General features: G+C 39.5%; 406 protein-coding genes, 4 tRNA genes, 1 other RNA gene and 2 pseudogenes (2 of these 413 only partly in view). 192 read left to right on the top strand and 221 right to left on the bottom strand.

The features are described from left to right. Nucleotides 1-396 carry the 3' portion of an RNA methyltransferase gene (locus U735_RS0103920; RefSeq protein WP_031442571.1) on the top strand. The gene continues 135 nt to the left of window position 1, outside the view, so 396 of the gene's 531 nt are visible here — the last part of the coding sequence; its start codon lies beyond the left edge, outside the window; its stop codon occupies nt 394-396. A gap of 523 nt (nt 397-919) precedes the next feature. Here the strand turns inward: U735_RS0103920 and folK are convergent. Next, nucleotides 920-2,065 carry a 2-amino-4-hydroxy-6-hydroxymethyldihydropteridine diphosphokinase gene (folK, locus tag U735_RS0103925; protein ID WP_031442572.1) on the bottom strand — a complete coding sequence of 382 codons (1,146 nt, stop codon included), beginning with the start codon at nt 2,063-2,065 and terminating at the stop codon, nt 920-922. 184 nt (nt 2,066-2,249) lie between these two features. Here folK and sppA point away from each other — a divergent pair, with 184 nt between their 5' ends. Both sppA and U735_RS0103935 read left to right on the top strand, forming a co-directional pair. Continuing rightward, on the top strand, nt 2,250-4,010 hold the full coding sequence (sppA, locus tag U735_RS0103930; protein ID WP_031442573.1) for a signal peptide peptidase SppA: 1,761 nt from the start codon (nt 2,250-2,252) through the stop codon (nt 4,008-4,010). Between the two features lie 433 nt (nt 4,011-4,443). Further along, nucleotides 4,444-5,337, top strand: coding sequence for an alpha/beta fold hydrolase (locus U735_RS0103935; RefSeq protein ID WP_051891983.1), 894 nt, complete (start codon nt 4,444-4,446; stop codon nt 5,335-5,337). A 103-nt stretch (nt 5,338-5,440) separates the two neighbouring features. Here the strand turns inward: U735_RS0103935 and U735_RS0103940 are convergent, their stop codons facing one another. Continuing rightward, nucleotides 5,441-7,519 carry a DUF5723 family protein gene (locus U735_RS0103940; protein WP_031442575.1) on the bottom strand — a complete coding sequence of 693 codons (2,079 nt, stop codon included), beginning with the start codon at nt 7,517-7,519 and terminating at the stop codon, nt 5,441-5,443. A 138-nt stretch (nt 7,520-7,657) separates the two neighbouring features. Here U735_RS0103940 and U735_RS0103945 point away from each other — a divergent pair, with 138 nt between their 5' ends. After that, on the top strand, nt 7,658-8,383 hold the full coding sequence (locus tag U735_RS0103945; protein ID WP_031442576.1) for a queuosine precursor transporter: 726 nt from the start codon (nt 7,658-7,660) through the stop codon (nt 8,381-8,383). Between the two features lie 326 nt (nt 8,384-8,709). After that, nucleotides 8,710-11,454, top strand: a complete 2,745-nt coding sequence (locus tag U735_RS0103950; RefSeq protein ID WP_031442577.1) for an AsmA family protein — start codon at nt 8,710-8,712, stop codon at nt 11,452-11,454. A 133-nt stretch (nt 11,455-11,587) separates the two neighbouring features. On the opposite strand, the gene U735_RS0103955 is transcribed toward U735_RS0103950, so the two are convergent. Next, complete coding sequence (locus tag U735_RS0103955) at nt 11,588-12,463, bottom strand: MerR family transcriptional regulator (protein ID WP_031442578.1); 876 nt, start codon at nt 12,461-12,463, stop codon at nt 11,588-11,590. Between the two features lie 151 nt (nt 12,464-12,614). Between U735_RS0103955 and U735_RS0103960 the strand changes: the two genes are divergently transcribed. From U735_RS0103960 to U735_RS0103970, 3 genes are all read left to right on the top strand, one after another. Then, a complete protein-coding gene (locus U735_RS0103960) occupies nt 12,615-14,624 on the top strand; it encodes a fasciclin domain-containing protein (RefSeq protein WP_031442579.1) in 2,010 nt (669 codons plus the stop codon). A gap of 113 nt (nt 14,625-14,737) precedes the next feature. After that, nucleotides 14,738-15,574 carry a phytoene/squalene synthase family protein gene (locus tag U735_RS0103965; RefSeq protein ID WP_031442580.1) on the top strand — a complete coding sequence of 279 codons (837 nt, stop codon included), beginning with the start codon at nt 14,738-14,740 and terminating at the stop codon, nt 15,572-15,574. A 108-nt stretch (nt 15,575-15,682) separates the two neighbouring features. Continuing rightward, a complete protein-coding gene (locus tag U735_RS0103970; protein WP_031442581.1) occupies nt 15,683-16,135 on the top strand; it encodes a sterol desaturase family protein in 453 nt (150 codons plus the stop codon). Between the two features lie 112 nt (nt 16,136-16,247). On the opposite strand, the gene U735_RS0103975 is transcribed toward U735_RS0103970, so the two are convergent. Then, a complete protein-coding gene (locus U735_RS0103975) occupies nt 16,248-17,570 on the bottom strand; it encodes a cryptochrome/photolyase family protein (RefSeq protein ID WP_051891861.1) in 1,323 nt (440 codons plus the stop codon). Nucleotides 17,571-17,754: 184 nt separating this feature from the next. Next, entirely contained in the window at nt 17,755-18,549 is a 795-nt protein-coding gene (locus U735_RS0103980) for a DUF2797 domain-containing protein (RefSeq protein WP_031442583.1), read from the bottom strand. Nucleotides 18,550-18,823: 274 nt separating this feature from the next. Between U735_RS0103980 and U735_RS0103985 the strand changes: the two genes are divergently transcribed. Together U735_RS0103985 and U735_RS0103990 are read left to right on the top strand one after the other, a co-directional pair. Beyond that, entirely contained in the window at nt 18,824-20,338 is a 1,515-nt protein-coding gene (locus tag U735_RS0103985; RefSeq protein ID WP_031442584.1) for a GH3 auxin-responsive promoter family protein, read from the top strand. 74 nt (nt 20,339-20,412) lie between these two features. Then, complete coding sequence (locus U735_RS0103990; protein WP_031442585.1) at nt 20,413-20,961, top strand: hypothetical protein; 549 nt, start codon at nt 20,413-20,415, stop codon at nt 20,959-20,961. A gap of 64 nt (nt 20,962-21,025) precedes the next feature. Here U735_RS0103990 and clpX read toward each other — a convergent pair whose 3' ends face one another. From clpX to U735_RS0104020, 6 genes are all read right to left on the bottom strand, one after another. After that, a complete protein-coding gene (gene clpX / locus U735_RS0103995) occupies nt 21,026-22,261 on the bottom strand; it encodes an ATP-dependent Clp protease ATP-binding subunit ClpX (protein ID WP_031442586.1) in 1,236 nt (411 codons plus the stop codon). A 97-nt stretch (nt 22,262-22,358) separates the two neighbouring features. Then, nucleotides 22,359-23,039, bottom strand: a complete 681-nt coding sequence (clpP, locus tag U735_RS0104000) for an ATP-dependent Clp endopeptidase proteolytic subunit ClpP (RefSeq protein WP_031442587.1) — start codon at nt 23,037-23,039, stop codon at nt 22,359-22,361. A gap of 142 nt (nt 23,040-23,181) precedes the next feature. After that, nucleotides 23,182-24,504: a trigger factor gene (tig, locus tag U735_RS0104005; RefSeq protein ID WP_031442588.1), complete on the bottom strand. Its 1,323-nt coding sequence runs from the start codon at nt 24,502-24,504 to the stop codon at nt 23,182-23,184. Nucleotides 24,505-24,602: 98 nt separating this feature from the next. Then, nucleotides 24,603-24,953, bottom strand: a complete 351-nt coding sequence (locus tag U735_RS0104010; RefSeq protein WP_031442589.1) for a phage holin family protein — start codon at nt 24,951-24,953, stop codon at nt 24,603-24,605. 312 nt (nt 24,954-25,265) lie between these two features. Beyond that, on the bottom strand, nt 25,266-26,033 hold the full coding sequence (locus U735_RS0104015; RefSeq protein ID WP_031442590.1) for an alpha/beta fold hydrolase: 768 nt from the start codon (nt 26,031-26,033) through the stop codon (nt 25,266-25,268). Continuing rightward, nucleotides 26,033-26,746 carry a pyridoxine 5'-phosphate synthase gene (locus tag U735_RS0104020; RefSeq protein ID WP_031442591.1) on the bottom strand — a complete coding sequence of 238 codons (714 nt, stop codon included), beginning with the start codon at nt 26,744-26,746 and terminating at the stop codon, nt 26,033-26,035. The genes U735_RS0104015 and U735_RS0104020 overlap by 1 nt, the downstream gene beginning before the upstream one ends. Nucleotides 26,747-27,036: 290 nt before the next feature. Here U735_RS0104020 and U735_RS0104035 point away from each other — a divergent pair, with 290 nt between their 5' ends. From U735_RS0104035 to U735_RS0104065, 7 genes are all read left to right on the top strand, one after another. Next, nucleotides 27,037-27,693: a CBS domain-containing protein gene (locus tag U735_RS0104035; RefSeq protein WP_031442592.1), complete on the top strand. Its 657-nt coding sequence runs from the start codon at nt 27,037-27,039 to the stop codon at nt 27,691-27,693. 5 nt (nt 27,694-27,698) lie between these two features. Then, nucleotides 27,699-28,580, top strand: a complete 882-nt coding sequence (locus U735_RS0104040) for an NAD kinase (protein WP_031442593.1) — start codon at nt 27,699-27,701, stop codon at nt 28,578-28,580. A gap of 116 nt (nt 28,581-28,696) precedes the next feature. Continuing rightward, on the top strand, nt 28,697-29,383 hold the full coding sequence (gene porG / locus U735_RS0104045; protein WP_031442594.1) for a type IX secretion system protein PorG: 687 nt from the start codon (nt 28,697-28,699) through the stop codon (nt 29,381-29,383). 64 nt (nt 29,384-29,447) lie between these two features. Beyond that, entirely contained in the window at nt 29,448-30,131 is a 684-nt protein-coding gene (locus U735_RS0104050; protein ID WP_051891862.1) for an isoprenyl transferase, read from the top strand. 4 nt (nt 30,132-30,135) lie between these two features. Next, nucleotides 30,136-32,715 (top strand): BamA/OMP85 family outer membrane protein, encoded by a 2,580-nt coding sequence (locus U735_RS0104055; protein ID WP_031442596.1) that lies wholly within the window; start codon nt 30,136-30,138, stop codon nt 32,713-32,715. 105 nt (nt 32,716-32,820) lie between these two features. Then, entirely contained in the window at nt 32,821-33,660 is an 840-nt protein-coding gene (locus U735_RS0104060; protein ID WP_031442597.1) for an OmpH family outer membrane protein, read from the top strand. Nucleotides 33,661-33,734: 74 nt separating this feature from the next. Then, a complete protein-coding gene (locus U735_RS0104065; protein WP_031442598.1) occupies nt 33,735-34,244 on the top strand; it encodes an OmpH family outer membrane protein in 510 nt (169 codons plus the stop codon). Between the two features lie 239 nt (nt 34,245-34,483). Here the strand turns inward: U735_RS0104065 and U735_RS0104070 are convergent, their stop codons facing one another. Further along, on the bottom strand, nt 34,484-37,531 hold the full coding sequence (locus tag U735_RS0104070; RefSeq protein WP_034248249.1) for a PVC-type heme-binding CxxCH protein: 3,048 nt from the start codon (nt 37,529-37,531) through the stop codon (nt 34,484-34,486). A gap of 489 nt (nt 37,532-38,020) precedes the next feature. On the opposite strand from U735_RS0104070, the gene U735_RS0104080 reads away from it, so the two are divergent. The 7 genes from U735_RS0104080 to U735_RS0104110 all read left to right on the top strand — a co-directional run bounded on the left by U735_RS0104080 (nt 38,021) and on the right by U735_RS0104110 (nt 43,481). Beyond that, nucleotides 38,021-39,202 (top strand): alpha/beta hydrolase family protein, encoded by a 1,182-nt coding sequence (locus tag U735_RS0104080; protein WP_034248002.1) that lies wholly within the window; start codon nt 38,021-38,023, stop codon nt 39,200-39,202. A 151-nt stretch (nt 39,203-39,353) separates the two neighbouring features. Continuing rightward, a complete protein-coding gene (locus tag U735_RS0104085) occupies nt 39,354-40,163 on the top strand; it encodes a sulfurtransferase (RefSeq protein ID WP_031442602.1) in 810 nt (269 codons plus the stop codon). Between the two features lie 112 nt (nt 40,164-40,275). Further along, nucleotides 40,276-40,707, top strand: coding sequence for a BLUF domain-containing protein (locus U735_RS24885; RefSeq protein ID WP_051891864.1), 432 nt, complete (start codon nt 40,276-40,278; stop codon nt 40,705-40,707). 51 nt (nt 40,708-40,758) lie between these two features. Beyond that, nucleotides 40,759-41,547 (top strand): molybdate ABC transporter substrate-binding protein, encoded by a 789-nt coding sequence (gene modA, locus U735_RS0104095; RefSeq protein WP_232233168.1) that lies wholly within the window; start codon nt 40,759-40,761, stop codon nt 41,545-41,547. Further along, the gene (locus U735_RS0104100; protein WP_031442605.1) at nt 41,540-41,941 is read left to right on the top strand and encodes a TOBE domain-containing protein; all 402 of its coding nucleotides are present in this window, start codon (nt 41,540-41,542) and stop codon (nt 41,939-41,941) included. Before modA ends, U735_RS0104100 begins: the two co-directional genes overlap by 8 nt. After that, nucleotides 41,941-42,612 (top strand): molybdate ABC transporter permease subunit, encoded by a 672-nt coding sequence (modB, locus tag U735_RS0104105; protein ID WP_031442606.1) that lies wholly within the window; start codon nt 41,941-41,943, stop codon nt 42,610-42,612. Before U735_RS0104100 ends, modB begins: the two co-directional genes overlap by 1 nt. Continuing rightward, the gene (locus U735_RS0104110; RefSeq protein WP_031442607.1) at nt 42,609-43,481 is read left to right on the top strand and encodes an ABC transporter ATP-binding protein; all 873 of its coding nucleotides are present in this window, start codon (nt 42,609-42,611) and stop codon (nt 43,479-43,481) included. The genes modB and U735_RS0104110 overlap by 4 nt, the downstream gene beginning before the upstream one ends. Nucleotides 43,482-43,516: 35 nt before the next feature. Here U735_RS0104110 and gldA read toward each other — a convergent pair whose 3' ends face one another. Continuing rightward, on the bottom strand, nt 43,517-44,410 hold the full coding sequence (gene gldA, locus U735_RS0104115) for a gliding motility-associated ABC transporter ATP-binding subunit GldA (protein WP_031442608.1): 894 nt from the start codon (nt 44,408-44,410) through the stop codon (nt 43,517-43,519). A gap of 467 nt (nt 44,411-44,877) precedes the next feature. Here gldA and U735_RS0104125 point away from each other — a divergent pair, with 467 nt between their 5' ends. From U735_RS0104125 to U735_RS0104150, 5 genes are all read left to right on the top strand, one after another. Then, nucleotides 44,878-45,708 (top strand): prephenate dehydratase, encoded by an 831-nt coding sequence (locus U735_RS0104125; protein ID WP_031442610.1) that lies wholly within the window; start codon nt 44,878-44,880, stop codon nt 45,706-45,708. Continuing rightward, a complete protein-coding gene (locus tag U735_RS0104130; RefSeq protein WP_031442611.1) occupies nt 45,702-46,847 on the top strand; it encodes a pyridoxal phosphate-dependent aminotransferase in 1,146 nt (381 codons plus the stop codon). The genes U735_RS0104125 and U735_RS0104130 overlap by 7 nt, the downstream gene beginning before the upstream one ends. A gap of 107 nt (nt 46,848-46,954) precedes the next feature. Further along, a complete protein-coding gene (locus tag U735_RS0104135) occupies nt 46,955-47,815 on the top strand; it encodes a prephenate dehydrogenase (RefSeq protein WP_031442612.1) in 861 nt (286 codons plus the stop codon). Nucleotides 47,816-47,824: 9 nt separating this feature from the next. Beyond that, the gene (locus U735_RS0104140) at nt 47,825-48,907 is read left to right on the top strand and encodes a bifunctional 3-deoxy-7-phosphoheptulonate synthase/chorismate mutase type II (protein ID WP_031442613.1); all 1,083 of its coding nucleotides are present in this window, start codon (nt 47,825-47,827) and stop codon (nt 48,905-48,907) included. Nucleotides 48,908-49,183: 276 nt separating this feature from the next. Beyond that, nucleotides 49,184-49,858 carry a head GIN domain-containing protein gene (locus U735_RS0104150; RefSeq protein WP_031442614.1) on the top strand — a complete coding sequence of 225 codons (675 nt, stop codon included), beginning with the start codon at nt 49,184-49,186 and terminating at the stop codon, nt 49,856-49,858. 75 nt (nt 49,859-49,933) lie between these two features. Here the strand turns inward: U735_RS0104150 and U735_RS0104155 are convergent, their stop codons facing one another. Further along, complete coding sequence (locus U735_RS0104155; protein WP_031442615.1) at nt 49,934-50,374, bottom strand: hypothetical protein; 441 nt, start codon at nt 50,372-50,374, stop codon at nt 49,934-49,936. Between the two features lie 105 nt (nt 50,375-50,479). Here U735_RS0104155 and rsgA point away from each other — a divergent pair, with 105 nt between their 5' ends. The 7 genes from rsgA (at nt 50,480) to U735_RS0104190 (ending at nt 56,946) form a co-directional block, all read left to right on the top strand. Continuing rightward, a complete protein-coding gene (gene rsgA / locus U735_RS0104160) occupies nt 50,480-51,430 on the top strand; it encodes a ribosome small subunit-dependent GTPase A (protein ID WP_031442616.1) in 951 nt (316 codons plus the stop codon). After that, entirely contained in the window at nt 51,430-51,882 is a 453-nt protein-coding gene (dtd, locus tag U735_RS0104165; RefSeq protein ID WP_031442617.1) for a D-aminoacyl-tRNA deacylase, read from the top strand. The genes rsgA and dtd overlap by 1 nt, the downstream gene beginning before the upstream one ends. Next, entirely contained in the window at nt 51,882-52,208 is a 327-nt protein-coding gene (locus U735_RS0104170; protein WP_031442618.1) for a nucleotide pyrophosphohydrolase, read from the top strand. Before dtd ends, U735_RS0104170 begins: the two co-directional genes overlap by 1 nt. 80 nt (nt 52,209-52,288) lie before the next feature. Then, nucleotides 52,289-53,518: a 3-phosphoshikimate 1-carboxyvinyltransferase gene (locus tag U735_RS0104175; RefSeq protein WP_031442619.1), complete on the top strand. Its 1,230-nt coding sequence runs from the start codon at nt 52,289-52,291 to the stop codon at nt 53,516-53,518. 95 nt (nt 53,519-53,613) lie between these two features. Then, a complete protein-coding gene (gene queA, locus U735_RS0104180; protein ID WP_031442620.1) occupies nt 53,614-54,663 on the top strand; it encodes a tRNA preQ1(34) S-adenosylmethionine ribosyltransferase-isomerase QueA in 1,050 nt (349 codons plus the stop codon). An 89-nt stretch (nt 54,664-54,752) separates the two neighbouring features. Continuing rightward, the gene (gene rlmN, locus U735_RS0104185; protein WP_031442621.1) at nt 54,753-55,799 is read left to right on the top strand and encodes a 23S rRNA (adenine(2503)-C(2))-methyltransferase RlmN; all 1,047 of its coding nucleotides are present in this window, start codon (nt 54,753-54,755) and stop codon (nt 55,797-55,799) included. Nucleotides 55,800-55,968: 169 nt separating this feature from the next. Then, nucleotides 55,969-56,946, top strand: a complete 978-nt coding sequence (locus U735_RS0104190; RefSeq protein ID WP_031442622.1) for a polyprenyl synthetase family protein — start codon at nt 55,969-55,971, stop codon at nt 56,944-56,946. A gap of 70 nt (nt 56,947-57,016) precedes the next feature. Here the strand turns inward: U735_RS0104190 and U735_RS0104195 are convergent, their stop codons facing one another. Then, nucleotides 57,017-57,283 carry a zinc-ribbon domain-containing protein gene (locus U735_RS0104195; protein WP_031442623.1) on the bottom strand — a complete coding sequence of 89 codons (267 nt, stop codon included), beginning with the start codon at nt 57,281-57,283 and terminating at the stop codon, nt 57,017-57,019. Nucleotides 57,284-57,406: 123 nt separating this feature from the next. Between U735_RS0104195 and dnaG the strand changes: the two genes are divergently transcribed. After that, nucleotides 57,407-59,386: a DNA primase gene (gene dnaG / locus U735_RS0104200; RefSeq protein WP_031442624.1), complete on the top strand. Its 1,980-nt coding sequence runs from the start codon at nt 57,407-57,409 to the stop codon at nt 59,384-59,386. An 85-nt stretch (nt 59,387-59,471) separates the two neighbouring features. Here dnaG and U735_RS0104205 read toward each other — a convergent pair whose 3' ends face one another. Together U735_RS0104205 and nadE are read right to left on the bottom strand one after the other, a co-directional pair. Next, on the bottom strand, nt 59,472-60,101 hold the full coding sequence (locus tag U735_RS0104205) for a response regulator (protein ID WP_031442625.1): 630 nt from the start codon (nt 60,099-60,101) through the stop codon (nt 59,472-59,474). Nucleotides 60,102-60,270: 169 nt separating this feature from the next. Further along, on the bottom strand, nt 60,271-61,059 hold the full coding sequence (gene nadE / locus U735_RS0104210) for an NAD(+) synthase (RefSeq protein ID WP_031442626.1): 789 nt from the start codon (nt 61,057-61,059) through the stop codon (nt 60,271-60,273). Nucleotides 61,060-61,152: 93 nt separating this feature from the next. On the opposite strand from nadE, the gene gldB reads away from it, so the two are divergent. The 3 genes from gldB (at nt 61,153) to U735_RS0104225 (ending at nt 62,965) form a co-directional block, all read left to right on the top strand. Then, complete coding sequence (gldB, locus tag U735_RS0104215; RefSeq protein WP_031442627.1) at nt 61,153-62,118, top strand: gliding motility lipoprotein GldB; 966 nt, start codon at nt 61,153-61,155, stop codon at nt 62,116-62,118. Between the two features lie 28 nt (nt 62,119-62,146). After that, a complete protein-coding gene (gene gldC, locus U735_RS0104220; RefSeq protein WP_031442628.1) occupies nt 62,147-62,482 on the top strand; it encodes a gliding motility protein GldC in 336 nt (111 codons plus the stop codon). 132 nt (nt 62,483-62,614) lie between these two features. After that, nucleotides 62,615-62,965: a GTPase gene (locus U735_RS0104225; protein WP_232233169.1), complete on the top strand. Its 351-nt coding sequence runs from the start codon at nt 62,615-62,617 to the stop codon at nt 62,963-62,965. A gap of 29 nt (nt 62,966-62,994) precedes the next feature. On the opposite strand, the gene yihA is transcribed toward U735_RS0104225, so the two are convergent. Then, entirely contained in the window at nt 62,995-63,609 is a 615-nt protein-coding gene (gene yihA / locus U735_RS0104230) for a ribosome biogenesis GTP-binding protein YihA/YsxC (protein WP_031442630.1), read from the bottom strand. A 36-nt stretch (nt 63,610-63,645) separates the two neighbouring features. Further along, the gene (locus U735_RS0104235; RefSeq protein WP_031442631.1) at nt 63,646-64,410 is read right to left on the bottom strand and encodes an alpha/beta fold hydrolase; all 765 of its coding nucleotides are present in this window, start codon (nt 64,408-64,410) and stop codon (nt 63,646-63,648) included. A 265-nt stretch (nt 64,411-64,675) separates the two neighbouring features. Here U735_RS0104235 and mraZ point away from each other — a divergent pair, with 265 nt between their 5' ends. The 17 genes from mraZ (at nt 64,676) to U735_RS0104315 (ending at nt 81,573) form a co-directional block, all read left to right on the top strand. Then, nucleotides 64,676-65,140: a division/cell wall cluster transcriptional repressor MraZ gene (gene mraZ / locus U735_RS0104240; protein WP_031442632.1), complete on the top strand. Its 465-nt coding sequence runs from the start codon at nt 64,676-64,678 to the stop codon at nt 65,138-65,140. Next, nucleotides 65,127-66,023 (top strand): 16S rRNA (cytosine(1402)-N(4))-methyltransferase RsmH, encoded by an 897-nt coding sequence (rsmH, locus tag U735_RS0104245; RefSeq protein WP_031442633.1) that lies wholly within the window; start codon nt 65,127-65,129, stop codon nt 66,021-66,023. Before mraZ ends, rsmH begins: the two co-directional genes overlap by 14 nt. Before the next feature lie 95 nt (nt 66,024-66,118). Beyond that, on the top strand, nt 66,119-66,439 hold the full coding sequence (locus U735_RS0104250) for an FtsL-like putative cell division protein (RefSeq protein ID WP_031442634.1): 321 nt from the start codon (nt 66,119-66,121) through the stop codon (nt 66,437-66,439). 2 nt (nt 66,440-66,441) lie between these two features. Continuing rightward, nucleotides 66,442-68,448, top strand: a complete 2,007-nt coding sequence (locus U735_RS0104255) for a penicillin-binding protein (protein ID WP_031442635.1) — start codon at nt 66,442-66,444, stop codon at nt 68,446-68,448. Further along, nucleotides 68,445-69,908 (top strand): UDP-N-acetylmuramoyl-L-alanyl-D-glutamate--2,6-diaminopimelate ligase, encoded by a 1,464-nt coding sequence (locus tag U735_RS0104260; RefSeq protein WP_031442636.1) that lies wholly within the window; start codon nt 68,445-68,447, stop codon nt 69,906-69,908. Before U735_RS0104255 ends, U735_RS0104260 begins: the two co-directional genes overlap by 4 nt. 52 nt (nt 69,909-69,960) lie before the next feature. Continuing rightward, the gene (mraY, locus tag U735_RS0104265) at nt 69,961-71,184 is read left to right on the top strand and encodes a phospho-N-acetylmuramoyl-pentapeptide-transferase (RefSeq protein ID WP_031442637.1); all 1,224 of its coding nucleotides are present in this window, start codon (nt 69,961-69,963) and stop codon (nt 71,182-71,184) included. Nucleotide 71,185: 1 nt separating this feature from the next. Then, nucleotides 71,186-72,520: a UDP-N-acetylmuramoyl-L-alanine--D-glutamate ligase gene (murD, locus tag U735_RS0104270; protein ID WP_031442638.1), complete on the top strand. Its 1,335-nt coding sequence runs from the start codon at nt 71,186-71,188 to the stop codon at nt 72,518-72,520. Between the two features lie 24 nt (nt 72,521-72,544). Further along, nucleotides 72,545-73,717, top strand: a complete 1,173-nt coding sequence (locus U735_RS0104275) for an FtsW/RodA/SpoVE family cell cycle protein (RefSeq protein ID WP_031442639.1) — start codon at nt 72,545-72,547, stop codon at nt 73,715-73,717. Continuing rightward, entirely contained in the window at nt 73,704-74,798 is a 1,095-nt protein-coding gene (gene murG, locus U735_RS0104280; protein WP_031442640.1) for an undecaprenyldiphospho-muramoylpentapeptide beta-N-acetylglucosaminyltransferase, read from the top strand. The genes U735_RS0104275 and murG overlap by 14 nt, the downstream gene beginning before the upstream one ends. A 4-nt stretch (nt 74,799-74,802) precedes the next feature. Then, entirely contained in the window at nt 74,803-76,164 is a 1,362-nt protein-coding gene (gene murC / locus U735_RS0104285) for a UDP-N-acetylmuramate--L-alanine ligase (RefSeq protein ID WP_031442641.1), read from the top strand. 10 nt (nt 76,165-76,174) lie between these two features. After that, a complete protein-coding gene (locus U735_RS0104290; RefSeq protein ID WP_031442642.1) occupies nt 76,175-76,894 on the top strand; it encodes a cell division protein FtsQ/DivIB in 720 nt (239 codons plus the stop codon). Nucleotides 76,895-76,897: 3 nt separating this feature from the next. Next, nucleotides 76,898-78,226 (top strand): cell division protein FtsA, encoded by a 1,329-nt coding sequence (ftsA, locus tag U735_RS0104295; protein WP_031442643.1) that lies wholly within the window; start codon nt 76,898-76,900, stop codon nt 78,224-78,226. A 44-nt stretch (nt 78,227-78,270) separates the two neighbouring features. Then, the gene (gene ftsZ / locus U735_RS0104300) at nt 78,271-80,196 is read left to right on the top strand and encodes a cell division protein FtsZ (RefSeq protein ID WP_031442644.1); all 1,926 of its coding nucleotides are present in this window, start codon (nt 78,271-78,273) and stop codon (nt 80,194-80,196) included. A 94-nt stretch (nt 80,197-80,290) separates the two neighbouring features. Beyond that, on the top strand, nt 80,291-80,740 hold the full coding sequence (locus U735_RS0104305; RefSeq protein WP_031442645.1) for a GatB/YqeY domain-containing protein: 450 nt from the start codon (nt 80,291-80,293) through the stop codon (nt 80,738-80,740). Between the two features lie 183 nt (nt 80,741-80,923). Beyond that, nucleotides 80,924-81,283 carry a GIY-YIG nuclease family protein gene (locus tag U735_RS25215; protein WP_069858619.1) on the top strand — a complete coding sequence of 120 codons (360 nt, stop codon included), beginning with the start codon at nt 80,924-80,926 and terminating at the stop codon, nt 81,281-81,283. Beyond that, nucleotides 81,265-81,522 carry a GIY-YIG nuclease family protein gene (locus tag U735_RS24890; protein ID WP_051891985.1) on the top strand — a complete coding sequence of 86 codons (258 nt, stop codon included), beginning with the start codon at nt 81,265-81,267 and terminating at the stop codon, nt 81,520-81,522. Before U735_RS25215 ends, U735_RS24890 begins: the two co-directional genes overlap by 19 nt. After that, nucleotides 81,500-81,573, top strand: a tRNA-Arg gene (locus U735_RS0104315). The genes U735_RS24890 and U735_RS0104315 overlap by 23 nt, the downstream gene beginning before the upstream one ends. A gap of 566 nt (nt 81,574-82,139) precedes the next feature. On the opposite strand, the gene U735_RS0104320 is transcribed toward U735_RS0104315, so the two are convergent. The 3 genes from U735_RS0104320 to U735_RS0104330 all read right to left on the bottom strand — a co-directional run bounded on the left by U735_RS0104320 (nt 82,140) and on the right by U735_RS0104330 (nt 87,258). Further along, nucleotides 82,140-83,654: a Kelch repeat-containing protein gene (locus U735_RS0104320; protein ID WP_031442647.1), complete on the bottom strand. Its 1,515-nt coding sequence runs from the start codon at nt 83,652-83,654 to the stop codon at nt 82,140-82,142. A gap of 193 nt (nt 83,655-83,847) precedes the next feature. After that, the gene (locus tag U735_RS0104325; protein WP_031442648.1) at nt 83,848-85,854 is read right to left on the bottom strand and encodes a hypothetical protein; all 2,007 of its coding nucleotides are present in this window, start codon (nt 85,852-85,854) and stop codon (nt 83,848-83,850) included. 27 nt (nt 85,855-85,881) lie between these two features. Further along, nucleotides 85,882-87,258 carry a DUF5723 family protein gene (locus U735_RS0104330; RefSeq protein WP_051891865.1) on the bottom strand — a complete coding sequence of 459 codons (1,377 nt, stop codon included), beginning with the start codon at nt 87,256-87,258 and terminating at the stop codon, nt 85,882-85,884. A 280-nt stretch (nt 87,259-87,538) separates the two neighbouring features. Between U735_RS0104330 and U735_RS24895 the strand changes: the two genes are divergently transcribed. Next, on the top strand, nt 87,539-88,315 hold the full coding sequence (locus U735_RS24895; RefSeq protein ID WP_051891866.1) for a LuxR C-terminal-related transcriptional regulator: 777 nt from the start codon (nt 87,539-87,541) through the stop codon (nt 88,313-88,315). 252 nt (nt 88,316-88,567) lie between these two features. Here U735_RS24895 and U735_RS0104340 read toward each other — a convergent pair whose 3' ends face one another. Next, nucleotides 88,568-90,724: a cation:proton antiporter gene (locus tag U735_RS0104340; RefSeq protein WP_031442651.1), complete on the bottom strand. Its 2,157-nt coding sequence runs from the start codon at nt 90,722-90,724 to the stop codon at nt 88,568-88,570. A 272-nt stretch (nt 90,725-90,996) separates the two neighbouring features. Here U735_RS0104340 and U735_RS0104345 point away from each other — a divergent pair, with 272 nt between their 5' ends. Continuing rightward, the gene (locus U735_RS0104345; protein WP_034248007.1) at nt 90,997-92,793 is read left to right on the top strand and encodes an arylsulfatase; all 1,797 of its coding nucleotides are present in this window, start codon (nt 90,997-90,999) and stop codon (nt 92,791-92,793) included. Nucleotides 92,794-92,943: 150 nt separating this feature from the next. On the opposite strand, the gene U735_RS0104350 is transcribed toward U735_RS0104345, so the two are convergent. From U735_RS0104350 to kduI, 10 genes are all read right to left on the bottom strand, one after another. Beyond that, nucleotides 92,944-93,462 carry a GNAT family N-acetyltransferase gene (locus U735_RS0104350; protein ID WP_031442653.1) on the bottom strand — a complete coding sequence of 173 codons (519 nt, stop codon included), beginning with the start codon at nt 93,460-93,462 and terminating at the stop codon, nt 92,944-92,946. A gap of 194 nt (nt 93,463-93,656) precedes the next feature. Continuing rightward, complete coding sequence (locus U735_RS0104355; RefSeq protein WP_031442654.1) at nt 93,657-94,124, bottom strand: hypothetical protein; 468 nt, start codon at nt 94,122-94,124, stop codon at nt 93,657-93,659. 172 nt (nt 94,125-94,296) lie between these two features. Continuing rightward, nucleotides 94,297-94,788 (bottom strand): DUF2975 domain-containing protein, encoded by a 492-nt coding sequence (locus U735_RS0104360; protein ID WP_031442655.1) that lies wholly within the window; start codon nt 94,786-94,788, stop codon nt 94,297-94,299. Between the two features lie 242 nt (nt 94,789-95,030). After that, a complete protein-coding gene (locus U735_RS0104365) occupies nt 95,031-95,813 on the bottom strand; it encodes a DUF1829 domain-containing protein (protein WP_031442656.1) in 783 nt (260 codons plus the stop codon). After that, nucleotides 95,810-96,307 carry a DUF6978 family protein gene (locus U735_RS0104370; RefSeq protein WP_142189771.1) on the bottom strand — a complete coding sequence of 166 codons (498 nt, stop codon included), beginning with the start codon at nt 96,305-96,307 and terminating at the stop codon, nt 95,810-95,812. The genes U735_RS0104365 and U735_RS0104370 overlap by 4 nt, the downstream gene beginning before the upstream one ends. Before the next feature lie 246 nt (nt 96,308-96,553). After that, on the bottom strand, nt 96,554-96,934 hold the full coding sequence (locus U735_RS0104375; RefSeq protein ID WP_180994031.1) for a DinB family protein: 381 nt from the start codon (nt 96,932-96,934) through the stop codon (nt 96,554-96,556). 263 nt (nt 96,935-97,197) lie between these two features. Then, on the bottom strand, nt 97,198-98,739 hold the full coding sequence (locus tag U735_RS0104380; RefSeq protein ID WP_051891867.1) for a pyruvate kinase: 1,542 nt from the start codon (nt 98,737-98,739) through the stop codon (nt 97,198-97,200). Nucleotides 98,740-98,901: 162 nt separating this feature from the next. Then, on the bottom strand, nt 98,902-100,080 hold the full coding sequence (locus U735_RS0104385; protein ID WP_031442660.1) for a DUF4861 family protein: 1,179 nt from the start codon (nt 100,078-100,080) through the stop codon (nt 98,902-98,904). A 10-nt stretch (nt 100,081-100,090) separates the two neighbouring features. Continuing rightward, on the bottom strand, nt 100,091-100,885 hold the full coding sequence (locus U735_RS0104390) for a gluconate 5-dehydrogenase (RefSeq protein WP_031442661.1): 795 nt from the start codon (nt 100,883-100,885) through the stop codon (nt 100,091-100,093). An 18-nt stretch (nt 100,886-100,903) separates the two neighbouring features. After that, entirely contained in the window at nt 100,904-101,746 is an 843-nt protein-coding gene (kduI, locus tag U735_RS0104395) for a 5-dehydro-4-deoxy-D-glucuronate isomerase (protein WP_031442662.1), read from the bottom strand. Between the two features lie 124 nt (nt 101,747-101,870). Here kduI and U735_RS0104400 point away from each other — a divergent pair, with 124 nt between their 5' ends. Beyond that, on the top strand, nt 101,871-102,920 hold the full coding sequence (locus tag U735_RS0104400) for a LacI family DNA-binding transcriptional regulator (RefSeq protein ID WP_232233172.1): 1,050 nt from the start codon (nt 101,871-101,873) through the stop codon (nt 102,918-102,920). Nucleotides 102,921-102,932: 12 nt separating this feature from the next. Beyond that, entirely contained in the window at nt 102,933-104,162 is a 1,230-nt protein-coding gene (locus U735_RS0104405) for a glycoside hydrolase family protein (protein ID WP_034248012.1), read from the top strand. An 86-nt stretch (nt 104,163-104,248) separates the two neighbouring features. Here U735_RS0104405 and U735_RS0104410 read toward each other — a convergent pair whose 3' ends face one another. From U735_RS0104410 to U735_RS0104420, 3 genes are all read right to left on the bottom strand, one after another. Then, the gene (locus U735_RS0104410; protein WP_031442665.1) at nt 104,249-105,241 is read right to left on the bottom strand and encodes a YpdA family putative bacillithiol disulfide reductase; all 993 of its coding nucleotides are present in this window, start codon (nt 105,239-105,241) and stop codon (nt 104,249-104,251) included. Next, nucleotides 105,241-105,900 (bottom strand): ribulose-phosphate 3-epimerase, encoded by a 660-nt coding sequence (rpe, locus tag U735_RS0104415; RefSeq protein ID WP_031442666.1) that lies wholly within the window; start codon nt 105,898-105,900, stop codon nt 105,241-105,243. Before rpe ends, U735_RS0104410 begins: the two co-directional genes overlap by 1 nt. Before the next feature lie 101 nt (nt 105,901-106,001). Continuing rightward, nucleotides 106,002-107,237 (bottom strand): DEAD/DEAH box helicase, encoded by a 1,236-nt coding sequence (locus U735_RS0104420; protein ID WP_031442667.1) that lies wholly within the window; start codon nt 107,235-107,237, stop codon nt 106,002-106,004. A 702-nt stretch (nt 107,238-107,939) separates the two neighbouring features. On the opposite strand from U735_RS0104420, the gene U735_RS0104425 reads away from it, so the two are divergent. Further along, a complete protein-coding gene (locus U735_RS0104425; protein WP_031442668.1) occupies nt 107,940-108,914 on the top strand; it encodes an NmrA/HSCARG family protein in 975 nt (324 codons plus the stop codon). A 122-nt stretch (nt 108,915-109,036) separates the two neighbouring features. Here the strand turns inward: U735_RS0104425 and U735_RS0104430 are convergent, their stop codons facing one another. From U735_RS0104430 to rpsO, 5 genes are all read right to left on the bottom strand, one after another. Continuing rightward, nucleotides 109,037-109,330 (bottom strand): hypothetical protein, encoded by a 294-nt coding sequence (locus U735_RS0104430; RefSeq protein ID WP_093978580.1) that lies wholly within the window; start codon nt 109,328-109,330, stop codon nt 109,037-109,039. 292 nt (nt 109,331-109,622) lie between these two features. Further along, nucleotides 109,623-111,824 carry a B12-binding domain-containing radical SAM protein gene (locus tag U735_RS0104435; RefSeq protein WP_031442670.1) on the bottom strand — a complete coding sequence of 734 codons (2,202 nt, stop codon included), beginning with the start codon at nt 111,822-111,824 and terminating at the stop codon, nt 109,623-109,625. A gap of 276 nt (nt 111,825-112,100) precedes the next feature. Then, nucleotides 112,101-112,964, bottom strand: a complete 864-nt coding sequence (locus tag U735_RS0104440; RefSeq protein WP_031442671.1) for a sigma-70 family RNA polymerase sigma factor — start codon at nt 112,962-112,964, stop codon at nt 112,101-112,103. A 187-nt stretch (nt 112,965-113,151) separates the two neighbouring features. Continuing rightward, complete coding sequence (locus U735_RS0104445) at nt 113,152-115,371, bottom strand: polyribonucleotide nucleotidyltransferase (protein ID WP_031442672.1); 2,220 nt, start codon at nt 115,369-115,371, stop codon at nt 113,152-113,154. Nucleotides 115,372-115,599: 228 nt separating this feature from the next. Next, nucleotides 115,600-115,869: a 30S ribosomal protein S15 gene (gene rpsO / locus U735_RS0104450; protein ID WP_031442673.1), complete on the bottom strand. Its 270-nt coding sequence runs from the start codon at nt 115,867-115,869 to the stop codon at nt 115,600-115,602. A 248-nt stretch (nt 115,870-116,117) separates the two neighbouring features. Here rpsO and U735_RS0104455 point away from each other — a divergent pair, with 248 nt between their 5' ends. Further along, nucleotides 116,118-116,978, top strand: a complete 861-nt coding sequence (locus U735_RS0104455) for a hypothetical protein (protein WP_031442674.1) — start codon at nt 116,118-116,120, stop codon at nt 116,976-116,978. 48 nt (nt 116,979-117,026) lie between these two features. Here the strand turns inward: U735_RS0104455 and accD are convergent, their stop codons facing one another. The 3 genes from accD to tamL are packed head-to-tail and all read right to left on the bottom strand — an operon-like array spanning nt 117,027 to nt 121,582. Then, nucleotides 117,027-117,887: an acetyl-CoA carboxylase, carboxyltransferase subunit beta gene (gene accD, locus U735_RS0104460; protein WP_031442675.1), complete on the bottom strand. Its 861-nt coding sequence runs from the start codon at nt 117,885-117,887 to the stop codon at nt 117,027-117,029. A gap of 24 nt (nt 117,888-117,911) precedes the next feature. After that, nucleotides 117,912-118,979 carry a class II fructose-bisphosphate aldolase gene (fbaA, locus tag U735_RS0104465; RefSeq protein WP_031442676.1) on the bottom strand — a complete coding sequence of 356 codons (1,068 nt, stop codon included), beginning with the start codon at nt 118,977-118,979 and terminating at the stop codon, nt 117,912-117,914. A 59-nt stretch (nt 118,980-119,038) separates the two neighbouring features. Beyond that, entirely contained in the window at nt 119,039-121,582 is a 2,544-nt protein-coding gene (gene tamL / locus U735_RS0104470; protein WP_316932999.1) for a translocation and assembly module lipoprotein TamL, read from the bottom strand. Between the two features lie 75 nt (nt 121,583-121,657). Between tamL and U735_RS0104475 the strand changes: the two genes are divergently transcribed. Beyond that, nucleotides 121,658-122,380 carry a TrmH family RNA methyltransferase gene (locus tag U735_RS0104475; protein ID WP_031442678.1) on the top strand — a complete coding sequence of 241 codons (723 nt, stop codon included), beginning with the start codon at nt 121,658-121,660 and terminating at the stop codon, nt 122,378-122,380. A 4-nt stretch (nt 122,381-122,384) separates the two neighbouring features. Here U735_RS0104475 and porT read toward each other — a convergent pair whose 3' ends face one another. Next, complete coding sequence (gene porT, locus U735_RS0104480) at nt 122,385-123,080, bottom strand: type IX secretion/gliding motility protein PorT/SprT (protein ID WP_031442679.1); 696 nt, start codon at nt 123,078-123,080, stop codon at nt 122,385-122,387. 3 nt (nt 123,081-123,083) lie between these two features. Beyond that, nucleotides 123,084-123,812, bottom strand: a complete 729-nt coding sequence (gene ubiE, locus U735_RS0104485; RefSeq protein ID WP_031442680.1) for a bifunctional demethylmenaquinone methyltransferase/2-methoxy-6-polyprenyl-1,4-benzoquinol methylase UbiE — start codon at nt 123,810-123,812, stop codon at nt 123,084-123,086. 350 nt (nt 123,813-124,162) lie between these two features. Between ubiE and trkA the strand changes: the two genes are divergently transcribed. Both trkA and U735_RS0104500 read left to right on the top strand, forming a co-directional pair. Next, nucleotides 124,163-125,512 (top strand): Trk system potassium transporter TrkA, encoded by a 1,350-nt coding sequence (trkA, locus tag U735_RS0104495; protein WP_031442681.1) that lies wholly within the window; start codon nt 124,163-124,165, stop codon nt 125,510-125,512. Between the two features lies 1 nt (nt 125,513). Continuing rightward, the gene (locus U735_RS0104500; RefSeq protein WP_031442682.1) at nt 125,514-127,004 is read left to right on the top strand and encodes a TrkH family potassium uptake protein; all 1,491 of its coding nucleotides are present in this window, start codon (nt 125,514-125,516) and stop codon (nt 127,002-127,004) included. Between the two features lie 60 nt (nt 127,005-127,064). On the opposite strand, the gene U735_RS0104505 is transcribed toward U735_RS0104500, so the two are convergent. Beyond that, nucleotides 127,065-128,249 (bottom strand): pyridoxal phosphate-dependent aminotransferase, encoded by a 1,185-nt coding sequence (locus U735_RS0104505; RefSeq protein ID WP_031442683.1) that lies wholly within the window; start codon nt 128,247-128,249, stop codon nt 127,065-127,067. A 14-nt stretch (nt 128,250-128,263) separates the two neighbouring features. Then, nucleotides 128,264-129,367: a fatty acid desaturase family protein gene (locus U735_RS0104510; RefSeq protein WP_031442684.1), complete on the bottom strand. Its 1,104-nt coding sequence runs from the start codon at nt 129,365-129,367 to the stop codon at nt 128,264-128,266. Between the two features lie 116 nt (nt 129,368-129,483). Between U735_RS0104510 and rsmG the strand changes: the two genes are divergently transcribed. Continuing rightward, complete coding sequence (rsmG, locus tag U735_RS0104515; RefSeq protein ID WP_031442685.1) at nt 129,484-130,119, top strand: 16S rRNA (guanine(527)-N(7))-methyltransferase RsmG; 636 nt, start codon at nt 129,484-129,486, stop codon at nt 130,117-130,119. Nucleotides 130,120-130,518: 399 nt separating this feature from the next. Here the strand turns inward: rsmG and pruA are convergent, their stop codons facing one another. Together pruA and apaG are read right to left on the bottom strand one after the other, a co-directional pair. Beyond that, nucleotides 130,519-132,147 carry an L-glutamate gamma-semialdehyde dehydrogenase gene (gene pruA, locus U735_RS0104520; protein WP_031442686.1) on the bottom strand — a complete coding sequence of 543 codons (1,629 nt, stop codon included), beginning with the start codon at nt 132,145-132,147 and terminating at the stop codon, nt 130,519-130,521. Between the two features lie 200 nt (nt 132,148-132,347). Then, entirely contained in the window at nt 132,348-132,734 is a 387-nt protein-coding gene (apaG, locus tag U735_RS0104525; protein WP_031442687.1) for a Co2+/Mg2+ efflux protein ApaG, read from the bottom strand. 556 nt (nt 132,735-133,290) lie between these two features. Here apaG and U735_RS24430 point away from each other — a divergent pair. From U735_RS24430 to U735_RS0104540, 3 genes are all read left to right on the top strand, one after another. Continuing rightward, the gene (locus U735_RS24430) at nt 133,291-135,696 is read left to right on the top strand and encodes a transglycosylase domain-containing protein (protein WP_034248015.1); all 2,406 of its coding nucleotides are present in this window, start codon (nt 133,291-133,293) and stop codon (nt 135,694-135,696) included. Between the two features lie 204 nt (nt 135,697-135,900). Then, nucleotides 135,901-138,075 carry a hypothetical protein gene (locus tag U735_RS0104535; protein WP_180994019.1) on the top strand — a complete coding sequence of 725 codons (2,175 nt, stop codon included), beginning with the start codon at nt 135,901-135,903 and terminating at the stop codon, nt 138,073-138,075. A 433-nt stretch (nt 138,076-138,508) separates the two neighbouring features. Then, a complete protein-coding gene (locus U735_RS0104540) occupies nt 138,509-138,931 on the top strand; it encodes a response regulator (protein WP_031442690.1) in 423 nt (140 codons plus the stop codon). A gap of 208 nt (nt 138,932-139,139) precedes the next feature. Here U735_RS0104540 and U735_RS0104545 read toward each other — a convergent pair whose 3' ends face one another. The 5 genes from U735_RS0104545 to U735_RS24900 all read right to left on the bottom strand — a co-directional run bounded on the left by U735_RS0104545 (nt 139,140) and on the right by U735_RS24900 (nt 147,476). Beyond that, nucleotides 139,140-142,313: an efflux RND transporter permease subunit gene (locus U735_RS0104545; RefSeq protein ID WP_034248026.1), complete on the bottom strand. Its 3,174-nt coding sequence runs from the start codon at nt 142,311-142,313 to the stop codon at nt 139,140-139,142. A gap of 7 nt (nt 142,314-142,320) precedes the next feature. After that, nucleotides 142,321-143,529 carry an efflux RND transporter periplasmic adaptor subunit gene (locus U735_RS0104550; protein WP_031442692.1) on the bottom strand — a complete coding sequence of 403 codons (1,209 nt, stop codon included), beginning with the start codon at nt 143,527-143,529 and terminating at the stop codon, nt 142,321-142,323. 12 nt (nt 143,530-143,541) lie between these two features. Further along, nucleotides 143,542-144,972 (bottom strand): efflux transporter outer membrane subunit, encoded by a 1,431-nt coding sequence (locus tag U735_RS0104555; protein WP_083260654.1) that lies wholly within the window; start codon nt 144,970-144,972, stop codon nt 143,542-143,544. 267 nt (nt 144,973-145,239) lie between these two features. Next, nucleotides 145,240-146,799: a M81 family metallopeptidase gene (locus tag U735_RS0104560; protein ID WP_031442694.1), complete on the bottom strand. Its 1,560-nt coding sequence runs from the start codon at nt 146,797-146,799 to the stop codon at nt 145,240-145,242. Nucleotides 146,800-147,191: 392 nt separating this feature from the next. After that, the gene (locus U735_RS24900; protein WP_031442695.1) at nt 147,192-147,476 is read right to left on the bottom strand and encodes a DUF2188 domain-containing protein; all 285 of its coding nucleotides are present in this window, start codon (nt 147,474-147,476) and stop codon (nt 147,192-147,194) included. Nucleotides 147,477-147,668: 192 nt separating this feature from the next. Here U735_RS24900 and U735_RS25460 point away from each other — a divergent pair, with 192 nt between their 5' ends. Next, nucleotides 147,669-147,812, top strand: a complete 144-nt coding sequence (locus U735_RS25460) for a hypothetical protein (RefSeq protein ID WP_157365002.1) — start codon at nt 147,669-147,671, stop codon at nt 147,810-147,812. 259 nt (nt 147,813-148,071) lie between these two features. On the opposite strand, the gene U735_RS0104570 is transcribed toward U735_RS25460, so the two are convergent. From U735_RS0104570 to U735_RS0104595, 6 genes are all read right to left on the bottom strand, one after another. Beyond that, a complete protein-coding gene (locus U735_RS0104570) occupies nt 148,072-148,440 on the bottom strand; it encodes a helix-turn-helix domain-containing protein (protein ID WP_031442696.1) in 369 nt (122 codons plus the stop codon). A gap of 10 nt (nt 148,441-148,450) precedes the next feature. Beyond that, nucleotides 148,451-148,867, bottom strand: a complete 417-nt coding sequence (locus tag U735_RS0104575; protein ID WP_031442697.1) for a type II toxin-antitoxin system HicB family antitoxin — start codon at nt 148,865-148,867, stop codon at nt 148,451-148,453. A gap of 54 nt (nt 148,868-148,921) precedes the next feature. Then, entirely contained in the window at nt 148,922-149,104 is a 183-nt protein-coding gene (locus U735_RS0104580; protein WP_031442698.1) for a type II toxin-antitoxin system HicA family toxin, read from the bottom strand. A gap of 1,820 nt (nt 149,105-150,924) precedes the next feature. Further along, nucleotides 150,925-151,269, bottom strand: a complete 345-nt coding sequence (locus U735_RS0104585) for a hypothetical protein (protein WP_031442699.1) — start codon at nt 151,267-151,269, stop codon at nt 150,925-150,927. Nucleotides 151,270-151,290: 21 nt separating this feature from the next. Further along, nucleotides 151,291-151,572: a hypothetical protein gene (locus U735_RS0104590; protein WP_157365003.1), complete on the bottom strand. Its 282-nt coding sequence runs from the start codon at nt 151,570-151,572 to the stop codon at nt 151,291-151,293. Between the two features lie 158 nt (nt 151,573-151,730). Then, nucleotides 151,731-152,117 (bottom strand): hypothetical protein, encoded by a 387-nt coding sequence (locus U735_RS0104595; RefSeq protein WP_031442701.1) that lies wholly within the window; start codon nt 152,115-152,117, stop codon nt 151,731-151,733. 147 nt (nt 152,118-152,264) lie between these two features. Here U735_RS0104595 and U735_RS0104600 point away from each other — a divergent pair, with 147 nt between their 5' ends. The 4 genes from U735_RS0104600 (at nt 152,265) to trhA (ending at nt 155,383) form a co-directional block, all read left to right on the top strand. After that, the gene (locus tag U735_RS0104600; RefSeq protein WP_031442702.1) at nt 152,265-152,483 is read left to right on the top strand and encodes a helix-turn-helix domain-containing protein; all 219 of its coding nucleotides are present in this window, start codon (nt 152,265-152,267) and stop codon (nt 152,481-152,483) included. A 528-nt stretch (nt 152,484-153,011) separates the two neighbouring features. After that, entirely contained in the window at nt 153,012-153,569 is a 558-nt protein-coding gene (locus U735_RS24905) for a helix-turn-helix domain-containing protein (protein WP_051891869.1), read from the top strand. A gap of 31 nt (nt 153,570-153,600) precedes the next feature. Then, complete coding sequence (locus U735_RS0104610; protein ID WP_031442704.1) at nt 153,601-154,455, top strand: carboxypeptidase-like regulatory domain-containing protein; 855 nt, start codon at nt 153,601-153,603, stop codon at nt 154,453-154,455. Nucleotides 154,456-154,744: 289 nt separating this feature from the next. Beyond that, nucleotides 154,745-155,383, top strand: a complete 639-nt coding sequence (gene trhA, locus U735_RS0104615; protein WP_031442705.1) for a PAQR family membrane homeostasis protein TrhA — start codon at nt 154,745-154,747, stop codon at nt 155,381-155,383. A gap of 411 nt (nt 155,384-155,794) precedes the next feature. Here the strand turns inward: trhA and U735_RS26175 are convergent. The 6 genes and pseudogenes from U735_RS26175 to U735_RS0104645 all read right to left on the bottom strand — a co-directional run. Further along, nucleotides 155,795-157,045: pseudogene (locus tag U735_RS26175) on the bottom strand (IS5 family transposase); the annotation flags it as partial. A gap of 159 nt (nt 157,046-157,204) precedes the next feature. Then, a complete protein-coding gene (locus U735_RS0104625; protein ID WP_031442706.1) occupies nt 157,205-158,188 on the bottom strand; it encodes an aldo/keto reductase in 984 nt (327 codons plus the stop codon). A 5-nt stretch (nt 158,189-158,193) separates the two neighbouring features. After that, a complete protein-coding gene (locus U735_RS0104630) occupies nt 158,194-158,712 on the bottom strand; it encodes a c-type cytochrome (protein WP_051891870.1) in 519 nt (172 codons plus the stop codon). A 6-nt stretch (nt 158,713-158,718) separates the two neighbouring features. Further along, nucleotides 158,719-160,035 (bottom strand): PQQ-dependent sugar dehydrogenase, encoded by a 1,317-nt coding sequence (locus U735_RS0104635; protein ID WP_083260655.1) that lies wholly within the window; start codon nt 160,033-160,035, stop codon nt 158,719-158,721. Nucleotides 160,036-160,254: 219 nt separating this feature from the next. Beyond that, entirely contained in the window at nt 160,255-161,019 is a 765-nt protein-coding gene (locus U735_RS0104640) for an NIPSNAP family protein (RefSeq protein WP_031442709.1), read from the bottom strand. Between the two features lie 203 nt (nt 161,020-161,222). Beyond that, entirely contained in the window at nt 161,223-162,209 is a 987-nt protein-coding gene (locus tag U735_RS0104645; RefSeq protein WP_031442710.1) for an aldo/keto reductase, read from the bottom strand. A gap of 384 nt (nt 162,210-162,593) precedes the next feature. Between U735_RS0104645 and U735_RS0104650 the strand changes: the two are divergent. The 9 genes and pseudogenes from U735_RS0104650 to U735_RS0104700 form a co-directional block, all read left to right on the top strand. Further along, nucleotides 162,594-162,809: pseudogene (locus U735_RS0104650) on the top strand (DDE-type integrase/transposase/recombinase); the annotation flags it as partial. A 326-nt stretch (nt 162,810-163,135) separates the two neighbouring features. Beyond that, nucleotides 163,136-163,897, top strand: a complete 762-nt coding sequence (locus U735_RS0104655) for a hypothetical protein (RefSeq protein ID WP_051891872.1) — start codon at nt 163,136-163,138, stop codon at nt 163,895-163,897. Nucleotides 163,898-164,235: 338 nt separating this feature from the next. Beyond that, nucleotides 164,236-164,484: a hypothetical protein gene (locus tag U735_RS0104670; protein WP_031442714.1), complete on the top strand. Its 249-nt coding sequence runs from the start codon at nt 164,236-164,238 to the stop codon at nt 164,482-164,484. 19 nt (nt 164,485-164,503) lie between these two features. Next, nucleotides 164,504-164,716: a hypothetical protein gene (locus U735_RS0104675; RefSeq protein ID WP_031442715.1), complete on the top strand. Its 213-nt coding sequence runs from the start codon at nt 164,504-164,506 to the stop codon at nt 164,714-164,716. Nucleotides 164,717-164,726: 10 nt separating this feature from the next. Beyond that, the gene (locus U735_RS0104680; RefSeq protein WP_031442716.1) at nt 164,727-164,918 is read left to right on the top strand and encodes a hypothetical protein; all 192 of its coding nucleotides are present in this window, start codon (nt 164,727-164,729) and stop codon (nt 164,916-164,918) included. Between the two features lie 32 nt (nt 164,919-164,950). Continuing rightward, nucleotides 164,951-165,742 carry an AAA family ATPase gene (locus U735_RS0104685; protein ID WP_034248043.1) on the top strand — a complete coding sequence of 264 codons (792 nt, stop codon included), beginning with the start codon at nt 164,951-164,953 and terminating at the stop codon, nt 165,740-165,742. Nucleotides 165,743-165,879: 137 nt separating this feature from the next. Further along, entirely contained in the window at nt 165,880-166,131 is a 252-nt protein-coding gene (locus U735_RS0104690; protein ID WP_031442718.1) for a hypothetical protein, read from the top strand. Continuing rightward, nucleotides 166,128-166,397, top strand: a complete 270-nt coding sequence (locus U735_RS0104695) for a type II toxin-antitoxin system RelE family toxin (protein ID WP_031442719.1) — start codon at nt 166,128-166,130, stop codon at nt 166,395-166,397. Before U735_RS0104690 ends, U735_RS0104695 begins: the two co-directional genes overlap by 4 nt. Before the next feature lie 248 nt (nt 166,398-166,645). Further along, nucleotides 166,646-167,134, top strand: a complete 489-nt coding sequence (locus tag U735_RS0104700) for a hypothetical protein (protein WP_031442720.1) — start codon at nt 166,646-166,648, stop codon at nt 167,132-167,134. A 153-nt stretch (nt 167,135-167,287) separates the two neighbouring features. Here the strand turns inward: U735_RS0104700 and U735_RS0104705 are convergent, their stop codons facing one another. After that, complete coding sequence (locus U735_RS0104705; protein ID WP_031442721.1) at nt 167,288-168,508, bottom strand: site-specific integrase; 1,221 nt, start codon at nt 168,506-168,508, stop codon at nt 167,288-167,290. A 238-nt stretch (nt 168,509-168,746) separates the two neighbouring features. After that, nucleotides 168,747-169,145: a transfer-messenger RNA gene (ssrA, locus tag U735_RS25220) on the bottom strand. A gap of 440 nt (nt 169,146-169,585) precedes the next feature. Here ssrA and U735_RS0104715 point away from each other — a divergent pair. After that, on the top strand, nt 169,586-170,806 hold the full coding sequence (locus U735_RS0104715; protein ID WP_031442722.1) for an NAD(P)-dependent oxidoreductase: 1,221 nt from the start codon (nt 169,586-169,588) through the stop codon (nt 170,804-170,806). 97 nt (nt 170,807-170,903) lie between these two features. Here the strand turns inward: U735_RS0104715 and U735_RS0104720 are convergent, their stop codons facing one another. Continuing rightward, a complete protein-coding gene (locus tag U735_RS0104720) occupies nt 170,904-172,019 on the bottom strand; it encodes an Sb-PDE family phosphodiesterase (RefSeq protein ID WP_031442723.1) in 1,116 nt (371 codons plus the stop codon). Nucleotides 172,020-172,111: 92 nt separating this feature from the next. Between U735_RS0104720 and U735_RS0104725 the strand changes: the two genes are divergently transcribed. After that, nucleotides 172,112-172,468, top strand: coding sequence for a DUF1801 domain-containing protein (locus tag U735_RS0104725; protein WP_031442724.1), 357 nt, complete (start codon nt 172,112-172,114; stop codon nt 172,466-172,468). A 180-nt stretch (nt 172,469-172,648) separates the two neighbouring features. Here the strand turns inward: U735_RS0104725 and U735_RS0104730 are convergent, their stop codons facing one another. From U735_RS0104730 to kdsA, 3 genes are all read right to left on the bottom strand, one after another. Continuing rightward, nucleotides 172,649-174,256 (bottom strand): sulfatase family protein, encoded by a 1,608-nt coding sequence (locus U735_RS0104730; RefSeq protein ID WP_031442725.1) that lies wholly within the window; start codon nt 174,254-174,256, stop codon nt 172,649-172,651. Between the two features lie 68 nt (nt 174,257-174,324). Continuing rightward, nucleotides 174,325-175,638, bottom strand: coding sequence for a sulfatase-like hydrolase/transferase (locus U735_RS0104735; RefSeq protein WP_083260657.1), 1,314 nt, complete (start codon nt 175,636-175,638; stop codon nt 174,325-174,327). Nucleotides 175,639-175,883: 245 nt separating this feature from the next. Continuing rightward, nucleotides 175,884-176,702, bottom strand: coding sequence for a 3-deoxy-8-phosphooctulonate synthase (gene kdsA, locus U735_RS0104745; protein WP_031442727.1), 819 nt, complete (start codon nt 176,700-176,702; stop codon nt 175,884-175,886). A 179-nt stretch (nt 176,703-176,881) separates the two neighbouring features. On the opposite strand from kdsA, the gene U735_RS0104750 reads away from it, so the two are divergent. The 4 genes from U735_RS0104750 (at nt 176,882) to U735_RS0104765 (ending at nt 181,407) form a co-directional block, all read left to right on the top strand. Beyond that, nucleotides 176,882-177,367, top strand: coding sequence for a DinB family protein (locus U735_RS0104750; RefSeq protein ID WP_031442728.1), 486 nt, complete (start codon nt 176,882-176,884; stop codon nt 177,365-177,367). 198 nt (nt 177,368-177,565) lie between these two features. Further along, the gene (gene typA / locus U735_RS0104755) at nt 177,566-179,365 is read left to right on the top strand and encodes a translational GTPase TypA (protein ID WP_031442729.1); all 1,800 of its coding nucleotides are present in this window, start codon (nt 177,566-177,568) and stop codon (nt 179,363-179,365) included. Nucleotides 179,366-179,669: 304 nt separating this feature from the next. Then, entirely contained in the window at nt 179,670-180,458 is a 789-nt protein-coding gene (locus U735_RS0104760; protein WP_031442730.1) for an SDR family NAD(P)-dependent oxidoreductase, read from the top strand. Between the two features lie 40 nt (nt 180,459-180,498). Continuing rightward, a complete protein-coding gene (locus U735_RS0104765) occupies nt 180,499-181,407 on the top strand; it encodes a hypothetical protein (RefSeq protein ID WP_031442731.1) in 909 nt (302 codons plus the stop codon). A gap of 138 nt (nt 181,408-181,545) precedes the next feature. Here U735_RS0104765 and ppgK read toward each other — a convergent pair whose 3' ends face one another. The 3 genes from ppgK to U735_RS24910 all read right to left on the bottom strand — a co-directional run bounded on the left by ppgK (nt 181,546) and on the right by U735_RS24910 (nt 184,802). Continuing rightward, nucleotides 181,546-182,298 (bottom strand): polyphosphate--glucose phosphotransferase, encoded by a 753-nt coding sequence (gene ppgK / locus U735_RS0104770; RefSeq protein ID WP_031442732.1) that lies wholly within the window; start codon nt 182,296-182,298, stop codon nt 181,546-181,548. A 146-nt stretch (nt 182,299-182,444) separates the two neighbouring features. Next, complete coding sequence (locus U735_RS0104775) at nt 182,445-183,932, bottom strand: sulfatase (protein WP_031442733.1); 1,488 nt, start codon at nt 183,930-183,932, stop codon at nt 182,445-182,447. A 54-nt stretch (nt 183,933-183,986) separates the two neighbouring features. Further along, entirely contained in the window at nt 183,987-184,802 is an 816-nt protein-coding gene (locus U735_RS24910; RefSeq protein ID WP_051891873.1) for an NUDIX hydrolase, read from the bottom strand. A gap of 273 nt (nt 184,803-185,075) precedes the next feature. Here U735_RS24910 and U735_RS0104785 point away from each other — a divergent pair, with 273 nt between their 5' ends. Then, nucleotides 185,076-188,111, top strand: coding sequence for a ThuA domain-containing protein (locus U735_RS0104785; RefSeq protein ID WP_084681072.1), 3,036 nt, complete (start codon nt 185,076-185,078; stop codon nt 188,109-188,111). Between the two features lie 81 nt (nt 188,112-188,192). On the opposite strand, the gene U735_RS0104790 is transcribed toward U735_RS0104785, so the two are convergent. From U735_RS0104790 to U735_RS0104805, 4 genes are all read right to left on the bottom strand, one after another. Then, entirely contained in the window at nt 188,193-188,954 is a 762-nt protein-coding gene (locus U735_RS0104790) for a LytR/AlgR family response regulator transcription factor (protein ID WP_031442736.1), read from the bottom strand. Then, nucleotides 188,951-189,988 carry a sensor histidine kinase gene (locus tag U735_RS0104795; protein ID WP_031442737.1) on the bottom strand — a complete coding sequence of 346 codons (1,038 nt, stop codon included), beginning with the start codon at nt 189,986-189,988 and terminating at the stop codon, nt 188,951-188,953. Before U735_RS0104795 ends, U735_RS0104790 begins: the two co-directional genes overlap by 4 nt. Before the next feature lie 145 nt (nt 189,989-190,133). Further along, on the bottom strand, nt 190,134-190,616 hold the full coding sequence (locus tag U735_RS0104800) for a hypothetical protein (RefSeq protein ID WP_031442738.1): 483 nt from the start codon (nt 190,614-190,616) through the stop codon (nt 190,134-190,136). A gap of 301 nt (nt 190,617-190,917) precedes the next feature. Continuing rightward, complete coding sequence (locus U735_RS0104805; protein ID WP_031442739.1) at nt 190,918-191,601, bottom strand: cell division ATP-binding protein FtsE; 684 nt, start codon at nt 191,599-191,601, stop codon at nt 190,918-190,920. A 147-nt stretch (nt 191,602-191,748) separates the two neighbouring features. Here U735_RS0104805 and U735_RS0104810 point away from each other — a divergent pair, with 147 nt between their 5' ends. The 5 genes from U735_RS0104810 to U735_RS0104830 all read left to right on the top strand — a co-directional run bounded on the left by U735_RS0104810 (nt 191,749) and on the right by U735_RS0104830 (nt 198,951). Beyond that, on the top strand, nt 191,749-194,772 hold the full coding sequence (locus U735_RS0104810; RefSeq protein ID WP_031442740.1) for a tetratricopeptide repeat protein: 3,024 nt from the start codon (nt 191,749-191,751) through the stop codon (nt 194,770-194,772). 25 nt (nt 194,773-194,797) lie between these two features. After that, complete coding sequence (locus tag U735_RS0104815; protein ID WP_031442741.1) at nt 194,798-196,552, top strand: TonB-dependent receptor domain-containing protein; 1,755 nt, start codon at nt 194,798-194,800, stop codon at nt 196,550-196,552. 418 nt (nt 196,553-196,970) lie between these two features. Next, nucleotides 196,971-197,390 carry a hypothetical protein gene (locus U735_RS0104820; protein WP_031442742.1) on the top strand — a complete coding sequence of 140 codons (420 nt, stop codon included), beginning with the start codon at nt 196,971-196,973 and terminating at the stop codon, nt 197,388-197,390. Between the two features lie 159 nt (nt 197,391-197,549). Further along, complete coding sequence (locus U735_RS0104825; protein WP_051891874.1) at nt 197,550-198,635, top strand: OmpA family protein; 1,086 nt, start codon at nt 197,550-197,552, stop codon at nt 198,633-198,635. A gap of 124 nt (nt 198,636-198,759) precedes the next feature. Next, nucleotides 198,760-198,951 (top strand): cold-shock protein, encoded by a 192-nt coding sequence (locus U735_RS0104830; protein ID WP_031442744.1) that lies wholly within the window; start codon nt 198,760-198,762, stop codon nt 198,949-198,951. Between the two features lie 54 nt (nt 198,952-199,005). On the opposite strand, the gene U735_RS25485 is transcribed toward U735_RS0104830, so the two are convergent. Further along, nucleotides 199,006-199,290 (bottom strand): hypothetical protein, encoded by a 285-nt coding sequence (locus U735_RS25485; protein WP_157365005.1) that lies wholly within the window; start codon nt 199,288-199,290, stop codon nt 199,006-199,008. A 260-nt stretch (nt 199,291-199,550) separates the two neighbouring features. Between U735_RS25485 and U735_RS0104840 the strand changes: the two genes are divergently transcribed. Further along, nucleotides 199,551-200,267 (top strand): sugar isomerase domain-containing protein, encoded by a 717-nt coding sequence (locus tag U735_RS0104840; RefSeq protein ID WP_031442746.1) that lies wholly within the window; start codon nt 199,551-199,553, stop codon nt 200,265-200,267. Nucleotides 200,268-200,283: 16 nt separating this feature from the next. Here U735_RS0104840 and U735_RS0104845 read toward each other — a convergent pair whose 3' ends face one another. From U735_RS0104845 to U735_RS0104900, 11 genes are all read right to left on the bottom strand, one after another. Next, a complete protein-coding gene (locus U735_RS0104845; RefSeq protein WP_031442747.1) occupies nt 200,284-201,558 on the bottom strand; it encodes an Nramp family divalent metal transporter in 1,275 nt (424 codons plus the stop codon). Between the two features lie 4 nt (nt 201,559-201,562). After that, on the bottom strand, nt 201,563-202,231 hold the full coding sequence (locus U735_RS0104850) for a bifunctional 4-hydroxy-2-oxoglutarate aldolase/2-dehydro-3-deoxy-phosphogluconate aldolase (protein WP_031442748.1): 669 nt from the start codon (nt 202,229-202,231) through the stop codon (nt 201,563-201,565). A 199-nt stretch (nt 202,232-202,430) separates the two neighbouring features. Then, nucleotides 202,431-203,195, bottom strand: coding sequence for an SDR family NAD(P)-dependent oxidoreductase (locus tag U735_RS0104855; protein WP_031442749.1), 765 nt, complete (start codon nt 203,193-203,195; stop codon nt 202,431-202,433). A 30-nt stretch (nt 203,196-203,225) separates the two neighbouring features. Then, a complete protein-coding gene (locus U735_RS0104860; protein ID WP_031442750.1) occupies nt 203,226-204,509 on the bottom strand; it encodes an MFS transporter in 1,284 nt (427 codons plus the stop codon). A gap of 235 nt (nt 204,510-204,744) precedes the next feature. Further along, nucleotides 204,745-205,452 carry a FadR/GntR family transcriptional regulator gene (locus U735_RS0104865; protein ID WP_031442751.1) on the bottom strand — a complete coding sequence of 236 codons (708 nt, stop codon included), beginning with the start codon at nt 205,450-205,452 and terminating at the stop codon, nt 204,745-204,747. 338 nt (nt 205,453-205,790) lie between these two features. After that, nucleotides 205,791-207,125 (bottom strand): RagB/SusD family nutrient uptake outer membrane protein, encoded by a 1,335-nt coding sequence (locus tag U735_RS0104870; RefSeq protein WP_198036614.1) that lies wholly within the window; start codon nt 207,123-207,125, stop codon nt 205,791-205,793. Nucleotides 207,126-207,135: 10 nt separating this feature from the next. Further along, on the bottom strand, nt 207,136-210,318 hold the full coding sequence (locus U735_RS0104875; protein WP_031442753.1) for a SusC/RagA family TonB-linked outer membrane protein: 3,183 nt from the start codon (nt 210,316-210,318) through the stop codon (nt 207,136-207,138). 461 nt (nt 210,319-210,779) lie between these two features. After that, entirely contained in the window at nt 210,780-211,532 is a 753-nt protein-coding gene (locus U735_RS0104880) for an SDR family NAD(P)-dependent oxidoreductase (protein ID WP_031442754.1), read from the bottom strand. 50 nt (nt 211,533-211,582) lie between these two features. Next, nucleotides 211,583-211,960 carry a cupin domain-containing protein gene (locus U735_RS0104885; protein ID WP_031442755.1) on the bottom strand — a complete coding sequence of 126 codons (378 nt, stop codon included), beginning with the start codon at nt 211,958-211,960 and terminating at the stop codon, nt 211,583-211,585. A 69-nt stretch (nt 211,961-212,029) separates the two neighbouring features. After that, nucleotides 212,030-214,084, bottom strand: coding sequence for a polysaccharide lyase family 7 protein (locus tag U735_RS26120; RefSeq protein ID WP_051891875.1), 2,055 nt, complete (start codon nt 214,082-214,084; stop codon nt 212,030-212,032). Nucleotides 214,085-214,720: 636 nt separating this feature from the next. Continuing rightward, nucleotides 214,721-217,030 carry a chondroitinase-B domain-containing protein gene (locus U735_RS0104900; protein ID WP_031442756.1) on the bottom strand — a complete coding sequence of 770 codons (2,310 nt, stop codon included), beginning with the start codon at nt 217,028-217,030 and terminating at the stop codon, nt 214,721-214,723. Nucleotides 217,031-217,165: 135 nt separating this feature from the next. Here U735_RS0104900 and U735_RS0104905 point away from each other — a divergent pair, with 135 nt between their 5' ends. The 7 genes from U735_RS0104905 (at nt 217,166) to U735_RS0104935 (ending at nt 225,126) form a co-directional block, all read left to right on the top strand. After that, nucleotides 217,166-218,131, top strand: coding sequence for a sugar phosphate isomerase/epimerase family protein (locus U735_RS0104905; protein WP_031442757.1), 966 nt, complete (start codon nt 217,166-217,168; stop codon nt 218,129-218,131). Between the two features lie 25 nt (nt 218,132-218,156). Further along, nucleotides 218,157-218,870, top strand: coding sequence for a ribonuclease activity regulator RraA (locus U735_RS0104910; RefSeq protein ID WP_031442758.1), 714 nt, complete (start codon nt 218,157-218,159; stop codon nt 218,868-218,870). 365 nt (nt 218,871-219,235) lie between these two features. Beyond that, nucleotides 219,236-220,264, top strand: a complete 1,029-nt coding sequence (locus tag U735_RS0104915) for a sialidase family protein (RefSeq protein ID WP_034248047.1) — start codon at nt 219,236-219,238, stop codon at nt 220,262-220,264. Nucleotides 220,265-220,302: 38 nt separating this feature from the next. Then, entirely contained in the window at nt 220,303-221,454 is a 1,152-nt protein-coding gene (locus tag U735_RS0104920; protein WP_083260659.1) for a sialidase family protein, read from the top strand. 119 nt (nt 221,455-221,573) lie between these two features. Next, nucleotides 221,574-223,334, top strand: a complete 1,761-nt coding sequence (locus tag U735_RS0104925) for an arylsulfatase (protein ID WP_034248048.1) — start codon at nt 221,574-221,576, stop codon at nt 223,332-223,334. Between the two features lie 139 nt (nt 223,335-223,473). Further along, a complete protein-coding gene (locus U735_RS0104930; protein WP_316933000.1) occupies nt 223,474-224,076 on the top strand; it encodes a YkgJ family cysteine cluster protein in 603 nt (200 codons plus the stop codon). A gap of 237 nt (nt 224,077-224,313) precedes the next feature. Continuing rightward, nucleotides 224,314-225,126: an alpha/beta hydrolase gene (locus tag U735_RS0104935; protein WP_031442763.1), complete on the top strand. Its 813-nt coding sequence runs from the start codon at nt 224,314-224,316 to the stop codon at nt 225,124-225,126. A 63-nt stretch (nt 225,127-225,189) separates the two neighbouring features. Here the strand turns inward: U735_RS0104935 and U735_RS0104940 are convergent, their stop codons facing one another. Both U735_RS0104940 and U735_RS0104945 read right to left on the bottom strand, forming a co-directional pair. Further along, complete coding sequence (locus U735_RS0104940; protein WP_031442764.1) at nt 225,190-226,827, bottom strand: ABC-F family ATP-binding cassette domain-containing protein; 1,638 nt, start codon at nt 226,825-226,827, stop codon at nt 225,190-225,192. Between the two features lie 273 nt (nt 226,828-227,100). Then, nucleotides 227,101-227,808 (bottom strand): hypothetical protein, encoded by a 708-nt coding sequence (locus U735_RS0104945; RefSeq protein ID WP_031442765.1) that lies wholly within the window; start codon nt 227,806-227,808, stop codon nt 227,101-227,103. 174 nt (nt 227,809-227,982) lie between these two features. Between U735_RS0104945 and U735_RS0104950 the strand changes: the two genes are divergently transcribed. Then, a complete protein-coding gene (locus U735_RS0104950; protein ID WP_031442766.1) occupies nt 227,983-228,417 on the top strand; it encodes a hypothetical protein in 435 nt (144 codons plus the stop codon). Nucleotides 228,418-228,520: 103 nt separating this feature from the next. Here the strand turns inward: U735_RS0104950 and U735_RS0104955 are convergent, their stop codons facing one another. Then, nucleotides 228,521-229,060 (bottom strand): DUF2911 domain-containing protein, encoded by a 540-nt coding sequence (locus U735_RS0104955; RefSeq protein WP_031442767.1) that lies wholly within the window; start codon nt 229,058-229,060, stop codon nt 228,521-228,523. 241 nt (nt 229,061-229,301) lie between these two features. Between U735_RS0104955 and asnB the strand changes: the two genes are divergently transcribed. The 3 genes from asnB (at nt 229,302) to U735_RS0104970 (ending at nt 234,557) form a co-directional block, all read left to right on the top strand. Then, nucleotides 229,302-230,972: an asparagine synthase B gene (gene asnB, locus U735_RS0104960; RefSeq protein ID WP_031442768.1), complete on the top strand. Its 1,671-nt coding sequence runs from the start codon at nt 229,302-229,304 to the stop codon at nt 230,970-230,972. A 539-nt stretch (nt 230,973-231,511) separates the two neighbouring features. Then, complete coding sequence (gene gyrB, locus U735_RS0104965) at nt 231,512-233,473, top strand: DNA topoisomerase (ATP-hydrolyzing) subunit B (RefSeq protein ID WP_031442769.1); 1,962 nt, start codon at nt 231,512-231,514, stop codon at nt 233,471-233,473. A gap of 73 nt (nt 233,474-233,546) precedes the next feature. Next, a complete protein-coding gene (locus U735_RS0104970) occupies nt 233,547-234,557 on the top strand; it encodes a DUF6588 family protein (protein ID WP_031442770.1) in 1,011 nt (336 codons plus the stop codon). Between the two features lie 16 nt (nt 234,558-234,573). Here the strand turns inward: U735_RS0104970 and U735_RS0104975 are convergent, their stop codons facing one another. Next, entirely contained in the window at nt 234,574-234,948 is a 375-nt protein-coding gene (locus U735_RS0104975; protein ID WP_031442771.1) for a hypothetical protein, read from the bottom strand. 297 nt (nt 234,949-235,245) lie between these two features. Between U735_RS0104975 and mdh the strand changes: the two genes are divergently transcribed. Both mdh and secDF read left to right on the top strand, forming a co-directional pair. Beyond that, a complete protein-coding gene (gene mdh, locus U735_RS0104980; protein WP_031442772.1) occupies nt 235,246-236,172 on the top strand; it encodes a malate dehydrogenase in 927 nt (308 codons plus the stop codon). Between the two features lie 172 nt (nt 236,173-236,344). Then, the gene (secDF, locus tag U735_RS0104985) at nt 236,345-239,308 is read left to right on the top strand and encodes a protein translocase subunit SecDF (protein WP_031442773.1); all 2,964 of its coding nucleotides are present in this window, start codon (nt 236,345-236,347) and stop codon (nt 239,306-239,308) included. Nucleotides 239,309-239,358: 50 nt separating this feature from the next. Here the strand turns inward: secDF and U735_RS0104990 are convergent, their stop codons facing one another. The 7 genes from U735_RS0104990 to folE form a co-directional block, all read right to left on the bottom strand. Beyond that, nucleotides 239,359-240,606: an ATP-binding cassette domain-containing protein gene (locus tag U735_RS0104990; protein WP_031442774.1), complete on the bottom strand. Its 1,248-nt coding sequence runs from the start codon at nt 240,604-240,606 to the stop codon at nt 239,359-239,361. Nucleotides 240,607-240,673: 67 nt separating this feature from the next. Further along, nucleotides 240,674-242,857, bottom strand: a complete 2,184-nt coding sequence (locus U735_RS0104995; RefSeq protein ID WP_031442775.1) for a DUF5916 domain-containing protein — start codon at nt 242,855-242,857, stop codon at nt 240,674-240,676. Nucleotides 242,858-242,966: 109 nt separating this feature from the next. Continuing rightward, a complete protein-coding gene (locus U735_RS0105000) occupies nt 242,967-243,458 on the bottom strand; it encodes a DUF192 domain-containing protein (RefSeq protein WP_031442776.1) in 492 nt (163 codons plus the stop codon). Nucleotides 243,459-243,502: 44 nt separating this feature from the next. After that, nucleotides 243,503-244,471 (bottom strand): prolipoprotein diacylglyceryl transferase, encoded by a 969-nt coding sequence (gene lgt / locus U735_RS0105005; RefSeq protein ID WP_031442777.1) that lies wholly within the window; start codon nt 244,469-244,471, stop codon nt 243,503-243,505. A gap of 232 nt (nt 244,472-244,703) precedes the next feature. Beyond that, nucleotides 244,704-244,934, bottom strand: a complete 231-nt coding sequence (yidD, locus tag U735_RS0105010; protein WP_031442778.1) for a membrane protein insertion efficiency factor YidD — start codon at nt 244,932-244,934, stop codon at nt 244,704-244,706. Nucleotides 244,935-244,957: 23 nt separating this feature from the next. Further along, entirely contained in the window at nt 244,958-246,439 is a 1,482-nt protein-coding gene (gene cysS, locus U735_RS0105015) for a cysteine--tRNA ligase (protein ID WP_031442779.1), read from the bottom strand. A 15-nt stretch (nt 246,440-246,454) separates the two neighbouring features. Further along, nucleotides 246,455-247,135 carry a GTP cyclohydrolase I FolE gene (gene folE, locus U735_RS0105020; protein ID WP_031442780.1) on the bottom strand — a complete coding sequence of 227 codons (681 nt, stop codon included), beginning with the start codon at nt 247,133-247,135 and terminating at the stop codon, nt 246,455-246,457. Between the two features lie 136 nt (nt 247,136-247,271). Here folE and U735_RS0105025 point away from each other — a divergent pair, with 136 nt between their 5' ends. Then, nucleotides 247,272-249,077 carry a T9SS type B sorting domain-containing protein gene (locus U735_RS0105025; RefSeq protein WP_031442781.1) on the top strand — a complete coding sequence of 602 codons (1,806 nt, stop codon included), beginning with the start codon at nt 247,272-247,274 and terminating at the stop codon, nt 249,075-249,077. A gap of 186 nt (nt 249,078-249,263) precedes the next feature. Beyond that, nucleotides 249,264-250,751 carry a T9SS type B sorting domain-containing protein gene (locus tag U735_RS0105030; RefSeq protein WP_316933001.1) on the top strand — a complete coding sequence of 496 codons (1,488 nt, stop codon included), beginning with the start codon at nt 249,264-249,266 and terminating at the stop codon, nt 250,749-250,751. 67 nt (nt 250,752-250,818) lie between these two features. Here U735_RS0105030 and U735_RS0105035 read toward each other — a convergent pair whose 3' ends face one another. Together U735_RS0105035 and U735_RS25490 are read right to left on the bottom strand one after the other, a co-directional pair. Next, nucleotides 250,819-252,327 (bottom strand): OmpP1/FadL family transporter, encoded by a 1,509-nt coding sequence (locus tag U735_RS0105035; RefSeq protein WP_031442783.1) that lies wholly within the window; start codon nt 252,325-252,327, stop codon nt 250,819-250,821. Nucleotides 252,328-252,373: 46 nt separating this feature from the next. Beyond that, nucleotides 252,374-253,651 (bottom strand): hypothetical protein, encoded by a 1,278-nt coding sequence (locus tag U735_RS25490; RefSeq protein WP_142189699.1) that lies wholly within the window; start codon nt 253,649-253,651, stop codon nt 252,374-252,376. 99 nt (nt 253,652-253,750) lie between these two features. Here U735_RS25490 and proS point away from each other — a divergent pair, with 99 nt between their 5' ends. The 5 genes from proS (at nt 253,751) to U735_RS0105070 (ending at nt 257,483) form a co-directional block, all read left to right on the top strand. Then, on the top strand, nt 253,751-255,226 hold the full coding sequence (gene proS / locus U735_RS0105050) for a proline--tRNA ligase (RefSeq protein ID WP_031442786.1): 1,476 nt from the start codon (nt 253,751-253,753) through the stop codon (nt 255,224-255,226). An 80-nt stretch (nt 255,227-255,306) separates the two neighbouring features. Next, nucleotides 255,307-255,378: transfer RNA gene (locus U735_RS0105055), tRNA-Glu, on the top strand. 72 nt (nt 255,379-255,450) lie between these two features. Continuing rightward, nucleotides 255,451-255,522: transfer RNA gene (locus U735_RS0105060), tRNA-Glu, on the top strand. Between the two features lie 50 nt (nt 255,523-255,572). Then, nucleotides 255,573-255,824 carry a 30S ribosomal protein S20 gene (rpsT, locus tag U735_RS0105065; protein WP_031442787.1) on the top strand — a complete coding sequence of 84 codons (252 nt, stop codon included), beginning with the start codon at nt 255,573-255,575 and terminating at the stop codon, nt 255,822-255,824. Nucleotides 255,825-256,037: 213 nt separating this feature from the next. Continuing rightward, nucleotides 256,038-257,483 carry a purple acid phosphatase family protein gene (locus tag U735_RS0105070; RefSeq protein ID WP_232233177.1) on the top strand — a complete coding sequence of 482 codons (1,446 nt, stop codon included), beginning with the start codon at nt 256,038-256,040 and terminating at the stop codon, nt 257,481-257,483. Between the two features lie 577 nt (nt 257,484-258,060). On the opposite strand, the gene U735_RS0105075 is transcribed toward U735_RS0105070, so the two are convergent. After that, nucleotides 258,061-258,903 (bottom strand): AraC family transcriptional regulator, encoded by an 843-nt coding sequence (locus U735_RS0105075; RefSeq protein WP_031442789.1) that lies wholly within the window; start codon nt 258,901-258,903, stop codon nt 258,061-258,063. A gap of 643 nt (nt 258,904-259,546) precedes the next feature. On the opposite strand from U735_RS0105075, the gene U735_RS0105080 reads away from it, so the two are divergent. The 10 genes from U735_RS0105080 to U735_RS0105130 all read left to right on the top strand — a co-directional run bounded on the left by U735_RS0105080 (nt 259,547) and on the right by U735_RS0105130 (nt 270,250). Then, nucleotides 259,547-260,803: a tyrosine-type recombinase/integrase gene (locus U735_RS0105080; protein WP_031442790.1), complete on the top strand. Its 1,257-nt coding sequence runs from the start codon at nt 259,547-259,549 to the stop codon at nt 260,801-260,803. A 1-nt stretch (nt 260,804) separates the two neighbouring features. Beyond that, complete coding sequence (locus U735_RS0105085; protein ID WP_031442791.1) at nt 260,805-262,532, top strand: hypothetical protein; 1,728 nt, start codon at nt 260,805-260,807, stop codon at nt 262,530-262,532. Between the two features lie 130 nt (nt 262,533-262,662). Then, nucleotides 262,663-263,007 carry a MerR family transcriptional regulator gene (locus U735_RS0105095; RefSeq protein WP_031442792.1) on the top strand — a complete coding sequence of 115 codons (345 nt, stop codon included), beginning with the start codon at nt 262,663-262,665 and terminating at the stop codon, nt 263,005-263,007. A gap of 8 nt (nt 263,008-263,015) precedes the next feature. Continuing rightward, a complete protein-coding gene (locus tag U735_RS0105100; RefSeq protein WP_031442793.1) occupies nt 263,016-263,447 on the top strand; it encodes a hypothetical protein in 432 nt (143 codons plus the stop codon). Next, complete coding sequence (locus tag U735_RS0105105) at nt 263,447-264,571, top strand: AAA family ATPase (RefSeq protein ID WP_051891876.1); 1,125 nt, start codon at nt 263,447-263,449, stop codon at nt 264,569-264,571. The genes U735_RS0105100 and U735_RS0105105 overlap by 1 nt, the downstream gene beginning before the upstream one ends. A gap of 95 nt (nt 264,572-264,666) precedes the next feature. Beyond that, nucleotides 264,667-265,974 (top strand): DUF6965 family protein, encoded by a 1,308-nt coding sequence (locus U735_RS0105110; RefSeq protein WP_051891877.1) that lies wholly within the window; start codon nt 264,667-264,669, stop codon nt 265,972-265,974. An 11-nt stretch (nt 265,975-265,985) separates the two neighbouring features. Beyond that, nucleotides 265,986-266,711, top strand: coding sequence for a hypothetical protein (locus U735_RS0105115; protein WP_146032792.1), 726 nt, complete (start codon nt 265,986-265,988; stop codon nt 266,709-266,711). A gap of 21 nt (nt 266,712-266,732) precedes the next feature. Further along, nucleotides 266,733-267,368, top strand: coding sequence for a hypothetical protein (locus tag U735_RS0105120; RefSeq protein WP_031442797.1), 636 nt, complete (start codon nt 266,733-266,735; stop codon nt 267,366-267,368). A gap of 47 nt (nt 267,369-267,415) precedes the next feature. Beyond that, nucleotides 267,416-269,650 (top strand): hypothetical protein, encoded by a 2,235-nt coding sequence (locus tag U735_RS0105125; RefSeq protein ID WP_031442798.1) that lies wholly within the window; start codon nt 267,416-267,418, stop codon nt 269,648-269,650. Nucleotides 269,651-269,737: 87 nt separating this feature from the next. Further along, on the top strand, nt 269,738-270,250 hold the full coding sequence (locus tag U735_RS0105130) for an SHOCT domain-containing protein (protein ID WP_031442799.1): 513 nt from the start codon (nt 269,738-269,740) through the stop codon (nt 270,248-270,250). Nucleotides 270,251-270,614: 364 nt separating this feature from the next. Here U735_RS0105130 and U735_RS25495 read toward each other — a convergent pair whose 3' ends face one another. Beyond that, nucleotides 270,615-270,788 (bottom strand): hypothetical protein, encoded by a 174-nt coding sequence (locus U735_RS25495; protein ID WP_157365006.1) that lies wholly within the window; start codon nt 270,786-270,788, stop codon nt 270,615-270,617. Between the two features lie 64 nt (nt 270,789-270,852). Continuing rightward, on the bottom strand, nt 270,853-271,164 hold the full coding sequence (locus U735_RS24920; protein WP_051891878.1) for a helix-turn-helix domain-containing protein: 312 nt from the start codon (nt 271,162-271,164) through the stop codon (nt 270,853-270,855). A 140-nt stretch (nt 271,165-271,304) separates the two neighbouring features. Here U735_RS24920 and U735_RS0105150 point away from each other — a divergent pair, with 140 nt between their 5' ends. The 3 genes from U735_RS0105150 to U735_RS0105160 are packed head-to-tail and all read left to right on the top strand — an operon-like array spanning nt 271,305 to nt 272,266. After that, a complete protein-coding gene (locus U735_RS0105150) occupies nt 271,305-271,601 on the top strand; it encodes a hypothetical protein (RefSeq protein ID WP_031442802.1) in 297 nt (98 codons plus the stop codon). Between the two features lie 5 nt (nt 271,602-271,606). After that, nucleotides 271,607-271,912 (top strand): SH3 beta-barrel fold-containing protein, encoded by a 306-nt coding sequence (locus tag U735_RS0105155; RefSeq protein ID WP_031442803.1) that lies wholly within the window; start codon nt 271,607-271,609, stop codon nt 271,910-271,912. Nucleotides 271,913-271,930: 18 nt separating this feature from the next. After that, nucleotides 271,931-272,266, top strand: a complete 336-nt coding sequence (locus U735_RS0105160; protein ID WP_031442804.1) for a hypothetical protein — start codon at nt 271,931-271,933, stop codon at nt 272,264-272,266. Nucleotides 272,267-272,462: 196 nt separating this feature from the next. Here U735_RS0105160 and U735_RS0105165 read toward each other — a convergent pair whose 3' ends face one another. After that, nucleotides 272,463-272,831 (bottom strand): hypothetical protein, encoded by a 369-nt coding sequence (locus tag U735_RS0105165; protein WP_031442805.1) that lies wholly within the window; start codon nt 272,829-272,831, stop codon nt 272,463-272,465. A 106-nt stretch (nt 272,832-272,937) separates the two neighbouring features. On the opposite strand from U735_RS0105165, the gene U735_RS0105170 reads away from it, so the two are divergent. Together U735_RS0105170 and U735_RS0105175 are read left to right on the top strand one after the other, a co-directional pair. Next, a complete protein-coding gene (locus U735_RS0105170; protein WP_031442806.1) occupies nt 272,938-273,555 on the top strand; it encodes an AbiU2 domain-containing protein in 618 nt (205 codons plus the stop codon). Nucleotides 273,556-273,758: 203 nt separating this feature from the next. After that, complete coding sequence (locus U735_RS0105175) at nt 273,759-274,271, top strand: SHOCT domain-containing protein (RefSeq protein ID WP_031442807.1); 513 nt, start codon at nt 273,759-273,761, stop codon at nt 274,269-274,271. A 205-nt stretch (nt 274,272-274,476) separates the two neighbouring features. On the opposite strand, the gene U735_RS0105180 is transcribed toward U735_RS0105175, so the two are convergent. After that, nucleotides 274,477-274,550: transfer RNA gene (locus U735_RS0105180), tRNA-Arg, on the bottom strand. Between the two features lie 85 nt (nt 274,551-274,635). Between U735_RS0105180 and U735_RS0105185 the strand changes: the two genes are divergently transcribed. Further along, nucleotides 274,636-275,148: an adenine phosphoribosyltransferase gene (locus tag U735_RS0105185; RefSeq protein WP_031442808.1), complete on the top strand. Its 513-nt coding sequence runs from the start codon at nt 274,636-274,638 to the stop codon at nt 275,146-275,148. Here the strand turns inward: U735_RS0105185 and U735_RS0105190 are convergent. Next, entirely contained in the window at nt 275,145-275,297 is a 153-nt protein-coding gene (locus U735_RS0105190) for a hypothetical protein (protein WP_031442809.1), read from the bottom strand. The genes U735_RS0105185 and U735_RS0105190 overlap by 4 nt on opposite strands. A gap of 227 nt (nt 275,298-275,524) precedes the next feature. Here U735_RS0105190 and U735_RS0105195 point away from each other — a divergent pair, with 227 nt between their 5' ends. Then, nucleotides 275,525-275,944, top strand: a complete 420-nt coding sequence (locus tag U735_RS0105195) for a nucleoside-diphosphate kinase (protein ID WP_031442810.1) — start codon at nt 275,525-275,527, stop codon at nt 275,942-275,944. Between the two features lie 70 nt (nt 275,945-276,014). On the opposite strand, the gene U735_RS0105200 is transcribed toward U735_RS0105195, so the two are convergent. From U735_RS0105200 to recF, 3 genes are read right to left on the bottom strand one after another with little or no spacing between them, the layout of a single operon-like run. Then, nucleotides 276,015-276,311: a DUF721 domain-containing protein gene (locus U735_RS0105200; RefSeq protein ID WP_031442811.1), complete on the bottom strand. Its 297-nt coding sequence runs from the start codon at nt 276,309-276,311 to the stop codon at nt 276,015-276,017. Beyond that, the gene (locus U735_RS0105205; RefSeq protein ID WP_031442812.1) at nt 276,311-276,730 is read right to left on the bottom strand and encodes a lipocalin-like domain-containing protein; all 420 of its coding nucleotides are present in this window, start codon (nt 276,728-276,730) and stop codon (nt 276,311-276,313) included. The genes U735_RS0105200 and U735_RS0105205 overlap by 1 nt, the downstream gene beginning before the upstream one ends. A gap of 1 nt (nt 276,731) precedes the next feature. Further along, entirely contained in the window at nt 276,732-277,811 is a 1,080-nt protein-coding gene (recF, locus tag U735_RS0105210; RefSeq protein ID WP_031442813.1) for a DNA replication/repair protein RecF, read from the bottom strand. A gap of 124 nt (nt 277,812-277,935) precedes the next feature. Between recF and U735_RS0105215 the strand changes: the two genes are divergently transcribed. From U735_RS0105215 to U735_RS0105245, 7 genes are all read left to right on the top strand, one after another. Then, nucleotides 277,936-278,700 (top strand): tetratricopeptide repeat protein, encoded by a 765-nt coding sequence (locus tag U735_RS0105215; RefSeq protein ID WP_031442814.1) that lies wholly within the window; start codon nt 277,936-277,938, stop codon nt 278,698-278,700. 1 nt (nt 278,701) lies between these two features. Next, nucleotides 278,702-279,181, top strand: coding sequence for a 6,7-dimethyl-8-ribityllumazine synthase (gene ribH, locus U735_RS0105220; protein WP_031442815.1), 480 nt, complete (start codon nt 278,702-278,704; stop codon nt 279,179-279,181). Between the two features lie 134 nt (nt 279,182-279,315). Continuing rightward, nucleotides 279,316-279,606, top strand: coding sequence for a hypothetical protein (locus U735_RS0105225; RefSeq protein WP_031442816.1), 291 nt, complete (start codon nt 279,316-279,318; stop codon nt 279,604-279,606). Then, a complete protein-coding gene (gene mutL / locus U735_RS0105230) occupies nt 279,606-281,459 on the top strand; it encodes a DNA mismatch repair endonuclease MutL (protein ID WP_031442817.1) in 1,854 nt (617 codons plus the stop codon). The genes U735_RS0105225 and mutL overlap by 1 nt, the downstream gene beginning before the upstream one ends. Next, nucleotides 281,460-282,206, top strand: a complete 747-nt coding sequence (locus U735_RS0105235; protein ID WP_031442818.1) for a rhomboid family intramembrane serine protease — start codon at nt 281,460-281,462, stop codon at nt 282,204-282,206. After that, a complete protein-coding gene (locus tag U735_RS0105240; protein ID WP_031442819.1) occupies nt 282,206-283,078 on the top strand; it encodes a rhomboid family intramembrane serine protease in 873 nt (290 codons plus the stop codon). The genes U735_RS0105235 and U735_RS0105240 overlap by 1 nt, the downstream gene beginning before the upstream one ends. Before the next feature lie 3 nt (nt 283,079-283,081). After that, a complete protein-coding gene (locus U735_RS0105245; RefSeq protein ID WP_031442820.1) occupies nt 283,082-284,116 on the top strand; it encodes an endonuclease/exonuclease/phosphatase family protein in 1,035 nt (344 codons plus the stop codon). 509 nt (nt 284,117-284,625) lie between these two features. Here the strand turns inward: U735_RS0105245 and U735_RS0105250 are convergent. The 13 genes from U735_RS0105250 to udk all read right to left on the bottom strand — a co-directional run bounded on the left by U735_RS0105250 (nt 284,626) and on the right by udk (nt 297,988). Then, nucleotides 284,626-285,375: a 3-keto-disaccharide hydrolase gene (locus U735_RS0105250; RefSeq protein ID WP_031442821.1), complete on the bottom strand. Its 750-nt coding sequence runs from the start codon at nt 285,373-285,375 to the stop codon at nt 284,626-284,628. A 90-nt stretch (nt 285,376-285,465) separates the two neighbouring features. After that, nucleotides 285,466-286,779, bottom strand: coding sequence for a Gfo/Idh/MocA family protein (locus tag U735_RS0105255; RefSeq protein ID WP_031442822.1), 1,314 nt, complete (start codon nt 286,777-286,779; stop codon nt 285,466-285,468). A gap of 191 nt (nt 286,780-286,970) precedes the next feature. Beyond that, complete coding sequence (locus U735_RS0105260; RefSeq protein ID WP_031442823.1) at nt 286,971-287,279, bottom strand: DUF6122 family protein; 309 nt, start codon at nt 287,277-287,279, stop codon at nt 286,971-286,973. Beyond that, on the bottom strand, nt 287,272-287,904 hold the full coding sequence (locus U735_RS0105265; protein WP_031442824.1) for a WbqC family protein: 633 nt from the start codon (nt 287,902-287,904) through the stop codon (nt 287,272-287,274). Before U735_RS0105265 ends, U735_RS0105260 begins: the two co-directional genes overlap by 8 nt. Nucleotides 287,905-288,196: 292 nt before the next feature. Further along, nucleotides 288,197-289,930 carry a signal peptidase I gene (gene lepB / locus U735_RS0105270; RefSeq protein WP_031442825.1) on the bottom strand — a complete coding sequence of 578 codons (1,734 nt, stop codon included), beginning with the start codon at nt 289,928-289,930 and terminating at the stop codon, nt 288,197-288,199. Between the two features lie 85 nt (nt 289,931-290,015). Next, nucleotides 290,016-290,717: a 4-hydroxy-tetrahydrodipicolinate reductase gene (gene dapB / locus U735_RS0105275; RefSeq protein ID WP_031442826.1), complete on the bottom strand. Its 702-nt coding sequence runs from the start codon at nt 290,715-290,717 to the stop codon at nt 290,016-290,018. Between the two features lie 3 nt (nt 290,718-290,720). Next, entirely contained in the window at nt 290,721-291,368 is a 648-nt protein-coding gene (locus U735_RS0105280; RefSeq protein ID WP_031442827.1) for a DUF5683 domain-containing protein, read from the bottom strand. After that, nucleotides 291,361-292,287, bottom strand: coding sequence for a ParB/RepB/Spo0J family partition protein (locus U735_RS0105285; RefSeq protein WP_031442828.1), 927 nt, complete (start codon nt 292,285-292,287; stop codon nt 291,361-291,363). Before U735_RS0105285 ends, U735_RS0105280 begins: the two co-directional genes overlap by 8 nt. Further along, on the bottom strand, nt 292,287-293,060 hold the full coding sequence (locus U735_RS0105290; RefSeq protein ID WP_031442829.1) for a ParA family protein: 774 nt from the start codon (nt 293,058-293,060) through the stop codon (nt 292,287-292,289). Before U735_RS0105290 ends, U735_RS0105285 begins: the two co-directional genes overlap by 1 nt. Before the next feature lie 353 nt (nt 293,061-293,413). Further along, a complete protein-coding gene (scpA, locus tag U735_RS0105300; RefSeq protein ID WP_031442830.1) occupies nt 293,414-295,588 on the bottom strand; it encodes a methylmalonyl-CoA mutase in 2,175 nt (724 codons plus the stop codon). A 77-nt stretch (nt 295,589-295,665) separates the two neighbouring features. Beyond that, nucleotides 295,666-297,048: a methylmalonyl-CoA mutase subunit beta gene (locus U735_RS0105305; protein ID WP_031442831.1), complete on the bottom strand. Its 1,383-nt coding sequence runs from the start codon at nt 297,046-297,048 to the stop codon at nt 295,666-295,668. Beyond that, nucleotides 297,041-297,373, bottom strand: a complete 333-nt coding sequence (locus U735_RS0105310) for an FtsB family cell division protein (RefSeq protein ID WP_031442832.1) — start codon at nt 297,371-297,373, stop codon at nt 297,041-297,043. Before U735_RS0105310 ends, U735_RS0105305 begins: the two co-directional genes overlap by 8 nt. A gap of 6 nt (nt 297,374-297,379) precedes the next feature. Next, nucleotides 297,380-297,988: a uridine kinase gene (udk, locus tag U735_RS0105315; protein WP_031442833.1), complete on the bottom strand. Its 609-nt coding sequence runs from the start codon at nt 297,986-297,988 to the stop codon at nt 297,380-297,382. 370 nt (nt 297,989-298,358) lie between these two features. Here udk and U735_RS0105320 point away from each other — a divergent pair, with 370 nt between their 5' ends. Next, on the top strand, nt 298,359-299,303 hold the full coding sequence (locus tag U735_RS0105320; RefSeq protein WP_051891879.1) for a serine hydrolase: 945 nt from the start codon (nt 298,359-298,361) through the stop codon (nt 299,301-299,303). A 126-nt stretch (nt 299,304-299,429) separates the two neighbouring features. Next, complete coding sequence (locus tag U735_RS0105325; protein WP_232233179.1) at nt 299,430-302,285, top strand: Npt1/Npt2 family nucleotide transporter; 2,856 nt, start codon at nt 299,430-299,432, stop codon at nt 302,283-302,285. Here U735_RS0105325 and U735_RS0105330 read toward each other — a convergent pair. The 34 genes from U735_RS0105330 to U735_RS0105495 all read right to left on the bottom strand — a co-directional run bounded on the left by U735_RS0105330 (nt 302,275) and on the right by U735_RS0105495 (nt 338,067). After that, on the bottom strand, nt 302,275-303,534 hold the full coding sequence (locus tag U735_RS0105330; RefSeq protein WP_031442836.1) for a serine hydrolase: 1,260 nt from the start codon (nt 303,532-303,534) through the stop codon (nt 302,275-302,277). The genes U735_RS0105325 and U735_RS0105330 overlap by 11 nt on opposite strands. A 1-nt stretch (nt 303,535) precedes the next feature. Next, nucleotides 303,536-306,442 carry a PEP/pyruvate-binding domain-containing protein gene (locus U735_RS0105335; RefSeq protein WP_031442837.1) on the bottom strand — a complete coding sequence of 969 codons (2,907 nt, stop codon included), beginning with the start codon at nt 306,440-306,442 and terminating at the stop codon, nt 303,536-303,538. A gap of 221 nt (nt 306,443-306,663) precedes the next feature. Continuing rightward, the gene (locus U735_RS0105340; RefSeq protein WP_031442838.1) at nt 306,664-307,953 is read right to left on the bottom strand and encodes a phenylacetate--CoA ligase family protein; all 1,290 of its coding nucleotides are present in this window, start codon (nt 307,951-307,953) and stop codon (nt 306,664-306,666) included. After that, on the bottom strand, nt 307,953-309,623 hold the full coding sequence (locus U735_RS0105345; protein WP_031442839.1) for an acyl-CoA--6-aminopenicillanic acid acyl-transferase: 1,671 nt from the start codon (nt 309,621-309,623) through the stop codon (nt 307,953-307,955). The genes U735_RS0105340 and U735_RS0105345 overlap by 1 nt, the downstream gene beginning before the upstream one ends. A gap of 14 nt (nt 309,624-309,637) precedes the next feature. Continuing rightward, complete coding sequence (locus U735_RS0105350; protein ID WP_031442840.1) at nt 309,638-310,510, bottom strand: cupin-like domain-containing protein; 873 nt, start codon at nt 310,508-310,510, stop codon at nt 309,638-309,640. Nucleotide 310,511: 1 nt separating this feature from the next. Then, nucleotides 310,512-312,047, bottom strand: coding sequence for a phytoene desaturase family protein (locus U735_RS0105355; RefSeq protein WP_031442841.1), 1,536 nt, complete (start codon nt 312,045-312,047; stop codon nt 310,512-310,514). A 136-nt stretch (nt 312,048-312,183) separates the two neighbouring features. Beyond that, entirely contained in the window at nt 312,184-315,873 is a 3,690-nt protein-coding gene (locus tag U735_RS0105360; RefSeq protein ID WP_031442842.1) for a 1-acyl-sn-glycerol-3-phosphate acyltransferase, read from the bottom strand. Then, nucleotides 315,866-317,035 carry a DUF2062 domain-containing protein gene (locus U735_RS0105365; protein WP_031442843.1) on the bottom strand — a complete coding sequence of 390 codons (1,170 nt, stop codon included), beginning with the start codon at nt 317,033-317,035 and terminating at the stop codon, nt 315,866-315,868. Before U735_RS0105365 ends, U735_RS0105360 begins: the two co-directional genes overlap by 8 nt. Nucleotides 317,036-317,144: 109 nt before the next feature. After that, a complete protein-coding gene (locus tag U735_RS0105370; RefSeq protein WP_031442844.1) occupies nt 317,145-317,633 on the bottom strand; it encodes a hypothetical protein in 489 nt (162 codons plus the stop codon). Continuing rightward, entirely contained in the window at nt 317,634-318,002 is a 369-nt protein-coding gene (locus tag U735_RS0105375) for a 3-hydroxyacyl-ACP dehydratase (protein WP_031442845.1), read from the bottom strand. It lies immediately after the preceding gene. A gap of 5 nt (nt 318,003-318,007) precedes the next feature. Next, nucleotides 318,008-318,601, bottom strand: a complete 594-nt coding sequence (locus tag U735_RS0105380) for a porin family protein (RefSeq protein ID WP_031442846.1) — start codon at nt 318,599-318,601, stop codon at nt 318,008-318,010. 2 nt (nt 318,602-318,603) lie between these two features. Next, nucleotides 318,604-319,212: a hypothetical protein gene (locus U735_RS0105385; protein ID WP_031442847.1), complete on the bottom strand. Its 609-nt coding sequence runs from the start codon at nt 319,210-319,212 to the stop codon at nt 318,604-318,606. Then, complete coding sequence (locus U735_RS0105390) at nt 319,193-319,822, bottom strand: LolA family protein (RefSeq protein WP_031442848.1); 630 nt, start codon at nt 319,820-319,822, stop codon at nt 319,193-319,195. Before U735_RS0105390 ends, U735_RS0105385 begins: the two co-directional genes overlap by 20 nt. Beyond that, entirely contained in the window at nt 319,815-320,591 is a 777-nt protein-coding gene (locus tag U735_RS0105395) for a polysaccharide deacetylase family protein (protein ID WP_031442849.1), read from the bottom strand. Before U735_RS0105395 ends, U735_RS0105390 begins: the two co-directional genes overlap by 8 nt. Beyond that, on the bottom strand, nt 320,585-321,649 hold the full coding sequence (locus U735_RS0105400) for a beta-ketoacyl synthase N-terminal-like domain-containing protein (protein WP_031442850.1): 1,065 nt from the start codon (nt 321,647-321,649) through the stop codon (nt 320,585-320,587). The genes U735_RS0105395 and U735_RS0105400 overlap by 7 nt, the downstream gene beginning before the upstream one ends. 78 nt (nt 321,650-321,727) lie before the next feature. Further along, nucleotides 321,728-322,930: a beta-ketoacyl-[acyl-carrier-protein] synthase family protein gene (locus U735_RS0105405; protein ID WP_031442851.1), complete on the bottom strand. Its 1,203-nt coding sequence runs from the start codon at nt 322,928-322,930 to the stop codon at nt 321,728-321,730. Between the two features lie 97 nt (nt 322,931-323,027). Further along, entirely contained in the window at nt 323,028-323,285 is a 258-nt protein-coding gene (locus U735_RS0105410) for a phosphopantetheine-binding protein (RefSeq protein ID WP_031442852.1), read from the bottom strand. Continuing rightward, a complete protein-coding gene (locus U735_RS0105415) occupies nt 323,282-323,905 on the bottom strand; it encodes a hypothetical protein (RefSeq protein ID WP_031442853.1) in 624 nt (207 codons plus the stop codon). Before U735_RS0105415 ends, U735_RS0105410 begins: the two co-directional genes overlap by 4 nt. After that, complete coding sequence (locus tag U735_RS0105420; protein WP_031442854.1) at nt 323,902-325,050, bottom strand: beta-ketoacyl-[acyl-carrier-protein] synthase family protein; 1,149 nt, start codon at nt 325,048-325,050, stop codon at nt 323,902-323,904. The genes U735_RS0105415 and U735_RS0105420 overlap by 4 nt, the downstream gene beginning before the upstream one ends. Continuing rightward, a complete protein-coding gene (locus tag U735_RS0105425) occupies nt 325,043-325,492 on the bottom strand; it encodes an acyl-CoA thioesterase (RefSeq protein WP_031442855.1) in 450 nt (149 codons plus the stop codon). The genes U735_RS0105420 and U735_RS0105425 overlap by 8 nt, the downstream gene beginning before the upstream one ends. After that, the gene (locus tag U735_RS0105430) at nt 325,470-326,738 is read right to left on the bottom strand and encodes an ABC transporter permease (protein WP_031442856.1); all 1,269 of its coding nucleotides are present in this window, start codon (nt 326,736-326,738) and stop codon (nt 325,470-325,472) included. Before U735_RS0105430 ends, U735_RS0105425 begins: the two co-directional genes overlap by 23 nt. Then, nucleotides 326,731-327,474, bottom strand: coding sequence for an ABC transporter ATP-binding protein (locus U735_RS0105435; protein ID WP_031442857.1), 744 nt, complete (start codon nt 327,472-327,474; stop codon nt 326,731-326,733). Before U735_RS0105435 ends, U735_RS0105430 begins: the two co-directional genes overlap by 8 nt. Before the next feature lie 8 nt (nt 327,475-327,482). Next, nucleotides 327,483-328,484, bottom strand: coding sequence for a BtrH N-terminal domain-containing protein (locus U735_RS0105440; protein WP_031442858.1), 1,002 nt, complete (start codon nt 328,482-328,484; stop codon nt 327,483-327,485). Nucleotides 328,485-328,487: 3 nt separating this feature from the next. After that, nucleotides 328,488-328,889 (bottom strand): hypothetical protein, encoded by a 402-nt coding sequence (locus tag U735_RS0105445; protein ID WP_031442859.1) that lies wholly within the window; start codon nt 328,887-328,889, stop codon nt 328,488-328,490. Nucleotides 328,890-328,973: 84 nt separating this feature from the next. Next, nucleotides 328,974-329,366, bottom strand: coding sequence for an ABC transporter permease (locus U735_RS0105450; protein ID WP_227020926.1), 393 nt, complete (start codon nt 329,364-329,366; stop codon nt 328,974-328,976). 67 nt (nt 329,367-329,433) lie between these two features. Continuing rightward, nucleotides 329,434-329,871, bottom strand: coding sequence for a hypothetical protein (locus U735_RS0105455; protein WP_031442861.1), 438 nt, complete (start codon nt 329,869-329,871; stop codon nt 329,434-329,436). Continuing rightward, a complete protein-coding gene (locus tag U735_RS0105460; RefSeq protein ID WP_031442862.1) occupies nt 329,872-331,002 on the bottom strand; it encodes a beta-ketoacyl-ACP synthase III in 1,131 nt (376 codons plus the stop codon). It abuts the gene before it with no gap. Next, a complete protein-coding gene (locus U735_RS0105465; RefSeq protein WP_031442863.1) occupies nt 331,002-331,928 on the bottom strand; it encodes an NADPH-dependent FMN reductase family protein in 927 nt (308 codons plus the stop codon). Before U735_RS0105465 ends, U735_RS0105460 begins: the two co-directional genes overlap by 1 nt. 165 nt (nt 331,929-332,093) lie before the next feature. Continuing rightward, nucleotides 332,094-332,975: an LpxL/LpxP family acyltransferase gene (locus tag U735_RS0105470; protein WP_031442864.1), complete on the bottom strand. Its 882-nt coding sequence runs from the start codon at nt 332,973-332,975 to the stop codon at nt 332,094-332,096. A 17-nt stretch (nt 332,976-332,992) separates the two neighbouring features. Continuing rightward, nucleotides 332,993-333,235, bottom strand: a complete 243-nt coding sequence (locus U735_RS0105475; protein WP_031442865.1) for a phosphopantetheine-binding protein — start codon at nt 333,233-333,235, stop codon at nt 332,993-332,995. A gap of 2 nt (nt 333,236-333,237) precedes the next feature. Further along, nucleotides 333,238-334,461: a beta-ketoacyl-[acyl-carrier-protein] synthase family protein gene (locus tag U735_RS0105480; protein WP_031442866.1), complete on the bottom strand. Its 1,224-nt coding sequence runs from the start codon at nt 334,459-334,461 to the stop codon at nt 333,238-333,240. Between the two features lie 17 nt (nt 334,462-334,478). Beyond that, nucleotides 334,479-335,222 carry a 3-oxoacyl-ACP reductase FabG gene (gene fabG, locus U735_RS0105485; RefSeq protein ID WP_031442867.1) on the bottom strand — a complete coding sequence of 248 codons (744 nt, stop codon included), beginning with the start codon at nt 335,220-335,222 and terminating at the stop codon, nt 334,479-334,481. A gap of 18 nt (nt 335,223-335,240) precedes the next feature. Next, nucleotides 335,241-336,377 (bottom strand): WG repeat-containing protein, encoded by a 1,137-nt coding sequence (locus tag U735_RS0105490; RefSeq protein ID WP_031442868.1) that lies wholly within the window; start codon nt 336,375-336,377, stop codon nt 335,241-335,243. Nucleotides 336,378-336,510: 133 nt separating this feature from the next. Continuing rightward, entirely contained in the window at nt 336,511-338,067 is a 1,557-nt protein-coding gene (locus tag U735_RS0105495) for an HAL/PAL/TAL family ammonia-lyase (protein WP_031442869.1), read from the bottom strand. A gap of 105 nt (nt 338,068-338,172) precedes the next feature. Here U735_RS0105495 and U735_RS0105500 point away from each other — a divergent pair, with 105 nt between their 5' ends. Continuing rightward, nucleotides 338,173-339,417 (top strand): NAD(P)/FAD-dependent oxidoreductase, encoded by a 1,245-nt coding sequence (locus tag U735_RS0105500; RefSeq protein ID WP_031442870.1) that lies wholly within the window; start codon nt 338,173-338,175, stop codon nt 339,415-339,417. A gap of 47 nt (nt 339,418-339,464) precedes the next feature. Here the strand turns inward: U735_RS0105500 and U735_RS0105505 are convergent, their stop codons facing one another. Then, a complete protein-coding gene (locus U735_RS0105505) occupies nt 339,465-340,073 on the bottom strand; it encodes a hypothetical protein (protein WP_031442871.1) in 609 nt (202 codons plus the stop codon). A gap of 219 nt (nt 340,074-340,292) precedes the next feature. On the opposite strand from U735_RS0105505, the gene U735_RS0105510 reads away from it, so the two are divergent. Further along, a complete protein-coding gene (locus tag U735_RS0105510) occupies nt 340,293-341,501 on the top strand; it encodes a multidrug effflux MFS transporter (RefSeq protein WP_031442872.1) in 1,209 nt (402 codons plus the stop codon). Between the two features lie 74 nt (nt 341,502-341,575). Here U735_RS0105510 and U735_RS0105515 read toward each other — a convergent pair whose 3' ends face one another. Further along, nucleotides 341,576-342,535, bottom strand: a complete 960-nt coding sequence (locus U735_RS0105515) for a class I SAM-dependent methyltransferase (protein WP_198036615.1) — start codon at nt 342,533-342,535, stop codon at nt 341,576-341,578. A gap of 103 nt (nt 342,536-342,638) precedes the next feature. On the opposite strand from U735_RS0105515, the gene U735_RS0105520 reads away from it, so the two are divergent. Beyond that, the gene (locus tag U735_RS0105520; protein ID WP_031442874.1) at nt 342,639-342,878 is read left to right on the top strand and encodes a hypothetical protein; all 240 of its coding nucleotides are present in this window, start codon (nt 342,639-342,641) and stop codon (nt 342,876-342,878) included. A 233-nt stretch (nt 342,879-343,111) separates the two neighbouring features. Here the strand turns inward: U735_RS0105520 and arsB are convergent, their stop codons facing one another. The 5 genes from arsB to U735_RS0105545 form a co-directional block, all read right to left on the bottom strand. Further along, nucleotides 343,112-344,161: an ACR3 family arsenite efflux transporter gene (arsB, locus tag U735_RS0105525; RefSeq protein WP_031442875.1), complete on the bottom strand. Its 1,050-nt coding sequence runs from the start codon at nt 344,159-344,161 to the stop codon at nt 343,112-343,114. Nucleotides 344,162-344,164: 3 nt separating this feature from the next. Further along, nucleotides 344,165-344,797, bottom strand: a complete 633-nt coding sequence (locus tag U735_RS0105530; protein WP_031442876.1) for an arsenate-mycothiol transferase ArsC — start codon at nt 344,795-344,797, stop codon at nt 344,165-344,167. Between the two features lie 30 nt (nt 344,798-344,827). Continuing rightward, nucleotides 344,828-345,301, bottom strand: coding sequence for a DUF6428 family protein (locus tag U735_RS0105535; protein WP_031442877.1), 474 nt, complete (start codon nt 345,299-345,301; stop codon nt 344,828-344,830). A 47-nt stretch (nt 345,302-345,348) separates the two neighbouring features. Then, complete coding sequence (locus U735_RS0105540; protein WP_031442878.1) at nt 345,349-345,681, bottom strand: ArsR/SmtB family transcription factor; 333 nt, start codon at nt 345,679-345,681, stop codon at nt 345,349-345,351. Between the two features lie 73 nt (nt 345,682-345,754). Continuing rightward, nucleotides 345,755-346,390, bottom strand: a complete 636-nt coding sequence (locus U735_RS0105545) for a class I SAM-dependent methyltransferase (RefSeq protein ID WP_031442879.1) — start codon at nt 346,388-346,390, stop codon at nt 345,755-345,757. Between the two features lie 326 nt (nt 346,391-346,716). On the opposite strand from U735_RS0105545, the gene U735_RS0105550 reads away from it, so the two are divergent. Then, a complete protein-coding gene (locus tag U735_RS0105550; RefSeq protein WP_031442880.1) occupies nt 346,717-346,956 on the top strand; it encodes a hypothetical protein in 240 nt (79 codons plus the stop codon). A gap of 215 nt (nt 346,957-347,171) precedes the next feature. Here the strand turns inward: U735_RS0105550 and U735_RS0105560 are convergent, their stop codons facing one another. The 5 genes from U735_RS0105560 to U735_RS0105580 form a co-directional block, all read right to left on the bottom strand. Then, entirely contained in the window at nt 347,172-347,411 is a 240-nt protein-coding gene (locus U735_RS0105560; RefSeq protein ID WP_031442881.1) for a hypothetical protein, read from the bottom strand. Between the two features lie 160 nt (nt 347,412-347,571). Beyond that, entirely contained in the window at nt 347,572-348,816 is a 1,245-nt protein-coding gene (gene fabF, locus U735_RS0105565; RefSeq protein WP_031442882.1) for a beta-ketoacyl-ACP synthase II, read from the bottom strand. Nucleotides 348,817-348,861: 45 nt separating this feature from the next. Beyond that, nucleotides 348,862-349,506: a DsbA family oxidoreductase gene (locus U735_RS0105570; protein WP_031442883.1), complete on the bottom strand. Its 645-nt coding sequence runs from the start codon at nt 349,504-349,506 to the stop codon at nt 348,862-348,864. Between the two features lie 318 nt (nt 349,507-349,824). Further along, nucleotides 349,825-350,388: a carboxymuconolactone decarboxylase family protein gene (locus tag U735_RS0105575; protein WP_031442884.1), complete on the bottom strand. Its 564-nt coding sequence runs from the start codon at nt 350,386-350,388 to the stop codon at nt 349,825-349,827. Nucleotides 350,389-350,466: 78 nt separating this feature from the next. Further along, entirely contained in the window at nt 350,467-351,030 is a 564-nt protein-coding gene (locus tag U735_RS0105580; protein WP_031442885.1) for a TetR/AcrR family transcriptional regulator, read from the bottom strand. 500 nt (nt 351,031-351,530) lie between these two features. On the opposite strand from U735_RS0105580, the gene U735_RS0105585 reads away from it, so the two are divergent. Beyond that, nucleotides 351,531-351,770, top strand: coding sequence for a hypothetical protein (locus U735_RS0105585; RefSeq protein ID WP_031442886.1), 240 nt, complete (start codon nt 351,531-351,533; stop codon nt 351,768-351,770). A 461-nt stretch (nt 351,771-352,231) separates the two neighbouring features. On the opposite strand, the gene U735_RS0105595 is transcribed toward U735_RS0105585, so the two are convergent. From U735_RS0105595 to U735_RS0105635, 8 genes are all read right to left on the bottom strand, one after another. Next, on the bottom strand, nt 352,232-353,440 hold the full coding sequence (locus U735_RS0105595; RefSeq protein ID WP_031442887.1) for a sensor histidine kinase: 1,209 nt from the start codon (nt 353,438-353,440) through the stop codon (nt 352,232-352,234). 309 nt (nt 353,441-353,749) lie between these two features. After that, nucleotides 353,750-357,109: a preprotein translocase subunit SecA gene (secA, locus tag U735_RS0105600; RefSeq protein WP_031442888.1), complete on the bottom strand. Its 3,360-nt coding sequence runs from the start codon at nt 357,107-357,109 to the stop codon at nt 353,750-353,752. A 166-nt stretch (nt 357,110-357,275) separates the two neighbouring features. Further along, the gene (locus tag U735_RS0105610; protein ID WP_013994285.1) at nt 357,276-357,500 is read right to left on the bottom strand and encodes a DUF2795 domain-containing protein; all 225 of its coding nucleotides are present in this window, start codon (nt 357,498-357,500) and stop codon (nt 357,276-357,278) included. A gap of 137 nt (nt 357,501-357,637) precedes the next feature. After that, entirely contained in the window at nt 357,638-358,213 is a 576-nt protein-coding gene (locus tag U735_RS0105615) for a cob(I)yrinic acid a,c-diamide adenosyltransferase (RefSeq protein ID WP_031442889.1), read from the bottom strand. 105 nt (nt 358,214-358,318) lie between these two features. After that, complete coding sequence (locus U735_RS25500; RefSeq protein ID WP_157365007.1) at nt 358,319-358,474, bottom strand: hypothetical protein; 156 nt, start codon at nt 358,472-358,474, stop codon at nt 358,319-358,321. Nucleotides 358,475-358,519: 45 nt separating this feature from the next. Beyond that, entirely contained in the window at nt 358,520-359,026 is a 507-nt protein-coding gene (locus U735_RS0105625; RefSeq protein WP_031442890.1) for a hypothetical protein, read from the bottom strand. A 25-nt stretch (nt 359,027-359,051) separates the two neighbouring features. Then, nucleotides 359,052-360,932 (bottom strand): ABC-F family ATP-binding cassette domain-containing protein, encoded by a 1,881-nt coding sequence (locus U735_RS0105630; RefSeq protein WP_031442891.1) that lies wholly within the window; start codon nt 360,930-360,932, stop codon nt 359,052-359,054. Between the two features lie 8 nt (nt 360,933-360,940). Further along, nucleotides 360,941-362,125, bottom strand: a complete 1,185-nt coding sequence (locus U735_RS0105635) for a lipoprotein N-acyltransferase Lnb domain-containing protein (RefSeq protein ID WP_031442892.1) — start codon at nt 362,123-362,125, stop codon at nt 360,941-360,943. Nucleotides 362,126-362,323: 198 nt separating this feature from the next. Between U735_RS0105635 and U735_RS0105640 the strand changes: the two genes are divergently transcribed. Next, a complete protein-coding gene (locus U735_RS0105640; RefSeq protein ID WP_031442893.1) occupies nt 362,324-363,085 on the top strand; it encodes a CDP-alcohol phosphatidyltransferase family protein in 762 nt (253 codons plus the stop codon). A gap of 121 nt (nt 363,086-363,206) precedes the next feature. Here U735_RS0105640 and lptB read toward each other — a convergent pair whose 3' ends face one another. The 4 genes from lptB to U735_RS0105660 form a co-directional block, all read right to left on the bottom strand. Continuing rightward, entirely contained in the window at nt 363,207-363,947 is a 741-nt protein-coding gene (lptB, locus tag U735_RS0105645; protein WP_031442894.1) for an LPS export ABC transporter ATP-binding protein, read from the bottom strand. A 63-nt stretch (nt 363,948-364,010) separates the two neighbouring features. Then, nucleotides 364,011-364,361 carry a carboxymuconolactone decarboxylase family protein gene (locus U735_RS0105650; RefSeq protein ID WP_031442895.1) on the bottom strand — a complete coding sequence of 117 codons (351 nt, stop codon included), beginning with the start codon at nt 364,359-364,361 and terminating at the stop codon, nt 364,011-364,013. Continuing rightward, nucleotides 364,345-365,184 (bottom strand): twin-arginine translocase subunit TatC, encoded by an 840-nt coding sequence (tatC, locus tag U735_RS0105655; protein ID WP_031442896.1) that lies wholly within the window; start codon nt 365,182-365,184, stop codon nt 364,345-364,347. The genes U735_RS0105650 and tatC overlap by 17 nt, the downstream gene beginning before the upstream one ends. After that, a complete protein-coding gene (locus tag U735_RS0105660; protein WP_031442897.1) occupies nt 365,184-366,149 on the bottom strand; it encodes a KpsF/GutQ family sugar-phosphate isomerase in 966 nt (321 codons plus the stop codon). Before U735_RS0105660 ends, tatC begins: the two co-directional genes overlap by 1 nt. A gap of 210 nt (nt 366,150-366,359) precedes the next feature. Here U735_RS0105660 and recQ point away from each other — a divergent pair, with 210 nt between their 5' ends. Beyond that, a complete protein-coding gene (recQ, locus tag U735_RS0105665) occupies nt 366,360-368,561 on the top strand; it encodes a DNA helicase RecQ (protein WP_031442898.1) in 2,202 nt (733 codons plus the stop codon). A 118-nt stretch (nt 368,562-368,679) separates the two neighbouring features. Here recQ and U735_RS0105670 read toward each other — a convergent pair whose 3' ends face one another. The 7 genes from U735_RS0105670 to U735_RS0105705 all read right to left on the bottom strand — a co-directional run bounded on the left by U735_RS0105670 (nt 368,680) and on the right by U735_RS0105705 (nt 379,489). Beyond that, nucleotides 368,680-369,738: a S66 peptidase family protein gene (locus U735_RS0105670; protein ID WP_031442899.1), complete on the bottom strand. Its 1,059-nt coding sequence runs from the start codon at nt 369,736-369,738 to the stop codon at nt 368,680-368,682. A gap of 93 nt (nt 369,739-369,831) precedes the next feature. Continuing rightward, a complete protein-coding gene (locus tag U735_RS0105675) occupies nt 369,832-371,169 on the bottom strand; it encodes a carboxypeptidase-like regulatory domain-containing protein (protein WP_034248060.1) in 1,338 nt (445 codons plus the stop codon). A gap of 624 nt (nt 371,170-371,793) precedes the next feature. Continuing rightward, complete coding sequence (locus U735_RS0105685) at nt 371,794-373,323, bottom strand: carbon-nitrogen hydrolase family protein (RefSeq protein ID WP_031442901.1); 1,530 nt, start codon at nt 373,321-373,323, stop codon at nt 371,794-371,796. Between the two features lie 43 nt (nt 373,324-373,366). Beyond that, a complete protein-coding gene (gene rluF, locus U735_RS0105690; RefSeq protein WP_031442902.1) occupies nt 373,367-374,101 on the bottom strand; it encodes a 23S rRNA pseudouridine(2604) synthase RluF in 735 nt (244 codons plus the stop codon). 129 nt (nt 374,102-374,230) lie between these two features. After that, a complete protein-coding gene (locus tag U735_RS0105695; RefSeq protein WP_031442903.1) occupies nt 374,231-376,330 on the bottom strand; it encodes a beta-N-acetylhexosaminidase in 2,100 nt (699 codons plus the stop codon). Between the two features lie 142 nt (nt 376,331-376,472). Further along, nucleotides 376,473-376,925 (bottom strand): DUF1569 domain-containing protein, encoded by a 453-nt coding sequence (locus U735_RS0105700; RefSeq protein ID WP_031442904.1) that lies wholly within the window; start codon nt 376,923-376,925, stop codon nt 376,473-376,475. A 107-nt stretch (nt 376,926-377,032) separates the two neighbouring features. Beyond that, nucleotides 377,033-379,489, bottom strand: coding sequence for a M14 family metallopeptidase (locus tag U735_RS0105705; RefSeq protein WP_031442905.1), 2,457 nt, complete (start codon nt 379,487-379,489; stop codon nt 377,033-377,035). Between the two features lie 202 nt (nt 379,490-379,691). Between U735_RS0105705 and bshC the strand changes: the two genes are divergently transcribed. After that, a complete protein-coding gene (gene bshC / locus U735_RS0105710; protein WP_031442906.1) occupies nt 379,692-381,293 on the top strand; it encodes a bacillithiol biosynthesis cysteine-adding enzyme BshC in 1,602 nt (533 codons plus the stop codon). 79 nt (nt 381,294-381,372) lie between these two features. Beyond that, nucleotides 381,373-382,743 (top strand): pyridoxal phosphate-dependent decarboxylase family protein, encoded by a 1,371-nt coding sequence (locus U735_RS0105715; protein WP_031442907.1) that lies wholly within the window; start codon nt 381,373-381,375, stop codon nt 382,741-382,743. A gap of 31 nt (nt 382,744-382,774) precedes the next feature. Here U735_RS0105715 and U735_RS0105720 read toward each other — a convergent pair whose 3' ends face one another. Further along, entirely contained in the window at nt 382,775-383,320 is a 546-nt protein-coding gene (locus U735_RS0105720) for a pyridoxamine 5'-phosphate oxidase family protein (protein WP_031442908.1), read from the bottom strand. 418 nt (nt 383,321-383,738) lie between these two features. Here U735_RS0105720 and guaA point away from each other — a divergent pair, with 418 nt between their 5' ends. The 4 genes from guaA (at nt 383,739) to U735_RS0105745 (ending at nt 388,501) form a co-directional block, all read left to right on the top strand. Further along, a complete protein-coding gene (guaA, locus tag U735_RS0105730; protein ID WP_031442910.1) occupies nt 383,739-385,271 on the top strand; it encodes a glutamine-hydrolyzing GMP synthase in 1,533 nt (510 codons plus the stop codon). A 138-nt stretch (nt 385,272-385,409) separates the two neighbouring features. After that, complete coding sequence (locus U735_RS0105735; RefSeq protein WP_232233180.1) at nt 385,410-387,575, top strand: LysM peptidoglycan-binding domain-containing protein; 2,166 nt, start codon at nt 385,410-385,412, stop codon at nt 387,573-387,575. Nucleotides 387,576-387,578: 3 nt separating this feature from the next. After that, the gene (locus tag U735_RS0105740; RefSeq protein WP_031442912.1) at nt 387,579-387,983 is read left to right on the top strand and encodes an OsmC family protein; all 405 of its coding nucleotides are present in this window, start codon (nt 387,579-387,581) and stop codon (nt 387,981-387,983) included. Next, nucleotides 387,971-388,501 (top strand): DUF922 domain-containing protein, encoded by a 531-nt coding sequence (locus tag U735_RS0105745; protein ID WP_031442913.1) that lies wholly within the window; start codon nt 387,971-387,973, stop codon nt 388,499-388,501. The genes U735_RS0105740 and U735_RS0105745 overlap by 13 nt, the downstream gene beginning before the upstream one ends. Before the next feature lie 112 nt (nt 388,502-388,613). Here U735_RS0105745 and U735_RS0105750 read toward each other — a convergent pair whose 3' ends face one another. Then, on the bottom strand, nt 388,614-390,149 hold the full coding sequence (locus U735_RS0105750; protein ID WP_031442914.1) for an IS1182 family transposase: 1,536 nt from the start codon (nt 390,147-390,149) through the stop codon (nt 388,614-388,616). A gap of 135 nt (nt 390,150-390,284) precedes the next feature. Next, the gene (locus U735_RS0105755) at nt 390,285-391,154 is read right to left on the bottom strand and encodes a hydroxypyruvate isomerase family protein (RefSeq protein ID WP_031442915.1); all 870 of its coding nucleotides are present in this window, start codon (nt 391,152-391,154) and stop codon (nt 390,285-390,287) included. A 305-nt stretch (nt 391,155-391,459) separates the two neighbouring features. Between U735_RS0105755 and U735_RS0105760 the strand changes: the two genes are divergently transcribed. The 6 genes from U735_RS0105760 to U735_RS0105785 all read left to right on the top strand — a co-directional run bounded on the left by U735_RS0105760 (nt 391,460) and on the right by U735_RS0105785 (nt 399,760). After that, entirely contained in the window at nt 391,460-391,696 is a 237-nt protein-coding gene (locus U735_RS0105760) for a DUF3820 family protein (protein ID WP_031442916.1), read from the top strand. Nucleotides 391,697-391,756: 60 nt separating this feature from the next. After that, nucleotides 391,757-393,382 (top strand): CTP synthase, encoded by a 1,626-nt coding sequence (locus U735_RS0105765; protein WP_031442917.1) that lies wholly within the window; start codon nt 391,757-391,759, stop codon nt 393,380-393,382. 119 nt (nt 393,383-393,501) lie between these two features. After that, entirely contained in the window at nt 393,502-395,358 is a 1,857-nt protein-coding gene (gene yidC / locus U735_RS0105770; RefSeq protein ID WP_031442918.1) for a membrane protein insertase YidC, read from the top strand. Nucleotides 395,359-396,001: 643 nt separating this feature from the next. Further along, a complete protein-coding gene (mnmA, locus tag U735_RS0105775; protein ID WP_031442919.1) occupies nt 396,002-397,192 on the top strand; it encodes a tRNA 2-thiouridine(34) synthase MnmA in 1,191 nt (396 codons plus the stop codon). Nucleotide 397,193: 1 nt separating this feature from the next. Next, on the top strand, nt 397,194-398,819 hold the full coding sequence (locus U735_RS0105780) for a S8 family serine peptidase (RefSeq protein WP_031442920.1): 1,626 nt from the start codon (nt 397,194-397,196) through the stop codon (nt 398,817-398,819). Beyond that, nucleotides 398,819-399,760, top strand: a complete 942-nt coding sequence (locus tag U735_RS0105785; protein WP_031442921.1) for an NAD(P)H-dependent flavin oxidoreductase — start codon at nt 398,819-398,821, stop codon at nt 399,758-399,760. Before U735_RS0105780 ends, U735_RS0105785 begins: the two co-directional genes overlap by 1 nt. A gap of 109 nt (nt 399,761-399,869) precedes the next feature. Here the strand turns inward: U735_RS0105785 and U735_RS0105790 are convergent, their stop codons facing one another. Further along, nucleotides 399,870-401,600: a tetratricopeptide repeat protein gene (locus U735_RS0105790; protein ID WP_031442922.1), complete on the bottom strand. Its 1,731-nt coding sequence runs from the start codon at nt 401,598-401,600 to the stop codon at nt 399,870-399,872. Nucleotides 401,601-401,931: 331 nt separating this feature from the next. Further along, on the bottom strand, nt 401,932-402,156 hold the full coding sequence (locus U735_RS0105795) for a putative signal transducing protein (protein ID WP_031442923.1): 225 nt from the start codon (nt 402,154-402,156) through the stop codon (nt 401,932-401,934). A gap of 94 nt (nt 402,157-402,250) precedes the next feature. Here U735_RS0105795 and U735_RS0105800 point away from each other — a divergent pair, with 94 nt between their 5' ends. Beyond that, entirely contained in the window at nt 402,251-402,646 is a 396-nt protein-coding gene (locus tag U735_RS0105800) for a hypothetical protein (RefSeq protein ID WP_051891882.1), read from the top strand. A gap of 22 nt (nt 402,647-402,668) precedes the next feature. Here U735_RS0105800 and U735_RS0105805 read toward each other — a convergent pair whose 3' ends face one another. The 6 genes from U735_RS0105805 to U735_RS0105830 are packed head-to-tail and all read right to left on the bottom strand — an operon-like array spanning nt 402,669 to nt 408,887. After that, nucleotides 402,669-404,003, bottom strand: a complete 1,335-nt coding sequence (locus U735_RS0105805; protein WP_031442925.1) for a DUF58 domain-containing protein — start codon at nt 404,001-404,003, stop codon at nt 402,669-402,671. 47 nt (nt 404,004-404,050) lie between these two features. After that, entirely contained in the window at nt 404,051-405,055 is a 1,005-nt protein-coding gene (locus U735_RS0105810; RefSeq protein ID WP_031442926.1) for an AAA family ATPase, read from the bottom strand. Between the two features lie 3 nt (nt 405,056-405,058). Then, nucleotides 405,059-406,270: a DUF4350 domain-containing protein gene (locus U735_RS0105815; RefSeq protein ID WP_031442927.1), complete on the bottom strand. Its 1,212-nt coding sequence runs from the start codon at nt 406,268-406,270 to the stop codon at nt 405,059-405,061. After that, nucleotides 406,263-406,991: a hypothetical protein gene (locus U735_RS0105820; protein ID WP_031442928.1), complete on the bottom strand. Its 729-nt coding sequence runs from the start codon at nt 406,989-406,991 to the stop codon at nt 406,263-406,265. The genes U735_RS0105815 and U735_RS0105820 overlap by 8 nt, the downstream gene beginning before the upstream one ends. Then, nucleotides 406,988-407,938 (bottom strand): hypothetical protein, encoded by a 951-nt coding sequence (locus U735_RS0105825; RefSeq protein ID WP_031442929.1) that lies wholly within the window; start codon nt 407,936-407,938, stop codon nt 406,988-406,990. Before U735_RS0105825 ends, U735_RS0105820 begins: the two co-directional genes overlap by 4 nt. Continuing rightward, on the bottom strand, nt 407,907-408,887 hold the full coding sequence (locus U735_RS0105830; RefSeq protein WP_031442930.1) for a stage II sporulation protein M: 981 nt from the start codon (nt 408,885-408,887) through the stop codon (nt 407,907-407,909). Before U735_RS0105830 ends, U735_RS0105825 begins: the two co-directional genes overlap by 32 nt. Before the next feature lie 38 nt (nt 408,888-408,925). Here U735_RS0105830 and U735_RS0105835 point away from each other — a divergent pair, with 38 nt between their 5' ends. Both U735_RS0105835 and U735_RS0105840 read left to right on the top strand, forming a co-directional pair. Further along, nucleotides 408,926-409,651, top strand: coding sequence for an RDD family protein (locus U735_RS0105835; RefSeq protein WP_031442931.1), 726 nt, complete (start codon nt 408,926-408,928; stop codon nt 409,649-409,651). Between the two features lie 3 nt (nt 409,652-409,654). Further along, entirely contained in the window at nt 409,655-410,272 is a 618-nt protein-coding gene (locus U735_RS0105840; RefSeq protein ID WP_031442932.1) for a trimeric intracellular cation channel family protein, read from the top strand. Between the two features lie 81 nt (nt 410,273-410,353). Here the strand turns inward: U735_RS0105840 and U735_RS0105845 are convergent, their stop codons facing one another. Beyond that, nucleotides 410,354-411,079, bottom strand: coding sequence for a peptidylprolyl isomerase (locus U735_RS0105845; RefSeq protein ID WP_031442933.1), 726 nt, complete (start codon nt 411,077-411,079; stop codon nt 410,354-410,356). Nucleotides 411,080-411,152: 73 nt separating this feature from the next. Between U735_RS0105845 and U735_RS0105850 the strand changes: the two genes are divergently transcribed. Together U735_RS0105850 and U735_RS0105855 are read left to right on the top strand one after the other, a co-directional pair. After that, nucleotides 411,153-411,821 carry an NUDIX hydrolase gene (locus tag U735_RS0105850; protein ID WP_316933002.1) on the top strand — a complete coding sequence of 223 codons (669 nt, stop codon included), beginning with the start codon at nt 411,153-411,155 and terminating at the stop codon, nt 411,819-411,821. A 40-nt stretch (nt 411,822-411,861) separates the two neighbouring features. After that, nucleotides 411,862-412,665, top strand: a complete 804-nt coding sequence (locus U735_RS0105855) for a lysophospholipid acyltransferase family protein (RefSeq protein WP_031442935.1) — start codon at nt 411,862-411,864, stop codon at nt 412,663-412,665. Here U735_RS0105855 and U735_RS0105860 read toward each other — a convergent pair. Both U735_RS0105860 and U735_RS0105865 read right to left on the bottom strand, forming a co-directional pair. Continuing rightward, complete coding sequence (locus U735_RS0105860) at nt 412,662-413,309, bottom strand: hypothetical protein (RefSeq protein ID WP_051891883.1); 648 nt, start codon at nt 413,307-413,309, stop codon at nt 412,662-412,664. The genes U735_RS0105855 and U735_RS0105860 overlap by 4 nt on opposite strands. A 4-nt stretch (nt 413,310-413,313) precedes the next feature. Then, a complete protein-coding gene (locus U735_RS0105865; RefSeq protein ID WP_031442937.1) occupies nt 413,314-413,808 on the bottom strand; it encodes an RNA polymerase sigma factor in 495 nt (164 codons plus the stop codon). A 261-nt stretch (nt 413,809-414,069) separates the two neighbouring features. Here U735_RS0105865 and U735_RS0105870 point away from each other — a divergent pair, with 261 nt between their 5' ends. Continuing rightward, nucleotides 414,070-415,362 carry an NAD(P)/FAD-dependent oxidoreductase gene (locus U735_RS0105870; protein WP_031442938.1) on the top strand — a complete coding sequence of 431 codons (1,293 nt, stop codon included), beginning with the start codon at nt 414,070-414,072 and terminating at the stop codon, nt 415,360-415,362. A 26-nt stretch (nt 415,363-415,388) separates the two neighbouring features. Here U735_RS0105870 and xerD read toward each other — a convergent pair whose 3' ends face one another. Beyond that, a complete protein-coding gene (xerD, locus tag U735_RS0105875) occupies nt 415,389-416,300 on the bottom strand; it encodes a site-specific tyrosine recombinase XerD (RefSeq protein ID WP_031442939.1) in 912 nt (303 codons plus the stop codon). Nucleotides 416,301-416,512: 212 nt separating this feature from the next. On the opposite strand from xerD, the gene aroQ reads away from it, so the two are divergent. Next, on the top strand, nt 416,513-416,938 hold the full coding sequence (gene aroQ / locus U735_RS0105880) for a type II 3-dehydroquinate dehydratase (protein WP_031442940.1): 426 nt from the start codon (nt 416,513-416,515) through the stop codon (nt 416,936-416,938). A 96-nt stretch (nt 416,939-417,034) separates the two neighbouring features. Here aroQ and U735_RS0105885 read toward each other — a convergent pair whose 3' ends face one another. The 4 genes from U735_RS0105885 to U735_RS0105900 all read right to left on the bottom strand — a co-directional run bounded on the left by U735_RS0105885 (nt 417,035) and on the right by U735_RS0105900 (nt 420,333). Further along, nucleotides 417,035-417,334: a DUF3817 domain-containing protein gene (locus U735_RS0105885; RefSeq protein ID WP_031442941.1), complete on the bottom strand. Its 300-nt coding sequence runs from the start codon at nt 417,332-417,334 to the stop codon at nt 417,035-417,037. Nucleotides 417,335-417,433: 99 nt separating this feature from the next. Further along, nucleotides 417,434-418,825 (bottom strand): dihydrolipoyl dehydrogenase, encoded by a 1,392-nt coding sequence (gene lpdA, locus U735_RS0105890; RefSeq protein WP_031442942.1) that lies wholly within the window; start codon nt 418,823-418,825, stop codon nt 417,434-417,436. 276 nt (nt 418,826-419,101) lie between these two features. Continuing rightward, the gene (gene msrB / locus U735_RS0105895) at nt 419,102-419,596 is read right to left on the bottom strand and encodes a peptide-methionine (R)-S-oxide reductase MsrB (RefSeq protein WP_031442943.1); all 495 of its coding nucleotides are present in this window, start codon (nt 419,594-419,596) and stop codon (nt 419,102-419,104) included. Between the two features lie 173 nt (nt 419,597-419,769). Continuing rightward, nucleotides 419,770-420,333: a collagen-like triple helix repeat-containing protein gene (locus U735_RS0105900; protein ID WP_031442944.1), complete on the bottom strand. Its 564-nt coding sequence runs from the start codon at nt 420,331-420,333 to the stop codon at nt 419,770-419,772. A 180-nt stretch (nt 420,334-420,513) separates the two neighbouring features. On the opposite strand from U735_RS0105900, the gene glgB reads away from it, so the two are divergent. The 4 genes from glgB to U735_RS0105920 all read left to right on the top strand — a co-directional run bounded on the left by glgB (nt 420,514) and on the right by U735_RS0105920 (nt 427,159). After that, nucleotides 420,514-422,409: a 1,4-alpha-glucan branching protein GlgB gene (gene glgB, locus U735_RS0105905; RefSeq protein WP_031442945.1), complete on the top strand. Its 1,896-nt coding sequence runs from the start codon at nt 420,514-420,516 to the stop codon at nt 422,407-422,409. Nucleotides 422,410-422,507: 98 nt separating this feature from the next. Continuing rightward, nucleotides 422,508-424,907, top strand: a complete 2,400-nt coding sequence (locus U735_RS0105910) for a glycoside hydrolase family 31 protein (protein WP_031442946.1) — start codon at nt 422,508-422,510, stop codon at nt 424,905-424,907. A gap of 40 nt (nt 424,908-424,947) precedes the next feature. Then, nucleotides 424,948-425,757 (top strand): M48 family metallopeptidase, encoded by an 810-nt coding sequence (locus U735_RS0105915; RefSeq protein ID WP_031442947.1) that lies wholly within the window; start codon nt 424,948-424,950, stop codon nt 425,755-425,757. Between the two features lie 73 nt (nt 425,758-425,830). Further along, nucleotides 425,831-427,159 carry an MFS transporter gene (locus U735_RS0105920; protein WP_031442948.1) on the top strand — a complete coding sequence of 443 codons (1,329 nt, stop codon included), beginning with the start codon at nt 425,831-425,833 and terminating at the stop codon, nt 427,157-427,159. Between the two features lie 19 nt (nt 427,160-427,178). On the opposite strand, the gene U735_RS0105925 is transcribed toward U735_RS0105920, so the two are convergent. Genes U735_RS0105925 through U735_RS0105940 form a run of 4 tightly spaced genes read right to left on the bottom strand, consistent with a single transcriptional unit; the run spans nt 427,179 to nt 430,106 of the window. After that, nucleotides 427,179-427,904, bottom strand: a complete 726-nt coding sequence (locus tag U735_RS0105925) for a head GIN domain-containing protein (RefSeq protein ID WP_031442949.1) — start codon at nt 427,902-427,904, stop codon at nt 427,179-427,181. Nucleotides 427,905-427,920: 16 nt separating this feature from the next. Beyond that, nucleotides 427,921-429,012 carry a DUF4097 family beta strand repeat-containing protein gene (locus U735_RS0105930; protein ID WP_031442950.1) on the bottom strand — a complete coding sequence of 364 codons (1,092 nt, stop codon included), beginning with the start codon at nt 429,010-429,012 and terminating at the stop codon, nt 427,921-427,923. Beyond that, complete coding sequence (locus U735_RS0105935; protein ID WP_031442951.1) at nt 428,993-429,553, bottom strand: hypothetical protein; 561 nt, start codon at nt 429,551-429,553, stop codon at nt 428,993-428,995. The genes U735_RS0105930 and U735_RS0105935 overlap by 20 nt, the downstream gene beginning before the upstream one ends. After that, nucleotides 429,543-430,106, bottom strand: coding sequence for an RNA polymerase sigma factor (locus U735_RS0105940; RefSeq protein WP_031442952.1), 564 nt, complete (start codon nt 430,104-430,106; stop codon nt 429,543-429,545). Before U735_RS0105940 ends, U735_RS0105935 begins: the two co-directional genes overlap by 11 nt. 218 nt (nt 430,107-430,324) lie before the next feature. Here U735_RS0105940 and lon point away from each other — a divergent pair, with 218 nt between their 5' ends. Both lon and cmk read left to right on the top strand, forming a co-directional pair. Then, on the top strand, nt 430,325-432,775 hold the full coding sequence (lon, locus tag U735_RS0105950; RefSeq protein ID WP_031442953.1) for an endopeptidase La: 2,451 nt from the start codon (nt 430,325-430,327) through the stop codon (nt 432,773-432,775). Nucleotides 432,776-432,988: 213 nt separating this feature from the next. Beyond that, nucleotides 432,989-433,681, top strand: a complete 693-nt coding sequence (gene cmk, locus U735_RS0105955) for a (d)CMP kinase (protein ID WP_031442954.1) — start codon at nt 432,989-432,991, stop codon at nt 433,679-433,681. A gap of 109 nt (nt 433,682-433,790) precedes the next feature. On the opposite strand, the gene U735_RS0105960 is transcribed toward cmk, so the two are convergent. Next, nucleotides 433,791-434,168: a LysM peptidoglycan-binding domain-containing protein gene (locus U735_RS0105960; protein WP_031442955.1), complete on the bottom strand. Its 378-nt coding sequence runs from the start codon at nt 434,166-434,168 to the stop codon at nt 433,791-433,793. A 263-nt stretch (nt 434,169-434,431) separates the two neighbouring features. Here U735_RS0105960 and rpsA point away from each other — a divergent pair, with 263 nt between their 5' ends. Next, complete coding sequence (gene rpsA, locus U735_RS0105970) at nt 434,432-436,273, top strand: 30S ribosomal protein S1 (RefSeq protein WP_031442956.1); 1,842 nt, start codon at nt 434,432-434,434, stop codon at nt 436,271-436,273. 605 nt (nt 436,274-436,878) lie between these two features. Here the strand turns inward: rpsA and U735_RS0105975 are convergent. Further along, complete coding sequence (locus U735_RS0105975) at nt 436,879-437,235, bottom strand: hypothetical protein (RefSeq protein WP_031442957.1); 357 nt, start codon at nt 437,233-437,235, stop codon at nt 436,879-436,881. A 588-nt stretch (nt 437,236-437,823) separates the two neighbouring features. Here U735_RS0105975 and pyrR point away from each other — a divergent pair. The 8 genes from pyrR to U735_RS0106015 all read left to right on the top strand — a co-directional run bounded on the left by pyrR (nt 437,824) and on the right by U735_RS0106015 (nt 445,212). Further along, nucleotides 437,824-438,363 carry a bifunctional pyr operon transcriptional regulator/uracil phosphoribosyltransferase PyrR gene (gene pyrR / locus U735_RS0105980; protein ID WP_031442958.1) on the top strand — a complete coding sequence of 180 codons (540 nt, stop codon included), beginning with the start codon at nt 437,824-437,826 and terminating at the stop codon, nt 438,361-438,363. Nucleotides 438,364-438,365: 2 nt separating this feature from the next. After that, on the top strand, nt 438,366-439,292 hold the full coding sequence (locus tag U735_RS0105985; RefSeq protein ID WP_031442959.1) for an aspartate carbamoyltransferase catalytic subunit: 927 nt from the start codon (nt 438,366-438,368) through the stop codon (nt 439,290-439,292). Between the two features lie 7 nt (nt 439,293-439,299). Continuing rightward, complete coding sequence (locus U735_RS0105990) at nt 439,300-439,632, top strand: hypothetical protein (protein ID WP_031442960.1); 333 nt, start codon at nt 439,300-439,302, stop codon at nt 439,630-439,632. A gap of 145 nt (nt 439,633-439,777) precedes the next feature. Then, a complete protein-coding gene (locus U735_RS0105995; RefSeq protein WP_031442961.1) occupies nt 439,778-440,683 on the top strand; it encodes a ribonuclease Z in 906 nt (301 codons plus the stop codon). Between the two features lie 312 nt (nt 440,684-440,995). After that, a complete protein-coding gene (gene pdxH, locus U735_RS0106000) occupies nt 440,996-441,643 on the top strand; it encodes a pyridoxamine 5'-phosphate oxidase (RefSeq protein WP_031442962.1) in 648 nt (215 codons plus the stop codon). A 102-nt stretch (nt 441,644-441,745) separates the two neighbouring features. Further along, nucleotides 441,746-442,228, top strand: coding sequence for a SixA phosphatase family protein (locus U735_RS0106005; RefSeq protein WP_031442963.1), 483 nt, complete (start codon nt 441,746-441,748; stop codon nt 442,226-442,228). Nucleotides 442,229-442,230: 2 nt separating this feature from the next. Next, entirely contained in the window at nt 442,231-444,309 is a 2,079-nt protein-coding gene (ppk1, locus tag U735_RS0106010) for a polyphosphate kinase 1 (RefSeq protein ID WP_031442964.1), read from the top strand. Nucleotides 444,310-444,324: 15 nt separating this feature from the next. Further along, nucleotides 444,325-445,212, top strand: coding sequence for a Ppx/GppA phosphatase family protein (locus tag U735_RS0106015; RefSeq protein ID WP_031442965.1), 888 nt, complete (start codon nt 444,325-444,327; stop codon nt 445,210-445,212). Nucleotides 445,213-445,266: 54 nt separating this feature from the next. Here the strand turns inward: U735_RS0106015 and miaE are convergent, their stop codons facing one another. Then, nucleotides 445,267-445,848 (bottom strand): tRNA-(ms[2]io[6]A)-hydroxylase, encoded by a 582-nt coding sequence (gene miaE / locus U735_RS0106020; protein WP_031442966.1) that lies wholly within the window; start codon nt 445,846-445,848, stop codon nt 445,267-445,269. Nucleotides 445,849-446,025: 177 nt separating this feature from the next. Between miaE and U735_RS0106025 the strand changes: the two genes are divergently transcribed. Continuing rightward, on the top strand, nt 446,026-446,883 hold the full coding sequence (locus U735_RS0106025) for an EboA domain-containing protein (RefSeq protein WP_031442967.1): 858 nt from the start codon (nt 446,026-446,028) through the stop codon (nt 446,881-446,883). Nucleotides 446,884-446,957: 74 nt separating this feature from the next. On the opposite strand, the gene U735_RS0106030 is transcribed toward U735_RS0106025, so the two are convergent. Beyond that, complete coding sequence (locus U735_RS0106030; protein ID WP_031442968.1) at nt 446,958-448,904, bottom strand: membrane protein; 1,947 nt, start codon at nt 448,902-448,904, stop codon at nt 446,958-446,960. 5 nt (nt 448,905-448,909) lie between these two features. Next, on the bottom strand, nt 448,910-450,799 hold the full coding sequence (locus tag U735_RS0106035) for a 3-keto-disaccharide hydrolase (RefSeq protein ID WP_031442969.1): 1,890 nt from the start codon (nt 450,797-450,799) through the stop codon (nt 448,910-448,912). A 439-nt stretch (nt 450,800-451,238) separates the two neighbouring features. Here U735_RS0106035 and U735_RS0106040 point away from each other — a divergent pair, with 439 nt between their 5' ends. From U735_RS0106040 to U735_RS0106070, 7 genes are all read left to right on the top strand, one after another. Then, the gene (locus tag U735_RS0106040) at nt 451,239-454,589 is read left to right on the top strand and encodes a ThuA domain-containing protein (protein ID WP_051891884.1); all 3,351 of its coding nucleotides are present in this window, start codon (nt 451,239-451,241) and stop codon (nt 454,587-454,589) included. A gap of 249 nt (nt 454,590-454,838) precedes the next feature. Continuing rightward, entirely contained in the window at nt 454,839-455,747 is a 909-nt protein-coding gene (locus tag U735_RS0106045) for a TatD family hydrolase (protein ID WP_031442971.1), read from the top strand. Next, nucleotides 455,747-456,649 carry a UbiA-like protein EboC gene (gene eboC / locus U735_RS0106050; protein ID WP_031442972.1) on the top strand — a complete coding sequence of 301 codons (903 nt, stop codon included), beginning with the start codon at nt 455,747-455,749 and terminating at the stop codon, nt 456,647-456,649. The genes U735_RS0106045 and eboC overlap by 1 nt, the downstream gene beginning before the upstream one ends. 11 nt (nt 456,650-456,660) lie before the next feature. Then, complete coding sequence (locus U735_RS0106055) at nt 456,661-457,842, top strand: 3-dehydroquinate synthase (protein ID WP_031442973.1); 1,182 nt, start codon at nt 456,661-456,663, stop codon at nt 457,840-457,842. Next, nucleotides 457,836-459,029, top strand: a complete 1,194-nt coding sequence (eboE, locus tag U735_RS0106060; protein ID WP_031442974.1) for a metabolite traffic protein EboE — start codon at nt 457,836-457,838, stop codon at nt 459,027-459,029. The genes U735_RS0106055 and eboE overlap by 7 nt, the downstream gene beginning before the upstream one ends. Nucleotides 459,030-459,032: 3 nt before the next feature. Then, entirely contained in the window at nt 459,033-460,409 is a 1,377-nt protein-coding gene (locus U735_RS0106065; protein ID WP_031442975.1) for an alkaline phosphatase family protein, read from the top strand. A gap of 1 nt (nt 460,410) precedes the next feature. Further along, nucleotides 460,411-460,770 carry a transmembrane 220 family protein gene (locus tag U735_RS0106070; RefSeq protein ID WP_031442976.1) on the top strand — a complete coding sequence of 120 codons (360 nt, stop codon included), beginning with the start codon at nt 460,411-460,413 and terminating at the stop codon, nt 460,768-460,770. Here U735_RS0106070 and U735_RS0106075 read toward each other — a convergent pair. Then, on the bottom strand, nt 460,759-461,373 hold the 3' portion of the coding sequence (locus U735_RS0106075; RefSeq protein WP_031442977.1) for a DNA polymerase III subunit gamma/tau. It continues 1,224 nt past the right edge of the window; the window shows 615 of its 1,839 coding nt (coding positions 1,225-1,839); its start codon lies off the right edge, out of view; its stop codon occupies nt 460,759-460,761. The two genes, U735_RS0106070 and U735_RS0106075, sit on opposite strands and share 12 nt — an antisense overlap.

Below are 461,373 nucleotides of genomic sequence, written 5' to 3' on the forward strand. Positions count from 1 at the left end.
GATGCTTTTTTGATAGAAAAGATATACCTATGTGGAATTACCGCAACCCCTCCGCATAAGGACATACATAAAACTGCCTTAGGGGCTACTGATAGTGTTGCCTGGGAACATAGGGAGAGTACCATGGAGCTTTTGGAAGAATTAAGGGAGGAAGGCTATACCTCCCTTGCTGTGGAGCAGGCCGAGAATGCGGTTATGCTGAACGACTTTAAGGTGGAAGAAAATAAAAAGTATGCCCTAATTTTTGGCAACGAGGTAAAAGGGGTTTCCCAGGAAGTGGTCTCTGCTAGCGATCTGGTCTTGGAAATTCCGCAGTACGGTACTAAACATTCCCTAAATATTTCGGTTAGTGTTGGCATCGTGGTCTGGGACCTTTGGGCCAAATTGAAATCATAAATCGATTTCCTTTCAAATTTCTAAAAACAACCACACTGTGGTTTTGTAGAACTACTTGAGGAAAAACAATTTAAATGAACTCTTTTGCCTATTATATGTGTCGGGAGTTAATTCTGCGGCCTTCTTGCGATTTGTAGACTTTTTCTGCAGAAGAGCTTGCAAATTTCGACTTTTTGGGCCGAACCCTGAGCGGAGTCGAAAGGTTGGACAGCAAAGAAACCGAGGGTCCATAAATACCTTTAAATAACAATTAGAAATTAATGAACTAAATCGCGGATTCAAGAAAATCGATGAATAACTATAGAAATCACTTGGGTAGAGTCAATTAAAAAAGGAACTTGTTTAAAACCAAAAACCCAACCGATTAGGTTGGGTTTGGCACTATATAGTTTGAGTTAGTTAGTTTAAAACCTTAAAGTCCTTACATCGTTTTTATGATGTGCCATTTGGCTGAAAACGACTTTATTGGAGGCGCAAGTAAATAAATTGATTTGTACTGTGCAAATAATATGTGAAAATTATCTTAAAATGAGAGTTTCACGGCATATTTCTGGATTTGGTCCAGAATTACTTCGTAATCGGCCGGATTTTCAACGAAATCCAATTCACTAATATCCAATACTAGATTATTTTGCTCAGGAAAACTTCGTATATAATCAAAATACCCACGGTTTAGCTGTTCCAAATATTCCGGGGCTATATTCTGTTCGTAACCTCTTCCCCTTTGCTTTATATTGCGTAGTAAGCGTTCCGTGTTTTGGTACAGGTATATATATATTTTCGGCTTTTTTATCTCTTTGTACATTAGGTTAAAAAGCTTTCTGTACAGTTTAAATTCTTCTTCCTGAAGGGTGACCTTGGCGAAAATTATGGATTTGTTAATGTCGTAATCGCTTACCATAAAGTTCTTGAACAGATCAAACTGGGAAGTATCGTCCATAAATTGCTGGTAGCGATCTGCCAGAAAGGACATTTCCAAGGGGAAGGCAAACCTACCTTGATCCTCATAAAACTTAGGTAGAAATGGGTTGTCCGCAAACCTTTCCAAGACCAATTTTGCATTAAAATCCTGGCCAATCTTATGGGCCAAGGTTGTTTTTCCCGCGCCAATATTTCCTTCAATGGCAATATATTCCAATTGGGAAAATAACTGTGATCTGTTCGTATATAGCTTATGGGGCGTTTTTGTAATATTACTTTTGTCCTTGCATTCCTGTAATAGGTTTCTGGTATCCTTATTTAGAATTGGATGGTAGAACTGTGGTGCTATGTCTGCCAAGGGTCTAAGTACAAACCTTCTCAATTGCAAGTTGGGGTGGGGGATGGTCAGTAAATCGGTATTAACGATTTCCTTATCAAAATATAGTATATCGATATCGACGGTCCTAGAGGAGTAGCCTGTTCCCTTATTCCTCTCCCTGCCCAACCTTGTTTCTATTTCCAGTAATTTTTCCAAAAGAGCGGTTGGGGTAAGTGGGGTTTCTACCTTAATGCACGCATTGAAGAAATTGTCACCCTCAAAACCCCAAGCCGGCGTTTCGTATACTGGGGATGTTTTTATGACTTCGCCCACATTGGCTTGAATTAAGAATACCACCTCCTGCAAATGGTTGAGTTTGTCCCCAAGATTGCTTCCAAGTGAAAGATATGTTGTTGTGGTCTTGTTCATAATAGGCGGGCAAAGTAAACAAAAGTAATTAACTTCATAAAGGGAAATACCAAAAACAGGACCAATTTTTAGTGGTCTTTCCTAAATTGTGTATAAGGAGGTTGCAGGCTAAAAATTCAACATTTATAATTGCAACAATCCTACATTGGTTATCTTTGCAAGTTATTAGCAATACATACGAGGAATGAACTTTTTAAGAAATTTATTAGCTGCAATTATAGGATGTCTCATAGCTTTTGGAATCATGTTTGTCATGTTTCTTGTTTTAGCAGCCCTCATCGGTCAAGGCGAGGATACCGTTGTGGTCAAGGATAATTCCGTTTTGGAAATTCAATTACAGACCCCTATCAATGATTATGTGGGGATGGATGAATCCAATCCCTTTGCAGGACTCTTCAATGTAAATCAGGGATTGGACGAGATATTGCATGCCATTCGTGTTGCCAAGGAAGACAATAAAATAAAAGGGATTAGCCTAAATAATAATGTGCTTATGGCCGGTTTGTCCCAAACTCAGGCCATTCGGGATGCCTTGACCGATTTTGGTGAGAGCGGAAAGTTTATATATGCCTATGGGGACTTTTATACGCAAAAGGACTATTATTTGGCCAGTGCGGCCAATGAGGTATTCCTTAATCCAGTTGGCGCCATGGATTTTAAAGGATTGTCTACGGAAGTTTTATTTTTTAAGGATCTTCAGGAAAAGTCCGGTATTAAAATGGAAGTGATTCGGCATGGGAAGTATAAGAGTGCTGTAGAGCCTTTTTTGGCCAATGAAATGAGTGAGGCCAATAGGACCCAGATCAAGGAGTTGTTGGATGCCTTATGGCAATCCATGCTTACCAATATTTCGGAAAGTAGGGATATCTCTGTTGAAGATTTGAACCAGATTGCGGATACTTTGGGTACACGTACCTCAAAATATGCGGCGTTATCCGGGTTGATCGATGAGATAGTGTATTTCGATGAATACGAAAGCATGATCAAGGAAAAAATAGGGATAGATACGGCAGAGGATATCAACTATGTCCCAATATCCGATTATATACGAACTGCTGGCAAAATAAAACTCAATAGTGGTAATGATAAGATTGCTGTGATCTTTGCGCAAGGAGAAATCTGGTACGGGGAGGGAGGCTCCGATGTAATTGGTCAAGGAATTATTAATGACGCCCTAAAAAAAGCCAGGGAAGATAAGAATGTAAAGGCAATAGTGTTGAGGGTAAATTCCCCGGGAGGCAGTGCATTGGCCTCCGATATTATTTGGCGCGAGATCGAAATTACCAAGCAATCCAAACCAGTGGTGGTCTCCATGGGCGATGTCGCTGCTTCGGGAGGTTACTACATTGCGGCGGGAGCCGATAAGATCTTCGCCGAACCTACTACGATTACCGGATCTATTGGCGTTTTTGGAACTGTTCCCAATATAAGTGAACTGGCCGAAAATATAGGGATCAACGCCGAACAGGTGGGGACCAACAAGAACTCGGTAGACTATTCCTTCTTTGAACCTATGAACGATAGTTTTAGAAGCAACGTTTTGGAAGGCATAGAAGCTACCTATGAAACATTTTTGGACAGGGTGGCCCAAGGCCGTGGCATTACCATGGCACAGGCCGATAGTGTTGCCCAAGGTAGGGTATGGAGTGGGGTAGATGCCAAGCGCCTGGGATTGGTAGATGAATTGGGGGGACTGGATGAGGCTATTGAAGCGGCTGCTAAAATGGTAGGTTTGGACAACTATGGAATAAGAAAACTTCCCAAGTACAAATCGGATTTTGAGAAGTTAATGGAAGATTTAGGAGGTGCAACAACCAAAAGCAAGGAAAGCATTATTCAACAAGAAATCGGGACTGAGGCCTATGCCATCCTAAAGGAAATAAAGCAGGCAATGCAAAATAAAGGGATTCAGGCCAGAATGCCGTTTACCTTGAATATCAAATAGAAAATTTGATCCGAATAGGATTCAATTAAAATGACCGTGCAAATACATCTGGACGGTCTTTTTGATTTTATATAAGTACTTAGATCTTAGGTTTTAAGCATAAATAACTATACTTTTTCCCAATAGTTTGGGATGTTGCAATCGTCATCCTAACCATTACCTTAAATTTTATTAGTGAAACTCAATTTTGAGAAGTCAGTAAGACGCACTGAAAATTGTAAGTTGAACTAATCCCGCCTTTTTCGGCGGGATCTAGGTTCAATACCTCGACCCTTGGGTCAATTCCTATTATTGGGTTCAGGGCCTGCCTTTGTCAGACAGGCTTGCCCTGGGGTTTAATACCTTTTATTATTCGTCAAAAATCACATCTTTATGCGATTTCATGAATATTACACATTGCCTAAGTTTACCCGAATATAAAAAACTAGGTGGAATGAACAGATTGAAATTGGTTGGTTCTTTATTGCTTTTTTCCGGTTTTTTTTCTTTTGGACAAAGTGCAATTGATGATCTTAAAAAGGAATATGATAGTTTAACAAAAAACTCCATATATGGCAACAATCCGGCTGCTGGGAAATATTATGACATTCGGGGTTTCAAAATGTATTGCGAAACCTACGGTGAAGGGGCTCCATTGCTCTTAATTCATGGCAACGGAGCCAGTATCAGTACTTTTGTTAAACAGATACCATTTTTTTCAAAAAAGTATAAGGTTATTGTAGCCGATAGCAGAAATCACGGTAAATCTGTAGATAAGTTGGATTCCCTGTCCTACGAAATGATGGCGGATGATTATGCAGCCTTACTGTCGCAAATGAAAATTGATTCTGCTTATGTTCTTGGATGGAGTGATGGGGGCGTAAATGGCTTATTAATGGCAATAAGGCATCCCGAAAAAGTAAAAAAATTGGTCATTACAGGGGCTAACTTGCGGCCTGACTCTTCAGCAGTTTCACCGGATGTATTGAAAAGGGTTACCAAGACCTATAATATGTTTGAGAAAATGTTTAGTGGAAAGGAAGCGAAAACACCACTGGATTCTATTGTTTATAAGTATATAAAGCTATTGGTAGAACAGCCAAATATTCCTGTGGACGAATTACATAAAATAAAGATACCCACTTTGGTTGTGGGAGGGGATCACGATGTTATTAAACCAGATCACACCCTTGAGATATTTCAAAATATTCCAAAGGCATATCTATGGATTTTGCCCAATTCCGGACATTATACTTTGGTGACCCATACAGATGAATTTAATAGAACTGCCAGTGATTTTTTTACTACGAAATACAGGAAGATTGTGGATCGGGATCGGGATTTTTAGTTTGGGAAATATAGGTTTCGCCTTAAGACTTTTAAATAGGCGAAAAAAAAGGCCGTCCCACAACTGGTGGGACGGCCTTTTTCTATTTGGTTTAATTTATTAATTAGTTTTTCACCAGGTTTATTTCCACTCGTCTATTCTCTGCGCGTCCCGCTTTGTACATGTTGGTAGCAATGGGCTTGCTTTCCCCATATCCAATAGCAGTAAGTCTAGCACTGTCTATTCCCTTGTCTACCAAGAAATTCTTGACGGAAAGTGCACGTTCCTCGGAAAGCTTTTGGTTGGCAGGTACACTGCCTATACTGTCCGTATGACCTTCAACCGTGAAAGTGGCATTTGGGTATTCGTTAAGGATCTTTATAATGTCAACTAGGACATTGGTAGATTCAATTTTGATGGTAGCCTTTCCCGAGTTGAACAAAATAGTCTTGGCATACTCATTTAAGATTTTTTGAACTTCCTCGGTAAGCTCCGGACATCCGTTGTTGGCAACCGTTCCTGGCACTTCGGGACAATTGTCATCCTTGTCCAATACGCCATCAGCATCAGTATCTGGCCATGGACATCCTTGGTTTTCTATAACTCCAGCTTCCTCAGGACAGTTGTCGTCCTTGTCCAATACACCATCATTGTCGGTATCCTCCCAAGGACACCCATTATTTTCTATAATTCCTGCTTCATCTGGGCAATTATCATCCTTGTCCAACACCTGGTCGCCATCCGTATCCGGCCAAGGGCATCCATTGTTTTCTATTGGTCCCGGAACCTCAGGACAACCATCTACCTTGTCCAATACACCATCCTCGTCCTTGTCTTTTGGCCTGGATTGGTAAATAGGTATTTTAAGTCCGGCATAAACGTCCGCACCTTTGGATTGGTCACTGGTCAATACTGTTAAAATGGATCCAGAACCCACATAAAGCGGTCCTGCCCTTAATCCTGCACCCCACTGTACGCCCAAATTTTGTACATAGCTTACCGGGGAATAAAAACTGAACCATTTGCTTTCGAACCTAGGGGTAAGCGAAACAATATTGGCAATACTGTTGGTATTGGAATTACTTTTTGAGGTTAGTGACAGGTCACTATTTAGATTCAGGTAAAAGTGATTGTTTATATTCCAATCGGCGTTTAAATGCAGGGCGGTAGGTAAAACGGCTTTTGATGCGTTACCTGACCTGATTTGAGTGTACAGATTGTTCAACTTGTCCTCAAACCCCTCTTCGTTGTCAATATCGTCCTCGCTAATGGAATTGGTAATATCATAGGCATTTTCTGGGCCATCGTATTTAAGGCTTCCTAGATCGGTCAACGATAATCCAAATTTCAATTTGTATTTGTTGATGTCCTTTGGTGCGTATGGATTACCGTCCTTATCGGTAACGGTATAGTCAGCAAAATTAGGCCTCCATTCGTAAATAATACCTAGGTCTACCCCAAAGCCATCTGCAGCCTTGACAAATTCATAGTCTTCAAAATCGTTGGTGATGTTATCGCTGTTGCCATAGGCTATTTCTCCTTGGGAGTCAATACTTCCTGTAGTTCCCGATCCATCGGCATCATAATCTATAACTATATTCTTCCCACTGGAATAGGCATTTCCGTAACCCATTAGGTATTTTAGGGAGATACCTCCCTTTAAAAAATGCTGCTCTTGGTCCATAAGTACCGTGGCATAGGTAATTCCTGTTTCTGCCCAGGCATTGGCGCTCATTTGATAATCGCCCTCGTTTACATTGAAATCTTCGTTTTCATCAAACTCATTGGAAATATTATCATAAGTATCTCCGTTAATATCGTTAACATTAAAAAATACCCTTCCTCGGGTGAAAATTGCCAATGAATTACGGGAATTGATGTTGAACATGAACGAGGGCCCTAAAATGTCAACATTGCCATAGGCGTTGTTGGCATTTTTTGGGGATTTTGTTCCATCATCGTCAAAATCAAAATCGTCTTTAAGAATATCCCCGAATTTTGCACTGTAATAGTCGTTTCCAATAAGTCCGCTAACCCCTATGAGGTTGATGTCCGTTTTAAATCTCGAATCAACGATATTTGCGGGATTGGAAATAAGGCCATGCACCCCATTGTAATTGTCAGTTCCAAAACCAATGTAAGATTGGCCATGTACCGTTGCGGCAATTAAAATAATGAATGCTGTTAAAATGCTTTTGTTCATACTTAAAAAGTTTAGTTTATTTCTTTTTTATTGTTAATCGATACCTGTTCGTGTAAATTTGGTTTTTTTCAAGGGTCAAAGTGTAGGAACGCTTTAATTGGAATTAAATTATAAAATGTTAAAATTTATAATGCTTCTATGGTATACACAGTATTAAAAGAGAAGGATAGAAGGCTGGCTTTTAAGATTTATCTCTATTTGGGGGCATTGTTCATTACCTCCTTGGTAGTTTCCAATTTAATTTTTCAAAAATTCTTTTATTGGAGGCCTTTTGGCGATGTTACAGTCTTTGGAGCACCATTATTTGAAATCTCGGTGGGTATTTTGCCTTATCCCCTTACATTTTTGATTACAGACCTTATTTCGGAAATTTATGGCAGAAAAAAGGCAAACCAAATTGTAACTGCAGGGATATTTGCTTCTTTTTTTTCAATGGGAATTGTATTATTGGCCAATTGGGTGCCGGCATTGCCCAGTTCTCCGGTGCAGGATGAGATGTTTAGCCATGTATTTGCCCTGTCGCCAATTGCTGTATTTGCCTCTATGTTGGCCTATCTATTTGCCCAATATGTGGATATTGGGATATATCATTTCTGGAAAAAACTTACCAATGGAAAACATCTTTGGCTTCGCAACAATTTCTCGACCTACCTTTCCCAATTCATAGATACTTTTACCGTAGTTGGCCTTTTGTGTATCTTTAAGGTACTGCCTTGGTCCATGTTCTACGGCCTGGTGATCAGTGGTTTTATATTTAAGGTAATTGTGGCCTTCTTGGACACCCCTTTCCTTTATTTCTTCGTATATCTCTTTAGAAGGCGATTCAATTTGAAAGTAAATCAGGAAATTGACCTTGAGGCATAATAAAACTTGCTTTTCGCTGTTCTTATCGAGTAGGCCAATATTTTATATACAGTAATGGTGAACTGGCAGTGATGGAAGTATTCAATATGTTTTTTTTAGCGATGTTAAATTTTGTTTAAACTAAGTCGGTATTTTGATTTTACTTGGTGATATATTGTAGAATTGCGTCAATATTTAAAGGTATACGTTTAACCTTATGTCCAATTTCTATTTAATATTGAGCCACAAGTCCAAGCGTAAAATAGAAATTTGTTGAGAAAAGGGTGAATTCCTCCTTTTTGACCAAGAATTGATTGTATTGCTCATAAAATTATAAATAGTATCAGATGAAAAAGAAAATTTTAAAGATTGTTGGTGGCGTATTTTTGGTAATCATTTTACTTCTTGTTGCCGCCCCGTTTTTCTTAAAAGGTAAGATTGCTGGTATCATTAAGGAGAAGGTAAATAATAGCATCAATGCTACCTTTGATTTTTCAGAGGCCGATTTAACTCTTTTCAGTAGTTTCCCCAATGCCACCGTTACCCTGGATAACATAACACTTATAAATAAGGCTCCCTTTGAGGGCGATACCCTATTTGCATCGGATAGGGTAAGCTTGGACATGTCCATAAAGGAACTGTTCAAGGATGCAAGTGAGCCCATTGCCATAAAAAGTTTAGTATTGGATGGCCCACGTATAAATATAAAGGTGGACAAAGAAGAGAATGCCAACTATGATATCGCTGTTGAGGATGGTTCTTCTCCGAATAATGCAGCAGATACCGCTTCGTCCGAAAGTAGTTTCAACTTGTCCATGGAGTCTTACGCCATTAATAATGCGGCCATAAAATATGACGACCTTTCCAGCGGCATGTCCTTTGCGGTTATAGAAATGAACCATAGCGGTAAGGGAGATCTGTCCTTGGAGAACTCTGAATTGGACACGGAGACCAGTGGTTGGGTTTCTTTTGTAATGGATAGTACCCAATATCTGAACAAGAATCCGGTTCAATTGAAGGCCCTTATAGGGGTAGATTTAAAGGAAAGCAAGTACACCTTTTTAAAGAATGAGGCCATGGTAAATCAATTGGCCTTGGTATTTGACGGGTTTGTGAAATTGAATGAGGACAACCAGGAGGTAAACATAAGCTTTAAAACACCTTCGTCCGATTTTAAAAACTTCTTGGCCGTTATTCCAGAGGCTTATTCCAAAGATATTGCTCAGGTGTCCACAACCGGAAACTTTACGGTTGCCGGCGAATTTAAAGGGATAGTGGATGATGATCACATTCCACAGTTTAAAATCGACATAAATTCGGAAAATGCCTCCTTTAAGTATCCAGATCTGCCCAAAGCGGTCCGAAATGTGTTTATAGATACTGAAATTTCCAATAATACCGGTATTACGGAAGATACCTTTGTTGATATCCGAAAGTTGTCTTTTATGATAGACGAGGACAAATTTAATATGGAAGCCAAAATAAGCGACCTTATGGGGAATACCAAGGTGAATGCCAAAATAGATGGCAAAATGAATCTTGACAATATTTCCAAGGCCTATCCAGTTCCTGCCGATTTAAATTTAAAGGGAATTTTAATTGCCGATATTTCTACGGCCTTTGATATGGCATCCATAGAAAACAAAAGGTATGAAAACACCAAAACCGCTGGTAACTTAAAATTGAGCGACTTTGAGTATAAGTCCGAGGAGTTTCCTAACCCTATAATCCTAAAAAGCACTTCGGTTACCTTTAACCCTACTACCGTAGCCCTTAATAATTTAGCAGGGGCCACGGGAAGGACGGATTTTGAGGCTTCCGGGACCATTAATAATCTGTTGGGATTTATGTTCAATAACGAAAATATTGAGGGTAACTTTACTCTTAAGTCCAACACTTTTGCGGTTAATGATTTTATGGTGGCAGAAACTTCTGAAGTTGGTGATGGATCGGATAAAGAGGCCGCCACTACCTCTACGGAGGAAAAAATTAAGATACCGTCCTTTTTGGATTGTACCATTAATGCCAGTGCCAATACTGTAATTTATGACAATCTTACGTTAAAGGATGTAAAGGGAACTCTGGTAATAAGGGATGAGAAGGCCATACTGTCCAATATGACATCTTCTATTTTTGATGGTAAATTGGCATTGAACGGGGAGGTGTCCACCAAGGAGGCCACACCTACCTTTGCTATGAAATTGGGAATGAACAGCTTTAAGATTGCAGAGACCTTTAATGCTTTGGAGATGTTTAGAACGCTCGCTCCTATAGCCAAAATTCTCCAGGGTACCTTAAATTCCGATGTACAGATATCCGGAAGTTTGAAGGACGATTTTACCCCCAATTTAAATACCATTTCTGGAAATATATTGGCGGAATTATTGACTGATAAAATTGATGCGGAAAGTGCACCTTTACTTACCGCCTTGGATAGCAAATTGAACTTTTTGGAACTTGATAAATTGAATCTTAAGGATCTAAAAACGGCATTGTCCTTTGAGGACGGAGTGGTAAAGGTTAAGCCCTTTTCCATTAAATATCAGGATTTTGCCATTAATGTTTCCGGTAGCCATACTTTTGATCAAAAACTAAATTATGCGGCTACCATTGAAGTGCCTGCAAAGTATTTGGGAAAGGATATTAATAGCATAATAGCGAGGATTGACGAAAAGTCATTGGAAAATTTAACCATCCCCGTTACTGCCAATATAGGGGGAGGTTATACCAGTCCTACTGTGACTACCGACCTTACCTCCGGAATTAAAAACTTAACGGCCCAACTGGTAGAGATAGAAAAGCAAAAACTGATCAATAAAGGCAAGGATAAGGCCAAGGACTTTATTGGGGATCTTATTGCAAAAAATCAGAAAGCTACAGACTCTACCAAAAAGGAAAACCAAGAAAAAACTCAGGATGTCATAGGAGGTCTTTTGGGGGCTGCAACAAAAAAAACGGATTCTACCACCAAAACCGATACCACAACTGCAGCCAAAAAGGAGGCCCAGAAAGAAGTAGCTAAAAAAATTATAGGCGGACTTTTCAGTAAGAAAAAGGAAACAACGGAAACTAAAAAAGATAGTGTGCAATAAAATTTTCTGGGTAGACTGTATCCCTTTTTAAATAATAATACGCGCATACCTTATAATATAAATTGTATGCGCATATTTTATTTTAATTGAGATGGTGTAAAACCAAAAGACGATTTATTGGGTATTGTTAAAATTAAACCAGTGGTTGCGCAGTCTCCAAAATAGTAATCAAATCCGATGGACTTTTAAGATAGGTCACCATATTATTATTAGGTTCAAAATTAATAGGGCTGCCCGAGAATAATAGGGGAGTTTTGGCCTCCGAGGATAATTTGAAGACTTTTTCTTCCAAAACAGAGGGTGTGGTGGTAACAAAAAAGGTCAATAAATAGTTCGGTTTTACCAATTCCGCCATGGTTATTACGTTGTCATGGGGCACATTTTGGCCAAGATAGAAGACTCTCCATCCTAGCTGTTTGGCAATAAATTGGGCCAACAATAGGCCAATTTCATGGTTTTCACCTTCGGCCAGGAACAGGATTATTTTTGGGGCATTCTTTGGTGCAATGGGCAATAAATCTATAGCGGAACATATTTTTTGACGGATCAGGTTGGATACAAAATGCTCTTGAGCGGGCATAATCTTATTGATGCCCCAAAGAACACCTACCTTGTGCAGAAAGGGATATATTACTTCGGTAAATGTGGTTAAAATACCATTTTTTAAAATCTGGGATTTGATTATGTTGTCAAATTCCTGTTCGTCCAAATTAATCATGCTCAATACCAAGGCATTCACATTAGCATCTTGGTTAGATTCGATCAAGGCGTCTTCAACCATCTTGTGAATTTCTTCATCCGTCATCTTGCCTAAAGCGGATAAACGTACACCTTGACTTCGCAGGATACTAATGTTCAATAGTTTTTTTAATTGGGCATCAGTATAATAGCGGATGTTGGTATCTGTTCTTTCAGGAACTAAGAAATCGTATCTACTTTCCCATTTTCTTAAGGTATGGGAGTTGATCCCTGTTAATGAAACCACTTGCGACATGGAATAATTGCTCATAATGTTGTCTAAATTATTATGGTGTAAAGTTAAACAAAAAAAATGATGAAAGTGGTGCCTCATATATTTTTGTCTAATATTTTATTAAAAAAGTTGGACAATTAAAATAAATGCGTATATTTGTCTAAGTATTAACCTAAATAAATTAGACATGAAAAGAATTGGCATTTATTTTTTAGCATTATTCAGTTCTATGTTTTTTGTTCTATCATGTAGTAATGATGATGACAATGACATAATTGATGAGCCCACTTTGAAGACCATTGTGGAAACAGCTCAAGACACAGACATTTTAAGTAGCTTGGTAGCTGCTTTGGTTAAGGCGGATGAAAACGCCGATTCAGATTTGGTAGGAGCTTTGAGTGGCAATGGCCCCTTTACAGTTTTTGCACCGACCAATGGTGCGTTTACAGCCCTATTGGCCAGTCTGGATGGATTTGATAGTTTAAGCGATTTTGATACTCCTGAGAAAAGGGAGATCCTCGCTGCTATATTGAAGTATCACGTAGTAGTTGGAGCAGCCGCTACTTCTAGCTCCCTTTCCAACGGTCAGGAATTTACTACCCTACAAGGTGAAAAAATTACTGTGAGAATAGACGGCGATGTCTACATACAGGATCCTACCGAAACGGATGCAAAAGTAGGGCCTGCAGATGTTATGGCTTCCAACGGTATAGTACATGTTATAGATAAAGTTTTGATTCCACAGGAAGTTTTGGATGCCCTAAATCCAGAGCCCATGCCAAACATAGTAGAATTGGCAATGGATACCGACTTTTTATCACTTTTAGTGGGTGCTTTGGTACAGGCCGATGCCGGTTTGGTAGACCTGTTGCAGACAGATGGTCCGTTCACGGTCTTCGCACCGACAGATACCGCTTTTGCAGCCCTTTTGGATGCATTGGGTGATGATTACAACAGCTTGGCCGATTTTGATACTCCCGAGGAGAAAACATTGTTGGCACAGATTTTAAAGTATCACGTAGTTGCCGGAACAGCGGCCTATTCTACAGACTTGTCCGATGGGCAAATGATAGAGACCGCCCAAGGAGAATCCGTAACGGTAAATTTAACAGCTGGGGTATTCATTCAGGATAAAACTGATGTGGATGCGAGTGTAGCACCAGCAGATATCGCTGCTAGCAATGGAGTAGTACATGTAATTGATAAAGTTTTACTGCCACAAGAGGCATTGGATGCTCTAATGCCACCATCTCCGAATATTGTGGAATTGGCAATGGACACCGACTTTTTATCACTTTTAGTGGGAGCTTTGGTACAGGCCGATGCCGGTTTGGTAGACCTGTTGCAGACAGATGGTCCTTTCACGGTCTTTGCACCTACAGATACCGCTTTTGCAGCCCTATTGGATGCATTGGGTGATGATTACAATAGCTTGGCAGATTTTGATACTCCCGAGGAGAAAACATTGTTGGCAAAGATTTTAAAGTATCACGTAGTTGCCGGAACGGCAGCTTATTCTACAGACTTGTCCGATGGGCAAATGATAGAGACCGCCCAAGGAGAATCCGTAACGGTAAATTTAACAGCTGGGGTATTCATTCAGGATAAAACTGATGTGGATGCGAGTGTAGCACCAGCAGATATCGCTGCTAGCAATGGAGTAGTACATGTAATTGATAAAGTGTTACTGCCACAAGAGGCATTGGATGCTCTAATGCCACCAACTCCGAATATTGTGGAATTGGCAATGGACACCGACTTTTTATCACTTTTAGTGGGAGCTTTGGTGCAGGCCGATGCCGGTTTGGTAGACCTGTTGCAGACAGATGGTCCTTTCACGGTCTTCGCACCTACAGATACCGCTTTTGCAGCCCTTTTGGATGCATTGGGTGATGATTACAACAGCTTGGCCGATTTTGATACTCCCGAGGAGAAAGCGTTGTTGGCTCAGATTTTAAAGTATCACGTAGTTGCCGGAACAGCGGCCTATTCTACAGATCTGTCCAATGGACAAATGATAGAGACCGCCCAAGGGGAATCCGTAACGGTAAATTTAACAGCTGGGGTATTCATACAGGATAAAACTGATGTGGATGCAGCCGTAGCACCCGCGGATATCGCTGCTAGTAATGGAGTAGTGCACGTAATTGATAAAGTTTTGTTACCACAAGAGGCGATAGATGCCCTATTGCATTAAGATTAGGGTTAGTGCTTAATTTTGGTTACCGAGACTGACGATCATTAATGGCCGTCAGTCTCACTTTATTCTCTATCCTATAAGTATTATTTATAATTTAAATATCTTAAATTTTGAAAGCACTCTTCGATTCTTCCAGTATAAAATGTAGTAAATTGGTAACACATACCTATAGTACTTCCTTTTCTTTGGGTATTAGATTGTTTTCGCCCAAAATACGACCTGCTATTTACGCCATTTATGGCTTTGTAAGATATGCTGATGAGATTGTGGATTCTTTTCATGGTTATGATCAAGAAGAATTACTGACCGAATTTATACAAGAATATAAACTTTCCCTTAAAAGAAAAATTAGTTTAAATCCTATAATAAATTCCTTTCAGGAGGTAGTGCATAAATATGAACTTTATGAATATGCCGATGTTTTTTTGCAACGTATGCAGTATGATCTTGAAGTTTCTGAATATACTACCAAGGAGGCTTATGAAAATTACATCTATGGATCGGCAGATGTAGTTGGTCTAATGTGCTTAAGGGTTTTTGTGGACAATGATAACGAGAAATTTAATTCCCTGCAATCTTCGGCTAAATATCTAGGCTCCGCCTTTCAAAAGGTAAATTTTCTTAGGGATATAAAAGAAGACCTCGAAAGTTTGGGCAGGTCCTATTTTCCCAACGTACATCAAAAGGAACTGAACGATGAGGTAAAAAGGGAAATCATCGCAGAAATTGAGGAGGACTTCGCAAAGGCGTATAAAGGGTTGGTTCAATTGCCCATAGAAAGTAGGCTAGGGGTCTACATTGCCTATAAGTATTATTCAAACCTGCTGAGAAAACTTAAAAACACCAAGTCGGAAAAAATATTGAACGGTAGAATCCATATATCCAATCCTATGAAAATGGTGATATTGGCCAAAGGCTATGTGAGGTACAAGTTAAATGCTATTTAAGTAATGTATTTCAAGGCAAAAGTAGCTCCAGTAATTAGGAAAGTAGTTTTCCCGGAATCTCCGATTGAAACTTAATCCTCAAATGGAAGGAACAATAAAAAAAAGTAAATGGAAATAGTATTTTACATTCTTATAACTCTTTTGACTTTTATAGTGATGGAAGTGGTTACCTGGTGTACCCATAAATTTGTAATGCACGGTTTTTTGTGGGTTTTGCATGCCGATCACCACGAACCTAAATACCCTCATGTTTTTGAAAAAAACGATGCCTTTTTTGTAATATTTGCCATACCGAGTATTTTACTTCTATATTTCGGTATAAGCCCAGCGATCAACTATTTGTTCTTTATTGGTTTGGGTATACTGTTTTATGGCATTGCTTATTTTTTGGTTCATGATGTGCTTATTCACCAAAGGTTCAAGTGGTTTAAGAATATTAAGAATAAGTATTTGTTGGCCTTGAGGAAAGCGCACAAAATTCATCATAAAAATATGGGAAAGGAAGATGGTGAATGTTTTGGTATGCTGCTGGTTCCGAAAAAATACTTCAGAAAAAATTAAATAAAGAGTTTCCGTTTAGAACGGCTAATATAAATTAAAAGGCACTTTTAGGTAGCAGAATTTTTTTTGTAAATGCCATCTCCTTTATGAATTACCCCAAGCACTTTTATTTTTAAGACTCAATTCCAATTTTATACGCTTTCAAAGCTCTTTCCCTGGCGAACTTATGATCTACTATGGGGTCCGGGTATTCAAAGGAATCAATTTCTGGAATCCACTTTCTTACATATTTGTAATCTTTGTCGAACTTTTTCAGTTGTGATTGCGGGTTGAAAATTCTAAAGTAGGGAGCCGCATCACATCCGGTTCCTGCTGCCCATTGCCAGTTGCCATTGTTGGAGGATAATTCGTAATCCAATAATTTTTCGGCAAAATAACTTTCTCCCCACCTCCAGTCGATCAATAAATGTTTGCAAAGAAAACCGGCAGTGATCATCCTTACCCGGTTATGCATAAAACCGGTTTTGTTCAGCTGTCTCATTCCGGCGTCCACCATGGGGTAGCCAGTTTTTCCTTCACACCACAGTCTAAATTCTTCCTTATTGTTCCTCCACTTGATGCCATCGTATTTGGATCTGAAATTTTGAGTTACAACATGGGGGAAATGAAACAGAATTTGCATGAAGAATTCCCTCCAGATCAATTCACTCAAAAAAACTTCATATTTTTTATCAATCCGGGCAATTACCTGTCTAACACTTATAGTTCCAAATCTTAAATGTGGGCTGAGGTGACTGGTACTGTCCTTATATGGGAAATCCCTTTGGTCCGCATAAAGATGTAGTTGGGTCAAATCAAAGTCCTGTACCTGAATATCCGACTTCTTAAAACCGATATCTTCCAAAGATAATGGGGGGCAATCCCCTTTGTGCAGGTTGTTCAGTTTGGGATCCTTAAGTGGAAGGGGATTTTTCTCCCCAAATTTTGCAAGCCATTTATTCTTGTAGGGCGTAAAAACAGTATAGGGATCTTGATCTCCTTTTACAATTTCCCTTTTCTCGAAAATTACTTGATCCTTAAAACTAAAAAAGGGGATATCCTTTTTCGCAAGCAATTGGGAAATTTCTTTATCCCTGTCTATGGCATAAGGTTCGTAGTCCCGATTGGTGTATACTCCAGCAATATTAAATTTGGAAATTAATTCCTTCCAAATGGTTGCCGGCTCACCATCCAGACATAAAATATCCGAGCCATGGCTTTTAAGGGTTTCTTTTATTTTAAGAATGGTTTGATGTATGAAATTAACTCTAGGGTCATCTTCAGGCAACTCATTTAAAATAAGTCGATCATAGATAAATATGGGTAACACGGGAATATCATTAGCCAATGCTTCTGCCAGTGCCGTGTTGTCCTCTATTCTAAGGTCGCGTCTGAACCAAAAAATAGCAATTGGGGTTTGGTCCTTGGATAAGGCGGAAGTATGTTCATTACTCATATTTGGCACCATAGAATTGATGGGAAAAAATTATTATGATTATAGGTCTCAAGCTGTAAACCGAAAAAAATAGGGATTGAATAAGCCAGCTTTCTTGTCCTAATTGGTAATTTTGGAGTAATCTAACTTTAAGGACAATTTAATGATAAATTGAATGAAAATCAATGTTTTCTGCCAGTATAATCTACTTCACTTCCAAACTAACAACGTATCCTTCACTTCCCCTAACATTAAATACCGTACTGTCTTCAAAGATTAGATATTGACCTTTAATACCTTTTAAGACCCCGCTATAGATGGGAGTTTTGTCCAGATTAAGACTTTTTACCTTTTTTGGATATTGTAGCACGGGAAATTCAAGATGCGTTTCCGTATTACTTTCTATGTAATATACAGAGGCCTCATCCGGAATATATTTTTTTAACTTATTTCTATATTCCACCAAATCCTCGTCGTCAACCTCATTCGTCAACATTTTACGCCAGTTGGTCTTGTCGCCTATGTGTTCCTTTAAGGCAACCTCTGTAACTCCGGCCAAATAACGATTGGGGACTTCAACAATCTCTATGGCCTCATGGGCACCTTGGTCTATCCATCTAGTGGGTACCTGCGATTTGCGTGTTACTCCTACTTTGATATTGCTTGAATTGGCAAGATAAACGATGTGCGGCTGTAGCTGAACCTTTTTTTCATATTCCAGGTCCCGGTCTTCTTTGTCCAGATGTGCAGTACTCAATTCGGGCCGCATGATCCAATCCCCGGCCGTAGGAATTTCGTAAAAGCAGGTCCTGCAAAAACCCTGTCTAAAAATTGGGCGATCTTCCCCACAATTAAGACATTGATATTTTATAAAGGAAAGGGTAAGTTCCTTGTTCAATACTTGGTTCAGGTTTAAAAAGTCCCCATCAAATATTAGGTAATATTGTATGGGATCTGCCAATTCAGTTTGCATTTTTCTTAAAACTCCTTGATACTGCATATTTTTTCTGCTTAACGTAAAATCAATTTGAATATGAATTCAATTAAAGCTATTTTTAGCCGATTTAATTTAAAGTTTGTTTAGGAATTTATGGTTATAATTTTTATTTGTCATTTTTGATACTTTTTAAGGTAAATTTATAATCCTCGCCATGGCCAGGGTTTAAAGTTTTACAAGTTATTGTACAAAAACGAGCATTAAAAACTATTGATGAATTCTTTAACAGGCTCTTGGCCTAAAACCCCGCTTTAAACAGCGATAAAGATACCTAAAAATGCCAATAACATTATTCAATTCCATTGCTTCTTGGCTGTTGAAAAAGCGATATCATCAGATAGAACTTTTTTTAAAGTACCCTGAGGAGGTGCAGGATGAGGTATTGCATCAGTTGTTGTCCTTTGCCGAGGATACGGAAATTGGAAGGAAGTACGATTTTGAATCTATCGCCAGTTATGAAACTTTTGCGGAGCGGGTCCCCATAGTCTCCTATGAAGAGGTAGAACCTATGATAGAGCGTTCTAGAAAGGGGGAGCAAAATATCTTTTGGCCAACAACCATTAAGTGGTTCGCGAAGAGTAGTGGTACCACAAATGCCAAAAGCAAGTTTATACCTGTAAGTTCGGAGGCTTTGGAGGATTGCCATTACAAATCCAGTAAGGATCTGCTCTGTTTGTATTTAAACAACAATGAAAACTCGCAGTTGTTTACGGGCAAGAGTTTGCGATTGGGTGGAAGTAAGGAGTTGTATCAGGATAATGGTACCGTTTTTGGAGATCTCTCCGCCATTCTTATAGATAATATGCCGTTCTGGGCAGAACTGAGCAGTACTCCTAGTAACAAGGTGTCCCTGATGAGTGAATGGGAGACTAAGTTACAGGCCATTATTAAGGAAAGTGTTCAGGAAAATGTTACCAGCTTGGCCGGAGTGCCTTCTTGGATGTTGGTGCTCTTAAATAATGTCCTGGAGCAAACAGGAAAGGAGCACCTTTTTTCGGTTTGGGAAAATTTGGAAGTATATTTTCATGGTGGGGTAAGTTTTACCCCTTACAAAGATCAATATTCCAGGCTCTTACCGCGTAAAAATTTTAATTATTATGAAATTTACAATGCTTCCGAAGGATTTTTTGCCATCCAGGATAGAAATAATGCGGACGATCTTTTACTGATGCTAGATTATGGAATTTTCTATGAATTTATTCCCATGGAAACCTATGGTACTAGTGGGCAGATTACATTGCCGTTATGGAATGTGAAGTTAGATAGGAACTATGCAGTAATAATTACTACCAATGCAGGTCTTTGGAGGTATAAAATAGGGGATACGGTGAGGTTTACCTCTACCAACCCCTATAGGATCAAGATTACCGGGAGAACAAAACATCATATTAATGTATTCGGGGAGGAGTTGATCATAGAAAATGCGGAAGAAGCCCTAAAAACTATTTGTATAAAAACTGGGTCCGAAATTAAGGACTATACGGTGGCGCCGATATTTATGGAGGGTAAGGAAAAAGGCGCACATGAGTGGATTATAGAGTTTAGAAAGGCTCCTGAAGAACTGGCTTATTTTATCGAAATTCTTGACAATGCACTTAAATCCTTGAACTCTGACTATGAGGCCAAGCGTTATAATAACATTACTTTAAAACTTCCCAAAGTTCATATTGCCAGGGAAAATCTTTTCTATGACTGGCTAAAATCTAAAGATAAGTTGGGAGGGCAGCATAAAATTCCAAGATTGTCCAATAAAAGGGATTATATCGAGGAATTGCTTCAGATGAACAAATAAATGTGATTAAAACTCTCAATATGTTCAAATTAGAGGTATCAAATGTTTCCCTTTAACAATTTATACTTTTTATTATGGCGAACAGACTAGTAATATTGTCCGATATGTGGGGTTCTAAAAAAGGGCTATGGATTACTTCATATTTGGGCTACTTGCAACAATATTATGATATTACATTTTATGATTGTCAGCATTTGGCAAATATAAGTTTGGAGGTAAATTCTCCTGAGAATATCCACAAGGAATTTATTGATGGGGGAGTAGAAACTGCGGTTGCCCATCTGCTTAAAAAGGAAACGGAACCCAGTCATTATTTAACATTTGGCATTGGTGGTTGTATAGCTTGGAAGGCAGCTCTTAAAGGCTTGCCCCTAAAATCGCTATATACCATTTCCAGTACAAGATTGCGTTTTGAGAGCGAGAGGCCGACAGCAGCGAGTATTCAACTGCTTTATGGACAAAATGATGAGTTTAAGCCTTCAACTACGTGGTCAGACCAAATTGGAGTAGAGATCGAAGTTGTAAAGGGTTTTGGGCATGAACTCTATACCGATGAGAAAATGATCAGTAAGGTTTGTCAAGACTTATTGGCCAAGGTTATGCAAAAACAGTATGTGGCATAACATCTGGGTTTTCAGCTTATATTTAGAAAAACATATAGGTTTTATAAAAGTTAAAAGCAGTCTCTTAAGAGACTGCTTTTAACTTTTTAATAGTTTCAAAGGATAATTTCTCTTCGGCATAAGGTTTTGTTACCTTAAATTCCGATTCGTTCGTACTTGGGAATTCGAACATGGCATCGGTGAAAATAGCTTCGCAAAGTGATCGCAATCCCCTTGCCCCCAATTTATATTCAATGGCCTTGTCCACAATATAATCCAACGCCTGTTCCGTAATCTTAAAGGAAATTCCATCCATCTTGAACAATTTTTCATATTGTTTAATTATGGCGTTTTTGGGCTCTGTTAAAATTGCCCTCAAGGTTTCCTTGTCCAATGGATTCATGTGGGTGAGTACCGGTAGTCTACCAATAATCTCGGGTATTAATCCAAAATCCTTTAAATCCTTAGGTACAATGTATTGTAAAATATTTTCGTTGTCTACCTTTTCTTCAGCTTTGGATGCACTATAACCTACGGCCTGCATGTTCAGCCTTTTGGTAATGTGCCTTTCAATGCCGTCAAAGGCACCTCCGGCAATGAACAAAATATTTTCTGTGTTTACTTCTATAAATTTTTGATCTGGGTGCTTTCTGCCTCCTTTGGGCGGTACGTTTACCACGGTCCCCTCCAATAGTTTAAGAAGTCCTTGCTGAACACCTTCCCCGGATACATCGCGAGTAATTGAAGGATTGTCGCTCTTACGTGCAATTTTATCAATTTCATCTATAAAGACGATACCGCGTTCTGCCTTTTCCAAATTGTAATCTGCCGCCTGCAGTAAGCGGGTAAGTATACTTTCTACATCCTCCCCAACATAACCGGCTTCCGTTAGTACGGTAGCATCAACAATGGCCAAAGGAACATTTAGCATCTTGGCAATGGTTTTTGCCATAAGGGTCTTACCCGTCCCGGTTTGGCCTACCATGACAATATTACTCTTTTGGATTTCTATATCGTCTTCCTTGCTTTTTGGTTGTAGAAGTCTTTTGTAGTGGTTGTACACTGCAACCGACATTACTTTTTTGGTGCGATCTTGACCAATTATAAAGGTGTCCAAAAATTCCTTTATTTCCAAAGGTTTTTTCAACGTTAATTCGGAGGAAAGGTCATTGTTTTTGGTCTGCTTTGATTCTTCGGCCACAATACCGTGTGCCTGCTCTATACAACGATCACATATATGCGCATCAAGACCTGCAATCAATAAATTGGTTTCCGGTTTCTTTCTACCACAAAAAGAGCATTCTAAATTTTCTTTTGCCATATCATTTTATCACTTTCAATAATAGTAACGAAATAATCCAAACTTTGGTGCATCCGTGTAGAATGTAACCTGGATTTTTCGATCCTTTTAGTCGTCACTAGTCTTTATCCCTTACCAAGATTTCATCGATCATTCCATAATCCTTGGCTTCATTTGCTTTCATCCAGTAATCCCTATCACTATCGTCACTTACTTTTTCAAGGGGTTGTCCGGAATGTTGTGCAATTATTTGGTACAATTCATCTTTAAGTTTTAGAATCTCCCTGGCCGTAATTTCAATATCACTTGCCTGTCCCTGTGCTCCGCCAAGTGGTTGATGTATCATTACCCTGGAATGGGTCAATCCACTGCGCTTACCTTTTTCTCCTGCACATAGGAGTACGGCTCCCATAGAGGCAGCCATTCCTGTACATATGGTGGCCACATCTGGTTTTATGAACTGCATGGTGTCATAAATTCCCAAACCGGCATAAACACTTCCACCTGGGGAATTGATATATATCTGTATGTCCTTGGAAGCATCGGTGCTTTCCAAAAATAATAACTGTGCTTGTACTATATTGGCAACTTGGTCATTGATCCCAGTTCCGAGAAAAATGATCCGGTCCATCATTAATCGTGAAAAAACATCCATTGCCACTGCATTTAGCTGTCTTTCTTCAATAATGTTGGGAGTAAGGTTGGTGGGGTACATACTACTTAAAATAGTATCGTAATACATGCTATTTATTCCCTGATGTTTAATAGCATAGTTTTTGAATTCTTTCCCGTAATCCATATTTTAATCAATAGTTTTATAAGATAAAAAAAGTGTCGAAAATCAACTCTTCGACACTGTAAATATACTTATTTTTAGTGAAACTTTATTTTATTGGCTCCTATAGCAGCGTATTTAAAATGTAAGGTTCAACTAATTTGAATTACCCGTATACTTCCTTAACAAAGTCTTCGTAAGTAACTTCTTTCGTTTTTAAATTTGCCTTTTCTTTATAAAGAGTCAAAAGCTTTTGGCTCATCAATTGTTCTGAAAGGCGTTTTACCTCTTCCTGGTTGGAAAGTACCCTTGCGGCAATATTGTCCAACTCCTCTTCTTTGGGGTTCAACTGGCCAAATTGTGCCATTTGCTGCTTAATAAAACCTTTTGCAAAATCCTTTAGCTCATCAAACTGAATCTGAATACCGTTTTCTTGAATAATCTTGCCTTCTATTAGTTGATAGCGCAGGCCTTTCTCCGATTTTTCAAATTCTTCGTTCGCTTCTTCTTCGGTCAATTGTTTTTCCCCGGTCATCTGAATCCACTTGGTCAAAAATTCCGTAGGAAGATCAAATTTGACGGTGTCTATAAAATGTTCGGTTACATCATTTAATAATTTCTGATCGGATTGTTGCTCAAATTGCTTTTCGGAATCTTCTTTGATTCGTTCTTTAAGCTCTTTTTCAGAGGTAACAACATCCTTCCCAAATAACTTGTCGAAAAGCTCTTGGTCTAATTTTGCTGGTTCCTTTTCGTTAATTTCCTCAATGGTGAAAGTAACTTCGATATCCAGTTTTTCTGATTTCTCACCATCGATACCCAAAGTGCTGCCCAATAAATAATCTTCCTTGAACAATCCTTTTGTCTTTAAGGTAACCACATCGCCCACTTTTTTGCCCAATAGGCTGTCAAGTGCTTTTTTGCTTTTTATTTTTTCGATCTCGATTACCGTCTTATTGTCTATTTCCTCTGCTTCGTTCTTGAAAACACCGTTTACATCATCCTTCTTCCCAATTTCCGTCTTGCTGATCAATTTCCCGTATTGTTTTTGGATACGTTCCACCTGCTCATCGATCATTTTTTTGTCAGCAATAATTTTGTAGTGCGTTATGGCTTTTTTCGACTTAAGGTCCACATTGAAATTAGGGGCAAGTCCCAATTCAAATTCGAATGCAAATTCTTCGGAATCCCAATTAAAGTTATCCTGTTGTTTTGGAAGTGGATTTCCTAGAACATCCAGCTTTTCTTCTGTAAGATATTTGTTGAGATTGTCTTGTAACAGTTTGTTTACCTCATCTACCAAAACGGCTTTTCCGTATTGTTTCTTGATCAATCCCATAGGCACCTGACCTTTTCTGAAACCTGGTATGTTTGCCTGTTTTCTGTAGTCCTTTAATATTGTTTCTACCTTATCGAAATAATCGTCCTTGGTTACCGCAACTTTTACTACTGCATTTAATTCGTCAATCTGCTCTTTAGTGATGTTCATTTCTATATCTAATTTTACTAAAATAAAATGGGATGCAAAAGTAGTACATTTTCTAATCTCCAACAAGTTTTTAAATTACTGAATGTCAAAAAGGTACCCTAGATATTTTTGTCGTCATTTAGAAATGAATAAAATATAGATTGCAGAAAGGAAAGCAAAAGGCTAAAAAGTAGCGCCCACCAAATATTATTTACCTGAAAGCCATCAATAAAGTAGTCGGCCAAAAGGATAATTATAGCGTTGATTATAAGCAGGAACAACCCTAAGGTAAGTATGGTAACGGGCAAGGTTAGGATGATCAGGATGGGTTTTACAATAAAATTCAGCAAACTTAGAACAATGGCTACTATAATGGCCGTGGTATAGGAGTCTACACCCACCCCAGGTAATATTTTTGCTAAAATAACAACTGCAACGGCACTCAGGAGAATTCTTAAAATCAGGTTCATGGTTTGCTTTCTTTTAGTTTATGGAATGTTCAATGAATGATATAATCCCCTTAAAAGTAAACATTTATTTTATTAGTGTAACTCAATTTTGAGAAGTCGGTAAGACGCACTGAAAATTGAAAGTTAAACTAATCCCGCCTTTTTCGGCGGGATCTAGGTTCAATACCTCGACCCTTGGGTCGATTCCTATTATTGGGTTCAGGGCCTGCCCTGAGGTTTAATACCTTTTATCTATCAAGAGGATATTTTCCTTTGTAATTAAGATTGGACATTGAACCTGCCAAAGGTTTTCGTTACGAATAAAGAAAGTGACTATTTGATAAATTGGATGGATTTTTCGTAAAACTGGCTTGGATTCTCGGCGTGAAGCCAATGCCCGGCCTTTTCTATTGTTTCAACCGTGGCCATTGGAAAATGCCTTTTTATAACAGCTAAATCATCTTGGGTTATATACTCCGATCGGTCTCCCCTTAAAAAAAGTGTTGGCCCGTTGTAGGTATCGGTAGACCCGATATTTTCGCCAATTTCCTCCATTTTTCCACTTAAAACTTCAAGATTGAAGCGAAAACCTAATACTCCCTTTTCTTCCCAATACAAATTCTTCAACAAAAACTGACGGATACCAACATTTTTGATGTATTTGGACAACTGTTCATCTGCGTCATTTCTTGAGCTTATGTTTCTAATATCCAAGGTGTTGAGTCCGTTTATAATATCTTGATGATGGGGCGGGTAAAATTTGGGGGCAATATCGGCCACAATGAGTTTTCTTGTCAATTGGGGATAGCGACAGGTAAAAAGCATGGCGGTTTTTCCTCCCATGGAGTGGCCAAGTATAGTGGCCTCGCCCAAATGATGGTAGTCCATGTATTGTTTTACATCCTCGGCCAACAAATCATAATTGAACTCGGAGGAATGAAAGCTTTTTCCGTGGTTGCGCAAATCCAGAAGGTGTACTTCAAAGCCCTCTTCAGCATATTTGGACCCCATGGATTTCCAATTGTCGGACATACCCAAAAAACCATGTAGGATGATAATAGGTTGTCCTTCCCCTAAAATGTTGGAATGCAATACCGGCATTATTTTAATTTGTTTAGGTACATATTAATTACATTTTCCAGGCCTAGATACAAGGATTCGCATATAAGGGCATGACCAATGGAAACTTCTAGCAGGTGGGGTACGTTTTCTTTGAAATATTTTATATTGTCCAAACTAAGGTCGTGTCCTGCATTTATGCCCAAGCCTAATTGGTGGGCCGCTTTTGCAGCTTCGGTAAAAGCTAAAACCCCCTTCTTGTTTCCTTTGGCATATTCGTGGGCATAGCTTTCGGTATATAGTTCAATGCGGTCGGTACCTGTCAATGCGGCACCTTGGACCATTTCGATATTGGCGTCCACAAAAATAGAAGTCCTTATGCCATTGCTTTTAAATGTTGATATTACCTCTTTTAGAAAATCCTTATGTTTTACAGTGTCCCATCCAGCGTTGGACGTAATGGCATCTACGGCATCGGGGACTAGGGTGACTTGTGTGGGTTTTACCTCCAATACCAAATCCATAAAGGATTGAATGGGGTTTCCTTCTATATTGAATTCGGTGCGCACCAATTTCTTTAAATCCCTTGCATCCTGGTATTTAATATGTCTTTCATCGGGTCTTGGATGTATGGTTATACCTTGTGCCCCGAAATCTTCAATATCTTTGGCTACTTTTAACAGGTCGGGTACGTTTCCTCCGCGCGAATTTCTTAATGTTGCAATTTTATTTACATTAACGCTAAGCTTTGTCATAGGATTTTGGTATGTTTAAAAAGCAAAAATACAAATTAGGCATACCTTTTGCTGATTTTATTATGAAGAATTCGTTTGCAGAGCAAGGTTGTTTCCCTAGTGGAAAATTATAGTTAACTAGGTTTAGTTGGTTTTTGGGGACTTTTGGGTGGAATTGGTTTGGGGTATTCCTAATTTAACCGGATTGTTTTTTAATAGCCCGCAAAAGCTAGGTCTTTTTGAAAATAATACTTAGGAAGATTCGGGTTCTTAGAAATTTTTATTAGTATTTTGCGTTATAATATGAAGTTATGAATATTCAAAACAACATAATTGCCACATTGCCGATTTTTAAAGTGGGTGATCCTTTGAAAAAAGTGATCAAATTCTTTAATGAATCTACCTATTCCCATGTTGCCGTGGTGGAGGGGAATGTTTTTATTGGTGTTTTGGATGAAAATGATCTTGATAATTATGAAAAGGATAAGAAGATAGAGGATTACCGATATACCTTGGAAACCTTTTTTGTCCATAAGGAAACCTCTTGGCTTGATGTCCTGGAAATATTTTCGAAGAACGAGGCGAATCTTTTGCCTGTCTTGGATAATGACGGCCTTGTCTTGGGGTATTATGATCTTATAGATATTGTTGATGAGTTTATAGATACGCCATTTTTTACAGAGCCTGGAGGAATACTAGTATTGGCCAAGGGTCTAAAGGACTACTCTTTTAGCGAAATTGCCCAAATTGTGGAAAGTAACAATGTAAAACTGATTGGCGGGTTTATTACAGATATTCGCAATGACGTTATCCAGATCACCATTAAAATTGGGACTACACATTTAAATGAAATTATACAGTCTTTTAGAAGGTATAACTACACTATACTCTACGGAAATAACGACGATCAATTTATTGAGGATTTAAAACAGAGGTCTGATTATTTGGATAAATATCTAAATGTTTAACTCTTATGAAAGTTGCCATTTACGGACTTACCTGCCAGAATAACGTATTGGATTGCATTGTGGAGCTGTTGGACGAACTTCACAAAGAAAATGCCCAAATCTACTTTGAAAAAGGATTTTACAACTTAATCATGGCCAAGCGTAATGTGGGCGAATTTCCCATATTTACCGACTCTAAAGGCCTTGATGCCAGTTTTGATATGTTTGTGAGTTTTGGTGGCGATGGCACCATTTTAAGGGCTACGACCTATGTTCGTGACCTGGGAATACCTATTGTAGGTGTTAATACGGGTAGACTGGGATTTTTATCCACATTTAGGAAAGAAGATGTGCGCAAGGTGGTAAAAGAATTCGTTTCTGGGGCATATACCATTGTAGAGCGCAGTCTGGTGGAGGTAAGTGTGCAATCCGATATTCCCGAATTTAAGACCTTGAACTTCGCTTTGAATGAGATTACAGTAAGCAGGAAAGATACGACCTCCATGATTACTGTAGAAACGCATTTGAACGATGAATATTTAACTTCCTATTGGGCGGATGGCTTGATAGTGGCAACGCCTACGGGATCTACCGGGTATTCACTTAGCTGTGGTGGGCCTGTTATTGCGCCAACGGCCAAATCCTTGATACTTACTCCTATTGCACCTCATAACCTAAATGCAAGACCCTTGGTAATTTCGGATGATACTGTTATAAGGCTCAAGGTTTCCGGGAGGGAAGAAAGTCATTTGGTGTCTTTGGATTCCAGGATAGCAACCGTGGCCAGTGGCAAGGAGATTTTTATCAAAAAAGCTCCATTTACCATTAAAATGATCGAATATACCTCTGAAAGTTTTCTAAAAACACTACGAAATAAATTATTGTGGGGCGAAGACAAGCGTAATTGATTGTTTTTGCGCGACAATAAAAAGGAACAAAATCTGTTTATCAAGTGAGAACATGAATGTAATAATTTACTAGTCTAAACTATTGAAATTGTTATATTTGCAAACTTTTATAAATAATGAGGTTATTTTTTGCGGCAATTCTTCTTTTCATTTTTAATGAAATAAAGGGACAAACATACGAGATTGGCCTATTTGCGGGTGGTACCAATAATATTGGGGATGTTGGAAGATCCAATTTTATTTTACCTTCGGGTCCTGCTTTTGGTGGTTTGTTTAAATGGAACAAGAGTAAGCGCTATGCTTGGAGGGCCAGTATTATTTATGGAGAATTTACAGCGGATGATTCCAAATCGGACATACCGTCCCGACAACAACGGAATTTTATTATGGACAATAGTGTTCTGGAGGCGTCCGCAGGTTTGGAGTTTAATTTTGTAGAATATAATTTGCATCGGTTGGGGCCGGCATTTACACCTTATCTATATACGGGTGTTACCTATTTTAGATATGGATACCATTATTTTGATGCGGCGCAATTGCAGGATATTGGACAGAAAGATGGCTCTTTTGCCGTGCCTATGACGGTCGGAGCCAAATTAAGGATTAGTCAGTTCTTTATTGTTGGAGCTGAAATAGGGGCCAGATATACCTTTACGGACAATTTGGATGCCAGTAATCCGGAAGGTTCCAATTATGAAGAATTTAGATTTGGAAATATATTTAGTGATGATTGGTATGTGTTCTCCGGGGTTACGTTAACGTATACCTTTGGAAGAAAACCTTGTATGGATTGCTTTCAGTAGTGTTAAAAATAATAGTTTGGAAGAATTAAAGATCAAATCATTGCCGAGACACTTAGCCATAATTATGGATGGTAATGGGAGATGGGCAAAAGAAAAAGGAAAATTAAGGGTTTTTGGCCATGAACAAGGGGTGAAAACCGTTAGGAGAACTGTGGAGGACTGTGCTAGAATGGGGTTGGAGTTTCTTACTTTATACACTTTTTCCACCGAGAATTGGAACAGGCCCAAATTGGAAGTGGATACTTTAATGCGGTTATTGGTTTCTTCGCTTAAAAAGGAATTGAAAACCTTGAATAATAATAATATTAAGTTAAATACCATTGGCAATATAGCTTCCTTGCCAAATAGTGCGCACAAGGAATTGTTGGATGTAATGGAGAAAACTAGTGGCAATACCGGCATGACTTTAACGCTTGCCCTTAGTTATGGGTCTCGGGAAGAGATAAAAAATGCCGTACAACAGATATGTGTCAAAGTTAAAAATAATATAATTTCTCCCGAAAATATTGACGAAACCATTATTAATAACCATCTTTACACGCAAAATTTACCAGACGTAGACTTGTTGATCCGTACCAGTGGAGAGCATAGGATCAGTAATTTCTTACTATGGCAAATTGCATATGCGGAATTGTATTTTATTGATGTATTTTGGCCGGATTTTTCGGAACAGCATTTATTGGAAGCCATTAAAAATTACCAGAACAGAGAACGAAGATTTGGAAAAACTAGCGAACAACTCACCTAGCGGCATGAATAGGTTCATGTCCCTTGAACTTTTTATTACACTTTTATCCTTAATTTTTACTACAGTTATCTCTGCACAGGATACCTCCTATGAAGATGGTAAACGTTATATACTTGGAGGATTGGAAGTTACCGGATTACAAAGTTACAATGAACAGACTGTAAAGACCTATACGGGTTTAAGGATAGGGCAGCCCATTACCGTTCCAGGCGATGAAATAAGCGCCGTCATTAACAAACTATGGGGCTTGGAGCTGTTTACGGATATAAGTTTCTATATTACGAATATTGAAGGTGAGAATGTATTTCTTGAATTAAATATCATAGAAAGGCCAACACTTTCCAATGTAACCGTGTACGGGGTTAAGAAAAGAAAGATAGATGAAATCTTAAAGGATACCGATCTAAAAAAAGGGAAGAAGATAACCGAGAGTTTGATTGCCAATTCCAAAAATTATATCCAGAACAAATACAAGAAGAAAGGATACCTTAATGCCAAGGTTACCATTGCTACTGCAAAGGATACTACAGATGCCAATACACAGGCAATGGTCATTAATGTTAAACAGGGAGATAAGGTTAAGATCAACGATATTGTTTTTGAAGGAAACGAGCAGTTGTCCGACAAACAGCTTAGCAAGGCCTTGAAAAAAACCAAGCAAAGAAAATTCTACCGTTTTTGGAAGAAATCCAAATATATTCAGGAGGATTACAAAAATGATTTGGTTTCCCTTGTGGATAAATATGCCGAAAAGGGTTTTAGGGATGCACGTATTATTTCCGATACCTTTGTTAAGGTTTCTGATGATCTCATCGATTTGAAGATCAAGGTAGAGGAGGGAGACAAATACTATTTTGGGGATATAGATTTCGTTGGGAATACGGTGTATTCGGACCGTCAATTGGCCCAAATGCTCGGGATCAAAAAAGGGGATACCTATAATGGGGTGTTGCTGCGCAAGCGAATAGCCGATGATAGCAAACCCGATGCCGATGACCTGACCAATATGTACCAAAATTACGGATATCTGTTTTCCAGTATCAATCCTGTAGAAATCTCTGCCGAGAATGATACCATTAATTTTGAAATCAGGATTATTGAGGGCAAGGAGACTTTCTTGGATCACGTTACCGTAATAGGTAATGACAAGACCAATGACCATGTTATTTTTAGGGAGTTGCGTACTAGACCTGGGCAACGATATAGCAAAGCTGACATTATTAGAAGTATCAGGGAATTGGGACAATTGGGATTCTTTGATGCGGAACAAATAAAGCCGGATATCCAAAACCCTGATCCAAATGCAGGAACAGTAGATATAGCCTATAACTTGGTGGAAGCTGGCTCCAGCCAGATCGAGCTCCAAGGGGGTTATGGTGGTGGTGGTTTTATTGGTACATTGGGACTGTCCTTTAGTAACTTCTCTATGAAGAATTTATTTAAAGGGGAAGCTTATAAGCCGGTTCCTATGGGAGATGGGCAAACCTTTGCCCTGCGTTTGCAGGCCAGTAGGACCTATAGGGTTTATAGTTTAAATTTCTCCGAGCCATGGTTGGGAGGTAAAAAACCGGTTAGGTTCAATATGTCCTTATCCCGCACCCAACAGTTTTATTATAACCCCTATGTAAGTAGCAAGCCAGATAAAAGCAAGCAGTTTTCCATTACTGGAATTACGGCAGGTTTGGCAAAAAGGGTACAGTGGCCAGATGATTACTTTACCATTTCCCACTCTATAGGATATCAGCTATACAATTTTCAGGATTATAATTTAGGGCTTTTCAATTTTGGAAATGGAAAATCCAACTCTATAGCATACACCCTGGGAATATCTAGAAATGCTATGGATGGGGGGCGTATTTATCCAAGATCGGGATCTAATTTTGAGCTGACGGCCAAGTTTACACCTCCTTTTTCCTTATTCAATAATATAGACTATAAACAACTCAATGAAGATCAAGAAACAGCCGTTGAGGAATTGGATAGTGACGAAATAGAACGAATAGATCAAGAACGCTTTAGGTGGTTGGAATTCTATAAAGTTAACTTTAAGGGTGATTGGTATACTACTTTGGTAGATAAATTGGTTTTGAGGACCAATGCCGAATTTGGATTTTTGGGAAGTTATAACGAAGATGTAGGAAAGGTTCCTTTTGAAAGATTTTATGTTGGTGGGGACGGTATGGGTACTTACACTTTGGATGGTAGGGATGTTATTGCTTTAAGAGGGTATGAGAATCAATCCTTAACACCTTATAGTACGGATCCATTAAGTGGAGGACAAGTACAGGATGGTGGAGTTGTTTATAATAAATATTCCTTGGAGTTAAGATATCCCTTGACCTTAAAACCGTCTGCTTCCATTTATGGGCAGGTATTTTTAGAGGCAGGAAATGCCTTCAACAATTTTCAAGACTTTAATCCGTTTGAGTTAAAAAGATCTGCCGGAGTGGGGCTACGTATTTTTATGCCAGCATTTGGATTATTGGGAATTGATTTTGGATATGGATTTGATCAAGATTATAACCCCAATTCATCAGGACCTAGCGGTTGGCAAACCCACTTCATCATTGGACAACAGTTTTAATATATAGAAATTTGCAATTGTTTTATATGTTAAATGGTTCATTCTAAAATATTTAGTTATTTTGGCACGATATTTTCTATAGTATAAAAAGAAGATAGCATGGGAATTAAATCAAAAGTACTTTTGTTTCTAGTTGTAACTATGTTTGCTGCTACAATTTCGGCTCAAAGGACAATTAGGATAGGTTATGTGGATATGGAATATATCCTGGAGAATGTAGAGGAGTACAGGGAGGCCAATGAGCAATTGGCGGCCAAGGTGCAGAAATGGAAATTGGAACTGGATAAGGAGAAGGGGGTAATTGATCAGATGAAGAAGGATTTAATGGCAGAGAAAGTGCTGTTAACGGAGGAATTGATTTCCGAAAGGCAAGAAGAGATCCAAATCTTGGAAAAGGAGATGTTCGATTATCAACAGGATAGATTTGGTCCGGAAGGAGATCTGGTGCTTCAGAAAAGAAGATTGATACAACCAATTCAAGATCAGGTTTTCAATGAGGTGCAGAAAATAGGTGCAAATAAAAAATATGATTTTATTTTTGATAAATCGGCAGATGTTGTAATGTTGTATTCCGAGAAAAGACACGATATTAGCGATCTTGTTTTAAGGGGGATTTCGAGGACTAGAAAAATAAGCGCACCTAGGAATAAGCAGAATGCCAGAAATAGTTTCGAAGATATAGAGGATGAGGATACGGAAGAAATTATTAGTGATGCCATTTTAGAACGTCAAGAGAGGGCAAAGCAGGCGGAAGAGGCAAGGACGAAGACTGCAGAGGAAAACCGGGCAGAGCAGCTCAGGATTCGTGAGGAACGTAAAAAGGCATATGAAGAGAGAAGGAAAAAGTTGTTGGAAGAAAGGGAAGCCAAAAGGAAGAAGGAATTAGAGGAAAGAAGTAACAAAAACGACTCGGAAGAAGAGGAAAGTACAAAGGACGAAGAATAATTAAATTAAGCTTAAACCAAATTACATTTATATAACTAAATCTTTAAATTAACACTCAAACATTAATTAAAATCATGAAACAAATTAAAAAAATAGCAGTAGCCATAGTTTTGTTCGTAGCAGCTACTAGTTTTGTTAATGCACAGGCGAAAATTGCACATATAGATGTACAGAAATTGTTGTCTGAAATGCCGGAGATGAAAGCAGCCGAAGCGGAACTTAAGAAATTACAGGAAACGTATAGGGCGGATATTGAAAGTTCCATGACCGAACTTCAAAATAAGTATACCCAATATAAAAATGAGTCATCTTCAAAGTCTGAAGAGGAAAATCAGAAAAGAGCTTTGGAATTACAAGGTTTTGAGAAAAATATTGGGGAGGCACAACAGACTGCCCAACAAGAATTACAAAAGAAACAAGGAGAACTTTTAGGCCCTATCACCGAAAAGGCCAAAAAGGCAATCGAGTCTGTGGCAGCCGCCCAAGGAATTGATTACGTTATGGATGCTACCCAAGGTAGTGGACTTATCGTAGCCAAAGGGAAAGATATTTTGCCAGAGGTTAAGAAGCAATTAGGGTTCTAATCCAGCAATAAAATTTTATAATGAAGAGGCCGTCCAATTTCTATTGGACGGCCTCTTTGTGTGTAGGAGTCGCGAGTCTGCCTCGCCGTCAGGCAGGCCTGCCTTAGTCGGCCAGACTGGTGTCAGACTTCGTGCCTATAAAGATTACTCCCCCTCCTTGGGGTCCACGCACGCAATTGCGATTAAATTACTCCCCCCTCCTTGGGAGGGGGGGAGGTCCATTTCAAGGAGATTTATTGTTATTCCGTTGTTACCTTTAGGGTTTCTAAATAGGCTACCAAATCTACCAAGTCTTCCTCCGGCATAATATTGGCCAAGCCTTCTGTCATTAGTGATTGTTCCAGGGCGTCCTGTTCGCTTATATCCTGCAATTCCAAGATCTTTTGGGTGCCTCCCATCATTTTTATGGTTATTTCATCCTCTGTCCTGCTTAAGATGTATCCTTTATAAGTTTTTCCATCTTTCATTTTAAAAGAGTAACCTTCAAAACCAAAATTGATTCCAGCACTGGGATATATAATATTGGAGTATAAAAATTGCTTCGAAAGTTTATTGCCTATATCGGATAATTCCGGTCCAAATTCAATTCCTGTACCTGCAGCCATATGACAGGAACTGCAATAGGTGGCGTAAACTTCCTTCCCGTGGGTAGCATTGCCCTTGCGTTCTACCAATTTGGAAATATCCAGGGCTCCATCCCCTTGAGCGGTTAAGAATTTAGGGGCATTGGTTCTTATCTCATTGTTCCAGCTGGTCATAAGTTTTAGGACTGTTGTTGTTTTAAATTCTTCCGCCAATCTGTCCTCCTTTAACATTTGGTATAATTCCTCCTGCCCGGATCCAGTATTACCCAGTGTTTCTATCATTTTTCTGGTAAGTGCATGACCTAATTCCTGGGAGGAAATATTCTCTTTTAGCAGTGCAATGGCCGTTGGATTGGATATTCCGCTTAGTCTCTCCAATATAACCATCTTGGAAGATTCCGGTGCTTGGGAATGAAGGAACGTGCCTATCAATGTGGCCCCCTCATTATTGAGAAGAAGGTTGGCGGCTTCCTTGCCAATATCAGTGTTGGACCCGTTGGCCAATACGCGAAACAGGGCCTCATTCTGGTTTTTTAACTCCAAGTTTTTGATGGCCATGATCCATTCCGGTGTTCCTTCAATTTTGGGAAGCACTTCTTTGACCAATTTAATATTTTTGGGCGAACTAGATACAAATTTGGCGTCCACTTGCCCTATAGCGTATGCCTGAATTTGGTTTTTAAGGGGATGGCTCCAAGTAAGCATGTCCATTAGGTAACTGTTTTTGCTAGGGTGATCTTTAAAATTGAGGGCCCTAAAATAGGAAGCTAATTTGGTAGATTGCACCTTCTGATCTTTGATTAGAGATACCAACATAGGAACCGATTCTTTGGCCCGGATGCGCCACACTATTTCTTTTCCGGCCTCACTTTGCCAGTTTTCCCCAACATTGCTTTTCCATGCATTAAAGTATAGTTCAGGAAATTTATCCGCCCCAATACCCAGGGCTTCCAAATACCATCTGTCACCAGTAGTATGCTTAGCGGCTAAATGGGCCCATTGTTCGGCTGCTGTTTCGGTACCTATAAATCTTAGTGCAATGGCTACTTCCCTTCTGACTTGTGCCGATTTATCGTCTGCTAAAAGGGATAAGTATTTCTCCAGATTTTCTGTGCCTTTAAGTCTTGCCATTCGGATGCCCTGCATTCTATATTTGGGGTCTTCATCCATTAATGCTATTTCTATATAGTCGTTGCTTTTGGTAGGGATATACGAACCGATCCACAATGCCCGGGCTTTGGCTATACCCCCTTGGGCAATTAATTCGGATAAAAGGGGTTGGGCAGCTTCGCCCATGGAATGCAATTTTTGCCAAGATTGATAAAAGATGTCCATGTTTCCGGAAAGAAGTCCTTTAACCGCTCCATCTTGCGTCTTGGGGTCTATAGCAACTGGTCTATATTCCGGGGAAGTGGACAATCGGTAAATTCTTCCCCGTGCAATGTCTTCCGCCTTGTGTCCGCCAACGCCCCCATCATACCAATCGGAAATAAAAAGGGAGCCGTCGGGTGCAATGGTAACATCGTCCGGCCTAAACCAATTGTCTTTACTCTTTACCAGATTTTCAATTTTAGCGGAATAACCCGCTTCTGATTCGCTTATAATATAAGCACGGACCACATTATGGCCGGGTTCGGCATGTATGGGCTGGTTTTGAAATTTTTGAGGCAACATATTGTCCTCATAAAAAAGGATGCCACATGGGGATCCGGATCCGGTCTGTAGCAAATTGGGGACGGTTCCCGGGTCGTTTAAATGCCAATGCCTTTTGGGGATGTCGTTATCCCATCCTGTTCTTCTCTCCCGCCAGCTTGCACCCGACAACAAATCCCTATATCCATAATTGCCATATTCCATAACATAGTTTATTCGCGTCCCCCTATTGCCGTCATCATCATTGTCAGATTGCCATAAACCGCCATAAGAATCAATAGTAATTTCATATGGGTTCCTAAAATTATGCCCTAAAACCTCCAGATTGGTTCCGTCCATATTCATTCTAAAAGCCATCCCTTCCCTGTAGGGCTGGCCATCCGCCAATATTTTTTGACCATGCATGTCCATAACGGCCTCGCCATTTTTGTCCAATAATTGCTTGCCATTGTTGCCGAAGTTGAAATAAAGTCTACCATCTGGGCCAAAGACAAAAGCATGTACCCCGTGGTCGTGGTCTACCCCTTCTATGCCTTGGAAGAGTATTTCTTTTGAATCCGGTACATCATCCCCGTCCTCGTCGGTAAAGATGAAAACCTTGGGACTAACCGATATGATAACCTTATTTCCCAATACGGCTATGCCCAAAGCTGCATTGATGTCCTCTCCTTGGTAGAACACCTTGGAAGTATCGGCTTTGCCATCTCCATCGGTGTCTTCAAGAATTAGGATGCGATCCCCGCTATCGTCATAGGTATTATCAGGATTGGCGAACAATCTGTAATTCCGCGCTTCACAGACCCATATTCTACCTTTGGCATCTATGGCCATATTGGTAGGGTTTGTGACCATAGGTTCCGAAGCAAATAGCCCAAGATTTAATCCTTCCGCTACCTCCATGGAGGCCAGGGCAAACTCGGGATTTCTTTTTTCCTGTTCTGAAAGCGATAGAAAATCAATATTTGCTTTTGGTTGGTCCTTGCAGGAAGAAAAGCTGCCCAGGGCCATAATAATTACCAAAGTTTTGGTGGCAATTTGGTTTTGAAACATATGAACGTTTTTGGTTGTCCCACAATTTACCAAAAAAACTGGCATTAATTTAAAATAATGTTATAGTGTTTCGGTGGGGAATGCCCCAAAGTTTACTCGATAATCGAGATTATAATGCACCGCCGCTTGCCTGCCCGTTCCTGCATAGGCGGGCCTGCCCGTTATCCGTTCGGGCGTCGAAATCCAAAATAAGGGTTCTTTCAATGCTTCGCGGTCCTCCCTTTGTGTGCAGACAGGCTTGCCCCGAAGTAGTTTGCTTAAAATTTACTTTATTAAAGCAGTTGCCTATTGACGATTGGGAGGGGGTAATTGAACTTGACATTAAAATAATGAAAACAATGGAGGAAAAACAGTATTTTAGTTAGCAGGAAAATTCAGGGAATGCACATAGAATAAGCAGGTTTTTTAGCTGGATGGCATAGACCGTAATCTTGCCTATTAGTTATTGGATAATTCATAAATTAAAGCAACTATTAACTTTTGAAATAGATGAAAAAATTACTCGGACTTATTGCAATTTCATTTTTTGGTTTAACCGTTTATGGTCAGGATAACATGTTGTGTGTTGGAAGTTATTGGACAGAGGATGAGGCAAATATTGTGATGAAAAAATTTGCCTCTGAATGGAACGACTTGGAGTCCTGGGAACAAAGGGCGTTAAGAATTAAAAAGGGTATTACAGATGGTATGCAACTGGATAAAATGCCGAAAATAACGGGCAATTTTAATCCCATTATCAGAAATACCAGGATTATGGAAGGTTATATTGTAGAAAATATTGCCATTGAGAGCTTTCCAGGTTTCTTTGTTACTGGCAACCTGTATAGGCCTGCCGAAGAAAAGGGCAAGTATGCGGCCATTCTTAGTCCCCATGGCCATATGAAGGATAAAAGGTATACAGATTACATTCAGTGGCGTTGTGCTGCTTTGGCGAGAATGGGAGCGGTAGTTTTTGCCTATGATATGGTGGGTTATGCGGAAAGTACCCAAGTAAACCACAAAATGCCAATCGCCCTCTTATTGCAGACCTGGAACAGTAAACGCGTATTGGAATATTTGCTTTCCAGACCCGATGTGGATTCGGAACGGGTAGGGATGACAGGAGCCTCTGGAGGCGGTACCCAAACCTTTGTTTTAACAGCTATAGATGATCGAATAAAGGTAGCTGCACCTGTAGTACAGGTTTCTGCCCACTTTTTTGGAGGATGTGTTTGTGAGAGTGGAATGCCAATACACAAAAGTGCCGACCACCAAACCAATAATGTGGAGATAGCGGCCCTTTGCGCCCCAAGACCTTTATTATTGGTGTCAGATGGTTCCGACTGGACAAGAAACACACCAAGAATAGAGTATCCTTACATACAAAAGGTATATGCCCTATATGATGCAGAACATAAAGTGGAAAATGTTCATCTACCGGCCGAAAGACACGATTACGGATATAATAAAAGAACGGCTCTCTACAATTTCTTTGACCACCATCTTGATCTTAACGCCGGAAAAATACCTTATGCTGAGGGTTATAAGGAAGATTTTGTTACTATTTTGCCCCCGGAAGATTTGATGGTTTTTGGCAAGGATAGTCTTAGGCCCAAGAATGCCCTGGAGGGAGATGAGGCGGTTATGGCGTATTTGAAAATAAAAGGTATTCAACCTCAGGGCAAGCCCTGAACCCAATAATAGGAATCGACCCAAGGGGCGAGGTATTGAACCTAGATCCCGCCGAAAAAGGCGGGATTAGTACAACTTACAATTTTCAGTGCGTCTTACTGACTTCTCAAAATTGAGTTTCACTAATAAAAGTAGATTAAAATATATGGAAATGAATGGAATGATAGTATCGGCAGATTGGCTTAACGATAATTTGGAAATGCCCGATATCATAATTTTGGATGTGCGTTTACGCTATGTTCCAGCATCGTCCGAATTAGATGACCTTAGGGTAAAGGGGGCTCGTATTTTTGATCTTGAAAACGATTTTAGTGATAAAAACAGCCAGTTCCCCAATACGCTTCCAAGTCAGGACCATTTTGAACAGTCCTGTAGAAAATTGGGAATTAATAAATCCAGTAAGATTGTGGTCTATGATCATTTTGGAATTTATGTGAGTCCCAGGGCATGGTGGATGTTTAAGGTTATGGGTCTTCAGAATGTTAGTGTTTTGGACGGAGGGTTTCCGGAATGGAAGATAGCGGGATATGCAACGGAAAAAGTAATTGGACTGAAGTTTGAAATGGGTAATTTTAAAGCAGATTTCAATCCTGATATGGTGGTGAACTTTGAGGGGATAAGCGAAAATCTGAAAAGCAGAAAGGCTCTGGTCATAGATGCCCGTTCCTCCGATCGTTTTCATGGCCTTGTTCCGGAACCGAGGAAAGAATTGAGAAGGGGGAATATTCCGAACTCCATTAATATCCCTTATGAAACTGTTCTTAAAGATGGAAAGTTTAAATCCCAAAACGAGTTGAAAGAAGTTTTTGATGATTTGGAATCGGAAGAGAGGCCGTTGGTGTTTAGTTGTGGATCCGGGGTTACGGCATGCATTGTTCTAATGGCAAGCGAAATGAGCTTAAAGAACGAAAATAAGGTTTACGATGGTTCATGGACCGAATATGCGCAAATAGCGGATTAATTTTTACAGACATGCCCAAAATAATTATTCCAGTGGCCTAATAGATCTTTTAGGGTGTAACACTGGCTAGTGGAATTATATAATTTTTGTATTTTGCTCCGAAATAGTTTCAATGTACCAACTGTCTTATTCTTCCAGAGCAACCCAAGATATTTCTGAAGAAGTTATTAGCGGCATTTTGACAACCTCCCGTGAGCGTAACAAGGCCATAGGAGTTACTGGCTGCCTAGTTTTTCATAAATTTTCCTTTATTCAAATAATTGAAGGTGAAAAAAACCATATAAAATCCCTGTTTGAAGATATTAGGCGGGATAAAAGGCACAGCGATGTAACATTGTTGTGGGAGGGCAAGAATAATGGAAGAAATTTTAGCGACTGGAATATGGCTTATTTTACAGAATCCAAGGAAAGATCCGGTAGTGGGGAGATGAGGAATTTTGAAAGAAATTTATTTTTGTTATCAGAACTGTCCGCGGGTTCCACTTCTGTATTGAACATGTTTTGGATTAGTGTGCGTAAACTTATTTCTGGGGAGCTAATCTAATTGGAACTTGACCCCTCTCTCTTTTGACGATCAAAATTTACCCAATAAAAAATGTTTAACAGCGAAAGAACAATGAAGGGATGCAATTCGCGATGGCTGGGTTTAATGCTGTTAACCGCTATATTAATTGGGTGCCAAGATAATCACGACAATAAAATTATAGTAGCCACAGCGGCCAATATGGAGTCTGCCATGCGGGCTTTGACAATTGAATATACACACAAAACTGGAGTGGAATTCGAGTTAATTGTTGGGTCATCGGGAAAATTAACAGCACAGATTATTGAAGGTGCCCCTTATGATATTTTTGTTGCTGCCAATATGAAATATCCTGAAGCTGTTTATGCCGGGGGAAAAGCTAAGAATGAGCCTAAAGTCTATGCCAAAGGAAAATTGGTGCTATGGTCAATGGTTGAAAATACCCCCGTTTCAATTGCTGCATTGTCCGATCCCGTTGTTGAACACATTGCTTTGGCAAATCCCAAGACTGCCCCGTATGGCGTTGCCGCCCAAGAAGTTTTGCAACATTACGGCCTTAATGAAATCTTAGGAGCTAAATTAGTCTTTGGGGAAAGTATTGGCCAGACCGATCAATTCATTATTTCCCGAGCAGCCCAAATAGGTTTTACGGCCTTATCAACAGTTTTATCCCCAGAAATGAAAGGGAAAGGGAGTTGGATTCCAATAAACCCATCGCTATACTCCAATATTAATCAAGGTGTAGTGCTTGTAGAGCGGAAAGAAGACACTAATCAGTATGCACTGGGCTTTTATGACTTTCTTTTTTCAGTTGAAGCCAAGGAGATATTAAAAGAATTTGGATATTTGGTAGATGAATAGTTTTCTGGGTCATATAACAGAAGTTACAACCAATGGTACCATGTCCATTGTATGTGTTGGGGTTGGCAACGGTGAGGAATTAATGTCCGTGGTTATAGATAGCCCCGAAACTGCCCCTTATTTGAAAAAGGGCAACAAGGTGAATGTCCTGTTTAAGGAAATGGAGGTGGCGATCACTACCCAAAAGGAATTGGATATTAGTATAGAAAATAGGATTGCTGGAAACATTGCCAGTATTGAAGAGGGAGTTTTGTTGAGTAGATTGATTTTGGAGACCAAAATAGGGGAGGTCATTGCTATAATAAGCACTAAGAGTGTAGGGCAAATGGGATTGGTTGAAAAGATGAACGTGATGATAATGGTTAAATTGAATGAGATAATACTGGCACCATAATGGATTGGCAACCTTTAGTACTTACCTTTAAGCTTGCGGTGGTTACTACGGCGATATTGTTTGTGGTTTCTATTCCTATTGCCAATTGGTTGTCAAGTACCAAATCCAAAATAAGGCCTGTCTTGGAAACTTTGGTAAGTATGCCCTTGGTCTTGCCACCTACCGTATTGGGGTTTTATATGCTTGTGGCCTTTAGTCCAGAAAATGCCTTTGGGAATTGGTTAAATGAATGGCTGGGAATCAAGCTTATATTTTCTTTCGGAGGTTTGGTAGTGGCTTCGGTCATTTATAGCTTGCCGTTTATGGTGCAACCCATTCAAGCGGGACTTTCCTCCCTGCCTTCTACATTAAAGGAAGCTTCCTATACTATGGGGAAATCGAAAATAACTACACTGCTAAAAATTTTGTTGCCCAATATTAAACCTTCTCTTCTAACAGGTGTTGTACTTTCATTTGCCCATACGGTTGGCGAGTTTGGCGTGGTGCTTATGATTGGTGGGAATATGCCCGGTAAGACCAAAGTGGCCTCTATTGCCATATATGATGAAGTGGAGGCGCTTAATTATGCTGCTGCCAATAACTATTCATTGATATTGTTTTCCGTAACTTTTATTATTCTGTTGCTGGTTTATCTAACCAATGGAGGGTATTTTAAACGCTATGCTCCATGATAAGTTTAAACCTAAAAAAAACATTGAAATCTGCCGGAGGGAATATTGATCTGGATATGCAATTGGTCATTGAAAAGGGGCAATTTGTTACCTTATTTGGGGAATCCGGTGCCGGAAAAACATCTACCTTAAGAATGCTGAGTGGTTTGTTGAAACCAGATAGCGGAACCATAAGAGTGGGTGAAACAACGTGGTTCGACAGTCGTAAAAATATTGATCTTAAACCCCAACAACGGAAGCTGGGATACGTTTTTCAGGACTATGCCCTCTTTCCCAACATGAGCGTTCGTCAAAATTTAGAATACGCCCTTCAGAAAAATCAGGATAGAACCATAATAGAGGAGTTGTTGGAATTTGCCGAACTTGGCGACTTGGATCAAAGAAAACCAGAAACCCTATCCGGGGGGCAAAAACAACGCGTGGCATTGGCCAGGGCATTGGTCCAACGACCTGAAATATTAATATTGGACGAACCTTTGTCGGCCTTGGATTTAAAAATGAGGATAAAGTTACAGGAATATCTTTTGCAGGTTCATAAGAAATATAAACTAACCACTATATTGGTAAGTCATGATATTGGGGAAATAGTTAAACTATCGGATAGGGTCTTTGAGCTTCAAAATGGTAGCGTAATTAAAAAAGGTACGGCTGCCGAATTTTTTGGACTAAACAAGACCAGTGCTAAATTTAGATTCTCAGGGGAGGTGTTAAAGATACAAAGGGAAGATGTTTTGTATGTAATTTCCGTACTGATCGGCAACGATATTATTAAGGTGGTTGCGGATCGGACCGAGGCCAATAATTTTAAGATAGGAGATCAGGTTTTGGTCGCTTCAAAAGCCTTTAATCCAATAATTCAAAAAATATAATTCACGGTTATTGTCGGCTAAAAATACATTTAAGCTTAAAGGGTCAGCTCAGTAAATAGGCTTTCCAGATTCTTGTTTTTCCTGCTTAATTGCAGGGTTTTTAATTGGTTGTCATGTGCAAAGTCGAACACCACTGGACGCATATCATTAGAAGTGTTAAAGGTAATCTCATAAACAAACCCACCAATATTTTTAACCAATATTACATTGGGCAATTTATTTAAAAATGCTTCTTCCACCCTAAAATCGAATTCGACCACCAAAACTTGATCCTGTCCGTCGCGCAATTCTGAAAGTTTTTTATCCGCTACTATAGTCCCTTTATTTATGATCAATACCCTGTCACAGACAGCTTCTACCTCTTTCATGATATGTGTAGATAGTAAAATGGTCTTTTCTTTTCCAATTTCACGGATCAATTTTCTAATTTCCAACAATTGATTGGGATCTAGACCTGTTGTTGGCTCGTCTAGAATCAACACCTCCGGGTCGTGCAGAAGTGCCGCGGCCAATCCAACCCTTTGTCTATAGCCTTTGGAAAGCTGCCCTATTTTTTTGTACGCCTCCGGGCCAAGACCGGTCTGTTCTATTACCGTGTTGATCCTTTCTTTATTTACTTTGTAGACATCCGCGTTAAACGCAAGATATTCCTTGACGTACATGTCCAAATAAAGTGGGTTGTGCTCTGGTAGGTAACCAATGCTCTTTTGAACATTTTTCTTTTCACTTTGCACATCAAATGAATTGACTTCAGCTTGTCCGTCATCTGCGGTGTAATATGTGGTCAATATTTTCATCATAGTGGATTTTCCTGCACCATTGGGACCTAGAAAGCCTACTATTTCCCCTTTCTCTATGGTAAAGGAAACATTGTTCAATGCTTTTTGTTTTCCAAAAAATTTGGTAATGTTTTTTGTGATGATGGACATGCGGTTACTTTTTATCAAAAATAACGCAAATTAGTGAAACCTGGTTTTAATTATTTTTTTGATAGAATGTTGATTGCCAATGGCGGATTGTTGGTTTTAATAGAATCATTTGTTCTTCGTAATTCGCAAAATAATATCGATTTAAGGGTTTAATCGGTATTATTTTTTGCGTTAAACTGAAATAAATAAAAAAATGTTGGCATAAATGCTGATATGTAAATTTAATTATTAATTTAGCCGGAGTTTTACAAGAAAAATGACAAAGCAGTATTTCTGGAACGGTTTTAATTTTTACTTCTTTTTTAAGGGAGGTATGGGACTGTTCTAGCATATTTTAAGATATATATAGATAAAAGTCCTGTGAAAACCAGGACTTTTTTTTTGGATATAACTTTCGGAAAGGGAGTGGAGTTACAAAGGAGTTTAGCGGTAAGTCTTTGACAGGCCGGAAGATAATTTAAAAAAGGGTGAAATTAAAAATTGCAATACAAGGTATCAAGGGTTCTAACCACCACCAAGTGGCAAAGGATTACTTCGGCGATGATGTTACATTCGTGGAATGTTCATCTTTCGATATTTTGGTAGATCACTTGATCAATAAGACTGCAGATAAAGGGGTAATGGCCATAGAGAATTCCATCGCTGGGTCCATTATACCCAACTATGCCCTTGTCTTTCATAAAAACCTGCATATTATAGGAGAAAAGTATTTAAATATTCATCATAACCTGATGGCTTTAAAAGGTCAGACTATTGATGATATCAAGGAAGTACGCTCGCATCCCATGGCACTGCTTCAGTGCAATGAGTTTTTTAAAAATTACAGCCACATTAAGTTGGTCGAAGATATAGATACTGCCGAGACGGCAAAAAGAATTCAGGAAAATCAGTTAAATGGGATAGCGGCCATTGCACCAAAAGTTGCTGCTGAATTGTACGATTTGGAAATTATACATTCGGAAATACAGACCATAAAGGATAATGCCACTAGGTTTATTATTGTAAAGACACAGAATAAGGCCTTGCCAGAGGAGGAGATCAATAAGGCGTCTGTAAGATTCATTACTGACCATAAGCGAGGTAGCCTTGCTGCCATATTGAATGTTATGAGCGATTGCAACTTGAACCTTACAAAAATACAATCCCTTCCGGTAATTCAGACGCCTTGGAAGTATTCATTCTTCGTTGATGTAACTTTTGAGAAGTATAAACATTTTTCAAAAGCCAAGGCTTTGTTGGAAATTATGGCTGAAGAATTTAAAGTATTGGGAGAATATAAAAATGCCAGAATATTATGATTACGGCAAACAGATTAAATACAGTTGAAGAATACTACTTTTCTAAAAAACTTAGGGAAGTTAGGGGGTTAATGGCGGAAGGAAGGCCTATTATAAATATGGGTATCGGAAGTCCGGATTTGGAGCCGTCCATTGAGGTGCAAAATGCAGTAAAAGAGGCATTGAGGCATGATGGTGCGCATCAATATCAGAGTTATCAAGGTCTGCCCGAACTTAGGGAAGCATTTACATCCTTTTATAAAAATAAATTTGGTGTAACTGTGGATCCACAAACTGAAGTACTGCCATTAATGGGGTCTAAAGAGGGGATCATGCATATTAGTCTAGCTTTTTTAAACCCGGGGGATGAGGTGTTGATTCCCAATCCTGGGTACCCTACATACACCTCGGTAACCAATTTGGTCGGGGCATTGCCGCGGTATTATGATTTAACAGGTGAGAACGGTTGGTTTCCGGATTTGGAAGCTATGAAGAGACAGGACCTTTCCAAGGTAAAGATAATGTGGACCAGTTATCCACATATGCCAACAGGGGCCACAGCGAACAGGGAGCAATTAAAAAAGCTGGTTGATTTTGCAAGGGAAAATGATATTTTAGTGGTGAACGATAATCCTTACAGCTTTGTCCTAAACCAAAATCCCATAAGTATTTTGGAGATGGAGGGAGCCATGGATGTTGCATTGGAATTAAATTCGTTGAGCAAGACCTTTAATATGGCGGGTTGGCGAGTTGGAATGGTTCTGGGAAACAGCGAACATATCAATGCGGTTTTAAAGGTGAAGAGCAATATGGATTCGGGTATGTTTTATGGCATACAGAAAGGAGCCATCGCAGCCTTAAATAGTAGCGAATCATGGTTTAGTGAATTAAATAGGGTGTATCATGAGCGGCGGGAATTAATGTACGCTTTAGCTGATAAACTGCAGTGTACTTATGATAAAAACTCTGTAGGAATGTTCGTTTGGGCGAAATTGCCGGCCGGGGTTTCGTCCTCAGAAAAGTTTATTGATGAGGTGCTCTACGATAAGAATATTTTTATAACTCCAGGAACCATTTTTGGTTCAAATGGGGAGGGGTATATCCGATTCTCCTTATGTGTTACGACGGATAGGATTAAAGAAGCGGTCAGTAGGTTTTAAAAGGAAATTGAGGTAGAATACTGGAAAGTGAAAAGGGGAAAAGACAAAGTATAGGAGGATAGTTCTTTTTCTGTTATTAAATGTTTTTTCTCTGTTAACAATAAAAGATGAATGTATTTGTAATCGGTATCGGATTAATCGGAGGGTCACTGGCCAAGGATATTAAACGCAATAGGCCAGATTCCAAAATTTATGGCATAGATGTCAATGAGGGACATTTGGATGAGGCTTTGTCATTATCTTTGATCGATGAAAAGGCGGATTATAGTCAATTGCACCTGGCCGACTTCGTAATAGTGGGGATTCCGGTGGATGTTATGGTGCAGGAACTGCCAAAAATATTGGATTCCATTGATGATGATGCCGTTGTTATTGACGCAGGGTCTACAAAGTCCCTCATCTGCAAGGTTGTGGAAAACCATCCCAAGAGAAGAAATTTTTTGGCTTGCCACCCAATTGCGGGAACCGAGTTTTCAGGTCCCTCTGCGGCCATAGAAGGTTTGTTTATGGGGAAGACCAATATCATTTGTGAAATAGAGAAAACTGCCTTTAAATTACAGGAAAAAGCTTTGGAACTTTTTCAGCAATTGGGGATGCGGATACGCTATATGAATCCGGAGGCACATGATAAGCATATTGCCTACGTTTCACATTTGTCACATATAAGTTCCTTTATGCTGGGAAAGACGGTAATAGAGAAAGAAAGAAATGAACGTGACATTTTTGATATGGCGGGAAGTGGTTTTGAAAGCACAGTGCGATTGGCCAAGAGTTCCCCTGCTATGTGGACCCCAATTTTTAGGCAAAACAAGGAAAATGTAGTTGAAACCTTGGGAGAATATATACAAAATTTGAAGGAGTTTGAAGCAATGTTAATAGCCGATGATTATGAAGGCATCTATAATGAAATGAATAGTACAAATAAAATAAAGGAAATATTAAACGGAATACCACTTAACAAAAAATAGAGTATAGAAATGGAAAATTTAAAAGAAATGAGATCATGGTTGGACGATATGAAATTGGACCATCCGTTAGTAATTGCCGGGCCTTGTAGTGCGGAAACAGAGGAGCAAGTGCTTCGAATTGCCAATGAGTTAAAGGATACCGATGTAAATTACTATCGTGCTGGTATCTGGAAACCTAGAACACGTCCAGGAATGTTTGAAGGGGTAGGTGCTTTAGGTTTAAAGTGGTTGCAGAAAGTTAAGGCGGAAACCGGTATGAAAACTTGTACAGAGGTAGCCAATGCTGCCCATGTGAAGTTGGCATTGGAGCATGACGTTGATTTATTGTGGATTGGTGCAAGATCAACCGTTAGTCCATTTATTATGCAAGAAATAGCGGATGCTCTTGAGGGAACAGATAAAATTGTTTTGGTCAAGAACCCAGTAAATCCTGATTTGGCTTTATGGCTTGGTGGAATTGAAAGATTATATACCGCCGGAGTTAAAAATTTAGGCGCTATACATAGAGGTTTCTCTACTTATGAGAAAACAAAATATAGAAATATCCCTGAATGGCAATTGGCGATCGAGTTTCAAAATAAATTTCCTGATCTGCCTTTAATCAATGATCCTTCGCATATTACAGGAAACAGGGAAATGATTTTTGATGTTTCGCAAACTGCCTTGGATCTTAATTTTGATGGTCTAATGATCGAGACACATTTCGATCCAGATAATGCATGGAGTGATGCCGCACAACAGGTTACCCCTGCAAAACTGATCCAGATTATGAGAGATTTGAAAATTAGAAAAGAGTCCGATTCGGAAGCGGAGTACACTAGCCAACTTAGTAATCTTAGGGCACAAATAGATGTTCTTGATAGCCAGTTGATAGAAATGCTCGGAAAAAGAATGAAGATCTCTGATGGGATAGGCGCTTTAAAGAAACAAAAAAATGTGGCTGTTTTACAATCCAACAGATGGAACCAAATTTTAGGTGCCATGATTTTGGAAGGGGAAGCAAAGGGATTAAGTGAGGAATTTGTCTTAAAGATGTTTAAGGCAATTCACCAAGAATCCATAAATCACCAAGAGAAGATAATCAACTCATAAACTATTTTATTGGTATACCGTTAAAACCACGCTATCAGGCGTGGTTTTTTTATGTTCAAGGTTTCCTTTTTTCGTGGGAATTATTTTTTGCCCCTCTGGTTTAAGAGAATTGTAGATGCCGCTAATATTGTAGAAGGAATGTTTGATTAAGTTAATTGTTTGTATAATTTAGTGTAACAAATCTACTTTTGTACCATCTTTACCAAGTGAATGGAACTAATCGTTCAAAGTTTCCCCAAATGTTTAAATAGAGGTTTAACAAAAATATTAATGATAATGAAAAATGTTTTGGTAATTGGTTTTCTATGCCTATCGTTCATAGGGTTCTCCCAGCGAATAGTTGATAAAGCCGTTGGTGATTTTAACGAGGTAAAGGTTTATGATCTAATAGAGGTGAATCTTATTAAATCTAACGAGAATAAGGTTTTGGTAAAAGGGGATAATGTGGATGATATTCAGATTGTAAATAAAAATGGAGTCCTTAAAATAAAAATGGAACTGGATAAAAAGTTTCACGGGGAAGACACCTTTGTGGAGGTATATTTTAAAAATTTAGATCTAATTGACGGGAATGAAGGCGCAAGAATTACGGTCAACGAAACCTTAAGTCAGGAAAAGATAGAACTGAAGACCCAGGAAGGGGCAAAAATAAAAGTTGGACTCGATGTGCACCAACTGATTGTACGATGTGTTACCGGTGGTAATGTTGAGGCCTCTGGAAAAACTATAAATCAAGAGGTTGTTTTAAATACGGGAGGAGTTTTTGAAGGAAAACCGCTTCTTAGCGAAAAAGCAAGTATTAAGATTACGGCTGCCGGAGAGGCGGCAATGTTTGCATCTGATGAGATAGATATCAATATCAAAGCTGGTGGGGATGTTTACGTATATGGAAACCCAAAATCGGTCAATAAGAATACGTTTGCCGGTGGAAGGGTAAAAATTATGGATTAGTAATGCATCTTCCTAAATAGGATTACAAAAAAAGAACCCGGCCAATTGACCGGGTTCTTTTTTTTACTTTTAAGATTACTTCTTAAATATGTATCGGGTTATAAAAATCCCCTGTCCGTCGTCTTTGCCACTATCACTTTCTACCGCACTGGTAACAAAGGCCAATTCCCATCCTTCGGCCACCATGGCATTTATTTTTGATGATATCAAAGCATCATTGGCAGCGATGTTCTGGAATCTAATTCCTCCAATATTGTAAAAATTTAGAAGTTTGGTTTCTTCAAAATTTTTCACCCGTATGTCACCTCGGTCAGATTTATTTCGTGTATTGTCTTCCTCGGTTTGTTCACTGGTGAATTCCTTGTAATCCCTATCTTCAGTAGCACTAATGATCCGTGATCTCCCAATACCGCTGGGAACTATGGATTCTACACTGGTGATTACCTTAAATTGTTGTGCATTTACGTCCATAATGGCCGTTATTGCTAAGCATGCAATGAGCATAAATTTTTTCATTTTTTGTGTTTTTTATGATTAATGATTGTTTAACAACGATGAATTTTAAAAGCTAGTATAAAACTAAAGTTGTTTCTTTGTAAACAAATATGTCAGAACACTTTAATGGAAGGAACCGTATATAAATCTACTGGAAGTTGGTACACCGTAAGAACTGGGGAAGGTGATTTCTATGAATGCCGTATCAAAGGAAAATTTCGGCTCAAAGGAATAAAAAGCACTAATCCTGTCTCCGTGGGTGATGAGGTGGTGTTTGAGGTGGACGGTGCCATTGAAAATGCCCAGGGGATCATTACCGAAATTAAGGATAGGAAGAATTACATTATTAGAAAGTCGGTAAACCTATCTAAACAGACCCATATTATTGCCGCTAATTTGGATCAGGTTTTCCTGATAGTAACCTTAAATAATCCCCCCACTTTTACAAGTTTTATAGATCGGTTTTTGGTGACCTCAGAAGCCTACCATATTCCAGCTATTTTACTTTTTAATAAGATAGATACCTATAATGAAGAGGAACTTGATGAGATAAAATATCTGGCAAAGCTTTACAGGGAAATTGGATATACCTGTATCGGGATTTCTGCCAAGACTGGAAAAAATGTGGATAAGGTAAAGGAATTGATGATAGGAAAGACAAGTATGTTTTCCGGACATTCCGGTGTGGGAAAATCTACCTTGGTCAATGCTATTGAGCCTCAATTGGACTTGAAGACCAAAAAAATATCCACCCAACATATGCAGGGGCAACACACTACCACTTTTGCGGAAATGTTCGATTTGGAATGTGGGGCCAGGATTATCGATACCCCTGGAATAAAAGGGTTTGGTATAGTGGATATGGAGAAAGAGGAAATAGGCGATTATTTTCCCGAGTTTTTTAAGTTGAAAGGCGAATGCAAGTTTAATAATTGTCTTCATTTGGATGAACCCCATTGTGCAGTAAAGAAGGCGTTGGACAATGATGAAGTGGCTTGGAGCAGGTACAAAAGTTACGTGCAAATGTTGAGCGGGGAACAAGAGAATTATAGAATGGACATTTACGGAGAAAAGTAATGCGTGCAACAATACAAAGGGTAACCACGGCGAGTGTAACGGTGGATGGGAAAGTAATTTCAAAAATTTCGAACGGACTACTAATATTTTTGGGAATAGAGGATGCGGATACAGTGGATGATATTAAATGGCTTTCCAATAAAATTGTAAACCTCAGGATTTTTAATGATGAAGAGGGGGTTATGAATTTGTCCCTGCAGCAGGAGGAGGGAGAGGCCTTGGTAATTAGTCAGTTTACCTTGCATGCATCCACAAAAAAGGGAAACAGGCCCAGTTATATAAAAGCGGCAAAGCCGGAGATTGCTATTCCCTTGTATGAAAGTTTTGTGGCACAATTGGAAAAAGATCTTGGAAAAAAGGTTGGAACTGGTGTTTTTGGAGCTGACATGAAAGTGGCGCTGCTTAACGATGGACCAGTAACTATTCAAATAGATACAAAAAATAGAGAATAATGAACATAGAAAACGCACAGGAAGCCGTAGACGAATGGATCAAGACCCATGGGGTACGCTATTTTAACGAACTTACCAATATGGCCCAACTAACCGAAGAAGTAGGGGAGGTAGCCAGAATTATTGCCAGGCGTTATGGGGAGCAAAGTGAAAAAGAATCAGACAAGGATAAGGATCTAGGGGAAGAATTGGCCGATGTGCTTTTCGTAGTGCTGTGTCTGGCCAATCAGACAGGGATAAATTTACAGGAGTCTTTTGATAAAAAATTAAACCTGAAGGCCAAACGTGATCATAATCGCCACCACAATAATAAAAAGCTGAAATAGTGCTATATTTGCAGCTTGTTTTTGTTTCGTCATACTGAAACAAAAAATATTGTAAATACGTCTTAAAAATTCCATATAAATTGAAGTTACACTTATCTGCCCCATCGGAAACCCTAATAAAATCAACAGTAAAAATAACAGGATCCAAAAGCGAATCCAATAGATTGTTGTTGCTGCAGGCCCTGTTTCCCTCTATAAAAATAGATAACCTTTCCAATTCCGATGATGCGGAAGTTATGCAAAAGGGATTGCAGATCAGTAACGGCGTGGTAGATATTCACCATGCAGGTACTGCCATGCGTTTTTTGACCGCCTATTTTGCGTCACAGGAGAATAAAGAAGTTACCCTCACAGGGTCTAAACGAATGACGGAAAGGCCTATAAAAGTATTGGTGGAGGCATTGAGGAGCCTGGGTGCGGAAATAAGTTACCTAAAGGACGAAGGGTATCCGCCTATTGCCATAAAAGGTAAAAAATTAACACAGAATAAAGTTAGCCTGCCAGCAGATATCAGCAGTCAGTATATTTCGGCTTTGTTATTAATAGCGCCAAGTCTTGAAAATGGGATCGAGTTGGAGTTGGTTGGTAAAATTACATCCGTACCATATATAAAAATGACCTTGGGTCTGCTTTCCCAAATTGGGGTGGCGAGTTCTTTTCAGGGGAATACCATTAAGGTGTCACCGAAAAAAGCAGTTGAACCTACCATCCAAGTAGTAGAATCAGATTGGAGTTCCGCCTCCTATTTTTATAGTATAGCGGCACTTTGTGATATAGGTACGGAAATTTCGTTATCTGCTTATAATAAGAATAGCCTTCAAGGGGATAGTGTACTTAAGGAAATCTACAAGGATTTTGGCGTGGAAACCAGCTTTAAGGGCCATGAGGTATTATTGAAGAAAATTGCAGCACCCAACAATGCCACTTTCAATTTGGACCTGGCAAATGCACCGGATATAGCGCAGACCATAGCGGTAACATGTTTAGGTTTGGGCGTTGGATGTCATATGACGGGCCTACATACGCTTAAAATTAAGGAAACCGATAGGCTGGAAGCATTAAAGACGGAATTGACCAAGTTGGGCGCATCCATATCCGTAACGGATAAAACTTTGACCTTGGAGCCTTCCAAAGAAATAAAAAAGGAAATTGCTATAGATACCTATAACGATCATAGAATGGCCATGGCCTTTGCTCCACTGGCTCTTAAGACTACACTGTTCGTGAACGATGCGGAAGTGGTATCCAAATCATATCCAGACTTTTGGGAGGATATGAAAAAACTGAAATTCAAGGTGCAAACCGTTTGATTTTTATTTAAATAGGGTTTTACTTGACATCGCCCCCTGCATCGTCGTATATTTGCAGCCGCTAAACATTAATCTAAATTTAAGGAATATACTAAATGAAATTATCGCACTTCAATTTTGAACTTCCAAATGAATTATTGGCAGAGTATCCGGCAGAGAACAGGGATGAGTCCAAATTAATGGTAATTCATAGGGATACAGGTAAAATAGAGCACAAAATGTTCAAGGATCTTATTGACTATTTTGATGAGGGCGATGTAATGGTGCTTAACAATACCAAAGTTTTTCCTGCTAGATTATATGGTAATAAGGAAAAGACAGGTGCTAGAATCGAGGTATTTTTATTACGGGAATTAAACGAGGAACAACGTCTTTGGGATGTGTTGGTAGATCCGGCACGTAAAATAAGAATTGGGAACAAGCTTTATTTTGGTGATGATGAGACTCTAGTGGCCGAGGTAATAGACAATACTACCTCTAGGGGAAGAACATTGAGGTTCCTTTATGATGGTTCATATACCGATTTTAGAAGAAAATTAAAGGAACTGGGTGAAACTCCTTTGCCCAAATATATTAAGCGAAAGGTAGAGGCCGAAGACGAAAAAAGATATCAAACTATTTATGCAAAGCATGAAGGTGCAGTTGCAGCGCCTACTGCTGGTCTGCATTTTTCCAAACATTTGTTGAAAAGATTGGAAATAAAGGGAATCGACTTTGCTGAGGTTACCCTGCATGTAGGTCTTGGGACTTTTAATCCTGTGGAAGTAGAGGATCTTTCCAAACACAAGATGGATAGTGAGGAATTGATCATAGATGAAAAGGCAACTGAAATTGTGAATTCCGCCAAACTTAAGAAGCGTAGGATATGTGCTGTAGGTACAACCGCTATGAGAGCTTTGGAAAGTGCGGTGTCTTCTCAGCAGACGCTAAATACCTTTGATGGTTGGACAAACAAGTTTGTTTTTCCTCCTTACGATTTTAGTATAGCCAATGCCATGGTGACCAATTTTCATTTGCCCAAATCTACTCTCTTGATGATGGTTTCGGCTTTTATGGGACACGATTTGATGAAAAAGGCATATAAAGAGGCAATATTGGAAGGGTATAAGTTTTATTCTTACGGGGATGCAATGTTGATTATATAGGTGTCCAAAAATAATACTAAGATCCCGTCAGTATCGCAGATAATTGTGGATTGACGGGATTTTTTTATAGAATCATTTATCTTTAGGAAGTGGAAGTTGCAAAAAATAAGAAGGATATAAGGGCATATACCAAAGATCAACTTAGGTCGTTCTTTGAATCCCAGGGAGACAAGGCCTTTAGGGGCAACCAGGTCTATGAATGGCTATGGCAAAAATCGGCCCATACCTTTGAGGATATGACCAATATTTCCAAAGAAACCAGGCAGATGTTGGAGGATAATTTTGTGATCAACCACATTAAGGTGGATCAAATGCAACGAAGTAGTGACGGAACCATTAAAAATGCAGTTCGCCTACACGATGATCTCATAGTGGAATCTGTGTTAATTCCTACCAAGACCAGAACAACCGCCTGTGTGTCCAGTCAAGTGGGCTGCAGTTTGGATTGTAAATTTTGTGCTACTGCCCGACTAAAGCGGATGAGAAATCTTAACCCGGACGAGATTTATGACCAGGTAGTGGCCATTGATAATGAGAGCAGGTTATATTTTGATCGTCCTTTGAGCAATATTGTTTTTATGGGTATGGGAGAGCCCTTGATGAATTATAACAATGTACTTAAGGCAATTGATAAGATAACCTCTCCTGAAGGATTGGGGATGTCTCCCAAGCGCATTACCGTGTCTACTTCAGGTGTTCCAAAAATGATACGTAAAATGGCGGACGAGGAAGTGAAATTTAAATTGGCTGTTTCCTTGCATTCTGCCATAGATGAAATAAGGACTTCCATAATGCCCTTTAACGCAACTTTTACCTTGGCCGACCTAAGGGAGGCACTTGAATATTGGTACCAAAAGACAAAAAGTAGAATAACCTATGAATATGTGGTTTGGGAAGGTATTAACAACACCCAAAGGGATGCCAATGCCTTGGTGGATTTCTGCAGGTTTGCCCCCTCCAAGGTTAACCTTATAGAGTACAACCCTATAGACGATGGGGATTTTCAACAGGCAAATAATACTGCCATTGAAATGTATGTCAGAACTTTGGAGCAAAATGGCATAACGGTTACCGTAAGACGTTCCAGGGGCAAGGATATTGATGCGGCCTGTGGGCAGTTGGCCAATAAATCTTAGAGAATCCTGGTCCGAGGCAAGGCAACTTTTACTCGTGTCAATCCCTTATGCAAATTCGCTGAAATCTATAATTTAGGGTTACATTACCATTGTTGGCTGTTAATTACTATGTTTTTTTACCTAATTTTACGCAACTGAACTAGCAATCCAAAACAGCTTAAATAATCCCTTGAAAATTGTATCCCAAATAAAGGAACCGATTAATCAGGAAATGGAACTTTTTGAAAAAAAGTTTTATGAATCCATGTCTTCCAAGGTTGCCTTATTAAATAGGATTACTTACTATATCGTTAACAGAAAAGGGAAGCAGATGCGCCCAATGTTCGTCTTTCTTACGGCGAAAATGTTAAACAATGGTGAGGTAAACGAAAGGACCTATAGGGGTGCATCGGTCATTGAGCTCATACATACGGCCACCTTGGTACATGACGATGTGGTAGACGATAGCAACAAACGCCGTGGCTTCTTTTCTGTAAATGCTTTATGGAAGAATAAAATTGCTGTATTGGTTGGGGATTATCTTCTTTCCAAAGGCCTTCTGCTGTCTATAGATAATGGTGATTTTGATCTACTTAAAATTATTTCTGTCGCTGTACGTGAAATGAGTGAGGGAGAATTGCTGCAAATTGAGAAGGCAAGGCGTTTGGACATTACCGAGGAGGTATATTATGAAATTATAAGGCAGAAGACAGCAACCTTGATCGCTGCTTGCTGTAGTCTGGGGGCCTGTTCTGTAAAGCCGGATTCTCCGGATGTGGAAACTTTTAGGAAATTTGGGGAGCTCATAGGTATGGCCTTTCAAATCAAGGATGATCTGTTCGATTACGGGGAGGAAAGAATTGGCAAGCCTACGGGTATCGACATCAAGGAACAAAAAATGACCCTGCCCTTGATATATGTTCTTAATAAATGTTCCAAGACGGAAAAAAAATGGTTGATCAATTCCATTAAGAATCACAACAAGGATAAAAAACGGGTCAAGGAAGTCATTGCTTTTGTAAAAGCGAACGGTGGTCTTGAATATGCCGTAAAAAAAATGCTGGCCTACAAGGAAGAAGCCTTGGCCTTATTGGATGCCTATCCAGATTCTGAATATAAAAGTTCGCTTAAACTTATGGTGAACTATGTGGTAGACCGTAAAAAGTAAGTCTTTAACTCTGTAATCAGTATGAAATCGGTTTCCGACCACACTTTGGTTTGTGATAATTGAATTAATATTAGTTGGTTTGTTCCAGGCTCTTTCCGGTATCTATACCGCGTTGCATTTCTTCGGTAAATTCATCCTGGTAATAAGTTCTTTTGCAATGGGAACAGCTTATGGAGGAAAAGGAGCCCACTCTAAAAAGGGAAATCCAGAAAAGGTGAAAATGGGTGGTACTTGTTACTGCTGTTAAGGTGTCCTTATTGCCGCAGTAGGGACAGGCCACATTTTGAAGCAATTTTGAAGTTGTTTTTCCGGGTTTGGTTCCTAGAAATAATATCATTTCCTATTGGTTTATTCTTCTAAATGGAAATCGCAATTTAGCAATATTTCTTTTACAAGCATGGTTTTCCTTTTTACAACAGACCTTAAAGTACTATCTTTAACCTTCTAAAAAATGTAAAGATTGATTTCAAAAACCACTATAGATAAAGTATATGAATCAGCCCGTTTGGAGGAGGTCATAGGGGATTTTGTGCAATTAAAGAAATCGGGCTCCAACTTTAAGGGGCTAAGTCCTTTTACCGATGAGCGTAGCCCTAGCTTCATGGTCTCGCCGGTAAAACAGATATGGAAGGATTTTAGTAGTGGTAAGGGAGGGAATGTTGTAGCTTTTTTGATGGAGCACGAACATTTTTCCTATCCTGAGGCTATTAAATATTTGGCCAGAAAGTACAATATTGAAATTGAGGAAACAGAGCTGAGCAACGAACAGAAAGAACAGACCAATGAACGGGAAAGTATGTATCTGGTTTCTGAATTTGCCCAGAAATATTTCTCGGAGGTCTTATGGGAAAGGGAGCAGGGCAAGGCCATTGGTCTAAGTTATTTTAAGGAACGTGGCTTTACGGATGATACCATCAAGAAGTTTGATCTGGGCTATTGTTTGGATCAGTGGGACGGTTTTACCAAAGCAGCCCTCAACAAGGGGTATCAATTAAATTATTTGGAGAAAACGGGCCTTACTATTGTCAAGGACGATGCGGCCGACAAGGATAACAAAAAGACCTTTGATAGGTTTAAAGGGCGAGTTATGTTTCCTATACACAGCATGAGTGGTAGGGTGCTTGGTTTTGGGGGCAGGATATTGACGAATGATAAAAAGGCGGCCAAATACTTAAATTCCCCGGAAAGTGATATTTACCACAAAAGCAAGGTGCTATATGGCATCTACCATGCAAAGCAGGCTATTGCCAAGGAAGACAACTGTTACTTGGTAGAAGGGTATACGGATGTTATTCAGATGTACCAAAGGGGTATTCACAATGTAGTTTCTTCCAGTGGTACGGCTTTGACTTCAGATCAGATCAGATTGATCAATAGGCTCACCAAGAATATAACCGTTTTGTTCGATGGCGATGCGGCTGGATTACGGGCTTCGCTTAGGGGAATAGACCTTATTCTGGAACAGGGGATGAACGTTAAAGTATGTACCTTTCCGGAAGGGGAAGACCCTGATAGTTTTTCCAAGAACAATGACTATGAGGATGTGGTGCTATACCTACAGGAGAATTCCAAGGACTTTATTCAGTTCAAAGCTTCTTTGTTGGTAGAGGAAGCAGCCAACGACCCTATCAAAAGAGCGGATACGGTTAGGGATATTGTTAATAGTATTTCTAAAATTCCAGATAGGATACAGAAGGAAATCTATATACAGGAGTGTGCACAGATTATGAATATTTCCGAGGCGGTTTTGTTCAATACCTTGGCGCAGATTGGGAAAAAGGATGTATCGGATGCCAATAAAAAGATAAAACAGGAGCAGCAGGCCTTTGATGTGGTCAAGAACGAACCATTAAGACAGAAGGTAGATGTGCAATACGAGCTAGAGCGTAAGATTATAGAGGTGTTGCTGCTTTATGGGGATATGGAACAACAATTCGAGGATTTGGTTTTAAAGGAAAATGAAAAGGGCGACTTGGAACTGGAGCCGGAATCTCTGGAGGCCAAAGTTTACGAAAAGATATATCTCGATTTACAGGACGATGAAATTGAGCTTGCCAATGAGCAGTTCAGAAATATTTATTATAGATTGATGGAAGACCTTAATGAGAAGGAAATTTTTTCCATTACCAACTTTATTGCAAATTTGGACCAAGAACTGGCATCGGAAATTTCTTCAATTTTAATGGAAGAAGAAAAGTACGTTCTGCATCGCTGGGAAGAAAAGGATATATATCCGAAAGATAAAAAAGTAGGGATTTCCCAATTGGTAAGCGAAACCATTTTAACGTTGAGATGCTACTTGATTAAAAAGAGGATAGGTTCCCTTCAGGAGAACACCTTAAATAAACAGGAAGGAAATATGGAAACCTTGGAAGAGATTATGAATTATATACAACTCAATGTATTGTTGAACAAAAAGCTCAACAGGGTTCTTTCTTAGGATTTCGGAATAGAGTGGATAAAAAAAGACTGAAGTCCTATTTATTAGGAAATCAGTCTTTTTTATTCTTGATTGGTTATTATATCTAGTACAGTTCCAAAGCTTTGGCCTGCTGTAATAAATCCACTAGGTTGTCAACATTTAGTTTACGCATTAAGCGCGCCTTATAGGTGCTGACCGTTTTTTCGTTTAGATCCAAGCCTTGTGCTACTTCTTTGTTTCGCTTACCACTGGCCAAGAGCTTAAGGACTTCTACCTCCCTTGTGGAAAGTTTTCTAAAGAACCTTCTTGGTTTTTGTGTGCCTTCATCAAAAGCAAGGCGTTGTGCCAATTCGTTGGTAATAAACATATTGCCCTCGCTAACTTTTCGTATAGCGCTTATTATGTAATCTATTTCCGATGTTTTGGATAAGTAGCCAAAAGCTCCTGCACGGATAGTACTTAGGGCATAAACATCTTCAGACTGACCGCTATAGATCAAAACCCGTATATTGGGGTATTCCTTTTTTATTTTTCTAAGGGTTGCAATGCCATTAATTTCGGGGATGTCCATTTCCAGAAGAATTACGTCCGGGGTAAAAAGTTCCAGTTTGTTGAATAATTCCGTGGTGGTAGATGCATCGGCGATAACTTGAATATCGGAAACCGAATCCAAGACTTGTTTTACGCCCATCCGTACTATAGGATGATTATCAGCAATTAAAATTTTGATCATTTTAGGTTATTTTTCTAGATTTCAACATCAATAATCATGTCTAAAAATACTGACATGCAATGTAGGGTTAAAATATCTAATTCGATAAGCAAAGCTTCACTTTTTTATCCAAAACGGAAAATTTTCACATGTTTTTTCGATTTAATCACTTGGTTCTTAGGTGAGAGGTTCATTTTAACGAATTTGGTATTTCACAAACAGGAATTGGAACCATCTTATGTCTGTTTGCGCGGTTAAATCTTTTGTATATCTGAAAAACCTCTTTTTGCCTATCAGAAAAATCCGTCTCCGCTTTTCCTTCTTCGTCCATTTGCATGGCCCATTCCAATTCTGGATAGGATGCTCCTATTTGGTCTTCGTCCGTTCTGTCGTCGCCCCATAGTCCATCGGTGGGTGCGGCCTTAATAATGTCCTCGTTAACGCCAAGGACCTTGGCAATTTCGTAGACTTCGGTTTTTAGTAGATCGGCAATCGGACTTAAGTCTACACCGCCATCTCCATATTTGGTGTAGAAGCCTACGCCGAAATCTTCCACCTTGTTCCCGGTACCAGCTACCAGCAGTTTGTTTAGGGCAGCAAAGTAATATAAGGTGGTCATTCTTAATCTGGCCCTGGTATTGGCCAAGGACATAAACCTATCCTCTTCATTGTCAACGGCGGGCAATGCATCTACCAAACTATCAAAAGTGGGTGTAAGGTTTACCTGTAGTCTTTCAACATTGTTATAGTTCTTTTTTAGCCATTTTATATGTTCGGATGCACGGGTAACTTGGCTTTCGGCCTGGTGTATGGGCATTTCCAAACATAAAAGTTGTAGTCCTGTTCTCGCGCATAGGGTAGAGGTTACCGCGGAATCTATACCTCCGGAAATTCCGATTACAAATCCCTTTATATTTGCGTTGTTGGCATATTCCTGTAACCATGTTACAATGTGGTCTATAACTTTTTCGGTCTGCATATGAACAATTTATAAGGTTTAAAAACTTAACTTTGCACCGTAAAAATAAAGCCTAGAGTTTAATATTTAAAACATTAACCGAATTACTTTAGAATGCGAAAGGCCATATTCCTTGTTTTAATCCCAATTATTATTTTTTGCAGTTGTGATCGCAGCGATAAATTGGCCGATGAGGTCTCTAAAATAAACGTAGATTTAAAGGTTTACAGATTTGATAGGGAGTTTGCAGAAGCTAAACCTTTGGATATTCCTATTCTAAAAGAAAAGTACCCCTATCTTTTCCCTGCCAATTATCCGGATAGCATTTGGGTGGCCAAATTACAGGATACCCTACAAGTAGAAGTTATGGATGAAGTAGGAAAATCTTTCCCCGACTTTGAAAGTGAAAAGGAAGATATGGAGTGGTTGTTTAAGTATATAAAATATTATTTTCCTAATTATACAATACCAAAGGTTGTTACGGTTACCTCGGAGGTAGATTATAATAATAGAATTATTCTAACGGATAGCTTGCTTCTTGTTGGTCTTGATAACTACTTAGGAAGTTCCCATAAATTTTATCAAGGTATTTCCAAATATATCGCTAACGATTTGGATAAACAATACATGACCCGCGACGTGGCAAGTGCATTTGCCAAAGCTGTTGTGGCACCACCGCGCGACCGTACTTTTTTATCGCAACTTGTTTATTACGGTAAAGAACTGTATTTAATGCAGCAGCTTATGCCCCAAAAAAATGAAGCTGTTATTATAGGCTATACACCGGATGAGTTGGATTGGGCAGCAGTGAACGAAGAGCAGGTTTGGCGCTATTTTATTGAACGCGAATTGTTGTACAGCACCAATAGTAAATTGGGACCAAGATTTTTGGATCCAGCTCCTTTTTCCAAGTTTGAATTGGAATTGGACAACGAGTCACCTGGTAAAATAGGGCGATATTTAGGTTGGCAAATAGTCAAGGCCTTTATGGATAACAATAATATTACTTTACAGGAAATGTTGACCCTACCTGAGGAAGAACTTTTCAAAAGGTCGGGGTATAAGCCAAGAAAGCTGTAAGAGTTAATACAAATCAAAAAACAAAGCAATGGCAAAACTACATACATCAGAAATTACGTTACGAGTTGGATTGGACGAAAATAGGGTCCCTGAAGAGCTATGGTGGTCCGCCCAGGATGGGGGTATAGACAATGAAAAAGCCAAGGCAATGCTATTGTCCGTATGGGATAGTAAGAACCAGGAATCTTTAAAGATTGATCTATGGACCAAGGATATGCCGGTAGATGAAATGAAAGTTTTTTTTCATCAAACCCTGGTTTCCTTGTCCGACACTTTTATGAAGGCTACCCAGGATGAAAAAATGACGGCAACCATGAAGGATTTTTGCGATTATTTTGCAGAAAAATTGGAGTTAAAAAAATAGGCACCGATCAAGTTTCTTGCCTGTATCTTGGTTTTAGAGCTATTCCTTTAAGTAGTTTCGGTGTTTACCGACTAAATTGCTGATAGAGATTCTTAATTTGTAATGATGGATGGTACCCTAACAAAGCCTCTTGTGTTTGTATACAATGCCAATTCCGGCTTGGGTAATGCCCTTTTGGACAGTATACATAAAATCTTGGACCCCAACACTTACAATTGTAACCTATGTGCCATAACCTTTGGCTTTTTTTCTGAACATAAGAAATGGAAGGAGTTTAGGAAAGGATCTGGTCTGGAAATGGAATTTCTACATCTGGACGAGTTTAAAAAGCGCTATCCTAACGAAAAACAGGATAGGGAGTCCTTTCCACAGGTCTTCATTTTAAAAGAGGGTAAGCTTCAAGTGTTTCTCCGCAAAGGAGAGATAAATGACATGAAAAGTCAAGAAGATCTAATTTTGGCCATACGGGCAAAGTTATCCTAGATCAAATTTCTGGTAATCAGAAAGTTACTTTAGGTCAATGCCTTGAAGAAATTGGTGTTTAATTCGTCAATAAAGCTTAGTAATTCTTCTTGACCCATACCGTTGGTAGAGGAGGTAACGAAATAATTGGGAGCCTCTTCCCAAACTCCTTCCAATAATTCCTTGATATAGGCATTGACATGGTTTTCTATGGCTTTAGGTTTCAATTTATCCGCTTTGGTGAAAATCATGCAGAACGGAATCTGGTTTTCTCCCATCCATTCCAAAAATTCCATGTCCACTTTTTGAGGTTCATGTCTTATATCGATCAAAATAAATGCACATACCAATTGCTGGCGCTCTATAAAGTAGTCGGTGATATATTTTTGAAAGGTTTTTTTATCTTTTTTGGATACACGGGCATAACCATAACCGGGTAGATCTACCAAAAACCAGTTTTCGTTTATTTTAAAGTGATTTATAAGTTGTGTCTTTCCTGGCCTACCAGATGTTTTGGCCAAACTTTTTCTTTGGGTGAGCATGTTGATCAAGGAGGACTTTCCTACATTGGAGCGACCAATAAATGCGTATTCCGGCAAATGTTCCTTAGGGCAATTTGCTACGTTGGAATTACTCATAACAAAGTCGGCCGACTTAATTTTCATTTGTTCGCTTTTAGAGGTTTATAACTTAACTCTAGTTTAGAAATTTCTTTTTTCCAGCCAGGCGTCAAGTACAGTGTTAAATTCCTGTGGATGTTCCATCATTGGGGCATGCCCGCACTTTTCGATCCAGTATAGATCGGAATCAGGAAGTAGTTCATGGAATTCTTCTGCCACATTGGGAGGGGTAACACTGTCATTTTTGCCCCATATGATACAGGTAGGGGTCAACATATGTGGTAAATCTTTGGACATGTTGTGTCTAATGGCACTTTTTGCGATGGCCAGAGTTTTTACCAGTTTAATTCGGTCGTTTACCGTAGCAAAGACTTCGTCTACAATTTCCTTGGTGGCAACTTCGGGATCATAAAATACGTCTTGAGCTTTTTTCTTTATAAATTCATAGTCGCCACGCTTGGGATAACCATCACCCATTGCGCTTTCATAAAGTCCGGAACTACCTGTAATTACAAGCGCCTTTACCTTTTTTGGGTATAACTTGGTATGCAGTAGGCCAATATGTCCGCCAAGTGAATTGCCTAGAAGAATTACATCTTTAAGATCCTTGTGTTCTATAAATCCTTCCAAAAATTTAGCAAAGCTCTTTACATTGGTCTTGAGCAATGGCATATCGTATATAGGAAGCTCGGGTACCAATACCTTGTAACCTTTAGGTGGAAAATGATTCATAACCCCATGAAAATTACTCAAACCACCCATAAGACCGTGTAGTATTATAATAGGTGTTCCTTCACCCATTTCAATATATCGGTATTTTCCCTCTTTAATTATCTTTTTTTCCATTAAGGACAGCTTCTAATCTTAGTTGGCAAATATAGGCATTTCATTATTATGCAAGTATAGACAAGTTTTTGGAACGGTGATATTTAATGATAATTTTTTGTTGAAAGATTTTTTGTTGCATTGGTCCGGTGAAATTTTTGAGACGCATTTGAGGTGTCGTTTGTCGATAAAGTAGGCAATTTATTAACAAAGTGGTATTTTGTGGTAAATTGTGGTAATAATTTCTATATATTTGAGTTATTAAATTAAAAACCAGCTACTTTAAGTGATTAATTTCATTGGAACATATGATTGTAAGGCCGATTCTAAGGGAAGGGTAATGCTTCCTGTGGCGCTTAAAAATCAAATGTCTCCCGTAATAAATGATGGTTTTGTGGTTAAACGTTCTGTTTTTCAACCCTGTTTGGAACTGTATCCTATGGCGGAGTGGAATCTGTTGATGCAGAAAATGAACAAAAAGAACCGATTCAAGAAAAAGAACAACGATTTCATAAGAAGATTTTCTGCAGGAGTAAAGGTGGTGGAAATAGATGCTACCGGTAGGTTGTTGATTCCAAAAAATTTGGTGGATGTGGCAGGGATTACTAAAGAGGTGGTGTTGAGTTCGGCAATTAACATTGTTGAAATTTGGGATAAGGACAACTATGAAAAGGTTTTGGAGGAAACGGCCGAGGACTTTGCAAGTTTGGCCGAGGAAGTAATGGGAGATGACGACGATGACTTATCATAATCCGGTATTGCTGACAGAGTCTATTGAGGGGCTCAATATAAAACCCGATGGGGTTTATGTGGACGTAACATTTGGTGGCGGAGGACATTCCAGGGAGATATTGAAAAGGCTGGGAGAGAATGGAAGGCTGTTGGCCTTTGATCAGGACGAGGATGCTTTGCCCAATGCTATTGATGATGATCGATTTCAGTTGATCAATGAAAACTTTAGGTATATAAAACAATTTTTGAAGTTCTATGGCATAAGGAAGGTGGACGGGATTTTGGCCGATTTTGGAGTTTCATCCCATCAATTCGATCAGGCCGAGAGGGGGTTTTCTACCCGTTTTGATGCTGATCTGGATATGAGAATGAGCAAAAAGAATCAGATTTCAGCCTTTGATGTGGTAAATGTGTACGACTATGATGAGTTGAGGAGGGTGCTTTTTCAATATGGTGACCTGAGGAACGCGAATGCCATGGCAAAAACCATTGTAGAGCAGCGGGAAAACGCACCAATAAAAACAACCGATCAGTTGAAGGAGGTCCTTGGCCAGTATCTGCCGAAACATAGGGAGCATAAGATTTTGGCTCAGATCTACCAAGCTATAAGGATAGAGGTGAACCAAGAAATACAAGTGATAAAGGAGTTTTTGTTGCAGGTGCCTGAATTGTTGAATGATGGAGGTAGGCTTAGTGTTATAAGTTATCATTCCTTGGAAGACAGACTGGTTAAAAGGTTTATTAGGGCTGGCCAGTTTGAAGGAGAGCCGGAAAAGGATTTTTACGGGAACATAGAAGTTCCTATGAAAAAGGTTGGAGGTTTGGTGGTCCCTTCCAAGGAGGAAATAAAGTTGAACAATAGGGCAAGAAGTGCCAAGCTCAGGATAGCGGAGCGGGTTTAAGATTAAAAAACGCAAATATTGGACTGTCCTTAGTGGCGTCCATAGTAGTGCAAGAGTATTATATAATAAGGTATAAGTAGGGTAATTTTTAAGGAATGAGAAAAGGGATATTGGACATATTAAAAGGAAAGTTTTTGGTGAGTGGAGGCGCTCCCAAAAACTGGATGTTTATCATTTATGTTTCCTTTTTGGCAACGGTCATGATTGCCAGTTCCCATAGTGCTGATGGAAAAGTCCATAAAATTGCTGCCCTTGATGAACAGGTCAAGGAATTGAGGAGCGAGTTTGTAGACGTCCGTTCCGATATGCAGGAGTTAAAATTGGAGTCCACTGTATTGAGAATTTTGGAGCATGATGGTTTGTTTCCATCCGAAACTCCGCCAAAAAAAATAAAAGTTAAATCCGAAACCGAATAATAGTGCCTGTAACAGAAAAAAACATATTGACCAGATTATATATTGTGGCGGGATTCCTATTTCTGTTCGCAATTGCCGTTTTGGTCAAATTGGTCAGTATACAGATGGTGGAAGGCGACAAGTATCGGAAACTGGCCATGGACCGCACTGAAAAAATGTTCACCATTGCCCCTAAAAGAGGTAATCTATATTCGGATGACGGCAGTTTGTTGGCAACCTCGGTCTCTAGGTACACTATACGATTTGATGCTGAAACCGTTGGGAAAAGGGATTTTGAGGATAATGTAAAGCCTTTGTCCGAAGCCTTGGCGAAATTGTTGGGCAATTCGTCCTCCCACTATCAGCAATTGTTGAGAAAAGCAAAGGTGAATAAGAATCGATATGCCCTGATTGCTAGAAATTTGGATTATTCGGATTACGTTGCCGTAAAACAGTTTCCACTTTTTAACAAGGGGCCGTATAAAGGCGGTCTCATTATAGAGCAAAAAATTGTACGTGAACATCCCTTGGGGAAGATCGCAGAGCGTAGCGTTGGGTATGAAAGGGTTGATGAGGATGGATATTACACCAGGGTTGGGCTGGAAGGGGCTTTTGGTCAATATCTAAGGGGGGTGGAAGGTAAGAGGCTTAAACAAAAAATTGCCAAAGGGCAATGGAAGCCTATTGGTTGGGATAATATTGTTGAGCCCAAGGATGGTTATGATGTGGTTTCCACTATCGATATCAATATACAGGATATAGCGCATCATGCCTTGTTGGGTCAGTTGGAAAAATATAATGCGGAACATGGCTGCGTAATTGTAATGGAAACCAAGACCGGAGAGGTAAAGGCCATATCCAATTTGGGAAGGACCAGTGAAGGCAAGTATTATGAGCGACTTAATTATGCTATTGGGGAGTCTCATGAGCCTGGATCTACTTTTAAGCTAATGTCCATGGTCGTAGCCTTGGAAGATAAGGTGATAGATACCAATACCGTTATTGACACCGAAAAGGGCACGTTTAAAGTCTATAACAGAACGGTTAGGGATTCCAAGCACGGAGGTTACGGTAAAATAAGCGCCGCCAAGGCATTTGAGGTTTCCTCCAATACCGCTTTTGCCAAAATCATAAATAACAATTATAAGGACAATCCAGAAAAATTCGTCAACCGTCTCATGAACATGAACCTTCATAGGGAATTGGGATTGCCGGTTAATGGGGAGGGTACCCCGGTAATCCGTTATCCGGGGGATAAAGGTTGGTCCGGTGTATCCTTGGCATGGATGTCTCATGGGTATGAAGTTTCCCTAACACCATTGCAGACCCTAACTTTCTATAATGCCATTGCAAATGATGGGGAGATGTTGAAGCCTAGGCTTATAAAAGCGGTGAAGGAGTGGGATAAAACTATTTTAAAATTTGAAAAGGAGGTCATCAATCCGTCTATCTGTTCCAAGGAAACAGCGCACAAGGTGCAGCAATTGTTGAAAGATGTTGTGGAGAAAAAGCATGGTACCGGACATGGGCTGTATTCGCCCAATTTTTCTATGGCGGGAAAAACCGGGACCACACAAAAGAATTATGTTTCCAAGGATCCAGAGGTGATGAAGTACATTTCCACCTTTGCAGGTTATTTTCCTGCGGACGACCCAAAATATTCCTGTATTGTGGTAATTCATGAGCCAGATAAAAGCGTAGGCTATTATGGTGCCGATGTGTCGGGTCCTGTATTCAAATCGGTGGCCCAAAAGATTTATGCAAGTTCTCCTTTAGTGGATGAGGTGGATGTAAACGATGCCGAGACCAAGAACCTGGAGGAGGATTATCAAAGATATTTTGCTGCTTCCAATAAAAAATATAACGAAGTCCCTAATGTTGAGGGGATGAGTGGTATGGATGCGGTATCTATCCTCGAAAATTTAGGGATCCAAGTTGAGGTGAAGGGGAATGGAAAGGTTAAGAAGCAATCAATTGCAAAGGGAACAGATCTGAAAAAGGTTAATAAAATCATTTTGGTACTATCATGAAGACGCTAAAGGACATATTGTACGGTGTTGGCCTTTCTGCAGTTAGTGGATCTACATCCATTATGGTGAACCAGATATGCTTTGATTCCAGAAAGGTTGGAAAGGATGATGTTTTTGTGGCTATAAAAGGGCTTGTTGCTGATGGTCATCAGTTCATTGAAAAGGCCATTGCTTCGGGTGCAAAATCCATAGTCTGTGAAGAATTGCCTGTAAAGTTGGATACTGGAATAACCTATGTGGAGGTGGATAATGGCAATAAAGCTTTGGCCATTATGGCGTCCAACTATTATGATAATCCTTCCAAAAACCTAAGATTGGTGGGGGTAACTGGAACCAACGGCAAGACTACTGTTAGTAGTTTGCTTTATCAATTGTTTAAGAAAGCTGGTTATAAGGTGGGATTGATATCTACCATCAAGATAATGGTAGATAATAAAGAGTATGCTACAACCCATACTACTCCGGACGCCTTAACGATCAATAAGCACCTGCAATTAATGAATGATGAGGGGGTCGAGTATTGTTTTATGGAGGTCAGTTCCCATGGAATACATCAAAAAAGAACGGAAGGATTGGTGTTTGAAGGTGCTATTTTCACCAATCTGTCCCATGACCATTTGGATTACCACAAAACCTTTGCCGAGTATAGGGATACTAAGAAGAAGTTGTTCGATCAATTGTCCAAAAAGGCCTTTGCGCTTACCAATATCGATGATAAGAACGGCTTGGTAATGTTGCAGAACACAAATGCAAGAAAGTACACCTATGCCCTAAAATCCTATGCCAATTATAGGGCCCAAATATTGGAAAATCAATTTAATGGCCAGTTGTTAAAAGTCGATGACAATGAGGTTTGGTCTAAATTGATCGGGGATTTTAATGCCTATAATATGTTGGCAATTTACGCCACGGCGGATTTATTGGGATTGGAAAAACTTGAAATTCTTCGGCTACTAAGTGAGTTGGAAAATGTAGATGGAAGATTTCAACATTATATATCAAAAAAAAGAATTACAGCTATTGTTGATTATGCCCATACACCGGATGCCTTGAAAAATGTACTTGATACTATCAATACATTGAGGACTGGAAATGAAAATGTCATCACCGTCGTGGGGTGTGGTGGTGACAGAGATAAGTCTAAGCGTCCGGTTATGGGTCATATCGCAACAGCATTGAGCAATAAAGTCATTTTCACTTCGGACAACCCCAGGTCGGAGTCTCCCACAGTTATAATAGAGGAGATGGAAGCTGGTGTGGAACCGCAAAATGCCAACAAAACACTGTCTATCGTTAACCGTAAGCAGGCTATTAAAACAGCTTGTCAATTGGCCGTCGCCCATGATATTATTCTGGTTGCAGGCAAAGGCCACGAGACCTATCAGGAAACTAATGGTGTTAGGGAGGATTTCGATGATTATAAAATAGTGAAGGAATTGCTGGCCAACTTAAATAAATAGAATATTAGGCAGGCAAGATTAAAGTGAATAACAATAAACAATAAACCCAGGAATGCTATACTATTTGTTTGAATATTTGGAAAAACACTATCAACTGCCAGGGGCGGGGCTTTTCCAATTTATAACGTTTAGGGCGGCAATGGCGGTAATGCTTTCGTTGCTACTGGCTACGGTCTATGGGAAAAGAATTATTAATTATTTACGACATAAGCAGATTGGGGAAACTGTAAGGGACCTAGGTCTGGAAGGCCAAAAACAAAAAGCGGGTACTCCAACGATGGGCGGGTTGATCATTATTATGTCCACCTTGATCCCTGTTTTGTTGTTTGCGCGTTTCTTGGATAATATTTATGTGATCCTCTTGATAGTTACTACCGTTTGGATGGGGATCATAGGTTTTGTGGATGATTATATCAAAATTTTCAAAAAGGATAAAGAAGGATTAAAAGGAAGGTTCAAGGTAATCGGCCAGGTTGTTTTAGGTCTTATGGTGGGTGCTACTTTGTATTTTCATCCAGACGTAACCATGAAGGAACATTCCAGAACTGAAATTACTCAGGATTATACCGTACAGCAAGTGCCGGGCAAGGAGATTAAGTCAACTATGACCACCTTGCCATTTATCAAAAATAATGAGTTGGATTATGCTCGTTTTATTTCTTGGATGGGAGATGGGATGGAGAAATATGCTTGGTTGGTTTTTATTCCCATTATCATAATCATTGTCACGGCGGTCTCCAATGGTGCAAATCTTACCGATGGCATAGATGGATTGGCAGCAGGGACTTCTGCAATTATAGTATTTACATTGGGCATCTTTACCCTAGTTTCGGGTAACATCATCTTTTCCGATTATTTGGATATCATGTTTATTCCAAGGGTCGGGGAATTGGTAGTATTTATCGCGGCCTTTGTAGGGGCCTTGGTTGGATTTCTATGGTATAACGCCTATCCAGCCACCGTTTTTATGGGGGATACCGGTAGTTTGACCATTGGAGGAATAATTGCGGTTATAGCCATCATTATCCGAAAGGAACTATTAATACCCGTTTTGTGCGGAATTTTCTTTGCAGAGTCAATTTCCGTGATGTTGCAGGTGGGTTATTTCAAGTACACAAAAAAGAGATCTGGAGAGGGAAAAAGGATTTTTCTAATGGCACCTTTACATCATCATTATCAGAAAAAGGGGTACCACGAAAGTAAAATCGTGACCAGGTTCTGGGTTGTAGGAATTCTGTTGGCGGTAATTACCATTGTAACCTTAAAGGTGCGATAGAATGAAGCGTTTGGTTGTTTTGGGAGGCGGAGAAAGTGGTGTTGGAACGGCTATTTTGGGTAAAAAAGAAGGTTTTGAAGTTTTTGTCTCCGATAAGGGGATTATAAAAGAGGAATATAGAAAAGTTCTTGAACATTTTGAGATTGATTGGGAAGAACAACAACATTCTGAAGAAAAGATTTTGAATGCCGATCTGGTCATGAAAAGTCCCGGAATCCCTGATAAAGTTCCTTTGGTGGCAAAGCTCAAGGAAGTGGGGGTGCCTATTATTTCGGAAATCGAGTTTGCTTCAAGGTATACCAAGGCAACCATTATAGGGATTACCGGTAGCAACGGAAAGACCACCACGACTATGTTGACGAACCACATATTAAAAGAAGGTGGGTTGAACGTGGGAATGGCAGGGAATATTGGTGACAGTTATGCCAAAATGGTGGCAGAAAAAGACTTTGATTACTATGTACTGGAGATCAGTAGTTTTCAATTGGACGGGATAGTGGATTTTAAGCCGTATATAGCCATCCTTACCAATATAACTCCGGATCATTTGGATAGATATGAATACAAATTTGAAAATTATATAGCGTCCAAGTTTAGAATTGCAAAAAACCAGACGAAAGAGGATTATTTAATATATGATGCCGATGATGAAGTAATAGTACAGTGGTTGCAAAAGAACCCGGTCCAATCAAAATTATTGCCCTTTTCCATTAATAAGAAATTGGACGAAGGGGCATATTTAGAGAATGATAAAATAATTATTAAGACACATAATAACACTATAGAAATGAGTACAGACGCTTTGGCTTTGGAAGGAAAACACAATGTAAAGAATACCATGGCTGCCACTACGGCGGCTAAACTAATTAGTATTAGAAAGGAGACGATACGCAGAAGTATAGAAAACTTTCAGGGGGCGGAGCATAGGTTGGAAAAAGTACTTAAAATTCATCATGTACAGTATATCAACGATTCCAAGGCTACAAATGTAAATGCTACCTACTACGCATTGGATAGTATGAAAACGCCAACTGTGTGGATTGTTGGTGGGGTGGACAAAGGGAATGACTACAAGGAATTAATGCCTTTGGTGCGAGAAAAGGTAAAGGCGATTATATGTTTGGGAACTGATAATTCCAAAATCAAGGATGCCTTTGGCAATGTAGTGGACCTCGTAGTGGAAACATTTGCAATGGACGAGGCCGTAAAGGTGGCCTATAAGATAGCGGAACGGGGAGATACCGTATTGTTATCACCGGCATGTGCCAGTTTCGACTTGTTCAAGAATTATGAAGATAGGGGAAATCAGTTTAAGGAAGCAATAAAAAAATTATAAAGAGTGTTCGGATTTTTAAACAAAATGAATGGAGATAAAGCTATTTGGGCAGTGGTTGCCCTTTTGGCCTTATTTTCATTTTTGCCTGTTTATAGTGCCAGCAGTAACCTGGTTTACGTGGTGGGCAATGGAACCACAATTGGTTACCTGGTAAAACATGCTATACTTCTTTTAATGGGGTTTGGTATTATTTACGGCGTGCACCGCATCCCCACCCACTTTTTTAAAGGTCTGTCCTTGATTGCAATGCCGGTGGTATTGCTTTTGTTGCTTTATACACTCGCTCAAGGGCAGGTCATAGATGGGGCCAATGCCAGTAGATGGATTCGTATTCCTATTGTTGGTTTTACATTTCAGACGTCCAATCTGGCGGCGGTAGTGCTAATGATCTATGTGGCCAGGTACTTGACAAAAATAAAGGATAAGACTATAACCTTTAAAGAGAGTATTCTTCCCCTTTGGTTGCCGGTTTTTTTAGTGATAGTGCTCATACTACCTGCCAATTTTTCAACGGCTGCTATTATATTCTCTATGGTGTTGTTGCTATGTTTTATAGGGGGATATCCATTTAAGTACCTGTTGGGAATCGTTGGTGCGGGATTATTGAGCCTAACGCTATTTATTTTAACGGCCAAGGCAGTGCCGGATTTATTTCCGAATAGGGTGGATACTTGGATGAGTAGAATAGAAAGCTTTTCCAATCCTGAGGATACGGAGGCCGATTATCAAATTGAAAAGGCAAAAATAGCCATTGCAACAGGAGGATTAGTGGGCAATGGAGCGGGAAAGAGTGTAATGAAGAATTTTTTGCCACAAAGCTCCTCGGATTTTATTTACGCCATTATTGTTGAGGAGTACGGACTGCTGGGAGGTTTTGTATTAATGTTCTTCTATTTGTTGTTGCTTTTTAGGATCGTGGTAGTGGCCAATAGCAATGGAACTGTATTTGGAAAACTATTGGTTTTGGGAGTTGGACTTCCTATAGTATTTCAGGCATTGATCAATATGGCGGTGGCCGTGGAGCTTTTCCCTGTTACCGGTCAGACCTTGCCTTTGATTAGTAGTGGTGGAACCTCTAGTTGGATGACCTGTTTGGCCATAGGCATTATTTTGAGTGCAAGTAATAAGCATGTCCAATCCGAACCGGAGGAAATAGATGAGACCAACCCTTTAGAAGTGTTAAGTGGTCAGTTATAGATTTATATTATCGGGGGGAGGCACTGGGGGACATATTTATCCTGCCATTGCCATTGCAAATGAGTTGAAAGTTAGGTATCCCGATGCAGAATTTTTGTTCGTAGGGGCAAAAGATAGGATGGAAATGGAAAAAGTGCCCCAGGCAGGGTACAAAATTGAAGGTTTGTGGATAAGTGGGTTGCAAAGGAAGCTCACTTTTAAAAATTTAATGTTTCCTTTTAAAGTAATAAGTAGTTTGATAAAAGCAGCAAAAATAGTGCGGAATTTTAAACCTCATGCCGTTGTGGGTACCGGTGGCTTTGCCAGTGGTCCCCTCTTGAAGGTGGCATCGGGAAAGGGAATTGCATGTGTGTTGCAGGAACAGAACTCCTTTGCAGGGATCACCAATAAGTTATTGGCGAACAAAGTGGCCAAAATATGTGTGGCATATGATGGTATGGAGAAATTTTTTCCAAAAGATAAAATCATAAAGACGGGTAATCCTGTACGTGGGGATTTGGTCTCGATGGTTGAGAATAAAGAGGAGGCGTTGAGCTTCTTTGGCCTGCAGCCAGGTAAAACTACCTTGTTGGTCTTGGGTGGTAGTCTGGGGGCAAGACGTGTAAATATTCTTATAGAAAAGAATCTTCCTTTTTTTAAGGAGCAGGGAATTCAGGTAGTATGGCAAAGTGGCAAGCTCTATTATGAGGAGTATAAAAAATATGATAGTGGGGATGTAAAGGTAGTGGCATTTTTAAATAGGATGGATTTGGCTTATGGGGCTGCGGATATCATTATTTCCAGAGCAGGAGCAGGTTCGGTTTCTGAATTATGCATAGTTGGCAAGCCTGTAATTTTTATTCCCTCTCCAAACGTGGCGGAGGACCATCAAACTAAAAACGCCCAATCCTTGGTGGACAAGAATGCGGCTATAATGGTGAAAGAAACGGAATTGGATGAAAAGTTCGGAACAGTGTTTTCGGATTTGGTCAATAACGAGCCCTTGAGTAGAAAGTTGGGTGTCAATATCAAGAAATTGGCCATGCCCAATGCTACCAAAGAGATTGTAGATGAAATAGAAAAATTATTAGTGCAACAATAAGAAAATGGGTATAAAAGATATACATAACGTCTACTTTATAGGTATTGGAGGTATTGGTATGTCTGCCCTTGCGCGATATTTTAAATTTATAGGTAAGAATGTTGCGGGCTATGACAAGACCGAGACACCGCTTACAAAGGATTTGGTGGATTTGGGTATCCAAGTGCACTATAGCGATGATTTGGAATTGGTATCCAAGACGTACCTGGATCCTAACAATACCCTCGTTGTATATACTCCCGCTGTACCCAATGATCACGGGGAGTATAATTATTTTATGGCCCATGACTTTCAGGTGAAAAAGCGCTCCGAAGTATTGGGGTTGATTACAAAGGATACTTTTTGTTTCGCGGTTGCTGGGACCCATGGCAAGACGACCACTTCTTGTATACTGGCTCATTTATTGAAAGAGACCGGGACTCCGATTACGGCATTCCTAGGGGGGATTTCGGAAGATTTCAACAGTAATTTTTTATTGGAAGGTTCGGAATATTCTGTGGTAGAGGCAGATGAATTTGACCGTTCCTTTCTTCGGTTATCGCCTAATGTGGCCTGTATTACTTCTATGGATGCGGATCATTTGGATATTTATGGCAACAGTGAGGAACTACAAAAGTCGTTTAACGATTTTGTAAAGCGGATAAAGCCGAATGGTAAGCTGTTTGTTCGCAATGGTTTGCCTTTGGATGGTACCACCTATGGTATTGAGGATGGTTCCGATTATTGTATTAGGAATATTAAAATAGACCAGGGAAGCTATATTTTTGATTTGGACTCCCCGGAAGCCAATCTTAAATCGGTCAGGTTCAATAAACCGGGGAGGCATAACCTGCTCAATGGCTTGGTGGCGTATGCCATGGCCATTCAAGCCGGTTCATCTCCAACAAGTTTGGCGGGGGCTTTGGCCACTTTCAAAGGGGTGCAAAGACGTTTTTCCTACCAGATAAAGAATGCCAATTTTGTGTTTATAGACGATTATGCACATCACCCTACGGAAATAGATGCTGCATTCCAGGCAGTTTCCGAAATGCATCCCGGTAAAAATATATTGGCCGTTTTTCAGCCACATTTGTTTTCTAGAACGAGGGATTTTGTGGATGAATTTGCAAAAAGTCTGTCCAATTTTCCGAGTTTGTTACTGTTGGAAATTTACCCGGCCAGGGAAAAACCAATTGAAGGGGTTACCTCTCAATGGTTGTTGGATAAAATTACAAGCCCAAGGAAAAAATTAATTGAAAAGTCAGAGTTGATTTCAGAAATAATGGCCCAAAACCCCGATGTTTTAATAACCCTGGGGGCGGGAGATATTGGATTGGAAGTCCCAAAAATTAAAAAAGAGTTAAGTCTTGTCCATAAAAAACAATAAAAATATAAAAATGAAAATTAATTGGAATTTCATAAAATTCGGGGCCTTGTTGCTGGTAGTTACGGGTCTTTATGCATTTTCCAGTGCTAGGAACAAGCATAAAAAAATAGACAATATCGAAATTGAGTTTGTCGGGGATCAAAATCTTTACATGACCCAAGAGACGGTTAATAAATTGTTAATACAAAATTCCGGAGACCTTAGAAACCTGCCCAAAGAAGATATAGTTTTGAATACTATAGAAAAAGCTATCGAAGCTAATGAAATGGTGAAAAATGCCCAAGTTTACCTTACGGTAAACGGGGACCTAGTGGCTAAAGTCATACAGCGAAAACCAATCGGAAGAGTTGAGGGAGTTGCAAAGTTTTATATCGATGAGGATGGGAAACCTATGCCATTTTCCAAATATCATTCTGCGCGGGTACCTATAATTACAGGAATAGTAACCAATAAAAGTACGGAGGGAGTGTACGAGATTTTGACTTATGTAAATTCTGATGAATTCTTAAAAAAGAACATAATAGGAGTTCATATTACCGAGGAGCAAAAGTATCAGTTGAAGTTTAGGATGGAGAATTTTGTAGTGGATTTGGGTCATTTGGGAGAATTGGAGAAAAAGTTCAGCAATTTTAAAGCTTTTTATACCAAAGCAAATAAGGACAAAACGTTGAACGACTATAAGAGGGTGAGTTTAGAATTTAATAACCAAGTAGTGTGCACCAAAATTTAAGATATGGAACAAGGTAATTATTCAGTTGGGTTGGATATTGGAACCACCAAAATTGTAGCCATCATTGGTAAGGAAAATGAGTATGGCAAGATTGAAATCTTGGGTATTGGCAGATCTAAAAGTTTGGGAGTACACCGTGGAGTGGTCAATAATATTACGCAAACTATCAAGTCCATTCAACAAGCTGTTGAACTTGCCGAAGGTAATTCGGGGCTAAAGATCAGCTCGGTGGTAGTAGGTATTGCGGGACAGCATATTAGAAGTTTACAGCATAGCGATTATATAACTAGGGCGAAATCCGAAGAAGTTATCAATGAAGATGATGTGGAAAAGCTTTGTAATCAAGTTTATAAATTGGTTATGCTTCCTGGAGAGGAGATCATCCATGTCTTACCACAGGAATTTAAGGTAGACGGACAAGCGGAGATAAAGCAACCAATGGGGATGTACGGGGGAAGGCTCGAGGCCAATTTCCACGTAGTTGTAGGGCAGGTTTCTTCTATCCGTAATGTAGGAAGATGTATAAAGAGTGCCGGTCTGGATCTGGGAAATATAACCTTGGAACCCTTGGCATCGGCAAATGCAGTTTTAAGTCAGGAAGAAAAAGAGGCCGGTGTAGCGCTGATCGATATAGGTGGTGGTACCACGGATTTGGCCATTTTTAAGGATGGAATTATCCGCCATACCGCAGTAATACCTTTTGGAGGTAATGTAATTACCGAAGATATCAAGGAAGGTTGTTCCATTATTGAAAAACAGGCAGAGCTTCTAAAGATAAAGTTTGGTTCGGCTTGGCCGGGAGAAAACAAGGACAATGAAATTGTTTCCATCCCTGGGTTGAGAGGACGTGAACCCAAAGAAATCACCCTGAAAAACCTTTCCAAGATTATACATGCCAGAGTGGTGGAAATCGTGGAGCAGGTTTATGTGGAGATTAAAAATTATGGGCACGACGAGCAAAAGAAAAAATTGATTGCGGGAATTGTATTGACAGGAGGTGGAAGCCAGTTAAAGCATTTGAAGCAATTAGTAGAGTATATAACTGGAATGGACACTAGGATCGGCTACCCCAATGAGCATTTGGCGGGCGATTCCGATGAGGAAATAGCCAGTCCGTTATATGCAACTGCAGTGGGACTGTTGATGAATGCAGTTCAGAACAAGGCTAAAGTAAGGGAGGCTCGACAGGAAGCTGTAGAGAAAGAAGAGGATAATGGGGTTTTTACGGGCGAAGAGCATATCCAGACCAAAACGGCCCTAAAAAAGGAGCGTAAATCTATTTTTGATAAATGGTCCGAGAAATTGAAGGATTTCTTGGATAATGCGGAATAGATTATAAAATAAGAACAGTATAGTAAACCAGTAAAATAAAAAATATGAGCAAGAACACTGAATTTGAAAGTATATCCTTTGATTTGCCCAAAAATCAGAGTAACGTAATTAAAGTCATAGGTGTTGGTGGTGGCGGTAGCAACGCCATAAATCACATGTTCCAGGCCGGTATCAATGGTGTGGATTTTGTGATTTGCAATACCGATTCCCAAGCACTTCAAAATAGTCCCGTGCCCAATAAGATACAATTGGGGGTTTCGTTGACGGAAGGATTGGGCGCTGGTGCCAATCCTGAAGTAGGGGAGCAGGCCGCTATTGAAAGTATGGAAGAGATCAAGCAAATGCTTGATACTACCACAAAGATGATCTTTATTACTGCCGGTATGGGCGGGGGAACAGGTACTGGTGCTGCCCCTGTCATTGCTAAAATGGCAAAGGAAATGGATGTTCTTACGGTGGGGATCGTTACTATGCCTTTTCAATTTGAAGGTAAAATGCGTTGCCAACAGGCTCAGTTGGGAATAGAAAAATTACGTGCCAATGTAGACTCCTTGATTGTTATCAATAACAATAAATTAAGGGAGGTATATGGCAATTTGGGTTTCAAAGCTGGTTTTTCCAAAGCGGATGAAGTATTGGCTACTGCCGCTCGTGGTATTGCAGAAGTTATTACACATCACTATACTCAGAACATAGATTTACGTGACGCCAAGACTGTATTGAGCAGTAGTGGGACGGCTATAATGGGATCGGCCATATCTTCGGGTTCTTCAAGGGCACATGAGGCCATAATGAAGGCTTTGGATTCCCCCTTACTGAACGACAACAAGATTACTGGGGCAAAGAATGTACTGTTACTTATCGTTTCCGGTGCTCAGGAAATTACGATAGATGAAATAGGTGAGATTAATGACCATATTCAAAATGAGGCTGGTTTTGGGGCCAACATCATTATGGGGGTCGGTGAAGATGAGGGACTGGGCGAGGCAATCGCAGTTACGGTTATTGCCACGGGTTTTAATATAGATCAACAGGATGATATAGTAAATACGGAGTCCAAAAAAATCATTCATACGTTAGAAGATGAGCAACGCGCGGAGCATAACCTTACTCCAAAGAATGTTGTTCATCAGTTGGTCGAAGAAGAGGAAATTAAGATGACTCCGGTGAAGCGCAACCCCGTGCAGGAGGAGCCAAAAATGGATTTGATACCTACTACTAATTTCATCAGGAATTTTAATGTGTTCTATGAAGAAGTAGTTGCAGAAAATGTTCAGGACGATTTTATTATTATCAATGCTTCCGATGAGATCAAGGATATAGAAGTTGTTGATCCACGGGTAGTATCCAACAAGGTGGAGGAAGAAGATCAGTTCGAGTTCAGTTTTGATATGCCTTTGGCGAAAAAGCCTGTAGAAGAGGAAGAAGAGGCGCAACATATTATAACCTTCGATCTGGATGAAGAGGTAAGGGATTTTGAGGTGAAAGACCACGTAGAAGTAATTCCTGTCCTAGAGTACAACAAGAACGGTGAAAAGCGTTATAGTTTGGACGATTATATGGAGTTGGAAAAGAAACTTACCGGAGCCAAATCCAAGGCTGAGGAGTTTGAGCCCCGTATTGTTGAGGACGAATTGATATTTGAAAAGCGTACCATTGCAAAACAGGAATCGAACCCGCAGAGGGTGAATGTGGAGGACGAAGATCCCATTAATACCCCAATTGAAATCCTGTTAAAGGAACGCGCGGACGAACGCAGAAGGAAACTGAAGGACTTTAATTATAAATTCCAGAATAGCCTTAGTAATTTGGACGAAATATCCAAGCAACCGGCTTACAAAAGACAAGGGATAAACTTAAATGAGAACCCTAAGGAAAGCAAAGTTTCCAGAACAAGCTTAAGTGAGGATAGTAATGACGATATTCAATTGCGTTCCAACAACTCTTATTTACATGACAATGTAGATTAGTACTGTTCACGGAACTATAAATCCTAAAGTTTAGACCCGAAAATAGCTTTTATTTTCGGGTTTATTTTTATCTTCGCAGGGCTAAAAAAAAGATATGGGTTTACAGCAGAGGGTAATGGAAGATATGAAGGCGGCAATGAAGGCCAAGGATACGGTGGCATTGGAGTCGTTGCGAGCTATAAAATCGGCCTTATTGTTGGCACAGACCGAAACAGGCCCGGGAACGGAACTGTCCGAGGAAGATGAAGTAAAGTTGGTTCAAAAATTAGTAAAGCAGCGCAAGGATAGCGCGGCCATCTATAAGGAGCAGGGACGTGAGGATTTGGCAGAGCCTGAATTGGCGCAGGCAGTGATCATCGAAAAGTTCCTTCCGGAGCAATTGACAGAGGAAGAGATAGAAAAGGTAGTGGTGCAGACCATAGATGCCGTTGGGGCATCAGGGATGAAGGATATGGGCAAGGTAATGGGGATTGTTTCCCAGGAATTGGCCGGACAGGCAGATGGGAAGACGATATCTACTATTGTAAAAAAGAATTTAATGTAAATGTAGTCAGTTGCAGTGCATAGTGTATTTGTTTATAAAACTGCCTACTGTTACTGCCCACTGATAACTAAATAATGGCCCCGTGGCGCAACTGAATACCCGCCCGTGCCCGAACGTGGTAGGGTAGTTGTAATTGAATAATCATTGGCACGTTCGGGCGGGGCGCATCAGATTTTATAGAGAATGTATAAGGTCTATGTAATATATAGTAGTAGTTTTGAAAGATATTATGTTGGGATTACGGATAATATAGAAGTTCGAATCAAACAGCATAATTCAGGAAAGACAAAATCGACCAAGGCTTATGTACCTTGGGAGGTAATCCTGACGGAGGATTACGAAAACAGGTTGGCAGCTAGAGAGCGAGAAAAGTATCTAAAATCGGCTGCAGGTAGACGTTGGAGAAAATTAAATATAAGGCCCCGTGGCGCAACTGAATACCCGCCCGTGCCCGAACTTGGTAGGGTAGGTGTGTTGGATATTGGTTGGCACGTTCGGGCGGGGCGCATCGGATTTTATAGGAAATGTATAAGGTCTATGTAATATATAGTAGTAGTTTTGAAAGATATTATGTTGGGATTACGGATAACATTGAAGTTCGTTTAAAACAGCATAATTCTGGAAAGACAAAATCGACCAAAGCCTATGTCCCTTGGGAAGTAGTCCTGACGGAGGATTACGAAACTAGGCTAGCGGCAAGAAATAGAGAAAAGTATCTAAAATCTGCTGCGGGAAGGCGATGGAGAAATATAAACGTGAGGCCCCGTGGCGCAACTGAATAGCGCATCAGATTTCGGCTCTGAGGGTTGGGGGTTTGAATCCCTCCGGGGTCACGGATAAACCACAAAAAAGTGGTTGTGCTAGCGAGTTTCAAAAATGAAGCTCGCTTTTTTTTTGAAGTATAGCGAAGTGCAACTTTTTGTGGTTTTCAAAGCGGAGCTTTGAGGGATGGGCGCAGCCAATCCCTAGTCTTTCATATGGGTCTGGAAAATTGTTGGATCTAGTTGAAGCTCGCTTCTTTTTTGAAGTATAGCGAAGTGCAACTTTTTGTGGTTTTCAAAGCGGAGCTTTGAGGGATGGGCGCAGCCAATCCCGATTTGGTTACCTGTTCAATTTTCGCCTTTTCTTGATTAGTTGAGCGAGGCACAATTTTATGTATCACTTTTTCTTCTGATGTATTCTAGCTTATAGATATATTGTGAAAATACCTAATCAATCAGGGAGACAGATTACGGCTAGCTCCGTTTAAATTCCCTTTCTTCTTTGAAGGTGGGTCTCACGTCTTTATAATAAGGAGGAAAGCACCAAAACTATATTTTTAAATAAAAATATTCCTAAGTACTTTGTTTTTTAACGGTTTCTCAATTTTCTTAACTATGGTAGCATATAAAATGCAGAACTATAATGCTGCCTCGTAAATGCCAAACGATTCAATGCCATTTTCATCTGCTCCACCGTAAATAATATATAAGGTTTTGTTCAGAACTGTTAACTGGTGAATTGTTTTATTGCCTGACATGTCCAAGTTTGTGGGTATTTCAGAAAATGTATTATCCGTAGTGTTAAAAACTCCAAAGAATATATCATATTCGGTATTGTCAATTTGGCCGGCGACGTAAATCAGGTTGTCTTTTCTCGCTGCATAGGTTCTGTCAACAGTCCTAGGTAAGTTGAAAATTTTGGTTGATGCAGTATCAAAATCATAAACATAAATTATATCTTCCGAAGGAGTGTTTGAAAATTGCGCCTGACCACCAAAAACATAGAGCTTTGAATCCACAATTTCACCATTGGCCCATGACTTTTGTGATGGTAGAGTGCCAATGACTGTAAGACTCTTATTAACATCATCATACTTATAGATCTTATCTGAATTGGTCTCATTAAGGTCTCCCCCGAATATGTAAAGGCTGTTGTCCAGTACCGCACTACCAAACCTACTTAGCCTGAGACCGTGTTCATAGGAATCGGGAGAACAACTGGGGTCTGCACCCGCAGGATTTAAATCAGTAGGATAGGTATTGACGTGAAGCCCACTGATTACCTTTATTTCGCCTTCGATAATATGCAGCTGCTTGGAAACAAATGAATTTATGTCAGACGAACAGGTTTCTATCTCCCTATTACCAAGATTGTAGCTTTTTAATATTTCCAATAGGTTATTATCATTCGTTCTGTAGGACCAATATAATTTGTTTGTGGCTAGGGAAGATGTGAAACCGGGAGCACCAAATAATAGATCACTTCCATCTATGGCAACCAATTGAGAAAACTGCATAGATGTAGGGATGCTATTTACAGTATTTTCTATGGGAATCGGTGTTAATTGATAATTCATATAACAGGTATAGCACCATGGACGCCACCCACTCCATCTAGAATGGAATTTTGGTTTACCCGAGAGATTGGTGCTATTTTCTTTTCTGCGCACCTGTAAATTTACTTCAACTTCAGAAATTACCTCTACTACAATTTCTCCATCTTCATCCTCGAATTTCAGTATTTTAGGACTGGTATTATCTAATTCTGTAGTAAGTTCTATCGGGGGCGCATAAAAGTCAAGCAAAGCTCCATCTTGTGAAGTTGCATTGATATTGACATGGTTACGAGGTTTCCATATAATTTTCACCTCCCCATCCTGGCTTCCAAGTAAGAAAATAAATTCGTCATCTTCTATATTTGGGGTATTACTAACATCAATTTTTCCTGATTCATTTGTAAGTTGTGCACTAGAGGGTTTCCATATGGTTCTTATTTCGTTATCGGAATTTCCAGAGATAAGAATTTGTTTTACTTCTTCCTTCATTAAGGCTGCTGTGGGACTTGTATCTGGGTTTTCATGTTTTGAGATGGGGTCGTCTTCGGCACAATTAAGTAAGGTAAAAGACAATAGAAGGATGGTTAAAGGTTTCATTTAGACAGGTTTTGTTTTGGTATCACAAATAAAATTTAAAAAAACAATCATCTTAAAAGAAATAGCCAGTAAATGGCGTCTTTTTAAGATGATTATGAATCAATAAGAGCAGCCAACTTTCATTTATTTTAATACCATTTCTAGGTTGATATTAATTTGTATATAAATTGAACACTATCCTTTAAATCTGGATTTAATCTTTCACCATCATTCCTCCATTATTAATATTTGATATTTTTTGGCGATAAATTCTCCCTCCCCCATTTCCAAAATTAATGTGGTATCCTGATTCTATATCTCCACTAAGTACATATTGAGTTGTCATAGAAAATACCTGAACAGTACCATCATCATGCGTCCATTCGGTTATGGTACCTGGACCATATTGAGTAGAGCCCTGTGCTGGGTAAGGACTTTCTAAGGTAACTTTGTACTGTTCAATTCGGCCATCCTGATAGTATAAGGTATTTGTCCAATTTCCTGGAATATAATTCTTGTAGTATTCCAGAGAATCCAGTTGCATGCGAATTTCCTTCGGATATTGGCCTAGAACTGGTTCTTTTTTCTTTTTTGCAAAGGAAGGTTCAATTAAAAAATAGGAATCTGGATTGTTATCATTGCCGTTAATGTGACTACTGCCATTTATAAAAGTAAAACTTAGCCAGCCTTCACTGTTGGTGGTCACCTTGCTTGCATCCACGGTTGCATCTCCAAACTCTTTCCTAATATCAAATGTGAGGTCCTTTATAGGGGTATAAGAGGTTTGTTTCTCTATGGTGGTTAAACTGGGTTCACGAAGTATATTCCATTTTTGTATGGTTTCTTTTATGGTGTCATTGACTGTATAAGGTGAGTTGGCCACGCCATAGTACCAACCAAGATAGGGGTCATTTCCGTAAGTGGAGACAAGTTCACCAAAGGTCATTTGATCAAAATAATTAAGTCTTAAATAGTTGTCTGACCTATTAAAGGCATTATAATCTTTTAATATATGATATAGTTCCAATGAATATTCATCTATATTTAAGTTGGTAGCTATTAAACGTATGGCGTTAAAGTAATTCCATTTTGCCTCTGGCATGCAATTTTGGATCCCACTGTATAAGTTATCGTGACGGGATATTATATAATTGGAGAAATTGGTCTCATCAGTTAGGGAATAATAATTGGATTTGGTCAAATCTTTGATAAGGTTCCCGCACTCTCCATTTAAAAGGGATTTTAAACCAATGGGAAAGGAAGTTACAAGTAAGTTGATGTTCAAGTTTGCCAAGTTTTTGGCATAGGCTTTATTTATTGTTTCAGATATTCCGTAATTATTGCCAACGGAGAAGTGTAGATGATAATAACCTTCATCAATAAGCTGAACCGAATTTATATTATTTCGGTATCCATCGAAAAATGTGTCATAAATATATCCAGTTAATGAAGTAGGGTTGTCTATCATTCCTTTGGAGTTGATCATATAAGGACCAAGTTCGTTGTCTTGATTATCTATATTTTTAACTCCAACAACCAATGAGGTATAGATGGGTAGACTAATTGGCCATTCTATTTTACCTGTCCTGGTGTAAGAGAATTTAAATTCTAAGGGTGTTTCACTATTTTTAGAAGTTTTTTTGTTGGTAACCATTGTATTGCCAGATTCCTTTAAGAGGTCCACAAATGCCATATTTTTTAAGGGGGGTGTATTGGCGTTTAGGGAAGTGGTCAAAAGGTCTTTTAATTCAACATACTTTGGGTTACTTTTTATTAAACTTAAAAGTACTTCATGGGTGTGACCGTATTTGGATATTTCTGGATTTAAGGAGAAATAGAACAACAGAATTTCATCAATATTAGTGACATTATTGGTTGGCGATTTCGGATAATACCCCAACATTATTTCGCCTTCTTTCATAAAGATCAACGGTAAAATCTCTATTTCATTGGCTTCCTGTACCACTTGAAAACTCCCATCAGCGTTGACTTTGGATGTTCCGCCTATGGTTATGGCAGTCAACTTTGAAAAATCTAGATTGGATGTGCCATTAATTGTGAGCGTTGTACTTGTAGTAACAGGGGGTAGTTCCGGATTTTTAACAATAATTTCATCTGGTATTTCATTTGATTCTTCTATTTCTTCACGACAATCCGTACAACATGAATATAAGCTAAGAGCTACAAGAGCCAATATAATAGCCGAAAGGTAGTTTTTCATAAATTAGAGTTTAATTGTATTAATAATTTAATTTACAGTACCTGGAGTAAGAGTGTCATTTTCCAATTTTGACTTTCTTTTTTGATAGATTGGAACCTTTAAACCGGCATAAATGTTGGCCGACTTGGCATTATCTGAAAAGAGTGTAGATAGGATTGTGCCAGAGCCAATTACCAGTGGCCCCAATCTGAAACCCGTACCAATGGCCGTACCGCCCAATTCACTGAAACTTACAGGGAGATACAGACTAAAGAACCTAGTTTCATATCTTGGAGAAATACTAAGGATATTCTGTCCTATGTTATTATAAGGTTTATCGGCCTCCAATAAGGAGGTATTGTAGTTAACACTAGCGTATACACGATGGGTTATCCTGTAATCTATGTTTATTTGTAAAGCGGTAGGCAGGCTGACCTTTATGTCTTTTACGGTGGTTGTTCCCGGATAATTATCTTCCAAGGCTTGCCCTATGTCGTTCTCCCCTTCCTCGGCCGTAACCGAGCCATTTAGGGTATAATCTGTTTGTTCTTGGTCTTTGTAGGTGATATGGCCGATATCTAAAATAGCCACTCCTATTTTCAATTTATACTTGTTAAAACCTTTACCATTTCTGTCTTCTGCTATTGTTCTTGTCGATTCTGGACGGTATTCATAAATTAGTCCTATATCGGTTCCAAAGCCTGGTGTAATGGAACTAAATGGGTCTTCATCTTCATTATAGCTCATCATATAGGAAAGATCGCCACTAAGATTGATCAAGGATTGAGGAGGGTCATTTTCATTATATACATAATCTCCAGAAAAAGAATTGGAAGTGGCTTGAACCACGCCTCCCCCCAAGAGATATTTAAGTGTTATTCCTGCCTTTAAGAAATTATTATCCTTGTCAGTTAAAATCCTGCCATACGTAAGACCGATTTCTCCCCAAGCATGTAATGTTTGGTCTAAATTCTTCATGTTAAAATCAAAATCCTCATCATCAAAACCCGATGTTAAATCCTCATATAATTTAGCATTTAAATTTCTTGAGTTGTTGTAAATACGGACCCTTGACAGCAAACCTATACTGCTTTTTTTGGTAAGGTTAAACATAAAGGAAGGGCCGAACAATTCCAGATTTAAAAGTAATTCATTATCGTCCTTGGGGAATACGGTAAAGGAATCTTCGTTTATAATATTAATAAAGTTATCCGGTGTTAGTGGGGTATAATCTGTTCCAATTTGGATTTGAGTTGAAAAGATATTGATCTCTGATTTGATCCTAGAATCAACAATATTGGCTGGGTTTATTAGGACACCATGAAGTCCGTTAAAATTATCATTTTCAAATCCTTGATAATATTGGGACAATACTGTAAGTGTTGTAGCCGAGAATAGAACTAAACTTAATATAATCTTTTTCATGTCAAATGTATTAATGGTTTTTATAATTTGGCGCTATTCTGAAATGGGGGTTTAGGTTGGTTTTGTATTTGATTTTTCTTCTCTTTATTTGTTTTTTAAATGTTAAGGAAAATACTTTGTTAGCTCAATTGTTACAAAAGGTCAGTTGAAAGTCATGGGTTATTTTGAATTGTGGATTGAAATTTTTTTTTCAACGAAGATATTTACTAAAACATCGATGTGAAATACCTAAGATTGGGTATTTTAACATATCTTTAATACAGCGTTATCCCCCGATAATATGTTAGAAAAAGATATTGAACAGGTATTAAGAGTATGGGAATCTCAAAACAAAATATTGAGTCCAAACAAAAAAGTACTAATCTCAGAAATAATAGATCAAATCTCGTTCCTGTTTTCCGTTGGACCCTTCTATTACTACATTCTAAACTTTGAAAGTTTAAAAATGGAACTCGTAAATGAAGGGACAAGGGAGGTTTTGGGAATAGCCCCAGAGGATTTTACCATGGAAAAGGTGTTTGCCTTAATGCATCCCGAGGACCTCTCTAAAATGCATGAAAAGGAAGCTTTGGCGTTCGATTTTGCCCTCAATAGAATTTCAAAAGAAGATATCTTATTATATAAGATAGTCTATATGTTTAGGATGATACATAAGGACGGATCTTATAGGACCATTTTGCATCAGGTTAAGGCTATTAGTGCTACTGAGGACGGTAAAATTCTGCAAGTATTGGGCATACATACAGATATATCTTATCTGAATATACCATTCCACCAAAAAGTGTCCTTTATTGGGATTAATAGGCCGTCTTTTTACAACATCTGTCCAAAAAGTATTTTTAATCCCAGTAGCAAGGTTAAACAGACATTATATTCCAAACGTGAAATAGAAATCATAAAAAAATTGGCAGAGGGCAAAAAGTTTGTAGAGATAGCTCAACAACTCTTCGTTTCGCCCCACACTATTAATACACACAAAAAAAATATCCTAAGAAAATCTGGTTGTAAGAATACCCCTGAACTAATTGCAAAGTGTTTAATGGATGGGGTTATTTGACCTAGTGATATGTAACAGAAATTATAGGTATCTTATAAGGTTATTCTTCATTTTGGCTTTTGTTCTTAGATGTTCCATTAGGGTGTGAAAATCAGTTGCAGGCTGGTGTGCATTATATGCTGGCGGAACTTTGGGGAATGATGCAGCCCGTCCAATAATCCTGTATTATATTGTTCCTAGATTTCTCCTTGGTTTTTAGGCCCTCCATGCTACTTGGGCAAACAGCTAGGTTATAGAAATACTTCCTGCAGATTATTCCCTGTTATCCTTTTTAAAAATATTGCCAATGCCCTTGCCAATCTTCTGTATGGTTTCTATTCCTTTGTGGATTGGTTCAGGGTTGATCTGATCATAGCGCTTGCTCCCAAGTTGTTGTACGAACTGCTGAGGGTATATAATAAGCCGACTATTATTAGGGAAATGTTTTTCCATTTTGGACGGAAGGTTTTCGAGCATAACCATATAAGATGCCGCACCTTCACGGGCAGAAACCAAAACAAATAAATCATTTTCCCTTACGCTTTTGGAGAGATCCGGGAAATCTTCCCAATCACTAAATTGACTGGTTGTAACTGAAGCTGACAATTTAGAATCCTTGATCAGTTTTTTAATGGATTTCGAGGTGGATTCATTGCAGTATAGTTGAATTGGGATACTTAATTCTTGAGCCAATTTTGCCATTTTTGTAAACCAAAGTTCAAAGCCGTTCTCATGTTCGGTTAAGGGAGGGGCCGCAATTACAATTCTTCTATGGGACACCAATGGCTTTTTAAAATGGCATATAATCGTAGTTTTATCGGTGTTGCTTATTATACTGTCCACTTTTTCCCCTATAAGTTTCTCTATAAATCCAGTGCGTTTTGGCCAGCCCAAAACAATGATGTCTGCCATTATTTCTTTAGCAATACGGGATATTCCACTGGCGGCGTTATGGTCGATTGTGGTAATGATACTTACTTTTGTTTCCGTTGCTGATGCCTGTTCTACGAATTCTTCCAGTTTTTTTCTGGCTTTTAGAATATTGTTTTCAGCTTCCTCATTATTGGATACCACGGAGAGAACCGATAAGGGGTTGGCCGATTTTTTCCCTTTGATAAAAATCGAAAATTCGAGCAATTTTTCCATGCTCCCAATATTGGCAATGGGCAATAAAATGTGCTCGTTATTCAATCCATTTACTTTCATTGGTCCTGAGCTATCGTCCTCTGTCTCAATCACAAGTTTTTTAGCGGCTTTTTCCGTAGCAAAGGAGGCAACAACACAGGTAATTAGGATAAGTATAATGGTTCCGTTCAGGATATTTTCATCTAGAATTTGCGCTTTATATCCTACTAAAATTACCGCAAGTGTGGCAGCGGCATGGGAACTGCTCAATCCAAAAATAAGCTGACGTTGGGTTTTGGTGTATTTAAAAGCAAGTTGAGTTACCAAAGCTGCAAACCATTTGCCAAAAAGTGCTACAATTGAAAGTGTTGCGGCTACAATAAGTGCGGTTTGCCCATTTAGAATTACACTAATATCGACCAACATTCCTACACTTATCAAGAAAAAAGGAATAAATAAGGAATTGCCTATAAATTGTATCCTATTCATCAAGGCAGAAGAATGGGGAATGAGTTTATTAAGGGCCAATCCTGCGACAAATGCTCCGATAATCGGCTCAACCCCTGCTAATTCGGCCAAGAATGCAGCAAAAAATACCATGGAAAGTACAAAGATATAGTGGGAGTGTTTTTCACTTTCCAGTTTACGAAAAAACCAATTGGCAATCCTTGGAATTATTAGGAACATAATAGCGGAAAAAATAGATAAAGAAATTCCCAAGCGAATCCAAAAGGCCATATTCAGATTCCCCTGGCTGTTTCCCATAATAACCGCCAGAATGATTAGTACGGCCGTGTCCGTTAATATGGTGCCACCCACGGTAATGGCTACAGCCTGGTTTTTCGACACTCCTAATTTGCTTACTATAGGATATGCCACCAGTGTATGGGTAGCGAACATACTGGAAGTAAGGAAACTGGCATTAAAGTCGTATTCCAGAAAGAAATAGCAGACCGGGAAACCGATGGCCAACGGAAAAATGAAGGTAAAAACTCCAAACACAAGACTTTTGTTTTTATTGGACTTAAACTCGTTCATGTCCAGTTCCAGACCTGCAATGAACATGATATATAAGAGGCCAATGGTTGAAAATAGATCAATGGCCGAATTTTTTTCGAGAATATTTAGTCCAAATGGCCCGATTACCACACCGGAAATAATTAAACCTATTATTCCGGGAATATTTAGTTTTCTTAGCAGAATGGGCGATAACAGAATAATAAAAAGGATTAAAGAGAATATCAGCACCGGATTTTCCAATGGCAATTCAAATTCGTGTCTGAGGTGTTCAAAGAAATCTTTCATCCTGTTGATATACCCTTTTTAGGTGAGCTCTAAATTCAACTATTTTTGGTTAATAATATTCGTTTAGTGAAAGAATTCTTTCACTAAACGATCCCTTGATTTGGCTAATGCAAAGTCTCGAAATTTACGCGCGGTCCAAATGGCCTTAAGTATGGAATCAATGAAAATATTGGGAAATCCTTTCAAATTCAGGTTAAAAGGGAATTTATATATAAATTGATTGGATTCCTTATCTTATACTTCCAAAATCCAACCAATTAAATAACTACCAAATGAAGAATATTTTAGTGAAGTGTTTGGTCCTGGCCATATTGGGATTATCACTTTCTTGTAAAGAAAAGACAGAACCTGAATCCACTTCCAATGCCCCGCGCAACGAAAAACCCAATATTGTTCTCATCTTGGCCGATGACCAAGGCTGGGGAGATCTTGGGATTTCCGGGAATACCAATTTGGCAACCCCGAATATAGATGCCATTGCCAATAACGGGGTCACTTTTGATCATTTTTACGTAAGCCCGGTATGTTCTCCCACTAGGGCCGAACTTTTGACCGGCCGTTATTTTCCGATGGTAGGGGTCTATTCCACTTCTTCAGGTGGTGAACGTCTAAATTTGGATGAAACCACCCTTGCGGAAGTTTTTAAACAGGCTGGATATGCCACAGCTGCTTACGGAAAATGGCATAATGGCATGCAACCTCCTTACCATCCCAATGCCAGGGGATTTGATGATTTTTATGGCTTTTGTTCCGGACATTGGGGCAATTATTTCAGTCCCATGTTGGAGCACAATGGGGAAATTGTAAAGGGAGACGGCTTTATCATTGACGATCTTACCAACAAAGGCTTGGATTTTATGGACAGGAATAAGGAGAGACCCTTTTTCTTGTACCTTCCATATAACACGCCCCATAGCCCCATGCAGGTGCCGGATGAATATTGGAATAGGTTTAAGGACAGGGAACTTGCTTTGAAATATCATGGGGAGGAAGAGGAGAACGAGAACTTTACCAGGGCGGCCCTGGCCATGGTGGAAAATATTGATTACAATGTGGGCAGGGTTATCGATAGACTAAGGGACTTGGAACTGGAAGAAAATACGCTGGTAATATACTTGTCGGACAACGGGCCTAACGGATGGCGTTGGAATGCCGGAATGCGTGGCAGAAAGGGATCTACCGATGAGGGTGGGGTACGATCCCCCTTGGTCATGCAATGGAAGGACAAACTACCTAAAGGAAAGCATATTTCAGAAATAGCAAGTTCCATAGATATATTGCCCACCTTATCCGATTTGGCCCAAATTGAGGAGAATACAATGAAACCTTTGGACGGTAAAAGCTTAAAGCCGCTATTGATGGACAATAGCCCGTCCTGGGATGCTAGGGTGGTCTATAACCATTGGAATAGTGGTACAAGTATAAGAACGCAAAAATATCGCTTGGACAGTAAAGACAGTCTCTATGATATGGAGATGGACGGGGGACAGACCACAGACCTTTCAGGGAAACTGCCACAACTCACAGATTCTTTGAAACAATTAAAAAGAGACTGGCTGCAAGAAGTAATGCCAAAATCCAAAGCGACAGAGGATCGGCCTTTTACTTTGGGCCATCCTGATTATGTGTACACCCAGATTCCTGCCAGGGACGGGGTTGCTCATGGTAATATAGACCGGAGTAACAGGCATCCCAACGATACCTTTTTTACAAATTGGATAAGTACAAAGGATAGCATCAGCTGGGATGTGGAGGTTTTGGCCGATGGGGAATTTGAAGTAGAACTTTATTATACAGTTAAAGAACAGGACTTAGGATCCGAATTTGAATTGCGCTTAGGGGAAAGTTCCTTAAAGGCAACCATAACCACAGCACATGATCCACCACTAGTTGGGGCAGAACGGGATCGTGACCCCAGAATTGAATCCTATACCAAGGACTTTATTCCAATGGACCTGGGGAAAATAACCTTGAAAAAGGGTAGGGGCAACTTAGTACTCAAAGCGCTAAAAATACCTGGGGAGGAAGTTATGGATGTGCGATTATTATTGTTTAAGCGGGTAAACTGATTTGGTAAAGGCAAATCATTCTAAGTTCCCGTCCTTACCCACTTAGCCTATAACTTTAGGTGCAAAATAGGTTCATTGAGTAACTTCAATGCGGCCACCTCACAAATTTCTATTGGCGTCAAATAAGTTTTTGGCAGTGATTGAGAAAAGTTATTTTTCAATTTTATATACGAGCAATTCTTCATCATTGTTAGGAAGTATTGTTGTTCCCGCTAATGCCAGACCAAGTTTTTCCAAAAGTCTTTGGGAGGAAACATTGTGTTTGGAGGTGATGGCACTAATGGCATGGAGACCTAATTCGTTGAAGGCAACATTTTTTAATTTGTCGGCAGCTTCATAAGCATAACCTTTTCCTTCATATTCCGGTAAAAAGGCAAAACCAATATCGATGCCTTCCAATCCCTCCCTATCATATAATCCACAACATCCAATTTTTACCTTGTCCGTTTTTCTTATGAGGGTATAATTGGAAAATCCAAGTCGTTCCAGTTGTGGCTGCATTTTAGTTAGGATATACTCTTTTGCCATGTCTGGTGAGGTGATATTTCTGTCTCCAATGTTCCTAAGCCATTTGGGACTATTGAACAGCTCAAAAATAAATGCAGCGTCCTCTTCTAAGGTGGGTTTTATGATTAACCTTTCTGTTTCAAACGTTTTATACGGCCCCATATTTAAAATTACTTTACCTGATTAATGTTTATCCAGGTCTAATAATCTAAGATAGTTATTTTCCACATTTTTCAATGTCATTTTGAACAAAGGTGTAAGTACCATGAAGCGCAAAAGGGGAGGTCGGGATTGGAAACAAATAGCCTTAGCTCATCTTCATTGCTATAGCTATAGCAGACCATAGCCGTTAAGTACTACTTTTGGTCAGGTTTTTCAAGGTTTTTTTTTAATTCGATCTGCTCATCAGCTACCTCAATTGTTACGGCGTCTCCATAGTTCAATCCATCAATTTTTGGAAGTATTAGCTCCAATATGGTTGGGTTTTGAAAATGTTCTGCCTTGGTGGCAGGATCTGGCATATAGATTAAACCTTTATAGCTATTTTCATTTATATGGAGGGAAACATCAAAAAAATAAAAATTTTCCGGTGGGATAAATCGGGACCAATTTATATTCTCAAAAAAATGTTTTGGATGTAATATTTTAAAAGAAAAAGGTGCAATGTCCAAATTAATGGTCCCTAAAAAGTATGGACTTAAGTCCAAACCCTTTTGTGAAAAATGTTGGGATTGGGCTTTTAAGGTTCCTTTGGGATAGCGAGGGTCTTTTGCCTTCCAAGAGGCAACTCCATGACCTTGTTTTATAACGGCCTCTACTTTCATGGTACCTTATTTTAATGATTTTTAACTGTTAAATATATTTGATGAATATAGGTATTTAGGAAATAGTAGTACAGCCATGCTCGGGGTAATCAGAAATACATATTTACATAATAAACTGCTAAGTCACGCCAGTGGTGGTATTAGTCAATATCATGGTATAAAATCAAAACTATTATTTTGACTGTTCATATAGCTGTTCATTTTCTAATTTTATGTCCACTCCATTTTGAAAGATTTTTTCAAACACTGCTGCGGCTGTAGCAACTGCCAGAGAAACAAAAGTTGTTGCAATACATATGGCAAGAAAACCCGCAGGGTCGTCATCTTTATTATGAAATATCTTTATATATACACCTGCCATTACAATTGCGAGGCCTAGTATGATTGCGCAATATTTAATACTCCTTAAAGTCCTCACCGAGTTTATTGTGAATGCTTTATTTTGTCGGATATATCCGAATAATTTGAACGCCTTATACAGCGCAATAAAAAAAGGGATAGACGCGGCAAAGCCAAATAGGATAAACGGATCAGAGTATATGCTGAACAGATCTAAGTTTGCGGCCCTACCCTCGGTCAGGGGAATCCGAATCATAATGGCCAATGCCGCAATCCCAAAGAGCGCAATGACTCCCTGAAGGAATAATGTTGAGCTATGTTTCATAATTGAGTTTTGTTAATGGTTACTGTTATCTGATTCTATTATTGTCGTTAAACGGTTGCTGATGAGAGGTTTTTGTATGATTGGTTGCTTGGTTAACCACCTAAATTTAGCGAATACATACCGAACTTAGCTGCCGGCTAGGCTGGATGGCGCCAGGTGCTATTTACAATTTGGATATTAAACTGCTTTAACACGAGCGTGACGCTCGCGCCAGCGGGGGACTGGTTGTTGTAAGTAGTGTTTTATGCGACAAGCAGTTCCTTATTACTTCTAGTGTCCCTCTCTGACCATAAAATATAATTCGCATTTTTTGATTTTAGGGCGTCCAAAAATTCATTTTTCACATTCTTTTCAGAATCATTTATAACTGCTATAGCTCGAACATCTTTTTTAGTAGACTTTTCGCGAACAGGTTTAATGTCTTCCCAGGAGAATAGAAAAGTAGATAAATTCTGTTTGTTAACTGTATTAAATGATTTAATTACAATTTCTTTATTCTTCTGAGCTATCTGAAAATCAAAATTAAATTCTAATCCGGTTGCTCCTTTTGAAATGAAATCGGGGGTGTAAATAATATCCTGTGAATCAAGATAATTTCTTACATCTTCTTTAAAAATAGATGCAACATTATTATTGGACAAAACATAAAGGTCATTTACCTCAATAATTGCTGACAAAAAATTATGCTTCGACTGTGAAAATTTTTCAAGATTTGTTTCTATCAGAAGTTCATTGTTTATTGATTGTAGACCATAATTAAGGAGTATTGAGTCCAACAAATCCCTTCTCCTTTTTGACCCTTGAATATGAAGTCCTTGTAATTCAAGGTTAGCCATTGTTTCTCCATTATCACTTAGAGTTAATTGGTCCCCATTTCTTTTTGCATATATTTCTATTGAGTCGTTAAAAGCACCCATAAAAGGGGTGCTAATAAGAAACCAATCCGTAGTAGCGCCTTGTTGGATAAAAGTTTTTTCTCTTAACCAATTGTAATATTCATCTACGTATGTATTTACCCAATTCACAATATTGCCTGTTGAACGTTAATCAGAGTTTTGAGATTTATTAGTCTTGCGAAATTAGTTATTAAATCAGACAAGTCTGATGAATCATTTATTTCTTTAACTGGAAAATCAATATCAGCCAATGGTATAGCCCATGCCAGAGGTTTATAACCTTCAACAAACACGTGCATGTGGTGTTCATCGAGAGAGAACCACTTTCCAGCATAAGGTTTTAGATATTCAGGTAGCGTGTCCTTAATCCCTTCTGGATTTTGATGAGTGCCTTTGTAATCTATTCGTAAAAGCCCAACAAAAGTGTTGCTCTCAAGGTGATGAATAGATGTTTTTAGGATTATTTTTTGATTAGAAGTCAATTCTACCCAAAAATTTCTCTCAGAATCCTGATATGAAATCAAGTCCAATCTATTTTTCTTATTTCCTAGGTCAATTATTTGATTTGGGTCGGACAAGACTTTTTCCAATTTCATCAAATATTCTGCTTCTTGATTGGTCAAACTGTTATTTTTAATATTACTTACAACATTCGGATATGGCAACAAGTACTTATATCCCCATTATATCAGTCTAATATAGCAAATCTTTTCTTTCAAATGCTTCCGTGTTGTAGTGGGAAATTTATTGGTATTACAAATGAAATTTCCCCTAGGCTGACATGTATTGGCAGTGGATATTTGCAATTTGGATATATAGCTGATAAGGCTATCGCCAACGGGGGAGTCCAAATCCATATTCCGATTGAGTCAGTTCCACCAACCATTTCTTTTCCTAATGTAAACAATTTGACCTGTATGATAGGCGGTGTGGGATGCCATATTTGCTATTTCCGCACTCCATTCCATAATTTGTTCCTCCGTTGCGTTTTCGGTCAATCGTTCCCATTCGGTTTGAATACTATCCAATTTTTTTATGGCATATTGCCAGTCCTGCCCATTGTTTATTTTGAATGTTTCTTTGTTGTTGTCATTAAATTCGGAGACTTTTTCTCCTTTAAATGCTTTAAGGTTCATCTCGTTCCAAAAAATCAAATGGGAAGTTAATTCTCCTATTGAATGGTTTTCCGTGCTGTCTCTCCAATTGGATTGCTCAAGGTTAAGTCCTTCAATTGCCTTTTTTGTTGACACAAACCATTCTTCATTTGTATGTGTACTTTTAAGTTGTTGGATGAGTAATGTTTTTACGTTTGGTACATCGTTAACTTTATCTGTACAACTCGAAATTGTAAATACAAGTCCAATTGATATTAATATTCGATTCATTTTTTCAGTATAGAGTACAACATACGGATATAGTAACTTGTTAATTTATACGTAATTATATCAGTCTAATATAACAAATTTTTTCCTTCAAATGTTTCCGTTTAGCAGTTGGAAATTCATAAGAACCACTACTTCATCGGAAAATCTTTATGGATATTCTTAAGTCCCGTTTTGGCTACTTTTAGCGCCCTTAGTGTGTTTTTGGATTTTTGGGAATGGGCTTCCATTCTTTCCAGTACATTTTTTAGGGTTTTGGTGGCCTCCACTATAAAAGGCCCCTTGTTGAGCATTACACATTCCGCCTGGGCACTGATGGTGGCATCCGAAATTTCCGCTCTGGTAGCCATGCCCTTTTTGGCCATGGTATCCAACACCTGAGTGGCCCAGATGACGGGTATCTGAGCCGCCTCGCATAACCATAGTATTTGGTTCTGTACTTCGGAAATACGTTCAAAACCAATCTCCACTGCCAAATCGCCCCTAGCGATCATAACGCCTATTTTTGGTCTTTTCATTGCGCTGAAGAGTATGGAGGGTAAATTCTCGAACGCAGCCCTGTTCTCTATCTTAAAAACAACCCCGGTATCCATATCCCCCAATTTGTCCAATTCCTCATAGAGGATGGCCACATCTTTGGCATTTCGTACAAAGGAATAGCCCATAAGGTCCGCATGGGCACTTATGAAGGGCAAGAGTTGTACATCTTCCGGAGTTAGGGAGGGCAGGTTGAGATGGGTAGTCGGTAAATTGATGCCTTTTCCTGGCCTCAATTTTTTCTTATGGGATTTTCTTACCAGCAGTGATGCGGTTTCCTCATCGAGGCTAACTACTTTGGCCTCTATGGCACCATCATCAAAAAACACGGCTTGTCCCTTTTTAAGATCATCAATAATCTGCGAAAGGGAAACTTCCACCAGGATGGTTTCCTCAGGAAGCGATATCTTTTTATGTTTCCCTGAAAGATAGGGGGAGTTGTGTTTTATCAGCAATAATTTGTCCCCTTTGCCAATTTTTACAGACGATACGGTGTCCAAGGTTTTTTGCGAAACCTTTTTAAGGTAGATATTGCTGATTCTAATTTTTGGCCCTGGTAGGTCCATATAAATATGGATAGGGGCCGCACTATCTTTGGAAACGGCTTTTATTTTACCTAGGATTTTTTTCCAAAGCGCTTCACTCCCATGACTGAGATTTAAACGGGCAGTGCCCATACCTGCAGAATGCAATTTTTTAAGTAGTTTTTTGTCGGTAGCAGCTTCATCGGGCATAGTGACCATTATTTCGGTGTCCCTTTCCCCACGATCGGAGGCAAAGAGGTCATTGGCATGATCCATCAATAAATGCTTGCTTCCTGTATACCCAAGGGCTTCGAGGTCGGTATCCCTTTCCCAAGTTTTTCCGTTCAGTAATTTGACCAATTTAAGGGCGTTGGAGATATTTTCATAAACGTATCCGGCCCCTGTGCCCAATGAGGATATCCCCAATTCGGATAGGTCGCTCTGTAATTTGCGGATGTCCACACTGCGGAGCAGTAAATAGCGATATAGGTTCTTGGCACTTGACCTATATTGTGGATGAACCGAAGCGGCTATGCTATCCGCGGTGGACTCCTGTTTTAAAAGTGATTCGTAAATTGTTTCGAGTTCCCGTTCCAGTTTTTGAAGGTCCATACCGCAGCTTTTGTTTTATAAATTTACGCATATAAACCAGGGATATTTCTGATGGAAAACACAAATTGAAGTTAAAATTTGGACTAAAAAAAGGCAATACCCCAAGGCATTGCTATGCACATGGGGGTATTGCCCAATAGAATATATGTCAAATGCCAGTCCCTATGGAGTTATGCTAACTTCCAAGGGGTTATGGATCTGTTCGGAAAAGGCGTTTAAATAGTGCTCCCATTCCTCTTTGGAATTAAATTGCCCACTTTTTTTCCATCCAAAGCCTGCGTAGTAGCTTACTTGCTTGTTTTTAACTTTCAAATGGGCGTAGGCATTGCTTAGGTCCTTTGTTTCAACATCGTACTTTTCAAAATCGATAAAAGTATCCGTAGGGGCAAGGATGGCCGTGCCCAATTTCGAATCCCCATGGGGCTGCCAGTAGCTTACCCATCCCTTTTCGGTATTCCCGCTAACTTCGCCGTCTTTTTCGTGCAGGGTGAGTCCGGCGTAAATATCATCTACACCCTCTAAGGTTATATTGAATTTGGATAAATTTTGCCCTAGGTCCAAGCTTATAACTCTGGATTCTTTGATGGTTTGTCCGTTAGCGTCCCAGGCTGCATATTCCAAATAAAAGCTGGTCCTTAATGGGCCGGTGGTAATGGTGCGCCATTTAGTATAGTTTTTGGAATAGTAGTAGGTAGAGTCAACTTTGGCAGCAATACCTCCTACACCACGACTGGCACCTACGTGAAAATCGTCCAAGCCTTCGCCGGTATCCTTGTGGTAACTACTTTGGCCACTTAATTCCTCTTTGTACCATTTGTCAATTATGGGGTATTCTACCCGTTTTAACCAGGCATCGACACCGCTGGATAAGGTGCCGCCGGGAACCTTGTCCTCTATCATTTTCTGTGCAGTGGGTCCATAGACCCTAAAGGCAACTTTATTATTTTCCCAAGTGTAATCATCGGTACGTTCTGGAACAAACCTGGAATAGCACAACACCTCGGCTGTGGGGTTTTCTCCCGTTGTTACTGTAACTACTTCAAACTTACTTTCCCCTTTCGCCGGTATTTTGGGTTGAAAAAGGATCATATCCATAGCGCCATCGCCATCATTATCTACCGTTTGGACAATTTCAAGGGTATTGGTTTCCTTGTTCTTAATGCCAACAGAGGATAGATCTTCCACCTTCAACATATCCTTGGTGAGCTCTACGGTCTCCGTTGTCCTCTCTTGGTCCAGAACATTTTTTACCGTAATAATGGTGGGTGTTTCCTTTTCGGAACAGGAAACGGACAGCATTGCCAATGCGGAAAATAGAACTAATTTATAAAGTGATTTCATAACCGCTTTTTTAATTTTCATTGGCTGGTTTTCCAATGGTGGCCAATATGCCTCCATCCACATAAACTATTTGTCCGTTTACGAAATTGCTGGCCTTGGAACTTAGGAATATGGCCGCTCCTTGTAGGTCATCCGGGTCTCCCCATTTACCTGCAGGGGTTCTGCCCACTATAAAATCATTGAAGGGATGCCCGTCTACCCTTATAGGGGCGGTCTGTGCAGTGGCGAAATAACCTGGTCCAATACCATTGACCTGGATATTGTGTTTGGCCCATTCGGTAGCCATGTTCCGGGTAAGCATTTTTAATCCTCCTTTAGCAGCTGCATATGCGCCTACGGTGTTTCTGCCCAATTCGCTCATCATGGAACAAATGTTGATGATCTTGCCTTCCTTTCTGGAAATCATGCCCTTAACCACATGTTTGGATACTATAAACGGACTCACCAAATCAACTTTTACTACTGCTTCAAAATCGGCGACCTCCATTTCCTCCAAGGGAATTCTTTTGATAATCCCGGCATTGTTTACCAATATATCTATATGCCCTACCTCTTTTTCAATTTTGGAAATATTTTCCATGACCTTGGCTTCATTGGTTACATCAAAGAGGTAGCCATGGGCGTTTAGCCCCAAAGCTTTGTATTCGGCAACGGCATTGTCCAATTTTTCTTGGGAGGAAGCCCCATTAATTACCAAGGTGGCACCGGCATTGCCCAGGCCAATGGCCATGGCTTTTCCAAGACCGTGTGTAGCCCCCGTAATCAGGGCTGTTTTTCCTGTTAAATCAAATAGATTCAATGACATATTTGTGTTTTCTAAGAGTTATTTTAAGTCTTTTATTTTGCAGTGGTCCATATCGCCATAATCCAGGTTTTCGCCTGCCATTCCCCAGATAAAGGTATAATTGCTGGTTCCGGATCCGGAGTGTATGGACCACGGTGGGGAGATTACCGCTTCATTGTTGGCCATCCAGATATGCCTAGTTTCTTGAGGTTGACCCATAAAATGGCAAACGGCCTGCTCTTCGGGAACCTCAAAATAGAAATAGACTTCCATTCTTCTGTCGTGTACATGTGCTGGCATAGTATTCCAAACACTGCCCGGTTTTAATTCTGTCATTCCCATCTGAACCTGACAGGTCTCTACCAGACTGTTTACGATCAATTTTCTGATGGTTCTGGCATTGGCCGTTTCCATAGATCCCATTTCCACGATCTCTGCATTGGCCCTACTTATTTTTTTGGTAGGGAATACCTTGTGGGCAGGGGTGGAATTCAAATAAAATTTGGCAGGCTTATCGGCACTGTCACTGCTGAAGCTTACCTCCTTGTTTTCCTTGCCAATATACAGGGCCTCTTTATAGTCCAAATCATATTTCTGACCATTAACGGTTACAGAACCAGCTCCCCCGACATTGATGATGCCGATCTCCCTTCGCTCCAAAAAATAATCCGATTTTAATGGGTCTATAGTGGCTAGTTTTAAAGGGGTTTTAAGGGGCACGGCCCCTCCAACGATATATCTGTCAAAATGGGTGTATACCAAATTGATGGTATCCGCTTCCATTAAGTTTTGGATTAGGAATTCCTTTCTCAGTCCTTCTGTGGTCAATGCTTTGGTCTCCTTGGGAGAGCAGGCATATCTAACCTCGTAATTGTTTTTCATGATTATAAATATCTAATTATTAGTGTCTTAAATAGTGGTTGTTATAGAAGTGTTTCTATAGTTGTTCGTAAATATATTAAAAATTTATCAAAATACAATCGATTGTATTTGTAAATATCTATCTTTGATAAAGTCAAGATACCCATTATTTGTGGAAAATAAAACAACTATACACGATATTGCCAAGGCTTTGAAGGTAGATGCCTCTACCGTTTCAAGGGCGTTGAACAATAGCCCAAGGGTGAGCCAGAAGACCAAGGATAGGATAACGGCCAAGGCAAATGAATTGGGCTATCAACGCAATTTACTGGCTTCAAATCTTCGTAAAAGCGTAACCAATACCATTGGGGTAATTGTGCCAAGAATATCCCGTCACTTCTTTTCATCCGTAATTTCGGGTATAGAGGAAACCGCCTATGATGCTGGCTATAATGTAATTATTTGTCAATCCTTGGAACAGTTGAAACGGGAACGCAAACTTGTAGAGACCCTTTTGGCCAATAGGGTAGACGGGGTATTGTTATCCGTATCCATGGAAACGGATAAATTCGACCATTTGTTGAACATGAAGAACAATGGTACCCCATTTCTATTTTTTGACAGGCATTGTGAGATTGAGGGTATCAGCAGTGTACTGATCGATGACTTTCAAGGTGGGTTCGATGCCACGGAGCATTTAATTTTAAACGGATGCAAAAATATAGGGCATTTTTCGGGGCCCCAAGAATTGGCCATTTACAGGAATAGGACTGCTGGGTATAGAAAGGCCTTGGAAAAATATAAAATTCCATTTAGACCGGAACTGCTAATACGTTCCAGTCTCATGGAAAATGATGGGGCAGAAGGAGCAAAAACCTTACTTTCCTTGCCCTACAAGGTAGATGGGTTGTTTTCTGCCAATGATATTGCTGCCATAGGTGCCATGAAATATTTTAAGAATGAAGGCGTAAAAGTACCGGATGAGATAGCTATTGTAGGGTTCAGTAACGAGCCCGTTTCCGGGATAATAGATCCCTCCTTGACCACTGTTGATCAGCCGGGTTTTCAAATTGGGCAAATAGCCACAAAGTTATTGTTGGATGAAATAAGCAAGGCACCCAATGTCAATACCACCATGGCCAAAACAACAATTTTAAAGTCTTCTTTAATTGAACGTGATTCCTCAAAAAAATAAAATAATAATCCAATGAAACTAATTCTCGTCTCTTTTCTTATCTGTTTGGCAAGCTGCAAAAGTTTAACAAAGAACAAAAATTCTGTAGTCGATAATATGGCCGTGGCCAATATAGTTTCCTTTGACCTTGAAAGTGAAATTAATAACTGTGAAGCACAATTAAACAAATCGGTCCCCAAGCTTACGGATCTCACCAAACACCCAAGATTGATCGAAACCAATGCAACCGAATGGAAGGAAATTCCCAACGGTCGATTGGTCTGGACCTCCGGATTTTATCCAGGAATCCTATGGTATATGTACGACCTTACCAAGGACGATAAATGGAAAAGGGAAGCCATAAAAAGAACGGAGGTCTTTGAGAGTTTTAAAACGATTAACGAACATCATGATATTGGGTTTATGATGTTTCCGGCCTATGGTAATGGCTATTTGTTTGGAGACAAAATGGAGTATAAGGACGTTCTTCTAACTTCTGCCAAATCCTTGGCCAGCAGGTATAATCCAAAGGTGGGAACTATTAGGTCCTGGTCCAATAAAATGCACCCGCGTTGGCAACAGCATATTACCATAATCGACAATATGTTGAATTTGGAGCTTTTGTTCTGGGCATCCAAAATTGGGGGCGATCAAAATTATTATGATATTGCCGTAAAACATGCAGAAACCACTATGGCCAATCATTTTAGGCCAGATTACACTTCATGGCATGTTATTGAATATGACAGTATCTCGGGAGATGTACTTAACAGGCATACCAAACAAGGCTACGCCGATGATAGTAGATGGTCCCGCGGACAGGCATGGGGGATATATGGTTACACCATGGTGTACAGGGAGACGGGAGATAAAAAATTCTTGGATTTTGCCGTAAAACTCACGGATAAATATCTGGAGCTACTTCCTGAGGATTATATTCCCCATTGGGATTTTGATGTGCCCAATAAAGAAAAAGAGGAGAGGGATGCCTCTGCAGCAGCTGTTGTGGCTTCCGGTCTTTTGGAGTTAAGTACTTTGGTGGAGGATAGAAACAAACAGCAACAATATTACGATGCAGCCCTGCGGATGCTGGAATCTTTAAGTTCCGATGAATATTCAGGAGTAGGGAAGGCCGATTCCTTTTTATTGCATTCAACTGGAGCTAAATCCTTGGGACATGAAATTGATGTGGCCCTGATCTATGCAGATTACTATTATATTGAGGCTTTAGCCAGACTAAAGAGAATGGGGCAGTCCAATTAACACATTTATGACCACAAGAAGGGGAGGGCCAATTTGATACATTTGGGCCTTCCTTTTTTTATGTGGACATGCCAAGCTTGTTAAACTTACTTGTCCTGATAGGAATTGACGGATTTGTTTTTCTTTACAATATCGTCCATGATCATATGGGCATGTATCCTAGAGTTTTCTATAAACCATTTATGGGTTTCCATTCCGCCGCAAATTACTCCGGCCAAATATAAATTATCAATATTGGTTTCCATGGTTTCAGGATCGTACTGGGGAAGTCTTTTCTCGTCATCGGACAATTGGATGCCTATTTTTTCCAAGAATTCAAAATTGGGCATGTACCCGGTCAGGGCAAGTACATAATCATTCTTTAAGCTTGTGGTTCCAGAGGGAGAATTAAGGATAATTTCATCTTCCTTAATTTCCTTAACTGTACTATTGTAAAAGACTTTTATGCTGCCTTCCTCAATTCTATTTATAATATCGGGCCTTACCCAATATTTTACACGTTGGCCAACTTCCGGCCCCCTAATGATCAAGGATACATCGGCCCCTTTTCTATAACATTCCAAAGCAGCGTCTATGGCCGAATTACTGGCCCCAATGACCGCTACTTTCTGACTGGAGTAAAAGTGGGGGTCCTTGTAGTAATGGGAGACTTTTTTTAAATCTTCTCCGGGTACGTTCATTCTGTTCGGAATATCGTAGAATCCTGTGGCAATGATTACATTGGTGGAGGTATAGGTATTCTTATCGGAGACAATGTTGAAGTGCCCATCAATTTTTGAAATGGAGTTTACTTTTTCAAAAAGGGAAATATTCAAATGATTGGAGGTCACTATACGTCTATAATATTCCAGTGCCTCATTTCTTTTAGGTTTCGCCTCTATGCTAATAAAAGGAATTTCATCGATTTCCAATTTTTCGGAAGATGAAAAGAACTGCATGTTCAAGGGATAATTATAGAGCGAATTAACAATACATCCCTTTTCAAGAATTATATAGGACAATCCCTTTTTTTGGGCTTCCAAGCCACAGGCAATACCTATAGGCCCTCCTCCAACAATTACTATATCCCAAATCTTCATTATCCTATTATTTTTTTGAGTTCCTTTATGGTCTTGGTCGGATTATCACTCTTAAATATAAAACTACCTGCCACTAAAATATCCGCCCCTGCATCAATTAATTGCTTGGCATTTTCAGAGGTAACTCCGCCATCGACCTCAATAAGTGTATGGGCACTTTTCCTATTAATGAGTTCTTTTAGCGCCTTTATTTTTTCATAGGTGTTTTCAATAAACGACTGTCCCCCAAATCCTGGATTCACACTCATAACACAAATTAGATCAATATCATTTATGGTATCCTCCAACAAATTAATGTTCGTATGCGGGTTTAATGCCACACCAGCTGCCATTCCTTCGGCTTTTATGGCTTGTAGCGTTCTGTGTAAATGTGGACAGGCTTCGTAATGGACGGTTAGGTTATTGGCACCCAATTCGGCAAAGGTTTTAATATAGCGGTCCGGATCCACGATCATTAGATGAACGTCCAATGTTTTTGTGGCATGGGCCGCAATTGCTTTTAGGACTGGCATTCCAAAAGAGATGTTTGGTACAAAAACACCATCCATAATATCAATGTGGTGCCAATCGGCCTCACTGTGGTTTACCATTTCAATATCGAGCTGTAGATTGGCAAAATCGGCGGCCAAGAGGGAAGGGGCAATAATCTTTTTGTCCATTATTATTTACAATAAGTGTTTGTACAAAGGTAGTGAATTGATATTTTTACAGGGCATGCTCCGCAAGCTTATGAACTTTGTTCAACTCTTAACCATCCCGATCAATACCAACGCTTTTTTTTCTTTTTGGAGGCAACGGACTTCCGGCCTTTTTTATGTTTGCTACCTTGTTTTTTATGTACTTGCGGTTTGGCCTTGGGATCTAAGGGATACGGATGGTCCTCAACAACCTCGATGTGTTTTTGCATCAGTTTTTGAATAGTGGACAAATACCCTTTTTCATCCGCGGAACAAAAGGCATAGGATGTCCCTGTATTTCCGGCTCTTCCGGTCCTTCCTATACGGTGCACATAGGTTTCCGGTACATTGGGCAGGTCAAAGTTGATAACGGCGTCCAGCTCGTCTATATCCAACCCACGGGCAGCAACATCAGTGGCCACCAGAATGTTCGTTACTCCCTGCTTAAATTTCCCCAATGCTGCTTGGCGCTCGTCCTGCGACTTGTCTCCGTGCAGGCTATCAACCTTGAAATTGTTGTTGCGGAGGGTTTTTTCCAGTTTGTCCACTCCGTATTTGGTACGCCTAAAAATTAGGATATTGCCCTTTATGGTATTTCTTAGCAGGTAAAGGCAGAGTTCTATTTTATTGGGCTTTGGCGTGTAATACAACAACTGATGAACTGTGGCCGCAGCCGAGGAGGTTGGGGTAACGGCTACTTTCTTGGGGTCTTTTAAAATGGTATCTGCCAATTGCACTACTTTAAAAGGCATAGTGGCAGAAAAAAGGAGTGTCTGTTTTTCACTGGGGCATAGACGCTCTATTTTTTTAACGTCATCTATGAATCCCATATCCAACATCAGATCGGCCTCGTCCAGCACCAATGTTTCCACATAGTCCAAATTCACCATATCCTGTTTGTGAAGGTCCAATAACCTGCCAGGGGTGGCCACCAGGATATCCACTCCCTTTCTTAGAGTGGCTATTTGCGGTTCTATCTTTGTGCCACCATAAATAACTGCTGAGGTTAAATGGGTGTATTTGCCATAGTCCGAAAAACTCTCATGAATCTGCGATGCTAATTCACGGGTTGGACTTATAATCAATGCTTTAATTTTTCTGCCTTTTTCCGAAGTTTCCTGCTTGTCAAATAAGAGCTGCAGTATGGGAAGTGCAAAAGCGGCCGTTTTTCCTGTTCCTGTTTCGGCAGAGGCTATAATGTCGTTTTTCTGTAAAACCAAGGGGATGGCAATTTCCTGAATGGCAGTTGGGTCGTCATAATTTTTTTCTGCGACTGCTCTTAAAAGATGTTTATTTAGCTTTAATTCTTTAAAATTCATAGGGATACCATTTTTTTGCCGGAAATTTTTACAAAGGTACGGTAAATTCGGGCGTAACCAGAGGTGTAGTGTTCATAACGGGTTATCTGTTGTAAGATTCAATAAATCAGTTATATAGGAAAGTAGATTTTTAAGAATTTGTCATATAAAAAAGTTTAAAATTGGCTTAATCTTAACGCCCCGATTTTAAATATAATTCCAATATTCATTAAATTAGGGCTGCTTTAGTTTTATCCATTGCCCAACTTGAGCATTGGATCGTATTTTAAAATGGTCTTCCGAAAATGCCATTTGTCAAATTGGTTGTTTTGGAATGACAGAAATTTCCCCCTTGTTAGTATATTTTTATTAGTGAAACTCAATTTTGAGAAGTCAATAAGACGCACTGAAAATTGTAAGTTGAACTAATCCCGCCTTTTTCGGCGGGATCTAGGTTCAATACCTCGACCCTTGGGTCGATTCCTTTTAGTGGGTTCAGGGCCTGCCTTTGTCGGCAGACAGGCTTGCCCTGAGGTTTAATACCTTTTATTGTTGGCGATTAGAATTATCACAGTATTGATACGGAAAGAATTGTAATACTGTGATTGATGACAAATTCAAAAGTCCATTGGAATTATTTTTCGGATAATCCAGGACGCGAAAATTGTAATTCGCTTCTAGATATACTTCAATAGGATCGATTAATCTAAAATGTTATTTATTATGGAAAATAGAAAAATTATAGCTGTTGTAGGGTCCACTGGGGCCCAAGGAGGAGGATTGGTCCGCTCAATCCTAAATGAAGGAAAAAAGGAATTTGCGGTTAGGGCCATTACCCGAGACGCAAATTCCCCAAAAGCCAAGGAGTTAAAGCAATTGGGTGCCGAGGTGGTGCAGGCCAATGTAGACGATAAGGATAGTATTGTCAAGGCATTTAAAGGTGCTTACGGAGCTTATTGCGTAACATTTTTTTGGGAACATTTTTCACCGGAAAAAGAGATGGAGCATGCAATAAATATGGCTTTGGCGGCCAAGGAAGCGGGGTTGGAACACGTAATATGGTCAACGCTTGAGGATACCCGTAAATGGATTCCTTTAGATGATAAGCGGATGCCGACCCTGATGGAGAAGTACAAAGTTCCGCATTTTGATGCCAAGGGCGCTTCCAATGCCTACTTTGAAAAAAGTGGAGTTCCTTATACTTTGCTGTTAACATCGTTCTATTGGGACAATTTTATTTATTTTGGGCTTGGCCCCACAAGGGGAATGGACGGAAAATTGAGGATTACAATGCCAATTGGCAATGCCAAGCTTCCGGGAATTGCCGCAGAGGATATAGGTAAATCTGTCTTGGGGATCTTTAAAGCAGGAAAAAAATATCAAAATAAGACAGTGGGGATTGCTAGTGAGCAGCTTACTGGAAAACAAATGGCCGAAGCTATTACTAAAGTGATAGGGGTGGAAATCGGATTCAACGATATTGCTGCCGATGACTACAGGAAACTTGGTTTTCCCGGAGCCGATGACCTTGGGAATATGTTCCAGTTTAATAAGGAGTTCGAAGATAATTTTTGCAAATCACGGGACGTGAAATTGACAAAAGAATTAAATCCACAATTAATGTCTTTTGACACCTGGTTGTCCAAAAATAAAAGAAAATTGGAATCTGTCATTAAGGGAGAAGCCGCTACTGCTTAAGGAAGAACTATTATTTTTTGTGGAGTTTTAAAAAGAAGAAGCATTGATTTTTCAATGCTTCTTTTGCTGTAAACCGATTCACTTTTAATGTTTTTTAATGAAGTGGTTCATGAAATCTTTTCTTAATGAACTACCAAATTGCCATTGTATTCATAATGCAATGGAAAAATGCTAGGCTTTGTTTTTGGGATTTTTAATTTCTCCAAAATGGGCATAAGTGTTTTTCCAAAGGCTTCAAAACGTTCTGCCGATTCCCAGATATCAAAAATCAACATTCCATTAGGTGTTTTGGCAGCATGGTGGTGCAGCAATCCTTTGGGGCTGGTCTGACCAGCTTTTCTTATTTCATCCCAACATTGGTCAAACTGTTTTGTGGTCATGCCACGGAAATCGAATTGAACCATAACTTTTTTCATAGTATAGAATTTATTTCCTACTCGTGTGGCTTTTCGGTTACGCCCCGTTTTTTTAAGGGGTTGCTGGACTCCTCTTAGTTGTAAATAATTCCAATAAATGCAGTACTTGAAACTTAACATGAGGGGAGGTGATGGACTGTAAAAAAGGTTTGATAAGTAATTATCTTGAATTTATAATAAATTCATTATCAGTCGATTAAATTGAAATAACAACTAAAGTTACTGATTAGATTTAAGGGCAGTCTGTTAATTGTGATATCGTTAACGTAATTGTGAACGGGAATTTTTGGGTTTACAAGGTCAGTAAACCGTAATTTCTTAAAGTCTGTAAAGCTTTGGAATACCAGAACAGCTCAAAATTTTCAAACTGCAATTCAAAGTCGGTTTTAAGCTGGCCATAGGTAGATATTTTTCCATTTGCGATCAACATATTGGCTAAAGTGTCCCTTAGCCATTCCCCATGTTCGTAATCTACAGTTATGCTCATGGAGCTGGACTTGTCATGAAAAGTCATTTTACGCAGTTTCCAGCTATGTCCTTTTTTGGATTTTGTTATGGTCTCCATGAGGGGTGTGTTTCCCAACCACACTATTTTGGCATTGGGTTTGGTGTTTAGAACAGGCTCTTCGGCAAGCGCATTTTCTATATAGTTTGGTGCTATGGCGGTTTTCGGGATTTTAAAATCGAACCATTCTTGCAAGGGATGGTCTAAACAAATGCCATGCATAAAGTTAAAGAGGGATTTTTTTAATCCATAACTAAACTGCTCGTGATCAATTCCCGTGGTATCCGTGAACTGGATGTCATTATTTGCAAAAGTTATATGCTGATAGTCCGGTATAATGTGATATTTTTCGGGATTGAGACCTACTGGGCTATGGGCGGTAAGGGCAAATTGATGCCAGAATCCAGATTGTAATATCCCCAATTGAAACATTTGTCGCACCATTTCCAAACTATCTACCGTTTCTTGGACCGTCTGGGTAGGGTAGCCGTACATAAGATAACAATGGACCATAATACCCGCTTCCGTAAAATTGCGGTTTACCCTGGCTACCTGCTCCACGGTAACCCCTTTTTGGATCAACGCCAACAATCGGTCCGAAGCCACCTCCAAGCCTCCGGAAACGGCAATACAGCCCGACGCCTTTAGTAATTTGCAGAGATCCTGGCCAAAGCTCTTTTCGAACCTAATATTGGTCCACCAGCTAACGGTTAGATTTCGTTTTATGATTTCCAGTGCCAAGGCCCTCATTAAGGCTGGGGGTGCGGCTTCATCCACAAAATGAAATCCTGTTTCACCGGTTTGTGCAATGAGCTCCTCCATACGGTCTACCAATAGTTTGGCCGCAATGGGTTCGTAGATTTTTATATAGTCCAAGGAGATATCGCAAAAGGTACATTTGCCCCAATAGCAACCGTGTGCCATGGTAAGTTTGTTCCAACGGCCATCGCTCCACAAACTGTGCATCGGATTTGCAATTTCTATGACGGAGATGTACTTGTCCAGTAACAAGTCCGAATAATCCGGGGTACCTATCTCACTTTGTTTGTAATCTGATTTTGTGGAGAGATTGTTGTAAAATACTGCGTCCTCCTTTATTAGAAAGGTTCTTTTTAGAAGGGTGGTACTTTCGGTGGATCTGGATTCCAAGCAATGGGCCGTTAACAGTTCCAAAGGCAGTTCCCCGTCATCTAGCGTGATATAATCAAAGAACTTAAAAACCCTAGTATCTGTAAGGGACCTGAGTTCCGTATTGGGGAATCCCCCGCCCATACTTACTTTAATTTTGGGATAGTTTCGCTTTATAAATTGGGCACATCTAAACGCACTGTAAAGGTTGCCAGGGAAGGGAACGGAAAAACAGACCAACTTGGGCTTAACCGTAATGAGTCTCTCGGCCAAAATGTCCAAGGTCAATTGGTCTATATAGGTGATGTTATTTTGTAAATGCTGGTAGAGTTCATCAAAGGAATTGGCGCTCCTTCCCAATCGCTCTGCGTAACGACTAAAACCAAAATTTTCATCAATACATTCCACAATAAAATCGGACAGGTCTTCCAGATATAGGGTGGCCAAGTGTTTTGCCTTATCCTGATGTCCCATACTGCCAAAGGCCCATTCCAAATCATCCAATTGGTCAAATCTTACTGCCTGAGGCAAAAAGTTGGGAGTACATATTTGCCTGGCAAAGGTGGCATTATGTCCCTGTAAAAAAGAAACAACGGAATCTATGGTCTTTAAATAATCTTCCTTCAAGGCGTAAATTCTATGGCAGTTGTCCGAGCTAATGGAATTGTTGGCCTGGGCACGGTCAAAAATATCCCGGAGTCCGTCCTTGGAGAAAATTTTTAATATAACCTCAATACCTAAATCCATTTGAAAAGCACTGATGCCCTTGGTGTTTAAAAAGCCTTTTAAATAGGCCGTTGCCGGATAAGGGGTGTTCAACTGGGTAAAGGGAGGTGTTATTAAGAGGAGGTCTTTCGCCATGGAATAATTGTGTACAATGATGCAAAGATAGGGGTGTTTGGGGTAATGGGAATATTTAATTTATTTGGTATAGAATCAATTTTTCTAGAAATGGTACGGTCTTGGCCACGAATATAAATTGAAGGAACAAAAAAAACTCCGGTAATCAGCCGGAGTTTATTCATCAATCAAAAAACGAACAGTCATGATAACTGTTGTTACTGTGTACAATTTACAATTTTTGCAATAGCTTTCCTATGGGGACAAGCGATTGGGCAAAAATTTTAATTGTTTGGATTAACCAAGATATGTTTTTAGGATTTTGCTTCTTGAAGTGTGTTTTAGCCTTCTAATAGCTTTTTCCTTTATTTGACGGACCCTTTCCCTTGTAAGGTCAAAAGTCTCTCCAATTTCCTCTAAGGTCATGGAATGTTGTCCTGCCAAGCCAAAGTACAAACGAATTACATCCGCTTCCCTTGGAGTCAAGGTTTCCAAAGCTCTTTCTATTTCGGTTCTAAGCGATTCGTGCAACAATTCCCTGTCCGGATTTGGTGATTCACCACTACGCAATACATCGTAAAGGTTGGAATCTTCACCGTCTATTAAAGGAGCATCCATGGATACGTGGCGCCCGGAATTTTTAAGTGATTGTTTTACATCCTCCACGGTCATGTCCAATTCCTTGGCAATCTCTTCCGCAGAAGGTTGTCTTTCATGGGCTTGCTCCAAGAAAGCAAAGGTCTTGTTGATCTTATTGATAGACCCGATCTTGTTCAAAGGTAGTCTTACAATACGGGATTGTTCCGCCAAAGCCTGTAATATGGACTGGCGAATCCACCATACCGCATAGGATATGAATTTAAAACCACGTGTTTCATCAAAACGTTGTGCAGCTTTTATCAAGCCAAGGTTACCTTCGTTGATCAAATCCGGAAGGGTCAAACCTTGGTTTTGGTATTGCTTTGCAACGGAAACCACAAATCGTAAATTGGCCTTGGTCAATTTCTCAAGTGCACGTTGATCACCTGCCTTGATCCGTTGTGCCAATTCTACTTCTTCATCTGCCGTAATCAAATCAACCTTACCAATTTCCTGTAAGTATTTATCCAAAGAAGCAGTTTCTCTATTGGTAACCTGTTTTGTAATTTTAAGCTGTCTCATCGAAATTTTTTCTATCTAAATTATGTGCATTAAGCATAAGCTGCATTAGGTTATACGTACAAAAGTTGGAAATGTTACAATTGGTCCGTTTTATTTTGGTTTTTTAGACAAAATGCATAAAAAAAGCCACGCTCTCCCTTAAAAAAGGTGAAAACGTGGCTTTGGTATTGTGACCGTTATTTAAAAACTAGTCCCTTCTTGGCTTACGATCCCTATCTCTATTTCTATCGTTGCCTCTGTCATTTCTACCGCGATCTTCCCGTGGTGGTCTTTCCTTAAAGCCTTCAGGTTTTGGCAATAAAGCCTTACGTGAAACTTTTTCTTTTCTTGTCCTTGGGTCTACACCAAAGTATTTAACATCAAAAACATCTCCCATATTTACCACATCGGAAACATTTTCTGTTCTTTCCCAGGCCAATTCGGATACGTGAAGCAATACTTCGTTACCAGGAGCATCGGTATATTCCACAACGGCACCAAAATCCAACATTTTGATGACCTTCACTTCGTAAGCGCTACCAACCTCTGGTTTAAACAATAATGAATCGATTTTGGCAAGAACCATATCAATACCTTCTTGTGAGGTACCCAATATTTCAACTATACCTTCTTCGGTAACCGGATCTTCATTGATAACGATAGTTGTTTTGGAAGCTTTTTGTAATTCTTGGATTACTTTTCCTCCAGGTCCTATCAATGCCCCAATAAATTCACCAGGTATAACCCTGGTAACCATCTTAGGTGCATGTGGTTTAACATCGGCATTAGGTGCTGCAATGGTATCTACCAATTTGCTTAGGATGTGCAAACGTCCCGCTCCGGCCTGCTTTAGTGCATTGACCAAAATTTCATAGGATAATCCCTTTACTTTAATGTCCATTTGGCAAGCGGTGATTCCGTCTGCAGTACCTGTTACTTTAAAGTCCATATCCCCAAGATGATCTTCATCACCAAGTATATCGGACAATACAGCGTATTTTCCTGAGTCGCTATCGGAAATCAATCCCATGGCAATACCGGATACCGGTTTCTTTAATTGTACCCCAGCGTCCATCAATGCCATAGTTCCGGCACAGACCGTTGCCATGGAAGACGAACCGTTGGATTCCAATACCTCGGATACCACACGTACTGTATAAGGACAATCCTCAGGGACCATACCTTTTAAGGCACGTTGGGCCAAGTTACCATGTCCAACCTCTCTACGGGAAGTACCTCTAATAGGTCTTGCTTCTCCAGTTGAGAATGGAGGGAAGTTATAATGTAGATAGAAAGTTTCCTCTCCTTCAAACGATGGCATGTCTATTTGGTTGGCTTCCCTTGAAGTACCCAAAGTAACCGTTGCCAAAGCTTGGGTCTCTCCACGAGTAAAAATTGCGGAACCGTGGGTTGATGGTAAATAATCAACTTCACACCAGATTGGTCTAATTTCATCTGTTTTTCTACCGTCCAAACGTAGTCCGTCATTTAAGGTAAGATCCCTAACCGCAGCTTTTTCAGCTTTATAGTAATATCTGGAAACCAAATCCCCGAAATCTGCCAATTCCTCTTCAGAAAAAGTAGCTTTTATTTCTTCTTTTATGGCGTCGAATGCTGCACTTCTTTCGTGCTTTGCTGAACCAGCTTTTGCAATGGCATAAACCTTGTCATAAGCCATGTCGTGGATTTTCTTGGCCAAATCCTCATCTTCCCTTTCTGCCTCGTATTCACGAACTTCTTTTCTGCCAAATGCTTCTGCCAACCTAAGTTGGGCAGCACATTGTACCTTAATGGCATCATGGGCAAATTTAATGGCTTCCACCATTTCCTCCTCGGAAATCTCCTTCATTTCACCTTCAACCATCATAACAGAATCTGCTGAAGCACCGATTACCATATCGATATCCGATACCAATAATTGGGCCCTGGTTGGATTGATTATGAATTCACCATCAATACGACCAACACGCACCTCTGAAATAGCACATTCAAATGGGAAATCTGAAAGTTGGATAGCTGCAGAAGCGGCCAATCCCGCCATAGCATCTGGCATAACATCCTCATCATGGGACATTAGTTGGATCATCACCTGGGTTTCAGCATGGTAATCCTTAGGGAAAAGCGGACGTAAAACACGATCCACCAATCTCATTGTCAATACTTCACCGTCACTTGGTCTTGCTTCTCTCTTGAAGAAACCTCCTGGGTAACGACCTGAAGCTGCAAATTTTTCACGGTAATCTACCGTTAGTGGAAGGAAATCCACATCACTTTGTTTGTAATTGGAAACTACTGTACATAACAACATACATTTTCCAGACTGAACAACAACAGAACCATGGGCCTGTTTTGCCAATTTTCCGGTTTCGATAGAAATTTCCCTACCGTCGCCAAGGTCAATGACCTCTCTAAATACTTTTGGTATCATAAATACGAATTAAAACCTGTCTCATTACAGGTTTGTTAAACAATGGTCTTTCGTCTGTTATAGACGCGTTGTTGTGTTGTAGTTGTGTGTTGTTGACCAATGAAAAACTATGTGCAAGCTTTTTGTTTGTGCCTTAAGGTAAACCTCCGGGACTTTACAATAGTATTGAAAAACAATAATATTGATATTGTAAAAAAGGGGAAAGTAACACTTTCCCCTTTTGGTAAATTATTTTCTAATTCCTAATTCTTTAATTATAGCACGATATCTAATGATATCTTTTTTAATCAAGTAATCTAGAAGAGATCTTCTCTTACCTACCAACTTTACCAAAGAACGCTCCGTGTTAAAATCCTTACGGTTCTTTTTTAAATGCTCTGTTAAGTGGTTGATTCTGTGGGTAAACAAGGCAATCTGCCCTTCAGCAGAACCTGTGTTTTTTTCTTCCCCGCCGTGTTTCTTAAAAATCTCGGCCTTTACTTCTTTAGTTAAATACATTCCAATATTATTTTAATGATTTTTATGTACATGATTGATTTTCAATCAGGGCGCAAAGATAGACTTTTTTTTAGAAACCTTGTGCAATCCTAATATTTTTTGAAAGGTGTATTAAACTTTTTTAATTATCCGGCGTCCTATTATAAAACGTTAAAGAAATGTTATTGCAAATGGGCAGTAACGGATCTTAATGCTGGCCAGCGACAGAATTGAAATTTTTCTTATTGTAAACATTTAAATCAAAACAGATGAAAAAAAGTCTCAAAAAATCGAACTTAACAGGATGGTTGCTAATGGTCTTATTGGTAATGGGTTCCTGTAACAATGAAGAGTCAAACAGTGTGGAAGAGGATACCACTTTTGAAATTGCTGAACTTGTGGCTAGCGATGAAGCCGATTTAATTTCGGAGGAAATTGCCAACATAGGAGAAGATGTTTATTCCACTGAAGAGATCAGGGCTACCTCAAAATCGTTCTTTCTTTCCAATTATTTGCCAGAATGTGTCGTAATAACAACAGTGGTTACCAATGACACAAAAGATACTTCCATTGATTTTGGTGGAGGTTGCGAGATGCCCAATGGCAATCTATTAAGTGGAATTATACATTTAAGTTATGCCAAGGACATGGATGCGGCAACCAAGACCATTGTTCTTTCCTTGGAGAATTTCACCTTTAATGAGGTGGCTGTAACAGGGGGAGCCACTTTGGTGCGAAATCGTGCCAACGACAACGGTAACCCCCAATCTGATGCCGTTGCCAGTTATAACGGGGTATGGCCAGACGGAAGTGTTGCCAGTTTTACAGGAAATAGGACACGGGAATGGGTAGAGGGTTATGGTTCCGGATTTTGGGCCGATAATGTTTTTCTTATTTCCGGTGAAGGTACCTATACCAATAAAGCGGGTGATGTTTATTCCAGGGAAACTATAAGCTCCCTGCGCAGGGAATTGTCCTGCCGGTTTATTGTTAGCGGGGTCTTGGAGATTTCTAAAAATGATACCACAGCGAGTCTCGATTTTGGAGACGGCACTTGTGATGCCAAGGGAACCTTGACCCTTCCAAATGGGGAAACCACGGAAATTTTTCTAAAAAGGTTTAATAAGTAGGAATGCTTAAATAAAAAAGGCCCTGATCATGATCAGGGCCTTTAATTTTTATACTCTAACAGGGTTATTTTCTATTAAATCTATATAAAGATTAATTTTCTTCTTAAGGTCCCTGCGATGGACAATAAAATCTAAAAATCCATGTTCCTGTAGGAATTCGGCAGTCTGAAACCCTTCCGGTAATTCTTTACCGGTAGCTTCTTTCACCACACGCGGACCAGCAAAGCCGATCAAGGCCCCAGGTTCGGAAATATTTATATCCCCAAGCATAGCATATGAAGCTGTTGTTCCTCCAGTGGTGGGATCCGTGCACAAGGAAATATAAGGGATGCCGGCATCCGCAAGCTGTGCCAATTTAGCCGATGTCTTGGCCAATTGCATAAGGGACAATGCTGCTTCCATCATACGTGCACCTCCAGATTTGGAAATCATGACAAAGGGGATTTTCTTTTTGATGGAATGATCGATACCCCTTGCTATTTTTTCTCCTACCACACTTCCCATAGAACCACCAATAAAGCTGAAGTCCATACAGCAAATAACTACATCCTTTCCAAGGGATTTGCCCACTCCGGTCCTAACGGCATCCTTAAGGCCTGTTTTTGCTTCGGCCGCCTTTAATCTTTCCACATACTTTTTGGTGTCCTCAAATTTCAAGGGATCCTTGGAAGTAAGTTTTGCATCCAACTCGGTAAACTTGTTGTTGTCGAAAAGAATTTCGAAATATTCCTTACTACCTATTCGTACATGATAATCATCCTCTGGGCTAACATAAAAATTCTTTGCCAACTCATCGGATTCTACAATTTTTCCGGTAGGTGATTTGTACCAAAGGCCCCTTGGGGTATCCTTTTTCTGGTCCGTTGCAGTTTGTATTCCTTTTTCCTTTCTTTTAAACCAAGACGACATAAGCTTTCTTTTTGGGTTGGGGGATTATAGGGTATTCACATTATTAAGGTCCTCAAAAGCCTTTTTAAGACGTGTAACAAACGTTTTTTCTCCTTCTCTTAACCAAACACGTGGGTCGTAATGCTTTTTGTTTGGCTCGTCGGCACCGTTTGGATTACCGATCTGGGATTGTAAATAGTCCTTTTTACCTTGGATATAGTCCCTGATCCCTTCAAGGAATGCATACTGTAAGTCGGTATCAATATTCATTTTAATAACACCATATCCTATAGCCTCACGTATTTCCTCAACGGTAGATCCCGATCCACCATGGAATACGAAATCGATATGGTTGTGTTCAACACCGTATTTCTCCGTGACAAATTCCTGCGAATTTTTAAGGATCTTTGGGGTCAATTTTACGTTTCCAGGCTTGTAAACACCGTGTACATTACCAAATGCGGCGGCAATGGTAAATTTAGGGCTCACTTTGGAAAGCTCTTCGTAGGCATAGGCAACCTCTTCCGGTTGTGTATATAGTTTGGAATCGTCCACATCCGTGTTGTCCACACCATCCTCTTCACCTCCTGTGATTCCCAATTCTATTTCCAGGGTCATTCCCATCTTGCTCATTCTGGCAAGATATTTTTTGCAAATTTCAATATTCTCTTCTATTGGCTCCTCCGATAGGTCTATCATGTGTGAGCTGTATAACGGTTTTCCCGTTTCCTTAAAATGTTTTTCACTTGCATCCAACAAACCATCTATCCAAGGCAATAATTTTTTGGCACAATGGTCTGTGTGCAATATAACGGTTGCACCATAGGCTTCGGCCAATTGATGAACGTGCTTTGCTCCTGCAACGGCACCCAAAATAGCGGCTTGCTGACCGTCATTGGATAAGCCTTTTCCGGCATTGAACTGTGCTCCTCCGTTCGAGAACTGTATAATTACTGGAGCATTTAAACTGGCAGCAGTTTCCAAAACTCCGTTTATAGTGTTCGATCCTATAACATTAACAGCAGGTAGGGCAAATCCTTTTTCTTTAGCATAATTGAAAATTTTCTGTACCTCATCTCCGGTTGCAACTCCTGGTTTAATATTGTGTGCCATATTCTTGTTTTAGTGTAGTTAATTAAAAAGATGGGACAAAAGTAATAAAATAATCAGCTTTAAAAAGGATAATTTATACCTATGTTGAATACTGCGTTGGATAGATTGTAGTCCCTAAACCATCTTTTTGAAGATTCTTCAGCGGGATTATAAGTTTTAAGACCCATATCCAACCTGAATACAAAATACGTAAAATCGTAACGAATTCCAAGACCGGTTCCCAAAGCGATGTCTGCCAAGGAGCCCAAATTTTCGAAGGTGGCCTTCTCATCGGTAACATTGTCCAGGGCATTCCAGATGTTACCGGCATCGGCAAATAGAGCCCCTTTAATATCACCAACTATTGGAAACCTATATTCCAAATTGAAGGCGATTTTTAAATTTGCTTCGTTAAAGTCGTTTACGTCTTCAGTTCTGCCTGGTCCCAGGGAATAAGGCAGCCAGGCGCGGTTGTCGTTGGAACCGCCGGCAAAATAACTTCTTACGAAGGGTATGTTGTCCGAATTTCCATAGGGTATCGCAATACCAAAGAAACTCCTAAAGGCCAATACATTTGTCCTTGAAGTGCTCCAATGTTTTATGTAGTCGAATTCGGTTTTTATATATTGGGAAAAGGGGACGTTAAATACCAAGAGCTTGTCGTCATCACTAGTGTAGAATGGAATTATTTTGGATATTCCGGACAATAGGTTCCCTGCACTTTCCAATTTGAACCTAAACTGATAGAAATCGTTATCAGCTGTGCCAGTTTTATTGTTTTTGGTAAAAGTGTAATTGCTTGCGAAAATTAAGTTGTTTTCAGTAAGCCTTATTCGCCTTTCCTCAATACTGCTCACATCCTCAAAATCCGTGTCGCTGGAAGTGACATCTCCATTTAGAATGGCGTTGGTAAAGCCCGTAGTACCTTCAGGAATAATCAACTGGAGATCCGTACTGCCATCAACGGTCTCAAAATATTCGGCCAGTGCGGGATCGGTTTCATAATTGTCGGCAATTTCATCCAAATTTTCATAGGTGCTCTCATATACTGCAAAGAACCGGTCTGGGTTTACATTGCGAACAAATTGGACATTTAGCAGCTCGGCAGCATTCTTTTTGAAATCTGTTGGGGACCAATTATATCCAAAAACTGTATTCAAGGTTTGCTTATCCAAGCCAATATTCTGTTGAAAACTCGTTCCAATAGATAATTTGGTCTTGGGAAGCATATAGTTGGGTATAATTCTGGATGTATTTACAAAGGGGAACCAAATTCGAGGTAAATTAAGGTTGATATCGGCTCCCGTTTCCAATATGTTGAAAAAGCGGTTGTCCGCTATGTCCGGATCACTGGAAGCCCCAATGCTTATCCTTCCTGAAATGCTCAGGTTTTCTGCACCTTTGAACAAATTTCTGGCTTGTAAGGATGGACTAAACCCTATTCCTAAAAATTGAATATTGGAATGGGTTACATCAAAATCGGTACCCAATGAATATCTAGGACGCGGCGACAGATAGATATTGGCCGTTAATTCTGAAGCCGTACTATCAGCAACGAATTCAATATTGGGATATTTAAAAGTGTTAAGGTTGGTAATTTGTCTGTAGGTTCTAATCCTGTTAATTTCCCTGTAGATACTGTCCTTTTTTAAGAAAACGGCATCTGTAAGGGTTTTTGGCTTGTATCTCAGTTTTCCTTGGTAATAGATCGTGAAATCTTTATAATCCACCTTTTTTAGGCTATCCAACCCATTGTTGAAGGTGTAGTTGGTGTAAATATTTATTTTCTTGAAGGTATGTACCTTGTATTCCGAAGTGGAAAGTGCGTTATCTGTCCTGGTTTTCAGATCTTCAATATTTAAAAGGATATCCATTTTTTGATTGTTCCCCAGTTTGGTGGTGTCTCCAATTAAATCGTAGGAAATGGAACTCTCTTGAAAGTTATGGATTCCGGTGTTTCTAAAAAGATTGGTCAATCGTTCCCTTTCACTATTAAAATTGTCGAGGTCTATCCGTTGCCCTGATTTTATAAAGGAATTACTCTTGTTTGCCTTGTTGATGGAGTCTAGGGCAGTGGAAGTAATATTCGTGGATACCGAGTCTATAAGATAAGGTGTGCCCAGATCTAACCTGTAGTTCATAATGGCCCGTTGCTTTCTAGCGCTGGAATCTATTTTATAGGTAGTGGAGTTATTAAAATATCCCTTACTTTTATAATAGGCGTTAAGTCTTTGCAACGACCTTCTTGTTCTTGAGGTGTCTATTATGGTTGGAGGTTCTCCAATATTCTTTAACCATACACTGGCTCCTTTGACCAAAAAGGACTCTCCCAATCTTTCCACCTGTTTTTTAGATAGTATATTGATTAGGCGCTGCTCTCTTTTTTCTTTTTTGTGCAACCAGACCTGATAGGAAGAATCTGGGTTTTTCTTGGCAAGGTTGTAAAGATTTAATCTTAGGGGGTATCCCAATAAGGTGCTGTTGGGTTTTTGAAAAATAAGGCTATGTATGTCTTCGTCGGTAACTTTTACACTATCGGCATAAATTAGGTTTTTGGTCAATAGGAGTTCGTCATCGCCAACTCTTTTTATTGCATTGCAGGAGGTAATTGCAATTACTAGCAATAATAATCCTATTTTCGTAATGTTTAAATGCATACACGGCCGTGTCCTCATAGAAGTCAAAAATACATTATTTGTATGGTTGTTAAAAGCCAAATAAAATTTATAAAAAATTTACAGCAAAAAAAGTACCGAACGCAAAACAAGTTGTTTGTGGTGGAGGGGATAAAGACAGTTCGGGAACTACTTGATTCTTCCCTGAAGGTATATAAAATATATGTTACGGACAGCAAAGTGCTTGGCAGGGAGGCCGATTTTGTTGAGTTGATAAGTGAAGGGGAATTGAAAAAAATGAGCGGATTGTCCACTCCAAATAAGGTCTTGGGCGTATTTCATTTTCCGGTACCCGAGCCATTGGATTTTTCTGATTGGATCATTGCTTTGGACGATGTTCGGGACCCTGGAAATATGGGTACAATTATTCGCCTTTGCGATTGGTTTGGGATCAAGAGCCTACTATGTTCATCCAATTCCGTGGATTGCTATAATCCTAAAGTTCTTCAGGCAACTATGGGATCCATAACCAGGGTAAATATTGTGTACGGAGATTTGAAAAGGATTTTCAGCAATTCCGAGGTTGCAGTGTACGGCGCGTTTATGGATGGTGTAGAGGTTTATAAGGAGAAATTTCCCAAAAGGGGAATATTGGTAATGGGGAATGAGGCCAATGGGGTGTCGGAAGCCATTGAGGCCTTGGTTGAGAAAAAAATTAGTATTCCACAGTTCGGGCCCAAAACTACTGAAAGTTTAAATGTGGCGACAGCCACTGCCATTTTGTTGAACGAAATTAGAAGGGGATAATTCTCTACTCAAAGGTAAAATTGATAAAAAGTCCCCTGGTCATCATTGCTTCAACATTACCAGTCCATGGGCTATTGGGGTCATTATCACGTACCAATTCATCATTAATGGCAAAAACTCCGCGGATAGAGGGAGTGAACTTGAAATATTCCAAATAGAAATCAATCCCAAAACCCATTTCGTAATAATAGGTGGTCTTTTTCATTCGGAAAGTAGCGCTGCTGTTGTCGTCCAAACTTTGTTCATTACTGCCCAGGTTTAATGAGGTAGACGCCCCGCCAACCAGAAATGGTTTCCAATTCCCCAGTCTTAGGGTGCTGACCTTTAGGAGCAAGGGAAAATTTATATAGGTCGATTTTACCTCCCTTATGGCATCCCTTTCGTTATCAAACCCTGGAAAGCCCAAATTTCTCTGGTTGTAGTGCAATCCAGGTTCGAAGCGAAGATCCAAAAATTTGTTAAGTCGCAGTTCCCCGATCAGCCCTACGTTAAATCCAAATGATTTGTCCACCAGAATATCGGGTAGATCGTCTTTGTATTCAAATTTAAAGTCATATTGATTGAAGCCTAAAAAATATCCCCAATTTAGTAATGGCTTGTCCTCATTTTCAAGGTTCATTACGGGTTTTTCATTAAACTGGGCCATGGCCGTGTTGCCCAGAGTACAAAAAGCAATAAAAAGAACAAAAATATTTTTCATATTTTACTTTGTAGCTACGTAAATAGAGGCAACCCCAAATGTTTGGGGTCTATTGTCTATACCTATAAACCCAATTTTTGCCAAAATATTGTTGAACTGTTTTCCATGGGGGAAGGCAGCTGCGGATTCGGATAAATAGGCATAGGCACTGCGATCTTTGGAAAATAATTTTCCAATGGCCGGCAGTATGAATTTGGTGTAGAATTTATAACCTTGTTTGAAGGGCGTTTTTGTGGGAATGGAGGTTTCAAGAACTACAAATGAGCCTCCTGGCTTTAGGACCCGATATATTTCCTTGAGTCCTTTTTCAAGATTTTCAAAATTCCGTACTCCAAATGCAACTGTAATGGCATCAAAGGAATTGTTTTCAAAAGGCAGATTTTCACTATCACCAACAATCATTTTGATAGTTTCCCCCAGTTTTTTTTCCAAAATTTTTCTTTTGCCAACTTCCAACATTCCTGGAGAGATATCCAAGCCGATAATCTCTTTGGCCCCTGTTTTGGTCATGTTAATGGCCAAGTCGCCCGTTCCGGTAGCAATGTCCAAAATTTTCGCAGGTTTTTTTTCGGAGACTATGGATACTACGCGCTTTCGCCATCTAATATCAATTCCAAAGGATATAACCCTGTTAAGTCCATCGTAATTTCCAGAAATGGTATCAAACATTTTTGTAACCTGTTCCTTTTTGCCTAGCGTTGAATCTTTATAAGGGGTCACCTTTTTATCCATAATCATTAAATTTTTGGTAAAGATACTATATAGACCTAAAGATTTACTTCTAATTTTTACAATAAGAGATGACCTCTATCTGCTTAACTGGTGTATTTTAGAATACAACCCAATTTAATTATGTAATTTTGTCGCGCTTACAGTCAGATTTTAATTGAAATATGATTTAGCAAGCTTCTTTCCTATATGGGAAAAATGGATTGATTCGGAATTCGAAAAGGAGTTGTACAAAGGAAATAGATTTGGTTTATAATTAAATTTAGGATACTTGGGGTGTAAAACTATAACAACACAGGATTAACCATTAAATATTGTGTACTTCGATTGATGAAAAACAATTTATATAACAGATGAAAATTATTATTGCAGGGGCTGGTGAAGTAGGTTTTCATTTGGCCAAATTACTGTCCTACGAATCCCAGGATATTACTCTGATAGATAGTAATAAGGATAGTTTATCTTATGCAGACAGTCATTTGGATATTAGGGTGCTTAGGGGAGACGCTACTTCCATTGCCATTTTAAAGGATGCTCAGGTAGAGAGATCCGATCTGGTTATTGGAGTAACCTCTTCGGAGACCACTAATATTACTTTGTGCATGTTGGCAAAACAATTGGGATGTAAGCGTACCATAGCCCGTATCTCCAACGCTGAATTTATTCATAACAAGGAAGCCATTAGGTTTCCGGACTTGGGTATAGATGAGCTTATTTCTCCTGAGGCTTTGGCAGCTACCGAAATTCAACTATTGTTGAATCAATCCGCATTTAATAATACTTACGAATTTGAGGAAGGTCTTCTGATCATGGTGGGTGTATCCTTGCCGAGTACCGCACCTTTTGTAGGAAAGACGGTAAAGGAGGCAGCCCAGATTTTTTCTGAACTACATTTTATGCCCATCGCCATTCAAAGGATGGGTACCCAATACACAATAGTGCCAAGGGGCGATACTGTTTTTAAGGATAATGATCAGGTGTATTTTATAACTTCCAGAGAGGGCTTGGATGAACTGTACAAACTCACTGGGAAGGAGAAGAAGGAAATCAAAAACGTGATGATACTTGGTGGTAGTAAGGTAGGCTTTAAAACCGCCCGTGATCTTTGCAGAAATAAGTTTAACGTAAAGCTTATTGAGAAAAGTAAGGAAAAGGCTTTCGATTTGGCAGATGAGCTGCCCAATGCCCTCATCATTAATGGTGATGGTAGAAATGTAGAGCTTTTGGAAGAGGAAAATTTGGAGGCCATGGATGCTTTCGTGGCTGTTACAGGAAATTCTGAAACGAATATAATGTCTTGCTTGGTTGCCAAATCCAAAAATGTTAAAAAGACAATTGCCCTAGTGGAGAATATGGATTATTTTCAATTATCACACTCCATAGGAATAGATACCCTGCTAAATAAAAAGCTATTGGCTGCGAATAATATCTTCAGGCATATCCGTAAAGGCGAAATTGTAGCGATGACCAGGCTGAATAATTTAAATGCAGAGATTTTAGAATTCATTGTTAAGCCAACATCGCAGGTAAACGGACAAATAATTAGGGAGCTGGAATTTCCTGAGGAAGCTACCATTGGAGGGGTAATCCGCGATAATCAAGGGATTATTGCCTTAGGGGGATTTAGAATTACAGAAGGCGATAGGGTAGTGGTGTGTTGTTTGCCAAGTGCCATTCCGAAAATTGAAAAGCTATTCCTTTAGTATGGGCTTAAATTCGAAAATTATCTTTCACCTCATGGGATTGCTATTACTTTGTAATGGTTTTTTTATGATTTTGGCTGCAGTGGTAAGTGGAGTCTATGATGATGGGGCTACCTTGGATATTACCCTTGCGGCAGTGGTTACGATGCTTGTTGGTGTTTTGGCCATGTTCTATACGCGAAACCACAAAAAAGAGGTTAAGCGAAAGGAAGGATACATCATTGTTACTTTTGGTTGGTTGGTCATGTCCGCCTCGGGGATGTTGCCCTATCTTTTTTCAGGGGCCATTCCAGACGTCACCAATGCCTTTTTTGAGACTATGTCCGGGTATACCACTACTGGTGCTTCGGTGGTGGACGATATAGAGGTTTTACCGGAAGGGATCCTATTGTGGAGGAGTTTAACCCATTGGATAGGTGGGATGGGGATTATAGTTCTTGCAATTGCTATTTTGCCTTTATTGGGTATTGGGGGAATGCAATTGTTTGCCGCTGAGGCTCCTGGGCCAAGTGGGGACAAATTACATCCAAGGATTACGGATACAGCCAAGCGACTTTGGTTGATTTACTTTAGCTATACCGTGGCCGAGACCCTATTGTTGAAATTGGCCGGAATGTCCTTTTTTGATGCAGTAAACCATTCTTTGGCAACCCTTTCCACTGGAGGTTTTTCTACCAAAAACGCCAGTATGGCTTATTGGAACGATCAACCTTTAATACAATATATTGTTATTTTGTTCATGTTTTTAGCCGGTAGCAACTTCGTATTAAGCTATTATGCCTTTAAGGGCAAGGTGCAAAAAGTGATAATGGATGAGGAATTTAAATTCTATTCCATTTTTATTTTTTGCTTTACCATAGTGGCCAGTTTGGTTGTTTATTTTCAGGCCAATGTACCGATGTCCAATTTTCATCCTATGGTTTTGGGAGAGGGGGAAAGTGCCTTTAGACATACCTTGTTTCAAGTGGTCTCGGTTATTACGACAACAGGCTTTGTTACTGCCGATTTTACTTCCTGGACGCCTTTTTTGACCATATTCTTTTTTGGACTGTTTTTCCTTGGGGGTTCTGCTGGTTCAACCGCAGGGGGCATCAAGGTGATGAGGCATTTGCTAATTATCAAAAATGGCCTGTTGGAATTTAAGCGTACACTGCATACCAATGCCGTTATTCCTGTTCGCTATAATAACAAGACGGTACCCGAACACATCGTGTACAATATAATTGCATTTTTTGTACTCTATATGTTGTTATTTATCATTGGATCCTTGGTGCTTGGTGCACTGGGGTTGGACTTTGAAAGTGCCATTGGGGGGGCAGCCTCCTCACTGGGGAATGTAGGTCCGGCCTTGGGTACTTTAAATCCGTTGGTCAATTTTAATAGCCTTCCGGCCCTGGGGAAATGGTGGTGTGGTTTTCTAATGCTCTTGGGTAGGTTGGAGCTATTCACAGTATTGATTCTGTTTTCTCCCTATTTTTGGAAGCGTACTTAGAATATTAAAAAAAATGGACGTCGGTTAGGACGTCCATTTTTTTTAAGACTAAAGTCTGTATTATAAGACTGCCTTTATTCTGGCCATTGCTTCCCTTAGTTCCTTCTCTGAAGCCGCGTAGGAAATACGTATGCAATTATCATTTCCAAAAGCTTCACCGGTTACTGTAGCTACATTTGCCTTTTCCAAAAGGTAAAGCGCAAAATCGGAAGCATTATTGATCAATGTACCGTTAATTGTTTTTCCAAAGAAGCTGGAGATATCGGGAAATACATAAAATGCTCCCTCAGGGACATTAAGGTTAAATCCTTTTATTTCTCCCAATAGTTCCAAGACAAGATCGCGTCTCTTATGGAATTCGTCGATCATAAATTTAATGGAGGAAATTGGGGCATTGAGAGCAGCTATGGTTGCACGTTGGGCAATAGAATTGGCACCACTGGTAATCTGGCCCTGAAATTTGGTACAGGCCTTGGCAATCCAATCCGGACCTCCTATATATCCAATACGCCATCCGGTCATAGCAAATGCCTTGGAAACACCGTTTACCGTAATGGTTCGATCGTACATGCCTTCTATATTGGCAATACTTACATGTCCTCCTCTAAAATTGATATGTTCATATATTTCATCCGATACCACAAAAATGTTGGGATGCTTTCTCAATACTTTGGCCAAACCTTCCAACTCTTCCTGGTTGTAAACAGATCCACTTGGATTACATGGAGAGCTGAACCACATCATTTTGGTCTTAGGCGTAATGGCCTTCTCCAATTGTTCCGGAGTCATCTTAAAATCGGTGTCAATGCTTGTAGGTACTTCTACGGGCACACCTTGGGCCAATTTCACAATATCGCTATAACTTACCCAATAAGGAGCTGGTAGAATAACCTCGTCACCATCATTGAGCATAACCATGGCAATATTTGCCAAGGATTGTTTAGCTCCTGTAGAGACTACAATCTGGTTAAGGCCGTAAGTAAGTCCATTGTCCCGTTTAAATTTATTGGCAATGGCTTGCTTTAAATCGGCATAGCCATCCACAGGGGAATAACTGCTGTAATTTTGGTCTATGGCCTCTTTGGCGGCTTCCTTGATGAAATCAGGGATATTAAAGTCAGGTTCCCCAAGACTTAAGCCAATGATGTCTTTACCTTCATTTTTTAATTCTCTGGCTTTAGCGGCCATAGCCAATGTGGCCGAGGTGGACATGGAATTGATCCTATCGGATAAATGGTTCTTCATTTGTATATTATAATTTACTGATATTGAAATTTGGGTTTTTTGCCCAGTTCCTTTAGATGTTTGAAGTGCGAAATTATAGCTTTTCTTGTAGTTTTATATTCGTTGTATGGCAAATTAAACTCATTTGCAGTCTCTTTAACAATTTTGGCAATTTTTGTGTAATGTATATGACTAATATTTGGGAAAATATGATGCTCCACCTGATGATTTAAACCTCCTGTAAACCAGTTTACTATACGGTTTTTGGTACCAAAGTTTACGGTAGTGAACAATTGATGGATGGCCCAAGTATTTTTCATGGTACCGTCCTTCTCTGGAAGTGGCGTTTCCGCTTCGTCCACAACATGTGCCAATTGAAAAACTACGCTCAGAATTACTCCTGCAACATAATGCATTATGAAAAAACCTAAAAGAATTTTCCACCAGGCAATATCTAGAAATACCATGGGTAACACGATCCAGATGGTTAGATATATAAGCTTGGTTACTACCAGCATACTCCAGTTCATAAACGGATTAGGGAACTTGCCATAGGCCAATTTTCTTTTGGTATAGCGGTACATCTGTTGAAAATCCGTTGTTATGGCCCAGTTAAATGTAAGAAGGCCATAAAGGAAGATGGAGTAAAAATGTTGAAATTTATGGAATCTGTGCCACTTGGCATGCTTTGAAAACCTCAGGATCCTTCCTGCTTCCAAATCCTCATCGTGTTCGTGGATATTGGTGTAGGTGTGGTGCAATACGTTGTGTTGAACCTGCCAGTTGTATACGTTACCAGCCAGGATGTAGATACTTCCGCCCATGAGTTTGTTTACCCATTTTTTATTGGAATAGGAACCGTGATTTCCATCGTGCATTACATTCATCCCAACTCCGGCCATGCCCACTCCCATAGTAATGGTGAGCAATAAATTCGCCCAATTTGGAAGCCCTAGGGTCAGGATTAGAAAATAGGGGGCCAAAAATAAGGCAAACATTACTGCGGTTTTTAAGTGCAATTTCCAGTTCCCTGTTTTTTTAAGGTTGTTTTCCTTGAAATAATCATTAACGCGCTTATTTAGGGTTTTGAAAAACTGTGCTGAGTCTTTTCTTGAAAATCTTATGGGTTTATTGTCCATGATTTAATTTTTTGTAAATATAAGGCAAATACAGCCCAAATTATGTATAACTGCTTTGTTAAAACGTAGGCCATGCCCATTAAAGTGCTATTTTTGCAAAAATTTAACGAATCATAATGGACTACACAATCATTTATAAATATTTTCCAGATTTAACGGATTTGCAGAAACAGCAAATTGAAAAATTGCAACATTTGTACCAGGATTGGAACGTAAAGATAAATGTAGTCTCCAGAAAGGATATAGATGAGCTGTATTTGCGACATGTGCTCCATTCATTGGCAATTGCCAAGTTTCAAAAATTTAATCCCGGGGCGGAAGTTTTGGATGTAGGAACCGGAGGTGGGTTTCCTGGGATTCCCTTGGCCATTTTATATCCCGAGACCCATTTTACACTGGTTGATGCCATTGGAAAAAAGATCAAAGTAGTTCAGGAAGTTGTTGCGGGATTGGAAATTGAAAATGTCACCGCGGTTAATTCGAGAGTTGAAGAGATTAAGGGGCAGTTCGATTTTATTGTTAGTAGGGCAGTAGCGGCAATGCCGACATTTACACATTGGGTGAAAGGGAAAATAAAAAAGAAATCCGAACACGAACGTAAGAATGGAATCCTCTATTTAAAAGGAGGGGATCTTGAAGAAGAATTAAAGGAATACCGTACCGTTGAAGTCTATGATCTTTCGGCAATATTTGAAGAGGAATTCTTTGAAACCAAAAAATTGGTTTACTTACCCGTAAAATTTAAGGGCTAATTTTATAGACTTAACATGTGGTAATAAGACTCCCTACAAGTTTTGGCGTATGCCTTAATGTAATTGGGGATATTCCTAAATGAAAAACTTTTCGATTTTTTCGGAGTTTTGTTTTCGATACTTTCTTTCATGACTTTGGGCTTTAGAGTTAACTTTAAATTCACTGTAAATTTACAATAAGTTAACGTTAAATTTACATTATAATTGTGTGAAAGCTGGTTTAATTTATGTTAAATCTATCCTTTTGCCCGGTATTATTCCGAAATAGATGGCTTTAGTCTGCCCAAATTAAGGGCTTTAGGAGTAAAATGACTGTTAAGAGCGAGTGGATTTATATAATAGGCAAGGCCCGTATCTGCACTAAGCAAATACGGGCCTTGTTTATTTATTTGTATTCCCTTATCCCAGGAATGGATATCTATAATCTACTGGAGTAACAAAAGTTTCCTTTATAAGCCTAGGGGAAACCCAACGCAAAAGGTTTTGTGCGGAACCAGCCTTGTCATTGGTGCCGGAAGCTCGTGCACCACCAAATGGTTGCTGTCCTACAACGGCACCTGTAGGTTTGTCATTAATATAAAAGTTGCCGGCACAGTTCTGTAATGCTTTGGTTGCTTCAGCAATAGAATAACGATCCCCAGAGAGTACGGCACCCGTAAGGGCGTATTCGGATGTGCTATCTACCAAGGTAAGCGTTTTGGACCAATCCTTGTCCTCATACACGTAAATAGTGACTACAGGGCCGAAAAGTTCGGTTTCCATAGTGGTATATTTTGGGTCGGTGGTTACTATCACGGTAGGCTCTATAAAGTAGCCCTTGGATTTGTCATAATTTCCGCCCACATAAATTTCGGCATTCTTGTCCTTTTTGGCCTGGTCAATGTACTTTGCCAATTTGTCAAAAGAAGCTTCATGGATAACCGCCGTAATAAAGTTGCCCATATCCTCGGGAGAACCAGGTTTGTTGAATGATTCTACATCAGCCTTTACGTATTCCAATATTTCCTTGGATGTGGATTTTGGAAGATAAACCCTGGAGGCCGCACTACATTTCTGGCCTTGGAATTCAAAAGCTCCCCTCACAATGGCAGTTGCAACCTGTTTTGTGTTGGCGGTAGGGTGTGCAATTATAAAATCCTTGCCCCCAGTTTCACCTACAATCCTAGGATAGGTTTTGTATTTGTGGATATTGTTTCCAATTTGTTTCCACAATTCCTTAAATACATGGGTGGATCCTGTGTAGTGGATTCCGGCGAAATCCGGACTGTCCAAAGCTACTTTTGTAATCATTACAGGATCTCCGTAAACCACATTGATAACGCCATCGGGTAGTCCGGCTTCCTTAAAGATATCCACGATTACCTTGGCAGAAAACACCTGACTATCACTAGGTTTCCATAATACCACATTTCCCATCATTGCCGCACTTGCTGGAAGGTTTCCAGCAATTGCAGTGAAATTAAATGGGGTTATGGCGTAGATGAAGCCTTCCAAAGGTCGGTATTCCACCCTGTTCCAAATACCTTCCGCAGAATCTGGCTGTTCCTCGTAGATCTGCGACATATATTCAACGTTGAAACGAAGGAAATCTATAAGTTCACAGGCAGAATCAATTTCGGCCTGATGTATATTTTTTGACTGCGCAATCATAGTTGCGGCATTGATCTTTGCCCTATATGGTCCCGAAATCAATTCAGCGGCCTTTAGGAATATGGCAGCGCGTTGTTCCCACTCCAAATCTGCCCATTTTTTCCTAGCTTCCAAAGCGTTGGATACAGCATTGGATACATCTTCCTTGCTGGCAGTATGGTACTGGCCAACTATGTGCTGATGGTCGTGGGGAGGGGAAATAGTTCTGGTGTTTCCAGTTTTAATATCTTTTCCGCCAATGTACATTGGAATGTCTGCGTTGCCATTGAAATAGACACTGTATTGCTTTAGTACTTCTTCCCGCTCTGGAGTGCCCGGGGCATAACTTTTAATAGGTTCGTTGTATGCCGTGGGGACTTGAAAAAATCCTTTGCCCATGATATTCTTTTTTAAGTTCAAATTCACGGTAAAGGTACTAAATGCGTCAGCGAAAATAAAACTAAGAGCTAGGTGAATTTTAGGATTCGGGGAAAGAATGGCAATAAAAGGAAATACCGTAATTGTTGTTAAAACAGTGCACAGCGTTTTCCATAAAAAAGCATCATGGAAATATTAATAAAAAAAGAAGGGTTTGAAATTTAATTTAGTGCAAATGGAGCACTAAACTTAAATGTGGGAATGTACACCCTGAATTTCTCGGGATTATTTATGCCTACCATATTGTAATGGCCCTTCATGGCCCCAATAGTGGAAGCCAAAAGGCATCCGGAACTGTAGGTATGGGATTCACCGGGTTTGATAACCGGCTTTTTGCCAATTACCCCTTCGCCGTCCAATACTTCCAATTCATTCAAGGAATCATAAATCTGCCAATGACGTGATGTCAATTGTACCGAATCCTTGCTTTGGTTTTCTATGGTTATGGTATAGCCGAAAGCAAAATGCATTTTGTAGTTCTTGAAGAAAGTTCCTTCAAAACTGGTGTTTACCGAAATTTTAATGCCTTTTGTTACCTGTGTTATCATAAGATCGGATTCTAAATATGTAAATAAACTTCCGGTTGTAAGCATTAAAATCTATAATGCCATCAAAACAAAAAATACAGTATTTTTTAGATATGTATTTAATGCGGTTATCAATCTACCTTGCTCAAAGGAAATCCACATTGTTTTACAAAGATAAAGCGCAAATGTTACAATTTATCTTAAAATTATAATTCTTTTAAAACGAATTTGGGACCTCTAAAAAGCAATTAGTCAGCAAGATAAAGAACAACTGTAAATTATAAAAGTTAATGTGGATATATTCGGTGTAATTATGTTTATTTCTGATATAAGTCAATACAATCTGTTTTTGCAGCAAGGTCCAAGTCCATTGATAAATATTTGTGCCCTTTCCCTGTCCAATTTATAATCTTCTGTATTACATGGATAATGACTTTAGAACTTTCGGTTTTCGTTACAATTATTTTCTGCAATCACACTGTAATTTATTTAAGGTGAAAAAGAGAGCTGATAATGAATATTGGATTGTTTTTATTTGTAATCGCATTTAAATTGCGGAAATTTGTTAAAAGGTATTATGATAATTAAAGGCATAAAAAATGTTTTGGCGCAAACCTGGTCAAGGTTCCGTAGATTAATGATCTATGTTAGGCAACATCCCTTTAAATCATTGCTATTTGCAGCTATTGCGGGATTTTGTAGTCTGTTTTTATTTTTCCTGGTTATTTACCTAGGTGCTTTTGGGAAATTACCGACCAAAGCTTATTTAAAAAGCCTAAAAAACCCTGTTACCTCTACAATCTATGCCTCCAATAAAGAGCCAATAGGGTATTATTATCTTCAAAACAGATCAAATGCCGATAGTTCGCAAATAAAACCCCCTTTAATACAGGCACTTGTAGCCACGGAGGATTCAAGGTTCTATGAGCATAGGGGAATAGACTACAAAAGTTATGCACGGGTATTGATAAAATCCATCATTTTGCAACAAAATGCAGGAGGAGGTAGTACCATTACCCAACAGGTGGCCAAAAATTTGTTTGGGAGGGAGCAACAGTTCTTTCTTTCTACACCAATCAATAAAATTAGGGAGATATTCATTGCAAGAAGACTGGAAAGTATTTACGATAAGGAGGATATTATATTGCTGTACTTCAACACAGTTTCCTTTGGCGAAAATATCTACGGTATTGAAAAGGCGGCATTTCGTTTTTTTAATAAGGCGCCAGAGGAATTAACCTTGCACGAAAGCGCTACCTTGGTTGGCCTACTAAAGGCCCCATCCTATTATAATCCAAGAAATTTTCCGGAACGGGCCGAACAGAGACGGAATGTGGTTCTGTCGCAAATGCTTAAATACGATTATATCACCCCTGAAACTTTTGAAGAGGCCCAGACTCCCTTAAAATTAAATTATCAAACACCAAAGAAAGTGTCTTCTTTTTCTGCATACTTCAAGGATTATGTAGCAACGGAGTTTGCTTTGTGGGCTGAGGACAACCCTGCGCCGGATGGTCATATCTATGATTTGGAGGCGGACGGGTTAAACATTTATACCACCTTAAATACCAACATACAGAAATATGCCGAAGCTGCCCTGCATAGACAGGCGGACAATCTTCAGAAACTTATGGATACCTATTGGGCGGCAGCAACCACCGAGGGAGGTAGGGAAGTGCTTCTTCAAAAGTTGGTGGATCAAAATAGGGAGGTACAGCAAATGCGACAAAGTGGTAGGACCGAGGCGGAAATAGCAGCCTTTGTCAAGGAAAAGCGGAAGAGAAAATACTGGGTAATCGGCAAGGGATTTGAAGAGCAAATGCAATCTTTGGAAGATTCTATCGCAAAAAGTATCAATAGATTACATGCTGGGGTTATAGCTGTTAGCAGTGCTTCTGGGCGGATATTGGGCTATGTAGGTGGTATCGATTACGGATTTAGCCAAATAGACAATGTTGTTACGCCTAGACAGGTCGGATCTACTTTTAAGCCTATTACCTATTTGGCTGCTTTGCAGGCAGGGGAGGACCCTTGTAACTATTATGACAATAATCTAATCACATATTCCAAATACGAGGATTGGAGACCCCGAAATTCCAATAATAAGTACGGTGGCAGTTATTCTATGCATGGTGCATTGGCAAATTCCATTAATACGGTTTCGGTAACCCTGCAACTAAGAACGGGAACGGAGAGGGTCTTGGACCAGGCAAAGAAAATGGGTATAGGATCGGAACTTCCGAATGTCCCATCCATCGTATTGGGTACGGCCGATATCAGTTTGTTGGAAATGGTAACAGCATATGCCAGTATTTCCAATGGTGGAAACAATGTAAAACCTTATGCTATTGATCGTATAGAAGATGAACAGGGCAATGTTTTGTTTGAAGCAAAACCGAGGTACGAAGGAAGGGTGGCGAGCACCGAAAATATTAAGGCCTTGCAGAAAATGATGGAAGGTGTTATTAGGGAAGGCACTGGGTCGCGTTTATTGGGTTATGAGATTCCTTTTAATATTATTGGAAAGACCGGAACTACCCAGAATAATGGCGATGGCTGGTTTATTGCTTGTTCACCAGAGCTGGTTGTCGGTTCTTGGGTGGGCACCTTTGACAAACGGGTGCAATTTGCGTCTACCAGTATGGGGTCTGGTGCCAATACTGCCCTGCCAATTGTAGCCTCTATATTAAAGAATTTGAGTTATTGGAAAAGACCTTTGCTCACTAATTTTAAGTACGATTTTGATTATTTTCCCTGCAGGCCTTTTGTGGAATCCAATGCAGCCGAGGCTTATGAGTTTGCTCAAACCGATTCTACCTATTTACAGGAATTGCGAATTAAGGATACCCTTGCCATTCTACAAGATAAACCCATAGAAATTGACAGCATTCAGGGAATATTTCCAGGAGAGATGCCCCTGGATTCTATTGTAAAGGACAGCCTTGCTATCGACATCGATATTTCCAAAACAAATATTGAATAAAGATGTTGCTACTATCAAGGATTTGTTTTTAGCAATGGTAATAGGTAATCTTTTAAATCATAAATGGTTTTCAATTTGATAGATACAATTTTTAATATCGGTCATTGTTTAAAGAAAAATGGACGTGGATTTTTTCTCTTTCTATTACTAACTTTAGTACTTGGCTGTTCCCAAAGTTCAAAAACCAGTTTCGGTACGAATTATTTGAAAATAAGTATCGATAACCAAGGCCTTATTTATAGCATAAAAGACCTTACAAAGCCTCAGCCAAGGGAGTTGAGTCCATCCGATAGGCCCTCTCCATTGTTGACTTTGTACAATAGTAAGCTAGACACCTTGTACCGGCCACTGAGTGCCGAATTTAACGAGCCGCAAAATATAATTGAGCTGGCCTATCCCAACAATTCCAAGGCTGAAATCAGAGTTGAGCCGAAGGATAAATATCTGAAATTTACCCTTGTTTCCTTGACCAACCGGGAAGATATTGAAGGTGTGCAATGGGGTTCTATCCATACCAATATTACCAATCTTTTTGGGGAAATCATTGGAGTGGCCCGCGATACCAGTGAAACCGTTAATTATGCCATCGGTATGCTGGCCCTGGACGATAATACTTTGGGCGGAAAGTCCAGGACCATAGGAGACGCCGCACCTTTTCAATATGTTATCCATTCTCCTGATACTATTCAATTTCCATTGCCGGAAGACCTATATGAGGGGCAAATTTTCACCTTGGGGGGCAATGGAATCAGTGATGTAGCCTTTTATGCCCACAAGGAACCTTATTATAGGATTTTGTACGGCAATGCTGCTGAAATTGATAATAAGGGAAGGATCTCTATCACTTATAATTCCAGGGACAGAACAAAAAAAAGAGAGGTTTATTTTTCCCTGATACCCAATATGCAGGCAAATACACCCAACCATTTGCAAGTTGAACCTGTGCCCGGTATTGATTATATTGGGTCTTCGGTAGCTTTATGGGGTAGTCCGGATAGCACTGCCTTGATGGATGTGATTCAGGATATTGTTTTGTCGGAAGGACTTCCATATCCCAAGATAGACGGAAAATGGGTGAAAGACCCTACCGCATATGTTCCGGATGCTATTACCAGTGGAGGCCTTTACGATAGTATTGTATCCTATACCTCCAGATTGGGCTTTAAAGCGATCAGTTTGTACGATCAGAGCTTTTTGCGTCCGGATCGGGCTAACGAGGGATATATAGATGGAAAGGATTTCGAAAAGAAACCATTGAAGCTGACTTCTGGTAATTTGTCGCATAAGGAGTTTGCCAATATGGCTGCAAAATACGGGCTTACCATTGGGAGGACCCCTATAACCACTTCTTTGGCGCCTGGTACCAAGGACGCGAGTCCAATTCCCAGTGATAGTCTTTGTTGCCAACAAAAACGCTTGTTGGTAAATAATATTAGCACAACAGATACCTTAATAATTGTGGATGACCCCAAGTATTTGGACGAGATTGCCAGTTGGGAGGGTCATGCGGAGAACTTAAATATGGTAAAAATAGGGAAGGAGCTTATCCATTATCTAGGAATCTCGGAAGTGGAACCCTATCGCCTGTTAAATGTAGAACGGGGATATTGGGGAACCACGCCCACAGAGCACAGCACCAATGATACTATATGTAAATTGCAGGTTACAATTAATTATGGCTATGACGGATTGATACCCAATATGAAGCTTCAGGATAAAATTGCGGAGTACTATGCCGATGTAAGTTTTATTAATGGCCTGGGCTATTACGATTTTGACGGGCAGGAGTTTTTGTTTAATAATGGACACGGATATTATTCTGCCAAACGCTTTTTTAGAAAAATGTTCGACAGGGCCGCTATGCATGGAATTCCTTCTATCCGATTTACGGGCGCTACCTTATCCGAAGGTTCTTGGCATTATCAAAGTATTTGGAACGTAGGAGGGGGAAAGAATTTATATGATGTGGAAACTAGGGAATGGGGAAGCGCTACTAGCCAGGGAAAGGATCTTAGGGATGTAACATTTGCCAATTATTTTCCCGTGGGAATGGGTGGAAATTTTCCTATCAATGCCAATTCCACAGTTGAGCAATATGAACATATACAGGCAATTTCGGTAGGTCTTGGTACTACCTATAGTCTTTATTTAAATCAGAAAGATGTGGAAAGCTGTCCGCAAAAGGAGGCCATTTTTAAAGTGATCAGAACTTGGGAAAATGCAAGGGCAGCCAATGCCTTTCCGAGAGATATAAAAAAACTTTTAACAAAACCTGAAAAGAATTGGAGATTGCTCGATGGCGAAAATAAGGATACCTGGATATTGAACGAATTAAAGGATGGTAAAAAAGTTAAAAGCTATATATTGAATAGGGCTTAGGGGTATGGATCCATAAAAATAATGTAGGAGCAAGAGCGATTGGTGTTGTGGCAAATCTGATTTTTTGCAACTCTTCTGGCCATGTGGGTGATTGTCCTTAAACAACCTCTGTAGGAGTCCTATGCAAATTATTAAATACCTCCCGCAGGCAAATCGTGTGAACTATTATATAAAATGCAGCTTTATCCGTTGAAATGCAGGTGTTTGCACTAAAATACACCATTTTGGTTTCTATTTTTTACCTACATTTGTAAAAACAAGATTTATAGGAAAAATATTACATTATAAAAATTTAGACTTACCCAACTAAGGAGCATCAAATCCTTGGCATTATTTCTCAGATTATTGTAGCTTAAAAATAACCCACTGTAATTAATTGGAAAGGACAATGCCTTAGTGATTTGAATGGGCCTTTTTTACACTTTTTAAGGTTATGAAGATAGAGACAGTATGCATTATTGATGATGATCCCATTTTTGTTTATGGAACCAAAGTTTTATTAAACTACAACAGTTGTTTTGGTTCCTCTGTTATAGTACATGAGGATGGAAAGGAAGCCCTGGAAAATCTCACTTCAATGGCCAAATCCGGTGAAAAACTACCCGATGTTATCTTTTTGGATCTCAATATGCCCATTATGGATGGATGGGAATTTTTGGATGAGTTTGTAAAATTGCCCATTGAGAACAAGCCAAGAGTGTATATAGTGAGCTCTTCAATAGATAATCAGGACATTGAAAGGGCCAAAACCTATGATATAGTAAAAGACTTTATAGTAAAACCATTGTCGGATTCCATTCTTTCCGATCTGTTCAAGACTATAGAGACAGAGGGCCTGCATAACACTTCACTTTAAAATTATTCACCCTGTTTATTTTGTGGAATAGCGCAATTTAGTTAATTGCTTTGCTTTTTTTGCAAGAATATAAAGCTCCTGCTTGATACAACTATATAGTTAATGTTCGTGTGTCTAACCTTTGTTGGAAATACATGTCTTTAAGGGAGTAGATAAAACTTTTATTTCATTTATATTTTTATGCGTTCAGGAATGAATTGAGGATATTTTATTTATCCACCAGTACACTGTTTTCAGGGGCTTTGGTTTTAGATACATCCATTTGCCTTACCGTTCTACCTTTTTCCATCATCAGCCGTATATCCTCTAGCGTTAAATATAAGCAGGGCACAATGACCAAAATGATGGCAGTGGCAAATACGATACCGAATCCTAAGGAAATTGCCATAGGGATTAAATAATAGGCCTGACTCGAAGTTTCAAGGATTATAGGGGCCAAACCTCCAAAGGTGGTCATGGTTGTGAGCATTATAGGTCTAAACCTTCTAAGGCCCGCTTCGTGTATGGAAGTGTATATGGGGTTGCCTTCCTTCCGCCGTTTGTTGGCATAGTCTATCATGATCAAAGAATCATTGACTACCACTCCCGATAATGCTATAACGCCCATTAAACTTACCAATGAGAGGTCATAGCCAAGCAAGATGTGGCCTATAACGGCACCTACTATACCAAATGGAATGGCGGTCATTACAATTAAGGGTTGCGCATAACTGTGAAAGGCTATGGCCAGCAATACATAAATTAAGCCCATGGCAATGGCGAAGCCTGCCCTAAGGGTGTTGGTGCTTTCCCTCATATCTGCCTGACTACCTTCAAAGCTCCAAGTGATTCCAGGAAAATCGGCACGTAATTGGGGTAGTGTTTCTTCCTGCACCATATTGATGACCCTGGTAACTGCATTGGCGGGTTCAACGTCCATACCAACATTCACTATTCTGCGTCCGTCCCTGCGATTGATACTGCTAAAGGCTTCCCTTTGCTCAACTTCCACAACATCCATCAACGGAACTTCTATCCCCCCTGGAGTACGGATCAAGAAATTTTCCAAGTTTTGAATATCCTTACGTTCTTCAATCGGCAGTTTTACCCGTACTTCAATTTCGTTCATTCCCCGCAGCTGTCTCATTGCCAAAGCTCCAAAGAAACCATCGCGCACCTGGCGCCCTACCTCGTCCGAAGTGAGTCCAAGGCTTCTGCCTTGTGGCAATAGCTTAAAGTCGAACTGCATTTTTCCCTTATTATAGTTGTCCGTGACATCACGCGTATTGGAAAAAGCTTTCATCCTTTCCACAAAAGCACCACTAGCTTTTTCCAGCACATTGATGTCCGAATGGCTGAGGTCTATGCTAATGGCCTGCCTTGCGCCACCAGGGCCTCTTTCTGCCTCAAAGGTAATTTGGTCTACCCCTTCAATGTCTCCAATATTATCGCGCCATAGGGCAATGATCTCGGCAGCTGTAATATCGCGTTGGTCTGGTGGCAACATCACGATTTCAACGTCTATAAAATTCTGCCCACGAACATTGGTTTTTATTCCTTCAGCTACTTCATAAAGATTGTGTTCCTCGAACATACGTTGGGTGGAGTTGGAGATAGCATGCGCTACTTTGGCCGCCTGATCCGGGGTTGTGCCCACCGGTAAGCGAACCCCAGCTTCTATTTCATCGGCCGCAACTTCTGGCATCATGATCAGTCCCATATGCCCACTATAGCCATAGCCTCCCACAATAAGCAATAGTGCAACGGCAGCAGTTAGGGTAATATATCTGTATTGTAAACATTTGTCCAATAGCGGGCGATATTTATTTTCTATAAAACGGTCAAATGCATTGGCAAAAGTGCGCTGCCAGCCTTCCAGCTTTTTTACCCATTTATTCTTATTTGTTTCCTTTTTTAGTTGAGCCAAATGGGATGGTAAAATAAATAGCGCTTCAAGTAGTGAAACCCCTAAAATAACGATCACAACCGCAGGTAAGGGCTGCCAGAATTTTCCCGTTTCACTGGGCATAAATAGGAGGGGTACAAAAGCTATAATGGTTGTTACAATGCTAAAGACTACCGGCAAGGAAACATCTTTGGTCCCCGCAATGGCGGCCTTAATGGGGCTAAATCCCTTCTGACGGTATTCATAGACATTTTCACCCACCACAATGGCATCATCTACTACAATACCAAGCACTACCAAAAATCCGAACATGGAAATCATATTTACGCTGATACCGATGAGTGGTAGGAATATCATTCCGCCCACAAAGGAAACGGTCATGCCCATCATTACCCAGAAGGCTAGGCGATACTCCAAAAATAGGGTCAGTATAATCAGCACAATGATAATGGCGAGAATTCCATTTTCTGTCAGTAGTGATAGTCGTTCCCTATAATCCGCAGCGCGATTGCTATCCGTACGATATTTGATTCCAGGCGGCAGTTGGAAATCTTCCATGATACCCTCAACGGCATCGGCAATCTCCAGAGGAGACTGGTTCCCAATTCGGAAAATTCGAAGTTCTACATAGTTTTCTTGATTGAATTGTCCGTGAAATCCGGTTTCCTCAAAACCATCGGTTATTGTGGCAATATCATCCAAGGTTACTTTGGCCCCAGAGTCAGAGGAAATCACAGTAATATTTCCATATTCCTTGGCCCATTGTTTCCGCTCCTGCATCCGAAGCAATATTTCTCCGCTTTGAGTCTGTACAGCCCCGGCAGGTACGTCATTACTGCTTTGTTGAATTATGTCCGCTACCTGACCTAGGGTCAGGTTGTATTTTTGTAGGTTGTGGCGAGGTATCTCGATCCGGGTTTCATAATCGGGCACATTTCCAAGTTCCACTTGTGTAATCTTGGGATTGCTGAGAAGGATATTGCGCAGGCGTTCGGCCAATTGGCGCAAGGTCCATATATCTGCCTTGCCATATAATCCAATTTGAAGTACATCCCGTTGACGGGATTGTAGACTTACAATGGGCTGTTCAATATCATCGGGAAAGGTACGTATGCGATTGATGGCCTGATCAATATCTTGGAAGGCTTTCATGCGTTCCGATCCCGCAACAAGTTCTATAAGAATCTGTCCCGAGCCTTCATTGGCTTCGGAAGCAATTTCCTTGATTCCCTGAACTGCCCTAACGGCTTCCTCCACGGGTTGCAGAATACCTTGTTCCACCTCTGCCGGGGAGGCACCTGGATAGGCCACTGAAACTTCAACAAAATCTAACTGAAATTCCGGAAATACCTCCTTTTGTATTTTGAACATGGTAAATATTCCACCGCCGAGAAGCACTAACATAAGTAGGTTGGTGGCAATGGAGTTTTTGGCCATATAGGCAATAGCACCTTCTTTCCTAGGAGTTTTATTTTCTTTCTTTTCCTTTTTGTCCATGGTCTATCTATTGTGTCGGTTCTTTTTCGGAGCCTTCAGACCTTGTTCTTAATCCAATACCATTGCTTACGGTACTTAAATCTGTGATAACAATCTGTTCTCCCTCTTCTAATCCCTTACGGATGTAGGCGTAGTCATTATCTGTGAGAACGATATCAACCTCACGAATTTCCAATTTGCCCTCTTTCATCACCCAGACCGTTTCGATACTTCTAATATAATCCCTACTTAGGCGAACTACATTGTCCAATTTATTGGCCTGAATATCCACTTCAACAAAGGTGCCTATCATTAATTTGGGCTTCCCTTCTAAATCGGTATTTTTAGCAAGTGGATCTGCCACTTTTACCAGCACCCTAGCCAGGCGGGTCTGCCCGTCCAAGGCACCAATTTCTTTGTCCAGATAACCTTCCCGATACTGCTCTTCGGGCCAGGCCGTAGAATTCTTGATAAGTACTTCGGAACCCCTGTCTTTATCATTTTCGGGAAAGTGCAGCCATTGTAGTTTGGAAACCGGTACGGTTGCTGTAACCCAGTAATACTCTGTGCCAACGAGCCTACCTAAGTCATCCCCTGGACCAACTTGGGAACCAGCTGTGACGTTCTGGCTAAGAATATGCGCATCAAAAGGAGCACGAATAGTAGTTCTTTCCAAGTTTAATTGCGCTTGGTCCACAGAGGCCTTGGCGCCTACAATGGTAGCCTTAACGGCATTTAGCTGGGGCTGCCGTAATATTAGTTGTCGCTCATCTGCGGATAGCGGATTGTCTTTAAAAAGGGAATCGTTGGTTATTAGCATTAAATCTTGTTCCGCTATTTGCTGTCTGCCCATTTCGGTATCCAAGGTAGTCTTGGACTGTAGTAGTTCGCTCTTTCTAAGTTCTAGGGTGTTCCTATAATCCGAGGGGTCTATTTGGAGCAGCGGTTGATTCTTTTTTACGAATCCCCCGGGCGTAAAAGCTGGATCCCTATTTATTATCTGTCCGGATACCAACGGACTTAAGGTAATATCCTCCACCGGTTGCACTGTGCCCGTTGCTGATATGGTGGGTTCATAGGAACCTACTTTTACGGTAATCACATCCACTAACATAGCAGTTTCTATGCTTGCCCCTTCGGTCTTTGCTTCCGGTTCCGTAGAAAATATAAGGGTGGTAATAGCAATCCCGGCAATGAGTATTGCCAAACATATCCACAGTATTTTTTTATTGCTCATAAATTTTATTTTCTATTGATTGTCGATCTCTCTTTCGGTTTCAAATCCGCCAGCCAATGCTCTGTACAGTGCAATTCGTATTAGGATTAATTGCCGTTGGGACACTATGTAATCCCTACGGAGTTGTTGTTCGGCATCCAAACCTATAAGTACATCCAAGTAGGGGCTAAATCCGTTAAGGAATTCTACCCGCAGTTGCCTGTTGCTTTTTTGTGCCAATTCCAATTGTCTGCCAATATTATCTACCCTTTGCTTTTGTTTTATTTCCTGAATCAAGCCATTTTCCACCTCTTGAAAGGCCTCCAAAGTGGTCTGTCCGTATTCCAAAAGTCGTTGTTGCTTAATGGCCTGGGTCCTGTCCACTTCAGCACTAAGCTGTCCGCCATAGAATAAGGGAGCCAATATGTTTCCGGCTAAGGTATAGGCCCAATTGTCAAACAGATTTTGAAAACTATTGGATCGCAGTTGTCCCCTGGCACTTACTGATAATCTAGGATATTTACTGCGCACTGCCGACGCCATATCCCTATCGGCTGCTAATAATACGGCGTAGGATTGTTGTATGTCCGGTCTACGCCTGATGAGTTCCAGAGGCATACCTGCCTCTGGTAGTTCTGGCAATGTAGGTAGATCGGTGGTTTCAAAAGTAACGTTTATTTGAGGCTGTTTGCCCATTAATACCGCCAATTGATTTTCCAAAAGGGCTACATTGGTTTCAAAAATAATCTGCTGCTCTTTGGTACTTTCCAATAACTGCGCCTGTCTCAGAATGTCCACTGCCCTAATCTGACCGCCAACAAACCTCGTTCTTATAAGTTTAATTATATCCTCGTTTGTAGATATTTGGTCTTTTGTAATTTGAAGTTGTTTTTTTGCCGCTATTAATTGGTACCAAGTGGTTGCAATTTCAGCAGAAAGGGATATAGCTGCAGTTCGGTAATCGTACAAACTGGCTTCGGACCTGAATTTTTCTGCCTGTACCGAACTTCGTATCCTGCCCCATAAATCCAGTTCGTAATTGGCGGAAAGGCCCAGTTGAGTATTTTCCCCACCCACAAAATCGGGTTCAGGTAAATTTATGGCCGATTGTGCGCTAGCTGCAATTTGCGGCCATTTATCCCCGGCTTCACGTGCTACTATGGCTCTTGAAGCCAAAAATTGCTGCCATGTAGCGGCAAGGTCCAAGTTGGACTGTAACGCGGAATCGATGAGAATATTAAGTTGCTCATCGTTGAAGGCGGTCCACCATTTGTCTTCCAAGATACTTGGGCCGCTATAAGAGAATTCCTTTAAGTCATCTATAGGTAACGCTACATTTGAAAATTTAGGGGAACAGCCAAAGAAGAGCAAGACGAAGATCAAAAAACAAAATGCAAAGTTTTTTTGAACACCTAATGGTTTGAATTGCGTTTTTAATCTTAGGAAAGTGCTTTTAGTCTGCAATGGTAGGGTTATATTTAGGTTTTCCCTAAGATACTTTTTTTAGCGGTATTACTGTATTAACAAAATCTTAATTGTTAAGAATGTCTTAAGGAAATGGGTTTGGATTTTACCAATACCGATTGCGTTTGTATTGATTTTTTGCCGCGTTTAATAAAGTAGTAATTTGGATAAACTGTTAGTTATCGGAACATACTAGGTTCAGATGATAAACGAATGAGGATATTAAATGTAACCTGTAATAACCCTTTTTAATAAGGTTATCTATAATTATTCGGTTGCATTGGAAGCCTGAATAAAATGGGCTTTCAAATCCGGTTGGGGCATAGTACTGTCCAATGGAAACATAGGTCTCTTGATACGTTCGTAACCAAGTCGGTTTAGATCCTGGTCAACCCCACCAGGGGTCAATGCCATAACCCAATCCCCTCGCATATCATATAGATCTGGGACCAAGTAACCTATTTTGACCACAATAATATCCGTTTCTTTAGGATGTAAACCTAAATTGGTGAAGTCGCTTAAATAATGGTATGGCTTTCTTTTTTTGGTAACGATTACCTGTATACTTCCAATTTTAACCACAACCTCCACTTCTGCGTTCACATCTCCCGACTTGATTGCTTCTATGGTTCCTTCCAGTTCCAAGGGACCGGCAAATCGGTCATCCACTGCAGCACCTGCCGTTGCCTTAATTTTTCCGCCGACACCTATTTCAAGGGCCTTTTCAACAAATTCCGGGCCTGGTATTGAAGCATAGATCAAGGAAGGGCCTTTGTCCGATTTAAATTCCGGTCTGGCCAATAGCTGTTGTAGCGTCCAGGTGACGTCACCTGCACCACCAGCAGTTGGGTTGTCTCCCATATCACTGATCATAAATGGATGTTTTTGGCTGGACAGTGCCATTTCTAAACTTTCTTCCAAGCTTGTAGTTGGGGCAACAAAATCAAATTGATTTCGAACATCCCAAAAGCTTTGCGCCAATGTTTCTGCCCCTTTTTCAACTTTTTCCTTATCATCGCCTGTAACCATAACCACGGCATGGTTGCGGGGTTCATCTGCCCAGGCATATCCGATCCATATAGCGGCATCAATAACACCTTCTTCATTGGCTATATCAGGAACTTTTGCATATAAACTTTTGCCAGGTTCAATTCGGGTGCTGGTTTTTTCACCTGGTAATAATATGGGTACTGGGATCCAGGCCTTGTATTGGGGCTTGCCTGTTCCATTTTCAAGTCGATCCAGAAGATTGGTGACCGCCCTTTTTTTGGATTGGATGGCATCCTCGTGGGGAGCCATTCTATAACAGGTTATCAGATCGGTATGTTTTGCCAATTTTTCGGACACGTTTCCGTGAAGGTCCATGGAGGTAGATATAAGTACCTCGGTACCGATTACTTCCCTAATACGTTCTATTAGGTCACCTTCTGGGTCATCTAACCCAACCACACTCATGGCACCGTGGATATCAAAAAATAGTCCGTCATAAGGCCCATTTTCCTTCAATAAGTATAAAGTTTTGGTTACCAGGGATTCGTAAGCCTCTCGGGTGACCGTCCCGCCTGGTAATGATTTTCCCACCAAGGTAGGCACCCAATGCGCCCTAGTTCTATTTAACGAATCGACTTGTAGAAATGGGTATTTTGCGAATATAGAATCTCCTACTTTGGCATGAAAGGCTTCTTCATGGGTTAAGGTAGGTGAAAAGGTGCTGCTTTCTATTCCTAGACCGGCAATCGCAATTTTGGGCAGTTTTTGATTTTCACCTTGTTGACAGGAAGTCATTATAAGCAGGAGTAGGATATAGCAGGTGTAAAGCGGTTTCAATATGTTTTAGTTTTAGGTTCGTTATAGGTTTTGATATAAGGAAAGTAGTAATAGATTTTCCTTTAAAATCTAATTATAAGCATCGAATATAAGAATTTAATACAATGTTTTTTGAATAGGAATCGAACAAAATTCAATGTTCCAGAGACAAAGTCAACTGTTTAATTCAACCTCAGGGCAAATAAAAACTCGAGAATTGGGGATATGTTATTTTGGGTCAAGAATTTTAAAAATCATGTAAATTTTCAGGGAACTGGCTGATGATTTTATATAAATGGCCAACCGACTTTTTGTAAACATTTTAATAAGGGTATGGAAAAATTTTCTTTTATGTACGACCCCGATTGTCTTTCTTTTAAAACCCTAAAGGCTTCCTAGATTGAGTTGATTTCTTAATCATCATAGCTTATCCGGTCTCGTATACCGCCACTCTCTCGATGAATAATTACATCGGCCTTGTATTTTTTGGCTAAACTTTTGGCCTTGCGTATGGCCGTGCTCTGTTTTCGATGTTTACTGGTTATACGTTGGTTGCCTTCGCGACGTACGGCCCAACCTTCCTCATAGGGCACCACATGCTGGTGCCAGGTTCTGCCTCGTTTGCTTTGTTGCGAGCTGTTAAAAAAGACTTCCAAAAGGTCAATGAGGGTTCGTAACCAAGATTTGACGTTCGACATATTCGCTTATTGTTGTTCCGAAGATACCATTATTTCTAGTTTTCCGATTGATGAAAATGAAACGGTTCAGCTCACGGAAAAAGTTAAAGTGTATATTTTGATGAAGGCGCGCTGGCCTTCCAATCCCGGAGGCATAACGAAACCGACGTTAAGAGGTTCACGAATACCGATAAAGAATTAATATATAAAATAATGAGTAAAAAACCAGTCGTAGGTGGTTTTAGAAGTGGAGCCGGAGGATTACCTTCGGTTTTCCCTAATGGTTCCCGTCCCGTAAATGCAACTGGCTGTCCTTGCAGTCCAGGCGCTTTAAAACAACAAAGCCCGATCAAGTAAACTTGTCGGGCTTTTAATGTTGTAAATCGCAAACCAGTTGCGCTTAATCGTGGAGCCGGAGGGACCAGAACCTGCGGTTGGAATGCCCTGTAAACAGTCGTTTTCAGAGAGTAGCTTTTTTGTGCTCACCGAATAGGTGACTTTTAATTTGAAGAGGTTTTTTTGAAACCTTATACAGGCTCAAATAACAGTAAATTAAAAAGAACTTCGAATATATAGCCGTTATATAAATTGAGCTATGGAATGCTAAAGATATTTGTTAGGATGCAAGATCGTAATCCTTGATCAAGACATCCGCAGGAATTTTAAGGTATTCGGTAAGTTTACGGATATGAGAAATACTCAATTTTCTCTTTTTGTTAAGTATTTCCGAAGCCCTACTTCTACTGTTTAAAATTTTGCCTAGATCATTATCATCCAAACCCATTTGATCCATCATGAAGCGTATGGCCTCTATCGGGTTGGGAGCTTCGATCGGATAATGCTCATCTTCATATTTTTCCACTACAAGTGCCAATACGTCCAGCTCCTCGCCTTCAGGTATACCTTCGTCTGCATGCAAAATTTCATTCATACGATTTAGATATGCTTTGTATTGTTCTTCGGATTTTATAACCTTGACTTCCATAATTGTAATTTTAGAAGGAAACAGATTGTAACTCCCTACCCAATTCATGAATAGCTTTTTCAATAAGTTTTACCCTTCCCTCAGAAGCGGCAGCTTTACCAGTAACATACTGACGCATTAGAGATTCATTGATTTTTGCTTTTTTTCCAATAGCTGAAATCTTAACCTCCGGAATCAGATAAAAGAAGGCTTGTAAATCCATCTGATAATCCCAATCGGTTATTTTTTTCACATCCCTTACCCAATCTTCTTTTTCTTCTTCAGCTACTTCAATATAGTCGTCAAAAGCAACTTTTAAGTTGTCTTTTAATTCTTTCAATGAATTTCCATAAGCGGTTACTACGCCAGGGATATTTTGTGTAGTTCCCCAATACGTACCGTCTTCTGCCTTCTCTACAAATACTTTAATTACTTTTCTCTTGCTCATTACCTTTATGTTATGATTTTTACTAATCTTATCCCTTATAGGAAACATTTGTGGCTATAAAAGCCCCGCTTGCCTTAATATTGATTTGACCGTTCCCATAGGAATATCCTTTTTGGGATGCGGTATGGTTACGAGACCTTTCTTCTTTGGATGCTTAAAATGGTGATGGCTACCTTTAGTTCTTACGATGTACCAGCCATCTTTTTCTACCATCCGTATAAGAGCACTCGATTTCATATAACAAATATATAACAAAAATGTTATATAACAAAATAGTTATATAAATAAAAATACATTCTTTTTATATAATAAACGCTATATTTAAAATTTTTCAATTTCCTTTACGGAAGGATGATGATATGTAAAGGATTTGAATATTTCTATGCACAGAGACAAACCATGTACATTACCCTTCATTGCATTCCGGCCAAAGCGCATCTTAAAAAAGTCTTGGACTCAATCCGTATTTGAAAAAGAAAACGGCTTAAGTCCGCTTTAGTTTTTATGACAAAGCAAATGGCAATGGCAACTCAGCTAAATCAAAACCTTTCTCTTGGGTCATTATGTATAGTTTTTTAAGTTTTCTATACAGAGAAAGTTTATTATGTATATAGAATGGATTTTTCTTTACAAAGGGAAGGCTTATGTATAGATTCTATGAATTGGTATATATTTTACAAGAGACTGATTCACAAATCATAAACTGAGATTAAGTATAACCTCCGCCCATTGCCCTCCATTTTATTCCGGTCAAAGCGCATCGTAAAAAAATCTTGGACACAAGCCGTTTTGAAAAGGAAAACGCCTTAAGTCCGCTTTAGTTTTCGAGTGATATTTTTTTCTTTTCAATAGCTTATTTATGACAGAAATATTGAAAACACCAATTGATAGCAAATGATATCATTTGGTTTTAACGTGTTGTTAATCAGGTAAATATGAATTTTAAAAGCTTCTAACGACTCAAATATGGATGAGATGAACTCTGCTATTTCCCAAAGGAGAAAAGCGCTAGAATCATGCTTAAAATTCCAAATAAGACTATGTCTGAAAATTGGAAATAATGGAATCAAATATTAGATCTGGGCGTTTTTTTAAAGTGTCCCCTCTATAGGTTTTATTATGTTTATTAATGTTTAATATAGTTTATATTTTGATACCAGGACTTGTTCACCGCTTGTTCACCGCTTGTCCAGTAGTTGTCCCAGATTTGGTTATGTTGTTGGTGGTATATCAAATTTAATCAAATAACATCAAATGGTTTTTGCTTAAAAATGTAGCCTATATTCTCCTTTTTCCGATACCAAAGTTGTCTGATTTCGTCTTAATCGGATTGCATAACCGGGCTCGTTCCTCGCTCCTTTTATAAATCCTCTATAAGCCTAAATCGAGTAGGAGGGGGTATCGAAAAGTAAAATATTAGTTGGGGAAGCCAGGGGAAAAATATGATAGTTTTGGTTATTGATCTATTATGAAATATAGGTTGTACCTTTGGACGTATACGTTATGAAACGAACCTTGGTGAGTGAAATACGTATAGCAAGAGGGTAACACGCCAAGGCGGTGTTACGGTTTATAAAGTGCTGAATTTTAGAACTATATTTACATGTCAAGTTTGGGACACTGTCCTATTCTTAATGTAAATCCGCTCGAAACCCCTATAATCATTGAAGTTTTTACTGTAAATTATATCCTATTAATGTATTGTAATCTTAAAGGACCTGACTATGAAAAGACCAATAAATTTTAGTCATTTGGGTCAAATTGTCTTCTAATGCTTATAATCATTTATATAATATGACCCAAATAATCTGCGTAATAAAATATTCTAAAGATTACGGATAGTTTTCATGATACTGTTTGGACTTTTAGCTTTGCACTCCCTTAAGATTATGGTTAAGTCCTGGATTTCTGTGCAGCTGAACGGTTTATATATGTCTATAGAAACGAAGGCACGTCTTGAAGTTATTGCATTTGCGGCAAATGGGCCGTAAACCAACATAAAACAGTAATTATTTGCGGCAAAGCCTAAATATTTGTGGTGTATTGGTACTTTGAGCTTATGTCAATCCTTCCCTCAATTTCTCTTCCCTATAATAAAGGTTAAGCTCGTCTAGGAGCGCCTCTTCGCCTTGCGGCAATAACCTATTGGCAATGGTCAGTGACTGACGAATATATTCCTTTTCGTACCTGTCATTTATATCATCAGATATTTCAGGGTCAATTGCCTTCATGGCCAAGTAAAGTAGGGCGCGAACTGTTAATACTAAGTCTACATGATTGTCCACGTAAAAGAGACTGACCTCAAACTTGTTTTTAAAGAAGGAGTGGGGCTTTAGGGTAGGGTGATGGTCCAAGGCATGGTACCTTAAACTATTGATCAATTTTTCTTCGTTAGGGTTCATAGTTCTCGATTATTCAGATGATTATGTTTTGGCATTTTCCAAACCGTTCAGCTTTTCTGTCACATAGTCCATAAAATCCATTTGACTATGGGGTAGCATATTTAGGACCAATTCCAATACCCTGCACACGCTGTCGTGTTTGGCTATATTTTGATTGTTTGGAGACAAGAGCATTCCGTTGCCGTCCAATGCAAACACACATACCTCGAGTAGGCTGCCAATGTTCAGCAATAATTCGTTGTTACTACTGACTTCAAGGGAGATCTGGTAGCACCTTGTTGGACTATCTGCTTGCTGCTTCAAAAGGCCCATAAGATTTTGGTGCAGTTTATGAATATCGTTTAGGGCCTTTAGTTTTCTTGTTTGTTTTCATACCCAATATTTTAACTGTTAAACATGTTTCTCCTGATCCTGTAGTAAATGCCTTAACTTATCAAGGAATTCCATTTCTTCATAGGGTATCATATTAAGTACATATCAAGAACTTCCTTAATGTTCTGGTCGGGTTCCGGGACAATTCTATTTGGGGTGCGTTCAGCATCCAATGCTGTGATGCATACCTTTAACAAATTGGAAATCATAAAGGAAGTTTCCAGGTAACCCTCTGTTATAAGATTAACGGTATAGAGTTCTTTTTTGGAGGGGTAGCGTTTTAAAGTATGGAAATGTTCCATGGTTAATTCCCTTATTTTATCCAGGAAGTTTATTTCCTCCAATCCCGCTCTTTCCTCTTGAGAAGTACCCTCTTTAACAAAATGGGATCCTTTAAATGGTTCTTGATTTTCAAAGTAATTTTCGTATTGTGTATCATTTATGTTTTGTCCTGATTCACTCCTTACATGGCCCATAATGTAGAATGTGTTAGATTTATTAATAATTCTTTAGAATTTCTAATCAAATCTATAGATAATCTATTAAAAATCCAAACAAAATTATAGAAATTCTAAAGTGTTCATTAAGAAAAGTATATTTATGTAATCAATTTCAAAAGATATATGACTCCATTAGGATTGTTTTTAACCAAGAAATCGGTAAATCGAGCCATGGTCTCAAGACGGACAGGTATTAGTCAGGCTAGGCTTTCCCAATTAAGTTCTAATGAATCTACCAAACTTCGCGTGGATGAACTTTATTTGATCGCTTTGGCAATCGATGTAGAGCCTAGTGAATTGTTAAATGAGGTGTGTAAGGGGCTTAAATTACCAAAAGAATAGTAAGCAAAGGTTAACGACTTTTCAAACTTTTTCAATTGTTCATTTACAATAAACCGAAATCAGCAATAAACAGTAGCTGCCTGCATAAATTTATAAATTGAATCTAGCTTTTGTAGATAATTCCTTAAACTACTCTATTCGTAACATGTTTGCTTATTCGACCCTTATAAGTAAACTAATTGGGGTATTTGGAAAGTTCAATTATGGGTGGGTTTAACTTATTCAACCATGCTAATGAACTTTTTAGAAACGACCGAAATTACTTATCATGAAGTTTTATTTGACATTTACTTTAACTTATTAATTTAATTATTTGCATTGATTTTAGCTATGAAATAATAGTAACGGGGTACCAAACACAGGAATAAGACATTAATCATAATTTAATAAAAAGAAGAACCCTTTGAAACCGGACTAACATTTGTGACATTTCTTAATTTTTTAATTGTCGTAAAAATGTCATAGGATAGTCGCTATCAAATTTTTATAAAGTGTTTACTTTTAAAGTGAATTTAAAAATATGGCTAAATGGACTTTATAGGGGGGAAAATAAGCGAAGCAAGAAAAACAAAAGGGATTACTCAAGAAGAATTGGCAGAGCTATCCAACGTTAATTTGGGGACAATTCAGCGAATAGAAAATAATGAAAATGAACCGAGGGGAAAAACCTTGAACTTGATTTGCGAGGTTCTTCAAATTAACACACAGGAATTACTAAGAAACAATGCTGGTGAAGCCAAAAATAGTATTGCAACTACAGTTGTCAACGGAATATTCCTTCTGGCCCTGAATTTATTGTTGGCCACAATAATTGGATATTTGAGCTCCGCTTCTGGCTCAAATTTTAATAGTCGGGTGGGGGCATTTCTTTTGAGTTTCTTCATACCTATTTTCATTGTCAACATGACACTTAAAATGAATGGTTTGGAAAGAATGCTGAAATTTGGAACAGGTTTTATATCCTACCTCACAATGATTTTAGTTTTGGGTATAATCAGAGGTCTTGAAACTTTTATGATCCCTTGTCTTGTAATGTCACTGGCAATTTTGTTTTTTGGGCATAAACTATTTAGAAAAGAGGTCTGATTAAGTTGTCAATTAGTAAATATCATACGGCATGAAAAACATTATAACTAGTTTAATCATCCTCATCTCACAATGGACGTTTGGACAAATAACTGGAATTGTTAAGGATAAGGTGGATGGAAAACCAATCCCTTATGTAAATGTTTGGATCAAAAACACTTTAGTTGGAGCTACTACAGGAGAAGATGGAAAGTTCTCTATAGAAAATGTAAAAATTGGGGATACAATCCATATTTCCAGCTTAGGTTACAATACAATTGAATTTCTAGCCGAGAAGGATATTAATGCAGTACTACAACCGAAAATCAATGAACTTGATGAAGTTGTTGTATTCCCTATGAAGAATTCGACCGAATATTTAATCGAATCTTATCAGAAAATCAAAAAAAATAGAGTTTGGTACAATAATGGTTTTTACTCCCTTGCAAGGTTCTACAAATACAGGACTATATATGAAAATACTCGCTTTGTGAGCCAAATAGGCTTGATTACGTTTAACGCAAAAAATGAAAATGTGATTTTTCGTATTCGCTTATTAAAGGTTAATCCAGGCGGTGAACCTTCTGAATATGGATTGACAGAGAACATTATTCTGGAATCAAAAAAAGGAATTGATGAAATAGTTCTTGACTTAAGTAAGGAAAAAATTCTTTTCCCTAAAAATGGATTTTTTATTGTAGTGGATAGGCTAAACATCGAAGAAAATAAATTTTTCAATAAAACTGCCAAAATGGATATACTACAGCCGGCTATTGGAATGGAGAGAACAGACCAAGAAAAAAATACTTGGCTTGGATATGGAGGAAGATGGATGCCGCCATTGAAAATGAAAGATTTTCTCGGGACTAACGGAAATATCGCGATCAATATCAAACTTACGAACTAAATGCCGTGTGACATTCATACAATAAAAAGGGTACCAGTCCAATTTGTTGTTTAGTGTCAGCAAAAAATGAGTTTTATTTGACGAAATACATAGAATGCAAAAGCTTTCAGTTCAAGTTGAGGGCTTTTTTGTATTATAAAAGGTGGGATTTACTATACCATATATTTGCGCGATTATAGTTTGAAGTGAAATTGTGAGCAGTACGGCCAATGGAATTAAAAAAGCTGCACTGATTTTGGTAACTTAGCAAAAGTTGTCAGTTGGCAATACACCGCCTCAATTCATTTTTATGCAAGCTCCAGAACCCAATACACAAATTCAGCAAGAACTCGTAAACAGTATCGTACATGGTTTTGGAATTATTTTTGGCATCGTGGGTATTCCCGTTCTAATAGCCTTTGCAATAAAAAGTGATAATACACCAGGTGTTATCGCCGCAGCTATATATGGATTTTGTTTTTTACAACTTTTTACTTTTTCCACGCTCTACCACGGATTTCAACATGCTCGAGCAAAGCACGTATTTCAAATCCTTGACCACATCAGTATTTATTTCCTGATATCCGGCACCTACACTCCATTTTTATTGATTTATATGAATAATGCTTTTGGCATTTCGTTGCTATCGGTATTGTGGGGCCTGACTGCATTGGGAATTGTTTTTAAGATTTTTTTTACCGGTAAATGGAATATTATTTCGACGCTTGTTTACATAGCAATGGGATGCATTATGATAGTGGGCGGACGGACTTTCTTTGAAAGTATTCCCACTGGGATATTGACCATGATCATTATTGGAGGCGTACTTTACCTTTTTGGCGTTGTCTTTTATCTATGGAAAAAATATCCTTACAACCATGCTGTCTGGCATTTTTTTGTGCTGGCAGCCGCTGTCTGTCATTACGTAGCCATTTTATTGGCAGTATAACAAGTAGACATTTTTTTGACCTACCATCCTCGTATTAGGTTTGAAATGGAACAGGCAATAAAAATTCTTGAATAGAACGAAATCCTTCTTAGAATAATAGTATTCCATAAAACGCTCCGTTTTATGGAATGATTAAAATGCCTTTACAAAATATTGGCTTCTTGTTCTATTCGTCGTTCTTCTTAATAGTTTAGACAATTACCTTATAATGGCACTTGGAGTACATTTAAACAACCGTTTTATTGAGTTTTTCACGAATACGATTTTTTATTGCTCCAAATATTCTTTAGAAACCCCCACCACCTTAATTAGTTGACCCTTAAAAAAGGAGATTATGACCAATTTGATATACCTAAATGCCATTGGATTCCTGGATAGGTTTAGATCTAACATATTCTTGGGGTACGAATATAGCCAAAGAACCTTTTCCTTGAGTTTTACCATCAATTTTTTGAAGTTGAACCCTGCCGCTGCCATCATAAAGTTGATACTGTCTCCCATTTGCCCCTTGAGGAAGTTCATTGCCGCCCGGTGATCTGATTTTAGATGCCCGATGACCGGTTCTATTGCCGCCCTTCTTCTAAAGTGTTTCCTCTTTTTTCCGTTTTTGGTAGGCATTGTCCCTTTTCAACGGGGTTTGGGAATGTTGATATGTGTCTCCTCTACGGTCCGATTTCCCTTATATCCCCTGTCCACGCTGGCGGTCTTGGGCGTTTTCCCGGTAAGTTCCCGGGTCTGGGCCAGTACATCTTCCAAGGTGTGGCCATCGTAAACATTGGTCTTGAAGGTCATGGCCCCTACGATTATACCCGTCTTTTGGGTAAGAACCACAGAGGCCCTGTTGCCGTATTCATATTTTTTATGTGCCTTGCCCTTGCTCATACAATACACTTCCGGTTCGTGCAGACTGTAGATTTTCCCCTTCCTGTTCCTGTCTTAGGCAAGTACTTTTTTAAAGATTTCCAATTCCGTGGCACAGGAACCATTTGGCAACTTACGCTCCAGCTCCCTTACCAAACGCCCAGCTATGGTCTTGATCTTTCGTTTGGCCGCACTGGCCTTTTTCCTGCGCTTGGGATGCGTGCCGTTATGGGTGTCCCTGACCAATTGCTTCGAGGTTCGCTTGTAGCTCCTGCGCGGGACTATGCCAATCTTTACACATTTGTCGATGATCTTTTTGTGCAGCTTGGTATCCGTGGGATAGGTAATGTTCTTCTCCTGTGCCGTGGTATCGATACTTACGTTCGGGTCCTGGCCGTCCTTCCCGTGCCTGTCTATGGAATGTTTGAATATCCTCTCCACCCCCTTTTCCCCTATACGTTGTCTGAAATGTACCAGGTCACTCGCCGCACAGGGCGAGCCCCACTGTTGGAGAACCATTCCGCCGAAGTATTGGAAATAGACGTTCATCTCCCAGTGCCGTTCCACTAGCATCTCATCTCAAAGATCGTAAACGGCCTTCAGGATCAACAGGGAGGCCATCAACCTTATCGGATGGGCGGGACGGCCCTTGTCGGAATACAATGGGGCGAATTCCTTTTCGAAATAATGCCAATCGACAACATCGGCAAGAAGATAGAGTTCGTTCTTGGGATTGAGCTGCTCCTTAAGGGTCGGGGCAAGAAAATTGAGTTGTCCGGCAGGCTTCTTTTTTGAACGCATTTGACAAGGTTTTATACCAGAAGTTACGAAAAACTTGTCATTTGTACAAGCGATTCCAATGGAGTGTATAGTACAAAATATTGACAATCAATCGATTATATTATTCCTAAAGCTCGACTAATTAATGTCATAATGTTGTAGAAAAGAACAATACGGTTATTATATTTTTTCAAGTTCGAGGTTGATAAAATAAAGTTCATCGGGACTCAGATCAAATGTTGTGGCCACTGCATTTTGTATGGATTGGGTTTCATTTCGAGCCCCCACCAGTGCAATAGTGATCCCTGGCCTTTCCAAGGTCCATTTTAGGACCAGTTGGGCCAAGGTAGCTCCTTTGTCATTGGCAATTGGCCTAATTTTTTCAAGAAAAGCATTTGTTTTTACAATGCTCTGTTGGGAAAAAAACGGGTTGTTTGCCCTATGGTCACCTTGATCGAAGGATTGCCCCGGTCTCATTTTTCCTGTCAAAAGCCCTCTTTCCAAAGGGCTATAGGCAAGTATTGATTTATTGTTCTTTATGCAATAGGGTACAATTTCATTTTCAATGCCTTTGTTGACCATACTGAAGGGCAGTTGATTGGAGGCAAGGTTTACATATTTTTCAGCTTCCTTCATCTGATCAATATTGTAGTTGCACACCCCTGCAAAGCGTACTTTTCCATCCTCAATTAATTGGGCGACGGCCTCAAAGGTCTCTTGGATTCGGGTGGAGGTGTCGGGCCAATGTATTTGGTACAGGTCTATATAATCTGTTCTTAACCTTTTAAGGGAATCCTCTACTTCCTTTATTATACTTTTTTTACTGGCGTATTTATAGATATCTATATCATTGCCCAGGTTGTCCTTGCTGTGAAAATGAAAATCACCATTTGCAATGTCCCACCGCAGTCCGAATTTGGTCAGGATTTGCACCTTGTCTCGGGGAAGATCCTTTATCGCCTCCCCAACAATCTCTTCGCTGGCACCCTGCCCATACACAGGTGCGGTGTCGATAGAGGTTACCCCTTGGTCATATGCGCTTCTGATTGCCTGAATAGCATCGTTCGTATCGCTACCGCCCCACATCCATCCTCCGGCGGCCCAGGCACCGAATGTAATGCTCGAGACCTCAAGGTCCGTACTCCCTAATTTTCTATATTCCATATTTTTTATTTATTAGTATTTAATCGAAAGGCCACAACATCTTCTACAGTTATGGGTTCGGCTGAATTTCCAAAGCTATTTCTAATATAGGATGCCACTTTCGAAATTGCTGTATCGTTCAGTGGGCCAAATGATGGCATTGCATTGGAGTAAGTCGATCCTTTGACGACCAGCCCGACGTCAGAGCCATTGATCAGGATATCTAACAACTTACCTTTGTCGCCCAAGACATATAACGTATTGGTCAAAGGGGGATTCAGACCAGGAACCCCTTCCCCGGTAGATTGGTGACAGACCAGGCAATTTTTAAGGAATATCTTTTTTCCTTCTTCCATATAGTCGGGAACAGTAGTTCTTATAGGCTCCGCAGATAACCTTGAACCGGAACCGGTCTGTGTCATTGTTCCTGGATCTTTCTCTGTCTCTTTCTTGGAGCGGCTAGTGCAGCTGCTGAGAACAAATATGGACAAAATGGTTAAAAATAGTTTTTTCAGTACCTCCCTACACCGATTATAGATTTGCATAACGGTTTATTTCTTGATATGGACTATTCTATACAAGGTTCCCCCCGAATCATCGGAAACATATAGGGATCCATCGGGGCCTTGTGCTAAACCGGTGGGTCTGTGTTCTGCATCGCTAGGGGAGAGGATGTCCCCTGGACCGGCAAATCCATCGGCAAACACTTCCCAGTCACCACTTGGCATTCCATTTTTAAAAGGGACGAATGCCACTAAATAACCAGCTTGTCTTTCAGGGGCTCTGTTCCAAGAACCATGGAATGCTATAAAGGCCCCATTTTTATATTTTTCAGGGAACATGTCCCCAGTGTAAAAAAGCAGGGCATTGGGGGCTAGATGTCCTGGAAAGGCGGCTACGGGGTCTAATGCGTTTTCCCCTCCGATCTTTTTGCCGTCCCCTCCATATTCGGGTGCCAATATCTTCTTTTTCTGCACCTGGTCATAATATATATAAGGCCATCCTGCATCATCTCCTTCATTAATCCTATACAGGGTCTCTGCAGGAAGTATGGCCGAGGTTTTCTGGTCGTATAGGTCGGGATAGAGTGTATGCAACATGTCCCTTCCGTGCTGGGTCACAAACAATTGGTCAATCTCTTTGTTCCAGTCCAGGCCGACCACATTCCGAAGGCCCGTGGCAAACCTTGCGCCATCTCCATAGGATTGTTTGAGTTTATCTGCCCTGAAACGCCAGATGCCACCAGCAGAATCAAGAATGGTACAGGGTATAATACCTGGGGAACCTACAGTCCTGTCCTTTTCTTGGCAGGCATTTGAATAGGCACCGATATTCACATAAATATTACCTTTTTGGTCTAAGGTTATCGATTTTGATGCGTGCTGTCTGCGGTCGATCAATTGCGTTACAATGGTGTCGGGGGCCGATGCATTCACCACCTTTTTGTCCCCATCCATTTTATATCTAAAAATTTCCTCGTCAGAGGAGGCGTACAAATAGTCCCTGTCAAGGTAAATCCCGGTACCGCCATAATCGCCAAAACCCTCTATAGTATCCGCGATTCCATCATTATCATCGTCCTCGAGGAATAGGACCCCCTTTCCATCAATTGCCTGCCTTAACTTTATATAGATTCCACCTTTAGTGGTGACCGCGATATGGCGTGGTTTCCCGAGCGAATCGGCTACTTTTATCACCCCGAAACCCTCTGGTACGGAAAGACCGGCATTATTTGGGCTTATTTGCAGATTAGATAAAGTATCAGTCTCTTTGTTTTCCAGCCTACAGGCAGAGAAAATAAGTAGTACCGATCCTAAAAGCAGATTTAGGACCTTGGTGTATCGATGAGTTTTGATCTTGGTCATCATATGTGAAATTTGGTTAATGAATAATACATACAGCTGTAAAAATGGTTATATATTATTTTTTAATGTCCTGTAAATCTTATATAATGTAAGGGATTCTCCCTATTCTAATTTATTTGGTGTAAAGGATTTTACTTCACCTTTTCTTCAGCCTCCCTCTTCATATGTACCTGAGCTGTAAAAAAAATCCTTAATTATTATGGTTCTTCAGACAATAATTGTTTACAAAGGTTTCAAAAACACCTTTCGTATGTTCGATACAGAATTGGCATATTCTTTTTTTGCACTCATAACCTTCCACTCCGGATGGTTGACAAAAGCTTTCCAGCTGGCATCATGTTCATTCATATCCTTAAAGTTCAGCATATAGGTTAGACAGGGTCTATGTGGTCCTATAATCATTTCTCCAAAAAATACAGGATGTAGGTTTGTTTTTAAAAAAAGGTCTATTTCCTCAATGTTGAACATGTCTATTTTACGTCTTACGGCATCTTCACTATACCCCTCATACGTCCTTAATTCAAACAATGAGGCTCCAATAATGGGGTCCAACATATTGGGCATACCATCAAATGCAAGCAATAAGGAGGAAGTAAACCTGTTATAAACACTATCATCTTGAGAAATGGCATTATAGCTTGCTGCCTCTTTATTATATAGAGGGTCCACGTCCAAGTTTTGGGAGTCGATATATATTTGGCTATTGGGATAACTAATGATTGCCCAAATTTTAGTCGGGTTGGAATCTCCCAGTTCATTGAAGAGCATAAAATGGTTTACGCCAATACGCTTTAAGGTTGGTTGTAGCACGTTCTTCAAATAGTCTATTAGAATTTGTTGATCTCCCCCAAATTTAATTTCATAAGTACGGATTTCGTAAAGTTCTTTTTCGCCTTTATTTATTGGCATTCCTGAATCGTAACCAAAGCTTGTCATTGACAAGAGGATTGCTGCCAGTGCAGCGTACATTAATTTTCTTGTTTTCATATTGTAATTTGATTTTTAGTGCTTTATTTTTCTAATTACCTAATCAATTATAAGTTAATAAGTTAACTATTTTACCGGACTTTACCGCTAAATAGATGGCGTCAGTAATTTTAAATTCTTTTATAGCTTATTCACCATTATTATGCCTCTTTGGATCGTAGGGGTCAAACTGCATTTGGGTAGGTAAGGCCTTAAAGTTTATTTTAATAATTTCCACGTATATTTTGGTGAATTTCATTCGTGTAAAATTCCGATAGTGCTTTATGAATATGGGGTGGCAAAGCTCCTAAATATGACGCCTCAACATTGGATCTGACTTGTGAAGGGGAACTTGCACCAGGGATAATACAGCTTACCGCCTCATGATCCAAAATCCACCTTAATGCCAATTGTACCATGGTCATGTCTTTTGGTAAAATGTTGTTCTCGATCAGGTTGGTCAGTTCAACACCTTTTTCGAAGGGTAGGCCCGCAAAAGTCTCACCAACATTAAAGGATTCCCCATTCTGATTGTAACACCTATGGTCATTATCGGGAAATTGAGTCTCTTTTGTGAATTTCCCGGTTAATAAACCACTTGCCAATGGCAACCTTACAATAATGCCTACACCTAAATTTTTTGCTTTTGGCAATAATTCTGCAATAGGTTTTTGTCTAAAAATATTTAGGATTACTTGTAAAGAAAGAAGTCCTTCTTGTTCAAAACAAATTAGGCCTTCTTCCACAGTTTCAACACTGGCTCCAAAATTCTTGATTAGACCTTCGTCTTTTAAGGTCCGAAGCCAGTTGAAGATTTCTCCCTTCTTGAGGATATTGATTGGAATACAGTGGAGTTGCAATAGATCAAGTGACTCCAATCCAAGTCGATTAATGGAGGCCTTGACTGAATTACGAACGGCTGCTTCCGTGTAGTTATTTGGAAAGATTTCACTATCTCTTCCGAATTTGGTCGCAATCTTTAAGGTAGCACGTTTATCTTTAATAAACTCCCCAATGATTTCTTCGCTTTTGCCATTACCATAGACGTCGGCCGTGTCAAAAAAATTCACACCATTGTCTACGGCTTCTTTTAAAATTGAAAACGCAGAGTCCTTTGTTAAAGGATGGCCCCAATCTGCTCCAAGTTGCCAACACCCTAATCCCACTTCGCTAACACTAAATCCGGTTTTACCAAGTGTTCTTTTATTCATAAAGTTAACTTCATTTTAATTATTCCCATTTGCTAATCTAATTCTTGACTTTCAACTATCTTGGGTTTATAATATTCTAAAGGAAAGCGATTTTGAAAAACTGAGGTTCCTTTCCCTACTTTGGAATCTATGACCCACAAATTGACGAATACCTTGGCTCCCTGAAAGCTACTATTGTAAAGGAAACAAATTAGGTAGTTGAGGGGCTAATAAATGTAAACGTATACTAAACAGTCAAATTAATTACATCGTGTTTTGATTTAGGCTAAAAAAGTACTAATTAAAAGTTAGAAAGCAATATAAATGTAAAAATCTAAGAATTTGGTGCAAATATGTTTAATTCCTTAAATGAAATAGCATTTATAGCTGTTATGGGTAAGGCTACAAACCGACTTTACCTATTTCAGGATATATGGCTGGGGTTGGTATTACTTGTCAACTATTTTAAATGGGTACAGACGTTATATCGTAACCTGGAAACTATGCTCCACCATGAAAGCAGAAGATGTCAAAGACACCTTGGATGAAGCTTTACTGGCTTCAAATGTGCCTGAGAAAAGCAGATCAAAACTACTATCTGACAATAGTTCATGTTACCTATAAGTTAGGACACAATGTCGGCACATAAAATATAATTTAAATTCAAATTAAAGAATGCAGCATAAAACCTATTTAAATTTTAAATAACCTGCATCTCATTATTTCTCTTATAATCGTAGTTCCTACAGCTATTATTTATGGTTGGTCTTGCAACAAAAAAGAGGACAATTAGATAAGAGTCATACTTCTATTCAGATTTATACTTAAAACTATAAATTCCCGTTATACTCTTTTGGAACTAAGTGTATTTCATCGAATAAAAGTAGGGTCTAACCTCGCTTGGTTGTTCCATAACAATAAACCTCAAATATTAAATATCTGTAATTATGAAACTATTAAATCAACTTATCGGACTCGCAGTGTTGAGTGTATTTACCTTAATTTCATGCTCTAAGGATGAATCTGGTTCGGATTTCGGAAAACTAGCGTTGAGCGCAAAAAGCACCACCACGGCAACATCGTCTTCTAAACAGGCTACCTCTTCCAAGAGTGTGGCTGAAGGTATAGAGGTCACAGACTTTATGATCAATCTTGTGGAATTTGAACTGGAGCTGGATGTAGAGGAACTAGAAATGGAAAATGAGTCGAACGAAGATTGGGACGATGATGGTGCTTTTGATTTCGAAGATGAGATTGAGCTTGATGGGCCTTTTACACTGGACCTTATGGCGGGTCAGATCAGCTTCCTCAATGTAACGGTTCCCAATGGGAACTATGAGGAACTGGAATTCAAGATCAACAAAAATAATGATGAAAACAGCGAAATGTTTGGTAAATCGGTACTTATTAGAGGTACGGTCAATGACGTTCCCTTTGTATTTTGGCACAACTTTATGGACGAAGTGGAGGTAGATTTTGAGGATCCAACCGTGGATGTTTCCATTGCTGGTAACACCGAAAGTCTTGTAATAGATTTTAACCTTTCTATATTGTTCAATACCGTTGACGGAATAGATCTTAGTCAGGCCACAGACAACAACAACGATGGAACCATAGAGATATCACCAAGTGATGAAGATGGAAACAACGATTTGGCACAAGTCATGCGAAATAGAATGAAAGATATTATCGACTTGATTGATGATTAATGTTGAAAGACAAAAAAGTATTGAAAACCCGGCCATTAAGCAGGGTTTTTACTATTAATAGGGCCTATGTTACTAAAGAATAAAATGAGGCTGCATTTTTGGACAGACCCATATGTTGTGTATGATTCGAAATTTTCCCGATTTTTAATATTTGGGGTAAACCTACTAAAATGTGTAAAAACTCCTCAATATCACTTGGGAATTATTTTGAGGAAGTTAAGTCTCAAACTATTTATTAAAGAATTGGGAAAAGAACCTCGTAGTAGCCAAAGTACTGCACCAAAAAGGTATCAATCAAAATTAGAATAAGTAAGAAGAAAAGTTCAAATAAATAAACGATGAAAGACCAAAAGGCCATATTGATAAAATGCATCAAAAATGATGTCCCGGCGTTCGTTATTGCCGGTCACGATTTTTTTGCCGTGCCGACCTTGGAGGCCTATTATCAGGTTGCAAAGGAAAACGGGGCGGATGCCGAGTTTTTAAAGGATATGAATCTGGTCATACAAGAAATGAAGGATTTTCAACAGCAAGAACCGGATAGACTACGTATACCGAGGCTAAAAGCGTTCGAGATCGAAAAATGAAAGGCAATCTAATAAAAGGATGAAAAAAGAAGAAATAGATAAAATCAATCCTATACTAAAGGAAACGTTTCAACCGTTATTTGAAAAAGGATTTATTAGCAAAGAAGAATATGATGAAATAATTACTTCTGAGATATCTAGTCGAGATACTTACTTGGTTAACTTATTCGGTCAATCTAGAACAAACGAGATTGAAACAGCAATGAGATTGGATTATTTAAAGTCTAAATAAAGGAAGGCAAATGACTGTAATAAAAGATTCAAAATATAAAAAAGCCTTGTTGGTCGAACTAATTGAGGTTTATGTGTCGAAAGGACATTCAATCCATATGTTAGTGGGCAAAGATTTACATGATTTTGACCATAACGAACTAGAAGTTCGTCTAAGAGCTGAGGGAGTAGATACTGGTATGATCAAATCAAAGTTTAAATAAAGGATTAACCAAATTGTAAATTAATCTGAAAAGTGTCTTATATATCCAAAGTAAGTATTGATTGTCCCCGGGAACAACCGTTTCCTTTTGATATATCTGCGGTTAAATATGCCAAGGGATTGGATTTTTCGAATCCGATCACTTTTATTATAGGAGATAATGGAACAGGTAAATCGACTCTATTGGAGACAATTGCATTTAGACTTCAACTACCGAACATGGACGGTTCTTCTTATAGTAAGAGGGGCTTCGAAGCTGCTAGAATATTAATGGAATACTTATCTATTGAGTGGGCGATAGATAGACCGCGCGGATTCTTTTTGAGGGCGGAGGATTTTGGAAATTTATTGAACGGCATACAAAATGAAGATAACAGACTTTCTACCTTTTTCGAAGATATTAAAGGAGATGTCCCAGACCATGTTCTTAGATCAATGCGCGATAATTCGAACTATCAGATACACAATATGTACAAGAACTATGGTCAAGATCTGCAAGGTTTCTCTCATGGAGAGGCCTACTTCAAAATAATGAACGATAAAATCAATCAACGAGGAATATATTTATTGGACGAACCTGAAGCTGCACTGTCCCCGTCCAAGCAGCTTTCGTTGCTATACTTCATCAAGGAACATCTTGGGCACAACATATCACAGTTCATTGTAGCCACTCATTCCCCTATGCTAATGGCCTATCCAGGGGCGACAATTTACCAAATTTCTGATAATGGTATGAAAAAAGTTGATTTTGAGGATACTGATCATTATTCAATAACAAGGTCATTTTTAAATAATCCCGATGCCTATCTTAGACATCTAGAATGATTTACCAAAGTTCACTTGAAGGATACATTTGCTAATCATTTAAGAAGTGTCAAAATCACGGACTATTCCAAAGTAAGGAAAGTGTATATTGTATACATAGTATATTTATTGTATATTTGTATTATAAAATGTTGATCATGAAAAAAAACATAGACATAGACGAAACAATTTTGACTAAACTTAAAATCTTATCGGCATTTGAGAATATGAGCGTAAAGGCTCTAATGGAAAAAGCAGTATCATTTTTCGTGGAACAAAAGGAGAAAGAACGCTTGAATGCTCTTTCGGATGAAGAAAAAGAAGATTTAGGACTTCTCCTACTAATGCAACAAGTAGATAGGACTGAAACAGTAAGTAGAGAAGATGTTATGAATGCCTTAGACGAATGAAAGTTATATTCCTAAAGAGTTTTCTTAGTGACATTAAGAAAGTCAAGGACAAGGGGTTAAAATCAAGAATAAAGAAATTGATTCTTGAAATTGAAGCTGCCAAAAGTTTAGAAGAAATAACTGGCGTAAAAAAAATGAGGGGCTACTCCATTGCTTACCGAATAAGAATGGGCGATTATAGATTAGGACTCTATAAAGAAACCGATTGTGTCGAATTGGCAAGGTTTCTGAAACGCAATGATATTTATAAAGTTTTTCCTAAGTAATATTCTATTTGAAGTTTAAATATAGGACATGTTAGAAGAGGGTTTTAGGTCGCATAGATATAGCGATATATTGGGTAACTTAAGAGAGAATGGTTTTCTGAACGCTGAGGATGTTGGTAAGCTGTAAAAGAATTTACAAGCACAAAAAAAATTACTTTTGCTGGCATAAGTGATGAAAAGGCCCAAATCGTGTCTGAAGCATTAATTGATAATTATCAACGATCAAAGTCTAATTAAAGGGTGACATAATGAAAGTAATTATATTTTTAATTTTGGCCAATACAATGGCGTTTGCTCAAATTGAAGCGGACAATGGTCAGGTCGTTTGGAGGACAGTCAAAGAATATGAGGGTAATTCTGAATCATTACTTAAACGGCTTAAATTCTCAGGAAAATTCTCTAACCTGGAATTGCTTGAAGATACAATTATTGGAAAGTTCACTAATGCTCCAATTAACTTTCAAGGTTTTGCTAGCATGTACCTCATGGCCTCAAATATGATGGGTAGTTTTATAATTCAATTCAAGGAAGGTCGGTATCGAATTACCGTTAAGAACTTACAGTTGAAAAGTCAGACCAGTGTAGGAGTGTTCGACGAAGGAAGTATCGAAGCCATAGAGAAATATGCCCTTAATGCAAATGGTGAATTTAGAAAACGCTTTAAGTCCAGGGACTTACCTATATTAGAAGATAATTTATCCAAGCTTTTCGAATTTTCCCAAAAAGATGATTGGTAAAAACTAAAAAAGTCAGTTGTTATTGTTATGAAAGTTTTAATAAACGATAATTTTGGCGCGGACTTAAACGGTAAAGTGAATTTAAAAATTTAAGTTAAGCTTACAGAGGCATCCGAGATCCAAGATGTTTTAGTAAAAAGTATCTTGTGTGGTCTATGTAGAAAACTGACCCAGTTTCTCCCTTAAAACCTTCATATCCTCCTCCACCTTGGAATCGATAATTTTGGCATAGTGCTGGGTGGTCCTTAAATTTTTATGCCCTAGCATTTTACCTACGGTCTCAATTGGAACCCCATTGGTCAAGGTAACCGTAGTGGCAAAAGTATGGCGGGCTAAGTGGGTGGTAAGGTTTTTTTTGATATTACAACGGTCGGCAATTTCTTTTAAATAGGAGTTGGACTTCTGATTGCTCAATACCGGGATTACGCAATCTTTGTTCACCACCTTTGGATGGTCTTTATATTTTTCTATGATAGCCACTGCGGTCGGCAATAGGGGTATGGTAAATCCGGTATCGGTTTTGGTGCGTTTGGATTTTATGTAAAAACCACCCTCCTCATTTTGATAAATCTCATCTGGGCGCAAAGATTGGATATCTACATAGGCCAAACCTGTGAAACAACAGAGTACAAACATGTCCCGAACCACATTTAGCCTATCTCCTTCAATTTTTTTATCAATAAGGGCCTGGAGTTCTTCTTTGGAGAGAAACTCGCGCTCCACAATCTTAAATTGCACCTTGTAGTTGTAGAAGGGGTCTTTGGAGATCCAATCGTTCCCAACGGCAATTCGAACGATCTTCTTAAAGTTATTTACGTATTTCAGGGCAGAATTGTGGTTGCACTCTTTCGTTACTTTTAAAAAGTATTCGAAACCCTTTATAAACTTGAGGTCCACATCCCGGACCGGAATATCATTTTTTCGGTATTCGGTCTTGATATAATCCGCAACATGGCTACGGGTGGTATGGTATCTTTTGTAGGTGCCCAGTGCGAATTCTATCCCGACCAGTTTTTCCATTTGTTGATTGTGCTCGTCAAAGAGTTGGATCAACATTTTTAGCTTGGCATCTTTGCCCAAGTATTTATCCTTAACATCATGAACGGTAAAAGGCTGCCCTTCCTCAATTAAGTCGTGTTGAATTTTATTAACCTTATGCCTAATAGTAGCCATAAAGCGATTCAATTCCTCTGCTTCATAACCTTTTCCCTTCAATTTATTCATGCGGGAATCCCATTTGGACGGATCAATTTTTCGGTTTAGACTAATTGATGTTCTGCGCCCATCCACCGTAATTCTTAGGTATAGGCCCGCTTTTCCGTTCTTGTCACGACGCTCATCTTTAAGGTAAAAAAGTGTAGAAAATGAATTCATCAATTTTTAGGTGTCGATTATTGCGAAATAAAGATATAAAAAAGAATTTATATAATTTTGTAATTACCTAAAAAATAGATATTTACATGGATATCGACACCACTTTTTATTTTTTAAAATAGGTGTCGATTTGGTGACTTTTTATTTGATATTATTTGGTTTAAAATGATATGGAATAAAATAAAAAACCCTGTAAATCATACGATTACAGGGTTTTTGGTGTGAAATGGTATCATTTCAGTGGAGCCGGAGGGATTCGAACCCTCGTCCAAACAAGCAATTACAATGCCTTCTACATGCTTAGTTCCTAATTGATTTTCGATGTGCACCTGACTAGAAACAGCCTAATACACACTTATCTTCTTAAGTTTTGGTGATAGTGCCGAAGCTTCACTACCCTTGTGTTGACTTTGATGGTGCTTCTGAAAGGGACGCCGTCAACAAGGGCTTCCCAGAAACATCTCGCTTTCCCGCCTTGCGGGAACGAGGCTAAATCCTACTATGATTCGGATTAAGCGGCAAGAGCGTAATTATTTTCGCCAATTAAAAAGTGTGGAAAATGAGATTAACGAGCTGTAGCCCAGCGCTCGGCATGCTTACATTCCAATTGGTCTCGCTGTCAAAACCAGTCGGCCCCTTCAATGAGATAGGTACGCCTTGGCGTACCGTAATCGAACCTGCCTGCCGGCAGGCAGGTTGAATCCCGCCACCGGCGGGATATTTTATTCCAACCTGTCTAACCGTAAGAAATAGCCGGGTTGAATCCCGCCTTGGCGGAATCTTATTCTCTCATCTTTTTTTTCAATGAACTATTATAATCTTTTCTTGGGCGTTCCTTTTTTTTGTCCTGCAAGGTTTTCAAAACCTTGTAGATATAAAAAAGGTCGGGCTTTCGGCTATATTTTTTTGATTCTTTCCCGAACACGGTCCAGGGAAAATCAAAAAAGATGCCGCCTCTATCCCTAACGCGGTCGCCAAAGGTACTCCAAAAACTATTCCAAAAAAAGTTTTGCTAGTCAACTTGTCATGTGTTATATTTATAACTTTATTAGCACATATAGTTATAAAATTATATTTATGAAATTTGGGATTATAAGGGAACGAAAAAATCCACCCGATCGTAGAGTGGTCCTAACACCGGATGCCTGCAAAAAGATGCTTGCTAAATTCCCGGAAGCGGAAATTATGGTAGAGCCTTCCCCTATTAGGGTTTATACCGATGAAGAATATCGGGAACATGGGCTTAATGTAACGCAGGAAATGGAAAATTGCGACGTGCTTATTGGTGTAAAGGAAGTCCCTATAGAATATTTGATTCCCAATAAAAAATATTTCTTTTTTTCGCACACCATAAAAAAGCAATCCTATAATAGAAATCTGCTTAGGGCTGTATTGGAAAAGAATATTGAATTATATGATCATGAAGTCATTACAGGTGTCAAAGGTCAGCGCTTGGTGGCATTTGGTAGATATGCCGGAATAGTTGGCGCCTATAACGGTTTAAGGACGTATGGTCTTAAGTTGGGTTTGTTTCAATTGCCAAAGGCGGAAACTTTGGCCGACCAGCAGGCTTTGATATCCGAATTAAGAAAAGTGAAACTTCCCAATATCAAAATTATTTTGACCGGTAGGGGTAGGGTAGGCAATGGCGCAAAAGAAATGCTGGATGCCATGGACATCAAAAAAGTTGGAGTAGCCGATTATCTGAATAAAACCTTTCAGGAACCCGTATATTGTCAGATAGATGCCTCGGAATACAACAAGCGCAAAGATGGAGTTAGGGGAAATAAGTCCAACTTTTTTGCCCATCCGGAAGAATACAGATCCAATTTTTTTCGTTTTGCAAAAGTATCCGATTTGTATATCGCCGGTCATTTTTACGGTGACATGGCGCCTTATCTTTTTACAAGGGAAGATGCCAAAAGTCCCGATTTTAAAATAAAGGTCGTAGCTGATATCAGCTGCGATATAGACGGGCCTGTAGCTACAACCATAAGACCCAGTACTATAGCCGATCCCATTTATGGCTATGATGCCCTCACAGAAACGGAAGTGGATTATAAGAACCCCCATGCCATTGCAGTAATGGCTGTTGATAATTTGCCCTGCGAATTGCCCCGGGATGCCAGTATAGGTTTTGGCGAGGCCTTTGTAAAATATGTAATTCCTGCTTTTTTTAACGGGGATGAAGACGGAGTATTGGAACACGCAAGAATGACGAAGAACGGAAAACTTACCAAGAGATATTCCTATCTACAGGATTATGTGGACGGCCTAGGGGTGGTGAACAGTGAGTAGTAATCAGTAAACAGTGCCAGTATTCAGTAAGTAGTGATGTTCACATTAAAAGTGGGTAGTGGGCACAAAACTGACTACGGGGTAAATTGGACTTTTTTTATTCCACAATAATCTTCCATTCAATAGTAGGATGTACTTTGGGAGCGGTGTAAGCGCCCAAGGCTAGTAGTTGTAGTGTCAAGGTATTCAACTTTTCCAAAGTTTTTACTTTTAGAATTTTTGATTCCCCTGCCGGAATTTCAAATACAGGAGAGCTATCATAAAAAGTGTAGGGCATAGCATTCTCGAACAATAGATCACTACTTGATATATTCGTGAGCTCCACTTCCAAAACCTGTGTTTTTTCAATATACGCTGCTTTCACAATTTCAATGCTAGACTGCAACAATGGCTTAAGGTATTCGGCCTTCCCAACCAACAATTCGTTATAAGCGGCTACGGTTCTACCCGAAAAAAGAGCCTCCTTTAGACCTTCAATGCTCTTCTCCTTGGCAAATACCAAGGTAATGGGCCTATGGTTCCCTTTTTGGGTATAGCTCCAATCTATTAAGCCATGAATGTCGCTGGTGCCCATTATGGTTAAATTGTTCTCCAAGGCCAGGGCAAGCGATTCTTCGGAATAATCCACAGTATTAATGACCTCAATACCGTGCAATTCCCCTTTTTTTATGCGCTCCTTTTGGAAATCACTGAGTATAGGTGTTCCGGCCGGACTTTGGGCATACCAGGCAGGATGGTTCCAAAATACAAAGGCATTTTGTTTTTTGGCTGTGCTGAAGGCATCTTCGGCATCTTCATGTAATAATAGATTGGCATCAGTAATAAAAACGGCATTGTTGTGTCCAACAGGTGCGGAACGTGTTATTTCAGAACCTGGGATTATTAAAAGGTCATGTTCCTTGGCTTCCTCCATGGCCAAATGGTAGGCACGGTTACGATCCGGATGGGGAATATCTGCCTTGTGGGGCTGGTACTCCAAATGTTCTGTAAGGGATATGGCATCCAAGTTTTCCCGTAGTGCTTCCTCCACTCTAATTGTTGGCCAAACCTTGCCATCGGAAAATACACTGTGCATATGTAGATCGGTCTTCAAGGTAACATAACCCTCTATATCGGGATAGGATAAGGGCTGTGCCCCGGCATGTGAATGGGTTTGTGCGTTTATATTTAGGAAGGAGAAAAGCGAAGCTAGGGCTATAAAGGTAGTTTTCATTTCGGTTGTTTTTTCAAAAATAATGGATTGTATATCTTGAAAATAAAGAAAAATATGTTCATTTGGTTAAGAAAAGGTAAATTAAGTCCATCATGAATCCAGCTGAAGAATATATCCTAAATCAGCCTGAGCCCTACAGGGGAATTCTATTGTTCCTTCAATCGGTTATTGAAGGTGCCATTCCAGGCGTGGAAATAAAATATAAATATAAAATCCCGTTCTACTACATCAATGGTAGGCCCTATTGCTATTTAAACCAAAGCAGGGATTATGTGGATTTGGGGTTTTGGAATGCGGCCCATTTAAGTGTGCATTTGGATCAGATGAACACAGAAGGAAGAAAAATGATGAAATCCCTTCGTTACAGATCCCTCGAAGACATTGATACTAACGTTTTAAAGGAAGTCCTGGAGGATGCCTATAGCGTTAAGGATAAAAAATTTTGGTAATAGAAATCTGCTCTTAAAGTCAGTATTAGTCGTAAATAAGCCTGAAATTATGACAATTTTTTTTTTTTTTTTTTGCTACTGACCACTGACCACTGACCACTGACCACTGACCACTGACCACTGACCACTGACCACTGACCACTGACCACTGACCACTGACCACTGACTACTGACCACTGATTAATCCTCAATCAACCCCTTGTCCTTATAAAGCTGAATATATTGGTTGCCCAACGAATCGGAATCTTTATATTTTTTCCTTAATCCATTCAGTTTTTCCTTCAATTCAGATACCACTTGGGCATAATCCGGATCGCTAAATACATTGTTTAGTTCCTGAGAGTCTTTTTCGCGATCATAGAGTTCCCATACATCTACATCGTAATAAAAGTGTATCAATTTAAACTTCTTGGTGGCAATACCATAATGTCTTTTTACGGCATGTTCTGCCGGATATTCGTAATAATGATAGTAAACGGCATCCCTATCCCATTTTTCCTTTTCACCCTTTAGCAAAGGCACTAGGCTTTTGCCCTGCATATCCTCTGGAGCTATTACACCGGCAACTTCCAAAAAGGTCTGGGCAAAATCAAGATTTTGTACCATTTCATCTTCTGTAGTGCCAGGAGTGATTACATTTGGCCATTTTATAAGTAGCGGGGTTTTAAAAGATTCATTGTACATAAAGCGCTTGTCGAACCAGCCGTGCTCCCCTAAATAAAAGCCTTGATCGGAAGTGTATACCACCAAAGTATTTTCGGTAAGTCCCTCATCATCCAAATAGTTCAATACCCTCCCCACATTTTCATCAACTGCGGCAATGGTCCCTAAATAATCCTGCATATACCGCTGATATTTCCAAACCAACAGGGTAGAATCGTTCATGTTGCTGTACTCCTTTTTAAAGGCCTCGTTAATAGGGCCGTATACTTCATCCCATTCCGCTCTCTGTTCAGGATTAAATTTGTTTAGGCCTCCAATGCCCAAATGTTCCTCAATGTTTAATTCTGCCAGTACCTCATCCGTTATCTTTAGGTCATAACGCAGGGTCATATGCTTAAGGATGTTCATTTCAGCAGGTCCTGCAGTAGTTTCACGTGTAGCGTAATCGTCGAACAAAGTAGTAGGTAAAGGATAGGTTTTCTTTGTGAATTCTTTATAATGTCTTGGTGCTGGCATCCAGGACCTATGTGGAGCCTTGTGCAAATACATCAACATAAAAGGCTTCTTTGCATCCCTACGGTTTTGTAGCCAATCCAAGGTGAGGTCGGTGGTAATATCGGTAACATATCCCTTAACGATGGTATCCCCTGTAGCCGTAATAAAACGGGGGTTGTAATAATCTCCCTGTCCCGGTAATATCTTAAATTCATCGAAACCTTTTGGGTTGTTGCCAAAATGGAGCTTCCCGAACATTGCGGTCTGGTAACCTGCCTTTTGTAACAATTGCGGGAAGGTAACGTTGGTGGTGTCAAATGGGGAGATATTATCTATCTTCCCGTTAATGTGACTATGCTTTCCTGTCAGGATAACGGCACGCGATGGTGCACAAATGGAATTGGTAACACTGGCGTTGGTAAAGAGCATTCCTTCCTTGGCAATTCTGTCTATATTGGGGGTGTTGATAAGCTTGTCATCATAAGCACTAATGGCCTGATAAGCATGGTCATCGGACATGATAAAAACTATATTCGGTTTTTTTGAAATTTGTTCTTTTGCTTCCTGTTTGCAGGAGGTAAACAATAAAAAGGAGGATCCAAAAATTAGATAAAGAAATGCGTACTTCATATTAGGTGTTAAAATGCTTTAAAAATGTAAAAATAGGGCTTTGTTTCAATAAATCCAGAAGTGTGGATCTATTTGTATTGGTTTAAAATTCCTTTAAAAGTGGTTAGTACCTCCTTTTGTTCTTTGGGATAGTTATCCGGTGAAAATGGATGTTCCTCCTCAATATCCTGAGCCAAATTATACAGTTCGCCAGTATCGTATAATTTCCATTGTTTATTCTGTACATATCTTTTGGGTTCAAACTTCCCCCAATTAGGGGCGTAATGACAAAATATCCAATCCCTTTTTTGGGAATTATTACCCAAAAGTTGTTGGTAGAAGCTAATGCCGTCCAATGGCACGGGCGAAGTTGGCGTAGTTCCCGATATGTCCATCAACGTAGGCAGAAAATCTGTAAAATCTATTAGATTATTATTTATGCTTTTGGGGGCAATTTTCCCTTTCCAGTTTGCTATAAAGGGAACATGGGTTCCTGCATCCGTGGTATGGCCTTTGTCGCCTTTAATTGAAATACCGTTGAAGCTAGAGGTAACATCGCGGTCGGTTCCATTGTCCCCTACGAAGAGTATCAGTGTATTTTCACGAATACCCAATTCTTCCGTTTTTTTGATTATTTCCCCTATTATCCTATCCATATACTCCACCATTTCACCAAAATAGGTAGGATCATTAATCTTCGACTTGGTGTCAAAGCCTTTAAATTCCTTATTGTTGGGAGTGGGCACAAAGGGGTCATGGGTCAGTACCATAGGGTAGTAGACAAAAAACGGGGAGTCTTTGTGGTCTTCCATAAAGGAAGTGATATTCTTTAGAAAGACGTCGGGACCATATTGGCCCTGGTGAGTTATTGCCCCATTTTTCTTTGTACTCAGCAAGGGGTCTTTGTACCTAGATCCCAAATGATCAATTTGCCATAAACAATAGTCGTCAAATCCGGCTTTTTCAGGGGTTGTTCCAATTCGGTCACCAGCTAATTTTTGTTGATACGCATTTCCCAATAGCTGCCATTTTCCGGCGATATAAGTTTCGTAACCGGCTTCTTGCATATAATGCCCAAAGGTTTTTTCCCTTGGGTCCAGTAGACCAAAACCAATATAGTTTCGAAAGTTGTATTTGCCTGTCATAATCTGAACTCGAGAAGGGGTACACAGAGGGGTGGAATAGCAATGGTCAAATCGCATACCTTCATTGGCCAATTTGTCCAGGTTTGGAGTGGGATAACTACTGCCCCCATATGTGCCAATGGTCTCGTAGCCCAGATCATCGGCCATGATAAGAATTACATTCGGTTTTTTGACGGCAATCTGGTTTTTGCCATTCTTGCACGATACGATCAAAAAAGTGGAGACTATTAGAATAAGATAGAATTGCAAGCGAAGCATAGTTGGTTTTTAGGTATGGAATTAGATCCTTTTGCCTTAATTTTCTCAGAAAATGTAGGTTGAGGTACGAGCAAATTTATAGTATTTGCCCGCCAATGGCAAGAAGCAGTAATGTATGGGTTCTTTTGGATTGTGGACATTGTACTGACAAGCCCATTTGAAATCAATTTAAGGGAAAAGAGAATGCCGCATAAGAAAGTGCGGCATTCAAATAATATTTTGGTAAAAACCCTTTAGACTTTAATTTAAAGGGAGTTTACTGTTTTGCGTATGGCCACCAAATTGGTCAATAATTTTTCCAGATGATCCAAATGCAGCATATTGGCACCGTCGCTTTTGGCGTTCGCCGGGTCAAAATGGGTCTCCATAAAAATTCCGTCGGCCCCAGTAACAATACCGGCACGGGCAATAGTCTCTATCATATCCGGTCTTCCCCCGGTTACCCCTGAAGACTGATTGGGTTGCTGCAGGGAATGGGTAACGTCCAAGACTACCGGTGCATATTGCTTCATAGTTGGGATACCACGGAAATCCACGATCATATCCTGGTAGCCGAACATGGTGCCCCTGTCGGTCACCATCACCTGTTCATTGTTGGAATCCAAGACTTTTTGTACTGCGTGCTTCATGCTTTCAGGGCTCATAAATTGCCCCTTTTTTAGATTCACCACTTTTCCGGTCTCTGCCGCTGCTACCACCAAATCGGTCTGACGCACCAAAAATGCCGGTATCTGCAATACATCTACATATTCGGCGGCCATATGGGCATCCGATATTTCATGTATGTCCGTAATAGTAGGAACCTTAAAGGTTTCGGAGACTTTTTTTAAAATTTTCAAGGCCTTTTCATCCCCTATGCCCGTAAAGGAATCTACCCTACTGCGGTTGGCCTTTTTAAAACTTCCCTTAAAAACATATGGGATATTAAGTTTATCGGTAATGGTAACCACCTTTTCTGCAATGCGCATCGCCATTTCTTCCCCTTCAATGGCACATGGGCCACAGAGTAGGAAAAAGTTGTTGCTTTTGGTATGTTTAAGTTGAGGTATGAGTTCTAGATTCATCGATCTTAATTTTGGTGCAAAGATAGGAATTTGGAAGCAGCAAATTATTCATTGAGCATTCTTAAAGTGTTTTGGAAGTAGGTTAAAATTGTGATAATTCTAGTTTATAGAGGGGCTTGGATGATAACATAGTGGGATAATTGTTGTAAATTAAAGGGTTAATCAAAAAACAAGACATCATGGAAATTCAAAAATTACTTATTCCGGAATTGGAACACGAAGTAGCCCTTACAGAGAAGTTCTTAAGACGCATTCCTAAGGATAAATTGGACTGGCGCCCACATCCTAAATCCATGTCCATTAAGCAATTGGGGAGTCATTTGGCCGAACTGCCTAGTTGGGTGGTAGGTACCATGTCCCAAGATGAGATGATAATGGATGAATACAAACCTCCAATTAATGACAATGTGGACGACATGATCAAAACCCTGAAATCGGCTGCAAAGGAAGCGGCAGATTCTCTAAAAGTAGCCAATAGTAAATACGATAAGAAATGGAAAATGATTCAAGGAGGAAAGACTGTGATGGAAATGCCCAAGTATCAAGTGCTAAGGGGGATGGTACTAAATCAATTTCCACATCATAGAGCCCAATTGGGCGTATGCCTTCGGTTGTTGAACGAGTCGGTTCCTGCTACCTATGGTCCTTCTGCAGATGAACAATAAATCAATATGGTGCAAAATTGGGTTTCAATATGGAGGGTCAATACTACTTTTCCGTATTTATAGAGCATTGGCCCAAGCTTTGTAAAACTACTTCAATATCAATAAGATAAGAAAAATTAGGCTTTTGTAGTTGGCGTAAAAAAAATGAGTATCTTTGCGCCCGCATTTAGGGTGCTTAGATGCGTTTAAAATCAAATTATGGGAGTTACAAAAAACATAGCTATTATAGCCCACGTTGACCACGGTAAAACCACCTTGGTAGATAAAATAATGTATCACTGTCAATTATTTAGGGACAACCAGAATACTGGTGACCTAATTTTGGACAACAACGACTTGGAACGGGAAAGGGGTATTACAATTACCTCCAAGAACGTTTCCGTAGTTTACAAGGATACCAAGATCAATATTATAGATACCCCTGGTCACGCCGATTTTGGAGGTGAAGTAGAGCGTGTGTTAAACATGGCAGATGGCGTACTTTTGTTGGTGGATGCCTTTGAAGGCCCTATGCCGCAAACCCGTTTTGTACTCCAAAAGGCAATAGATCTAGGTCTTAAACCTTGTGTGGTTATCAATAAGGTAGACAAGGAAAACTGTACTCCGGAAGAGGTACATGAGAAAGTTTTTGACCTTATGTTCGAACTGGGTGCCGAAGAATGGCAATTGGATTTCCCAACTGTGTACGGTTCTGCAAAGAACAACTGGATGAGCGATGATTGGAAGAACCAAACAGAGAACATTGAGCCACTATTGGATATGGTAATTGAGCATATCCCAACTTTTGAGGCCAAGGAAGGAAATACGCAGATGCTGATAACTTCATTGGATTATTCTTCCTTTACCGGAAGAATTGCCATTGGAAGGTTGCAAAGGGGAGTCTTAAAAGAAAATCAGCAAGTTTCTTTGATAAAAAGAAATGGTACTATTGTTAAATCCAAAATTAAAGAGCTTTATACCTTCGAAGGAATGGGCCGATTAAAGGTTCCTGAGGTAGCCACCGGAGACATTTGTGCTTTGGTAGGTATCGAAGGATTCGAAATTGGTGATACCGTTGCCGATATTGAAAATCCTGAGCAATTGAAAACTATTGCGATTGATGAGCCTACCATGAGTATGTTGTTCACCATCAATGATAGTCCATTTTTTGGTAAGGATGGTAAATTTGTAACTTCAAGACATATCAACGACCGTCTAAAAAGGGAGTTGGAGAAGAATTTGGCCCTAAGGGTAAACGATACGGACAGTGCCGATAAGTTTTTGGTTTTTGGTCGTGGGGTACTGCATCTTTCTGTTTTGATCGAAACCATGAGAAGGGAAGGTTATGAATTGCAAATTGGACAACCACAGGTAATCATCAAGGAGATTGATGGGGTTAAATGTGAGCCAATTGAGCAATTGACCATAGATTTACCGGAGGAGGTTTCTGGTAGGGCTGTGGAAATGGTATCTATCCGTAAAGGGGAAATGACCAGTATGGAAGCCAAAGGAAACAGAATGGTTTGTGAATTCTTAATTCCTTCAAGGGGAATTATAGGTCTTAGAAACCAATTGTTGACAGCTACTGCGGGTGAGGCCATTATGGCGCACCGCTTTTTGGAATACCAACCTATGAAAGGGGATATTCCTCAAAGACAAAATGGTTCTTTGGTATCCATGGAAACAGGAAAATCTATTCCTTACTCCATTGATAAATTACAGGATAGAGGTAAGTTTTTTGTTGATCCGGGAGAGGATATTTACGAAGGCCAGGTAATTGGGGAAAACTCTAGAGGAGACGATATGACCATCAATATTACCAAGACCAAAAAATTGTCGAACGTTCGTTCCTCAGGAGCCGATGACAAAGCCAAGATTGTTCCTGCCATTAAGTTCTCTTTGGAGGAAGCATTGGAATATATCCAGAAAGACGAGTATGTTGAGGTTACTCCTAAACATTTGCGTCTAAGAAAGATACATTTAACGGAAAATGATCGTAAGCGTAATAAAATAGCATAAATAGAAAAGTCCCCTTAGAGGGACTTTTTTTTGCTCTATACCATACTACGGGCCACCTTTTTAGGTGGCTTTTTGTTTACCTCACTTTTGCTAGCTCAATTTTAAGTGTCAAGGCTCGGTAAAATCGGTCAATAAAATTCTCATTTTAACCTTTTGGATTAAGAATTCATTAAAATTTTGGCTTAGATTTTCCTACTTTCTGAATAATTTGAACTAAGCCTATTTTTCTTCACTTTGGATATGAATTTTAGCTATTTTAAAGTTGAATTACGACTTAATTCGGCCTAATCCAAATTAATAAAATATGCAACTAGAAGGAAAAAATGTACTCATCACTGGCGGTACTAGAGGAATCGGAAAATGTATGATAAAGGAATTGGTAAAAGGTGGTGTAAGCTATATTGCCGTAATAGCCCGCGACAAACAAAATTTAAAACAGTTATCCGAAGAATTCCAAGACGTTAAATTTATGCGCATTGCTGGCGATGTGGGAGACATAGAAGTTTTACGGGAGGCTGCTGCACGTATTGAGGACAAATGGGGGCATTTGGATATCTTGATCAACAATGCCGGTATAGTATCTGCAGGCCCTTTGGAGGATATACAGGACGAAGACCTTTATGATCAGGTAGCGGTAAATATTACTGCTGTGCTTTTACTTACTAAATATTGCATACCGCTTTTAAAATCTTCCAAAGAAGCTGCTATTTTAAACATATCTTCTGGTTTGGGTCTCATAGGAATGCCCTTTTATGCGGCCTATGGAAGCACTAAGGCTGCGGTACGCCAATTTTCAGATTCCATGCGAAGGGAACTTGCTCCATTCAATATAAGTGTTACCTGCTCCTTTCCAACCGCAACGGACACGGATATGATGGAGAAATTTAAAGGTAGGGTGATGGATTCTCCGGAATTTGTGGCCCAACGATCCATTGAAGGATTACTGAATAAAGAATTGTATGTAATTTTTGGAGGTGAGGACCGACTTAAAGAAAATGTCATGAATTTTGAAGCACCTGAAGAATTTGATAAAATGGTAGCACAGAATTATGAAGACCGAAAAAAAGCAAGTTTAGGCCATAAAGCCGTTTAATCCCAACGCTAGGACTAATAGTAAAATAGAATAATTCAATATGAAGTATACGCTTATCTATGCAGTAATAATAAGTAGCTCTTTGTTGTCCTGTAAGGAGACCGCCAAACCAAATCAGGAAGTTGCCGAGTCCCAATTGCTTCAAGACGCCAATCCTAGTTCAATTCCAAAATCTTGGGTGGATAATAGGGTTGAAAAGGCAAAAAAGAGACTTGATGGTTCCGAAGCGGGGAAAGTGGTTTGGAATGCCATGGAAGCAATGGGGGGCTTAAATAAATGGTATGGCAACGGCTATTTGTCCTTTAGGTTCAATTATCAACCATTGGATGGTTCAATGCCTCGGGATACCTACCAGACTATTGATACATGGAGCAATAAAGCAAGACACCGCAGTGTTACGGATAGTAATGCAATTTATGGATGGGATGGAAAAAATGCTTGGGTAAAGGCCAAGGACAGTACCACTTTTAAGTATAATCTGCGTTTTTGGGCCTTGACCCCTTTATATCTTGCTGCACAACCTCTAGTGTTGGATGGGGAAGGAGTTAATTTGGAATTGTTGCCACAGACCAATTATAAGGGTATGCCACAAGATGTGGTAAAAGTTACTTTCGATTCAGGGACAGGTGATGCTCCAGACGACTATTATATATTGTATTTGGATGCTAAAACCCACCTTTTATCGGCATTGCGGTATATTGTTTCCTACCCCGGATATTTTCCCAATGGAGGGAATAATCCCGAAAAGTTTATGGAATTGGTAAGTCGTACAACCGTTAACGGCATAAGTTTTCCTTTAAAATTCAATACCTATTGGTCTACAGACGACGGCCAGCCAAAAGGAGAACCTATTACGACCATTGAATTGAGCGATATAGAGTTCCAAAGCGAATTGGAGGAGAACTTCTTTGAGCAGCCTGAGGGAGCAAAACTTTTGGAGGGGCTGTGATATTTATAATAAAAAAAAGTGATTTTTCGATCCAAGGGAATCACCTTTTTTATTTGCCATTAAGCTAATATTGCTACTGATTTTTTGGTGCTGCATTTTTTAGGATGAAATTAGCAATCCTATTATGGGCAACTATTGTTAATGAAGTACCCCTTTTTTATTATATGCTGCGGCTGCAGCGCCAATAATGCCGGCATGATTTTGCAATTCCGCGGGAATTACCGGGGTTTCAATACTGATATAGTCCTTAAACTCGTCCCAATCCTTGGAGGTGCCTCCGCCTAGTATAATTAGATCCGGAGATACGATCAACTCCACAAACTCCAAGAAAATGTTAAATCGTTTGCCCCATTTCTTATAACTAAGTTCTTCTCTTTCCTTGGCAGAAGCGGCGGCCCAAAGTTCAATTTTATCATATTTTTTATAGGGAATCTGGCCCAATTCAAAATTTGGTATCAAATCCCCATTGTAAAAGGCACCACTGCCCAGGCCCGTTCCTATAGTGATCATGAGCACGAGGCCATCCTTGCCCCGGCCTACACCGAAATTCATAGATGCATATCCTGCGGCATCAGCGTCGTTTACCACAGTAACCGGTAATCCCGTTGCCTCACTGAACAATTCATCTACATTTACACCGGCCCATCTTTTATGAAGATTTCCTGGAGTCTTACAAACGCCATTTTTTATAACAGTTGGAAATCCACAGCCTATAGGTCCGCTATAATCAAAATGATTTACAATTTTGGCTACTACTTCGGCCATGGGTTTTGGTTTTCTCGACTTCGGTGTCGGTATCCTAAACCGCTCCGTTATCATTTCACCAGTTTCCATATTTACTAAAGCTCCTTTTATGCCCGAGCCACCGACATCTATTCCTAGGATTTCCATGTATTTTATTGATGTATTTGTAAGCAAAGTAACAAAAAACTTTTGGGAGTTGTAGTATGCATACTTCAAGGACAGACTTTTGTAGTCCAGTTGAGCCTTACTTATATAAAAGTACTACAATTGCCCTATTGGTTATTCATAATTCTCTAGTTTCTATCATATAGGCCCGTATTTCCCTTTTCCAACAAAGGCATAAGTGCCTTGACAATGTCTGTGTTTAATTGGGCAATATTTTTGGTTTCATGAGGGTCCGAGACATGATTGTATAGTTCAACCGTTGGTTCTTCCTTTCTAAAGTATTTGGTTAATCTGTATTTATCGGTCCTCAATGAAATGCCATTTCTATAGTAACTATAAGCTACTTGGTCGGTATTGGATTTATCCGAAATAAAACTGTGCCTAAAGCTTTCCCCGTCTGTCTTATGGTTAATATCAATATTACACATTTCCATTAGCGTTGGATAAATGTCCACGGTTTCCACAATGGTTTTTACTTTTTTATTTTGATGTTCTTCAAAGGGTGATCTAATGATCAAGGTGCTATTCAAAGCCTTTTCAAACAGGGTATGTTTGCCCCAGACCCGCTGATCACCCAGATGCCATCCGTGGTCCCCCCAAATCACAATAATGGTATTTTTATCCAACCCCAAAACTTTTAGCTCATCCCAAATCATTCCAATTTGTGCATCGATATAACTTATGGATGCTAAATAGGCATGTCCCAACTTTTTTGCATAATCAATGGAAACCGGCTCGGATAGGTTGGGATGTTCATCACCTAGGGCATACCCGTTAAATTCGCCGCTTTCATGTAAACTTTTCAAGTTTATATTTTCTGGAATATTGGGATTTGGAGAAACAGGTATCTGTTCCCGGTCATAAAGGTCCCAATACTTTTTGGGCGCATTAAACGGAAGGTGTGGTTTAAAAAAGCCAACTCCCATAAAGAAAGGACCTTTCTTGTCCTTTAGTTCCCTAAGTTTTGCAATAGCCAGCTCGGTAGTAAGTCCGTCAGGATACCCCTGATCGTTCACTTTTCCTTCTTCATATGGTTTTACCTGTCTCTTTAAGCTCTGTCGGTTTTCTCCATTCGCATAGGCAAAAAAGGCATTCCATCCCGTACCCCATTTACCGGGATTGAATAAGAGTTCGTCCCAGCTATGGGGCAGCTCTTTTTTTGCAGAGACCGGTTCTTCATAACCGTAGACCAAACCGTCGGCAGAATGGCTAATTTTACCTATGCCCACAGTGTGGTAGCCGTTTCTTTTAAGATGGTGGATAAAACTCTCGGGTACATCAGTTTCTTCCTTTCCGGATATTTCGTTTTCAATGGCACTGTTCTTTAAATGTTCGGGTTTAGAGGGGCGCATCCCTGTTAATAGGGCATATCGGGAAGCCCCGCAGGTGGGGACCTGTACAAAATGATTGCTAAAAACGGATCCTTCGTTAGCTATAGCGTCCATATTGGGCGACTTTACAACTGGATGACCATATACGCCCAATTCCGTTCTCAGGTCGTCCACGGAAATGAACAAAACATTGGGCTGTTTTTGCACCTCTTGGCATTGCAAATTGCTAGTCGGTAGAAATAAGGCTGTAAGGGCAATATATAGTTTTTTAAAAACAGTTGGCATAACAGAACTTGTTCAATGGTTAAAATTACTTCAAATATTACGGCTGTGGATTTATTAGATCAATAGGTCAGAGTCTTTAAGGAAATCGAAAATCAATTTATCAACTTCGGATGCGTTTTTCCTATCCTGATACTTCAGCCATACAATTTCCCCTAGTTCCGGGTCAATTGACATATCCCCAGAATATTCTGAAAAGTAACAGGTCTTTCTAACTAGAATTCCAGGCCCCTTGCCATCTACTCGTGCTTCAAAAACACCAATATATTCAAAGGATGAGATGTCCAGGGATATTTTCCAGCCTTCCTTTATTTCCTTGGTCAGCACCATTACATCTGATATATGCGGTTCCTTTTGTGCGCCCGGAAGTACATACCTGGTCTCTCCTATAGGTCTAGTGGCCAATAGCTTTTGGTCCACAATATGGATCCATACCAATTGATCCAAAATTTCTTTTGAAGGTTCTATGTAATAGTCAATTGAGTTTAAGGAGTGGTTCTTGTCCAAGAAATCAAGAAGCTTATCTATGGCCATTCCAAACTTGGTGAGTGTTCCCAGCTTATTGTTTCTTCCCAGTGCACTGGAAATGGTCTCGTCCCGATTTCCAAATTTATAGCCCCCTTTTTTGATCCACAGTACATTCAAAAGATGTTGCATGCCAACATTGCCCAATTGATCTATAGAGATGGCGATTTCTAGTAGATACTCTCCAAGTCCAACTACGCCCTTTTTGAATAGTCCATGAAAAATACCGTAAATGAAGCCCAATGGAAGGGTGAATATCAACAAAAAGATGGAGATGAAGAACAGGAGGATCCCGATAAGGGGATTCACCTTTTTGTCCACCTTATAGATCTGTTTTTTTAGAATCATGGGCTATGGTTGGTTGCTTAAAGATATAAATTAATTTTTGCCGGAGGGAAGGGTTTGGTTTGCGAAGTTGGAAGTTGTAGAAAATAAATTATTCTCAATAATTAAATATCCAACAGCAATAAAATCAAATAAATGCTATATTTGGGAAATTCAAAATTTTAGGATGGCTTAAAAAAAGAGTTGTGTCCCAATATTGTTTTACTTCCAAACATAGTTATGTATAATTTAAGTTTCTCCATTAATTCTAAATAATCTTCTTAATATCTTATTTTGATGAATAATTACATTTCGCTTATTCTTGGTGTGTTTGTTATTTTCTTTTCTTCCTGCACTAGTAATAAAAGGGAGGGTGAGCCACGAATTTTGGTTTTTTCCAAGACTATGGGCTATAAGCATGCTTCCATACCCATGGGCCTGCAAGCTATCCAAAAGTTGGGGGTGGAAAATAACTTTCTTGTGGATACCACTAAAAATGCCGAAGTCTTCAATGATGATGAATTAAAAAAGTATTCGGCTATAGTTTTTTTAAGTACTACGGGCAATATTTTGGACGCCAAACAGGAAGCTGCATTTGAAAGATATATTCAGGCCGGTGGAGGCTTTGTGGGTGTTCATGCAGCAACAGATACCGAATATGATTGGGGCTGGTATGGAAAATTGGTCGGGGCTTATTTTGACAGCCACCCGGCAGGCACACCCGAGGCCGACTTTATAATCAAGGATAATACTTTTGCCGCTACCAACATGTTTACCGACTCCGTTTGGCATCGTGCAGATGAACTCTATAATTTTAAGAAAATTAATCCCGAGGTTAAGGTTTTAATGACCGTAGATGAAAAGACCTACCAAGGGGGTAAAAATGGGGAACATCATCCAATGAGTTGGTATCACGAATACGATGGTGGCCGTGCCTTTTATACCGCTTTGGGCCATACAGATGAAAGTTTTTCCGAAGAGTTATATTTAAAACATCTACTTGGGGGTATTAAGTATGCCATTGGGAAGAATGAAATCTTGGATTATACAAAGGCTGCTACTCAGATTCCTCCAGATTCAGACCGCTTTACCAAAGTACCCTTAAAATTTGGGGAATTTTTTGAGCCAACGGAAATGGCCATTTTGCCGAATAATGATATTTTGATATCCCAAAGAAGGGGAGAGATCATGCTTTATAAAGATTCAACCCAAGAGTTGTCGCAAGTAGGATTACTGGATGTTTACCATAAAACATTGAATACCCCGGATGTAAATGCTGAAGAGGGGTTGATGGGGCTGCAAAAGGACCCCGATTTTGAAAAAAATCATTGGATTTATGTTTATTATAGTCCAACTGGTGATAAGTGGGTGAACCGTTTGTCCAGGTTTAAGTTTGAGAACGATGTTTTTGATATGGCTACTGAGCAAATTATTCTGGAAGTGGATAGTCAGCGCGAAATATGTTGCCATACAGCGGGTTCCATAGCTTTTGGTCCTGATAATATGTTGTATTTGTCCACGGGGGACAATAGTACTCCCTTTAACGAAAAAGGGGCTAAGTATACCAATAAGGGCTATGCGCCATTAAACGATTTACCGGGAAAGGAACAGTACGATGCCCGTAGATCCTCAGGGAATACCAATGACCTAAGAGGTAAGATATTGCGTATAATAGTAAATGAGGACGGTAGTTATAGTATCCCGGAAGGCAATTTGTTCCCTAAAGGTACCCCTAAGACCAGGCCGGAAATATTTACTATGGGCCATCGAAATCCTTATAGAATTTCGGTAGATCCCAAAAAAGGATATGTGTATTGGGGAGATGTGGGCCCGGATGCCAGAATTGATAGTATGGAAACTAGAGGGCCAAAGGGATATGATGAGATGAATCAGGCAAGGGAGGCCGGAAATTTTGGTTGGCCACTGTTCGTTGCCGATAACAAACCATACCGCAGCTATGATTATGCCACAGGGGAGAGTGGGGATGCTTTTGATCCTGATAAACCCATCAACAACTCTAAAAACAATACTGGGCTTAGGGAGCTTCCCAAGGCCATGCCGGCCTATGGTTTTTATCCTTATGTAGCATCCCAGGAATTTCCGCAGACCGGTACCGGTGGTAGGAATGCCATGGCCGGACCCGTTTATTATTCGGATCTTTATAATGGTCCCAATGCCTTGCCTGCATATTACGATGGTAAAGTATTGGTCTATGATTGGATTCGGGGTTGGATGATGGCCGTAACCCTATTTCCCAATGGGGAATTCAATAAGATGGAACCTTTTGCCGATCAGATCAAAGTAAATAATTTGATAGATATGGAGGTAGGTCCTGATGGTAGGGTATATCTTTTGGAATACGGTAGCGGTTGGTTCTCAAAGAATGACGATTCGTCCTTAAGTTATATTGAATATAATGGGGGTAATAGGCCTCCTGTTGTAGGCAATTTCACTGTAGATAAAACCTCTGGAAAATTACCCTTGACCATTACGGCCAATGTTGAGGCCAGCGATAGGGAAGAGGATACGATGACCTATGTTTGGGATTTGGGGAATGGGGAAACCAAGGAAACCACTAATCCGGAAATCACCTATACCTATGAGAATGAGGGGGACTATTTTATATCGGCTACCGTAGTGGATAACAAGGAAGCATCAGTTAAGAGCGAGGCTATTAATATTGTAGTAGGAAATTCCAGACCTGAGGTTGCCATCGATATTAGCGGAGGCATTACTACTTTTAAGCCTGGTATGGCTGTAGATTATAAGGTCTCTGTAAAAGATCCTGATGGTTCGGCCATTGATGAAAATAACATATTTGTTTCCGTAGATTATTTGGAAGGCATGGATGAGGCCTCACTTTCTTTGGGGCACCAAGAGGTTTCGGCGGCCGTTACGGGCAAGGCACTCACATTGGCCCTGGATTGTAAAACCTGCCATAAGGAGAAGGAAAAATCTGTTGGTCCAATGTACCGTGACATCGCTGAAAAATATAAGAATGATAAAAAAGGACTTAGCTATCTGCAGGGAAAGATAATTTCAGGAGGTAGCGGAGTTTGGGGAGAAGTAACCATGCCGGCACATCCCAACTTGACCAAGGATGAATCCAGACAGATAGGGTTGTATATTCAATCACTGGTAAGTACTGCGGTCAAGAAGAAATCCCTGCCCGCTGTGGGAACCATAATGCCAAATCCTGCAAAAGGGACTACGGTAATGGTAATAACGGCCAGCTATACGGATCAAGGTGGAAACAATGTGAAACCATTAACAGGGTCCAAGTCTGTAGTGTTGCAAATGGATGGCGATCCGGATAATACCGGAACCAAGTAATGGTGTTATTGGGTTGTTAGCTTTTTAAAGTTACAAGGAGTGTTGTTGACCTGGGGTTATTAATTATGAATGACTTTCAGGTCAATGATTCATCCAATTTTTAAACTCGGTGGCTTTTGCCTTGCTTACAATTACTTTCTCTTCATGGGGCGGCATAACGCTAATAATTAGCTTCCCGTTAAAATATTGTTTTATCCCCGCAATGGAATCTCTTTGGACAATGAACTGTCGATTTAGCCTGTGAAAGTCGGAAGGGTCCAGGTCGTTTTCAACATCCTCTAATTTCTGTTCGATTATATGGGTTTGTCTGTCTTTTGTTACCGCCTTGACTATTCCGTTTTCAATATATAAATAGGCGATTTTGTCTGTTTTCAATGGTATGAGTTCATCTCGATGATGCACCAAATACATGGATTTGTAGGTCTTTTTCTGATCCTGTAATAGGCTTAGGAGACCTTCAACTTGATTATTTATAAGCCCCTTGCCTTTTAACTGTCCTTTAAATTGCGCAAGGCTTACTTCCAACTCATCTTCGTCTATCGGTTTTAATAAATAATCAATACTATTTAGTTTAAAAGCCTTTAAGGCATATTGGTCATAAGCAGTGGTAAATATAATTGGAGCATCTATTTTAACGGCATCAAAAATTTCAAAAGAAAGTCCATCCGCTAAATGAATGTCCATAAAAACAAGGTCGGCTTCCTGATTTTTTGAAAAATAATCAATAGCAGTTTTTACCGAATCCAAAACAGCCAATACCTCAAGTTTATCCTGTAGGTTATTTAGCATATAGGCTAGATTTTCACTTGCCGCCAATTCATCTTCTACAATTACTACTTTCATGTCATTTTGTTCAAGGGTAGTTTTACTCTAAAAATATCACTTTGTTTGTCAATGATAATTTGTTGTTTGCGTATCATATAGTAACGTTTGTACAGGTTTAATAGTCCTGTCCCGGTACCTTCGGCCAGAGTAGTGCGGGTCCGTACTTTATTTTCTACATAAATACAATCCTCTTGGGAATATATATTGACTTTTAATGGGTGTGTTTCCGAAATTTCATTGTGTTTTACTGCATTTTCTACCAATAATTGTAAGGCCAAGGGAGGAATTTTTCTGTCCAGATAAGTTTCGTCAATGGCTATTTCAATTTGAAAACGGTTCCTGTATCTTGTCTTTATCAAATAAGTATAACTGTCCAGGAATTTTAGTTCTTCCTTCAGTGGTACCAAATCCCTGTCCCCGCTCTGCAATATATAACGGTACATAAAAGAGAGCTTTTTAACAAACATGGTAGCCTCCTTATTGTCTCGGATAAGGGAGTTTAGGGAGTTTAGGGAATTAAAGAGAAAATGGGGGTTTATTTGATTTTTAAGGGCTGAAAGTTCATTTTGAAGGTTCTGCTGTTTCAAATGTTCGTTTTCCAATATACTTTGGCGCTGAATGATTTGAAGCCTTAAAATTCTGGAAATAAAAATGATGATGATGAGGACAACGATGAATATAAATACTTGAAAGTCCTCCTCTCTATTGGAAACGTCCTTGTCTACCAAATAGGGGTATATGAAATCTAAAAGTAAAATTGTGGACACTAGGATTCCAATGTTACCAGAGAGTCTCAGTATCCAAACAACTAAGCTTTTCCTTTTGGGAATACGATAAATCCAATTGGTGTTGAATTGCAGAGTTGCCCAAGAAAAAAGGAAGAAAAACCAGAATTTTAAATCAAGATCTACAAACAGTTCACTGGAAAAAATCTCTTTGTTAAAACCAGTTGTCCTGAAAAGGGATATGGTTAGCGGTAATGTCACCAAAACAGCAATGAGCAGGGCAATCTTTATAATTTCGAGCTGTTTTACCGGTTTTGTAGTGTCCATATCAATTTAGCTGTTTTAAATATACTTCATTACACCTCCTTATCATAGTTCTCTGGATGTATTTTGTAAGTCTCCAATTTTGGAGTGAAAAAAAGCCCTTGAAAAGAGTCAAGGGCTTGTAATTAATTAACTCAAGAAGTTATTGTTATTTGGCATAGGCATCAAACCCTTTAGGCAAGTAGTTCATAACTTCAAAGCCAAGGTTGATCTCTTCCTCTATTTCTTCTACAACAATGTCGTTTAGGTCCAGTTCCATACCCTCATATGCATTGAAGCCAATTGGAAGGTATTGAGCAGTATCAAAACCAAGGACAATTTCTTCTTCCAAGTCCTCAAATACAAGATTGTCAAGATCCAATCCAATACCCTTATAGGCGTTAAAGCCAATTGGCAAGTAGGTAGCCGGATCAAAATTTAGTACGATTTCTTCTTCCTCATCTATAAGGTTAATGTCCTTTAGGCTTAAATTTCTTACTTCTTCATCCATACGCAATCCTTCTGCAAAGGGGTTGTGGGATTCTAAATAGCACTCAATATCTTCAGATTTTGAACATTTGTCCTTTCCTGAAAATGAGAACAATGAAAGGGATACTAGTATGGTGCTAAATAATAAAGCTGCGTTTTTCATATTATTTATTTTTATGAATATTTTGATTTATATTTTATTTCTGGTACAAATATAGTGGCCATTAAAGGGCGTTGCAGGTAGATATTAAGTGAAACGACTAAATTGGAAGGTGAAGTGTCTATGGGTAGGCCTGAAAGGATACAGATTTGTTCCAATAAGGTTTAATACAGGCCTTTTGTTGGGTTTAAGGAATGTTTTACAGGCAGGTAGGGTAACCCGAACACTCGTAAATTTTTAAGTTTTGGAAAGTTCCTAACTGGAAAAATATGTAGGTATCTTCTAGATGATGTCTAATCTTTAACTATACCGCACGCTGTATTACTTCAAACACCTTATTGCCATCGCATTTCAATGTTTTGGACGGATATTTAAGTATTAGGGCGTAGTCATGCGTGGCCATAAGAATGGTCCTTCCTGTTTTGTTTATATCCTGAAGTACCTTCATCACTTCCACGCTGGTTTGGGGGTCGAGATTCCCCGTTGGTTCATCTGCCAGGATAAGATCCGGATCATTGAGCAGTGCCCGGGCAATGGCGATCCGCTGCTGTTCCCCCCCGGAAAGTTCATGGGGAAATTTGAAGCCTTTAGTTTTCATGCCCACTTTATCCAGGACATCTTCAATCTTGGCGTTCATCTCGCTTTGGTCTTTCCAGCCGGTAGCTTTAAGTACAAAAAGGAGGTTGTTGTTTACGTTGCGATCTGGCAACAATTTAAAATCTTGAAAAACCACTCCCAATTTTCTTCTTAAATATGGAATTTCCTTTTCCTTCAAGGTGGTAAGATCGAAATCTACAATATGGCCGCTTCCTTGTTTTAATGGAAGATCGCCGTACAAAGTTTTCATAAAGCTGCTTTTCCCACTGCCCGTCTTTCCGATAAGGTATACGAATTCCCCTTTTTTAATTTCAAGGGAAATATCGTTCAATACTAAATTTTCACCCTGAAATACGGCTACATCCGTCAACCTCAATATGCTTTCGCCCATAGTTTTTATTGTTGATATAAAAGTAATAAGTTCCTTTGGAATTAAATCAAATCTTCTTTAAAAATCTTTTTCTTTATCATATACTTAGGGACAATATTTATCGTTATATAATTTAATTACGGTAATTCTTAACTACTAGAGAACACTATGCTAAGAAAAAAAACCGCTGTAATACTGTGTTTTGTTGGGTCTTTATTTTACGTGAATGCCCAAGAATCCGAAATCTATACTTTTGACCAAAAGGACTATCAGGAAGCTTTGGCCTTGTATAACAATAAACAGTATCAAGCAGCCCAGACTATCTTTGAAAAGGTAAAAAACAATACCAGGGATGAAGAGACCCAGGCTAACAGTGCTTATTATGCCGCTACTGCGGCAATTCGCCTAAATCAGTTGGGGGCCGACAGGTTAATGGAAGACTTTGTTGAAAAGTACCCAACTTCTACCAAACGCAATTCTGCTTATCTTGATGTTGCCGATTATTATTTTGCAACCGGAAAATATCCTTACGCCTTAAAATGGTATACCAAGGTAGACCAAAGTTCCATGTCCAGAAAGGACAAGGAACGCTTCAATTTTAACAATGGTTATGCCTTGTTCTCTTCGAACAAACCTAAAGAGGCCGAGCGTTATCTAAACCAGGTGACCACTTCCCCAACCTACGGCTCCCAGGCCAAGTATTACTTAGGGTATATTGCGTATCAGCAGGACGACTATGCACAGGCCAACCAGCGTTTCGATCAGATTACCGACCAAGAGTTGTTGGAGGAAAAGTTGTCCTATTATCAGGCGGATATGAACTTTAAATTGGGCAAGTTCGAAGAGGCTATTGCCTTGGCGAAAAAACAATTGCCAAAATCTGATAGAAATGAAGTTTCGGAGCTCAATAAAATTATTGGGGAGAGTTATTTCAATCTTAAGCAATACGCCAATGCAATTCCTTATTTAACCGAATACAAGGGAAAAAGAGGTAAGTGGAGCAATACGGATTATTATCTGTTGGGCTATTCCTACTATATGCAGGGAGATTATGCCAATGGGATACAGCAATTCAACAAAATAATTGATGGCAACAACGATGTTTCCCAGAATGCCTACTATCATTTGGCGGAATGCTATTTAAAACTGGACAAAAAACAAGAGGCATTGAACGCCTTTAGAAATGCTTCCCAAATGGATTTCAATCCGGAAATCCAAAAAGATGCCTATTTAAATTATGCCCGACTCAGTTATGAAATAGGGAATGCCTATGAGCCTGTACCCAAGGTGTTGACCAATTATTTGGAGAAATATCCCAATGATTCCAATAAAGCGGAGATGCAGGAGCTTTTGGTAGATTCTTATATTACTTCCAAGAATTTTGCCGGTGCCATGGAACTCTTGGAGAAAAACAAAAACTTTGCCAGTAAGGCCACTTACCAAAAGGTGGCGTTTTATCGTGGAGTGGAATTGTTCTTGGAGGGGAATTACGAGCAAGCATCGGCCGTGTTTAAAAAATCCTTGGACAATGCAGAAGACCAATATTTTAAGGCCAGGTCCAGCTACTGGAAAGCGGAATCGGATTATAATATGAATCATTTTGATGAGGCAGTGGCCGGATACCTTCAATTCAAATCAAATCCTAGTGCCAAGGCAACTCCGGAATTTAAAGACCTGAATTACAATCTGGCTTATACCTATTTCAAACTAAGAAATTATAATAATGCCATAACCTCGTTCTCCAGTTATGTGGAGACCGGTAGCGGCGATAGTGAAAAATTAAATGATGCCTATCTGCGCTTAGGGGATAGTTATTTTGTTAGTAGCAAGTATTGGCCTGCCATAGAAACCTATAATAAGGCAATAGCAAGAAATAGTGCCTCGAGCGACTATGCTGCCTACCAAAAGGCACTGAGCTATGGGTTTGTAGACAGGAGCGCTACCAAAATAGAGGAGCTTTCCAATTTTGTTTCCAGGTATCCCAACTCGTCGCTTAAGGACGACGCCATGTTTGAGCTGGCCAATTCCTATGTTAGAGCCAATAATACAGAAAGGGGGTTGCAGCTATACGATCAGCTCACCATGGATTATAAAGGCAGTTCTCTAGTGCCACAGGCTATGCTGCGTCAGGGATTGGTGCATTATAATGCCAACCGTAATGAACAGGCCTTGGCTAAATTCAAATCAGTGGTACGGGACCATCCAAACACTCAGGAAGCACTACAAGCCGTTACTACGGCCAAGCTTATTTATGTAGATCTGGGTAGGGTAAATGAATATGCCCAATGGGTAAAAGGTCTTGACTTTGTTGAGGTAACCGATACAGAACTGGACAATGCTACTTTTGAATCTGCGGACAAACAATATATTGAAGGCAATCAGGATGCGGCCATAAAGGGTTATGAGGCCTATGTTAATCAATTTCCAAACGGATTAAATGCCTTAAAGGCTAATTTTAATTTGGCAAAGTTGTACTTTGGCAAAGGTCAGAAGGACAGGGCATTGCCTTATTTTAAGAATGTGGCTGGCAAGGGAACCAACGAATATGCCGAGCAGGCACTTACAAGGGTGTGCGAGATCTATGTAGGCAAAAACGATTATGTTACGGCCATACCTTACTTGGAAGAATTGGAAACCAAGGCGGAAATTCAGCAGAATATCACCTTTGCCCAATCCAATTTAATGAAAGGCTATTATGAGCGGTCAGACTACAGTAAGACCATTCAATATGCCACTAAGGTGTTGTCCAATTCCAATATAGATAACCGTATAAAAAGTGATGCACAAATAATGATCGCCAGATCGGCCATTAAGACCAAGGATGAGAATAGGGCGGAAAAGGCGTATTCGGAAGTGCTTAAAATTGCAACTGGAGATTTAGCGGCCGAGGCGCTCTATTATGATGCTTATTTTAAAAATAAGGCCCAAAATTACGAGGCTTCCAACGCTTCTGTTCAAAAATTGGCCAAGGATTATGCGGGGTATAAGGAGTGGAGCGCGAAAGGCTTGATCATTATGGCCAAGAATTTCTATGCCTTGGGAGATGCTTTCCAAGCTACTTATATTTTGGATAGTGTTATTGCCAATTTCGGAGATTTTCCGGAAATAGTGTCCCAGGCCAAACAGGAGTCGTCCATTATTAAGGCAAAAGAAGCTCAAAGTAATTCCTCTATTAATCCAGAGGGTAATTAAAATTTCCTTGCAAAAAGAACACAATATGCAGCACAAGCACATTAAAATATCCATATTTGCTATTCTAGGTTTTTTACAGATCGGATTGGCACAGGATGATAAAAAAGATTTGGGAACGGAAACGGTAACAGTGGTAAAGGCCTATGCACCTACCATTTCGGATGCGTTTAAGGTGAAGTCGGTACCTACTTTGAACGATTCCATTGTTTTGCAAAAAAAGCCTATCAATTACAGCATATTTTCCGTACCCGTTGCCTCTACCTTTACACCTTCAAAGGGTAAGGCTTCCGGGGTGAAGAAACTACCTCCTGAAAAAATATACAACTCCTATGCATCAATAGGTCTGGGCAACTATAATAACGCCTTGGCCGATTTCTATACCAGTAGTGCATTGAACAGGGATGAACGATTGGATGTAAGCCTAAACCATCATTCCTCTAGGGGAGAAATAGACGGAACCGCTTTGGATAATATATTTTATAATACCAAATTGGACGCCAATTATACCAAAAGGGACAGGGATATAAGTTGGGGGGCAAATATAGGGGCACAACATCAATTATATAATTGGTACGGAATCCCCAATGGATATTATACAGAGGAACTAGTGAACGACATAGATGAAAAACAGAACTATTTTAATGCATTTGCAGGTGGTTTTGTGGAAATGGAGGATTCCTTCTTTAAAAGTGCCAATTTGTACTATAGACGGTTTTGGGATTCAACCAATTCAGGTGAAAATAGGGCAGTGCTAGAGCCTGCCTTCGAATTTCCCTTAGGCGATGAGCTATTGACACTTAAGGCCAAGGTAGATTATTTGGGCGGTAAGTTTAAAAATGGCCAGGTGGCCAATGATTCCAATGTTCCGGGAATAGACTATTCGCATTTGCAGGTGGGCATAAATCCCAATATTAATATTTTAGGGGACGATCTATCGCTTAATCTTGGCGTAAACCTAGTGTATGGTATGGATCTGGAAAACAGTGAGGGCAATTTCTATATTTATCCCACCATTACAGCTTCCTATCGTTTGTTGGATGAGGTAGCCATAGCTTACGGTGGTGTAGAAGGTGAGTTGAAGCAAAACTCGTTCTATGGATTTGTAGAAGAGAACCCCTATGTTTCCCCAACCTTGGATATGCAGCCTACAGATCGGCAATATGATGCCTACATTGGCTTAAAAGGGCAATTATTGCCTAATCTTAGCTATAATATTAAGGGGTCTTATATGGCGGAAAATAGGAAACCACTATTTTTGCTAAATCCCGAAAATACTTCTAGGACAGATGAAAAAGGGTATTTCTATGGTAATAGCTTCCAGGTGTTTTATGATGACGTAAAGACTTTAGGAGTTTTTGGGGAATTAAATGTAGATATAAACCGTAATTTTAGCCTAGGGATAAATGCCCAAGTATATGATTACGATACGGAAACCGATAATCCTGCCTGGAACCTGCCAGGTCTAACGGCCTCCATGTTTATGGATTATCAAATAGGGGAGAAGTGGTTCATGGGTGCCAACCTCTTTTATGTGGGTGAACGAGATGATCTTTATACTATAGCATCCCCAGGAACATTGCCGGAAGACTTTGATATGACTCCGGTTACCTTGGATAGCTATTTTGATGCCAATGCACATATTGGATATCGCATAAATGAGCAATTGTCCGTTTTTGCAAAGGCAAATAATATAGCCAACCAGAATTATATGCGTTGGAACAATTATCAAGTACAGGGATTCCAAGTTTTGGCCGGAGCCACGTACAAATTTGATCTGTAGTTAAAAGATAATTAGAATTAGCGGTTGGTCATGATTTGCCAAAAACCCCGTGGTATTTTATGGTCGCCGTAAATGTACCTTCTGCCTTTAGTCTTTTATTTTGGGAGGCCAAAAGGCAGTAAGGTATTTTTATTTTTAGTAGTGCTTGTCATTTTTGGGTTATACATCCTTGGGATATTTGGTCACATTTTAACATGTAAATCTGCCATATAGCCAACTAGGATTAGACATATTTTATCAATACCATGCTGACCGCTTTTAAACTAAGTTCCATTTGGGAAATAGTATCTTTTAAAACTGTCCCATTCGTCACACTTAGTGGACATTTGGTCACAGAATAGGAAAAAAGATTCCTTTTTGTTGTAGGTTAACTTTCTTTTGTTGTCTGGATAAATATTAATTTTAAAACTTTATAAGAATGAGAAATTTTGCAAAATTGTTTTACGCTTGTATTTTTTTTGTTTCCGGCAGTATGTCGCTTTTGGCAGAGAACCCAACCAATAGTACTTTTTGTTCCATTAATCCAACCACAACACTTGAAAAAGTGTATAAATCCCCAATCGGAACATGGGAATATACCGTGGAGGATGTTCCTTATGAATACAGTGCGGGTGTGTTGATCATTACCAAGGAAAAAGAGGAATATGAAGTAGTAGTTAAGGTAAATTATAATACTTTGACGGCTTCGGAAGTGGAGGTAAATGATAATACAATAAACTTTTCGGTTTATATTGAGGGTGGAAAAGTACAAGTTTCCTTGCAAGTGAAGGATGACCTTATACAGGGCACAGCCGATTCTACTGAAGGCTCCTTTTCGTTGAAGGGAAAAAAGAAGTAGACACTAGAAGTCTATAGATTAGACCATTGTATTTGACTGTAGGTATTACAAACATCCCTGAATATGGGGATGTTTTTTTATTTTTGATAAAATGTACTTAAACTTTTTGTCCGTTAGGCACTCCTTCTGCCAATAAGTTTTACATACAATTTGTTTAATATGAGGCAATTCACTGTAGGATGTAAATATTGGATAGGGATTTTGTCCATATTGTGCCTCGGAAGGGCCATGTCCCAAAACCTTGTGGAAAACCCCAGTTTTGAGGCATTTTTGGAATGCCCGGATCATTTAGGGAACTTCGGGGAAGACCTTAAATATTGGTCCGTACCCACTCAGGGAACTACGGATTATTTTAATTCCTGTAGTCTTAGTATGGGGGTGCCCGTTAATTTTATGGGAGAGCAAACGGCAAAATTTGGGGAAGCCTATTTGGGATTCTATATGTATGCCCCTGAGGATTACAGGGAGTATATTCAAGGTGAGCTCAAAGAGCCTTTAAAGAAAGGGGTTGTCTATACCCTGTCCTTTTATATAAGCCTAGCTGAGAATTCGGATCATGTTGTCCGTGATTTTGATGTTCTCTTCTCAACAAAACCAATAGGGATTAAAATAAAAAAGGGTCTCACCAAATGGCAACTTTCTAAAATTGAAGATAATATTTTTACCGCAGTCGAGATTTTGGGCAACGACTTTATAACTGATGACAATGCATGGACCAAGATTTCCACTACCTTTCTCGCTACAGGTGGCGAGAAGTTTATTACAATTGGTAATTTTAAGAACAATGCCTCTACAAGGCGACAGAGGTTGGTAAAGGAAAAAAATGTGAATGGGGCCTATTATTTCTTGGATATGGTATATGTTGGGGAAGGAATGCAGACCTATACCTTGGATGAGACCCATATTTTTGAGAATGTCCATTTTAATTTCGATGAGTTTCATTTAGGGGAAAAGGGAGAGCAAGAGTTAATGCGCGTTTACAATTATCTGCAATCCGACAGTACTTTGAACATTGTTATCAATGGATATACGGACAATTTGGGTACATCATCCTACAATATGGACCTTTCAGTTAAACGAGCCATGTCAGTAGCAAATAGGTTGATCCAATTGGGTTTGGCAGGTAAAAGAATTGCCTACAATGGGTTTGGAGCAGCGCAACCCCTTGTAAATAATGAGGATGAAGAAGGTAGGGCGCGGAATAGAAGGGTAGAGTTTATAATATCCAAAACCCTTGAAGAGTAAGCATTTAAAGGGGTTATCGAGTTTTTTTTTGGTACTTGTTAAAATTGTTGGCTATAAATGATTGTGGTTCAAACTTTTGGAACTATATTTGATCCACAATAAGTAATTAATTTAAATTTTAGTAATGAGTAGAGGAACAGTAAAATTTTTCAACGATGCCAAAGGATTTGGGTTCATCACAGAAGAAGGTTCTAACAAAGAACATTTTGTACACATCTCTGGTTTAATCGACGAAATTCGCGAAGGCGATGAAGTTGAGTTTGAACTAAAAGAAGGAAAAAAAGGATTAAACGCAGTAAACGTTAAAGTTATTTAATATATACTTTTTTAATTTCCTAAGACCTAAGGCCTATCGTTTGATAGGCTTTTTTTATGTTCGTGAGACCCGTATTTCAAAAGCCGTAGGCGCATTGAAATACGATGGACGAACGAACCCCGCCTTTTGGCGGGGTTTGAGGTTCAATGCCCCTGCCTTGGGGCGGTTCAATGCCCCTGCCTTGGGGCGGTTCAATGCCCCTGCCTTGGGGCGGTTCAATGCCCCTGCCTTGGGGCGGTTCAATGCCCCTGCCTTGGGGCGGTTCAATGCCCCTGCCTTGGGGCGGTTCAATACCCCTACCTTGGGGCGGTTCAATACCCCTACCTTGGGGTGGTTCAATACTCCGGCCTTCGGTTAAGTTGCTTGTAGAAGACAGTTTTTGGTTTAGGTTTAAATGCCATTTTTTAAATTAAAAAGTTGGAAATTGTTGCTCCACAATGTGCTTATGCGGCTTTATATTTTTAGACCTTGACTGGGCCTAGTTTTTATTCTTTATATTGGTCTACGGAAAGAATAATAGGCAATATTGAATTGCGGGCAAGTTTACCCCTATATTGATGTTGTTGGTTTCCTTCCCTAACTAAAATGCTATTGTCCCTATGTTCGAGTATTTGGATAAAATAAAATTACTGATCAATAAATTGTCCGTTGATCAACATGAGCAATTGGTCAGTGCCGCTAAAATTGTGGCAGATGTTATTAAGAACGATGGCATAATCCACACCATAGGTACTGGTCATTCCCAGATGATCGGCATGGAAATGTTTGGCAGGGCCTCTAATTTGGCCAATGTAAATGCCATTATGGACGATATGGTGCTTATGGCGGGCGGGGCAAGAAGATCGGCAGAAATGGAGAAGATTAGTGGTCTTGCCGAAATACTTTGGAACAACTATAAATTTAATAAAGGTGATGTATTGATCGTTGTTTCTAATTCCGGAAGAAATGCCTTGCCCTTGGAGATGGCTATGAAGGCAAAGCAGGAAGATATAACTACGATAGCCATCACTTCCTTAGAACAGTCCACAAGGTATGCTTCCAGACACGCGAGTGGAAAGAAATTATATCAGATTGCTGATCTGGTCATTGATAATTGTGTTCCCTCGGGGGATGGGGTTATCTCCATTAACGAACTGCTTATTGGACCTGCTTCCTCGGTGTTGGGAATGATCATTGTAAACATAATTTCGACCGAAGCCATCAAAATTAATTTGGACAGAGGTGTGGATGTCTCCGTTTTTCAAAGTCAGAACATAGATGAGGCGGACAATGAGGCGCTCTATCAAAAATATGAATCCCGGATAAAGCACCTATAGCATCTTTTCGAACTCTTTAAAAGAAGTCCAAGAGGGCCACAATTCCATTATAAGAGATAATAATTGAAAAAAGAAAGGCAGCATATAATCCTATATTCAGGAAGATACTTGCTTTGTATTTGCCCATCAGCTTTTTATTATTGATCAATAAAATAATCCCCAATATTACCAGAGGAAGTACAAATACATTAAATACTTGCGACAAAATCTGCATTTCTATAGGATTGGCGCCAAAAATTGGCACAATTAGGGCAAACAGACAGGCGACGGCGGTAATTATTTTAAACTGTTTGGAAGTGGTGTCCAATTCCCCGGATTGGTAATCGGCCAATAGGATAGGAGCAATTAAAAGACAGGGAAATATAGAGGACAGACCAGCACTTAAAGTTCCAAAGAAGAAAAGGGTCAAGGCGAATTTTCCAGCGACCGGTTCCAAGGTATTTACCATATCCAAAACTTTGGTTACCGGTTGACCTTGATGAAACAGGGCACCGCTGGCTACTGCCATAACCGACGCACTAATAACAAATACCAGACAGGCGGCTATTATGGAATCCTTTTTTTGTTGCTTTAGGTTGTTGATGTTCCAGCCTTTGCCCTTAACGAATAGAGGTCGGGATAAAAAGGTTGCAGCAGCCATGGTAGTACCTACAAAGGCGGCCACCATCATTTTACCTCCTTCCACTTTGGGGATTGAGGGGATTAATCCTTTAGCGACTTCAATAGGTAGCGGGTAGACCATAAAAAGGGATATAAAAAAGGAAAGTCCCATAATGGTAACGAAAATCACCAATATCTTTTCAAAGAAGGCATATTTTCCTACTAGGAGGAATCCATACATAACTATAATAACCACTATGGCAATAATCAAAACAGATTCATACTGGTAGCCCTGTAAATTGGGAAAATAGATAAGGAATATCTCGAAGATAATGTTGGCAGAGATCCCTAATATACCCATGAGGGAATTCCATTGACCAAACGAAATGCCAATGATTATCATTATGGCAATAAGCTTGCCCCATTTCAGATGCTTTTTAAAGGCAAATAGGGCGGTTTCTCCGGTAACCAGGGCGTAGTTGCCATAGGAGAACATTAAGATACCAGAGAATACACAGCTCAGCAATAAAACCCATAGCAATTGCATACCATAGGTGCTTCCCGCAACGATCATGGAGGTTACACTCCCTGTTCCTATGGTATAACCAATGGCAAAGATACCAGGTCCAAAGGCCAGTATTAGGGCCAATATTTTTTTTAGAAATGAATTCTTTTTGGTCGGGTTTTCCATCTATTTAGTTTCTTAGCTTTATAATAGACCCCAGTGTTGCGCGAACGGTGTTTTCAAGTCCATCGAAATCCCCATTGGTCAATATTTTTTTACTGATAAGTTGGGAACCCAGTCCTACACAGGTTACTCCGGCATCAAACCATGCCTTTAGGTTGGCAACTTCGGTTGTGACACCTCCAGTGGGCATAATACTTGTCCAAGGTTGTGGGCCTTTTATGGCCTTTACAAAGGAAGGGCCATAGGTGGATCCGGGAAATAATTTTACAATTTCGCAACCCAGTTCCTCGGCATTGTTAATTTCGGTGAGGGAACCACATCCGGGAGACCAAAGAACTTTTCTCCTATTACAGGCAATGGCAATATCTTCCCTTAGGGAGGGCGTTACTATGAAATTGGCACCCATCTGCATATATAAAGATGCTGCGGCTGCGTCGGTAATGGAACCTACCCCGAGAATCATGCCCGGAAGTTCTTTGACAGCGAATTTGTTGAGTGCAGAAAATACTTCGAAGGCGAAATTGCCCCTTGCGGTAAATTCCATCAATCTGGCACCACCGTCGTAGCAGGCCTGTAAAACCTTCTTTCCCAATGCTATGTCTGAATGGTAGAATAAAGGTACCATCCCGGTCTCCTTCATTATAGCTGCTACTTCTATTCTTGTATATTGTGCCATATAATTTTATTGATGTTGGGTAAGTAATCCAAGTTTTGTAATAAACTGTATTCTTTGGCGTAGAAAATCGAGTGTTTACACTGTTGGTCGTGCAGATTTTGGCTACGTATGCAATTTGTAATTACTAATAAATCCGGGAATAGCTTATTAGTGCATGAATTCCCGGATTTTAATTACTTATTACCTTTTTGTTTGTTTTTTAAATTCCTAAACCTTGTCCACCACCTATTTGGATAGTTTCGGCCGTAAGGAAAGCTGCATCCTTCCCAGCTAAAAATGAAATTACAGAGGCTACTTCCTCAGGTTGACCTAATCTTCCTAACAAAATATTGTTTTTCCAAGAAGCGAATACTTCTGGTTTGGTAGATTTGATTTCTGTATGGAAAGGGGTGTCAATGGTACCTGGAGATACTGCATTTACTCTAATCCCATATTCGGCAAGGTCTTTGGCCAGGGCCCTAGTAATGGCATGAACACCCGCTTTGGATGTTCCATAAATTCCTGCTCCAGGTCCTCCGGCATTCCAACCTGCAATGGAGGTATAGTTGATTATAGTAGGAAGATCTCCTTTTTTTAGATAAGGTATGGCCGCTCTAGAAGCGAAAAACACTGAATCCAGGTTTAATGCCATTACAAAACGGTAAAATTCTGTTGTCATTTCTTCAAATCTGGATCTTCCCCCAAGTCCACCTGCATTGTTTACAAGAACATCAATTTTTCCATATTTTTTCCCGATCTTATTAATGTTTGCAGTTACTTCGTCTTCCTTGGTAACATCAAATCCGTAATATTCGGCAGTGATGCCTTCAGCAGTGAGCTCTTTAATTCTTTTAGCTCCTCCTTCATCATCTATACCGTTCAATACTACTTTATATCCGTCTTTACCCAATCTTTTAGCTACTTCGAAACCTATGCCTCCGGTAGCTCCTGTTATAACTGCTACTTTTCCCTTTGAATTACTCATATTTCAATTTTTATAATATTAAATTTTAAATTATTCTACTGACTTTATATTCTTTGCGAAATAATAGATAGATCCTACTCCAAGCGGAACAAAGATGGCTATGGCCACAAAAATGGGGGTATAGGAAACTTTCGCAATTACGGGTACTAAAAAGTTCATGATGATTACAGAAAACACCCCTACCATACCACCTAGACCAGCTAAGGATCCTACAGATTTACCACTAAAAATGTCGCTCGGAAGGGTTTGGATATTGCCAATGGCAAACTGAAATCCGAACAGCACTATAAATACGATCGCAACGAATTTCTCTGGAGTGTCCGCAAATAATATTGTTGATATAAGACCTAGGACCATGATAAGACCTCCTATGAAAATGGTGGTTTTCCTACCTTTGTTTATTGAGTTGGTTTTTGCAATAATAACTCCGGAAACGTAGCCACCTGCAATACTCCCAATGGCTGCACCTACATAAGGAACCCACGCAAACATTCCCACTTCTTTTACGTTAAAGCCGTACACGTCAAATAAGTATATTGGCATCCAGCCTACAAATAGCCACCAGATAGGTTCTAAGAAGAATCTACTTGCAACAATGGCCCAAGATTCTTTATAGGAAAGTATTTCCTTAAGGCTTAGTCCTTTTTGATCGTCAGTGGCATTTTGATCGGCAATACTTTGCCCTTCGGAAATAAATTTTCGCTCTTCCTCTGTTATCCAAGGATGCTTTTTTGGTCCTGCTTTATTAATTAAAAGCCAAGGAATAATCCATAAAAGACCTATGGCCCCAACTATTATAAACGTCACCTCCCAACCATAGGCTACAAAAAGGAGTGCTATTAGAGGTGGTGCTATAACCGACCCAATGGAGGCCCCGGCATTAAATAAGCCTTGGGCTATGGCCCGTTCTTTTATTGGAAACCACTCGGCATTACTTTTTACTGCACCTGGCCAGTTTCCCGCCTCAGATAATCCTAAGGTAGTTCGGAAAAATGCCAAGGATAAAAAACCTCTTACGGTGGAATGCAATAAGGTGGACAAGCTCCAAATACCTATACTTATAACGTATCCAATCCTAGTACCAACTTTATCGAAGAGCTTGCCCGAGAATAATTGTCCCAGGGCGTAGGCAACCATAAAAATGTTTAGGATATAACTATAGTGATCTTTTGTGAGGCCCAAAGAATGGGATATGGAACCTTCAACATTTTCATTGCCCCACATAATGGACAAAGCACTTCTGTCTATATAATTAATAACAGTTGCCAAAAATATAAGACCGATAATGAACCAACGTAATCCTTTAATTTTCATAGTTTTTTGCTTTGGTTTGATATTATTGTTGCTATGTCATTTATAGGCTATAGCAGGTAAGCAGATAAATTATCCGTGCTCTTTTAATACTTGAATTAGGCTTGAAAATATTGGAAGTATTTAAATCGTAATTTAAATACTTCGCAAATTACGGTGTAATTTCAAGTATTATTTCCCTTCAGATTATTTTTTAAAAGCGATAAAAGTGTGCGATTTTATCCCTTGGTGATTTTTGTTAATCTTTAATATTGTAACAATATTGATATAGCATTTTAAAATGTACTTTCATTTTTTCCTTGGCCAATTGGGGATCCTGATTCTTGATGGCTTCATAAATGTCCCTATGCTCTTGAATTCCAATAAAAGCGATATTCTTGTCACAGACATGATATTTGGCAAAGTTGGTAATGATCTCTGGCGTAATTGTTAGCATAAATGTATTTATGGTACTATTCCCGCTTGCTTTTGCTATTGCCAAGTGAAACAAAAGATCTTCCTGTACTGCATCTTCACCATTCATTACCTTCTTTGAATAAGCCTCCAAAGCCTCCTCTATTTCTTTCAATTCCTCTTTGGTCCTTCGCAGCGCTGCCAATCTTACGGTTTTCAATTCCAATAGAATTCTTGTCTCTACCAAGGATTTGAAATCGGGTTTTTCAAGCCTTAGAATATCCGTGATCATACCATTTAATGCCACAGAACCTATATCGGCTACAAAGGTACCGCTCTGCGGCTTTGACTTTAATAGTCCATAGTATTCCAAAGTCTGAATTGCTTCCCTTACATTGCTTCTACTTACTTCAAAACTTTCTGAAAGCTTCCTTTCCGAGGGTAATTTGTCCCCTGGCTCCAGGTTCTTGTAATTTATGTAATCCCTAATCTTGGATATAATTTCTTTCTGAAGTGCGTCGTTTTCGTTTTTAGGGAGAATTTCTGTTTTCATGCTAATCTTATTAGTTCTACAACTGGTTAACCAGATTGGTTTGTTAAATTTAGGCATAAAACACAATCGAGAAAAATATTACTCACTTATAATTCCTGCCTTTTTACATTTAAGTTACTTTTAAAAAAAGTTCACTGGCCTGACATCAAGCCAGTAAACTTTAAAACAAAACTAACTAAACTACTAGTCCTTTAAGAGTGCGGTCCCATGTGTTCATATCCATTTATATATTCCATGCTTAAAGTTCTACCTCCTGCTCAGAGGAACGCAACCCTGCAAATTCTTTTTTGTCCCTAGTCTATAAATAATCAACGACCTTGTGATAATTTTATCAAGGTTTAGTAACCATCATTTTGGGTAATAACTCCGTCGCTCGCAAGAATTTCTGAGTTTGGTATTGGAAACACATAGTAATCACTGCTAATCGTTGCTCCCATTTCAGCATCTACTGTTCCTGTTCTAACCAAATCAAACCATCTATGTCCTTCAAGGGCCAACTCCACTCTTCTTTCGTCTGCAATTGCCTGTCTTACATCTGCTTGCGAGCTTACCGTTCCTGTTAAACTGTTTAAACCTGCCCTGGTTCTTATAGGATCCAATAGTGGAAGTACAGTGGTTGCAGCGGAGCCAGTTTCATTCAGAGCTTCTGCGTGCATTAGAATAACATCGGATAACCTGAGTTCGATATAGTCCTGATCAAGAGCTCCTGTATATTTCTTACTACCATTCTGATTATCAGTGTCAATAGTTAGCGCCTTTCTTAAATCCGTACCTCCTCCAGCGGCACTACTGGCGTCAAAAGCGGCAGTTAGGCGCGGGTCTAAAGGTGTAAGGGATTTTGTATCGGCCCCGCTAAACCATCCTACAAAGGTGGTGGCCGATCCATAGGCGTTTGGAACTGAAGTTGATAATTGGGTTGCAAAAATAATTTCTGAATTACCGTCTACTACAACGTTGGCAAAGTCGCTTTCCAAACTAATCCCGGCTGCAGCAGCACCGCTTACTACGGTTCCAAGCGTTGTTGCAGCTTCGGAAAAATTACCTCTGTATAGATATACTTTTCCCAGAAATGCCTGAGCCGCGATTCTAGATGCGCGTCCACTGGCCAATCCAGAATTATCCAAACCTGCTATTGCGGCCTGAAAGTCTGGAATGATTACGTTATTGTAAACGTCTGCAGCCGGTTGTCTTGTTAAAATGGACAAATCGGATGGGCTGGGTGAAGGAGATAAATTTACGGTGACATCACCAAAAACCATCACCAATTTAAAGTAGGACAAAGCTCTTAAGAATTTGGCCTCAGCTATCTCAGTGGGCTTCGTTGAATTTTCAATGACATTATTGGCACTTAAGATTGCCTTGTACAAATTGCTATAGAATGGCCGAAAGAATTGCTCTACCAAATCCAAGCCTGCTAAATCTGCATTGTAGGTGTCAAATGAGGTATATGGGCTTTCTAACATCAACATATTGTCGGCCCTAAAGTCGCCCATCACACCCATTGGGGTTGAACCCCCGGTCTGATAGTGATACGCTGCGTTCAAAACGGGTCCAAATTCTTCCAAAGCACTGGATTCAAGTAATAGAGGTGGCGTTTGATCCAAATCGTTATCACATCCTGTTAACAACAACAAGGAAACTAAAACTGTATAAATAGATTTCATTTTTTTCATGTTTTCTTTATTAAAAATTAACATTTAGACCCAAAGTGAAACTTCTTACAATAGGGCTTGCACCTTCTTGGTATCCGTATGTGGTTGGACCTGCATAACCTGTATTTTCTATCTCTACACCTTCAGGGTTGAATGAGGTATAATCATCTGCCATTATATACAACAAATTGGTAGCTGCAAGATATATTCTCATAGAACTTAGGCCAATTTTGTCCGTTAAATCCGAATTAAGGGTGTATCCTAAGGTTAGGTTTCTTAAGGCCGTAAATGAGGCATCTTGTATCCCTGAACCATGTGCATTTCTGGTCTCTTGATAGAACTTGCCGCTAGCATCGGCAATACCGTCACTATTGGCATCAAAACTGGACTTTAATCTACCGCCAAATTGTGATTTCCAGTAAATAGGGTCTATATTGTAGAGTTCTGCTCCTTGAGATCCTTGGAATTGGAACGAGAAATCAAAATTCTTAATATTCATTGAACTTGAAAGTCCCCAGTAGAAATCGGGAGTGGCGGATCCTAACTTTACATAATCCCCTTCATAGGTAATTTCGCCGTCACCGTTTTGGTCTACAACATAGTATTCTCCACTTCCAAATCCAACACCTCTGGAAGGATCTGACATATGTATTGTCTCAACCTCACCAGTTACTTCATAACCCCACATTTCACCGATTTCACCTCCTACATAGTTTCTAAACTCAGGACCTCTACCGCTGGGTCCACCGTAAATTTGCCTGGGCAGTTCGGTCAAATCACCAAGATTGGTAATTTCTGAATTGGCAGTTGATAAATTGGCGTTGACATTCCAAGAGAAGTTGGGATTGGTAATTATTTTTGTACTAAGTTCAAATTCCAAACCGGAACTAGTAACATCCCCGCGATTAAGTTTTATAGCTGGTGTCCCAAGAACCTCGGAAACACTTTGATTGATCAACATATCTTCAACATCAGACGTATAATAATCTACACTTAATCTAATACGGTTACTAGCAAAGCCTAAATCAACACCATAGTTGGTCTCTTTATTGGTCTGCCAAGTTAAATCTGGGTTGGCTATATCCTCTGGAATAAGAAATCCTGTCCCGAAAGCTGTAGGAGAGGTGCCCAAAATACTCAATGAGTTGTATGAGCCTAAAAAAGAAGCAGTTCCCAAAGACCCTGTACTAAACCTAAGTTTAAATAGGCTAAGAGCATCGGCATTTCCGAAAAAAGATTCATTGTGAATATTCCAACCTAAGGATAGTGCTGGGAATACTGCGTATTTTTCATTGGCTCCAAATCGTGAATCGCCATCCCTTCTAATTGATGCCGATAGTAGATAACGATCATCAAACGCATAGGCAATTCTCCCAAAAAAACCATTTCTGGACTGAGTCTCATCTATCTCGTTGGTAATCACATCTGCAGGATCGAAAAAATCATAATTCAATGGCAGACCATATGGTACGTTCGATCCATTATTTACCATGCCCTTATAATAGGTGTTTACAAATTCCATACCGGCCACCGCAGAGATGTCATGCTTCTCAGCAATTACTTTTGCATAACTCAAGGTAGTTGTGCTTAGGACGGTAGATTTTTTAATATTGGATATGTCCAATTCTGTTTGATTGGATCGTTGTTGGCCATCCGATAATATTCCATGATATACATAGGTCTGGGTATCTTCAAGATCTGCTCCGAAAACGGTTTTTAAATTTAAACCCTCTATGATTTCATATTGTAAATAAGAACTCACGTTTCCAAAATACGTCTTTTTCCATCTTCTCGAATTGTCAAATTTAGCCGCTACACCGGCATCTCCTGTTCCTCCAATTCCATTTTGATTTCTACCGTATTGCCAATCGTGAACTACATCGCCAGGTTGTAAATCATAGATGCTAGTAGGATCCAAACCTATACCTCTGTAATCTTGGTCAAATGACCTACCAATGTTATTTCCTGTAAATCCAGAATCGAATAAGGCCTGTCTATCTCGATCCAATTGTTGAACGAAATCTATTGAAGCTTGAGTATGGTATATAGGGCTAATACTATATGACCTCAAAAGATCCCTCATTTCCCAGGGTACAATATCTTGGTGGCCATAATAACCATTCATACTCAATCCGGCCTTTAATTTGGAGCCCAAGTTGGCATCTAGGTTCATACGTCCGTTGTACCTTTCATAACCTTGCCCTTTTACTATACCATCCGTTTTCAAGTAACCAAGTGAAGCAAAGGCCTTTAAGTTTTCAGAACCACCGCTAACACTAAAATCGTGATTGGTTGTACTACCATTTTTGAAAAGCCAATCTTCTATACTTACTACGTCGGGGGCATTAGCGTATGCATTTAGTCTGTAAGCCAATAGGCCTGGGTCGGTTTCGGAAAGATCATAAGCACTAGTTTGCAATTCTTTGGCCCATTCTCCTGCTGTCTTAAGCATTTCGATGTCCTTTATATACTTGCTTGAGGTACTTGCATAAGAATTATAATTAAAACTAACTTTTCCTGCCTTTCCTTTTTTGGTGGTTACCAAAATAACACCATTGGCACCTAGAGAACCATAAATAGCAGCTGAAGCGGCATCTTTTAGCACCTCTAAACTTTCAATATCGTTGGGGTTAACTGTGGCCAAATTACCTGAAATTGGGTAGCCATCCACAACAATTAACGGCCCAGAGTCGCCCGAAACAGATGAAGCTGCCCTGATTTGAATCTTAGGATCCGCACCAGGTTCTCCACTTTGATTTTGAATTCGTACCCCGGACAACTTACCTGCAAGGGCATCATCTACACGAGCCACTTGAACAGCAGCTACTTCATCTCCTCCTACTTTTGCGACCGCTCCGGTAAGATGTGATTTTTTTATAGTACCATATCCAACTACCACTACCTCATCAAGTTGACTTGCATCTTCCTGTAGGGTGATATTCAATTGCTCTTGATTTGTAATGGGGACTGATTGGCTAACAAATCCCAAGGAGGAGAACTGTAGTACGTCGCCGTTTTTTACCGTAATTTGGTAATTTCCATCAAAGTCGGTAGCCGTACCGGTAGTAGTATTGGCTATAATTACATTCACTCCAGGCACTGGTACCTGAGCAGCATCTGTTACCGTTCCGGTCAGAATACGGCCATCTTGGGCGAACAGTGCAATATTGAATAACAATACTACTGTTAGAATTAAATTGATTTTGAATTTCATTAGTGATTTAATTAAGTTAGTAACAAGTGATTAATAATGGCTTTTTGCCATTGGTTTCTATAATGTGATATTTTTCACATTTAATCCTTCATATTACTAAAACATGTGGCTGCACTAATATTGACTGAAATTGCTTATTTTTGCAGTAAATATGTATATAGTAATATTTGCATGTTTGGTATTACTTCCCTTCAGAATGAAGTAATCTTTTACAAAAGGATGGGTGTGCGCCCGTCCTTTTTTTTGTCAATTTCTAGGGTTTATTTTTAATCTTTTTTCTTTTAACATGGTTCTTGATTTTTTGAGTTATTTTGGTAAACCAAATTGGTTAACCAGTTTGGTTTACCAAATATATGTTATTTAATTGTTAATTAAAAATTTAATTGTAATTTTTGTTTGTTAAATTTTTGGAGGTGATAATTTAGGTGTGTATAAATTATCAATTTCGCATTGAAGCTATTTTATGAAAAGACAAGTCCGCCATTAATATCGATGTTTGCACCTGTAATAAATGATGTTTCGGATGAAGCCAAGCAGGCCACTGCATTTGCAATTTCTTCTGCCGAGCCTTCTCGACGTAGTGGAGTCATTCCCGCTACTTTCTCCCGTACCTCATCTGTAGTAAAGGTATCGTGAAAGGTGGTGGCGATCATACCGGGACAAAGGGCATTTACGCGAATATTTTTTGGGCCTACCTCCTTGGCCAGACCTCGTGTAAAGGTCATTACGGCTCCTTTGGAGGTTGCATAGGCTATAGATCCTCCGCCCCCACCGTCCCGACCGGCTTGGGAGGCTATATTTATTATAGAGGCCCCCGATTTCATATAGGGCAGCACTGCTTGTGTTACAAGAAAAGTAGAATTAAGATTTAATTTTATCACTTTGTCAAAAAAAGCTTCGTCCATCTCCTCTAATGTCTTTCTGGCCACCAGGCCACCGGCGTTGTTTACCAAAACGTCTATAGTTCCTCCATAGTTGCCAATGGTTTCTTTTATAAGTTTGTCTACTTCAGATTTCTTGGTCACATCCGCCTTGACAATTATTGCTTCGCCACCGGCCAATTTAATTGCGTTAAGAGTTTCTTGGGCATTTGCCTCGTTACTGTAGTAATTTACTACAACCTTGGCGCCTTCCTTGGCCAATTTAATGGAAATGGCTTTTCCAATATCTCTGGTTCCACCTGTAACAATGGCTATTTTTCCTTTTAAATTCATATGCATATTGTTTATGACATTAAGTCTTCCCCAAAAGGGATTTATTTCTATTATGATTGTTTATCTCCGAAATAAGATACTCCACCACCACTTAAGAAATCTTCCCGTACTGGACTAAATGTGTCAATTAGTATCCCTTCTTCCAAACAAACTGCACTATGCAATAGATTGGGTTCAATATAAACTCCATCTCCTGCTTCTACAATTTTCTTTTCTCCATCAATTTCAAATTCAAATTTACCTGAAGCGCAATAGGTAGCTTGCGTGTGAAAATGTTGATGTGGGGAACCTAATGCTCCTTTCTCAAATTTCACTTTTACCATCATGATTTGGTTATCGTACCCTAAAAACTGCCTTGATACTCCTCCTCCAAGTTCTTCCCATTCCATTTCTTTTGAGGTGATGTACTTTTCACTAAATCGTTTCATTTTTTTTATTTTAATTAGTCCTTACTCTTTTTTAATAACGATCAACTCTTTTATATGAATCAAATCGATTTACTTTGGGGGTGTGCCCTGACCAACGGTTGCTTCCCTAAACCATACTTCCGTATAACATCCGTTTTCGTATTGTTTCGCGATATCACCTCCGTAGGTTTCCGCACCTGAAAACCAAACCATGTTGGTTTCTGGACTTTTTCCATTGGTCTGGTTATATGCGCCTTGTTTAAAATAATTCAATTCTCCACTATAGGCAGTGGCACGTTCAATGGCGTCTTGCCCTATGGGGGCGAATAATTGCTTCATCTGTTCTGGGAAGTCCGACTTTTTTACATATTCTGATGAAATCAGATTTTTGGTAAATGTTTTGGTTTCGTGATTTTCACTTTTGAAGGTTAGATACATGATTCCCTTATAAACATTTACTTCATAACTAAATTCTTCACCTAATTCAATGCCATTTTTAGGTTCAGCAGGAAAGTCGTTCTTACCTTTCCCAATGACGGACATATCGTACCCCCATACGGCATAGGAATGTTCCCACCGGCCTGAATTATCATCACCTACTGGATTGATTTCATAATTCCAAAAAACGGAACCCTTGGTGTGACCAGGAAATTTCTTGTAGAATATTTTAAGAGGTTCATTTTCATGTCCTTCACCACTGTGAATTTGTCCCACAACAGTGGAATAAGATGCAGCTACTCTGGCGTCGCCAGAAATGGAGACCTGCATTACCTTGCAGGTGCCTTTTAGTTTGCCACCTTCTTCAGGAAGCCATTCTCTTTTTTCGTGTAGCTCGGTTCTTGTATTACTGGAGTTTTTAGAAGTGACACCAGAATTAGGAGTTTTGTAGACTATCCAACGCCTTGTACCGTCTATTACAGTGTAGAAATAATCTTTGTGTTCGAACTGCGTGATATCTTCCACCTCCTTACCGTCACCCAGCAATATTTTAAATTTATCCATAAATGGAATCACCTCATTGGGATAGACCGTTTTAGTACTTAGGCCATCATTTGCTTCGAAATAACCTGTATTTGAAATGGCATCATCGCTGATTGTAATATCTGCTGATTTAAACCATACCTCAGCGTAATTACCATCTGCATATTGTTTTTGTAAATCACCACCATGGGTTTCGGCACCAGAACACCAAACTTTATTGATTTTAGGGTCTTTTCCGTTGGTTTGATTGTACGTGCCCAATTTAAAAAATAGGCCCTCGCCGGTATACGCTTCTTTGCGCTCGAGGCCATCCTGCCCAATGGGTACAAATAATTTCTTGGTTTGCTCTGGCATGTCCGAAAGATTTGCATATTCTGAGGAAATAAGATTTTTAGTGAATTTTTTGATCTCATGGCCTTCACTCGTGAATGTTAGATACATCATACCTTCCTTAATAACTACTTCATAAGTGAATTCTTCACCTAAAGCAATTCCGTCAACTGGTTCAGGTGGATAGGTGTTTTCATCATTACCGACAACAGAAAAGTCATAGCCCCATATAGGATAGGAATAATCCCATCTTTTGGAATTATCATCACCTGCAGTATTTATTTCGTAATGCCAAAAGACAGAGCCTTTTTCATGCCCAGGAAATTTTTTATAAAAGATTTTAAGTGGTTCGTTTTCATGCCCATCTGCACTGTGAATCTGACCAACTACTACTGAATAAGTTGAAGCAACGCTGGCATCGCCGGTAGTTGACACGTTCATTACCTTTAGGGTAGCTTTCATAGTAGCTTCTGTCATTGGTGTCCACTTCTTTAATTGGGCTAATTCTGTTCTTGTGTTGTTCGAGGTACCATGGGTATTTCCTGCATTTGGAGTTTTGAATACTACCCAATCCCCTTGATTATCACTCGCAGTATAAAAGAAATTCTTGTGCTCATAGTCAATAGCTTGGCCTACATTAGAGCCATCACCGAGGATCAAATTCCAATGTTGAAAAAATGGTATGATGTCGTTTGGAATACGACCTATAGCTGCGTTTTCAGTATCGTCTGTAGATTTTTGTTTTTTGTTCTCGGCACAGCCAACAAATAGCAAAATGGTACCTATCATGAATAAATAATGTACGGAAGCCGAATGGAATACTTTAAAGTTCATATTATATGGGTTATGTTAACTATAAAAACCGTTTAAAGTCAAGTTTTTTGACTGTTTGGATAATTTCTTCACTATGTAAACGAAACCTACCATCAAATGGTTTTACCTGCAATTTTACGATAGCGAAAGCCACGAAAAAACAAAGCTAAAGTACATTTGTAAAATTGGTTTACCAGATTGGTTTACCAAAAATACACAAATTTATGGTACCACCAAATATTTAACATTAAATAGACCTATTTTATTCTTAATTAATAATATTCTATCCGTGAAATTAGTAATTCGGCAAATGTGAATTTTGCTCTGAGCGCAGATACTATAGGGGGCAACCAAAAAAGAATTTGGGATTAAGAGGTTCTTTATTCCAAAATACCGCTAAATAAGAGACCTTATAAGGTCCAATCAAATCGAAAACCCTGGTATTACATCACTTGGATAAATTGTGGCTTTTGAATCTTGATTACTAGACTTCTTAGCTGTATTAAGACAGCTATTTAATACTTTTATAAGAGCTGATACTAATAATTTTACAATTATGGCGGCCATTTTAATTTGTTTTTATTATTGTTTAATTCTTTTCAAGTTGAAATATTGGGGATAATGTTTGCTAAGGTGGCTTTTAATAGGGCGATTGCACTAGTAAAGTAATTTCATTTCTAAATTCTCTTCAACCCGAATTTCCCCCGAATTGTTGATTTGGTTATCCGAATGCGAATTGTTTTTTGCTCCCCAAAGTAAGGCCACCAGTTTTACGGTGTTGTTGTTAAAGGTATTATTGGAAATATCAACATTTACAATGCCGTGGGAGTTGATCAGAATTCCATTTTTTTCTTCTGATCCACAATTCGTGAAGGTGCTATTTGTAACCAGAAGATTTCCGCCAATGGTGGATTCGTCGTAACCCCCGCGATAGTAGTCGATTACATTACTTTTTACATTGTTGAACTTACAACTGTTTATCGTTAGATATTCAGTGTTATAATCTCCTAGATCATTAGTTTCTTCAGATAGTTCCAAACCATTTTCGCAGTTTGATATTGAAGTGTTTTCAAAAGTGATACGTTCTGCAAAGGACTCCTTATAGACCTTTAGTACATAATTAAAGTCACTGATATCGCAATCGGAAACCGTTAATCCAAAATGTGTAAACATATTTTCTTTTAAACTGGCAAAAGTATATTGGGAATTATTTCCTTTTAATGTTACATTTTTTAGGTTTAAAAAGCCTTTAGGTTGAAGTTGGAATAAGGGTGAATTCTCTGCTCCCGAATAATTTAGGGTAACTTTTGATTTATCGGAGGATTGAATAGTTAACTTTTTGTTGATTATCAAGGACTGCGGGATGTCATAATTTCCTGCTTCCAGCGAAATGATATCGCCATTTTCCGCCTCATTGATTTTAAATTGAAGATTTTCTGCTGTGGCAACAACTACTGTTTTAGGTTCCTTTTCTTCTGTTTCAGATGAATACCAACTTGGACCATATTTGGATCTGTCCAAAATATTGGGGTCTTTAAAATCCGTATTTGTGAAAGCTCCTATAGAATTGTTTTCAGCTCTGGAATTGCTGACCAAATCTTTGGATATATGTTCAAATTCGAATCCTTGGTAGGGTTCAATAGCTATCTTGGAGGAAGGGATCAGGATGTTTTCTCCAATTTCTTTAATGTCAAAATTTACAGCCTTCAATCCATCATAAGGTTTGAAATCCACAGCTTGATTATTTATTGCGTTGCTTTTAAAGGTCACTCCATCAGCCTTATCGTGTTCAACAATTGGCAAAGCATCACCCTTTTCATTATAAATTACGTTGTTTGCAACAATGGTCCTTATTGGTCTGGCCGAGCGAATTTCAGAGGAAGGAAGAACATCTTCCTGACTTAAATTTTGACCAACTCCGAATTGCCAGGGGGAATCACAATTGATGTAGGTATTGTATGCCACCACAACATCTGTAACCTGATTGTATCTGTTTAGGGGTGATTTTGGAATTCCGTTCATCACGGCCAAGGCACTTCTAAAATTCTTTCCTTTTATATTGTAGAAGTAATTGTTGGTTACCCAATGCCCTGTGTTGATTATTCTGATCCCCCCTATGTTTTCGTTCTTACCATCGCCAATGAAGTAATTGCCATCAATAGTGCAGTAATTGCCATGTCTTGTTACCAAAGAACCTTCGCTTTTATAAAAGACATTATTTCTGAACTCGTTGAAGTTAGTTTTGCTGGAAATAATTTCTACTTCACCGTTGCACTCTTCAAATAAGTTATTGGCAACCCTTGTATAACTTGGAGACATGGAAGAAAAGCTGTTGCCAATTTGAATGGTCTCGCCACTGGCACCTCCCTTAGGGGGTCTTGGCCCAAAATGGTTGTTAATGATTTGATGGTAATTATTTATGCTCTCATTGCCTTCCAAGTCTACCCTTATAGTTGGTCCACGATTTGTTTTTCCAGCAATATAACTGTTGCTCAAAGTATTGTGTCTTCCCCAGAATTGAACCCATAGATCAGTGTCATCTCGATGCATTTTGTTAAAATCCTCAATAACGCAATTGGTAATGGTGCAGTGATTTGCTACGGTATTCTCATCTATTCTAAATTCCAATACAGCTTCACTGCGCGAATAACCATTTCTAAAGTGCAGACCATCCACCACTAAGTATTCCCCTCCAAATTTTAGATCGGATACGCCTTCAATAAAAACTTTTCCAGGGGTTTCGGCCTTAATTGTAATTGGCTTGTCTTCCGTGCCTTCGCCTATAAATCTAATTTGGATATCCTTCCATATACCATTGGCCATCACAATGTTATCACCAGCTTGTACATTTTTTATGGCTTCTTGCAATTCTTCAGGAGTGCCTACTGTTTTGGTATTGAGATTGGTCTTTTCCCCACAAGCGCCGATAATAAACAAAAAGCAAAGTAATGTTACTAGTCTTGTCATAATTAATGAATTTTATGTAGCACTTATAATTAATAATTGGTTAACCAGATTGGTTAACCAAAAATACGTATATTTGTTGGACTAGCAAATTTTTAACATAAAAACTGTGTAATAATCTATAAAGCAACCTGTAAAATGAAGAAAAGGACAATTTATGAAAGAAGAGATTTTGTTAAACTTGCAGCAATGGCTGGTGCTGCCATACCATTGATGGGATTTGATGAATCCATTTTTAAACCTATTTCCAAATCGAGCGGGAATCTGGAAGTGCATTTATTTTCCAAACATCTGCAATTTCTAGATTACAATGGGATGTCCGAAGCTGCCGCAGAAATAGGTTTTGATGGATTGGATTTGACGGTAAGGCCAGAGGGGCATGTATTGCCAGATCGCGTATCTGAGGATTTGCCCAAGGCGGTCGAAGCCATGAAAAAATATGGTCTAAACCCTAGACTGATGACCACCAACGTAATTGATGTTGATAACGAGGAACATAGATCCGTACTGGAAACGGCCAGCAAAAGTGGGTTTTCCCATTATCGTACAGCGTGGCTTAGCTATCCCGAGAATAGGGCGATTACTGAAAGTCAGGCAATCTATGGCCAACAGTTGAAAAATTTGGAGGTTCTAAATACGCAGTTGGGTCTTATTGGCTGCTATCAAAATCATGCCGGTAATCATGTAGGGGCGCCCATTTGGGATTTGCCACCTATTCTTCAGGCCACCAAAAACACAAATATTGGTTGCCAATATGATATAAGACATGCCGTAGTGGAAGGGGGCAGTTGCTGGGAACTGGGATTGCGACTAATTAGACCCTTTATCAAATCCATCGTAACAAAAGATTTTAAATGGGGAACCGTGAATGGCCAATGGAAACCAATCAATACTCCGTTAGGGGAGGGGATGGTAGATTTTGACCGCTACTTTTCCTTGCTTAAAAAATACAACATAAACGTGCCGGTATCCCTGCACTTGGAGTATGGGCTGGGCGGTGCAGAACACGGGGCGACAAAGATTAGCATAGACAAAAAAGAAGTCTTTGCACAAATGAAAAAGGATCTAGCCTTCCTCAAGGAAGCTTGGCAAAAAGCGGAATAAATAGGGAAAACCAAAGTATAATAATATGGACCATACAGCAGCTTCTACTAAAGAAAAATTAAAAAAAGTCAGTACCGCCACCATTGCTACCTGCCTTTTTAAAAAAGGATTGAAAAAACAATTTATTCAGGATGTTAAACCCCTAAAACTGGGCAAGCCTACTATGGTAGGGGAGGCCTATACCCTGCGTTATATACCGGCCCGTGAAGATTTGAATACCATTGAAGTATTCAAGAACCCTAAACATTTGCAAAGGGTAGCGGTAGAGGAATGTCCAAAAGGAGCTATTTTGGTCATTGATAGCAGAAAGGATGCCCGAGCTGCTTCGGCAGGTTCCATTTTGGTTACGAGATTAATGGTAAGAGGGGTGTCGGGAATTGTCACCGATGGAGGTTTCAGGGATTCTGCAGAAATCGCCGAGTTGAATATTCCCTCATACCACAAAAGACCCTCGGCACCTACCAATCTCACCCTGCACCAGGCCATTGCCATTAACGAACCCATTGGATGTGGTGATGTGGCTGTTTTTCCAGGAGATATTTTAGTAGGGGATGATGACGGGGTTATGGTAATTCCGGCAGGAATTGCGGATGAGGTGGCCGATGAATGTATGCAAATGACCTTATTCGAGGAATTTGTGATGGAAAATGTTCAAAATGGGCGATCAATAATTGGGCTATACCCTTTGGTGGATAAAAAAATTGCTGAGGAGTTTGAAGTGTGGAAAGCCAAAAAATAAATTCTCTTCGGCTGGACCATCTATCTTTTATTGGATCCCGGCAAACTGCTATTGATGCATTATTTGTTCAAGATTTAACCTATTTTAAAGGGATTAAGAAATTGTTTTATCTTCCTATGACATTTGGGTTTTAATATTCACTGCCATACTATGGATACTTCTTGTATTGCAGTAGAGGAATTGAATGTTTTTTCTTTTTATTTAGCGCCTATATTTTATAATTTAGGAGGTTCAGGCAGCAGAATATTTTTCACAAGCTGATCACAGTAGAAATATTCTGAATAAAGTGACCATATGTGGGGAATCAAATTTGACAAACCAACATTTTAAACAAGGCGATATTAATCAAATCCGAACCCATAAAAATGAAAAAAGTAATAGTTGCTACCATATCCCTTTTAATCTTTTTTGTCGCTTTTAATGGCATTTCCCAGAGCCTGCCAGAAAGGATAAAAGTATCCAAGATATACTCCGATGAAAATTATAATGCCTTTACTTCTTTAATAAGGTTTAAAGGAGATTTTTATTGTGCTTTCCGTTCGGGGGAAAGGCATGTTTATGGAAAGGATGGTGTAATAAAAATTATAACCTCTAAAGATGGCAAGGCCTGGAAAGATGTTGATCAAATAGCTCTCAAAGGTTTTGATTTAAGGGATCCCAAATTATCGGTTACTCCGGAAGGGCTCATAATGGCCACTATGGGGGGGTCTATTTATGAAGGCAAGACCTTGTTGGGAGGAATACCCCATGTAGCCTTCTCTAATCCTAAGGGGACCAAGTTCTCCCCGCCAAAACCTATTAGATATGATGCCAATATAAAATCGAAATTCGATTGGCTCTGGAGCTTAACCTGGTATGAGGGTACTGGTTATGGAGGTATGTATTCGCGGATAGAAAATAAAGAGGGAGGAAATACAACGCTTATAAAATTAGTTAAAACTACCAATGGGTTAGATTATATAAAGGTTGCCGATTTGGAAGTCGAGGGTAATCCCAATGAATCCACAATCCGTTTTTTGCCCAATGGCGACATGTTAATGTTAATAAGACGTGAACAGGGTAACAAAAGGGCTTATTTGGGTCAAAGTAGTCCTCCTTATACGGACTGGAGTTTTACCGAGTCGCCATACTTTATTGGAGGTCCCGACTTTGTATCGATAGGAGAGGGCCAATATATTGGTGGGGGAAGGATTAACAGGGAGTATACCGGACTGGTTTCCTTTGGTAAAAATGGAGATTTTAGGGAGGTATTGAAATTGCCATCAAATTCCGATAGCAGCTATCCAGGTTTTGTTTTTGAAAATGATACCCTGTACATGAGCTACTATTCTTCCCATGAGACCGAAAAAACCTCTATTTATTTTGCCGAAATACCCTTGGTTGAACTTAAATGAATGCAATAGCGTAAGTTCAATTATTTAAAAGTCCAATAATGAGTTTAAAATTTCTTTTTAGTACAATGCTTCTCTGGGTGTTGCTGGGAATCGCCTTCTCCTGCAAGAGCAATAAAATAACCAACAAATTATCGGTATCCAAAGAACCTAAAACCGTTTTGAGCCTGCAGCCTTCTGCAGACAACCCCCGTAACAGTGAGGGGGATTTTATCAAGCTAAAAAATGGAAATCTGTTATTTGTGTATACCCATTATACCCAGGGCACTGGGTCCGACCATGACCCGGCACATCTGGCAAGTAGATATTCCGAGGATAATGGAAAAACATGGAGTATAAAGGATGAGGTGGTGCTGCCCAATGAAGGAGGAATGAATGTTATGTCGGTTTCCCTATTGCGACTGCATAATGGTTCCATAGCCTTATTTTACCTGAGGAAGAATAGTACAGTGGATTGTATTCCCATGATGAGAATATCCACGGATGAGGCAAAGAGTTGGGGTTCTCCAATTCCCTGTATCGCGGACAAGAAAGGGTATTTTGTTTTAAATAATGATAGGGTAGTTCAGTTTGAAGATGGGCGTTTAATGTTTGCAGTGGCGGAACACCCCACTACGCAAAAAGGTTTCGGTGCCAAGGGCAATTTATTTTCTTATTACTCCGATGATAATGGTGAAACATGGACTTCTAGCGAAATGGTGCCCAATAATACCGAAATTATTACCCAGGAACCAGGTCTCATTGAAATGAATGACGGGCGTATCATGATGTATATTCGGGCAAGCGGTGGAGTACAGCAGCTGTCTTTTTCAAAAGATCGTGGAGCAAGCTGGACTCACATTGAGGCAAGTTCTATTTATTCCCCTCTTTCGCCAGCTACCATAGAAAAAGTCCCCGGAACCGGGGATTGGGTCATGGTGTGGAACAATAATGATGGTTCGGATCCAGCTATAAAAGCTAAAAGAACCCCTTTTACGATTGCTATTTCCAAGGACGAGGGGAAAACATGGGGCAACATTAAAAATATTGCCACCGACCCAGATGGCTGGTATTGTTATACCGCCTTGTATTTTACACATCCACAAGAACTTATTTTGGGGTATTGTGCAGGCAACAGAGTACAGGGAACAGGCCTGGCAATAACCAATATAACTACTCTAAATTTGGATTGGCTAGTTAAACCTGGCGGATAAGGAATTACATTTCTTGCCTTTAAACAGGTATTTGATAAAGATTTATTGGAAATTAGGTACTTTGTATTCCAATTTCGTGTGTTTTAAAATATAATCATCAAAACCTTAAACCAAGAATTATGAACCTAATGTATAAACATTGTATTTTACTCTTTATGATTTTGGGGCTTACTTCTAGTGGCTATGCCCAGAAGAACCAACGTCCCAATGTAATCTTGGTGATTACGGATGATCAAGGGTACGGGGATTTAGGGTTTACTGGGAATCCCCATGTAAAAACACCCGTTATTGATGCCTTGGCACGTGAAAGTGTTAGGTTCAACAATTTTTACGTTTCTCCGGTTTGTGCACCAACCAGATCCAGTTTAATGACGGGGCGTTATTCATTGCGAACGGGTATGAGGGATACTTACAACGGAGGGGCAATTATGGCTTCCAACGAAGTTACCATAGCCGAGATGTTGAAGCAGGCAGATTATACGACGGGGGCATTTGGGAAATGGCATTTAGGGGATAATTATCCAAGTAGGCCCAGTGATCAAGGTTTTGATGAGTCTGTTATCCACCTTTCTGGAGGCATGGGGCAGGTAGGGGATATTACTACTTATTTTAAGGGGGATACAAGTTATTTTGATCCTGTACTTTGGCACAATAACCAACAGCAAGCCTATGAGGGGTATTGCTCCGATATTTTCACCGATCAGGCGATCAATTTTATTGATAAAAATAAGGAATCGCCCTTTTTCTGCTATTTGGCCTATAATGCCCCACATACCCCCTTGCAGGTGCCGGATTCCTATTATCAAAAGTATAGAGACATAGACCCTTCTGCAGGGTTTGGTAAGGACGGAAAGCCATTTTCAAAAATGAGCGAAAAGGATAAGGAAGATGCCAGAAAGGTATATGCCATGGTAAATAATATTGATGACAATCTCGGCAAACTCTTCAAAAAATTGGATGCCTTAGGATTATCGGAAAACACCCTTGTAATTTTTATGACCGATAATGGCCCGCAACAGACCAGATATGTAAGTGGTATGAGGGGACTTAAGGGAGATGTTTACAATGGGGGTGTACGAGTCCCATTTTATTTAAAATATCCAGCACTTTCCAAGGGTGACAAAGATGTGGAAACCATGACGGCGCATTTGGATGTCCTGCCTACGCTATCGGCAATTTGCGATGTGGAAATGCCAAAAGATAGGATTATAGATGGCAAAAGTTTAGTTCCCTTAATACAGGGCCAAAAAGTGGAATGGGCCGATCGTTCCCTATTTTTTTATTGGTCGCGCCGCTATCCTGAATTGTATAATAACATGGCCATTCAGAAAGCAGGGTACAAATTGGTAGGAAAAACAGACTATAATGCCACTATTGAAGATTTTGAATTGTTTCAACTTACCAAGGATCCATATGAGCAGCAAAATGTGCTAAAGGAGAACAAAGAATTGGCAATAGACCTTAAAAAGGAGTTGGATGAAATATACGGGGAGTTGATCATTTCTGAAAATCTTGTAAACCCTCCAAAAATTTCGGTGGGCACCCCCTACGAGAACCCGGTAATTTTGAATAGGAATGATGCCGGAGGGGAGCGCGGTATTTGGAATCAAGAGGAGATTTATGGTCATTGGGATACTGAAATTGAAGAGGGTTATTATGATATTACATTTAAGTTTGTTCAACCGGTAGTCGGTAATGGGAAAATGGTTTTGGAAGCCAATACGCTTGTAAGACAAATGGAAAATAAAAAGGGAGATACCGATATAATACAGATGGAGAAAGTTTATTTTCCAAAAATGTCGGGCAAGCTTTTGCCATTTTATGCCGTAGACAATAAGAATGTTTTTCCTTTTTGGATGGAAATGAAAAAAGTGGATTAGGATCCAATTCATTTGTTTCTTATTCATTTTCAAGTAAATAGATAGGTTTTTCAGGGTCGGAATGTTTCCAAAATGGCACATTAAATAATTGTTGAGTGATACCTTTATTAGCGTACATTCGCGCAAAATATTTATGTCCATGGAAAGTAGGGTAAAAGCAGTTGAGGCGTTGTTCGCGGTATTGGATCGGGAGATAGCTACTTTTCAATCCGAGTCGGGTCTTGGTTGTATAGCAGGTTGCGGTAAATGTTGCACCCATCCGGACATAGATGCTTCCCCTTTAGAATTTCTGCCATGGGCTTTTAATCTTTTTTTAAATGGAAAGGCAGAAACTACCTTGGAGGAATTAAAGGTCAGCGATAATTCCATTTGCCATTTATATCGGCCATTGTCCGTTTTGGATAGCAATAGTGGTAGATGTGGTGATTATAAGTTCCGGGGACTAATATGTCGCTTGTTTGGATATGGGGCAAGTAGGGACAAGTTAGGGCAACTGCGTTTGGCCACTTGTAAGATTATAAAGGAAAATCAGGCCGATCTTTATGAGAATTCCAAGGTGGCTATGAAAAACGGACTATACGTGCCTATTTTTACAGACTACTATATGAATCTTAATCAAATAGATTTCAGGATGGGAAATAGTATTCTTCCTATCAATATAGCAATGAAGGCGGCCATTGAGGAAGTGCTTCAGTATTATGCATACCGTCCCTTCCCGGAAGGGCATAAGGTTACTGCCTAGTAACTAGGGAGAACTTTCAAAGAAACTTGGTTATTACTTTTTTAAATCAGTGTATTTTACCCTAAATTCTTGTAAATCGACATCGGATTCATTTTGTGTTTTGTGTTTTTTGCCTAGTTTTGAAATTGGACTGTCCAGATATTTGTTTGGCAGGAGATAAAATGCATATTGTCTGAGAAATCAGTAGACATCTTCAAGCTAAAAAGTAGTTAGGGCTTAAAGGATAATTATAAAGTGATGAGACAACTATTGACTACATTGTTTGTTTTTTGTACCGTACTGAGTGTATTTGCATCACAGCTGGATACCCTAAAAGTTGCGAGTAAGTCTATGGGTAAATCCATTGCCAATCTGGTAATTTTGCCGGATAGTTATACTGCACAAAAAAAAGGATACCCGGTACTTTTTCTTTTACACGGAGCAGGAGGCGACCATACGGATTGGGTAACCAAGGTGGGATCCATAAGAGATTATGCTGACGCATATAACATGATTATAGTCTGTCCGGATGGTAGTAAGACCAGTTGGTATTTTGATAGTCCAGTAGATCCGGACATGCGTTATGAGACCTATGTTGCCAAAGAGTTGGTTCAGGCGGTGGATAAGAAATACAATACTCTGGCCAATAGGGAATCTAGGGCCATTACTGGCTTGAGTATGGGTGGACATGGGGCTTTTTATTTGGCTTTTAAGCACCAGGAGGTGTGGGGTGCTGCAGGAAGTATGAGCGGCGGTCTGGATATCCGACCCTTTCCCGAAAATTGGGACTTGTCCAAGCGACTGGGCGATTATGCGGAAAATAAAGGCCACTGGGAAGATAACACGGTAATCAACATGGTTTATTTGTTGAAAAAGGACAATTTAAAGCTCATTTTTGATTGCGGAGTTAATGACTTCTTCTATGATGCCAATAAAAGAATGCACCAAAAATTGTTGGAAAGAAATATTCCGCACGATTATATAGAACGCCCAGGAAGCCACAATTGGGATTATTGGGCCAATGCCATTCAGTACCAACTATTGTTTTTTGATAGTTTTTTTAAATCCTAAAGTTGGGTTATGCTTCTTGTTGATCTGGCTCAGGAGATCAATTCGTATTTAATACTTTGATAATTAGGCCTTTAAATCTATTTCTTTAAGGTTCTCTATTCTGTTGCGTACCAAGAAGGCATCTATGGTCTCGAAATGTTCTATGACGCGTTTGTCCTTAAATTCGAATACTTTTTGGGACAGTCCTTGCAGAAAATCCCGGTCGTGGGAGACCAATATTAAGGTGCCATCAAAGGCAAGCAGGGCTTCTTTAAGTACATCCTTGGATTTTAGGTCCAAATGGTTGGTAGGCTCATCCAGTATCAGAAGATTTACCGGTTCCAAAAGCAATTTCACCATTGCAAGACGGGTTTTTTCCCCTCCTGAAAGTACACTTACCTTTTTTTCCAGGTCATCACCGCTAAACATAAACCTGCCGAGAATATTTTTGATCTGTGTCCGTACGTCTCCTTCCGCTACTTCATCCACAGTCTGGAAGATGGTTAGTTCAGGATCTAACAAGGAGGCTTGGTTTTGGGCAAAATAACCAACTTTCACATTGTGCCCCAAACTACATTTTCCCTCAACTTCAATTTCGCCCAAAATGGCCTTGATCATTGTAGATTTTCCTTCGCCGTTCCTTCCAACAAAAGAAACCTTTTCGCCACGCGAAATAGAGAGATTGGCATCTTTGAAAACCACATGGTCGCCATAACTTTTGGAAAGCCCTTCAGCAGTAACCGGATAGTCGCCGGAGCGAATGGAAGGAGGGAACCTCAGTTTTAGGGCCGTGGTGTCTATTTCGTCAATTTCTATGATCTGAAGCTTTTCCAACATTCTTTCCCTGGAAGTTACCTGGTTGGTTTTGGAATAGGTACCCTTAAACCGGTCAATAAAGGCTTGATTGTCTGCAATAAACTTTTGCTGTTCCTGATAAGCTTTTATTTGGTGGCTTCGCCTGTCTTCCCTTAACTGAAGGTAGTGGGTGTAGTTGGCCTTGTAATCATAGATCCTGCCCATGGTTACTTCTATGGTTCTGTTGGTAATATTATCTATAAAGGTTTTGTCATGGGAGATTACGACAACTGCCTTGGCTTTGTTCAACAGGAAATCCTCCAGCCAAATAACTGATTCTATATCCACGTGGTTGGTGGGCTCATCCAAAAGGATTAGGTCCGGCTTTTGCAATAATATCTTGGCAAGTTCTATTCTCATTCGCCAACCACCACTGAATTCACTGGTAAGGCGATGAAAATCTTCGCGCTTAAACCCTAGTCCCCTAAGCGCCTTTTCTACCTCTGCCTCGTAATTTATTTCTTCAAGTGCATAGAATTTTTCACCCAGGTCCGAAACTTTTTCAATAATATTCATATAGGCGTCCGATTCATAATCGGTACGGGTTTCCAATTCCTTGTTGAGGCGTTCAATTTCATCCCGCATGCTAAAGATTTCCTTAAAGGCTTTGGAGGCTTCCTCGAAAACGGTACAACTGTCATCGGTCAATAAATGCTGGGGCAAATAGGCAATTACGGCGTCCTTGGGATAGCGAATATGCCCTCGGGTGGCTTTTTGCTCCCCTGCAATTATCTTCATCATGGTAGATTTTCCAGCCCCGTTTTTGCCCATTAGGGCAATCTTATCGTTCTCATTGATAACAAAGGAAACATCACTAAACAAGGTGTCACCACTAAATTCCACCGCTATTGCATCTACAGAAATCATATTCCAAATTTAAGTCTGCAAAACTATGAAAAAGCGGGATACCGATAGCATTTTATTGGAGTATTGAACCCAATGTTTTTTGTAGTTGCGATATGGAAGCTAATGTATAAGTCGGTTTAGCGACGAAACACCTTGTTTTGTTGGTTTTTTTGGTAAAAAAATCTAGATCGCGAATTGCATATGATTTTGTAGTGAAGCGGTATGGATTAATATTCACATATTGCCTTTTTTTTCGGGACCTTTAATAAATGAACATTTTATTTCGGATAACGATTATGTTCTAGTCCTCTTACGGAGTTTCATGAGTCGGTCCTTGTAGTAGGCCTTCAATTCGTCCAAAAAGCTCATTGGGTTTTCGTACTCCGTCAACACTTTGTAAGTATGTCTATTTTTGGCCGCCGCCAGTTCCTCCCGCAGTTTTTTTAGCTCCATTTTTAAATATGTAAGGTCGGGATCTTTTAAGGGCTCTTGTTTTTCGTGCGGCTTAATCAAGGTGTTGCCACTAAAAATATGTGCGTGATAGGCCTTTAGGGCCGGCAAATCTCCAAATCTGTAAATTTCTATAAGCTGGGTCGTGATCTCCGTGGCCAAGTCCAATTTATCGGTTTGCATAGAAAATTTATCGGGATGTACATATAGCATGGCCTCTCGGTACAGTTGCTTCCTTTGTTGTCGTTCCCTTGAATTCTTTTCTGGAATCGGTTTTGGTTGGTCTGAGGTCAGGATTCCGGTCTGGTCATAGTTCTTTCCGCGCTTTTTTTGTGCCAGGCGTTTATCCTTTTTTGCCTTTTTTTGTTGCTTATAGAGCAGTGAAAGTTCTTGTTCCTCAATTAATTCATCTTCGATTTTGGTGCGGAGAAGGTTTTCAAAAACGGATGTTTTTTGAATTGTTTCGTTGATTTCCAATTGCAGCCTATTAATCTCCGCCTGTAGGAGTTTAATTTGGGTAGGGAGTTCACTGGGAAGGTAATTTTCACTCATGGTTCCAGGGCAATGATAATCTTAATTTTAATGGCAATTTAAACAATAAAAACTGTCCAAACGGAGTTCTTATGGTGATGCGCTTTAAAAGGAAGTAAGTAATAAGGTTTTAATTGCATTCCATTGCGCATGATCTTTTATAAATTAAAACAATTCTGATTCAAAAAAAGAGAGATGGGAAATTTTAAAGCTATTGTCAAGTTGGCATTTGTAGTATACACCTTGCTATTGGGGTTTTCTTCCTTTGCTTCCAAAAATGTAGATCGATTAGCCTTTGTGGTAATTAAGACCCCCGCACTTTTTGGGGAAGAAAATTTTCTGGGAAATTGGAAGTATTCTGCAGAAAATGTGCCTTATGAGTATGCCAAGGGGATATTGTTTATATCTAAAAAAGAAGGTGTACTTACAGTTGTGGTTGCTTTACGAGGTAGGGAGAGCAAGGCACAGGACGTTAGGGTGGAAGATAATACTTTGACATTTGACCTTAATTTGGAAGGCCAAATAGTATCCGTGAGTATAAATGCGGAAGGTGATAAGATAAGTGGAAAGGCAAGTTCTCAGGACGGTGTTTTCCAATTAACAGGGGAAAGGCGTTTAGATCCTGAATAGGAATTGATTTTTAATCTTTTTAGGGCTGCTTAGAGTCCCTTAAGTCATAAAAAAAACCGAAGTTTTTAACTTCGGTTTTTTTCTTTTTAAAAATTGTTTCCCCTTAAAAGGTAATTGGTAGGGAAACTCTGGTGTTTCCCCATCCTAAAACCATATGGGTACCATTGTCTACATCTTTATAAGCAATGGAAAAGGCATCCAAAGATTCGGACGCATTGCTCACACCGGCGGGTACACGTAATACATCGGCACTTTCCTGGTAGGAATAGGCCCCCCACTGATTTAAATTTTTGTTCAGTATTATGGTCCATTCCTTATCACCTGGAATGGTAAATAGGGAATAAGTACCAGCGGCAACTGCTTTACCACCTACAGTAGCATCTTTATAAAAAATGATTTCAGCGGCCTCATTCGCTCCAGTTCTCCAAACCTTCCCTGCTGGGGCTAGTTCAGAAATTGAACGTCCTTTTAATTGTGGTCGACTATAAGTTACTCGAACCAATTTTTCCGAAACTTTATAATCAGTAGGGTAGGAGGCAATGTCCGCTGGACTCTTGTCCAATCCACTGAATTTCTGTGCCATAGCTTCAGAGCTAAAGGCCAAAGCAATAACCATAAGTGCAATCGTAAATAAATTTTTCATTTTTTTTAGTTTTAGTGATTGTCAAATTTAAGTAGTATTCCTATTAATTTGAATTAAAAGTCGGTAAATTTTGGTCACCTTACAAAATAGATGGTTGGTGTAAGCGATTTCATTTAAAATATAACAATATGTTAGTATTTATGTATTTATAGTTTTAAATTATAACTAATTTTAAGTTTTATATTTTATAATGTGTATATTAGGTCGATATTTGCTTTAAAATTGACATAAATATTATTGTATGTGTGGAATTGTATGTGCCTTTGATGTAAAAGAGAGTACCGAGGTTTTAAGGCCTCAATTGCTGGAAATGTCCAAGAAAATTAGACATAGAGGGCCAGATTGGAGTGGGATATTTGCCGATGATAAGGCTATTTTGGCTCATGAACGTTTGGCAATCGTTGATCCGGCATCGGGAAAACAACCTTTGTTCAGTCCGGATAAGAAATTGGTTTTGGCCGCTAATGGTGAAATATATAACCATAGGGAATTGCGTAAGCAATTTGCAGGAACCTATGATTTTCAGACCGAGTCTGACTGCGAGGTAATTTTGGCCCTATATCAGAAGAAAGGGGTGGACTTCTTGGATGAAATGAACGGTATTTTTGGTTTTGCCATCTATGACTCTGAAAAGGATGAGTATTTTATAGCAAGGGATCATATGGGGATTATTCCACTATATGTAGGTTGGGATATTAATGGTACTTTTTATGTAGCCTCAGAATTAAAAGCTTTGGAAGGGACCTGTACCAAGATACAGTTGTTTCCTCCAGGTCATTACTTGCATAGCAGCGATGGGGAATTTAAAAGATGGTATTCCCGAGATTGGATGGAATACGATGCGGTAAAGGACAATGAGACTAGTATTCAAGCTGTTAAAGAGGCCTTGGAAGCGGCAGTTCATAGACAATTAATGTCCGATGTACCCTATGGTGTATTGCTTTCGGGTGGATTGGACTCGTCGGTAACTTCTGCCATAGCAAAAAAATATGCCCAGAAGAGAATTGAGTCGGATGACACTACGGATGCCTGGTGGCCGCAATTGCATTCATTTTCAGTAGGATTGGAAGGTTCACCGGATTTGGCAGCGGCACAAAAAGTGGCAAAACATATCGGTACCGTGCACCACGAAATAAAATTCACCATTCAAGAAGGTTTGGATGCTATTAAAGATGTAGTATACAACCTGGAAACATATGATATAACTACGATAAGGGCTTCTACCCCAATGTATTTAATGGCCAGGGTTATAAAATCTATGGGTATTAAAATGGTTTTGTCGGGCGAAGGAGCGGATGAATTATTTGGGGGTTATTTATACTTTCATAAGGCGCCAAATGCGAAGGAATTCCATGAGGAAACAGTTCGTAAATTGGATAAGCTTCACATGTACGATTGTCTAAGGGCCAATAAATCCTTGGCTGCTTGGGGCATAGAGGGAAGGGTTCCATTTTTGGATAAGGAGTTTATGGACGTAGCCATGAGAATCAACCCTAAGGACAAGATGATCAACGGGGAACGCATGGAGAAATGGGTGGTTCGTAAGGCTTTTGAAGATATGTTGCCGGAAAGTGTTGCATGGAGACAAAAGGAACAATTTTCAGATGGAGTTGGTTATAGCTGGATAGATACCTTGAAGGAGGTTGTTAAGAACGAAGTTACGGATGATCAATTGGCAAATGCCAAATACAGATTTCCTTTGCAGACACCTACGTCTAAAGAAGAATTCTATTATCGCTCAATTTTTGAAGAGCATTTTCCATCCGATGCTGCGGCATTATGTGTTCCACAGGAACCTTCAGTGGCATGTAGTACCAGAATTGCCCTGGAATGGGATGAGGCCTTTAAAAACATGAACGATCCGTCCGGTAGGGCTGTATCAAAGGTGCATTCCGATGCTTATGTAAAGTAATGCTGCCGGAGTAGGCATTAAGAATTCAATAGATCAAGTTTATAGTTTATTAGTGTAAGAGGCATCCTGTAGGGGATGCCTCTTTTATTTTTAGGAGGTTATCTTGGTAATTAAATTTGCGAGTTCTGGCCATATCACTATAGAAACTCCAGCCGAATGGGTTAAAGTCCTGTACAGGGTTTATTCGGTATCCATGAAATAACCAAGTTCATGATTGTTTTGGTCTGGAGTGCGAAAAATAAGGAAAGATATTGTGGCAAAAGGCAATTCAATGTAGGGGTATATTTTACGATTTAGTCCATCTGTATTAGCTTGGTTGTTCCGTTACAACTTCTTGTTTATTTGGTAGATCCGCATGCTCGGAATTGGGTATGTAGAGGAGTAAAGAGCGCTCTTTGCCAACTTTTATATCGATTGGTATTTTTCCACAATTTTTGTTGATAACTTAGTGACTTATATTGGGCATCAGCCCTATATTTCATAGGGTATTGCGTATATTTGTAGGATTGCTAAAATTATAATGAAATAAGTATTTATTTATGAGCGAAGAAGCAAATAAAGACGAGCAAAAAAAGAACAATTATTCCGCGGATAGTATCCAGGCCCTTGAGGGTATGGAGCATGTGCGTATGAGGCCTTCCATGTATATTGGTGATGTAGGGGTACGTGGTTTGCATCATTTGGTTTATGAGGTAGTGGATAACTCCATTGATGAGGCAATGGGCGGCCATTGTGATGAGATTAGTGTAACGATAAATGAAGACAATTCCATTACTACCCAGGATAACGGTAGGGGTATCCCTGTAGACCTTCACAAGAAAGAAGGCGTTTCGGCTTTAGAGGTAGTTATGACCAAAATAGGTGCCGGAGGTAAATTTGACAAGGATTCCTACAAGGTATCAGGTGGTTTGCACGGTGTTGGGGTATCCTGTGTCAATGCACTCTCCAAGCACTTGAGAGCTACGGTGCATAGGGATGGAAAAATCTGGGAACAGGAGTACAGTAAGGGTAAAGCACTATATCCTGTGAAAAGTATTGGGGAAACCGATAAAAGGGGGACCATTGTAACTTTTACACCGGATGATACGATATTTACCCAGACTGTGGAATACAGTTATGAGACCTTGGCAAATAGAATGCGTGAGCTTTCATTCTTGAACAAGGGTGTATCCATCACCTTGATGGACAAGCGACAAAAGGATAAGGACAGCGAAAGTGGTTATGTAACCGAGCGCTTTTTTTCCGAAGAGGGACTAAAGGAATTTATCAAGTTCTTGGATGGAAATCGCGAACCTCTTATTCGTAGCGTAATTTCCATGGAAGGGGAGAAGAACGATATTCCTGTAGAAGTGGCCATGGTCTATAATACTTCTTATACAGAGAATCTGCATTCCTATGTCAATAATATCAATACCCATGAAGGCGGTACACATTTGGCCGGATTTAGAAGGGGTCTGACATCTACTTTGAAGAAGTATGCCGATGCATCGGGGATGTTGGAAAAATTAAAATTCGAGGTTCAAGGCGATGATTTTAGGGAAGGTTTAACCGCAATTATCTCTGTAAAGGTTGCGGAACCGCAATTTGAAGGGCAGACCAAAACCAAATTGGGTAACAGGGAAGTATCTGCGGCAGTAAGTCAGGCAGTTTCTGAAATGTTGACCAATTATTTGGAGGAAAATCCAGATGATGCCAAAACCATTGTCCAAAAAGTAATTTTGGCGGCCCAAGCCCGTCATGCGGCTACCAAGGCCCGTGAAATGGTTCAGCGTAAAACCGTGATGAGCATTGGTGGCCTGCCAGGAAAACTATCCGATTGTTCGGAACAGGATCCGGCATTGTGTGAGGTCTTCCTTGTTGAGGGTGATTCTGCGGGAGGTACTGCCAAGCAAGGGCGCGACAGGGCTTTTCAGGCTATTCTTCCATTAAGGGGTAAGATCCTGAACGTGGAGAAAGCTATGACCCATAAGGTCTTTGAAAATGAGGAGATCAAAAATATATATACTGCCTTGGGTGTTACCATTGGTACCGAGGAAGACAGCAAGGCTTTGAACTTGGATAAGTTGCGCTATCACAAAGTAGTGATTATGTGTGATGCGGATGTGGATGGTAGCCATATCGAGACCTTGATATTGACCTTTTTCTTTAGGTATATGCGCGAATTGATCGAGGGAGGTCACGTTTATATAGCAACCCCACCTCTGTATTTGGTAAAGAAAGGGTCTAAGAAAAGATACGCCTGGTCCGATAAGGAGAGGGATGAAATTGCCGAGAGTTTTAACGGTAGCGTGGGTATTCAGAGATATAAAGGTCTTGGGGAGATGAATGCGGAACAATTATGGGATACTACAATGAATCCTGAATTTAGGACCTTAAGGCAGATAACCATAGATAACGCCACAGAGACAGATAGAGTTTTCTCAATGTTGATGGGAGATGAAGTTCCACCTCGTAGGGAGTTTATTGAGAAAAATGCGGTCTATGCCAACATTGATGCATAAAAAATAGGGTTTACACAACAAAAACTCGCACCATTGGTGCGAGTTTTTTAGTTTTAGCAAAAATCTAAGTGTTATGAAATATTTATTTTTAATAGGAATTTTGTTTTTTAGTGTAGCGGGTTATTCGCAATCTAACGTTAATGAGCTATTTGCTGCGGGAATTAATGATGCTGAGAAATTTTCTGATAGTTATTTCGGGCCGGTGTCCGAGGGTGCTATTTATAGTTTGTCCAATGGATGGTACAACTCTGCCGATTCCAAACCCTTGGGGGGTTTTGAGATTTCCATAATTGGCAATATGACTTCTTTTAAAAATAAGGAAGACAAAAAGACTTTCGTTCTAAATACAGCTGATTATGAAAATCTGCAGTTCGTGGATGGAAGCACTTCCAAACCGGTTTCCACTGCTTTGGGAGATCTTGAGGGCATTCGGGTATTTGTAGAAGGTGAAGTAGGGCCTATTACAACCCGGGAGGAATTTGAATTGCCGACCGGACTTGCTTCGGAAAACATAAACTTTATTCCTTCCGCGTTTTTACAGGTAAGTGTAGGCTTGGTCAAGGGCTTGGAAGTGAAGGCCAGGTTTTTGCCTAAAATTAATACAGAGGACGTGGCCGTCGGATTATACGGGGTTGGTCTACAATATGACTTTTCCAAATTGTTGCCTGCAGATAAAATATTGCCCGTAGCACTTTCCGCTGTGGCAGGATATACGCATTTGAATGCTTCTTATGATTTTACGGACAGTAATATTGTAGATGGTAGCGATCAGCAGATAGAGGTGGACATGAATGTTTTAACGGTTCAGGCCGTTGCCTCCACTAAACTTCCCGTAATTAATTTTTATGGGGCTATAGGATATGTTTCAGGAAAATCCACAACAGACGTTTTAGGGACCTACCAGGTACAGTCTGGGCCATTTCAAGAAACCTATGTAGATCCTTTTTCCTTGACCAGAAAGGCCAGCGGGGTCTCGGGAACTTTGGGTGCCAAATTAAAACTTGGCTTCTTTAGGTTGCATGCCGATTATTCTCTGGCAGAATTTAATAACCTAACTGTAGGAGTAAATTTTGGATTTAGATAAATCCAAAATTTACCCTTTATTCCCTTATTGCCAATACGTTGCCTTCCTTATCGGCAAGGATAATCCCATGCTCGGTTTCTGTCATGAGTACTATATCCTCCTCTTTGTCAAGACCGGGATAAGAAATAACATATAGGCTATCCTTATGGACCCAACTAAAGTCCGAGATAACCGTTAAATTCTTGTTGTGATAGGTGTGGTATCTACCTAGATACGCATCATTAAATATCCACTCCTGTCTAACTGTAACATCCTGTTTTTGTGTGGTGCCTACATCTGTCGAGATGTGGGACCATATCCCAATTACCGGATCGTTGTTCTCTGTAATTTTGGTACAATTACTGGCCAGTAGGATGCCAATTATTGCCAAGAATGAAAATAATTTCTTCATTTTGTAGGAATTTTCTTTGATTTGGGTACTTACTATTGAACGTGCAGTTTCAACTTTCTATTATATTAATTCGACGTATGGAACAGTATTTTAACTTTTTTCGATAAAAGGTCTTTTTATTACGTTCAGTATAAAATAGGAGTGGGCTATAATAGCACTTACTTTTTTGAAAGGCCATAGAAAAAGTCAAATTCTTCTTCGCAATAAAATTTAGTTGGTTTCTATGGATAGGGTGGTATTGTTCTGTTAAAAATCAGTACTTTTGAAAGATAATTTTTAACTTAAAATAACCTTATAATGAAAGTTACCGTTGTTGGAGCAGGTGCTGTTGGCGCAAGTTGTGCAGAGTACATTGCTATAAAGAATTTTGCATCTGAAGTAGTTGTGTTGGATATAAAGGAAGGATTTGCTGAAGGCAAGGCCATGGATTTAATGCAAACAGCTTCATTGAATGGTTTTGATACCAAAATAACAGGAATTACAAATGATTATAGCAAAACTGCAGGAAGTGATGTGGCTATTATCACTTCTGGTATTCCACGTAAGCCGGGAATGACCCGTGAGGAGCTGATAGGGATAAATGCAGGAATTGTAAAAACGGTTTCTTTCAATTTATTGGAGCATTCCCCCAACGTAATTTTGATCGTGGTTAGTAATCCAATGGATACCATGACTTATTTGGTTCATAAAACTACTGGTTTGCCCAAGAACAGAATTATAGGAATGGGTGGAGCTTTGGATAGCGCAAGGTTTAAATACAGATTGGCCGAGGCATTGGAGGCTCCAATTTCCGATGTTGATGGTATGGTCATTGGAGGTCATAGCGATACAGGTATGGTACCTTTAACTGCACATGCAACCAGGAATAGTATTAAGGTATCCGAATTTTTGTCCGAAGAGCGTCTTGCGCAAGTTTCTGAGGATACCAAAGTGGGTGGTGCTACGCTTACAAAATTATTGGGTACCAGTGCTTGGTATGCACCAGGTGCCGCCGTTTCTTCCATGGTACAGGCAATTGCCTGCGATCAGAAGAAGATGTTCCCATGTTCTGCATTTCTGGAAGGCGAGTACGGTCTTAATGATATTTGTATTGGCGTGCCGGTACTTTTAGGTAAAAATGGGATCGAAAAAATTGTAAAAATAGATTTGGCCGAGGCAGAAAAAGCAAAAATGAAGGAAAGTGCTGAAGGCGTAAGAAAGACAAATAGCTTATTGACCCTATAGTTTATTGGGGTTGCCAAATATTTAGGGCATCCGTCCCATTTGCTTCCGACTACCATCGGAACGGGGCGGATGCCCTTATTTTATAAAACTGATAAATATATTGTTAGTTCCTATGGGAAATAATATATTTGCACGCTATTTAAGAATACCATTTTAAATTAATATATAACCAATGCAAAATAAAGGACTTATAAAGCTTTTCGCTTTTTTGTTTGGGCTAGTCAGTATTTATCAGCTATCCTATACATTTATTACCAATAAAGTAGAAAAGGATGCAACTGTCTTTGCTACCAATAAAATTTCAGAATCTGAAGAGGATTACCTTGCAAAAAGGGAAGCGCTGGAAGCAAGATATTTAGACTCTATAGGAGGGAATTCCATTTTAGGATTTACCAATTATGACGAAGCCAAGAAAAAGGAGCTTAATAAGGGTCTGGATTTAAAAGGGGGAATCAATGTTACCCTTCAGATTTCTGTAAAGGATATTCTAAAGGGCCTTGCCAATAATACCAAGAATCCGGTTTTCAACAAAGCCTTGGCCGATGCCGATGCCGCTTCTAAGAGTAGTGATGCTACTTATATAGATCTGTTCTTTGAATCTTTTGACAAAATAAAGGGAGATACCAAATTGGCCTCTCCGGATATTTTCGCAAACAAAGGTTTGAGTGATGTCATCAATTTTCAAATGACAGATGATCAGGTAAAACCGATTATTAGGACTAAGATTGATGAGTCCATCGTTTCTGCTTTTGAAGTACTTCGTGAGCGTATAGATGGCTTTGGTGTTACCCAGCCCAATATTCAACGGGAAGGTAATTCTGGTCGAATATTGGTCGAATTGCCTGGTGCAAGGGATATAGGACGTGCACAGGATCTTTTGTCCAGTACGGCCCAATTGGAATTTTGGGAAACTTATAAGCAAAGTAACCCTAGTTTAAGTACCTTTTTGCAGGCCGCCAACGAGAGGTTGAAGACTTTGGTTGAGGTTGAAAAGCCGGAAGAAGTTGTTAAACCGGAATCTGAACTGGATTCTTTGTTGTCTGATGTAGCACAAGATTCATTGGATTTTTCCCAAGATGTGAATCCACTTTTTAGCCTGCTTATCCCAGCAAATCCTAACGGAAATGCCTTGGTTAGTGCAGCTATTCAGGATACGGCAAAAATTGGGGAATACCTTAGAATGAAGGAAATTCGCAGATTGATTCCGGCGGATATTCAATTTGTTAAGTTTGTTTGGGAACGTCCAACCGAAGGTTCGGAAGTTGTTGAATTATATGCATTAAAATCCAATAGGGACAATACACCTAGAATTAGTGGGGATGTTGTTTCCGATGCTTCGGATACTTTTGATCAATATAACAAGCCTGCGGTTACCATGACCATGAATACCAAAGGTGCCAAGGAATGGGAAAAATTAACAGGGGATGCCTTTAACAATCAGACCGGTATTGCTATCGTTTTGGATAATAAGGTATATACTGCTCCTGGTGTTTCTTCCGGGCCTATATCCGGTGGTCGTTCAGAGATTACGGGGACTTTTACCATCAACGAGACCAAGGATATTGCCAACGTACTAAGGGCCGGTAAACTGCCTGCTTCTGCAGAAATAATTCAATCAGAAATTGTAGGACCATCATTGGGACAGGAAGCTATCAATAGTGGTTTCTTCTCCTTTATGATTGCCATGGCCATTGTATTGGTGTGGATGGTATTTTACTATGGAAAAGCGGGAATTTTTGCCGATATCGCCCTTCTGTTGAACATCTTGTTGATCTTTGGGGTATTGGTAAGTTTAAATGCGGTACTTACCCTTCCGGGAATAGCAGGTATTGTATTGACCATTGGTATGTCCGTGGATGCCAACGTACTTATTTTTGAACGTATTAAGGAAGAATTGGCAAAAGGAAAAGGACAGAGCCAAGCAATTGCGGATGGTTTTGGAAATGCTCTTTCTTCTATCTTGGATGCCAACATTACAACTGGTTTAACGGCTTTAATACTATTTGTATTTGGTTCAGGTCCTATTAAAGGATTTGCCACCACTCTATTGATCGGTATTGTTACCTCCTTGTTCACGGCCATATTCATCACTAGACTTTTGGTCGACTGGTATGTGAGTGGAAAAGGAAGAAAATTGGATTTCTCTACGGCCATGACAAAGAACCTGTTCAAGAATATCAACATCAATTTCTTGGCCAAAAGGAAGATAGCTTATATAGCCTCTTCCATTTTAGTGGCAATAGGACTATTTTCATTATTAACCCAAGGTTTACAACAAGGGGTGGATTTTGTTGGAGGACGTTCTTACACGGTAAGATTTGAGAAGATGGTAAATCCATCTGAAATCGCTTCGGAATTGAACACTGTTTTTGGAAGTGGTACCAATGTTAAGACTTACGGCGAGGCAAATCAGATAAAAATTACCACTCCTTATAAAGTGGATGTTGAGGGAATTGAGGTGGACAATGAAATTCAGAATAAACTGTACGCTTCCCTTCAAAAATATTTGCCGGACGGTACCAGTTTTGAAGACTTTACCATAGGTAGTGGCGAAAAATCCATAGGTATCCTTCAATCCGTGAAAGTGGGTCCAACCATTGCGGATGATATTAAAAAGAATGCCTTCTTGGCCATTATTGGTTCTTTGGCGGTAGTTTTCCTTTATATCTTATTTAGGTTCCGTAGATGGCAGTTCTCTTTGGGTGCAGTTGCGGCTGTATTCCATGATATTTTGATCGTGTTGGGTGTATTCTCCATCTTTGGTAAATTGATGCCTTTTAACATGGAAATCGATCAGGCCTTTATTGCAGCAATACTAACGGTTATTGGTTACTCCTTGAATGATACGGTGGTAGTATTTGACCGTATTAGGGAGATTATAGCTGAAAAAGGATGGAAAGCTGGTGAGAATACCAACTTGGCCCTTAACAGTACATTAAGTAGGACCTTGAATACCTCCATGACTACCTTGGTAGTGTTGTTGGCAATATTCATATTTGGTGGCGAATCCCTAAGAGGATTTATGTTTGCCATGATTATAGGTATCATTGTTGGTACTTATTCCTCTTTGTTCATTGCAACTCCAGTAATGTTCGATACTTTGAAGAAGAAAACTCAAATAGGTAAGGAAGAGTAGTGAACTCTAATCGACTATAATACAAAAGGCCGCTGATCAGCGGCCTTTTTTTATATTATTTTTCCATGGGATCCTTCGGGCGATGCTTGTAGCTCGTAGATAAATTGGGGTTCCAATCCCGGTTCTTTCCTATGGGATACAAAGACAATGGCCGACTTGCTTTCCTTGGCAATTTTATTGACAAGGGATATAAAAAGCGCTGCACTTTCATCATCCAACCCGGCCGTAGGTTCATCCAAAATCAGTAGGGGAGGATGCTTTATCATGGCTCTAGCGGTCATGACCATGCGCTGTTGCCCTGCAGACAGGTCGGCAAAAAGAACGTCCCTAAGGTGCCACATATCCAGAATTATCAGCCATTCTTTGGCTAGGGCCTTTTGGTTTTCCGTAGCCCTTAGATAGAGGCCAACAGAATCGTTCATCCCCGAGATAACCATGTTAATACAAGAGTGCAGGCCCGAAAATTTATCGGTCATAGCGGGGGTGTAGTATCCAATCCTTTTCTTGATGTCCCATACGCTTTCACCGCTGCCCTTGCGTTGGCCAAAAAGGTAAAGTTGCTGTCCGTAGCCTTTATGATTGTCGCCCGTAATCATGGACAGTAGTGTTGATTTCCCACTTCCGTTAAGACCTATAAGTTGCCAGAACTCCCCTTTTTTAATAGTCCAGTTAATTTTGTCCAGTACTTTTTTGTCCCCATAAATTACACTTATGTCCTTGCAATCTATTAAAACGGATTCTCCATAGTCGGTGGGAGTTATGGGCTTAGGGATTCTGCCGGTAAAGGAAGTAACTACGGATGGGTTATGTTTCTTAATTATTTTGGATCCACTTTCCAACGGTCTTATATTGGATCCTTCCAAAATCATCTCTTGGGTAATAAACGGTAGAATATCAGCTTTTCTGCTTATGAGCTGAATAATAAATGTATTTTTGGAAATGTGGTCAAGGGAGGCTTTTAAGTCCTTTTGGGCGTCCTTATCCAAATTGTCGAAGGGATTGTCCAAAACAATATAATCCGGCTTTAAATGAAAGATATATTTCAATAACGCCTTTTTTTGTTCCCCGCTAGACATCGTCTTAAGCAGTTGTTGTGAATTTTTATTAATTATCTGGATTCCATGCCTTTCCTCCTCGTCAATAAACTCGTTTAAGGTTATTTTGGAAAATAAGGCCCCGTTCAATTTCTCCAAGGCGTCAAATCCCTCCGGAAGGGGTCCTTCCAATACATTTTTTATGAACTGGTCCTTATGTGAGTTGTTGCTTATAAATACGGCCCAGTGCATTCTTTTGTGCATGATTAATGGCATTTTATTCAATTCAAAGGAAAATAAATTATCAATTTAATTATTACAATTTTTGACTTTATTTATTGAACCAATAAGTGAATTTTAATGTGAGAGCCCAATTTCTTCCTTCAAAGGGTTCAATAAGGTAGTTGTTGCTGTACACTAAAAATAAGTCGGACGCTGGCTTGTATCGCCATTGAAACCGCGAATTTAGATTAAAGTTTTTGGATTGCTCATTGTATTGGAACAAGGTGGCAAAGAATAATTTATTGGTAAAGGTTATATCTACTTCCGAGCCAATAAGCCAAAATTCTGTGTTGTTCCATGGCGCTGGTAGATTGATGTGGTTATAGCTTAAATTACTGCTTAGACTTACGAAGGGTTGAAAACGGTAACCCAATTCGCTAATAAGGCTTGTTCTGTTGCCTTCAGAATAATATCCTCCAAAACGCCCACCAAAGGAATACGTAAACATACTTTGGGGCTTGGAAATGAAATCGAAGGTATAGGCATTCCAATGGTGCTGGGTTCCAACGTCCAAGGATTCCTTGCCCGATCTTGTAGGGTCAAAAGGGGACAGTAGTTCCACGTATTCGTCGGATACGCCAAAGTTCAATTTGGAACGGTCCCGAAAGTCCAACAGGTACTCCAAAAGGTTAATATTGTCTGTACGCTCCAATTTTTCATTAAAAAAATAGCTTGCGCTTAGTTTTGGGCCATGACTCAAAATGGTACTCTTTTTGGGAAAGAATAGATGCCCTATATAGGAAGTAACGTTTACGTAGCCATTTCTTGGCACAAAACCAACTTCGGCAGTATAATCGTCCTCAACCGATTCTTCCTGTATTTTCCAATTCCATTTACGGCTTTTATATTCCAAATGGGCCGCTTGGGAAATTCCGTTGCCATTCTTGTTGGGGGCGAATGACTTCAGGAAAAAGGCTTTCCCTGTCCATTGGTTATTGGCGGAAGCTAAATTATATTCCAAACCCACATTTCTATTGAATTTTGGAAAAACTGTTCTTAGGGAATCCGTATCCTGTGGGTAATTAAAAGATTCCTTGTTTACCAACATAAGGCCTATGCTAGACCTTGCAAAGACTTTTCTTTGTAATGAGAGTACACCAAAATTTTGACTAGGCAGCCCAGTTTCATCTATGCTTGCCGTTTGCATATCCATAAGACCCAAGCGCCATTTTTTATTGAGGTTACCACTAACCCTTGCGCCAGCTCTTATGGGGACGCCCAATCCAATTCTCCTGGAGAAAAACGGACGTATGGTGGCATAACCAAAGTTGGCAAAGAGATCTCCGTTCTCCAAAAAGAACTGTCTTTTTTCTGGAAAAAAAAGTTCAAATCGGTCTAGATTGGTTACCTGTCGATCTACCTCTACCTGTGAGAAATCCGGATTTACCGTCAAGTCCAGATTTAAAGAAGTGCTAAGACTGAACTTGACATCGCCTCCAATTTTTTTATCATACTGGGTATCCGTGTTATTTTCCATATCTTCACCAATACCTCCCAATACATAAGGAATAATGGAAAAATTTGTTTTTGGGGAAGGAGGAGGGGAATCCCAGACCAAAGTTCCGGTATAGGCCAGTGAAGCCGTGGGAAATTGTCGGGGAATGGGAGTCCAACTCGATTTTTCGCCCGACTTTAAATCCAGTCGACTAAAGTTAATGCCCCATTCCATAACACCATCCTCATAACGTATGGATTTGAAGGGGATAGCCATTTCAAAGACCCATTTTTCATCATCGCTTGTTACTGCAGATACCCATTTGCTGTCCCAGTTGAGATCTACGCTTCCACCACTGTGCATGGTACCGTCCCATTGGGCGCCTGCAGCGTTGGAGCCAAAAGAATAACCGGTGGTTTGGTTGTTAAAGGGATCCATAAACAACAAAAAGTTGTCATTTTTTCCAAAACTAAAATCCCGGCGTAATGATTCTACGTAGTAAGGGCCTTTGGTGGCGTTGTAAAAAGTGGCCAAAAGGTAAAGATTGTTTTCGTCGTAGGTCATCCGGATCTCAGAGGGTTCATTGGCCATTCCGGTATCCATTGGCAATACCATATAAAAGTTGGTTGCCACATCGGTATCCTGCCAGGCCAAATCGTTCCCGATCCCATCTACTTCTATAGCTGCTGTTGTCTTGTGAATATGTAGTTGAAAGGACTGGTTTTTTTTCTGAGCCGCAAGCGGTAAGGCCAAAGCAAGGGCTAAAAGAGTTAGGGGAACTTTTTTATAGACTGACAAAGGAATGATTTTTTGTTGGTTGAACTCTCTAAAATAGGCATTTTATGAGTATTTGAGCCATTTAGAGTACCTTACTTTCTAAACTGAACCAAACAATCTTATTCGCCAGTTATGGTGTTTTTCTATATGCAATGGAATCCCCCACGGCTAAAGTCCATTTGTCCGACATGCCGGCATTTACTTCCAGAACATATTTTACGGGAACTTTAGAGGGCAAGCTATTTTCCTTATAGGGTTGTGCATTTTTTTGAAAACTGGCGATTTTCAATTGGTCGTCCACAAAGATGAGGTCTAAGGGAAATTCGGTGTTTTTCATATAGAAGTAATGCATGGCAACATCATCAAAAACAAAAAGCATTCCCTGGCCAGGCTCCATGGAACTGCGGTACATGAGGCCAGTTTCCCTTTCATAATCGGTATCCGCTATTTCTATATCCAGAGTGGTTAAAAGAGAATCCGACCCTTTCTTCAGTATGCGAAGATCCCCTTCCTTTTTGAAGGTGACCGGAGCTGTTTTTATAGCTTTTTTCGATTCTTCCTTACAGGAAAGCTGAATGATAAAACAAACAACAAAGAGTAGATAGATTTTATTATTTCCCATTTTACAATTTCTGTTTGGTGCAGTTGCCATTATTCTTCTGCAGCTTACTTTTTAGAGGTGCCCGATTTTGGTCTGAGGATATAATAGAATCCAACTAAAATAAATGGTATGCTCAACCATTGGCCGGTGGATAATAAACCAAGAGATTCCTCAAATCCGCCCTGACTTTTCTTTACGTATTCCACAAAGAACCGAACCGTCCATAAAAGCACTAGGAATACTCCAAAAAGGTACCCAAGTTTATCTTTTTTGTCTGTTTTCCAATATAGGTAATACAAAATGGCAAAGACAAAAATATAACAAAACCCTTCGTACAGTTGTGCGGGATGCCTGTAGGGAATAGCCTCAAGGTACTCGGCAAACCGAGGGTCTTTTTCAATAAGGTTATACGCGGCATTTACCGTTTTTTCTTGGGTAATGGATAATACTTTGTACGCAGGCATGTCGTCGGAATCCCGGATGAACCTAGTGGCAAGGGCAAAGGATTTTTCCACAGGTTTGCCGTTGATTTCCGAATTGAAGAAATTCCCTAAACGGACACAAAAAGCGCCAATAGAGACTGGAATAACAATGCGATCCAGAATCCATAGAATTTTGAATTCAGGATATTTTCTGGTGTAGAGGTACATGCCTATAATTATTCCTATAGCAGCCCCGTGGCTGGCCAAGCCAGTAAATCCTGTAAATTCGTAACCATTAATAAATCCAAAGAGTTGACTATCCGCACTTTCCCTTATTGGTAATAGTATTTCCAATAAATGGTTTTGATAATAGGGCCAATCATAAAAGAACACATGTCCCAATCTTGCCCCTAACATGGTAGCCAGAACGGTATAGATAAAAAGGGAGTCCAGCTGCTCCAGGGACTTTTTTTCTTTTAAAAAAATCTTTTTCATGAGATACCAGCCCAATGCGAAAGCAATTATCCAAAGAAGATTGTAATATTTTATTTGAATTACCCCAATTTTAAAAAGGGTATCGGCGGGATTCCAAGTAAAGCCTAAAAAGTACATCTACGATTTTTTTTAAGCGACTAAGATAAGTAAATACTGCAAAGAATAGTGGACGGAAATAGGTTAATTTGGAAATCTGCTATTGGATCAATTTGTAATTAAAACAATATATCAATGAATCACTATATGATTATGGAAGTGTACTCATATTACAATGGCTCAATGCAGATTTCAATAATTATTTAGGAGCAGGAAAACAGAACTGGAAACTAGAAAAGAGGTAATAAGGCAACTATGGAACGGGGTCATATCCACTTCCTCCCCAAGGGTGGCAACTAAAGATTCTCTTTAAGGCTAGCCATCCTCCTTTGAACAGTCCGTGTTTTTGCAGGGCCTCCAAAGTGTATTGTGAACAGGTGGGGGAATAGCGACAGGAGGCCGGGGTAAGGGGTGAGATAAAATTCTGATAAAATTTCACCAATAGTACAAATGGGGCAATTAATATTTTTTTTATAAATGCCATAGTATTAAAAATTGCAGCCTGGTTTAAGAAAGACTAAAGGTGGTGCCGTCTTTTCCATCATTCAATTGAATGCCCATCTCTGCCAGTTGGTCCCTTATTTTGTCCGATGTGGAGAAATCCTTATTGGCCCGTGCTTCATTTCGCAACTGTATAAGAAGACCAACTACACTGCTTAATTTATCAGAATTAAGCATAGCACTATTTTGATTTTCCAGGCCTAATATATCAAAAACAAAACTATGCATGGTCTCTATAAACAGTTCCTTGTCCTTTTGGGTTATGGTTTCCTTGCCCTCCTTGATTAAATTGATACGCTTTACGGCTTCAAATAAATTGGCCGTTAACATGGGGGTGTTGAAATCATCGTTCATGGCATCGTAACCTTTTTGCTTCCATTCCTCAACATTAAAGCTCGATGATTTACTAGTAGGTAGATTATCCATGCTGCCAATGGCATCCATCAATTTTTGAAACCCTTTTTCGGATGCGGATAGCGCTTCGTCGCTAAGGTCCAATATACTGGTATAGTGTGCCTGCATCATAAAGAAGCGCACCACAGATGGTGTATACGGTTTGCTTAAGATGTTATTTTCTCCAGAAAACATCTCATTGGGCAAGATGTTGTTTCCTGTGGATTTGGCCATTTTTTTACCGTTCAAGGTCAACATATTGGCATGCAACCAATATTTTACCGGGGCATGGCCGTTGCAGGCTTCGGCCTGGGCAATTTCACATTCATGATGAGGGAATTTTAGGTCCATACCGCCACCATGTATGTCAAAAGTTTCGCCTAGATATTTGGTGCTCATAGCTGTACATTCCAAGTGCCAACCAGGAAAACCATCGCCCCATGGCGAAGGCCAACGCATTATATGCTGGGCTTCCGCTTTTTTCCACAATGCAAAGTCCTGCGGACTCTTTTTTTCGTCCTGAGCTGCCAATTCACGGGTATTGGCAATCATATCCTCCAATTTTCGCCCGCTTAATTTACCGTACTCATTGGTCTTATTGAATTTTTCAACATCAAAATAAACAGACCCGTTAATTTCGTAAGCATATCCTTTTTCAAGAATATTCTTTATGATTTCAATTTGCTCAATAATGTGTCCAGTAGCGGTAGGTTCAATACTTGGAGGCAATAAATTGAATTTTTGCAGTATGCTGTGGAAATCCAGGGTATATTGTTGTACCACCTCCATGGGCTCCAATTGCTCCAATCTTGCTTTCTTGGCAATCTTATCCTCTCCGTCTTCCGCATCATTTTCCAAATGCCCGGCATCTGTAATATTCCGGACATATCTCACCTTGTAACCCAAATGCTTTAAATACCTGAAAATCATGTCGAAAGACATAAAGGTTCTGCAATTGCCCAAGTGTACATTGCTGTAAACGGTAGGTCCACAGACGTACATGCCCACGTGGCCCTCGCTTAAAGGTTCAAAAACTTCTTTTTCTCCCGTAAGGGAATTGTAAACTTTTAATTTTTGAGTTTGGTACAAAGACATTATTAAGCGGGACAATTAAAATTTAGTATCGATGTTTATATAGTCCAAAAATTCTCTTCTAACGGCCTCTTCCTTAAATTTTCCGCCGTATTCGGCCGTTACTGTACTGCTTTCAATATCGCGTATGCCTCGGGAATTTACACATAAATGTTTGGCGTCTATAACACAGGCAACATCTTCCGTGCCTAAAACCTGTTGAAGTTCCCTTACGATCTGAATGTTTAATCGTTCCTGGACCTGAGGTCTTTTGGCGTAATAATCTACAATCCTATTCATTTTGGACAAGCCAACAACGGTGCCTTTGGAAATATAGGCCACATGGGCTTTTCCCACAATAGGCAATAAATGATGCTCACAGGTAGAATATAAGGTGATGTTTTTTTCTACCAACATTTCTCCGTACTTGTATTTATTGTCGAAGGTGGATGATTTTGGTCTTTTTTTGGGATTTAGGCCTCCAAAAATTTCTTGTACAAACATTTTGGCCACTCTGTTTGGTGTTCCCTTTAAGCTATCATCATCAAGGTCAAGGCCTAAGGTCAGCATTATTTCATTTACACTGCCCCTTATACGTTCTATTTTTTCTTCATCACTTAGCACAAATGCATCCTTACGTAAAGGTGTGTCTTCAGCAGCGGAAACGTGATCGTCCCCTAACTCTTCAAAATGCTTTTCCAATGCGTTGTCGATTTTCATTTAAAATTGCTTTTTAAGGCAGCAAAGATATACATTATATGCCAGTTAATACCATATTTACCTCCTTACACAACATAAATTAGTGTTAACTAAACTAGGGTGTTAATTTTGAAATTCCCAAATTTTGTAGGTATTCATGAACAGGTTGGTCGTCGTTTTTGGTGTTATTTGGTGTCTCAGCAATACTTTGGCCGTGGCCCAAGTGGCTCCGGATTGTTCCAATGCAGTGCCTATTTGTAACAATACACCGGTTAACGGGGGTACCAATGGCTTTGGTGCGGATGACTTTAAAGGTGCAGGTAAATCCGGTTGTTTGGAAAAAACACCCTCCGGCGCAATTGAATCCAATGCTGCTTGGTATAGATTTAGGACTGGGGCTTCAGGGCAATTGGGATTTAATATTGGTTTTGATTCTAACGAAGATTGGGACTTTGCCCTATATAAGGCCAGTGATTGCAATTCCTTGGGAGAACCGATACGATGTAATTTTTTTGACAATAGGGATGCCAATAGTTTTATTGGTGTAGGGGAGGACCCTCAAGGGGCATCGGATAATGTTCAATATGAAGATTGGTTGGAGGTTTCGCCCGGTGAGGACTATTACTTGTTGGTGAATAACTTTAGTAATATAAATTCTGGATTTTCCATTCAGTTCACAGGTCAAATCTTTGTTACCAACCCCTATGATGCGCTGGATTGCGCAATAATCAACAATCTTTTGGGACCTCCAATTGCGGCATGTAACAATGAGAATATTGTTTTGGACGCTACTACTGCGGATGTGGTAAGTTACACCTGGTATAAGGATGTAGGTAATGGTTATGCTGTAATTCCTGGGGAAGTTTCTGCTACCTTAAATGTGCTGGAAGCTGCTTTTTTCCGAGTGGAGGTAATAACCCAATCCCAGAATAATATTATTAGTGATGTGCAAGTAGGATTTTCCCAGGCGCCTACAACTTCTCCTGTAGGTGAAGAACACCTTTGTTTGGATTCCGAATATTTTTATTTAAGTGATAAAGATCAAATGGCTTTGGGCGGGCAATCTGCGAACGAGGTAATTATATCCTATCATAAGAGTTCGGCCGATGCGGATGCAGGGGTAAATGCCCTGCCCTTGGAATATGGGTTACAGGCAGGGGAACAGCAGATATACATTAGGGCCACCTCCGTACAGAACCCAAGATGTTATGATGCTTCGGAGGATTTTAAATTAACGGTCCATGAACCTTTGACTCCTAATTTTCCCTTGGAGGTTTTTCTTTGCGAAGGGGAACTCAGTGCTGTGATAGGGGAGACGGTCCCAGATCCGGAATATAATTATCTCTGGAGCACTGGCCAGTCAACTTCCAGTATAACCGTTACCCAAGGCGGGGAATATTCCCTAACGATTACAGATAAGCTTGGTGTTTCAGCTTGTGACAATACCTTTATGATTAATGTTTATGCTTCAAAAACACCTCATATTGAGGAGGTGATAATAGAGGATCTGCAGGATAGCAATACGGTAACGATAATCCCAGATAGGGAGGGCGATTTTGAATATCGTTTGGATGAAGGTACATATCAGTCAGATAATAAATTTTATAATGTACTTCCTGGTAGGCATAGTGTTACATTGAGCGATTTGAATGGTTGTGGAACTGCTACTGAAACTATAGTCGTGGTAGGGTTTCCCAAGTTTTTCACTCCCAATGGGGACGGGGCGAACGATGTTTGGAATATTGTTGGTATTTCCAGTTTGGAAGAGCCTATATTAACGGTATATGACCGGTATGGAAAGTTGCTTAAACAATTGTCCCAAAATAGCATGGGTTGGGACGGTACCTATAATGGTGTAGCATTGCCATCGGATGACTATTGGTTCAAACTTAGTTTTAAAGATCTGGACGGTCAGCGAATAGTGGCCAAGTATATCAATAATCATTTCTCCCTTAAGCGTTAATGGCAAATTGGTGGGGGAAGGCAACTAAATCCTTTCCATCTAATCTTGATGAACTTTGTCTGTATATTCCATTTAATAATTACGTATAAACAATGGGTATCCAGGTCTGGCAAAACCATTATGAATACATGTGAAAAAGTCCAAGTTTTGTGATAAAATATACCTGTTTTATACTAAATCTTTTTCATGCGAGTTATTATACATGATTTAAGTATGTATTTAGCCCCAATTTTTATGCGGACATTTACCTGTTCTATTTGCATTATGTTGTTGTTTGTCAGCAATATAGTTGCGCAAAATTCACCTGATTGTAGGAGTGCCATTCCTGTTTGTGCAGATGGCCAGCCAATTATGCCATTTGTTGATGGTAGTGGTGATATAGACGATTTTGACCCTGATGAAATTCGGCAGACCGGTTGTTTGGAGAAAGGTAGTGTAAGTTCTGCGAATATCGAAAACAATACCTCTTGGTTCGTTTTTAGGGCAGGTACCGGAGGTCAGGTAGGTTTTGATATTGAGGCTTTGCCGGTATCGGGTACTACAATAACAGCGGAATGGGATTTTGCGGTTTATGGTCCTTATGACCAGACCAGTGGTCAAAATTTCTGTTCGATTATAGGAAGTGGTAACTCAGAACCTATCCGTTGTAATTATGAAGCCAATAATACGCGATTTACTGGAATAGGTATTAATCCGGAGAATGGGGATGTGGGAGCTCCTTTTCTTAAACAGAGTCAAAACACCTATGATGAATGGTTAGATGTGCTCCCAGGAGAAATCTACTATATTTACATTAATAATTTCAACACCAATTTCAATGATGATGCCGAGCAATTTTCATTGACTTTTACGGGTAGTTCGGTTGATGCCGATCAAGATAATGCGTTGGATTGTACTTTAAGGGACGAATTTTTGGGATTGGATATTATTGCCTGTGAGGGTGATCCGGACATCACCCTATCTGCACAAAATTCTCCTTTTGGACCTGATATTGCAACTGTTGTTTGGACTGTAGATTATGAGGACGATGGCGTTATTGATGCCACTCTGCCGGGATCCGGACCTTCCAATGCCGAATTGGTGGTTAGCAGCCCTAATTCTGGGCGCTATTTTGTTGAACTAACCAATAGTTTTGGAAATAACGTAGGTGATGATATATTGATTACCTTTTTTGGAACCCCGGTTTTACAGGAAGTTATCGTTAGGGATGACCTTTCGGATAACAATATTGTGGAAATAGTAGTGGCCAACCCGGACGGTAATTATGAATATGCTATAAACGGAGGGGAATTTCAAGATGACCCTGTGTTTAATAATGTTCCACCAGGGGTAAATACGGTGATTATAAATGACAAAAATGGATGTGGAACTACAGAGCCCATCGAGTTTTTGGTGGTAGGTTATCCAAAGTTCTTTACCCCCAATGCCGACGGTATCCATGACCGCTGGAATGTGTATGGAATCTCCACCTTGATAGATCCGGTGGTTTTTATATTTGATCGTTACGGCAAACTCCTTAAGCAGATTGATGAGACTACAATAGGGTGGGATGGTACCTTTAACGGAAGGCCAATGCCTTCTTCGGACTACTGGTTTAGAATGGACTATTCACGGGACGAAGACGGAATTATAGTGGCGCGCTCCGTTAGGACCCACTTTACCTTAAAGCGATAATCAAATTATTCTAAAATAAAAAAGACGGGTAAATCCCGTCTTTTTCGTTTCTAAAATATTGTGTTTGTTAGAAATTCAGTGTGTAGCCCAAACTTACGACGGAGTTTTTATTGGTTATACTGGCTGGTGTTGGAAGGCCAACATCAAACAGTTGTTTGTTTATGTCCTGGGTAGAGTAGTTGTAGGATAGGTCCAGTCTGCTTCCTCCAAAATTATATCCTATACCACCTGAATAGCCATTTAAATCCCCAATGGTGCCGCCATTGGCGTACGGACTCTGTTCAAACCTGTATCCCGCCCTTAAACTTAGGGCTTCAATGCGGTATTCACCACCTAATCTAAAAGTTGAAACGGTGCTTAATTTATCGGAGATAAAATCGTTTTCTGAGGCAAAACTGGGATCGGACCCCGGTCTTAACTCTGCTTTTGACATATCTTGATAGCTATAGTCGAAACTTAAAAGGCCATTCTTACCAAAAATCATAGCTAAACTTCCGGTTAGTTTGCCCGGTATTTTAATGGTGTAATCCTCATAAATATTTATGATATTAAAATTGATAAATGAAATATCACTATCGGCCAGATCCGAATATATTTTTTGAGAGGTTTCATCCGATAAATTGTACCAGGTTGGGGATTGATAACTACCACCAATTCTAAAATTTTCATTTAATTTCCCAATGGCTCCCAAACTAAAGGAAAAACCGTTTCCTTGGGTCCTAAGTAGATTATCGAAGGTTATAGTCTGAATTTCAGAATCGGTATCAAAACCCCTTTCGGACAATTGGGTGAGTTTGTCCAGGAATACACTGTGAATGTTCAGGGAAGCTCCCAAATACAAATTGTCACCGTATTGCGAGGCCAAGTTGGCGGTAAACTTACTGTTGTATCCAGTAGTGCTCTGAGAGTAATCTTGGTTAACAGTGCCGTATTTAGCATTGGAGATATAATCCGTATTATTATCGTCCGAGAAATCTACAGGGTCTATTATGCCGCCGTAATATCCCAAAAATGCTTGCTGATCAACAAATCCTAATGTGGATCCTATGTCCAGATAGGCTTCTTCTATATACTCTCCGTCTTGTATTAAAAGTGGTCCAAAGGGTACTCCATTGGCCAAATCCAAAAAGTAATTGTCAATACCCTGATCGCTAATGCCTGAAACCAATAGGTCATCGTCAAAATTTTTCACCAGGTCATAATTAAATGCCAATGCAATTTTTCTCCAAGGAGAATTGCTGTTGGTGCTTTTAAATACGAATACACCCCCAACTTGGTTGAGATCCAATGAATTCAAGGAGGTGCTGCGGCTACCGTTGAAATAGCGGGAATCGTTTTTAATATTGTAATTGGATCCAGTTAAGGATAACAAGCTGTTGTTGAAAACAGCCGAACCTGCAGGATTTATGTTTAGGGATGACATATCTCCTCCCAAGGCGCCAAATGCCCCATTTAATCCTTGAAAACGTGCTGTTCCATAAGAACCCTCTCCGCTAAGCCTTAAAACATCATTGATGTTCTGGGCGCTGGCAAATGCACATACCAATAGTAGAATGAAAGTGTAATTCCTTTTCATTTTAATTAATTTTGAAAGTTTTTATTGAAATAAGGGGCCATATTTTTTAATTGCGCCTTCCGCTGCTCCTACTACTGGATGACGATGATCTTGAAGAACTGCTCGAACTTCTTACGCTTCCACTGGAACTGTTGGAGCTACTGGAGCTTCTATAGTTGCCGCTCGATGATCTAGAGGGGGAACTACTTGAGCTACTTCTGTAGGTTCCGCTTGAAGACCTAGTTGGGCTAGAGCTTCTATAAGTTCCACTTGAAGATCTTGAAGTTGAGCTACCAGAGCTCCTATAGGTAGAAGTTCTAGGTGCTGTGCCTTTATAGGTTCCGCTAGAACTGTTGCTCCTGTAAGTCTGATTGCTTCTAGAGCTGCTATTGTAATTTGGTACCGCCCTTGTGCTTCTGCTGGTACGGTAAGATCGGTTTCTTTCCAATGCATCTACCCCAACATTACTGCGCGACGTAGTTCCGCTCCTATTGATATTACTGCGCGAAGTAGTGCTTCTATATCTGCTAGTGCTTGTTCGGTTAGCAGTCCCAATATTTGATCTTCCGTTCAGGGCAGTGCTCCTAAGGTTGGAATTAGAGTTGTAAACACCTCTCCTGCTAGCGCTATAAGCGTAATTTCTATTATAGTAATTGTTGCCGAACCTGCTACGGGAATAGTAGGGGTAGTGTCGATAAGGGGAATAGAAGTAAGGATTATAGTAACCGCCCCAACCGTAGCCTCCCCAGCCCCAGTTGTTCCAGCCATAACCTCCCCAGCCCCAGTTGTTCCAGCCATAGCCTCCCCAACCCCAGTTGTTCCAGCCATATCCATATCCGAAACGGTTCCATCTCCATGGGTTGTAATATCCTCCGTAGAAGCCACCATAAAAACCACCATATCCCCACGCGAATGGAGAGCCTCCCCAACCCCAATCATCATAAATGTTAATACTCACATTGGTGGCGTTATCCCCCCAAGATCCGTACCCATTATAGTCGTTGTTGGCGCCATTATAGCCTAGATCCTGGTTATAGTTTAGGCTGTCGGATTCCGTATCACTATAATAACCATCAACATCGGTGAATACCTCACTGTCCAGAATTTCCCCATATTCATCTGCCTTTTGCCCAAAATAATCGCCATAGGCATTTGGTTTTGGGGCAGGCTGTTGGGTTCTAGGCCGTTGTTCGGTTACCCTGACTTGTTCCGTGTTACTGGAATAGATGCCGTCATTGTCGTAATAAGAGGCTTGCTGGTAAGACCCGCAAGATGCCAATACTATGCTAAGGAGTACAACAGTTGCTGCTATATGTATTCTTCGGTGGGGTAGAGAATGTATCATCGCTGTAAATTAAATTGTTGAACATTGTAAAAATAGTTAGTTTTGCCGAACTATTTTATTTAATAATAAGGTCGCAAGTTTTGTGCCAAACTTACTGGTATGGGTAAAAATTTAACGAAAAGAGCAGAGGATTATTCCAAATGGTATAATGAACTTGTTGTAAAAGCGGATTTAGCTGAAAATTCGGGAGTTAGGGGTTGTATGGTCATTAAACCTTATGGCTACGCTATTTGGGAAAAGATGCAGGCCCAATTGGATATTATGTTCAAGGAAACTGGACATGAGAATGCCTATTTCCCATTATTTATACCCAAGTCTTACTTGAGCAAGGAAGCCAGTCATGTGGAAGGTTTTGCAAAGGAATGTGCCGTTGTGACCCATTATAGGCTAAAAAATGCCGAGGATGGTAGTGGTATTATAGTGGATCCCGAAGCCAAGCTGGAGGAAGAGCTTATTGTTAGGCCTACCTCGGAAACCATAATTTGGGATACCTATAGAAGATGGATTCAGTCTTATCGCGATTTACCGCTGTTGATCAATCAATGGGCCAATGTGGTGCGTTGGGAGATGCGGACCCGTCTTTTCTTGAGAACTGCCGAATTTTTATGGCAGGAGGGGCATACTGCACATGCCACTGAAAAGGAGGCAATTGCTGAAGCGGAACAGATGATGAACGTGTATGCCGAGTTTGTAGAAGAATACATGGCCGTACCTGTTATAAAAGGAACCAAAACGGCCAGTGAGCGTTTTGCCGGGGCTTTGGAGACTTATTGTATAGAGGCCTTAATGCAGGACGGTAAGGCCTTGCAGGCTGGTACTTCACATTTCTTGGGGCAAAATTTTGCGAAAGCTTTTGATGTAAAGTTTGCTACCAAGGAAGGTGTGCAGGAATATGTGTGGGCAACCTCTTGGGGTGTTTCCACGCGACTCATGGGTGCTCTGATCATGACCCATAGTGATGATAACGGACTGGTGTTACCGCCTAAATTGGCTCCAATACAAGTAGTAATCGTACCTATATATAAGGGTGAAGATCAATTGGATGCTATTTCGGAAAGAGTAGCTCCTTTGGTAAAGGAATTGAGATCCAAAGGAATCTCTGTAAAATATGATGATAGGGATACGCAGAAACCAGGATTTAAGTTCAATGAATACGAGCTGAAAGGAGTTCCTGTTCGCTTGGCTATAGGGCAGAGGGATATGGATAATGGCACTTTTGAGGTAGCGAGAAGGGATACTTTTGAAAAGGAAACCGTAAAGGCCGATGAGGTAGTGGCGAAAATTGAATTTTTGATGAAGGATATTCAGGCAAATATTCATAATAAGGCCTTGGAACATAGGAGAACACATATCACCGAGGTAAATTCCTATGAAGAATTTAAGGAAGTGTTGGAAAGTAAAGGTGGATTTATTTCGGCACATTGGGATGGTACTTCGGAAACGGAAGAATTGGTGAAAGAGCAAACAAAAGCTACTATTCGCTGCATTCCCATTGATGCCAAAGAAGAAGCTGGAGTCTGCATGGTAACGGGAAAACCATCTTCAAAAAGAGTGCTTTTTGCCAAGGCGTATTAAAAGATTTTAAAAAATTTTATTTAGGTCTTGCGATAGTAAAAAATAATTGTATTTTTGCATCCGCAATTATGCGATTTGATGGTCCGTTCGTCTAGGGGTTAGGACGCCAGGTTTTCATCCTGGTAACAGGGGTTCGATTCCCCTACGGACTACTAAGGTTATTTTGAAATTTTGGGGTACTGATGGCAACTTGAAAATTCTGTCCGTACTTGCAACCAAAAAATGGTCCGTTCGTCTAGGGGTTAGGACGCCAGGTTTTCATCCTGGTAACAGGGGTTCGATTCCCCTACGGACTACACAGTACATTTAAGGGTATAGCCCAATAAAAAAATTAATTAAATAGAAAATGGCAAATCATAAGTCAGCATTAAAGAGGATTAGAAGGAACGAAGCGGTAAGATTACGTAATAGGTACCAGCATAAAACAACCCGTAACGCTATCAGAAGATTGCGTACAGAGGAGGATAAGAAAGCTGCTGAAACTTTGTTGCCAAGCGTAGTAAGTATGATCGATAGATTGGCCAAGCGCAATATTATCCATTCCAACAAAGCTGCAAACTTAAAGAGCAAACTAACTAAGCAAGTAGCTGCACTATAAGTTTTATAATTTATAAAAAGGAACGCCCTTCGTAAGAATGGGCGTTTTTTTGTTTTTGCTATTCGCCATATTTATCGTGATATCCATTTTTGGTTAAGATATATTATGAAATTATCAAGATACCGTAAGGATCGAGATATGCATACGAAAACTGTAGGTAATTCACCGGAATCATATTATATTCGGAATTCATTTTTGTTTAATCCAAACTTAATGAAACTGAAAATGATGGGAACAATACGCTTAACACAAAAACTAGGGTTCATTTTATTTGTAATTCTTGTAGGTTGTAAATCACAACAGGAAAAAGTACCTCATGGTCACTCCCTTGACACTGGACACGACCATTCCCATTCTCATAGCCATTATCCGGAACACGATTCAATAATGGCCCATAAATTAATGTTTCCGTCCCGAGTACCGGACAGGGTAATTGCCAATTTAACGGCGGATGCGGCCCATAGTATGGCTGTGAATTGGAGAACGGATCAACAAGTGGAAGCTGGATTTGTTGAAATTGCAGTGGCGACCGATGGACCGGAGTTTTTGCTGAAAGACGTAAGACGAGTGGAAGCGAAAAGTGAAATTTTTCAAAATCAGAATAGTAAAGAGCCTCTTGTAAAAGCCGTATACCATTCGGCGGTAGTGAATAATCTACAACCAAAAACTACCTATGTCTATAGGGTAGGTAACGGTAAGGAAGGCAACGATGGTTGGAGTGAATGGTTTCAATATACCACGGCCAGTGACACTATGGGAGAGCCTTTTAGTTTTATTTATTTTGGGGATGCCCAAAATAATGTGAAGTCGCTCTGGTCCAGGGTAATACGAAATTCTTATCGAAAATTTCCAGAAGTGAATTTCATGTTGCATGCTGGCGATCTAATTAACGACAGGGATGCCAATCTGGAATGGGGAGAATGGTTTTATGCAGGTAGCTTTATCCATGCCACGGTGCCAAGTGTTATGACACCGGGTAATCATGAATACAGGGATGGTGTATTAACCTCTTTGTGGAAACCACAATTCACTTTGCCCGAAAATGGACCAATTGAGGAATTAAAAGAAACGTGTTTTGCAATTGATTATCAAGACATGAAATTGATTTCTATTGATAGCGAAGGTTATGATGAAAGTATGGAAGCCCGTTCGGCACAGATAAAATGGCTAGATTCCGTATTGCAATCAAACACTAAAAAATGGATAACCATTTTCACGCATTATCCGGTTTATTCTACCAAGGAAGGACGGGACAATTGGGAGCTGAGAGAAGGTATAAAACCATTGATAGATAAATATGGGGTAGATTTGGTATTACAAGGGCATGATCATACATACGCAAGAGGTTATGCTGATAATAAAGGTAAAGGGTTAACAGTGTTGGATGATGCAGGCACTGTTTATGCGGTTTCTGTTAGTGGCCCTAAAATGTACGAATCCCAAGACCAGGATTGGATGGTGCGAAGGGGGGAATACACCCAATTGTTTCAAATCATTACCGTTACCAATGATACCATTAAATATGAGGCGTATACCCCTATAGGAAACCTCTATGATGCCTTCGACCTTATTAAAAAGGACGGCAAAAAACAACTTATCAATAGGGTGCCGGACAGTCCAATACGACTAAAAAAGGACTTTGTGCGAGAAGAGAAATAGTATATTTCATATACTACGCTGATTATTATTTGGAAGCCTTGTTGCGCGCGAAGAAAAATGTGGCCCGGTGAATCTGGGAGGTATCACCTGTAAACAAGCCTTTGGTTTCAATCCCTTCCGTATTCTCCTCTAACCTTCCGCAAAAAAATGCGGGACAAGCCTTCCCTAATTGGAGGTAATGTGTTTGGGTAGATTTAATAATTTACACTGGGAATTATTTCCCCTCCTTGTTAGGGGGAAGGGGGAGGACTATAGTAAGGACAGGGATTAAAGTGGCGAAACAATCTGCCACTTGCCACGATTACAATGAAGTTGTTAAATAATGTTGAACTAACAAACCATTGCCTATTGGCCAATGGTTTTTGGCAAAACGGCACTGAAAATTTTGTTAGTGCTAATTTTTAATCGTTCACTGAATAAAACAGATTGCCTCGCTTCGCTCGCAATGACGGTTTGTAGAAGTTAGATATTAGAACTGAGACATTGTAACATTATAACAGACTTTAAACCTTGATGTTTGAACATAAGTATCCAGTCTATTTTCTAACCTCTAGTTTCTCACTACTCTCTACCAATATCATCGTTGTCTGCGGTAATCCGTTGGGGTAAGACCTTTAATTTCTTTAAATTTTCTATTGAAATTGGCAATGGTTCCAAAACCACATTGTTCGGATATCATGGCAATTGAAAGGTCGGGACTGTTCGTGATAAGTTTACAGGCATTTTCAATTCGTATTTCAATCAAAAATTGAAAAAATGTTTTGTTGGTTCGTTTTTTAAAATAGCGGCAAAATGAATTCTTGTTCATATGGGCCTTGTCCGCAATTTCTTCCAGAGTAATAGGTTCATAAAACTTTTCCATGGCATATTCAAACACATCGTTCATTCGTTTTCCCTCGTCGTCCGTATACCTTTTTTTGTAAACAAAAGAAGACAGGGGAGTGGATACCGCTGTACTTATTAAATTTAGTATTTTCAAAAGTGTAGCTACCCTTTCAATCTTATTTTGATGACTTAACTTATTGAATTGTTTTGTGATTTTCTGTTTTTTGGATAGCACCTTCAGTCCGTATTCCGAACCTTTAAAAAATTCCTTGGTTTCTGCCATATCCGTTAACTCGAAAAAATGTTTTCCAAATGAGTCCTTTTTAAAAAATAGGGAACACATGATAGATTCATCACTTTTGTCGGAATCACTTTTAAAGACATGGGGAACATATTCACCTATAACCAAAATGTCTCCTTCCTGATATTCATTTATAGTGTCTGCCACAACAAAGGAGCCAGATCCTTTTACGACAAGGCTTATTTGTATTTCTTGATGTTGATGAAGTTGGCCATAGAATATTCTTTCGCGATCCTCTTGGTAGATGAGTGCTTCGTTTTTTGGTTTTGGTATTTTAAATGGCAGTACCTTCAAATTGTGTTTTTTGCAAATATTATTTAAAAATATGATATTATGCGGTAATTGGGGTGATATAGTTTAATAATTGATTTTTCTGAAAAAAAATGAGCGGACCAGTTTTTCCGTAAAAAAGAACCACGCCTAAAAGACATGGTTTCTTGCCTGTTGTGACCTCGACAAGATTAGCTACGGTTTTCCTTGCTGCTCAAAGCTGCAAATAAGAAACCGCTCCGCTATCGCTGCTGGTTCTTTTTTTATTCCAAAACCTCAAACTTCGTTTAGCTTTTTCCAATAAACAAAGAACCACGCCTTAAAAGACGTGGTTTCTTGCTTGTTGTGACCTCGACAGGATTTACTGTCGCACATCCTGCAAAGCTCCGCTTTGAAAATAGCACAAACAAAAAAACGCTCAAGCTTACTTGGCGTTTTTTCATATTGTACTATTTATTCGTGACCTCGACTGGATTCAAACCAGTAACCTTCTGAGCCGTAATCATAAGTTATTATTAATTGATATATCAAGTTTATTACTAAATGTTACGTTTTACGCTGATTATGTGGGGTATATCGGTTGATAAATATATTAATATTATTGGTTTGTTTATTGTTTTTGTGGGCAAATGTGGGTAAATTGTGGGCAAATTAAAAAAGAGTTGTCATGGATTATAAAATATCAATAGTACAGGATAAGCGTAGGCAGCTTAAAAACGGTAAGTTTCCCATCAAGGTTAGAGTTTGGGTAAACGACCTTAAAAAAGCTAAAAGGGTTACTACGGGCATTGAAATGACGGAAGACGATTTTTTAAATTCATGGGAGAGCAAAAAGAACCCCGATAAATTGAAAGGTAACGATAGGGAGAACTATCAAATGTTGATGAACTTAAGCGAGAGGGCAGAGGAATCTGCTAAATCCTTGGATTATTTTGATTTTAAAACCTTCGAGCAAAAACTAAGAAGAAAATCTTCCGATAAGATAAGTGTTGTTTATCATTTTAACAAGGCTATTACGGAATTTAGAAAAAAAGGCAGAATCGGGGCTGCTGAGAGTTATAATTCTGCCCTGGTATCCTTGATGAAGTATGAAGCACAAAGAACCAAAGTTCCCAAAGAGTCTTTAACATTCGTTGAGGTTACTCCTAAATGGTTGCACGATTACGAAAGCTACATGATCGATGATCTCGGCAGGAGTGTTACTACAGTTGCAATTTACACCCGTACGTTAAGAGTGATATTTAACAATGCTATTTCAGATAATGATTTGGATAAGAGGTACTACCCATTTGGGAAAAAGAAGTATGAGATACCTGAGGAAAAGAAGGTAAAGAAAACACTGATCAGGAGCCAGGTAGAGCTTTTTTATCATGCTATATTACCGCCCTTACAAGAGAGGGCCAGAGATTACTGGTTTTTTAGTTATGCCTGTAGTGGTATGAATTTTAAGGATATCGCTATGCTTAAATTTGAAAATATAAGTAATGGTGAAATTTCCTATTATCGGGAAAAGACGAAAGTTAAAAAGAGAACTAATAAAAAGAAAATAACAGTAAGACTGAATGATTTATCCCAAAAGATACTTGATAAATATAAGACGGAGTATCGAGGGGACAAATCTTATGTGTTTCCAATTTTGGAAGATGGGGATTCTCCAGAGGTTATCTTTAGAAAAGTGAACAATTTCATTAGGGCCACCAACCAACAGTTAAAACGTATTGCTAAGGAATACCATTTCCCTGAGGGCTTAAGCACTTACTGGGCTAGACATTCCTATGCCACCAACATGATCAATATAGGGGCTAGTATAGAGCTGATTAGCGAGGCTTTGAACCATAGTGATACTAGGGTGACCCAAAATTATTTTGATGGGTTTGAGGACGATAAGAAAAAGGAATTTGCGGATAAACTAATGAATTTTTAATATGGGTATCGATGTACGCGATTTTCCTGATACGGTTCAGGAGTATTTTGAATCAATCAATTCAATGGTTGTGTTTCAAGAGGCGTTTAAGGGAGGTCCTAATAATCCCTTTATTAATGATTTAAGGAAGGTTTGGCGTGAAGAATTAGAGCGACAAATTATTGAAAATGAAACCCCTACAATATCAAGTGGATATACTGAAATGTTCGGCGCACATCTTAGTCAATTGATTATTATTTATTCTGATTTATATTGCCTTATTGTTGCAGAGGAAAAAGATAAAAATAAATACATACGTAAAATTGAAAGAAATTCTAACAATCTTAAAAGCGTAGTTGAGATAAATATTAATAATATTTATTATCCAGAATATTATAAAACACAAGTAAATTCAATTCAGCAATTTGTAAATTCTATAGGGGTGACTTGGTCAACTAGTCCTATTTGTGGATTTTATTCGGCTTCAATCGAAAAGCTTTCAGAGTTAACCAGAAACGGTGACCGGAATAAACTCTTGGAAACTGTACATGATGGTCCTAGGGTAAGTAGAATTGTAGATTGGTCATTAGTGCATTTTATAAATAGAGATTTTCTTTGCGCCTCAAAAAGATTAATACATCTAACTCCAAAGGTAAAAACTAGGGTTCAAAAATATGGAGTTTCATTGGAATTTCAAGTCTTTAATATTGACGGTTTTGAGTACATCATAGAGAGGGATGAAACTGGCCCAGGAAGATTTATGGTGGCTAATTTTGAATATATCGATAAATGGTTAAAGAGATATGCTTTTCTTTTAAATGAACAAAAGTTAATTGCTGAAGATGATAACACCATTTTCATAAAGATAATGCATGAAGCTTCAAACTTAGATAGCACTTTTATTAAACCTATCGCTCGTCATTTACAGGATATAATAATAAACATACATTCTTTTCACAGACCGCCTTTTGATCCAACAACTTTTAAAATTTTAGGTAATTTGGAAGTACTGGCGTTGATTAAAGAAAATCTGATTGGTTGGTGGGAATATGATATTTATGATAAATACATTGACTCTTGGAATGGCTTCTGGTTGGATTTAAGGACTGCTTTAAATAAAATGAATATAAGTGAATTTATAAAATTTAAGGATATCCTAGTTTCGGAAATTTCACGATATAATATTGAAAGTGCAAGCAATGGTTTTTATTTAGGTAATAATCCTTGGGGTATTGACCTCCTTGAAATGCCAAGTAAAATAGATTCATTTTGTACTAATGATATTAATCAAAAGATTAGCCTTGAGATGCTTAAGGTTAAGCAAATTAGAAAATCTGATTTACCGACTAAAACACCTTTTGATGAAGAATTGGCAACATTAAGGAAATCGGAGAATAAATTTAATAAAGGAATACCGATGAATATTGTTGTTAACCATTTTTTAGTGTTAACTCAAAAAAAGGGAAGGGATAACAATCCGATTCTATCTGAAGAAAATTTTTTACAATTTATTAAATTAGGTTTTTTGGATCAGCCGGATATTAAGCCCCAAAAATTTAACTGTGAAAGTAGTCAAAAAGGCAGGATTATAAAATTGTTTTATGGCTTTTATGATATTGCTGTTAGTGATTATAGGCTCTTAAATAAAACAGATCCGTTTATTGATTTGATTTTAAAATGTTTCACTAATTGGGACAGGAGTTCCATTAAAGCGTTTTTTAAACGGAATAAAGTTAAGGGGGTATTGTGATATTATTTATAGTTATTCTTATCTAGTTTATTGTCGTTCTTGCCTACTTTATTGCCTTGCTTGCCATGCTTTAAAAAGCGCATTAAAACCTACATAATATTGCTCTAATAAAACATAAATTAATAGAGCAATGGAAGCACTTACACACAATGATTTGCCTAGGGCAACAACGGATTTATTAGCGAAGGCTGATAGAATTATTTCATTATTGTTAAGTCAGACAGTATCCTCCAATGTAATCGAGGATAAATGGATGGACTTAGATGAACTAGTGAATTATGATCCCGAGAAAAGGGCAAAAGCAACATTTTATAGCTACACCCAAAATCCTACTAGTGGATTGCCATTTCACAAAAGGGGAAAGAAGTTAATCTTTTTGAAGTCTGAAATAGACGCTTGGTTAAAGCAGGGAAAAAACAAGACCAATTCAGAAATATCGGACGAATTGGACAATCTTTTATCATCTAAAAAATAAAATAGGCCATGAGAACAGCGAATTCTAATGACCTAAAATCTTCTAACGGTGATAAGGTCAAATATAATGAAAATTTAGAACTATTAAAAGCCTATGTTAGGCAATCTCCATACATACCAAAATTGGAACAACCAACTGTTAGTGTGCAATTCGGTGTTCCTTATAGTCCTATGGTGTTTAGGGAAGAATATTCCTCTAGGATAAAGAGATTCTTGTATAATAATACTTCGACGGCTGCTTATGTAAGCAAGATTACAAGTATACCACAAAAATATATTTGTCAAGTCAAGGCTTTACTGGAAGACAAAGGTGATTTAAAAGTTGTTGGATTTGGAAGATGTCCAGCTACTGGTTCTGCAAACGTTCAATTCCTCTCAACAAATCCTGAGATTTGGGACGATCCTGATTTAGTGAGTAGAAACGAACTAAAAATGCGATAATGGTTCTAGGTATAGATAATAACGGATTGCTGTTAGAGGATGTCCTAGAAGAAGCAGATAATTTAAATCCAGTAAAGGAGCATTCCAGTGAGGGGCTTTTAGAAAGTGTCCTTATCGATCCCCTGGAGCAGTTACCCCCGCCTGAAAACTGTATAGAAATATCTGCCGATGGAACCGTTTCGACTATTGCAACCCTTGGAAATTTCAGTCTCCTAATTGGAAAGGCTAAGAGCAGGAAAACATTTTTTGTAGGCTTGATAGTTGCATCGTTCATAAGGGATGCAACAGTCCTTAATACTATAAAGGGAACGGCTAAAAGGGGCAAGAATGAGGTAATCCTTTTCGATACCGAACAAGGCAAGTTTCATTTGCATAGAACGGTTACCCGAATTTGCAAAATGTCCAATATGTTCAACCCTTCCAAATTCAAAGCTTACGGATTAAGAAAGTTCAAAGCTGTCGATAGGGTAAAAATGATTGAGGACAAAATATACAGCACCCCTAATTTAGGCTTGGTAGTTATAGATGGGGTAAGGGATTTAGTTACTTCTATAAATGATGAAGAACAGGCTAGCAATATGACCAGTCTATTATTGAAATGGACAGAGGAACTGAATATTCATATAATAGTGGTATTGCACCAAAACAAGAACGATAACAACGCTAGGGGCCATCTAGGGGCGGAACTTGTTAATAAGGCGGAAACTACATTATCGGTCACAAAAAGCCTTCAGGACAAAAGAATATCAATAGTAGAGGCAGAATACTGTAGGGATAAAGAACCTGAACCCTTCGCCTTCGAAATAGACGATACGGGACTGCCTATTCTTGCAGACAATTGGGAGGCTAGAACAACCTCAAGAAAAAAAGGAGGAGAGAACACCGAGATAGAGGATTTCAAGAAGTTTCAGCTCCTTACTTCAATTTTCTCAAAGAATCAGGAATACACCTACAAAGAACTCTGGATAGCATTGCAGACAGAATATAAAAGGCAGATTGGGGTCTCTATATCTGATGCCAAAGTAAAGAAGATGGTAGGTGAATGTAAGAACGAAGGATGGGTTATTCAAGAAGCTCACAGATACCCATATAAATTAGGTCAATATGATAAAGATATCCTATAGGTTTAATACCGCCTTACATATAGGCGGTTAAACCGATGAACCTAAGGGCGTTTATAAATTTAAACATAGGTTCAAACCTAACGAACCGATAAAAAATGAATGATTATAAATACATATTGGAGCCTTATAAAAGTAGTAAGAACCGTTACAAGTGTCCTAGTTGCGGTAAGGCTAATCAATTCACAATGTACATAAATACGGAGATTGACGAGTATGTAGATGATAAAGTCGGGATATGTAACAGGATTGAAAAATGCGGATACCATTTAACGCCAAAGGAATATTTTATGAGTTTGATAGGTTCAGGCAACACCCCAAGCTATCGGTTTAAAACACCCGAACCGATAACACCTCTCGCAAACCGATACAATGAGGTAAAACCAATTACTTTTTTGGATAAAAAAATCTTATCAGAAAGCTATCACCGTCCAATAAAAAACAATTTTTTAAAGTACCTGGAAAGCCTTTTTGGTAATGAGCAAATGAAGTTCTTAAAGAAAGAGTATTTAATAGGTACAACCGAATTAGACAGTAAAAGAGTTGATTTTTTTCAGGTAGATGTCAATAGCCGTATACGACAAGTCAAAAATATGGGTTACAATCCAGAGACAGGTAAAAAGGAAAATGTCTATTTCACTTATTCAAAAAGTAAATACCCGGATTATAATTTGGTACAATGTTTTTTTGGTGAGCATCTTCTTAACAAGTACCCTGAAAAGAAGGTGGGTATAGTAGAATCGGAAAAGACCGCAATTATAGCTAGTAGTTACATAAATGAGTTTGTATGGTTGGCAGCTGGTAATGCCAATGGTTTAAATCTAGAAAAAACCAAAGTATTAAAAGGGCGAGAGGTTATTCTATATCCAGATCTAGGCCAGTATGATAATTGGAAAGAAAAGATACCGTCATTAAATCAGGAAGCCTCCTATAGTGTATCTAAATTATTACTAAACAATTCAACTTCAGAGGAAAGGAAAAACGGATACGACATTGCAGATTATCTTATACTAAAGGATTGGCGATTATTCCGAAGTAAATTATCTGAGCTACAATTAAAGGAAGCTACTCTTTTAGTGGGTGACCAAAAAGTACACAAAGAAACCATTAGTCCATTATCCAATGATGAGGTATTTCGACCTGAACCTATGATAATTGGTGAACTTGAAGACTGGAAGCCTGAAATTATGGAACTGGAGAATTATTTTGAAAATATTGAGCTGCCTAACAAACCTGTAAAGCTTCAGTCATATGGCATGATTCTAAATACCTCCCTATTTGTAAAAAGCCATTTAGCAATAATTAAAAGGCATAATGGTAAGCGTACTTTTTCTCCTTACCTGAACCGCCTAAATGAACTCAAACAAATATTAAAACAAGATTTAATAATTGAAAGCATCAACTAAATTTTATGCAAATGGAAAAAGAAAAAAGTTTACAAAAGTTTACAGATTTTGACCAAATCAAAACAAAAAAGCAAGTAAGGGAATACATGGATGGAAATCCTAAAAAAATACAAGACTTATTAGATTATCTGTTTAGTCAATACAATGAAAGCCTTCATAAAAAGCAAAGAAAAGAGTATGAGCTGGAGAATCTAATCTCAGAAATGTATGAACATAATAATAATGATGATGACGCACGAGTATTTAGAAACCAAACTTACGAATCCAATCACCATAAAATAACAGCTGCATTACACAATAGTATATTAGAAAATAGATGTTTCCCAACTATGAGCCTGATTGAAGAGGGAACGGGTCTTTCTAGACAGACCATTTACAAACATCTGAACTCCGGACTAAAAAACGATTACAACAAATTGGTAATGGGTAAACTTGAATACATGGCAACACATGCTCTTTCTAAACTTTATCTAATCGGGATACAGGATAATAACGCAAGTGCTTTAAAACACTTTATCGAGTTGTCAGGGGCGATTAACAGGAGCCCTCAAGAAAGAGTCAACAGTTACGTTCAAATCAACAATGTAACCATAACCCAGGAGGATATCAAAAACCTTCCCCCTAAAAGTATAGAGGCAATCACAAAATTATTGTCAGAGGCTAGAAATGATAAACAGGTTATTGATATGAAGCAAATTCAGAAGGGTATGGAGTATTCAAGTTCTCCTAGGGATTAAGGTTATTAAAAAAAAATAATTATGGGTAGGAACAGTACAGGAGTTTATACCAATTCAGCCAGCAGAAAACTTGATTTGAGTTGGATGTTCAAAAATGGCTATATCAAAAAGGAGTCTATTGTCGATGGCGTATTGAAGTGGGAGGACGGAAGTAGTGCTTCATTTGAAAGTGTATTCTATGAGGGGGACAAATACATCAGGGTCTCATATTCATTAACCGATAGAAAGGGGAAGGATACTTATTATGATTATAGGATCTACTTTGATACGGTTCCAAGTAATCTGGGTAAAGGAGAAGTGATATACTTTCTATGTCCCGAAAGCAATGAACGAGCAAGGATATTATACATGGCCTACGGTCACGGGAAGTATGCCCATAGAAATTTCTACTACAATAATTTTGGTTTAAGGGTTTATTACACCTCACAGCAAACTTCAAAAGATTGGTACGCCAATACAAGATACTTTGCCGTAAAAAGAAGGTATAACAGATTAATCGATGAATTGGTAGCGGTAAAATATAGAAAGACCCATTATAGGGGCGTTCCTACTAAACAATTTAAAAAACTGTTCAAACTACGGGACAAGTTGAACGAATATGATAATAAAAGGAATAGGTTGATTATAGATAAATGGAATTATTTAAAATCATTCTAAATAATAATTATAACTAGTAGATTAAGAGTAATAAATAAACATTGAAAATGGGAAAATTAGGACAAATAAACGATACTGAATTTGAAATCACAAGTGATAAGATACCCGCTTTGGTACTTACCCAAGAACCCAAGAATTGGGATGATGACGAAAAATCTTATTCCTACGATAAAGAGGGCAGGGGAACTTTAATGAAAATCAATACACAGTTAGAGTTTGGAAAAGAAGTATGGTCTTATTTAAAGGGTGTAATATTTGCTTTTGGCTTTGGTTCTACCTGTGAGATAATAAAGAGGGGAAAGAGCACCACTAAAATAGGGGAGGATAAAAGAATACTTTACCAAGCGGTTCTGGATGTGGACAAAGCGGAGTTCGACGATTCTATCAAATCGGTAAAAGTTCCATTTACACAAGGTGGGCTTTATGATGTGGTAAAATCAAGTTATAACGATACTTACGATCTAGTAAATACCAAAAGCGCAGACAATAAGGATATAACCGATATTGACACCATTATAGAGCAGGTAACTGGTAGGGAAATATTTAGGCGGACGGAACTTGAAGTTCAGGACGGAACTTTAACTGATGTTCAGTTTAATGCAGGTGGGCAGGATACGGCAAGGGCAGTGCCATTTCGTGTAGTCCGCAATTCTGATTCAGATTCGATAAGTGGGATTACCATAGGCGGTGAAAAGGTAAACTTTGCCGACAACGATTATAAGGACGGTAATGTGGCTTCATTGCTTTATCATGATGCGGACGAAAGTAAAAGATTAAAACTTAATGGTAGGGTCAAGTTGACTATTACCAACGATACAAGTGGTAATATGTACCTACAGGGTATTAAGTACACTTTAGAAAATGGGGTATTAAAATTCAAGACAGGCAGCGCAGAGGCTTTTGCTTCAGTTTCTACATCTTCAGAGGGCAATATACTGGATTACACATTTACAAACCACTTTGTGGACCTGGAAAAGGGCGAAAGTTATGCAATAGTCCTTTTAGCCAGAAGTAGTGCTTCTGTTTTTTCCTCACCTACCTTAAAATGGAAGTTTTACGATACCTACATGGTTATTGAGAACGATGACAGCTTTAAGCCCACACAAGCAAAAGCAATACTTCCCTATGAGTATTTTGATAGGTTATTGGAGAAGATAACCGGAGAAAAAGGATTGTTGATAAGCAATGTTTTTGGTAGGTCTGAACTAGGATATAAAGAGGATGGCGAGTGGGCTTATTTAGGGGTCGCTTCTGGTTTTTGGGCAAGGGGATTCGATATAGGGGCAGAAATAATAAACCCCGAAACACAAGAGCCTTATGATAAAAAACAATTCAATATAAGCCTAAAGGATGCGGTCGAATCATTTCACACAATATTCCCTTTAATGTGGTCTATTGAGGTGGTAAACGGTAAAGAGCGTTTTAGAATTGAAAAATACGAATATACCCAGCAAAGTTTTGTAGGGGTAAGATTGGGCAGAACGGTAAACGGTACTTTTCAATACATACCGGCCCAAAAACCAAAGACAACCATATTATCGTCAGACCTTTTCACGGGGGTCAAGATGGGATATGAAAAAGGAGGTAACGAATATGAAGAGGTAGCAGGTCTTTCCTCACCTCACGGAATGATGGAAAGGACAACCTCACTAAGGAGCAAAAGGAACGAATCAAACATCTATACCCAATTATCCAAGATAAGGGCAGATTTAGAAGGCTATGATCTGGCACGTAGGGAGCAAGCGGTTGAAACTTACGATATAGATACTACTTTTGATCAGGATATTTTCTTTAGGCACTTAAAGAAAACAGGTACACAGTATTTCCTAAGAACGTGGGAGGATGATTTTGAGAACGCACCAAGTGGTAAGAATGTTTATAGTCCTGGCACTATGGGCAATCTATTGTTGACCCCTTTTCAATGTATAAAAAGGCATGGTAAAATTATAGGAACTGGTCTTTATCCAGAGCCATACGGACAATTGACTTTTGCATCATCGAACTGTTTCAGCAATTTCTCAATGGATGACCATGTAGAGGATGGCGCAATAAACAACAGCGAATTGGGAAAGCCATACACTAATGGATTCAAGATAACCTTCGAGGGCAAGGTTTATCAGGAAATGATAGACGAAATAGAAGGGTTCACTGAAATAGACGGGGAAAGGATACCCAACTGGTACGGGCAATATGAAGTAAAGATAGGGGATGAACTGGTAAGGGGCAGGATTATGGATATTAAGATAAACAAGAACGGAAAACACGAAATAGCACAGATATAGACTTATCTTAATTTCTTGGCTATTTTAATGTAGATGTCCAATTAAAACTAATATTATTTCCTATATTCAACTTAAAATATTTAGATTATGAAATTGGTTACTTTAATTATTGGTTTGCTTTGTTTAACAGGTAATTCCCAATCTACTGAGTCACTAGAATCTTATACTGCTTCCAACGGAATAACATATTCAGTGGGAGACGAGATAAAGCTTGGAAAGGGTTCTGATACTGATGGGAAATTTGTCTATGTAACCATTGGGGGTTGGGCTGTATCTACAAGCCCAGAAGCGAATAGATTACCCGCTGCAAATGCAGGTTTAATTGTAACGATCAAGAAAATCAAAAAGTACGACAAAAAGAGAATGAAAAAGGTAGTTTTAACCGTTGGTGGGGGTAATATTACCAATTATTTGATTGATTTGGAAAACGCGATAGACCAATGTGAAATTGAAAATTGTGGGAAAGACAATAGTGATAACATCAGCCAAGAAACCGACAAATATGATAAAATCAAAAAACTCAAAGATTTATTGGATGATGGCATATTGACTCAAGAAGAATATGAGTCTGAAAAAAAGAAATTATTGGAAGGACAATGATTAAATAAAACTATACGCTATCCTTTATTTTTCAGTTTATAATATTCACGGGTTCGATTTCTTATTGATTGATTGCAAATTGTTATCCTTATCGGTAATATTTAAAGTACGGTTATCGTGATAGTGGTGATGTACTGATTTATCAATGTAAGTAGGATGGTTATAATCATCTTTTAAATGTTTGCCAAAGAATAGGTCAAATACAAAAGTGAAGAGATAATACCCCGCAGCCCCGAATAATATTATAATGGCTGCTATAAGTAAAGCTCCTAACATAAGAATAGTATGTGTTAATCTGAGAATTGGTTATAATCCTAAAGTTAAACATTCGAGATTATAAATCACATACTTTTCGGGATAATGTTTATTTGCTAAGTTTAAGAGTTCTGATTAAGTGTTCATTAATTTCCTCACTGGTCATACCTCCGATTCGTTTCTTTGGTTCCGAATTATCCTTACCATACATTATCCTGAACCTCTTTTGCTCTTCAATCGATGCTGATTCTAATACGTTCATTACGGTTTCTGCTGTAATCATGATTTAATCTATTTTAGGGTTGTAATAAATAATTTATTGTTGAATTAGATTAAAAAATATTAATTTATTCGACTTCTTTCACCCGTTGTAAAAATAATTCTAAGTTGTCAACGCTTGTTATCTTATGAATTTCACCGCGGAATTCTAAAAACCCATTAACAAGAGGTTTGCCTATTCCATTCTTTGTAGAATTAAACATTTCCCTGACATCAACATCTAGAACCTCCGCAATCTTTAATAGTAAGTCCGGCTTTGGAAAATTTTTCCCACTCACAATATTAGAGATAGTATTTTGTGAAACCCCTGTTTTGTCCGCCAATGTTTTTCCATTGATCCCGCTTTCTGAAAGCAGCTCCTTTAATCTTAATAACTCCATTTTAATAGTATTTATGATTAACCAAAGATAGTGAATACAATTAACATTTGTATAATTTTAATTAAAATACAAATATTGTTTGGTTATTATGTAAATGTTACTTACATTTGCTATAGATTATTACAAACAATACTTGTATTATGGATGCAACGACCTTCAAAACCGAAATTAAAAACCTAAAAGACTTCTTAGTGGGTAAGACTATCACAGTAAGTCTAGTAAATGGCAACAACATAACTAAGTATGATTTTAGCACCCTAAAAGGATTTGGCAAAGCTATACTAGCCTTTGAAGGAATGGGGGCGAATTTTGGATTTATTAAAGTTGGCAACAGTCTGATTGAAAAAAGAACAAAGGATATTAAAGAGTTAAATCATTATATCAACAACGGTGTATGGGACAGCGTACACTTTTTAGCCACAACAATTAAAAACTAATCATTATGAACTTCAGGACAACAGTATTCAAGAGAGCGCACGAAATTGCAAAACAAACAGGAAAGACTTTTGCTATTTGTTTAGTTAAAGCATGGCAGATTTATAGGCTTAAAAAGGCCATGTTAACAAATAAAGTAAAGTTTGCTTATGAAAAGACAGACGGGTCTTTGCGCTATGCCGTGGGGACACTTAAGGGAAACTTTGAAATAAAGGGAACTGGAAAACCTAATTATAAGACTTTATCGTATTTCGATATTCAAGCAAATGGATTTAGGTCTTTTAAAATTGAGAATTTAATCCAAGTATATTAATCATTAAAAAAAGTCAAAATGAACACAGAACACGAAATGAGTACAGTAAACAAATTATTAATGTTACAGGGCATAAACCTTATCCAAGACGGGATTCAGTTCCTAGAGTGGATGGATGACTACAAGGATATAAATACAGTTGATGCCCTTAGTATTTTAAAGGATAGGTTTGAATATTTTAAGGAATCGGCCTTGGAAGATGGCAGTCATGACCATTTAATTATTGACAGGATGAAAGGGCTTTCAAAAAACATACAGTCAGGATATAAAACCAGGGTTGATATTGATGAAAGGTTGAATGAACTTAGAAAAATTGCAAGAATGGAATATGTAGCAAAAAATCAATCGGCCTAAACATCTAAGTAATGATATCTAATAAGAGGGTTTCCGAAAGGTTTCCCTTTTTTTATTTTATTCAAACAGACTCAGTTCCTTGGCTCCTCCAAAAGTAATTTTTTGGACTTTATGTGTTATAGCAGAATCATTTCATAATTCGGTCGATGTCGCTAAATTTTTAACTAAAGTGAATTAGCTACTATTAGATTTTTTTTCATGCCGTCCATCTGATACCGTAGCTATTGCAAAGATCCTTGAATTCATTAACTGTGCCTTCCCCTGCATTTCGGCAGCTTAGCAGTTTGAGTATGGACAACCCTTCCAAATCAACTAACCTTACCCCGTGACCTGGGGAACTTTTAATGCCCAGGGCTTCCCTGTTGTTATAGATGACGTTATGTAGCCTCACGGAACATTGTCCGCTGGACATCACTTCATAGAGAGTGGAATTTTTTTGTAGGGGATTTATCAGTTTAGCTTCTCCTACTTCATTTTCGACCCTGGCAAGTTCGGCCTTTAACTGGTTCCTGTATTCCTTGACGGTCTTAAGGGCGGCTTTATATTGTTCAGGAGTTATTTTCATAATAGTGAATGTTATATCCTGGTTCAAAGTTACTTAATACTGAAATATTGGTGTGATATATTAGCAAGTTACTATATTAGTACGTTAGCAGCAATTACCAAAAAAAATGGGCAAAAAGGAAGAGATTAAAGACATTATTTGGGAGATTTGGAAAATTTCAATTAACGCAAAAAGATTTTTAAAATACTCCTTTTACCTTCATAAACCTGATACGAAAGAAGAATTTGAGTATCTAAGAATGTCGCGTGACTTTCAATTTATAGCTCATGCCCTATGGAGAAATGCCGTTATCGAACTTTCAAAGCTGTTTAATGATTCGAAAAACCGTGATAAGTTTAACATTTTCCACTTTATTAAAAAGCTAGATAAAAATGGATATTTCAGAAGTTTTGAAATTTCCCAAACTAAAATAGATAGTTGGTACAAGCAAATTGAAGAAAGCAGAGAAACAATTGATTTAATCACTGGACTTAGAGATAAAGTTTATGCGCATACGGATGGATTAATAGATAAAAATGGATTAGACACACCGACATTTGAACAGACCGAAAAGCTAATTGATATAGTAGAAAGTGTGATTAAAGAAATTTACTCAAGTATTTTTGATGCACACGCAATGATGGATAGCCCCAGTTTAGAACTAAGTCCTTCGAAAATTATTAAAATTTTAGCAGCTGAGAAAAAAGCAAGAATATCAGCTATAGAAGACTTGTTAAAAAAATAAAAGCCACTAACCATGGTAACCATTGCACAACCCTATAATTCATAAAATATCGATGCTATAAGCGGCCTTTTGGAGTTTTTTTGTTTCTGTTGCCACTTTGGATATGTATAGTAATGTTCCCAAGTGATTATAATTCTATTTCGGGGTTGTGAAAGCAGGAATAAATATGTTTAAGTAAAAATTATTGTTGTAGAGATATAAATATGAAAAAATTAGTTATTCTGATATGCCTTATTTCTTTTTCTTTAAATGCCCAAAAAAAGGATAAACTAACTTCCTACACTGCATCAAATGGTATTAACTATAAGGTGGGGGATATACTATGGTTGGGAAAAGGTTCGGGAGTTGATGGTAAATTTGAATATGTTAAAATTGGTGGATGGGCAAGGAAATTAAGCTCCACCCCAATGAAATTATCTTATAAAAATGAAAATAGGCCGTTTACTATTAAGAAAATGTTTAAGTATCGTTCGGATAAATGGAGGTCTGTCCATTTAACACTTGGATCTGATAGCTCGACTAATTATACTATGGACTTGGATAACGCTATTAGGAGCGGAGAGGTTAAGCAGTCAATTGAAAAACGTGATACCAATCAAAACGTTAGTTATGATAAATATGATAAAATAGCAAAACTTAAAAAGCTATTTGATGATGGTGCCTTGACTCAAGATGAGTACGAAAGGGAGAAAGCAAAATTACTGGGTTCCGAATAAATAATAGGGAATCTTCATATTTGCTATTTATTGCAATTTTACTTTAATAACAAATTGGTTTTCTATTTAGTGGAGAAAATTACTTAGTACTCAAAAAAACTATCGATTGATAATTTTTACAGAAAATCATAAGATTTTGGGCAAATATTGGGCAAATAAAAAAGGGGCCACAACTTAAAACGCTGTTAACCCCTTATTTTATTAGTGACCTCGACTGGATTCAAACCAGTAACCTTCTGAGCCGTAATCAGATGCGCTATTCAGTTGCGCCACGAGGCCGTTGTAAAAATTCATTTTTCCCGTTTAACGGGCTGCAAATATATTTCTTTTTAAATTTACGACAAAATTACAGCAACCAAAATAAATGGATTTTAAGAAATATGTTCGGGATATCCCGGATTTTCCTGAAAAAGGAATCTCTTTTAAAGATATTACTCCCTTATTACAGGACGCTAACGCCTTGGCGAGCGCAGCCGAAGCCTTGTTTGAGCTTATCAAAAATAAAAAAGTGGATAAAGTGGTAGGTATGGAGAGTCGCGGATTTTTCTTTGCGCCCCTATTGGCTACCCGTCTCAATTCCGGCTTTGTTCCGGTGAGAAAGCGTGGAAAATTACCGCATCAAATAATTAGTGAACCCTATGCCCTGGAATATGGTACGGATGTACTGGAAATTCATGTGGATAGCATTTTAAAAGGGGAGAAGGTGCTTATTCATGATGATGTCCTGGCTACCGGAGGGACAGCAAAAGCCGTTTGTAAACTTATAGAAAAGTTGGGTGGAGAAGTTGTTCAATGTAACTTTTTATTGGAGCTAGAGTTTTTAAAGGGTCGGGACAAGTTATCCGGTTACCCGGTTGAGGCCCTTATACGGTATTAATCCAAGGCATTTGTGGTTACCAGGTAACGCCAACCTATAATTGCCATTTGCATTTTTGTGGCTTTGGATAGGTCCAATTGCTTTTTTGAATAGGACGGGAATACCAACTTGTTCAATTTAGCCAAAAGTTTAAAGAAAGCTTTTTTCATCCGATACAATTATTTTTTGGGTTAACTCCAAAAGTTAATGGCCTATGTTTATAGTGTTACAAATATAGGGACTATGTGGTACAAAAGGGATATGGTTTTGCATTGCGGGTTAAAAAGCACTTTGAAATGGTGGGCTTTGTCGATAAAGTGTGTTATGGACCATAAGATATTCCCCAAATATTGTGAGTTTTAGAATAAAACGTATTTTTGCGCAAAATTTTAGAGTAATGAGCACAAACAGAACTTTTACCATGATTAAGCCCGATGCCGTTGAGAATGGACATATCGGTGGAATCTTGGACAAAATAACTTCGGCCGGATTCAAGATCGTGGCAATGAAATATACGCAGTTGAGCAGAAGGGATGCGCAGGCGTTTTATGCAATACATAAGGAACGTCCGTTTTTTGGGGAATTGGTAGATTTCATGACCAGGGGGCCTATTGTATCTGCTATCCTGGAAAAGGATAATGCAGTTGAAGATTTTCGCGCCTTGATCGGGGCAACAAATCCTGCAGATGCAGCAGAGGGGACTATAAGAAAATTGTTCGCTACCTCAATAGCTGAAAATGCAGTACATGGTTCTGATAGTGACGAAAATGCTGCCATAGAAGGTGCATTTCATTTTGCTGGCAGGGAAATTTTTTAAGAATATTTTGCATATAGAATTAAAAACCACGCCCTTGGGCGTGGTTTTTTAGTTAGACAGGAACGGTAGCTCATCTAAGAACAATTTTTGTGATTAGATCCTTACCCAATTCCTCGTTCAATAATTTAATGATCTTTGATTTGCCCAAGCTTAACTCCTCCCTGAGGACCGAAGAGGAAAGCGATACAAATAACGTATCGTTCCTCAATTCAATGGCTGTGGTGTAGTTATTTACCCCGTTTCCCATTAGGTTTTTCCAGGCTTCCCTGGCATTAACACGGTCCATTCCCTTTTGTAATTTGTTTTCGGCAATAAATTCCTGTAAGGCTTCACCAAGGCGAAGGTTGTCATTTTTTCTTTTGGCCATTATTGTTCAAGATTAATGGGTTCAAATCTCCTGTAGTGGTATTTTATATTTTCTTCACTTATTACTATAAATTTATTTTCAGAGAGACTTATAATTTTTTCGTGCCATTCGCTCAGGTCTGTTTTGTAATTTAAGTTAAAAACGCCTTCGTTTTCGTATATGGTAAACAATTCTGCATCATTGGAAGTAACATAGGAGCCATTAAAATTTGGCTGTACCTTTTTTCTAAATCCTTCGTGCTCTTTCACTTCAATATAATCTATACTGGTATTCACTGTATATTCCTTCTTGGAACCATCTGGAAAAGTAACTTTTTCTATCTCCCAGTAGCCGTTCAAATGGGGTAAATCCAATTTGTTCACCTTGTTTCGGCAGCCAACCAGACCAATTAGGATAACTATAATATAAACATTTCGCATACTACAACTTAAATATCTTATAGGATTGGTGAATTTTTTTTACAACTTCCTCGGTTCTGTCGGCATGGGTATCACTGAGAAATATTTGTCCAAAATTTTCTTCATTCACCAAATTAATGATTTGGGCCACCCTGTTTTCGTCCAATTTGTCAAAAATATCATCTAAAAGTAACAAGGGCGTAGTTCCGGCCTGTTTTTTTATAAAATAAAATTGTGCCAGTTTTAGGGCGATCAAGAATGATTTCTGCTGCCCTTGGCTGCCAAATTTTTTAATGGGGTGACCGTCTATCTCAAAGTTCAGGTCGTCTTTATGTGTGCCAACACTTGTGTATTGGAGGGCTTTATCTTTTTCTAGATTCCTCTCCAATAAAGTTAAGAGTTCATTGTCCAATAATTTGCTATCATATGTTAAATTTACAGGTTCTTTTCCGCCCGAAATGGCCAGATACTGTTCCTTGAATATTGGTATGAACTCTTCCAGGAATTTGGCCCTTTTATGGAATATTGTACTTCCATAGTCCTGTAGCTGTTCATTATAGATGGCCAAGGTAGTTTTGTCAAAAGTCTGGTTAACGGCGAAATACTTTAGAAGGGAATTTCTCTGACTTAGGGTTTTATTGTATTTGATAAGATTTTGCAGGTATTCCTTGTCGGACTGGCTAATTACCCCATCCATAAATTTTCTTCTGGTTTCACTGCCTTCAATAATAAGATCACGGTCTGCTGGCGATATAATGACCAAGGGTAGAAAGCCTATATGGTCAGAGAATTTATCATAGGCCTTTCCATTGCGCTTGATGATTTTCTTCATTCCCTTTTTTAGGCTGCAGAGAATCCTTTCCTCCCTATCATTTTTTTGAAACTCCCCATCGATCACGAAAAAATCCTCTTCGTGCTTTATATTTTGGGTGGCGACTGGATTAAAGTAACTTTTTCCAAAGGAAAGATGGTAAATGGCATCCAAAACATTGGTTTTGCCTACCCCGTTATCGCCTACAAAACAATTTATTTTGGAATCGAATTCGAAATTTTCGGACGCAAAGTTTTTATAATTAATAAGTGATAATTTCTTTAGAAACATTCTGGCTTGTAAAATATTTATTTTTAATCCTCCCGGAAACTATAAAATATCCAAAAATAACGAATAAATACCCGTTCGGTTTTGGATAAAAACTTTATTTTTGCGCGATTAATAAAATTCAAAAATGGCAACATACAAGAAAAGAGGTTTTAAACCTAAAAATAAAGAGGAGGAGATTTTGTTGGATGAGCAGGAAAGTACAACTGCAGAAGTATTTAGTTCTCTGGATGAAGGTGCTTCCAGATCGGAGGAATGGGTTTCCAGAAATCAAAATTATATTCTTGGTGTCATTGGGGTGATAGCTGTGGCCGTTTTGGGCTATTTGGCATATTTCCAGTTTGTGGAGAAGCCAAAGGAAGCAAGTGCTGCCAATGAAATGTTATATCCCCAACAATATTTTGACCAAGCTTTATCGGCTACAGCTGAAAAGGATTCCCTTTTTACCCTGGCCTTGAACGGGGCAGAAGGTAAGTATGGGTTTTTGGATATTATAGAAGAGTATAACGGTACTCCTGCAGCTAATTTGGCTAAATATTCTGCCGGGATGGCATTTTTGAATATGCAGAAGTACGATGAGGCCATCAATTATTTGGAAGGATTTTCTTCTGATGATATGATCTTGGGAGCCTTGGCCAAAGGGGGATTGGGCGATGCTTTCTTGCAATTGAACCAACCAAGTGATGCCTTGGGGTACTATGAGCAAGCTGTTGCCCATAGTGACAATGATTTTACTACGCCTAAATTCTTATATAAGGCTGGCGTTACTGCATTGGATTTAAAGGAAAATGATAAGGCCCTTAAATATTTCCAAAGAATAAAGGATGAATATCCAAGCTCGGAAGAGGCTAGGACAATAGATGCCTTTATAGGTAAGGCAAAAAACAACTAATATGGCTACGGCTAATAAAAATTTATCGGCTTACGATAAAGCAACAATCCCAAATGCGAAGGATCTTCGGTTTGGGATTGTTGTTTCAGAGTGGAACGAGGTAATAACCGAAGGACTTTACGAGGGGGCTATGGAGGCGCTATTAGACTGTGGCGCCAATACGGAAAATATTATTCGATGGAACGTGCCAGGTAGTTTTGAGCTTCCATTCGGGGCCAAGAAGTTGATCGAAACCAAGCCGGTAGACGCGGTAATTGCTATTGGAAGCGTAATTCAGGGAGAGACCAAACATTTCGATTTTGTTTGTAGTGCCACGGCCCAAGGGATAATGGATTTGAACGTTAGTACCAAAGTGCCAGTTATTTTTTGTGTACTTACGGATAACAATATGCAGCAGGCTATAGATCGTAGTGGGGGCAAACATGGCAATAAAGGCTCCGAGGCGGCTATAGCGGCCATAAAGATGGCAAGCCTTGGCTAGTTTCTGAAATTTTCTTTATTCAGCCTGTTGTTTTAGATGAAAAATAGGCGTCTTTCCAATAATTGTTAACATTTTTTGGCAAGGGATTTAAGGCATGTTTTTTGTTTTTGAGTAACTTTGAAACAATAAGGATTATGGGAAAGTTTTCGAAATTACGTAAAAACAAAAAGTTCAATTATACACCTCGCTACTACGATGATAAAGGTGAGGGTAGTCCGTACAAAATAGAACACAAACTGGACAAATTCAGGCCAACTATGGACGGCCGTAGGGGACTTAAAGGCAAGTTCGGCAGGGCTATGGACGATTTAAAACGATCCGGTAGCCGAAATCAAAAAATTAGAACCCTTATAATAATTGCCATCCTGATTCTTATTTTTCTTTACATCATAGATTTCGATCTATCCATCTTTATAACTCGATAATGGCAGATATTATTAAGCTTTTGCCAGACCATGTTGCCAATCAGATTGCCGCAGGGGAAGTTGTTCAACGTCCTGCCTCGGTAGTGAAGGAGCTTATGGAAAATGCCATTGATGCAGGGGCTTCTACTATAAAATTAGTGGTAAAGGACGGAGGAAAGACACTTATACAGGTAATTGATGATGGTGTAGGAATGAGTGTTACCGATGCCCGACTAAGTTTTGAGCGGCACGCAACATCCAAGATTCAAAAAGCGGAAGATCTTTTTCAGTTAAATACCAAGGGTTTTAGGGGAGAGGCCTTGGCCTCCATCGCTGCTATTGCCCATGTGGAAATGCAGACAAGAACAGCTGAAGATGAGGTGGCAACGCATATAAAGATAGAGGGCAGTAAGATTATCTCACAAGAGGTAACCGTGGCTCCGAAGGGAACATCCATGATGGTAAAGAATTTGTTTTTCAATATTCCTGCCAGACGAAATTTCCTGAAATCCAACAATGTGGAACTTCGTCATATTATGGATGAATTTCATAGGGTAGCCCTGGCCCATTCAACGATCAATTTTCACTTTTATAATAACGGTAGTGAATTGTTCAACCTGCCCACTTCCAACAGTAGACAGCGTATAGTGAATATTTTTGGTGCCAAGACCAATGAAAAGTTGGTTCCGGTAAATGAGGATACCCAAGTAGTGCAAATAAGCGGCTATATAAGTAAGCCGGAATATGCCAAAAAGAGTAGGGGGGAGCAGTTCTTTTTTGTAAACAATAGGTTTATAAAAAGCCCATACCTGCATCACGCTATTTTAGGTGCTTTTGATGGACTTATAAAAAAGGAGAACCATCCAGGCTATTTCTTGTATTTAACAGTGGATCCGGGTTCCATAGATATCAATATCCATCCCACCAAAACGGAAATTAAGTTTGATGACGAGCATACTCTTTACGCTATTTTAAGGTCGACGGTAAAGCATAGTTTGGGTCAATTCAATGTAATCCCGTCCTTGGATTTTGAACAGGACCAAAACTTGGAAACTCCATACAACTACAAGGATAGATCGGCGGAATTACCCAGAATTAACGTGGATTCCAGTTTTAACCCTTTTAAGGTTGGCTCAGGAACCGGAACAGCCCAGAGGCCGAGCTTTCATAAACAGAATACAAAAAGTTGGGATAGCCTATATGTTGGAATGGAATCCAATATAGGGAAAAATTCAGGGTTTAGTAGTGTAAGCTTCGAATCCGATACTATAACAGGTTCTATTTTTGAAAATAAAAAAGAGATCATTGACACGGGTACGACCACTTTTCAATTAAGAAGAAAATACATTGTAACCACTATAAAATCTGGGATGGTGGTCATAGATCAAAGTAGGGCCCATCAACGGGTGCTCTACGAAAAGTTTTTGAAGAACATCACCATCAAGGAGGCAGTTAGCCAACAATTGTTATTTCCCTTATCTTTGACATTTTCCAAATCCGATTGCGCTATTATCGAGGAAATTCAAGATAGCTTAACCACTGTGGGCTTTGTTTTTGATAATATCAGTGAAGAAGAGGTAACGGTTACAGGGGTGCCCTTGTCCGTCCCCGAGAGTGAGGTGGGTATTATTCTAGATCAATTGATATCGGATTATCAACAGGATTTTGTGGTCGATGGTTTTTCGCAAACCGATATACTGGCAAAAACCTTGGCCAAATCCCTATCGGTAAAAACAGGAGAGGTATTGGACAGCGATTCCCAGCTGGCCCTGGTAAACGATTTGTTTGCCTGTAAGGAATCTGGGATTAGTCCTTTTAATAAGCCAATATACGTCACCATTACCGAGGACGATATTGATAAAAAATTTATATAAATGGGTAGGATTTCGGACGCAGTAAAGCATTTGATAATTATAAATGTGCTGTTTTTTGTGGCGACACAATTATACGGTGATCAAATGTACCAATGGTTTTCCCTTTGGTTTCCAAGTAATGAAAATTTTGGATTTTGGCAGGTTTTATCGCATATGTTCATGCATGGTGGATTTATGCATATTTTGTTCAATATGTATGCGTTATGGGCCTTTGGTTCGCCACTGGAGCGTATGTGGGGAAGAAATAAATTTTTCTTCTTTTATTTCTCGGCCGGGATAGGGGCAGCTTTGATCCATACTGGGGTTAATTACTATTATTTTAATCAGGGAATGGATGCATTGATAAGCGCAGGAATTCCCAAAGAGCAGATATTGGAAATTATTACCGGTGGTAAATATAGTCCCAGTTGGTACGATGTGGCCTCCAAAAGTACCATAGATAATTTTTTGGGGGCATTTAATACCCCGGCGGTAGGAGCCTCTGGTGCCATATACGGGGTGTTGGTGGCCTTTGGAATGTCTTACCCCAACAGTGAACTTTTTTTAATGTTTATTCCAGTACCTGTAAAGGCCAAATATTTTATCCCGGTATTAATTGGACTTGATCTATTCTCTGGGGTCACCGGGTATTCTATTTTTGGAAATGGAATAGCGCATTTTGCCCATGTGGGCGGGGCCTTGTTCGGATTCATTATGATGTGGTATTGGAAAAAAAATCAGTTTAACAACAATCGCTGGGACAGGTAATGGGCAATCAGAACATTAGATATTATTACAACAGGTTAAATATTGCTGAAAGGCTTATAGTCATTAATGTAGCGGTATTTATTCTAAGTGGACTGCTAAAGATATTGTTTGGTTTTTCTGGGGATAGCATCACTGGCTGGTTTGAACTTCCTAAAGACTTTTTTCATTTTCTTACCCAGCCATGGTCCATTGTTACCTATTCTTTTTTCCATTCCGGCTTGGGCCATATTTTTTGGAACATGTTGATGCTGTATTTTGCAGGTAGAATTTTTTTGAACCTCTTCGATAACCGCAGGTTTCTCAATGTATATTTTTTAGGGGTTATACTTGGTGGGATGATATTCTTGTTGAGCTATAATATATTCCCCGCCCTATTAGGGATAAATACATCCTTGATCGGTGCCTCTGCCGGGGTTACAGCTGTACTTATATTTGTGTGTTCCTATTTGCCCAATCAGGAGGTGAGGGTTATTTTTTTTAATGTAAAGCTGTGGCATATCGGGGTTTTCGTAGTGCTGCTGGATCTCATTCAGATTTCAATAGGAGGTAATGTAGGTGGCCGTTTGGCCCATTTGGGTGGTGCCGCATTGGGTTATTTTTATGCGCGACAGCTTATTAACGGCAACGATATTGGTAGCGGTTTTGCGAAGCTTTTGGATGCCATTGCCAATTTGTTTAAGCGTAGTGAAAGAAAAGCACCCTTAAAAACGGTATATCGCAAAGAGAGCCGAGGAGGTGGCAGTTCTGACAATTATGATAAAGAGAGTCGGCAACGTAAAATAGATGCTATTTTGGATAAGATTAGCAAGTCTGGTTACGAAAGTCTTTCCAAGGCTGAAAAAGATTTTTTATTTAAGGCAGGAAAAGAATAAAACGTGAAGAACCTTAATTTCATTGATAAATTCCTGTTCTTCATAAATGCCATTTTTGCACTTCTGTTGTTGATTTCTTGTTTTGTGCCGCAAATTCCTGTGACGCATTTTGCTTATTTTTCTATTCTGAGCCTTACGGTACCTGTATTGGTACTTTTTAATTTACTTTTTTTGACGTACTGGTTGGCTAAAAGAAAGAGACAATTATTGCTGTCCGCCTTTGTGTTGTTGCTTGGTTATATTTGTTTGGGCAACTTTTTCAGGTTTAAATTGGCCGAAGAGGTGATTGAGGAAAGCGATCTGAGTGTCATGAGTTACAACGTTAGGGGGTTCAATAAGTACGATTTGCTCAATGACCCATCGGCTGAGGGGCGTATAATGGAATTTATTTCCTCGGAAGCCCCTGACATATTGTGTATTCAAGAGTTTAGTCGAATTAAGGATAGGCAGCTTAAGAAAATGTATCCCTTTAAATTTATTACAGACTATAGATCCAATGAAGGGAAATCCACCCAAGCTATTTATTCAAAATTCGTCATTATCAATAGTGGATCTATGGATTTTCCCAATAGTGGAAATAATGCCTTATATGCTGATATAGTTGTTAACAAGGACACCATACGGGTTTATAACCTTCATTTGGAGTCGCATAGGATCATACCCAGTGTAAGGCGACTATCAAATGAGCCCAAGGGAAGATTGTTAAAAAGGTTGAGTAAATCCTTTGCAAAACAAGGGGAGCAGGCGCAATTGGTAGAAAAGGATATTGAAGCCACTCCCTATAAGAAAATTGTATGTGGGGACTTTAACAACACCCAGTTTTCCAATGTCTATAAGGTAATCAAAGGGGATATGCAGGATTCCTTTACAGAACAGGGAACTGGTTATGGCCGGACCTTTAATTTTAGATATTATCCGGTTAGGATAGATTTTATTTTGGCCGATGAAGCCTTTGAAATCATGGCCCACAAAAATTTCGACATAAAATTATCAGATCATTTCCCGGTCATGGCATCGATTAAAATTGGCTCCAATTAGTTTATCTGCCTAATTATAAGAATACTTAATTTATTACACTTTAAGATTTCTACTTAACGTGAGTTCGATATATATTTTAAAAATTTGATTTTGAAGTACACAATAAATACGATACAGCTAGAGAGACAGTCAAAGGTTTCAGTTATAAATTGAAGGTTTCCAGGTTGTCATTTCGAATGCATATGAGAAATCGCACATCTAGCTCCCGGCCAGTGTGACTTCTCGTCGTCCGGAAAAGGGACTCTGTCGAAGTGACTACAGTTGCCCTGTTCATAATCATTAATATCGAGATCCTTAATAAAGATGTCGATGGTAGCGGAGTCGAGACCTCATTGTAAATACACTACAGTCAAAAAACTTCTCGACTCCGCCTGCCTTCACAGGCAGGCTCGAGGGGACCGTAGCATTTATTTTAATTTACGCTAAATCAATGTGTTGATAATATTTTTATGTCGAACTCACGTTGCTTAATATAGGCGTTGGGAATTGTTTCAATCGAAAACCAACCATTAAAATACTTTCTTGGCAGTTTGTGCCTCCGAGGTAACCCCGGGAGGTAATTCTATTATTTGAAAATTTTTGAACTGAATTTCTGCGCCTTCAGACTCCAGGCATAAGTAACCTTTTTTGATGGATGATTTACTAATGCCATTTACAAACTTCCCATTTACAGAGAGTTTTATGGTTCCATCAACGCATACAACTTTGTAACTGTTCCATTGCCCTTTGCCAAGGGCCCTATTTTCAATAGATTTACTTCTAGTGCCCCTTGGGTTGTCCGGTTCGGTAACTACTCCACCTACCCCAAAAAGTTCTCCGTGTACATATGCTATAGGAGGCTTAACCCCATCACGTATATTTTGGTTTACCCAATCCAGTTCCAGCATTTGTACTTCCACGCCTCCCGGTAAGCGATCTTTTTCACCCGGTATGGCATCGCTCCACACAAATACTCCTGAATTTCCGCCTGCTTCCATATGTCGCCATTCCACAAGCATGATAAAGTTCTCATATTGCTTTTCGGAGCGCATAACGCCAATGGGCAGACCGGAACAAATTAAGAGGTCCTTTTCTTTTCGCCAAGTTTCCGGATCGGTATTTACGTTGATCCAGTTAATGGGTTTCTCCTTGACCTTTTTTTTGTTGGCCAATTGTTCCAAGGTAATTTCGGTACCGAAGCTTATTGGTTTGCTCTGGCCCAAGACATTTAGACTTGCTCCCAAGGCAAACAATAGGCAGAGGTTTGTAGATATCTTCATTTGGATGTTTTGTTTGTGATAATTGACAGATTGCTAGGAGTCACAATACTTTTGAGACCCGTTATTTAGCCTTAAACCTGTTTGTATAAATTATACAAATTTAGTTTTACCGGGAATGGCCACGGGTTGTGTGGGCCATTTTAAATCCCAATTATATTCATCCACTTTGGGACCAAGTCTTTCTTGTGAATTAAAGGCTTCTTCCCAGCTAATGGTCTGGCCGGTATAGCCTACCATTCGTGCCCATATTGCCAACATGGTACTGGTGGCCATCCATTCGCCATTGTTGATCGGGTTTCCATTTCTAATGGAAGCGAATAGTTCATCGTGTTCTGTCTGGAACATATTGTTTCTTTCCCCCTCATAGGTCCATTTATTCTTTCCCGTTATTTCATACCTACGTCCAATATGTACTATAGCACTACCCTCACTGCCAAAAACTTCAACACTGTTTTTGTGGGAAGTATCGCTTTGTTGCCTAGTAAAATGATACCCTTTTGCACCATTCCCGTATTCGAACTCCACGGCAAAATGATCAAATATATTGCCGTACTTTTTGTCTACCCTAACTTGTCTCCCGCCAGTTCCAGTGGCACTTATGGGCATTTTATCACCCATTACCCACGACATCATGTCCAAACTGTGAACGGCCTGTTCTACAACAAAATCGCCAGACAACCAATTGTAATAATACCAGTTGCGCAAATTGTATGTCATATCGGTCCAGTCTGGTTGTCGTTCCTTGTACCAAGCTTCCCCACCATGGCGGAAAGTGGTAACGGTTCTGATATCTCCAATAGCTCCATCCAAAACCCGTCCATATACAGCTCTATTGGGATAGTCATACCTAAAACAAAAGCCGGATACCAGGGAAAGGTTTTTCTCCTTGGCCATTTTTGCCGCTGCCAGTACTTTATGCACGCCCGGAGCATCCACCGCTACCGGTTTTTCACAGAAAACATGTTTTCCGGCATTTACTGCTGCCGTAAGATGGTCTGGCCTAAATGCGGGCGGCGTTGTCAATAAGACTACGTCTACTCCAGAATCAATTACCTTTAGATAGGAGTCAAATCCAATTAACTTGTTTTTGTTTTCTACTTTTATTTTGTCGCCGGCAATCTTCAGCAGGGCGGAATGTGCTTCCTCCAGTCTATCTTCAAAAACATCGCCCATGGCGTAAAGAACTACATTGGGGTCGGCTTCCAAGGCCTGGACGGCAGCTCCGGTTCCCCGTCCACCACAACCGATAAGGCCTACCTTTAGAGGGGAGTCTTTATAAACATTTGTTGCTCCAAAGGAAATGGCAGGATAGGTCAAGGAACCTCCTATAATTGCTATCCCCGATTTTTTTATGAAATTCCTTCTGCCCGGGGCACTTGAATTTATAGATTTGCGATCTTTCATTTTTTGTCGATTATATTTACCCTTGTTAAAATCCTATACAAAATAGCAATTTTTTCCTTAAGTACTTCTAAGGAGGCCTAACATGGTTGTTATTATGCTAAATTACGGCTGGTAATGAGGCCGCCAACTATAAATTGACAGAACAGGGGAAGTGTATTTTGTAATCCGAAAATTAGTGGACTGAAACTACTTTACATTAAATAGCAGTCTACGGTATCGGCCAAAATATGTATTAAAAAGGCAATCCCGAAGACCCTGGTTTTTGTAAAAAAAAGCAAAAGGAAATAACCTGCAATGGCCCAATAAGTATGAAGGGGGTGAAAGTTAATACTACATCGGCCTGGGTCAAAAATAGGATCTGCCAATAGATGATCTAAATCTAAAAAAATTCCGGCCAACAGTATCAAGATTATTTTTAGGCGGTGATCCTTAAAGAATACCAGACCAATAATAATTGGAAGTATAAAATGAATGCCATAATGTAGGAAAAACCTAAGCATTTTGCAGGTTTAGGTTCAAGTTTTTCAGGTAGGTCAAGGCGTTGGTACCTTCATTGAATAAAAGGTCCAAAATACTTAAATTGGGAATAAAGTCATTTCTGTCCTCAAATACTTGCACATATTCCGGCTGTTGAAATTGAAGCTTTGATTTGGAATTTATTAAAATCCTCCCATCAATTTTGTCGGTAACATCAACTTCAAAGATTTCGGTCCTGTCCAAAGGCATATTATTTTGCAGACAATCGCAAATGGTTTCGATTGTCTTCAAGTTGAAATCCATTAAGGAGTGGAATGTATTGTGGTACAACGGGGCGATATCATCTTCATAGAATTCAAAGAAAGGAGAGGTCCTATAAGCTGTTTCCAAGGTTCGCCAATGCTGTCTTTGCCAAGGGTAAGCGTTGTCCATTTGTACTTCACTGTACCTTTGTTTCCCTTTTTTGTTCCCCACATGTTTTATAGGTATAGTGAGCATATGCAGCCCTAGGTCCGTGCATATATAACACCTATTGCGAAAAGTTTGTTTTTGAAAATTGTCCATGACTTCCCAACAAATATCATTTTGAACAATAGCGGCAAAGTTGGCGATATTGGGAAAATAACCTGGATGTAGCAGCAGTTTCATGGTCTAATTTGAAAATATATCGATTCGAAAATGTATCAATTTATAAATTGATTTCTTATTTAGCGGCAAGTTAACCGTGAAATGACTTCTCGACTCCGCTCGAAGTGACGATCGATTGTCTGGTCGAGCGGAGTCGAGACCTGAATGCAATGACAAAACATCCCTAACCTAACACAAGTTAAAACGCTGCCTTTGTTGGCAGATATGTAATTTTATGGCATAATTGTTTAGTTGGCCATTGGCAGTATTCGAAACCATAATTGTCCCATTGGTACATTGAATCATTGCAACATTAATTGTCCACTTTCTTCTTTTTTCTAAAGAAATCAAATATGAACCAAGCTGCCAGCAGGATAAGGAAATACTTAAAGTAAGAGGTAGGCTCACCATCTCCGTTTACGGTAGTAAATACCCTGTCCCATCTTACCTTCCAATTGCTCATGCCATCGTTAATACCATCAATGCTCATCCATATAAAAATGGGCGTTCCCACTATATGGTCTTCAGGGACATAGCCCCAGAATCTACTATCTTCAGATCTATGTCTGTTATCTCCCATCATCCAATAGTAATTCTGATCAAATGTGTAGGAATTGGCAACCTCGCCGTTAATAAGGATCTGATTTCCGTTCACTTTAATGTCATTACCTTCGTATTCTTTAATTATCTTTTCATAAATGGGAAGTACTTCTATGTTAAGTGGAACCGTTTTTCCTTTTTCGGGAATATAGATCGTACCCATATTGTCCACAGTTCCTGTATGTGCCGGATCTTGAGGGAAAACCGAAGTATCGGGATTTTTATATGAAAATTTATTAATTGAGGCGATTCCATCCTTGCCTGTATAATTTTTGGCCTCTGCCTCGGTTAAATTAAAGAGTGCCATGTTGTTCATGTCTTCGGACTTTAAATAGTCCTTCACCTTCTGGTTGCCCACATTACCTGCGTAATAGGTATAGGATGTATCGGATTTTATCTGTTCCAAATTCATGGCCTGAATTACCTCTGTAGCCCGTTCCTGTTGGAGAGAGCTGTTGGGGACACGTATAACGTTCCCCGATAGGTTCTCCCTGCCCAATAGTTCTATAGCGGCATTGGAAAATTGTCCGTCTACTGTAACTGTATGAAGGAATTCTGGTTTTGCCCTATAGGGTAAAACCGTTTTTTCACCGTTGATATAAACATAGCCATCTTTAATGGTCAACGAATCTCCCGGTACCCCAACGCAACGTTTTACATAGTTGGATTTTTTGTCGATGGGTTTGCGTACTCCTTGCTGTCTTTTAAAAAACTGGTATACGGTATCTGCGGGCCAACTAAATACAACAATATCGTTTCGTTTTACCTTTTTAAACCCGGGAAGCCTTAAATATGGGAGTTGTAATTTATTCCAAACAGAAGTTTTGTAGGTAGCAGGGTCTACATCCGCAACATAAGATCTGGTTTTTAGTATTGGCAGGGTATCGTGGACCATGGGAGCGGCTACGGTGGTCATTGGTATCCGTGCCCCATAATGAAATTTACTTACGAAAAGGAAATCTCCCACCAGTAGGGTTTTTTCCAAGGAACTGGTAGGAATAACAAAGGGTTGAATTAAGTAGGTGTGGACCAAAGTAGCGGCCACAATGGCAAATACAATGGAGCTGACCCATTCTCCCAGCGCGGTTTTGGGGTGAATGTCCCTGTTTTCAATATATTTTACATCCTCAACAAAATAGTTCACATAATAAATATATAGTCCAAGGGTCAATATGGCCAACCAGGTATCCAATAAACTATTTTTCCCAAAACTTCTAAGGGTTTCTACCCAGACTACAGGAAACATCAATAAATTGATGATCGGGATAAAAAGTAGAATCACCCACCATTTAGGCCTATTGATAATCTGCATCAGCACAATGGCATTATAAACTGGGATTGCCGCTTCCCAAGCTTTACGTCCTGCTTTTACATATAATTTCCAGGTGCCTAAAAAATGTATTACCTGAATAATTAAAATAAAAATAATCCATTGAGTGCCGTTCATATCGGTAATTGTTATTTAATGATTGATGTTTGGAAAAGAATTGATCAACCGTTAAGTCATTTTAAGTTGTTCTTTGTTACGTTCTTTAACGAAGGTTTAACACGTCCTTCATTGTGAAAACCCCTGTTTTTCCAACGATCCACTCTGCGGCGATCACTGCTCCTAGGGCAAAACCTTCCCTGTTATGGGCGGTATGTTTAATTTCTATGCCATCCACTTCGCTTTCATAAGATACGGTATGGGTTCCAGGAGTATCGGCGATACGCTTTGCCGTGATAGGAATTTCCCTGTCCCCAGCGCTGTCCAATTTCCAATCGATGTAATTGGTATTATCAATAACACCTTCGGCCAAAGTAATTGCCGTTCCACTAGGTGCATCCAATTTTTGGGTATGGTGGATTTCCTCCATCACAACCTTATATTGATCTTGGGAAGCCATTAATTTTGCTAAATAAGAGTTCAGCTCAAAAAAAAGATTCACACCCAGACTAAAGTTGGAGGCATAAATAAAGGCTCCATTATTTTTTTTACATAAGTCCACTGCCTTTTGGTAATCCTGAAGCCATCCGGTTGTACCGGAAATTATAGGCACATTGTGTTCCAGACAGTTCTTAATGTTTCCATAAGCGGCGTTGGGCATACTAAAATCGATGGCAACATCAATTTCTGAAAAATTTATATCCGTAGCGTCCAAATCAATTTTAGCTACAATGGTATGGTTTCTTTTTAGGGCGATCTTTTCAATCATTTTACCCATTTTACCATATCCGAACAAGGCAATATTCATAAATTAAAACTTAATGGTTAAAGCCATTCCATAGACTGGTTTGGCGGTTATGGCGTCCATGTCCAAGTATGGTTTGAAATCCATACTAAGGTCATCATCCACGTTAAATTGCTTTAAATGCGAATCCACATTGGCATCCACAATGTTTAGGGCGTACATCCCAATGGTGACCAAAAGCCATAAATCCCGATCTTCCTGGTATCTTTCCTGCGCACTTTCCAATGCCGCCTCCGAAAAGTCAGGATCTGCTCCGGGGGCATTGGGTGTGCCAAGGTCATAGAATTCATCGTCCGTAAAACCGGCCTGGCGGCGTTTAAAGGCCGTCCTAAAGCGGTCATATAGGTCGTCGTTGTATATGTAGCCATATATTCCACCGCCTATAATGGCGTAGACTATGGGAACTTTCCAATAGCGTTTGTTATATATTTGACCAAGTCCTGGAAAAACCGCGGAATAAAAGGCTGCCTTACTGGGCGCCAAGGGATTGATGGCCCTTTTTTTGACTTTAAGGGTGTCGACCACTGTAATCCCCTCTTTTTTAAGGGAGGTTGTGATAGAATCTGATGCCTGGGTATTGTTTTCTTCCTCCTGCGCTAGTCCAAAGGTGATAACAAGAAAATATAGTGCCAGTGATACAAGATATTTACTCACCCGTAATCAATTTTTTTAACCGATTGAATTCTTCCTTGGAGTGAAAGGGGATGGTGATTTTTCCTTTGCCTTTTTCTGAGGCTTTAATATCTACTTTTACCGATAAATAATCTGAGAAGGCACCAAGGTTTTTGTCAATGAAATCTGGGTTTATAGCTGCTTTTTTTGGCTCTTTTCCAGATGGGGCCGTAACCGGGGCTACCTGGCCATTGCCTTCCTGATAGTCCTTTACTGCTTTTTCCGTATCCCTTACCGATAGATTTTCACCTACAATTTTTTCGTAAAGGGCAATCTGGTCCTGCTTTTTTTCCACATTTACCAGAGCCCTACCGTGGCCCATACTTACAAAACCGTCACGTATTCCGGTCTGTATAATGGGATCCAATCGCAGTAACCGCAAATAGTTGGTAATGGTAGAGCGTTTTTTGCCTACCCGTTCGCTCATTTTTTCCTGCGTCAATTGAATTTCATCTATCAACCTTTGGTAGGAAAGTGCAATTTCAATGGGATCTAAATCCTGTCGTTGAATATTTTCAACCAAAGCCATTTCCAGGGATTCCTGATCGTTGGCAATACGGATATATGCCGGTATTGTCTCCAGGCCAATTAATTTGGAAGCCCTGTACCTACGTTCCCCAGAAACTAATTGGTATTTATTAAAATCAAGCTTTCTTACGGTTATTGGCTGTATTACCCCCAATTCCTTAATGGAAGAGGCCAATTCCTGTAATGCTTCATCATTGAAATTGGAACGGGGCTGGAATGGATTAACGTCTATTGCGTCCATATCCAGTTCCACAATATTGCCCACAACTTTATCGGCATTCTTGTCGGTGGCCGACTGAATATCGTTTTCCGGGTCTTTTAATAGGGCCGATAGTCCGCGGCCCAACGCTTGTTTTTTTATCGCTTTCGCCATTATGCTGTCTCCTTGTTTTTCACAACTACTTCATTTGCCAAATTTAAATAATTGGCAGCTCCTTTACTACTTGCATCGTATTTAATAATGCTTTCACCATAACTAGGGGCTTCGCTCAATCTTACATTTCTTTGTATGATGGTGTCGAAAACCATTTCAGAAAAGTGCTTTTTTACCTCCTCCACTACTTGGTTGGATAACCTTAATCTGGAATCGTACATGGTAAGTACCATTCCTTCTATATCCAATTCGGGATTGTGTATTTTTTGAACACTCTTAATGGTGTTTAATAATTTGCCCAATCCTTCCAATGCAAAATATTCACATTGTATGGGAATCATAACAGAATCGGCCGCAGTAAGGGCGTTCAATGTTAAGAGACCTAGGGAAGGCGCACAATCTATAAGAATATAGTCGTATTTTTCCTTTAGATGGCGAATGGCATTTTTCATCATATATTCCCTATCGTCCTTGTCCACCAACTCAATTTCGATGGCTACAAGATCAATATGCGCTGGGATAAGATCTACATTTGGGGAGGAGGTCTTTATGATGGTTTCTTCGGCGGTTTTGGTATGTTCCAATAGTTGGTAGGTTCCCAACTCAATACTATCTACATCCAAACCTAGTCCGGAAGTTGCATTAGCTTGGGGGTCAGCGTCTATTAGTAATACTTTTTTTTCCAATACACCCAAAGAGGCGGCTAAATTTACCGAAGTAGTAGTTTTTCCTACACCACCTTTTTGATTAGCAATAGCAATTATTTTGCCCATTATCATAGTAAGTTAGGGGGTAAAAATACGATTATTTAAGTTGTTATAAAATGTATTTTGTTAACACTGGGTGAATAACTGTAGTCTTTGGCGTTAAAGTACGTTAAAGTTGTATGGGATTTGTTCTCAGGCCATTACATGTTTATTGTTTTTTCGCGAATCACTTATACACAACTTATTAATGGTACTCAATTTTTAAAAGCCTCGGTCACAACGTTGGAAAATATTGGAACCAAGACCAAAAAAGTAGCCATCACTGGTAAAATACCCTGGCCCTAGCGCTTATTACTAATTGTGGTCCACGGCTTGTTTTGAAGGCTAAACCCATTTTGTCCGTTCAGGAACAGCGGATATCACTTACTTAGAATTTTTAAAATTTCGATGGCCGTATCGCTAATTTTTGTGCCGGGACCAAATATTGCTGCCGCCCCAGCTTCATACAAAAAGTCATAATCCTGTTTGGGTATTACCCCGCCCACAATTACCATAATGTCTTCGTGCCCGTACGCTTTTAATTCCTGTAGTACTTGAGGTACCAAGGTCTTATGTCCGCCTGCTAGGGATGAGATCCCCAGTACATGGACATCGTTTTCCACGGCCTGTTTTGCAGCTTCGGCCGGGGTTTGGAAGAGGGGGCCAATATCCACATCAAAACCTAGATCGGCATATCCCGTTGCCACAACTTTAGCACCTCGGTCGTGACCGTCCTGCCCCATTTTGGCAATCATTATTCTAGGCCTACGGCCTTCCTGCTCGGCAAAGCTGTCGGCCATTTGCCTGGCTATGCCAAAGCTGTCATCCCCTTTTATTTCTTTTGAATACACCCCGGTAAACGAATTTATGATTGCCTTGTGCCTGCCAAAGGCATTTTCCAGCGCAGTGCTTATTTCGCCCAGCGTAGCTCTTGCCCTAGCAGCCTTTATAGCTAAAGCTAAGAAATTTTCCTCTTCCAAGGTATTTATGTGGGCAGATTTGGAGGAATTGGGCTTCATTCTTTCTTTTGCAACTTTGGTAAGTGCTAAAAGTGCTTGTTGCACTTCATGTTCACTCCTATTTGCCTTGACCAATTCCAAACGTGCCAATTGCTGTTTTCTGACCTCGGCATTATCCACCTCCAGTATTTGAAGTTCATCTTCTGTCTTGGACTGGTATTTGTTAATACCAACAATGATATCCCTAACACTATCTATACGGGCCTGTTTTTTTGCGGCGGCCTCCTCTATCCTCAATTTTGGAATTCCAGCGTCGATGGCCTTTGTCATTCCCCCCAATTCTTCCACCTCTTCTATAAGGGCCCAAGCCTTTTGTGCAATTTCGTCCGTTAGTTTTTCTACATAATAACTACCTGCCCAAGGGTCAACAGTTTTAGTAATTTCGGTCTCATTTTGTAAGTACAATTGGGTATTTCTGGCAATACGCGCAGAGAAATCCGTAGGGAGGGCTATGGCCTCATCCAAGGCATTGGTATGTAGGCTCTGTGTACCTCCAAAAACTGCTGCGGCCGCCTCTATGGTCGTTCTGGTAATATTGTTGAAAGGATCCTGCTCTGTAAGGCTCCAGCCGCTGGTTTGGCAATGGGTCCTTAGGGTGAGCGACTTCTCATTTTTAGGGTTAAATTGTTTTACCAATTTGGCCCAGAGCATTCTTCCCGCCCTCATTTTCGCAATTTCCATAAAATGATTCATCCCAATTCCCCAGAAGAAGGATAATCTTGGGGCAAAATCATCTATATTCAATCCTGCTTTTAAGCCAGTTCTAATATACTCCAATCCATCGGCCAAGGTATAGGCCAATTCAATATCGGCAGTTGCCCCGGCCTCGTGCATGTGGTAGCCGGATATACTTATACTATTGAATTGCGGCATGAACTTACTGGAATACTCAAAAATATCGGCAACGATCTGCATAGATGGGGCAGGAGGGTAGATGTAGGTGTTCCTTACCATAAATTCTTTAAGAATATCATTCTGTATGGTTCCAGAAAGATCTTTTGGTGAAACTCCCTGTTCCTCCGCTGCTACGATATAAAAGGCCATTATGGGCAACACTGCTCCGTTCATGGTCATGGAAACCGACATTTCATCCAATGGAATATCCTGGAACAGAATTTTCATGTCCTCTACGGAATCAATGGCAACGCCCGCTTTGCCAACATCGCCCACCACCCGCGGATGATCACTGTCATATCCCCTATGGGTTGGTAGATCAAAAGCTACGGATAGTCCTTTTTGTCCGGCTTTCAGATTTCGTCTGTAAAATGCGTTGCTTTCCTCTGCGGTCGAAAATCCCGCGTATTGCCTTATAGTCCATGGTCTACTGACATACATGGTGGAATAGGGCCCGCGCAGAAATGGAGGTATGCCCGCGGCAAAATTTAAATGTTCCAAACCCTCAATATCTTCCTTGGTATAGTTTTTTTTCAAGATTATTCCTTCCGAGGTCTCGAATGGCAAAACGGATTCTTGATCCGGAATATTTATTTCTGGAACGGACTTGAGTTGAATATGTTGAAGATTTTTTCTTGCCATGTTTTTGTTCTTCTTGTCCTAAACTATAGTTGTCTGCTTAGAAATAAAATTGCCCTAGGAAAACAGTTGTAACAGCTTTATTCAGTTTTCAAGCGTTCCTGTTCCCATTCTTCGGACAACCTTTTTTCCAAGATCGGTTCTATCAAGGTTTTTCGGGTGTTGGTTTTTACAAAGGGGTATAATTCTAGATCATCCTTCATTTTATCCAGTCTGGATGCGTATTTATTGGTGCCTACCAGGATTTTATCGCGGCTGTTAAAGCTTTCCTGTTCCTTGGTGGCGCTTTCCTTTATTTTTTTCTGAATGAGATGTTCCTTCAATTGCACCAGAAATCCGCCGCCCGCTTCAATTTGTTTAAATAATTCCAAAGCTTTGGAAGAGAGTTGATGTGTTATGGACTCAATATAATAGGCCCCATCGGCCGCATTGTTCACCTTGTCAAAATAACTTTCATTCTTTAAGATCAACAGTTGATTTCTGGCCATACGCTGCCCAAATTCATTCACCTTATGGTATATGGCGTCATATGGCATATTCAATATCGTATCAGCTTCCCCTAAAATGGCGGACATACATTCCGTTGCCGAGCGTAGCATATTGGTGTTGTAATCGTACAAGGTTTTATTTCTCAGAGTGGGCGTAGCTATAATATGGCAATTCTCCAGAGCCCCATATTCCCTTGCAAGGGTCCTGAACAAAATCCGTAGTGCCCTCAACTTGGCTATTTCAAAGAAATAGTTGCCCCCAACCGAGACCTTAAAGGTTATTGCCGTTCTTTTTAGCCTGTCTTTATGGTGGTCGTTAAGGTGATTCAAATATTCATTGGCATGCGAAAGGGCATAGGCCAATTGCTGCACCATATTTGCCCCGGCATTTCCATAGAGCGCCACATCCACACCCAAGGTTTGGTCATGATTTAAATTTAGAATTTCCCCTAATATTTTATGATCTTGATCAAGCTTGTATTGCCAGTTGCCATTTCTTGCCAAATGACCAATAATATCGATATTGGTAAAGACCTTGTGATGATGGTTTACTGTGACAGCCAAAATCGATCTTGCAAAGTCGTAGGATAGAAATTGGAGATTAAAATGGAGACTTGTTTGGCCAAGATCAATTTCATGAAGCAGTTCATGAATATTTATATCTGCGGACGGAATGGTGAAATAGATACATTCAGCGCCCCTGGTTATAGCATCCAAAGCTTTTTTGTTGCCCATTTTGGCATTCCCGGCATATATGCCTTGAGCTATGCTCCAACCATTATCTCTTGGTACTCCGGATATCTCTAGGGCCTTTAGGTCTTCGGAGTTGTAGAAGGGTTTTACCTTAATGCCTTCGGGAGATTCCCAAACCAATTTATTGTTGTAATCCTCACCTTGCAACTCGTACTGGATCTTTTGCTTCCATGCTTTGGAAGAAATCTCGTGAAAATTGCTAAAGAGTTCGGATTTACTCATCTTCCTTGGTTTTTACACTATCCTCATATTCAATTAAATATATTTCCTCATTTTTCTTTTTCAGATAATATTGTTCCCTGGCAAATTTTTCCAACTCCTCAGGGTCCGATAGCTTTTCTATAATTTTTTTATCCTTGGCTATCTCTTCATGAAGAAATTCTTTCTGCTTTTCCAGATTGTTTATTTGTTTTTTAAGCTCCCAATGTATGAGGAGGGAGTTGGTATCGAAAAAAACCATCCAAACCACAAAGACCGTCAGTACCAATACATACATATTGGTAACCACCCCAAACCATTTTTTCTTTCTTATCCCTTTTAGTCCCATAGGTGATTAGCTTAATTTTTCGTTGATTATGGTCCTTACAATGTCTATGGCCACGGTGTTGTACTTGTTGTTTGGAATTATAATGTCCGCATATTCCTTGGTGGGCTCAATAAACTGATTGTGCATGGGCTTTAGCGTATTTTGATATCGATTTAAAACTTCATCCAAATCCCTGCCACGTTCAGTGATGTCCCTTTTTAAACGTCTTATCAGTCGTTCATCCGAATCCGCATGTACAAATATTTTAATGTCGAACATCTCCCTTATCTGGGGATTTGTCATGATGAGGATACCCTCTACGATCATTACCTTTCTTGGATGCGTTAGAATGGTATCGTTGGTGCGGTTGTGTTTAACAAAAGAGTAAACTGGCTGGTGAATAGGAATACCTTTCTTTAAATCTTGTAAGTGGGTACCCAACAATTCAAAATCTATGGCACGGGGATGGTCAAAATTTACCTGTGTACGCTCGTCATAGGTTAAATGGGAAAGATCGCAATAATAGGAATCTTGGGAAATAACCCCTACTTCCTCATACGGCAATTCATTTATAATTTGATTTACAACCGTAGTTTTTCCGCAACCTGTTCCTCCGGCAATCCCAATAACCAACATGCATTTCTAATTTGTTCCAAAAATAACAATTTGCTAGCAAACCGTAATAAATAAAATAGATGCCTTGCCCATATACACATAATCTTTTTATCCCCATCCAACGTAAGTATAGGAGGTGTTGGTGATGTCTTTAATTTTTCTTTAAGCCATTGAATTAATTTTTTCGTAATCTATAATTAATTTAACAGATAAAAATCAGATAATGATAAAATTAGCGTTATATTCTTTGGGTGTGATTTTTTCTTTTGAAGTTTAAAAAATTAACAAATACCCAACATAAATATAGAATATATTTGGGCGTTTTTCGGGTAGTTCATTTTTTATAGTGATTCGTATTTTTTTCATTTAACCAGTATTTTATTATTCCTATATGACGAGTAGAACTCTTTTTCAATTCAAAACACGCCTAATTCTAGTATTGGGTGTATTTTTCTGCTGTGGCTTGGCGTACTCTCAAAAAGATTTGCCCATAAATATAGAAGATGCCAAAGTAAAGCCTCTTCCCAGTTTGGTAAATAGCGACTTGCAGAAAAGATTGGAAAAGGAGCTCATGTCCAATCCCAACTGGAAATCTTTAATGAACAATAACAAGATGGCCGTTGGCATAGTAGATCTGTCAAATCCCGAAAATGCAAAATATGCCAGTATTAATGGTGACTATATGATGTATGCTGCCAGTTTGCCCAAAATAGCGGTGCTATTATCCTCTATGGATGCCATAGAAAAAGGGGAGCTTAAGGAAACCCAGGAAATAAAGAAGGATATGCGATCTATGATCAGCAAATCCAACAATGAAGCAACCACCAGAATGATAGATCGTTTGGGATATGATAAAATACAGTCCGTTATGACCGATCCAAAATATATGTTCTATGATGAAAGTAAGGGCGGCGGATTATGGGTCGGTAAAAGATATGGAAGCGGTGGGGATACCAATAGGGAGCCATTAAAGAATTTGTCCCATGCTGCCACAGTAAACCAAGTATGTAGGTATTATTATCTGTTGGCCAATGGCAAATTGGTGAATAAGGGTAGGTCCAAACAAATGTTGGATATCATGGGGGATCCCGAACTTCACCATAAATTTGTAAATACCTTGGACAATATTGCTCCCGATGCCAGATTATATAGAAAGTCGGGCTCTTGGAGAACCTTTCATTCCGATTCTATTTTGGTTTGGGGAAATAATCCCAACCGACGTTATATTTTGGTTGCCTTAATAGATGATGCAGGAGGTGAGCAAATCATTAGGGACTTGGTAAGGCCCGTAGAAAGAGTGTTGAAGGCAGAGAGGGTACAATTTGCCGTTAACTAGATCCATTTAGTATATTTCCTTTTGTTTATTCGTATAATGTTTGCCAATGAATTAATTTTGGCCCCAATCTTCTATGGATTGGTTTTAGATAGGAGTGCTGTTGGATATTACTAAAACGCATGAAAATTGAACTACCTTATTTCATTTATTAAAACGTTTAAAACCTACATTCTAAAGGCATTTGATTTAAAAGAGGAGGAACTGACCAAAACACTTCTACTTCAATTAAATATATTCTTCATTATTACGGTTTTATTGATAGTAAAACCTACTATAAATTCGCTTTTTCTTTCTGAACTTTCTTCGGATGCACTGCCATTGGGCTATGTTTTAACTGCTATCATGGCCGTATTGGGCTCATTTTTCTACGACAGGGCCTTGGAAAAGTATCCTTTGAATATCATTGTGGATCGCACCTTGATAGGATCCGTCATTTCTTTGATAATATTTGGCGTAGCCTTAAATTTTAACCTAGGCTATGGATTTGCACTGTATATACCTTACATCTGGGTGGCTATTTTTGGGTTGTTGACCGCTTCCCAATTTTGGGTAATGGCAAATCTGGTCTATAATGTTAGGGAAGCAAAGCGCGTATTTGGGTTTATAGGTGCCGGTGCCATTGGCGGGGGTATATTTGGGGGGTACTTAACCTCTTTATTGACCAATATCCTTAATACAGAGGATTTATTGTTTGTTGCCGCAACCCTCTTAATGTGCTGTTTGCCCATAACCCGATATATCTGGAAAAACGAAGTGTTGAAACTCAACTCTTTTCAAGTTTCCAGTCGCTCCAATCCAAAAGCGGAGTCCCCTTTTAGGTTGATAAAGCAATCTAAATTACTTAGCTTAATTGCGGTAGTCATTGGAATAAGCGTTCTGGTGGCCAAATTGGTAGATTACCAGTATAGCGATTACGCTTCCAGGTTCATTAAAGATCAGGATGAATTAACTTCCTTTTTTGGATTTTGGTTTTCTACCCTGAGCGTTATTTCACTATTGATACAGTTGTTCCTCACCAAACGTATTGTAGGTACCTTTGGTGTTGGTAAATCCCTCCTATGGTTGCCTTCGGGCATATTGTTGGGGTCTTTTCTGTTATTGATAGTGCCCCAACTATGGGTGGTGGTGTTTATCAAAATTGTGGACGGAAGTTTAAAGCAGTCGGTAAATAAGGCGGCCACGGAATTACTCTCCATACCCATCCCTATAGAAATTAAAAAAAAGACAAAGACATTTACGGATGTGGTAGTGGATAGTATAGCTACAGGGATGGCGGGCTTTATTCTAATCTTTTTTATTAATGGACTGGACATATCATCAACCTATATCAGTATAATTATTATTGGGCTTATTTTGATCTGGTTGTACTTTATATATCATTTGAGGAATGAATATATAATTTCCTTTAAGAGCTTGTTGGAATATAGCCCTACAAGAAAAGATAAGGCTGCCAAATCGGAAATAAAGGTTACCTCTATCATAGAAACGGTAATCAGGGTATTTGAAACTGGGAACGAGAATCAGATATTGCATATGTTGAATAAAACATTGGACGTAAAGGATGAGCGTTTCTTTTTTGCAATTAAAGCGCTGCTGAACAATCCGTCTGCCAAGGTGAGGGCTTTGGCCATTGAAAATCTATATTTTTTGAATATGGAAAATTTATGTGCTACGGTAGAGCCCATGATCTATGACAAGGATCAGCAAGTGACTACTTCTGCCTTTCGTTATTTGTTGAAGCGCTATCAACAAAACCCTGTGGAACTATTGGATAAATATTTATCGGTAAAGGACAATACCATAGCCAATGCAGCCCTAGTTGGCCTGTCTATGGAATTGCGAAATAATAGGGTAATGCAAGACCGATTTAGTTTGGAACAAAGAATTGAAAATACCCTTGACCAGTTATCGCAAACCAATACAGAGCTGGAAAGGACCAATAAGATCCTGGCCATTCTTGAAACCATTGGGAATGCCAAGGTTGAAAATTTCTACCCGGTTATAAAGACGCATATATATTCCGATAATGTTCTAATTGCAAATACCGCTATTTTGGCGGCATCAAAAACATTGGACAAGCAGTTTATTGATTTAATTGTTTCCAGATTATCGGGTAAGGACACCAGAAAATCTGCAATGGAGGCCCTCTACTTCTATGGGGAGCCCATTATTGATATTTTGTTCGAGGGATTAAGAAATGAAAGCATTGACCCGGACGATAGCGCATACGTGGTCATGGTTATTGGAAAGTTCGATTCACAAAAGGCCATCAATACCTTGATGAAACTAACCGAGGATATGGAACATACGGTGAAAATTGAAGCTATTGAAGCCTTGAAACACCTCAAGTGGAAATATCCCCACCTTAAAATAAGGGATCAGTTTATTGTGGATAAAATCTTGGACGAGTGTCACCTGTACCAAAGTACCCTGTCCGTAATCCATACCCAAATAGTACTACAGTATAAGAAGAACCCGGAAAAACTGGAGACCAAGGAAGAAAATGAAGCCAGAAATGGCCTTATCCATTTGTTGGAACTGAGGTTGGACAGACAATTAAAACGAATTTTTCAATTCTTGGGGGTCAAATACCCGCCCCAGGATGTAGATCCCATTTTAAATGCCATACTAAAAGGTCAGGAAGAGCAACGTATACATGCCATTGAATTTTTGGACAATATCCTGGACATTCAACTCAAAAAGGAGTTGATTCCTGTTGCTGAATCCATTATACAGGTAGGTGTTATATCCGAAGAAAATCTAAAAAATCTGAATGTAAAGGTTCTTAGTGAATCCGAAAGCTATTTGTCCCTATTAAAGCGAAAGGATATTAAGCTGAAACTGGCGGTACTTTACTTGATTGAAAAAACCAAGGACCCAAAATTCACCCCTCTTTTGGAAATGGTCTTGGAGGACTCCAACGAGAAGGCCAGAAAAAAGGCGGCCGAAATCTTGAGTGACTTTAAAAAAATTAGCGTTTAATAATCTTGTCTATGCTACTGGCCAGGGTCAAATGGTCTGTTGCTGAATTTTTTCGCAATACGTTGGTCATAAGTACCACTATATATTTGCAATTGTCCGGATGTTCTACAATGGCTACAGAATTCATATAGTTGGTAACATTGCCCATATATTTTCCACAGGCTTCACCTGTACTTCTATCACATTTGTATAAACTTCCCGATTTAAAATATACGGCAGCGGGCTTCAGGACCGGGGATTGTGCGTATCTGATCCTTCTGTCCGTCATATACATAAGGCGTTTCATTTCCAGGCTGGATTCTTGGTCCACCACCTTGCCCTGTTCCAACTGTATCAAGAATTTCATCAACCCTAATGGAGAACCAATACTGCCCCCCTTATCGCCTACATAGCGGTTGGCTCCCGAAGTAAAAAAGCTTCCCAAGCGCCATTCATCAGTAGTAATTCCCAATTCCCGTAAGGGTAGGTTTACCACATCATTGGCCAAATCTGTCAATTCCTTTTTTGGGGTAGTGGTAAAGTATGTATCCGCCTCTTCCTGGCTCAGGGTGGGGTAGGACTCTCCGAAGGCCGCCATCAATAAGGCTTCGCGCCATACAATACTGGCTGCCCCGTTGTTACTAACGGAAAGCATATGGTCTGCCCATTCAAACAAGGTAAAAACATCACTGGCTATTACCTGTCTTTTGAGCAATTTATTCGTTTCTAGATTAAAAATTGGTATGGTATGTGTATCCGTCAAGCCCCAATAGCCCGACTTTACCGATTTGGAACGTAAAAGCTCCAATCGCTTTTCAAAGGAATCCGGATATATTTTTTTCAATTGGGTAAACAAAGCTACCATTACGGCCAGTTTGCCAACACTGCCAGGCTGATATCCGGCTGTTTCGTTTCGCTTGGCGTATCGAACACTGTCTATATCCGAAATATCCAATACGGCAATGGAATAACTCTTGTCCAAACCTCTAAATAGTGCGTTGATGTCTTTTTGGAATTGCTCATCTACACTTAGGAAAGCGGCAGTGCTGTCCTCTTTTTTCGATATTAGGTTCAGTTCAATATCCATATAAGACTTTTGGGCCCCTGGAGGTATAACGGTGGTCGACTTTAGTTCTCCACTTTTAACGAGTTCCAGATACTTCAGCCTTTTGATTCCCGTATGCAAATAGCCATCAATGGGGTAATAGCTCATGGTGGTAAAGGCAGAGCATATCAGTAATAGAACAATATATTTAATACTCTTTTGCATCTTATATTTTTTTAGAAAGGGCAATGTTTTTGTCCAGATCGATTTTTGGTGTAATAGATTCCAAATAATTGGAACTTAACGCTTTCTTATTCTCTACAAAAGGGCGTATTTGAAACAGCCACAGCTTATTGTTTTGGAATCCCAGTTCCACGTCATAGGCCCCTTCATAATCCGATTTGGTTTCAGTAGCCATTTTTTCCCGAATTGTTTTGGCAAATGCCCTTATTTCCTCAATGTTTTTTTGGTTTAGTATAAAATTCTCAAAAGTGGACATTCTTTTTTCCGTTCCCCCTGCAGCTGGAAGTCGATTGTGGTACATTTCCCTAGCGGGTGCCAAGAGTTGGGTGCCACCAATATCCTTTAATAGATAAGTTTCTGCCGATTGGCCATCTACAGCACCCCCGGCACCCCTGCTAAAGGCAATGGTAAGATCATCCGGATTTCCGGAACTGATGCCCTTGGTGATCAATACCCCGGAATAGTCCACATCCACACTCGGTATTATCAAAATGGAAGGGAATACATTTTCAGGATTAAGGAGATATTTTTGTCGCCATTTAAAACTGCGTTCGGAATAGGGGGAAGCCCAAACATCCTTAATGCCTGATATAATTTTTTCCTTGGCGGCTACATTGAATACAGTGAGGTTTAATCCGGCACCGGTAAAATTCTTCAAATCTTCCATGTTGGTGTCACTTCTAAGAAAGACCGGGATTTCACCAATTGGTTTTCCCAATACTTCTTTGAACCCCTCTTCCAATTGTGTAAGGAATTGGGCCTTCATTGACATTTTCTTTATGGCCTCCCTTAGGATTTCCAATTGCCTTAGTTGGTAGTTTTCAACCTCGCCTTCCGCAATGCCTTGTGAGCGCATGGTCTCGGCCTCCTTGAAAGTGGAATTTAAAAAATCCCAATAGCTTCCCTGCTGCTCGGGCATAGGTTGGTCCATATGGTCCTTAAAGATTCCGAAGGGAATAACCAGACCTTCTACCACCATATCTGGGAACATTTTTTTTAACTGTCCCAAATTGGCCGCCTTTGGACCGCAAAGCTTACCTGAATCCTCGGCGTCCACTGACCTTAGGTTTAATATGGTGTTTTCATCCAAACGTATGTTCTCTATGGGGACTTCAATTCTTTCCTCTTTACGCTCTATCTTAATAAATAAATTGCGTTCCTCCTCGGACATATCCTTTTCCAACTTCATAATAACGTTGCCCTTGTTGGATACCGCATAAAATACCTTTTCTCCGTTATATTTCTGAAGACCTTTAAGATTTTCATCGCTTAGGGCGGCATTGGGGATACCCATATTTCGGGCCAACAATTGCACGTGAGACACCATATTTCCTTCCGATACCGTAGCAATTCCGGCCACTGGCTTAAGATCTGAAGGAGGGCGTTGAAAAATATAGATTTTATCGGATGTAACCTCAATTTCATCTGGAGAACCACTTATCACTACCAATTCGCCCAAGGCATATCCAGGATTAAGGCCTCGTAGGCCACTTTGATTGTCTATGTCCATCACCCTATTGGTCAAGGCGGATTCCTGGGCAATAATATCGCCCAATTCTCCCACGGTTTGGCCTAAATAGAGGGCTATGGAACCTCTAATTTTGTCATCAATAAACCCATAAGCCTTAGGCTCAAAAGCGGTGTAAATGTCCACTATCTCCTGATAATTGGCCTTTACCATGGAAGAACTCCATTCCACTTCCCTACGCGCATTCTCCAATACTGAGGTAAGCTGCCCTAGGGACATGGCATTGCCATTGGATCCCTTTAGGGATAGATTAAGTTGTTCCCATTCTGCCAGTTCTATATATCCTGCACCGGCATTGGCCATGCCCAAATAGCAAACTTTGTCCAATAGGCCATTAAGGTCTTCAGGCTGCCATTGGGGAGAATTTTTAAATATAACTTCTTCTAACTTAAGGGAAGCGTCCAACAACTGAAATCGGGCTGTTGAATTCAATTCTTGTAGAAGGGCATGTCTTATATCCAACAGCAATTCGGCTGTGGCGGGAATAAGTACTGCCGCATTTGCTTCTCCACTATAACTGGTAGTAAAGTTTTTTATGGCAACCCCTATAGGGCTATCCTCTACAAGTGGTGTATTTTTTTGTATTTGTGCAATATCAACTGGTTTGTAGAAATTGGCCATAGTAGCCACCAAGGCATCTATTTTGGCTTTTACCTCATTGGTAAGCTGATTGCTGTTTTTGGACTTAAAGTTCTTTACTTTATTTATATCCCCTGCATCGGGCTGACTATGGATTTTAACCCTTAAGTCCATAAATTCTGGGACCATGTCCGAAATTACCTTTGAATCGCTCCTTATTTTTTGGGCTAGATTATCGTCGCCATTATGGGGTATGTCCTTTAAAGACTGCCGAATGAGATAAAAATTTTGGGCTAGATTTTGAGTGTCGGATAGTAGCCATTTATAAAAATCCACGCCCCAGGCCTCTTCGTCCTCTGCCTGTATCGCCCCCCTATAGAACTGCCCCTTTTCCAGGATCCAGCCATTGTCAACAGTTCTTAAATACTTGTCCAATTGATACTGCTTAAGACGGGAATGGTTATTTTCTGCGTCCCAAAATTCCTCCTTGGAGGTATAGGATAAAATTTGACCCAAAAAGAGGTGGTTGCTCTTGCCTAAATCGATAATAGAGCTTTTGTAAGTGGCGTGTTGTACTCCAGGACCAATATCATCGGGACAGGGGTCTTTAGGTTGGCGTATACTTCCATCCGTACAGAACCAGCGAATTTCTTTATATGGCCCGCGGATATCCTTTTTGTAAGAGTTGATAAGATCCTTTATTTCCTGATTGCCCAATTTTTGGCCTGGGCTTATCAATGGAAAGCAGAATAGTAGGATATATATAAATATATGTTTTTTCATAGTGTTGTAATGGCAGTATAAAGTGCAATCAAATGTAATACCAATTTTAATGCAAATAAATTTTTTAAGCCTAGTTTCGATGGCCCGACCAAATAAACCGTTACTAAAAGGTGGGAAATAGTAATTGGAATGGAATATGGCCTGTATGTTCTTAGAATGTAATCAATTGAAGGAAGATTTACAAATTGTTTTTTTTGGGGCTACAATGCCAAAGTATCAGCTTAAACTCGGTGATCTATCACTATGACCGGTTTTCTGCTCATTTTGGGAAATCGCAACTCCTGAAGGGTTTTAAAATCGTGAAATTCAATTTTGGGGAGTACCCGCAGTTTTGCCCTAAAGTGATCCTTGATGGTTTGTAATAAATCATTTGTAGGGCTGGAGGTGGCTATTTTAATACAAATTTCATCGGTTCCTATGTCATTATGGTCTATCTCGATTACAAAGGCGTCTATTTCATTGAAATAGTTAAGCACGTTGTACATGGCCGGAGGATATAGGGTAGTGCCCTTATATTTTATCATCTGTTTCTTCCTTCCAATCACAGGACCTAAGCGAGGTGTATTTCTTCCACAGGAACATTTGGAGGTATGGGCTTGGACAATATCACCGGTTTTAAATCTCAGCAATGGCATACCTTCAACCCCCAAGGTTGTAATGGTAAGCTCTCCCGGCATTTCCTCTTCAACTTGTTTTTCATTATCGTCCAAAATTTCGATGATGATCAATTCCGGATGATGGTGGCCGCCTTGCTGTGCGGTACATTCGGTAAAGGCCGTACTCATTTCTGTAGAGGCATAGGTGGAATAAAGGGGAATGTCCCAATCTTTTTTAATTTTGGCTGCAAGGGTATTCAATGAAAAATCTTCATTACGCAGTGATTCCCCTATACAAATAGCCCCTTTTATCCCCGCTTCGTTGGGGTCAATTCCGTGCTGATGGGCGTATTCTATAAGTTTCAATAAAAAAGAAGGGACCACGATGAGGTAGGTTGGCTTAAACTTAAGGATGGAATCCCATTGAAGTTCAGGAATTCCGGCGCCTACCCTTATAATTCCGGCACCTAGCTCCCTAGCGCCCAAAAAATAGGCCAATCCTGCCATAAATCGTCGATCTATAGTTGTCGTTAATTGCAAAATATCGTTTGCCGTAACACCGGCACAGTCAAAGGAGATGGCCTCGTTATAGGCCAAGCGATTAAGGTCATTATCTGTAAGGGCAAAGGTAACAGGTTCGCCCAAAGTACCGGAAGTAGTTACGTAATCTATGATCTTGTGCCTATTTACGCATAAGAAATCATCATTATATTTTTGTAGATCCTCTTTGGAAGTTGTGGGGAGTTTGGTGAGGTCTGCCAAGGTCTTGATATCGCTGGCCAGTAAATTGTGTTCCTGAAAAATTCTTTTATAATAGGCAGAGTTTTGGGTAATATATTCTATTAGTTCCCTTAAACGCTGTTCTTGTAGTTGTTTAATTGCCTCTGCCGATGCTTTTTCGATTTCAGGGATCATTATTTTAATTTACGTTTTAGTCTTCGAATATACGAATGTACCAAAGCTTTCTCTGGAACTGTTGTAATTTCTTTTGTGCTGGCTTCCATAAAGTTGTTTAAGGCTGCCCTATAATATTTTCTATTGTAATTATAGAGGCCTACCCAATAATGTGTTTCCCAAAATTCAGGATTCAATCTTTTAAACTCCTCAAGATATTCAGGAGCCAAGTGCTTATTGTCTGCAACTGCTTGTTTTATTTGTTGAATCTCTACGCGATACTTTTCATAGTTTTGATATGCCTGGGTATAAAGAAAACTATCCTTTTCAATATTTTTAGTGGGGACGGATAGCGTGGATCCCTTCCTTTGACTTAGACTGTCCTTGAAAATTTTGTTTAGGTTATAGGCCACAAACTCTCCTAATTGGTAGGGATTTGAAGACACCCAAACCAATCCCTGTTCCGGCTTAAATACAATTCCGTGATGTGCCAAAAGCTGGTTTAGCGCCTTTTCATTGCCATAGCCGATGTTGTTGTCGTCAAGCCCTTGCTTATTTCTTAGGATGTCCACTGCAATTTCTGGGGTGATTTTGTTCTGATATTCCAAAAGTTCGTCCATGCGCTCATATCTGTATTTGGAATGACTTTCGAAGATGTGTTTTTGGTTGTTTTTGTCCTCTGCATAGGCGGTACTTTGAAAGTGGTTGGAGCAGATCAATTGATTGGATTCGGAAACTTCATATACGCCAAAATTATGGGGGGAGACTTCTATTATTATTGCCTTTTTATCCCTGGCACTGCCTACCAAAATAGATTCCGATACAAAGACCTGTCTTGTTTTTGCTATGGCTACGGCCTCTTCCAGCGTAGTTGCATATTGTAAGATCTCCCTGGTAAGGATACTGATAGGGGTTTTGGCCACCAAGGGAATTTTGGATTTTCCCGCATTGATGGTAACCGTTAGTCCATGCTCGTTCATTCCGGAGACCACTCCCGTCATACCGGCCCAGGTCACGGACATAAATTTGTGGCCTTCTGTAGGGTCAAGGAAAGAAATTATTTTGTTTTTTGCAAAATCATCCCCTGCGTAAAAGTCGAAATTGCGACCAAGAATCAAACTTCCGTCTTCGGATTTATCGCCCCAGACAGCAAAGGAAGAACAGCCAACAAGGGCCAGGTCTTGAAGGGCATGACCTATGTCATGGGCACCATGAAGATATAGTACCCTTGAATATGGATCTGCTATGTCGTTGAAGTTTGGGGAAGCGTATCGGGAAAGCCCCCAAATTTCCGCTTTTATTTCTTCGGGGATGTTCTTGTACATTTTTCTGTTGTACCAGGCCAAGAACTTTCTCAGAAAATATCTTTTTGTTTTGGAGGGCACCAATTCTTCTACTTTGGATAAAAATATTGCTTCCTGTTGTTGAAATAGGTCTTCCGTTAGGGCTCCGGTTATTAATCCCCTTTGCAAGGGGTCTCCGGAAACATAAAGTTCCCACAACCCTTGTTTGTTCTTGGCCAGGGAGTTATTGGAATAAATATAGGAGGTATCCGAGGTTTTTGTTATTTCAGGAATTTGGGGGTTGTAGTTACTTAAATCAGGTCTATCCTTTAGGGATTTTGAAATTCCACAAGAACCAAAAAGCCCAAGCAAAACAACAACACCTACAATCCATTTTATCCGATACATCCTAATTGCTTAATTTATCCCTTTCCAAACCTAGTATTGGTTTTTACCAGCATCCTGCTCTCCTTGAAATCTACCCACTTCTGGCCCCAAATTTTCCTCATTGTATTTTCAAAAGGTCTCATGAAAAATAGATTTCCAAACATTTTGGACAACAATACGGGATGTTTTGGCAAGGCCCTTAAGGTAATGGAAAATCCGCCATCCAGATATTTGATATAGTGCCAGTATCCACTGGGCATATATAGGGCATCCCCGTGTTTCATCTCTACATATAAGCCTTCTGCCTTTTTTAAGGCTGGAAAGCGATCAAAATCTGGATCATCCATATTTATGGATTCCAAATTATGTACGGAAAAAGGAACCTTGTATAGGTATTTGGTCTGTTCTGGAGGAAACAAAAGTACACTTTTATGTCCGTGGAAATGAAAATGGATTAGGTCTGATAAATCCATGTCATAATGGGGTAGTACAACAGAACCTTCACCGCCGAAAAACATAACTGGCAGACGCTTAAAAAATTTTAATCCAATATCCGGGTAACTTATGTCCTGTATCAATTCTGGCATTTTATCCAGAATATTATAGAAAAAAATACGCAGGTCCGTGGGTTTGGTTTTCAAGATTTCCAGGTAGTCGTACAGTTTCATTTCCGTTACCGGGGCAGCGGAGTTTTGTTTCCCTTTGGTAGGTTCGTTATTGTATAAGGGAACCACTTGCTCACCTGCTTTTTTCTGTATATAATCTATGTTCCATTTGTTGCGGGCAGGCCAATCCGAGGTGAGGTTTTCAATTAAAACAGGGCGTTGGGTTTTGTAATATTGATTAATAAAATCCTCTTTGCTAATAGATTTGACCCTAGTAATAGGAATTGTTTTAATCTGTCCCATATTAAACTTCTTGAGCTTTATTGACTTCTAAAATTTTTTCCAATAAATAATCCTTTCCCACTAACTCGGAACAGGTAATAATTGCTCCAATGGTAACACCTAAGATTCCGTGCATGTTTAAACTTTGGCCCGTAAAGAGTAAATTTTTGATTTTTGTTCTGGGAGAAACAAATGAGTGTAGAGGATTGTTTACGTCCTTAACATAGCCGTACATAGACCCATTATGGCTTCCTATATAATCCCTGTAGGACAATGGTGTAGAGGCATATACGGTTTGAATGCAATCTCTTAGGTTGGGGAATTTTTTTTCCAATTCTGTGATAAAAATTTCAGTTTTATACGCCTTGAACTCTTCATAGGTCTGCCCTCTATCATTTTTGGAAGCAACAGTATTGAAGGTGTCCTGCCAGTACTCCACCTCACTGAAATTCATATAGGTCATAGCTATTAAACTATCTCCCCATCCATCGTCCTTTTTATTGATGCCCATAGAGACCATGTACCCCTCGGGCCAACTTTCCTGAGTATAATTCTGTGCATCCCAAACTCTATCGCCATATTTAAAATGATAAAAATTCTTGTTGTGATACTTAAAGGATTTAGGTTTTAGGACTAGGTATACGCTAAAGGCCGAAATAACACTTTCAATGTTATTAATTCTGTTGGTGTAGGATTTTCTAAAGTTTTCTTCACCAACCATTTTTAAGGTAAGCTTGGGCTCAATATTGGAAATGAATATATCACCGTTTATTTGCTTGCCATTTTTTATATCTACCGAAGTGATTACCCCATTATTGACATTAAATTTGGTAACTTCATGATGTTTGAAGGTGTCGCCCCCAAATTTCTTTATTTGTCTAATAAGGACTTTGGTTATCTGACTTCCGCCATTAACACACCTGTAGGCACTTTCTATATAGGAATTTACGGAAAGGGCATGTACATAAAAAGGGGAACGCTCCCCGTCACCGGCATACAGAAAATTGGTGCCCGCAAATACACCTTGCAACTTCTTATTGTTCGTGAGGGAATTGATATAGGTTTTGGCATTCAGTTTAAAAACGTCATCCTGCCCATAGGAAGGATTGCCCTTGTTTAAATTGTATAGTGGGAACTTGGAACAGGTTTCCCTTAATTTTTTACTATACGTTTTTATGGCCTTTTCCTCTTCAGGAAATTGGGATAGTAAACTTTCCTCAAAGCGATCGTAACCTTGGGCGTGTTTATATTCCTTTGGGTCCCCTTCAAACGTTATTACATCAAAACCGTCTTCATCCAATTTCTTAAGCTTCAATTGGTCCATTATACCCAGATACTTAAAATATTGGTTCAGGTTTTGTCCTTCCGAAAGTCCGCCAATATAATGTACTCCGGTATCAAAGATGGTTTTGTCCCGGACAAAGGTTTGTAGATTGCCTCCAAATTGATTGTTTTTTTCCAAGACACAGACACTATAACCTTCTTTGGCCATTATCAAGGCAGAAACCAACCCCCCTAATCCACTTCCAACAATTACAATGTCGTAATGTTCTTTCATAAATGGTATTCTTTTACAATTTCCAAATCCAATATTTAATATTGGATTTTGGTAGGTTTTGTACCCTTATAATAATTAATGTATCTCCCTGATTTAATCCGAGGATTTTTTTTGATTCCTGCGAATACAGCTTGTTTTAGGCCTTTGCTTTTTCTAAGATAATAAGATTATCATATTCAAAGACATTTTTAAAACCAGTAGACAATATAATTTTTTCCAATAATTTTACTCCGTCCTTTACCAATATCACTAGCCTAATATTATTTATGATTTTAGGCACTAGGCTATCCAGGTCTTGTATTTCCAAATCAATGATCATTATATCCGCGGGCTGTTCCAGAGCCTCCTCGATCGATGCTGTTAAGGTTAACTTGGCTATTTGTTGGGTAATAAAACTGTTCTTTACAATTGGTCTTATCTCCTCATCAGCCAAGAAGGCGAAAATTTTGCGATCAACAGCATTTAAAGATAATAGAAAATCCAGTTGCCCGTATTCTTTTGAAAGATGAATTATGGAATCGGTGGTTTCTATCCGTTTGGAAATCAGGGTGTAAATTTTGGAGTTGTTCCTTAAATCTTTTTTTACCGCACGGTAGACGGAATCTCCTTTGTATCGATAATCTTCGAGAATTGTTCTCGTGAAATAGGTGTCTCCTTCCACTTCATTCCTCAAGTTCTGAAATTCGGACCTGAAATAGGCTGCGATACCCTTGTTGCGCTCTCTATAATTTTTTCCGTAGCCTAGGTCCTCTGTAGAAATTCTATCCAAGATCTTTACCGTTATACTGCCATCTTTTATAACAAAACTTCCTTTGGGAAGCACTTCCGAATTTCCATGTATCAAAACAGGAACAATATCCATATTGAACTTTTCCGCCAAATAAAAGGCCCCTTTATGGAATCGCCTTATTTTGTTGGTTCTGGACCTTGTCCCTTCAGGGAAAGCCATCAAGGAGTATCCTTGGGCTACCTTGTTTCTTAAATGTTCAAGGCCATTATCTATTCCTTCGGACACCGGATAAAATCCGGCGAGTTGCACGGCCTTTCCAAAAATTGGGGATTTGTACACCCAGTCGTTTACCAAATAAATAATCTTTGGATATAACATACCAACGGCCAAAATATCTAAAAATGAGGTGTGGTTTGCTATGATAATAGCAGGTTTTTTAAAATCCTCCCCTGATAAATTGATAATTTTTTTACTTACAAAGGGATTGGTATACAAAACCGATTTCATGAATTTTGAAATGGTTTTATGGAACCATTTCATTTTAACTTTTTTGCTAAAGGGCAGTATTTTCATAACGGTAACGCTCCATATGGACAACAGTAGTCCACCAGATCCATAATAACCAAATGAAAGAACGGAATGAATAAGTAATCGAAGGCTAATGGGGCGTTTTTCCTTACTTCCGATAAAGAGTAAAAATAATAATGGTTGTATGGTGAAAGCTACAAAAACTGCCGATAGGATACCTATAAGAGATACGAGGCTAATGGAATGCAAGGCGGGGTGTTTTGCAAAAATTAGTACACCAATTCCCAAAACTGTAGTAATGGCCGAAAGTAGGATAGAAGTTCTGTGTGTTCTCAGTACTTCTTCGCCCTTACCGTATTCCTTTAGCAGTCCCGTTGTTATGAATATGCTGTAATCTATTCCCAATCCAAAGATAAAGGTGGAGATAATGATATTAAAAATATTAAATTCTATATGGAACATGCCCATAATACCAATAGTGAGCCACCAGGTCAACAGGATGGGAATACTTGTGACCAACACCAGGGAAAAACTTCTAAAGAAAAAGAACAGTATCAGGACTACTATACCTAGGGAATAACCAATTAGCTTATTGAAATCATTTTTGAGATTGCCTAAAAACATTTCGTTCATTTCCTGCCTATCTATTACCAATGTTTGGGGGTAAGCTCTAAAAATGTCTTTTACTTTTTCTTCATGTCCCTCCTTTAACTTAATCAGTGAAGTAACAGTGGTGAAATCATTATCGGTAACAATGTGGTCATCAATGGGCAAGGCAGATGCACTACTGTAATCCCCAATATTCAACAATCTAAAATCCTTGTTTAGAAACGAATAGAATTTATCAAAGGAATTGGGTTTAAATCCTAATTCAGTGCCACTTTCCACAAGATTTTCCTTAGTATTTTTAATGACTTCCTCGTTCCAAAATTCCTTCCAAAGGTCAATTTTTTCTTGTTGTTTTTCTTGGGAGAGGACTAGGTTGCCTATTGAGCTAAAACTAAGTATTTCTCCATTATTCTTTAGGCTATCCAATTCTTGGGATAAGGTATTGTTGGTTTGAAGGACCTTTTCACCATCCTTTCCATAGACAGCCAAATAAATGGATTTGGAAGACAAATTGGTAAGTGCGTCCAATCTTTCCCTAGCTTGTACCAAGGCTGTAGGCTCAAAGTTGAGTTTGGCAATATCCTTATTGAAAATTACCTTGTCGTGAAAAAAAATGCTGGCAATAAGCAGGCCTGCAAGGATGGCTATGCTCCATTTATTTTTATGAAGGTTGTAGGAGGCTATCCTATCCAAGAGGGTATACTTCACTTTAAGATTGTCGGTATTCCTGTAAACATGGGGGATAAATAAAAGGGCAAAAATACAGGAGCCAATAACGCTAACGGCTGCAAAAATACCGAGGTCCTGCAGGGCTTGCGAGTCTAGGAATAGAAGGCACAAAAAGGCTAGGGCAGTGGTAATACTACTCATAATAACGGGCTGGGCCACATCTGAGTAAAGTGTCTTTACGGACGGATTATTTCTTATTTGGGTTAGTATGTGCAAGGAATAATCCAAGGTAACCCCTAGCAGAACAGAACCTATTCCCAAGGAAATGGCAGATATCTTCCCTCTGGTCAAATAAAGTAAGGCAACAGATAGTGTTGCACCAAAAAGGGTAGGGGCGAATAGAATTATGGGAATGGTTAATTTTCTATAAAATAGGATAAGAATTCCCATTAAAATGGATAAGGCAATAGTCACCGTAAGGCGAATATCGTTTTTGATCTGTTGTGCGTTAGCTACGGCTATCAGTGTGGCCCCATAATATTCACTTTTTACCTTATCCTTATACAGTTGGCCCAATTGATTCTGGGTCTCATAAAGCTCCGCCACAAATTTTGTGTTTTCCACGGTTTCACTGGACGGGTGGGCAGGGGTAATAAATAGTAAAATGTTTTGAAGATCCTTACTCAGTAGAAAACCATCCTTTATAGTGAACTGATCCCCTATGCCCAAGCCCCTTAGTTTTTTTAGGGCAATAAAAGAAATACCTAGCGGGTCTTTCAGAATCATTTCTTTGGCAACAATACCAGAAGGGGAAATTAATGTTCTGTAGTTTTTTTGTGTTAATTTGGCAATGCTGTCCTTGTCGAGTTTTTTTAAAATTGTAATGTAGTCCTCCTTATCAAGCAGTAGAGGAGCGTTTTCATAGACAAACCCCAAGGTGTTTCCTAGATCTCCGTCGTCTATTTTACCCTGAATTTTTTTTATATGTGAAGCAGATTTTTTGGAGATACTATCCAGAAAATCTGTTGCGTAGCTTGTTAGTTCTTCAATAGGTGCCTCTGACTCTCGCACAATATTGACGATAATCTTATCTGAAAAATTTACCGATTTTAATACTTTTTGAACTTCTTCGGTCTTGCTATTGCTGGGTATAAGCTTGGTAATGTCTTCCTCGAATTCAATTTTAAAAGCGAAATATAGTAGGATTGCAAAAAGGGCCAAGAGACCAATGCCGGACAGCAGTCTTTTTTTGGCCACATATTGATAAATCCTATATAAAAAACTACCCATTTTTAAGTGCAATATTCTTTCTGTCAAAAATATTCAAAATAATATAACCGCATATTCCCGCGGCAAACGCTCCAATAAGGGAAAGGGTTATACTGCCAATTATATAGGATTTTAAATGTTTTATGACTTCAAAATTGGCCCCTGCCTCCTCAAAAGTAAAATTAAACTCTGTACCCAGGACCCAGTGGCCTATTTTAAGGCTGATAAACAGCACAAAAGGTATAAAGGGAGGGAAGCTTACGTTGGAAAAAGCGAAGGCAATGGTCTTGTTCAGTTTAAACAGTACCGCTAAAAAAATGACTATCAAAGTCTGGAACCCCCATAGGGGAGATAAGCCAATAAGCACTCCCAGTGCTATGGAAAGCGCCTTTTTTTCATGGGAATCATTACTGCCCAGGAAGTCTTCGTGGAAAAACCTTTTAACTCCTTTTTTTTTTATTTTCCGAATTAAATCGCGTGGAAAAATATATAAAAGGGTAAGAATTACCAAGTAGGTGTTTAACAGGCTAATTCTGGAAAAATCGGTAAAGGGTCTAAAATGGGATACCCTTTCGGTAACATCATAGCTTACTTTTATGGGGATATTCTTCACTTCTATTCCACTCCATGCGGCTTTTACGATGGCTTCGATTTCAAATTCAAATTTTTTTGTGAAGAATGTAATATCCTTTAAGGCCAATATAGGATATAGCCTATATCCGGATTGGGTGTCCTGTAGTTTGATCCCGGTCTCGACCCAAAACCAAAAATTGGAAAATTTGTTGCCAAAGCTACTTTTTTTGGGTACATCTTTTTGTCCCATATTCCTTGCCCCTATATAAAGTACGTCTTTCGACTTTTCCTTGCTCAGGCTATTGATAAGTACGGGTATATCATCTGGAAAGTGTTGGCCATCAGAATCAATGGTAATGGCAAAGTGGAAACCCTGTTCCAAGGCCAATTCAAAACCTTTCCTCAAGGCATAACCCTTACCTATGTTTTGTGGAAGGGAAATAGTATGGATATTGGCGAATTGGTTCAAAATATGGGAAGTGGTATCGGTAGACCCATCATTTACGACTATAACATCTTGGGTGTATAGCAGCACCCCTTCAATGACTTTTTTTAGGGTTTTGTGATTGTTGTAGGTAGGTATGATCACACAGCATTTAAGCTGATCCATAGCTTTAGTTGTTGATGTAGTAAGTTGTGACACGGTGGTAACTTAATTTGGTTGTTCCATCTTGTAGAAAAATACAAGATATGGTTCGCAAAAATAGGAATTACTGAAGTTAAAACCGTTGCTTTTCTTCAGTATTAAATCCTGTGGATTGTAATATATACGATTTTACAAATTCCTTGACCGCTTTAGATTTGGTCTTTTCGTAGTGGTTTAGAATAAAAGTTTTGTCCTCCTCAATATTGGATCTGTATTTCAAAAACTTGGGAGAATTTTCCTGTATGCTCAATCTGAGGCACCTAATTTCTATGTTTTCCGGTTTTTGGGATACCGCAAATTCCAAAAGCAGAACCCCGTTTTTAAAAAGCTCTTTTCTTTCTGTATTATCCTTGGTATATTTTGCGGTTAAAGCAGAAACTGCACCCTTGTAAGCTACCAATATTGTGTTGTCATCCTCAGAAACAGTTTCCAGTTTATCCCTTAGGGCAAGTGCCGATTCACGATCGTTGGTGGCCAATCTAAAATCCTTTCGGATCTGGTCTAGATCTGGTGTGAAAGGAGAAATGGAAATGAAGAACAGGAGAAAACAGATAAGTTTCATTTAGGCAGCACTTTTGAAGGTTGCATTTAGTTTTAGGGCCACTGTTTCCCCAAAGATGGTTGTACTTTTTACCTTGAACAGACCGTCCATTTCAGAAAGATTGATGTCTATTAAAAGTATCGGGTCGGTTTCGGGATTTATAATGGCCATAAATTTCACATTACTGGCGACGGATAGAAATAAATCCTGCCCGAGACTCCTTTCGGTCAATTCCTTTATGATTTGAATCATACATACCCCGGGCATAATTGGCTTTCCTGGGAAATGGCCCTTAAAAATTTCATGCTTCGGATTCAACTTGATTTGGGCCGATATGCCTTCTTCGTTCTTATCAAAAGTCTCTGTAGTATATAATCCTTCTATTAACATTATGGTTACATATTAAATTTATAGGCAAGTCCTATTTGGAATACCCTGTTCAATTGATTTTCCTCAGAATTGCCCCCATATTCTCCGGAGTCATTAAAATCTAAATCTATCAACCCTTGTTTAAATCTCAATTCCAATGCCAAACCAAAATCAAACTCATATCCAATTCCGCCAAACACGGCCAGATCAATGGGAGTGATTTCTAGATTTTCGCCGTTATCGTTGATTAAGTTTATAAAATTATCATCGAAATTAACATCTAGGCTGGGGCCCAAAATAAAGTGGAAACCCTGATTTTTACTGACAAAAAATTTATTTGCAAGGGCAATGGATACATAATTGATATTTAGGTCTTCCCCATTTCTAAAGCTGGCATTGCCTCCCTGGTTGGAATATACTATTTCCGGTTGCATAGTATAGCTATCCGAAAAACGCACTGCTAAAAATAATCCCGTATACAATCCAGTTTTGTTATCCAGCTCGGAATTCAGGATCTTGGCATTGTTTACTCCCAGTCTTATCCCTAGTTGCGACTTGCTTTGGGCAACCAAGACATAGGAAATGGTGATAAAAAGGCTGGTAAACAGTATTTTTTTCATTTTTAAATGGCTTTTAAATCAATGGTTAACTTAATGTTTTTGTGCCGTATTTTAATTTTCCCTGCATGATCGTTTTCTATTTCTGTAAAAATATAGTCCGATTTTTCTTTACTTCCTTTAGTCTCCAAAATTTTATGTAGTCGTTCATCTACCCTGAGGTAAAAGTAAGTGTTATTCTTTATCCTGGTTTCAAAGAATATGCTATCCCCCAATGTCTGGAATTGCTGTAAAATGATGGGATTTTCATTGATCAAAACAGTGAAATCCCTCCTGAGCAGGTTTATTAGAATCTTTTTATCCATTTCACTGAGAATAAAATTAATTCGAAATTCGTCTTTGATAAACGAAAAATCAAATAGTTTATTTCCCATTTCAGTGGTGAACACCACTCTATGGTGCTCCGGCCCCAATTTTTTTATAACAAATATTCCGCCAAAGGATTTCTCGGCGAAATTAATTTTGGCCTTGTAGATATAATCCATTGAAAGGTCCGAAAAGTAAGGATTGATTACAGCTGGTGTATCGCTGTTTATTCTTTCTAGATTATTCTTTTTTGGAAAGGAAGCACAGGCAAACAACAAGAGGGATAAGCTAATTAGTAAATACTTCATTGTCCAATGGTTTGTTGATCAGTCGGTCAGAAAAGACAATTCTTGTATAATCATTAGTGGGTTCCACCATTTTAACCTCCATAACATCGGCCTGCTGCTTATCGAAAAACAATATAAAAGAGGCTATGTAACTTTTTATTTTCTCATCCTTGGGGATAAAGATAACCTTATAATATTTTGAGCTTTTAAAATAGCTCATCGTGAAATCCGAATCTTGGAACAAGTTCCCCTTTACACTATTTACGATTAACTGATTTATCTTTTTAAACAAGGCACTATTTCCCAGATCCATATTGCTTTTAGTTCCGGAATCGTTAATTATTAATTTGTCGTCCTTGAAAATGATACTGTATTTGAAGGGTTCTGTATACTCCCATTTTACCATATTGGGAACTTTAAAGGCCATTTTACCCTGAGTAGTAATATCATTGGATAAAAAGTCCAGATGCTTATATTGCGTGAAATTACTTTGGATAGTGGTCGTTGCCTTGGATGTCTCGTTGATCTTGGCCTTGAACTCCGCAATTTCGGTATTGTTCATCTTACTTTCCTGAGCCAACAATAGGGAAGTATGGGCAATGAGAACAACTAAAAATAATAGGTTACGCATAGGCTTTAATATCTAGCAATTGGTCTACAGTGACAGACTGCATTTTGTTCTGCTGTAAAAATAGCAATAACTGTTCCAATACTTCAACTGTTTTTTCACTACTGTCATGCAGTAGTATAATGTCGCCTTTTTTTAATTTACTGGTGATGCGTTCCAGGATTACTTTCTTTGATCTTTTGGTAGTGTCCAAAGATCGAATGTTCCAGCCGACCGTTTTAAGTTTCAATTTTTTAACCGCCCTGCTTATACTGGGATTTGTTACTCCAAAGGCGGGTCTGTATAATTTGGGGTCAAGACCTGTTACTTCTCTTATAATGGTACTTGTTTTTTGGAGTTCCAATATTACTTTTTGGGTTCCAAAGAATCCAAATTTGTTGGAGTGGCTGTAAGTATGGTTCCCAATTGTATGCCCGTTGTCTACTATTTTCTGTGCAATTCCACCAAATTGATTAACCTGATGTCCCACACAAAAAAAAGATGCTTTGGCATTATATTTTTGAAGTATATCCAAAACTTTTGGAGTAAAGTTTGGGTGGGGACCATCATCAAAGGTAATGGCAACCAAATTGTCGGGAATTTTTCTGTTGAAATGCAGGGCGGGGAGATGATAGTTCCATCGGATGTGGAAGGAGCCTATGATGGTAAAAGTGGCCCATACAGCAGCAAGCAGGATATAGGTCCACCAGCTAATTTCCCAAAAAACATCCAATATAAGAAGGGTAGCGAAAGCTACGCCAAAAAGGCTATTGATGATAGGATACCTTAACATCGGCGAAGTAGGGTGAAACTATGGTTTTTACCTCTGTACTGATTGTACAGTAAAACAAGTTCCAATCCGTTGGTTTTAATTGTGTTTAGTGCAACTGCACTGGGTATCTGCTGAGTCTTAAGAATTTTGGTTCCCAACCAAAATCCAAACGCCGAAGCTGTATTGTACTCGCCACTCAGATGTTTGTAAACAACTTGCTGGGTGTTTTTAAAAGCGCCATTGGTAAGTTCCGAATAATAGTTGTCATACTCAAAGTCTCCATTATTTCCACTTATCAACACATCAATATCGGCCATAGACAGACTATTTTCCTTTAAAAATAGCTCAAGATTGGCCACTAGATCGGATTTAGGCAGCGTATTAAAGGTCTTTACGCCCATTAACTGGGCATAGCTGGAATCTTCTTTTTTGTTGGACAACACAAAGAAATTGGCGCCTTCTCCAAATACGGCTCCCCCAGTTTTGGATTGAAGCAGCTTGTTGGAATTTATTTTTTCCGGTTTTATATGTTGTATTAATTTATGTATGGCATTGGTGTGTTCCCCGGATTCATCAACTCCACCAACGAGTATATTTTCCGCTTCCTTTAGCTCTAATTGCATTATGGCATCCACAAGGGCCGATTCAAAGGAAACACTGCTATGTACATAGGTAAAATTATATCCCTTGCATCCAATTCCCAGAGCTATCTGGCCCGCAACCGTATTGTGGGTAGATTGTATAAACGAGGTAGGGGTAAGGAACTGCTCATTGTTGTCCAAAATAGCGGTTACAAATTTTTCGGAATCCCTAACACATCCCATTCCTGTTCCAGTTATAATGGCATCTACATCTGTAAGATTTGCTTCCTCCAAGGCTATTTTAGAAGCAACGACCCCCATTTTTATACCCTTAGCCATTCTTCTAGCGGCTGCAGGGGGAATAAAGTCCTTATAATTGGGTTCAATTACTGGTATTACATTGTCTTCATAGGTAGTTATTTCCTCCAAAAAATCATTGTTGTCAAATGTTTTTTGGGCAGATATGGAACCGATACTGTTAATATATACTTTTTCCATTAGTTGTTGGGAATGCCGATTTCTGATATAATATCTAAAAAGATCAAAGGGTCCAAATGTAAATATAACAAATCCTACTTAAGGCAATTTTGAAAATATTAGTGTGGAACAATTTCCTCCAAACCCCAGTGAATTGGAAAGAACGGTGTTTAATGCTTTGTCTTTTAAGGTGGTCTGTGGGATAAGGGAAAACTCTTTCATTGGAGTTTTAAAATTTAAATTGGGGTAGATAATGTTGTTTTGAAGCGCTAGAATTGCATACACCGCTTCTATTGCACCTGCTGCTGCCAAGGTATGTCCTGTATAGGCTTTTGTTGAACTGAATTCTGGCACATCTTCTCCAAAAACACGGATAATAGCCCTTCCTTCGGATAAATCGTTATTGCCGGTGGCGGTTCCATGGGCATTGATGTAATCTATGTCCTTTGGCTCCAATCCTGCAACGGCAAGTGCTTTTTCCATGGCCAAAGTGGCACCGTCACCATTTTCGGAGGAGGCGGTTTGGTGATATGCATCGTTGGCATTGCCGTATCCGACCACATATCCCAGCACTTTTTTCTTTTCCTTTTTTACCAAGGAATCTGACTCCAATACTAAATAAGCTGCAGCCTCCCCTAAATTAAGTCCTTTCCTATTTTCGTCAAAAGGTGTATTGTAGGAATCGGACAGGATCATTAAGGTTTTAAAACCATTAATGGTAAATTTGGACAAACAGTCGGCACCACCCACAATTACCCTATCCAATTTTCCTGTTTGAATTAATCTTGCCCCGAACATTATCGCATTTGCGGCAGAGGAACAGGCTGTACTGATGGTAGTGACCAAGCTTTGGTCAATGCCCAATTGTTCCGCTATTTTTTCTGTTGAGTCCCCGGCATGATGGCCTTCAATGTACCTTCTATTATCCTCACTTTCCAAGTAATTGTAATAAAATTTTTCGGTCATATCCATTCCTCCTACACTGGTGGAAGAAATAAGTCCGGTCCTGTAGGCTTTTATATTGGTTATTTTGGCATTGGCAATAGCTTCTTTGGCCGCAATGGCTCCCAATAAGGCAGTTCTGGAGTAATTATTGTCGGCACTCAAACCCAATTTTGCTTCCAATTCCCCGTTGGTGAATTCAATTTCACCAACCATAATACTGCCTTTGTGCACGGTATCTATTTTGGAAATATGGGAAATTCCTGTTCTACCCTCCAAAAGTGAACTGTAATTCTCGGCCACATTGTTTCCAATAGCCGAAATTATACCCATTCCCGTTATAGCTACTCCTGTGGACATGAATTTTTTATTTTGAAGGATAGATTTCCTTGGATGTGACCAATTTCTTCATTAGGTAAATAAATACCTTGGTTTTCTGGTGTTAAGTGTAACGGAATTACTTTGTGCGATGCTCAGCAATATAGTTTGCCATTACTTCAATAGATTCAAATATTTTTTTTCCCTCTTTGGGGTCGGTGAGCTTAATTCCATAATCCTTGTCCAACATTACTATGAGTTCCAAGGCGTCAATGGAGTCCAGGCCAAGACCATCTCCAAACAAGGGATCGTTATCTGCAATTTCTTCAATTGCAATATCCTCCAAGTTTAATTGAGTAATAATTTTTTCCTTTAGTTCTTGTTTTAAATCGCTCATTTGGTTGTGTACAATTTTATTATTTCTTCTTTGTTGTGTGCAATGTTTCCTTCGGTAGAAACTAGGTATAAAAACGCTTCATAGTCCTCTACGTCACAGTTTATCCACCCACACAACACCTCGTCCGCTTTTTCAGATTCAATTAAACTGCTTGCGTAGTCGTGTAGATATTCTGCATTAAAGTGGTTAAAGATAAAAAAACTATTTTCAGAATATAGTCTATGCTTAATACTTATCTCTCCAAGGCAAATATTGGGCAAGGTATAAACGAAAACAGCAGGACTCGGAAAATAGTTCTCTTTGTCCGCAATGGACTCTTGGTGCTTTCTGTCCGTTGGTAGGCTCGAAGCACTATTGGAAAATACCAAAGCAATATTTTTGGGCATTTCCGAATCTTGGATTGTTGGTTTAAGTAAAATATCGGAGGCTAGAAACCCAAGTTTACTGAGGTCGTCCATTTTAAAAAATTTGGGATAATTGGTATCCATCTTTTTATAGGCCAATTTTATAAAAGTGGTGAAATCGTGCCCTGGGTCTTCATAAAGCAGCTGATCATTCAACAGTACCTTATTGTTGGATATTCTACAATATTCCTTTATTTTGAGATGTTGGGCCTTCATGATTGAACCTTTTTAAATACGGCAGCTGTATTACAACCTCCAAAACCGGAGGCAGTCTTCAAGAAGTAATTTAAATTCTTGACGGTAGGTGCGGTAATTATATTCAGGGGTTGTGATACTCCCAGCTCTGTAAACCCTTTGGAGGAATATAAGGTATTGTGGTAAAGGGAATGCATGCCAACAATAGTTTCCAAAAGGCCCGATGCCCCTAAGGTATGTCCAAAATAACCTTTGAGGCTGTTTAAGGGAACAGCGTCCAGACCTAATCTGTTCAGGGCTATAGCCTCCATTTCATCATTGAAAATGGTTGCAGTACCATGCGCGGAAATATAATCTATATCTTGAGGGCCTACATTGGCCTCTTTAAAGGCCGAAAGAATACTGCGATATAGGCCTTCCCCTGTTCTTGATGGGCCGGAAATATGATTGGCGTCGTTACAGGAAGCTTCGCCCAATACCTCCACGGCCTCAGGGGCTAAATTGTTGTCGTCCTTGTTTACCAATACACTGGCGGCCACCTCCCCTATATTAATCCCTGCTCTTTGCTTGCAATAGGGTTTGCATGGCAGGGGACTCATGGCCTGGAAGGAATTGAAGCCTGAAAGAATAAAATTGGAAACGATATCACCTCCAACTATAAACACTTGATCGAACGTCCCTTGGGAAATGAATCTTTTAGCTATTGAAATGGCCAATATACCGGAAACACAGGCATTGGAAAGCACAATAGGTTCTGTGGTAAATCCAAAATAATTTTTGATAATATGGCCTAAAGTACCCAAATAGGATCTCTCTGTAGGCATAGGATTTTTGGGGTCCAAGGTGTCAACATTTCCTTTGGTTGTAGACAGAATTAAACCGACCCTATCCGTTAGTTCTACTCCTGATGCTTTAATGATTTTGTCCAGGGATAGGATCATCATTTGCTCCAAGCGGGTATAGTCGCCATTTGGCCGTAATTCCTCAAAGGCCTTTCCTAGATCATCGGAATCTATAACCGAGGCGTAAAACGGGTTGGGGAATAGGTTTTCGTCTTCAATTAATGTTATCCCCGATAAGCCCTCATGAATATTTTGCACCACCGTAGGGCTGTCAAAGCCTAAGGAAGATACAATATTGTTATATGAGAGATAGGTCTTATTCATTCAATAATCCAACTTTTTGTTTCCATTCCGAGAAAAATGCCGGCATGGTCAAGGATAAACCTCCTTCGTCTTCTACAAAAACCTGTATGGTTTCCCCAGTGCATACCAAATTGTTTTGCGGATCATAAATTTCGTATTTAAATACCATTTTGGCCGCTGGTGAATCTACAAAAATTGTTTTAATAGTGGCAACATCTCCATAGCGCAATGGAAGTTTATGTTCACAGCTAGATTTAACGATCGGGGTGGTGTAGCCGGCCGCTTTGTGATCCAGATAGGCAATCCCATGGTGTCTACCAAAGGCTTCCCTGCCATCCTCAAAATATTGGATATAATTTCCGTGCCACACAATGCCCAAAGGGTCTGTTTCTGCAAAGCGAACCCTAATTTCACTGGTAAAGCTAATCTCTGTTTTGTTCTTAGACGGCATTTTTTCTTTCATTATACACAATAGAAATTGCGGTGGTTATTACAAAAAATAAAAATAATAAGGTTAGTTCAGGTATAAGATCCAAAATGCCGGCATCTCTTAAAAAAACATCATAAAAGGCATTTAAGCCCCAATTCATGGGTGATAAATTTGATAGAGTCTGCATAAATTTGGGCATTATAAAGACAGGTACCCAAACACCGCCCAATGCCGCCAATATAACCACAAAAGTAGCGCCGAAGGGAGCCGATTGTTCCTGTGTCCTTGCCACGGTTCCCAAAAGCAATCCAAGGCCAATGGCCGCAAGTCCTGCAAATAAGGCTACGAGGAACAAAAGGGGTATTTTTCCTGTCACGGCAAGGCTGGGAAGGCCTAAGATTGGGAATAGATAAACACCTATTCCTAACATTAGCCCAAATTGTATGAGACATACGGCAAGGTATATAACAGTTTTTCCTCCCAATACCGTTAGGTAGGAAACAGGGTTTGTTCTTAGACGGACAAAAGTTCCCTGGCTTTTTTCCTTGACCATATTGATAGACAAGGGAACAATGATAAAAAAAATGGCGAACAAGGTCCATGCCGGCACGTTGTGCTGTACCGAATTGGGAATTATTTCATCTTCACCAATACTTGGGGTAATTTCTTTAAAGGTTATAAAACTTTCGGTATCAAATATCGCTTCGGTTTCATCATCTGTTATTTGCGATTGGAAGGCCTTGTAAATAGTTTGGGTCTCTATTTTAAAGATCATCTTGTCTATTCCATTCTTTATGGAGTTTTTGAAGGCCATCTGTGTTGCAGGGTCAAAATAAAGTATAACCTCTTTTTTCTCCAAATCCGCTTTTTCAGATTGTGGCGTTTCTTCTTCCAAACCAAATTTGGATAGCAAACCTTCTACATTTAGATTCACTTTTTTTTCCAGTTCCGAACTAAGATTGGCCGGGATTACTATGGCCAATTGATACTCGCCTTTGAAAACTAGTTCTTTGGCCTCGCTGTCCGATTCTTTCCCAATAATATTAAAGGATTGGGACTCTGACAGGCCATCGTATATATTTTTGGAAACCTCGCCCTTGTCATAGTCCACCCATAGGATGGGAATTTTGTTATCATTGATAGACCTAAAGGTACTATCCTGAATTAAGGTAATGGTGACCACCAATACCAAAGGCATTACAAATAAGATGGCCAATCCCCCTATATCCCGGGAGAGCAGTAGTAATTCCTTATATGTGGAGGCCCAAAGTTTATGCATGATCTCTAAGTGCTTTTCCGGTCAAGGTTAAGAAGACGTCTTCTAGATTGTGCGATTCCGGATATTGGGAAATTAGATTTTTAGGGGCTCCTTCAATAATGATCCGGCCATGATCAATAATAGCCACTTTTGTACAAAACTGTTCTGCCTCGTTCAAATGATGGGAGGTATAAATAATAGTGGTTCCTTGGGTGTTTAATTTTTTTAAATTTTCAATAATTACATTTTTGGATTGTACGTCCACACCAACCGTGGGTTCGTCCAAGAACAAAACTTTGGGGTCGTGCAGGATGCTGGCAATTAAGTTGACACGCCTTTTCATACCCCCAGAAAAAGTGTCCAATTTTTTGTTGGAAAACTTTTCCAACCCTAAAACTTCCAAATGAAAATAGATTTTTTCCCTTAATCGCTTCCCTTTTAGGCCGTACATGCTGCCCAGGTAATATAAATTTTCATAAGCGGTCAGGGTAGGGTAAAGGGCATATTCCTGTGGTACTATACCAATTAATTGTTTTAGTTGGTTGGCATTCTTTTGAAAGGTTAGTCCGTTGATGGAAAAGCTGCCAGAGGTAGGTTTTATCAAGGAACTTAGCATAGAGATCAGTGTTGTTTTACCTGCCCCATTGGGCCCTAAAAGCCCAAAAATTTCCCCATCATCTATTTTTAGATCGAGGTCCACCACCGAATATTCCGCGTTATTTTTATATTTTTTGGAGAGATGGGATATTTGGATCATGGGCTACCTTATATTGCCTTTTTCAGTTTTTTAAAAAAAACTTCCTCTTTATTGGCTATATCTTCTAGAAGGGTGGCCACATGATCATATTGATCAACGGCAACGGTATTGCTCCTGTTTTTATATATGCGTGATGCCTCCACTGCAAAATCGCGCCATTGGTCACCGATCAAGGTCATTTCATTGGAAAGCTCCAAAAGCTGACTGTTGGTCAATAATTTTCCCGCTTCTTGTAAAAATGCGGCATAAATATATCGGAAACCACCGCCTCCGGTACCTATTTCTTCTTGCATACGTACAATTTGCCCTAAATAATGATTGGCAATTTTAATGCCTTTGGCCTTTGGCCATTTACGAATAAGTTTGGCAATTTTTCGTATTCCCTTTACCCCAACTACCGGGACGGGCGCCAACATATCCCTACAGGTGTGCTTTATGCCTTTTATAATGGCTTTTTCCAGCTGGAGCTGTTCCGGGAAAGAGGTAGGATAATAAATATGTCCTTTTGGGGCAAAGGCGCCTTTGGCAAACCTTACTTTTTCCAGTTCTTTTTCGGTAAGTGAGGTAACGGTTTCCATTACGGGGTCACTTATTAAATAAATACCATCTTTTTTACCATAGACCACCATATTGTGGGCGTTGAAATGGAAGCGATATTCATCGGGAAAGTAGGGTAGGTTGTAAACACCTACCTGAAGACCTACCGGATTATTTTTTTGCAGGTTTTCGTCCAATCTGGCCTTGGCGGTTTGGGTATTTCGAAATTTTTCACGCTTTATTTTAATTCCGACCCGTTTGGCGAATCGGGTAAAGATAATACCTGGCATTGCCCTATAGGACACCACGGGTGCATGATTAACTTTTAAAAAAGGGATATAGGTAAACAAGAGCCCAGAGCCTATTCCAAAAACCATAGGCTCACTTACCGTAAACCCATTGTAAGTCATTAAGTTGGCAACTACACCGTTCTCGCAGTGTGCAGCTTGCTTATGTTTAAAATCTATTTCCATAGTTTAGAGATCGGTACGCTGTAGCTCTTCGATAGTAATATCGAAGACGTCTGCATATTTTTGTAATGTTTTGTTATTTAGGTTTTTAAATACGGCAGGTCTAAAATGTCTTTTAACCCTCCACTTCCATATCCCCACGTAGCTCGCAAGGATGGGGAGATCCATTTTGTGGAGTTCCATATAGTATTCCAAGGGGCTCACCTTGTGGTCCTTTACCCTTTGTTTTGAAGCTGAAATACGCTCGTTTAAAGCCTCTATAGCATTGTTCAGGGCAATGGTCTTGGGGCTCCATCCGGTACTTAATTCTGTTGTGTATTCCCCGTTTTCGTCAACGGCATAACAAAGTTCTTTGAAATTGGCCGACTCAAGATTGCTTTTGTCCTGTGGTACTTCATTCTTTTTCATGCCTAAGGTCGTTATAATTTACAGGCCAAGGTTGTTGGCCCATAAAGTTATTAATACAATTTCATATTCGATCCGCAGAGGTAACTAAACTTCCTGTATCAGAAAATTTAATATGCAATCTGCCACTAATTCCTTCGCTGTATATATTTTGCATTCCATAGTACATATGCTAAAATTTCCCGAACTGTAATTGGATAGGAGTTTGGCCTTGGTAGTTAAGGTGTCTCCTGTTCTGGGCAATAAAAAAATGTTTGCCCTTTTAATACCGCTAATAAAACCAATTACACTATTGCCTTCCCCCTCAAGATCATCAGCCGCAAAGAAATCTTGCCCAACAATTGCGGAACAGGATTGGGCGGCATTTTCTATAATCCCTGATTCGGTAAACTTATTGTCCTTTACAAAAATACAATCTTCGGTTACTTTAAATTCGGTAGTCACCGTTTCCTTGTTAAGATCAATTATTTTTGTAACCATGAGCATTGGCGCTCTATGGGGCAAAAACTTGTGTATGTTTATATGTGAACGCGCTGTATTCAATTAATTAGTTTGCCAATACGGTTTTCATTTCGCTATTTGCCACAATTTTGTCATTGCAGGTTACTTGAATCTTAACCAGGGTTACACCCAAGATCTCATGTAGAATTGTGACGGTTGTTATTAGTTCTTGACCTTCGGTAGGCAACTCCACTATTTCGGCCAATTTAATGGCCCCAATATAACCCGTAGGGGCAGGCTCATTTTTTAAGAAATATTGGTACCCCGTGTGAAGAGCCACAGATTGTGCCATATGTTCAATTAGTCCGGCAGCCATAAATTTATTATTGTAAACAAACAGGTTGGTCGGCGGTGGGGTAAAACCTGTAATCACCTTTTCTTCGGAAAAGTGAATTAGCTTGTCTACCATTACAAAAGGTGCCTTTTGGGGAATCAGATCTTCTATAAGCCCTTTGTCGTCTATTGTTTGTTTTAATAAATTCATTTAACAGACCGTTAGGTATGCATAGGAGTACGAAAACCTAGCACTTTCCGGTACGTGCAACAATATTTTATCTCCCTTATTTAGTTGTCCTGAACTTACCAATTCTTCAAGCATAACAAAAATTGAAGCAGCACCTACGTTGCCCACCTTGCTCAAATTCATAAACCATTTTTCCCAAGGTATTTCCACTCCCTGTTGTTTTAGTTCCTCGTATAAATTTTCCTTAAAATAATAGGAAGAAATATGTGGTAAATAATAGTCAAAATCATCGGTAGTGATATGGTGCTTTTTCATAGCCATTTTTAGACTGTCCACTCCTTTGCCCAATATGTTTTCTCCTAAGAGTTTAACATCCTGTTTCATGGCAAAAAGTGATTTGTTGGCCCAGTCTTCGGCCGGATATTCGCTCCATGGTTTTAAATGGCCATTTTCCAATTTATCTGCACCGGCATACATACACGTTTCCATTTCAAAGGCATAGGAATATCCTTCCATCCATTCAATTTTCAAAGCAGTGCCATTGGGTTCACTTTCCAGTAAAACAGCTCCTGAGCCATCGGAAAGCATCCAGCGTAAAAATTCTTTGTTAAAGGCCAATATAGGATTTTCTTCCAGCTCCTTAAGGTGCTCTACCTCATTTTCAAAAATATCGGACTTCATCCAGGTCGAGGTTCTTTCCGAACCCGTACATACCGCATTATTTACTTGTCCTGCCTTTATGGCCAAAAAACCATATTTTAATGCATTCATTCCTGAACAGCAGGCCCCTGATGGGGAATTAACCTCTAAATTTCCGTTTTTTAGAAAGCCGTGAACCATAGAAGCGTGAGAGGGCAATATTTGGTCCGGACTACTGGTGCCACAGGAAAGAAGTTCTATATCCTTGGTCGTAAAAGTATCATCACATAAAAGCTCTATGGCCTCCTTGGTTAGTTGGGCGTTGTTATGGGTAATGTTTCCATTAGCATCTATGGCGTAATATCTCGTCTTAATTTGATTGTTCCGAAGGACTATACGTCTAGCCTTAGAATTCTTACCATTGATAATGCCCAATTTTTCTTCCATTTGTTCATTGTCAATGGGTTCATTAGGTAAGAACTTGGCAATCCTGGTAATATAAACGTCTTTCATTAACTGTTCTTTAATCTAACGGATGAATAGTATGCTTTATCCCTTTTAATTTTATTGTACCGGGGTATGTAAGTCGCCAAAAATACAATAAAAACTATTGGAGCTATAGCCCAAATTGCAAATAACAAATAATATTTGAACAAAACCAGTAATTTTTTTCGTTTCGGATTACCTGTAGGTCCTTTCTTTATAATAAGGTTGGCCCATTTCGTAAATAATACATTACCTCTAATGTCTGTCTGTATAAGTAAGGGTTTCACTTTAACGGCATCCAATTTTAATAACTCATCCTGTAGATTGTCGTAATCATTGTTTAATAGGGCATTCCGGATAGGCGTTCCAAATTTTTCCGAAGCTTTTATATCCTCGTCGGAAACCCCCGGTTTTGGAAAAATACCAAGGTATTTGGTTTTTTTTCCGCCTAGCATCCAATGCACTATGGTTATTACGCTTATGTGATTTATGTGACGGTCTACCAAAGCTATATTGCCCACTAAACGGGCATTACAGGAAACTAGAAGGCGTTTCATTTTTTCCTGTGCCATTAACCACATATTTCTACAGGCAATTACCGTAACCACGGGTGTTTGGTCCAGTAATTTTTTGGCAACATCAGATTTTAGGAAAGAATTAATGGGTATGGAGGGGGTTAAATACCAGACCTGATAACCTAGAATTATGAGATCGTATTTCCTTTCAAGGATATGGGCCTTTGGTGCCTTTAGCTCACATGGTATCTGTAGGAAGGATTCAGGAAACGCATCATAAAAATCATCCTGTTTCCATGGAAATTTGTAATCATTTTTGGGACTTATCCTATAATAGGTGATGTTCACATTCTCCCCTTCTATGGAAGTTGCTAAATTTTGAACAATATCCAATAACTGCCCGGATTGGGAGTAATAAATTATAAGAACTTCTTTCATGGGTAAGCTATTAATCTTCTTTATAATACCACCAAGTTTGCCATTTTATCAATATCAAAATGGTCTTTTCTGTGATTTTTAATACGGTTCAAATTTAATTTTAATTTTCAGATCGGTGCCAGATATGGAAAATGTAACCAAAACTTAGTGTTATCCTAACCGAACTTAATTTTTTGAACCCCAAAAATCAAAATAGTTGAACCACTGTAAAGGATATTGTTCTATTATCCATTCCATACTGTCAATATAATTAGCCAATAATCCTTCGGCATCCCTTTTCTTAAAATCTGCTTTTCTGGCGTAAAGGTGATAATGTTTATTTGTTTCCTTCATTACATATACAAACAGAACCGGTACGTTTAATCTGGATCCCATCAAAAAAGGACCGGAAGGAAATTGTGCATTTTCACCTAAAATTGGTGCGGTCATCAACTTGGCCGTTGTTGCATATCTATCTCCGGTCATGCAAATTATCTCATTTTTTGCCAATGCCGCATTCATTTCAAAGATATGGGAAAGATCTTCCTGTAGGATAATAAATTTGGTTGAGGATTTCCTAATATATCTATCAAGGTATTCCTTTATGGCCTTATGCTCCGCATCCGTGGTAAGTAGATTAATAGTGGCATTCCCTTCCAATTCGTCCAAGAAGAACTCAGCTATTTCAAAGTTGCCCAAATGGGCACTGATCAAAATCCCTCCTTTATTATTGGCCAAGGTTTCGTTTAGATGTTCTATTCCGTCAAAATGATAGGTGAACCTATTTCTGAGACCGGAAGAAATTGCTACTTTGTCCAAAATGGTCTGTCCAAATACGTAGTAGCTTTTATAGATGGATATAATACTTTTTAGGGTGCTGTACTTAAGTCGTTTACGGAAATAATAATAGCTGGACTTAGTGCTTGCGGGGGCAAAAAAGCAAAAATAAAAGGCGACAAAAAATAGAATAAAATAGGCCGATCCCAATCCAAGCCTTCTAATGAAAAAAACAAAAATCTTATATCCTAAAACTGAACCTCTGGACTTTCCTTTCCATTGATTTGACATTTTTTGCGACTAAAATTTTAGTTTAATTTCTTCTCTATAAGATCATAAAAGTCTTGTAATGTAATTACATTAATGAAATCTTCCCCCACCAATTTAACACTAAAGTTAGATTCGATGGCCACTACTAAATCAACAAAATCCAAACTGTCCAATTCAAGCGTTTTCTTTAAATTGGCCATAGGAGAAATATCATCGGCATCAACTTCAAATTCATCTATAAGAAAGTTGTTTATTTTATCAATAATTACTTCTTTATTCATCTTTAATCTTTCACTTTTTTTATTAGCAATGCTGAATTTGTACCTCCAAATCCAAAAGAATTCGACAAAAATACATCAATTTTTTTATCCAGTGTTTTTCTTACCAGATTTAATTTGGCCGCATCTTCGTCAGGATTTTCAAGATTTATATTAGGGGCAATAAACGAATGTTCCATCATCAGCATGGAATAAACAATCTCACTAGCACCCGCCATCCAACATTCATGGCCGGTCATGGATTTTGTAGAACTAACAAAGGGACCATTTTCGCCAAAAACAGCAAATATGGCCTTGGCCTCATTGGAATCCCCCACAGGGGTAGAAGTAGCATGGGCATTAACATAGTCTATTTCCTTGGGCTGTATTTGCGCTTGGTCTATAGCTTTTTTCATGGCCAAGGTAGGTCCATCTACGTTTGGAGTGGAGATATGGTCTCCATTGGATGAAAACCCATAGCCAATAATTTCTCCTAAAATAACGGCATTCCTTTTTTTAGCGGATTCATAGCTTTCAACTATAAGGGATGCTGCTCCGCCGCTAGGTACCAGTCCGTCCCTACTTTTGTCAAATGGGCGTGAAGCCGTCCCGGGTGTTACGTCGTTGACCGAAAATACACCAAGGCCATCAAAACTGCCCATGGCCAATTCATTAATTTCTTGGGTTCCGCCACATATTATGCAATCTTGAAGCCCACTTTTTATTAATTGATAGGCAATGCCAATGGCATGCGACCCACTTGCACATGCAGCGCTTACGGTGAAGTTGATCCCCGTTAATTTGAAAATGGTGGAGAGATTCATGGTTACCGACGAGTTCATGGCCTTAAAAATAGCGCCTGAACCAACCAAGGTAGTATCTTTCTTTTCCCTTAGTTTGTCTATGGATTCTATAACGGATTTTGCGGTACTATCATTTCCGTATAGTACGCCAACTTCATTGTTGTCTATATATTCCTGGGATATACCTGCATTTTTTAAGGCCTCCAAAGTGGCTACATATGCGTAGGCACCTTCCTCGCCCAAACTTAGCCGTTGCCTTCTAGTGAGCAGGTCTTTAAGGTCGGGTTCTTCTACCATGCCAGTTAAACAGGAGCGATATCCAAATTCTTTCCGTTTTTCGTCATAAACAATCCCCGAAGCTCCCTTGTAAAGTGATTCTTTGACTTCGTCCAAGTTTTTTCCTAAACAAGAGTATATTCCCATACCTGTAATTACGACCCTCTTCATCTTTCCTAGTGTTATTTTTAAGAATATATTCCTCCGTTAATATTTATGACCTCGCCTGTAATATACGATGACTTTTTGGATGCCAAAAAGGAAACCAAATGGGCAACCTCCCCTGCTTCCCCAAAGCGGTTCATAGGAATCATTTTTTTAAGCTCTTTTTCATCTAGATCACCGGTCATATCTGTCTTTATAAAACCTGGGGCCACTGCATTAACAGTGATGTTCCTTTTTGCAATTTCCTGGGCCAATGCCTTTGTGCCGGCTATTATACCTCCTTTAGCCGCGGAATAATTAACCTGTCCCGGTGTTCCTTTAAGACCGGATACGGAGACCAAATTTATGATCCTGCCATATTTATTCACCAATAATTTTTGGATCAGATGATTGGTTACATTGAAAAAACCGTTTAAACTGGTGTTTATGACGTTGTTCCAATCCTCAGGTTTCATCCACATGAAAAGGCCGTCTTTGGTAATCCCCGCATTGTTTACAATAACTTCTATAATAGCGTCCTTATTGGACTCATGCCATTGGTCCAATTTATTCTGTACATCCTCGGTGTCGCCGACATTAAATTGAATAAGCTCCGCGCTCCCGCCATTTTTCTCTATTTCGTTTAAGGTTTCCTGTGCAGCGGATGCGTTTTCTTTATAATTTATTAGAATCTTATACTCGGTATCCAGTGCGAGCTGTAGGCATATAGCTTTTCCGATTCCTCTTGACCCTCCGGTTACCAGTGCAAATTTCTTTTTTTCGGTCATTTATTTAGTTAGTGTGATTTAATTTTTTACGTCGTCGAAGATCTCCGCATTTTCGTACCATTTATTGCCCAAAACTTCTCCTTTGGCATTTAGAAATCCCCATTCTTTGTTATATTTTACTCGGGCAAGCCCATTGATGAAACCTTTTTCCAAATTCTTTTGAAAGATAGAAAACGATAATCCTGCAGTGATGTCATATTCGGGTTGTATTGCCCACTTTCCAGTTTTATCTATAAATCCCCATTTCTTTTCTTTTACAGGGGCAAGACCGTTTGCCGAGAATACTTCAGCATCCTTAAACTTGAAATCTATGACCTTTTTACCCTTCTCATTAATATATCCCCAATTTTTGTTCATAAATACCGGGGCCAATCCTTGACTAAAATCCCTTGCCTTTTCGTAGGTAGGGGCTATGACCCACTCTCCTTTATTATTTATAAAACCCATTAATTTATTGCTGCGGGCATACGTTAAATCGGATTTATCCGTGAATTCCCAGATTTTATCGGCATTCTTTACCGGATAAAAGTTGCCATCGGATACTATACCAAAGGTATCCTGTTTTTTTACCCAAACACCTTTACCGTTATAATCCCCAACTTCTTGATTCTCAATGGGGATGTAGATCTCTCCCTTTTTGTTGATCATTCCCCAAAGCTCACCTTTTCTTGCTTTGGCATAACCGTCTATAAAGGGTTTTATTTCGTCAAAATCCGGTTCCACAATTAATTTTCCGTCGGTTCCCAAAAGACCAATTTTTTCACCTCTTTTAAAAAAGGCCACCCCATTGTCAAAATCATAATATTTATCCGAAACAGGTGTTTCCAAGGTTTCACCGGAAACATTGATATAATGCCATTGGTCACCTTTGTTTACCAGTGCCAGTCCGGAATTAAATTCCTTTACATGCTCGTATTCCGGTTGAATTGCCCATTCTCCCGCAGTATTGATGTAGCCCCATTTGTCGCCCATTGAGGCTGCCGCACGCTCGTTCGTAAAATTGTCCGCTTTCTTGAACTGGGGCTTTATCGCATATTCCCCTGAGGTATTAATATACCCAAAAAGGCCATTTTCCCTAACCAAGGCATATTCCTGGGAATAAAAATTGCCAAAAACTAAAAAAAGTGCAACTGAAAATCCAATCTTTGTTTTCATCTGAGATTTTTTTAAATTAAAATGTTCATATTCAGTAATTTCCAAGGGGGAACTCGGTGTATGTTTAAGATTAAACTAAGCCACTATTAAATTATGGATTATTTTATTTAAATAACTTTTCTAAAGCAATTTTTTAATTAAGCTCCTTACATGCGTAAGTTTCTTCTTCAAAATTTAGAATAAAGTTCTTAACCTTGTTTACAAAGGGATACATGGGAACATCTTTGTCGGAGATTGGGGGGACCAAATTTCTAATATCATCATACATTTTTCTTGTTTTGGATGATATTTTATCCTGTACTTTCAAGTATTCAATTGCCTGAACAATAGTTATCGTTTCTATGGCAAGTACTTCGAAAGTATTTTCGATTACTTTTTTGGTAATATTGGCTGCGTTGGTTCCCATACTAACAATATCCTGATTGTCGTTGTTGTTAGGGATACTGTGTACGTACATGGGATTGGACAACATTTGGTTTTCCGCAGTGGTAGAGGTAGCAGTAAACTGTACGCCTTGCATTCCAAAATTTAATCCAAGTTTGCCAAGATTGACAAATGGGGGAAGTATATTATTTAGATTTGGGTTTAATAGGTAATTTAATTGTCTTTCGGCAAGCATGCTCATTTTGGTCACAACTAATTTTAGCTTGTCCATTTCAAGGGAAACATAATCGCCATGGAAATTCCCGCCGTGGTAAACATGCTCTTTTTCAACATCCACAATAGGGTTGTCGTTGGCTGAATTAACTTCTTCAATAAGAATTTTTTCCACATTGTTCAACGTGTCAAGAACAGGGCCTAAAATTTGGGGTACACATCTCAAGGAATAGTATTCCTGAACCTTTTCCTCGAAAACAGAGACTTCATTATTGCCATTGTACAAATGGTGTTCCCTTTTCCTGGTAAGGGTACTATCTTCTAAATGATTTCTCATTAATTTGGCAATCTGCTGTTGGCCCTTATGTTTTTTGGACTGATTTAACTCTAGGGACAAATGGTCATCATAGGCCTGTACTATTTCATTGATAGCCGAAGAGCAGCATATCATCCAATCCAATAACTTTCTGGTATTGATGGTGTTGATCAGGCCTATTCCAGTCATCACCGAGGTACCGTTAATTAGTGCCAAGCCCTCTCTTAGTGCAATGTTGATAGGTGTTAGGTTCTCAATTTTAAAAACTTCTTCTGTAGGCCTTCTCTCATCCTTGTAAAAAACTTCACCTTCCCCAATAAGTACTAGGGCAATATGAGCCAATTGTACCAAATCCCCACTGGCACCAACACCACCATGCTCAAAGATTACAGGGGTAATGTTTTTATTGATGAGAGAAGTCATTAATTCGATTACCGAAATATGTACACCTGAATGTCCTAGGCTTAAAGTGTTCAATCTGGCCAACATGGCGGCCTTAACATATTGTGTAGGGATTAGATTTCCGGTGCCGGAAGCGTGGCTCCTTATAAGGTTATATTGTAATTGAATTCGGTCTGAGTCGTTTATTTTATATTGGGCCATTGGGCCAAAACCTGTATTTACTCCGTAAATAATTTTGTTTTGGGAAAATTGGCTTAAAAAATTAAAACTATTTTCGACGGTTGCTAAAACATCTTTATTTATTAGAATAGATTCTTCTTTAAAAACTATACGATAGAAATCCTCTATTCCTAACTTTCCTTTAATAGTCAACATGTATATAAATTCAATATTTAAAAAGTAAATTGAATAACAATTAATAAAAATAGTTATTTTGGATTGCAAATGTATGATATTTAACCAATCAATATTTTAAAAATAATGAATCAACGTTTAGTCGAAGTCTTGGTAATTGGCGCAGGGCCGTCTGGTTGCGTCTCGGCAGCCTATTTGCAAAGTCAAGGAATTAAAGTTCAAGTGGTTGAAAAAAGTATTTTTCCCAGGTTTGTTATAGGGGAAAGTCTTTTGCCCAGATGTATGGATCATTTTGAGGAAGTAGGTCTGTTAAACGGTTTGGATGCCTTTGGTTTTGAAAAGAAATTTGGTGCCCGATTTATAAAAGGGGATAAAATCTGTGAATTTGATTTTAGCAAGAAGCACACCGAAGGTTGGGATTGGACCTGGCAGGTTCCGAGAGCGGATTTTGACAAGGTATTGGTAGACGAATTGGTAAAGAAGGGAGTGGAGGTCTCCTTTGGACATGAGGTTGTGGATGTTGTTATAGATGAAAACGGGGTGTCCGTGACCACCATAAAGGATGAAAATGGGGTGCCGTACCAGGTTAATGCCAAATATATCATAGATTCCAGTGGTTATGGGAGAGTTTTGCCCAGATTGCTGGATTTGGACAAACCTTCTGCGCTGCCAAATCATTCTTCCATTTTTACGCATGTAGTGGACGTAAATCGACCTGAGGGCAGGGAAGGCACCCTGATTACTTTTGATGTTATAGAGACCGAAGTGTGGTTATGGGTAATTCCATTTTCCAATGGAAGAACAAGTATTGGTTATGTAGGCCCTACAGAATTTTTAGAGTCTTTTGAAGGAAGTAAAAGCGAAAAATTGAGCCAGTTATTGCGGTTATCCGATTATTATTATGAACGCTTTAAGGGGGTTGATTTTTTATTTGAACCGGTGATGATAAAAAATTATTCCAAATCGGTAAAGCAACTATTTGGAAAGGGATTCGTCCTAACAGGCAACAGTGCCGAATTTTTGGACCCTGTTTTTTCTTCGGGGGTTACTTTTGCCACGGAATCGGCCTTGTTGGGGGCAAAACTTATTACCAAAGTTCTTAATGGACTGGCAGTAGATTGGGAAAAGGAATACTCTGATTATATTAGGGAAGGAGTTAGTGTATTTTCTTCCTATGTCAAGGAGTGGTACAGTGGTAATTTGCAGACCCTGTTTTTCCATCAACCGGAAAACCCTGAGGTAAAGAGACAAATTTGTTCTGTATTGGCCGGTTATGTATGGGATAAGACCAACCCATTTGTAACCAAGCACAATAGACTTATAAGGACCGTAGCACATATAATTGATCTTGAAACGCAAAAAAGTGAATGATATATCATTCACTTTTTGTATTGTAATCGATTAAAAGAATACTTGGTCTAGAAGCCTTTTTTTAAAATTAACTTGGCGAAGGATTTTCCGGTTTTGGCATAACCTTCCCCTAATCTGTCTTCATTGCTAAAAGAGCTTCCCCACTGGTCTCCTGGTGCGTTTTCACTAGAGACTTCCAAAAGTATGTTGTCCTTGTTATTGGTCTCTACAAATTTTAATAAGGTGCTCACCTTTGCTGGCTGTTTCATAACCCCCGCATCCCAGCCAGGATATACCCAAATCGTTTCCACGATAAGTGTGTACTTGGCATCCGTTAAATTCTCTGCAAAAAATACTTTATGGTCTTCATATAGGTATCTGTTCATTAACTCCAAAAATTTTGGGGCATAGATCAGTTCCCTACTTGCGTACCAGCTTTTTTCCCAAGATGTGCCTTTTCCTCGGGTCTTTTCTTCCAATTCTGCGGAATGCTCCCTTACGTATTCATCATTTGAGAGATTCTTTTTCAAGAGTTTCATGTTGTCATAAACAAATTCTACATTTATTTCCTTCTGACCCTTGATAAAATTAAAATCTCCCTGTTTTACTTTTAGCTTTTGTCCATAACCAAATAAGCTTGATAGAAATACTAGAGCAATGATAAAATTGATTTTCATGATAATTAATTAGTGTTTATGCCTTCAAATGTATGGGAATTATAATTTACGTGGGCTTTTCTGTAATTAATTTTTGGCTATTCTGGTTGTGTTGATTCGGGTGTGCCTTTTGTAATTGCCCATAAGACAGTGCTTTGTGGAATTTTTTAAAAATGTTATCGTTTTGTTATTTCCTGTAATATATGGGTTAATCTTATTCCATATGTTTAATTTTGCCGGATGCAAAAAAGTCAGCAGCGACCACAATTCGAATTTGTAGCCATTATGGCTTCCCTAATGTCTATTGTGGCACTGGCAATTGATGCACTTTTACCCGCAATGTCCACTATAGGGATAGATATCAACAGCTTGGACCCTACAGAAAATCAAAAGTTTATAACAATGATATTTTTGGGCTTGGGTGTTGGACAATTGGTTTTTGGACCTTTATCCGATAGTTTTGGAAGGAAACCTATTGTTTATATTGGCTTTATTGTATTTTGTGTAGCCAGTGTTATCTGTGTTTTGGCCCCCAATTTGGAGTGGATGATATTGGGACGAATACTACAAGGTATAGGACTTTCTGCCCCGAGAACAATAAGTATATCCATGATAAGGGATTCTTATAAGGGGGATTATATGGCCAAAATTATGTCTTTCGTTACTGCATTTTTTATTTTGGTACCCATAGTGGCTCCTGCTATGGGAAAATTTTTCTTGGATCATTATGGTTGGGAAGCCATTTTTTATATGCAATTGGTGGCGACTATAATTGTGGGTGTCTGGTTTTGGAGAAGGCAACCGGAAACTTTAAAACCGGAATATAAGATTGATTTTTCCAGTCATGTGTTCGTGGACGGATTTAAGGAATTGCTCCGTCACCGGGAAACTATGGCTTTTACTATTGTTTCTGGCCTCATTACCGGAGCCTTTATGGTCTATTTGAGTTCGGCCCAAGAGGTGTTTGAAGTGCAGTTTGGCTTGGCCGATAATTTTCCCTACGTTTTTGCAGGATTGGCAATATCTGTGGGCCTATCTACTCTGTTGAATGGTACCATGGTGGTGAAATTGGGGATGAGAAGATTGGCTATGATTGCCTTGACCCTATTTTGTACTGTTTCCATGGTTTATGTGGGTTTGTTCTGGAATTCCCAAAATCCTGCTTTGTGGATATTGATCACCTTCTTGGCCATGCAATTTTTTACCCTGGGCTTTTTGTTTGGTAACCTTAGGGCCATTGCCATGGAGCCCATTGGCCATATAGCCGGGATAGGGGCCGCCATCACCGGATTTATATCTACTATGATCGCTATTCCCATCGCTACCTATGTTGGTAGTTATATACAGGATACCATTCTTCCTCTTTTTGTAGGTTTTTTGGTTTGTGGATCTATTTCCTTAGGAATTTTTATGATGATGAGGAGACGTAGTATTTTGGCTGCTGCTTAGTATTACGCAATTATGGTGCACCTTAGGGAATAGATTCCCAGTTAACCAACCTGTTATCGTTTTAGGGTGATTTTCTACTTAGCATTTCTGCCTAAACGCATGAAAATGGGGAAGGTGATTTTTTGCCGAGGGGTATTCCATTTCAAGGAAATGCCCTTTATAAGTTGATCTACAGGATTTTGGCCATTATTTTTTTTCATAAAATTTTGAACACTGGACCAGGAATTAAAGTACCCTTCCAATTCCAATAGCGTCCACGATGTTTCTATTTTAAAGGTGTCCTTAATATGGATTTCATTAAAATTGAAGGGAAGAGTGCTATATTTTAAATCGATGTAATCCCTTTCCTTATCCCAATATGCTCCGATAATATTATTATAAAAATGAAGTATGATCGGATCAATTTCAGAATTTATTCGCAAAAGGCCATATCCCCAAATGGCAATTATTCCATTGGGTTTTAGTACCCTTTGTACTTCATGGTTGAAGGCCTCCAGGTCAAACCAATGAACTGCTTGTGCCACAGTGATCAAATCAAAACTATCGCTGACGAAAGATGTTTGCTCTGCCCTTTGTACGCTATACTCTATATTATCCCTATGGACTGCATGCTGTATTTGTTGTTTGCTAATATCGCTGGCAAATACATGCGCAAAGGATTTTGAAAGTACTATAGCCACTTGTCCGTTTCCAGTGCCACAGTCCCAACAGGTATTCCTGGCATTACAAAAGGAGTATATGTACTTAAATAGTTCCTCTGGATAGGTAGGCCGATAATCTTTATAGGCTTTTGATTGATGTGAAAAACGGTCCAAGGCTTTTTTCATATTACAAAAGTACGAACCAAGGAATATTATTGGGATCCATTTAATATTAATCGAATTAATTCTACGGTTTCTTACTTTTTGATTATAGGAACTTAAAATTAAAGGCGCTGGAAATGTAAGCAAATACCTACGCTCATCGTTGAAATGCAAAATTTTATCGTTAAAAGGATTTTGGATCTCTGTACGTTCATCGATATTATTTTGCACTTTATCCGGATTTTTTCCGCTCAACGAGAAACAGTGCTTTTTATCGAAACAGAACCTAGGAAAATACACTTGCACAAGTTATATATATAACAAAACGCAAGTCATGAAAACCATATTAACTTTAATCTTTATTCTTTTTATCGGAATGGCCGCACAAGCTCAGAACGGTACTGCTGAAGTTAAAGTTGAAACTGTTACCATGAGTATTGTTGCTGCTACTTCCAAACAAGAGGTAGCCGTAAAAAATGAAAACTCTGTTGCCCGTTTATACATGTTCAAAAATTCCAAGATAACTAAAGAATTGACTTTCTCTACTAAATTGAACAAAGCTAAATTGGCTTAAGACCTGTTTTATTAGTGAAACTCAATTTTGAGAAGTCAGTAAGACGCACTGAAAATTGCAAGTTGAACTAATCCCGCCTTTTTTGGCGGGATCTAGGTTCGATACCTCGACCCTTGGGTCGATTCCTATTATTGGGTTCAGGGCCTGCCTTTGTCAGACAGGCTTGCCCTGAGGTTTTATCCCTTTTATTTTACGGCCTACGAAATTCTTTATGGCCCTAAATTTTCTATGTTTTATGTTGTGACTTTGGGATAATACCTTTTTCGCAACCCAAAAGCCACACGGACCAATAAAATTAATGCGGGAACTTCCACCAAAGGACCAATGACTCCTGCGAATGCCTGTCCCGAATTTAATCCAAATACGGCTATGGCTACGGCTATGGCCAATTCAAAATTGTTCCCGGCCGCTGTGAAGGCCACCGAGGCCGTTTTATCATAATCTGCACCCATGGCTTTGGTGAAGAAAAAGCCAATAATAAACATCAGCGTAAAATAGATGAGTAAAGGAACAGCTATGATAAGTACATCCATGGGTATCTCTACAATCATTTCACCTTTTAAGGAAAACATGACCACTATGGTAAACAATAGGGCAATCAGGGTCATTGGGGATATGGTAGGGATAAATGTATTGGAGTACCATTCTTCACCTTTCTGTTTAACCAGGATCAATCTACTTAAAAAACCAAGGGCAAACGGAATTCCTAAGTAAATAGCTACGCTTTCGGCTATAGTTGCAATAGAAATATCTACTATTGCCCCTTCAAATCCAAAATAGGGCGGAAGCACGGTAATAAAGATCCAGGCATAAAAACTGTAGGCAAATACTTGAAATATACTATTAAGGGCTACTAGTCCTGCTCCGTATTCGCTACTGCCTTCTGCCAGATCGTTCCAAACAAGTACCATGGCAATGCAACGCGCCAAACCAATAAGTATGAGTCCAACCATATACTCGGGATAACCTCTTAAAAAAGTAATGGCTAGTGCAAACATTAGTATTGGTCCAACAATCCAATTGAGGACTAGGGAAATGGATAAAATCCTAGTGTTTTTAAAAACCTTGGGCAAAAGGGAATAGTCTACCTTGGCCAAGGGTGGATACATCATTAGGATAAGTCCTATGGCAATTGGGATATTGGTAGCTCCACTGCTAAAGCTATTGATTATTTTAGGAAAGCCAGGTGCAAAATAGCCTATGCCCACTCCCAAAGCCATTGCCAAAAAAATCCATAAGGTAAGATAGCTATCCAGAAAACTTAATTTTTTGTTCGAGGCCATTAATTATGATTTTATTTGGGCAAATACGTACATTAATTCGGTTGCAATTTGAAGGCTTCTTTCCTGATACTTTTCTGCCTGTTGCGAAGTATTGTCAAATGCCTTTGGATCCTCAAAGGTTATAGGGATACGCTTTTCGGCACCAGCTATAAACGGACAGCCCCCATCGGCCTGTGAACAGGTCATGACTGCGGCGAATTCCGATTTGGGATTAAAGTCATCATCCAATTTCTTTGAAAAACCTATTACTGCAGGTTCGTTATCGGCATATTTTATGCTGTAAATAGGATTTTTCCCTTCCGATATGGTTTCTATTTGAAATCCTGTATTCTTTAGCGTTTGTGCCACCATGGGAAATAAGGCCGTGGATTCTGTTCCGCCCGAATAGCACTGTACATTCTTTACGTTAAAATAGAAGGCCAGTGTTTGCGCCCAGACTTGTGATAAGTGACTCCTCCTGGAGTTATGGGTACAAATAAAATTAATTCTTATGGGTTCTAGGGTATCGGTTTTGGACTGAATAAAATCGGCAAGTGGCTTTAAAATTTCTTTACGCTCCTCACTTATTTTGTCAGTGTTTAGTTTGGAGATAGCCTGCTGTATTTGGTCAAATAACTTCGTTTTTACTGTGGTCATTGAATATAATTTATAGTGTGGTCAAAAAATTTAACAGCATCCGGAGTTGGGAGTACAACAATTTGCTGAGGTCTCTTGTAATTGGGAAAGTTTTACTCTCGGTTTTTCTGCAGGAATCCCACAGTTGTCCTTAGCCAAACAATCTGTATGTTTGGTGGCCAAAAGAAAGTTGGTACCGTCAAAGTCCAGTCCAAATTTTTGTATGGTATCTCCTTGGTATTCCACTTCAATTTCCAAATCCCCAATTTCCAACACCTTTTCCGATAGTTCAATAATATGAACCAATTTTTCTGGATGCAGGCGGTGGTCATAGTCGCTGGAATCCCAGAGCTGAAAATTTACAACTTCCTCTTTGCGAACCGTTCCGCCACAGTCTATGAAGTTCTTGGTGATTTTACCTACTTCGGTAACGTGAAAATGACTGGGTACTAGTTTACCATTTGGTAATTGGAATGCAATCGTATTCAAATTTCCTAAAATTGATTTGATTTCTGATAGTTTCATTTTATTATTTGTTTATTGCGATGATGCGATTAATGAATTTAAATTTTTTAGCAGCAATCCCCTTGTTTAGCAATGTCCTGATTTAGAAATTGATTAATAATCTCCTTCATTTCTATCCATTTTTCTGTATTTATACAGTAGCAGACGCTGGTACCTTCAACATTTCCTTTAATGAGCCCCAAGAGTTTTAATTCTTTTAGGTGTTGGGATATGGTAGGCTGTGCCAATCCAATTTCGCTTACCAGATCCCCGCATACACAGGTGTTCAGTTTAAAAAGATATTGTAGAATGGCTACTCTGGCCGGATGTCCAAAGACCTTTGCAAAACTGGCAATTTCATTTTGTTGGTCCGAAAATATTTCTGTTTTGGCTAAACCCATTTTTGTTTCATTTATATATCGCAATATTACGATGAATATTTGATTCGACAAACATTTTTATAATTTTTCTATCTTATTCTTCTTTTCTGCAAATTAGGATGGTGTGCTTTTCTGTTTGAGACCCGATTTTTGGGTAATTTAAGTGGTGCACCTCTAGGTCTGTAAATTTATGAATCGTCAGAATTTCTTTTATGGAGTCCAAATTGTGGTAATGGAAATATACCCTGTCTCCATTGGGGCCTGCTTTGAAGCCGGATTTGTCGGGGTCTCCTTCCACAAAACTTAAATAGAGTAATCCATTGCTGGAAAGTAACTTGTGCGATTCGGCAACTAATTGTACACAATTGGGAAAGGAGAGGTAGGGCAAATAAAAACCACCAACTATTCCATCGAATAAGGTGTCTAGTTCACCGATCCGCCTACAATCCATTACCTTGAACTTAGCAGTTGGATTGTTCTTTTGGGCCAGTGCTATCATGTTGGGCGCTATGTCGATCCCTAAAATGTTGTAGTCGGGTCTTTGGGATAAAAGATATCGCGTAATGTTTCCCGGGCCACAGCCAATTTCTAATATAGAAGCACCTTTTTTTGTTATCGATTTACAAATTATGTCATAGCTATCATTATACAAGTCCAGATCCATAAACTTGACTTGATATAGGGAAGCCATTTTGTTCCATGTTTCGAATGTTTCTTTATAGCGGTCCAAAAGTTTTTTTTATTATAAAGTAATTGGATATCAGGGATAAAGTTCGGTATAATCCATAAACTGGAACTTAAATATATTGTTATTCTTTTAATTTTAGAATGAAATATTAAAAATTCATAGAGGTTATAAATGTCCATAATTACTTACATCAATCGATGAAATACAAATTTCAATCGTTGAAGTGATTTTGGAGACAGTTACGTTTATCGACATTTTTTTGCACTTTATCCGTGATTTTTCGGCTCAACGAAAAACAGTGCTTTTCAGCGAATCGGAACCTGGATAAGTACACTTGCCTGAGTTATATATATAACAAAACGCAAGTCATGAAAACCATTTTAACTTTAATCTTTGTTCTTTTTATCGGAGTAGCTGCTCAAGCTCAAAACGGTGCTGCGGAAGTTAAGGTTGAAACTGTTACCATGAGCATTGCAACGACTGCAACAAAACAGGAAGTTGCCGTGAAAAGCGAAAACTCAGTTGCACGTTTGTACATGAACAAAAATTATAAGGTAATCAAAGAATTGTCTTTCACTACCAAGTTGAACAAGGCGAAACTGGCTTAATATTCGGATAAAATTAATAAGGTCGCCAATCTACATTTAAGAAAAAATAAATCATGATAATAATTGCCCTTCTATCCTTTTTCTGTATCTGCCTCAATTATTTGGTTGTTTTTCCAAAAACGGAAGAGGAGATAAAACCTTTAGGGAGTAAGGTGGAACTGGATAAATAGTCCGGGAAAAGAGCTTAAGTTACTTCTATTTGTTCTTTAGCCTATCTAGTTACTATCTGGCAGGGTTTCAAATTCCTTTCTTTTATTTTCAAACCATTTGGCCATTGCGCCCGGAGATTTCATAAGCTCCTGCATTTTGTTCATGGCCTCTAGATGTTCCACGTCACCCGCCTGGTACATTGCCATACCATGCTTTTTGCTTTGTTCTGCCATATCCTCGAAGGTTTCTGCCTGAAATTCCATGTCACAGGCTCCTCCCAATTGCTTGCATGTCATTGTTTTCATATCGGAATATATTAGCTGTTAGTTTATGGTTTACCTTTTTTGCCGTAGACTCGGGAATTGTCTTGGAAAACCTATGTTATTCGCAAATATTTAAGGCTGAGGTTACAAGATAACATAAAGACCCTGATTTTCACTGGTAAATGCCGCCTAGATTTTCATGTTATTGGATCTTTTTAAAAATTACCGTTCCGTTATGTCCACCAAAACCAAAGGTGTTGCTCATAGCGACATTAATTTTACTATCCATTGCATCGCCTAGTACAATGGGAAGTGATTTGGGAATCTCGGGATCAATATTGACAGTGTTGATGGTCGGGGGAATAATGTTGTTCTGAATGGCTTTTATCGCCAAAATAGCTTCAACTGCCCCAGCAGCTCCCATAAGATGTCCGGTCATAGATTTGGTGGCACTTATTTTGAGGTTTTTAAAATCGTTGTTGAAGGTTTTAACCACGGCTTTCATCTCGCTGATATCACCAACTGGAGTAGAAGTTGCATGGGCATTTAAATAGTTGATCTGCTCTGGATTTAGATGGGCTTCTTCCATGGCCAACTGCATCGCTTTAATGGCACCAATGCCATCAGGATGGGTGGCGGAAATGTGGTAGGCATCATCCGTCATGGCTGCGCCCACTATTTCGGCATAGATCTTTGCGCCTCGCTTCTTGGCGTGTTCATATTCTTCTAGGATCAGGGCCCCGGCGCCTTCTCCCATAACGAACCCGTCCCTGTCAACATCGAATGGCCTGGATGCTTGTTGTGGAACATCATTGCGGGTAGATAATGCTTTCATGGAGCCAAATCCGCCAATGGAGGCTTCTGTAATGGGAGCTTCAGACCCTCCGGTGACCATAACTTTGGCCTTGTTCAAGCGTATGTAATTAAAAGCATCCATGATAGCGGAGTTGGATGAGGCGCATGCGGACACTGCCGTGTAATTTATGCCCATTAATCCAAACTTCATGGCAATCATTCCCGAAGCCATATTCACCAACATCTTGGGAATAAAAAATGGGTTGAACCGCGGATTCATTCCCCCTTTGGTAAAATTTTTCACCTCCTCCTCGAAGGTTTGCATACCTCCCTGACCGGATCCCCAAATTACGCCTATATCAAAAGGGGATATGGACTCTATATCTATTCCACTATCGGTAAAGGCTTCTGTAACCGAACAAAGTGCATATTGTGTAAAGGGATCGCTTCTTTTTATTTCATTGCGATCAAGGTAATTTTCGGGAGTGAAATTTTTTATTTCACTGGCGAAGGTGGTTTTGAAAAGGGAAGGGTCGAATTTTGTGATTTTTGATGCCCCTGTTTTGCCTTTTATGGCACTTTCCCAAAATTCGTTTACCGAATTTCCAATGGGGGTCAAGGCTCCTAAGCCTGTTATGACGATTCTTTTCATATTTTTATTTGTAGTACTTTGCCCTAAAAACGGAATTTTCAATTCCTATTTTTCGAGTAGCTTCGTTAATACTTCTTTAAAAACTTCCACGGGCTGGGCCCCGGTCAATGCACTTTTGTTATTGAATACCATTGTGGGTACCGAGGAAACACCAAGACTTTGCCAATATTTCTCCTTGGCTTGAACTTGGTATCGCACATCATCACTATCCAGTCTAGCCATGGCCTCATCTGCGTTTAAGCCAACAGCTTTTAGTTCTTCAATTAAAATAGTTCTGTCCGAAACATCTTTTCTTTCGCCAAAAAACGCGTTCATCAATCTCATATTCAAATCTGTCTGTTTTCCGTATTCTTTGGCATAGTCCAATAAAATATGTGCATCCTTGGTATTGACCATCTTCATCCCGTCAAAATAGTCAAATTTAAATCCGAGTTCTCCTCCAAAATCGGTCATGCGTTCCTGGGAAAGTTTTTGCTGTTCCAAGCTGGAACCATACTTTTCTGTAATATGTTCCTGTACATTTTGACCTTCCTTGGGCATGTGCGGATTTAGTTGAAAGGGTTGCCATTCAATATCTACCTTGTCCTCAATGCCCAATTCGGAAATGGCTTGTTCCAAGCGTTTGTAACCTATGGCGCACCATGGGCAAACCACATCTGAAATAATATCCAATTTAATTTTATCTGCCATAATTGTTAATGTTCAATAATTCACTGGAAACTTAATTAATATGTTTCCTATTTGTTTAATAAGGTTTTGGAATTGCATTGCCAGCTAATTTAGACTTGGTTCCGTACGTTGGTAAAATTAGGAAGATCTGCCAAAATCTTTGCTTCATTTGCCCTAAAGGATTGTTCAATTGGTTACAGGAATTTAAAAGTGCAAAGTTAATGAATAAAGTGCTGGTTGTATAGTTCCTGTCCTATGTTGGCAGCAATGGGAATCGGGAGGATTTGTGGGGTATATACTTCATTACTTCCCGATTCCAATCTTGGCACTTTCGCTTATTTAATTTGATATATTTTCGGTTTTCCAAGCAAATTTTTGAAATGCCGCATCAACGGGAGTGTTGGCAATATGGTTGGAATAGTTGCTTATTACTTTTTGTGATAGACCAAGGATGATTTCCAAAACTTGTCTTTCCCCGTATCCAACGGCATAAAATCTGTTCAATTCTTCTTCCGAAATATTTCCGCGGTTCCTAACAATGGATAAGGTGGTTTCATGCAGCACCTGTAACTTTTCTGTGGGCATTGCTGCCCTATTTCTCAAGGCTTCACTTAATTCCGGATCTACCTTCATCATATGGGCTATACCGGTATGTGCCGGAATACAATAGTGACATTCGTGCTCCACATTTATAGTTTGCCACACTACGGTCAATTCTTCGTTGTTAAAGGAAGAGTCTACAAATAATTGGTGCAAGGTCTGATATGCCTCTAAGATGCCCGGGGAACTGGCCAATACCCCATGTAAACCAGGTATCATTCCAAAGGCCTTGACCGATTTTTGCAAAAAGGGTTTACTTTCTTCAGGTGCGGATTCAATGTCGTGTACTTTTAATGTAGTCATAATTCAATTTTTAATTTATTGCTGATTCTATTTCTATTTATTTCTAAGCATTCGCTTAGAAATTGAGTAAAAAAAATGTCAAAGGTTGGTAAATGCTGTTTCTATAAAATCTTCCAATTGTGTTTTGCTTAAAATTTTAGAGGCCAAGGAAAGTCCCAACATGGAGGTTCCCAAATAATTTGCTTGTTTATCAATGGTCGCTAGGTCCTTACTTTTGTCTTGTTTTAAATTATTTGCAAACAGGGTTTTAATCTCGTTAAAAAAGCACTTTAATTCCGTCATGATAATTGGATCCCCGTGCTCTCCCAATTCATTTATGGTATTGGTGACCAAACATCCCTTTTTAACTTTATCATCCTTGGAGAATTCTAAGAAATCGTAAAAGTATTGTTTAATACCAGCTACCCCGTTGTTCGATTTTTCTAGAATTTCCGTTATACGGCGTATCTTTTTTTTATAGGATTTAATGCATTCCAAAAAAACCCCGTTCTTACTTCCGAAACTTGAATAAATAGAGAATTGGTTTATTCCCATTTCTTTTTCCAACATACGAACCGAGGTATTCTCATACCCATTGCGCCAGAACAAGCCCATGGCTTTTTCTATTACTTCCTCTTCCTTATATTGTTTGCTTCGTGCCATTTTGTAAATACCGGACAAAACTAAGCAGTTGCTTTGATATAAAAAAACATTTAACATTTTATTTGATTTTTTCAATGGATATAGCTGTTCCGCTTACAGTAAGTTTTCGCTTGCCCAATGTATGGCTGTAATCACTTTTACATGAGCCCCATTATGGTATCCATTGGTTATTGGGAGGGAAGTCGCAAATAATAGATAAGAAATGTTTGTATGATAGCTAGTATTCAATATCGATGACAGGACTGTTTATGTGTCATTCATAGTGGTGCTTTATACGCTGGTGTTAGGTCTTGAAATGATTTATGCCCTAATCGAGGCTATGAAACATCGGTTAAATACTGCTTTTATCGCTTAAGTGAATTTAGATCTTCTGACGTTTATCGATAATATTGTGCACGTTAACAGACATTTTTCCACTGAACGAGTAACAGTGCTTTTCAGCGAATCGGAACCTAGATAAGTACACTTGCCCGAGTTATATATATAACAAAACGCAAGTCATGAAAACCATTTTAACTTTAATCTTTGTTCTTTTTATCGGAGTAGCTGCACAAGCTCAAAACGGTGCTGCTGAAGTTAAAGTTGAAACTGTTACCATGAGTGTTGTTGCTGCTACAGCAAAACAAGAGGTTGCTGTAAAAAATCAAAACTCTGTTGCACGTTTGTATATGTTCAAAAATTCCAAGATTACAAAAGCATTGTCTTTTTCAACTAAATTAAACAAAGCCAAATTGGCCTAATACGATACACTAACCTGCTGCCCTTTAAACGGACAGTCATAAAATAGACCATTATGATATTATTTGCGCTTTTAGTCCTCATATTTCTTGGCCTTAGTCATATTGTTATTTTTCCCAAAACCAAAGGCATTCTTAGACCTTTGAAAGTGTCGGTGAAACAGGAAAAGGAATAAGCTATTTTTTCGCAATCCCATTTTTATTAGTGAAACTCAATTTGGAGAAGTCAGTAAGACGCACTTAAAATTGCAAGTTGAACTAATCCCGCCTTTTTCGGCGGGATCTAGGTTCAATACCTCGACCCTAGGGTCGATTTCTATTATTGGGTTCAGGGCCTGCCTTTGTCGGCCAGACAGGCTTGCCCTGAGGTTTAATACCTTTTATGGCCATATAAGCTAAATCCTTAGCTTATTTTCATTGATAACAAGGGGGAATCTACGGATGTGGGGATCCTACTTTTGTGTCTAAGTCTTAAATGGATGTTGTATATCGGAAAATTTAACAATGTAGTTGGTGCCTTTTTTAGAGGAATCCCTGTTTATGGATCCCTTTAATTGACGTGACAGATTATGAATAAGTTTTAGTCCTAGAGACTTTGTGTTCTTATGGCTGATGCCCTCGGGAAAGCCTTCGCCGTCATCACCAATATAAAGTATATAATCCTTGCCATTAGATTTTACAAGTTCTATATGTATCTCCCCCTGATCATCATCCTTAATACCATATTTAAGGGCATTGGTAATTACTTCGTTGATCAATAGTCCCAGTGGGATGGCCGTGTCTATCCCGAGTTTAATATCCGGGATTATGATGTTCAGCGTAATATTGTTTTCTGTACCCTTAAAGGATCGTATTAGATAGTCACTTAATTCCTCCACATAGGACTTGTATTCAATTTTCGATAAATCGTGGCGCATATATAACATCTCATGTACCATGGCCATTGAAATTACCCGATTTTGACTGCTCTTTATCAAAGTTTTTATTCGAGGCTCTTCAATGCTTCTGGATTGGAGGCTAAGTAAGCTGGAAACGGTTTGAAGATTATTCTTTACCCTGTGGTGAATTTCTTTTAGGAGCGTATCTTTTTCCCTAATACGGGCCTCGTTTTCGTTTCTGATCTTATGTAATTCGTTGTGTGCCTTTAGAAGGTTTTTGCCAATTACACCCCCCAAGAGGTATACCGAGAAAAGAATACTAAAAAGGGCAAAAATATTTTTACTTTCAACAGGGACCACATTTTCTGTAAATTTAAATTCAGCAATACTCTGGGAGTAGATCAGAATGATAATTAGTAGGTTGAGGTTCAAGTAAATACGCCCGTATTCCTTGGTACTGATGTATCCTGCAAAAACCACCAGAGCTAGCACAAAAATAAATGGACTGTTTATGCCACCACTGTAAATGGTAATAATTACAGAACATGCCAAGGCCATTATTGAAGTAATGTTGTAGGTTAATCCAAGTAATTTGTGTTTGTGAAATGCAATGGTGTTGGTCAAATTAAGTACGCCGAAAACAATAAAGACACTAGGGATTATTTGAGTGATATTAAGGAAATAAGTACATACAATACCAAATATAATGGACAGGACAGAGGAAATATAGTTAACCCTTAACGTTAAACGGACTTTGTCCTTTAGGCGGTACTGATCCAGAGTGGGTATTTGCATTAAAAAATGGTTAATGGTTGTATTCTGAGGGTAAAGATAATCGTTTGAATTAAAGCGCGATGAATTTTAAAGGTAAAACAATAGTTTTATAGAAATCCCCTATACCTAGTAGGTTGGATTTTGGGTCTATTGATTTTTGGCCCCAATTTTTCATCATTATTATTCAATTTTATTCTACTTTTCCGTCAGAAAAACCTTAGACTTAATATAAATATATTAAAATTTGGACAATAAAAAAGCGACGCCTTTGAGGGGGCATCGCTTTTTTGAGTGTACTACTTTAATTATGAAGCTGTTAGTGTGTTTTTACTAATCTTCTATAATTACCCATTCGCCTTTGTCCAAAAGCGGTTCAGCTTGTTTGTATTTTAACGTCTTGCTTTCGCCAGACATTACATTCTTAATAGTAACTCTTTCGTTTCTTCCTATTTTGGCCTTTTCCCGAACAATGGTTTCGGTTACCTGTGGCCGGCCACCTTGATTTTGACCTACAGCCCTGCTTTGGGCAGACATTTCATCACTGTTGGGAATTTCTTCCTTGGAGGTCTTTAAGTTTTCCTTTGGCCTGCGAATATTTCTCGCCTCCTGGATTTCCGGACTCTGTGTTGGAAGTTCTCCTTTGAACAGGAATGAGACAATTTCTTTATTCACCTTTTCTATCATTCCCTTGAAAAGTTCAAAGGCCTCAAATTTGTAGATCAACAAGGGGTCCTTTTGCTCATGTACGGCCAATTGAACGGATTGTTTCAACTCGTCCATTTTGCGCAGATGTGTTTTCCAGGAATCATCAATAATAGCGAGTGAAATGTTCTTTTCGAAATCTGTTACCAATTGGTTGCCATTACTTTCGTAGGCCTCTTGAAGATTGGTTACCACATTCAAGGATTTTATTCCATCCGTAAAAGGTACCACTATTCTTTCAAACTTATTGGCGTTGTCTTCATAGACCTTTTTTATTACTGGGAAGGCAGTGGCAGCATTGCGCTCCATTTTGTCCTTGTAATGGGTATATGCCGTTTTGTAAATAACATTTGCCATTTCCTGTACGCCCATTTTGGCAAAGTCGTTTTCGCTTATGGGAGAGGTAATGGAGAAATATTTTATAAGTTCAAATTCAAAGTTCTTATAGTCGTTGGCGGCTTTATTGGTGTCTACAATTACCTCACAGGTATCGTAGATCATATTGGCGATATCTACCTTAAGTCGCTCACCCTGTAGGGCGTGCCGTCTTCTTTTGTAGACTACTTCCCTTTGGGCGTTCATAACATCATCATATTCCAATAATCGCTTACGGACACCAAAATTGTTTTCCTCTACTTTTTTCTGGGCACGCTCAATGGATTTGGTCATCATGGAATGCTGTATCACTTCCCCTTCTTCCAAGCCCATTTTATCCATCATTTTAGCCACCCTGTCCGAGCCGAACAATCGCATAAGGTTGTCTTCCAAGGAAACATAGAATTGAGAGCTTCCTGGATCTCCCTGTCTGCCGGAACGACCTCTAAGCTGTCTGTCTACCCTTCTTGAATCATGGCGTTCAGTTCCTACGATCGCCAAACCTCCGGCTTTTTTTACTTCTGTACTTAATTTAATATCGGTACCACGACCTGCCATGTTGGTAGCTATGGTTACCACACCGGCATTTCCGGCCTCGGCTACAATATCTGCTTCCTTTTTGTGCAATTTGGCGTTAAGCACATTGTGCGGTACTTTCCTGATCGTTAACATACGGGAAAGTAGTTCAGAAATCTCTACCGAGGTAGTACCAATAAGTACGGGTCTTCCCGATTGTGATATTTTGGTAACCTCTTCTATTATGGCATTGTACTTTTCGCGTTTGGTCTTGTAGATCAAATCTTGTCTGTCGTCTCGTGCAATAGGTCTGTTGGTTGGGATTTCCATCACATCCAACTTGTAAATTTCCCAAAATTCCCCAGCTTCGGTAACAGCTGTACCGGTCATCCCTGCCAGTTTGCTGTACATCCTAAAGTAGTTCTGTAGGGTTACGGTAGCAAAGGTCTGGGTCATTGCCTCGATTTTTACATTTTCCTTGGCTTCAATGGCTTGGTGTAATCCATCGGAATAACGGCGACCATCCATGATACGGCCTGTTTGCTCGTCCACGATCATAACCTTGTTCTCCATTACCACATACTCTACATCCTTTTCAAAAAGTGTGTATGCCTTTAAAAGCTGGTTCATGGTATGGATACGCTCACTTTTTATGGCAAAATCCTTGAACAATTCCTCCTTTAATTCGGCTTCCTTGTTGATTTCAAGATCCTGATTCTCAATTTTTGCTATTTCGTGGCCAATATCCGGCATTACAAAAAAGTCCTTGTCGCCATCACCGGATAGATATTCAACACCCTTTTCGGTGAGCTCTATCTGATTGTTTTTTTCATCGATAACAAACCAAAGTTCTTCATCTACCTTCGGCATTTCGCGGTTGTTATCCTGCATATAAAAGTTCTCGGTCTTTTGAAGTAACTGTTTTACTCCTTCTTCACTCAAAAACTTTATCAAGGCCTTGTTCTTCGGAAGACCTCGGTGTACACGTAACAATAGGAAACCTCCTTCTTTGGTATCTCCTTCGGTAATCAATTTTTTGGCCTCGGCCAGAACTCCGGTTAAATAGGCGCGCTGTTTGTTGACAATGTCACCTACTTTGGGCTTCAGTTCATTAAATTCATGTCTATCGCCCTCCGGCACCGGACCTGAAATGATCAAGGGGGTACGTGCATCATCTACAAGAACAGAATCCACCTCATCCACAATGGCATAATTATGTGGTCTTTGAACCAGGTCACTAGGAGTATGCGCCATATTATCCCTTAGATAATCAAAGCCGAACTCATTGTTGGTGCCATAGGTAATATCCGCGTTATAGGCGGCCCTACGACCGTCGGAATTGGGTTGGTGTTTGTCTATACAATCCACTGAAAGTCCGTGGAACTCGAATATAGGCGCCATCCAGGCACTATCCCTTTTGGCTAGATAATCGTTTACGGTAACCAAATGGGCTCCATTTCCAGTCAGGGCATTTAAATAGAGGGGTAGGGTAGCCACCAAGGTCTTACCTTCCCCTGTTTGCATTTCGGCAATCTTTCCCTGATGAAGGGCAATCCCACCGATTAACTGTACATCATAATGTACCATGTCCCAAGTAACTTGCTTGCCGGCGGCATCCCAGGAATTTTGCCAGATGGCACTGTCACCATTTAAGGTAACGTAATCTTTTGAACCGGAAAGCAGTCTGTCGAATTCCGAAGCTTTAACGGTAATGGTTTCATTATTGGCAAAGCGCTTTGCCGTTTCTTTAACAACTGCAAAGGCTTCAGGTAGCATATCTGTCAGGGCTTTTTCGGAAATGGTATATATCTCCTCCTTCAGCTTGTCTATATCCGCATAAATATCTTCGTTCTTGTCTATGTCAGCAGACTCCTTAACCTCTTTCAGCAATTTGCCTATTTGTTCATTGATCTCCTTACAGTCTTCTTTTATTTTATTTTTAAAAAAGGCAGTCTTTTCCCGAAGTTCATCGTGGCTTAATTTTTCCAAGGCCGCTTCGAACGATTTTATTTGATTTACCAAAGGTTGTAGGTCCTTGACATCTTTCTTTGATTTATCCCCTACAAATACCTTTAATACTGAATTTAAAAAACTCATAATGATTTCTGTTATTAATGAAAGACTTGGTAAAAGCCTTTTACAATGTATGTGCACAAAAGTTGGCACGTGAAATGCCATCTTTTGGATTAAAGATTTCCAACATCAAAATTACGTAAAAAAAAAGCCTCATATGAGACTTTTTTGTTGAAATTCCGTTAATATTTTAATACTCGTCCTCGTTCCAAAGATAGTCTTCTTCGGTAGGATAGTCTGGCCAAATCTCTTCGATCGATTCATAAATCTCCCCTCCTTCTTCCTCCATGGACTGTAGGTTTTCTACAACCTCCAAAGGTGCACCGGTTCTAATTGAGTAATCTATCAATTCGTCTTTTGTTGCGGGCCAGGGCGCATCACTTAGGTAGGATGCTAATTCTAATGTCCAATACATCGTAATTATTTATTTTTTAATATTTTGCAAAAGTAATTTTTAAACTGAAACTGCCAAGTTTTTTTGCGTAAAATTCATCCAATTCTATTCTAATTTTATCGCTTTAATAATTTGATAACGAAGAATTAACGAATTTATTAGTCCTTCTTCTCCGGAATCCACCTTATTTCCTCAGCTTGTATATCATAGGACAATTTTCGTGCCAATACAAAGAGGAAATCGGAAAGTCTGTTTATAAAGGATAATAAAATGGAATCTACAGGCTCAAATTCGTTCAATTGGGAGACCAGACGCTCCGCCCTACGGCAAATAGTCCTTGTTATATGACAATATGACACCGTTGTATGTCCGCCCGGCAATATAAAATGGGTCATAGGAGGCAGCTGCTGCTCCATTAGGTCTATTTCTTTCTCCAAAAAGCTTAGGTCCCCAGTAACAATCTTAGGAATATTTAATCGGTCTTTTCCACTTTTTAGTTTCTCTTTCTCGGGGTCTACGGCCAATAACGCTCCTACGGTAAATAGTTTCTCCTGAATTTTTATCAACACCTGCTTATAGGAATTGTCTATTTGCTGGTCCCTTATCAATCCAATCCAGGAATTGAGTTCGTCCAAGGTGCCGTAACTTTCAATTCGGATGTGATGCTTGGGTACCCGCGTGCCGCCAAACAGGCCTGTTGTGCCATCATCGCCTGTCTTGGTATATATTTTCATGCCGGTCAATATTTGTATGTTTTAAGGAATAATGGTTTTGTCGATAATAGTCAAGGTCATGACTTTTTAAGAACAGGGTTGTTTAGAAGCAAGTCTTTTATTGCCTTATGTTTGGTCTTTGGATTTATTTCTATCCTCCCGCTTATAATCTTCCATGAATTTCCTCGATTTTCTGTCTCTGGATCTTCTTTTGGTAAACCCTTGGGCAACAAAGAAAATAACTCCTAGAACGGCAAGCACTATGTAAATGATATAGTCCATCGGTCTTATTTTTTTAATTTCCTTATCTCCTTTAAAAATACGGGTTTATATCCGAATTTTAAAATGCTGTTCAACTTGTTCCCTTCTGAAAAATACGAGTCCACAGTAAAATAGGTCCATGGTTACCTTTACCTGTTTCAATTCTTTTATACTTTCCCATAATTTGAAAGTGTCCTTTGTTTGGTATAAACCATTTACGAAAATAACGGTATCATTGGCAATGCCGATATTATTAACAATATATTCATCAATGGTTTCCTTATCCAACCCATCAATAAAAATTAATTCGCGGGAGCTTTTGGTGAAGGATACCTCATTTAAGTGTTTTGTTATTTCTTTTTCCACAGCAATATTGGTAGGGACCAATTGCACTTGGCCTATTTCAAAATAGGCTATTGTTTTTAATAGGATATTATGGGACTTTGATGTTTTATAATGAGGGGCAGAGTATAGACATTTGGTTATAAACCTGTAAACAAAGGGGGAGTGTACACCATGTTGGTTGCTGGATGAAAGCCAGAACTTTATCAATGCAAACAACCTATATATCATCTAATGTTTTATTGTGCAGGATTTATTATTCGTCCATGGACATGGAAAGTTCGAACCAGCGTTCCGTTTTTTCTTCTATAGCATCCGTAATCTCCTTGAGTTGGATGGATAATTTGGAAATTTCATCACCAGACAGTGTGCTGTCCGTAAATTTATTCTGGATTTCCACCTTTTGGGATTCCAGTTTTTTGATTTCCTTTTCCAATTGTTTGTACTCCTTTTGTTCCAAAAACGAAAGTTTTTTTCCCGTTTCTTCCTCTTTCCAACTGTTCTTGGTGTTTTTAACTTCGTTGGCTTTTTCCTTGGATGCCTTGATTTCCTGTATGTTACTGTCCTCGTAGGTTCTGAAATCGGAATAGTTGCCCGGAAAGTCCTCAATTTCTGCATTTCCCCTAAAAACAAAGAGGTGGTCCACTATTTTGTCCATGAAATAACGGTCGTGGGAAACTACCAAAAGACAGCCTGGGAAATCCAGCAGAAAACTTTCCAATACGTTCAGGGTTACAATGTCCAGATCATTGGTAGGTTCATCCAGGATCAGAAAGTTCGGATTTTGTATTAGGACGGTGCACAGGTAAAGGCGTTTGCGTTCCCCTCCACTTAATTTTTCTACAAAATCATACTGTTTTTTACGGTCGAACAGAAAACGTTCCAATAGCTGTTGGGCAGAAATTTGTTTTCCCTTCATTAACGGAATATAATCCCCGAATTCGCGAATTACATCTATTACTTTCTGACCTTCCTTTATTGTAATCCCCTTTTGGGTGTAATAACCAAACTTAATGGTTTCACCAATGATTACCTTGCCACTATCCGGTTGAACGGTGCCACTCAATATATTTAAAAAGGTAGATTTTCCTGTGCCATTTTTTCCTATGATACCGATACGCTCGCCTTTTAGGAAATTATATTCAAATTTGTCCAGAATGGGTTTGTTGGGAAAGGATTTGGATATTTTGTGAAGCTCCACAATTTTGCTCCCCATACGTTCCATGTTTATTTCCAGCTGCACCTCGTGTTCCTTTCTACGTTGGCTTGCCTTTTCCTTAATGGTATGAAAATCGTCAATTCTGGATTTCGACTTAGTGGTCCTCGCCTTGGGCTGCCTGCGCATCCAATCCAATTCTTTCTTGAACAGTATTTTGGATTTGTGCTGTTCCACTGCTTCCTGTTCTATTCGGGCCTCCTTCTTTTCCAAATAATAAGAATAGTTGCCCTTATAGGAGTACAGCTGTCCATTATCCAGTTCTATGATTTCATTGCAGACCCGTTCCAGAAAATATCGATCGTGGGTAACCATGAAGAGGGTCATATTCTCCTTGGCGAAATACTGTTCCAGCCACTCTATCATTTCCAGGTCCAAATGGTTGGTAGGTTCATCCAAAATAAGCAGGTCCGGCCTATTGATCAAGGCATTGGCCAATGCCAATCGTTTCTTCTGTCCTCCCGATAGCAGCCCCACCTTTACATCTAGGTCTTCCAGTTTTAATTTGAAAAGGATCTGCTTGTATTGGGTTTCAAAATCCCATGCGTCATAGCGCTCCATGGCCTCAAAAGCCTTTTGGTATGCATCTGCATCTTCTGGATCCAAAAGGGCATGTTCGTAGTTTTGGATAACTTTTAAAACTTCATTGTCCGAAGCAAAGATGGTTTCTTCCACGGTCAGTTTGGGATCTAGTTCCGGCTCTTGTTCCAAAAAGGAAATTCGAATTCCCTTACGACTATTTATCTGGCCGCTGTCTGACGAATCCTTGCCGGATAGTATGTTTAAGATAGAAGTTTTTCCACTTCCGTTTTTGGCAATTAGCGCAATCTTTTGGTCCTTGTTGATGCCAAAGGAAATGTTTGAAAAAAGTGATAACTCGCCAAATGATTTGGATATGTTTTCTACAGTAAGTAGGTTCATCTAAGGTATTATTTTAAACTGATGTGTTGTTGGAAATACTTCCATAAAAAAAGATATCTTGCGCCAAGTATAATCCAGATGGGTATGGCCAAGGGGGAGAACACCTGTACCCTAAATATAGCCAATACAATGGTTGCACCCAATAATCCCAATAGAATTAACAAGTATTTGGGCAGCCAACTAGGAGTATTCTTCTTTCTTAAAATAATAAAGCCAATAATTAAATTCAATGGAAATACCCAAAGGATATTAAAGTTGTTGGCAGTAGCCGTATGGTCGGTAAAAAACCAAAGGAAAATAAGTAGCACCCCGGCAAGCCCCGTAACAAAAAATAGTACGGAATCCAAGATCCTGCTTCTGGTATGATTTTTATAATCGATATAGGTAATGGTAAGAACAAACAATAACATTGCCAATATCCAAAATAGGGGAGAGGCTAGAAAGTATCCCTTGTTCTCCTTTTTTACGGAAGTTAAAATGGACCTTTCCCTTATTACTACATCGTGTTCGGATAGGGTGGTATTGCCCAATTGTTCCATGACATATATGGGTAAGAACATATGTTCCTTAACTGTAGCTGTTCTGTCTATTATTGCCCCCAATGCCAAATCTATACCGAAACTGGACCACGAATTGGTAATTAGATTTTGGTGTATAAGCTGCCTGAAGGTGTAATTTTTTTCCAAATGGCCTTCGTTAAAATGCAGATTTTCACCAAGGGCCTCTTGTAGGACATCCCCAATTTTGGTAGCGCAATTGTTGAAAAAGAAATCGTATTTGTAATCCCTATTTTCCGGGCGATAATTATTTTCCAAAAATTGGAACAATTTATTCCTTTCTGCAGGGCTAAGCTGTAAGAGTTGTTCTTTTACCCATCTATTTTCCATTTCGTAGGCATACAGGAAATTGGGCATGTTTTGCTTGCTCAAGGAATAGAATAATTTGCCCATGGCAAACTCCACATAGAACATGGGCGGGTCAAAATTAAAAGTCCCATAATTATAAACCCAGTCTATTCCCTGGGCGGGATCCTGGATTCTAAAAGCGCTATGGCCAAATGTAGTGTATAGATCGCTTCCCGAGCCACAGGTTAAAACGCTTATTTGTGATTCGGGAGATATTTCCCTTACCTGTGCGGTGCCGTGGAACATCAGGCCCAAAAAAAATGCAATAAAAAGAATCCTTCTGCTCATATGCTATTGGGAGCCGCTATTTTTTGAAATTACCACCGCAAATATCGAATAATTTATAGGATTTAAGTGGGATAGTACAAGCTATTATAAAAAACAGGATATATTTTAACAGCATTTTTTAATAAATGGTATTTTTACATCATGGCACCTAAGATGCAATGTGCAAATGTGGATGTCCAACCAAGTAAAACAAGACCTATGAAGCGCCATATTCCCAATGTTATAACCTTATTAAATGTTTTTTGTGGTTGTGTAGCCACCGTGTTTGCGGTTTTGAACAAGTTGGAGGTGGCCGCTTTTTTTGTCTTTTTGGGTATTTTTTTTGATTTTTTTGATGGATTGGCCGCTAGGGCCTTGAATGTGAGAAGTGAGCTAGGGCTGCAATTGGATTCCCTTGCCGACGTAATTACAAGTGGTTTGGTTCCAGGTATAGTAATGTTCCAGTTATTGAGTATGTCCTACAGCGGGGGATGGAACATTGGTCTTCAGCCGAATACAACGGATACCATGCAGTGGGCTGTATTCGACATTCCATTGATTCCTTTTTTTGGATTTTTAATTACCCTGGCCTCGGCATATCGTTTGGCAAAATTTAATCTGGATGAAAATCAGGTTTCCTCCTTTGTGGGACTACCTACGCCTGCCAATGCTTTGCTGATACTTTCTTTTCCCTTAATACTACTTTATCACAACAATGATTTTTTAAACACCATTATCTTGAATAAATGGTTCTTGATCGGGACAACCTTATTGAGCGCATATCTGTTAAATGCCCGAATTGGTTTATTTGCCCTGAAGTTTAAAAATTGGAGTTTTCGGGATAATGCCCTGCGCTATATTTTTATAACTGTAAGTTTTGTAATGATCCTCACCATGAAATTTATGGCTATTCCTGGTATAATAGCTTTTTATATTATCAGTTCTTTGGTAAATAACCTAAAAGTTTCAAAAACAGATTGATTCTTTATGAAAAAAATGGACCTTGTAGTGTTAGGGCCCAATAAATCATGGACTAAAAAAGGTGATGTTTTGGGAAGGTTTATTGATTTGAACAATTACCGCAAGAGTGGGGTGGATATAATTAAAAATCCAATTTCTTCCTACGAAGCTCAAAATTCTGTCCTAAATACACTTTGCGGACCATTTCATCGGCTGCCAAGTCTTCGGGAATCCCCGATTTAAGGATGCCACCTTCGAACATTAGATAGGAACGCTCTGTAATTGCCAAAGTTTCCTGTACGTTGTGGTCTGTAATTAAGATACCGATATTCTTATTTTTAAGTTGGGCCACAATTCTCTGAATGTCTTCAACGGCCACTGGGTCTACTCCGGCGAAGGGTTCGTCCAATAAGATGAATTTTGGATCGGTCGCCAAGGCCCTTGCAATTTCGGTCCTCCTTCTTTCGCCACCCGATAAAAGATCGCCACGGTTTTTGCGTATGTGACCCAGGCCAAATTCTTCTATGAGCGATTCCATTTTCATCAGCTGCTCCTTCTTGCTCAATTTGGTCAATTGAAGAACGCTCAGAATATTTTTTTCAATGCTCAATTTTCTAAATACAGAGGCCTCCTGAGCCAAATATCCAATACCATTTTGTGCTCTTTTGTACATGGGGAAGCGCGTAATTTCCATTTTGTCCAGATAAATATTGCCTCCATTGGGTTTTATCAGCCCAACTATCATATAAAATGATGTTGTTTTTCCGGCACCATTGGGACCCAATAAACCAACGATCTCACCTTGGTTTACCTCCAACGAAATCCCCTTAACTACTTGTCGCCCCCGGTAGGACTTCATAATGTTATCTGCTCTTAGCTTCATAGTACCTTTCTATTCCCCAAAACTAAGCCTTATATTAGTTTGGGGAAAGATATTGTAGATTTTTTAACCTTCTTGTTTTTCCAATTCCTCCCAATATTCGTAGGCTCTTCTCAAGTGGGGAACTACTATAGTGCCGCCGACAAGGGTAGCTATGCCCAAAGTTTCCATAACTTCTTCCTTGCTGGCGCCCTCATTGTAGGAGCTTTCCAAGTGATATTTTACACAGTCGTCGCAACGCAGTACAGCCGAAGCAACCAACCCCAATAGCTCTTTGGTCTTTACATCCAGCGCACCGGCGGCGTAGGCATTGGTGTCCAAGTTGAAGATTCTTTTTATGATCTTGTTGTTGTCTGCCAGGAGCTTTTCGTTCATTTTGGAACGATAGTCGTTAAATTCCTTAACTTGATTTGACATTTTTCTTCTGTTTTTTGGCTTCTCTTTTTAGAACCACCTTGGAAATGTAAATACTTATTTGGTAAAGTATTAAAATGGGTACCGCTACTATAATCTGACTGGCTACGTCCGGTGGGGTAATTACTGCAGATATAAGAAGTACCACAACTAGTGCTATTTTTCTGTATTTGCGGAGTATTTCCGGAGTAACCAAACCAATTTTGGTCAAGAAATAAATGATAATGGGCAATTCAAATATTAAACCACAGGCAATAACAGCTGCTCTTACCGTAGATATATAGGAAACCAAATCTATTTCCCTTACCACAGAATCACTTATGGAGTAGCCTCCCAAAAAGTTAATGGACAGGGGGGCTACAACGTAGTATCCGAACAATACCCCCATAAAGAAAAGGGAGGAAGCTATAAAAATAAATCCCCTTGCGTTCTGACGCTCGTTGTCATATAGTCCGGGAGCAATAAATTTCCACAATTCATAAAGCACATAGGGGAATCCGATTATAAAACCTGCCCAAATGGAAGTCCAGATGTGTGCAGAGAATTGTTCGGACATTTGCCTACTCTGTACCGTAAATTCCGGTTCTGTATTGCAAAATGCCTCACTAAAACCCAATAACTTGGAGAAGTCGCAAAAAACGTGATAGGTTGGAAAATCTGGCATCATCGGCCCAAAAATGACCGTGTCAAAAATAAAACCCTTCATTAAAAAAGCTACTCCTCCTATAATAACTATGGCTAAGGTTGATCGTATTAAATGCCATCTTAGTTCTTCCAAATGGTCCAGGAAGGACATTTCATTTGGGGTTTTAATCGTTTTTGCCATTACAGTATGCCTTCTTTAATTAAATTGTGTAAATGTACTATTCCTTTGTAATTCTCTCCATCAACAACCAATATTTGTGATATATTATTGGCCTGCATTATTTCCAATGCCTTTACGGCAAGGACATCCGAAGCTATTGTCTTAGGGGTAACGCTCATGATATCTTTGGCGGTTAAACCATAAATATTGTCATATTTGTTGAGCATTCGCCTTATATCGCCATCCGTTATTATCCCAACAATTTTTTGATCTTCCAATACTGCTGCAGCTCCCAACATTTTTTCGGAGATCTCAATGATCACAGATTTTACGTCGCTATTGGTGCGTACCTGGGGAATCTGATTATTAGTGGCAATATCGCCCACCCTTAGATATAATTTCTTTCCTAGGGCACCTCCTGGGTGGTATTTTGCAAAGTCCTTACTGCTAAATCCCTTGAGTTCCAATAGGCAAATGGCCAAGGCGTCCCCAATGACCAATTGGGCCGTTGTACTTGTTGTGGGTGCAAGATTGTTGGGGCAGGCCTCTTTTTCAACATAGGTATTTAAAATAAAGTCGGCTTGCGTCGCCAAAAAGGAATCTGGGTTTCCGGTCATTCCAATTAATTTGTTCTTGCCCCGTTTTATTAAGGGCACCAGCATCTTAATTTCGGCGGTATTTCCACTTTTGGATATGCAGATAACCACATCGTCTTTCTGTACGGTTCCAAGATCACCGTGAATGGCGTCGGCGGCATGCATAAAAATAGATGGGGTACCTGTGGAATTTAAGGTGGCAACAATTTTGGAAGCGATAAGGGCACTTTTTCCGATACCTGAAATTATGACCCTGCCTTTGGATTGTCTGATGCATTCCACAGCATTGGAAAAATCTTCGTTTAAGAGAGTCGCTAAATAGGAGATTGCCTCGGCCTCATTGTCAATGGTTTTCTTTGCTATGGCCAATATAGCTTTGGTGTCGCTCAAAGTAATTTAAAATTATGTGATGATTTTCCTAAAAGAAAGTCTTATCTTTATTGTACAAAATTACATAAACTTAAGTTTATAGAATATTTTAAATTTGAACAAATTTATTTCAAGCAAATACTTATTTAAAAGGCAAAAATTCCTTAACTTAAGGAATTTCATTTTTGGCGTTGGCGCCAATATATAATATAAATAATGGTGAAGTACGGTATGGGTATAAATGAGACTGATTTACATGCCTCTCTAAAAAAATATTTTGGATTCTCCCAATTCAAAGGTTTACAGGAAAATGTTGTTAAGAATATAGTACAAGGTAAAAATACCTTTGTAATAATGCCCACTGGAGGTGGAAAATCCCTTTGTTATCAATTGCCTGCATTGATGCAGGAAGGTACGGCAATCGTGGTATCGCCATTGATCGCCCTTATGAAAAATCAAGTAGATGCTATTAGGGACGTGTCCAGCGAGATAGGTGTGGCCCATGTTTTGAACTCTTCTTTGACGAAGACAGAGATTAAACAGGTGAAAAGTGATGTAAGTAGTGGGATAACCAAGCTTTTGTATGTTGCTCCCGAATCTTTGACCAAGGAGGAATATGTAGATTTTTTGCAAGGGGAAACTATTTCCTTTGTGGCGGTGGATGAGGCCCACTGTATTTCGGAATGGGGGCACGATTTTAGGCCGGAATACCGCAATCTTAAATCTATCGTAGGTAGATTGGGTGATAACATACCGATTATTGCCCTAACTGCAACCGCGACGCCCAAGGTACAGGAAGATATTATTAAAAATTTGGGAATAACCGATGCCAAGGTATTCAAGGCAAGTTTTAATAGACCAAATCTTTATTACGAAGTAAGGCCTAAGACCCAAAATGTTGATGGTGATATCATTCGTTTTATAAAACAAAATTTGGGCAAATCAGGAATTATTTATTGTCTTAGCAGGAAACGGGTAGAGGAACTGGCGCAGGTATTGCAGGTAAATGGAGTTAGCGCGGTACCGTACCATGCCGGATTGGATGGTAAAACCAGGTCCAAGCATCAGGATATGTTCCTTATGGAGGATGTAGATGTTGTAGTTGCCACCATTGCATTTGGGATGGGAATTGATAAACCGGACGTGCGTTTTGTAATTCATCACGATATTCCCAAGAGTATAGAAAGCTATTATCAGGAGACCGGTAGGGCCGGTAGGGATGGGGGAGAAGGACATTGCCTTGCTTTCTACTCTTACAAGGATGTGGAAAAATTGGAAAAATTCATGTCGGGCAAGCCCGTGGCTGAACAGGAAATTGGAAACGCCCTTTTACAGGAAATTGTGGGTTATGCCGAAACTTCAATGTCCCGAAGAAAATTTATACTTCATTATTTTGGTGAGGAATTCGATGAAATAAACGGGGACGGAGCCGATATGGATGACAATACCCGAAACCCCAAGGACAAGCAGGAAGCCAAGGACGATGTGGTTAAACTGATAAATGTAGTAATGGGGACCAGTGAGAAATTTAAGTCCAAGGAGGTGGTTAGGACCTTGGTCGGGAAGGTAAATGCCCTGATATCCTCTCATAAGACCGATGAAAAGGAATTTTTTGGTATAGGACGGGATAAGGATAAGGGTTATTGGATGGCGTTGATCCGGCAGACTTTAGTAGCAGGGTTGCTTAGAAAGGAAATAGAGCAATACGGCATTTTACATGTTACCCCACTTGGAAAGGAATTTGTTAAAAATCCTACATCATTTATGATGACCATGGATCATGTTTACAATAAGGAGACCGATGATGCCATAGTAAGCGCCGCAAAATCTTCAGGAGGCGTGGCCGATGATAATTTATTGAAGATTCTAAAAGATTTAAGAAAAAAAGAGGCCCATAAATTGGGGGTTCCTCCTTTTGTTGTTTTTCAAGACCCCTCCCTAGAGGATATGGCCCTCAAATATCCGATTTCTTTGGATGAATTGGTGAATATCTATGGAGTTGGGGAAGGAAAGGCCAAAAAATATGGCAAGCCCTTTGTGGATCAGATTGCCGCCTATGTGGAGGATAATAACATTTTACGACCCGATGATCTGATCGTAAAAAGTACGGGTGCCAATTCTTCCCTTAAGCTTTATATCATTCAAAACGTAGATAGAAAATTGCCGTTGGATGATATCGCTTCTGCCAAGGGATTGGAACTGAACGAATTGATCAAGGAGATGGAACAAATTGTCTTTAGTGGTACCAAATTAAATATCGCTTATTGGATCGATGAGATTTTGGATGAGGACCAGCAAGAAGAAATCCATGATTACTTCTTGGAAGCCAATACGGATGATCTGGAAGTGGCCTTAAAGGAATTTGATGGGGAGTATGAGGATGAAGAGCTTAGGTTGTACCGATTGAAGTTTATAAGCGAGGTGGCCAACTAACCGAATAGGACTGGGTTTCAATCAAAAAAAAGCAGCCATACCTATGATGGCCGCATTATGGTTTAAGGTAATTTGTTTTTTATAATATGTAGCAGTTTATAAGTTCTACCTTTTATATTTATCGGACCGCCTTTTCCAATAACTCCAATGTCATTTTATTGGTATCCAATTTGGCATTGATTCCTATTGGAAGTGTAAAGTTGTTTTCTATATGGCCAAATGTCATACCATAAACTGCTGGTATTCCCAAAGGCTTAATTCTATCCAGTATCACTTCCTTAAGCGTAAACGATCTGGGATCCGGAACACTATCGCATCCTTTAAAAACCCCCAAAGCAATTCCTGCAGCCTTATTAAAAGTTGGGCCTTGCACCAATTGGGTCAGCATTCTATCTATACGGTAAGGGGCTTCTTCAATATCTTCCAGAAAGACTATAGCATCTGTAAAATCAATTTCATGGGGAGTTCCTATTAGGGCATTTACCAAAGTTAAACTACCGCCTACCAATTTTCCTGTTACAACACCGGGATTAATGGTATATCGATCATATTCAGGCTTGCCATATTCTTCTAGATCTGTTATTTGTACATTATTGATAATGGGTGGCAATTTTTTGGATTTCATGACCACGTTTAGCAAGTGCTCAATACTATAAGGGTCGTTCAAAGTGCTTCCTACAGGCCCGTGAAAGGTGATGAGGCCAGTTTCTTGATATATGCCATTTAATAGGGCTGTAATGTCACTAAAACCAATTATAGCTTTGGGATTTTTTTTAATAAGCTCATAATCTATCAAATGCATAATCCTGGTGCATCCGTATCCGCCGCGAGCGCAAAGGATACCATCTATCTTTTTATTGGCGAACATTTCGTTCAGATCCGCAACCCGCTCTGCATCCGTATTGCTAAAGTAACCATGGTTCCCGTGTATGCGATCCGTATGGTAGGGTATAAATCCCATTTTTTCCAATGTTTCTTTGGCCTCTATCAAGACCTCAGGTTTTATGGCATATCCGGGTGCTACAAGACCAATAGTGTCCCCTTTTTTTAATGCTTTTGGCTTTAGGATCGTATTGGGCGATTTTTTTTCATGCGAATTGGCAAATATTGTTGATGGTATTAGGGTGGCTACCCCAGCCCCAATGGCTGTTTTAAAGAACTGTCTCCTTTTTTTCATTAAGCTGATTTTGTATCATCTAAATATATAAAAAAACGCATAAAAAAAGTCCGTCATAAACATGACGGACTTCATAGTTCAAATATAAAAGCTCTACATTCCCAAGGATGACGAATCCTCTTTGGATTTGGATCTTCTCAATTGCCTTTGTATTTTCTTAATAGCAGATTCTATAGATTTTTCTGGTTCTATGATATTGTACTCTCCCCAAAAATCCGGATCTGAAAATCCTATTGCCTCATCCTCCAAAATTATGGAAGATTTAATTCGGTCCTTAAATTTGGGCGATTCTCCTGTGGTATTCTTCTCCCAATCCGTAATGGCCATTTCGCAGGTCATACTATATACCGAATTGAAAAGTCGATCGTCCCAGTTTATTTTGAATTCCAAAAGGACATTGCTATACCCGTAATACCATTTTCCGTTCTTTTCCCTGTAATCTACGCGGTAGGCAATATCCGTTGGCCAAACATTGGCATGGGCAGGCTTTTTGCGCACGAACATTTTGGCGGCCTTGTCCCTGTCCGTAATGTTAAGGGAATAGATGGCACTGGTCAGAATTTTTTTATCGGCATCAATATATAGTTTGCCTTGGTACAAGGGGTCTAGAATAGATTCCCTTTGTTTAAAATTGATAACGAAGATAAGTTTGTCGTTGACTTTGGTTGAATTTTCAAAACTAAAGTTATAATCATCAAATGTTTCTTCGGTAAAAATATATTGTGGGTATTTGATCATGTCTACAAAAAGGGTATTAAAAGGCCCTCCTTGCAGTTTAATGGCCAAGGTGTCCAGTTTGTCGTAATCCGTGCTCTTTCTTGCCTTGTAAAGCTGTAATGCATCCCTACGATCGGAATTGTATGGGGATTTGTAAATATTTACAACGGCTTCTGACAAGGATACGTTTTTCCTTCTTTTTTTAATGGTTTCCCTGTAAAAGGCTGTCATTAAGGTGGGGTCGTCAAAATAATTATCACCCCTTCGGAGCAAAGTTTCCTTAACCAAGGCCTTTGCGTCTTTCGGTACGGCAAGGCTCACTTCGGATAATTCCGTAAAGCTAACTACCAGAGCAATTTCATTTTTATTTTCCTTCAATTGGGTTAAAGGGATTGTTCTGGTCTCGTATCCCAAAAAGGAAACGCTGACCTGTCCCTCGCTCATGTCTTTGGGAACTTTCAGTGAAAAGTAACCCTCTGTATTGCTGACGGTACTAATATTGGTATTTTCAATGGAAAGAGTAGCGAAGACCAATGGATTATTGGTTTCACTATCAATAATTCTACCTTGATATTGGTTAAATGAACTTTCCTGTTCCTGCATATCTTGATACAGGAAGGCCGCCGAAACGGAGGGCGTTACCCCTAAGAACAACAAAATTAATGTTGCAGCCATAAAGGGGGTTTTTCGAAAGGGGTTTTTTTTGAGTTTCATTTTTTTCTTTTTTTTCTTTTTCTTCTTTTTTTATCACCTACATGACTTTTACATTTTGCATTAAACTTTAGATTCTAATAAAACAAAGAGCAAATGTCGTACCCAGTCTATTTATGTGTCAATATGACACTAATTAAAGATAATTATAAGACATTATGTCACCATTAAATTGATCGAAGTATGGGCAATAAAGTTAATTGGTGGGTGGTTGGTATAGATTGGAATTGATAATTCAAGCTAAGCATCTATTGCTTATATCAATGAACGATTGTCTTCCTAAGGTAGTGATTTTTAATGAAATACCCTATTAAAATTTTGTTTAAATTTCCGGAAGCCTTTGAGGCTGAATCTTTGCTAATTGAGCCCGGTTTACCGGCCAAAAACTGAAAGCAACTTGCACTAAAGCCAATAATTTTTATAAGCAGCAGAGGGAAATAGTGTACAGGTTGACTTGTGTTGCTACTCTTGTGAAGCAGCAATACAATTTAGTAAGCGAACACGTTTTAAAGAGCTTGTCCTGCGGTGATTCGTCAAAAATAGGTTTGAGCAGGTTGGCGCCCATTACTTTCATCTTATATGCAGAAAACAGCATACAGGATGGTGTAAAAAATTTACTTTAGGGGTTTAATTCTTTCTGCGCACTTCAAAAATATCCGTTCTTCTATCTTTTAGGTTTCTAACGCTACCAAATTGGTTTAGTTCCCTCAGTAGATCTATATCCAGGTCAACGATCAGAATCATTTCGGTATTTGGCGTGGCTTCGGCCTTTATTCCATTGGCTGGAAAAGCAAAATCACAGGGGGTAAATACCATGGACTGGGCATATTGAATATCCATATTATGTACCTTGGGCAAGTTGCCCACGCTTCCTGCAATAGCCACATAACATTCATTTTCAATGGCCCTGGCCTGTGCACAATTTCTGACCCTGGAAAACCCATTTTGGGTGTCGGTTAGGTAGGGAACAAACAGAATATCCATTCCTTCATCTGCCAATAATCGGCTTAATTCCGGAAATTCGGAATCGTAGCAGATCAGGACGCCTATCTTTCCGCAATCCGTGTCAAATACCTTTAGTTCATTGCCTCCTTGCATGCCCCATACCTTTGCCTCGTCTGGAGTTACATGGAGTTTTTCATATCGCTCCTTGGTACCATCTCTTTTACAGATATAACCAACATTGTAAAGCCCTCCATCTATTATTTCTGGCATACTACCTGTAATAATATTGATGTTATAGGAAATTGCAAATTCAGAAAATCGTTGTACAATAGTGGCCGTGTGTTGGGCTAACTCTCTAATAGCAGCAGACTCTGATAAATGATTGTTCTCCGCCATCAACGGGGCATTAAAGAATTCGGGGAACAGGGCAAAATCTGAGCGATACCCAGAAACGGCATCTATAAAATACTCTGCTTGTTGAAGTACATCATCTAGATTTTTATAGGGTCGCATTTGCCATTGAATGAGCCCTACCCGTACTACCTTTTTTATGACGCTTGCCTTTATGTTCTTTTTTTCATAATAAATGTTGTCCCACTCCAAAAGCACGGCGTAATCGTCGGAAGCTGAGTCACCTTCCAAATAGTTTTTTAGAATTTTACTGGGATGGAAATCGTTGGAAATTTGGAAATTAAGTACGGGGTCGTTTATTTCCTTTTGCTTTACTTTTTCTATATACTCCTTGGGCGTGATACTATCCATGTATTTATGATAGTTGGGGATTCTGCCGCCAAAGGCAACCCCTCTCAAGTTTAAGCGTTCACAAAGGTCTTTTCTGTAGTCGTATAACCTTCTGCCCAAGCGCATTCCCCTATATTCGGGTTTTATAAAGACATCGATCCCATAAAGAACATCGCCATCCGGAGAATGGGTGTTAAAAGTGTAATTACCGGTAATCTGTTGGTAGGTGTGTTTATTTTCAAATTTATCATAATCCAGAATAATGGACAATGCGCAGCCTGCAATTTGGCCATTTACTTTGATAACGACCTGTCCCTCCGGAAATTTGGATATTAAATTATCTATTTGATGTTCCCGCCAGTAAGACTCCGGCATAGTGGTGTAGGATTCTATCATGGCCGTTTTAAGCTCTTGATAGTCATCCACGCTTAAATATAATAACTCAATATTTTCTATTTCTTCCATCTTCATGGTCATACTTTTAAAATTAAATTAGAGGGGTAGTTTCTTGTTTTTACTTGTAATGGGTCTTGGTAGAATCGGAAATCATTTCATTGATTTCGCTCAATTCCTTTTCAGATAAATATCGCCATTTCCCAACCGGAACGTCCAATTGAATATTCATGATCCTAATACGTTTTAAGGCGGTTACATTGTACCCTAGATACTCGCACATCCGCCTTATCTGACGGTTGAGCCCCTGTGTTAGAATAATTCGAAATTGGAACTTGCTTATTTCCTCAATTTCGCATTTACGGGTTACCCTATCCAAGATGGGGACCCCATTGGCCATTTTCTCCAGGAAAACCTTTGTTATAGGTCTATCTACGGTAACAATATATTCTTTCTGGTGCTTATTTCTGGCCCGTAAAATCTTATTTACTATATCTCCGTCATTGGTCAATAGAATCAATCCTTCGCTGGGTTTGTCCAATCTCCCAATTGGGAATATTCTGCTTGGGTAATTTATGAAGTCGATAATATTGTCCTTTTCCACCCGCGTATCGGTAGTGCAAACAATGCCAATGGGTTTGTTGAACGCAATGTATACCGGCTTTTCTTGAGGTTCGGAAATAAGCTCCCCATCCACCCGTACCTCGTCGGCCACGGTAATTTTTGTACCCATTTCTGGAACCTTTCCGTTAATGGTTACCCGTCCTTGTTCTATAAGTTTGTCCGCGGCCCTGCGCGAACAATAGCCCATTTCACTTAAAAACTTGTTTATTCGGGTAGCTTCCTTCTCTTTCATATACGCTCCTTAAGCCCGATTTCCGCATCGGATTTAAGGGCGAAATATACTTAATTAAACGCTTATTATTGTTAACATTGGTATAAGATATTTCACCCCTATTTCTTCTGTAGTGAATTTTGCAGCTAATTATTTTTTTAGGGGATCTGCATTCTCCATGTAAATTTCCTTAGCAAGTTCTTGTTTCAACTTTTTAAAGAACAATATTTCGGCATAGAATTGCCAATCGAAATTTAAGGATTGATTGGCCAAATGCACATGATGGTCCTGGTCCAGAATGTAATTATCCGGTTTGTTCAATATTCGGGTTTTACTGTAGACCGTTTCCAATTCCCTTCTAAGGCTGCCGAATTCCGACTCCAACTCTTTTAGCTTCGAAGCTGTTGCCATGATATCCTCTCTACTTTCCGCCTTGTCGTAGTCTCTAAGTGCCAATAACATTTTTGGACTATAACCTGCCAGTTTGTTAACCTGTTCATACACTTGTAGGTTATGGTCGTTGCGCAGGGCAAGGGAACGGGCATTCTCTATTTTCTTGGCAATACTATCTGTTTGGGATAAGGTTTCGGCAGCTGTCTTTAAACGCTCTTCATTGGACAAGCTCCAAGCCCCTATATTTTCTTTGTCAGGAAAGTCAATAACGGCCTCTTCCAAGGGATCTTTCATCTGATGAAGGAAGTTGCGTTGGTTCTTTTTAAGCAGGGCATTTTTCCAAAAGGCCACTGGGGACTCAAGTTCAGTAATAAAAGCCTCATTCTTGTCGGCCAAGGTATACCCATATTCCCGCTGTCTAAATGCCGACTTTATTTCATCCTTACTGCGTTTGTCCCCTATCCAGGAATATTCGGCAAAGGCCAGGATACCCCTCATATACAATTCAAAATGAGGGGAATCATCATCCCATAAAGTCAACAATAACCCATTTAGGCCGCTGTCTATGGAGCTAACCGCAAAAGAACGTATGTTTTCCATATTACTCTCTTCCTGTGGCATTAAAACCCATCTGGTTTGGCCCGCCGTGGCGCCCATAACCTCCATGCCGTGGTCCGTAAACCATTGCATGGCCTTGATGTTTCCTAAGGCTTGGGGCGAACTATAGTTCCACCTCATATAGATGCAATTCTTTGGGAAGATATCCAGAAACTCCAATAATTTGTGTTCGTTATCCTTCCAAACCTGATCCACTTCCTCCTGTGTCATATCTTTTTTGAACATGGGGTCATAAACGTCGGCCTGTTTTAGAGGCATATCATCCCAGAAAATTGGGGTCTTTCCGTGTTCTTCCGCAAATTTGGCCACTTTGTCCAACCACATCAGCTGTAATTTTAAGGGCGACTCCTTGCTGCCTCGTCCAGTGGTGTGTACTTCGTCACCCCCAACATGCAAGTATCTTCCGTGGGGAAAGGCCTTCATGGCGTCCAAATACAGGTCAAATTGTACTTCGTAGGTCTTGGGGTCCAATGGATTAAAGGCCCAATCGCTTTCTTGGTTGTCCCTGAGCTCCTTGTATTCCGGGTGTTTTAGAATAAATGAGGCATGGCCCAAGCCCTGTACCAATGGACTTATTTCTATATGCCGCTCTTTGGCGTAATCGCTGATCTTTTTCCATTCCTCAATGCTCAAGGCATCTGCGGAGGCAACTGTGGGTTGACGTTTAAATTTTAATTTGTCCTCAACTTCCAAAATAATACCGTTGATCTTGTAACTGGCAAACTTATCCAGCAGGTCATAATAGTATTCTGTCTTTTCCAAATGGTGTTTTACATCCAAGTGTACGGAGCGGTAGGCGAGTAATGGGTAATCCGTTAGTTGGCACAATGGAAGGTTTACCCTCTGGTCCTTGGCGTCCACCATCAATTGTTCCAAGGTTTTGAAGGCGTAAAACAACCCGGCCTCATCCTTACCTTTAATGAGTATCTGTTTATCCGTTATGGTCAGGGAGTAACCTTCCGCTGGAACATCCAAATCGGAATCTATTTCATACATTAAGGTAGTCTTGCCTTGATTTTTATCCAGCGCTAAAATATCCTCGTCAATTATGGGCAGTGCTTCCCCGTTTTTTGCTTCAGCTTTAAGGGTTGCATCGTAGGAAATTGAACTTACTCCGGTAACGTCAAATTCTTGAGGTTGGGGTAGTAATTTAAAGTCGCCCATCTTATTTTCTTTTGGGGAACAAGAGAATAGTAAAATGGAGATTGTCAATAGATAAATGCCTGTAATTTTTCTCATGAAATTTGTTATTGGTAGTTAGTTTTTGAATAAGGTGCAAAAATATTGAATAATATTCAAATGTGGAATTTTTTTTAAAAATTGCCCCAAATCTGTCAGGGGATCGATTATCTAGGATTTAAAAACTTTATTTGGTAATTTTTTATACCCCAAATTGCTCCAAATGATGGTTGAGATGTTTGTAGAACAAATTGTTCCATTCTGTTTTGGTCAAGGGACCAAAAGAATGTGATTCCTTATTGTGAAAGTGATCTTCTCCAAGTTCTTGGGTTTTTATTAAATAATCTATCAATCGCTGCTTTTCCTTTTCAAAGTCCCTCTCGTCAACGATTAGGAAGGCAGGTGCAGTCCGACTATTTTTCTTGTACGGTTTTTCATTGACCACCGGTTGTTTTACGAAAAGTTTAAGCATAAGTTTCATTGCTCCATTGGGTTTTGGATGTTTATCCGTATATACCATTTCATAGGAAACATTGCAGTGGGCCATCATTTGGGCAACATTCATTTTTCCCCATAGCCCGGCACTTTTAGGGGTTAGTTTATTGATTCTTCCTACAACCTCGTCTACTACCTTTTTGTCAAAAATGTTTTTCATGTTCTAGAGTTATATGATGTTCGTTTTTTTGTTCTTGCTTAATGGTTTTCTTTGTTTAACAGCTATTTGGGGTATAATTGCCGTAGTTTCAATTGGTGTAACTTGAGTTATTTTACCATAAACAGGGCATTGACGAAGAAGAGTTTGCCATTTTCCCAAAACCCCCTAAACAATGGGTTGTCTACCATATAAACAACCTGTCCCTTGCCTACTTCTTCAACACCGAATACCAATGTATTGGCAATTTTTTTCTTTGCCTCACTTCCAGCAAAACCCGCAACTGGTGAATCCGTGTTTTCCAAATAGACCACGGTCCCTGTCTCTAAGTTTTCAAAGGCATCGTCGCTCAATTTGAGAGTAAAATAGTGGTCGCCATAACCGTAGGCCAATGGGTGTGTTTGGTCAACCTTGGTTCTAAAGATGGCACCAGTAATTGCATTTTTAATGTCTTCGCGTTCCGCCTCTTCATATGGGAGTATGTTTTCTGTACTGTCTTTTTTTATTTCCTTTTCCTTTAATCCAAACCCATGTTCCCCATTTATACCCTTTATGGCTCCTTCCATGGCGATCACTTTTCCTCCATTCTTTACAAATTCCTTTAAATCCTGCAATTTATTTTCAGAGAAGAACTTACCGTACCATCCGTTGGGTAGGATAAGTACATCGTAGTCGGATAATTCCACTTGGTCATAATATTCGCTATCCAAAATAGTTAATGGGTAGTGAAGTTGTTGTTCAAAAAAGTGCCAAATTTCCCCAAATTCAAGGGTATTGGTAGGTTCGCCCGATAGCATTGCTATTTTGGTGTCCGTAATCATGGGTACATAGCTAGAACCAAAGTCGGGTCCTTTTTCAACAAATCCGGTATTTGTTGGGGTTAATGTGGTTTTGTTATCGTAAGCAACCCGGCTCAAGGTCTCCACAAAGTCTTTATGGTTTTTATTGTCCCCTTTGGTGATGATCAGGCTACCCCTATCAAATTTTTTGCCTTCGGCCACAAATGGATTTTTGGCAAAACGTACCCTAATATTTTCTTTGACCAATGCTGTCAAAAAACGCGCATCCTTCATACTGGACCAGTCACTTACAAAGGCATAGGTGTCCTGGTTGATGTCGACCTCCTTGGACGGAAGAATTTCCCAATCCCCAGAAGGGTCCGACTCCACTAACGTCTGGGAAGCAATAGCTTCCAATCCGTAGGCGTAAGGTAGGGACCATGCCGTTATATCATAGGTCAGTGAATCACTTAGCTTTGTATTGGGTTCCATAAGAACTTGCGCCAAGGTGCCTTTGACCTGGTCGGTAGAAACTACCAAAGTGGAAGGGGTAGTTTTTGTGGTCCCCAATTTTCCCGAGCTATATAAATGGCCCTTGGCAGTACCTTCCTTTGCCCAGCCGTATTTAATCTCATGGGATCTAAGTAGTGCTGCAATGGCGTCAATTTTATCGGGATCCCCGTTCATTACATAACTTTTGTATTTGAAATTTTTATTTTGATAAAACTTCTTGAATTCCCTATTTAATTTTTCTGTGTTTTGGGAAGCTACTTCCACGGTAGATAGACCGGTTGTAAGATGGTGGGCAATACGGTCGTTTAGGGTAAGGGTGTCCCCAATAATGGTCTTTACTCCCAATCCGGCACGCCCACTACCGCCTTGTTCGTAGGTCATTCCTATCCCCCCATTATAGGTGGGGTAAGTATCACCATAACTAGGATATAAGAGGTCAAAAACTTCTTTGGTAAAATAAAACCAACCGTTGGCGTCAAAATATTTGGCGTGGTTTTTCCCTATGGTAATCTGAAAATCGCGTTGAAAATCGGTTACCACCTCATGAAAGGGTTCTGCAGCCGGGGCAAAATAATAAGGGTTGTTTACTCCCTGTTCATGAAAATCAACATGTACATGTGGCAACCACTGGTTGAAAACTTTTATCCGCTGCTGACTTTCTACTTGTGTAAGCCAGGCCCAATCCCTATTTAGGTCGAACATGTAATGGTTGGAACGCCCGTTTAGCCAACCTTCATGGTGTTCCTTGCTGTTGGGGTCTATATTGTTCGGTGTGTTCTTAAATTGGTTGTACCAGTTAACGTATCTATCGCGACCATCTGGATTAATACACGGATCCATTATTACTACCGTATTTTCCAGGTAAGAGGACTTGTTGGTCAATAGTTCATAGATGGTCTGCATGGAGGCTTCGGTACTAACGCTTTCATTTCCATGAACATTATAGCTCAACCAGACTATGGCCTTGGTAGGCGATCCTTGGCCGGTGGTATTCTTTAGATGCTCCAATCTGATGGACTCCAAGGCAACAATGTTTTCCGGGCTGGAAACATAGGCCACGATCAGGGGCCTGCGTTCATTGGTTTTTCCATATTCTACCAATTTAACCCGATCTGAAGCATTTTCGGCCAGATATTTATAATAGTCCACCACTTGATGGTGCCGTGTAAATTCTGATCCCAATTCATATCCTAAAAATTCGGAGGGAGTTAGTAATGTTTGGGAAATTCCAAAGGCAGTAGAAAGAAGAAAAAAGGTTAGTAGAAGTTTTTTCATTTAAATCCGTTGATTTGCTAAGAATCAAATCTAAGGAATATTCGCGATATTAATTGTCATCCAACAGTACTTGGCATCTTATGGATCGGGTATGGTGTTCATCAAAAAGATATTAAAAAAGTGAATTTTAAACTTCTTAACGTATTTTTAGGAGCTGAAAAAAGGGATAATTTTATCTTTACCAGCTATTACCAATATTTCTATGGAAGTCGAATGTATACCCTTTAAAAAAACTGGTTATTTTTCCAATTTGATATGTGATTATCTGGATGCGAAGGAATCTTTGTCCCCTTTTTATGAAAGGCCGCCCCAAATTGATCAGTATGCCGAGCAGATAAGGGCCAAGCAAAATTTTCCAAGTTCCCATCGTGAAGTTCTGTTTTCGGTTCTTAAAAATCAATATAGGGAAATTGACATTTCGGAGGATACCAAGGTAAATATATCGCTACTCAGGGAGGCCTCAACATATACAGTGGTAACAGGGCATCAATTAAATTTATTTACGGGACCGTTATATTTTTTATACAAGATCATTTCTACCATCAATTTGACCAAGGAATTAAAGCTTACCAATCCCGAAAATAACTTTGTGCCTATTTATTGGATGGCGACCGAGGATCATGATTTTGATGAAATAAATTACTTCAATTTTAGGGGGAAAAAATTACAGTGGAATAAAAATGCTTCAGGTGCGGTTGGGCCGTTGGCAACCGATGGACTGGAATCTATCCTGGAAGCTTTTTCCAATGAAATGGGCAATAGTATAAATGCCAGTAAGCTTAAGGAATGGTTTAGAAAGGCCTATTTGGAACATGATAATCTTACCGATGCTACCCGTTTTTTGGCCAATGAACTTTTTGGTGAACACGGCTTGGTTATTTTGGATGGCAACGATGCGGCCTTGAAGCGCTTGATGGTGCCTATTGTGAAGCGTGATTTGTTGGAAAACGCTTCTTACAATAAGGTAAGTGAAACTATAGAGCAACTACAGCTACTACCGGAGAATTACGGTATACAGGTTAATCCTAGGGAAATCAATTATTTTTATTTGTTGGATGGTGTCCGGGAGAGAATTGTGGGGCAGGATGGCAGATTTTATGTAAACGACACTAAAATTGAATTTAGCCAAGAGGAAATTCTAAAAGAATTGGAGAATTACCCTGAACGTTTTTCGCCCAATGTAATTACCAGACCTCTTTACCAGGAAGTAATATTGCCCAATTTGTGTTATATAGGAGGCGGCGGTGAATTGGCGTATTGGCTGCAATTGAAAGCTATGTTTACGGAAATGAAGGTGCCCTTTCCAATATTATTGCTCCGTAATTCGGCCTTGGTCATTACTGGCAAGCAGATGGAGAAATTAAAGCGGATGAACATTTCCCTTGCCGATATATTTTTAAATCAAAGTAGTTTTATTAATAAGAAGATCAGGGAAATTTCCAATATTGATATTGACTTTACCCCACAAAAAAAATATTTACAGGAGCAATTCAGGGAATTGTATGATCTGGCAGCCCAAACGGATGCTTCTTTTGTAGGAGCTGTGAAAGCCCAGGAGGTAAAACAATTAAAGGGATTGGACAATTTACAAGGAAGATTGCTTAAGGCACAAAAAAGGAAGTTGCAGGACCATGTGGTGCGTATGACCGAAATTCAGAATCAACTTTTTCCCAATAAATCACTTCAAGAACGCAACCTTAACTTCTCGGAACTTTATCTAGAGTATGGAGAGCGCTTGATTCCACATTTAATGAAAGCGCTTAGGCCGCTTTCGGGAGAATTTTCTATTGTAAAAATGGATTGATCCGCACTTTTTTATTGCACTTCCGGACAGGTTTGTTGACAATCAAAAAGGTTATATTTGTTAAAAACAGACTATGTCCATGCACAAAGTAGACTTCGAAATGGTGGAGATGACGCTGGATGTCATGAAATACGCCATTGGTCGAATTACCCATCCGGCTCCAGAGTTGGGCAAGCCCAAAAAGGAAGAGGAGTTAAAGACCTTGGTAGGGGAAACGATAACTCCTGACGGAATTGGAGGGGAAAGGGCCTTTCAATTGTTTAAAGAGGTACTTATAAAAGCTACGGTACCTATTGATCATCCCAGACATCTGGCATTTGTACCGGCCTCACCTACACGGGCGGCGGTCATGTTCGACCTGGTAACTTCGGCATCGAGCATTCACGGCGCTTATTGGATGGAAGGGGCCGGCGGAATATTTTGTGAGAACGAGGCCATGAAATGGTTGGTGTCCCTAACGGGCTTGCCAAAGGGATCGTTCGGGGTATTTACCAGTGGAGGTACGGCCGCTAATTTATCTGCCATGGTAACGGCCAGGGAAAATTGGCGGAAGAATCCAGCAAATATCAATAAAAAAGGGTTGATCATAACTTCTTCAGGGGCGCACTCATCAGTAAAATCTATGGCCAAGGTTATAGATTGTGATGTGCTTTTGGTGGAAACCGAGGAACAGATGACTGCAGAGGCCCTAAATAATAGCATAAATTCCTTGGATGCCCAACAAAGAGACAGGTTATTCGCTGTTGTGGCAACTGGAGGCACCACGAATGCAGGTATTATAGATGATTTGTCCGGTATTGCGGAAATTTGTGGGACGCAAAATCTTTGGTTCCATGTTGATGCTGCCTATGGAGGTGGCGCCTTGGCCTCCAAATTGGCCCGGCCATTGTTCCAAGGTATAGAAAAGGCGGATAGTATAACCATTGATCCGCATAAATGGCTTTTCTCGCCCTATGATTGTGGTGCCATAATTTATAAGAATCCGGAATTGGCCAAGGAAGTTCATTCGCAGGAAGGTTCCTATTTGGAAATATTTAAGGATGAAGGCGCCCATGGTTTTAATCCTTCGGACTATCAAATACAGTTGACACGTAGGGTAAGGGGCTTACCGCTTTGGTTTTCACTGGCCATGCACGGGACCGATAAATATTCCTGGGCCGTTGATCAGGGTATTGGGTTGGCCAATTTGGCAGGGGAACTAATAGAAAAGCATCCCTTGGTAGAATTGGTAAGGGAGCCCAGTCTTTCCTGTGTACTGTTTAGAAGAAAGGGATGGCTACCTCAAGATTATACCCATTGGACCTATAAAAATCACAGGGAAGGTTTTGCGCTGGTGACTCCGACCAAGTATAGGCAAAAGGGTGTTTACGAAACTGTGGCACGTTTTTGTTTTATTAACCCGGATACAACAGAGAAGGATATCTCAATGATATTGGATTCTATGGCCTAGAAGGCTGGGATTTGGGTTGTCTATAACCGTTCTAAGGTACCAGATACTCACTTTCCCACAGAATACCAACTTTGGAGAACCGGACCCTTATGTGATTAGGTTGACTTAATTTTAGATATTCAATTTTGTAGGGTATAATCTCTACCAGACAGAAATGATTTTCTTCACTTAAATATTCCAAATTCTGTGGATTGATTAAATTACTCCCAGGAGACCTACTTGTTGTATATTGTTTTTTTGCGTAGCTATCCAGTTTGCCCCAATATTTCTCTTTGGTGCCCTCATCATCTTTGTAGGTTGCCGTGCCTTCAATCTTCAATTGGAGTAATTTGGCAGGATGGTATAGGAGTAGGCTTACCCTTTTATTTTCTTTTATATGTGTAATTTTTTTGGAGCGCTTATCGGTGTAAAAGGTCAGTTTTAGATTATCGGAAACATCCCGTAAGACAACGGTCCGCAAACGGGCAACCTGATCCAGTCCTACGGTGGCAAGCGTAAAAAATCGGAAAGGATGGTCTTTTTCCGTGGGTCCCTTTTGTAGCTCTTCCCTTATTTCTTCTAAGTAAACGGTGGCCATGATAATCTTTTTTTATGTTTATTAAAGATAAAAATAATTGTTGGAGTAGGGTATTTCTTTTCTCAGTTGTTATAGATATAAATTGCTATGAAATTGAAAATAATTTCCAAAGAAATTGTGAGTAGTTATAATTAGTTAATTGGTTTAGGTTGGTTTTGATTAGTAAGCCCGGTTGGTTACCGGGCTTTTTTTGTGCTTAAATCTAAAAATCTTTGTAATTGACCTAAAATTAAGCCCAGTTTGAATATCATTGTTGGGTGTTTTGGCCAATTATTGTGTTTTCCACTATTTAAAAGAAGCCCTTGTTTAAAAGGTCCTATCGGCAAAAAGCTTATTCAATATCTTTCTGTTTATAAGTTTTGTGATTATTATCCCCTAAAGATACTTTTTCAAAAATTTCAAATTACTATTTTTGCCCATGCAAAATAACGTCCTCATATTAGATTTTGGTTCCCAATATACGCAGCTCATCGCTAGAAGGGTCAGGGAACTCAATATTTTCTGCGAAATTAAACCGTACAACCACTTGCCCGAAGATTTATCGGAATACAAAGCAGTGATACTTTCTGGATCGCCGTTTTCGGTAAGGGGAGATGATGCACCACATCCTGATTTATCACAAATTAAAGGAAAAAAGCCTCTGTTGGCCGTTTGTTACGGAGCCCAATATTTGGCACACTTTAACGGTGGCAATGTAGCTCCTTCCAATACCCGTGAATACGGCAGGGCAAAATTGTCCTTTATAGATCACAGTGAATCCTTTTTTGAAGGTATTTCTGAAGGTAGCCAGGTTTGGATGAGCCATAGTGATACCATAAAGGAATTGCCCGAAGGAGCCATTAAACTGGCAAGCACACATGATGTTGAAAATGCAGCCTATAAGCTAAAAGGTGAAGATACCTATGCCATACAATTTCACCCGGAAGTGTATCATACTACCGATGGGAAAAAGTTGTTGGAAAACTTTTTGGTCCATATAGCCGGGGTGGCCCAGACCTGGACCCCAGACTCCTTTGTTGAAACTACCGTTGCGGAATTAAAGGCCAAAATTGGTGATGAAAAGGTGATACTTGGCCTATCTGGAGGAGTGGATTCCACTGTGGCGGCAGTCTTGTTGCACAAAGCAATCGGAAAACATCTTCACTGTATTTTCGTAAATAATGGATTGTTGCGGAAAAATGAGTTCCAATCGGTGTTGGACCAATATGAAGGAATGGGCCTAAATGTGAAGGGTGTTGATGCTTCGGCACGTTTTTTGGACAGCTTGGAAGGAGAAAGCGATCCAGAGAAGAAAAGAAAGGCCATAGGAAGGGTTTTTATAGAGGTCTTTGATGATGAATCACACTTGGTGGAAGATGCAAAATGGTTGGCACAGGGGACTATTTATCCTGATGTTATAGAGTCTGTCTCTGCCACTGGAGGTCCGTCAGCGACCATTAAAAGCCATCATAATGTAGGTGGATTGCCAGATTATATGAAGTTGAAGGTCGTGGAGCCCTTGCGAATGTTGTTTAAGGACGAGGTTAGGCGCGTAGGTGCCAGTTTGGGAATAGATAAGGAATTGTTGGGTAGACATCCTTTCCCGGGACCAGGCTTGGCCATCCGTATCCTCGGGGATATTACTCGCGAGAAAGTGGCTATTTTACAGGAAGTAGATGCCATTTTTATCAACGGATTAAAGGAATGGGGGCTTTATGATAAGGTTTGGCAAGCGGGAGCTATGCTTTTGCCTGTCAATAGTGTTGGCGTAATGGGGGATGAACGGACCTATGAGAAATGTGTAGCTTTAAGAGCCGTAGAAAGTACGGACGGTATGACGGCAGATTGGGTAAATTTACCCTATGAGTTCCTGCAAAAAACCTCCAACGACATTATAAATAAGGTTAGGGGTGTAAATAGAGTGGTTTATGATATTAGTTCCAAACCACCGGCAACTATCGAATGGGAATAATTTGAGAGCAAGTGCAATGGAATTTTAAATTTCCAGCTGGGCATTAATTTTTAATCTTATTATAACATTGTTGTGTTTATGTTCGTTCTCAATTTTGTACTTGGCTTATTTTAAATAGAACAAATAAAATCTATACTTGTGAAAATATATAGAAAAGTAATATTGACAACATTTTTATTAATGTTGGTGAGCATCAATGCAGTTGCGCAAAAATTTACTACCCATTCCGTTAAAGCGGGTGAAACTTTGGAAAGTATCGCAAAAAGATACAATGTTAGCGAGCAAGGAATATTAAATTACAACAAGGAGATAAAAAAAGGTCAGGCCTTAAGAGCCAATACCATTTTAGTAATACCATCGGCCAATGGCGCGGCTGTAAAAAAAGATAGTGTTTCAGAAGTAAACACCTTATTGCAAGCGTTACAGGGCGATGAGTCCGCTACTCAACAACGCGAACCTATAGGTTATACCTCACATAGGACCAAAAGAAAGGAAACCTTGTTTGGTATTTCCAAACAGTACAATATCTCGGAGGATGAAATTAAACGGTACAACAAAGAGTTGTACTCCGTTCAATTGAAAAAGGGCATGATTCTTAAGATACCCAAATACAAAAGGGTAGACCCGTCCGAAAAGGCATACATTGAAGAAAATTATGAAATCTATACAGTACAACCCAAAGAAACCCGTTGGAGTATCGCCAATAAATATGGGATTACTATAGATAGTTTATTGGTATTAAACCCTAAATTGTCCAAAATAACCGATTACCTTTCTTCTGGGCAGGAGCTTTTATTACCAAAGATATTGGGGAGCTCAATTAAGGATCAAGAAACCCAATTGTACAATTCTTACACCGTTCCGGCCAAGCAAACTTTTTATAGTTTGGAGAAAAAATTTGGACTAACGGCCAACGAAATTATAGCCTTGAACCCTGAAATAAAAGAAAGGGGAGGGCTAAAGGAAGGTATGGTATTGAGGATACCTGCGAAGAAGGTGGAGACCGGTGAGGTCAATATAGAGAATTACAATTTTTATGAGGTGAAACCAAAGCAGACCGAGTTTTCACTTACGCGTAAATTTGGGGTTACCTATAAAGAATTATTGGAGCTTAATCCAGAATTAAAAGATGGCTTAAAGGCGGGCATGGTCTTAAAACTACCGAAGGCCCAGACAGGAAATTTTGATGTAAAAAATGCCCTGATCTTGGATAAGATCAACCTAAGGGACAGTATCAATATATTAAACCGTCCAAAGTTAGTTTTTCTTTTGCCATTCAGATTGGATCGGTTGGATTTAAACAACAACGAGTCCACTAAGAGTGCTATTGAGAACAGAAAGGATGTAAAGTATAGTCTGGGACTCTATTCCGGAGCAATGGTTGCCTTGGATTCCATAGCTAAACTGGGAATCTCCGTGGATGTTAAAACATATGATACCCAATTGGACATGAATCGCACCAAGGGTATACTGCAAAAGGAAAATTTAATCGGGGTATCGGCAATTTTTGGTCCCTTGGAGGCCAAATCTCTAAAGGAGGTAGCGCTGCAAGCCTCGGAATATGGAGTGCCCGTCGTAGCACCCTTAACGGATAAGAGCGACTTGAGTTTGAACAATGTGTTTTTTGCCCTTCCTTCGGAAAAGGTGATGGAAGAACATATGATGACCTATGTTGAAGGATTGAGGACAAAGGAAAACGTAATCATAATTGCAGATCAAAAAAACAAGCCTACCGAATCCGCTTTGTTAATGAAATTTCCCGGGGCCAAAATAGTGGCCTTAAAGGAAGATCGTACGGTGGATATCGATAAAATTTCCAAGATACTTTCTATGGAGACCGAGAACTGGGTGTTTTTGGAAACTGATCAGGCCAATGTGGTTTATCATGTGGGGTCGTTATTAAATTCTTTGATAAGTAAGGAGATTGGCATAAGACTTTTCACAACAGATAAGAACAAGGCTTTTGATAGTGAAATTGTTTCCTATTCACATCTTTCCAATTTGAGGTTTACTTATCCTTCAGCTTCTAGGGAAATTGGAGAGAATAGTTTTGTACAGTCCTATAGAAAGAAATATGGTGCAGACCCGGACGCCTATGCGATACGTGGTTTTGATCTTACTTATGACCTGCTTCTAAAATTGGCCTATAAGAATGATTTGGTTATTGCTTCCAAACTTGTTGGGGAGACCGAATATGTGGGCAACAAATTCAATTTTAATAAAGACATCTCTTCCGGCTATTATAACAGGGCTTCATATATTCTCGGATATGAGAATATGAATATTATAGAACTAAAGGACTAAGCCATGACCTCGAAAGTAACTTATACCGGTGGACTTAGAACAAACTGTGTACATATAAGATCGGGCAATTCCTTTATTACGGATGCGCCCTTGGATAACCATGGCCAGGGACAGGCATTTTCCCCAACAGATACTGTTGCCACAGGCTTGGCAAGTTGTATGTTTTCCGTTATGGGAATAAAGGCCAGGGGTTTGGAATTGGATTTGGAGAATTCCACTGCCGAAGTTATAAAGCATATGGAGGCCGATCCTAGGCGGATTACCAGGATCGATGTTAAATTTAATATGCCCAAGATAGTTTCTGACAAACACAGAAAAATTTTGGAGCATACGGCACGTACCTGCCCCGTGCATTATAGTTTGCACCCGGACATTTTAAGAAATATTACTTTTCAGTGGGATCTTTAAAAAAGGTAGTCTGGCTTGCTATTTGGCTCATGCTCCATTTGGGCTATGGTCAGGAAGATGAAGTGATTTTATGGAGTCAGACAAAGAAATTAGCTTGGTCCGATTTCAAGGATAAGCCATCCAATATTTCCAATGCTGCGGCTATTACGGCCAGCGGTATCACCTATAGTTTTTCTGCGCAGGTGACCAAGGATAAAATGGAGCTCGATTTCAAGGTGGATACCCATTTTTATCCGGATAAATCCTGGTACAAGCCTAAATTGGCCAATCCGATCATCTTGAGCCATGAACAATTGCATTTTGATATTTCCGAGGTGTACGCTCGAAAATTTAGGCAAATATTGGCCAAGACCAAATTTACCAATAATGCCAAGTCTGAGGTAAAGGCGATATATAGGAATATACTTCGCGAACTAAACGACTATCAGAACCAATATGATTCCGAGACCAATTTTTCCAGGGATACCGTTCAGCAATTAATCTGGAATAAGAAGATTAAAAAAGCCTTAAACAATTAAAGAAGCCGTCTCGTTTACTAAAATGAGGCGGTTTTTATTTTTTATAGATTTTCATCTGAATTTTTTCATGAAGTAGGCCATTTTAATTTTTTGGAAGGAGATTTTAAGTGCTTTAGGCACTTTTCTTTCTCATATTATGCGCCAGGGCATGTAATCCGAACTCTAATTCCACTTTATCCAACCCGCGATGTGTAAATCGTTTAAAATTTCGGTTAGATTTGATATGGGCAAAGACCGGCTCCACATCAGCCGTTCTTTTTCTACGCTTTATTTCTCCTATTTCAGATAAAAGATGCTCTCTAGCCTTCTGTTTGTAATGCTCCAGGGCATGGTTACGTTCTATTACCCGATTGTATTTTCCTTTAAAACAAACATTCCTTATTGGACACCCATTGCAATTTTTTGCGCTATACTTACTTACTGTTTGCCTGTAGCCTGATTTGGTGGTCTTTGTTGCTTGGGCTATTTTCTCCATCCGCTGTCCCATCGGACATACATAATGATCTTCCTTTTCATTGTAATAAAGTTGGTCCCGGTGGAAGGGAGCCTTTTCCTTACGCTTTTTTCCTGCCTTATTTTGTTCTTTATCAAAAGTGTTGAATTTTACATAGCCTTTGATTCCTTTTTCAGAGAGTAGTTCATAGTTTTCCTGGCTTCCGTAACCAGCATCAGCAGTAAGAGTTTCTGGAAGATTTTGATAGAGGTATTCATAATTCTCAAGATGAGGCCGTAGGGTATGAATATCATTGGTGTCCTGGTGTAGGGTATAATTTACGATGAACTGATCTTCGGAACTGATCTGTACATTGTAGCCTGGCTTAAGCTGCCCGTTTTTCATATGGTCTTCTTTCATTCGCATGAAAGTAGCATCGGGATCTGTTTTGCTATAACTGCTTCGGTTGCCAAGGAGTTGCTCCTGTTGCTCATATTTTTCCAGGTTGGCAGGAAAATTTTTCGCAATATAGCGGGCTTTTGCTTTTGCTTTAGAGCTGGCTTTAGGATTCCCTTTGAGGATCTTGTCAATCTTTTGAGCTGTTTTTTCTACCTTCTCCTTATCGACTTTTTTAAAATCTGGAGGAGTAGGATCGGTATCCTCTTCATCAGCAATGCTTTGAGCATACTCCCACATCTCTTCGAGCTGCCGGGCCATCTTTTCTTTTTGGGTTTTAAGGGCATTGCCCCAAACAAAGGTGTAACGGCCGGCTACGGATTCTATTTTGGTGCCATCGGTATAAACTTCTTTTAACTTCACAAGGCCTTCCTGGGCCAGCAATAATACCACTTGCTTAAAAATATCTTTGAAAACATCCTTTAGCTTTTGGCTTCTAAACCTGGCTATGGTATTATGGTCAGCCACCTGCTTATTGGAGAGCCACATGAAGTTAATGTTCTCCCGCATGGCCTTTTCTATCTTACGGGTAGAATAGGTATTGTCCATATACGCATAGACCATTACCTTCAACATCATCTTTGGATGATAACTTGGCTGACCGTCTTTACTATAGGCTTTAATTAGTGGCTTTAGATCCAGATGTTCGATAACTCCATTGACAATCCGAACCGGATGGTCTTCTGGAATTAATTCTTCAATAGAGGGAGGAAAAAGCCAATTTTGTTGTTGATTGTACTCCTTGAAATTGCGCTTCATTTGGTAGTAATATTGCAACAGTAATGTAGCAAAAACCTAGCATTTATAAAAGATAATCAAGCTATTTCAAAGAATGATCCAAAAAAAAAAAGCTGCCTCTATTAATGAGACAGCTTCTTTAATTGGATTAACCTTTTATACGTCGCAAATGGTAACCCCTTCTTTTAGGGCGGCTATTTTATCTTCCCAAGTAGGGATAAATTCTTGGGCCACATGTCCTTTATAGCCTGTGGCCAAAATAGCCTTCATTATTGCCGGATAATACAATTCCTGAGTTTCGTTTATTTCGTTTCTTCCTGGGTTGCCACCGGTATGGTAATGTCCAAAGTACGAATGATAGTCTTGGATGTTGCGAATTATATCGCCCTCCATTATCTGCATATGGTAAATGTCATAAAGCAGTTTAAAATTGTCGGAGCCCAATTTTTTGCACAATTCCACTCCCCATTCGGTATGGTCGCACATGTAATCTTCATGGTTTACCTTGGAATTCAATAGCTCCATTTGTATGATAACTCCGTGTTTTTCTGCCAGAGGCATAATCTTTTTTAGTCCGTCCACACAGTTTTGCAGTCCAACGGCATCATCCATTCCCCTTCGATTGCCGCTAAAGCAGATAAGATTGGTATAGCCTGCTGCTGCCACCTTGGGAATCATCTCCGTGTAATTTTTAATCAAAGTCTCATGATATTTGGGGTCGTTCCATCCTTCCGTAAGGCTTATTTCGGCCCCGTTGCACATGGAGGAATTAATATTATACTTTTTAAGCAATGGCCAGTCTTTGGGGCCAATAAGGTCAACGCTTTTTATGCCCAGGTCGTTTAGGGACTTTAGAAAATCTTCTAATGGGATGCTCCCATAACACCAATAGCAAACACTGTGATTAATGTTGTTTTTTAATTTTGACTCTTCATTATTGTTTGGCTGCATTGCATTTCCAGTTTTGTAAGCCAGCATGCCAACCGATGCCGCTGCTGAGGTTCCTATAAATGTTCTTCGTTTCATTTTTTTCTACTTTAATTTTTTATTGAAGGTTGTGTATGGATTGCTTTTGCATTTTCTTGGCCCTCTTTTTGCTAGAATCTTTACACTGCCTAACCGAAAATACCATGTTGTATATATTTATATGTAAGGTTGTAAATTGTTATAAATGTAAATTATACGTGTATAAAGATAGGTGATTTGATTTAAAAGTACGAAATTTCAAAATAGAAAGTTCAAAATGGGGTTGGTATGTGATTGTAAATAGATTTCAATCAAATGCTTGGGATGCATTCCTGAAGATGGTATCTTTGGGTAGAATCTTTAGCATGAATATAGTTCCGGATAAGAGACAATTAATAGAATTGGCGCATTATAGAATGCCATTTGGTAAATTTAAGGGAAGATATTTGGTGGAACTACCGGAACCTTATTTGGTATGGTTTCAACAAAACGGTTTTCCAGAGGGAAAGTTGGGAAATTTGTTAAGGGCCATGCTGGAAATTAAAATTAACGGACTTGAGGGCCTAATCCGAAAAATTCAAAAAGATTTTCCCCAATATTAACCGTGAATTGTGATAGCAATTCGTATTTTTGCTCGCGTTACGAATTCAACCTAACGCTTCATGTCGCAGACTAAATATATTTTTGTAACCGGTGGGGTTACTTCATCCCTCGGAAAAGGGATTATAGCAGCCTCTCTTGCCAAATTATTACAGGCTCGAGGTTACAGAACTACTATCCAAAAATTAGATCCTTATATAAATGTTGATCCGGGAACTTTAAATCCCTATGAGCATGGTGAATGCTACGTTACCGATGACGGTGCCGAGACCGATTTGGACTTGGGACATTATGAGCGTTTTTTAAATGTTAGGACATCACAGGCCAATAACGTTACTACTGGTAGAATCTACCAAAGTGTTATAGAAAAGGAACGCAGAGGAGAATTTTTGGGAAAAACCGTTCAGGTTGTGCCTCATATCACCAATGAAATTAAGGAACGTATCCAATTATTGGGAAAGAGCGGGGACTATGATATTGTCATTACCGAAATAGGTGGTACTGTTGGGGATATAGAATCCTTGCCCTATATAGAAGCCGTGCGCCAGTTGCTATGGGAGTTGGGCGATAATAATGGGATCGTTATACATTTAACTTTGGTGCCTTATCTTTCTGCGGCCGGGGAATTAAAGACCAAGCCTACCCAACATTCCGTAAAGACTTTGATGGAAAGCGGAATAAAGGCAGATATTTTGGTCTGTAGAACAGAACACGAAATTCCGGACGACCTGAAGGAAAAATTGGCACTTTTTTGCAATGTGAAAAGGGAGGCAGTAATACAATCCATAGATGCATCAACTATATATGATGTTCCTATTTTAATGCAAGAGGAAGGTTTGGATACTGTTACTCTAAAAAAATTGGCCCTTCCGGATAACGTGGTTCCCGATCTAACAAAATGGAACCAATTTCTACAATGGCATAAGAATCCCAAAAATGAGGTAACTGTTGGACTTATTGGGAAATATGTGGAATTACAGGATTCCTATAAATCCATTTTGGAATCTTTTATCCACGCAGGTTCCGTGAACCATGTAAAAGTAAAGGTGAAATCAATTCATTCCGAACATCTTTCTGCCAAGAATATGGAAAAGAAGATGCAAGGTCTGGACGGTATTTTGGTAGCACCAGGTTTTGGGGAAAGGGGAATAGAAGGAAAGATAAAAGCGGTGCAATTTGCACGTGAAAATAAAATCCCATTTTTGGGTATCTGTTTGGGAATGCAGATGGCCGTAATAGAATATTCTAGGAATGTACTTGGTCTTAATGAGGCCAATTCCACGGAGATGGATGAAAATACTCCTGATCCGGTGATAAGTATTATGGAGGAGCAGAAAAATATTGTCAATAAGGGAGGAACTATGCGATTGGGTGCCTGGGACTGTCATTTGGAAAAGGGCAGTCTGGTACAAAAGATCTATCATGGGGCTTCCGAAATTTCTGAGCGCCACCGTCACCGTTATGAGTTTAACAACCAATATAAAAAACAATTGGAGGAAGCCGGGCTGGTAGCTTCCGGTGTAAACAATGAAACCGGATTGGTAGAAATAGTAGAGGTTCCTGCCCACCCTTGGTTTATTGGGGTTCAATATCACCCGGAATACAAGAGTACGGTAGACAACCCGCACCCATTATTTGTAGGTTTTATAAAAGCTGCTTTAAAGCATCAGAAGGAAGTTAAGCAATAAACTAGTGCCAGTTTGGCATATATAGCCTAATTGGGCATATATTTGCAAGCTGATTTAATCCGTTGGGAACGTAGATGTTGTTTGTATCCCCGCCGATAATATTTTAAATTAAACTTTAGATGGAGGAAAAGAAATTGGATATTAATACCATTATCGGTTTTGTACTGATTTTTGGTATTCTTATTTTTATGTTTTGGCAGAACCAGCCAACACCGGAAGAGCTGGAAGCACAAAAGGCAAAACAAGAGCAGCTTGAGGCCGCTGAAATGCAAAAAGCCAATGCTGTAAAAGAAGAGATTGCCCAACCCAAAACAGTCGATCTTCAAGATTCTATGGCCGTTGCAAGTTACAAAAGTGCTATAGGTGCATTTGGATTTACGGCTCCTACAGAGGGAACCACGGTATTGGAGAACGATGTGGTTTATTTGGAAATAAGCAACAAGGGAGGCCAGATTATCGAGGCGAAAATGAAAGGTTACGTAACCTATGATTCCATTCCTGTATATTTAATAAAAGATGGCAATGCCAATTTTGCACTTAATTTTAGTACTTCGGACAATAGGGTTTTAAACACCAACGATCTATACTTTGAACCCACACTTTCCAAATCCGGTGAGAATCAGGTGCTGTCCATGAAGGCCAAAGTAGCATTCGATAAGTTCTTGGAATATCGCTACGAAATGAAACCTGACGAATATCTAGTTGGTTTTACAGTGAGGTCTCAAGGCTTAAATGGCATCGTTAATAGTTCCAAGCCCATTGATTTGGATTGGAAGATGAAGGCGATCCGCCATTCCAAAAGTATTCAATATGAAAATAGGTATACAAGGGTAACCTATAACCATGATGGTGACAAAATAAGTAAGTTATCCGAAGGCAGTGAGGATGAGGAAACGGAAGTAGATTTAAAATGGATTTCTTACAGACAGCATTTTTTTAGTTCCATTCTTACTTATGCCAATAAGTTTGAAACCGCCAAATTGAATTCTGTAAATTTAGTAGAGGAAGAGAGTCACACCCAACAATTTACAAAGGAGTTCGCTGCCCAGGTGCCTTTGGAGTTGCAGGGCGGAGAGTTTGCCTATAATTTTAATTGGTACTACGGACCAACAGATGTAAAGGTTTTGGCCCAGTACAAGGAATTGGGACTGGAAGATTCTATTCCCTTTGGCTGGGGTATTTTTGGATGGATCAACAGATATATCTTTACCCCTGTATATACTTTCCTAAGTTCGTTCCTCCCTTACGGAATAGCTATTGTGGTCATGACCATTTTGGTAAGACTTATTATGTCGCCAGCTACCTATAAGTCCTACTTGTCCCAAGCCAAAATGAAGGTGTTGAAACCTGAAATTACAGAGCTTAACGAGAAGTTCAAGGACAATGCCATGAAAAAGCAACAGGAAACCATGAAATTGTATAATAAGGCCGGGGTAAGCCCTATGAGCGGTTGTGTGCCCGCTCTGTTGCAGATGCCGATCTTCTACGCCCTATTTATGTTTTTCCCAACTTCCTTTGCGTTGAGACAGAAGCCGTTTTTGTGGGCAGATGACCTTTCTTCCTATGATGCCATAGCCCAGTTGCCGTTTACTATTCCATTTTACGGGGATCATGTGAGTTTGTTTCCTATTTTGGCCTCTGTTGCCATATTCTTTTATATGATGATGACCACTGGGCAAAATATGCAGACGCAACCGGGAATGCCCAATATGAAATTTATTATGTATTTGTCTCCCTTGATGATGTTGGTTTTCTTTAACAACTATGCGAGTGGACTAAGTTTGTATTATTTTGTGTCTAATTTGATTACCATTTTTATAATGCTGGCCATCAAGAATTTCATTTTGGACGAAGACAAGATCCATGCCCAGATACAAGAGAATAAAAAGAAGCCTAAGAAGGAAAATAAGTTTCAGAAGAAGATGCGCGAGATGATGGAACAGGCCGAGGAACAGAAAAAAATAGGCAAGAAATAAGCCTAGATTTTCATAACATACGATTAAAGTGCTTGGATTTTTTCAAGCACTTTTTTTTTGAGCATAATCTATGGTTTTGTAGCGGTAATCGGCATGTTGTTGAAATTCAAATTGTTTATATACTTAGGCTGTTTAATGGTCCGTTCAGGAGGGTTATAGGATAACTGATGCCCTTGGAGAGGAAGTATGATGTGCTAGAATAGTTGTAAAACAAAAACCCCGGCCATGTGGTCGGGGTTTTTAGCATTGATTTGGTTTAATTTGGTAAGATTTGGGTCTCCAAAGATTGTACTTTTTTAAGCTGTGTAAAACTAATAGTTGTAAAGTGGTCTTTTTAGTATGCTAAAGTGGCTTCTTTTGATGTATGGGTATTTTTTAAAATTTAATTCTCCTACTTTAAGGTTGACGGTGCTTTAATTTTAACAGTTTGATTTCCAAAAAAAGTACGTCCAAGACCAAAAGTGTTTTTAGTTTTAATCCTTGAGGGTGTTACAATTGTTCAACACTGAATAAAGGGACGATTCCTCCTTTTTTGTTAGATTATATTTATAATGCCGGCAAATTCCAATTTTGTATTTTTGCAAAGTAAGTGTAAGACATAAATGGGTTGTAGCGACCAAGGGTAAACAATAAATAATTACAGATGCAAAAGGTGGTAGTCGGACTTTCCGGCGGTGTGGATTCCAGTGTTACGGCATATCTCTTAAAGGAGCAAGGGTACGAGGTTATTGGCCTGTTTATGAAGAATTGGCATGACGATTCCGTGACTATTTCCAAGGAATGCCCTTGGCTGGAGGATAGTAATGATGCCCTTATAGTTGCCGAGAAGTTGGGAATACCCTTTCAGACCGTAGATTTAAGTGCCCAGTACAAAGAACGTATTGTGGACTATATGTTCAGGGAATACGAGAAAGGGAGAACACCAAACCCCGATGTGCTTTGCAATAGGGAAATTAAGTTTGATGTGTTTATGAAAATTGCCATGCAACTGGGAGCGGACTATGTGGCAACAGGACACTATTGTAGAAAGGGGGTTATAAAAAATGAGGACGGAACGGAAACGTATCAGTTGCTTGCCGGTGCGGACGCCAATAAGGACCAATCCTATTTTTTATGTCAGTTATCCCAAGAACAACTTGCCAAAACCTTATTTCCAATAGGGGAATTACAGAAGCCTGAAGTGAGGAAAATAGCTGCAGAGAATGATTTGATCACCGCGGATAAAAAGGATTCCCAAGGTCTTTGCTTTATCGGGAAGGTACGTTTGCCAGAATTCCTGCAACAGAAGTTAAGGCCCAAAAAGGGGGTAATTGTGGAAGTACCTGCGGTATTGGAGCAGTATGGGAGTACCATTCCCCAGTTTAATTCCAAATTGGAAGAATTGGCCTATTACGCTGAAAAGCCTCATTATGACCTAACCGATGGAAAGGTGGTAGGGGAGCATCAAGGTGCCCACTATTTTACAAAAGGACAGCGTAAGGGATTGGACGTAGGGGGAACCAAAGAACCCTTGTTCGTAATTGAAACCGATGTTGATCAGAATGTAATCTATACCGGTCAAGGGAAGAGTCACCCCGGGCTCTATCGTAGGACCTTATTTGTAAACAATGATGAATTACATTGGGTACGTACGGATTTGGCGTTGGAAGTGGACCAGACTATGGAGGTTATGGCAAGGATAAGATACCGTCAACCTTTGCAAAAGGCGACACTTTACAGAGTGGATGCCGGGTTGTATGTGGATTTTGTTGAAAAACAATCGGCTATTACGGAAGGGCAATTTGTAGCCTGGTATATTGGAGAGGAACTAGTTGGGTCTGGTGTAATCTCTTAAAATGGTCAAGACAACCCTTTTCCTATTTTTGATATTCTCGGTTTGGGGAATGGCCCAAGAGCATGCCTGGGTATATTTAAAAGATAAGGACCAGGTAGAGGAGTGCATTTTAAATCCATCAAGTATATTATCGGAACGGGCAATACAAAAAAAGAGCAGATTTAATATTGCCATAGATGAAAGGGATGTTCCTGTCAACGAGGTGTACATTGCCCAGTTAAAACTTCAAAACGGGATCACGGTCAAGGCTAAGTCCAAATGGTTCAATTGTGTTCACGTTCTAGGTAGTGTATCCGATATTGCAGCTTTAACAGACCTTCCGTTTGTAGACCGTATTTCTTATGCCGACAAGGGTTTGAATGCCAAATCCACCTCGATTATGGCTTCGAGAAATAAGGCCAACAATCATGCTAATAAGTTTCTGGAACAAGAGGTCGATTTTGTCTACGGGCAAAGCGATGCGCAAATAAAACAATTGGGGGTACATGTTTTGCACAAAAATAACTTTACGGGTGAAGGTTTTTTAGTTGCTGTTTTGGACAGTGGCTTCCCCAATGTGGATCAGATGAGTGCTTTTGAACGTTTACGTTCTAACAATGATTTGTGGGGCGGGTACGATTTTGTTTTCAGATCAACAAATATTTATGCAGCCAACGGAAGTGATCATGGTACCAGGGTATTGTCCGATATGGCCGGTTTTGTGGACGAACAATTTGTTGGGACAGCTCCGGATGCCAGTTATCTGCTTTTTAGAACGGAAGATGCCGCTACCGAAACACCAGTAGAGGAAAGTTATTGGGTGGAGGCCGCTGAGCGGGCCGATAGCCTAGGGGTAGATGTTATTAACAGTTCCTTGGGCTATAGTACTTATGATAATCCAAGATATAATTATTCCCCAGCGGATATGGATGGAAATACGGCCTTTATTTCCAAAGGAGCCAATATTGCAACCGAAAAAGGGATATTGGTGGTGAATTCTGCCGGGAATTCAGGTGATAGCTCTTGGGGTATTATTACGGCACCGGCAGATGCCAATGTATTTGGTGTTGGAGCGGTTGATACCTCTGGCAACTATGTGGCATTTAGTTCACGGGGACCAAGCGCGGATGGAAGGATTAAACCAGATGGGATGGCCTTGGGTGCAGGAGCAACGGTAATAGGCCCGGACGACAGATTGGTAAAAAATAATGGAACCTCCTTTGCTTCGCCCATAATGGCAGGCGCTATCGCTTCCTTTTGGCAGGCGTTCCCTGAAAAAAACAATATGGAGATTATGGCAATGGTGTGGGAATCGTCTTCCCGTTATCAAAATCCAAATTCCCAAATAGGTTATGGAATACCCAATTTTTCCCTACCCTTGACGCTATTGGGAATAGATATTTCAAATGCCGGGGATGAGTGGTATTTATTTCCGAATCCATCCAAGACCGGGTTTCAAGTACAGTTTCCCATGGCCTATGGAAATGCTCGTATAACGCTGTTTGATACCTACGGGAAGCGCATTCTGGAAAAGCAAATTAACCAAGACAATGAGGAGATATCTTTAGAAAATTTAAGTAGGGCCATTTATATTGTACATGTAAAAGTGGACGGGATGCGCAAGGAATTTAAATTGATAAAAAACTAATGGGAAATAGAATTACCGATCTTTTTGGAATTCAATATCCAATTATTCAGGCCGGAATGGTATGGGCCAGTGGATGGCGTTTGGCCTCTGCCGTTTCCAATGCCGGTGGATTGGGGATAATAGGGGCAGGTTCCATGTATCCGGAGATACTGCGGGAGCATATAGAGAAGTGTAAGTTGGCCACCAATAAGCCTTTTGGTGTCAATGTACCAATGCTGTATCCGGATATTGAGAAGCTCATGGAAATCATAGTGGAGCTGGATGTAAAAACTGTATTTACCTCGGCAGGAAATCCCAAAACTTGGACTCCATATTTAAAGGATAGGGGTATAACTGTCGTGCATGTGGTGAGCAGTGTAAAATTTGCACAAAAGGCAGAGGAAGCTGGGGTAGACGCCATTGTTGCGGAAGGTTTTGAGGCTGGTGGACATAACGGTAGGGATGAGACCACTACCTTGACCTTAATTCCCGCAGTAAAAGAAAAAATAAGCATCCCTTTAATAGCTGCTGGCGGAATAGCAACAGGCAGGGCCATGTTGGCTGTTATGGTTTTGGGTGCCGATGGGGTACAGGTAGGAAGCCGATTTGTGGCGAGCAATGAAGCTTCGTCCCATCCCTTATTTAAACAAAAAGTGATAGAGGCTGGTGAAGGCGCTACACAATTAACTTTAAAGGAATTGGCTCCTGTTAGATTGATCAAAAATAAATTCTATAGCGATATACAAAAAGCCTATGCCGATTGTGCAACGGTGGAGGAACTAAAGTCGCTCTTAGGTAGGGCCAGGGCCAAAAAAGGTATGTTCGAGGGCGATTTGGAGGAAGGGGAATTGGAAATTGGTCAGGTGGCCGCCATAATCCATGAAATTAAACCCGCTGCCCAAATTGTAGTGGACATGATGGAGGAATTTAACCATGCCAAGGCAGAGGTGAAGCATTTTTAGGAACCATATTGAACCAAGAACTTTATTGTACCCAAATTGGGAAAATGGATTTTCCAACAGTTTGGGGGTTTCCTTAAAATGTGCCCCATTATTTATAAGATATATATAGTTATAAAACAGAAGTTTTTATTGGTATATCTGCATGTTCCCAGGCATTGTCAAATTCCTGTTTTATCTTTTTGGCCTCCTCCAATTTACCTTGACCAATAAGGCTTTCATGGAGTCCAATTAAGGACCAGCCGTTTTGTCGTACTATATCCAGGTCTTCCTTATATACTTTTTCAGCTTCTTCATATTTTTTAGCCTTAAGCAATGCTGCCCCTAAAGTCTGTCTTACTGGTATATGCCATGCGGTAGGCTCGCTGTATATTAGCTGGTCCTCATAAAATACCGCTTGCTTTAGGTGTTCCAAGGCCTCTGGCATATTACCTTCGGCATTGGCTATTTCACCGGAAACAACCCCATATGCAATTCGTGCTATACTCGAGGAGGGATTGGTATAATTGGCCACAACAGTTTCCAATTCTGGGTCGTTTTTCAATAGTTTAAGAGCCTCCAACTCTTCCTTGGCCTCTTTAATGTTATTTTTCCTTACAAAGGCAATTCCCCTGGCGTAATGCCATATAAGTTTAAGGTGTTTATATTGATCTCCTGGATAAGGTATGGTCAGAATTTCATTCCACTTTCCAAAGCGGGTATAGGCCAACAGTGGTGAGGAAGCAAAATCTTGTAAAAACGGCAAAGTCACCATCTCGCTTAGTGGGACTTTTTCCGCTGTTTTTTTGGCGGCATCAATAGCTAGTTCACTGTTGCCCAAGAGGGTAGAGGCCGACCATAGAAAATGTAAATTGTGCGGGTAATATCCCAATGGATACATGCCCTGGGAATAACATTGGGAGATGTAATCCTCATCTGCCAGGATAGCGGCTTGATTTACTTTTACTGCATCGGCATACCTGCCGACCCTAATATAAATATGGGATGGCATATGTACAATGTGTCCGGCTGCCGGCATTAAGGATCCTAGCTTGTCGGCACTGGGAATGGCGAGGTCCGGTTTGGGAAGTTCCACCATATGGATATAGTAATGATGGGCCCCTGGATGATCGGGATTTAAGTCCATGGCTCTCTCCAAGGCGGCTTTTCCCTTTAAGGTGTTAGGAGCTGGGTTCCCGTCATTGTCCCAATAGTTCCATGGCATAGTATTCATAATAGAGGCCGCGTACAAGGTCTGTACATGGGCATCATCTGGAAATGCTTTCACTACTTTTTCCATGGCACCCATATAGGCCATGTTCAACTCTGAAATTTCTTTAGTTAAATCACTACTGTATCTATGGGCCAGCGCATCTATTAAAGCTTTTTCTTTGGGCGTACCGCTATGGGACAAGTTTTTGGCTTTTGATATAGCTTCATAAGATTTTTTTCTGCGCTCGTCATCTGGCAACGGGTCATTTATGTTGGGACCTAAGGTGTAGGCCTGTCCCCAATAGGTCATGGCCGACTTGGGGTCTAGTCGGGATGCTTCCATAAACGAGCGGTGGGCTTCTGCATGGTTAAATGCATAAGTAAGTTTTACGCCCTGATTAAAATAGGTTTGGGCCTTATGGTCTTTTGTGCTAATACCGAAATGTAAATTGCCAAGATTCTCAAATAAGGGTGCAATTTGTTGGGTGGTATCCACATTGCTCAAGAGGTATTTGGCAACAGTACATTTCATGGAGTAAAAACTAGCTTCCTGTGTTACCACCAATACCTCAGGCGAAGATTGGGGTTTCCACAAATAGGTTATGGCCAATAGGATTATGGCCACTAAGAAGAGACTCAATTTTGTTTTCATGACTTTGAATTTTTATATTGATTTGTTAATTTCTTTTGGATTTCCAGGATGTTACAAGGGGTCAACCCATGTTTGAAGATAGGTTGCTTTGATTGCTAATCGAATATGTCTAATTGTGTGGGGGAAAATTGTGATGCCTGACTTATAGGGGAGATGGAAAACTAAATTTCCGTATATCTAAAATTAGTAAATTCTGAGGTTCTATACTAGAATTATATTGGTTTGTGTTGTAGAAGCTCCAAAATTCAATTCCAAAAACTATGATTTTGCTTTTAGTAAGAACTATTTGGTGAAGAGTTTTTTATGAAAAATGGTATGGGCAAGTCCTCTTTTAGTAACCAATAACTTTTTGGACTATACTTTGTGCTGTTGCCAACTCATCTGCATGGACATAAATTTCCTGATTCCCTTGAATGGCAGATCCAAATCCTGCCAATCTTCCAGATTCCGAATCGTCCTTTATCACCGGGATTATACCAATTTCCTTAAGTTGATTTTCTATGGTCTGTGCCAAAATAAAACTACCGGAAAATATGCGGGTGTATTTGGAATTCATTTTAATAGTGTTTGTAAACTGTTGTTAATATACAAATTTTATATAATGCTATAATCCAAGAGAATTTGTACAGGCATTAGTATCTTTGTGGCCAATGAAGACTGTTATAGTAGGGGTTACCTTTTTTTTATGCGCTTTGCCCTTGTGCGCCCAATTGGAACAGGATAAGTTGAAGCATTTTGCTGCAGGTACCTTAAGCGGAGCTATAGGAGCAGATATTGCCGATGGATTTTCTGGAGGAAATCGCTATTGGCGAATTGCTGGCGCCGTAACTTCAAGTTTATTGGCAGGCTTGGCCAAGGAGGCCTATGATGAACATAAATACGGGGGGTGGGACAATAGGGATCTTGCTGCTACAGTATTGGGAGGAGTGTCTATTGGAATTACTATTGATATATTTTCGGAGAAGAGACAAAGAAAGGAAAAGGAGATGATGGTCCAGATCATAGATGAAAATATGACTTTTGGCAAGCAGGGAAGGGATGACTGAAGGGATTTATGTATTCCAATTTCTAAATTAGTCCCCGAGCTTTTATTTCCAAATATTTGTTGATGGTATTTATGGTCAAATGCTCAGGTTTGGTTAATATGGTCTGTATGCCGTATTTCCTTAGTTCGTTAACGATAAGCTTCTTCTCATAAACAAATTTCTCCGCAATTGTTTTTTCAAATATTTGTTGGATGGTCTCGGCCTTTTCATCCGTAAATTTAATCAATTCGGTGTTCTCAAAGAAAATGACCACCAATAAATGTTGCTTGGCAATTGCCTGTAGGTAGGGCAGTTGACGTTGCAGTGCATCCAAGGTCTCGAAATTGGTATAGAGTAGAAGTAGGCTCCTGTGGGTGATATTTCTTTTAATATCGGCATATAACCGACTATAATCACTTTCTACAAAATTGGTCTCCAAATTGTAAAGTGTTTCCAAAATAAGGTTCATTTGGGAACTTCGTCTCTCGGCAACCACCCTGTTTTCAATTTTCTTGCTAAAGGCGAACATTCCGGCCTTGTCCTGCTTTTTAAGGGCAATGTGGGAAATAACCAATGTGGCGTTAATGGCATAATCCAATAAGCTTAGTCCGTCAAAAGGCATTTTCATGACCCTCCCTTTATCTATAATGGAGTAAATTGGTTGCGACTTTTCATCCTGATACTGGTTTACCATTAGTCCACCTTTTTTTGCCGTAGCTTTCCAGTTAATGTTCCGGATATCATCCCCTAAAACATAATCCTTGATTTGCTCGAACTCCATGGTATGGCCTATGCGTCGAATTTTCTTAAGGCCATATTCGAAGAGTTTATTGCTAAAGGCCATAAGGTCGTATTTCCTCAATTGTAGGAAGGAAGGGTACACGGGGACTTGCTGTTCATTGCCAAAGGTGTACTTTTTGGAGATGAAACCAATAGGAGAGTTGACAAAGACGTTCAAATTTCCAAAGGAATATACTCCTCTTTCCGTAGGTCGCAGGTAATACCGGAACACCTTTTCCTTTCCTTTCCCTAGGGTAGTGGAAATACCAAAATCCCTCTTTTGAAATTGATGGGGGACTTCATCCAAAATTTTCAAACCGGCAGGGAACAAATATGAATTGGAAAGGCTTATTTTAATTTCGTTTTCATCACCATTGGAAAGTTTTTCGGGAACCGAACGCCGGCCTTTTATTCCGCCCTTGGATGCATATACCAAAATAATATCGACCAAAAAAATTAGGGCAAAAACATAAAATAATAATTTTACTACCCCGAAAACATCAGCTAACATATAGGACATTAAGAAACCTAAGACCAAACAAGTCAATACAATAAAGAATCTTTTTTGTAGGTAGATGTTGCTTAGTATTTTTTTCATTTTCTTTATGTGCTATGATATATTTTAATGCCGAGAGGTTTTGTTCATTATCTTGGAATTTCAATAGTCTCCATAATTTGTTTTATTACTTTGTCCGGAGTAAACCCTTCCATTTCCCTTTCAGGAGTCAATATAACCCTGTGCCCCAATACTGGAGTCGCCACTTTTTTAATATCATCCGGGGTTACAAAATCACGTCCGTTGGTTGCTGCCAGAGCTTTGGAGGCATCCATGATAGCAATGGAAGCCCTAGGAGAGGCGCCAAGATATAGGTTGGCATTGTTACGTGTGTTGTGGACAATTCCGGCGATATACTTCATTAAATTGTCCTCTATTATAATTTCCTTGATAATCTCTTGATAGTTGGCTATTTGGTCGGCACTAAGCACCGAAGTAATTAAGCTTTCCAAGTTTTTGTTTTTTTGACGATGTTTACTTTCCAAAATCTCGATCTCTTCCGCTAGGGACGGATAGTTTACCTTGATTTTAAAAAGGAACCGGTCCAATTGAGCTTCGGGCAGTCGGTAGGTACCTTCCTGTTCAATTGGATTTTGGGTGGCAAATACCAAAAATGGGGGTAACATTTTATAAGTATGTCCGTCCATGGTTATTTGGCGTTCGGCCATGGCTTCAAACAAGGCCGCCTGTGTCTTGGCCGGGGCACGGTTTATTTCATCTATCAAAATGATATTGGAAAATAAGGGGCCCTTTTTAAACTCAAATTCCGAGGTCTTCACATTGAAAATTGAAGTGCCCAAAATGTCGCTTGGCATTAGATCCGGTGTAAATTGGATTCTGCTGAAGTTCACATTCATGGTCTTAGCCAAGAGTTTGGCAGTAACGGTTTTGGCTACTCCCGGTACCCCCTCAATTAAGGAATGCCCATTGGCAAGGATAGAAATAATCAGTAATTCGATCATTTCCTGTTGCCCAATGATAACTCTTCCCAATTCCGCTTTTATCTGTGCCACCGATGTCTGTAGTTGACCAAGGTCTATTCTACTCTTAAATTCTAACGGCTTATGGTCTTGCCCATGCTGACTTTCTTCCATGTATTATTTTTTAAATTGATTTAATTTTTTGTTCAATTGAATTACATCCTGTTCACTGTGATTCTTTTTATTTTTAAGATGCACTATCATATCCAATAAATCCTTTACTTCAGACAGTGGTTTGCCCGATCTGCTCGCCAGATCCCTAGCAGTTTTTTCATTGATAGCTTCAGTATTTAGGTGATAATTACTTCTAATCTGCTCCAGAAAAAAATTTATCTTTTTAACAATCAAATCTGTAAAATCCCTATGCTCATAATACAGCCCCCCTACGGTTTTGGCAAATTCAATGGATGAATTCTCCAAGGGTGTGATCACCGGAATGATCCGTTGCTCCCTTTTGGCCTTGAATATTATAAAAATCAACAGCCCTGCCATACCCAAGTAATAAGCCCACTTTAAGGATATTTGATTAAGTATAAATCGCATTGGGGAATCAATTACTATCCTTCCTGATTTTTTATAATTGTCCCAATATAAATCCATATCCTTTAGATAGGATAGGGCATATGCCACATAGTCTTTATTACCCTTTAGCATATAGTAGTTGGTAAACGCTTGTGGGGTAGTATTCAGGTAAAAATGGCCCTTTCCGAATTTAACCTTCACAAAATTGGAGCCCTTGGTTTTTTCATTGGAGCCGGATAGTAAAGGTTCCTGTTCCGAATTAAAGCTAATATATCCCAAAACCGTTGTGTTCAATGTGTCTACCGATGAAAAATGTGTATTGTAAACCCCTCGGTTCAAGGGGTATCTTTGTTTGGGAAAGGAATTGTTGGTAAGATATACCTGTATCGTATCCTCTTTTATTGCATATTGGGTTTCTACTTCAATATTCAAGGTGTCCGCCAAATAGGTCCCAAAGTTGGAAGCAGCAATAAAGGTATCGTTGCCGTCCTGCACGTATTGAAGCAATTTGTTGGTCTCCTGTTTATCCAGGTCCAGAAAATCATTGATCAATATGTAGCTGGAAGCGCTAGTGGTATCCCTGTCCACTAGGCTATTGTACAAACTTTCGCTGGTAGTGTATATTTTTTGTCCAGGGAATAAATTGGGAAGTTCATTGAACAATATATAGCACCCAAAAGGTATTTTGTCCGAAGACGTATAGGATGGCCTCCAGTTCAAGGGCTTGGGGCGCACAATTTCAGTTACTATAATACCAATAAGTACAGCAAGAAATAGGCCTAGGATTATTTTGGAACGTTTATCCATGGGTACCTATATTGTTTATGTTGACAAATTTTATCTCTGCGGCCTGATATTTTAGATCGTCTATTTCCTGTTCCCCGTACCAAATATGGTCGTACAAATAGGAAACATCTTTAAAGAGTTGCCTCATTTTAGGGGCTGTTATTTCTTTTTCGTAGTCTTGGTTAGTTTTTTCATAATGCCATTCAATAATCCGATGTTGAGACAGTGTTTTTAATACTTTTAGGTATTGATAACGTATGGCCAATCTGTAGTTCCTTTGTTCTATTGCATCACTTATCATAGCATCCAGGTCCAGACTTTCTATATGTTCCTCGGCCAAGTTTAGATTTATGGTTGCAGCCTCCTTTTTCCTAAATATGGCTGAGGCATTTTCACCGGTCAGGAATCTTATTAGCAAGTATATGGCCAAAGCAGCCATTAGTCCATAAATAAGGTATTCCAATATTTTGGTAATCCCCGGGGGAATATCAATACCAAAAACATCTCTGAGTCCGTTCATAACCCAATTGAGAAAACGGGCCAGGAAATTTTGTGATTCCCCGTCCCTGATATCGTATTCAAATTCTTTACCCTGATATTTTTGCGTTAGATTTTCATCCAATGTTCTCAATAGCAATTTACTGTTGGTATCCTGGGTTAAGGGTACCGAATCTTTTTCCACTTGGGCCAACCCGGAGAATAGGACAAAAAAACAGTAAATGGAGGCAGCTAATTTTATCACTGGTCTTGAAGTCCTATTTGGTCTATTTTGTTTCTTGAATTAAGATTATATGTTTTTTCGTGCAGGGAAAAATACAACAGCCCATTTACGAACTGTGATAAACATTGTGAATAAACCGCTATTATTAAGAATAGGTAGGTGCCCAAAGTGTAAATGACGGTAGGTACCACTGAAGCCCCCAGATCAACATCGTTTTGAACTACGTGAAAAGTGTATATTCCGATAAGAATCCCTGGAATCATAATGACCACCATGAACAAAAGGCCAATTAAGAACCCTAGGATAAAATTAACGCCCACAGACCTCCAGAAATTTTTGGTAACCAAGTTCCAACCTTCCCCAAGGGCATCAGTTACACCTCTTTTTTCTTTCAGCATCACAAAAAAAGAGACTCCAACCCAAGCCATTACAAAGTATTGAATTACATATTGGGCAAGCATACCTGCCAGCGGTATAAAGGTCAGGACTATGGCTGCGATCATGAGGCCAAAAAAGAGCAGTATCAAAATCAAAATAAAAACAATGATACTTCCCAGATTGTTTTTTACTTCTTCCCAAACTTCTGTCTTATCAAAATTCTGTCCTTTTCGTTCTTCATATTTTATCATATAAGACGTGCTGAGGCTATAATTTAGGACCGCTACCATTAGAAATATTATAAAGAATAAAATTCCTCCAAAAATAAAATACATTAAATAGGCTTCGCTGCCAGAACCTACTGCATCCAAGACAGTATTTTCGTTATTGGTGATAAGGCCAATTACCCCGGATACCAGCAAATAGCTTACGACTAATAGTCCGATAAGAAAAATACCATTGTAGCTTAGAAAAACATTGGTGAATTTTTTAAGGTTCTGTTTAAAGAATTCGAAGTAAACATTGATGATATCCCCAAAGTCCCTATTAACTCTTAGTTCAATAAATTTTTCCTGATTTTCGACTTGCATAAGATTGGTTTAACAAAATGGGATAAATGATGTAATAAAAAATAATCAGCAATAATGAACAGCCTATAATTAAAAACGCCAACCAAGAGGGCATATTGGAATAGCGGGTAATAAACCCTTCAATAAAACCGGCAATTATAAAAAAGGGAATGGTGCTGACCACGACCTTTAGTCCGTCCTTGGCCCCTTTCATAAAAGAAACCCTTCTAGAATAGGTTTTGGGAAATAGGATACTATTCCCCATGATCAATCCGGCACAACCGGCAATGATAATGACGGAAATCTCTATGGTGCCGTGCAGCCAAATCTGCTTGTTTGCCTGATAAAAGACATCTTGGGTGTAAAAAAAAGTAATAAAAGCACCTAGCATTACACCATTGCTGAATAGAATATAGGCGGTGCCGATACTGGTAATTACCCCAAAGGAAAAGGCCATAAAGGCTACTTTAATATTGTTTATGGTAATTCCTAAAAAAGTACCAATTTCACTGCCCCCTTTGTATATGGCCGTAGGGTCTCCACTTGCTATATTGTTGAGGGTTTCATTAACATAGGCATCACCAAGGATTAATCTCACAAAGGTATCATCGTTCATAACGGAAATACTTCCTATTGCAGAGGCAATCATAAAGATTAGAAAGGCGATGCCCAAGGTTTTATGATATTGCCTAAAGAAAAGTGGGAATTCCGTTTTCCAAAAATCCACTATTCTGTTCCGATTCTCCTTTTTGTTTTTATATATTTTTTGATGGGCCTGGGAGGCCAAGGAATTTAAGTACAATAATGTCTTGCTTTCCGCGTAATAAGTCTGTGCATAGGCAAGGTCGTTGGTCAGTTGAATGTAACCATTGGCAAGTTCGTCCGGGCTAATGTGGGCATTATAGTTGATAGCCTTTTCAAATGCTATCCATTTTTCTTTATTTTGCTTCACAAAAGCTGCCTCACGCATACTGGGATAATCCTTTAAGAAATAAAAATAGTATTAATATGTCCAAACTTCAAATCAATACAACGCAAAATGTAAACCTGGATTATAAAATTGTTGGTATTGGTGAAAGGATCGTAGCTTTTTTAATCGACGGATTTATACTATATCTCTATGCCGTACTGGTGCAGTTGATAGGAAGAGGCATAGGCTACGTGTTTGATGACAGTTGGACACAAATAGGATTGGTAAGCCTTATTTTTCTTCCTGCCATGTTTTATAGCTTAATATTGCACAGCCTTTTCAATGGGCAAACGGTGGGGAAAATGATCATGAAAATCAGGGTGGTAAGATTGGATGGGTCCCCTGTACATTGGTCCAATTTATTGGTAAGGTGGATGCTGCGGGTTGTGGATATTTGGCTTTTCTTTGGGTCCGTAGGGTTATTGACCATTTTATTTACGGATAAAAAACAAAGATTAGGGGACGCCGCTGCCGGTACTGTGGTCATTAGTACAAAGAATACAGTGAAAATTTCACATACTATTTTGGAAGATGTAGAGGAAACTTATGCTCCTAAGTTTACCAATGTTACCTTATTAACGGATAAAGATGTTCGTCTAATAAAGGAAACATATCAAATTGCCAAAAAAAGTAATGATTATAAGACTTTGAAGGCCTTAAGGGATAAGGTGGAAAGTCTTTTAAATTCCAATTCGGAGCTATATGACGTTCAATATATAGATACCGTATTAAAAGATTATAATTTTTATACCCAAAAATCATAGCCCATGTTCTATTTCATAATTGATATTTTAGGAATTATTTCCTTTGCTATTTCCGGAGTTTTGGTGGCTATGGACAAAAAGCTGGATCTTTTTGGAGTCTTTATCATTGCCTTTGTAACGGCAACCGGAGGTGGTACTTTAAGGGATTTGTTAATTGGCAATACTCCAGTATTATGGATGCAGGAACCCACCTATGTTTATGTTATTGCCGGAACCGTTGTTTTTGCTATAATTTTTAGGAATCAATTGAAATATGTACGCAGGTCTTTGTTCCTTTTTGATACTATTGGAATTGGTCTGTACACCATGGTTGGAATTTCGCATGGACTTCAGTCGGGCTTGCCTCCTGTTATGTGTATTGCCCTTGGTACTATAACCGCTTGTTTTGGAGGGGTAATACGGGATATATTATGCAATGAAATTCCGGTAATATTTAGGAAGGAAATTTATGCTACGGCCTGTATAATAGGGGGTGTTGGCTTTTTTCTTTTACGTAAGTTACCTTATGACGATGCGTATGCTTATGTGGCAACCATTTTAATAGTAATAAGTATCCGGTTAGTTGCGGTTAAATTTAAAATATCCCTTCCAAGCATATACCGTAGTCCCAAGGAAGGATAGTTGTAGTTAGGCTTAGGGCTTAGGTGGTGGCTGGTAATGGGACTACCTGCTTTCTACTCATTCCAAATTATTTATTCCCAATTAAAAAGCTTCAGCTTTTAAGATATATATGTTTTGGGAAGGCCAATCCCCATTGTCCACAGGTTGGCTGTTTATTTTATCTACCACATCCATGCCGTCTATGACCTGTCCAAAAGGGGTGTATCCACCGTCCAAATGATAGGAGCCGGGCTTGGTAACTACTATAAAAAATTCGTAGGGAGAGGCCAATTTATGGGGGTTGTTAATTTCACTGCTGGGCATGGAAACAACTCCCCTATGGTGTTTGTGTCCTTTTCTTGTATCCGGAGGTAAAAGATATCGGCCAATTTTTGACCTTTTTTCCGCAGTTTCCACATTATCGGCATTGCCTCCCTGAATTATAAAGTTTTTGACCACTCTATGGAAATAGGTGTTATTAAAATAACCCATTTTGGTAAGGTATATAAAGTTGGCTTTGTGATAGGGAACGTTATCGAACAACTCAATTGTAATGTCTCCTAGGCTAGTGGTAAGTTTTACCTTGTTCTCTTTTAAGGTTTTGCTATAATTGAAGAAAAACTCAATGGAATTATCCTCCGTGAGCTCAAAGGCTTTTTCTTCTTCTTTTTCTTCTTCCTCTACTTTTGGTGGCACTTCGGGAACAATGCTATCTTTTTTAATATTGTTTTGGGGGAGCTCGTTTTCTTTGTTGGTAGGCTGATCTTTGCAGCTCCCTAAAAGGAAAATAAACAATATTGCAAAAAGTGAAATCTCTTTAAATGTCATGTAATTTGTATTATTTTTTAAATCAGTGTTAAATGATCAATATCGCCCAAGGGTTGGTTGATTTTTAATTAATTTGCTGAAAATTACAAAAATAGAATTTGTGCATTTTGACGATTTTTCCAACAGAGTATCAAAAATAGAAAATCTAGAACTTCCGGGGAGTGCTTCGCATTATAAAATGGCCCCAATGTTCAGGATAAAGGAGTTGGAGTCCGGTAAAATCGTAAAGAAAAATCCAAGGCAGGCTGCAGTAATGGCGCTTTTTTACCCTAATATGGACTACCAGACCAACCTTCTTCTGATATTAAGAAATACCTATAAGGGCATACATAGCAATCAGATAGCTTTGCCCGGTGGAAAGGTAGAAAAGATAGACCTAAATTTGTTGGATACTGCCTTGCGTGAAACCCAGGAGGAAGTAGGGGCAGTTCGGGAGCAGATTACGGTAATCCGATCCATGAGTGAAATTTATATTCCTCCTAGCAATATTGAGGTTACGCCCTACTTGGGGCTATATAAAAAGGAGAAACCGTTTTTAAGACAGGCAGATGAGGTGGCAGCCATTGTTGAGGTTCCTTTGTATGATTTTATGGATGATAAGAAAATATTTCATCAAATTTTAAATACATCCTATGCCCAGAATGTAGAGGTACCGGCCTTTAAATTAAATGGTTATACGGTTTGGGGGGCAACGGCAATGATGTTAAGTGAAATCAAGGAATTGTTTAAACAAGTGTTATAAGGTACTTATTTTGTAATTTTGAATGTTAACAATAAAATATATGGGCCTGTTTAAGAAAAATCCGTTTGGACATAATTTGTTTTTAAAGAAGTGGCTTATTCGTATTCTGGCCGTTATAACACACAAAAGATATAGGGGATTTAATACTATTGAAATTGAGGGGTCGGATATTATTAGAAAACTGCCTCCACAGAATGTTCTTTTCGTAAGTAACCATCAGACCTATTTTGCCGATGTGGTAGCCATGTTCCACGTATTCAATGCCAGTTTAAGCGGTCGGGAAGACTCTATTAAAAATTTGGGGTATATATGGCAGCCCAAATTGAATATGTATTACGTGGCGGCGGCAGAAACCATGAAGAAGAGTCTGTTGACAAAAATCTTGGCATACGCGGGTTCTATAAGTGTAGAGCGGACCTGGCGGTCCGAAGGTCAGGATGTTAATCGGAAGGTTAAGTTTAGTGATATATCTAATATTGGTACTGCTCTCAATGATGGTTGGGTAATTACCTTTCCCCAAGGAACCACAACCCCCTGGAAACCGCTAAGAAAAGGAACATCCCATATTATAAAAAAATACAGGCCCGTGGTGGTCCCAGTGGTCATAGACGGTTTTAGAAGATCTTTTGATAAAAAAGGACTGCGTATTAAAAAGAAGGGTATTCTTCAGTCTATGGTAATCAAGGAACCATTGGATATTGATTATGAGAATGAATCTTTCGATTCCATAATTGAAAAATTGGAATATGCCATTGAGCAACATCCTTCCTTTTTAAAGGTTATTCCTAAAAGTGAGTTAATGGCCTACGAAGAAGAAAACAAAAAACGGAAATTCAGGGTTTAAATATCCATTTCCTTCAATTCCTTATAATTTTTATTAAGTTTCTTTAGGAGGATTCCGTAAAGTAAGAAATAAATGCATCCCATTACCAGGGTAACAACTATTCCTAAAACGACTACCGTAGATATCAAAATGGTCTTTAATTTCTCTGGGCTAATGTTTTCTGGCTGATAGTTATATCCCATGGCGACCATAGGGTCCTCGTTCAAGTATATTCCTACTGCCATGACGATAAAGGACATGAATATCAGGGACAAACAAAAAATAACATAGTATTTAACGGTCTTTCTGGTTTTTAAGATATTGGATAGAAGCTTTTTGGCATTGTCCAGAGTTGATATTTCCCTGTATCTTCTATAAAATTGAAAGATAAAATAAAGTACCACGGTGTATTGAAGCACGTTGGAAATCAATAAAAAATTCCCAAGGCCCAGATCTTTCCACACGGCCAAATTTTTGGACATGGATGGAAGAAAGTACAATAGGTGGGGCACTAAAAATTCAATAATGCTTATTAAGAAAATCCATTTAACGATAGAAGATGATTTCTTCCATATCATTTTATAAATATCATCAAAGGACAGTTGAGGCAATTGCTTGTCTTTCTTTTGCCAATCCCTTTTTAATAATTCCAGTTCATCCATCATATGGCTAGGGATTTAAAATTGTTTTTAACTTGTTCTTTATTCGGTTCATTTTCACTCTGGCATTTACCTCGGTAATACCCAAGGTTTCCGCAATTTCCCTATAGTCTTTGTCTTCCAGGTAAAGAAAGACCAAGGCCTTGTCTACATCCCCTAATTGCCTTACCGCATTGTACATCAGTTTAAGTTGTTGTTCTTCGGTAGGGTCGTATTCGTCTGCTGTTATTTTGAACATGACCGACTCATAATCTTGTGTCGGGATACTTTTTTTTGATTTTCTATATAATGTTATGGCAGTATTCAAGGCAACCCGATACATCCACGTACTAAATTTGGATTCTCCCCTAAACTTGGGATAGGCCTTCCATAATTGAATCGTTATTTCCTGAAACAAATCATTATGGGAGTCCCTATCATTGGTGTACAATGTACAGACCTTATGTACAATGTTTTGATTGCACTCTAATTCCGTAACGAATTGATGTTCCAAATCCTTGGTCACTCGGTTCTAGTAGTTAGTTGATGATTAGTAGTAGAAAATATAATTTTGTTACATCGAATATAAAAATTACTTTTTTAAAGTGGATATTTGAAAATTGTAGTGGATTTGCTTCATGGTAAATTATATTTCATCTATCCAAATGCTACAGTGGTTGGTCAAAGTTGTGTCCTGTGTTATTTGCGGGAGCCTAAATATATTTAAAACCAATATTCTTCTTCCCGATTAGTTTACGAATGTTTAAATTTACCCATATTTAGATGTATGAATATTCCTAAGACTAGTTTTCCAAGAATTGTCATTATAGGTGGTGGTTTTGCAGGTATTTCCATTGCCAAAGGATTGAAAAATAAAGAGGTGCAGGTAGTACTTCTGGATAAACATAATTATCATACTTTTCAGCCACTGCTATATCAAGTATCTACTGGTGGGTTGGAGCCAGATTCCATTGCTTATCCCATTCGAAAAGTTATAAAGGGCTATAACAATTTTTTCTTCAGGCTGGCCAATGTAGAGGAAATAAGAACCGAAGAAAATACTATCGTGACCAATATAGGTGCATTGGAATACGATTATTTGGTGATTGCTACTGGTTCTGAAACAAATTATTACGGGAATAGGGAGATTGAAATCAATAGTATGGCCATGAAAACCATACCCCAGTCCTTAAATCTAAGAAGTTTAATACTGGAAAATTTTGAGCAGGCACTTCTTACAGATCAGTATCATGAAAGGGATGCCCTAATGAATTTTGTTATTGTAGGTGCAGGACCTACTGGGGTGGAATTGGCCGGCGCTTTGGCGGAAATAAAAAAGGGGATTTTACCCAAGGACTATCCGGATTTGGACACGAGACGGGTACAAATTCACCTTATTCAATCCGGAGATCGCATTCTTAAGGAAATGAGTGAAAAAGCTTCCCAAAAAGCAGAAGATTTTTTGGAGGGCCTTGGGGTTCAAATTTGGAAAAACACAAGGGTAACGGGTTATGACGGCAAAACGGTCACCACGGATACCGATGTTGATTTTGAAACAGCTACCCTAGTATGGGCAGCTGGCGTAAAAGGGGTGGAGATCAAAGGTCTTAATGCCAAGGATCTATTGGTAGGAGGGAGTAGGATTCCGGTGGACGAATTTAATAAGGTTAAAGGACATAATAATATTTTTGCTGTAGGGGATGTGGCCTGTATGCAGACCGAGGATACGCCCAAAGGGCATCCCATGATGGCCCAGCCAGCCATGCAGCAAGGAAAGAATCTGGGTGAGAACTTAGTGCGATTATTGGAAAACAAGCCCTTGGAGCCCTTCGTGTACAGAGACAAGGGTAGTATGGCCACCATAGGTAGGAACAAGGCAGTGGTGGATATGAAGAATATTAGGTTCCAAGGTGTATTTGCCTGGTTTGTTTGGATGTTCGTGCACCTTTTCTTTCTTATTGGGTTCAGGAACAGAATGGTGGTCTTCGTGAACTGGGTTTATAATTATGTTCGGTTCGATCGGGAGGCCCGATTGATCATAAGGCCCTTCAATAGAAATTATAGTGCCTTTAAGGATTAGAAATATTTAACCGCCAGTACAATTGTCTAATCGGATGTCCCACTTTTTCTGGGATGGTACTTGTTCATTACTTCGGCCAAATGTGTGCGGTCTACATGCATATAAACTTCCGTAGTGGTTATGCTCTCATGGCCGAGCATTTGTTGAATGGCCCGCAAATCTGCCCCATTCTGCAATAAGTGGGTGGCAAAGGAATGTCTAAAGGTGTGGGCACTTATGCTTTTTTGTAGCCCAATATCCTGTGCAAGTTGTTTAATAATGGTAAATATCATGGCACGGGTCAATTTATTCCCTCGGCGGTTTAAAAACAGGACATCTTCAGACCCTTTTTTAATTGACATGTGTACACGTATTTCCTTTCTGTAGATATTTATATATTTTTTGTTGATTTCGCTTATGGGAACAAAACGTTGCTTGTCACCTTTACCGGTAACCTTTATAAAATCCTCCTCAAAATAAAGGTCAGATAGTTTTAAGTCCAATAACTCGGAAACCCTAAGTCCGCAGCCATAAAGTGTTTCAAGAATGGCCCTATTGCGCTCTCCTTCCGGTTTGGAAAGGTCTATGGCCCCAATAAGTTCATTGATTTCTTCCTCAGAAAGGGTATCTGGGAGTTTGCGGCCAACTTTAGGGGATTCTATCAATTCCATGGGATTGTCCTGGCGATAATCCTCGAAGACCAGGTAATTGAAAAAGCTCTTTAATCCAGATATTACCCTTGCCTGGGACCTAGGATTTACATTTTTTGCCAGTTCGTAAATAAATTGTTGAATGGTGCTCTTGTGAATATTTATAGGCGTTTCCACAATTTGATGGGCTTCAAGGAACAGCATTAATTTCTCAACATCCAGAACGTAGTTGCTAATGGAATTCTTGGATAGTCCTCGTTCCAAATTTAGGTAATGTTGAAAATCCTGAAGGGCTCGATTCCATTTCATAGGCTAAATATAATGGACTTTTTTGGGTTGAAATAGTTTAGGTACATGAACTATTGTTTCAACCGATTAATATTTGATCTTTCCTTAGGCTTGTATTGTCGATTACTATTTGATGGTGATAAAAACCGCCTTAAATGAAATACTTTTTTACGGAGTGATTAATACTCCATGCCCCTCTTTTTTTATGAATTACATTTTCATACATTTATCCCATGAAGATTATTATTATTAACGGACCAAACCTTAACCTTTTGGGCAAACGGGAGCCAGAGGTTTACGGAAAGACAACTTTTGAGGAGTATTTTGCCACCTTGCAGTTCAAGTTTAAGGAGGTGCAATTGGAATATTATCAATCCAATATAGAAGGGGAGATCATAAATAAATTGCACGATTGCGGTTTTGAAGGATACGAAGGCATTATTTTGAATGCCGGTGCATATACCCACACCTCCATTGGCATTGGTGATGCCATAAAGGGAATAACAACCCCTGTGGTGGAAGTACATATTAGCAATACTTTTGGACGGGAAGAGTTTAGACATACCTCTTATATTTCCCCTGCAGCCAAAGGTGTAATTTTAGGCTTCGGGCTTAAAAGTTACGACCTGGCCATTCAAAGCTTTTTAAATAAAGGCTAGGGTTGATGATTGGGTAAAAAAAACAATCCAAGTCGTTTTCAATAATTAAACAATATCAGTGACGTACATTTGTGCCTACTGAAAACTGTCCACTACCTACTGCCCGCTATTGAGGGCCATCTGCGGCTTCAAATACTTCTTGTCCACATAAAAAGTGCCAAAAGGTACAAGGGAAGCAATAAATAGAATGGCAAACATTTTTAGGTCCCACTTTTTCTCAACACAGACTACGATTGCCAATACTACATAGGCCATGAAAAGAAAGCCATGGGCATAACCAATATAGATATTGGGTTCCGGTATTTGTGCTAAATATTTTAGGGGCATCCCAATGCCAAAAAGCAATAGATAGGAAATACCTTCAAGAATTGCGGTAAGACTAAAAATTTTCAACATATCTTTTTTGGTGAGGTTTGTAATCAAATTATTTTTTTAGACCCGTCAGGTTTCAAAAACTGACGGGTCTAAATAGGTAAAGAAAATTTAAGCCTTTAACTATATATGTATTACTTCCCCATAGGCATGTGCTACAGCTTCCATTACAGCTTCACTCATGGTAGGGTGGGGGTGTACTGCTTTTAGGATCTCATGTCCCGTAGTTTCCAGTTTGCGGGCCACTACTGCTTCGGCAATCATGTCCGTAACACCTGCACCGATCATATGGCATCCTAGCCATTCGCCGTATTTGGCATCGAAAATTACTTTTACAAAGCCGTCCTTGTTACCGGAGGCACTGGCTTTTCCACTAGCTGAGAATGGGAATTTACCAACTTTAATTTCATATCCTTTTTCAATAGCCTGTTTTTCGGTCAAACCAACAGAGGCAATTTCAGGAGAGCAGTAGGTACAGCCAGGAATGTTACCGTAATCCAATGGCTCCACATGCATATCCGCAAGTTTCTCAACACAAAGTATTCCTTCTGCCGAGGCAACGTGGGCCAAGGCCTGTCCTGGGGTTACATCACCAATGGCGAAGTATCCCGGAATATTGGTCTGATAATAATCGTTCACTAAAATTTTATCCCTATCCGTTGCAATACCAACATTTTCCAAACCAATATTTTCAATATTGGTCTTGATACCTACGGCCGACAATACGATATCGGCCTCAAGAATTTCTTCGCCTTTGCTGGTTTTGACAGTGGCCTTCACTCCAGGGCCAGAGGTATCTACCTTGGTTACCTCTGAGGAGGTCATAATCTTTATTCCGGTCTTTTTAAGACTGCGCTCCAATTGTTTGGAAACTTCTTCATCCTCTACCGGTACTACATTGGGCAAAAACTCTACTACGGTTACTTCTGTACCCATAGCATTGTAGAAATAGGCAAACTCTATGCCAATGGCCCCACTACCAACAACAAGCATTTTCTTCGGTTGCTTGTCTAAGGACATGGCCTCACGGTAGCCTATAATTTTTTTACCATCCTGCGGTAAACTGGGTAGTTCCCTACTGCGTGCACCTGTAGCAATAATTATATTATTGGCCGAATATTCGGTTTCTTTACCATCATCCGACTTAACACTTACTTTTTTACCTGGTTTCAAGGTTCCATAACCGTTAATGACTTCAATTTTATTTTTTTTCATCAAAAATTGAACGCCCTTGCTCATGCCTTCTGCTACGTTTCTGCTTCTCTTGACCACCGCATTAAAGTCCTTGTCCACACCTTCGGCCTTGAGTCCATAATCGGCTGCATGAAGCAAATATTCGAAAACCTGAGCGGATTTCAATAATGCTTTGGTAGGGATACATCCCCAATTTAAACAAACGCCACCTAGACTTTCTTTTTCTATAATGGCAGTCTTAAATCCCAATTGAGAGGCTCTGATTGCGGCTACATAACCTCCAGGACCACTACCTAATACAATAATATCGAAATTGCTCATTTATATTTTTTTTGGTAAATAAATTATGAAGTCGCAAAGTTACAAAACCATACTGAATCCACACAGGGACCATTTTAAATTAATTGGAATAAAAAAGGCGGACCTATAAAATTTGGGAATCCACAGTGGGCAGTGGCAGTGGGCAGTTTTTTTGCTTATGGCTTACGGCCTATAGTTTACCGCATACTCTCACCTTAGCACCCAATCCTTGAAAAGGAAATCCATTCCGTTCCACAACCCATCCAGGTAGGCTGGGATGTTTATTCAGTGCATAGTCTAGTCTTTGGGCACAAAATTTAAGGCCGCACCGTTAATACAATGTCTCTTACCTGTGGTCTTTCTGGGGCCATCGTCAAAAACGTGGCCTAAGTGACCACCGCAAGTGGCGCAATGTTCTTCAGTTCTGGCATAGCCCAGATTATAATCAACATCAAAAGCAACATTTCCCTTTATCTCTCGGTCAAAACTAGGCCATCCCGTTCCGGAATCAAATTTGTGCTCGCTTTTGAAAAGCTCTGTCCCACAGGCAGCACAGGTGTAGACCCCCTTTTGTTTGTTGTTCAACAATTCGCTCGATCCAGGGTTCTCTGTTCCTGCTTTTCTAAGGACATAAAACTGCATGTCCGTAAGCTGTTTTCTCCACTCTGCTTCAGTTTTGGTAACTTTAAACTGTTCCTTTTTTTTGGTTTCCAATTTGGTAGCCTCTTTTTCCTGTGAGGTTCCCTTGCATCCAATGAAAATTACACAAAGTGCGAATATTATTTTTTTCATAGCGTATTATGTTTTTTTTTTTTTTTTTTTTGAGCTTCCTACATTTAGACGAAATTAATGTGGCTTCCTTTCATTCCTTGACTTAGGCCAATTCTAAAGTTGAGATCCCAATGTATAAAAATAGCCCTTATTTCTTGAAGGAAATAAGGGCCAATTGGATTTTTGAGCGAATTTTAGTTCAATTTATATCGCTTTACGTCGTTTTCTTCAATACCTATAGTATTCATAACGGCATTGATATTGGATTTGTCCAATTTGGAACCTGCCAACTTTTCTGCGGGTAAAATGGCTATTCTAAAAACTTGGTTCTGGGTATCTGCTGCATTGAGTGTACCTAAGTCAAAATCACCGTCAAGGAAAATTCTTACGTCCAAAAAGGTATGGTCATAGTTGTATTGTAAAATTCCTTGATCCAATAATACGGTTTGGGGTAAAAGACGCCACACATCAATAGGTGGTTCATTGCCGCCATCCAACTGTTCCCATAAGATATAAACCAAAACAACATCTGTTTCAAAAACTTCTACAGTTTGTGGGAACTGATATGTTATGGCATAATCGCTAGGATTAAAATCGCCCTCAATATCTATGACGGTTCCCAAAATGTTTACACCGTCCAAGCCGTCCTCTCCGTCCTGTCCGTCAAAACCGTCAAAGCCAGGAGGGCCTGCCGGTCCTTCGCAGGAGATAAAAAATAAAGCAATAAATGCGCCGAGTAATAAGGTAACTTTTTTCATAATAATTATTTTAGGGATTAATCAATTTCTATAAATGTTATTGTATTTTTATTGTAGTTTCAAAAAGCGTTCCAATTTTTATATCTATACTTGCATAGTTAGGTTTTAAAGAAAACTTGTTGTTCTTATATCCAAGATATGGAACAAAGTTGTCTTAACTGTGCACTAAATAACGTAATCATGACCAAAGTAGTATCCCATAGTTTATTTACGGATTTTGATATTAATCTATTCAAGGCGGGCAAACATTTCAAATTATATGAAAAGTTGGGATCCCACCTTATTGAAGTCAACGGGGTAAAAGGCACTTATTTTGCCGTTTGGGCGCCTTCGGCGCGCTCTGTTTCAGTTGTCGGCGATTTTAACAATTGGTACGAAGCAGACCATCAACTCTATGTGCGCTGGGACGGCAGTGGTATCTGGGAGGGATTTGTGCCCGATTTGGGAAAAGGTACTCTGTACAAATATATTATTCACTCTACGAATCATGGAGTGGTAACGGAAAAGGCAGACCCCTTTGCCCGAAGCTGTGAACATCCGCCTATGACGGCATCCGTAGTTTGGGAAGATAAACACAAATGGGGAGACGAAAGCTGGATGAAGTCCAGGAAGGAAAAAAACGCCCTGGATAAACCATTTGCTGTTTATGAAGTTCATTTGGGATCTTGGAAGCGAAAATCCAACAATGATTATATGACCTATACGGAATTTGCCGAAGATTTGGTGAAATACGTTAAGGAGATGAATTTTACCCATGTGGAGTTTATGCCCATAATGGAGTATCCATATGATCCGTCATGGGGATATCAATTAACGGGCTATTTTGCCCCTACCTCGAGATTCGGAAAACCTGAAGGGTTTAAACTGTTGGTAGATGCATTGCACCAAAATGGGATTGGGGTTATCTTGGACTGGGTACCTTCGCATTTTCCGGAAGATGCCCATGGTTTGGGATTTTTTGACGGTTCCCACCTTTATGAGCACCCCGATAGTAGAAGGGGCTATCATCCCGATTGGAAAAGTTTGATATTTAATTACGGTAGAAATGAGGTAAGGGCATTTTTGATCAGTAATGCCATGTTTTGGTTAGATCAATTCCATGCCGATGCACTGCGTGTAGACGCGGTAGCCTCCATGCTATATTTGGATTATTCCAGGGATGAGGGTCAGTGGGAGCCCAATATATATGGTAATAACGAAAATTTGGAGGCGATTTCGTTTATAAGGGAACTTAATGAAACCGTTTATTCCAGTTTTGAGGGAATACAGATGATTGCGGAAGAATCTACCTCCTTTTCAATGGTATCTAAACCAGTGAGTATGGGAGGTCTTGGTTTTGGTATGAAATGGATGATGGGATGGATGCACGATACCTTGGAATATTTTAAAAAAGAACCAATTTATAGGAAACACCATCAAAACGATTTGACCTTTAGTGCAACCTATGCCTTTACGGAGAATTTTATGTTGCCATTCTCCCATGATGAAGTGGTCTATGGTAAACAGTCCCTGTTGTATAGGATGCCGGGAGATGAATGGCAGCGTTTTGCCAACTTGAGATTGCTTTTTGGATATATGTATACCCATCCCGGGGCCAACTTAATTTTCATGGGTGGAGAATTTGGGCAATCTTCGGAATGGAATTTTCAAAAAAGTTTGGATTGGCATCTTTTGCAATACGACTTCCATAGTGGAATTCAAAAATTAGTGAAGGACTTGAACAAATTATATCAGGAGTATCCCGCCCTTTACGAGAAACAATTTAGTCCGGAAGGTTTTCAATGGATAGATTATGGGGACCATCAAAATTCTGTACTAACCTATATTAGAAAAGGAATTAACCCCAAGGAAAATATCTATGTAGCCTGTAATTTTACCCCGGTTCCACGGGAAAAATATAGAATGGGAATTTCCAAAACCGGGCAATTAAAGGAAATTTTCAATAGTGACGATACCAAATATGGCGGTTCAGGAATGAAAAACGGCACATTGAAAATTGGTAAAACTGCTTGGCATGGATATGATAAGTCCGTGGAAATCAATATTCCACCACTCGGAGTGGTCGTTTTTAAGTGATTTCAGGTATTATAACCTTACAGAATATAATTGCACCGCATATCATTTCTTTAATTCATATGAATGTATTTTTTTTGTATTCGCAAATTTAACCACCCATGATCACTAATACTGAACTTGAATACAAAGGCAATTTATACCCCAATACAATTGTTGAATTTCACAGGGATACGGATAAATTGTATTTCACCACCTCGAATGGGGTAATTTTGGAGATGACAATCTTGAGGGACAGTATATTTAGATTTAGATATGCTACCGAAAATATTTTTGAGCCCGATTTTTCATATGCCATCAGCGAAAATGTTAGTGTTGGATTTAATCACCTTAAGGTAGAGGAGACTCCTACTGAATATTTGGTATACACGGCCAAACTAAAAGTGCTTGTAGATAAAAAGACCCTGAGGACCCAGATTTCGGATCTTGATGGCAATATTATTAATGAGGATGAGCTTGGTTTTCATTGGGAAGAGAATTATGAGTTTGGGGGGAATTCGGTAAAAATGAGCAAGATTACCCAAAATGCCGAGAGTTTTTACGGCTTGGGGGATAAAGCAACGCATTCCAACCTTAAAGGAAAACGAGTAAGTAATTGGGTCACGGATCAATACGCCTATGGCAAGGACCAAGATCCTTTATACAAGGCTATTCCATTTTTTATAGGCCTGCACAACAATAAGTCCTACGGTATTTTCTTTGACAATACCTTTAAAACCAATTTCGATTTCGCGCATGAGCGGAGAAATGTAACCAGTTTTTGGGCAGATGGGGGAGAGATGAATTATTATTTTATCTACGGTCCCCAAATGAGCCAAGTGGTCAAAGCCTACACCAATTTAACCGGGACGCCAGAGCTGCCGCCTATGTGGGCTATGGGTTACCATCAATCCAAATGGAGCTACTATCCGGAAAGTAACGTTAGGGCCATAGCCAAGAATTTTCGAAAAATGAGGATTCCTTGTGATGCCATTTATTTGGACATTGATTATATGGACGGATTTAGGTGTTTTACATGGGATAAATCCCGTTTTCCAAATCCTAAAAAAATGATTTCGGATTTGGAGGAAAAAGGGTTCAAGACGGTTGTAATGATCGATCCGGGAATCAAAATAGATAAGGATTATTGGGTATATCAAGAGGCTATTGAAAATGATTATTTCTGCAAACGTGCCGATGGTGCGTTTATGAAAGGCAAGGTATGGCCCGGAGAATGTAATTTTCCGGATTTTACCAATCCCCAGGTCAGGGAATGGTGGGCCGAGCTTTATAAGGAAATGATGTCGGAAATAGGAGTACATGCGGTTTGGAACGATATGAACGAACCTGCGGTTATGGAGGTGCCCACCAAGACAGCACCTTTGGATACACGTCATGATTATGATGGACATCCATGTTCACATAGAAAGGCCCACAATGTATATGGAATGCAGATGGTGCGTGCTACCTATGAGGGCATTAAGAAGTATGTATATCCCAAGAGGCCCTTTGTAATAACAAGGGCAGCATTTGCGGGGACCCAACGGTTCTCTTCTACATGGACGGGCGATAATGTGGCCACCTGGGAACATTTATGGATTGCGAATGTACAGGCGCAGCGCATGTGTATGAGCGGATATTCATTCGTTGGTTCGGATATTGGTGGTTTTGCAGAACAACCTAATGGCGAGCTGTTTGCCAGATGGATTCAATTGGGGGTTTTTCATCCTTTCTGCAGAGTGCATTCCAGTGGCGATCACGGCGATCAGGAGCCATGGTCCTTTGATGATGAGGTAACCAACATTGTGCGTAAATTTATAGAATTGCGCTACCAACTTTTGCCATATTTGTACACTATGTTCTACAGGTATTCCAAGGAAGGGGTGCCTATGTTAAAACCATTGGTGCATTTTGATCAAGAGGATCATCAGACGCATTTTAGGACCGATGAGTTTATTTTTGGGGAACAAATTTTGATATGTCCGGTTCATGAACCCAATGCCCAAGGTAGAAGGATGTACCTGCCCAGAGGTACTTGGTACAATTATTGGACCAATGAAGCTGTGGTTGGTGGTATGGAGAAATGGGTGGTTGCCGGTTTGGATAAAATTCCAATCTTCATTAAGGAAGGGGCTATGATCCCAAAATATCCGGTTCAACAATACGTTGGTGAACTGGAAATAAAAGAAATGGTCTTGGATGTGTACTTTAAAAATGGTGTGGAAACCTCAACGGTCTATGAGGATGGACAGGATGGGTACGATTACAAAAAAGGAAGGTACAGCCTTAGAAACTTTAATTTAAAGGGGAAAGCAAACGAACTGCTTATTCAGCAGTTTAAGGATGGCAGTTTTATAACTTCCTATGAAACCTTTAAAATTAATCTTCATGGACTGCCCTTTAAGATCAAGAAAATACAAATAGATAATGAGTTTGTGGATCTGAAGGATGTTAAGTTAAACGGGAATAACAATATTCATATCAGCAAGGATTTTACTTTATTGCACATTATTGGTGCGTAATTTTTTTGTAATTTTCGGGGAATAAATATCTAATCGCAAGATGAAAAAAATAGTTTTAATAATAATGGTCTTTTTAGGGGTGGCAGCCTGCAAGACCAATCCTTTTACTGGGCAAAAGGTTTTGAACTTTTACCCTAACAGTCAAATTTTTCCAACGGCTTTTGCCCAATATGACCAATTTCTTGGAGAGAACAAGGTAATAACCGGAACGGATGATGCAAAAATGATAACCAAAACAGGTCAGCGTATTGCCGCGGCAGCTGAACGTTGGTTAACTGCCAATGGCTATCCTGGTTACCTAAAGGATTACAAATGGGAATATAATTTGGTGAATGATGAGACAGTGAACGCTTGGTGTATGCCTGGAGGTAAAATTGTTTTCTATACCGGGATACTTCCGATATGTAAGGGAGAGACCGGAGTAGCAGTGGTAATGGGCCATGAGGTGGCCCACGCCTTGGCAGACCATGGAGCACAACGGATGAGTGCCGGCACTTTGCAGCAGTTGGGAGCCGTGGCCGGTAACGTGGCCATTCAGGATGAACAAAAAAGGAACATATTCAATCAGGCGTATGGAATCGGGTCCCAGGTTGGGGTAATGCTTCCTTTTAGCAGAAGCCATGAGACAGAAGCGGATAGAATAGGTTTACAAATTATGGCCATTGCAGGCTATAATCCAGATGAAGCTGCGGAACTTTGGAAGAGAATGCAGGCCAATAGTGGAGGTAGTGCACCGCCCGAGTTTTTAAGTACCCACCCTTCCAATGAGACCCGTATCGCCAATCTTACGGAATGGGCGCCATTAGCTAGGCAGGAAGCGGCTAAATTTGGTGTTACCTCTTTTCAATAGTGATAGGCAAATTAAAAATAAAGAACTAATTTCAATTGGGAAGCTGCTCTTATAGGAGCAGCTTTTTTTATATATGACTCGAATCCTTCCTATAAAGGGCAGTAAAAAATTATTGAACGCTTGGGCATTTTATGATTGGGCCAATTCTGTTTATAGCCTTGTAATTTCGTCTGCCATATTTCCAATATTTTATGGCGCCCTGTTTCGAGTGGCCGAAATAGAGAAAGTTACAGTTTTTGGTGGCGAAATTGCTAGGGCACCCCTAATTAGCTATGTTACCTCGGCAGCGTTTCTGTTTATAGCTTTAATTACACCAGTTTTATCTGGTATTTCGGACTATTTGGGGAACAAAAGGCTCTTTATGAAGTTATTTTGTTACTTGGGGGCCTTTTCCTGCATTGGGCTATTCTGGTTTTCCCTAGAGAATATTTACTTCAGTCTGGGTTGTTATTTTTTTGGATTGGTGGGATTTTGGGTAAGTTTTGCTTTTAACAACTCTTACCTGCCCGATATTGCTTTTCCAGGACAACAGGATAGAATTAGTGCAAAAGGCTTTTCGCTAGGCTATATAGGAAGTGTTATTTTGTTGCTATTTAATTTGGCAATGGTCATGAAGCCCAATCTCTTTGGGATAGAAACAGACGCTGGCGGAATCGCGGAAATTAAGGCTATGAGGTATTCTTTTCTAACGGTTGGCCTTTGGTGGATAGGGTTTTCCCAGTATAGTTTTTATTTTCTTCCCAAGGGGTTTAAAAGGGAAGGGGCTAGGAAAAATATAATTCTTAATGGTTTTAGGGAGCTGAAGAATGTATGGCATCAAATGGGAGGGCAAATAAAATTGAAGCGATATTTGGCCGCCTTTTTTGTCTATAGCATGGCCGTACAGACTGTGATGTTGATTGCCACCTATTTTGGGGAAGAGGAAATTAAATGGTCTTCAGATTCCGAAAGGACTACAGGATTGATTGTAAGTATCCTTCTTATTCAGCTTGTTGCCATAGCGGGAGCAACACTTACTGCCAAGGCATCCAAAACCTTCGGCAATATTGGGACACTTATTGTGGTGAATATCCTCTGGGTATTGATTTGCATTTATGCTTATTTTTTGATTACGCCTATCGATTTTTATATAGCGGCAGGCTGCGTCGGAATAGTTATGGGCGGGATTCAGGCACTCTCCAGGTCTACTTATTCCAAATTTATACCCGAAACCATAGATACGGCATCATTTTTTAGCTTTTATGATGTAGCGGAAAAGATAGGGATTGTTATAGGTACCTTCTTATATGGTTTTGCGGCCCAATACTTCGGAAGTATGCGATACGCCATTATTTTGCTTGGGTTGTTTTTTATGGCAGGCGCATTTCTTCTGACCAGGGTAAATAGTGCCAGGCAAACCTAAGTTATGAGTGAAATATCCCTTAATGTTGGCTGATATCCCCGGACCCCGAAACTTTAGTGTCAATTTTTTCAGGATTGCCCCTGTAATCTATGTCCCCCGAACCCGACACTTTTGCGATTATTTCTTTATTGGCCGTAACCTTAATATTTGCAGAACCTGAAACTGTGGCATCCACATTGTCGGCAATTAGGTCATAGGCATTAATATCTCCGGATCCGGAGATGGATACGGTAAAATCCGTTGCTTTTCCACTTAGGGCCATATCCCCGGAACCGGACATGCCTGCTTTTAGGGAATTTACATCAAGAGCGATTCTAATGTCACCGGAACCGGACATAGCGGTTTCAAAATAATTGGCCTTTAAGGTCTTATTGCCAACAATCTCCCCCGAGCCGGATAAGCTTAAGGCCGTAATACTTTCTACCGGAATGGTTATGGATACCCCTTTTTTCCAAGAGGACGGCTTAAGGTTAAATCCGTTTTTTACTTTTATCGTTAATTTATTGCCATTAACCTCCGTTACAATATGGTCCAATATATTTTGTTCCCCCACTAATGTGAGCGTGCCTTCATTACCTTCTACCAATTCAATATCAAAGAAACCTGAAATTGCGATTTCATCGTAGTCCTTTGTTGTTCTCACTAGGGTAACCTGATTGCCGTTACCACTTATTTTATCGGTTCTTTGGGCGCTAATGCTGCCAATGATCAATAGACTGATTAAGGTGGTTGTTAAAAGTTTCATCTTTTTGTGTTTAAGGTTATTTTTTATTAAATGAAATCCCGCCGTATTCACTGGTAATAGTCATTAGATTACCACTATTTTGACTTCCGTAATAGCCTTTCAAATATTTTTGATTGGATTTTTCATTGCTTATGTTTATCTCAAATTCATCCTTTCCGCTTACTCCGGCATATTTTGTATCAATTTCAAAATCGAAATTATAAGCAGGGGAGTAACCTATTTTTATACCGGTGTAATCCGTGTTTATCCGAAGGTTTTTGGCATCGGCTGCCATCTCGTCAATTCTCACCGATCCGTAGCTGGATTTTATATCCACGTTGCCGTGTATTGTTCCCAAGCTTACATTTATATAATCTCCATTGCCCTGAACATTTCTAGCCTCGCCGATTTCCAATTTACCATAATCGCAGACATAGGAAAGGTCTTTCATTGTGTGGACCGTGGCATTGGTGTAGTCGGCAACGATATCCAGATTCCCTGCCTTTTCAATGGTAAAGCCGGAATAATCGGCATTGATTTTACCGCTGTTGATATAGCCTATGGTGGATTTGGAAGTATAATCGAAGGATAATTGGTTGCTTCTGCCGTGCAGTTCCCCAATTTCCAATCGGCCATAGTCGCAATTAATTTTGGCATGGCCGTCTATTCTGTCCAAAATAATACTGCCATAGTCGTTACTGAGATTAACACTGTTCTTAATGGGGATTTTTACCGTATAGTTTACCTGCATATTTACATTGTTGTTATTGCCCCAACTCCATCCCCAACTATTTTTATCCTTGTTAAAGATGGTAGTGGCAGAAACCATGTTACTGTTGCCCTCAAAATCCACGGTAATTTCATCCAGCTTACGCTGTACCTTATCTTCGTTGTCTCCTGTGGTCTTAATATGGACTTCTATAGTTACCCTATCCTGGTTCCAAGAGGTGATATTTAAATTCCCATAGCTATTATCTATTTTCAATAAGGCTTCCAAATTTACCTTGTACTCTTTTTTAATGGTTTTTTCCTTGGTATACTTGCCTCGGGGCATATCATTGTTGGAAAAGGAGCTAATGGGTACAAGCCATAACAGGGCAAGTATATATCTAAGCGGTAATATTTTCATTTTCGTAGTTTTTAAAATTTTTAATTTCTTCAATTTGTTCCAACACTTCATTCAATAGATCTATTCTGGTCTGAAAATTGGTAATCATGGCGCTTAAAATTAATTTGCTATTGCCGCCATCCAGGAGATCCTGTTCCATCTTTTTGTAATCGCTATCCAAGTTCCTAAGTTGGATCATGGTATCGGCAATCAATTTTTGAGTCTCGGGAGTACTTTCCTTTTGCATTTTTTTTACCTGATCCTCTATAACACTGGCAAAATAGTATTCGGTGTTGGTGATTTCCGGGGAAATTTTGGAAACCTGCTGTTGCACACTTGGGGATGTGTTAAGTAAATTGAATCCTATGGTACATAATAATAGCACGGCAGCGGCTATGGATAATGGTTTCCATCCGAAACGTTTCTTTTTGGTTTTTGCAACCGCAGTGGACGAGGCTTCCAATTTTGCCAGGAACCTTTGTCTGTGTCCATCTGTCGGTTCTGAGGTGTCAAAGGAGCCTTTTAATTCCCCAAACAGTTTGTCTATATCATCAACTTCCATGGTATTCGGTATTTAATTTTTGTCTAAGGCTTTCTTTGGCCCGTGAAATCATTGTTCTGCAATTGGCATAGCTCAAATTCATTATTTCACTTATTTCTTCGTAATCATAGCCTTCAATTAAATGTAAGGTCAAAGAAATTCTGTAATTGTCTTTTAACAGTTTCATGGTTTCAATCACTTTTTGAGCCTTTAGTTCAATCATTCCATTATCTGGGACATATCCATCATTGTCTTCGACCTTGTACATTACATTTCCAAGATCAACTTCCTGGCGTTTCATCCTTTTTTTATATTGATGAATACTATTGTTGACTACAATTCGTTTTAGCCAGGCCCCAAAGGAAACTTCTCCCTTAAATTGGTCCAGTTTGGTCAGTGCGCTTAATAGCGATTCCTGCATTACATCTTCCGCAATGGCGCTGTCTTTTACGATCCTATAGGAAACATTGTACATTCCCTTATAATAGCGATTGTAAATTTCTAATTGCGCGTGCCGGTTGCCGTTTAAGCACAATGGTATCAAATCATCAATATGTCTCTTTTCTAGGCTCAAAAAGGTATTGGTTTGCTTAATAGATGAGGTAATTTATGGAATGTTACAGTTTATTTATAAAAAGATTTTCTTTGTTGGCATAAGAATTGCCCAAATAGAAATAAAGAGAAATGCTAAAATCCTCAACCTACTGATTATTATAGGGAAAGAAGGTATACAAAGGATTAAATATAAATTATTTTTCTGTCTTTTAATGACAGAATGACCGAAATTAGAATATGGCTAAAACAAAAAACATACAATTTGACACAATGTCATTGCACGGGATAGACGAGGATGCGGAGTTAATACCCTTGATGACACCTGAAGATGAGGAGGAAATCAACAATGAAAAGTTACCCGAAACCTTGCCCATATTGCCTTTGCGCAATACTGTGTTGTTTCCAGGGGTAGTTATTCCGATTACAGCAGGAAGGGATAAATCCATTAAATTGATAAAGGATGCCAATAACGGATCAAAGGTTATTGGTGTGGTAGCCCAAAAGGATGAGGAAACAGAAAATCCAGGTGTAAAGGATATCAACACTTTGGGAACTGTAGCAAGAATCTTGAGGGTGCTGCAAATGCCCGATGGAAACACTACTGTGATCATACAGGGAAAAAAACGATTTGAAGTGGCCGAAGTGCTTACCGAAAAGCCGTACATCACTGCTACGGTGAGGGAGACAACAGAGGTTAGACCGACACGTGATGACAAGGAATTTAGGGCAATCATAGACACTATAAAAGAACTGTCATTGCAGATTATTAGGGACAATCCCAATATTCCCAGTGAGGCTTCTTTTGCCATTAAGAATATACAGAGCGATTCATTTTTGATAAATTTTGTCTCCTCCAATCTTAACTTGAGTGTAAAGGACAAGCAGGATTTATTGGAAATTGGCAGTTTGCAGGATCGTGCACTGGCCACTCTAAAATATATGAACATTGAACTTCAGAAGCTGGAACTTAAAAATGATATTCAGTCCAAAGTGAGAAGTGATATGGATCAGCAACAACGGGAGTATTATCTGCATCAGCAAATGAAAACCATCCAAGAGGAATTGGGTGGACTTTCTTATGAGGAGGAAGTTGATGAGATGCGCAAGAAGGCCAAAAAGAAGAAGTGGAACAAAGCTGTTGCCGAACATTTTGAAAAGGAATTGGCAAAAATGCAACGGATGAACCCACAGGTGGCGGAGTATTCCATTCAACGCAATTATTTGGATCTGTTTTTGGATCTTCCCTGGAACGAATTTTCCAAGGATAAGTTCGATTTAAAAAGGGCCCAGAAAATATTGGATAGGGATCATTATGGTCTGGAAGATGTAAAAAGAAGGATTATTGAATATTTGGCGGTGCTAAAATTGAGGAATGATATGAAATCGCCTATCCTATGCCTATTTGGACCTCCGGGAGTTGGTAAAACCTCCTTGGGCAAATCTGTAGCCGAGGCTTTGGGAAGGGAATATGTGCGAATTTCACTTGGTGGCCTTAGGGACGAGGCCGAGATTCGTGGGCACCGTAAAACCTATATAGGGGCCATGCCCGGCAGAATTATTCAAAGTTTAAAAAAGGCCGGTAAATCGAACCCTGTTTTTATTTTGGACGAAATAGATAAACTGTCCAATAGCCATCAAGGTGATCCTTCCTCGGCTATGTTGGAGGTTTTGGATCCGGAACAGAACAATGAGTTTCATGATAACTTTTTGGAAATGGGCTACGATCTGTCCAAAGTAATGTTCATTGCCACGGCCAATAGCCTATCGGAAATACAGCCGGCCCTTAGGGATAGAATGGAAATTATACACGTAACCGGCTATACCATAGAGGAAAAGGTGGAAATTGCAAAGAGGCATTTATTGCCAAAGCAGTTAAAGGAGCATGGTTTAAGTGTAAATCATTTGAAAATTGGCAAGCCTCAATTGGAAAAGATTGTTGAGGGCTATACCAGGGAGTCCGGGGTTAGGTCTTTGGAAAAACAAATAGCCAAAATGGTGAGGCATGCTGCAAAATCTATTGCAATGGAGGAGGAATACAACCAAAAGGTTTCCTTTGAAGATGTTGAGAAGGTTTTGGGACCTGCGCGAATGGAAAGGGATAAATACGAGAATAATGATGTTGCCGGAGTTGTTACAGGCTTGGCCTGGACCAGTGTTGGCGGGGATATTTTGTTTATTGAGTCCATTTTGTCCAAGGGAAAAGGGAATCTCACCATTACCGGTAACTTGGGTACGGTTATGAAAGAGTCTGCAACGATAGCCATGGAGTATATTAAATCCAATTCGGATAGGTATGGTATAGATCCGGAAGTATTCGATAAATACAATGTGCATATTCACGTTCCGGAAGGGGCTACTCCAAAAGATGGTCCCAGTGCGGGGATTACCATGTTGACCTCCTTGGTGTCCTTGTTTACCCAGAAAAAGATAAAGAAGAGCCTGGCTATGACGGGAGAAATTACCCTTAGGGGCAAAGTACTTCCAGTAGGAGGGATAAAGGAGAAGATTTTGGCCGCAAAGCGGGCGAAGATTAAGGAGATCATCCTTTGTGAGGATAACAGGAAGGATATTTTGGAGATCAAGGAGGATTATTTAAAGGGCCTTACTTTTCATTATGTGAACGACATGCAGGAGGTGATAGATATTGCTGTTACCGATGAGTCTGTTAAAAATCCAAAGCAGCTTTAAAGAGGTTGTTAAAAAGGAATAAATAGAAAGCACCTGCCGGGAGATTGGTAGGTGCTTTTGTTTTTAAAAGCTGGTATGTTCAGGTTATTAGGGTTTCAGGTGGCTCGGAATGTTGTCTGGGAGCCCAAATTTGGAAGCTTTCGCTTGTCAAAATGTTAAAATTTACGCTTGTTTATACGGGGCAATTGAGCAATTCTTACTATTTTTAGACCCATGGGAAAGATTACTATTGCTATTGATGGATATTCATCTACGGGAAAAAGTACTATAGCCAAACAGTTGGCGAAGGCATTGGATTATGTTTACGTAGATACTGGGGCAATGTACAGGGCGGTAACACTTTTTGCTATGCGTGAAGGTTTTGTTGGGGGTGAAAAAGACGATCTGGAAGGGTTGGTCAATGCCCTTCCCAAAGTGGATCTTAAATTTGTCTACAATAAATCCCTTGGGTTTTCAGAAATGTATTTGAATGGTGAAAATGTGGAGAAGGAAATTAGGACTCTGCCAGTTTCCCAACAGGTGAGTAAGATCGCCACCATAGAGAAAGTTAGGTTGAAATTGGTGGGGATGCAACAGGAAATGGGCAAAAAGAAAGGAGTTGTAATGGACGGTAGGGATATAGGTACAGTAGTCTTTCCCAATGCCGAATTTAAAATATTTATGACGGCTTCTCCAGAAACTAGGGCGTTTAGAAGATATAAGGAACTTTTGGACAAGGGGGAGAAGGTCTCGTATAAAGAAGTTTTGAAGAATGTCCAAACTAGGGATTATATTGATTCCCATCGAGAATTTTCACCCTTGAGAAAAGCGGATGATGCCATAGAATTTGATAATAGTGATATGGGTTTAAAGGAGCAATTGGAACGCATATATAATTTTGCTCTCCGTAAAATTGAAGGGAAATAGAAAAACCTTTTTTATTAATCCTCCAAAAATCAATTCGGGCGGAGTAGGGAAGTTAGTGGCCGTACTGGTACCAACTCCGGACTCCGCCCGAATTTAATTTGTAATTCCCCTAGTTGGGGATAACCAAAACTTGGTCTGGATGGATAACATCCGGATTTTTTAGGATATTGGTGTTTGCCTCAAAGATTTTCTTGTATTTCATAGGATCGCCATAGTATTTTTTGGCAATCTTACTTAGGGATTCTCCGCTTTTTACGGTATGTCTGTGATAAACACTTTCATCGGCAACAGTAATATTGGCCTTGATATCCGAAGGATTTTCTCCACCCAATTCTTTTATTTTATCCCACAAAAGATTTTTCTCGTATTGCGTGGCGGCCTGCCCTTTTATTTTTAGAATACCTGCTTCCTCTTTTACATCGCCATCCTTTATTTTTAATTGCTCGCCAAGGTTTAGGACAGCTTGATATTTTGCTTTCACACTCATAATCGTATTTTTTTAACGGTTAATATTTATGTCTTCAAGATAGGGATTCTTGGCCTAGTTTTCATGGATTTTTAGAAAATAGTCAAGTAATTGGCACTCATCTCATTTTTAGGTTTGTAAAACCATTTTTTAGTTGTATTTTTGCACTCCTTTTTTAGCAAAGCATCGAGAGGAAAAAGGGACGAAAAGAAAATCAATATAACTTCTTCCGTGGTAATTGTTAGCTCTTGTAACCCCATGGAATACAAATTAATAATCAGCAAATGGCTGAAGAAAAAACAACAGTTGAGGTAGAAGAAACTACTGAAGCTACACAAGAAACAAAAGTAGAAGCCCAAGCGCAGGATCCAAAGGAGTTTTTGGAAAATTTCGATTGGGACAAGTACGAGCAAGGAATAGAGCGAGTTGATGATTCCAAATTAAAGGAATTTGAAAGCTTGGTCGCTGAAAACTTTGTAGATACTGCAGACGAAGAAGTAGTACAGGGGACAGTAGTGTACCTTACAGAACGTGAGGCGATTATTGATATTAATGCCAAGTCTGAAGGTGTTATTTCACTGAACGAATTCCGATACAATCCTGACCTTAAGGTTGGAGATAAGGTAGAGGTGTTGATCGATATCCGTGAGGATAAAAGTGGACAGTTGGTACTTTCACACAGAAAGGCAAGAACTATCATGGCTTGGGATCGTGTAAATGCTGCCCATGACAAGGAAGAGATTGTTAGTGGTTTTGTAAAATGCAGAACCAAAGGTGGTATGATTGTCGATGTTTTTGGAATTGAGGCATTCTTGCCAGGTTCACAAATTGATGTTAAGCCAATCCGTGATTACGACCAGTATGTAAACAAAACTATGGAATTCAAAGTGGTTAAGATAAACCATGAATTCAAAAACGTAGTAGTTTCCCATAAGGCGTTGATCGAGGCTGATATCGAAGAACAGAAAAAAGAGATCATCGGTCAATTGGAAAAAGGACAGGTTCTTGAAGGTGTTGTTAAAAACATTACTTCTTACGGTGTCTTTATTGACCTTGGTGGTGTTGATGGATTGGTACATATTACTGATCTTTCTTGGAGCAGAATCAACCATCCAAATGAAGTGGTGGAATTGGATCAGAAATTAAATGTTGTTATCCTTGACTTTGATGAGAACAAATCTAGAATCCAGTTAGGTCTTAAGCAATTGGAGAAACATCCTTGGGATGCTCTTAGCGAAGACATTAAAATTGGAGACAAGGTTAAAGGTAAAGTAGTGGTTATTGCCGACTACGGTGCATTTATCGAAGTTGCAGAGGGTGTTGAAGGATTGATCCACGTTTCTGAAATGTCTTGGTCTACACATTTACGTTCCGCTCAGGATTTCGTAAAAGTTGGTGACGAGGTAGAAGCTGTTGTATTGACCTTGGATAGGGAAGACCGTAAAATGTCTCTTGGAATTAAGCAATTAACTCCAGATCCATGGACTGATATCACTAGCAAATATCCTGTTGGATCTAAGCATAAAGGTATTGTTCGTAATTTCACCAATTTCGGTGTGTTTGTTGAATTGGAAGAAGGAATAGACGGGTTGATCTACATCTCCGATCTTTCTTGGACCAAGAAAATTAAGCATCCATCCGAGTTTGTAACCGTAGGTGATACTTTGGAAGTTGAGGTATTGGAATTGGATGTTGAAGGTCGTAAGTTAAGTTTAGGACACAAGCAGACTACTGAAAATCCTTGGGATAAGTACGAAACTGAATTTGCATTGGATACAGTTCACAAAGGAACTATCGCTGAAATAGTGGATAAAGGAGCGACTATAGAATTTAACGAGGATATCGTAGCCTTCGTACCATCACGTCATTTGGAAAAAGAAGATGGCAAGAAATTGGTAAAAGGTGAAGAGGCCGAGTTCAAGATCATTGAATTCAATAAAGAATTCAAAAGAGTTGTAGCTAGCCACACCGCTATCTTTAGAGAAGAGGAACAACGCAATGTAAAAGCTGCCGTTAAAAAAGCTGCAGCCTCGGCTGATGAAGCTAAACCTACTATAGGTGATGCCAACGAAGCATTGCAAGCGTTGAAAGATAAAATGGAAGCTAACGACAAGAAAAAGAAGTAAGCTTTTAGATTATTAATATAAAGGAGCCCTGGCATTTGTCAGGGCTTTTTTATTGGGTCGAATTGGAAATTCGACCTTAACAATGCGGCGATTTATTAATGTAAGAATGTGTTAATGTATCAATTTAGCGATGTATTAATTTGGAAATGAAGCAATGTAATAATGTAGCAATTTGGCAATGTGCTAATTTGTAAATATATCAATGTAACAATACTCAATGTGCGCCCATACACACCCCTAGCCCCTCTCAAGAGGGGAATATGCTTTGAGCCTAGAGCCAGGAACTTTGAACCGGACCCCCTGCCAACTGCCACTGCCTGCTTCTGTAAAAGGTCTCGACTGCGCCCGCCTTACGTCCGGGCAGGCCTGTATACCGATAGGCAGGCCTGCCTAGCCGTCAGGCAGGCTCGACCGGTCAATGCTATATAGGCATGGACAATGGACAAACCTTGAACCTTGAACCTGTAACTTTGAACCGGACCCCCTGCCAACTGCCACTGCCTACTGAAGACTCTTCAATTTCAATACTTAATAATATGTGCACTATACCAAGCTAAACCTTGAAATAGACAGCCAAGTGAAAATAGGCTAATTGAATGATTTGATTATTGGTCGGCCAACCGTATCTCGGTAATCTCGAAAAGATCGGCGCATTTATCCTCAGTGTCAAACGATTCATATAAGTAGCCGCTAAACACCACCCTAACACCGTCTACCTCGAATTCCTCCAATAGGTTACATGGATAAAACTGCCCTAAGGGACCACTTTGATTTTCTGAATCGGGGTCAAGGAGGAAAGAACCATCACCGCATTGTTGACCAAGCATGGTACCTGTAGCCTCTTTTATTATGTGTGTTATTCTTCTATTTCTACTTTCTTCCTGATAACATCCAGGTATAGGTCCATCATCATTGGAACAGGAAACTGTCAGAAAAAACAAAATCAGTATAATTGCTTTCACTGTAATTGAATTTGTTTGAATGTAAGAAATTATTTGGACTTATTAAATTGATACTCAGAGGCTGGAATGATAACAACAGTGGGTTTTGTCAATGAAGCAATGTAATAATGTAGCAATTTGGCAATGTGCTAATTTGTAAATATATCAATGTAACAATACTCAATGCGCGCCCATACACACCCCTGGCCCCTCTCAAGAGGGGAATATGCTTTGAACCTTGAGCCTGGAACTTTGAACCGGACCCCCTGCCAACTGCTACTGCCTGCTTTTGTAAAAGGTCTTGACTGCGCCCGCCTTACGTCCGGGCAGGCCTGTATACCGATAGGCAGGCCTGCCTAGCCGTCAGGTAGGCTCGACCGGTCAATGCTATATAGGCATGGACAAACCTTGAACCTTGAACTTTGAACTTTGAACTTTGAACTTTGAACCAGACCCCCTGCCAACTGCCACTTCCTACTGCCGACTCTTCAATCTCAATCCCCAATACTATGCACTGAATACTAAGTCAAACTTTAAACCCCGATACAATCCATAATATTAAATAGAAATCCCTACTTTTGTAGTTCAAAAGCATTGGCCAAATCATCTATGAGTCAAAAAGTATTACTTTCTTCCAAAGAAATAAATATTATCCTGCATCGCCTGGCTTGCCAATTATTAGAAAACCATCTCGATTTTAAAAATACGGTTCTTATAGGGATACAACCTAGGGGAATATTTTTGGCTTCCCGCCTTGCCAAGATTCTTAAAGAGGATTATGGGGTAAAGAAGATAGATTTAGGATTCTTGGACATAACATTCTATCGTGATGATTTTAGGAGAGGCGATAAGACCTTGGAAGCCAACAAGACCAAAATAGATTTTCTGGTAGAGGATAAGAAAGTAGTTTTTGTGGATGATGTACTTTATACCGGTAGAAGTATAAGGGCAGCTTTAACGGCTATACAGTCTTTTGGAAGACCGTTGGAAATAGAATTGTTAACATTGATCGATAGGCGTTTTAGTAGGCATTTGCCTATTCAGCCCAATTATAGGGGGCGGCAGGTAGATGCCATAAACGGAGAAAAAGTTAAGGTAATGTGGGAGGAAAATGATGGGGAGGATGTAATATATTTAGTAAAGACATAAGCATGGGCGAATTAAGTGTAAAACACTTGTTGGGAATCAAGTATCTGAAGGAATCGGATATTCAGCTCATTTTTGAAACAGCAGATCACTTTAAGGAAGTGATCAACCGATCTATCAAAAAAGTTCCTTCCCTACGCGATATCACCATAGCCAATATATTTTTTGAAAACAGTACCCGTACTAGGCTTTCGTTTGAATTGGCGGAAAAGCGGTTGTCCGCAGATGTTGTTAATTTTTCTGCAGCACAATCTTCCGTGAAAAAAGGGGAAACCTTGATAGATACGGTAAATAATATCCTTTCCATGAAGGTAGATATGGTGGTAATGCGCCATCCCAACCCAGGAGCTGGAATATTTCTTTCCAAACATGTTAAGGCTTCTATAGTCAATGCAGGGGATGGTGCACATGAGCATCCTACCCAAGCCTTGTTGGATTCCTATTCCATAAGGGAAAAATTAGGGGATGTGGCAGGTAAAAATGTAGTCATTGTTGGGGATATACTTCATTCAAGGGTGGCACTGTCCAATATCTTTGCCTTGCAGCTACAAGGAGCCAATGTAAAGGTTTGTGGGCCCAAAACCTTATTACCCAAACATATAGAATCTTTGGGTGTTACTGTGGAAACCAATTTGCGAAAAGCCCTTAACTGGTGCGATGTTGCCAATATGCTGCGTATTCAGAATGAACGGTTGGATATTAGTTATTTCCCTACAACAAGGGAGTACACCCAGCAGTTTGGTGTTAATAAAGCCTTGTTGAATAGTTTGGACAAGGAAATTGTAATTATGCACCCGGGTCCCATTAACCGTGGAGTGGAAATAACCAGTGATGTAGCGGATTCCAAACAATCCATTATATTGAATCAGGTAGAAAATGGGGTAGCCATACGTATGGCAGTGATTTATTTATTGGCGTCAAAAATTAAATAACAAGCCTATGATTTTGGATAAAGAAGGAAATGTAACTACGGTTCTTCAGGAGAATATCTCATTGAGTAAGTTTCTATCCAACCTTAAGGACATGTATCCTAAGATTAAGAACGATCATATTATTGTGAATCTTTTTTCATTTTCAAAACTGACTTCCAACGACGTTTTGGAATTTTTGGAGCTCTCCGATACGCATCGAAAAACCAAAAAATCCTTCGTTTTGGTAACCGGAAAAGTATCCTATGATGAGGTTCCGGATAGTATCTGTGTGGTGCCCACCATTCAAGAGGCCAAGGATATTATAGAAATGGAGGAGATTGAAAGGGACTTGGAACTTTAAGAATATATAATTTATAAGTGATAGTGGAAGAAAGATGTTAATTGAAGTGACAACCACATTTATTGGGTTGTTATTGTCCATTAGGGGTCTTTTAAATATAATAAGGGAATAATCTTCCATTTTCCACTTTCAATATTTCATTTTTATGAAACTAACCGTATTGGGTTGTTATGCAGCAACACCAAGATCTTTAAACAATCCTACATCACAAGTATTAGAGATTAAGAATCAATTGTTTTTGATAGACTGTGGAGAAGGGACACAGGTGCAATTGCGCAAAAGCAAGATAAAGTTTTCCCGAATCAATCATATTTTGATATCGCATTTGCACGGGGACCATTTTTTTGGATTGCCGGGGTTAATATCTACTTTTAGGTTGTTGGGCAGGACCAGTGAATTGCATGTGTATGGCCCAAAAGGGATTAAGGAGGCTATTACCTTATTTCTCAAACTGGGGGATTCATGGACCAATTACCCACTTGTTTTTCACGAATTGACTTCAACAGAGCCTGAAAGGATTTATGAAGATGATAAGGTGTCCATTACCACAATTCCATTGGAACACAGGGTATATACCAATGGTTTTCTTATTAGGGAGCAGTTGGGAGAACGAAAATTGAATGTAAAAGCTGTTGCGAATTATAAAATAGACAAATGCTATTTTCAGAATATCAAGAACGGCAAGGACGTTGTTTTGGAGAATAATACTGTTATTCCCAATGCACTATTGACTTTTGATCCTCCCGCTCCCAAAAGTTATGCCTTTTGTAGTGATACCGCCTTTTCAACAAAAATTATTCCTTGGATCCGGAATGTGGATGTGTTATATCATGAGGCCACATTCTTGGAGACGGAAAAAAGACTGGCCCCAAAAACAAAACATGCCACCGCCAAAGAGGCAGCTACCATTGCCAGGGAAGCCAATGTAGGGATGTTGATCTTGGGGCATTTTTCCACTAGATATCAATCTTTGGACCTTTTTAAGGAAGAGGCCAAAACCATATTTCCGAATGTGGAACTAGCAGACGATGGCAAGGAGTTCGATCTTTAGTCCGAAGAAATGGCAATAATTTTGATGGGAATTTAAGGTTTTTATGCTAAAGCTATTTGCCTAGTAGGGCGGACCAAGTAACTTTTAAATCTACCAGGTCCCTTAACCGATATTTCGTAAGATTTCAGGTTTTGATAAAGGGTATTAAAATTGTTTTGGTGGGCCTATTCCTAAACTATATTTGTTCCTAAGTATATCGGTCGATTCTTGGTCGCCAAAGGTTAAAAAAACTCTACTTACTTTTCGTGTTTCAGTTTGTTTTATGCAATTTTGTATAGTAACTTTTCAAGATAATAATATCCAAGAGTACATATGCAAAAAGACCTAGGGAATTACAGGAAATCCTATGAGAAAAGCTCCCTTACCGAAGAGGTTATTTCGGATAACCCTATGGAGCTATTTCAAAAGTGGTTTTATGAGGTCGAGGCATCGGATGGGGTAGATGAACCCAATGCCATGACGGTCTCTACAATAGGTTTGGATGGGTTTCCAAAGAACAGGGTTGTATTGTTGAAAAAGTACACCTTTGAAGGTTTTATATTTTATACCAATTACGAAAGTGAAAAGGGGAGGGCCATATCCCAAAATCCCAATGTGTGCATTTCTTTTTTTTGGCCAAATATGGAAAGGCAGATCATCATTAAGGGAAGAGCTGAAAAAATAGCAGAAAATTTATCTGATGGCTATTTTGAATCGCGTCCTGATGGCAGCAAATTAGGTGCCATAGTATCCAAGCAGAGTGAGGTAGTTCCGAGCAGGGACTATTTGGAAAAGAAATTAAAGGATTTGGAGAAGGAATATGAAAATAAGGAGATAGAACGTCCCAAATATTGGGGCGGATTTATTGTAAAGCCCGTGTCCATAGAATTTTGGCAAGGACGGCCCAATAGATTGCATGATAGGATACGCTATAGCCTACAGGCCAATTATGATTGGAAAATTGAAAGGTTGGCCCCTTAATGTTTGGCCAACTCATTGGATTTGAAAAGTAGTGGTGATGTACGAACAATTGCACACACTCAATTTTTAGTTTTTTATAATGAATTAAATTGATTTAAACGTATGAAAACTGCAATATTGGTAAGGCACGGAAAATCGTCTTGGGAATATAATGTTTCGGATAGGGATAGGCCCCTAATGGAAAGGGGTATAAAGGATGTAAATAAGGTAGCGAAGGAGTTTTCATCGAATTCAATCCATATAGACGCTGCTTATTCCAGTCCGGCCAACAGGGCTTTGCACACCGCTATGATTTTTTTAAGGACCATAAACTTTCCATTTACAAAATTTGAACTTTCCAATGAACTTTATGATTTTTCAGGGGAGGATGTATACCGATTTTTAAAAGGATTGAACAATGATCAGGATACGGTTATTATCTTTGGACACAACGAAGCATTTACACATATTGCCAATTCTCTAGGAAACATGTATATTGACAATGTTCCTACCAGTGGGCTGGTACAATTAAAATTTGACACAAACGATTGGAGTGCCGTGACAAAAGGAATAACGGTACAGACACTTTTCCCAAAACAGTTATAAGAATGATCAAGAGTAAAAATCAATATATAAATAGAGAAATTAGTTGGTTAAGTTTTAATGAGAGGGTTTTACAGGAAAGTGCGGACAAGAATGTTCCTTTAATAGAGCGACTCCGATTTTTAGGGATATTTTCCAATAATTTGGATGAATTTTTTAAGGTAAGGTATGCCACCGTTAAAAGAATTGTAGAAGCGGGCAGAACAGGAAAGAGTGTTTTGGGAGGGGAAACGGCAAAGGATCTACTCGAAGAAATTACCGAAATCGTAATTAAGCAGCAGACCAAAAGCTTAAAAATACTTAGTGATATTGAAAAGGAATTGGAATCTCAGAATATTTTTTTGATCAATGAAAAAAAAATAACAGAGTCCCAATGTTCCTTTATTAAGAATTACTTCATCGAAAAGGTCAGTCCGGTTTTGATGACCATTATTTTGAACGATTTGGCCGGCTTCCCCATGCTGAAGGATACAGCGGCCTATCTGGCGGTAAAATTAATACTGAAGAAACAACCCGGTAGCCAATCCAATGTTAAGGAAAAGCGATATGCACTTATAGAAATTCCTAAGGGTATAGACCGTTTTGTTGTGTTGCCGAAGGAGGGCGATAAGAACTATATTATCATTCTGGATGATCTTATCAGGTATTGCCTAGGGAGTATTTTTAATATGTTCGATTACGAATCCATATCGGCACATATGATCAAAATTACCCGTGATGCCGAGTTGGACATGGATAATGACTTAAGTAAGAGTTTTATTGAAAAAATTTCGTCCAGTGTAGAGCATCGAAAAATAAGTGATCCCGTGCGTTTTGTGTACGACAAGAGCATTGGTAGGGATACCCTCGATTTCTTAAAGGAAAAAATGGACATAGAGGATACGGATAGTGTGATTCCTGGAGGTAGATATCACAATAGGCGTGACTATATGGGTTTTCCTAGTTTGGGAAGGAATGATCTAATGTACGATAAGATTGCAGCATTGCCCGTAAAGGGGATATCTATGGAAGGTAGTCTTTTTGAACGGGTAGCGGAAAAGGATTTTCTGCAGTATACCCCGTACCAGACCTTTTCCTATATCATTAAATTTCTAAGGGAAGCGGCCCTGGACCCCAAGGTGAGAAATATCAAGATTACGGTTTATAGATTGGCCGATAACTCCCAGGTAGCGGCATCCTTGATAAACGCCGTAAAAAATGGGAAACACGTTACGGTACAGATAGAATTGCAGGCAAGGTTCGACGAACAGGCCAATATTGAATATGCGGAACAGTTACAGGCAGAGGGGGTAAAGCTGATTTTTGGTGTAAGGGGCTTAAAAGTGCACAGTAAAATATGCCTTGTAGAACGGGAGGAAGACAGCCAAATTAAACGATACGGGTTTATTAGTACCGGAAACTTTAATGAATCAACGGCCCGTATCTATACCGACTACACTTTGTTCACGGCACATGATGGCATATTGAAGGAATTGAACAAAGTTTTCGATTTCTTTGAGACTACCTATAAGATCAACAAATACAAACATCTAATAGTATCTCCCCATTATACCAAAAATGTGTTCAAGAAATTGATCGATAAGGAAATTCAAAATGCCAAGGCTGGCAAAGAAGCCTATATTAAGATAAAAATGAACAGCTTTACTTCGTATAAAATGGTAGACAAGCTGTATGAGGCAAGTAGGGCAGGTGTAAAGATTCAGCTTATTATCAGAGGCATTTGCTGTTTGGTTCCCGGTGTTAAGGGAATGAGTGAAAACATAGATGCCATTAGTATTGTGGATAAATTTTTGGAGCATCCAAGAATTTTCATTTTTGGAAATGATGGTAATTCCAAAGTATATATATCCTCAGCCGATTGGATGACGAGAAATTTGGATTATCGTGTAGAAGTCGGAGTGCCGATTTATGATATTGACGTTAAGCAGGAACTTCTGGATACCTTTGATATTTCATGGAGGGATAACGTAAAAGCTAGGGTATTTTCCGAAAAACATGATAATGCTTATAGAAAGAACAATAACCCCAAAGTACGTTCACAATTCGCTACCTATGATTATTACCTTAATAAATTGAATTCCTAAAAAAAACCAGCTACTTTGAAAGTACGGAAATATGCGGCCATTGACATTGGCTCCAACGCCATACGCTTACTTACCCATAACGTCATTGAAGAAGAAGGGAAAGATACCCTCTTTAAAAAAAGTGCCTTGGTCCGATTGCCTATCAGGCTTGGGGAGGATGTATTTAAAAACGGGACTATTTCCAAGCGCAATGAAGAGCGATTGTTGAATGCGATGAAGGCGTTTCAGCTCTTGATGGATGTGCACGGGGTGGAAAAATATATGGCCTGTGCTACCTCGGCTATGAGGGAGGCGGATAATGGGCAACTGGTAATTGATAATATCTTGGAGGCTTCCGGGGTGCAGATTCAATTGATAGACGGGGAAAGGGAGGCTTCCATAATAGCCTCAACAGACCTTAAGAATTTGATAAGGAAAGATGAGACTTATCTTTATATAGACGTGGGCGGCGGGAGTACTGAGTTTACGGTCTTTTCCGAAGGGAAAATAAAAATTTCAGAATCATTTAAGATTGGGACCGTTAGGCTTCTGAATGGTATGGTAGATGATTCTATGTGGAACGATCTGGAACACTGGCTGAAGAGACATGTTAAGGGACTGCCCAATCTATCGATTATTGGTTCTGGGGGAAACATTAATAAACTACATAAAATGTCCGGACGAAAGGAAGGGGAGTCCCTGTCCTATATTTGGCTAAGGGCACAATATCATTTTCTGTCGAGCCTAACTTTTGAGGAAAGGGTCTCCGAATTGGGATTGAATCCGGATAGGGCGGATGTAATTATTCCTGCTACACAAATTTTTGTTTCTTCGGCAAAGTGGATCGGAGCCAAAAAAATTCACGTTCCCAAAATAGGACTTTCGGACGGGATTATAAAAACCCTGTACTACGCCAAAGAATAAGGAACATTATTTTAGAAAATGGATTCTAAAGGTAATTGGCGCGCAGAAGGCAATTTAGCCGTGGACCGTTTCAGAATTGCCCAGATCCTTCATGATGGCAGCCTCATAAGTTAGTAGAGCGTCCCATTTCTTGTCCACTTCCTTGCGATCTCCATACTTACGTGCGAAGTTTAGAAACATGGTGTAGTGCCCGGCCTCACTGATCATCAGTTTATGGTAAAAATCGGCCAGCTCCTTATCCTGCAATTGCTCGGATAGTAACCTAAAACGTTCACAACTGCGGGCTTCAATTAATGCTGCATATAACAAGCGGTGTACCAATTGGGTGGTTCTGCTGCCTCCTTTTGGGAAAAACTTTAGTAGGGCAATAACATAGTCGTCCTTTCTGTCCCTCCCCAATGTTTTTCCACGGGCCAATATGCGGTCGTGAACCATTTTAAAATGTCCCATTTCCTCTCTGGAGAGCGCTATCATTTCTTGGGTTAGTTCCGTGTATTCCGGAAAGCTCACAATCAACGAAATAGCGGTGCTCGCTGCCTTTTGCTCACAATAGGCATGATCTGTTAATATTTCATCGATATTTTTCTCAACAATGTTGACCCATCTAGGGTCTGTGGGCAATTTTAAACCTAACATAGCACAATTTTCTATTTCAAAAATAGAAAGAATACCATAAACCGCGGTAATTAATGCTGATATAGTTTTATATTTAAGCCTTCTTTGTAGGCATTGTGCAATAATTTGAATTGCCCTTGGGCTTACTTTATGTTTTATTGAAATTTATGGTTTAACACGGGATAAATATATTGTAATATGTTATTTGAAAATATCGGTACCCAGCTTCTGAAAATATTAGAGGATAATGTGGACAGTGAAAATATGCAATGGCTGTTGTCTAAAATTGCAGGCATTGTGGAGTCAGAGTCCACAAAGGATTTATATCTGACCTATAGCATGGTACCCACAAAAATTAGATCGGCAAAGGAACTGTCGCTTTTATTGGACGATAAGGAATTAAAGGCTTACCTGGAAATTCAACATGCGAACCTTCAACAGATAGGTAGGATATATTTGCTTTACAAGGTGTTGGAGGCCAAGGAGGATTTTTTTAAGGCCAAAGTGGCCAATATTATTGAAGTAGCGGATAAGAGTGAACTGGAAACCTTCCTTAAATTTTTGGTTTTGTTACCGCATCCTGAAAACTATAAGGTACAGGCTGTTGAAGCTCTTAGGACCAATATCTCCACCGTTTTTGATGCTATAGCGTTAAACAACCCTTATCCTGCACTTTATTTTAATGAACAGCAATGGAACCAAATGTACCTGAAGGCTGCGTTTATGCAACAAAACCTAAATGAAATTGAACAGGTAGAAAAAAGAGGAAACAAGGAACTTACAAGAATTATTTCGGATTACGCTCACGAGCGTTGGGCGGCATCAAGGGAAATAGATCCCTGTTTTTGGAGGCCAGTGAGTAATTTCATGAACGAAAAACTCTTAAAGGATATGAAGCGACTATTTTCCAGTGATAATATTGCAGAGCAAAAAGCAGCCGCTCTTTGTTGTTATCACTCCAATTCAAGCGAAGCGAAGGAACTGTTGACAGGTTTTCCCGAGCTTGTAAAAGGAATTGAAAATGGAAGTATTACTTGGGTAAGTATTAAAGAATAGTGTTAAATTTTAAAAAGAAAAGAGCGGTTCGATGGAAACATTGAACCGCTCTTTTTATTAAATGTAATTAAGTCTTACTTCTTCAAGGAATTGATCCACCCGGCAATTTTAAGTGCTTCATCTTTGGGAACATGCGGCATAGGTGCCATAGGTGTTGCATATTCGGGCCAGTTTTTGGGTTGTGGATTGTAAATTAGTTCCACTATTTTCTCATTGTTGTAATTGCGTTTTGAAATCTCGGTAAAGGAAGGTCCGATGACCCTTTTGTCCTTATGGTGGCATGCCACGCAAGTGTTGGTCATTAAAAGAGGCTGTACTTCGGTATCCGACAAAACTTTGTCTGTAGCTGATGGTTTTTGGGGTGCCGTTTTCTTAATGCTGACAGCTTTTTTCAATAAACTACTTCGCTTGGTCGATAGTTCGGATGCGGGAATTACAGTTCCCTCGGGAATATTATTCAAAGTATAGTACAAGGTGGGATGTAAAATGGTGTTCCCGGATTCTTTGGCCTTTACACCTGGTAGCATAATTTCGTGAACATAGTATTGCCGAATATTGTCAATGGCTACGTGAACTTTCATACCGTCATCGCTCACTTTTACCCCTTTTATCTTGATCTCCTCAATATTGGTCTGTGGACTACCATAGGCTGCATGATATTTGTAAATGTAGCTTTTGCCGAAATAGGAATCCAGATCCTCGGCCGAAGCCTTGTCCACAGGCATTGTAAATTCAATTTCAAATCCGTCGGGCTTGGCCCTGACGGTTTTCATTTCAAAAGGTGTACGCCCAGTCCATGTTAGATATTCCAGACCGGAATTAGTAGTGCCGGCAGAACCCCAGCCCCTATTGGTCTCTCCTACGAAAAGCCTTCCTTGGCTGTCAAAATCCATGCGCATTACTCCGGACTGAAAGCCCGTTCTGAAATCGAAAGCTACTCCCTGGTATTCTCCCTTCACTTTTTCAAGGACTACCCTCATAATCTTGCTTTGCCCCATGTCGCCGACCAGCAATTGATCTTCAAATGGACCAAATTTTCCCTGCGTTTTATCGACCTTGATTTCGGAATTGGATATTCCCAAAATACCATGGGGCAATATTACAGCAGGCAATTTTAATTCGGGGAGGGATTTTTTTATTTCATAAGCAAAATCTGGATTTTCCTCATCCATTATATTTTCCGGTTTCACATAACGGCCATTTACCTTGACCTGCCTTTTATCCAACTTGCTATAAAACTCTTCCTCGGTGAGTTTTATTGGGGAATCCTCGTGCCCCGTCCATTTAAGTCCGGCCGGATGTCCCGCGAATGCACCTTTTGGTAGATGCCAAATAGCACCGGAACCTACCCAGTCCCCTTGGTTTTCCGAGTAGAACAATTCCCCGTCTACCAGGCCATAACCTGCCGGAGATCGCATACCCGTGGCCCAAGGCTCCATTTTACCATCCTCGGTAATTTTCATGGTCCATGCCCTCCAGGGCACCCTACTTTCGCCCCTCCACCATTCTTCATTGCCAAAGGCAACATTGGCGGTTACAAAAAAGGTATTGTCCGGAGCCAATACCGGTCCAAAGGAATATTCGTGGTAGTGCGTGGAAACGGGCCACGCATAGATGGTCTTGTATTCATCCGCAATGTCATCACCATTGGTATCAATTAGTTTGGTCAACTCCCCTCTTTGCGCTGTATAAAGAGCTTGGTCATGATAGGCCAAGCCTAAGGGTTCGTGCAATCCGGATGCAAATTTTTTAAAAGTAGGGGGTACCCCATTGGCCATAGACGGATTTTCTATGATCCAAACATCACCACGGCGTGTACAAACAGCTAGATTCCCATTGGGAAGGGATAGCACTCCTCCTCCTTCCATATGGATTCCTTCAGGGGTTGGTACCGTAGTTAATCTGTAGTAATCATCCTCGGTAGGGGCATTTTGGGCCGATAGGGTTGTGGTTGTAATAAGCATTGTTGCCAAACAGACTATTCCAATCGCACTGATTGTATTTTTTGTAAAGGTTTTCATATTTCTTACCAGATTATTTCATATTTGATAGTGCTTCCATCCACAGGAATAATTAGTTCGGTTTCATCATTTACTTCTCTAATCATAGGTTCCTGACCAGATAGGACATTTACGTAGAATTGATGATCATTGACATCAAAAGACCCATCGGCCAATTGTTTGGCTTTTCCGGATGCAATCTTATAGTACCAATTGGATTCCCCTGTTTTGGAAAAATGCACTTCATTTATGATGTGGGTGTTTTTGTCATTTGGGTAAACCCTGTTCTCCACATCAACCCCTTTATAGGTGTATTTAAAGATAGGCAGGCCGTTCTCTTTATTTATGGTATAGCCTCCGGATTTAAATTCGGGAGCGCTTCCCGTTTTTGGAAACGGACTTTGCAAATCGTTAAGAGCGGATAAGGGTTGGTTTAAAAAGGTCCATAGAACTGAACCATTTGGCCTAAAAGAACCGTTGCCCCTACTGTGCCACATGGGGGTGGCATCAACAAAGTTACCGCGCCACATGCCAACTAGATTTTCGGATCCCATGTCATATACGAAGTTTATGCCTTCAGGTGTTCCAACACCTATAGTGTGGGACAAGCGCTCCTGATTGCCTTCAAAACTTACAAAGCCCCTTAGCATCCGTGGTGTGGCCTCGGTATTGACCAGAATGGGAGAAACTGAATTTATTTTTTGGGGGTAGGAATCGTATGTGTTGAAGATCTTTGGATTGGTATTTTTCGTTGCAATTGAAAGTCCCAACCTTGGAGCTCTCCAACCCGCATCTTTTATATTGGTCAATGTAAAAATATGGTCTCCCTCAAGAAGGGATACGGTTTTTTCCAAATTCTCTTCGGAGTCGGATGAATTATTGGTAGCAATGTTTTTTCCGTCAATAGTAAAATGGATACCTCCTGTGTACCCTATGGAAAAGACGTAATCGTCCGCTTTGGGAACATTAATTTTTCCTTTATATACAATACCATAATGATCTTCTTCATTTATGACCGTGATGTCTATAAGTTTCGCTGATTTCTCTTGGGTACTATTTGCGGTTTCCAATTCTTCCAGGCCTTTAAAATTACCCTTATAAGTACTATAAGATAAATTGGAAAGGGTAACATTGGATTCTTCTAAAAGTTGATACTTTATATTTCTAAAAGCCATTGGGCCATGATCTCCTTGTATCATCAGTGGACCCATAGCGGTTTCTTCTGTGGAAATTGGCCCCCCGGTAGGTAAGGGCACTTCCACATTACTATGAATTAAAACGTTGTTCAATAGTACGGAAACGAATTTTGCATTGGCAATTTTTTCCCCCTTATCATTGAATTTGGGTGCTTCAAAATGTATTTTGAGCTTTTGCCATAAACCAGGGGCTTTGGCCGGATTGCTCAATGGGGTTATGCCTAGAAATTTCTTTGAAGGTTCCTCTTCCCAATTCCTGTGAATGCCTCCGAAATCATATGAGGTTGGATTCATAACGCCCCAACTATCCTTTATTTGCAGTTCATACCGGCCCTGTAAATAAATTCCTGAATTTGATCCGTTGGGGATCAAAATCTCCATTTCCAGTTTAATATCACCATGTTCCCATTGCGACAAAAGATGGTCTTTTTGGGTAAAGCTGTAATCGTTGAACAAAACACCCGTTCCAGGTTCTATATGAATTGGATGAATGGCTTCTTTAACCTTTTTTTGTTTTCGTTTTTCTTTTTTGGATAATGGTTCCGGCTCCGGATCCTGGTGGGTATGCACTCTAATGTTTCTGTCGGCAATAACATCGCCAACTATTTTCCAATTACTGGACGGGTCTTTAAACCCGTTTAAATTTTCCAAGAATAATTGCTCTTGTGCCAGCAAGCTAAATCCTGAAAAAAGAAGGAGGATTGAGATTTTAATTTTCATTTGGTTTAATGGGTTTCTAAAATTGTAAGCCTTAAAAGTATCACATTATATTATTTTAAAGCTGCCGTAAAATTAAAATTAACATTTGGGCGGGGTTTGGGGTTGTTGTTGTTGTTGTTGTTGTTCAATATAATTATTAGTGGGTGAGCAGGGAATTATTTGAGGAATTGGTAAGATGTGTATAGCCATTACAAAAGACTGAACCTTAAAGTGGGTAATGTTGGTTTATGGTCGGATTTTTTTACAGGTTTATATAAAATTCTTTCCAAATGATTTAAATTGCTGCATTATTGCCTAGAAATATGATTTTTAGGCAAAAAAAGTATTCATCTAAGTATAATTTGTTTTTAGATGAGGTGTTATAAGGATTTATAAGTTAATGTTGAATCTACAATAGGGACATCTTAATTAATGGATGATATTAAATTAATTGGTTTTTATGAATAATATTTTAAAGTTGGTAATGGGACTTGTCCTTGCTTGTTTTTTAGGTTCTTGTTCCTCCAAGGAAACCAAATTGTTGGTGTTTAGTAAAACCGAAGGCTTTAGGCACGGTTCTATCGAGAAAGGCGTGGAGGCAATGAAGCAATTGGGAGAACAAAATGGTTTTATAGTGGAGGCGACCGAAGATGCAACCTATTTTACCGAGGAAATATTAAAGGAGTATTCGGCAGTTATGTTTTTAAATACTACTGGGGATATTTTAAATGAGGTGCAACAGGCCGATTTTGAAAGATACATTCAAGCAGGTGGAGGTTTTTTTGGAATCCATGCGGCTACGGATACGGAATACGGTTGGCCTTGGTACAATAAATTAGTGGGCGCCTATTTTAAGGGGCACCCTAAAATTCAAGAGGCAAGGTTGAATATAATTGACAAAAAACACCCAGCTACCAAATCTATGTATGATACATGGATGAAGACGGACGAGTGGTATAATTTTAGGGATATCAACCCAGAAATAAAGGTATTGATAGAAATAGACGAGACCAGCTATGAGGGCGGAGAAAATGGGGAGCATCATCCTATTTCCTGGTATCATGACTATGATGGGGGAAGGTCCTTTTATACGGAAATGGGACATACAGATGCCACTTTTGAAAATCCAGAGTTTTTAAATCATGTATTGGGCGGTATTACATATGCAATCGGTAATAATGTTTTGGATTATGGCAAGGCAAAGACGGAAAGGATTCCTGAGGAAAACAGGTATGTTCGCAAGGTTCTCGATTTTAACCTAAACGAACCTATGGAATTGGAAGAGCTGCCCGGTAGGGGGATTTTGTTCGTGGAACGAAGGGGTGCTTTAAAGCTCTATGATTTTAAGGAAGAGAAAACAAAACAAATAGCCCAGCTTAATTTGTTTTATGGCAATGAGGATGGTTTGTTGGGTATAGCAGTGGACCCCAATTACCAGAAAAACAATTGGATCTATTTATTTTATTCTGCACCAGGTGAAATATCCGAACAACGTATTTCAAGATTTACCTTGGTAGGTGATTCCTTGGATTTTGCCTCAGAAAAAAATCTATTGACCATTCCAACATTGCGCAAATGCTGCCATAGTGGAGGGGCTTTGGAATTTGGTCCGGACGGTAATTTATTTATTGGTTTGGGAGATAACACCAACCCCTTTGAATCTTCCGGTTTTGCACCAATAGATGAACGGGAAGGTAGGGCTTTATGGGATGCCCAAAAATCTGCGGCCAATGCCAACGACCTTAGAGGAAAGATTTTGAGAATTAAACCCGAGGACGATGGAACCTATTCCATTCCCAAGGGAAATCTGTTTCCTGTAGGTACTCCTAAGACTAGACCGGAAATATATGTTATGGGTAGCCGTAATCCTTTTAGATTTTCTATAGATAGTGAAACCGGATACCTTTATTGGGGCGATGTTGGTCCGGATGCAGGGAAGGGTGATCCCAATAGGGGGCCACATGGTATGGGAGAATTTGACCAGGCAAGAAAAGCCGGGAATTGGGGATGGCCCTATACCCGAGGTAATAACCAAGCTTATAATGATTATAATTTTACCACTGAAACCCCTGGGGAAAAATTTAACCCTGCCAGATTGATAAACGATTCTCCAAACAATACAGGTATAAGGGAGCTTCCACCTGCCCAGGAATCAATGATATGGTTTTCCTATAGTGCTTCGGAAGAATTTCCCTGGTTGGGTTCAGGAGGAATCAACCCCATGGCTGGGCCAATTTATCACGCTTCCAATTATCCCAATGCTACCAATAAATTTCCTAAATATTTTGAGGATAAGGTTTTATTGTATGAATGGATGAGGGATTGGATCTATGTGGTAACACTGGATGAAGATCACAACTATGTAAAGGCGGATCCCTTTATGCCCAGTAATGAGTTTTCCCATCCAATGGATATGCTTTTTGCCTCCGATGGCAATCTTTATGTGCTTGAATATGGACAAAAATGGAATTCCCAAAACATGGATGCCCGCTTAAACAGGATAAGTTATGTTAGCGGTAATCGCAAGCCGGTTTCCCGAATCACTTCAGATAAAATGGTTGGGGCCCAACCCTTTACCGTAAATTTTTCCGGGAGTACCTCCGAAGATTTTGATAAGGATAAATTGCAATACGAATGGTATTTTAATTCGGAGGAGATTCAGGATAAATCCATGGAGCCAAGCTTTACTTTCAATGAACCGGGGAATTATACGGTGCGTTTAAAGGTAACCGATGAAGCTGGAAATTCGGATATATCCACCCAGAAGATATTGGTGGGCAATGATATTCCCGAATTAAAAATTGAATTGGATACCAAGAACAGAACTTACTGGAACGGGCGTAAAGTGGCCTATAAGGTGGTTGTAACCGATAAACAGGATGGTAGTACCCTTGAAGGCACCATTGACCCCAAAGATGTAAAAGTCACCTTTGATTATATTCCCGAAGGTGAGGATATGGTCAAGGCTACCATAGGGCATCAACAGAACACCATACCTGAGGGCAAGTTGATTATGGACGATACGGACTGTAAGGCATGCCATGCCATAAATATTCAAGTCAATGGACCATCCTACGAGGAAATAGCAGCACGCTATTCGGCCAAGGACAAAAATTATTTGATAGATAAGATCATAAAAGGAGGCTCCGGGGTTTGGGGAGAAAGTATGATGTCTGCACATCCTCAACTTAAGGTCTCGGAAGTGGATAAAATAGTAGATTATATACTTTCTTTAAATACCGAAATTGGGAAAGATGAAAATCTATTGGCTATACAGGGCGAAGTTGGTTTTAACGCGCATCAGGCCAAAAATAGCCAAGGAAAGTATGTATTAATGGCCTCTTACACGGATAAGGGAAGCAAGGAGCAGCCGGAATCTTCACTATCGGTCAGGGATCAGATTATATTTAAATTTCCAAAGTTTGAAGGGGCTAATGCGGATGAAAAAAGTGGGGGATTGAGCAATTGGGAGGTGGAAGGAGATAATGTAGTTGGCTCCATTAAAAATGATTCCTATTTAAAATTCAACGATATTGGCTTGGAAGGCCTAAAAAATATAGAATTGTCAATGTATTTTGGTGCCGACTATCCATACGAGGGCAAAGTGGAAATTAGGGAGAATAGTCCAGGAGGTACATTGATCGGGGAAAGCTCCCTGAAGTATTTTAACAAAGAAAAGGGGGCGAAGAAGAACTATCTTATCCCGGTAATGCCTACCAAGGATTTTGATGCCCTCTGCCTTGTTTTTAAGGGTACAGGAGACAAGGAGCAAATTATAGCCAATTTTAACGCTATGATATTGAAATATTAAACCGGTTATGGCGCTAAATATAAATCGGATCTTAAGGACAATATTAAAGCCTGTAGTTCGGTTTTCTGTTAAAACACTTTTAAAATGGTCATGTTATAATCGTTATAACCCATTAATTAATTAACTTTAACGGTTGGAGTCGATTTTAAAAAAAAATGAATTTTTCGTAATGTTTTGATCAAATTCGTTGAGGTCAACGAAAAATTTTAACCTTAGATACGTTTATCAATTAAAGTATACAATATTATTATGGAAGAGAAAATGATGATTATTGATCCTCATGTACACATGACCTCCAGGACAACAGATGATTATGAGGCAATGGCAGCCGCGGGAGTAGTGGCTATTATAGAGCCTTCGTTTTGGTTGGGGCAACCGCGTACACAAGTAGGTTCGTTTCAGGATTACTATAGCAGCCTTGTGGGTTGGGAGCCTTTTAGGGCAAGTCAGTTTGGGATACATCATTATTGCACTATCGGATTAAATTCCAAAGAGGCCAATAATGAAGCTCTGGCGGAACAGGTAATTGAATTGTTGCCATTGTATGTACATAAGGAAAATGTGGTGGCCATTGGTGAAATTGGCTATGACGATCAGACTCCTGCTGAAGACAAATATTTTAGAATGCAGCTGGAGTTGGCCAAAGAACTGAACATTCCGGTACAGATACATACCCCGCATAGGGATAAGAAGTCGGGTACCTTAAAAAGTATGGAGGTTTGTTTGGAACATGGTCTGGATCCTGGTATGGTTGTTATTGATCACAACAATGAAGAAACCGTTAAGGATGTATTGGATCGTGGTTTTTGGGCCGCATTTACGATATATCCAAAAACCAAAATGGGGAACGAAAGAATGGTAGAGGTAGTAAGAAATTTTGGAAGCGATCGAATTATTGTTGACAGTTCCGCGGATTGGGGGGTTAGTGATCCCTTGGCGGTGCCAAAAACAGCCTCCCTGATGTTGAAAAGGGGAATAGCCAAATCTGATGTGGTTAAAACCTGTTATCAGAATGCATTGGATATTTTTGGAAAAAATGGTAAGATGAAAGAATCCGATTGGTTAAATCCACAAGGTATCAATCAAACTAAATTATACAACGACAATAGTGTTTTGCGAGGGCAGGAGCCTAAGGTTGATGTGGATAAGATAGTATAATGAATCCTGTGTTGAAAGGATATTTAAGGCTCGCAAGACCTGCAAATTTACCAACAGCTGCTGCCGATGTTTTGGCAGGTGTGGCTATTGCGGGCGTATTTATTGGTGTTTTTCTTAATAAGGATTGGAATACGTCCATGTTGGGGGATGTACTTTTGTTGGTGTTTTCCTCCGTATTCCTTTATGCCGCTGGTGTGGTTCTCAATGACGTCTTCGATCATAAATTGGATAAAACAGAGCGCCCGGAAAGACCCATTCCTTCCGGATTGGTTTCTGTGCGATCTGCCGCTATCTTTGGAGGTGTGCTCATGAATTTAGGTGTGCTATTTTCATTTCTGGTGGGTCCGGTAAGTGGAATGGTAGCCGTTACTTTAGGACTTTCCATTCTTTTGTACGATGCCTTGGGGAAACACCATTCCTTTTTTGGACCACTTAATATGGGAGTTTGCAGGGGTTTAAATTTACTTCTAGGGATTACCATTTTGGGTGATTTCGGCAATTGGGGGTATATCATTTTTCCAGTTTTATATATAGCGGCTATAACCCTTATTAGTAGGGGAGAAGTGCATGGCGACAATAAGAACCATATTATTTTTGCAGGAGGATTGTACAGCACTGTAATTTTGGGGATAGTTGTTCTTTTTTCAACTGCTGGCCTTAATTTATTGGAGGCCATTCCGTTTTTATTACTGTTCGCATTTTTAATATTTAGGCCTTTGTTGAAGGCGTATGCCGAAAATTCCCCCAAGAATATTAAAAAGGCAGTGATGGCCGGGGTAATCTCGATAATTGTTTTGGATGCAAGCTTGGCCGTAGGATTTTCCCATTGGTGGGTAGGGTTGATTATAATATTGCTATTGCCCTTATCTATTTTTTTATCAAAACTGTTCGCAGTTACTTAACGTTTTAAAGTATGTCACATTATAAACCAATAGAGCAATCCTTTAAAGTAGCTTATGAGTATAAGCTACATTTTACGGAAAATATTTTTAGTTTGCATAACCCCTTGTTCAAGGATATTATTAATGGGTACAACAATAAGGGGGATGTAAAAGTGCTATTTGTTATAGATAGTGGTGTACTGGCCTGCCATCCAAATTTAAAGGCGGATATTACTTCCTATTGCACACAAAATAGTTCAGCGATACATCTAACGGAACAATTGGTGATTGCTGGAGGGGAACAATGCAAGAATGATTACCACAATGTGGAGCGGATATTGAATGCCGTTAATGACAATCGCATTTGCAGGCATTCTTTTGTTGTAGCCATTGGGGGAGGTGCCATTATTGATATGGTGGGATATGCTGCCGCCATCGCCCATAGGGGGGTGAAGTTGATAAGAATTCCTACTACAGTACTCTCCCAGAACGATTCGGCCGTTGGGGTGAAGAATAGTTTTAATATTTTAGGTAAAAAGAATTTTCTGGGAACTTTTGCTCCAGCTTATGCCATAATAAACGACAGTAATTTTTTAACCACCTTGGAGCAGCGCGATTGGATTTCAGGGATAGCCGAGGCGGTAAAAGTGGCTTTGATAAAGGATGCAGTATTCTTTGATTTTATTGAAGAGAACAGTGCCTTGCTTCAGGCACGTGATATGGAGTCTATGGAGTACCTGATTTATCGCTGTGCGGAGATGCATATGGAGCATATTGCCCAAGGGGGGGATCCCTTTGAAAGCGGTTCTTCCAGACCTCTGGATTTTGGCCATTGGGCAGCCCATAAATTGGAATACATGACCAATTATCAACTGAGACATGGAGAAGCTGTAGCCATTGGCATGGCCTTGGATTTGGTATATGCCCATTTTATAGGGTTGATAAGTAAGGAAACACTGGACCGCATTTTAAAGGTTCTGGAACACATTGGATTCGATTTACATATTCCTATTCAAAAGGATAGTGATCTGGAGGATCTGTTAAACGGCATTCAGGAATTTAGGGAGCATTTGGGCGGGGAGCTTACAATCACCTTGATATCCAGAATAGGTACCAAACACGATGTACACGAAATTGATATTTCCACCATGGAAAAAGCAATAGTATGGTTGAACGAAATGTATAAACCTAAAGTATCGAATACCATATGTTAATACAAAACAAATATCATCTGAGCTATTGTAGCAATATCCATCCTGGTGAAGATTGGGAGCAGACCTATGATAGCCTAAAAACATATCTTCCTAAAATAAAGAAGCAAGTTTCTCCCGAATCCCCTTTTGGCATCGGACTGCGTTTGTCCAATGTGGCAAGTTTGGGGCTTGATGAAGGTAGTAATTTGAAAGATTTCAAGGATTGGTTGGACCGAAATCAATTCTATGTGTTTACCATGAACGGATTCCCATATGGAAATTTTCATAACGAAAGGGTGAAAGATATGGTACATGCCCCGGATTGGACCACCAAGGAGAGATTGGATTATACGAAGCGACTTTTTGATCAATTGGCCTTTTTAATTCCTGAAGGTTTATCTGGAGGTATTTCTACTTCACCAGTCAGTTATAGGCACTGGCATTCTTCTGAGGAAGCTTTGGACATGGCCTTTGCAACTGGAGCCAAAAGTATGGCAGATATTGTTTTGCAGTTGGTAGAAATTGAAAAGAAAACCGGTAAATACCTGCATATGGATATTGAACCGGAACCTGATGGTATGTTAGAGAATAGTGATGAGGTACTTCACTATTATGATACCTATTTGATTCCCATTGCGACCCAAAAATTGAAAACCGTTCTAGGATGTAACAAGGAAACGGCCAAGGATTTAATTCTAAGACATATAACGGTTTGTTATGACGTCTGCCACTTTTCCCTAGCCTATGAGGAACCGGAACATACGTTGGCAAAATTTAGCAAAGCTGGAATAAAGGTTGGTAAAATACAAGTGAGTTCTGCCCTTAAGATTCTTTTCAAAGAGGGTGATAATGAGGCTATATGGAATTCCTTAAGTCAGTTTAACGAACCCACCTATCTCCATCAAGTCACGGAAAAGGTAGGTAATAAAGTGGTCACCTATAAGGACCTTCCCGAAGTCTTGGAGCAGCGCTCCAATGCCAAAGAGCTGAGGTCCCATTTTCACGTGCCTATTTTTATGGAAAAGTACGATCATTTATTTTCTACCCAGGACCAAATACTGAAGGTATTGGAATATCTAAGGAAAAATCAATTCTCGGATCAATTGGAGATCGAGACCTATACTTGGGATGTATTGCCCAAAGATCTCAAAACTGAACTGTCCAATTGTATTGTTCGTGAAATTGAATGGTTAAAGAGTAAAATTTAAGGAATGAAGAAAACCGTTGTGCTAAACGTTGTGGGATTAACGCGGGGATTGATAGGGGAGCACACGCCCTTTATTAAATCTTTTTTGGAGAGAGGTGCTTCGGCGACAATTACACCACAATTGCCTGCAGTGACCTGTTCTGTACAAGCCACTTATTTAACAGGTAAAACGCCATCTGAACACGGCATAGTTGGTAATGGATGGTATTTTAAGGAAGAACATGAGGTAAAGTTTTGGCGTCAATCCAATAGCCTTATTCAATCCGAAAAAATATGGGACAAACTTAAAAAACAGGACAGTAATTTTAGCTGCGCCAATATGTTCTGGTGGTATAATATGTATTCCAATGCGGATTACAGTGTTACCCCAAGACCCAATTATTTGGCAGATGGAAGAAAGATCCCAGATGTGTATTCCTATCCTGCGGAACTAAGGGATCATTTACAAGAGGAATTGGGGACATTTCCGCTTTTCCATTTTTGGGGACCAAAAACATCTATAAAATCCAGTCAGTGGATTGCGGACGCCAGTTTAAAAACGGACGTTTTACATGATCCTACCCTCACCTTGGTCTACTTGCCACATTTGGACTACAATATGCAACGCTACGGGACCGATTTAACCAAAATTTCAAAGGACTTAAGGGAGATCGATGAAGTAGTTAAACAATTGGTAGAATATTATGAGGCCAAATCTGCCCATATTATACTACTTTCAGAATATGGGATAACCAATGTTACCAACCCCATTCATTTAAATAGAAAGCTTAGGCAAGAGGGGTATCTTGGTATTCGAGTGGAAAGGGGACTGGAATTGTTGGATGCTGGGGCCAGTAAGGCTTTCGCCGTGTCAGACCATCAGTTGGCCCATGTATATGTAAAGAATAATGAGGATATAGATAAGGTCAAGGCTTTATTGAAAAGTCTGAAGGGGGTAGAACAGGTACTTTCTGGTGGCGAAATTAAAGAGCTGCAATTGGATCATGAACGTTGTGGGGATTTGGTGGTGATAGCGGATAAGGATTCTTGGTTTACCTATTACTTCTGGTTGGATGATAAAAAGGCTCCTGACTATGCAAGAATGGTGGACATTCATAAAAAACCCGGATACGATCCGGTGGAGATGCTCACCGATCCAAAGGATAAATTCTTGATGCCAAAGGTTATTTGGAAGTTATTTAAAAAGAAATTGGGTTTCAGAACGGTAATGGATATTATTCCCTTGGACGCCACCTTGGTTAAAGGATCCCATGGTAGGATGCCCGAGGATCCCAAGGATCATCCAATATTGATAACCAATAATAAAAGCACTTCTTTAAAGGATAGTCTGTTGGCAACGGAAGTGTACGGTATTATAGAGAGCCATCTTATAAATTCTTAGTATGAGACTTTTTTCCAAAATATTTTCTGGAGTATTCACCATATTGTTTGTTTGGGCGGCATTTGTCCAGTACAATGATCCGGATGCCCTTATGTGGTACTTCATCTACGGAATAGCAGCTGGGGCGTCATTTTTATTTTTTCTGGGCAAATTAAATTTATTGATTCCATTTGTGCTGACCTTGGCTTACCTCATAGGAGCATGGATTTTTTGGCCGGAACACTTTGAAGGAGTTTCAATTGACGGGGGAAATATAGATAATATAGAACACGCTAGGGAGTCCTTGGGGCTTATAATCAACGCCTTGGTAATGCTGTTTTATGCTTGGAGGGTCAAAGTTGCAAGGGCGCTAAATATCTAAATCGAACTCTTTTCTCAAAAGATCTATAGCTGGATTTTTCTCCCTTAATTTCATGTACTTTTCTTCTGGGGTAAATGCAAATTTCTTGGCAGTGGCTTCGTTGACAGTTATTCGCAGTTGTATAAAGTGGTTGTTGAGCTTTAGTTTTAAATACTCCATTAGGTCGTACTTTTCCCGCTCAATTTCCTTTTTCATGGTGCCATTTGGCAATTCTATCCAAATAGTGAAATTATCGGTAAGCTTAGGAACATCCGAATGCAGGTTGGATGCTAAAATTTTCCGTCCATCATTATCCAAAATGTCAACGAAATCTGCCCAATGCCTTTGCATTTCCTCTTCTGTAAAATTAGCTTTGGGAAGGTTGCTTTCGTCAATAACATCCTCTTTTTTATTCAGTTGATGTTCCTTTTTGGCCTTTAGGCTGGAAAGTGAAAGGCCAGAAACCCTCCTTTCTGTAGATTTTATGTTGATTTTGGTCCTAGGCGTGGGATTGGCTTCCTGAATAACATTTGTAGATCCCCCAACATCATTCCCTTGTGGCGTCTGTGTAGTACTTGAAGTGGAGGAAGATTGGCCTTGGGGAGTTTGTTTCCCTACAATGGC

It is taken from the genome of Arenibacter algicola, assembly GCF_000733925.1.
GTDB classification, from domain to species: Bacteria; Bacteroidota; Bacteroidia; order Flavobacteriales; family Flavobacteriaceae; genus Arenibacter; species Arenibacter algicola.

Coding starts and splice junctions, on each gene's coding strand:
- folK (WP_031442572.1), bottom strand. CDS start 2,065: ATGAACAAGACCACAACAACATATCTTTCACTTGGAAGCAATCTTGGG.
- sppA (WP_031442573.1), top strand. CDS start 2,250: ATGAACTTTTTAAGAAATTTATTAGCTGCAATTATAGGATGTCTCATA.
- U735_RS0103935 (WP_051891983.1), top strand. CDS start 4,444: ATGAACAGATTGAAATTGGTTGGTTCTTTATTGCTTTTTTCCGGTTTT.
- U735_RS0103940 (WP_031442575.1), bottom strand. CDS start 7,519: ATGAACAAAAGCATTTTAACAGCATTCATTATTTTAATTGCCGCAACG.
- U735_RS0103945 (WP_031442576.1), top strand. CDS start 7,658: ATGGTATACACAGTATTAAAAGAGAAGGATAGAAGGCTGGCTTTTAAG.
- U735_RS0103950 (WP_031442577.1), top strand. CDS start 8,710: ATGAAAAAGAAAATTTTAAAGATTGTTGGTGGCGTATTTTTGGTAATC.
- U735_RS0103955 (WP_031442578.1), bottom strand. CDS start 12,463: ATGAGCAATTATTCCATGTCGCAAGTGGTTTCATTAACAGGGATCAAC.
- U735_RS0103960 (WP_031442579.1), top strand. CDS start 12,615: ATGAAAAGAATTGGCATTTATTTTTTAGCATTATTCAGTTCTATGTTT.
- U735_RS0103970 (WP_031442581.1), top strand. CDS start 15,683: ATGGAAATAGTATTTTACATTCTTATAACTCTTTTGACTTTTATAGTG.
- U735_RS0103975 (WP_051891861.1), bottom strand. CDS start 17,570: ATGAGTAATGAACATACTTCCGCCTTATCCAAGGACCAAACCCCAATT.
- U735_RS0103980 (WP_031442583.1), bottom strand. CDS start 18,549: ATGCAGTATCAAGGAGTTTTAAGAAAAATGCAAACTGAATTGGCAGAT.
- U735_RS0103985 (WP_031442584.1), top strand. CDS start 18,824: ATGCCAATAACATTATTCAATTCCATTGCTTCTTGGCTGTTGAAAAAG.
- U735_RS0103990 (WP_031442585.1), top strand. CDS start 20,413: ATGGCGAACAGACTAGTAATATTGTCCGATATGTGGGGTTCTAAAAAA.
- clpX (WP_031442586.1), bottom strand. CDS start 22,261: ATGGCAAAAGAAAATTTAGAATGCTCTTTTTGTGGTAGAAAGAAACCG.
- clpP (WP_031442587.1), bottom strand. CDS start 23,039: ATGGATTACGGGAAAGAATTCAAAAACTATGCTATTAAACATCAGGGA.
- tig (WP_031442588.1), bottom strand. CDS start 24,504: ATGAACATCACTAAAGAGCAGATTGACGAATTAAATGCAGTAGTAAAA.
- U735_RS0104010 (WP_031442589.1), bottom strand. CDS start 24,953: ATGAACCTGATTTTAAGAATTCTCCTGAGTGCCGTTGCAGTTGTTATT.
- U735_RS0104015 (WP_031442590.1), bottom strand. CDS start 26,033: ATGCCGGTATTGCATTCCAACATTTTAGGGGAAGGACAACCTATTATC.
- U735_RS0104020 (WP_031442591.1), bottom strand. CDS start 26,746: ATGACAAAGCTTAGCGTTAATGTAAATAAAATTGCAACATTAAGAAAT.
- U735_RS0104035 (WP_031442592.1), top strand. CDS start 27,037: ATGAATATTCAAAACAACATAATTGCCACATTGCCGATTTTTAAAGTG.
- U735_RS0104040 (WP_031442593.1), top strand. CDS start 27,699: ATGAAAGTTGCCATTTACGGACTTACCTGCCAGAATAACGTATTGGAT.
- porG (WP_031442594.1), top strand. CDS start 28,697: ATGAGGTTATTTTTTGCGGCAATTCTTCTTTTCATTTTTAATGAAATA.
- U735_RS0104050 (WP_051891862.1), top strand. CDS start 29,448: ATGGATGGTAATGGGAGATGGGCAAAAGAAAAAGGAAAATTAAGGGTT.
- U735_RS0104055 (WP_031442596.1), top strand. CDS start 30,136: ATGAATAGGTTCATGTCCCTTGAACTTTTTATTACACTTTTATCCTTA.
- U735_RS0104065 (WP_031442598.1), top strand. CDS start 33,735: ATGAAACAAATTAAAAAAATAGCAGTAGCCATAGTTTTGTTCGTAGCA.
- U735_RS0104070 (WP_034248249.1), bottom strand. CDS start 37,531: ATGTTTCAAAACCAAATTGCCACCAAAACTTTGGTAATTATTATGGCC.
- U735_RS0104080 (WP_034248002.1), top strand. CDS start 38,021: ATGAAAAAATTACTCGGACTTATTGCAATTTCATTTTTTGGTTTAACC.
- U735_RS0104085 (WP_031442602.1), top strand. CDS start 39,354: ATGAATGGAATGATAGTATCGGCAGATTGGCTTAACGATAATTTGGAA.
- U735_RS24885 (WP_051891864.1), top strand. CDS start 40,276: ATGTACCAACTGTCTTATTCTTCCAGAGCAACCCAAGATATTTCTGAA.
- modA (WP_232233168.1), top strand. CDS start 40,759: ATGTTTAACAGCGAAAGAACAATGAAGGGATGCAATTCGCGATGGCTG.
- U735_RS0104100 (WP_031442605.1), top strand. CDS start 41,540: ATGAATAGTTTTCTGGGTCATATAACAGAAGTTACAACCAATGGTACC.
- modB (WP_031442606.1), top strand. CDS start 41,941: ATGGATTGGCAACCTTTAGTACTTACCTTTAAGCTTGCGGTGGTTACT.
- U735_RS0104110 (WP_031442607.1), top strand. CDS start 42,609: ATGATAAGTTTAAACCTAAAAAAAACATTGAAATCTGCCGGAGGGAAT.
- gldA (WP_031442608.1), bottom strand. CDS start 44,410: ATGTCCATCATCACAAAAAACATTACCAAATTTTTTGGAAAACAAAAA.
- U735_RS0104135 (WP_031442612.1), top strand. CDS start 46,955: ATGAATGTATTTGTAATCGGTATCGGATTAATCGGAGGGTCACTGGCC.
- U735_RS0104140 (WP_031442613.1), top strand. CDS start 47,825: ATGGAAAATTTAAAAGAAATGAGATCATGGTTGGACGATATGAAATTG.
- U735_RS0104150 (WP_031442614.1), top strand. CDS start 49,184: ATGAAAAATGTTTTGGTAATTGGTTTTCTATGCCTATCGTTCATAGGG.
- U735_RS0104155 (WP_031442615.1), bottom strand. CDS start 50,374: ATGAAAAAATTTATGCTCATTGCATGCTTAGCAATAACGGCCATTATG.
- rsgA (WP_031442616.1), top strand. CDS start 50,480: ATGGAAGGAACCGTATATAAATCTACTGGAAGTTGGTACACCGTAAGA.
- dtd (WP_031442617.1), top strand. CDS start 51,430: ATGCGTGCAACAATACAAAGGGTAACCACGGCGAGTGTAACGGTGGAT.
- U735_RS0104170 (WP_031442618.1), top strand. CDS start 51,882: ATGAACATAGAAAACGCACAGGAAGCCGTAGACGAATGGATCAAGACC.
- queA (WP_031442620.1), top strand. CDS start 53,614: ATGAAATTATCGCACTTCAATTTTGAACTTCCAAATGAATTATTGGCA.
- U735_RS0104195 (WP_031442623.1), bottom strand. CDS start 57,283: ATGATATTATTTCTAGGAACCAAACCCGGAAAAACAACTTCAAAATTG.
- U735_RS0104205 (WP_031442625.1), bottom strand. CDS start 60,101: ATGATCAAAATTTTAATTGCTGATAATCATCCTATAGTACGGATGGGC.
- nadE (WP_031442626.1), bottom strand. CDS start 61,059: ATGCAGACCGAAAAAGTTATAGACCACATTGTAACATGGTTACAGGAA.
- gldB (WP_031442627.1), top strand. CDS start 61,153: ATGCGAAAGGCCATATTCCTTGTTTTAATCCCAATTATTATTTTTTGC.
- gldC (WP_031442628.1), top strand. CDS start 62,147: ATGGCAAAACTACATACATCAGAAATTACGTTACGAGTTGGATTGGAC.
- yihA (WP_031442630.1), bottom strand. CDS start 63,609: ATGAAAATTAAGTCGGCCGACTTTGTTATGAGTAATTCCAACGTAGCA.
- U735_RS0104235 (WP_031442631.1), bottom strand. CDS start 64,410: ATGGAAAAAAAGATAATTAAAGAGGGAAAATACCGATATATTGAAATG.
- rsmH (WP_031442633.1), top strand. CDS start 65,127: ATGACTTATCATAATCCGGTATTGCTGACAGAGTCTATTGAGGGGCTC.
- U735_RS0104250 (WP_031442634.1), top strand. CDS start 66,119: ATGAGAAAAGGGATATTGGACATATTAAAAGGAAAGTTTTTGGTGAGT.
- U735_RS0104260 (WP_031442636.1), top strand. CDS start 68,445: ATGAAGACGCTAAAGGACATATTGTACGGTGTTGGCCTTTCTGCAGTT.
- mraY (WP_031442637.1), top strand. CDS start 69,961: ATGCTATACTATTTGTTTGAATATTTGGAAAAACACTATCAACTGCCA.
- murD (WP_031442638.1), top strand. CDS start 71,186: ATGAAGCGTTTGGTTGTTTTGGGAGGCGGAGAAAGTGGTGTTGGAACG.
- U735_RS0104275 (WP_031442639.1), top strand. CDS start 72,545: ATGAATGGAGATAAAGCTATTTGGGCAGTGGTTGCCCTTTTGGCCTTA.
- murC (WP_031442641.1), top strand. CDS start 74,803: ATGGGTATAAAAGATATACATAACGTCTACTTTATAGGTATTGGAGGT.
- U735_RS0104290 (WP_031442642.1), top strand. CDS start 76,175: ATGAAAATTAATTGGAATTTCATAAAATTCGGGGCCTTGTTGCTGGTA.
- ftsA (WP_031442643.1), top strand. CDS start 76,898: ATGGAACAAGGTAATTATTCAGTTGGGTTGGATATTGGAACCACCAAA.
- ftsZ (WP_031442644.1), top strand. CDS start 78,271: ATGAGCAAGAACACTGAATTTGAAAGTATATCCTTTGATTTGCCCAAA.
- U735_RS0104305 (WP_031442645.1), top strand. CDS start 80,291: ATGGGTTTACAGCAGAGGGTAATGGAAGATATGAAGGCGGCAATGAAG.
- U735_RS25215 (WP_069858619.1), top strand. CDS start 80,924: ATGTATAAGGTCTATGTAATATATAGTAGTAGTTTTGAAAGATATTAT.
- U735_RS24890 (WP_051891985.1), top strand. CDS start 81,265: ATGTATAAGGTCTATGTAATATATAGTAGTAGTTTTGAAAGATATTAT.
- U735_RS0104320 (WP_031442647.1), bottom strand. CDS start 83,654: ATGAAACCTTTAACCATCCTTCTATTGTCTTTTACCTTACTTAATTGT.
- U735_RS0104325 (WP_031442648.1), bottom strand. CDS start 85,854: ATGAAAAACTACCTTTCGGCTATTATATTGGCTCTTGTAGCTCTTAGC.
- U735_RS0104330 (WP_051891865.1), bottom strand. CDS start 87,258: ATGAAAAAGATTATATTAAGTTTAGTTCTATTCTCGGCTACAACACTT.
- U735_RS24895 (WP_051891866.1), top strand. CDS start 87,539: ATGTTAGAAAAAGATATTGAACAGGTATTAAGAGTATGGGAATCTCAA.
- U735_RS0104340 (WP_031442651.1), bottom strand. CDS start 90,724: ATGAAAGATTTCTTTGAACACCTCAGACACGAATTTGAATTGCCATTG.
- U735_RS0104345 (WP_034248007.1), top strand. CDS start 90,997: ATGAAGAATATTTTAGTGAAGTGTTTGGTCCTGGCCATATTGGGATTA.
- U735_RS0104350 (WP_031442653.1), bottom strand. CDS start 93,462: ATGGGGCCGTATAAAACGTTTGAAACAGAAAGGTTAATCATAAAACCC.
- U735_RS0104355 (WP_031442654.1), bottom strand. CDS start 94,124: ATGAAAGTAGAGGCCGTTATAAAACAAGGTCATGGAGTTGCCTCTTGG.
- U735_RS0104360 (WP_031442655.1), bottom strand. CDS start 94,788: ATGAAACATAGCTCAACATTATTCCTTCAGGGAGTCATTGCGCTCTTT.
- U735_RS0104380 (WP_051891867.1), bottom strand. CDS start 98,739: ATGGACCTTCAAAAACTGGAACGGGAACTCGAAACAATTTACGAATCA.
- U735_RS0104385 (WP_031442660.1), bottom strand. CDS start 100,080: ATGAAATCACTTTATAAATTAGTTCTATTTTCCGCATTGGCAATGCTG.
- U735_RS0104390 (WP_031442661.1), bottom strand. CDS start 100,885: ATGTCATTGAATCTATTTGATTTAACAGGAAAAACAGCCCTGATTACG.
- kduI (WP_031442662.1), bottom strand. CDS start 101,746: ATGAAAAACAATTACGAGGTTAGATATGCCTGCTCTCCCAAGGAGACC.
- U735_RS0104405 (WP_034248012.1), top strand. CDS start 102,933: ATGAAACTAATTCTCGTCTCTTTTCTTATCTGTTTGGCAAGCTGCAAA.
- U735_RS0104410 (WP_031442665.1), bottom strand. CDS start 105,241: ATGAAGATTTGGGATATAGTAATTGTTGGAGGAGGGCCTATAGGTATT.
- rpe (WP_031442666.1), bottom strand. CDS start 105,900: ATGGACAAAAAGATTATTGCCCCTTCCCTCTTGGCCGCCGATTTTGCC.
- U735_RS0104420 (WP_031442667.1), bottom strand. CDS start 107,237: ATGAATTTTAAAGAATTAAAGCTAAATAAACATCTTTTAAGAGCAGTC.
- U735_RS0104425 (WP_031442668.1), top strand. CDS start 107,940: ATGGAAAATAGAAAAATTATAGCTGTTGTAGGGTCCACTGGGGCCCAA.
- U735_RS0104430 (WP_093978580.1), bottom strand. CDS start 109,330: ATGAAAAAAGTTATGGTTCAATTCGATTTCCGTGGCATGACCACAAAA.
- U735_RS0104435 (WP_031442670.1), bottom strand. CDS start 111,824: ATGGCGAAAGACCTCCTCTTAATAACACCTCCCTTTACCCAGTTGAAC.
- U735_RS0104440 (WP_031442671.1), bottom strand. CDS start 112,964: ATGAGACAGCTTAAAATTACAAAACAGGTTACCAATAGAGAAACTGCT.
- U735_RS0104445 (WP_031442672.1), bottom strand. CDS start 115,371: ATGATACCAAAAGTATTTAGAGAGGTCATTGACCTTGGCGACGGTAGG.
- rpsO (WP_031442673.1), bottom strand. CDS start 115,869: ATGTATTTAACTAAAGAAGTAAAGGCCGAGATTTTTAAGAAACACGGC.
- U735_RS0104455 (WP_031442674.1), top strand. CDS start 116,118: ATGAAAAAAAGTCTCAAAAAATCGAACTTAACAGGATGGTTGCTAATG.
- accD (WP_031442675.1), bottom strand. CDS start 117,887: ATGTCGTCTTGGTTTAAAAGAAAGGAAAAAGGAATACAAACTGCAACG.
- fbaA (WP_031442676.1), bottom strand. CDS start 118,979: ATGGCACACAATATTAAACCAGGAGTTGCAACCGGAGATGAGGTACAG.
- U735_RS0104475 (WP_031442678.1), top strand. CDS start 121,658: ATGGTTGTTAAAAGCCAAATAAAATTTATAAAAAATTTACAGCAAAAA.
- porT (WP_031442679.1), bottom strand. CDS start 123,080: ATGAAAAATATTTTTGTTCTTTTTATTGCTTTTTGTACTCTGGGCAAC.
- ubiE (WP_031442680.1), bottom strand. CDS start 123,812: ATGGATAAAAAGGTGACCCCTTATAAAGATTCAACGCTAGGCAAAAAG.
- trkA (WP_031442681.1), top strand. CDS start 124,163: ATGAAAATTATTATTGCAGGGGCTGGTGAAGTAGGTTTTCATTTGGCC.
- U735_RS0104500 (WP_031442682.1), top strand. CDS start 125,514: ATGGGCTTAAATTCGAAAATTATCTTTCACCTCATGGGATTGCTATTA.
- U735_RS0104505 (WP_031442683.1), bottom strand. CDS start 128,249: ATGAAGAACCATTTATCCGATAGGATCAATTCCATGTCCACCTCGGCC.
- U735_RS0104510 (WP_031442684.1), bottom strand. CDS start 129,367: ATGGACAATAAACCCATAAGATTTTCAAGAAAAGACTCAGCACAGTTT.
- rsmG (WP_031442685.1), top strand. CDS start 129,484: ATGGACTACACAATCATTTATAAATATTTTCCAGATTTAACGGATTTG.
- pruA (WP_031442686.1), bottom strand. CDS start 132,147: ATGGGCAAAGGATTTTTTCAAGTCCCCACGGCATACAACGAACCTATT.
- apaG (WP_031442687.1), bottom strand. CDS start 132,734: ATGATAACACAGGTAACAAAAGGCATTAAAATTTCGGTAAACACCAGT.
- U735_RS24430 (WP_034248015.1), top strand. CDS start 133,291: ATGATAATTAAAGGCATAAAAAATGTTTTGGCGCAAACCTGGTCAAGG.
- U735_RS0104540 (WP_031442690.1), top strand. CDS start 138,509: ATGAAGATAGAGACAGTATGCATTATTGATGATGATCCCATTTTTGTT.
- U735_RS0104545 (WP_034248026.1), bottom strand. CDS start 142,313: ATGGACAAAAAGGAAAAGAAAGAAAATAAAACTCCTAGGAAAGAAGGT.
- U735_RS0104550 (WP_031442692.1), bottom strand. CDS start 143,529: ATGAGCAATAAAAAAATACTGTGGATATGTTTGGCAATACTCATTGCC.
- U735_RS24900 (WP_031442695.1), bottom strand. CDS start 147,476: ATGTCGAACGTCAAATCTTGGTTACGAACCCTCATTGACCTTTTGGAA.
- U735_RS25460 (WP_157365002.1), top strand. CDS start 147,669: ATGAGTAAAAAACCAGTCGTAGGTGGTTTTAGAAGTGGAGCCGGAGGA.
- U735_RS0104570 (WP_031442696.1), bottom strand. CDS start 148,440: ATGGAAGTCAAGGTTATAAAATCCGAAGAACAATACAAAGCATATCTA.
- U735_RS0104575 (WP_031442697.1), bottom strand. CDS start 148,867: ATGAGCAAGAGAAAAGTAATTAAAGTATTTGTAGAGAAGGCAGAAGAC.
- U735_RS0104580 (WP_031442698.1), bottom strand. CDS start 149,104: ATGAAATCGAGTGCTCTTATACGGATGGTAGAAAAAGATGGCTGGTAC.
- U735_RS0104585 (WP_031442699.1), bottom strand. CDS start 151,269: ATGAACCCTAACGAAGAAAAATTGATCAATAGTTTAAGGTACCATGCC.
- U735_RS0104595 (WP_031442701.1), bottom strand. CDS start 152,117: ATGGGCCATGTAAGGAGTGAATCAGGACAAAACATAAATGATACACAA.
- U735_RS0104600 (WP_031442702.1), top strand. CDS start 152,265: ATGACTCCATTAGGATTGTTTTTAACCAAGAAATCGGTAAATCGAGCC.
- U735_RS24905 (WP_051891869.1), top strand. CDS start 153,012: ATGGACTTTATAGGGGGGAAAATAAGCGAAGCAAGAAAAACAAAAGGG.
- U735_RS0104610 (WP_031442704.1), top strand. CDS start 153,601: ATGAAAAACATTATAACTAGTTTAATCATCCTCATCTCACAATGGACG.
- trhA (WP_031442705.1), top strand. CDS start 154,745: ATGCAAGCTCCAGAACCCAATACACAAATTCAGCAAGAACTCGTAAAC.
- U735_RS0104625 (WP_031442706.1), bottom strand. CDS start 158,188: ATGGAATATAGAAAATTAGGGAGTACGGACCTTGAGGTCTCGAGCATT.
- U735_RS0104630 (WP_051891870.1), bottom strand. CDS start 158,712: ATGCAAATCTATAATCGGTGTAGGGAGGTACTGAAAAAACTATTTTTA.
- U735_RS0104635 (WP_083260655.1), bottom strand. CDS start 160,035: ATGATGACCAAGATCAAAACTCATCGATACACCAAGGTCCTAAATCTG.
- U735_RS0104640 (WP_031442709.1), bottom strand. CDS start 161,019: ATGAAAACAAGAAAATTAATGTACGCTGCACTGGCAGCAATCCTCTTG.
- U735_RS0104645 (WP_031442710.1), bottom strand. CDS start 162,209: ATGAATAAAAGAACACTTGGTAAAACCGGATTTAGTGTTAGCGAAGTG.
- U735_RS0104655 (WP_051891872.1), top strand. CDS start 163,136: ATGAAACTATTAAATCAACTTATCGGACTCGCAGTGTTGAGTGTATTT.
- U735_RS0104670 (WP_031442714.1), top strand. CDS start 164,236: ATGAAAGACCAAAAGGCCATATTGATAAAATGCATCAAAAATGATGTC.
- U735_RS0104675 (WP_031442715.1), top strand. CDS start 164,504: ATGAAAAAAGAAGAAATAGATAAAATCAATCCTATACTAAAGGAAACG.
- U735_RS0104680 (WP_031442716.1), top strand. CDS start 164,727: ATGACTGTAATAAAAGATTCAAAATATAAAAAAGCCTTGTTGGTCGAA.
- U735_RS0104690 (WP_031442718.1), top strand. CDS start 165,880: ATGAAAAAAAACATAGACATAGACGAAACAATTTTGACTAAACTTAAA.
- U735_RS0104695 (WP_031442719.1), top strand. CDS start 166,128: ATGAAAGTTATATTCCTAAAGAGTTTTCTTAGTGACATTAAGAAAGTC.
- U735_RS0104700 (WP_031442720.1), top strand. CDS start 166,646: ATGAAAGTAATTATATTTTTAATTTTGGCCAATACAATGGCGTTTGCT.
- U735_RS0104705 (WP_031442721.1), bottom strand. CDS start 168,508: ATGAATTCATTTTCTACACTTTTTTACCTTAAAGATGAGCGTCGTGAC.
- U735_RS0104715 (WP_031442722.1), top strand. CDS start 169,586: ATGAAATTTGGGATTATAAGGGAACGAAAAAATCCACCCGATCGTAGA.
- U735_RS0104720 (WP_031442723.1), bottom strand. CDS start 172,019: ATGAAAACTACCTTTATAGCCCTAGCTTCGCTTTTCTCCTTCCTAAAT.
- U735_RS0104725 (WP_031442724.1), top strand. CDS start 172,112: ATGAATCCAGCTGAAGAATATATCCTAAATCAGCCTGAGCCCTACAGG.
- U735_RS0104730 (WP_031442725.1), bottom strand. CDS start 174,256: ATGAAGTACGCATTTCTTTATCTAATTTTTGGATCCTCCTTTTTATTG.
- U735_RS0104735 (WP_083260657.1), bottom strand. CDS start 175,638: ATGCTTCGCTTGCAATTCTATCTTATTCTAATAGTCTCCACTTTTTTG.
- kdsA (WP_031442727.1), bottom strand. CDS start 176,702: ATGAATCTAGAACTCATACCTCAACTTAAACATACCAAAAGCAACAAC.
- U735_RS0104750 (WP_031442728.1), top strand. CDS start 176,882: ATGGAAATTCAAAAATTACTTATTCCGGAATTGGAACACGAAGTAGCC.
- typA (WP_031442729.1), top strand. CDS start 177,566: ATGGGAGTTACAAAAAACATAGCTATTATAGCCCACGTTGACCACGGT.
- U735_RS0104760 (WP_031442730.1), top strand. CDS start 179,670: ATGCAACTAGAAGGAAAAAATGTACTCATCACTGGCGGTACTAGAGGA.
- U735_RS0104765 (WP_031442731.1), top strand. CDS start 180,499: ATGAAGTATACGCTTATCTATGCAGTAATAATAAGTAGCTCTTTGTTG.
- ppgK (WP_031442732.1), bottom strand. CDS start 182,298: ATGGAAATCCTAGGAATAGATGTCGGTGGCTCGGGCATAAAAGGAGCT.
- U735_RS0104775 (WP_031442733.1), bottom strand. CDS start 183,932: ATGCCAACTGTTTTTAAAAAACTATATATTGCCCTTACAGCCTTATTT.
- U735_RS24910 (WP_051891873.1), bottom strand. CDS start 184,802: ATGATTCTAAAAAAACAGATCTATAAGGTGGACAAAAAGGTGAATCCC.
- U735_RS0104785 (WP_084681072.1), top strand. CDS start 185,076: ATGAATAATTACATTTCGCTTATTCTTGGTGTGTTTGTTATTTTCTTT.
- U735_RS0104790 (WP_031442736.1), bottom strand. CDS start 188,954: ATGAAAGTAGTAATTGTAGAAGATGAATTGGCGGCAAGTGAAAATCTA.
- U735_RS0104795 (WP_031442737.1), bottom strand. CDS start 189,988: ATGGACACTACAAAACCGGTAAAACAGCTCGAAATTATAAAGATTGCC.
- U735_RS0104800 (WP_031442738.1), bottom strand. CDS start 190,616: ATGAAAAACGCAGCTTTATTATTTAGCACCATACTAGTATCCCTTTCA.
- U735_RS0104805 (WP_031442739.1), bottom strand. CDS start 191,601: ATGGGCGAAAGCATATTGAGGTTGACGGATGTAGCCGTATTTCAGGGT.
- U735_RS0104810 (WP_031442740.1), top strand. CDS start 191,749: ATGCTAAGAAAAAAAACCGCTGTAATACTGTGTTTTGTTGGGTCTTTA.
- U735_RS0104815 (WP_031442741.1), top strand. CDS start 194,798: ATGCAGCACAAGCACATTAAAATATCCATATTTGCTATTCTAGGTTTT.
- U735_RS0104820 (WP_031442742.1), top strand. CDS start 196,971: ATGAGAAATTTTGCAAAATTGTTTTACGCTTGTATTTTTTTTGTTTCC.
- U735_RS0104825 (WP_051891874.1), top strand. CDS start 197,550: ATGAGGCAATTCACTGTAGGATGTAAATATTGGATAGGGATTTTGTCC.
- U735_RS0104830 (WP_031442744.1), top strand. CDS start 198,760: ATGAGTAGAGGAACAGTAAAATTTTTCAACGATGCCAAAGGATTTGGG.
- U735_RS0104840 (WP_031442746.1), top strand. CDS start 199,551: ATGTTCGAGTATTTGGATAAAATAAAATTACTGATCAATAAATTGTCC.
- U735_RS0104845 (WP_031442747.1), bottom strand. CDS start 201,558: ATGGAAAACCCGACCAAAAAGAATTCATTTCTAAAAAAAATATTGGCC.
- U735_RS0104850 (WP_031442748.1), bottom strand. CDS start 202,231: ATGGCACAATATACAAGAATAGAAGTAGCAGCTATAATGAAGGAGACC.
- U735_RS0104855 (WP_031442749.1), bottom strand. CDS start 203,195: ATGAGTAATTCAAAGGGAAAAGTAGCAGTTATAACAGGAGCTACCGGA.
- U735_RS0104860 (WP_031442750.1), bottom strand. CDS start 204,509: ATGAAAATTAAAGGATTACGTTGGTTCATTATCGGTCTTATATTTTTG.
- U735_RS0104865 (WP_031442751.1), bottom strand. CDS start 205,452: ATGAAAACAGAAATTCTCCCTAAAAACGAAAACGACGCACTTCAGAAA.
- U735_RS0104870 (WP_198036614.1), bottom strand. CDS start 207,125: ATGAAAAAAATGAAATCTATTTATACAGTTTTAGTTTCCTTGTTGTTG.
- U735_RS0104875 (WP_031442753.1), bottom strand. CDS start 210,318: ATGAAATTCAAAATCAATTTAATTCTAACAGTAGTATTGTTATTCAAT.
- U735_RS0104880 (WP_031442754.1), bottom strand. CDS start 211,532: ATGAATTTAAAAGGAAAAATAGCCATTGTTACAGGTGGAACCAGAGAT.
- U735_RS0104885 (WP_031442755.1), bottom strand. CDS start 211,960: ATGAAACGATTTAGTGAAAAGTACATCACCTCAAAAGAAATGGAATGG.
- U735_RS26120 (WP_051891875.1), bottom strand. CDS start 214,084: ATGAACTTTAAAGTATTCCATTCGGCTTCCGTACATTATTTATTCATG.
- U735_RS0104900 (WP_031442756.1), bottom strand. CDS start 217,030: ATGACAAGACTAGTAACATTACTTTGCTTTTTGTTTATTATCGGCGCT.
- U735_RS0104905 (WP_031442757.1), top strand. CDS start 217,166: ATGAAGAAAAGGACAATTTATGAAAGAAGAGATTTTGTTAAACTTGCA.
- U735_RS0104910 (WP_031442758.1), top strand. CDS start 218,157: ATGGACCATACAGCAGCTTCTACTAAAGAAAAATTAAAAAAAGTCAGT.
- U735_RS0104915 (WP_034248047.1), top strand. CDS start 219,236: ATGAAAAAAGTAATAGTTGCTACCATATCCCTTTTAATCTTTTTTGTC.
- U735_RS0104920 (WP_083260659.1), top strand. CDS start 220,303: ATGAGTTTAAAATTTCTTTTTAGTACAATGCTTCTCTGGGTGTTGCTG.
- U735_RS0104925 (WP_034248048.1), top strand. CDS start 221,574: ATGAACCTAATGTATAAACATTGTATTTTACTCTTTATGATTTTGGGG.
- U735_RS0104930 (WP_316933000.1), top strand. CDS start 223,474: ATGGAAAGTAGGGTAAAAGCAGTTGAGGCGTTGTTCGCGGTATTGGAT.
- U735_RS0104935 (WP_031442763.1), top strand. CDS start 224,314: ATGAGACAACTATTGACTACATTGTTTGTTTTTTGTACCGTACTGAGT.
- U735_RS0104940 (WP_031442764.1), bottom strand. CDS start 226,827: ATGATTTCTGTAGATGCAATAGCGGTGGAATTTAGTGGTGACACCTTG.
- U735_RS0104945 (WP_031442765.1), bottom strand. CDS start 227,808: ATGAGTGAAAATTACCTTCCCAGTGAACTCCCTACCCAAATTAAACTC.
- U735_RS0104950 (WP_031442766.1), top strand. CDS start 227,983: ATGGGAAATTTTAAAGCTATTGTCAAGTTGGCATTTGTAGTATACACC.
- U735_RS0104955 (WP_031442767.1), bottom strand. CDS start 229,060: ATGAAAAATTTATTTACGATTGCACTTATGGTTATTGCTTTGGCCTTT.
- asnB (WP_031442768.1), top strand. CDS start 229,302: ATGTGTGGAATTGTATGTGCCTTTGATGTAAAAGAGAGTACCGAGGTT.
- gyrB (WP_031442769.1), top strand. CDS start 231,512: ATGAGCGAAGAAGCAAATAAAGACGAGCAAAAAAAGAACAATTATTCC.
- U735_RS0104970 (WP_031442770.1), top strand. CDS start 233,547: ATGAAATATTTATTTTTAATAGGAATTTTGTTTTTTAGTGTAGCGGGT.
- U735_RS0104975 (WP_031442771.1), bottom strand. CDS start 234,948: ATGAAGAAATTATTTTCATTCTTGGCAATAATTGGCATCCTACTGGCC.
- mdh (WP_031442772.1), top strand. CDS start 235,246: ATGAAAGTTACCGTTGTTGGAGCAGGTGCTGTTGGCGCAAGTTGTGCA.
- secDF (WP_031442773.1), top strand. CDS start 236,345: ATGCAAAATAAAGGACTTATAAAGCTTTTCGCTTTTTTGTTTGGGCTA.
- U735_RS0104990 (WP_031442774.1), bottom strand. CDS start 240,606: ATGCACAAAAGAATGCACTGGGCCGTATTTATAAGCAACAACTCACAT.
- U735_RS0105000 (WP_031442776.1), bottom strand. CDS start 243,458: ATGGGAAATAATAAAATCTATCTACTCTTTGTTGTTTGTTTTATCATT.
- lgt (WP_031442777.1), bottom strand. CDS start 244,471: ATGTACTTTTTAGGCTTTACTTGGAATCCCGCCGATACCCTTTTTAAA.
- yidD (WP_031442778.1), bottom strand. CDS start 244,934: ATGGCATTTATAAAAAAAATATTAATTGCCCCATTTGTACTATTGGTG.
- cysS (WP_031442779.1), bottom strand. CDS start 246,439: ATGTCTTTGTACCAAACTCAAAAATTAAAAGTTTACAATTCCCTTACG.
- folE (WP_031442780.1), bottom strand. CDS start 247,135: ATGAAAATCGACAACGCATTGGAAAAGCATTTTGAAGAGTTAGGGGAC.
- U735_RS0105025 (WP_031442781.1), top strand. CDS start 247,272: ATGAACAGGTTGGTCGTCGTTTTTGGTGTTATTTGGTGTCTCAGCAAT.
- U735_RS0105030 (WP_316933001.1), top strand. CDS start 249,264: ATGCGAGTTATTATACATGATTTAAGTATGTATTTAGCCCCAATTTTT.
- U735_RS0105035 (WP_031442783.1), bottom strand. CDS start 252,327: ATGAAAAGGAATTACACTTTCATTCTACTATTGGTATGTGCATTTGCC.
- U735_RS25490 (WP_142189699.1), bottom strand. CDS start 253,651: ATGATACATTCTCTACCCCACCGAAGAATACATATAGCAGCAACTGTT.
- proS (WP_031442786.1), top strand. CDS start 253,751: ATGGGTAAAAATTTAACGAAAAGAGCAGAGGATTATTCCAAATGGTAT.
- rpsT (WP_031442787.1), top strand. CDS start 255,573: ATGGCAAATCATAAGTCAGCATTAAAGAGGATTAGAAGGAACGAAGCG.
- U735_RS0105070 (WP_232233177.1), top strand. CDS start 256,038: ATGAAACTGAAAATGATGGGAACAATACGCTTAACACAAAAACTAGGG.
- U735_RS0105080 (WP_031442790.1), top strand. CDS start 259,547: ATGGATTATAAAATATCAATAGTACAGGATAAGCGTAGGCAGCTTAAA.
- U735_RS0105085 (WP_031442791.1), top strand. CDS start 260,805: ATGGGTATCGATGTACGCGATTTTCCTGATACGGTTCAGGAGTATTTT.
- U735_RS0105095 (WP_031442792.1), top strand. CDS start 262,663: ATGGAAGCACTTACACACAATGATTTGCCTAGGGCAACAACGGATTTA.
- U735_RS0105100 (WP_031442793.1), top strand. CDS start 263,016: ATGAGAACAGCGAATTCTAATGACCTAAAATCTTCTAACGGTGATAAG.
- U735_RS0105105 (WP_051891876.1), top strand. CDS start 263,447: ATGGTTCTAGGTATAGATAATAACGGATTGCTGTTAGAGGATGTCCTA.
- U735_RS0105110 (WP_051891877.1), top strand. CDS start 264,667: ATGAATGATTATAAATACATATTGGAGCCTTATAAAAGTAGTAAGAAC.
- U735_RS0105115 (WP_146032792.1), top strand. CDS start 265,986: ATGGAAAAAGAAAAAAGTTTACAAAAGTTTACAGATTTTGACCAAATC.
- U735_RS0105120 (WP_031442797.1), top strand. CDS start 266,733: ATGGGTAGGAACAGTACAGGAGTTTATACCAATTCAGCCAGCAGAAAA.
- U735_RS0105125 (WP_031442798.1), top strand. CDS start 267,416: ATGGGAAAATTAGGACAAATAAACGATACTGAATTTGAAATCACAAGT.
- U735_RS0105130 (WP_031442799.1), top strand. CDS start 269,738: ATGAAATTGGTTACTTTAATTATTGGTTTGCTTTGTTTAACAGGTAAT.
- U735_RS25495 (WP_157365006.1), bottom strand. CDS start 270,788: ATGATTACAGCAGAAACCGTAATGAACGTATTAGAATCAGCATCGATT.
- U735_RS24920 (WP_051891878.1), bottom strand. CDS start 271,164: ATGGAGTTATTAAGATTAAAGGAGCTGCTTTCAGAAAGCGGGATCAAT.
- U735_RS0105150 (WP_031442802.1), top strand. CDS start 271,305: ATGGATGCAACGACCTTCAAAACCGAAATTAAAAACCTAAAAGACTTC.
- U735_RS0105155 (WP_031442803.1), top strand. CDS start 271,607: ATGAACTTCAGGACAACAGTATTCAAGAGAGCGCACGAAATTGCAAAA.
- U735_RS0105160 (WP_031442804.1), top strand. CDS start 271,931: ATGAACACAGAACACGAAATGAGTACAGTAAACAAATTATTAATGTTA.
- U735_RS0105165 (WP_031442805.1), bottom strand. CDS start 272,831: ATGAAAATAACTCCTGAACAATATAAAGCCGCCCTTAAGACCGTCAAG.
- U735_RS0105170 (WP_031442806.1), top strand. CDS start 272,938: ATGGGCAAAAAGGAAGAGATTAAAGACATTATTTGGGAGATTTGGAAA.
- U735_RS0105175 (WP_031442807.1), top strand. CDS start 273,759: ATGAAAAAATTAGTTATTCTGATATGCCTTATTTCTTTTTCTTTAAAT.
- U735_RS0105185 (WP_031442808.1), top strand. CDS start 274,636: ATGGATTTTAAGAAATATGTTCGGGATATCCCGGATTTTCCTGAAAAA.
- U735_RS0105190 (WP_031442809.1), bottom strand. CDS start 275,297: ATGAAAAAAGCTTTCTTTAAACTTTTGGCTAAATTGAACAAGTTGGTA.
- U735_RS0105195 (WP_031442810.1), top strand. CDS start 275,525: ATGAGCACAAACAGAACTTTTACCATGATTAAGCCCGATGCCGTTGAG.
- U735_RS0105200 (WP_031442811.1), bottom strand. CDS start 276,311: ATGGCCAAAAGAAAAAATGACAACCTTCGCCTTGGTGAAGCCTTACAG.
- U735_RS0105205 (WP_031442812.1), bottom strand. CDS start 276,730: ATGCGAAATGTTTATATTATAGTTATCCTAATTGGTCTGGTTGGCTGC.
- recF (WP_031442813.1), bottom strand. CDS start 277,811: ATGTTTCTAAAGAAATTATCACTTATTAATTATAAAAACTTTGCGTCC.
- U735_RS0105215 (WP_031442814.1), top strand. CDS start 277,936: ATGGCAACATACAAGAAAAGAGGTTTTAAACCTAAAAATAAAGAGGAG.
- ribH (WP_031442815.1), top strand. CDS start 278,702: ATGGCTACGGCTAATAAAAATTTATCGGCTTACGATAAAGCAACAATC.
- U735_RS0105225 (WP_031442816.1), top strand. CDS start 279,316: ATGGGAAAGTTTTCGAAATTACGTAAAAACAAAAAGTTCAATTATACA.
- mutL (WP_031442817.1), top strand. CDS start 279,606: ATGGCAGATATTATTAAGCTTTTGCCAGACCATGTTGCCAATCAGATT.
- U735_RS0105235 (WP_031442818.1), top strand. CDS start 281,460: ATGGGTAGGATTTCGGACGCAGTAAAGCATTTGATAATTATAAATGTG.
- U735_RS0105240 (WP_031442819.1), top strand. CDS start 282,206: ATGGGCAATCAGAACATTAGATATTATTACAACAGGTTAAATATTGCT.
- U735_RS0105250 (WP_031442821.1), bottom strand. CDS start 285,375: ATGAAGATATCTACAAACCTCTGCCTATTGTTTGCCTTGGGAGCAAGT.
- U735_RS0105255 (WP_031442822.1), bottom strand. CDS start 286,779: ATGAAAGATCGCAAATCTATAAATTCAAGTGCCCCGGGCAGAAGGAAT.
- U735_RS0105260 (WP_031442823.1), bottom strand. CDS start 287,279: ATGCTTAGGTTTTTCCTACATTATGGCATTCATTTTATACTTCCAATT.
- U735_RS0105265 (WP_031442824.1), bottom strand. CDS start 287,904: ATGAAACTGCTGCTACATCCAGGTTATTTTCCCAATATCGCCAACTTT.
- lepB (WP_031442825.1), bottom strand. CDS start 289,930: ATGAACGGCACTCAATGGATTATTTTTATTTTAATTATTCAGGTAATA.
- dapB (WP_031442826.1), bottom strand. CDS start 290,717: ATGAATATTGCCTTGTTCGGATATGGTAAAATGGGTAAAATGATTGAA.
- U735_RS0105285 (WP_031442828.1), bottom strand. CDS start 292,287: ATGGCGAAAGCGATAAAAAAACAAGCGTTGGGCCGCGGACTATCGGCC.
- U735_RS0105290 (WP_031442829.1), bottom strand. CDS start 293,060: ATGGGCAAAATAATTGCTATTGCTAATCAAAAAGGTGGTGTAGGAAAA.
- scpA (WP_031442830.1), bottom strand. CDS start 295,588: ATGGCAAGAAAAAATCTTCAACATATTCAACTCAAGTCCGTTCCAGAA.
- U735_RS0105305 (WP_031442831.1), bottom strand. CDS start 297,048: ATGAGTAAATCCGAACTCTTTAGCAATTTTCACGAGATTTCTTCCAAA.
- U735_RS0105310 (WP_031442832.1), bottom strand. CDS start 297,373: ATGGGACTAAAAGGGATAAGAAAGAAAAAATGGTTTGGGGTGGTTACC.
- udk (WP_031442833.1), bottom strand. CDS start 297,988: ATGTTGGTTATTGGGATTGCCGGAGGAACAGGTTGCGGAAAAACTACG.
- U735_RS0105320 (WP_051891879.1), top strand. CDS start 298,359: ATGACGAGTAGAACTCTTTTTCAATTCAAAACACGCCTAATTCTAGTA.
- U735_RS0105330 (WP_031442836.1), bottom strand. CDS start 303,534: ATGCAAAAGAGTATTAAATATATTGTTCTATTACTGATATGCTCTGCC.
- U735_RS0105335 (WP_031442837.1), bottom strand. CDS start 306,442: ATGAAAAAACATATATTTATATATATCCTACTATTCTGCTTTCCATTG.
- U735_RS0105340 (WP_031442838.1), bottom strand. CDS start 307,953: ATGATCCCTGAAATCGAAAAAGCATCGGCAGAGGCAATTAAACAACTA.
- U735_RS0105345 (WP_031442839.1), bottom strand. CDS start 309,623: ATGTATCGGATAAAATGGATTGTAGGTGTTGTTGTTTTGCTTGGGCTT.
- U735_RS0105350 (WP_031442840.1), bottom strand. CDS start 310,510: ATGGGACAGATTAAAACAATTCCTATTACTAGGGTCAAATCTATTAGC.
- U735_RS0105355 (WP_031442841.1), bottom strand. CDS start 312,047: ATGAAAGAACATTACGACATTGTAATTGTTGGAAGTGGATTAGGGGGG.
- U735_RS0105360 (WP_031442842.1), bottom strand. CDS start 315,873: ATGGGTAGTTTTTTATATAGGATTTATCAATATGTGGCCAAAAAAAGA.
- U735_RS0105365 (WP_031442843.1), bottom strand. CDS start 317,035: ATGGATCAGCTTAAATGCTGTGTGATCATACCTACCTACAACAATCAC.
- U735_RS0105370 (WP_031442844.1), bottom strand. CDS start 317,633: ATGAAACTTATCTGTTTTCTCCTGTTCTTCATTTCCATTTCTCCTTTC.
- U735_RS0105375 (WP_031442845.1), bottom strand. CDS start 318,002: ATGTTAATAGAAGGATTATATACTACAGAGACTTTTGATAAGAACGAA.
- U735_RS0105380 (WP_031442846.1), bottom strand. CDS start 318,601: ATGAAAAAAATACTGTTTACCAGCCTTTTTATCACCATTTCCTATGTC.
- U735_RS0105385 (WP_031442847.1), bottom strand. CDS start 319,212: ATGAAGTATTTACTAATTAGCTTATCCCTCTTGTTGTTTGCCTGTGCT.
- U735_RS0105390 (WP_031442848.1), bottom strand. CDS start 319,822: ATGCGTAACCTATTATTTTTAGTTGTTCTCATTGCCCATACTTCCCTA.
- U735_RS0105395 (WP_031442849.1), bottom strand. CDS start 320,591: ATGTTAAGGTATCCTATCATCAATAGCCTTTTTGGCGTAGCTTTCGCT.
- U735_RS0105400 (WP_031442850.1), bottom strand. CDS start 321,649: ATGGAAAAAGTATATATTAACAGTATCGGTTCCATATCTGCCCAAAAA.
- U735_RS0105405 (WP_031442851.1), bottom strand. CDS start 322,930: ATGTCCACAGGAGTAGCTATAACGGGAATGGGTATAATTTCGGCTATT.
- U735_RS0105410 (WP_031442852.1), bottom strand. CDS start 323,285: ATGAGCGATTTAAAACAAGAACTAAAGGAAAAAATTATTACTCAATTA.
- U735_RS0105415 (WP_031442853.1), bottom strand. CDS start 323,905: ATGAAGGCCCAACATCTCAAAATAAAGGAATATTGTAGAATATCCAAC.
- U735_RS0105420 (WP_031442854.1), bottom strand. CDS start 325,050: ATGAATAAGACCTATCTCTCATATAACAATATTGTATCTTCCTTAGGC.
- U735_RS0105425 (WP_031442855.1), bottom strand. CDS start 325,492: ATGAAAGAAAAAATGCCGTCTAAGAACAAAACAGAGATTAGCTTTACC.
- U735_RS0105430 (WP_031442856.1), bottom strand. CDS start 326,738: ATGCATAAACTTTGGGCCTCCACATATAAGGAATTACTACTGCTCTCC.
- U735_RS0105435 (WP_031442857.1), bottom strand. CDS start 327,474: ATGATCCAAATATCCCATCTCTCCAAAAAATATAAAAATAACGCGGAA.
- U735_RS0105440 (WP_031442858.1), bottom strand. CDS start 328,484: ATGGAAATAGATTTTAAACATAAGCAAGCTGCACACTGCGAGAACGGT.
- U735_RS0105445 (WP_031442859.1), bottom strand. CDS start 328,889: ATGAAAAAGAATGAAGTACCACAGGACAAAAGCAATCTTGAGTCGGCC.
- U735_RS0105450 (WP_227020926.1), bottom strand. CDS start 329,366: ATGGTTACAAAAATAATTGATCTTAACAAGGAAACGGTGACTACCGAA.
- U735_RS0105455 (WP_031442861.1), bottom strand. CDS start 329,871: ATGAATTTATTAAAACAAACAATAGACGACAAAGGGCTTATAGAAGAT.
- U735_RS0105460 (WP_031442862.1), bottom strand. CDS start 331,002: ATGAAAGACGTTTATATTACCAGGATTGCCAAGTTCTTACCTAATGAA.
- U735_RS0105465 (WP_031442863.1), bottom strand. CDS start 331,928: ATGAAAGAAGTTCTTATAATTTATTACTCCCAATCCGGGCAGTTATTG.
- U735_RS0105470 (WP_031442864.1), bottom strand. CDS start 332,975: ATGTCAAATCAATGGAAAGGAAAGTCCAGAGGTTCAGTTTTAGGATAT.
- U735_RS0105475 (WP_031442865.1), bottom strand. CDS start 333,235: ATGAATAAAGAAGTAATTATTGATAAAATAAACAACTTTCTTATAGAT.
- U735_RS0105480 (WP_031442866.1), bottom strand. CDS start 334,461: ATGAAGAGGGTCGTAATTACAGGTATGGGAATATACTCTTGTTTAGGA.
- fabG (WP_031442867.1), bottom strand. CDS start 335,222: ATGACCGAAAAAAAGAAATTTGCACTGGTAACCGGAGGGTCAAGAGGA.
- U735_RS0105490 (WP_031442868.1), bottom strand. CDS start 336,377: ATGAAAACAAAGATTGGATTTTCAGTTGCACTTTTTTTAGTTTTTGGC.
- U735_RS0105495 (WP_031442869.1), bottom strand. CDS start 338,067: ATGTTGACTATTAAAGGAAAGTTAGGAATAGAGGATTTCTATCGTATA.
- U735_RS0105500 (WP_031442870.1), top strand. CDS start 338,173: ATGAATCAACGTTTAGTCGAAGTCTTGGTAATTGGCGCAGGGCCGTCT.
- U735_RS0105505 (WP_031442871.1), bottom strand. CDS start 340,073: ATGAAAATCAATTTTATCATTGCTCTAGTATTTCTATCAAGCTTATTT.
- U735_RS0105510 (WP_031442872.1), top strand. CDS start 340,293: ATGCAAAAAAGTCAGCAGCGACCACAATTCGAATTTGTAGCCATTATG.
- U735_RS0105520 (WP_031442874.1), top strand. CDS start 342,639: ATGAAAACCATATTAACTTTAATCTTTATTCTTTTTATCGGAATGGCC.
- arsB (WP_031442875.1), bottom strand. CDS start 344,161: ATGGCCTCGAACAAAAAATTAAGTTTTCTGGATAGCTATCTTACCTTA.
- U735_RS0105530 (WP_031442876.1), bottom strand. CDS start 344,797: ATGACCACAGTAAAAACGAAGTTATTTGACCAAATACAGCAGGCTATC.
- U735_RS0105535 (WP_031442877.1), bottom strand. CDS start 345,301: ATGAAACTATCAGAAATCAAATCAATTTTAGGAAATTTGAATACGATT.
- U735_RS0105540 (WP_031442878.1), bottom strand. CDS start 345,681: ATGGGTTTAGCCAAAACAGAAATATTTTCGGACCAACAAAATGAAATT.
- U735_RS0105550 (WP_031442880.1), top strand. CDS start 346,717: ATGAAAACCATTTTAACTTTAATCTTTGTTCTTTTTATCGGAGTAGCT.
- U735_RS0105560 (WP_031442881.1), bottom strand. CDS start 347,411: ATGAAAACAATGACATGCAAGCAATTGGGAGGAGCCTGTGACATGGAA.
- fabF (WP_031442882.1), bottom strand. CDS start 348,816: ATGAAAAGAATCGTCATAACAGGCTTAGGAGCCTTGACCCCCATTGGA.
- U735_RS0105570 (WP_031442883.1), bottom strand. CDS start 349,506: ATGGCAGATAAAATTAAATTGGATATTATTTCAGATGTGGTTTGCCCA.
- U735_RS0105575 (WP_031442884.1), bottom strand. CDS start 350,388: ATGACTACATTAAAAGTACACGACATTGAATCCGCACCTGAAGAAAGT.
- U735_RS0105580 (WP_031442885.1), bottom strand. CDS start 351,030: ATGGCACGAAGCAAACAATATAAGGAAGAGGAAGTAATAGAAAAAGCC.
- U735_RS0105585 (WP_031442886.1), top strand. CDS start 351,531: ATGAAAACCATTTTAACTTTAATCTTTGTTCTTTTTATCGGAGTAGCT.
- U735_RS0105595 (WP_031442887.1), bottom strand. CDS start 353,440: ATGCAAATACCCACTCTGGATCAGTACCGCCTAAAGGACAAAGTCCGT.
- secA (WP_031442888.1), bottom strand. CDS start 357,109: ATGAGTTTTTTAAATTCAGTATTAAAGGTATTTGTAGGGGATAAATCA.
- U735_RS0105610 (WP_013994285.1), bottom strand. CDS start 357,500: ATGTATTGGACATTAGAATTAGCATCCTACCTAAGTGATGCGCCCTGG.
- U735_RS0105615 (WP_031442889.1), bottom strand. CDS start 358,213: ATGAAAATATATACCAAGACAGGCGATGATGGCACAACAGGCCTGTTT.
- U735_RS25500 (WP_157365007.1), bottom strand. CDS start 358,474: ATGGACTATATCATTTACATAGTGCTTGCCGTTCTAGGAGTTATTTTC.
- U735_RS0105625 (WP_031442890.1), bottom strand. CDS start 359,026: ATGATATATAGGTTGTTTGCATTGATAAAGTTCTGGCTTTCATCCAGC.
- U735_RS0105630 (WP_031442891.1), bottom strand. CDS start 360,932: ATGAACCTACTTACTGTAGAAAACATATCCAAATCATTTGGCGAGTTA.
- U735_RS0105635 (WP_031442892.1), bottom strand. CDS start 362,125: ATGAGCAGAAGGATTCTTTTTATTGCATTTTTTTTGGGCCTGATGTTC.
- U735_RS0105640 (WP_031442893.1), top strand. CDS start 362,324: ATGAAGCGCCATATTCCCAATGTTATAACCTTATTAAATGTTTTTTGT.
- lptB (WP_031442894.1), bottom strand. CDS start 363,947: ATGAAGCTAAGAGCAGATAACATTATGAAGTCCTACCGGGGGCGACAA.
- U735_RS0105650 (WP_031442895.1), bottom strand. CDS start 364,361: ATGTCAAATCAAGTTAAGGAATTTAACGACTATCGTTCCAAAATGAAC.
- tatC (WP_031442896.1), bottom strand. CDS start 365,184: ATGGCAAAAACGATTAAAACCCCAAATGAAATGTCCTTCCTGGACCAT.
- recQ (WP_031442898.1), top strand. CDS start 366,360: ATGGGTATAAATGAGACTGATTTACATGCCTCTCTAAAAAAATATTTT.
- U735_RS0105670 (WP_031442899.1), bottom strand. CDS start 369,738: ATGAAAAAAAGGAGACAGTTCTTTAAAACAGCCATTGGGGCTGGGGTA.
- U735_RS0105675 (WP_034248060.1), bottom strand. CDS start 371,169: ATGAAACTCAAAAAAAACCCCTTTCGAAAAACCCCCTTTATGGCTGCA.
- U735_RS0105685 (WP_031442901.1), bottom strand. CDS start 373,323: ATGAAGATGGAAGAAATAGAAAATATTGAGTTATTATATTTAAGCGTG.
- rluF (WP_031442902.1), bottom strand. CDS start 374,101: ATGAAAGAGAAGGAAGCTACCCGAATAAACAAGTTTTTAAGTGAAATG.
- U735_RS0105695 (WP_031442903.1), bottom strand. CDS start 376,330: ATGAGAAAAATTACAGGCATTTATCTATTGACAATCTCCATTTTACTA.
- U735_RS0105700 (WP_031442904.1), bottom strand. CDS start 376,925: ATGAAAAACATTTTTGACAAAAAGGTAGTAGACGAGGTTGTAGGAAGA.
- U735_RS0105705 (WP_031442905.1), bottom strand. CDS start 379,489: ATGAAAAAACTTCTACTAACCTTTTTTCTTCTTTCTACTGCCTTTGGA.
- bshC (WP_031442906.1), top strand. CDS start 379,692: ATGGAAGTCGAATGTATACCCTTTAAAAAAACTGGTTATTTTTCCAAT.
- U735_RS0105715 (WP_031442907.1), top strand. CDS start 381,373: ATGCACAAAGTAGACTTCGAAATGGTGGAGATGACGCTGGATGTCATG.
- U735_RS0105720 (WP_031442908.1), bottom strand. CDS start 383,320: ATGGCCACCGTTTACTTAGAAGAAATAAGGGAAGAGCTACAAAAGGGA.
- guaA (WP_031442910.1), top strand. CDS start 383,739: ATGCAAAATAACGTCCTCATATTAGATTTTGGTTCCCAATATACGCAG.
- U735_RS0105740 (WP_031442912.1), top strand. CDS start 387,579: ATGACCTCGAAAGTAACTTATACCGGTGGACTTAGAACAAACTGTGTA.
- U735_RS0105750 (WP_031442914.1), bottom strand. CDS start 390,149: ATGAAGCGCAATTTCAAGGAGTACAATCAACAACAAAATTGGCTTTTT.
- U735_RS0105755 (WP_031442915.1), bottom strand. CDS start 391,154: ATGAAACGAAGAACATTTATAGGAACCTCAGCAGCGGCATCGGTTGGC.
- U735_RS0105760 (WP_031442916.1), top strand. CDS start 391,460: ATGAATATAGTTCCGGATAAGAGACAATTAATAGAATTGGCGCATTAT.
- U735_RS0105765 (WP_031442917.1), top strand. CDS start 391,757: ATGTCGCAGACTAAATATATTTTTGTAACCGGTGGGGTTACTTCATCC.
- yidC (WP_031442918.1), top strand. CDS start 393,502: ATGGAGGAAAAGAAATTGGATATTAATACCATTATCGGTTTTGTACTG.
- mnmA (WP_031442919.1), top strand. CDS start 396,002: ATGCAAAAGGTGGTAGTCGGACTTTCCGGCGGTGTGGATTCCAGTGTT.
- U735_RS0105780 (WP_031442920.1), top strand. CDS start 397,194: ATGGTCAAGACAACCCTTTTCCTATTTTTGATATTCTCGGTTTGGGGA.
- U735_RS0105785 (WP_031442921.1), top strand. CDS start 398,819: ATGGGAAATAGAATTACCGATCTTTTTGGAATTCAATATCCAATTATT.
- U735_RS0105790 (WP_031442922.1), bottom strand. CDS start 401,600: ATGAAAACAAAATTGAGTCTCTTCTTAGTGGCCATAATCCTATTGGCC.
- U735_RS0105795 (WP_031442923.1), bottom strand. CDS start 402,156: ATGAATTCCAAATACACCCGCATATTTTCCGGTAGTTTTATTTTGGCA.
- U735_RS0105800 (WP_051891882.1), top strand. CDS start 402,251: ATGAAGACTGTTATAGTAGGGGTTACCTTTTTTTTATGCGCTTTGCCC.
- U735_RS0105805 (WP_031442925.1), bottom strand. CDS start 404,003: ATGAAAAAAATACTAAGCAACATCTACCTACAAAAAAGATTCTTTATT.
- U735_RS0105810 (WP_031442926.1), bottom strand. CDS start 405,055: ATGGAAGAAAGTCAGCATGGGCAAGACCATAAGCCGTTAGAATTTAAG.
- U735_RS0105815 (WP_031442927.1), bottom strand. CDS start 406,270: ATGGATAAACGTTCCAAAATAATCCTAGGCCTATTTCTTGCTGTACTT.
- U735_RS0105825 (WP_031442929.1), bottom strand. CDS start 407,938: ATGCAAGTCGAAAATCAGGAAAAATTTATTGAACTAAGAGTTAATAGG.
- U735_RS0105830 (WP_031442930.1), bottom strand. CDS start 408,887: ATGCGTGAGGCAGCTTTTGTGAAGCAAAATAAAGAAAAATGGATAGCA.
- U735_RS0105835 (WP_031442931.1), top strand. CDS start 408,926: ATGTCCAAACTTCAAATCAATACAACGCAAAATGTAAACCTGGATTAT.
- U735_RS0105840 (WP_031442932.1), top strand. CDS start 409,655: ATGTTCTATTTCATAATTGATATTTTAGGAATTATTTCCTTTGCTATT.
- U735_RS0105845 (WP_031442933.1), bottom strand. CDS start 411,079: ATGACATTTAAAGAGATTTCACTTTTTGCAATATTGTTTATTTTCCTT.
- U735_RS0105855 (WP_031442935.1), top strand. CDS start 411,862: ATGGGCCTGTTTAAGAAAAATCCGTTTGGACATAATTTGTTTTTAAAG.
- U735_RS0105860 (WP_051891883.1), bottom strand. CDS start 413,309: ATGATGGATGAACTGGAATTATTAAAAAGGGATTGGCAAAAGAAAGAC.
- U735_RS0105870 (WP_031442938.1), top strand. CDS start 414,070: ATGAATATTCCTAAGACTAGTTTTCCAAGAATTGTCATTATAGGTGGT.
- xerD (WP_031442939.1), bottom strand. CDS start 416,300: ATGAAATGGAATCGAGCCCTTCAGGATTTTCAACATTACCTAAATTTG.
- aroQ (WP_031442940.1), top strand. CDS start 416,513: ATGAAGATTATTATTATTAACGGACCAAACCTTAACCTTTTGGGCAAA.
- U735_RS0105885 (WP_031442941.1), bottom strand. CDS start 417,334: ATGTTGAAAATTTTTAGTCTTACCGCAATTCTTGAAGGTATTTCCTAT.
- lpdA (WP_031442942.1), bottom strand. CDS start 418,825: ATGAGCAATTTCGATATTATTGTATTAGGTAGTGGTCCTGGAGGTTAT.
- msrB (WP_031442943.1), bottom strand. CDS start 419,596: ATGAAAAAAATAATATTCGCACTTTGTGTAATTTTCATTGGATGCAAG.
- U735_RS0105900 (WP_031442944.1), bottom strand. CDS start 420,333: ATGAAAAAAGTTACCTTATTACTCGGCGCATTTATTGCTTTATTTTTT.
- glgB (WP_031442945.1), top strand. CDS start 420,514: ATGACCAAAGTAGTATCCCATAGTTTATTTACGGATTTTGATATTAAT.
- U735_RS0105910 (WP_031442946.1), top strand. CDS start 422,508: ATGATCACTAATACTGAACTTGAATACAAAGGCAATTTATACCCCAAT.
- U735_RS0105915 (WP_031442947.1), top strand. CDS start 424,948: ATGAAAAAAATAGTTTTAATAATAATGGTCTTTTTAGGGGTGGCAGCC.
- U735_RS0105920 (WP_031442948.1), top strand. CDS start 425,831: ATGACTCGAATCCTTCCTATAAAGGGCAGTAAAAAATTATTGAACGCT.
- U735_RS0105925 (WP_031442949.1), bottom strand. CDS start 427,904: ATGAAACTTTTAACAACCACCTTAATCAGTCTATTGATCATTGGCAGC.
- U735_RS0105930 (WP_031442950.1), bottom strand. CDS start 429,012: ATGAAAATATTACCGCTTAGATATATACTTGCCCTGTTATGGCTTGTA.
- U735_RS0105935 (WP_031442951.1), bottom strand. CDS start 429,553: ATGGAAGTTGATGATATAGACAAACTGTTTGGGGAATTAAAAGGCTCC.
- lon (WP_031442953.1), top strand. CDS start 430,325: ATGGCTAAAACAAAAAACATACAATTTGACACAATGTCATTGCACGGG.
- cmk (WP_031442954.1), top strand. CDS start 432,989: ATGGGAAAGATTACTATTGCTATTGATGGATATTCATCTACGGGAAAA.
- U735_RS0105960 (WP_031442955.1), bottom strand. CDS start 434,168: ATGAGTGTGAAAGCAAAATATCAAGCTGTCCTAAACCTTGGCGAGCAA.
- rpsA (WP_031442956.1), top strand. CDS start 434,432: ATGGCTGAAGAAAAAACAACAGTTGAGGTAGAAGAAACTACTGAAGCT.
- pyrR (WP_031442958.1), top strand. CDS start 437,824: ATGAGTCAAAAAGTATTACTTTCTTCCAAAGAAATAAATATTATCCTG.
- U735_RS0105985 (WP_031442959.1), top strand. CDS start 438,366: ATGGGCGAATTAAGTGTAAAACACTTGTTGGGAATCAAGTATCTGAAG.
- U735_RS0105990 (WP_031442960.1), top strand. CDS start 439,300: ATGATTTTGGATAAAGAAGGAAATGTAACTACGGTTCTTCAGGAGAAT.
- U735_RS0105995 (WP_031442961.1), top strand. CDS start 439,778: ATGAAACTAACCGTATTGGGTTGTTATGCAGCAACACCAAGATCTTTA.
- pdxH (WP_031442962.1), top strand. CDS start 440,996: ATGCAAAAAGACCTAGGGAATTACAGGAAATCCTATGAGAAAAGCTCC.
- U735_RS0106005 (WP_031442963.1), top strand. CDS start 441,746: ATGAAAACTGCAATATTGGTAAGGCACGGAAAATCGTCTTGGGAATAT.
- ppk1 (WP_031442964.1), top strand. CDS start 442,231: ATGATCAAGAGTAAAAATCAATATATAAATAGAGAAATTAGTTGGTTA.
- miaE (WP_031442966.1), bottom strand. CDS start 445,848: ATGTTAGGTTTAAAATTGCCCACAGACCCTAGATGGGTCAACATTGTT.
- U735_RS0106025 (WP_031442967.1), top strand. CDS start 446,026: ATGTTATTTGAAAATATCGGTACCCAGCTTCTGAAAATATTAGAGGAT.
- U735_RS0106030 (WP_031442968.1), bottom strand. CDS start 448,904: ATGAAAACCTTTACAAAAAATACAATCAGTGCGATTGGAATAGTCTGT.
- U735_RS0106035 (WP_031442969.1), bottom strand. CDS start 450,799: ATGAAAATTAAAATCTCAATCCTCCTTCTTTTTTCAGGATTTAGCTTG.
- U735_RS0106040 (WP_051891884.1), top strand. CDS start 451,239: ATGAATAATATTTTAAAGTTGGTAATGGGACTTGTCCTTGCTTGTTTT.
- U735_RS0106045 (WP_031442971.1), top strand. CDS start 454,839: ATGGAAGAGAAAATGATGATTATTGATCCTCATGTACACATGACCTCC.
- eboC (WP_031442972.1), top strand. CDS start 455,747: ATGAATCCTGTGTTGAAAGGATATTTAAGGCTCGCAAGACCTGCAAAT.
- U735_RS0106055 (WP_031442973.1), top strand. CDS start 456,661: ATGTCACATTATAAACCAATAGAGCAATCCTTTAAAGTAGCTTATGAG.
- eboE (WP_031442974.1), top strand. CDS start 457,836: ATGTTAATACAAAACAAATATCATCTGAGCTATTGTAGCAATATCCAT.
- U735_RS0106065 (WP_031442975.1), top strand. CDS start 459,033: ATGAAGAAAACCGTTGTGCTAAACGTTGTGGGATTAACGCGGGGATTG.
- U735_RS0106070 (WP_031442976.1), top strand. CDS start 460,411: ATGAGACTTTTTTCCAAAATATTTTCTGGAGTATTCACCATATTGTTT.